Genomic DNA, 461,373 nt, shown 5'->3' on the forward strand with positions numbered 1-461,373 from the left:
GATTTTTCCGTCCAGAAAAACCGCTTCAATTAAGTTACTTCCAAAAGCATACGGCAATTGGTAATAGGAAGTAATTGCTTTGGTTAAAATCAAGTTCGCTTTTTTTCCCTTGGTAATACTTCCGTGCGTTTCTGAAACTCCCATAGCATAAGCACCGTTAATTGTAGCTGCATTGATGGCTTCTTGGGGCGTCATTTTCATTTTGATACAAGCTGTAGCTACCACAAAATTCATGTTGCCCGATGGTGTAGAACCCGGATTAAAATCGGTCGCCAAAGCTAAGGGTAAACCTGCTGCAATCATTTTACGCGCTGGCGTATACGGAATACTTAAAAAATAAGAGCAAGATGGTAAAGCTACTGGCATTGTGTGGCTGTTTTTAAGTGCTTCTATATCGTCATCCGTCATTACTTCGAGATGATCTACCGAAAGTGCTTTGTGCTTTATTCCCGCTTGAATACCACCAATCGAATTGAATTGATTTACGTGAATTTTAGGTTCTAATCCGTGTTGAATTCCAGCAACCATAATCTCTTCAGTTTCTGCAACCGTAAAATAGCCCGTTTCGCAAAAAACATCCACATAATGTGCTAGCTTTTCTTTGGCTATTTGAGGCAACATTTCATTGATCATACAATCAATATAGCCTCTTTTGTTGTCTTTAAAAAGAGTAGGGTAGGCATGTGCTCCTAAAAAAGTCGATTTGATCGTTATTGGGTAATTTTGGGCTAATTTTTTAATGACACGAAGCATTTTTAACTCGCCTTCGACTGTTAATCCATAACCCGATTTTATTTCTACAGCTCCAGTCCCTAAATGCATCACTTCTTCCAAACGAACTTTAGATTGTTCATAAATCTCTTCTTCTAAAGTTTCATTGAGTTTTTGAGCCGAGTTTAAAATTCCGCCACCACGATTGGCAATCTCTTCATATGAAAGTCCGTTGATACGGTCTACAAATTCACCTTCGCGATTGCCCGCATAGACAATGTGCGTATGACTGTCACACCAAGTAGGTAAAACTATTTTTCCAGTAGCATCGATAGTGAGGTCTGCATTAATTTTAGGAAGATTTTCCATCAAACCAAAATCAGAAATAATGTCATTTTCAAGTACCAAATACGCATTTTTCAAAGTAGGTAAAATAGCCATTTCAGCACCAGAAACTTTAGCTATCGACGTTTCGCGTACTTGCAGTAATTCTTGTATGTTTAGCAGTAGTGTTGTCATGGTGCTTTTTTATTCTGAAACAGAAATTTCAAACATTTTATCCCAATTTTTACCTGTTACAAAAATAGTTTTGGATTTAGGATTGTATGCAATTCCGTTCAATACATCCTCTTCGGTAACATCAACTAGTTTTCGCAAACCAGATAGGTCAAGAATTCCTTCTACAGCACCAGAGGTTGAATTGATAACGGCGATAGCATCTTTTTGCCATACGTTAGCATAAAATTTACCATCAATTAATTCCAGTTCATTAACTTGTTTAATCTTCGATTGTCCCGAATATACATTGATATAATCGACCATTTTTTGTGTTTTAGGATCCATTTTCCAGATTTTCTCTGTCCCATCACCACAGTAGATGTATGTTCCGTCGTTGGTCATTCCCCAGCCTTCAATGTCTTTGTCGTACGTAAAGGATTTTTCTAATTTTAATGTTTTAGCATCGTAGATAAAACCTGTTTTTTCTTGCCAAGTCAACTGAAAAATTTTGTCGTTGATGATTGTAATTCCTTCTCCAAAATACTTAGAATCCATTGTTACTTCTTGGTACACTTTTCCAGTTTTGTAATCGTATTTTCTAAAGTACGATGTACCTTTTTGTCCAGTACTTTCATATAAAGTGTCTTTGTAAAACTCCAAACCTTCTGTAAAAGCAGTTTTATCGTGTGGATATGTATTTACAATTTTGTATTTCATTAATTTTGGAGTAACATCTGAGATTACTTCAATTCTAGCAGTAGCATCAGAATTTTCACCGCCAAAGAAAACCATCGCTTTTAAGTTTTGGTACCCTAACTTCTGGTCTTTTAATTCAAATTTAAACGGAGTAGCACTATTTACAGTTCCTACTTTAGTATCATTGATATAATATACAATACTGTCAATTTTTTTGTCTTTCGGATTTAAAACTCCTAGAGAAACCGATTGAGAGGTCGAAAAATGAGCTGGAAAAGCAGAATTATCGATGTTGAAAAGAGAATTTTCACCTTTTTTTGTGTCGCCGCAACCAATCATTGTGATTCCTAATAAAATGGTAGTTAGGAAGTTATAATTTTTCATAGTTATAAATTTAAATATACCAATATACAACGATATTTTTATCGGGGCAAAGCTCTTGCACAAATATAAAAAGATTGTATATTTGCAGCGGCAAGTCCTACACGACCAGCTCCTGCAGACTCCCCCAGGATGGGAACATAGCAAGGGTACGTGGTTGAGCGGTGCGATGTAGGTCGCTTGCCATTTTTTTTATCTGTTAGTCATTCGAATCAGATTTTTTTTAAATATGAGAATTGTAGTCTTCCTTCGGGGAGATTTTTTTATTTTTGGACGTTTCGTTTTTAAAAAATTCAGAAGTTATTGGGACGAAACATGAACTAAGCTGATAGATAATAGTTCACTTTTATTTTTGTCATTGCGATTGTCTTTTGAAATTCTAATAATTAATAAGTATACCAAATGAATAAAGTAGTATTAATTACGGGAGCTTCTTCGGGAATTGGTAAATCAATTGGTGAGTTTTTGCATCATAAAGGTTTTGTAGTTTATGGAACCAGCAGAAACCCTGAGAAAGTATTAAACTCCATTTTTCCGTTGGTTGCTTTAGATGTGCGCGATCGCAATTCGATTGTTGCTGCCGTTGCACAAGTAATCGAAAATTCAGGTAGATTAGATATTGTAATTAATAATGCAGGAGTTGGAATTACAGGTCCTTTGGAAGAAATTCCAACCGAAGAGATTCGGAATCATTTTGAGACTAATTTTTATGGTCCGATTGAAGTAATTAAAGCAGTTTTACCACAAATGCGTGCTCAAAAATCAGGTTTAATAATTAACATTACCTCGATTGCTGCTTATATGGGGTTGCCATATCGCAGTATTTATTCGGCGTCTAAAGGTGCTTTGGAACTCGTTACTGAAGCTTTGCGAATGGAAGTAAAACCCTTTGGAATTGAAGTGACGAATGTAGCACCAGGTGATTTTGCAACTAATATTGCTGCAGGTCGCTTTCATGCGCCAGTTATAAAAGGTTCTCCTTATGAAAAAGTGTACGGTGAAACATTGGCAGAAATGAATACACATGTGGATTCGGGCAGTAATCCAAATGAAATGGCTGAAGGTATTTATAAAATTATCAATACTAAAAAACCGAACGTACATTATAAAATTGGGGCTTTTATGCAAAAGTTTTCTATTGTTTTAAAAAGAGCATTACCGGATAAAATGTATGAGAAAATGTTGATGAATCATTATAAATTGTAATTTTGCAGCGATTTTGCGTGAGGGATAGTAGGAAACTACCGAAGTAGTACGGATAGCCCGACCGTATTTAGAAAAGGCGCGCCATATACATTTGCTACATTGCGCCTTTTGTAAATGGGGTCACGCCCCAATTAAGAACACAATTAAATATATAGATATGAAATTTTTTATTGACACGGCTAATTTAGCGCAGATTAAAGAAGCACAAGCTTTGGGTGTTTTGGATGGTGTAACTACAAATCCGTCGTTGATGGCTAAAGAGGGAATTACTGGAAAAAATAGCATTTTGAAGCATTATGTGGATATCTGTAATTTGGTCGAAGGTGATGTGAGTGCTGAAGTAAATGCTTTGGATTTTGATGGAATGGTGAAAGAAGGAGAGGAATTGGCTGATTTGCACGAACAAATTGTCGTAAAATTGCCAATGACTAAAGAAGGTATAATGGCTGCCAAATATTTCTCAGACAAAGGAGTGAGAACAAATGTAACTTTGGTATTTTCTGTTGGGCAAGCATTATTGGCTGCTAAAGCGGGTGCAACTTATGTTTCTCCATTTATTGGTCGTTTAGATGATGTTTCTACAGATGGTTTGAACTTGATTCAAGAAATTAGAGAAGTATACGATAACTACGGTTACGAAACTCAGATTTTGGCTGCTTCTGTACGTCATACGATGCACATTGTAAATTGCGCAAAAATTGGTGCTGATGTTATGACTGGTCCTCTTTCTGCAATTTATGGTTTGTTAAAACATCCATTAACAGATATCGGATTGGCACAATTTATTGCTGATTTTGAAAAAGGAAATAAATAAGATTTTAGATTTTATCTAAATTTAAAAAACCTCAAGTAAGATTGAGGTTTTTTTATGTTTTAAAGTCAAATTCTATAAGGGCGTTTTTTTGCGATATTTGAATCTTAGGTCGATTAAAAATTTTATACGCGATTCTCAGCGATGTGGAGAAAGCAAAAAAAAAGTCCCGTTTTTAGATAAACGGGACTTTTTATAATTTTTTTGACTGTATTAGTGTCCTACGGTTTCAGCTTCAACGTGACTTACACCTTGACTTTTTAATATTTTAGGGCAATAGAAGCCATAAAAAGCTAAGTAAGCAAAACCAAGAAGAGGTACAATATAAGAGAAGTGTGTATACGTAATACCTAATATTCCTTCTGGATTTGTTAAATCTAAATCACAAATAACTCCTTGTACCAATGGAATAACTCCACCTCCAAGAATCATCATAATTAGGAAAGAAGATGCTTTTCCCGTATTTTTTCCTAATCCAGCAATAGCTAAATCGAAAATAGCTGGCCACATGATTGAACAGAATAAACCACCTGATATAAAGAAAAATTTCGCAATTGATGGATCTGGACAAACTAAACCTGCAAACATCATAGTTAAACCTGATATTCCAAAAAGCATTAGTGTTTTACCTGCGTTTTTACCACCTACGAAACTCACACCAATAAATAATAAAATCCAAAGTGGGTAAATATAAAAAGCGGAAACATCATGACCGGCAAAAATATTAGCTCCGATAATTACACCGAATGCCAAAGCTGGTACAATAAATTTAAGAGCTGTATTAATTAAATTGGAAGTATTGAAAACATTTACTCCACCATTCCAACGACCGATCATTAAACTTCCCCAATACAGGGCAATAAACGGAGAAATAGAGTCTTCTAATATATTTCCGAATTCATTTGTATGTAATAAAGCGGGTAAATTACTAATGATTGTCACCTCTGTACCGACATAAATAAAGATGGCTAACATTCCTAAATATAACTGTGGATAATCGAAAACACTGAATTTTTCATGTGTTACTTCAATTTTAGAAACTTCAATTTTAGGTGGGTTTTCGATTTTAGAAAAGTTCATAAAAATAGCCACAACGATAAAAGCAATTCCTAAAATAATGAAAGGCAATTTGATGTCTTCTAATGAAAGTGTTGTGGTTTTATTATCTCCCATTCCAAACAATGCAATTCCTAATAAAATCGCTCCAACTGTTGTTCCAAAGGAGTTTATACCTCCTGCTAAAGTCAATCTGTGTGCTCCTGTTGAAGGGCTACCCATCTTAATGGCTAATGGATTGGCTACAATTTGTTGTATCGAAAATCCTAATCCAACGATAAAAAGAGCAGTTAAAAAGAAACCAAAACTTTCCATTGTAGCAGCGGGAACGAATAAAAATGAACCAAATGCAGACACAAGTAATCCTGCAGAAAGTGTCTTTTTGTAACCAAATTTTTGTAGAACGTCTACTTTAACTGAAACTAAAAAGAAAATGATTGAACCCACAAAATAAGCCGCATAAAAAGCCCAAGCTACTAATTGTGACTGAACTTGTGACAGTGTAAAAACTTTTTTGAAGACTGGAATCAGGATGTCATTGGCAGAACCAACAAAACCCCAAAAGAAAAAGACAATTATTAAAGAAATAAATTGCCCCCATTTGGTCTGAACATTTTCTGAATTCATAGTGTAATTAGGTTAAATTGTAATTTTAAATAGTTTTTTGTAGGCCGTAAATATATTTGTTAACGGTCTCAAAAAAAAATTAAAAGGCATAAATAATGTTAAATTTAAACCAACGACACGATTTTTTCAACAATGTGTTATTTTTTAAGATATTAGAAAAAATAAATCTTAGTCCAAAATTTTACTTTTAACCTCTTTACTGTAATTTCGGCCAATTGGCAGGGTATAAGTGAGAATTTGAATGCGGTTTCCTTCTATAGATTTCACTTTGTCCGTAGCTATAAGATAAGATTTGTGAATGCGCATGAAACGATCGACAGGCAATTCGTCTGAGAGTGCTGTTAAAGACTTATGTGTAATGTAAGTTTTGTCTTTGGTAATGACCTTTATGTATTCTTTCATTCCTTCTACAAATAAAATTTCGTCGATATTCACCTTGATCATTTTTTTATCCACTTTGATAAAAATGTGAGGTTCAGCGCGGCGATTCTCAACTTTTATGTTGTTTTTTAAATTATACTCTACTGTAATTTTATTAATACATTTTATAAAACGAGGTAATGGAATAGGTTTTACTAAATAGTCTAAGACTTCCAAATCGTAACTTTCTGCCGCAAATTCTCTAAAAGCTGTTGTAATAATGACTTTTGTTTTATTTTCTAATAAGCTAATAAGTTCAAAACCAGTCATCATAGGCATGTTGATGTCCAAGAATACGGCATCAACTGCATTTGAATTAATAAAATCGAGAGCTTCTAGGGCGTTGTTAAAAGTGCCGATAACTTCGAAGTCAGCAAAATTATTAAAGTAGGTCTGTAAAACCTTGATAGCTAATGGTTCATCGTCTACCAGGACGCACTTAATTTTCATTATAGATAGGTATTTGCACGCGTATTATAAAAAAATTAAACTTTATTTGATGTTCTAAAGTGTAATTGTCTCTAAATAAAAGGCGTAATCTTTTCTTAGTATTTTTTAAGCCAATTCCTTTTTTTGCCTTTTCAGTATGTGAAATTACAAAATTATTAATGATTTCAAAATCAAGTAAATTGTCTGCTGTAATTTTGCAATTTATTTTAATAATCAAATTTTCATTTTTTATACCACCATGTTTAAAAGCATTCTCTATTAGAGAAATATACACTAGCGGCGGCACCATAACTTCATCTATATCAGATTCTACATTGAAATAAACATCTACATTATTAAAACGTAATTTTTCTATTTCGATATAATTCTGAATATAGTCAATTTCTTTGATAAGTGGAACAAATTTGGTGTTTTCTATATCATATAGAACGTATTCCATTAGTTTCGAAAGTTTTAAAATTACATCTGGAACTTTTTTAGAAGATTCTAATGATAAGGCGTATAAGTTATTAAGCGTGTTAAAAAAGAAATGTGGCTGTATCTGATTTTTAAGGTATTTTAATTTTATTTTCAGTTGATTTTCTCTCAATTCTCTATTGCGTTCTCGTTCCCTTAACCAAGTCAAGGTGAGGTATACGGAAGAAGCCATCGCTAAAACATACAATTCTCCAATGCAAACTGCCACAATGTGATTGATTTCAAACGGATGGTATTCGATGTTAGCTTCTGGCCAAATGTCTTCTGATATTAAATAGTAAGTAAGTGCAGTTTTTAGTAAGTAAACAGCAAACAAGCTAACTAGCAACCATACTGTATATTGTGCGTATTTTGATTTTAATACATATTTTGGGACAAGAATTAATAGATTAAAATAAACAAGCGGAACGTGTAGTGAAAATTCTATCAAATTTGACTTGAAAGAATAGTGATAATCATTAAAGTAAGCTCCCCAACGCAAAAAATTAAGTAAAAAATAAACGCCCCAAAACCACAGGTGATTCTGAACCTTAATATCAAATTTCATTTCTTTTATTTTTCTCAATCTACTCTTTTAAAAAAATTAATATTGCTTTTGCAACTGCAACAATAATGAATTTGAATCATTTTATAAACGTTTTTTTTAATTTAATGCATTTAAAATTAGTTTGAATTTTTTTATCTATATTTTCCTACGCTTACAGGTCGAATAATGATGTTGGTAGTTGTTTTTATGTCGTTTGTTTCGTTACTAAGGCTCTTAAGTTGAATCATCTGATTGATAGAATACCCAATAGTGGGTTATTTTTATTTGGGTATTTGTGCTAATTTTCATTATTTTATAATAAAAGGTTCTTCAGTAATAAATCATATTACAATTGAAAGCTGAACTTTCCTAAGACATGATTTATATTAGGCTTTTAGAATGCACCACCCTTTTAGTGACTATTTTGTAGTAATTGTATTGTATGAATAGTACAGATCTAGCAACATTTGACATAAATAGTTAAAGGATATCAAAAACTTGTAATTTCCTGTAGGTTGAGCATGTGCAACTACTGCTTTCAATTTTATTTTGAAAATATGGAGTTAATTATTTTTTATGCTTTTCGATTAATTAATAACTATTATTTCCTCTTTCCATAAAAAAACTCACAAATACTGCTGTAAATTTAGACTTGAAAACGTTTTCGTAAAGCGCATTATTGAATGATTGATGTCGTTCGTTGAAAAAGTATGGTAGTTTGTATAATTTATTTTTTTTAAGAATACGTTAACAATAAATTTACACCATAACTAACAAATAATTAAAAAATGAAAAAAATTTTCTTAATCTTTATGATTATTTTTACTACGCAACTTTCATTTGCACAAGTAAAAAATGTCAAAGGTGTGGTAAAGGATTCTGATGGAATGCCGTTACCAGGGGCATCTATTGCAGTTCAAGGTAGTGCTAAGGGTACTTCTACCGATTTTGATGGTACATTTGCTATCGAAGTTGCTAAAGGTCAATCTTTAGTTTTTTCTTATGTAGGTTTGGAAACTCAAACTATTACGGTAGGAGAATCTGCTACAATTAATGTTTTATTACAACAAGGTTCTTCTAACGTTCTTACAACTGTTGTTGTGACTTCATTAGGTATTAAAAAACAAAAGAAAGCTCTTACTTATTCTACACAAGAATTAAAAGGTGAAGAGCTGACTCGTGTAAAAGATGCGAATATTGTTAATACAGTTGCTGGTAAGATAGCAGGTGTAGCTATTACAAAAAGTTCATCTGGTACGGGTGGATCTACAAAAGTTGTTATACGTGGTAACTCTTCGTTTACAAATAACCAACCGTTATATGTAATTGATGGTATTCCTTTGTATAATGGTGGAGCAGCTCAGCCAAATGAAAGTTTTGGAAGTAAAGATGGTGGTAATCGCGACGGTGGAGATGTTGTATCTTTAATCAATCCTGATGATTATGATGGAATGACAATTCTTAAAGGTGCTGCAGCTTCTGTATTATACGGTAGTCAAGGTGCTAATGGGGTTATATTGTTAAGTTCTAAAAAAGCTAAAGCTGGAACTGAAACATTTAATGTAAACTCGGTTACAAATTTTGAATCTGCTGCATATTTGCCAGAATTTCAAACAGATTATACTTCAGCTCCTGATGATTTGTTTACTTGGGGCGCAAAACAAAAAGTTGAGGATAACGTTAAAGATTTTTTTAACACAGGTGTTACTCAGATTACATCTATGTCTTTTTCAAAAGCAACTGAAGGTGCTTCAACAAGTTTGACATATGCAAATACTGATGCTTCTGGTATTATACCTGGTAATCATTTAAAGAAAAACAATTTTGGTGTACGCCAAACTGCAAAATTCTTTGAAGATAAATTAAATGTTGCCGTTTCTGGGAATTATACAACTCAGAATATAGACAACAGACCAATTAATGGTTTTTATTTCAATCCTGTAAATAATGTTTATTTACATCCAAGAGGAGTGAGTTTGAATGAATTGAAAAATTATGAGCAGTTTGATGCTGATAGAAATATGATGGTTCAGGATTACAAGGGACTAAAAATTGGTGATAGTGATGAAAATCCATATTGGATAATTAATAGACAAAAGTCTGTTGATACTAATAATTTCTTTAATGGATCTATTGCTTTAGATTATAAATTGAATAGTTGGTTTAACTTAACTTCTCGTTACAGTTATAATAGAAGTGAAGACAACTATCAAAAAAGAATGCACGCTACTACAACTACTTCACTTGCACAAGAGAATGGTAGATATATTAATTCATCATTAACTGGAATACAAAATTACGCAGATTTAATTGGTTTAATTGATGCTGATTTATCTGATAAAATTTCATTTACAGGTGCCTTTGGAACAAGTATTAATAACTCTCAGCAATTGGGTGTTAATTTGGATTCAGGAATTGGTGGAGGTTTGTTTTACTCAAATGTCTTTACTGTAGGTAACTTTAAATCTAACAATGGGAATTTTGAAACAGGTGGAGAAAGAGAGGTTCAGTCTGTTTTTGGTACAACAACTTTTGGACTAAATAACTATTTATTTTTAGACATTGCTGCTAGAAATGACTGGTCTTCTACTTTAGTTAACACTGAAAATTCAAGCTTCTTTTATCCTTCAGTAGGTTTGACAGCTGTTTTAAGTGATATGGTTAAAATGCCTGATTTTATTAATTTCGGTAAAATTCGTGGTACTTATGCTCAGGTTGGTAATGATATTAACGGATTTATTACATCTCCAACATCTACAATTGTGGCTGGTTCTATTGTTAATCCGCCAGTAGGTCCAAAGCCTGGAACTACTTTGAAGCCAGAGTTGAAATCAGAGTTTGAAGTTGGTACAGAATGGAGAATGTTTAATAATAGGTTAGGGTTTGAATTATCATATTATGATTCAGAAACAAAGAATCAATATTTACAAGTTCCAGCACCATCAACAAATAAATTTGGATATACTAATTATGCTATTAATGCTGGTAGTATTTCTAATAAAGGTATCGAGTTAGTTTTATTTGCAGATATAATTAAATCAGAAAAGTTTAATTGGGAAACTAAAGTAAACTACTCTAGCAATAAAAGTATGGTAAATAGTATTCCTGCTGAGAATTTAGGAGGAAAAATCATTCTTACTCCAGAGGGTTCAACTAATTACCGTTATTCACTTACTGAAGGAAGACCTTTTGGAGTGATTGAAGGAAAAAGAATGAATAGAGATGATCAAGGAAGGATAATTATTGATGATAAAGGAAAAGTCACAAAAGAAGTGGATTTTGTTGAAGTTGGTAACGCGAATCCTGACTTTATGTTAGGTTGGTCAAACACATTTAGAATAGGAAGTTTTTCAGCTAACGTACTTTTAGATGGTCGTTTCGGAGGAGAAGTTCTTAGTTTGACTCAAGCTATCATGGATAAAAAAGGTGTTTCTAAGGTTACTGGTGATGCTAGAAATAATGGTGATATGGCAATTAATGGTGTTAGTTCTGTTGATGGAACGGCAATAACTTCAATTACTGCTTATGATTATTATGATTCAGTTGGTGGTAGACAAGGTGCAACTGCTGAATATGTTTACGATGCAACTAATATCAGTGTAAGAGAAATTTCGATAGGGTACACATTTAATAAGCAAACTTTACCGTTTGTAAATTCTTTAAGTGTTTCGTTAATTGCAAGAAATTTATTCTTTATTTACAAAGACGCTCCATTCGATCCGAACGTAGCATTGAGTACTGGAGAAGGTTTACAAGGTGTTGAAATTTTTGGAATGCCATCGACAAGAAGTGTCGGTCTTAATTTAAACTTAACTTTCTAATTTACAAATTATGATAATAAATAAAATAAAAAGAACAGCGTTTTGTTTCTCTTTACTTGCGGCAGTTAGTTGTACTGACAATTTTAATGAGGTTAATACAAATAAAGTTGGAGCATCAGATGATCAACTAGCTCAGGATTATAATACTATTAAAGCTCCATTTAAGCCTGCTTTCAATAGATTATTCATAAGCGATGTTACTTGGATGTATCAGATTCAACAAAGTTTGCAAGCAGATGGATGGTCTGGTTACATGACTACACCTAATGCTTTTGGAGGAATAAGTAACCACAACTACTTATTAAATCCAGGATGGAATGGTTATGCTTGGGATGATGCATATACTGCAATTATTGCAAATATGTATAAGGTTGAGCAACTTTCAAAAGGTAAGTACGATAATTTCTATGCTTGGTCTCTTATTATTAAGGGTGCAACTTTGCAACGTATGACCGATATGTACGGACCAGCAGTAATGTCTTCATTTGGAACTGAAGGTGATGCCTTATATGATTCTCAAAAAGACATTTATACGCAGATTTTTAAAGATTTAGATTTTGCAGTTAATGACTTAGAATCTAGAATTGCAGCAGATGAAGCATCGACTTTCGTAGATACAGATTTGTCATCATACAAAGGTAGCTACGCATTATGGGTTAAGTATGCTAATTCATTGAGATTGAGAATGGCAGTACGTATTTCTAAGGTTGATCCAGCAATGGCAAAGTTAGAGGCGGAGAAATCAGTTAATAATTCTATTGGTGTTTTCACTACTAATGGTGATGTACTAAAAATTAAATCACCTGTTGATTTAAATGTAATTGACGTGATGAGTCATGCGTGGGGTGGTTTATTTATGGGTGCAGACATGGAGTCGATTTTAGGTGGATACGATGACCCTCGTATGGCATATTACTGGAATACATCAGCAATTGCGCCTGGAAAATACAAAGGTGTAAGAACAGGTATAGTTTATCCTACTGCACAAACTTACGGAAAGTTCTCACAGACAGGTGCTCGTACTAAAACTGGCGAAGTTACGTGGATGACTACTGCAGAAGTTTACTTCTTAAGAGCAGAAGGTGCTTTGCGTGGTTGGAATATGGGTGGTACAGCAAAAGATTTTTACGAGTCTGGTATTAGAGCATCATTTGATCAAAATGGTTTAGCTGGTGCAGATGGATACATCTTAGATAACGTGAAAATTGCTAAAGACTATGTGGATTTAGTAAATTCAGAAAACAATGCTCCTTCAGTAAATAATATAACTGTAGCATGGAACGAGGCAGCTTCTAACGAAGTTAAGTTACAAAAGATTATTACGCAAAAATGGATTGCTACTTATCCTGATGGTCAAGAAGCATGGTCTGAATACAGAAGAACTGGGTATCCTAAATTGTTTAGAATCACAAATAATCAAAGTGATGGTCTAATTAGTACTGAGTTTGGAGTAAGACGTTTACCATTTGCTGCATCTGAGATTGCTAATAACCCTAAAGGAGTAGAATCTGGTAAAGCTGCGTTAGGTGGTCCTGATAATGGAGCAACTAGATTGTGGTGGGATGCTGATAAAGCAAACTTCTAAAGTTTAATTACAATAAGAAATATATGGTGTGAGTAACGCATGTTACTTGCACCATTTATTAAAACAGAAAGATCTTTATAGTTATATATAAAAAACATACAATGAAAAGTGCTTTAGAAATCAAATCTGACATTAGCTATAAAAGTGCTGGTAAATTTGAAGAAACTCGTTTTGAGAAAATTCATAACGAAATATTCAAAAATTCAGTAGAAGCTTCAAAGGTAGTTGCGCAAGAAATTGCTCAATTAATTAGATTCAAACAAGAAAACAATCAATCTTGTGTACTTGGTTTAGCAACTGGTTCTTCTCCTGTGAAGGTGTACGAAGAATTAGTTAGAATGCACAGAGAAGAAGGTCTAAGCTTTAGCAATGTTATCACTTTTAATTTGGATGAATATTATCCAATGTCAAGAGAAAGCAATAAAAGTTACTTTCATTTTATGCATGAACATTTGTTCAATCACATTGATATTAAACCTGAAAATATCAATATTCCTGATGGAACCGTAACCATTGATGAAATAAACCAATATTGCATCGATTACGAAATGAATATTAAAAATGCAGGTGGATTAGATTTTCAATTATTAGGAATTGGACGCACCGGTCACGTTGGTTTCAATGAGCCAGGTTCACATATCAATTCTGGAACACGCATTATTACCTTAGATCATATCACTAGAATTGATGCTTCATCAGATTTTAATGGTATCGATAACGTTCCTAAAAGAGCGATTACAATGGGAGTATCTACAATTCTACGTTCAAAAAGAATTGTACTGATGGCTTGGGGACAAAACAAAGCTGATATTATAAAGAGAACAATTCAAGGAGAAATTAGTTCTATCATACCAGCAACATTTTTACAGAATCATTGCAATGCTACTTTTGTTTTAGATCAATCGGCTGCATCTGAATTAACGCGTTTTAAAACGCCTTGGTTAGTTGGAGAGTGCATATGGACTCAAGAATTAAAAAGTAAAGCAATTGTTTGGTTGTGTCAAAAAACAAAACAATCTATTTTAAAATTAACAGACCGTGATTACAACAATAACGGAATGTCTGATTTACTGGCGCAAGAAGGTTCTGCTTACGACATGAATATTAACATGTTCAATGTTTTACAGCATACTATAACTGGATGGCCAGGTGGTAAACCAAATACGGATGACTCATTTCGACCAGAAAGAGCCAATCCAGCCATAAAAAGAATTATTCTTTTTAGTCCACATCCTGATGATGATGTGATCTCTATGGGAGGGACTTTTTCAAAATTGATAAAACAAGGTCACGATATACATGTGGTATATCAAACCTCTGGAAATATAGCCGTTACAGATGACGAAGCACTTAAGTTCGCTGAAGTTTGTAGTGATTTTATATGTACTGACGGTACTGATATTAATTTCAAAGAAGTAATTGCATTTTTAAACAATAAGTCTGAAAATCAAATTGATTCCCTTGAAGTTAGAAAATTAAAAGGATTAATACGAAGAAGAGAATCTTACGCGGCAGTACGATACATTGGTTTAAAAGATGAAAATGTACACTTTTTAGATTTGCCATTTTATGAAACGGGTCAAGTTAAAAAGAATCCATTAGGACAAATTGACGTTGAAATTGTTAAAGACATCATTAGTAAAATTAAACCGCATCAGGTTTTTGCCGCTGGAGATTTAGCAGATCCACATGGAACTCATGAAGTTTGTTTGAATGCTATTTTTGCCGCAATGGGCGCTTTAAAATCGCAATTATTTATGAATGATTGTTGGTTGTGGTTGTACCGAGGAGCATGGCATGAATGGGATATTCATGAAATCGATATGGCTGTTCCATTAAGTCCATCAGAAGTTCTACTTAAGCGTCACGCTATTTTATACCATCAATCACAAAAAGATAGGGTAATGTTTCAAGGAAATGACTCTAGAGAATTTTGGGTTAGAGCAGAGGACAGAAACAAAAATACTGCTATTCTTTATGATGATCTAGGTTTGGCCGAATACGAAGCTATAGAAGCTTTTAAACGCTTTGATTATTAAATTATAATCTCATAATGTCAGATTAATAAATTCGGATGGATTTTGCGAAAGTGAGGTTCAAATAGAATCACTCTGAATTTTTTAAAAATATTTACTGTAACTATCAGTGCTGATAGTTTTCAATTCCAATTAAAATGAAATATATTTTTGCTCTACTTTTCGTTGGTGTAATGGTTACTGCTCAAGTTAAAAAAGAGGAGTTAAACGTAATGCCTTGGCCTCAGAACATCTCTTTAAACGAAGGTAATTTTTCTTTAAATAAAGATTTTAAAATAAATATTACTGGTGCTCCAAACAGTAGAGTTTATGGCGCAGCGACCAGATTTTTGCGTAGATTAGATGGTAGAACAGGCTTGTTTTTCACACAAGGTTTTATTACAAAATTAAACCAAGAACCAACAGCGCAATTGCAAATTAATTGTACTAAAAGTGGTAAAATTGGTTTGTACGAAGATGAAAGTTATCATTTAGACATTGAATCTGAGAAAATTACAATTAATGCTACGAGTGATTTGGGAGCCATTCATGCTTTGGAGACTTTATTGCAATTGATGCAAAATAATGCGACTAGTTTTTATTTTCCTAATAGTACAATTTCGGATTTTCCGAGGTTTGCTTGGAGAGGTTTAATGCTAGATGTTTCAAGACACTTTCAACCAATTGATGTTGTAAAAAGAAATATTGATGCTATGGCAGCGGTTAAGATGAATGTTTTTCATTGGCATTTAGTAGATGATCAAGGATGGAGAATTGAAATGAAAAAACATCCAAAATTAACCGAAGTAGCTTCTGATGGATTGTTTTATACACAAGAAGAAATTAAAGGAATTGTAAAATATGCAGATGAGCGCGGTATTTTAGTAGTACCCGAAATTGATGTGCCAGGGCACGGTACTGCGATTTTAACAGCATATCCAGAAGTTGGAAGTAAAGTAATTTCTGTTGCTGGAGGAACTGTTGAGAAGAACGCACAAGCAAGCGGTTTTCAAACGTATACTTTAGAGCGTAATGCAGGTATTTTTTCGCCAACTTTAGATCCGACAAATCCCAAAACGTATCAATTATTGAGTGAAATTTTTGATGAAGTTTGCCCTTTGTTTCCAGGTGACTATTTTCACATTGGTGGCGATGAAAATGAAGGTAAAGATTGGGATGCAAATGCTAAAATTCAAGCATTTAAAAAGAAAAATAAGTTAGAAACCAACCATGATTTGCAAACTTATTTTACAATGAAATTGGTTCCGATGCTTAAAAAACATGGCAAGCAATTAATGGGTTGGGAAGAAATCATGACCAAAGACATGTCTAAAGATGCTATTATTCATTCTTGGAGAGGTGCACATGAAGGCATGCAACCAGGCGAATCCTTAGTTAAGGCAGCAAAAAACGGTTACAAAACTGTGTTGTCGAATGGATTTTATATTGATTTATTACTTAGCGTTGATACGCATTATTTAAATGATCCAATGCCTAAAAACGCTAATTTTTCAGATGTTGAAAAAGCTAGAATATTAGGAGGAGAAGCCACTATGTGGACAGAATTAGCCTCACCTGCAACTATTGATTCGAGAATATGGCCAAGAACTGTTGCAATTGCAGAACGTTTATGGTCTGCTGAAGACATTACAGATTTAGAAAGCATGCACAAGCGATTAGCGAAAGTGTCTGTACAATTAGAAGAATTAGGAATTACGCATTTGAAAAATAAGGAAGTTTTGCTGAGAAATATAAGCAACAATCAAAACTTCGAAGCTTTAAGAGCGTTTGCGAATGTTTGCGAACCTTTAAAAGGATATACTCGAAATAAAGGTGGAACAGAATATCAAATGTATTCTCCACTAACTCTTTTTGCTGATCTATGTGTTCCAGATGCTCCAGATGCTAGGGCTTTTGCAAAAGTAGTTGATGCGTACTTACTTAAAAAAGATAAGGATAATAAAGCGATAGTTATTGGATTTTTAAATAAATGGATAGTCTTAAATAATCAACTGAACAATTTGGCTGCTAATGCGCCACTAGTTCAGCCTCTTTTGCCACTAGTGCAGAATTTAAGTGATGCCTCAAAGCAAATTGTTTTATTGTTGGATGGTAAGAAGGTAGATGGAAAATCGCTATTAGAATTAGTTGAAAAATGCAACACAAAAGAACATGCTGATGTAGAGTTGTCAGTTTATTCAAGTCTTAAAAAATTAATTTAGTTTGTATTAGTAAGTTTTATAGTTAGTTCAAAAGATTAAAAATTAGAGTGGTTAAAATTGAGTTTGGTTATTTATGTTTTAATCTGATTTTTATATTTTGAATGTACATTAGTTTCTTTTTAATTTGTTATTTGGTTTGTTTAAAGAAGCTAATGGTAAGAACCCGATCTTTTGATCGGGTTTTTTGTTTTATATCTTATATAAAAATCTAGCGTATTCGTATAAAATTAGGCTTTAGTAATGTAAATTATTACCGAAATTCTGTAATAATGATAGTGCTGCTTCTAGGTACTTTTGCTGGTAATAATCACAAAAAAAATAAATACAATGAAAAAGAGAAGTTTAGTATTAGCACTTATCGCATTTATCGGAATTTTTGCAATCTCATGCAGTAGCGATGACAATGAAGGGGAAACGCTTGCACCTATTCAAGGAAAATGGTTGGTTTCGCAAACTGGTTTGGTAATTAATGGTAAAGAGGAACTTATCGATGCTTTAGAAAATGTGGAAGGTTGTGACAGAAACTTTATGGATTTAAGAGTAAGTAGTAAGGTAGTTGTTGGTAAGTTTAACAAAGTAGGAGGAGAATGTGTTGAATCTACCAGCGAAGGTACTTATAGCAGATCTCATAATGATTTAACCACCACAGTTGACGGAATTTCTATTAAGCGTGATATAGTTAACTTAACTGTTAATGAGCTTAAATTAAAAGATGCCTTAGGTATTATTACGGTATATAAAAGATAAGTAGTAGCTTAAATCATACGTTAATAAAAGAGTTTCATTGAAAAATGAAGCTCTTTTTGTTTTTTATAAAATTTATAAATTATAAAGTAGCGTTTGATTAATCGTCTTGGTAGTAATTAGCGCTTATATGGTTAATTTTTGTACTTTTGCACAAAATTAATTAAATAGAAATTCATGTTAACAGTCAATAATTTATCAGTTCAATTTGGCAAACGAATCTTGTTTGACGAAGTAAATACCACTTTCACACACGGTAATATTTATGGAGTTATTGGAGCCAATGGAGCTGGAAAATCTACTTTCTTAAAAATTATTTCAGGCGAAATGGACCCTACTGCTGGGCACGTTCATTTGGAACCAGGTAAACGTATGTCGGTTTTAAATCAAAACCACAATATGTTTGATGAACATACTGTTTTGGAAACCGTTTTAATGGGGAACAAAGTTTTGTATGCCGTTAAAAAAGAAATGGATGAACTTTATTTAGACTATAATGATAAAAATGCAGACCGAATAGGAGAGCTGCAGGTGCAGTTTGAAGAAATGAACGGTTGGAATGCCGACTCTGATGCAGCATCAATGCTATCTAATTTAGGAATAAGCGAAGAACACCATTACACTTTAATGGGTGATCTAGAAGGAAAAATTAAAGTACGTGTACTTTTGGCACAAGCTCTTTTTGGAAATCCAGATTTGCTTATTATGGATGAGCCTACTAACGACTTGGATTTTGAAACCATCGCTTGGTTAGAGAACTTCTTAGCAAATTATGAAAACACTGTTATTGTAGTATCGCACGACCGTCACTTTCTTGATGCAGTTTGTACACACATTTCAGATATTGATTTTTCTAAAATTAATCATTATTCAGGAAATTACACCTTCTGGTATGAGTCTAGCCAATTAGCGGCAAAGCAACGTGCACAACAAAATAAGAAAGCAGAAGAAAAAAAGCAGGAGTTAGAAGAATTTATTCGTCGTTTTAGTGCCAACGTTGCCAAGTCTAAACAAGCAACTTCACGTAAAAAAATGATTTCGAAGTTGAATATTTCTGAAATCAAGCCTTCGAGCCGCCGCTATCCTGCAATTATTTTTGATCAAGAGCGTGAGGCGGGAGATCAAATTTTAAATATCCAACAACTAAGCGCTTCTGTGGAAGGAGATGTTTTGTTTAAAGGAATTGATTTGAATATGGCGAAAGGAGATAAAATTGTACTTTTCTCTAAAGATTCACGCGCTACAACTGCTTTTTATGAAATTTTAAACGGAAAGCAACAAGCAGATGGAGGAACCTACGACTGGGGGATAACAACTAATCAAGCGTATTTACCTGCTGAAAATCACGAATATTTTGAAAATGATTTAAGTTTGGTAGACTGGTTGCGTCAATGGACAAAAACAGAAGAAGAACGTGATGAAGTGCACATTCGTGGATTTCTAGGAAAAATGATTTTCTCGGGAGAAGAAGCATTAAAAACAAGTAGAGTTTTGTCGGGAGGAGAAAAAGTACGTTGTATGTTGTCTCGTATGATGATGGAGCGCGCTAATATTTTAATGTTAGACGAACCAACCAATCACTTGGACTTAGAGTCGATTACAGCCTTTAACAACTCGCTTAAAAACTTTAAAGGTTCGATAATATTTACCACTCATGACCACGAGTTTGCACAAACTGTTGGTAATAGAGTAGTAGAGCTAACACCAAATGGAGTGATTGATCGTTATATGACGTTTGATGACTATCTAGATGACGAAAAAGTACAAGAATTAAGAAAGAAGATGTATTCTTAATTTTAATAGCGTTATAAAATTAAAAAACTCCCATACTGTTTATAGTACGGGAGTTTTTTTTGGAATTAAAAAGTACGTATTTTATTTTTTACCTCCAAAAAGTTTGCTGAATGCAAAAATGATAACAGCTATAATTGCAATCACTATAAATATACCTACACCCATTCCGGCTTTAAAAATTCCACCAATAACTTCACAACTCGTAAATGAAAAAAGTATTATGCTTAATACTAAAATTCTGTTTATTATGTTTTTCATAATTTAAATATTTATTATTTTTTAATGGTATTATGCTAAATACAGAAGATAATTTGAGTAAAAGATCAATTTACATACTGTATTTTGCAAGTTTTGATTACGTTTATTTTTTTCAAAATTAAGAGATTACTTCGTTTTCAATTTATAGAATTAACAGAAGTTTTTGCATCATTTCAATTTAGATCAATTGTCATTTACAAAAACTCGTAGGTATTTTACATAAGGTAAGTAACAAAATTAATAAGAGAGTAAATGCACTTTGTATCAAATTATCTTATCTGCCTTTGATGCTCAAATCAATTAAGACTTTGCACGCTTCAGTTTGACTATTTGCCGAAAAACCAGCCACAAAAACTCCTTTTTTACCGGATGATGATTTAATTCCGTAAACTACGGCTTCATCACCAGGGTCTGAATTTCCTTCGTAACGATAAATGTGAACAATTTCGAATTTCTCCGGATTTTTTACAATAATGGCCTCGTTTACATTGTAGTCAAACGTAAATCCCTTTTCATGTAATTGATCTAGGGCTTTAGCGACCGTGCTGTAGTGGTACATTTTTACCATGATTCAAGATTTAAAAGTTGAACTTTAAATATAGACAATTTATGCGTAAAAGGTTTCAGAAAACTACTGGTAAAGTAAAATGAGATTAATTAGGATATGACTACAATAAAAAACTAAATTTGCACCCGCAGACCGCCTTATCGCCGCCCGCCTTGGCGGGGGGAGGAAAGTCCGGACACCACAGAGAAGCATAGCGGGTAACACCCGTCGGTTCTGAGCAATCAGAATCAGGACAAGTGCAACAGAAAGTATGTACAGGTAATGCTGTAGTGAAAACAGGTAAACTCTATGCGGTGAAATACCAAGTATATCAGCATTTAAGAGCGTCTCGTTCGTTGTTGAAGGGTAGGTAGCTCGAGTCCCGTAGTAATACGTGATCTAGATAAATGATAAGGTATTGTTACTTGTAACAAGAACAGAATCCGGCTTACAGGTCTGCATTTTTTTAATTTTCTCCTTCACCTTTAGAAATTAAGATTCGTCCTTAGTAGTTCTAACCAGACTAATACCAGCAGAAAAGAAAACGATTCCAAGTATTCCATAAATTACCAGCGTCTTAATATCTCTAGTCTCTCCACCTGTACCTGCAAATATGACAGCAGTATAAATCAATCCACCGATTCCTAAAATGGTAAGTAATGCTCCGAAAAATCTTTTTAAATTCATGATGTTTGTTTTATAATTATACCCAAATTTAGGACCGAGCGCTGCAATTATTATTATATAATTTTTTATGTTAGTTATAATATTGAAGGTTGCAACTACTAATCGAATAATAAAGATGTAAGTTTTTACTTTGATTATCTTATTAAGTACTACTTTTGTTTTGTTTTAAAAAAAAATAAATCAAAATGTCAAAAAAATACTTTCTTTTAATTGCATCATTATTACTATTTACGGGAGTTCAAGCGCAAGAGGAAGCAGTAGTGACTGTTGCTAAAAGTCAATTTAAAATTAATGTATTATTACCGGGTTTTGTTTATGAACATGCTTTCTCTGATAAAAACACGCTTTACTCTGAACTTACTTCAGGATTTGGTTATAGGTCCAGTGATTTTAACAATGAGTCAACCTTTTACTTTATGCCCTTTATTCAAGAACAGTTTCGACATTATTATAACTTAGAGAAAAGAGCAGCTAAAGGCAAAAAAACTGCTTTTAATTCTGGAAATTTCATGGCAGTAACTGCTATTTACAACTTTCAATCGATCTCTACTAATAAAAACTTTGGAGAATATGTACCATCATTGACCATTGCGCCAGTGTGGGGTTTTCAACGGACTTATAGACGAAAATTTAATCTAGATTTAAACTTTGGAGCTGGAGTAAATTTTGATCGGTATAATACAGATTTATCAATTGTTGCAAATTTTAGTTTGGGTTGGGTTATCGGGAAATAATTAATTATCTATTAGTGATTTTATCGTATTAGAATTTGTACTGAAAGTGAGCTCTAAACAGTTTGTACTTTTAATAATTTCAAATGCAATTGATGTTGCCTGCATTTCTTTTAACGTGGACATTTATACTTTTGTCGGTATAAAATAATTGATTAAAAAGAATTTTTCTTTTAGTAAATGTTGTTCCTTTATACATAAAACTAATTCTACATGTCTAAAAACACTAAAAGTAAATGGGTAACCGTTGTAGCACTACCCATTCTATTGCTTTTTTCTCAATTCTCATTTGCGCAGAACGACGATAACGATTCAAGAGAGTGTCCAGTTAAAGATTTGCCAGAGCTGTTTAAAAAGAAAGATTCTTTAGCAGTAATTAAACCCACAAAAGACAATTTCTTACTCATCTTGCCGGTAGTTTTCGTTCAGCCAGCCAATGGTTTGATTTATGGAGCTATAACACAATATACTTTTAAAGGTAAATTGCCCGAAGATAAATATTCGACTGCCTATTTAATGGCAACCTATACTACCAAAAAACAAATATTGATTGATGTAAAAAGTAACTTGCTACTCAATCACAACAAATTGTATTTGGGTGGTGATTGGCGTTATTATAAATTTTCACAAGATAATTACGGACTAGGAGCAGATATTATTCCGCCACCCAAAACCGATTTCGAAATCGAGTCCATTGCGCAACCCATGAAATATGATTTTATTAAATTTCATCAAACTGCATCCGCTCTCGTAGCAGATAATTTATACGTGGGCGGCGGCGTTCACTATGATGGTTACATGAACATTGTGGACGAACCTTTGTATCTGGCCAATAATGAAACAACTTATCACAATGACTACAACACCTTGCATGGTTTTCGTACCGACAAATATGCTGTAAAAGGAATCAGTGCCAATTTAGTTTATGATTCGCGCGACAACTTAGTCAATCCTAATCACGGCTTATTTGCTAACGTAAATTACAGAACCAATTTGCCCGTCGAAAAAAATGGAGCAGCTAGCATGGTTCTGTTTACCGAGCTCAAATATTATATTCCGTTGAGCAAAACAAACGATCAGCACGTGTTAGCTTTCTGGAGTTACGGTCAGTTTTTAACCAAAGGAAATTTACCTTATTTAAATTTACCAGCCGTAGGATTTGACCAGCAAAGTAGAGGCGGGCGAGGGTACACACAAGGACTGTTGCGCGGACAAGATTTGGTTTATTTTGAAACTGAATATCGTTTTCCTATTTTGTGCAACCAATTGTTGAGTGGAACCGTATTTGGTAATTTTACCTCAACCAGCGACCGAGACAGAAACATTCAGGTTTTAGAGTACATACAACCGGCCTTTGGCGTTGGACTTCGACTTTTAATAGACAAGAAAACCAAGACAAATGTGGTGGCTTCGTACGCAGTAGGAAACCATTCCAAAAGCTTTTATGTCAACACAGGCGAAAGCTTTTAGTATTTAACGGCCATCGGATAATTGATTTTAAGATTTAATTTTGGAGCATCATGTTTGGCATTTTATAGCAACAAACTTCCTGCTCTGCACTTTATCTTTGTGCGCGCTGCGGCGCACACAAAGGATGCCGTTTCGATCAGGGCTATGAACCACGATCTATTTTTTGATCATGTTTTTGTACTAATAATTATCTCTTTTGATGTGTATTGAACTCTTTAAACAACTCTAATAAATTCATAATTGATTTTACCAAATCATTAGTTTCTAATAACAAAGCGAAGTATAATTTGCTGTTCTTCGGACTCGTCTCGGTAGTTCTAATTCGGTTAATTTGCTTCGAAATAAGATTAGAAACAGTATCCAATAACACTTGCTTGTCTTTTAAAATTAAATCAATTTTATAGAAATCTTCAGATTTAAAACTGTCTTCAAGAAGCTGCAGTAAATACTGCACCTGTCGGTCAATTGTTTTAAGATCACGAATCTGATTAAACTTTAAAGGCTTATGATTATTGTTCACGTGCGAATAACTAGTAGCAGTAATGAAGTCTATAGACTGAACCATATCTTGCAGGTAACCTAAGATCAAAATGTAGAATTTACTAGCTTCAACTGAATTGTCGTCTAAGTTTTTGATGAAATAAAATACGTTACTTTTTAGCTCATCAATTTCTTTTTCAAGTTTCTTTTGGTCTTTCTTGTTCAATTTCAGTTTGGCTAAATCATGCAAACTTAAATTATCAATTACATTTGAATACAAGGCAGAAGTCTTGCGGAAAACCTTCGAAATTTGGGCAGAACTTTCGGCAATCATTTCGGTAACAGTACCAATATCTTCTTTGTTCAAGCTCTTGATTTCTTCTTCAACAGCAACCTTTTCTTTGTATTTTCTAGAGCTTCGGTACAGCATGATGGCAAGCATCAAAAGCAATCCTACAAATGCAAAAACCTCACCAATTTTTAAAATATATGCAATGATAAGTGCTAACGCAAAAGCAACGAATGCCGTAAAAAACCAACCTCCGATAACTTTAAAAACTCCAGCTATTCTATAAACGGCACTTTCTCTATCCCAAGCTCGGTCGGCAAAAGAAGTACCCATGGCAACCATAAAGGTTACGTACGTAGTTGATAACGGCAATTTCATCGATGTTCCTATGGCAATCAGAATACTCGCAACCATTAAATTTACCGATGCTCTAACCATATCAAATGCAGGTTCGTCGTCAGATTTTTTGCTTGATTTTTTGACGCTTATAAAACGATTGTCAATTTTGATTTGCAATGATTTAGGTAAGAAGAAGTTGATTCCTTCTCCAATATAAACACCCAATCTCACGATCCCTCGCGAAGCTGCATTTGGAGAAAACTTTTCCACGCCGTCACCTTGGCGAGATAAATTTACCCCAGTTTCTATTACCGCCTTTGCTTTTTTAGACGTCCAAAGCGTAATTACCATTACAATTCCTGCCAGTAACAAGAAGTAAAACGGAGCAACAATATCATCATTTGCAAGAGCTCCCATCATCAAAGCATCGCCCGAAACTCCGCTAGCATTAAAGATTTCGTACGAATTGAATGCCGCAATTGGCACACCTATAAAATTCACCAAGTCATTTCCTGCAAAAGCAAGTGCCAAAGCAAAAGTTCCGATGATGATGATAACCCGCAGAATATTGATTTTAAAATAGCTTATCAGCACTTGAGAAAGTAAGGTAAAAAACGCAAAATTAACCCCCAAAATCAAAAACTGATGCTTATCGATCCAAGCAAATTGCTGTGTAGAAATAAATGAAACTCCTTTTAACCCTTTAATTAAAATAAAAAATGTAATTGCCGAAATAGCAATTCCACCGAAAATAGCACCAAAATATTTTAATTTTTTCTCGTAGTGAAATGTAAAAATTAACCTCGAAATATATTGTACCAAACTACCCACCGCAAAGGATAAAAGAACAGAGAGCAAGATGCTGTAAACAATTGCCGACGCTTTTTCAGTATTAATATACATTCCCAAAGTGTCTAAAGAATCATCTGCAGTGTAAATTTTATATAAAGCAAGACAAACCGCAGCCCCTAAAAGCTCAAAAATAATAGAAACGGTAGTCGATGTAGGAAGTCCTAGAGAGTTAAAAACATCCAATAGGAGGATGTCTGAAATCATTACCGCCAGAAAAATAATCATCACATCGTTAAAACTAAACATGCTTGGTACAAAAATTCCGCTTCGGGCAATTTCCATCATACCGCTGGAAAACATGGCACCAATTAATACTCCCGCACTCGCCACGATCATGGTAGTTTTAAAGGAAATTGCTTTAGATCCAATTGCGGAATTCAAAAAATTTACCGCGTCATTACTCACGCCAACCATTAAATCTATGATTGCCAAAACTCCTAACGCAATCAACATTATAACATAAATCTGCTCCATTTTTAGTTGGGTTTAATTTTGTACAAAAGTCCTATAACAATTCGACGTTTATGTTATCTTAATGTTATTAAAACAGCAATTATTAAATTTCAAAAAAGTGCTCTAGCGCCCTAATTTAGCTTCAAGACTTTAAAAGCTGATTTGCGTTGATGTTAATTATTTTAATTAATTTTCGTTTTTTTGCTAGGCTGTCGTCTTTAAATTTATTAAAAGAAGCCGTTCTTGGCAGCGTTGTTGTAAAAAATTAAAAGCTGCGAAACTTTTTATAAGTTTACACAGCTTTCAATTAAGAATTTGTTTTTAAGGCGGTTATGTTTTAAACTATCTATACACTTTGTAATTATATAGTAGTTCATTTTTGTGGAAATTTACGCTAATAGTGAATAGGTACCATTAATGAAGTCGAAATTTCTTTTCCAGTAAAATATTAGCGTCTAGGATCGCGTGTCTCACTTAACTGAGAGCGGTTTCCAGTTACTTTATCTGCTATTTCCCACGGAATGATAATAGTTGAATCGTTCCAAAGTCCAATTTTGTTATTCTTTGCGTAATTTTCCAAATCATTTAAAATTTTGAAATTATAAATGGACTCTTCTTTGAAATGCCATCCGTAGCCGTTTTTAATAATTTCTTCAGACAAATATTTATTATCATAAAAGACAATAGCAATATTTCTCTTTTGACTATCTACATTAATAATATTGTATTCAATTACTTTATTAAGTACTTCGGCATCGGTGTATTTTTTAGCTTTTTTACCAAATGCCTTGGTAGCATCTGGGCAAAGCACCTCAGCCAATGTTAATGTAATTAAACTATTGTTTTTATCCTGAACAACTATTGTATTTCCATCTTCAACTCTAATTACTTTCGCTGACTGCGCGCTTACAGACAGTGTGAAAAATAGAGAAAGTGTACCGAATAATATGTAAAAATGTTTCATAATAAGGTGTATTTGAGTATAGATTAAACTTCGACTAAATATTTGGAATAAACAAATTTTTAAAGAAAAATAATTGTTAGGTGCGAAATAATTGTTGTTCAGCAATGTGATCCTTAGGAAATATAAAAATTTATACTGTTCAAAACCTTAGATTTATACCGCAAAGACGACAACTGTTGAAATAATCCTTACTTGTACATAAAATTAAATAAAGTCATTTTGGATACAGAACCAAAACAAAAGTTTGTAAAAACAGCAAAAGCCCCGATTGTTCGAAGGCTTTTGCTGTTTTTATTATACAAGATATTAATCCTCTTCTTCGTCAACAATTCGCAAATTAGTATCTGAGTTTTTTAAATCTTGCTCGTGCTCTTTATCAAATTCGAAAAAACTAAAAAAGGAGCCGCCGTAATTTTTCTGAAAAGAGAAATTAATTAAATGCTCTAATTTAGAATATTTAGAGTGTTCGATTATCATCATGCCGTCTTCGTGCAGCAGTTCTCTTTCAAAAATAGTTAATACAATTTTTTCAAAAGAAGCTTGATCCATTCCGTACGGAGGATCAGCGAAAATGATATCGTAAGACGTTTTGCAATTTTCTAAATATTTAAAGACATCACTTTTAGTTGCAGCAATATTAAAATCATATTCTGTTGCTGTTTGCTTGATAAATTTTACACAACCAAAATCACCATCAACCGAAGTAATTGGCGAACTTCCGCGCGAAGCGAATTCAAAACTTATGTTTCCGGTTCCCGAAAATAAGTCCAAAACCTTTAAACCTTCAAAATTAAAATGATTATTCAAAACATTAAATAATGCTTCTTTGCTCATGTCGGTTGTCGGTCTTACCGGAAGATTTTTTGGTGGCGAAATACGTCTTCCCTTATGTTTGCCTGAAATGATTCTCATGATTGAAATAAAATAAAATGTTGTTGATTTTGAGCAGTGGTAAAATGATTGTTCTTTTTCAGGTTAGAGACGTTAAAGAGAGAAACATTTCGAATGTATTTATAAGCGATTGTAAAGTAGGCGTCGTCTTTTGCAATTTTTCCCAATAATTCCAGATTCAAAGTTTCCGGATTCATTTGTAACTGTTCTGCTGTAAACAGTAAATAATAAATAAAATCTTCTGGTGTTTGATAATCAAAAGAATTAAATAACAATAATTGTTGATTTTGAACGACAATGATTTCAAAATGACGCTCGTTAAAATGTACGATCATCTTTTTTTGATCGTTATTTTTGGATGCATCCAGTAACTTTTCGATTAAAATGCTATTGGCGTGCTTGTATTCAAAAGCACCAAATTGATCAATAAAAAAATTATTGATATTGACATAAGGAATGTAAACCGCATTCATTTGATATTTTTCAATTTGGTCATAGGCAAAAAAATCAGTTTTAAAAACTTTGGTATTGTACTGCAAATAACTTCCTAAAAAGCGTTCGTCAAAAAGTGCTGTGGGTACAAAAGTAGATAAGTTATTATTGTGAATTACCACAATTTCATCGTACGATTCTTTTAACTCAGAGTGCTTACTAAAAGCGTCGGCAAATAAATCCTCAATCTTAGTTTCTTTAGAAAACTGATCAAAATGGACGTCGCTTAAAGCATTTATGGTATTGTTTAAGGTATCAAAACAGCAAAAAGACAGTCCGTTCAATGAAACTTGAATGGCTAATTTTTTGTATTTTTTGGATGTAATATTAGTGTTGGGTACTGACATAGTTGAATTTACAATTCGTTACTTGTTTGGGGCAAGTGCGCACAAAATGCGATCACAAACTTACAAAATCCATTTCAATAATAAAGACAAACTTGAAGAGCAATTTAAAATGTAAAAAACAAGATTGATTGCACTATAATTCAAAACTGAAATATAAATTTTTATTGACTGTTACTATTTTTTTTGGTAAAAAGTTGCTGTCATCTTACATTTATTATTACATTCATTTCTTACCATTGTACTTCATTTCTAACTATTTTTCATCAAAAAAGGCCTTACTTTGTAGTTAAATTTTAAGTTATGAGTTCTTCTTTGTTTTACAGTCTTTTACAGAAAAAATTTCCTTTTGCCCCAACCCTTAAGCAAGATATATTTTTTCAGAAGATTGCTATTTTTTTGACAGATTCTTCAAATGATACTATTTTCGTTTTAAAAGGATATGCAGGAACTGGAAAAACCACTGTTATTTCAACCATTGTAAATAACTTAATAGAAATTGATAAAAAATATGTTTTGCTGGCACCAACTGGTCGGGCGGCAAAAGTAATAGCAAGTTATTCAGAGAAGCCAGCTTTTACCATACATAAAAAGATATACTTTCCTAAAAAAGCATCGGGCGGTGGCGTGTCTTTTACGATGCAGCAAAACAAACACAAAAACACCGTTTTTATTGTGGATGAAGCTTCTATGATTTCAGACACCAATTCGGATTCTAAGTTGTACGAAAACGGCTCTTTATTAGATGATTTGATTTCGTATGTATATTCAGGAACCAATTGCAAGATGATTTTATTGGGAGATACTGCACAGCTTCCGCCAGTAAATTTAGACATTAGTCCGGCTTTAGATACACATACTTTGGCGGTTAATTACAACAAAGAAGTAGAGTACATAGAGTTAGACGAAGTAATGCGTCAGGAAGAAAACTCGGGAATTCTGTACAATGCGACCGAATTGCGAGAACTATTAAAAGACAGCTTTATTACTGATTTTAAATTTAATGTCAAGAAGTTTAAAGACATTGTCCGTTTGTCAGATGGTTATGATATTCAGGATGCTATTAATCAGGCTTACAGTAATTATAGTATTGAAGACACTGCATTTATTGTACGCTCTAACAAAAGAGCCAATCAATACAATGAGCAAATTCGTACTCGAATCTTAGATAAAGAAAGTGAACTTTCTACCGGGGATTTTTTGATGGTGGTTAAAAATAATTATTTCTGGCTCAAAGATTCCGACGAAGCAGGATTTATTGCCAACGGTGATATTATCGAAGTGTTGGAAATTTTTAATATTCAAGAATTGTACGGATTCAAATTTGCCAAAGTAAAAATACGAATGGTCGATTATCCGAGTCAAAAACCATTTGAAACCGTATTATTATTAGATACGATAAAAAGCGAATCTCCTTCATTAACGTACGAAGAATCCAATCGTTTGTACGAAGAAGTTATGAAAGATTACGACGGAGAAACCACGAAATACAAGAAATTTCAGAAAGTAAAAGCCAACGAATATTTTAACGGACTTCAAGTTAAATTTTCTTATGCCATTACGTGTCATAAATCACAAGGAGGACAATGGAATACTGTTTTTATTGAACAACCGTATTTACCCAACGGTATTGATCGCGATTACATAAGATGGTTGTATACAGCGATGACGCGTGCCAAAAATAAATTGTATTTGATCGGTTTTAAAGATGATTTTTTTGTGGAATAAAAAGCACTTTTCAAAATAAAGTTTGTTGCACATTTTCAAAACGAAATTGATTTAAAGACTACTCAAGAGCGTAACTTTATTGAAGCCAAAGACAAAAGATCATACAAATAACGTCTGGATAATTATGCGTAAATTTAATGTATTTCTTTTTCACATTAAACTAATATTTAATAATAATAATAATAATAAAATTCTTATATTTAAAGTTCAAAAATATAAGTGTAAAAAAAATTACCTCTATATTTTTAAACTATACATTAGCATTATCTATTCTTTTTTATTTGCTCCTGTAGTACTGAAGAAACTGCATCAATTCAAACCTTAGATGCTCAAAATGGTTTAATGAAAACATAAGCAAGGATGATTTTCCTGTATTGAATTATGTCGACAAAATAGATTGGAAAAATGCTATTGTTACCAATGGAGGTTATGGAGAAATAATAGAAGTACCTTCTACTGTACGATCAGGTTTGAAAACCCAATGTTTTAAATGATTTTCCTACCTTATATCAAAAATTTGTCGATAAAACATATCTTGGTTCAAATGACGCTGCTCATCATGATCAAGTGGCGCTGCTCTGCAAAAGTTTCAAACAGGAATTCCTGTTCCAGTTAATCAAGAGCCATTACAAGCTTATACCGATTTGGTTTGGGGTGGTTTACAGTAGGCTTCTATATTTGCACAGAAATTCCCCGCAGGGAGTGCAAATTATCTTCTGATAAAAGGATGATATGATGCCGAAGGAGGTAATCGTAGAGTGAATGGACAAGCAGTAATCGAAAAACCTTGTAATTAAATACTATGAAAAAAATTATTTTTATAAATATATTAATACTTATTATTTACGGCTGTTCCTCTACAAATGAGAGGATTGCCCCCATAAATGCGTATTTAAAAGAGGTAATAGATCCTAACGATTCTATATTGATTATTACAAACAAAATTAATAATAATTATACCTTGGATTTGTGGAAAGAGAGAGTTTCTTTTAAAGATGCTAATATGGAAGTAGTGGAAAGTGTTGATGAAAATCCAAGAATTTTTGAAGAAAAATATTGGAATGAAATTAATAAAAAATACCGTAATCAAAATAATGATTCTTTGTGGTTAAGAAACTCATTATGGCAACAAAAGGAATTTAAAAACTTTAAGGTTAAACTGATGACTGAAAAAAATTTTCCAAGACCTTATTCCTATAATCAATATATGGATAAAATACCCGAAATAGCTGCTTTTTCATTTTCACAGGCAATGATCTATAAAAAAATATATGCTGTTTTTGCAATTTCCGAAACAACTACTGGACGACAATTTATAAATCCTAGATCATTTGTAATAATGAAAAAGGAAAAAGGAAAATGGAAACTAGTTAAAGAAATAACAGATGGGGCTTACTATTAAAATTTTAACTAAAAACCGAATTTGCCACTATTTATTGCAAATTTACTTTTTTTTATCCAAGTTTGATAAATATCCTTTCCTTTTGGATTCTCATTTCACAACTTTAAAATATGATTTTTTAAAGCTAATTCTTTAGCATATACTACCTCGTTGGCTTTTTCCATTTTATTGAAAGAATAGAACATTGATGTCGAGAGTTTTAGATTATTTAGTAACCATAGATGAAGAAAAGAAAGTTTTAAAAACAACAGATTTAGAAAAAATATTAAACGACTACGAATCCGATCAAGCCAGATATGAAACTGTAGTGTCAAAATTGCCAATTAGCAATGACTTAAAATAGGATAGTGGTTGCAGCTTATTTAAACACAAAATCCCTATGTGGATCTTCTTCTTTGCATTAATAGGTTTGTGTATTTGGACGATTCGTCAAAATTTATCACTCATACCATTATTAAAGCTCATTTCTTGTCTTTACATGATGGCAGAATTAAGCGTCTGGAATTAGCTTTAATTTACCATTTGGTTGCTCATCGGCTTAGTAATCTATTTCAGCTTCGCTCGGAAAAACAGCAAACTGAATTTCAAATAAAATTAAGTTTAATTCTACTCATAAAAAAAGCCATTTTGATCGTTTTCAAAGTGGCTTTATTAATTTTATAAATCTGTTTTTTTTTACAAGACACCTATTTCTTGCATGCATTTTTTCATCATTTCGTAAGTGCGTTTAATGTCGTTATCTAAACCGATAGAAAACCGAATCAATCCGTCGGTTAAACCCATTTCTTTTTGCTCATCGAGCGGAATCTCACTTGAAGTCGAAGTACCTGGCGCACTAAATAATGTTTTATAAAAACCCAAACTAACCGCCAAATAACCCAAGTTTCGCTCTTGCATCAATTCCATCAATTGGTTCGCTTTTGCTAAGGAACCCACATCAATGGTCAACATTCCGCCAAAACCATATTCGGTATTAATCATGCTTTTGTACAACTCGTGACTGGGGTGACTTGCTAAACCGGGATAGACCGTTTTCAATCCGTCTTTTTCAAATTCAGTTGCCAAATACTGTGCATTCAAACTGTGCTGCTTGATTCTAATGTGTAAGGTTCTTAGATTCTTCATGACACTAGCCGAACGCAAACTATCCATTGTTGGGCCTAAAAGCATACTTGCTCCCGAATTGACATTTTTCAAATCATTAATAAATTCGCTAGAAGCGCAGGTTACGCCTCCAACTGTATCGCTACTTCCATTGATGTATTTGGTCAAACTATGAATCACCACGTCAGCTCCCAAAAGAGCAGGAGAAACAGACAATGGCGAAAAAGTATTATCGACTACCAACTTCAAATGGTGTTTTTTAGCAATTTTAGACAAACTCGCAATATCGGCAACCTCCAAGAGCGGATTGCTCACCGTCTCACAATATAAAACTTTGGTGTCTTTTGTAATCGCAGCTTCTACCAAATGCAAGTTTGTAATGTCAACAAAAGTCGTTTTGATTCCCATTCTCGGTGTAAAATTCTTTAAAAACGCATACGTTCCGCCATAAATAGTTCGGCTCGAAACAATATGGTCGCCAGCACCACACAACTGCAATAAAGTAGGCGTAATTGCACCCATTCCCGAAGCAGACACATTCGCACTTTCGGTTCCTTCCATAGCAGCCAACGCTTGATCTAAGTATAAATTGCTAGGCGAGGAGTGACGCGAGTACAGGTAACAGCCTTCCATATTGCCTTCAAAAGTATCAAACATGGTTTTTGCTGATAAAAAAGTGTAGGTAGAGGAGTCAGAAATCGAAGGATTTACACCTCCAAATTCGCCAAAATATTGCAAATCTTGAATGTTGTCGGCTGGATTAAAATTTTTCATAATGATTTTTTTTCTGGAAGCTATTCCCGCTATTCGCTGTATCTTTTGTCCGAAAAAATCGGGACAAAAGGATGCCGCTGCTATCGGGGCTAGGGTTTGGTTTTTAATTGAATTTATAATCAAAGTAATAGTATTATAGATTATATTTCAATACTTACAATACTATTTAGGTTTTAAAACTAAGTATTCTATATATTTTAGTTTTTAAATCTTTATTTTTGCTTTAGACAGTAGTGCTGTAGATTATTTTTCAAATAGAATAAGCTCGTCTTTAGTGTAAATAAGAGAGTAACGATTCAACTCTTTTTCCTCAAGAAAAGCAAAATAACAACGAACATGACATTAGACACTATTGATAAAAAATTAGTCGCCTTACTACAAAGTAATTCCAAACAGACCAATAAAGAATTGTCGGTAAAGCTGAACCTTTCTGTAACGGCAGTGTACGAACGTATCAAAAAACTGGAACGCGAAGGAATCATTAAAAAATACGTCGCTTTAATTGATACGACTAAAGTCGATAAAGGCTTTGTGGTTTTTTGTCATCTTAAATTGGTGCAACACACGAAAGAGTTTTTAACACAGTTCGAAAAAGAAGTCATTCAACTCAGCGAAGTTTTAGAATGCCATCATGTGAGCGGCGATTACGATTATATTTTAAAAGTCATGGTCAAAGACATGGCCGAATACCGCGAGTTTTTGGTTACCAAATTAACCACATTGCAACATATTGGCAGTACGCAAAGCACTTTTATGATTAGTGAAGTTAAAAATACGACTGTGGTTTCTTTTTAGAAGGTGCAAAGATTTAGATTTGACTAGGTTAAGAGTCTTACAGTGGTAGAGTTTATAAAAATTTAGAGAGGTTGAAAGCTGCTGAGTTAGAAAATGTTGTAGAGTGTTAAAGATTTTAACTTCGCTTTAAAGGGTTATAATCTTTACGATTACGACTTTTCTAGAATTAAAATTTACTTTTTATTAAAATTTGATAAAATCAAAAATATTGAAAAGCAGAAAAAGGCTTTGAACCTCAATTTTTCTGTACGTTTTAAACTAGTAACCTTGGTGTCTTTGTCGGTTTGAACTCTCTACTTTTTCCATAGAAATCGGATAAATTTCTCTTCTTAAATTCAAACTTGAAAACTCCTTGCAAAAAAGCCAAACTTTAAACATTTAACATAACTTAATTTCTTAGTTTTGTACTTCAAAACAAAAAAACAATACTATGAGTTCATTTGACGTAGTCATTATAGGTTCAGGTCCTGGAGGATATGTAGCAGCAATTCGTTGCGCGCAATTGGGTTTTAAGACAGCAATTATCGAAAAATACAACGCCTTAGGAGGTACTTGCCTTAATGTTGGTTGCATTCCATCAAAAGCATTGTTAGCATCTTCACATCATTATGCAGAAATTAAACATTTTGCAGATCACGGAATTGAACTTTCTGGTGAGGTAAAAGTGAACTTAGAAAAAATGATTGCTCGCAAACAAGGAGTTGTTGATCAAACCGTTGGCGGAATCAATTATTTAATGGATAAAAATAAAATTACGGTTCTTAATGGTGTAGGTTCTTTTGTAGATGCAACACATGTTGCCGTTACAAAACAAGACGGAACTTCTGAAACTATTGAGGCAAAATATACAATTATTGCTACGGGTTCAAAACCCTCTTCTTTGCCATTTATCAAAATTGATAAGGAGAGAATTATAACTTCTACCGAAGCTTTATCTTTAAAAGAAGTACCCAAACATTTAGTTATTATTGGTGGTGGTGTAATCGGAATTGAATTGGGTCAAGTGTATTTACGCTTAGGGGCTCAAGTGTCTGTAGTAGAATTTATAGACCGAATTATTCCAGGAATGGATAGTTCATTGTCGAAAGAATTAACTAAGGTATTGAAGAAGCAAGGAATGAAATTCTATGTTTCTCACAAAGTACAATCGGTTGAAAGAAATGGAGATCTAGTTACTGTTCAAGCAGAAAATGCAAAAGGACAAACTATTACTTTAGAAGGAGATTATGCATTAGTTTCTGTAGGTCGTCGTCCGTACACAGAGGGTTTAAATGCAGATAAAGCTGGGGTTACAATCTCAGATAGAGGACAAGTAGAAGTAAATGATCATTTGCAAACGACTGCTTCAAATATTTATGCTATTGGTGACGTAGTTCGTGGCGCAATGTTGGCGCACAAAGCTGAAGAAGAAGGAACTATGGTTGCGGAAATTCTAGCAGGTCAAAAACCACATATCGATTATAACTTAATTCCTGGCGTAGTTTATACTTGGCCAGAAGTAGCTGCTGTTGGAAAAACAGAAGAGCAATTGAAAGAAGCTGGAACCAAATATAAAGTGGGAAGTTTTCCTTTTAAAGCATTAGGTCGTGCAAGAGCGAGCGGTGATTTAGACGGATTTGTAAAAATTCTTGCCGATGAGAAAACAGATGAAGTTTTAGGCGTTCACATGATTGGAGCTAGAACTGCCGATTTGATTGCAGAAGCAGTAACTGCTATGGAATTTAGAGCATCTGCGGAAGATATTTCAAGAATGAGTCATGCGCACCCAACTTTTGCTGAAGCAATTAAAGAAGCAGCATTAGCAGCAACGGACAATAGAGCTTTACACGTGTAATTTTACGTTATTCAAAATGCAACTAAACCGTCAATACTATTGGCGGTTTTTTTTTGTGTTGTTTTTAAATAGAATCATATAAATCTGATACTGAATTCTATAAAATAGATCGGTTACTATATTTGTATTTTTACCTGCAACTATAAATTATAGAAAGCATGAAAAAAAGATATTTAGGTAGCGCGCTTTTACTTGCAGGAGTTGGCTTGTTACTAACCTCTTGTTCCAGCACCACAATTCCAGAAAAAGCAACTGCAGTTCATAATTTTGATAAAAATAAATATTTGGGAAAATGGTACGAAATTGCAAGACTCGATTTTAAATTCGAAAAAGGCTTGGATAATACTACCGCCGAATATTCTTTGAAGGATGACGGAATGATCAAAGTGGATAATAAGGGCTATAATGTAAAAAAAGACAAATGGTCGGAGAGTATTGGTAAAGCCAAATTTGTTGGTGATGATAAAGTTGCTATGCTTAAAGTTTCTTTTTTCGGACCTTTTTATGCAGGCTATAATGTAATCGCTATTGATGCTGATTACAAATACGCCTTAGTGGCAGGAGAGAGTTTAAAATATTTATGGATTCTTTCTAGAGAGACAACTATTCCAGAGAACATTAAAGTGAGTTACCTTAAAAAAGCAGAAGAAATCGGATTTATAACGTCTGATTTAATTTGGGTCAAACACGACAAATAGATTTGTAAGTGTATAATGAAAAGCTTAAAAACAAACCTCATAGAAGTATACTACTATGAGGTTTGTCTTTTTTAATATACTTTATTAAAAATTGCGACTACTTGTTTTTTAGAATTTTTTCAGAAAGATAATTAAGGATGTCTATTGTTATTGGTTTGGATAAAAAATCAATAATTATTGGATATTCTTTTGATTTTTCTACATCTTGCGGATCGATCGTAGACGAAAGAACAACAACCGGAATCGTGTTGAACTGATTGTAGTCACTTTCTATAAAATGATCTAAAAATTCCCAACCGCCCATCACTGGCATATTTAAATCCAGAAAAATTAGCTGAGGTTTCTTTCTATTGGCAGCAGTTCCATACTTAATACCATTAAAATATTGAAGTGCTTCTTCGCCATTTTGAGCAGTTACAATCTCTTTTGAAAAATCAAAGCGAGTAATTACTTTTTTGCACAATAACAATGCAATCGGGTCGTCGTCTATGCATAATATAGTGTCGTACATAAATTATATAAATTAAAAAAGTATTGTAAATTCAGTCCCTTTGTTCACTTCACTTTTTATGGAAATCGTTCCTCCCATAGTATCTACTTGCGATTTGACCAAATATAAACCAAGACCTTTGCTGTCAGGATAATTATGAAAACGCTGGTAAAGACCAAAAACTTTGTCTTTATTTCGTTCGAGATCAATTCCAATTCCATTGTCTTTGAAGGTTAATTTTGTACGACCTTCAGAAAATTCAGCAGTAATAGTAATTTTTAATTTTCGGCTATGCTCTTTATATTTTATTGCATTTAAAAGTAAGTTAAGAAGAATACTTTCAAGATACGCTTTATTGGTATGTAAAGTAAACTCAGGATCAAATTTTAATTTCAATATCGGATTGTTAGACTCAATTTGAAAGTTCAATTGAGAAAAAACTTTCTCAAAAACTTCACTTAAAACGAGACGTTCTTTTTGAATGGAGGGATTGTCTTTGATTACGATAACTTTTACCAAGTCATTGATCGTTTCATTGAGTAACTGAGTTGATTTGTTAAAGCCATTCAACAATTCCTCTAGTTCTTCATCTTCAATCTTGATATCGTCGATAAGTCGAAGCAAACCAGTTAAGTTAGAAAGTGGTGCCCGTAGATTATGAGAAGTAATATACGAAAACTGTTTGAGGTCTTTGTTATTTTGCGTTAGTTCCCGAATTAAATGCTCTTTTTCTTTGCCTGATTTTTTTTCTTCTGTAATGTCTCGCTGTATTGAAACCCAGTGTGACAGTACATTTTCGCTATTATATATAGGTATCATAGAAAGTCGTACCCAATATTCTTCTCTATTTTTTTTGTAGCTAATTGTTTCAATAAAAGATTCTTCCTTATTTTTTATAGCATTTACTAATTTTTTTAGTTCACTAATATCCGATTTTGGCCCTTTAAAAATAATAGGTGATTTACCAATTAGATCTTCAGATGTATAACCCGACATCATCGTAAAAGCAGGATTGGCGTATACAATTACCGGGAAAGCATGGTCTTCAGAACTGGCACGCGTAATAATTACAGAATCTCTGGATTCAGTGATTACCGTTTCTAATAATCGCAAACGCTGTTCTTCTTCTTTTTGCTTGCTAATGTCTTGAATGGCGCCAATCATTCTAGCAGCTTTTCCGCCAGTATCTGTAAGTAAAAAACCGCGATCTAAAACATATTTGTACGTTCCATCGGCACACTTAAAACGATACTGATCTTGCCATTTTTCGGTTTTTTGCTCTAAAAAAGAGTACAGCTTAACAGACATTTTAATGCTGTCTTCGGGATGAATGTTATTGAACCACCATTCAGAGGTTGTGCCAGCTTCACCCGGTCGGTAACCAAATATATTTTCGATGCCTTGATTCCAACTAATACAATTTTCTTGAATCTTCCAATCCCAAATAGTGTCACTAGTTGCTTTAGAAACAATGTCGTATTTTTCGTTCGATTCGTTTATCTCTTCATTTATTTTTTTTAACTCATCAAAATTATCTTGGTTGCGTTCTTCATTTTTTGCCAAAATATATTTGAATAAAAAAGCAATGCTAATAATGAAAAAAAGATCTTTAACAAAGCTGTAATAATGGTACTGATTATCGTTGAAAGTATAGAGTAGTAGTTTATGACATAAGATTGCCAAGAACAGTGAAATAACAAGGTAGATTAATATGATTTGGTTGGTTTTGTTTTTCATTACTCAAATATAATAATTTAGTTATGACAATTACAACTTAAAATAGGGCAAATGATGTACCTAGTTCATACACTGATTTTTACGATAGTAGATTCATTGAAATTTTAACTGTTTCTGAATCGTTAATTATAAAAAAAAAAATTGTAGCTTTGCGCCCATTAAAAACAACAGATGGAATCTATAAGAAATATTGCAATTATTGCTCACGTCGATCACGGTAAAACAACGGTGGTTGATAAAATTATGTATCACTGCCAATTATTTCGTGACAACGAAAATTCAGGTGATTTAATACTAGATAACAACGACTTAGAGCGTGAAAGAGGTATTACCATTACTTCTAAAAATGTTTCTGTACAGTACAAAGGAACAAAAATTAATATTATTGACACTCCTGGTCACGCCGATTTTGGTGGAGAGGTAGAGCGTGTTTTGAACATGGCTGACGGAGTTTGTCTACTTGTAGATGCTTTTGAAGGACCAATGCCACAAACTCGTTTTGTATTGCAAAAAGCATTAGATCTTGGTTTGAAACCATGCGTTGTTATCAACAAAGTTGATAAAGAAAACTGTACTCCTGAAGAAGTTCATGAGAAAGTTTTTGACTTAATGTTTGAATTAGGTGCTACTGAAGAGCAGTTGGATTTTCCTACGGTTTACGGTTCAGCTAAAAATAACTGGATGTCTGATGACTGGAAAGTTCAAACTGAAAACATCGAGCCATTATTAGATATGGTTCTTGCTAACGTTCCAGCTCCTAAAGTATCAGAAGGAACACCACAAATGTTAATCACATCTTTAGATTTCTCTGCTTTTACAGGTCGTATCGCTATTGGTCGTTTAGAAAGAGGAGTTTTAAAAGAAGGAATGCCAATCTCATTAGTAAAAAGAGATGGTACGGTAATAAAATCTAGAATTAAAGAATTACATACTTTTGAAGGTCTTGGACGTAAAAAAGTACAAGAAGTAATTGCTGGAGATATTTGTGCAATCGTTGGTGTTGAAGGTTTTGAAATTGGTGATACTATCGCTGATTATGAAAATCCTGAAGGATTAGCATCTATTGCTATTGACGAACCAACTATGAGTATGTTGTTTACAATTAATGATTCTCCTTTCTTTGGAAAAGAGGGTAAATTTGTAACTTCTCGTCATATTAGAGAGCGTTTGACAAAAGAATTAGAGAAAAACTTAGCAATGAAGTTAGGTGAAACTGATTCTGCTGATAAGTTTATGGTTTTTGGTCGTGGTGTATTGCACTTATCTGTTCTTATTGAAACAATGAGAAGAGAAGGGTATGAAATGCAAATCGGTCAACCACAAGTTATTATCAAAGAAATTGATGGTAAAAAATGTGAGCCAATTGAAGAGTTAACAATCGATTTACCAGAAGCACTTTCAGGAAGAGCGGTAGAGTTTGTTACGATGCGTAAAGGTGAAATGTTGAGTATGGAAACTAAAGGAGAGCGTATGATTGTAAAATTCAATATTCCATCTCGTGGAATTATCGGATTGCGTAATCAATTGCTTACTGCTACTGCTGGTGAGGCTATTATGGCACACCGTTTCATAGGATATGAGCCTTACAAAGGAGAAATTTCTGGACGTAACAAAGGTTCTTTAATCTCTATGGAAAAAGGAAAAGCAATTCCTTATTCTATCGATAAATTACAAGATCGTGGTAAGTTTTTTGTTGAACCAAATGCTGAAATTTACGAAGGACAGGTAATTGGAGAAAACTCTCGTGCTGATGATATGTGTGTAAACGTAACGAAAGAGAAAAAACAATCTAACGTACGTTCTTCTGGAAATGATGAAAAAGCAAGAATTATTCCACCAATTATTTTCTCTTTAGAGGAAGCTTTGGAGTACATTCAAAAAGATGAATATGTTGAGGTTACTCCAAAATCTATTCGTTTGAGAAAAATCTATTTAACTGAAACAGATAGAAAAAGATTTAAAATATAAGTTTTAAACTTAAGTATATAAAAAGGCCATTCATTTATGAATGGCCTTTTTTTGTATCTGTCATTTATGCAATATCATCGCTTCAAGCTAAAATGTCCTTTGATCATTCTTCCATCGTTCAATTGTAAAGTAAACCAATAATCATCTGCGGGTAATTGTTTTCCAGCAAAAAGGCCATTCCAACCCAAATTATTTTTAGGCATTTGCTTCAATAATTTGCCATAGCGATCAAAAACTGATAAATGGTAATCGGGTAAGTAATCATCATTTTCAATTCGCCAAACGTCATTATATCCATCTCCATTGGGAGTGAAAAATCGCGGGTAATCTAATACGTAAAAAGTATTGCTTACACTTGTTCCACATCCGTTTTTATCTCGAACGTAAGCAATGTATTTGTTGGGCGTTAGATTAGTAAACGTAGCTTCGTCTTGGTATAAATCACCGTCCAAAGAAAAGTCATAAGAACCGCTACCAGAATATTCAACTGTAACATTGTTAGAACTACCTGCAAAATCTTTAATGGTAATATTCGTTAGCGTAGCAACTTGACTAGGTTGTACAATAAATGTTTTGCTTTTACTACAGCCATTTAAATTTGTGACCGTTACCGAGTACGTTCCAGGTGCTGTTACGGCATTTTTTGCTTGCGTTGCTCCTGTGTTCCATAAATAGGAAGCGAATCCGTCAGCGACGCTTAAATCAATGCTACTTCCGCTGCATATGTATTGTGTTTCTTGTTCGAAATTTACTGGATCAAAGGTATTGACAAGTAATTGGATGGGAGTAATATCGTAGCAATCACTACCATTTATAATTCGAGCAAAAATACTCTGCTTATTTTCGACAGTATTTATGAAATTATTTGGCAGTGCATTTCGTTCAATAATGGCATCATTTTCAGTTAAATAGTAACCAACTTCTAAATTGCTAGGTAAGCCAGACAGCAATTGTGGAGAAACTTGAGCATTCAAATCAAAACTAGAAAAGCCATCCTGCACTGCATCGCTGTCACAGATTTGTACAACTGCTTGTGCAGAAATTAAAGTATTTGAAATCAATAGCTGTAATTGACGAACAGCATAACAGGCAAATTTATTTTCGGTTCTAAAGTACAAAAGCGGAGCGGGTGCCTTATTGATGTAACTATTTGGGTTACTAATAGCATTTGTTTTTGCTTCTGCATCAGCTAAATTTTCGTAATAACTTACTGTTGCGATAGAAGTGTCGTTCTGTTGGAGTTCATTTTCAATTTTTGTTAAATTAAAAATGGAAATACCATCACCGTTGTCGTCACATTGTACTAAGTTTTGATCGTTAACCGTGAGAGGAATTGAAAACTCTACTTTTATTTCATCGGATGCTTCACAACTAGAAGACCCAAGCACGGTACTTACTTTATAGTTCCCAGAACTGCTAACTTCGTAAAAATATTGATTGGCACCAGGAATAACAATACCGTCTTTAGACCATTTAAATGTACTGGTTGGAGACAATTTGGTATCTAAAACTACTTTTTCGCCAAAGCAAACAGGATTATTGTTTGCTAACGAATAATCTTGTCCTAAATCGATCGATACTTTAAAACTTCCAGCTTCTACAAATACGGCAGAGTCAAAAAACTGTTCGCGATCGTCGGCAATTACAAGTTTTATATGGTAGGTTTTTCCAGCAATTACATTGGTGCTCGCATTTAAAACAACCGTTTGTCCCGCATAATTGATGGGATTATTTTGAGAATTAAAACCTGAAAAATAATTTTCATTTAAGGCAGGACATCCGGGAAAAACACCTTGCGTGGTCGAAACAGGTTTAATTAGCGGACGCACATTTTGAGAGGAAACTATGGTGTTCGAATTGGGTAAAACAGCTAAGTTTTTATAAGGATCGGTACTGCCAACTTCTTTAATTAAAAAAGCAAAGCCATCCGAAAAAGAGCAGGGAAAATACGATTGGTATTCATTAGAAGCAAATAAATAGTTGAAACTAACCGTGTTGGTTAATGCAATAAAATCAAATTCCAAAACTGTCGCATTTATAGAACTAATTCCTAGCGCCACATCAAGATCGGCATCGCCTTTCCACTTTTTGTCGCCTTCACCGCGATTGTTCGGAGTATACGGTCCAGAAGAATTTACAGCCCGAGCAGTACTTAAAACTACGCCTTCTTTAAAAGGGAAAGTAGTTCCGTTAGCATTAAAATAAGCAAAACTTTTGCTGATTCCCGAAAGAGTATCACCCACAGCAGTCGATCCAGAAATGCTAACGCATGGGCTATTTACTAATACATCTGTCACTAATTTTGAAGCCGTAAGTTGGTCATCAATTGTGATGTATTGTGACTGAACTTCAGGAATACTTAAAAATAAAAATACGATAATGAAGATGCTTTGATAGTGTCTCATAACTAACAAATATAATATAAAAGTTCGTTTTGTAAGAATTTGTGATGTTAAAGACTTTTTCCTTTTCCAAATGCGGTATAAACAATGAAACTACAGAAAGAGCATTTATATTTAATGTAAATTTGTAGTAAATATTTTAAGTAATGAGTGAGAATTTAATGTTTTATAAAAAACCGTCGTATCCAATAATTGGTCCGCTAGTCGAATACTTAGAACGCTACGAGAGAATGTCAAAAGTCCCTGTTTTTTATGATGATTTATTGCGTTTTGCAGGAGCCATCAATGTATATGATAAAAATGACAAAGACACACTTTGGATTCGGGTTTATTATAGTGAATTTGATCGCAATGAGATTGATTTGAATCTTAAAAAGATATATTCATTATTACACTCTGATGGAAATAGTGAGATTTTGCAGTACTTGAATGTAGATGCAATTGATTATTGTACGTTCGGTAACTCCAAACCGTTCCGCATTAAAGTCCGCAATATTTTAAACGACAACTATGTTCATTTTTATATAAAGAAAGCCGATGCTTCTCGAATTTACGGATTGGAGTTCGAGGAAATTTTATCGCCAGACAAAATTAACTTTTTGGTCTACAAAGATACGTTGATCGAAGAGCACATAATCGGTATTCCGGGTGATGTTTTCATGGAAACCTTGTTGCCAAAATGTACGGAAATGGAGAAGTCACAAATTGCCAAAGAATTTGTGAAGTTCAACGAGCGTTGCATGATTCGTTTGCTCGGCGACATGCGTGCTTACAACTACGTAATTGTTCCTATTCACGATTTTGACCAAGTAGTATACAAAATTCGTCCAATTGACTTCGATCAGCAATGTTACGAAGGAAATTTTAAAGTTTACCGTCCTCAATTTTTTAAGGAGAACGGACCGATGATTAAGTTGATTAAAGAAAAGTTAGAAGAGCGTTCTATTTTTCAATATAAGGATGAAGAGCGTGCGATACTGGCCAAACGAATCCATTCTGCCGAAAGCCGAATTCGCAAATTATTGCACATTATGCGTCATGATACGGTATCTTCGGACGAAAATTTGGGTCAGTTAAAAATGGAGTTGTACCGTTACACCAACGATATGAATTTTAAAAATGCACAGTCGATGGGGCATGTTATGGGAGCAGCATTTGCTTTTATCGCAAGAAACTTTAAAAACACCAATGTACTTTAATATTGAGTCCTTTAAAAAACAAGAACGACCTATGAAAAATACTTTATACTTTATTTTAGCTTTAATTTTATTGTCTTGTCACCAAGGGTCAACACAATTAAAGACTGTTTTTACTTTTCCTAAAAAGTTAAAAGAAGTTTCTGGAATTACGTATGATAAAGCAACAAATACCATTTGGGCTTTGGAAGACAAAGGAAATGCAAATGTTATTTATGCGCTCAATGCAGAAGGAAAATTACTTAAAAAAATAACCTTAGATAATGCAGTAAATACGGATTGGGAAGACATAACCAAAGGTAAAGATGGCGCAATATATATTGGTGATTTTGGTAATAATAACAATATACGAACAGATTTATCCATTTACAGAGTAGACCAAAAAGAACTAAAAAAAAGCAAGGCACGTGCAACCTACCAGATACAATTTTCGTATCCGGAGCAAACGGAATTCCCTCCTAAAAAATCCAAAATGATGTTTGATGTAGAAGGTTTTTTTGAATTTAAAAATCACTTTTATTTATTTACTAAGAACAGAAGCAAAAATTTCGACGGGACCTCATTAATTTATAAGATTGCCAACAAAGCAGGCCAGCAGAAAGCCGTTTTAGTCGGTACTTTTAAAACCTGTTCGAACTACAATCATTGTGCGGTAACAAGCGCAGCTATTAGTCCGGATGAAAAGAAAATAGCACTTTTAACTCATGATAAAATTATCTTATTTGAGAATTTTAAAGGAGATGCTTTTACGCAAGGAAAAAGAAGAGATATCGACCTGAATCATTTTTCTCAGAAAGAGGCCTTGGTTTTTAAAGACAATCAAACGGTATTAATCGCAGACGAAAAGGCCGATAAAATAGGAGGAAAGGTCTACGAGCTGTCGCTAAAAAATTAAAAGTTAAAACCAACCCCAAAAGAGAAACGTCCTTTTTCATGTGGTGCTTTAAAATAAGTAGCTCTGGCGCTTAAAAAGTGCACAGCATTAATCCATAATCCACCACCATAATCACTGTGCCATTGGTCTGATTGTAAGCCATCTAGCCAAACTCTTCCGTAATCAAAACCAGCTAGAACGCCATAAGTAAGCGGAACAATTCTCTTTTGAATTTTACCTATATTCCATCGCACGTCGGTGCTTTGTGAATAGTAACTATTTCCTAAGAAACGATCATCTCTAAAACCTCTCAAATCGAAGTCACCTCCTAAAAGTGCACCTTGATAAAATTCGAAGTTATTATTAAATATTTTTTTTGCTTTAAAGTTTGTAGCAAAAACAAATTTACCGTTCGAATCGATTTTGTGACTAAAGCTTAGATTTCCGTCCAATGCAGGAAAATTTCTTTTAATGTCTTCTAAATTGCTCGTCCATGTGGCAGCAATCGAAAAATTAATTCCCATAGTTGGCATTGTTAAAACGTCCGCATTTATAAAACTATACTTGATTTTTGCACCGCCAAAAACTTGATTCAAGAATACATTCGGATTAATAATTCCGGGAATGTTAATGTATCTATTTGTGGTAGATTCTACTTCATACAACTCAAACTGGGGTTGAAAACTAAGTTCACTTCCAAAGCGTCCACTCTTTTTCAAAGCGGGAGCAAATTTGATTTTCTGAATTCGAACACGATTGTAATTCATACCAAATTCTTCATCGTTATTTTTAGTTTCATTACCATAGCCAAAAAAGTTCATAGTAAAATTGGGTGTGGTAAATTCCGCATCAATATCTAATCCCCATTTGCCAATAACTTCAGGAAAATAACTATTATACATCAATTCAATCCCTTGTGTTCCAAAATAATAATTTCCTTTTAAAACGTGTTTTTGAGTAAAAGGACTTTGTTTAAACTGATTTACGGTATAGTTAACAGTAAAACCAAGCTTAAAATTGTCATCAGGGTTATAGCCAATTGTCGGCATGCCAGAAAACACGTTGTATTTTGGTTTTTGGTAATCGTACAAATTTAAAGCGTAATCATCTGTTAGTTTTTTTGTTGTTTTTGAATCAATATTCAAAGTGTTTTTCTTTGATTTATAATCATAAATCTTAACTTTTTTACCGTTGGATACGGTATAAACATCATTGTTTTGACCACCAATTAATCTGATTTTAATCGAAGATTTTTCGGTGCCATTAACTTCATAAACGTCGTCATCATCTAAACCGTAAATCCATAAATTTTTAGTGAGCGGACTTTTGTATTCTTTGGAATATTGAAATTCGTCGCCATCTTTTTTGATGCGATACACACTAACTTCAATTGTGTTTTTTGCTTTATGATGTACAACAAACTTATCTTTTTTATTTGTCCCAACTATCAAAACAGTATGCTGCAGCACTGCGTAATACTGAGCGGCATATTTTTCTAAATCGTCTCTGCGAGTTTTTAAATTTTGCTTGATTTGGACCAAGGTTTTACCTTGTACTTCTTTTGGTAAATTTGCAAAAGCTTCTTCTATATCGTTGTCATTGAGATTTTCTTTGATCTGCGAAGCTTGCGAAATCCAATCTTGCTGAGAAGCGGTTTTTAAAAAAGCCAAGTCTAAAGGATAAGGTTCTCGATTAAACCATTTTATATTATCAATTTCCTTATCAAAACTGCGCATGTGTCTGAGCGCAGGAATGTTCATAATTACCAAAAAAGCAGCGCCATCAAACTTAGGAAAAGCTTGGTCTCGATCTCTCGGAATTGGTTTGTAAATCACTTTGCCACCAATTTGGTAAGCCGCCCATCGCCATTGATCATCGTGTCTGTCCCAATCGCCAATCAACATATCAAACAATCTGGCCTTAATATATTCTGTCTGATCAACTGAATATTTTTCGTCCTTCTGCAGGTTTTTCATCATATCAGTCGTACTAATAATATCTACTGCATTGTTTTCTCCAAAAGACTCTACTTCTTTTTGATTATCTGCAACGCGCTCTTCGACCAAGTACAATTCATCACCAAAATTGGAATTAAATGTACCCAGTTGGTTTTGTTTCGGAATGTAATATAAAAAAGGATTGGTATGTGCGACTCCAATTTTATCAGCCATACTACCAATTGCGAAAGGGGCATAAGGATAAGCAGTGGTGTAAAAATCAAATAAAAATTCTTCAGAATAGGTGTCCGTAAAATCATCGACAATATATTGATCCTTAAAAGCTACAGATTGCAGAAATTGTGTAGCGCTTTTTTTCATGGCACGCATTACATATTCGCGTCCTTGTTGATCTACAATACGAAGTGATTTGGATTGATGGCCGCCACCTTCCCGAGTTGGTGTAACTCCACCAAATAAGGTGTCTAAGATGACTGTTTTCGTTTCAATTGGCAAACTGTACGTTGCTCGATAGTGCTTTCCGAATAGAAAGCTATAAATCGCTCCTTTTTCAGTTGATTTTTTAGAATAAATTGAAGCTACTGTCGTTGTGGGAAAAGACAAAGCATACTTCTGTACTGCAATCGTATCTTTTTCTTTAATTATTTTTTGGGCAAATAATAATTTTTCCGAATTATTTTCATTTCCGTAAAAAGCAATTTTAGCAGAACCATTTTTATAAACTTGTAACGTAGCATACCCATTTCCTCCGTACGAGAAATCATTTTTACCAACTGCTTTTGCCGCTTCAGATTTACTTCCTGCACCACTAATTACTTGTGTAATATTTTCTTTTTGAATGAATTGTAAATTATGATCGTGACCCGAAACTACTACGATATTTTTTTGACCTTGAATAAGTGTTTTAATGCGATTGGCAAGTTTTGCATATTCTTTATTCTGAAGATCTTGCGGACTAGCGCCTGAAGTTTGTCTCAGAAAGTTAATAATTGAACCAATGAACGGTAGTGGAATTTTACTTTCTAACGGAAACAATTGCTTTTGAACCGAAAATTGTCCACCGTGGGTTCCATTCGTTAGTAGAGGATGATGCATTGCAATTACCAGAGTTTTGGACTGATTTTTATTGAGCAAACTTTCTAATTCACTAAAAAAATCGTCTCTCGTTTTTATTTCACAATTGTCATTTATGGTCGGATGTTTATCCCAATTTTGTAAAAACCATTCACTGTCAATCGTGAGTAAAGTAAGATCATTGTTTATCTTCAACTGTTCGATGGCACAACCTTTACGAGGTAAAAAAGATTTTTTATCGTTTAAATAAGTAGTTACAAAATCAGCCTGAAGTTCTAGACCTTTTATGCCACTGTACCAATCATGATTGCCAGGAATAAAAATGGTATTTCCTTTAAAACCGTTGGTAAGCGCTAATTGGTTGTTTAATTTTAATTTGGAAAGTGAATCGCTTTCTGAAGAAAATCCAACAGGATAAATATTATCTCCCAAAAAAAGTAACGAAGCATTTTTACTTGAATTGCGTAGTTTTTGGTGCAACAGTTCTAGTGTTTCTTTGGCCTCATCTTGATCTGCATTTCCTGCATCGCCCACCAAATAAAAAGTATGTGCGATACTTGAAGTATCAACTTGATTTATAGCATTTGCTTCTTTTGCACTTTTACCAAATTGTGGATGATGTGTAGCACAAGAAGTTACTAGAAATGGAAGTAGAATTAAAAAGGAATTGATTTTAATTATAGTTTCAAAATGTGTTTTCGAAAACAATTTCATAATTTAGTAGAATAAAATAATTTATGAGTCTAGTACAAGAATCCCGAAATTTTGTTAGTAGTTTACTCAAAGATAAACTTTCTAACTCATATTCTTACCATAATTTTAACCATACAGAGGCAGTTGTTGCTGCTGTCACAGCGCTTTGTGAAAACGAAAACAGTAGCGAAATTGAGAAAGAATTGCTTCTAGTTGCTGCTTGGTTTCACGATACCGGATATGTGAAAAATTTCGAAGACCATGAGCAAGAAAGTGTTGCAATTGCTACTGAATTTTTGCAACAACACAATCAAAGTGAATTTTATATTGCACAAGTTTCTAGTTTAATATTAGCAACAGATAAGTTTTATCAGCCTAAAAATCATTTGGAGCAGATTATAAAAGACGCTGACTATATTCATTTAATTACAGACGAATATTTTTCAAGCTGTGAAAAACTACGAAGTGAATGGGAGCAAACCGAAAATAAAACATTTACTAATGTTGACTGGAATAAAGAGAACATCGATTTTTTAAGTAATAAGCACCAGTTTTATTCAGACTATGCAAAACGTGTTTGGCAACCGCTGAAAGAAAAGAATATTCAAAAATTAAAGGAAAAATTAAGGCAACTAGCACTCGTAATGGATTTGGATACCACCGAAGATATAGTCAAGAAAAAAAAGAAAAAAAGTGAGCGACCAGAAAGAGGAGTTGATACTGTTTTTCGTGTAACCCTTGGAAATCACACGCGCTTGAGTGGCATTGCAGACAGCAAGGCGAATATTTTATTATCAGTAAATGCAATTATTATCTCAATTGCTTTATCAACCTTAATACCAAAATTAGACAGTGCGAGAAATGCACACTTGGTAATTCCGACTTTTATAATGCTAATGTCTAGTGTTGTTACTATAATTTTCGCCATACTTTCTACTCGACCAAAAGTGACGAAAGGTGTTTTTAGCCGAGCTGATATTGAAGATAAAAAGGTCAATTTACTTTTCTTTGGTAATTTTTATAAAATGCCAATAGAAGAGTACGAATGGGCGATGAACGAAATGCTTAAAGACAGGGATTATTTGTACTCTACCATGATTAAAGACTTGTATTATTTAGGACTCGTTCTCGAAAAGAAATACCGTTTGTTGCGCATTGCTTATAATCTTTTTATGATCGGAATCATCATTTCGGTTATTGCCTTTGTTGTCGCTTTTAGAGTGATGAGCGTCTAGTTTAATTCATTGAGTAAATCTTGATAACTTACTTTTTGAAGTGGTGTTTTTTGGTTATTTTTTACCTTTACACGAATTCCTTTTAAACCAGAAACACCTTGTAAGTCTTCAATTTCGAATTTTTCAATTGCACTTTCTAGTATATTCTTGAATTGTAAATATTTGATGTATTTTAAATATTCAACTTCTTCTTGCGTGTGTGAATACACAATTGTTATTTTTTCTTTTTCGGTAATGCGGTCTAAAGTTCCTTTTATATTGGCCTTGTCAATTCTTTTTTTTACGACTTCGTAACGCGCATTGTATGTTCCATCAACATCAAAACGTTTTTCGTCCATTCGAAAACGAATCGAAATAGGCGAACTGAAAACCAAAATCAAAGAGGTTACATCTAATTCGTACGGAAGAGACGATTTTAAATAATGGTGTTCCAATTCCATTTCACATAAAGTCTGCAGTTGCCACAATCTTAAGTTGTGCAAGTACATAATATCAAAAGGTTTTTTGGGTGCAATACTGGCTCCGATATATAAATTATGTTCCACGCCATCAGTCTTAAAACGCTCGTAATAATGAGGATAAAGTTGCTGCGCTTCCATTTGCTTTTGATCTAAAATATTAGCTAGCTTTTTATTGATAATTGACATGGCGTTGTCAAATTTTTTGCGTTCGTGGTAAAACATCCCCGATTTTTCGTCTAACTTTTCAAAATACAGTTCCTCAAGTTTTTGTGTTGCTATACTGCTCTTAGGATTGCGCAATAACGGATGAATTTCAGTTTCAATATACCGTTGAATTTGTTGTTCGGTATCTGCTCTCAAAGGTTGTTTGAGCTCCTCAAGTTGCGATTGTAGTTCGAATTTACGTTGCTCTAACAGCATCAAATTACTGCTTTGGTTCTCGGTGTTAACGATTTGTAACAGTATTGAGAGTTGTTTTATTAAATCTTCTTTTACGGTTTCGTTTCTGAAATTTGACGAGCTTTTAACATCAATTTGCCCAAAAAGAGGATACACTTCTTTAAAAACAATTTCTTTAAAAATATAATCTTTGGTGCGATTTATAGTTTCAAAATACTTTTCAGATTCCAGTTTAAATTTCCAGTAGACGCTTGGGTGAATGGTCGTGTATTCTCTTTGAATTATCGCTTCAATTTGATGCTCTTTGTCATTATTGTAGCGCTCAATAGTATCTATTAAATACGGTAGTACTAGATCTAGTTTTGTAGCGTTAATTGAATTTAGTTCTCTCGCTTTTCCTGAAACTAACTCAACAATTCCTAGTAATTTGCCTTCCTTTACAATAGGAGCAAAAACGCAACTTTTAATGTTTTGTGCTAATAAATGCGCCGCTAATTTCTCGAAACCTGCTGTCCTTGCCATAGTTTCGACGTTGGAGATTGTAAAAGCTTCTTTGTTTTCAAGTAAATTTTTAAAGGAACAAGCGAAAAATGCACTTTTGCAATCGAGTTCTTGATTGTCAAGAATTAGAAAACTTTTCATTTCGGAGTTGTACTGACTTGGTCGAATAAATTTTTCTTTGTCGGCTCTGTAAATTGCAAAACCAATGCGCAAATCTTTAATTTTAAAAATGGATCTAAAGATGTTCTCAACTACTCCGCCTTTAGCAATATCCTTGGTGTTGTCTTTTAGTAAATTTGTTTTAAGAGTTGAAATCGCGTTTTCTGTCGTTGCATCAAATAAGCTTACAATTCCGAAACCTTTAAGAATCCAACTTCCTTTAGGAAATTTCTCTTTCCATAAATCAATGTTTTTGTAATTATCAATAAGTAGATCAATATCTTCTTGCGTTAACGCAATAGCATTTTCGGTGGGAATTATTTCTAGAAAATCAGCGTTGTATAAAATACGATAATGATGCAGCACGCCATCTCGATCTGGAATATCAGAAAAGAATGGACGAATGAAATCGACATTTTGCTTGTAGTAGCTCTTTAAAATTAGGCAACAATTGTTAATGTAAAATTGATGATCGTCAAAATCTCTAATGACCATTTCAAAAGCAGATCCGGCGTCGGCAATTATCTTCTTAAATCTCTCGGTATAATTGAAAGTGAAATTTTGATACGGAATAGTAACTGCCTTAATTTCATTGTTAGTTAATGCAGTTGGAAATAAATCGGCCAATAAATGGTCAATTAAAACTTCATTTTTTTTAATGTCGTCGTAGTTCTGCATTCCAGTTTGTAATTCTGGAGCGGTAGCAATTTCTTTTAAAAGAGACTTCGCATAAGTGGCACGGTAGGCAACATCAGAGACAGCAATATTTTCTAAAGTTTCAATTGCTTTTTGAAAAGAAATTATGGTTTGAAAAGGACTTTCATTAAAAAAACTATAATTCATAACATGAAGTATTAGAATACAAAACTACTCAATAAGTGTCTAATTTGTATGCTGTTTTAAGTAAAAGTCTCGCTTTATACTAGCATTTTTGAAGTTCTGCACGTAGTAAAAATAAAAAATCCTCAACAAGATGTTGAGGATTTTTAGCGTAAAAGTAAATTGAAAATTATAACTAATACTATTTTTAACTTTTTTGTTCTTTATTGAAATATACTAAATAATAATACATTTGCTTTTCTTCGTCCCATCCTTTTTCAACATATTTTTCAGCACTTTCGGGATTTATAAAATCCATTTTGATCTGTATGTTTGTATCTAAGCTGATCACGTTTTTAATTGACTTGCGGGCATCAGAAACTGCCGCATTAGCAATCGGAAACGAAGTTACGTCTTCTATACTATATTTCTCTCCTTTATCTATTTTATAATTCTTAAATTCTGGAATTAAGTCGGGATTATCTAAAACTTCGTTTAAGAAATTGGTTTCGTCGAACTGATCATTTTTGGCAAAATAATTTACCGAACGGTTCATAAACATCACTTCTTCCTTTTTATCTTCTGCCGGTAAAACTACATCTTTTGCAAATCCCTGGCAAAATTTAATGTATTTTTTGGTGATAAAATTCTCGTCTTCAAATGCATCTACAGACAAGAAATGCTCCAGCCAATAACGTGCATCGTAACGATTACTGTCGACAGTTAAGATTTTGTAACCTTCTTCTTTTTTGTAATTAAAAATCAAACAACCTTTATCCAATTTACTCAAATTGATTCCGTGTTGTAAAATCATTTCTAAATTGCTACCGTTTTCTTCAAATTGTAAAAAGTCAGCTTGCAACTCACTTTTAAAAATTCCGATGGCATCAACTACATTGTTATCAATACTTAAATTGGTCAGGTAAGCCACATAAACTTCTCCATTTTTAATGTGCGGATGACTGGACTGCTCGTATAAATGCTCGGTGATTTTTTTTGAAATACTATGTAAATTGGTAGGATTATCAAAAATCTCTGAAGCAAATTTATACATGTCGTTGTAATCTAAATCTACTTCATGTGCAAACTGATAGTAGTTTTCTTCTTTTTCTCTAAAAGGCTTAAAAAAATACTCTTTAACTAGAGGAGCAATTTCATCGTTTAAGTTGAAAGTCTGCTCTGATAAAAAGATAGCTTCATTTCTGCTTTTATTCCCTACTCGGTGAATAGCCAGCGTTTCGATGTGAGTGTTGAAAAGGTTGATCATTTTTTTTTAAGGTTTAGAGTGGCAGAGGTTAAAAGAACAAAAAGGTTTACATTCGTTCTTTTGACTTTTCGAATAAATGCACCAAGCATTCGTTCGATTTCCCTGCTTTCTTCATTTATTTTATTAAATTGATTTTCGTTTATATATTTTAAATTGAATGAAATTTCAAGTTGATATTGGACTTTAAATAGTAAGGAAATAGAGATATTTAAAAATTTACGTAATCATTTCCAATCTCTGCCGCAACCTTCTGTAATATCGCTAAGAATGGATATAGAACCTCTTCTTATTTGTGATCCGAACCCATAAATTTTTTCTATAGGAAATAAAGTGATTAGTTCATAAGATCATAGATTGTTGCGAGATCAAAAGATTTCTAAAAGTACTGACAATTTTATATTTTAAAAAAGTAAATATAAAAAACAAGAATAGTAGTACAGTTTAAAAACGCAAGATTTTAACTTACATATTTTACTCTTTCTCTTTTAAAACCTTTGAACCTAAAAAAAATTAATTCCAGTTCTCTTCAAATCCAAAATCTTCGAAGCTATCGTCACCGCTAAACATATCCAAATCATCTTCGTCTAAGTCATCTTCAAATTCACCGTAAATATCGTTGTGCATATCATCGGCTTCAAAGCTTTTTTCTCCCGACTCAGCTGGCATTTCTCCGTGAGAGAAAAGTGTTTCTGGGTACGTATTTCCAACAACTTGTTCTTCAATTGCTGCCAATTCTACCAAAAATGTCCACATATTGATAAAATCGTACACGTAAATAATCTTTGTGTTTTGGTCGTCAAGTAAGTCTTCCAAAACATAATCACTCATGATTTTTTGCTCTCCAATAACATCTCCTGTATCAAATAACGAAATTTCCTCTTCCTGATTCCACGTCTCATCGCAAGTATAAAAAGAACCAACTTCCATTCCGTCAAATCCGAAAGAATTGAAAATGGCATTATGCAAATCCTCTAAAGTGTCCTCTTTTAGAATAGCAATATCTCTAAAAATGTCTTCTTCTGCGTCTAAGATTACTCTAAATTTATAAACCATAATCGTTATTTATATGAAAGTTCAAAGGTACATTTAATCCTTTTTAAACCCAATGACAAAATAATTTTTTTATCAAAAAAAATACTTCTAGCTGATACGGAGTCGTCTATTTTTGAGCCAATCTTTTTCTGATTCTGTGGTAATGTTTGTGGTAGGTACTGTGACTTGGATAGACTCTGCTGGTGGTCATATTATTAAACACCAAGGCAACTAGAAATAAAACGATTACACCAATTAAGATAGGAGAAACCAAATACCAGTAACCCAAATCTTTAATCTGATCGCCGCCAACAACAGCAATTAAGGCCGTTGCGCCACCTGGAGGATGTAATGTTTTAGTAATTTGCATAAGAACAATTGCTAAAGATACTGATAAGGCTGCCGCGATCCACATAATGTCTGGAAGGAGTAAATTAACGGTTACGCCAATAAAACCAGAAACCAAATGGCCGCCAATAAGATTGCGCGGTTGCGAAAACGGACTGTGAATAATGCCGTAAACCAAAACGCTAGATGCGCCAAACGAAGCAATTAAGAAAACAGCATCTGTGCCGGTAAAGTGCTTGTTTTGCATATAGGCTAAAATTCCGATACCGACAAAAGAACCCAAAAAGGACCAAAATTGTTCTTTGTAATCAATTAATGTCTCTTTATAAAGAATGTAGCGAGTTTTGCGATACCCGCGCTTTATTTTAGGAGTTGGCATAAGTTTTTAGTTTGAAAGCTTTGGTAAAAAGGTATAGACAGTATTAGGATAAATCATTTTTGCTGTATATTTTGAAATCAGGCAAACAGCAAGAATTGGAAAAAATAAAGTGTAATTATTGGTTAATCCACATACTAAAAAGATAGACGTAAATGGCGCATGTATGCTAGCACTTAATACAGCAGCCATTCCAATAACCATAAAATTTAACGGAATAACTTGAGTGTTAAAGTAGGTATTTAAAACAGAGGCTAATAGCAAACCTAAAAACGCTCCAATAAATAAACTAGGAGCAAAAACGCCACCGTCACCACCAGAGGCTAATGTAATCGAAGTAACTATTGGTTTTAAAAGTATAATTCCGATAAAAGTCATAGCCAAAGTTATGGTAAGCGGAATTTCAGTATGGCTTGTTCCAACAAGCGTTTTTATGGCATGATATCCTTCGCCGTATAATTGTGGGAAAATGAAAAATGAAATACTTAGCACGGCAGATCCAATAATAATTTTATAATAATGAACTTCTATTTTAGCAAATTTCGCTTTAAAGAACATCACGCATTTAGTTAAATAAACTGAATTAATTCCAGCTAGTATTCCTAATAAAATAAAGTACGGAATTGCTCTTACATGCCAAGTCGTTATCGATACGGCAAACAAAGGCTCTTCTTTTAAAATAGCCAATAATGCATAAGCAATACCCACTGCTACTAAATTGGTCAGTATAAAGGCACGGCTCATTTTCTTTGAAATGACTTCGAAAGAAAATAAAATTCCGGCTAACGGACTGCTAAATAAAGCAGTGATTCCCGCTGCGACTCCGGCGCAAATAAGCTCTGTTTTATATTGGCGAAATAAATTGTGTTTTTGTTGAGCTACCGATCCAATTGTTGCTGCTGCCACAACGGTAGATACTTCAATTCCGGTAGAACCACCAAATATAACTGTAAATAATCCGTTGATAGAATGGGATGGAATTTTATAAGAAGGTAAATTTTTATTCTTGCTTTGTGTACTTTCAAAAACTTCCTTAATTCCTTTATTCTCTTTTTCTTTGAACATGTACAGTCGTAAAAAGTAAATTATCGATAGACCGAATACCGGAAAAATAATGTAAAAAATTGGATTTACGTTGGCATGGTGGAAGAAGATTTCTTCGTAATATTCTGTTAGTTTCTTTAAAGTTATGCCTAAGAAAGCAGATAGAAAACCAATCAACACCGAAACAATTATTAATTTTTGAGCTTTGATTAATTGATGATTTTTTTTGATTTGCGCCGTTTTATTCATCAGAAAATTTAGTTAATAACCGCGTAAAAAGTATCGCGGTTTGCAAATTTAAGGAATACTTACTGATAAATCCTATAATTAACGCACTTTAAGAAAACGTATTTAAAATAATTATTCCAAATTTAGATCGAATATTATAGGGTGAACTACCGTCATTAAAGTGAATTTAGTTGGAAATAAAAGATCAATCTTGGTTCAATTTCCGAATGACTTTTGCAGGATTACCCACAGCTAAAGAATGGTCGGGAATATCTTTGGTCACCACCGAACCCGCTCCGATAACACAACCTTTACCAATAGTTACGCCCGGACAAATAACCGAGTTGCCACCAATCCAGCAATCATCACCAATTGTCACGGGTAAAGCATTTTCTAAACTTCGTCTTAATTCAGCGTCAAGCGGATGAGAAGCGGTGTAGATTTGAACATTGGGAGCAATAAAGACATTGTTTCCTAAAGTAACAGGAGCGCAGTCTAAGACCACACAATTAACGTTGAAATATACGTTTTCGCCACAAGAGATATTGTATCCGTAATCACAATGAAAAGGAGGTTCAATATAAAAGTTAGCGCCCACATTCGGAACCAATTCGGCTAAAATTTCTTTGGCTTTTTTGGTCATTCTATATTCGATAACATTCAATCGATGCAATAAAAGCTTGGCACGACGACGGTCTTTTACCAAAATAGCATCACCTGCTAAGTAATAATCGCCCGCAATCATTTTTTCTTTTTCTGATTTCATAAAGTTCCTTTTCAGTCAAGTAAAAGTAAACATTTACAGTTCATCCTCAAATTTCAGCAGTTGAGTTTTATTAAATTTTATTGTTGATACAATCAAAATACTTTTGATACATCAAAAACAATATAATGGAAACCAAAAGACAATCAAAAAACCCTTTAGATTTAGTATGGATCGTTCTATTTTTATTTGGCACCAATTTTTTTTATGGACAGCACACCATTTCTGGTAAAGTTACTAATGAGAAAGGACGCGCTATTGCCGGAGCTAATGTGTATCTCGATGGCACGTATGATGGCGCTTCAACTGAGCAAAATGGAGATTTTTCGTTTGAAACTATAGAGTTAGGAACAAAGACGTTAGTCATTAGTTCTTTGGAATATGAAACACTCGAAGTAGCTGTTGCTGTTAGCAATTATAAAAATCAAGTATTTAAACTTCGCGAGAGTGTCAATTCACTAGATGCGGTCGTTATCACTGCAGGAACCATGGAATCGGGAGATAAAGCAAGAGTTTCTGTTTTAAAACCTTTGGATATTGTGACTACAGCTGGTTCTGTCGGCAATATTATTGCGGCATTACAAACTTTGCCTGGAACTCAAAATGTGGCAGAAGACGGGCGACTTTTTGTTCGCGGAGGAGAAGCCAGTGAGACGCAAACCTACGTAGATGGTATTCGCGTTTCGCAACCGTACGGCGCTTCCGTTCAAAATTTACCTACACGCGGGCGCTTTTCGCCTTTTCTATTTAGCGGAATGTCATTTTCTACAGGTGGTTACTCTGCAGAGTATGGAGAGGCTTTATCGAGTGTTTTGTTGTTAGAAACGCAAGACAAGCCCGATCAAAACAAAACGGAACTGGCGGTAATGACCGTTGGCTTAGGTTTAGGAAACACTCAAAAATGGGAAAAAAGCTCCTTAAGTGTAAATGCATCTTACATTAATTTACAACCGTACATTGCATTAGTTCCCCAGAATATAGAATGGAATAAACCGTATCAGTCGATTGCTGGTGAAACTGTATACCGCTATCATTTTACCAATGGAATAGTTAAGTTATACGCTGCTTATGATAATTCGATTTTAGATATCAATCAGAAAAATGTCAATTTTGCGCAACCAATTCACGTGAGTTTATTAAATAATAACCTTTATATAAACGCATCCTACAAAGGTAATTTTGGTACCGGTTGGCAATTGACTACCGGGTTGAGTTATGGATACAATAAAAATCAGCAGCAATTTAATAATGTAGAGAATGACAATGATGAAAATGCGGCACATTTGAAGTTGAAATTGCGAAAAAATATTTCCAATCGTTTTAAATTGTCTTTTGGTAGCGATTATTTTATAACGCAGTTTTCCGAAGATACTAGTTTTGTAAATTCGTTAGCATTAAAGAATAGGTACAATGCGAATATTGCCGCTTTTTTTACTGAAGGCGAAGTTTTATTTTCTAAAAAACTAGCGGCAAAAGTTGGTTTTCGAATTTCCAATAACGATCTACTAAATGAAACTACCTTGGCTCCTAGAATTTCAGTAGCATACAAACCATCCAGAAAGGGACAATTTGCTTTGGCTTATGGAGATTTTAGTCAAAGTCCGGTTGCAGAGTATATCAAATATTCCAAATATCATCAATTTGAAAGCGAAAAAGCGCAACATTATATCCTTAATTATCTGTATACCAAACCTGGACAGACCCTTCGTGCAGAAGCCTATTATAAAAAGTACAGCAATTTAGTGCAGTACGACACGCAAGATATTCAGTACAACTCGGGTTTTACTAATAACGGGTCGGGTTATGCCAAAGGTTTGGATTTGTTTTGGAGAGACAGCAATTTGATTAAAAATTTAGAATACTGGATTTCCTATTCTTATATTGATTCTGAACGCAATTATAAAAATTTTCCAACTATGGCAACTCCTAGTTTTATTGCCAATCACAGTGTATCGGTAGTAACCAAATATTTTATAACCGATTGGAAATCGCAAATAGGTTTTACGAATAGTTTTAGTTCGGGTCGTCCGTATAACAACCCGAATGAAGCTCAATTTATGAATGGCAAAACCAAATCATACAATAGCTTGAGTTTCAATTGGGCGTATTTGCTAACGACGCAGAAGATTTTGTATTTCTCTGTTTCTAATATTTTGGGCGCTCAAAATGTTTTTGGCTACGACTATGCTAAAAATCCAGAGGCAAATGGTCTTTATAACCGGCAAGCTGTAACACCAACAGCCGATCGTTTTTTCTTTGTTGGATTCTTTTGGACGATCAGCAAAAATAAAAATGACAATCAGTTGAAGAATTTATAGTGGAAAACTAGAGGTTACCGACGTATTTTAAATTTAAATCTTGATGCGTGTTTTTACGCGATTTTCAATTTAACTATCAGTTTTTCAGTTGTTTAAAATTTATTTTTGTAATTTAGTTTAGTTAAAGTAGAAGTTTTATTTCGGCCTTAACGACTAATATTAAAAATTATCAATATGAAAAAGTATGTTGTTATTAGTGCCCTACTGATTTTGAGTGTTGTTTTTTTTCAATCTTTTGAAAAGAAAGAAAAAGAAAGTCTAGCACCATTGCTTGATTTAAAAACATTTTTTAGAAATGGAGAAAAGACAACTTTTCGGATTTCTCCCGATGGAAATTATTTTAGCTACAGAGCCGATTATAAAGGAAAAATGAATGTATTTGTTCAAAAAGGAAATGACCAAAAAGCAATTCGCGTAACCGAAGATACGCTTAGAAGTATTGGAAGTTATTTTTGGAAAGGAAATCGCATAGTATTTTCACAAGATTTTGGCGGAGATGAAAACTTTCAATTATTCTCTGTAAAACCAGATGGTAGTGATAAAAAAGCATTGACTCCCTTTGCTGGAGTGAGAGCAGTTATTATTGATGATTTAAAAGATGTTAAAGGAAAAAATTCTGAAATGATTGTGGGTTTAAATAAGCGAACTAGAGAATATTTTGATCCCTATTTACTTAATATAGATACTGGAGTACTGACTTTATTGTACGATAATAAAGAAAATTACGATGAGTGGATTACCGATAATGAAGGTGTTATACGATTAGCATCTAAAACGGATGGTGTAAATATTACTTGGAATTACAGAAATTCAGCCGCAGAACCTTTTTCTGAACTCCTCACGACTTCCTTTAAAGAAGCTTTTTATCCAAAATCATTTGACAGCCTAAACAAGGATATTTATGCCATGTCTAATATTAACAGAGATAAAATTGTATTGGTTTCCTACGATCCAATTGCTAAGAAAGAGTTGAAAGAACTTTATGGAGTTAAAGATTATGATCTAAGTGATATTTTTTACGATCGAAAAAAGCAAAAGTTAGTTAATGTAACTTGGGAAGAAGCTAAAATGGAAAAACATTTTTTTGATAAAGAATGGAAAGAAATTGATGGTAATCTAAAATCGAAATTTAAAAATTACGAAGTAGAAGTGCTTTCGTATGATGACGCGAGAACAAAAGCTATTGTTTGGATCGGCAACGACCGAACTCCCGGGAAATATTATTTATATGACTTTAAAACAAGAGATTCCAAATTAGCCGCAAATCCATTTCCGTGGATTATAGAAAGTCAGATGAGTTACATGAAGCCTATTACTTACACTGCCAGAGATGGTATGGTTATTCACGGTTATCTAACAATTCCTATTGGCGTCGAACCTAAAAATCTACCATTAGTGGTTAATCCTCATGGAGGTCCGTGGGCAAGAGACAGCTGGGGATTTAACAATGAAGTTCAGTTTTTAGCGAACCGAGGATATGCTGTGTTGCAAATGAATTTTAGAGGAAGTACAGGTTACGGTAAAGATTTCTGGCAGTCGTCGTTTAAACAATGGGGAAAAACAATGCAAGATGACATCACCGATGGAGTAGAATGGATGAAAAAAGAAGGAATTGCAGACAAAGACCGAATTGCCATTTACGGAGGGAGTTATGGCGGCTACGCGACCTTGGCAGGAGTTGCGTTTACACCAGATTTGTATGCAGCCGCAGTAGATTATGTTGGGGTAAGCAATATGTTTAGTTTTATGAATACCATTCCTCCCTATTGGAAACCATACCTTGATCAGTTTCACGAAATGGTTGGTGATCCTGTAAAAGACAGTTTGTTTTTAGCCTCTATTTCTCCAGCTTTACATGCTGATAAAATAAAAACGCCCTTGTTCATCGCACAAGGAGCAAATGATCCAAGAGTTAATAAAGACGAAAGCGATCAGATGGTTGCAGCGCTAAAAAAACAAGGAGTAGAGGTTGAATATATGGTTAAAAATGATGAAGGTCACGGTTTTCACAATCAAGATAATATGTATGATTTTTATGGTGCTATGGAAACTTTTCTAGGCAAGCACTTAAAAAATAAAAAGTAAGACGTCACAAGATAAAATGGTGTAATTAGAAACTGCGGATTGACTTAAATAAAAAAGTCAGTCCGTTTTTATTTTATAGAATTTTAAAACAAACAATTCATCCTAAAAATTCAACAGTTGAGTAGTTTTAAATTTTAATTTGAATCATGCTGAAATACATTTGAATTAGAATTGGAGACAGCGGCTTAGATAGAACGTTTTTTAGTCGTAACGAAGTAAAAGTAAAAAAAAATGTTGTCGCTCTTAACCGCTATTAATTTAAACCTTAAAAGTAAAATCATGACAAAAATCATCACCGCAATTACGTTATTTGTTTGTAGTTTATTAACCGCGCAAAGCCAGTACGAAACCGGAATGCAAAAAGCATTCGGATTATGGAAAGAAGGAAAAAATACCGAAGCCTCGGCTTTATTTGAAAGAATTGCAGCTGCCGAAAAAACCAATTGGTTGCCTGATTATTATGTAGCTTTAGTAAATACGACAGCGGCTTTTCAAACTACAGATAAAACGCAATTAAATTTATTGTTGAACAAAGCGCAAACAGCTTTAGATATCGAAATGATCAAAGATCAAAATAACGCAGAGTTATACGTAGTGCAGGCAATGATTTATACAGCTTGGATTGTATCTGATCCTATGACAAACGGAATGAAATATTCTGCCAAAGTAATGGAGCAATATGAAAAAGCAGAAGGATTGGCGCCTAACAATCCGAGAGTTGTTTTTGGTAAAGCCGATTTTCAAATGGGTGGAGCCAAATGGACAGGCATAGACACCAAACCTTTATGTGCAGAAGTCGACAAGGCTATTGAACTTTTTGCTACTTTTAAACCAGAAAGTCCTTTTGCTCCTAGTTGGGGTTTAGAAAGAGCTTTGGAAACGCAAAAGAATTGTAAAAAATAAAACAGTAGAGTGGAAAATCAAAAAATTAGAACGTTTACAGAATTTAATAAAGGTTTTACTATTTGTTTAAAAATTAGTTTGATTTTTACATTAGTGTTTTCTGTGCTTCAAATGAACTTTGCAGTAAATAGTGTCCTGAATACCTTTATTGTAAGCGCACTTTATTCTTTTGGAATTGGTTTTGGAAACGGAATGATTAACTTATTTCTAGATAAAAAATGGGATTGGCTCGAGCAAACTAATTTGAGAGTTTATTTTGGAATAATAGCTACCATTCTGTATACTATTCCAGTTGTTTTAGGGATTGATTATTTAACTTTTTCAGTTTTTCAAGATTTACCTCCTTCTGAATTTTTTAATGACCGAATGATATGGGTACATCTGTTTTACATTATTTTATCCTTAGGCGTTTCTACGTTTATTCATGCTCGAAGTTTCATGATCAACTGGAAGCAAGCATCGAAGAAAGAGATTACCGAGCACAAAATTTTGGCAGGAACAGCCAATGCAAAGTTTGAGAGTCTTAAAAATCAAATTGATCCACATTTTTTATTTAATAGTTTAAATGTGCTGAGTTCATTAATCGAAGAAAATCCAGACAATGCGCAACGATTTACCACTTCTTTATCCAAAATTTACCGATATGTTCTGGCACAAAAAGATAAAGAATTGGTGTCGGTAGAAGAGGAATTACGCTTTGCAAAAACGTACATGAATTTACTGAAAATGCGTTTTGAGAACAGTTTGTTTTATGAATTACCATCCGAAGAAATTAGTACTGACGCTAAAGTAGTGCCGCTATCATTGCAATTGTTGTTAGAGAATACCGTAAAACACAATGTAGTTAGCGAGCAAAAGCCGCTGCACATTCGAATTTTTATCAAAAATAATTATCTGGTAGTAGAGAACGACTTTCAGAAAAAAGAAGTACTGCAAGAAGGTCAAGGTGTTGGTTTACAGAATATTGTCAACCGCTACGGTATTGTCACAGACCGGAAAGTATTAATTGAAGAGAACGAAAAAATATTTGCAGTTAAAATACCGATCTTAACCAAACAAATTAAAATAATGGAAACAGCTGTAACCTATAATGAAAATAGCTCGTATTACAGAGCCAAGAAAAGAGTGCGCGAACTGAAAGGTTTTTACGGAAATTTAATTTCGTACTGCTGCGTGATTCCGGTTTTGATCTTTATCAATTTGCGATTTTCACCAGGATTTCAGTGGTTTTGGTTTTCTGCGCTCGGTTGGGGAATTGGATTGTCCTTGCACGCATTCAAGGTTTTTGGATACAGTTCTAAGTGGGAAGAGAGAAAAATTCAGGAAATTTTAAATAGAGAGAATCACAACCAAAATTGGAAGTAATTATGGAAAGAATAGCTACGGAAGAAGAACGCTATGCTAAAGCGCGAAAAAGAGTCCAAGAAATCAAAGGATTTTACAGTCATCTGGCTTCTTTTGTTATGGTTAATTTACTTTTATTAGGAATCAATTTGGCAACTTCACCCAGACATTTATGGTTTTATTGGCCTTTACTATGGTGGGGTTTAGGCCTTTTAATACACGGCTTGAAGACGTTTAATTTTATTCCGTTTTTTGGCAAAGAATGGGAGCAAAGAAAGATAAATGAATATTTAGAAAACGAACAAAAAAATAAATGGCAATAATAGTTAAATCAAGAAATCATGGGAAGATTTAGAAGAAGATTAGAAACATTGCAAGACGAACAAATCAATCCAGATGAACGCTATCAAATGGCATACGAAAGAGTAAAACGCATTAAAGGGTTTTATACCCATCTCTTGGTCTATATTCTTGTAAATGCATTTATTATTATTGCAAATACTAATAGAAATACGATTGGCAGTTCTGAATTTTGGAACTGGGAAACGTTTTCTACTGCTTTATTTTGGGGAATAGGATTAGTTGCACATGGCGTGTCTGTTTTTGGTCACAATATATTTTTTGGTATGGGATGGGAAGAACGTAAAATCAAAGAATTCATGGAAGAAGAATCCAATCAGAAATGGCAGTAATAAAATAACAACCAAAACCAACGTATTTAGATGACAACAATTATTATTGAAGACGAAAAGCCAGCTGCACGTTTGTTGCAACGAAAATTAGGAAAATTAAATGTTGCAGTTTCGGAAATGCTGCATTCTGTTGAAGAAGCAATAGATTGGTTTTCTAATAACGAACATCCTGATTTAATATTTTTAGACATTCAGCTTTCTGACGGACTTTCGTTTGAGATTTTTGAGAAGGTAGACATTCAGAGCGCTATTATTTTTACAACAGCTTATGATGAATACGCCTTAAAAGCATTCAAATTAAATAGTATTGATTACTTATTGAAACCAATTGATGAGGATGATTTAGAAATAGCTATTTCAAAATTTAGAACTAGAATTCCAAAACCAGCAGTCGAAAATAAAACTCTCGCCATTGATTTTGAAGAAATAAAAAGAATGCTTTCTAATCCGTTCGAAAAAATATACAAAGAACGATTTACAGTAAAAATAGGACAACATCTTAAAGTAATTCCTGTGGAGGAAATTGAATGTTTGTTTAGCGAAAACAAAGGTACTTACATTCATACCATCGAAAATCGCAATTATTTAGTCGACTCTACTTTAGAAGTTTTAGAACAAGAACTCCATCCCAAACAATTTTTTAGAGTGAGTCGAAAATATCTTATTCCGATGAAAGCCATCAAAGAAATTGTAGTCTACAGTAATTCCCGTTTAAAGATTATGTTACCGACTTACAAAGACGATGAGGTAATTGTAAGTCGGGAAAAAGTTACTGATTTTAAAACTTGGATTGGCTAATTATTTACTCAATCGATGCAAGGTATAAGTCATTGCGCTTAAAAGGAAGAAAGCCATGATTTGGTGAATTAATCCTAAAGCCAATGGAACACGATATAAAAGTGTAAATACACCCAAAATAAATTGTACAAATACAAAAATAACCAAGATTTTTATTCCGCCAAGTTGTGTTTTAGAAAGGTTGTATTTGGTGCTTTTAAAATACAAGAAAAGTATCAATGCGACCACCACATAAGCAAACGTACGGTGTACGAATTGAACACCACTTTTGCCTTCTACTAAGTTTAAAAATAAGGTCGGTTGTTCAATAAAAACTGAGTCATGTATCAATTGTCCATCGCTCATTAAAGGCCAATGATTATGCACTAATCCCGCATTTAAACCTGCTACAAAACCACCATATATAATCTGAATCAATAAGAAAATTAAGGTAGCTCTTGCAATATTTCTAAGCGGAATAATTCGCGTCACATTGCGTTCTGGATAAATTAAATCTAACGCTACCCAAAGTGTATAAGCAAAGGTTATAAAAGCAAAAGTAAGGTGTAAGGACAGTCTAAAATGACTCACATCTGGATTATCAATCAAACCGCTACGAACCATAAACCAACCTAAAAATCCTTGAAAACCTCCCATTGCTAGAAGTACCAAACACTTTTTTATAGTTGAGGTATCTAATTTCTTTTTAATTAAAAAGTAAATAAAGGGAATCAAGAAAACTAAACCAATAATACGTCCGATAAAACGGTGAAACCATTCCCAAAAATAAATAAATTGATAATCAGCAAGCTGAAAATCGTTGTGAATATTCACTTTTTGGTATTCGGGAAATTTCTTGTATTCGTCAAATGCCTCTTGCCATTTAGCTTCGCTAAGAGGAGGGAAGGTATCGGTTACCAAATGCCAATCGGTCATCGATAAGCCAGAATTGGTCAAGCGCGTAATTCCGCCTACAACGACCATTATAAACAATAAAAAACAACCTGAAAGTAACCAAATCGTTACTGATTTATTCTCTTTTTTCATTTGATAAGTTGGATTCAATTTAAACGCGGTATTAAGTTTTTACACTACTTTAATTCTTGCTTTAATCCTAATTTTGCTGCTTTTTTTTGCATAAAGGCATAGGCAGCATCATATTCATTTGGAATTTCACCTTCCAAAATAGCTTCTTTTATGGCTTCTTTAATCAATCCAATTTCACGGGAAGGTTCCAAATTATATATTTCCATTATTTCTTCGCCCGAAATTGGTGGCTGAAAATTACGAACATGATCGCGCGCTTCTACCTCAACCAATTTGTTTCGAACAACTTCAAAATTCTTGTGGTATTTTTTAAACTTGTTAGGGTTTTTTGTGGTGATGTCTGCTTCACATAAAATCATTAAATTTTCTACATCTTCGCCAGCATCAAAAACCAAACGCCGAACTGCGCTGTCCGTTACCATATCTTGTGACAAAACAATTGGTCGCGAACTCATAATAACCATTTTTTGAACAAATTTCATTTTTTGATTCAAAGGCATGTGCAAGCGCTCAAATATTTTTTTGACCATTTTCCCGCCTAAAAATTCATGACCATGAAATGTCCAGCCTTGTCTTTTATTAAAGCGTTTGGTTGGTGCTTTACCGATATCGTGTAATAGAGCCGCCCAACGCAACCAAACATCATCAGTATTGGCACAAATATTATCAACCACTTCTAAAGTGTGATAAAAATTATTTTTGTGTGTATGTCCGTCTATTTCTTCGACTTGATTTAAAGCAGTCAATTCTGGAAGAATGATTTCTAAAAGTCCCGTTTGAAACAACAGTAAAAAACCAGTTGAAGGTTTTGGTGTCGAAAGTATTTTATTCAGTTCGTCAACAATTCGCTCTCCCGAAATAATTTTGATGCGGTTTGCATTTTTGGTAATTGCCGCTAAAGAATTTGCTTCAATTTCAAAATTCAATTGATTGGCAAAACGAATCGCACGCAACATGCGCAGCGGATCGTCAGAATAAGTGATGTCTGGTGTTAATGGTGTTTTGATAATTTTATTATCCAAATCAGCCAAACCGTCAAAAGGATCTAATAGATCTCCAAAAGTGTCTGGATTTAAAGATAAAGCCAAAGCATTAATGGTGAAGTCGCGTCTGTTTTGGTCGTCTTCGAGTGTTCCGTCTTCTACAAGTGGATTGCGACTGTCAAAATTATACGATTCTTTTCGGGCCCCAACAAACTCAATATCGGTCTCTTCAAAACGGAGCATTGCGGTTCCATAATTTTTAAAAACCTGTACTTTTGGTTTTTTAGGAAGTAAATCGGAGACTTTCAAAGCCAGTTCAATTCCGCTACCAACCGCTACAATATCAATGTCTTTTTTAAAATCACGTTGCAAAAGTAGATCTCTAACAAAACCACCAATTACATAACTCGAAAGGTTAAGTTCTTGAGAAGCTTGCGAAATGATTTCGAAAATTTTATGATGTAAAGCCGACTTGTAATTCATTTATCTGGTTTGAAATTCTGATTTTAATTCAATACAATTGTAAAATTATTATACTATTGTAATCGGTTTTCTTTCAAAAAAAATAGTTCTTTGGATGCAAAATTACCGACCGCAAATTTACAACATACTAAACTCGTTTTACAATTAGAATGCTGTTTTTTTCCACATTTAAGAAATTTCTAACAGTCGTTTTTTGAATTTAGATAGTTTATACAGCTTAATTCCACTTCACGCCAATTATCATTTTTTTTTTTAAGTAACGTTCGACAATTTTTAAGATAGAACTATCAAACAAATCAATTCAAATCGGCGGAATTTTTAAACGTAATTTGTACTTTTGAGTAAATCGAAAATGTATACAAATGAAAATTGTTATATCACCTGCCAAGTCCTTAAATTTCGAATCAGATTTACCAACAACGCGGCATACCACTTCTATTTTATTAAGTGAAGCTAAAAAAGTGCATGCGGTTATAAAAACTAAAACTCCAAAAGATTTGTCGGCACTGATGTCAATTTCAGATAAGTTGGCTGATTTAAATTGGCAACGCAACCAAGATTGGAAAACCCCTTTTACTACTAAAAATGCGCGCCCGGCAATTTATACTTTTGATGGAGATGTATACACAGGATTAGATGCCTACACGATTCCGGTTGACAAAATAGATGCGTTGCAAGATAAACTTCGTATTTTATCCGGCCTGTACGGTATTTTAAAGCCACTGGACTTGATGCAAGCATACCGTTTAGAAATGGGAATTAAATTGCCTATTGATGATGCAAAAAATATTCATGAGTTTTGGAAACCAATTGTCACCAACGCCTTAAATAAAGAATTAAAAAAAGACGAGCTATTTGTTAATTTAGCGAGTAAAGAATATTTTTCGGCCGTGGACGAAAAACTGTTAAAAGTGCCTGTAATTACACCAGATTTTAAAGATTATAAAGAGGGTAAATTAAAGATAATTAGCTTTTATGCTAAAAAAGCACGCGGAATGATGGTGCGCTACATTATTGATACTAATGCCGAAACAGTTGCTGATTTGAAAGGTTTCAATTATGATGGGTATCAATTTGACGCTAATTTATCCAAAGACAATCATTTGATTTTTACGCGATAAGTTTTTTTGAAGGTTCAGAGATTCAGATCTTCAAAGTTCAAGAGTTTTTAATAAAGGTATCTAAACAATTTAGCATGCATCTAAATTGTTTAGATACAACTTTGTCTAGACTAAATTTGAATAAAAAAAATCCGAATTCATACTTGTCATGAATTCGGATTTTTTGTTTAACTATATTATTATTTAGTGCATGGCATCAGCGGGATCAATGGTGTTTTTTCCTTTTTTAATTAAAAACATAAAAGGAATACATACTAAAAATAAGATCGCTAAATACCAGAATATATCTTGAAATGACAAGATTGTCGCTTGCGTCGTGACTTTATGATCTAATACTTGATAGGCTTTGGCAAGTGATTCGTTTATCGAGAACCCTTTAGACATGAAACCCATTTGCAATTGCTGAATAGTTTGCTGCACGTTGAAATTGGTGGGATCTAAGTTGGCAACTAAATCAACACGATGTGTCTGTGTTTGGCGGGTAATAAATGTTGTTATTAAAGCAATACCAAAAGAACCTCCTAATTGACGTGTCATTCCTGTAAATGCCGCACCTTCACCAATACTTTTTCCTGATAGTGTAGAGAGTGATAATGTGGTTATTGGTACAAATAACAATCCAAGACCCAAACCTCTCATAATTAACGGCCAAAACATGTGTTCAGTTCCTGTATCACCTGTTAACACGTTGCGCATAATAAATGAAAAGAAAAAGAACGTTAAGAAACCAGCTGCAATCATGTACGATTGTGGCAATCCTTTCTGAATCATTTTTCCAATAATTGGCATCATGAACGCTGTGGTTAGTGAACTTGGTATCAAGAACATTCCAGCTTGAAAAGCAGTCCATCCCAAAACAGATTGCGTATAAATCGGAATTATAAAAGTAGAGCCATACAGTCCGAAACCTAAGATAAATGTTAAAATTGTTCCGACTCGTAGATTGGTATCTTTCAATACTCGTAAATTGACAATAGGATGCTCAAAGGTGAGTTCGCGCCAAATGAAAAAGAGTAAACCAAAAACAGTTGTTACCGTCAAGGTTACAATTAAACCGTCATTAAACCAGTCGTCTTGTTGCCCGTGTTCTAATATAAATTGAAGTGAACCAATAAAAGTAGCAAGAAATACAATTCCCCACCAATCGACTTGGCTGGCTTTTAATTTTCCACCGTATTTCGGACTTTTCACAAAAGAAAGCGTCAGTAACGTAGCGATAATTCCCAAGGGAATATTAATATAAAATATATAAGGCCAACTATAATTATCAACCAAATAGCCTCCTAAAGGTGGTCCAAGTGTTGGTCCAACAATCACACCCATTCCGTAAATTGCTTGTGCCATTCCACGTTTTGCAACGGGATAACTTTCGGTGATGATGGTTTGTGCCGTAACTAAAAGTGCTCCACCACCTAAACCTTGCACGAATCTAAAGGCTACTAGTTCCCAAATATTGGTCGCGTTTCCGCATAAAAACGAGGAAACTGTAAAGATGACAATCGAAACAGCAAAATAATTACGTCGTCCAAATTGCTGGGAAAGCCAACTGGTCATCGGAATTACAATTACGTTAGCAATTGCATAAGCAGTAATAACCCACGCAACATCTGTAAGTGTAGCGCCAAGGCTCCCACGCATATCATTTAATGCAACATTCACAATTGTTGTATCGACAATTTCTAATAAGGCACAGAGTACGGCAGTAATGGTTATAATAACCCGTCTAAAGCCATATTCTACTAAATCATCTTGTCCCGTTTGCGCCATCTTTTGATAGTATTGTGACACTGCCTACTACCAGTTTTGATAGCAGCCAGCGATTAAAATTTATTTTAAATGTACATCTACGTCAACATTCATTCCTGAACGAAGTAATTTAATTTTTTCAGGATCATTCGATTCGTCTAATGTGATGCGAACGGGTAAACGCTGAATCGTTTTTACAAAGTTACCTGTCGCATTGTCTGGTGGTAATAATGAAAATCGAGATCCAGTAGCTGGAGAAAATGATCCCACTGTCCCTTTAAATTCATAACCAGGATACGCATCTACTTTGATCGTCACTTTTTGACCTACAATCATTTTATTTAATTGTGTTTCTTTAAAATTAGCCACAACCCAAGCTTCGGCATTATTAATAATGTAGAACAAAGATTGTCCTGGTTGTACTAGCTGTCCTGGCTGAATATCTACTTTTGAAAGTTGACCATCGATAGCAGCAGTAACTACGGTATACGTTAAATTTAATTCGGCAACTTCCAACATTGTTTTGGCTCTTTCAATATTTGCAGCAGCCACTTCAGTCTGTTTGTCCGATGCTTTAGACTTTGCTTCAATTGCATTTTTCTGAAAAGAACTTGCTTTTTGTTGCGCCTCTAAATTGCGAATTTGACTTTCAGCTTCTTGTTTAGCAGTCAAAGCTTTTTCATATTGCTGCTTGGTGATTGTGTGATTTTTGTACAAATTACTGTAACGGTTGTAGTCATTTGTAATTTGAGTCAATCGTATCTTTGCAGTTTCAATGTTTCCACTAGCCGACTTCATATTAGCATCAGATACAGATACGCTTGCATAAGCACTTCCAATATCAGCTTTTGCGGCAGCATATTGTCCTTCAGCTCCCAATAAAGCTGCTTTTGCATCTTCAATTTTTAACTGATAATCTCTTTTATCAATAGAGAATAAGGTATCGCCAGTTTTTACAAATTGGTTGTCTTTTACATACACTTTGCTAATATATCCCGGGACTCTCGGAATAATTGGGTTCATGTTTTTCTCAATTTGTGCATCATCGGTTTCTTCATGACCTAACGAGTGCATGTATTTGTATGTTCCGTATCCTCCACCTATAACTACCAAGAGAACTAATATTATTATAAATTTGGTATTTGATTTTTTCTTTTCCATGATAGTTATGATTATATTTTTGAAAGATTGAAAGATTGAGAAATTTGTCCTGTAGCCGAAAGTAATTCGTAATATTTCTGAATTATATTGGCTTTTGATACCGCTTTGTTGATTTGCGCACTTAATTGATCCACGTCGGCTTCAAGTAAATCGTTCGTATCTGATAAATCATTATCATATTTATCTTTTACTATTCGATAATTTTCAGAAGCTTGCGCTAATGCTTGTTCGTAAACAACATCTTGATTGACAGCCAAGTCGTACTCTTCTGCAGCTTGTTGTACTTGCACTTTGATATAATCGATTAGAATTTCTTCAGAGTGCTTGGCTTCGTCTGCTTTGCTTTGAGCCATTTTAACAGTAGTGCTGTTTTTTATTAACCCGGATAAGTCATAAGAAAGTCCAACACCAACATTGGTCAAATTAGTTGCTTCCAATGCATTTTTAATATCGATTAGGGCATAACCGCCAATAATTGCTATCGAAGGATAATAATTGCTCTTGGCAATTTTAACGTTCTCTTCGCTCGCTTTTCCTTGTAGGCGAAGCGCTTCTAGATCTTTTCTGTTGCTTAACGCTAGATCGGTATCCGATTGTAAAATACGAGGTTCAAATTTGCTCAAGTCGCTTTCTGTAATCGTAATTTTAGTATTTGGGTCCATTTTTAATAAGGTTACCAAATAATAATTTACAATGTTCTGATTGTTTTTGGCTTCATCAACAGACAGTTGAATTTTTGATACTTGCAACTGCGCTTTTAGTAAATCATTTTTAGGAATGATTCCGTTACTTTCCAATTCAACAAAATCGTTAACACGTTGTTGTGCACTTTTTTGATTCTCTCCTAAAAGTTCTACTGTTTTTTGTGCTTTGTATAAATTGGTATAATATTTTACGACGCGCAAGGCTATGTCTTCCTTCGTTTTTAATGCTGTAGCACTTTCTGCTTCATATAAAGTGGAGTACAAATTGATACTACGCTGAATTTTAAATCCCGAAAATATCGGCATAGAAACTGCAGTTTGTGCAAAAAAGATTTGATTTACAGCTGGAGGCTGAGCCGATCCGGGAGCATTAGGATCTTGTGGAAGTAAAATGGTAATATTTCCTGTTGGTAGATATTGGTACTGTGAAGATAATTTTACATCAGGATATTGCTTGTTCTTTACCGTTTGTAGTTCGTATTGTTTGGAGTTTACTTTTGCAGTTGCTAAAGCAGATTCGTTACTTTTTTTCCATGCAATTTGAACGGCTTCTTCCAATGATAAACTTGTCTTTTCTTGAGCAGCAGCAGATGTTAACCCTGCAAGAAAAATACTGAAGAGCAGTAATGGATTAATTTTCATATACAAGAAGTGCTTTTATGGTTTGTTGAATGTGTTTTGTTAAACTGTTTTTGATATACTGATTGTAATCGGATTCATTGTGTAGGTTAAATAATTCTTGATAAAAAAGTTTATTCATATGAAATTGAAAAAAAGTTCCTACAATTGTCGTAGTCAGTAAGGGAATGATAATATCTTTTCTAAAAACTCCTTTTTCTTGGCCTTCCTTAATAATCTGATCGACAGATGCTAAGTTTTCTCTCTTAATTTCTGCAAATATTTTTAAGCGCTTGTTATTCTTTTTCGACGTCATTTCGAAGTGCATAATCCTGAAAATGCCTCTGTTACAGTTGATTCGGGCTATGTAAAGTTCGATTAATTTATTAACTTTTTCAATAGGTTGTAGGTTTTCTTTTGATAAATTTTCCAACTGATTTTTTAAATCAGAAATTTTATATAAGATCAAAGACTCTAGCAAACGTTCTTTAGAACCAAAATAATACGACACCATAGCCACGTTTATTTTGGCTTCCTTCGAAATGTCTCGAATGGAAGTTCCTTCGTATCCTTTTTCGGCGAAAAGTTTTTCTGCCTCATCAAGAATTTTGATTTTCTTTTCGTTTAGTTCTGGTAGTACAATCATATCGTTGAGATTGACTGCAAAATTAAACGCTTGTTTAAATTAAACAGTTGTTTGATTTTATTTTTAACTTATTTTTAACATAATTAAGCAAGAATAGTCTTTCTTTTTATTGAAATTAAAACATCAAAAAACCGCGAAAATTCAATAAATGAAAATTCGCGGTTGTATAGTATGGTTAAAAATAGTTAAGCCGAGATGGAATAATTTAACTGCAGATAATCTCCACTTTTACCTCTTATTCCCCAATTGTGCAGTGGCGTTTCTATAAGTGTAATTTCAAGATCAATTGGGTTAATTTGCAACTCTTCTTGAAAGCACTCAACTAAGAACTGGTATAACTTTTTTTTGGCTACAATGCTTCTCCTCAAAAACAAGCATTTCTATGAGGATGTGTTTTGGAGTTCTTTCCGAAAAATAAAAATAGCTATCATCGTCTATGTAAATAAAACGATGGGCTTTCTTTTCCTTAGGATAAGAAAAAGCTAAAACCATACATTCGTGAATAATCTCCGATACTTTTTCTCGAATCGGATGTAAGTTTTAACGTAAACCGTATACTTTTATTTGTCCCATTACAATTGAAGATGTCTATAAAACGTGATGTGCCAATATTTTTTGAACTTCGTAGACATTTACCGATTTATTAAACTGTTTGCGAATGCTAGGTTGTAATTCGCTCGATACCCAAATTTTTAGTTCGGCATCCAGTTCAAATGTCCCGGCAGTTTCTATACTAAAGCGAGAAATACTCTTGTACGAGATCGATTTATATTCAGTCTTACTTCCTGTAATTCCTTGTTTGTCTACCAAAATCAATCGTTTGTTGGTAAAAATAAAAGTATCGCGAATGAGTTTAAAACCCAACTCAATTGTTTCGGTGTCGGTCAATAACTGTCCGTATTTTTTTTGCAATTCGTCTTGGCTTACTGCGCCTGCATTGCCTAATAATGCTGAAAATAATCCCATTTTTTAAATTTTAAATTTTAACGAATAGCACTTACAAATTCTGAAATTTTTTCGGTGCCTTTATCAGTTAGATGTTTTATAAAAGCACTCCCTATAATTGCGCCTTTGGCAAATTTAGTGGCTTGCTGAAATGTTTCTTTATTGGATATTCCGAATCCTACTATTTGTGGGTTTTTTAAATTCATAGCTCCAATGCGTTGAAAGTACTCTTCTTGCTCATTTCCAAAACCCGATTGTGAACCAGTAACGCTGGCCGAACTAACCATATAAATAAAGCCGTCAGAAACGCTGTCAATAAAACGAATTCGTTGTTCGGATGTTTGTGGCGTGATTAAAAAGATGTTTTTAAGGCCGTATTTATCAAATGTTGTTTTGTACTGATCAGCATAAACATCAACAGGTAAATCTGGAATTATAAGACCATCTACGCCAACTTCGGCACATTTTGCACAAAAAGCTTCAATACCGTATTGCAACATTGGGTTAAAATAACCCATAATTACAAGCGGAATTTGTACGCTTTTACGAATGTCTTTTAACTGATTGAACAAAATTTCGGTAGTCATTCCGTCTCTAAGTGCTTTAGTAGAACTCGCCTGAATAGTTGGTCCATCAGCCAGAGGATCGCTAAAGGGCAATCCAATTTCGATCATGTCAACGCCATTTTTTTCTAAATCTTGAATGATTTTTGCCGTGTCATTTACATTAGGATAACCTGCAGTAAAGTAAATGGAGAATATTTTTTTATCTTCTTGTAATTTCTGATTTATTCGGTTCATTGTAATGTTATTATGGTTTTTTTCTTCCACCTTTTATAAAAAGTAGTAGGCTCGCATGTGTTTATTTTGATTGATTTAAAAATGATTGCAAACGACACTGAATGAACGGTACATTTTTTTGTCTGATGCAATCGTTTTAAATAAATCTCTTGTATCGGAGTATTATCTTTCGATGAAAATCCAAGCAGTTGTTCCCGATTTTAGTATGATTTCAACTCGTTTGTACGATTTAGATTCAAATAAATCTGCCTTGTCTAAATCTTCAGTTGAGATGTCAAACAGTACACCTTTAATGGCATCTTGCGGATTCTCGCTCGGAATTGCGACAAAATAGTCTTCCATTCCAAATTCTTCTTCTATTTTTAGATCTTTTAATTTGTAACCCAAAAGTTGATCTGCTGTTCCGGTTAGTAATTTATTAAAAACTTGTATTTGAATTTCTTCTGATTGCAATGTTCCGTAGGAGAATAACTGTTCCATGATTTGTATTTTATTCGTTATTTAGGAGCGTTAGGGATGGAAGCGGTATCCTTTTTTGTGGTTTTCTCTTCCACAAAAAAGATTTAGTGTACAGCCCGGCCCTTGGGTAACGCCCAAATTATTTTTCTCTTATAATTTAAAATAATCAATGTACGTATTTAAATCTTTGTCGCCACGACCCGAAAGACAAACGACAACAACATCGGTTGGTTTAAACGTTTTTTCGTTGAAAAGAGCCAATGCATGCGAGGATTCTATAGCCGGAATGATCCCTTCGAGTTTAGTCAACTCTAAACCTGCTATCATTGCCGCGTCATCGGTAATTGAGAAAAACTCGGCACGTCCCGAGGTTGCTAGATGCGCATGCATGGGACCAACTCCAGGATAGTCTAAACCAGCTGAGATCGAATATGGTTCTGTAATTTGACCGTCTGGAGTTTGCATTAATAAAGTTTTACACCCGTGAATAACCCCCACTTTACCTAGTTGACTTGTTGCTGCACTTAGACCCGAATTTACTCCTTTTCCAGCTGCTTCAACCGCGATTATGCCAACTTCTGGTTCATGTAAGAAATGATAAAAAGTTCCTGCCGCATTACTACCACCACCAATGCAAGCGACAACATAATCGGGATTTTCACGGCCTTCTTTTTCTTGTAATTGTGTTTTTATTTCTTCGGAAATGATACTTTGAAAACGGGTTACCATGTCAGGATAAGGATGCGGCCCAATAGCCGAACCGATGATGTAATGCGTGTCTACGGGATTGTTAATCCAATCGCGAATGGCTTCATTGGTTGCATCTTTTAAAGTGCGAGAACCAGAAAGTGCTGGTCGTACTTCGGCTCCTAGCATTTTCATACGCGCCACATTGGGTGCTTGACGCGCAATGTCAATTTCGCCCATGTAAACAATGCATTCTAGGCCCATTAAAGCACAAACCGTAGCGGTCGCAACACCGTGTTGTCCTGCGCCTGTTTCGGCAATGATGCGTTTTTTACCTAACTTTTTAGCTACTAAAATTTGACCAATCGTATTGTTGATTTTATGAGCGCCAGTATGATTGAGGTCTTCTCGTTTTAGGTAAATTTTGGTATTGTATTTTTCTGATAATCGTTTGGCTAAATATAACGGACTTGGTCTACCAACATAATCTTTTAGCAATTGGTTGAACTCGGCTTTAAACTCGGGCTCAGCCATAATGTCTAAATATTGAGTACGCAATTCTTCTACATTTGGATACAACATTTCAGGAATGTATGCTCCTCCAAATTCGCCATAATATCCTTTTTCGTCTACATTAAAATTCATTGTATTTTTGTTTAAAGTTTAAAGCTTCAGTTTTTGCTGAAACTCGCTCAATATATTTTTATCTTTTAATCCCGCTTCGATTTCAAATTTACTGTTTAGATCGATGGTATAAATGGGTAATTTTAATTTTAATATTTGTTTGACATCATTTAATTCTTCAAGACCAATGCCGCCACTTAAAAAGAATGGTTTTTGCGATGGATAATCAGCCAATACCTTCCAGTCAAAAGTGGTTCCGTTCCCTCCAGGCAATTTACCTTTGGTATCAAACAAAAAGAAATCACAAACACCTTCAAAAGGTTTCAATTCGTCAAAATCGAAAGTGTCAATAATAGAGAAAACTTTAATTATTTCTATATTTTTAGAAAGCTTACTTTTTAACTCACTGCAAAACTCAACTGATTCTTGACCGTGCAATTGTACGGCTTGTAAATCGTATTTATTTACTTTATCTGAAATTTCTAAAACCGATGCGTTGACAAAAACCCCTGTTTTTTTAATACTTTCAGCTACAGGCGGAATCACACCATCAAAATAACGTGCCGATTTTTCCCAAAATATAAAACCCATATAATCGGGTAGGAGCGAACCTATTTCTTTTATATTGTCGAGATATTTCATACCGCAAATTTTAATTCCTACCGCAGCTTTATCAGAAGGGGAGGAAGTAGCACTAGAAGATGAATCGTATTCTATCATTTTATTTTTTCTCAAAATTAACAGTTCCGAATTTTGGCGTTACAGGGATTAAAGTCCTTGAATAAATTCCGTTGCAGCTTTTCCGGCGTTATCGGTTTTCATGAAGTTTTCACCAATTAAAAATCCTTTATATCCAAATGGCTTTAATTCCTTTATAGCTTCGATGTTCGAAATGCCACTTTCAGAAACTTTCACAAAGTCATTCGGAATTTGGTCGGCCAATTGTTTGCTGAACTCCAAGCTTACTTCAAAAGTTTTTAGATTTCTGTTGTTTACTCCAATCATGTCCAAACTTTGCATGATTGATTTTTCTAACTCTTCCTGATTGTGTACTTCTAACAAAACTTCGAGTCCTAAACTTTTGGCAAATTCTGATAAAGATTTAATTTCTTCGCGTGTTAAAACAGCAGCAATTAGCAAAATTAAATCGGCTCCGTGTGCTTTTGCCTCTAGGATTTGGTATTCGTCTACAATGAACTCTTTTCGCAGAAGCGGAATTGAAACCGATGCTCTTGCTAACAGTAAATCATCCAAGGAACCACCAAAGTACTTGCCATCAGTTAAAACTGAAATTCCGCAAGCACCTGCATTTTCATAACCTTTTACCACTTCTTCGACCGTAAAGCTGTAATTAATCTCAGCTTTTGAAGGCGAACGGCGTTTGTGTTCGGCGATAATTCCGGTGTTGCTGTTTTTTAAATTTTGACTTAAAGAAATTGTTTTCTTTCCGAAAAAAACTGAAGCTTCCAATTGTCTTACTGGAATAATAGATTTTTTAAGAATTACTTCTTGTCGTTTGTCGACTATAATTTTATCTAGGATGTTCATTTAATTTTAGTTTCTTAGGTTTTAAGTTGCAGAGTTTCAAAGTTTATTCAAAAATTAGTATACATCTCTGGAATTTGTGTTTTTATTTACTTAATTCTTGTAGAGTAGTCAATGCTTTTGATCCTTTTCCCGATAGCAAACTTTCCTTTGCCAATTCAAATCCTTCTACCGGACTGCATTTGGTAACAGTTGAAATCGCCATCGCTGCGTTGGCGCAAACCACGTTATTTTGAGCTTCAGTTCCTTTTCCAGAAATAATTTTTATAAATAAATCAGCCGATTCGTCTATCGTCTTTCCGCCTTCAATTTCACTTTGCAATACTGTACGAACACCAAAACTTTCAGGTTTTAACATTGCTTCCATCGAATTGGTAATAGTTTTGGTTGCTCCAGTCAAAGAAATTTCGTCGTAACCATCTAGCGAATGCAAAATGGTAAAATTCATATTGGTACTTTGATACAAATACGCATACATGCGCGCAAGCTCAAGATTAAAAACGCCCACCAATTGATTTTGAGGAAACGATGGATTAACCATTGGCCCTAACATATTGAAGAATGTTTTTACAGCCAAATCTTTACGTATTGGACCAACATTTTTCATGGCAGGATGAAATAATGGTGCGTGCAAAATTGCTATTCCAGCTTTATCCATACAATTTTTAAGGAAATCAGAATCGTTACTAAATTTAATTCCCATTTTCTCCATCACGTTACTGGAACCTGAGATCGAAGAAACACCATAATTTCCGTGTTTTGCCACTTTTATTCCAGCACCTGCTGCCACAAAAGAAGCCAATGTAGAAATATTAAAAGTATCTTTTCCGTCGCCGCCCGTTCCGCATAAGTCTATGGTGTTGTACTCTGATAAGTCGATGCGTACACATAGATCCAACAAGGCTTCGCGAAAACCAGAAAGTTCGTCTATCGTAATGCTGCGCATCATAAAGACCGTTAAAAATGACGAAATCTGATTTTGATTGTAACTTCCGTTTGAAATGTTAATCAATACATTTTTTGCCTCTTCTTTTGAAAGTACCTCGTGATTGATTAGTCTATTTAATATATTTTTCATTTTTTTAAAATTCGATGGGTTTTAAAGTTTTAGCGCTTTTAACCTTTTACTTTAAAAATTATACTTAAGATTCAGTCTTCAGTTTTAATTCTTTACCCAGTTTTCTAAAATTTGCTTTCCGTTTGGAGTCAGTACACTTTCAGGATGAAACTGAACGCCGCGAACATCGTAGATTTTGTGACGCAAAGACATCACTTGACCGTTTTCTTCAAAAGAAGTCGCTTCTAAAACATCAGGTAAATTAGCATCAACAACCCAAGAGTGGTATCGACCTACTTCGAACTCATCGGCCAGACCGTCAAATAAATGTTCGTCAGTAACCGACTTTTTTACGATGGTGGCTACGCCATGATATACTTTATCCAAGTTAGATAATGTTCCGCCAAAAACCTCTCCAATGGCTTGTTGACCTAAGCAAACGCCTAAAATGCTTTTGGTGGGGGCATAATGACGAATTACTTCTTTTAATAATCCAGCTTCATCTGGAAGCCCAGGTCCTGGTGACAATAAAATTTTATCGAAAGAAGCTAGTTCTTCCAGTTCAAATTCATCGTTACGGTATACGGTTACCTCGCAATTTAAATCTTCTAAATAGTGAACTAAATTATAAGTAAAACTATCGTAATTGTCTATGACTACTATTTTTTTTATTTTCATAATTGAAAAATTGAATGATGCAAAGATTGAAGAATTTGGAAATAGAACAATCTTTAAAATATTAAATTATTTTTTTAAATTTTCTCTGCCATTTCTAAAGCCGTATTTAACGCTCTTAGCTTGTTGTAGACTTCTTCCATTTCACTTTCTTCATTAGAACTCGCTACAATTCCTGCGCCAGCTTGACAATGCAATTGGTGGTTTTTACTCAAAAATGTACGAATCATAATGGCATGGTTAAAGTTGCCTTCAAAATCCATAAAGCCAATCGCACCACCGTAAAAATTACGGTTCGTTTTTTCGTAATCTTCGATGAGTTGCATGGCGCGGTGTTTGGGTGCGCCACTTAAAGTTCCTGCAGGAAAAGTGTCTGCAACCACTTGCATCGTAGTAGCTTTTTCATGTAAATGTCCCGTTACTTTTGAAACCAAGTGAATGACATGCGAGAAAAACTGAACTTCTCTATATTTTTCGACATTCACGTCATGACCGTTGCGGCTCAAATCATTTCTAGCCAAGTCGACCAACATGACATGTTCGCTATTTTCTTTTTTATCTTCCGATAATTGTTTGGCTAAAATGGCATCTTGTTCGTCATTTCCGGTACGTTTAAATGTGCCTGCAATTGGGTGAATTTCGGCTTTTCTATCTTTTACAATAATCTGCGCTTCGGGAGAAGAACCAAATATTTTAAAGTCGCCGTAGTCGAAAAAGAATAAATAAGGAGATGGGTTAATACTTCTTAAAGCGCGATATACGTTGAATTCGTCTCCTTTGAAGCCTTGCGTGAAGCGACGTGATAAAACCAACTGAAATACATCACCTCTATAACAGTGTTTTTTGGCTAAAGCCACATTGTGCTTGAATTCTTCGTCGGTTAAATTAGAGAAACCTTCTCCATCTTTGGCAAATTTATATTCGGCAATATTTCGAGATTGTATCAATTGCTCAATTTCCGAAATATTATTTCTTCTATCTAAACTATGGCAAAAAATATAAGCCTCGTTTTTAAAATGATTGATGGCGATAATGTTTTGATATACCGCATAATACACATCAGGAATTGAAGTGGTCGAATCTTTTTTAGCAATAGCTACTTTCTCAAAGTAACGAACTGCATCGTACGAAATGTAACCAAATAGTCCGTTATTGATGAATTTGAAATCATTTTTTTCTGATTTAAATAAACTAGAAAAATTTTGAATAATTTCTGGAATATTAGTAGTGCTGTCAATGGCTATTTTTTCGGAAGTTCCATCAGGAAACGTTTTGATAATGGTTTCGTTTTCAATTTTAATACTCGCAATAGTATTGCAGCAGATATAAGAAAAACTATTGTCGTTACCATGGTAATCGCTACTTTCTAGTAAAAGACTGTTAGGAAATTTATCTCGAATTTTAAAATAAACACTAACAGGAGTAATGGTATCTGCCAGAATTTGTTTGTATTGGGTTTGGAGTGCTATAGTTTTCAAAATTGGTTTGTTTTAATTTAAAATAAGTTGTTGAATTTGGCGTATAAAAAAAGGCTTGTCGTGATGACAAGCCTTTTATATTTATAGTGTACTAATTATACCATAGGAGCTTTGTTCACGACTATCGACGTAAATTGTTCCACCACCATGTATTGTTAGTAATTGTTTTCATATTTCTTTTTTACTGACGACAAATATATAAAGGTAATTTGATTTATCAAACATAAAATTTTGAAAATATCAAAGATTTAGAGACTGTTTTGTTAAATTATTTGGTTCTAGTGGGCTGAGAAACAAATTGAAAGTGATGGAACTTACCAATTCTCTGAAAAAATACTGTTCTTATAAAGCTTGAAATCTGGAATTATTTTTAAGTAAGATTCTACAAATAAATCTGATGTTTACTAGGCGATAGTGCATTTTTTACTTATTAACGAGTAGGCTAGTATTTAATAGTACTATTGTAATTTCTACTATTGTTGACACTGTCCTTGTAATTTTTAAAAAAAAATACCCCGATAAAAAATTAATTTTAGCGGGGTATTTTAAATTAGTAAGCGTGGTATTTAGAATTTTAAAACAATGCTTAATTCGAAATTGTCATCGATAGTTTTGTCACCAAGACTTTCAAAGAAACTTCCAGAGTTGTATTTGATATTGTATTTTGTTCTATCAACTTTAAAAGCAGTTGTAGCGGTATTTCCTTTAACAGCAACATCAAAAGTTACTGGATTAGTAATTCCTTTGATTGTTAAGTCTGCAGTTACAGTATACAAATCAGCACTTTTTGCGCCAATCGTTTTAAAAACCAAAGTAGCTGTTTGATATTTGTCAGTACCAAAGAAATCATCTGCTTTTAAGTGACCGTTTAATTTTGTTTGATACTCACCAGATAAATCAGTTGCATTAAGAGACGGCATGTCTACGGTAAAACTTCCACCTTTTAACTTTTTTCCGCTAAAAACTACGGCACCATCTTTAAAATTTACTGTTCCTGAATGTTGTCCTGTTACTTTTTTACCAACCCAGTTGATTGTACTTTTAGATACATCAATTTTTTTGGTTTGTGCAGAAACTGCTGCGCCAGATAAAACGAATACAAATGCTAATGCTAGTGTCTTAAAATTTTTCATTTTTGTTTAATTTTGAATGGGTATTGATAGTTATAGTGTGATAAATAAATCCTTTTCTGATTTACGAACTTTTTTAAAGTGTTGGGTCGCATCTTCTTCGTGGCGGTAACCAACAGTTGCAATGAGCGATGCAGTTAAACCAAGCGCATTTAAACCTAGAATTTCATTGACGTCGGCTGGTGAAAACCCTTCCATTGGCGTTACATCAATTTTTAACTCGGCAGCGGCGTTCAGTAGGTTTCCAAGTGCTAAATATGTTTGTTTAGCATTCCATGTATTCACGTCATCTGTAGATAATTCATTAATTTTTCCTTTCATAAAGGATTGATATCCAGCTAATGAATCTAATGGAATCTCTCTTGTTTTACTGATGTTGTCAAAGAACGAATCTACTTCTGACTCACTTATTTCAGTTCTGTTTGCAAATATAAATAAGTGTGATGCCTCTGTAATTTGGGCTTGTCCCCACGCGACCGGTCTTATCTTTTCTCTCAACTCTGTGTTTTCAACAATAATAACCTTATACGGTTGTAATCCGTACGAAGAAGAACTCAGTCGAATTGCTTCTTTAAGCGAATTTAAATCGTCGGCTGATATTTTTTTGGAAGCATCAAATTTCTTTGTTGCGTATCTCCAGTTTTGATTTTCTAAAAAAGTATTCATTTGTGGTTATGTATTTATTATTGTCTGTACTTTTCGATTAAAAAGTTTAATTGTTCCAGTTCGTCACTGCTTAAATTATTTGAAAAATTTGTTTCATACTCCACAAGCTTCGGATCTATTTCTGCTAAAATGTCTAAACCTTTTTGCGTAATTAAAACTTCAATTTTTCGTCGGTTGTCTGAGCAAACATTACGTGTAACTAAGTTCTTTAAAAGTAATTTATCAACCAACCGAGTGGTATTACTAGTTCTCGCAATCATTCGGTCTTGAATCACGCACATATTAGCGGGACTTCCTTTTTGACCTCTTAAAATTCGTAACACGTTATATTGCTCACCAGATAACTCATATGGTTTTATGACTTCACTAAATTTGTCTTGCAGCAAGTTTTGGGTAAACATAATATTTAGAATAACTTTTTGACGATTATCCATTTTCACGGTGCTCTGTAATACATCTTCAATTGTCATAGTTGTAATTGTGAAATTTGTAGGTACAAATGTAAAACAATTCATAGTTGTATATACAAATGTTTGTGTTAAATTTTTAAGAAATAAAAAAGCACTGCTTTTGGCAGTGCTTTTTAGTACATTCTATGTCTTATTTTTAATGAGGTAATTTGTCCTTAATATAACCGTAAACCCAGGTACCTAGGATTGCGCTAATTAAAGTTATGGCTACTACAGTAAAACCACTTCCAATTTGTGCGAACAATGGTCCTGGGCAAGCTCCTGTAATGGCCCAACCAAAACCAAATAACAAACCACCGTAAATTTGTCCTTGACTAAAGGTTTTAGGCTGAATAACTACTTTTTCGCCATCTAGCGTCTTGATGTCAAATTTTTTAATGAGGAAAACCGACAGCATTCCGACCATAACTGCGCTTCCAATTACTCCATACATAAAGAACGATTGCAAACGAAACATTTCTTGTATGCGAAACCAACTAATAACTTCGGCCTTAATGAATATGATTCCGAATACAAGCCCGACTATTAAATATTTTATGTTTTTCATTTTTTTAAATTTAAAGAGAAAGTATAAGTGGTAAAATTAAATTGGCCATAATAAAACCACCAATCATAAAACAAATTGTTGCTACTAATGACGGCCATTGTAAATTAGAGATTCCCATAATGGCGTGACCGCTTGTGCAACCACCGGCATAACGCGTACCGAAACCAACTAAAAATCCGCCGATGACGATCATTATAAATCCGCGTAACGTAAATAAACTTTCCCAAGAAAATAATTCGGGCGGTAATAATTTCGAAAAATCAGTAATGCCGTAAGTTGCTAATTCGGTTGCTAATTCTGGTGCAACGATTACTTCATTAGGATTCGATAAAAATGCGGTGGCAATGATTCCTCCCAGAAAGATTCCGAAAACAAAAAATAAATTCCAGCTTTCTTTTTTCCAATCGTACTTAAAAAACGAAATATTTGCGGGAATACACATCGCGCACACATGTCGCAATGAAGAACTAATTCCGAATGATTTATTACCGATTAATAGTAAAACGGGAACCGTTAAGCCGATAAGTGGGCCAGCAATATACCAAGGCCAAGGTTCTCTGATGATTTCTAGGATATTCATTTTTTAAGATTTATGTTTTTGTTTAGACTCAAAGTTTTTGAGCGAGTTTCAATGATTTTTCAGGTTGAGAGGTTGAGGGTTCTACACTTTTTTTAAACTCTGTCACGATGTAACTTCTCATCTCTTTAACTTATTTTATTTTAATACTTTACTCTGACAAACAAAATCTGATTTTGGAACAGTTGTTTTAGCAATTGCACCAAAACCACCTTCAATTTCAGTAAAGTTTCTAAAACCTCTTGCTTGTAAAATAGATGCTGCGATCATGCTTCGGTATCCTCCAGCACAGTGCAAGTAAAAAGGTTCTTTTGGGTCAATGTCTTTTACCCAGTCATTAATATAGGCTAATGGTTTATTATATGCTTCGGCAATATGCTCGGCAGCGTATTCGGTTTCTTTTCTAATGTCAATTACTTTATCTGCATTCGGTTTAAAATCAGCTGCAAATTGTTCTACAGTAATTCGGTTCACGGTATCAATTTCATTTTCAGATTCTTTCCAAGCATCAAATCCTCCTTTTAGAAATCCAATAATATGGTCAAAGCCAACACGACTTAAACGAGTAACAGTTTCTTCTTCTAAACCAGAATCGGTAACCAAAAGAATCGGTTGTTTTACATCTCCAATTAAAGTACCTACCCAAGGTGCAAAATCGCCACCAATTCCGATATTGATCGATTGTGGAATAAAGCCTTTGCTGAAAGTTCCATTATCGCGCGTATCCAAAATTAAAGCACCAGTTTCTTCGGCTACAGCCTCAAAATCTTTGACTTCAACAGGTGTCATTCCGTTGTGCAGCACTGTTTCAAAGCTTTCGTAACCGCCTTTGTTCATCGCTACGTTCATTCCGAAATATGCGGGTGGAGGCAATAAACCATCTGTAACTTCAGTAATAAATTCAGCCTCACTCATATTGGCACGTAAGGCATAATTGGTTTCTTTTTGATTGCCAATAGTAGAAACAGTTTCGTTACTCATGTTTTTACCACAAGCACTTCCTGCACCATGCGCTGGATAAACAATTACATCATCGGCTAAAGTCATAATTTTGTCTCGTAGCGAATGGTATAACGTTCCAGCCAGTTGCTCGATGGTCATCGAAGCGGCTTTTTGAGCCAAATCAGGTCGCCCCACATCTCCAATAAATAAAGTATCTCCAGAGAAAATAGCATGGTCTTTTCCTGTTTTATCTTTCAATAAAAAGGTCGAACTTTCCATTGTATGCCCAGGAGTATGTAATAATTTAAAAGTTACTTCTCCCAACTTAAACTCCTGCCCGTCAGTTCCTGAAATGCAATCAAAGTCGCAAGTTGCATTGGGACCGTAAATAATTGGAGCTCCAGTTGCTTTACTTAAGTCTACATGACCCGACACGAAATCGGCATGAAAGTGGGTTTCGAAAATATATTTTAATTTTACGTCATCTCGTTCTAAGCGATCGAGATAAGGTTGAATTTCTCTTAAAGGATCAATGATTGCCGCTTCTCCATTTGAAGTGATGTAATAAGCGCCTTGTGCTAAACAGCCAGTATAAATTTGTTCTATTTTCATAATCATTTCGTTTAAAGTCCTGCAAAGATAAGTTTGTTATTTTGTTTCATTTGTAACTAGAGTTACACTTGTGTGGTTAATTTTATTAAAAGAATAATTCTTTTACTATGATATAAATTCCCATGACTAGTACAAACCAGCCAAATAGGGGTTTGAGTTTGCTACCGTCGATTTTTTTAGAAAGTTGCGTGCCAATTAGCATTCCGATAAAGGCCATTATTGAAATTGTGATTAAAAACTTATAATCGATTGGTGTACCTATATATACGTCGCCGGCAAATCCAATAATTGAATTGATCGATATAATAAGTAGTGAAGTTCCAACGGCTTGTTTCATCGGTAAATTAGCAAAGAAAAGTAAGGCTGGAATAATTAAAAATCCGCCACCAGCGCCTAAAAACCCAGTTACAATACCAACTACAAATCCTATAATTGCCAATTGCGTAAAATTAGTCTCAGTAAACGAATCTTTTTCGGGTCTTTTTTTGATCATCGAAATAGAAGCAAGAATCATTAAAACCGAGAAGACAATCATTATTAAAAGATTCTTAGAAACTGTGTACGATGCAATAGTAAATAACGTATTTGCAATCTGTGGAAAAATAACTTCACGAATAATTAAAATGGAGACTATCGAAGGAATAGCAAATACTAAAGCCGATTTGAGTTGCAAGTTTCCCATTTTGTAATGGCTAAAACTTCCGGTTATTGACGTTATTCCAACAATAAATAGGGAATAACTCGTGGCTAATTCGGGGTTGACCTTAAATAAATAAACCAAAATAGGAATAGTCAAAATCGAGCCACCACCTCCAATTAATCCTAAGGAAAGTCCAATTACAATAGAAGCCAAATATCCTAAATATTCCATACTTTATTAATTTTAAACAAAGGTTGGTTATTTTAGCGTTATGCACAGTAACATTAGTCACATTGCACAATTGTTGGGTTTATTTGGTATGATTGCTAATGTTAAAGTATAGAAGAACCTTAAGTAAGCAACTCAATCTGATTTCGATTTAGTTTGACCAAGCCGCGCTGTTCCATTTTTTTGAGTAATCGAGAAACAACTTCTCTAGAGGTGTTCAGTTCGGTTGCAATTTCTTGATGCGATAAATTAACTTCTTTACAGCCGCAAGCTTCTTTGTGCCTTTTTAAGTAAAACTCTAATCGTTCATCCATGGATCTAAATGCAATATTATCTACTACTTCCAAAACTTCTTCAAAACGGTTTCTATAGGTTTCAATTACAAATTCATACCAACTGCGATGTTCCATCATCCATTTATCCATAAGCTTTAAGGGAACCATTACGAGTTCTGAATCTTCGACCACTTTTGCCATTATCTGACTTTTTTCGTTCTTAGTAGCACAAATCATAGATAATGCGCAGGCTTGGCCGGGTTGCAAGTAGTACATTAAAAATTCACCGCCATCTTCGCCCTCGCGGTAGACTTTTATTTTTCCTTTGGTTATTAAAACGGTGCTTTTGATGTATTCACCGGTTCGCATCAAGGTAGTTCCCGAAACAACTTCTTGGTTGACAGCATTTTTTTCGATCTCTTGGATAAGAGAGCTGGAAAAATTTGGAAAAAGAATGGGTAAATTATTTTGCATTATAAGTGATTTTGAATAGTGTAAAGATAATTTAAAATAAGAGAATGTAAATACGAACAATAAGCAATAGAATAAGTAGCAATTTAAAGAATCGCAATTTTAAATATGATATTACTTGGCTAATTTGGGTACTAATAATTATAATATTAATATCAGATTAGGTAATTCATTGATTTTTATCGTTTCACTAAAACGTTTTCATTAAAATATAACCTAATTCCTATATTTGGGGCTTTTTTTTTACTGAAAACATCGTAAATTTACAAAAAATACAACGAATATGAATTTATCACAAGAAGATTGGGTTGCACAATTTGAAGCTGACGATAACGCAGTGATACTAGATGTGCGCACAGAAGACGAATTTAATGAAGGTTATATTGAAAATGCTATCAATATTGATATTCATAAAGGACAAGGTTTTATTTATGAATTAGAAAATTTAGATAAAGAAAAAAACTACTATGTCTATTGTCGTTCTGGTGCTAGAAGTGCCAAAGCATGCCAGATTATGAATGAATTAGGATTTGCTAATTCGTATAATTTATTGGGCGGTTTCCTAGATTGGGAAGGCGAAACAGTAGAACCATAAAAAAACAGAAGAGGCATGAAGAGCCTCTTTTTTATTGAGCTATTAATAAAAACTATACAATAAACAACCAAAAAAAATGAATGTAATACCAGAAGAATTTCAGATTAAAGCGCCAATTATGCAAGAAACCTATCTTGTAAATGGTGAGTTAAAACAATGGACTGGACAAACAACACCAGTTTTTTCGACTATTTCGTCAACAGAGGATTATGCACCAACTTTATTAGGCGCTATTCCTTTTATGGGAGAAACAGAAGCGAATGAGGCTGTTGAGGCAGCTACTGCAGCATACAATAAAGGACAAGGTTTGTGGCCAACTATGAAGGTAGTAGACCGCATAAAATGCATGGAGAATTTTGTATCTCAAATGAAAGAAACACGTACAGAAGTGGTCAAACTTTTGATGTGGGAAATTGGTAAATCACTTGGCGATTCTGAAAAAGAATTTGATAGAACAGTAGAATATATTTACGATACGATAGACAGTTACAAAGAATTAAACACAAGAAGCGCACATTTTTCTAAGGTTCAAGGTGTTAATGCTATGGTTCGTCGTGGACCATTAGGTGTTGTATTATGTCTAGGGCCATACAATTACCCATTAAACGAAACTTTTTCGCTATTGATTCCGGCTTTAATTATGGGAAATCCAGTAATTTTTAAACCTGCAAAACATGGTGTTTTATTAATTTCTCCTTTATTAGAGGCTTTTAGAAGCAGTTTTCCAAAAGGAGTAATTAGCATTGTTTACGGTAGAGGGCGCGAAGTAGCTTCTCCGATTATGAAATCGGGTAAAGTTGATGTTCTAGCACTTATCGGAAACAGTAAATCGGCTATTGCTTTGCAAGATCAACACCCAAACAAGAACAGACTGCGTTTAATTTTAGGCTTAGAAGCAAAAAATCCTGCTATTATTTTGGCAGATGCTGATTTAGATCTAGCAATTCAAGAATGCATCGCAGGTAGTTTGTCTTTTAACGGACAGCGTTGTACTGCTTTAAAAATATTATACGTTCACGAATCTATTGCTGCAGAGTTTAACAGACGTTTCGCTGCAAAAGTAGATGCTTTAGCATTTGGTAACCCTTGGGAAAAAGGGGTGTCTTTGACACCACTTCCAGAAAAAGAAAAACCAAGTTACATTCAAGAATTAATTGATGATGCTGTTTCTAAAGGAGCTGAAATTATCAACGAAAAAGGAGGAAAACATACAGAGAACTTCATTTTTCCTGCAGTTTTATTTCCAGTAAATAAAGAAATGCGTGTGTACCACGAAGAGCAATTTGGACCAGTGGTACCAATAATGACTTTCAAAGACATTCAAGAGCCTTTGGATGACATGGCGGATTCTAACTACGGACAGCAAGTAAGTTTGTTTGGACAAGATATTAAAACGATCGCTCCACTAATTGATACTTTGGTTAATTTAGTGTGTAGAGTAAACTTAAACAGTTCTTGTCAAAGAGGACCAGACGTTTTTCCTTTCACAGGTCGTAAGGATTCTGCAGTAGGAACGTTGAGTATTCACGATGCCTTGCGTTCGTTTTCTATTCGTACGTTTGTTGCTTCAAAAGACAACGATTACAACAATCAAATTTTACAAGAATTACTAAACAGTAGAGCTTCAAACTTTATTAATACCGATTATATTTTATAATACTTGTAGTAGAAGTAGTAATGCCTCATTCTAATTTTAGATGAGGCATTTTTTTTTGATAAAAAACGAGGCTAGTTTCAGTTCTAAAAATTGAAAACACTAAGCAGTAAAGAGCGATTTATAATTGTTGCGGTAGCTGTAAATCAAGAATAAATTTCCAATAAATAGTAAGATGGCAATTGCCAAGCCATCGGGAGTCATAAAATAGTTTATAAATAAAATATTAACGGTTATAGGTAAAATTAAAATGTTGGCCAAGGTCACGTAGCGACCAACTAGAAAGGCTAAACCGCATAATAATTCTATCGACTTTGCGAGTGGCATTAAATAAGTAGAAGCGACTAAACCTAAATTAAATGCTTTAAAATTACCGTTAACTTCTGGCTCAGGCATTAAATTTAAAAAGTAGCTTATAGAAGCGTATAGTAATAGTAATCCAATGAGAACACGAACAATAAGAGTAGCAATTTTCATGATTTCTATAATTTAAAAGTTAGTTTCTAAGTAGAAATATTTGATCCTATATACTTGAAATTAGTGATTTAAAACGTTAATTATTAGTGCTTTATCATTTTACTAAAGTTAGTGCTATTATAAAAACTAAACTAATTTTATTTTAATATTTTTTTACTTGTTAAACTGATGCTATTTATGAGAACTTAGGTTGAGGTACAGTGCAGAGTTGCTATTGTACTTGATAAATTTTCTCTTTTGAACGAAAGAACTTTTTAACAGTGATTTTTATCGTAATTTTGAAATTATTAAAAGCACTATTCTTGAGAGTTTCCATTCACAAACAAATTTCAAATCCAGACGGATTTAAAAAGCAACTTTTAAGCTGGTCACAGCAATTTAGAGAAGTGGTTTTTTTGGACAGTAATAATTATAGACAAGACTATTCTAGTTTTGATTGTGTATTGGCAGTTGATGCTTTTACCGCAATTAAAACCGATTGTCATACTGCTTTTGACGATTTAAAGCAGTACCAACAAACAACTAAAGACTGGCTTTTTGGTTATTTATCATATGATTTAAAAAACGATACCGAAGAGCTACAATCAGCTAATTTTGATGGACTACAATTTCCTGATTTATTCTTTTTTCAACCTAAAAAATTATTCTTTTTAAAAGGGAATCAACTTGAAATCCAATATTTATTTTTGTGTGATGATGAGGTCGAATTTGATTTTCAAGAAATTACTGCGATAAATAACAGTGAAATCCATAACATTTCAAAAGAAATAATTACGATTGAGCAACGAATTTCAAAACAGAAATACGTCGAGAAAGTAACTACAGTTTTAGAACACATTCACCGTGGAGACATTTATGAAGCTAATTTTTGCATGGAATTTTATGCGCAGAATGCTACCATTGATCCTTTGGCAAAATTTGAGAAGTTAAATGCAATTTCAAAACCTCCTTTTGCTGCTTTTTTCAAAAATAACACAAATTTTGTTTTATGTGCGTCTCCAGAACGATACATCAGAAAAGTTGGAGATGTTGTTATTTCGCAGCCTATAAAAGGAACTTCCAGACGTTTTAAAAATGAAAAGGAAGATAATCAATCAAAATTTGATTTAGAAAACGACATCAAAGAGCGGGCAGAAAATATTATGATTACCGATTTGGTTCGAAATGATTTGTCAAAAACAGCACAAAAAGGCAGTGTCAAAGTAGTTGAATTGTGTAAAATCTATTCTTTTTTGCAAGTGCATCAAATGATCTCGACCATACAATCAAAAGTAGATTTGCAATATTCTGCCGTAGATGTATTAAAAACCACTTTCCCAATGGGAAGCATGACGGGAGCACCAAAACACTCGGCAATGACTATTATAGAGCAGCAAGAAGAGACTAAAAGAGGGTTGTACAGTGGCGCCATTGGCTACTTTAAACCCGAAGGTGATTTTGATTTTAACGTTGTTATTCGTAGTATTTTGTACGATGTTAAATCGCAATATCTTTCTTTTTCTGTAGGAAGCGCGATCACTTCACTATCAAATCCAGAGTCAGAGTACGAAGAATGCTTACTTAAAGCCAAAGCGATGTTTGAAGTTTTGCAATCATAAAATTGATGTCTTGTAGTAAATTTGTAATTTTAGCAATTGGTTGAATTCACTTTTTACGAATTATTCAAATAAGACATCAAAAAATGCTTCATAAATTTAAAAAACATATTGCTAATTCCTTCCCTTTTTTAGGATCAAAAAAACTCATTTTAGCGACTAGCGGCGGTTTAGACAGTATGGTGATGGCACATTTATTTAACGAACTAGACTATGATTTTGCCATTGCACATTGCAATTTTCAATTGAGAGGCATAGAGAGTTTTGAAGATCAAAACTTTGTTCAAGAATTTGCTTCTAAAATTCAGCGCCCTTTTTTTAGTACACAATTTGACACCGCTGCTTTTGCTGCAGATTATAAACTTTCGACTCAAGTTGCTGCAAGAGAATTGCGTTACAGTTGGTTCGACGAATTGTTAGAAACGGAAGGTTATCACTACATTTTAACCGCACATCATTCTGATGATAATTTAGAAACTTTTATTATCAATTTATCTCGCGGAACTGGTTTAGAAGGTTTGGTGGGAATTCCTGAACAAACTGAAAAATTACTTCGTCCTTTATTGCCGTATTCTCGTTTAGAGATAAAAGAATTCGCCGAAAAAAGTGGAATAAAATGGCGCGAAGACAGCAGTAATGCTTCGTCTAAATACGTGCGAAATAAAATTAGACACGAATTGGTTCCAATTTTGAAGGAAATTAATCCACAATTTTTAGCTATTTTTCAAAAGACGCAATCCTACTTGCAGGAAGCCCAAGAAATGGTCGAAGATGCTTCGATTATGATATACCAGCAAGTGGCCAACGAAAAGGGTAATGAAATTCATTTTGATTTGAACCAATTAAAACGTTTGCCGAATTACCAATCGTATTTGTATCAATGGCTGAAGGAGTATGGGTTTACGGCTTGGAAGGACATTTATGATTTGGTCGAAAGTCAATCGGGTAAACAAATTTTAGCTCCCAATTACCGCCTAATAAAAAATAGGGCAGACTTAATTTTATCTCCATACAAAGAAGAATCAGACGAAATATTTACAATTGATAACGAGAAACGAGACGTTAATTTTCCCTTAAAGTTGGCGCTTTGTGAGGTAAGTCACGTGACTAAACTTTCAAATAAAACTATATTTGTCGACAAAGACAAACTGAATTTTCCGTTGTTTTTAAGAAGATGGAGAGAAGGCGATTTTTTTCATCCTACGGGAATGGACGGAAAGAGCAAAAAAATCAGTAAATTTTTTAAGGACGAAAAATTTTCTTTGGTGGATAAAGAAAATGCTTGGTTACTTTGTTCAGGAGAAAACATATTATGGATTGTTGGCAAACGTGCTGACGACCGATTTACAATAAAAAACACTACAAACACTATATTTAAAATTACTTTAGAAGAATGAATAATCAACACGGTTTTATTAGAAATTTAAATTTCAAACTACAGCATTGCGTATTTTTATTTCTTTTTTTATTCGCTTTTGCGAAGGGAAATAGTCAAATGGTTGAACCAGTAAAATGGACATCAAAAATTGAGTATAAATCAGGAAATAGCTTTTTATTGACTTTTGAAGCTACAATTGAAAAAGATTGGCATGTATACTCTCAATTTACACCAGATGGCGGACCACTTCCTTTAGAAATTACGTTCAAGAATCAAAAGGATAATTATTTGGTTAGTGGAAAAGCAAAGGAAAGTAAAACGCGTACGGCCTATAATGATATTTTTGAGGTAAACGAAACCTTTTTTGAAAATAAAGCAAAAATAGAACAGCTGATAACGATTTCTAATCCAAATGTAAAAAACATTCAAGTAGAATTTGATTATCAGGTTTGTAAAGAGGTGTGCATCAACTCTAACAAAAAGTTCAATTTGGCTATTCCAGCCTCGTTCAAAATGGTTGCATCCGCACCCAGTTCGACAGATGTAAAAGGAGCAGAAGCTGTTGCGGAAATTCCCGTTGTTGAAAATACTATAGTTACTGATGTTAGTGTTGAACCGCAAGATTCAGTCGTAAATGAAGGGGCTGTGGCAGCAGATAATGCAGATGGGGTAACTGCCGATGTAGCTGCTCCTAGTCCAAAATCTACAAGAAGTTTATGGACTATATTTTTTATCGCTTTTTTATCTGGGTTTGCAGCACTTCTTACGCCTTGTGTGTTTCCGATGATACCAATGACGGTAAGTTTCTTTACCAAACAAAGCAAAAATAGAGCAGCAGGTTTACGAAATGCAATTTTATACGGAATTTCGATTATCGTAATTTATGTATTATTAGGTTGGCTGGTTACCGCAGTTTTTGGTGCTGGTGCGCTTAATGCACTATCTACAAATGTATATTTTAATGTATTTTTCTTTATATTATTAGTTGTTTTTGCCTCTTCGTTTTTGGGAGCTTTTGAAATTATGCTTCCTAATTCATGGGCAAATAAAGTAGATCAGCAAGCAGACCGTGGCGGAATTATCGGAATCTTGTTCATGGCTTTGGCCTTGGCAATTGTGTCCTTTTCTTGTACTGGTCCAATTGTAGGTACTTTATTGGTAGAAGCAGCTTCTACCGGAGGAATAGCGCCAGTAGTCGGGATGTTCGGATTTTCACTAGCATTAGCGTTGCCTTTTATGTTGTTTGCCATGTTCCCAGGTTGGTTAAATTCATTACCAAAATCGGGTGGTTGGTTGAATACAGTAAAGGTCGTTTTAGGATTTTTAGAATTGGCTTTAGCATTCAAATTTTTATCGAATGCAGACTTAGTTTTACAATTGCATTTCTTAGAGAGAGAAGTATTTATTGCGATTTGGATCGCCATCTTCGGAACATTAGCCTTTTATTTATTTGGAAAAATCACTTTGCCGCACGATAGTCCATTGACACATATTTCTGTGGGAAGATTATCTCTAGGATTGATCGTTTTAACGTTTACGATTTATATGATTCCTGGACTTTGGGGAGCACCTCTAAAAATAATTAGTGCGTTTCCACCTTCTTTAGAATATAGCGAAAGTCCCTATGGAGTTGGAAAAAGTGCAACCAATGGCGTGGTAACAAATGAAGCTTTACCAAAAGGAGCAAAAATTGGCCCGCACGGAATAATGGTTTTTGAAGATTATGAAAATGGTATGGCATATGCAAAATCGGTAAACAAACCTGTTATGCTTGACTTTACAGGATATGCTTGTGTGAATTGTCGCAAGATGGAAAACAATGTGTGGTCGGATATGAAGGTACTTCCTATTTTAAAGAATGATTTGGTATTAATTTCTTTATACGTAGATGACAAACGTGATTTGCCAAAAGAAGAACAATTTATTTCTCCTTCAACAGACGAGTTAATTGAAACTACTGGAGATAAATGGACGGACTTTATGATCTCAAAATACAAAACTAATACACAACCATTGTATATCTTAACTGATTTGGAAGGAAATAGTTTAAACACTGAAAAACCAACTATTAGTTACGTAGGAATAGAAGAATACTACAATTGGTTGCAAGCAGGAATAGCAAAATTTAAGTAAATGATTGGGTTGATTATTTATTCAAGAAACCTCTGAGACTTTGGTCTTAGAGGTTTTTTTTTGAAACAGTTATATTATAAAAATTCACCATGTTGCGAAATATCTAAACCTAGTGCTTCTTTTTCTTCCGAAACACGCAGCGGTGTAATTTTATTTACGATAAAAAATAAAAAGTACGAGCCCATAAAAGCAAATACGGAAACTAAAAGCAATCCCATTAGTTGGTGTACAAATAGTGTAGTTTCGCCAAATACTAAACCTTGATCTAGTACTGCTGGATTTATCGCCTTTGAAGCAAAGACACCAGTTAATAACATTCCCATCATTCCGCCAACCCCATGACAAGCAAAAACATCTAATGCATCGTCTATTTTGCCTCTTGGAAAGCGACTTACTGCAAAGTTACTGACTAAACTGCTAAACAATCCGATAAAAATAGCATGCGGCATACTTACAAAACCAGCTGCAGGAGTAATAGCAACTAAGCCTACAACTGCACCAATACAAGCACCCATAGCAGAAAGTTTATGACCTAAAATTTTATCCATAAAAACCCAAGCCATCGCTGCGGCTGCGGCTGCAACTGTTGTTGTGCCTAATGCTTGAACGGCCAATTCGTTGGCGCCCATCGCAGAGCCCGCGTTGAACCCAAACCATCCAAACCATAATAATGCAGTGCCTAGCATTACATAAGTAATACGCGCTGGATTGGATTTTCGTCCCCTCCTTTTTCCTAAAAACATTGCTCCAGCCAGTGCTGCCCAACCTGCGCTCATGTGTACAACGGTTCCTCCAGCAAAATCAAGAACTCCCATTTTTAAGAGTAAACCATCGGGATGCCAAGTCATGTGGCATAACGGAGTATAGATTAAGAGAATGAATAGAACCATAAATAATAGGTAAGCCCAAAAGCGAATGCGTTCGGCAAAAGCGCCCGTAACAAGGGCAGGAGTGATGATCGCAAATTTTGCTTGAAACAACGCAAATAGCATAATCGGTATGGTGGGTGCAGTGCTCCATGCCGTGTTTGTACCGATACCATTAAAAAAGAAGTAAGCAGATGGATTGCCAATAATACCACCAAGTGAAGGACCAAAAGAAAGTCCGAAGCCAATTACAACCCATAAAATGGTCACGACTATCATTGCCATGTAACTTTGAAGCATGGTGCTAATTACATTTTTTTTACCCACCATTCCGCCGTAAAAAAATCCAAGTCCAGGTGTCATCAATAGTACTAAAGCGGTAGCCATAATCATCCAAGCGGTATCACCGTTGTCAAAAACTACTTTTTTTGGTGTTACTAAATTTTCGGTAAAAATGTGATTGGAGATAAAAGTTAATATTAAAAGAGCGAGAAGTATCACGCTTAAGACAGTTTTACGCATAAATTTATAGTTAGGATTTACTATAAAAGTATATAAATGACTAATTGACCTTAAAAAAAATAGGGCAGATGAAGTGATTTTTATTAAATTATTATTTTGGTCCCGTAAATTTTTACGGGTTGTAAATTAGTACTATGACAAAATAATATATCTGCAATTTGATAATCGTCGTTTTTTAGTAAAATCCATTTCAAACCCAGATTTGCATTTCCTACAAAAAGAAGATCTTCTCAAAATTAGAATTTTGAGAAGATCTTTTTGTAAAATAGGATTTATTTTATTGCTGTTCGTATTTCTCTTTGTAAATTTTATTCAATTGTGTTTGATGATTTTCTAAACTAATTTTTCTTCCTTGAATAAAAGCGTGAGTCAGTTTATTTGTACGCATATCTAGGGCATCACCATCAGAAACAAACAAAGTGGCATCTTTTCCCGTTTCTAAACTACCACAGAATACATCAATGCCTAATATTTTCGCTGTATTTAAAGTAATTAATGCTAGTGCTTGTTCTTTATCCAAACCATAAGCGGCGCAAGTACCGGCCAGAAATGGAAGATTACGCGTATTCATTCGTTCCATATCACCGCTGTTTTCTAAACCGACCAAAACTCCCTTATCGACTAGTATCTTTGCCATTTTATAAGGTAAATTGACATCTTGGTCATCATGGATGGGCATTTGGTGCACTCTTCTCAATAAAACTGGAATTGCGTTAGATTCTAATAATTTAGCGACTTTATAAGCTTCAAAACCACCTACAATGACGATCTTTTTTACTCCATTTTTTTGTGCCACTTTTATGCCATCTACGATTTGAAGTTCATCATCAGCATGAATAAACAATGTTTTTGAGCCGTCAAAAAGTCCCTGCATGGACTCAAAAATTAAATTTCGTACTTTCGAATTTTCAGCGAAGTAGGATTTGGAGTTAGACAACAAATTACTGATATCGCTTACTTGTTTCGCGTACTCTTTATTTAAAGTGACTTCTCCTGGTTCTGCCCACCAACCAGATCTTTTGAAAGAGGACGGGAAATTAAGATGTAAACCGTCATTTTCCTTAATAATGGCATCCTGCCAATTCCAAGAATCCAATTGTACCACTGATGATGATCCTGAAAATCGCCCTCCGCGAGGCGTAATTTGTGCCATAAGGACGCCATTGGGTCTTACGGTTTCAATAACACGAGATTCGGCATTGTAAGCCACAATACTTTTTACATTCGGATTAAAGTCACCCAGTTCACTTTCGTCATCAGATGATTTTACAGCATCGATTTCAACTAATCCTAAAGTCGAATTTGCAGCTATAAAACCAGGATAAACATGTTTTCCGGAAGCATCTATGATTTGATCATAATTTGATTTAACTAACTGATCGGAATTCGATTCGGTAACCAAATCTAGTTTACCGTCTTTAAAACCTATCGCGCTGCTATTTATCACTTTTCCGTTCCCGATGTGAGCGGTACCATTTAAAATTAAGATGGATTGGCTTTGTTTTTTAGCGGGTGCATGTTGTGCCACCAAGCTTAAACTTCCTAAAAACAGGAAGCATAAATATATTTTTTGTATCATCTGTGTACAGTTTTTTTGAATTGGTGTTGAATAGGTGCTTACATTTCTAAGGTATCGCAGTGGTACTCCAGTTTTTCTTTCTTTTTTGGTTCCTGTGTTTTCTTACCACTGTTTTTTTCGTCTAGCATTTGATTGATGATTAATAATCTATCTTTTGCAATCGCAGCAAGTTTACTTTCTTCGACATCAGCGTCATAATAAACTACACCTTCAATTATTGTTTTCTCCACTTTAGCATAAATCGACAACGGATTGTCTGACCAAAGCACTACATCAGCATCTTTTCCTACCTTAATACTTCCTACTTTATCGTCAATATGTAGTAATTTAGCAGGATTTAAGGTGATAAATTTCCAAGCTTCTACTTCAGAAATACCGCCATATTTAACTGCTTTGGCTGCTTCTTGATTTAATCGTCGAGACATCTCCGCGTCATCAGAATTATAAGCGACTACAATTCCTTGCTTGTGCATTATCGGACCGTTAAACGGAATCGCATCATTTACTTCAAATTTGTATGCCCACCAATCTGAAAAAGTAGAAGCGCCGGCTCCGTGCGCTTTGATTTCATTTGCCACTTTATATCCTTCCAAAATATGAGTAAACGTATTTACAGTAAAATTAAATTGGTTGGCGACATTCATTAGCATCAAAATCTCAGACTGTACATACGAATGACAGGTTATAAAACGCTCTTTGTTTATAATTTCGGCTAATGTTTGCAGCTCTAAGTCTACCCTTGGTGCGTTTGCTTTGTTCTTTTTTCCATTAGAGTTAAAGTCTTTCCAATTGGTATCGTATTCTTTAGCACGCTGAAAGTAATCTGTAAAAACTTGTTCAACGCCCATTCTTGTTTGAGGAAAACGCGAAGGATCATTTTCTCCCCAATTCGATTGTTTTACGTTTTCGCCTAACGCAAATTTTATAAAGCCAGGTTGATCTTTATATAGCATTTCAGTAGGACCGACTCCCCATTTCCATTTTACAATAGCCGAGCGACCACCAATTGGGTTCGCAGATCCATGCAACAAATGCGATGTAGTCACGCCGCCTGCAACTTGTCTGTAAATATTTACATCATCAGAGTTGATGACATCTTGTATCGTGACTTCAGCCGTCGAATTATGACCACTTTCATTAACTCCATTGGAGATCGCTACGTGCGAATGTTCGTCGATTATTCCGCTCGTTAAATGTTTTCCTTTAGCATTAACAACTACTGCTCCGCCATCAGGCAGATTTTTACCAATGGCTGCAATTTTCCCGTTTTTTATCAGAACATCAGTCTCCAAAAGATTTTCTTCTTTTTCGTTCGTCCAAACCGTTGCATTTTTAAATAAAATGGTTTCCTCAGTTGGAAGTACTGCATTTCCAAAAGCTATATTGGGATAGCTTATTGGTAGTATTTCTCGGAGTTCTTCCTTTTTGTCTTCTTTTTTATCTTTTGTAAATTCACCTATTTTTGTTGCTTTCCAAGTAGCTTCAGTACCATCTAATAAAATTGCTTTTCCAACTATAGAATTACGATCTTGCAGATAAGCGCTCAATCGAGTATGAGTGTTACCGATACTATCTTTGGCATTTATGATTAGTGAAATCCAATTTTCAGCTACGTTTAGTTTTGATTCTAATTTAGTAGAGTCGTTCGCTAATTTAATTTCAGAAGTTGGCTTGTTCATTTCTCCTTTTACAACCCAGGTGTACATTTGACTTCCAACAGTCAAAGTATAATTACCTCGAATGTCGATGGCATGCATCGAGTGAATTGTATGTTTGTTGCCTTGCACCCAATTCTCGTATAATATTGTTTCTTTATCAAAATAATCGCCAGAAGTAATTAAAAAATTGGCAGAACTCCCCACTTTTAACGTTCCAATTTCGTTGCTTTTTCCCAGTAAACTGGCAGGAGTAGTAGTCAATGCTTCTAAGGCTTTGGTTTTATCAAAACCATAATGAACCGCTTTTAATAAGTTCGTTCTAAAATCTTCTAATTTTTTTAATTTATTAGTAGTTAATGCGAACTCGACTCCATTATCGGTAAGAACTTTTAAATTGGTTGGAGCTTGGTTCCAAAATTTTAAGTCAGCATAATCTAAGTTACTGGCTTGATACGGATTGGAAACATCGTACGCTTCTGGAAAGTTAATTGGAATTATAAATTTAGCTTTCGTTTTTTTGATTTCATCCAAACGTTCAAATTCATTCCCCGAACCTTTTAAAATATAATTGATGTTAAACTCGTTCCCTATATTTGAAGCGCGTAAACTGTTTAACTTATCTCCAGCATCAAAAATTTGCACTAATTTCTCATTTTGAAGCAGCGCTTCTAACGATAAATCTTCGTTTCTGATACTCGATTTTTTGTACCAATCCAAGTCTAAGTACATTTGTCTCAAAAGTGCCATGGTGCCCATTTGTGAGGTTGGGTACGCTTGTTTTGAGGTAACGCTTTTCTTGAAACTAAAATGGTTAGTAATTTTATTAGAGAGTACACGACTTTCACTGCTGTAAGTATTTAATGCAATTAGAGCTCCTGAACCTTGTGCAATCCCGTCATCGTTGTGTGTTCCTACAATACCAAAGCCTGCTCTTAAAAATTCTTCTGCCTTGCTTTTATCATAATCAAAGCCTTGTATTGCATCTACTTCCGAACGAATATGTTCGTTCCAATAATAACCTTCTCGTTTGCTGTCGTACACTTGACTTCCGCGTGACTTTTGTACTATTTGTGCTTTTTCTACACCAAAATCAGTATACATGTCAATAAACGAAGGATAAATTGTTTTGCCCTCTAAGTTTATGGGTGTGATGTTTTTAGGTAAAGTAACCGAAGTGCCAACGGCAATGACTTTTCCGTTTTGGATCACTAAAGTTGCTTTTTCTAAAATTTGAGTTGGGGTAACAAGTATTTTTGCATTTGTAAATGCAGTATAGTTGCTGTTTTTATTGTGAATACTTTCATTGTTCGGAAAATATTCCTGCGCACCACTTGTAAAAACACAAAGTACTAGCAGTAAAATAGTAAAGAGATTTTTTTTCATACGATTTGGTTATTTTGTATAAAAATATAAGATTTTACTATACTATTTACGAATAATTTTTAAATAGGACCTATTTCGAGAATAAAAATTATTTATTCTTTATTTTTTCTCGATTTAAAAACAAAAGAGAAGCAAAACCTGATTTGTTTAACTTCTCTTTTTCTATTTGCAACACTATTATGCGATCGTTTTCTCGATATAATCGGAATTCAAAAGATACAAAGCACCCATGTATTTTATTTTAAAGGAAATTAAATCCCCTATTTTATAGTTCTTTTTAGAGTTAGAAATATCAATAACCAACATATCAGAACTCGCATCAATTATAGTAATATCGGGATCATCTGCGTCTAAATATTGAGGTTGCATATCCAACAAACCAATATCAATAATAGCGCGTAATGAAGTACCGCCAAAATCTTCAGTATCATTCATGCTGAAGGTGTTACCTGCCACATTCTCTCCTAGTTCTCCTGTCGGTGTATCTGGTTTTTCGGTGATTTCGATAATTTCAGTAAATAACTTAAAAACATCATCGTGCATTCCTTGGATCGTTTCTCCCGTAAATAAATCTTTTCCAAAAAATAAAGCTTCGCCGACTCTAAAGTGATTGATCGCCATGGGTCTGGCATTTTTTAAAATTAAAGGAATAGCTACTGAAGTTCCTCCTGAAACCCACGGAATTATAATATTAAATTTGGCTTCAATTAATTGTTTATATAAACTCAACTGAATTAATTTATCTTGCGTTGGCATGACACCGCTCAAACAATTTAGGTTGGTTCCAATACCTGTAATTTCAATGTTTGGCATTTGAAGAATTTGGCCATAAAAGTCTACTAATTCTTCGCCCATTACGCCTTCACGCAAATCTCCCATTTCAATCATAATGATTACTTTATGGGTTTTATTTTGTTTTTTTGCTTCGTTAGAAAGCATCTGAATCGTGTAGATTTCGGTATTAAAACTTACGTCGGCATATTTTACGATGCTTTCTATGCTTCGTTTTGCGGGAGGTTTAATGTAAACCGTTTGAATATTAGGATCAATCGACTTGATTTTACGCAAATTACTCACTCTAGAATCTAGAATCTCATGTGTTCCTAAAGCAATAATTTCTTTAAGATAAATTTTATTTCCACACAAAAGTTTAGATACAATTCCCCATTCAATATTTCTTGACGTAAAAATAGTGTTGAGAAACGTATAATTCTCTTTTAATTTTTCTCTATATAATTGTATAAAAGCCATTTTAAATTATTTTTCGTGGAATTGTTTTTGAAATTCGGGTTAGTAATTCATAATTCAACAGATTGCTCAAGTCGCTGAAGGAAGCAACCGAAACCGAAACGTCATTTTGAGTACCAATAAGTACCGCTTCGTCTCCTTTTTTAATTTTTTCGATATCAGTTACGTCGACAGTGACCATATTCATATTTACAGAACCGACCACAAGGCAACGTTGACCTTGTATCAAGACACGACCTTGATTGCTCAACGCTCGACTGTAACCATGAGAATATCCAATAGGAATGACCGCAATTTTCATTTTTCTCTCGGCCAAAAAGCTCGTTCCGTATCCAATAAATTCACCTACTGCCACTTTTTTCAGGCTCATTACTTTACTTTTCCACGTAATTACGCGCTGCAGTGGATCAATTTTGCTTTTTTTACTATTTAAATAATGAACTAAAACTTCTGGGCTTGGCCACAATCCGTATTGCATAATTCCAATTCGAACCAAATCCATTCGTGTTTCGGGAAACATCATTGAAGCGGCAGAACAGGCAGAATGTTTAATCTCTGGCTGTAAGCCTTGCGATACCATGTAATCGTACAACTCGTTAAAACGTTTCAATTGCTTATCCACTCTATAATAATTGGCTATACTTTCTGCGCCAGCAAAGTGCGTACACAAACCTTTAAACGTAACAAAATCGCGTTCTTCTCTTAAAAAAGATATAACTTCTTTCAATTCTTTGCGCTCAAAGCCGGTTCGGTTCATTCCGGTTTCTAATTCGATATGAACGTTGGCTTTGCTTTTTAATTTTTTCGCCGCTTTACAAGCGGCAGTTAAGCGATGCTTATCAAATACAAAAAATTCAATATGATTTGCAACAACCCATTCCATATCGGTATCGCCAACAAATCCCATAATCATAATAGTAGCTTTGTCGCCTAAAACAGCATGTGCAATTTTAGCTTCATCAACATCGAATACAGAGAAATGAGTAATGCCAGCGGCATAAGCCATCGTACAGAAATGAGCAATATCGTGTCCGTATGCATTTCCTTTAATAACAGCAGAAAGAATCACTTTTTTTCCGAATGTTTTTTTTAGAAAATCAATGTTATTTTGATACGCTATACTATTTAGTTCTATAATAGAATTATTGTGCATTGGTAATTTTTTTGCTTATTTCATGAAACATAGTTACTCCAGTTGTTATAATTTCATCTGGAAAATCATAATCAGGATTGTGTAGGGCAGGAGTATCTTCGCCTGAACCCAATCCGAACATTGCGCCAGAATACAGTTGAGTGAACAAGCCGAAATCTTCGCCCCAAGTAAAAGGATGTTCTTTTTTTAGAATGGAATAGTCGTTTATTAGTGCGGCATTTTCAATTAATGCAACAGCGTCTTTGCTGTTTTCATTGGCTTGAAAACTTTGTGTCCATTTTATGGTATGTGCTAAATGGTATTTTGCTGCTTTTTCTGCGACAAAGTTTTCGAATTTAGCTTCTACAATTCTCATTTGGTTATTGCTGTTGCTTCGAACGGTAAAATGAATTTCCCCTTCGCCAGCGGAAACTCCATAGGCTTTTTTGCCCATTGCAGTGTAAATGGGAGTAACAATACAAAAATTGTCTTGAGCGATTAGAGGTTGAGTCAATTGTAGAAATTCGGTGGTTATTTCAGCCATAGCTAAAGCAGGATTGATGCCATTTTCGGGTTCACCTGCATGCGAAGTAATTCCTTTCAGTTTGATAATAATACTATTGACAGCACAGGTAAAAGTACCTTCTTTAATTACAATCTGACTTTTAGAATAACCTGGTAAATTATGTAAAGCGAATGCATAATCGGGTTTTACTTGCTGAAAACGAATATCGTTGGCTACTTTTTTAGCACCAGATCCATCTTCTTCTGCAGGTTGAAAAAGCAAAACCACTTTTCCTTTTTTCGGCTTATTCAAGTACAATTGCTTGGCTAAACCACATAAAATAGCTATATGTCCATCGTGCCCACATTTATGAGAAATTCCTTTAGTTTCGGAACGATAGTTAAAAATGTTGATTTCATTTATGGGAAGAGCATCTAACTCACAGCGAAATAAAACCGTTTGCCCCAATACTTCTCCAGAATAAGTAGCTAAAATTCCAGTTTTACCAACTGTTGTTACTAATTCGTCGGGTGGATATTTTTGTAAAAACGATACAATTCTTTCCGCAGTATTGAATTCTTTTCCCGAAAGTTCGGGAAATTGATGCAATTCTTTGCGAAGTTCTTGCAACTCGATAAAATCGGGTAAAAAAGTTCCCATTTTTTTGGTTATTTGATTAAACGCATTTCCAAATATTTATTGGTAAAGCCGAGTTTCTCGTATAATTTTAAAGCTGGATTATCTGGTTCCACATGCAAAGCAATATTTCCTTCAGCAATACTAATCGCTTTTTGCATTAATTTTTTACCAAAACCTTTACCTCGTTGCGAACTATCAACTGCAACGTAAACCAAAATATTTTCGGGAATAAAATCTTTCATTCCTGTGTTATTTAGGATCACTACTCCTACAATCACATCATGCTCTAAACCCACTACAATAGTTCCGCCTTTGTTTGGGTTCATTACATAATCAATGCACTTTAAAATATCTTCGACCTTATCCCCATATTGCTCGAGATGTGTAAATAGAAAACGAGCAATGGTCTCATTTTTATATGTTTTATCTTCTCCAGTAACGTGGTTGATTATTTTAAATTCCATATTTTGCTCCTTTTTTATTGTAAATTGATTATAAAATAAATTTCAAGACAACAAGTTTAATTTTTTGCATTTCGAATATAATTCATTTAAATACAAGCTTTTAAAGATGTCTTGTTTTTTTAAAGTAATGTTGCTTTTAATCTAGTTCTTTTAAAAAACAGGTAAAATGCTGTTTTAAAGCAACTTATTTGAAGATTGCAAAACAATACGTTCTCTCTTAAAATCTTTTCTCTATTTGATTATTATAAGCCTGTTTATGGAATTCTTCCAAAAGGCAAAAAAAAGATGCAGTGTAAAGCTGCAAATTTTTACTGATTTTTAAGCGGATTTCTAGAATTCGAAACCACAAATTAGATAAAATGAAGTATAAAAATAACATTCACTTTTGAACTAAAAATCATTTAGATGACTGTAAAGATACAAAAAATTAAAGAAAAGCCAATTGTAGAGCTCTTTTGAGACCTTAAAATGCTATTTAAAAGTAATAATTTTATTATTTATTGTATGGAAATTTATCACTTTATTTGAGCTGAATTTCCATACAACTATCTTAGCGATCAAAAGCAAATAAATCAGAATCTGTTGGTTTGTCTAAGTATAAATCTTTGATCATTTCAGCCGCTATTACGCTGAAAGTGATGCCGTTTCCACCGTAACCTAATGCAAAATACATATTAGGATGTTCTTTATGTTCGCCAATAAAAGGCAGGCCATCTTTTGTCTCTCCAAAAGTGCCGCACCAATAAAAATCGACTTCAATTTTACTATCTGGAAAAAGTTTTTTAAATCTTTTTAAAATTGCTTTATTCTTTTGCTCCATTAAGGCATCACGTTTCTTCGGATTTTGGAAATCTTCGTCAAATCCGCCAACCATAATTCGATTGTCTTTGGTGGTCCGTACATATATATAAGGACGTGCAGTTTCCCAAATCAAACATTTCTCATTCCAAAAATCTTCTTCTTTTAATGGCTTACTTACAAATACGTAAGTAGAATTTAATTGCATCACTTTCTCTTTCAATAATGATTCAGATTCAAATCCAGGTGCAGCGACAATTTTTTTGGCTGTAATTTTATGTCCTTTTTCAGTAATGGCAATTATATGTTCTTTTTTGTTTTCGACTTTTACCACATCGGTATGGCTATAAACTACTAAACCAGAATTTTTTTTATGATAATTCAATAATGCTGTGCACAATTTAAAAGTGTCAATTTGCGCCGAGCAATCATTATATAAAGCGCCTTTTTTGTCGATATTGAACTTATCTTTCAATTGCTTTTGATTCAATAAAGTAACTGGCAACTTGTATTTTTTTCGAGTTTTGTATTCTTTCTCTAGATCTTTAAAACCTTTAGCATCAGAAGCCAAATACAAACTCGATCGCCATTCAAAATCGCCATCAATTTTTAATTTTTTGATTATTTTTTCTAAAGTATAAATGGATTCTAAGCATTTCTCGTAGGCTTTAACTGCATTTTCTTCCCCTACTTTCTCGATTAAATCAAAAAGAAAAGTGTCAATTTCATATTGCAATTGGGCAGTGCTCGCAGTCGTACTTCCTGTAGAAGCCATTCGTCTGTCGACTACGACACAGTTAACTCCTGCTTCACATAGAAAATGTGCGACCAATGCACCTGTAATTCCAGAACCTATAATTAAAACTTCCGTTTCAATATCGCTGTCTAAAGTATTGTAGTCCTTAGAAAGTCCATTTTTTATCAGCCAAAAAGGCAATCCAGATTTTAAATCCATTGTTCTCTTATTTTAGACTTTAAAATTATTTAAAAGGGAATTGGATGTGTTTATAAATTTTAAAGTTTAATTACAAAATTACCATTGATAATGTATCAGATAAATTGTATTAAAATTTTTATTAGATTTGACAAAATTTACATCTAAAAATTATGTTAGTAAAAGTTTACGGAAGTGCTGTCTTTGGAGTGGAGGCGACTACAATTACCATCGAAGTAAATATGGATAACGGAATTGGCTATCACTTGGTCGGATTACCTGACAACGCAATTAAAGAAAGTAGCTACCGCATTGCAGCGGCATTAAAAAATAATGGCTATTCGATGCCCGGCAAAAAAATAACCATCAATATGGCTCCTGCCGATTTGCGAAAAGAAGGTTCAGCCTACGATCTAACTTTTGCCATAGGAATTCTAGTGGCGTCAGGTCAAATTAAAAGCACTGAAACCGATAAGTATATCATCATGGGAGAACTTTCATTAGATGGAAGTTTACAACCCATAAAAGGTGCGTTGCCAATTTCTATTAAAGCGAAAGAAGAAGGATTTAAAGGCTTTTTTCTACCCATTCAAAATGCAGCAGAAGCAGCGATAGTTTCAGATTTGGATGTTTACGGTGTTGAAAACGTGCAGCAAGTGATAGATTTTTTTGAAGGTAAAGGAGATTTAAAACCAACCATTGTCGATACTCGCGCTGAATTTTATAAAACATTAGACTTTCCCGAATTTGATTTTAGTGACGTACGTGGTCAAGAATCAATCAAGCGATGCATGGAAATTGCCGCTGCAGGCGGACATAATATAATTTTAATAGGTCCGCCAGGTGCTGGAAAAACAATGTTAGCGAAACGATTACCCAGTATTTTACCACCAATGACATTGCGTGAAGCATTAGAAACGACCAAAATTCATAGTGTTGCTGGAAAGTTAAAAGAAGTAGGATTGATGAACCAACGCCCTTTCCGATCACCACACCATACGGCTTCTTCTGTAGCGCTTGTGGGCGGAGGAAGTTATCCACAGCCAGGAGAAATATCTATGGCGCACAACGGCGTTTTATTTTTAGACGAATTACCTGAATTTAAAAGAGATGTTCTAGAAGTAATGCGACAGCCACTAGAAGATAGAGAAGTTACAATTTCTCGAGCAAAATTTACCGTTACTTATCCCTCTTCATTTATGTTGGTAGCGAGTATGAATCCGAGTCCAAGCGGTTTTTTTAATGATCCGAGTGCTGCACAAACTTCATCACCGCATGAAATGCAGCGGTATTTAAGTAAAATTTCAGGACCATTATTAGACCGAATTGACATTCATATAGAAGTTACGCCAGTTCCTTTTGAAAAATTAACCGAGGAGCAAAAAGGGGAGAGCAGTGTTGATATTCGAAATCGAGTTATTAAAGCAAGAGATGTTCAAACGAAACGCTTTGAAATTTCCGATTCTATTCATTATAATGCACAAATGAGTTCACGGCAAATTCGAGAATTTTGTGTATTGGATGAAAAATCCAAAAATTTATTAAAGACTGCAATGGAAAGATTGAACTTATCTGCAAGAGCGTACGATCGAATTTTGAAAGTGTCGAGAACGATAGCTGACTTAGAAGCCTCAGCCGATATTATTTCGTCGCATATAGCAGAAGCCATCCAATATAGAAGTTTGGACAGAGATGGTTGGTTGGGATAAAAAAAAGGGCCACTTTATCAATTTAAAGTGGCTCTTTTTAGATGTTTTTTATGCTAAAATTTATTCTGCTTTGTCTTTGCGCTCTAGTAAAGCCATATAAAAGCCATCAAAACCAGATTCTGACGCTAGAATTTTTTGATCTTTTACAAAATCAAATTCTTTTCCGATTTCAGTCTTTAAAAACTTCTGAATTTGTTCTTGATTTTCTGAAGGTAAGATCGAGCAAGTAGCATAAACTAATTTTCCACCTGGTTTTACAATTTTAGAATAACTCTCTAAAACTTCCGATTGTACTTTACGAATATTATCAATAAATTCAGGTTGTAGTTTCCACTTTGCATCTGGGTTTCTTTTTAAAACTCCCAAACCACTACAAGGCGCATCAATTAAGACACGATCTGCTTTTTCATGCAGTTTTTTGATGATTTTTGTAGTATCAATAATGCGGTATTCGATATTAAAAGCGCCGTTTCTTTTAGCTCTGATTTTCAATTGTTTCAATTTGCTTTCATACAAATCCATTGCAATTAATTGTCCTTTATTTTCCATTAAAGAAGCAATATGCAATGTTTTTCCTCCAGCACCTGCGCAAGTATCTACTACACGCATACCTGGTTTTACATCTAGAAATGCGGCTACTAATTGCGAATTTGCATCTTGAACTTCAAAGAATCCTTGCTTAAAAGCATCCGTCAAAAACACATTCGCTCTTTCTTTTAGAACCAATGCGTCAGGTTGATTTTGTAAAAACTCAGTTTCAATATTCAAATCCATTAAAATGGCATGTAGTTTTTCTTTAGTCGTCTTCAATGTATTAACACGAAGAATAACTTTTGCAGGTTGATTTTGAGCTGCAATTTCAGTAGCCCAAATTTTTTCACCCAACTCTTTTACACCCAATTCATCCATCCAATCTGGAATAGATTCTTTTAATGCTCTAATTTTTGATAATTCATCAAAACGGCCTTTTATTTTTCTAACGGGTGTCCCTTCCAATTGTTTCCAATCCGGAATAGGATATCCTCTTAAAACTGCCCAAACAGCAAACATTCTCCAAAGATTATCTCGATCAAATGGTTCTTTTACTTCAGCAATTTCTGCATATAAACGTTTCCAACGAACTACTTCGTAAATGGTTTCGGCAACAAATTTTCGGTCAGAACTTCCCCAACGTTTGTCTTTCTTTAATGATCGGGCTACCACTTTATCGGCATATTCTTTTTCGTTGAAAATGGCATTTAAAGCGTCAATGGTAGTATAAACTAAATTTCTGTGTAATCTCATTTTAATAAATTGAGGTGCAAAGGTACTATTTATTGAGTGAAACTTAAATTTTAAATTTCAATGTAAAGCCACCTTTTAATTATGTAAAAAAAAACGCTCTTTTTTCAAGAGCGTTGGTACTGTTTTAATTGTTTTTAATTCGAGTTAGATCAATATTTTCTGGTCTGTGAAGCACCATTGGAAATTTCTCCACCTTTACCGAACTACTGTCTAAACCAAAAGCACTTTCTTCGGATAAACTTATTTTTTTAAGGAAGAAGTAGGAGTTCATAATCATCTTTTCGTGCCATTTTAACTCGTTGTCATTTGATAAGAATTTCTCAGAAAGAACAAATTTGAAATCACCAATAATATTATTTTTATTTAATGATTCGTAACGACTGCGAATGTCAACTTCTCCATTTTTAACCATGTCCTTAATTACCTCTCTAAACATCAAATTGATTTTAGTTGGTTCTCTAAAACCTAAATTAAAGTCGACTCTGTAAATATCATCCTTAGCAATTTCGGTAACCTTATATTGTTTTTTGTAAGGCTCTGACAAAATATTTACGTGCACGAACCAATAAATATCAGCTCTTTTTGGACGTTTTTGTAAAATGGAATATATCACTTTTTCTTCCAATTCATCAACACGATTGGCGTTGGTTAAATAAACCAAATGCGTAGCGTACTTAGGAATGGATAAATCAGCGCTCAACTCAATGATTACTTGTTTGTAATCCTCTATCTTAATGATTTTGGTATATGTTTTATTGATATTCTTAGCTAAAAACCAGATGGTCATTATTGATATTAAAATGGCCGCAATGATCAAGGTAACATAACCACCTTCGCTAAATTTGGTAATATTTGCATATAAAAAGCTCAATTCAATTGCGAGATAAATTGTAATTAAAGGAACTATTAAATACCATTTTACTCTTTTCATGATTAAATAAAAATTAAGTAAAATCGTGGTCATAATCATACATAGCACGATCGCTAAACCGTAAGCGTGCTCCATGTTTCCTGATTCTTCAAAATGCAATACAATTCCGATACAACCAATAAGCAACAACCAGTTGATGGAAGGAATATACAATTGTCCTTTGAGTTCAGTAGGATATTTAATGCGAACTTTTGGCCAGAAATTCAAGCGCATGGCTTCGTTTATTAACGTAAACGAGCCACTAATTAAAGCTTGTGAGGCAATTACTGCTGCTAAAGTCGCAATTACGATTCCGAATGGTTGAAACCAATCTGCCATGATCAAATAAAACGGATTTCCATTTCCTCCTAAATCCTTCAATGTTTTGCCTTCGTGGTGAATTAGATAAGCAGCTTGACCAAAATAGTTTAATACTAAAGCCGACTTTACAAAAATCCAACTGATACGTATATTTTTTCGACCACAATGCCCCATGTCCGAATATAATGCTTCTGCTCCTGTGGTACATAAAAATACAAAACCTAATACAAAAAAACCATCGGGATGAATAGAGAGTAATTTATAACCGTAGTATGGATTTATTGCTTTAAAAACCTCCGGATGTTTAATCAATTGAAGTACACCTAATGTACCAAGCATGCTAAACCATACTAACATCATTGGAGCAAAAAACTTTCCGACAAGTTTTGAACCAAATTGTTGAATGCTAAATAATACAATCAAAATTGCAATAACAATCGGAACTGTGTTTAATTGTGGGTAATATGTTTTAATTCCTTCAATCGCTGAAGATACAGAGATGGGCGGTGTTATAATTCCGTCGGCTAACAATGCACTACCCCCAATAATTGCGGGGACAATGAGCCATTTTATTTTCATTTTTTTTACCAAAGCGTACAAGGCAAAAATCCCACCTTCACCATGATTATCAGCGCCTAGCGTGATCAAAACATATTTAACAGTGGTCTGTAAAGTTAAGGTCCAAAACACACAAGAAACACCTCCTAAAACAATATTTGCATCTATAATGTGATCTCCTAATATGGCTTTCATTACGTAAAGTGGTGAAGTACCAATATCTCCGTAAATAATTCCAAGTGAAATTAACAAACCTCCTACAGTTAACTTACTGTGTAAGTTTTTATGTGCTGTGCTCATGTATAACATTATAAATTACGGTGCAAAGCTACTGCTTTTAATGTAAATTTTACAGATTAAACTTAAAAACATAAAAAAAAGCACGGTTCGAAAATCGTGCTTTTTTAAGATGTTATTAGCTATACTTTTTACGTTCTGCGATTCCCGTAATTACCGCTTGATGAAGATCTTCCTTCACTTGGTGAAGCGTTTGAATTAGAGCGAGAGCTAGAAGAACGTTGTGTTTCTGTTCTTGCACTAGGAGCTTGACTTGATCTACTCGAATTTACCGAAGGACTCGAGCTTCTTCTAGAAGAATTGTTACTCTGAGGTTCCGATGATCTTGACGTGGTACTTCTAGAACTTTCTGAACCGCTGTTCTGGCTGTACGTTCTTGCATTTTGAGTTCGAGCAGGAGCAGCGATTTCATTTGAACTTCTTTGCGTTGTCGCTCCTCGGTTTGTACTGTATGTATTATTGGAATTAGAACTACTACTTTGATTATTTCTGCGAGTGCTCGCTGTTGCGTCATTAGTATTTCTATGCGACTGAGTTCTGCTTTCGACCGCACTTCTTCTCGTTTCAGATCCAGAATTGATTCCGTTAGAACTACCATTTCGTCTGTTTTCCGAACCAGCATACGATCCGTTAGTATTTCTTCTCGTTTCAGAACCAGAATTCGATCCGTTAATACTACTATTTCTTCTGGTCTCAGAACCAGAGTAAGATCCGGTAGAACTACTATTTCTTCTGGTTTCCGAGCCCGAATAAGATCCAGTAGAGTTGCTGCTTCTTCGAGTTTGAGCACTAGCGACTCTTCTTTGATCTAATTCGTAACGATTATTTACATTAGAATGTCTTTGCGTAAATCCGTTGTTAGGATGTGATCTTTCGTAACCATTAGAACGTCGTGAGTTGTATAAAACAACAGCAGAACTACTTCTTCTTGTGGTAACATAGTTATAATTATTGTGTATATTGATATTAATATTGATATTACTTCTATAGCGATAAATCGGATAAGGACTCCATGCAACGTAATAGTTTGGATAATAATTCCATCTCCAAGTCGAATAATACGGACGGTAATTGGTTACCCAAAAGGAAGTATAAATTACCGGAGTTGTCACATAAACGGGTTCGTAAATGTAATTAGGGCCATACAAATAATCATTACCAACTACTTGAATATTAACATTATTGTAACTATTTCGCTCAATATCAATTGTAGCAACATCTTGGTAAACATCTCTGTCTAAAACCGATTGTATGATGACAACGTGCGTTCTGTTTTCTACGGATTCTATGACACGTAAATAATCAACTTGATTATCACCATTTAAATCTAAATTAGAGATTTGATATTTTGGTTCGTTCAAACGTCTTTCAAAATCTTGTAAATTGGATGATTCTCCAAATATCGAAGCAACGGCTCTTAAATCAAGATTATCACTTATGTCTGAATTTTTTGCATAAACTCGTGCTCCAGCTTGAGCGTAAGCGCCTGATATTACTGAGAATAGTAGGCTAAATAAAAGTAGTTTATTTTTCATGGCTTTAATTATTAAGTTTTTCTATTACAGAATATCCAATTACTGTGCCATAAAAAGAAGTGATCGGTTCCTATTCTTTTCTTAAAACAGTAAATTAGCTTTTTTAAATCTTCATTTTATGAAAAAAGCAATATTATTTTTGGGGGTGTTATTGGTCTTACTTTCTTGTAAATCAACACAATTGAAATCGGTAAATAATAATTTTGTTTCAGTACTAATTGACACTCTTTTTCAGGATAAAATTAGCATTCGTGCCATTGCAATTGATGAAAATATAATATGGTATAGTGCTGATGGAAATCGGTTTGGTTACTTTGATTTGAAGAGCAGAAAAAAAGTAGAAAAAATTATTACGGAAGATTCGCTGAAAATTGAGTTTAGAAGTTTAGCTCAAAACAAGCAGTCCGTTTTTGTTTTAAGTATTGCAAATCCAGCGCTATTGTATAAAATTTCAAAAAACGATCTTTCCTATAGATTGGTTTATACAGAAAAGCAGGAGAAGGTATTTTACGATAGCATGCAATTTTGGAATGATACCGACGCAATAGCGATTGGGGATCCTATTGATGGTACTTTTTCTATATTAAGAACTGGCGATGGAGGAAATACTTGGACAAAATTACCTTCGGAAGATCTTCCTAAACTAGTGGAAGGAGAAGCTGCATTTGCCGCTAGCAACACCAACATCGTAATAAAAAACAATAAAACATGGTTGGTTTCTGGAGGAAAAAATGCAAGAGTTTTTTATTCGGATGATAAGGCGAAAACGTGGACAGCTTCTGAAACACCAATCCTGCAAGGAAAAACAATGACAGGAATCTTTACTGCCGACTTTTATGATGAAAAAAATGGTTTTATTGCTGGTGGAGATTATGAATTACCGCAACAGAATTTTGGAAACAAAGCGATAACAAGTGATGGTGGTAAAAATTGGAAGCTAATTGGCGAAAATCAAGGTTTTGGATATGCTTCGTGTGTGCAATATGTTCCCAATAGTAAAGGTAAGAAATTACTAATGGTTGGCGCAACTGGGATTTTTTATTCGACAGATTCAGCAAAATCTTGGAAACAAATTTCAAGTGATTCTAAATTGCTTACAATTCGATTTGTAAATGAAACCACGGCAATAGCAGCAGGTTCTAACAAAATGATTCGATTAACTATTAAAGATTAAAGTAAAAAAAGCCTATCTAAAATTTACGTTGGATAGGCTTTTTTAATCTATTTGAGATGCTACTCTTAATTTTTGCTGGCTTTGTCTCTGTACTGATGCAAAAGCTTACGATTGAACTCATCTTCTGATTTTTTTAGTAACACTATTTTTTTTGCAGGAAGAATTTTTTTAAGATTGGCCATGTATTTTTTTCGCAAAGCATACAATTGATCATCTGTACTTTCAAACTGATTCAAAATTTCGACAGCTTCTTTTTCAGAAATAGAACTGATGTTTTGGTCTTTCAACTTATTCGTGCATACCTTCATTTTCTGATGGCGCAATTCAAACTGCTTATTATCAAAAGCAGTATACAAAGGCCAAAATTTCTCCGCTTGCGTAGCGCTTAAGTCTAATTCGGTCGTTAAGAATGACATTTTATACGCTTTAATTTTTTCTTTTTTAGACTCCATTGCTTCGCTTTGCGCGTAAAACGAATAGCTAAATAGAAATAGTAATAGAGGTAATATGTTTTTTATTTTCATCATTTATTTTTTTGTGGTATTACTCAATGATATAATTTTCAATATTCGGATTTGCAGCTAAGAAATCTTCGACGCTTTTGTCTTCAAAAGATAAATTCGTATTTAGATGATTGACATCGCTGGAATCTAATTCATTAATTAAATCAAATTGATTCAAATTTGTTTGATAAGACAAGTAAGATTCTAAAGTGGCTTCGTCCAGTTGCTTTACAGGATTATTAAAGTAATTGGCAACAGGCACCATCAAACCGATACATATTGCAGCAGCTGCAGCAAACCACAGCAGTTTTTTTCTTCTAGGTAATATAAATACTGCCTGCTCTTTTGCAGGTAATTGCTGTATTACCTTTAAAGAAAATGTATCAAAATAAGATTCAGGAGTTCTAAAACCTGACTTAATCTTCGGGCTACTATCTAATTTAAAATCACTCATATCTATAAGACTAAATTTGTTGTAAAAGGTTTAATTTGAGGTTATAAAAGTTTCTACTTTTTTTACAGCATGATGGTATGATGCTTTTAAAGCTCCGACAGATGTGCCTAGAATCTCTGATATATCGTCGTATTTTAGATCTTCAAAATATTTCATTTTAAAGACTAACTGTTGTTTTTCGGGTAAGGTAGCAATGGCTTTTTGTAATTTTAATTGTATCTCATCGCCATCAAAATAACTGTCTGCTTGCAAGTTATTTATAGTTTTAGACTGTAATTCTTCGGAGGTAATACCACTAAGTTTTGCCTTTTGAGTTAAAAATGTAAGCGCCTCATTGGTTGCAATGCGATACATCCATGAAAATAATTTGCTCTCTCCTTTAAAGTTTTTTAGATACTGAAAAACTTTAACAAAAGTATTTTGTAAAACATCATCAGCGTCATCATGGTTCAAAACAATATTTCGAATGTGATGGTATAATGGTTTTTGATATTCGGACAAGAGCACTTCAAACGCTTTATTTTGCGTTTTAGGATGCAGCAGCTGTTTTATAAATTCTTTTTCGTCTATCAAAATAAAGCGTTCTAATGTTTAGAATAGAATTTATAGAAAAGGTTTAAGTACTATAATATTAAATAAAGATTAAAACTCAGATGAATCCTGTTCTGGTTGTGTCGCTTTTGGTTGTGGAGTTTCAACAGCTTGCGGACGATAAACAGGTTTAGCAACAGGAATTATTTTCTCCTTTAAAGGATAATACAATTCAGTTACCCATTTAGAAGGGCTTTTAGCATCTTGTTTTGTAGTCACAAAAACTTCGATATGGGACCATGAAGTCTCTGCATTTAATTTTTCAGCAGCTATATATTGTTCTGTTTTTTTTATCGCTTCATCTTTATGAGAAAGATCACCAGTAATTGTAGTTTTTACCGCATCAAAAGGTTCTAATTTTCCAGTTAAAATATCACTCCCAGAACTAGTAAAGATTTCTTTATTAATAGGTACGCAAATAGAAATTCGTGCTAATCCATTTACAATATCATAGGTGTGATAAATTACAAATGGCTTACCGTTCATTGCAAGTCCATTAGCCTCGCAAAACTCAGTAAGTTTAGGTATAACCACTCTTGCATTTTTAGTAATTTTTCCAATTTCACTAGTAAAACTTTGCTTGATGTAAAAAGTTTCCGCTTTTTTAACGACTCCATTGACTTTTATAGTAAAAGTAGTAGTTTCAAAAACTAGAATTTTATCTAAGTTCAGCAATGTTTTTTCGTAAATAGTTCCAATAATCTTGTCAGCTCCACCATTTAAAGCAGTGTATATTTTTAGATAGAAGCTCATTTTTCCTTTGGTTTGCCAAGTTACTTTTGTTCCACCAATAGTATCTTTAAAAATCATTTTACTATCGATTAAACTACCATCGTAATTAATTTTTTGGCGAATTTCATCAGTAGCGGTAATTCCTAAAGTTTTCATGTCGCCTTCGGTTTCATTATTTATCCATGAAAATGACGCATTAGGTCCTGCTGTTATTTCTGCTAATTGCAATTTTGTTTCGGCATTGTCAACAATCCAGGAACTAAATTCTTCCCAATTTTTATATTCGTTGATATAATTAAATAATGCCACTTTTGGAGCTTTAATAACACGACTTCTTTCAATTGTAAAATCACCTTTTTGTGTAGCTAAAAAAACGGTCACTGTAATTGCAGTTAGCAACACTAAAAGAAAAATATATTTTAAAATTTTCATACTAGAAGTGGTTAATTATTATGGGGTGAAGTTATAAATTTAGTGTTTTATAGTAAAACGGTACTACTCTTTTTTTTGGTCGAGAAAGTGAGTTTAGCGTTATCTTTTAAAGAAAATTTTGATCAAAAAAAGAATAAATATAAAAAGTATAAAACCAGCTAAGACTTTCAAGTTTCCTTTATAAAAAAAACGGTGCATTTTTAAATCTCTTCGATATGATATAATCATGATGATTACAAATACCACAAAAAAACAAATTGCAAAAATTAATTGTCCTTGACTAAACATAGTTAAATTTTTTTTGTCACAAATTTAGCAAATACTTTAAGAATAGTTGCTAATTTGCGTTTCATTTAATTTACAAACTATGCAAAAACAATTACAGTTAGTAAAACAGTTTCACAAGGCTTTTAAAATAGGGTATAATGAAACGCCAACCGCTGATTTGGGTACTATAAAAAACAGATTGCGATATGATTTAATGAAGGAAGAAAACGAAGAATATCTGGAAGCGGTTGAAAATAATGATTTGGTCGAAATCGCTGATGCGCTCGGAGATATGATGTACATTTTGTGCGGTACAATTATAGAGCATGGTTTGCAACATAAAATTGAAGCTGTTTTTGATGAAATTCAGCGCAGTAATATGAGTAAATTAGGAGAAGATGGAGAGCCTATTTACAGAGAAGACGGTAAAGTGATGAAAGGACCTAATTATTTTAAACCAGACTTTTCAAAATTGATATAAAAAAAATGCGATTTTCAATTAAGTAAATCGCATTTTTTATTTGTAGAAACTTCGTTTATACTTTTACAGTCCAACCAAAAGTGTCTTCGGATAATTTATTTTGAAGACTAGTTAATTTTTCCTTTAATAAAGCAGCGTACGAATCTTCACTTTTAGGCAATTCGTAATATTCATTTTTATAAGAGAATCCTTTTATCGGACTAATAACTGCAGCAGTTCCAGCTCCAAAAATTTCTTTCAGAGAACCGTCTTTTGCAGCTTCTACCAGTTCAGATACCAGTACCGAACGAACATCTGTTTTTAAACCTTCCTTTTCAGCCATGGCCAATAAACTTTTACGCGTAATTCCGTCTAAAATTCTTTCACTTACAGGTGCTGTTAATAAGGTATCGTTTATTCTAAAAAACACATTCATTGTACCTGCTTCTTCAAGCTTGGTATGTGTAGCATCATCGGTCCAGATGATTTGTTGAAAGCCTTCTTTATTCGCTAAATTGGTAGGATAGAATTGTCCCGCATAATTGCCGGCCGCTTTTGCAGCACCAATACCACCGTTAGCAGCTCTACTGTAATGCTCAGCAACAATTACTTTTACTTCGCCAGCATAATACGCTTGTGCAGGTGAAAGTAAAATCATGAATTTATATTCATCAGATGGGTTTGCAACCACACCTGGTCCGGTAGCGATCATAAAGGGACGAATGTACATGCTGCTTCCGTTTCCTTTTTGAACCCATTTTGCATCAATTTTTAACAATTCATTCAATCCGCCCATAAAAACATCTTCGGGAATTTCTGGCATTGCCATTCGTACCGCAGAAGTGTTAAAACGTTTAAAATTTTCGTCAGGTCTAAACAACCAAATCGAATCTGCTTCGTCTTTGTATGCTTTCATTCCTTCAAAAATAGCTTGTCCGTAATGAAACACTTTTGCTGACGGGTCTAACAAAAATGGTGCATATGGTTTAATGACGGGTTTTTGCCAAGCTCCATTTTTAAAATCACATTCAAATAAATGGTCTGTAAACACAGCACCAAAGCTTAAGTTGTCAAAATCTACCTCATTTATTTTTGTAGTGGTAGCTTTTGTAATTTCGATTTTGTTTGTTAGAGTTGTACTCATGATAAGAAATTGTTTTTGTGTTGTTTACCTTAAAAAGATCTCTTTTTTAAGAAAACAAAGTAGTAAAATGTTACTGTTTATGGCTGTAAAATTAATTAAAAAATACGTACTTCCTTATCAAAACGGTATAATTTAATAGGCTTTGTTGTGATTTATTTATATTATAAAAAAGGATTGAATTGGAGTTCAGTTTCTATCATATTTTCGAAAATAATCGTTTTTTTTAGGACAAACGTATTTGATTTGATTAATTTTGAAGATGTTTTAATTAAATATACTATTATTTTATTTTGAAAAGAGAAATTATACAAACTTTAGACGGTTCATCCACAATATTTTTACCAGAGTTGGATGAATGCTACCATTCAAAATTTGGAGCCGTTCAAGAAGCAAATCACGTCTTTATAAAAAATGGTTTTACTTTATTTAAAGAAAGTCCGATCGCGATATTAGAAATAGGTTTTGGTACAGGTTTAAATGCGTTTATTACTTTTTTGGAAGCAACAAAAAATGGCCTCACCGTAGATTACAGTGGAGTAGAGGCATATCCTATTGCTGAAGCTGAAGCTTTAACTTTAAATTATGTCGAAGTTTTAGAAGCTGATGAATACAAATCTACTTTTAAACTAATGCATGAAAGTAATTGGAATGAGAAGCTTCGTATTTCTGATCAATTCTCATTAACAAAAAGACAGCAGTTTTTTAATGAAATTGATGATATAGAAAAATTTGACTTGATTTATTTCGATGCTTTTGGTTATCAAATACAACCAGAACTGTGGAGTACGGAAATTTTTAAAAAAATGTACGATGCTTTAAAGCCGAATGGTGTTTTGGTTACGTATGCTGCGCGCGGTGTGGTAAAAAGAAGTATGATTGAGGTTGGTTTTAGGGTAGAAAAGTTAGAAGGGCCGCCTGGAAAAAGAGAAATGTTTCGGGCTATTAAAGAATAGCATATTGATTTGGCTGAGCGTTGTTTATTACGGTATTACGAATTTGAAAACGTATTCGTAAATTAATAATTAAAAATTAGTGTTAAAATTTAGTTTGCATTGGTATTATGTGTTATTTTTACTTTGAATTTAAAAACATAGAAACACCCCACTAATTATATTTATTATGTCGAAAATGATGTATGATTACACGAAATCTATACTTGAGAGAGTAAGTTTCGATCCCGCTCTTTTTTGCAAAGAATTAGAGAAAGCCATCAAAACATTGTTGCCTTACGAAATGGAGCAATTACAGGAGTGGCTGTTAAGTTTTACTACTGAAAAACCAGAACTAAAACAATGCCTCGTCTTAGTAAAATTGTAAAAAAAAAGTAAACCGTCTCAAATTCAATTGAGACGGTTTTTTTTTTGAACTGCTATTGCAAAGTTGCATCTACTGTAATTTTTGTATCTAATAATTTACTCATTGGGCAATTAAGCTCTGCGTCCTTCACACATTTATCAAATTCATCTTTTGCTATTTTTGGTATAGTTGCATTTAGAACCAAATGAGATTCGGTTACTGCACCATCTTCAAAAGTGATATAACCTTTAGTTTCCAACGTATCTGCTGTAAAACCAGCTTCAGCTAATAAAAAAGATAATTTCATGGTAAAACAGCCCGCGTGAGCAGCGGCAACTAATTCTTCAGGATTAGTTCCTATTCCATCTTCAAAACGACTCTTGTAAGAGAGCTGCGTTTTGTTTAACACCTTACTTTCAGTTGTAATTTCTCCGCTTCCATCTTGTCCAGTTCCATGCCAAATGGCAGTTGCATTTCTTTTCATAATATAATTTTTTACTTCATTGATTTATAAAGTTATGTAAATCAATTGGTTTTTATCCTCTTAAACCCGCATGATTTATAGAATACTGAAAATGTTATAATGTAATATCATAATTGTGTAATAAAAAAAATGGTCTAGTAGACGAATTTTACGGTAAACTAAATAACATATCTATGAGCACAACATTACACCTTCAAGCTACGTGTTTGGAAAACCAATATGCTTTAAGAACTATTCGTATGATAGAACTTGTAGACTATTTAAAAAAAGCCCGCTTGTCTTACGTAAAAGCCTCTCAAAATAGTAAGGATAAGAAGCAGAGCGCTACTTTTTTTGCATTTGCAAAAGAGCGAATCTTATTTATCATTCAACTTCAAAATCAGATTAAAAAATATACAAAAGCAAGTCGTTTTAATGCAAATACAGTTGCGAGAACTTCAGAAAAATCGAGTCGATTAGACTTCTTGTCTAACTCTGAAGTTTCGGCAGTACATTCGTGTATTGAGCAAGAGCAATCAATCGTTAGTATTTATAGACAAACTTTAAGAGAATTGCCGCTTTCATCTGAATTAGAAATGATTTTTTGCAAACAATTAGTTGCTGTAGAAAGTGCTATCGAGCAACTGAAAGACTAATAAAAGGAATTGAAATTCTCTTTATAAATATAAAAACTGGTTCCATTATTGGTAACCAGTTTTTTTGTGTAGTTTAATTCGTGTTATTTGAAGAGTTATTTTTTATTTAGAGTCTAGCATAAATTCTTCGGCTTTTTCTACCATATTCTTGCTTCCACAGAAAAACGGAATTCTTTGATGTAATTCTGTTGGAGCTATTTCTAATATTCTATTTTCTCCGTCAGATGCTTTACCGCCTGCTTGTTCTGCAATAAACGCCATTGGATTTCCTTCGTATAACAAACGTAATTTTCCTTTTGGAGCTTTGCTACTTGTGGGATAAATATAAATCCCACCCTTTATCATATTTCTATGAAAATCAGAGACTAAGCTTCCGATGTACCTAGAAGTATAGGGACGATCACCTTCTTCGGTTTGACAATATTTTAGATAATTTTTTACACCCTGAGGAAAATGCACATAATTACCTTCGTTGATAGAGTAAATATTTCCATCTTCTGCAAAAGTCATATTAGGATGCGAGAGATAAAAGGTTCCTATTGCTGGATTCAGTGTAAAACCATTTACACCGTGACCGGTGGTATAAACCAGCATCGTAGACGTTCCATAAATAACATAACCTGCTGCTACTTGATTCACGCCAGGTTGTAAAAAATCTTCTAAAGTTACTGGAGTTCCAATTGGAGTAATTCGTCTGTATACAGAAAAAATAGTTCCTACTGAGACATTTACATCGATATTTGAAGATCCGTCTAAAGGATCCATGAGAACGACATATTTGTTGCTATGACTTTTGTCGTTTCCTTCAACAGTAATAAAATCGTCATTTTCTTCTGAAGCAATTCCACACACAATTTCACGATTGATAAGTGTTTGAATAAAAACTTCGTTGGCATAAACATCTAGTTTTTGTTGGTCTTCTCCTTGAATGTTTTGTGCGCCAGCGCCGCCAATGATATCAACGAGACCCGCTTTGTTTACTTTGTAATTGACCACTTTTGCAGCCAGTCTGATCGAGTTTATAATTCGAGACAATTCGCCCGAAGAATATTGGAAAGCTTGTTGATTTTCGATGATAAATTCACCTAAAGTTTTGTTGTGTTTAGTCATTACTATATCGATTGCGTTTGGTCTAGCAAATATCGTACTATTTTGCATTAATACACCTACAGGCAACTTCTTTTTTTGATGCTTTAAATGTAAAACATCATTTTTGGATTGATATTACTATTTTTAAGATCAAATCATCACTTATTTTTACTAAAATCTCATTATGAGTACAACTATTTAAAGTAAAATTTACTGCGCTTTTTTCTCGTATTTATAATGTATTCAATTTGTAGCAAAAACTCATTCTTTTGTAGATTGTTATAAAGTTCATTTATCTAGAAAGAGAGCGATTTTTAGGCGAGGATGTATTAGTGAAATTATATTTACTAAAAAAGGGCTTGATTTTATTTAAAAAACCAAACCCTTTTTCAGATTATTTCTTAGACTATTCTTCTTCTCTTTGGCCCATCATCATCAGGAACGCTTTTAAAAATCCGTCGATATCACCATTCATTACTCCATCTACGTCGCTGGTTTCGAATCCTGTCCGTACATCTTTAACTAATTTATATGGTTGCATGACATAGTTTCGAATTTGCGAGCCCCATTCGATTTTCATTTTTCCAGCCTCAATATCAGCACGTTGCTCTTGCTGCTTTTTCAACTCAATTTCGTACAATTGCGAACGTAGCATTTGCATAGCACGTTGTCTGTTGTCTTGCTGTGAGCGAGTTTCTGAACACTGAATTTGTATTCCAGTTGGTTTGTGTACCAATTGCACTTTCGTTTCTACTTTGTTCACGTTTTGTCCGCCAGCACCGCTTGATCTTGAAGTTGTAATTTCAATATCAGCTGGATTAATGTCAATTTCGATGCTGTCATCAACCAATGGATACACATACACAGAAACGAACGAAGTATGGCGCTTGGCATTACTATCAAAGGGAGAAATTCGTACTAAACGATGTACTCCGTTTTCGCCTTTTAAATAACCAAAAGAATAATCACCATCAAATTCTAAAGTCACCGTTTTTATTCCAGCAACTTCTCCTTCTTGAAAGTTTAATTCTTTTATTTTATAGCCATTTTTTTCGCCCCACATCATGTACATACGCATCAACATTTGCGCCCAATCGCAGCTTTCTGTTCCACCAGCACCAGCAGTTATCTGCAGAACAGCACTTAAGCTGTCCCCTTCATCTGAAAGCATGTTTTTGAATTCGATGTTATCAATATGGGTTTCAACTGCAAAATATTGTTCATCCAATTCTTCAGAAGAAACTTCACCTTCCTTATGAAATTCATATGCCAGTTGCAGTTCATCAGTAAGCTCAATTGCTTTGTCGTAATCTTCAATCCATTTTTTCTTATTGCGAAGGTTTTTTACAATAAGTTCCGCTTCTTTTGCATTGTTCCAAAAATCGGGAGCAAAAGTTTTTTCTTCCTCGTTGGCAATTTCAATTAGTTTAGCATCAACGTCAAAGATACCTCCTCAACGCACCAAGACGCTCCACAATACCTTTTATTTGTTCGGTTGTTGTCATAAATTAATACTAGTTTAAATAAGATAATTAAAATACATTCGTTATTATGCAACGGTTCTCGTTAATACTATTTATTTTTATGGTAGAACGAGTCCGAATACGTAATTTTGTAGGCAAAAATAAGATATAGTTTTTAGAATATGGAAATAAATTTAGTTAGCGATACAATCACCAAGCCAAGTATAGAAATGTTGCAATATATGTTTAATGCACAAGTAGGAGATGATGTGTACAAACAAGATCCTACTGTAATTGAGTTGGAAGCCAAAGTTGCCAAAATATTTGGTATGGAAGCTGGTCTTTTTTTTCCTTCGGGAACTATGGCCAATCAAGTTGCAATAAAATTACATACACAGCCAGGAGAGCAATTAATTGCAGATAAATATGCGCATGTTTATCATTATGAAGGTGGTGGAGTTTCTTTTAACAGCGGTGTTTCTTGCTGTCTAATTGATGGAAATCGCGGAATGATTACCGCCGAGCAAGTGCAAGGAGCGATTAACGATCCAGAATTTTACCACAGTCCGTTGACAAGTTTGGTTTGTATTGAGAACACAACGAATAAAGGTGGCGGAGCGTGTTATGAAATTGAAGATTTAAAAAACATCAAAAGAGTTTGTGTTGCAAATAATTTAAAATACCATTTGGATGGTGCTCGTATTTGGAACGCCCTTATCGCCAAAAATCAAGATCCAAGAGAATTTGGAAAACTTTTTGATACCATTTCGGTTTGCTTGTCTAAAGGTTTGGGTGCACCAATTGGTTCAGTTTTGCTAGGAAGTAAAGCGTCGATACACAAAGCACTCAGAATTCGAAAAATATTAGGAGGCGGAATGAGACAAGTAGGATATTTGGCCGCTGCAGGAATTTTTGCTATTGATAATAACTGGCAACGACTGGCGGTTGATCATAAAAGAGCGCAAGAAATTGCAGCAGTATTGCAAACGAAAAGTTGGGTTGCCACTGTTGAACCAGTTGAAACTAATATTTTAATATTTTCTCTTCAGAAATACTGTAACGAAAAGGAAGTAATAGAAAAATTAAAACAAAAAAACATATCGATAAGTTCGATGGGACAAGGGCGCTTACGAATTGTTACGCACTTAGATTATAGAGCTGTTATGCATACCTACGTTTTAGATACGATACAAAAATTAGAAATTTAATTTTTAAGCTCCTCCGTTTTGCGGAGAGTTCTAATAAATTATAGTTGTTAATTAGTGCGTATTTTTGAAATAGGTGAAAATCTTTCAAACGAATTAGTTTTTATTCATGGCAGTTTATTTTAGTATAGACTGCTTACAATTCACTTTTATTTTTATAAACCAGGCAATTTATAATTTTAAATAATTTTAGAGGGTCAAATGGTTTGATAATGATGTCATTCATGCCGCAAGCTAATGCGTCTTCTGTAACTTCTTCTTTGTCAAAAGCAGTAAGAGCGACAATTGGCGTTTCAATTCCCAGGCTGCGTATGCGTTGCGTGGTCTCAAATCCATTTAATATTGGCATATTGATATCCATTAATATAATGTCAAATTGCTCCGTTTTTAAAATTTTTATTGCCGAAAATCCATCTTCAACTACAGTACAGAGATAATTGTTTTTTTCGATAATTTTTTTTGTGACCAATTGATTAATTGAATTGTCCTCGACCACCAAAATTCGCAAAATTTCTTTTGATGTCAAGTCGACGTCAATTTCATTGATAATTTTTGTAGTCATTTCTGGATCATGGTCAAAAGCTATCGTAAAAGTAAAAGTAGAACCTTCGTCCACGACACTTTCTAAACTTATGGTGCTGTCAAATAAGCTTAATAAGTGTTTTACAATCGTTAATCCTAAGCCAGTTCCTTGGTAATCGGTTTCTTTTCGGCCAACTTGAACAAATTTTTCGAATATTTTATCTTGATCTAAATCTGCGATTCCCATTCCGGTATCTTTGATCTTAAATTCAAGATAATGCGATTTGCCTTCCGTTTTCACTAAATTAATGTGAACAAAAATGTTTCCGTCTTTAGTGAATTTTAAAGCATTGCTAATTAAATTCATCAAAATTTGAGACAGCCGAAGTTTATCTCCAATTAAATATTCGGGAATAGCAGGATCTACTTTTACTAGAATTTGATTGTTATTGCTCTGTGTTAAAAAAGAAAGTGAATTTTTGATCATATCGACTTCGTCAGAAATATTAAAAGTCATTTGTTCTAGAATTACCTTTTTTTCTTCAATTTTATTAATCTGAAGAATATCATTTACTAACAGCAGCAGGTATCGAGCCGAGAATTTTAAAGATCGAAGATGTTGACTTTTAGAAAGTTCTTTGTGTTCTTCTAACAGCATGTTTGTAATTCCAACTACTCCGTAAAGCGGCGTTCGTAGCTCATGACTAATAGTCGAAATGAATTGAGTTTTTAGCTTAGAACCTTCTTCGGCTTGTTCTTTAGCCAAGCGCAATTCTTCATTTGCCTGCAGTAATTGTGCGTTTGCTTTTTTCTTGAAATTGACGTTTCTAAATAAAGTTACGATGAGCAGTAAAAAAATCAGCGAAAGCGAGATGGATAGAAAATTTATTAATTTTGATTTTTGTAGATTTTGAATTTGAGTTAATTTTTCATTTTCAATTTTAATTAGTTCACGTTTGTACTCATCTAATTCTAAATTTGTACCCTCGAGTTCTGCTTTATTAAAAATTTCTACGTTATTTAATTGGTCGACGATGGTGTTGTATTTTAACAAGTTTTCGTAAGCTGCGTCTGGTTTGCCTACACGATCTAAAAATTGTGAATAGGCTAAATAAGCATAAGAAAGGTCAGATTGCTTGTCCCATTTATTACCTTCATTTATTGCTTTTAAGAAATAATTATGCGCTACATAGGATTTATTTAGGTGTGCGGCATAAATCGCGTTGATCATGTAGAATGCTGTCGAAGTTGCGGGAGAAAGTAATTCAGAACTATGTTTATTGACGTAATTTAGAGTTTCTTTTCCTTTCTCGAACTCTCCAATCTTAAAGTATGCCCAAGTAATATTTACTTTCGTCAAAAAAACGCCAAGTAAATCGTTTGATTTGTTACTATATTCGATCGCCTTTTCAAAGTGAAGAATTCCTTTGGCAGTTTCTTTTCTGTCAAAAAAATAAATATTTCCTAAATTGTTATTTATCTTTCCTTTGATAACATCGTCTTCTGTTAAATTGGCGTGATACAATGCTTTATCATAATAAAAAACAGCCTTGTTAATTTGTGAAATAACATGACAATTTCCTGCGATAATATTATAACATCTGGCAATTAGTAAATTATCTTTTGATGCAATTGCATAATTTAAAGCTAATCTAGAAGTAAGTAATGATTTTTGAAACTGTGACGTATTAAAATAAGATACTGCAGTATCGGTGAGTACTTTTATTTCTGAAACACTGAGCGTGTCTGCTTGCGCGAATCCTTTGGGAGTACAAAAAGTAAGTACGAATAGTACAAATAAAACAAAACGAATTTGCGACATAAAGATGTTATTGTTCAACCAAATATACATTTATTATTGAACAATATATTGTTTTTAAAAATTTTATAGATAGCTATTAAAATAACAAAGCGCCATTTGAGAAAGGCGCTTTGCAGTGTTTTTATTAACTTATTAATTAGCTTAATTCTTCTGTGAGCTCTTGATCACCTTCCCATTGACCCACTACTGATGTTGCTAAAGCATTTCCTAAAACGTTGGTAGCACTTCTAAACATATCGCAAAAATGATCGATCGGTAAGATCAAAGCAATTCCTTCAATAGGAATGTCAAACATACCACAGGTTGCGGCAACCACAACTAAACTAGCTCTTGGTACACCAGCAATTCCTTTACTTGTTAGCATCAATACCAATAACATTACCATTTGCGTTCCTAGATCGAGATGAATTCCATAAGCTTGTGCTATAAACATACTGGCGAATGTCATATACATCATGCTTCCATCCAAATTAAAGGAATAGCCCAGCGGAAGCATAAACGATACAATTTTATCTTTTACGCCAAAAGCTTCTAGTTCTTCCGTTAATTTTGGAAAAACTGCCTCGCTACTTGTAGTTCCAAAAGCGATAATTAACGGACTTGTAATTCTTTTTAAAAGAACCGTCATTCGTGATTTTAAAAATAGATAGCCAACAATAATCAAGAATACCCAAAGTGTACCTATACCCAATAAAAATGATCCGAAGAACTTAAAATAGGTTACTAGAAGTTCTTGAAAATCGCGAACGGCAAATACACCCGCAATAGCACCAAAAACACCAATTGGAGCGAAGTTCATTACATAATTTACCATGCGCAATACAATGTGCGATGTTTTGTCTAAAGCATTTATCACTGGTTTTACAGTATCACCTAATGCTGCTGCTGCTAAACCAAAAAATATAGAAAACACAACAATTTGCAAGATTTCATTAGTTGCCATCGCTTCAAAAATACTCTTCGGAACGATATGTTCGATAAAGTTCGCAAATGATATGGACTGTGTTTTACCGGTAACTTCAGCTGCAGAAGCAAGATCCACATGAGGAAGATTTAATCCAACTCCAGGTTCTAAGACATTTACAAAAAATAAACCGATTAATAAGGAGATAAAAGATGCTGTAAAAAACCAACCTAAAGCTCTTCCGCCAATTCGTCCTACGGCTTTTACGTCGCCTAGTTTTGCAATTCCAACTACTAATGTGGTAAAAACCAAAGGCGAAATAATCATTTGTACCAAACGAATGAAAATCGTCGCCAAAATTTGTATTTTATCACTAAATTCTTTGGCACCTTCTGGCGAAATGTTTTTATGAAGAAAGATTCCGAGTACGGCACCTAGAAACATTGCAACCAAGATTTGGCCAGTTAAGCTTCTAAGAAAAGACGTTTTTTTGATTTCGGTTGTAGTGGTCATTTATATATATTTAATTGATGTGTCTAAGACGCTCACTGTCTTAGTACGATTAATAGGTTTTGTTTAGCAAATAAAAATCTGCTAGAACAATTGCAGCCATTGCTTCAACAATAGGTACTGCACGAGGAACTACGCAAGGATCGTGTCGTCCTTTTCCTGTCATTGAGGTAATCTCTCCTTTATTATTTAAAGAATCTTGAGTTTGCATTATAGTAGCAACGGGTTTAAAAGCTACTTTAAAATAAATATCCATTCCATTGCTTATTCCGCCTTGAATTCCTCCAGAAAGATTTGTTTTAGTCGTTCCATCAGAATTGTACAAATCATTATGAGCACTGCCTTTCATCTCTGCGCCAGCAAAACCGCTACCGTATTCAAAACCTTTTACCGCGTTTATCGATAACATTGCTTTGCCTAGCTCTGCGTGCAACTTATCAAATACAGGTTCTCCTAAACCTACTGGTACGTTTTGAATTACGCAAGAAACAACGCCGCCAACAGTATCACCTTGTTTGCGAATGTCTCTGATGTATTCTTCCATTACTATTGCTGCGGCCTCATCTGGACAACGCACAGGATTGTTTTCAGTTTTTGACAAATCTAATTCTTGGTACGATTTGTCTAAGTGAATTGGTCCGACAGATGAAACGTAAGCGTTGATTTTTATTTCAGGAAGCATTTGCTTAGCAATAGCTCCAGCTACTACACGACTTGCTGTTTCTCTAGCCGAACTGCGTCCGCCACCGCGATAATCGCGAAAACCATATTTTTGATCATATACGTAGTCGGCATGACTTGGTCTGTAATTGTCTTTAATATGAGAGTAATCGTCTGATTTTTGGTTGGTATTTGGAATTATGAACCCGATTGGAGTTCCCGTGGTTTTACCTTCAAAAAGACCAGAAAGAAATTGCACCGCGTCTGGTTCTTTACGTTGTGTTACAATTGCTGATTGTCCAGGTTTTCTGCGTGCCATTTCTGTTTCTATAGCTTCAAAATCAAGGGTTATCCCAGAAGGACAGCCATCAATAATTCCGCCTAAAGCTTCGCCATGTGATTCTCCAAAAGTAGTTATTTTGAATAGTGTTCCGTAGCTATTTCCTGCCATTTTAGTTAGTTTTGAGCAAATGTAAGTTTTATGAATTAAACTAAAAAATTTATAATAATGAATTCCTTTTACAAAAAAATATATAAACCGTTCATTTTGTTAAAACTATAAAGCAATTTACATTTGATCGTCATTAAGGTATGATTTTATCAATTAGAGGTAAAATAAAATAAGTGCGGTTGATATATGATTAAAAACTTTCTGAAAAATTCTTTTTATTTTATGATTAGTAAGTAGAAGCAAAGTTTAAAACTTGAACGTTAAATTTTAGCGGCATCAGTCTTAACGACGCTTATTTGTACTCCAAAATTTAAGAAATTTCAGAGAAAATGATCTCTATTCTGTTTTAAAAAAAAACTAAAATTTTAGGGTACTTATTTGTATTATTTATTTGGAAAATCAAAAGATGTAAATTGTAGAATAAATTTTAATTATTATGTAATGCATTACTGATTATTTGCTTTAGATTTGCTTAAAATTAATATAAAAACTTATGAAAAAAATTATTTTATCTGCCATGATGCTATTAGCAATTGGCTTTGCAGCTCAGGCTCAGGACATTTCTAAAAATGCTTTAGGTCTACGTTTTGGTGATAATGACGGTTTTGGTGGAGAAATCTCTTACCAAAGAGCATTATCTTCAAACAATAGACTAGAGGTTGATTTAGGATGGAGAAATAGTAATCATTATGATGCAGTAAAAGTTACAGGTATATACCAATGGGTTTGGAATATTGAAGGTGGTTTTAACTGGTATGCTGGTGTTGGTGCTGGTTTAGCTGCTTGGGATGATAACTATGATGGACCTAAAAATAACGATTACAAAGATAGCGGAACTTACGTTTTTGCTGCTGGAGATATCGGGATTGAATACGGATTTAAAGAAGTGCCAATTTTAATTTCATTAGATGCTAGACCAGAAATTGGTACTGGTGGTTACAATGATGATTTTGGATTTGACATTGGATTAGGTATCCGTTACAGATTCTAATTCAAACAAATCTTCTGATATTCGATTGATACAATTGAAGAAAAAGGCTGCAAATTATTTTGCAGCCTTTTTTTGTTTATGCAACATTCCGAATAGTTTTCCTCTTCTATAATTGAATTTTTAAACAGATTAATTGCTTTGAAGTAGAACTGATGCGTCGTTCGGAATCTATAAATGATTATTCTAAAACCTGAACGCCACCACCATTTACAAATATTGTTTGTCCGCTTACCCATTCTGAAACTGGTGAAGCAAAATAAAGTATGGCGCCAGCAATATCATCCGCTTTTCCTAATCGCTTGATAGGTGTGTGCGCCAACATTGTTTTTTCGATTTCGGGAGTCAATACGCTTTCTAATGCTGCGGTTCTTGTTGCTCCAGGACCTACAGCGTTAATTCGTACTTCTGGTCCAAAGTCATGTGCCAAATTTGCAATCATATGATTTACTGCTGCCTTTGAAGCACCGTAACCACTCATGTTAGGACTTTTATTGATACTAGACATTGAAGTTGTAACTACAATGGATCCATATCCTGCTGTTTTCATGTGCGGTACACAAAGCTGACTTAAGCGCCAAACACTAAAAACATTCAGTTCAAAATCGCGTTTAATTTCATCTACTGATATTTTAAAAGGATTTTCACGACCACCGCCACCGCCACCTGCATTATTAATAAGGATATGAATGGATCCAAATTTCTTAACCGTTTCGTCAACAAGATTTACAAGATTTTCATCTTTCAAAATATTACATTCTACAGCTAAAACTTGCACACCGAATTGTCTGATTTCCTCTGCGGTTTTTTCGGCGTCATCTTTCTTAAAATCTCCGATTACAATATTTGCTCCAGCTTTAGCCAGCATAATTGCAGTTGCCTTACCAATTCCGTTCGCTCCACCTGTTACTATCGCAGTTTTACCTGTTAAATCGAACAATTTATTAAAGTCCATGTTTCTCTTTTTTTAATTAAATAAGTTTTTTTGCTGTGAAAAATAAAGTTTGGATTAGAAAATATAAGTTATTTTAAAATCCAAAAATTGAAGGTAAAGCAATTATTTGAACTGTTTTCTGTGTAAATAGATGTCGCGAGGCTTTGACGTCCTTTTTAAATCAAATTTAACGAGATAGAAGTTTATTTAAGAGTAAGAAGGGGAGAAGTATTCTTAAAAATTTAATCTTAATTGATGATAAATTAAAACCTATTGTTTGGTTAATGCAGTTCCTTTGTGCGCAGCAATATGATCTGTTTTGTCACTTTTTATTTCGTATTGAGGATCATCTTCAGTCGCATGATGCGTATATCCTTTGTATTTAAAATTTTTTATATGCTTTTTAATAATTGTCCCTGATACTTTCCCTGCTTCGGAGTTCCAGCTCACCGCATCTCCAATTTTAAAATATATTTTCATGCTATTAGTTTTTAAGTATTATGTTTCATCTGCGGCTGCATCCGAATATAAAACGCAACCATTGACAATTCGGGCGGGTTGAGTGTATGGATGCTCTTGAATTTTTGCTTTTGCCATAATGTGTAAAACAGTCCAGTCGGCTGCTTTTAAATAATCAGAAATCATAGAACGATGGCAGCGCCACCAAACTGCCTCAGAGCACATGTAGGCAGTATTCTTTTCTAAAGCAACAGCTTCCAATGCTACAACTGCATTTTTAAAGGCGTCACTTTCCATATAATCGGCATAACCACGAAAAGAAGCATTGTTCCAACGGGTATTTTTTGTGTCTTTTCTTGCAATTCTTCTACCACCAAGATCTGCAAAATAAAGGTATTGTATTCCTACTTCAGCCAAGGATTTTTTTAAACTTTCTTGATCAAATTGAGGATACTTTCGGGAACCAGGCAATCTTCGAACATCGGCAATAACTTTTATTTCAAAAGAAGCGAGCATTTCCAAAAACTCCACTAAAGTATGCGTAGAGTGACCGACGGTATATATAGTCGGATTTTTTAGCGCACTCATAATAAATGATTTAAGGTTAATATATACTTGTCGATATAAAGTTGCTTTTCTTTTGATTTATATTGTTGAATGTATCTCGGATGTTCGAGAACCTTTAAATTTCCGAATAATTTAGCCTCTTGATTTAATTTGTGGATAAATTGTGCATTTTTCTTCCCTAGAATAAAAACCTCTTCTGTTTCTAAACCCAGACTAATGTGCTTTTTTAACGAATCAATCATGAAATCTTTAACCAACTCAAATAACTTAGAATCATCGTAGTAGTTCGCATTTAACCATTTTCCTTCTTTCGTTTTACGCACAATAGCTAAAGGAAAAGGAGAGTTGATGTAGAATTGTTTATAAAAAGTAGCTGTTCCGCCATACTCGGCAATCATATCATACATGTAAACAGACGAGATCTCATGCGTGTGGGCAGAGTCCATTTTAATGCCACATTCACTTTCTAATCGTTTAGTATCGGTAAAAGGAACTCCAGTCACTCCAGCACCATGTCGGCTCGGATTAATTCCCACAATAAATTTCCTGCTGTTCGAATCATTGTAAAATTTATAATAAAATTGCCGCATCACATCCATCGTTTCTGGATTATCCATATAAGGATTAAGTACTTGAAAACCATCTGGAAGTTGATCTGAGTAGTGCAGTTGCGTATTGAATTCAATTACTTTATTTGCAATGCTTTTTGACATAAAAATTCTGCTTTTTTTATTTAAAGCCGTTTCTTGCAAATCGTAAGGAAAATTAAAGATTGAATAATTTCTTTTAGCAAAAAAGGCTTATAGTAAAGTTAGCAAATAGAATTTAAAAGTAGATAAAAAGAAACATCAAATCCAGTTTTAGAGCCCTAAATAATAGAAAAATATTTGTTGTAAAAAGACTAAAATAGATTCGTTTTGGATACTATTTGCCTTGTTTTTTCTTACTCGATTTAACTGCATCAGTCCCATCAGTTAGCCAATCTAAAGAAAAACTTACAAATGCATTTTTTTTATAACCGTCTTTTTCAAAAAAGAGTCCAATATCGCCGTTTTTTAAGACAGTCATCGATGAATATGCAGATTCTCCGACGTAAATTGTCTTTCCTTTACTCCACGTCTTCCCTTCGTCATAACTAATTTTTACGGTCAGATTTTCGCGTTTGTTGGGCGAATTTACATTTGAAAAAAGCAGTCGGTTTTTACTATATTTTTTGTCTTTTAAACTGTATCGAATGAAACTTGCATTGCAAGCCGGATCAATTAATTGGGAATCTGGATTTGATGTCCACGTTTTTCCGTGATCTGTTGACGTATGTATGTATCTGACACCAACTTTACTTACTCTACTATTGATCATCCAAGAACCATCTTCTAATTCCATAATTTTTGACTCATCAGCAGGTAAAATGGGAGTATCAATTAAACTCCAATTTTTTCCGTGATCGTCACTTTTAAAGACAAATAATCCTTTTTCTAAATTGACGATAGTATGTAGTAGTTCGCCCGATTTTGTTTGAAGTCCTCTACCAGATGTAATGAATTTGAAATCTTTTTTCCATTCTGGTTTTGTAATTTGAGCAGTAATATCGGTAGGAGTAGACCATGTTAAACCGTTATCTTTACTTGAAACCATTTTTAAATAATAGACATCTTTTTCTGTTTCTAAATTCATGTAGTTAAAAAACATAAAGATCTCGCCTGACGATTCATCTACAATCATTGAAGGATCTGAGGCAGATTCTCCTAAAGGATAGTCAACAATAGTTTGAATTTTTGACCAAGATTTGCCGCTGTCTGCACTTCGCCTCATCACTATATTGATATCATTATTTGACCTAAGATCACCGCAGGACGGAACTCTTTCATCAATTGCAGCAATTACATCGCCATTTAAAGCGGTGATGATCGAGGGTATTCTATAACATGAAACACCTTCTTTCATATCAGAACTAAACAGGTTTACAAATTTAAGTTCCTCTTTTGCACTTTGTGCGATTCCGATTTGTGACACTGTTATAAAAGATAAAAAGAATAAAATGGTAGTGAATTTAAGTTGCATAACTGTTTTTTTAGAAGAGATGTGTAAGATACTACTTTTTTTTACGACAAAAATTACGTTCTATTAATTTGATATTCTTTGTTTTGCAAAAACCAATATAGCATTGTATCGTCTGTTTTTGTGGTAAAGAAATTTAATTTGTGGAGCAAATTAATAGAGAATTGATTCTCCATTAAACAACTGGCGGTTATTTCCTTCACAATTCCTGTCGCAAACGCCCATTTTATAAGTGCTTCGGCTGCCTCTCTCGCAAACCCTTTTTTTCGCTCTTCCGCTATTATTCCATAACCAATGTCGGCACTTTTTAATAGAGTATTAAATCCTTTAAATCCTGCATCGCCAATTATTTCTAAGTTGTCTTTTTTTATAATTATCCAAGATTCAAATCCTGTAGGTGATGCTACTTGAGCTAGATTAGCGATTATTTTAGGTAAAGTTTCTAATACGTCTGCATCTGGCCAACTTTTCCCTTTTTTTAAGTTTCGTTTTTCTAAATCACTATAGTCTTCACGCATTAGATTCTCACATATTTTGGTTGTAAACGGAATAAGAATTAATCTCTCGGTTAGCAGTTGATCTATCTGTAATGCTTGTGGTTTCAATGGTTTGTGTTTTGAATTTTAAAGATATGAATTTTACGTATTTTATATGTATAACTTTACAATTGTATAGGAATAACTGTAGATCAAAAAACTAATGATTAAATATATATAAAGGTCTAAATGAAGCGCTCCGACTGTAGTGGTGCTAAAGTAATTTTAGAGGCTGTTTTGTTTTCGTTTTTTAATTATAAGAGAAAGTATCCAAACTGATACTAAAAGTATTAAAATGATCATTTTTATTTGGCTCATTTCTGGAAAAAAGTTATTTAAAGAATGAAACGCTGAGACCGCAAGCAGAGAGTGCGTGCGATCGGCTACCGCTCCTATTCCCCAACTTGCGAGGATCAAAATTCCGAAAAACAATATATTAGAAGTCGTTAGGTTAAAGTTTAGATGCCAAATAAACCACAGTGTTGCAACAATCAAAACGTTTGCAATTGCTGGTAGTGACTTTAGTTCTTGCTGTAAAAAACCACGCCAGCCCATCTCTTCTAATAATCCATAAACTAGTATTGCTGTAACGGCAACAAATGAGAATGTTCCGCTGCTGTAGTACTCGGTTCCCAAGATCAAAACAATCGGAAAGATCCAATACAAAAGAAGTGGAATTAAAAGATTTTTATAATTTCCTTTAAGAGAAGGTGTTGGTTTTATTTTAAAGATTAAAAATGAAATTACTGCACCAATCGCAGGACCAATTCCTTGTAAAATTACTTTTAAAAATTCGGAGCTTAGATTATCTAATACTGTCGTTTTGTTAGTTACATAACGAAGTGCGATTGCGATGCTATAAAAAACTACAATTGCTAAATAATTAATCTTGGTTTTCATAAAGGATTGGTTTTAATTATGATTCAAAATTAAAGATCTAATTTGTTTAAAAAATTGACTTTGGGTAAGAAATGAAAATTTAAACTATTTTTTTTCTAATTCTGCTTAAACTTTCGGCAGTGACACCAAGATATGAAGCAATTATTTTTAGGGAAGTTCGTTGAAAAATTTCGGGGCGTTCTTTAATGAGTTTGAGATATCTTTCTGTAGGAGAAAGAGCTAATAGATTAATTTGCACTGATTGTTTGCGAATGAACATAGCATCTGATATTGCTTTACCAATCAAAAGTCCTTTCGCAGATCTTACATACAAAGCGTTTAAATCTTTATAATTGACAGACCAAATGATCGTCTCCTCTAAACTCTCCGTTTTTATAACTGTTGGAGATTGTGTCAAGAAGGATAAATAATCGCTAAAAATCTGATTTTCATAATATAAATTAATACAAATGTCTTTATCGTCTGCCAAAACAAAATGTGCTGCAGAACCACTAACTACTATATTGATGTAGTTTTCTGTTTTATTATATTCTTTAATAATTTCATTTTTGGCAAATAGGCGAGTGGTCACAGATTTAGCAAATTCATTCCACAAATTCATATCAGCAATATAATATTGATCAAATATTTTTTTTATTTTTTCAGGCGTAGGCTCTTCCATTATAGTATCTTTTTCATTTAAGGAAGCTGAAATAATTTTATCTTATTCTGAAAATATTGTACTATTACACGTTTGTTTTTTCCATAAACCTTCCATACTTGACGGATTTTCCGTAACCTGATACAAAATTTTCATTTTTATAGATTGTCTTTCCTCCAACCAAAACTCGTGCAATTACTCCTTCATTTCTATTGACTAATCGGGCATAGTTTCCGAATTCTATTATAGGTTCAAGTTCAACGTTTTCGGTTACGTTGTTCAAATTTTCAGGATTTAAAAGTACTAAATCAGCGATTTTGCCTATAGCTATATGACCACAATCTAAATTAAACCAATCTCCTTGCTCTTTGGTAAGTCTCCAAATGCATTTTTCCATAGTCATAATAGGACTTCCATTATCGATGGAATCCTGAACTGTTTGTATCATTTTTAAAGGAAAATTGTAAAAAGCCATGTTATTAAGATGTGCACCAGCATCTGAAAAACTGATTAAATTGTACGGAAAATTATAAAGGTCCTTGTACTTTTCTTTTCGGTCATTTGCAATGGTTGTTGTCCATCTTATTTTTTTATCATAGGTAATAATAGTGTCTAAAAATACATCGACAGGATGACTGTTTCTCTCTTTTGCCATTTCGTAAAAGTTTTTACCAATTAAACTTTTATCTGGACAATCGATAATAACTGCTTTACTTAAATCTTTGTGCCATACTTTTGGCGCAAATTTTTTCTTTATTTCTTTTTTAAAATTATCTCTAAATTTAGGATCTGTAATCAGAAGATTTCTTTTATCTAGTTCTTTTGCAAGATGACGAAGTGCTTCTCCACTTGGAAATTCTTCAAACATAACAGAATCGACTCCATCATAATAAACCGTAAACGGACAAGGAGGAGACTGCATCCTGAAATTGGCATTTCCTAAAAGATTTATACTTCTTGAAGCGAATGCAATTAAAGGATAAATATAACGATCACCAATTAAATCCATCATTGCAATCATGGTCGTTTTTAGTGGTTTTCTAAAAATACCAGTACTTGCTAACATGTAATTAAAAGCGTTTACTCGAGTAACCAAATTGGGCGCACCTTGAAGAATAGCATCTCTCTCTCGAAGTAGTTCGACTAAACTTTTACGTTCTTTCCAAGACGAGTAGAAGGAAGGCGTTTTATGCGACCAGTACCGATCACCATCCATTTTATCCCAAGGATTATCCATAGTCGATAATCCGATAAACCCTTCGTCCAAAGCAGCTGTTAACAGCTGAAGCATTTCCTGCTCTTCTTTTTTTGTAGCCGATACGTTGTCAAGCAAAGAGCGTTTGATTCCCATTGCTTTCATCCGAATATCAGAATGACCGATGAATGAAGCGACATTGATTCCTAATGGTAGGGTATTAATATATGCTTTCCATTGTTTTGGCGTATTCCATGTTTTTTCTTTTTCTAACAAAGGCAACATGACTTCTCTTGGAATTGCTTCGACTCTTGTAAATGAATCGGCGGTATCTTCGGGGCTATTAAATACAGCAGAAACAGAGCAACTGCCTAAAATTATTGTGGTAACTCCATGTCGTGCCGATTCTTTGAGTCCAGGAGAGGCAAGAATTTCGGCGTCGTAATGCGTGTGCGAATCTACAAACCCGGGAACAATCCATTTTCCTTTGGCATCAATTATTTCTACATTTTCATCCTCATATAAAATGTTTGTACCTATTTCTTGTATAAGACCATTGGCGTCAATTAGTATATCTTGTACGATAGCTTTTTGATCGTTATCTCCAGAAAAAAGCAGACCATTTTTGATGAGTATTTTCATGATTAAAAATCTTTTTTAAGAATTTCTTCCATACAATATTCTGCGATGGCCGTTATCGTTAAAAACGGATTAACTCCAATACTTGCAGGAACGAGTGCACCATCGGTTATGTATAGATTTTCGTATCCTTTAACCCTTCCGAAAAGGTCAGTTGTCTTGCCTATTACTGCACCACCCAACGGATGATAACAAATGTCGGGTCCATACCCTTTTCCCCATAATAATCCTGCAGGAGTTCCGCCGTTGGCCTTATTCATTTTTTTTATAAAATACTTGGCGTTATCAACAGTATGTTTAAAGTTTTTCTTTTCCCAGTTAATTTTAATATCTCCAATAGCGGGGTCGTACGAGATACTTCCGGGAACAGGAACTTTATTGATGACCAAATATAACGCAGTGTACACTTCCATACCCATTGGTAAGGGTGATATTTCGGCAAAGAAAGAATGCTTCTCATCATTCCAATTGTCAATTCCGGAAACGGGAATAGTCGACTGTTTCGAGCCTGTACCGGTACTGTGATTTTCCTCCGTCGCTTCATCCTCTACACGATTAAAAAGCGTGTTTACCATATTTCGACCCGTCATCACATTACCATTATTTCCCCAATTGCCTCCCACTGTTTTGTCAAAATTGGTCATTTTTCCTTTATGCATAGCTGTTAACAAGAGCTTAGTTGTACCTAAACTTCCTGCATTTAAAAATAGCTTTTTACAGTTTATCGTTTTCTTTGCAACTACTAAGCCTTCTGTATCAATAATATCTACAAAAACAGTATATCCTTTTTCTGTTTGTTTAAAATAATCTACTCGATGCAGGTCTTGAATCCTTAACAGCCCCGTTTTGAGCGCTTTTTTTAGATATGTTTTTTCAAGGCTTTGCTTGCCATGATTATTACCATAAATTACTTCTTTTGCTAAAGCTGATTTAGGAACTTCTCCCGCTTCCTCTTTTTTCATGTAATCAAAAGAGTAGACATTTGGTACTCTGATGGTTTTGAATCCTGCATGATGCGCTTCACTTTCTCCTACTCTGGCGAACTTGTAGTAGGGAGATTCATTATAATAATCGTTTGATATTTCATTGACTTCAAGCTCTTTTTGAGCTAAAGGAAAATAAGTATTCCAAAATTCATCGACATTCAATTCTGGAAACATTTCCTGAAAGTATTCCTTCTTTGGTTGCACTGCCATTCCTCCATTCACCAAAGATCCACCGCCAACCCCTCGACCAGCATATACCTTTATATTCTCAAAATCCATGCGGTCGAGAACGCCAGTAAATTTTTTATTGAACATTGCAATATTCATCATTGGCGCTTGAGAAGATTTCTTCAACCAAGTAGAATTATTTTTTGGAGTTATTAGGTCCGAGAACGGTTTATATTTTCCGTTTTCTTTTTCCCAGTCTAAACCCATTTCTAGCATCACAACCTTTTTACCAGCTTGGGTAAGTCGCAAAGCTGCAACGGCTCCTCCATAGCCAGAACCAATCACTAAATTCTCAATGGTTTCTTCGCTATGATTTAGTTCTAAATTAATTCCGAAAGCACTAGCTGCAACCATACCAGCGCTTGAAGCTGATGTTATTTTTATAAAAGTTCGTCGTTCCACAGTATATTTTTTAAAATACGTATTCAATTTAAATTCATTTAGAGATGGATTATAACCACCTTCAACACTAATGTACGAATTAAAAAGACTTTAGAATAAAGAATTTTTTAAGCAAATCTGTTTTTTAATGGTAATTCAGATTTTTGTGGTACCTGTTTGATCAAAACTGAATTGACCTTTAAGTTAATTTTTAAAAAATCTTCTAATAGTTATTTTTTTTAATTTTTCAAAATTGATTTTTTTATCTTTTGTTGGTAATTAGACCTTCATTTGTTTCAAATCCGTACTATTATTCACCACGATAGAAATTGCTTCATCACGATTATTTTGTATCAATTTTTCGAAATAGACGTATATTTCATCTTCACCAAATTCTATAAAAAAGTTATAGTTCTTTTGATCTTTTACAAAGGTAAATTTTATAAGATTTGGCAATTCCTGCTTCCCATACTTTAAGTTGACAACATCTTCATTGTGTAAGACTTGACTTTTTTCATTAAAAAAACAATAATTTAGCGTTGCTTTTTGTTTGTCCTAAATTAGTAATAGTCATTTTTTAGTTGAATTTTTGATAGTATTTGTTTGTCCAAATGCCGAATAGAATAGCTTTACAGTTGTTTACTGTTTTCCTAAATTGAGGTCTGTCTTCGCAAATGCAAGTATCATTTAAAACTTTTGTTCTTTGATCTTTTTCTACAATATCGTACTCTTTAATTAGGTCAGGACTAATTTCATCAGCTTTATAAATTTCTATTTCCTTGGTGTCATTAACGCCCGAAATCCATAAGACAACAGCACCACTTGGCGCAATACCAGCAATCAATTCATTATAATTCCCTTGGATCAATTCGGCATCAGTCAATTTTTCTTTTACATCTCTTCTAAAGCCATTTTTAAAAAAAACCAGACATCTTCCTTTTATCTAATTTTGTATTTAACTCGTACTATTTATTTTCTACATATGAAGACCAATATAGCAGTACGTTATCTGGTACTGCAATTCTGCCAGCGAGCGAAGATTTGAAAGTCGTATCGCCAAAACCCCAAACAATTGAAAACACTTTATTAGTTTGTAAATGAATTGAAGGATTGTGATGTCCTTTTACAGCAACATCAAAGTTGAGCTTTGAAAGTAGTTTGATTGGATAGCCTACCGAAGTAGAAATTCCTTGTTGATAATCATATCTTTCAGTAGCATTATAAACCTGTTCGTTGCTATAGGTCGCTCTTTCTTCTATATATGTAAACCAAAGCAGCAGCGTTCTAGCCATAAAAAATAAAACAGAAGTTGTAACAAGAGCGAATAAATTTCTTTTAGGAAAGAATTTATCATTTAATGTTTTATGTCACAGATAAGTTCGGTAAATTCTAAAATTTGTGGATTATCTTTTTAACCTTGTGGTCTATAAAAAGTTTAGTTATAAAATTTTTAAAAATGGTCTAATTCTTAATGAATTTGATCGTAACCGAATCTATAATTTTTTCAACTTAATTTTGTGTTTACATCTCATCTTGAAGAATATTTAATAATATGCAGCATTACCAGTAGGACGCAATTTATTTAAATTTTCTACCTAAATGGAATAGTCACAGATGGTTTGTTTACTTCTGCAATGAGCTAAATAAATTTCAATCATTCAAAGTTTGTACAGTGTTCCCATTTTTTTTAGATCTAAATTCTAGAGCTGTGTACTACTAACCCGATCACACAAATTCACAGAAATTAAACTAGATATACCTTAATATTACTACACTTTTTTTGCTCTACATCGACAATATAATTTGTTTTAAACCGATTAAAAATATAGCAGACAACTTCGTAGTAATCACAGCAAAGTAATTAATCTATTTCACTATTATTTTATTTTTTGAAAAGGACTTTTTTATGATTTTATTTTTGATAGTTCTCTTCCTATAAACTTCCAAACAAGAAGTATTGTCATTTTAAAAAAAATATATAGCTTCTATTTTGAAACTATCAATACTTGACTGACAATCAATTTTTTTATTGAATTCAGCTTATCTATAAAGTTTTATATCTTGTCTGATATGTCACTTTCCAAATAACTAACTTTTGCAAGAAAGGTACTAATCAAAACATACAGCTATTTAATACTAATTGCTTAAAGCGATTATTTGTTTGTATTCTCTTGATTAAGTACTCGTGCTCGTGCATTTGAAAGAGAAAGTACTGCTAAAAAAAACTGGAAGTGCTGTAATTAAAATTTAATACCTGTACTGATACCATAGGACTTAAAAATTAAATCTCCAGATTTTTCTTGTTGATAATTAAGTATAGGATCAGCTCCTTCGAGTCTCAAAAATTGCTGCTCTGTAAATAAATTAATTGCTACATTAAACTTATTCCGTTTAATAACTGGAACTCCAATCCCAAGTCTTGCATTTGTACCACTTTTAAATTGTTCTTTATTTAAGCTAATCTCATTTGTTAAGGAACAATATGCAAACACATTGTCTGTGTCTACAAAAAAGAATTTTACTACTCCTCCTATTTCTGCCATCGAAAAATCAGGTTGGTTATACTTTTTATAACCGCTAATTAGCCCTATACTTAGTTTTTTAAATAGCATATAATTATAGGAATATGTTAATCCTATTGCTGGTTTTTTAACGTTTAAATCTTCATCCCAAATTATATGTTTTGTATTATCAGTACCGAAATAGCTGTAACTGTATTTTGTTTTATTATGAATAATGACATCAATCTCAGCGTTAGAATACCATTTTGTTACTTTTTTATTTTGACCATATCCAAATGAACTTATAAATATGCAGATCAATAAAACTTGTCTTTTCATTCTTTTTTTAATTAAATTTGTTCAAGTGTTTCCGTATCTTCTTATGTCCAATCATAAAATGATTTTTGTCCGTAGCACTAAATCATTTTTCTATCTCCATATTACTCTTTTACGCAATTAGTTTAATTTTATTTCAAATAAACATACGTCCGCATTATGGTAATGTACTGGCAAATCAGATGTATTTTCTAATTTATTCATACCGATAAAATTAAAACCACATTTTTTATAATGATTGATTAGCGCATTATTTTTTCCGCAGGTATCCAATCTAATACATTCCTTTTTTTGTTCTACTGCAAGATCTTTAGCCCATTCAACAATTTTTTGCACGAAGTTTTGTCCTCTGAACTCTGGATTTGTGGCTATTCTATGAATATAGATAGAAGAATTATTTTCTTTATCTTCCCATATTTGCGCATCGTTAAATGTTATAGCCCAAACACAAGCTATTTTGTTTTCGATTATTATTTTAAATTGTCTTTTCTCACGAATTTCGGACGTAATTAATTTTTCACTAAATTCAGGCCATTGATTTTCCGGAAATTTTATTTTCTGAAATTCAGTTGCTAATTTGTATAACCTAAAGATTTCTGGGATATCATTTAAAGTACTATTTGTTATTATCATATTTTTAACGGAATAAGTTTCTAACGTAATTTCTTTTCGATTAAAGTTATCCTTATGTTTCCAAATAAGAAAGCAATTTGCTTAACTTTAGGCTTTCTACATTTAAAAAATAAAGCTACGATTTATTTTGGTTTAGAGTTGATTTTAGTATTTAAATATCCATTCTATGATCTTAATTGAGTCTTTTGCAAGCTGTTTTTATACTACAATTTTATACATTTTTTGGTTATAAAATTGCGTTGGATTCGTGACTCTGCTTTATTATTCTAGCTAACGTCTTGTCGATTGCCGTCGTTGGGATTAAAGATCCGAGATTTTTCCATTAGACACTAATTATCTAGGTATAAAATTATCTGTAAATTCAGCCTAAAATCCAAATATTTTGTAACGGCTGTTGTATGAAGTTAGTATTATTTAATTCTTTCGGCTATAAACTCTTCTGCAATTATGTAGCTTTGGTTTAAGAAAAAGTCATTTGGACTTACATCTTCATTACCAAATATTAAAACTTTTGCTTTTGGTTTATCTGCGTAACCTTTATCATTTCCAATAATTTCATTATTTGCAATAAAACTTAATTTATGTTTTTCGCAAACTTGCTTTATTGACTTTTCTAAAGATTTTGGAATTCTAATTATTCTATGTGAATACATTATGAATTGTTCTTCACTATTCCAAAAATATTCATTTACTGTAATCCAATTTCCTGTTTCTTTCTCTAAAAAATTGCTAATATCTCCAATAAATTCATTAATATTTTCTGGTTTTCCTTTTATTTCGCACTGAAGTTCATTTTCGTGATATTTTAATAACAAAGGATGTTTTTCAAGAATTTTCAGCTTTACGTATGGCAACATAAGTTCGTAAAAAAAGCCATTAAAATTTTCGGTATTTAGGCAAGTTAATTTCCATTGTTCGTATGCTATTGGAATGTCGTAACTATTTTGATTAATTGACAAAAACATTTCTAAAGTATTATTAGAAGGATTATAATTGTACGATTCAAGTTTTAAGTCAGAATCCTGATAGAATTCTGTTGTGTTAGTTATGTTAATTAATTTCTGAATCATTTTCCTAGTATTTTTGGTGTTTCGCTGTAGGCGGATTCAAGTTTCTAGCGCAATTTTTTACTGTAAAATTTTACCTTAATTTTCCAATTCATAAAGCAACTTTTTCATTTATTCATTGCTTCCGTACATTTTTTTCTTTCCACGAAAATAGAAATAAACTAATTTTTTAGTTATTTTCTATAATCGGCAAAACCAAAAGTACTAAAAAACACAGCGAAAAGTATCATTTAAAAACAAAAGCCTGTACATCTCCGTACAGGCTTTTAAATGCACTTTAAACACTATTTAACCAACGTTTAAATTAAACTTCGCCACATCACCGCTAAGCAACGCATTCGTACTATCTATGTTGTTAGCATAGATGTGAACGTTACCCAAAAACAAACTGATAGACTTCAACGGAACGTTGATTTGCTTACTAATCAAATACAAGTGATAAATATCGCTAGGCAATCCTAACGAAGCGTCAGAACTACGTTGGTACGCGCTTACAACCAACTTACCGTTATCAATTTGAAACTGAATCAAACTAAGACATGGCTGTTGGTTACTCTCGGTGTTATTAGAACCTAGAAATAAGACATAATTCTTTGACGTTCGTTTCTCTTTATTAATACGTTCAATAAGCCTCGGTAACTGCTCAAAGTATGTTGGATAGCTATTTACCAAGATAGGACCGCAATAATCCCACCACGACACGCCAATGCCTCTATATGCTTCTGTACTTCGTTCGCCCGACATGAACAAACCCAATTCGTCCTTTAATTTCTTTTTAGCCAAGCCGTGACTCTCAAAGAGCTCAAGCAGGTCAATTGGTTTTAATTCTAGCGATTGATTAAGCAAGTAGGTAATTGCTCCTTTTTTATTCTCCTGGCGTTTGCCATCGTCGAGAATCTTTTTTAAAATTTTGTGATACTTGTTCATTCGTTTTTTGATTGATGATTGATTTACGTTATATTTGCAGCTCTGACGTTAATTATTAAACATAGCAAAGCCAGCATAAGAAGACTTTTTTGTCCTCCAACGCTGGCTTTGTGCTAAATTTTAATTACCGTCAGAAAGTAAAAATTTGTTGGAGGACTTTTTTTAATTTCCCACCTCCCTAAGAACTATAAACTAATAGACAGTTTTTAAATTACCTGTAGAATCTTTATAAATACAGTCTAGTCCCAAGCCACCAGCTAGTGCCTCCGAATTATCGTTATAAGTCGGAAGGATAAATTTAAAGTTACCTAATTCGTCAATCTCTCCTCTAATGACTTCTACTTGATTAGCACTACCTGGAGTTGTCTTTTGACTAGTTATGAAGTGGATTCGTGACTCTCCTGTCCCTTTAGCAATTCCAGCTTTCAATTCTAAGGCTCCTCCATTTAAATTCGAAACCCCTGTAGTGATTCTTTTATATATCCCTCTTGAAACCCCTGAAGCACTTCCAATTGCAGCATAAACTGAGTTTGAGGCACTATTAACGGCAATACACTTCCAAAATCCGACAGAAGGCGCGTTCTGGCTTATAAAATCCCCATTACCACCAGCCTGTTTATATAATCCATAATACTCGGTAGCATATAAGTCACCTGTTAATTCATTTACAGCTATACTAGACCAATATTTTACACTGTTAGGAATCTCTATAAAAGAGCCTACTCCTCCAACCTGTTTATGTATAGGCTTACCATAAGATGTTAAAAAGACATCATGGGTAAATTGGTTTATTAATAAATAAGAGTCTGTACCATCGGCGACAGGTGTTGAAAATACAGTACCCAATGATTCTAAAGCTCCTGTTCCTCCAGTTTGCTTATACAGTATGTTACCATAACTCATTATATAAACATTGTTAGTTGTATTATCTACGACTATAGTTTTAGCGTTTATGGAAATTCCTACTGATTGCAGAGCTCCGATACCCCCAGCCTGTTTATAAAGTTTACCCCCTGCGTTTGCAATCGTAGCATACACATCTCCTGTTGTTTCATTTACTGCCACACCAAACCATGCTATACTCATAGGAGCTATGTTTACAAAATCTCCTAAACCCCCTGTTTGTTTATATACACCGTTATTTGTATTTGATCCAGCAATATATACATCATTTGTATTTTTATTTATAGCTATGCTAGTAATAGTGATAAAAGGAGCAGAAAACTGTAAGATAAACTCTCCTTCTCCATTAGTTTGTTTATATACTGCTGTTTTTGTGCACATATAAACATCGCCAGTATTTCTGTTTATTCCAGACACCGATAAATCTGTAAGAAGTAGTTTTTTATCCCATGATATCACCCCTTCAGCGCTACCTCCAGCCTGTATAGTCAAACTTCTACCGTTCGTGTTAGCATCTGTATCCTCTACTTTAAAAGTCCTATCTTTTGAATTACCAAAGGATAGGTCGCCCGTAGGTTTTTCTACATCAATACCTAAATTTTCCCCATCATCAGTAATTCTACTGTTACCTGCCCGTGTTCCGTCAATATTGTTATATTTTAATAGTTTATTTTTTATCCCATCATCAACCTTGTTAACTATAATAACATCACCAGCTCCTAGAAGTGATTGTCCGTTAATAGTTTTGAGGTTCACACCTGGAACAAGGACATCCTGTTTGTCGCTAACAACAATCGATAAGTCGCTAATGAAATCTCCTAATAATTTCCCCATCTCAGCCGTCAAAGCTTTCGTAACACCGCCTGTCGTAAGATCATTTACCAAGATAGTTTCCAAAGAAGTTTCCACCGTTTTAATAGCGTCAACAATCTCTTGAACCGTATCAAGGTTAATATCGTCAGAACTCAATAGCGTGTTAATCCCGTTTATTTGTTCTTGTAATAACTTTCCCTGTTCTGCCGTTAGTACCGCATCATAGCCGCCTGTAACGAGATCATTTACATACTTTAAATAAGCAAGTGAAAGTCGCCCAAATTCATCCAATGGCGCATAACCTCCTGCAATGCCCTTATTTCTTTTGTCTTCTTTACCCAAAAACAATTCCGCATGCGCCCCAGTATCAATCAAGTGCGCATCCAACACCGCAGCTTCCGCTTTAGCGTCCAGAATTTCGGAAATTCCTTCAATGTCTGCAACGGGTATTTTTTCGCCTTTCCAAAAAATGGAATCAAAGAACGCATGAAATTGCGTTTGTGTCGGTTTCAATCCTGTAAGAAACCAATTTTTAACTGTATTTTTAGTTGCCATTATGTTAGTGGTATTAGCATGTATTCGAAACTTAAATTTTGGATCGCACCGCCAAGTTCTCTAAGTGTTAGCTTAAACGAACTGTTGGTTTTTTCTCTGACCATCCATATAACATCATTGTCATTATCGTAGTTGGTGCCAATTGAAACCATAGAGCCAACAACCATATAATTGTTCGTTCCTACGGTCGGAAAAGTTACTGTTTGCAAACTATCAGCGGCAAAATCTGCCACAGCAAAAACGCCTTTCTTCAAAACACTAATTGTTGATGGTTTATTTTTAATAAAGTCATCTTTGGTGTCGTCTGCTTGCGTCCAATTTGGCTGCACGTTTTTTTCTGCTCCAACATCAATTGTCAACATCTTTTCATAAACCAGTACAAAGGCTGCAGAAAGCGCATCAAACGAACTTTGATCTGCTTTACCCAAAAGTCCTGCAACAATATCTTTGGTCGCAAAACCTCTTTTAAAGTCAGCCCAATCAATCGCACCAACGCCAGAACCAAACTGCACATAGCGCGTTTTGATAGATGGGTAAGAATTGTCGTTTAAGAAAACGAGCGATTCCGTATCTTGTTTTACAATTACTTTTGGCTGTAACACTCCGCCACGAAATTCCAACACTTCACCATTTACATAAACAACACCGTCACTAACAGTTGAACCTGTTACCGTACACCCTGAGATAATTGTTAAGTCTCCAACAATATTGCCCAGCGCATTAAAAACAGAAAACGCTGTTTGCAATTTTGCCAAAATATTGGTAGTCATAGGGAAACCTCCGACCTGATTAAAATCTATTGTATTCATATTGCTAATAGTTTGTAGCTTTTGCCTGCTAGTTTGTAAAATTCAATTGTTGCGGTGATCTCGTTTATTTTGTCAATCAATAATTGTCCTGGTACACTTACCAAAAAATCGACTGTTGTAGTGCTGTAATTAAAATCGGGCTCGAGATACATCGTTCCTAAAAACACTTCGAGATTTTCGGCAGGAGTAAAAATGTAATTTTGCTCTATACCGAGCGTGCCGTTAATTACAATTCGTCTTAATTCAGGATCATGTCTATCGTTTAAAACGCCTCTCAAATAACAGCGTTGGCCGTTGTAGGATAGCTTCAGTAAATTAGCCGTTCGCATTTGTTCCCAGTTGTAGTGCAAGCTTGCAATGGGAGAGACGAGCGCTTTAATAAAGCCAAACAATGCGGGTTTTCGCAAGAACGTCGGCAGCAATAGCAAAACCAGTCTATCCCAATCTATTTTATACCACATAAGTCACGTTATCAAAATTAGGAACTACAAAATACCCGCTCTCTGGTACCGTTTTAACCGTTATTGGCTGAGAAGGCAAATAAGCGTTGGTATTAATGTCTATGATCTGCGATTGAGCATTAATGATATTGGGAATTCGAACACCATCAACGAGTTGCAATTTGTCAACCAAGTGTGCCAGAACCAACTCACCGTTAAAGGGTAGTTCTTTCATGTACTCGAGTATCGCATCTTGCACCGGATAAGTTCCCAAAACGATACTCATACCTTCATCATTCAACACTAAAGGATCACGAAATATTTGCAAGTCTAAAAGCAGAATATCTGGCAAATGATTCACCACAATATACTTGACACCGCAGTCTGCTATTTCTTGAATGTAGGCATCAAACGCTGCCTTTTGAGGAATAGTTAATGGCGCTAAAACTCCTGCGCTCTCCGAGGCTATTTTTATCAATAGTTGTCCAGCGTTTTGAGTTATGGCACTGTACTTTATAATTTTTGAGTTTTCGATTTGTTCAACCGTAAAGCCATTGTTATTGTATTTGTCTGTGTCGGCTATTAAATCAAAGCCGTACTGAAATGCTTTCGCCTTGGTCCTGTACCAACTCGGGCGGTGCGCCATCTTTTGCTCAATGATGTCGTCGACTTCTTTTTTGTGGGTGTCAAATAAAGTTTCTAAAATCCAAATTGAAAATGCAACCACAAACACAAAGAGTCTATAAATAGCCGTTTTGCTGGAAGAATTTAATTCTGTTAAGTTTTCGTCTGCCGCAATAGCGTCAAACATTTCTTGTTGTATTACCTGTATCGTTCTAGCCATGTTGTTAAATCTGAAATCAAAAATCGTTAATCAAAAATCTGGAATCTTTTTTACCCTACTCTAAATGTTGAGCCTATCGCCATTGAGCCTATGCCAAGCTGTGGTATAATGTTTTCTTCTTGTAAGCCATTAAAGCCAGTAGCTACTATCATTTCCTTGGCGGCGAAATAGTCAACAATTTCTCTATCAATGATTGGACTTTCAAAAAGTTCAATGTTTTGTCCTGGCACCATTTCAGTTGTTATCGAAAATCCATTTTTAATAGCAATTTCAAAAACACTTAAAGCCGTACCATTGCTTTGAACTGCAATATCAAGTAAGCTTTGATTATGTAATATTTGCTTTTGCATGAGCTTTAAGTGTTCGGTTTTCTCGCTTTAGTTCGATAATCTCTACCTGCTGAAGCTTTATTTTTCTATCTTTCAATTTTATTTCCTCTTCCAGTAGACTGAATTTTCTATTCATCATCGCCTCAAATTCCTTATAGCGATCTTCATAGCGGTTTTTTAAATCATCCAGAATCTCTTTATAATGTCCAGACAATTTAATGTCATTATCAATGGCGATAGTGTCGGCTGATTCCCTAGCCTGTAAAACTTCGACTTTTATTTTTTCTACTTCTTGCTTGTATTTACTCCTAGCAAACAAAAAAGTCAAGTAACTTGTGGCTCCAGTTGAAACAATACCTATAAAGGCAACTAATAAATCATTCATACTTAATTCCCTTTTAAAAACTGATTAAATCTATTTTCAACGGCTTCAAATTGTGCCGTGTTATTTAATAATGTCGTCGCACCGTTAATAGTATCAGGAGTGGTCAGTGTAAAACTCATCCCCTTAATTGCTGCAATCAAATCGCTCATTAATCTCTTGAGTGTTTCATTTTCCTTTTGAAAAAGAAAACCTTCCTTATCCACTTGAAACTGAACTTGCTCGATATTCAAATCCAAACTTTCAATTTCTGAGTAAGCCTCAACATACAACCGGTTTATATCTTCATTTATCGGACTAATCAAAACAGAGCTTTCCACCTTTGGAAACAAGTAAAATTTTTGATTGTTCCCATCCAATATTGCTGATAGCTGAACATCTAAAAGCTTCAAGCCATCTGCCTCAACAACACAAGTTCCTTTGTCCTTATCTACTGAAACAACAACGGCGGGAAACGTATCTACATCTCTTTTTTTTAATCTTCTAAATGCCTCTGTTAATTCGCTCATTTTTTTGTCATTACGATGAGTTGCGAGGCACGAAGCAAAGCAATCTCATCCCTATTAGTTCTATAACCTACTACCTAAAGTTACTTTTCGCCTTGCGCCTCCAGTATCAAAACTCGTGACAACCTTTTTTATAAAATAATTTCCCTCACGGTTAGGGTGCTCTTCATCAATTAATTTTGCTTTCATTCCCCTGGTGGCGAATGGAACTAAAAAACTAACCACATCACCGTCAAAACCGTCATACTTCATTTTTGCCAGTTCAGCATTTGCCATTTTCTCCAGTTGCTTTTTATCTGAAACTACTGAAGTGGTGTACTCTCGTTGTTCCCCATCCATGTCCCCAAACTCAACACTTTCCTTTTTGTTTGTTTTAGGGTCTATATAATTATACTTGATCTTAATGCGCCTTTCGTTTGCACTTTTAAACTCTAAGTTGTTTTCAACCAGATTGTAATTCAAATCATAAACAACCGTTTCACCTATATTTGTCAACTGCTGTAAGCCTACATACAATTTTCCTTCATCGTCAATAAATACCGTTTGCGCTAAATCCTTTCTTAAGCTTTCCAGCACTTGCGCGCCGTTTGCGTTTCTAACAGTCCATTTATTAAGTGGAATATCTTGACCTTTCATAAAGCGTGACATCTCTATTGGAGTTTCCTTTATTACTTCCTGAACAATTTCTTTAATACTCGTTTTAGCCCAACTTATATTGATATTGTTTCGCCTTAACAGCCACATCGCATCCTCACATTGAATTTCAACTGGGATTTTGGGGCTTATTTTTTTAACAAAACCCGTAAACTCCACACCTTCATAAATACCCTCATAGGCCAAAGTAATGATGACTTTATCACCCACTTTTATAGCTTCTTCAGTATATTTTTGCACTCCATTTTGACGAATTTTAAAACGGCTAGGCAGTTTAATAAGTGCTGTATCGCTCAAATCATCGACCGACTTTGTAATTTCAATACCGTGAACAGCATTAAACACATATTCGCCTATCTCTACTTTTCCATCCAGTATATACATTAGCTCAATAGGTTGGTTTTGTTTTTGTTTTTATCATTTAAATCAGCAAAAAAATCATCGTCACCTAGTGCTCTAATCGTGTATTTTTGCAATCCGCTTTCTCCAATCATTTCATCCCAATCCAAACTTTCAAGAACTATTTTTCGAATACCAAACAGTTCAAAAAAAGCGTTGTCCTCAATGTCAACAGCATCGTTAACTTCAAACAGATCATTTAGTAATTTAACCTGGTCCGCTGGATAAGCTTCCGGATCATTCAAATTGATACACACACCTTTTATTGTAATCACTTCATCGTCTGTAGTAATATACTCCTTTACGGAACGTTTCTTTTTCTTCCCTACGGTTGCCGTTTTTACAATAGTTTTAGACATCCCTATCGAAATAATAGGCTCATTTGGAAAAAGAAATTGTTCACCTTTATACGACACTTTTAATGTCATAAAATACTTAGCACCCATTAACTGTTTGGCGTTTATGCCTAACAAGTCCGGCAGCTTATATCTTGACTGGTTCTTTTTCCACCACATTGGGAAAGCAGGACCTATATAATCGAGTGTAGCACGTACTAGTATTTCTTTTATATTAAATTCAGCCATTAGTTGGTTTGCATTTGGTTCACGCTATTTACAGCGCGCAATAATAACTCTTGTACTTTTTCGCCTAATTGCTCAATTCCTTTTTCAGTCGATTCTACAAATATTTTAGTGTCGTCTTGAAGTTTTGAAATAGTGATATTTATTGTAGTCATTCTAGAACCACCCGAAACTATATTATCCGATTTATCACCCTTACCTTTTTTACCTTTTCCACCTTTTCCGGTATCATTCATCAAATCAGCGAAAGCTTCAGATTTTTCCTTTTTCAAGTAATCAGGGACAACTGCCTTTTTAGCGGCTGGTTCAACTCCCGCTTCCTTAGCTTTCATGTTTACACCATCGTTATATCCTTTAGAAAATGTTTTGGCGGCTTTTAAGCCGTCATCAAACAATTTCTTTTTAGAGTCAACGCCCATAAGATCACCTACTGCTTTCTTACCTATCTCGAATGCACTTTTAAAATCACCGCTAAAAAATGCCTTAAGAGCACTTCCAATTCCGGTAATACCTGAAAGCAAGTCCTGAATTCTATTGATTACATATTCTTTAATCGCAGTTCCAAAACCTTTTAAAACTTCCCAAGTTCCCATTACAATTCCTCTAAATCCTTCAAATCGAGTCCAAAGCGTCCAGACAATAGCTATTAATGCGGCTATAGCAATTACAACCAATCCTATTGGATTCATACTCATAACAAAGTTAAGAGCAGTTTGCGCAGCCGTTGCTAACCACAATTGAGCTTCAAAAATTGCAAACTGAACTGAGAAAAGCCAAAAACTTGCATTTGTAGCGACAAAGCTTATTCCTAATCCTGTAATCAAAGCGGCAAAGAAAAACAGTAGCGGTTTTGCGTCTGTTATCCATTTAATGACACCTGCAACTGCATGGCCAAAAGGAATAATGTTATTAGTAACAGTAATTCCTATATCAATTAAAGGAGAAACCCAAGTGGCAAATGCCATTCCTACTTTAGAAATAACATTTTGCAATGTTCCCATCATAGTACTCCATTTACCTCCCGCAGTTTCTGCCATTTTATTCGACATATCGTAATATCTTCCACCTTCGGTTGTAGCCAACCTAAACGCTTCCTCAATCATGTTCGCGCTTATTGCACCATCTTCCATTTTCTTCTTTAAATCACCCATAGAGATTCCTGTGTTTTCGGATATCACTTGCAGCGGGTTAAAGCCCTGGTTAATTAATTGCAATAAATCCTGACCCATTAATCGGCCAGTAGCCATAATTTGAGAATATACTAATGATAAACCGCCTAGCTTTTCCTGATTCCCCATGGCAACATCACCCAGCATTTTCATATTACCCATGATTTTTTCATTAGCAATACCAAAACCAAGCATCGTTTCAGCACCTTTTATGATACCTTCATTACTATAAGGTGTAGCGTTAGCGTAATCATTCAAGTTTTTGAGCATCACGGTGGCTTTATCCACGGAACCAAGGAGGACTTCAAACTTAATGTTGGTTTGTTCCATCTCGACACCCATATTGAAAACAGCTTTTATACTGCCAATAACGCCAAGTCCTATTCCAAGTGCACCTACTAAACCAATCAAACTTTTAAAGCCGCTTCCCATTGTGTTGGTAAATGAACTAGAAGTTCTTTCAGTAGTTCTAAAATTGTTGTTCAATTCGCCTACACGATTATTAGTCATACCCACACTAGCCGCTATTTGGTTCAAGGATGAACTAGCGTAGTTTTTCATTTGAATAATAAATTCGTAAGCACTCATAGTATTAGCTTTGGGATGATTCTTTTTCTTTTGTTCTTATGAAATGCAAGTTTTGCACCTCTTCGCACCATTCAAGATCGCTCATTTTTTGAGGGTTTTTAATGTGCATATAATACCGTAAATAGGCATCTAACAGCCTAAAATTGATATGTAGTTTTGCTCCTGATTCTGTCACGTAATCAAAAGATGAGGGGTCATTGTTGTCAATAACCGCCTCTTCTAAAGCTTTTTTATAATCGCTACTTTCATGTTTTGTAGCTTCTCAATAGCTTGGTACAACGGGAAACGCACATTTGCATTATCTCTATCATCAAAGACTGCATCTTTTGAAGTACAAACCGCTTCGAATAATTTTTCTTGAGTAACAAATGGTTTATTGCCCGGGTTTTTCTTTTCAGCTAGTTTCAAATCATCCCTAGTGATCATGCGCACTTTGCAAGTAGCATCGCCAATAGTAATGATATGGTTGTTTTTTTCTTTAGTAATTTCGGCTTCATCAAAATTGAAAAACTCTTTGATCTCCTTACGAGCTGGAAGAAAATACTCATCATTGGTTTTGATTTCTTCATCACCACCAATAAAAAGTAAGTTGATCATTTGTTCGCCAAAAGCTAAATCGCCACTATCCTGCATAGCAGTAAAAGCGCGCTTGAAATCTTTCATTTTCGGCTCACGCAAATAAGCTGTTTTGTCTTCTACAGGCAAAGCGTAAACGCTGCCGTATTTATCTTTCCATTCTTGGATTTGTGTGTCTTCAATTTTCATTTTGTTTGTTGTTTTTTTGTTTATAAAAAAAGCCACCCGCCAAGGCGAATGGCTTTTTACATATTATTAATTTGCACCTAGCAGTTGTCCCTATTTTGCTTTATTCCTATCTTAGATATTCGCAACTTGTGACCAATACTAAAGTTAGATTGCAACTTTTCTTTATATGTAGTACTAAAAATTGGTCGCCATTCCTGACACCAACCTACGTCTAAAACGGTGGCAAAAGTGTTGTTTTTTAAGTCTAGCGAGCGATACAAATAGCTTTGACCCTGGTCAAAATAAAATACTTCAGTATGAAATGAAAAATCAGTTACTAAAGCTACGTTTCCAATTTCGTAAGGGATAATCCCCTGTGTGAAACTAGGTTCTTGTTTTTGCTCCAAAGTCGGTGTAGTTGCCGACATCGTGAAACTGATCATCCCGATCAGCATCATAAAGAGTCCAGTTGTTGAACGCATTGTTTTTATTGTTGATGCTTAACATCTAAGAAAATGAAAGGCAACTCGACTAGCATGTTTTTATCGCCTTGCTTCATGGATTTTTTATACTCCGTAATTTCGCAGCTCGCAAGCACGTCAATAACAGTTGCGCCACCATCATCAGGAGCAAAAGCCCAAATAATATCAAAGTTTAAGGAATGAATGTCCTTATTTGGTGCTGCTTTAATCATGGCTTCCACCTCTGATTGCCAAAGCGTTATTTTACCCTCGTAGTCTTTATTTCCGCGAGTAATACCGTGTCCTTTTCCGCCACGACCTCTTAGAACTGCTTTGTCTTGTTTTGAAGTGTATTCTACATCTTCGATTCCCTCAACGATGCGTCCAGCCATTGCAATAGAAATGTCATTCCAAGAATATTGTTTAGAACTATACATACTATTCTAGTTTTGTAGTGAATCCTATGTTCACTGTTATGAAATCAGAGTAACCAACTGGTAATAATTGCAAGGCAACATTTACGTTATTGGTTTGCAATACGTTTTGATTCTCATCAATATAAGCGCGCACTCCTGAAAGTTTGGCAGTATCGACCATTAAAGCCTTAATTTGTTTCTCAACAGCATTTTGCCAACTTTTTATAATTGCTGGGTGAATGGTTCCGGCTTCGGTTACGGGAACTTCATCAGACAGCTCTTGAACTAATGTAGTGTAGGCGATTAAAACGCCCTCATCCATAACTAGCCCTCTCGCTAAACTATTGAAGTCATCGGTTGCCATTGTCAAGGTTTTGTCACCAGTAAAATAAAAACCAGACAAATTAGCAAAGCTTCGCATAAAGGTGTAGTTCTTAGTATCGATGGCATCCCAAGCAGTATCAAGTGTGGCAACAGTAGCACCATTAGTAAAATAAGCTGCAAAAGGTTCAATTGCACCATCTTTTACACGGCTCAATTTTCTTTGCGTTGGCGTTGAAGCCAAACGACCAAGAGTCAAGCCAATGGCCGCCTCTTTTGACCCATCTGTATTAGAGATCAAAATCGAAACTTTATTATAATTTGTAGTAGAGTAATCTTTTAGATCAGCAACAACGCCACTAAACTTATTCCCTGAAATCAAAACGCGCACTGGATAGAAACGATCGGCAAAGTCCTGTGCCAAGGCTTGAGCCTTTACCACTGCTAAATGCACATCGGTGTCTAAACCATCCGTAATAACTTCCGAAGCTCCTGACTTTTTCAACAGTCCTAAAATTCGAATTTTACCTTTAGCGTCACTCAATAATTTTCGAGCGTTATCTTTAGTAATATCCGCTTGATCTTCCATAGTAACGGTTCCTAGCACGAGCATAAACCACAGTTCAGCACCTTTTTTAGCTTGAGCATAAAAAGCCGCTATTTGTTTGTATGCAAAATCGTTTGTTCCGCCTTCAGTAATCCCTAAATTAACCGCTTCTTCAAGCGAGAAAATTTGGTAAGATGTGCCCGCAGTTACTTTATTAGCACCTACAACGGTTACACCTGTTAGGACAAAGCCCGGTATCTTTTGAATTTCGGCCTGTGGCAACCCTAGACCATTACTAGAGATGTTGAATGAAATATTTGGTATCATACTTTTGAAATTGTTTTAAAGATGAGCGTAACGCCAACACCTAGAATTATACCTATTAAAAATGAGCCTAAAACATCAAAGACGTTGAACCCCGTTTTAGATTTAGAATTCTCGACATCGCTACGAGCTGTAGCGGTTACTTCCGTTCTTAATTGTTCTTTTATTTTAGCAACAATCGCTAGACTGTCACAAGTTGCAGTTACAAAAAGAGTATCCTGTGCGACGTGTATTTTTGCAGTAGCGTTCCCATTTTTCTGGGTGAATGTTTTGGGTTTTGAAATAGTATTTAAACCTGGTTTAAATGCCAGTTCAGCAATTGGAATTTTTAAGTTTGTTTCAGACTTTGGAGCAAATAGCACCGTGTCGCGATACGTTTCTTTATGGGTAATAAAGCTTTCACTTGTGGAAGAACTTTTTTGAGATTCCTGTCGTGAAGTACGACAGGAAGTCAAAAAACAACATAAACAAACAAAAACCAAAAGGATTGTCTTATACATCTTTGTATTCTTTTTTAGCGTCAAAACTTGGACAGGCTTTTGCCACGTTAGGGAAATCCCTATGCCCTTGTATTACTGCTGTTGGAAACTTCTGTTTTAGCTCTTTAAGCAATTTTAGCATAGCGACCTTTTGCGCTGTGGTCCTTGTGTCTAGCGGTTCGATTTTAGCGTCGACACCACCTACATAGGAGATGTTTATGGATACGCTATTAAAACCTTTTACGCCGTTAGAAACTTGATCAATGGCTAATAAATTAACCACTTCGCCATCTGCTTTTATAATAAAGTGATAGCCGGGCATTTTCCAACCTAACTGATTTTTCCAGTAGCTTTGTATTGCGCTAATGCTCGCGGTAGGAGAAGTGGCGGTACAATGCACGGCTATATACTTTATTGATCGCATTACTTTCCTATATTTTGAGTTGCGGCTGCGCCAGCGTCTCCAGTTTCTTCTTCTTCGTCAACAACCTCTACAGCGTTAGCCTTAGTGTGTGGCGTTACGTTTTTATCTTCTAGCGTTACAGCGTGATTTTTTGCAAAACCTTGGTTTTCAAAAACATTTCCGTCAGCCGTCGAAAACAGTTCATCCTTTGAACCAACTGTTCCAAAGTACTCAGATACTGTTTTAGCAATGGCATCTGCTACAGATGCCGTTGCTTTTTCTTGTGCTTTTGCCATACTAGCTTAAGATTGCTCCTAAATACTTAGGATTGGTTGCACGAATGTTACCTACAAGAGCTCTTTGAGCGAATGAGATTTCGTCAGCTTGTGAAGCCGCTGAACGGATAGTCTCGTACATCTCAGTATCTCCAAAACATCTAAATGTTTCGTCAGAAGACCAAGTAAAAGAGCAGTTTTTATCATCGGCAGCTTTTACCGTTCCGTATGGTTTTTTAGCTCCAGCCGCAGTGTATAATGCCGTTTGATTGTAGTTGTACACTTTAAAGCCGTACATCTTGTTTGTGTCCAAGATTTTCTTGTACAAAACAGTATCTTCTTCTTCAATAGTCCCCATGTGTTCGGCTGTCAAACAAATGTTCAAATTATCGTACATGTCTAGGCCGTTGTAAAATGCTTTCATTTTAATGATTGCACTAATAAACTTCCCAGCACCTACAGTAATAATTTTATTATTTGTATTATCCAACGCTGGTGCCCAAGCAAAAGCCGCTCTTTTACCAAGGTTTTTCGCCAATGAAGTTTTGTGACGATTAGTAATTGAAGCACGTTTGTTGTACTGCAATTCTACTTCTTGCAAATCTCTGTGGCGTGTTCTATCTGTAGAATACGTTTTTAAGATTACTTCATTAGGAATGTCATTGATTGTCGCTAATGGCAAATCAGTTTCACTACCTGCAAAGTAGTCCTCGTGAACATCCGGTTCGATGCCTGCCTCAGCAAGGTGCAGTTTGTTGTTCTCTACATACTCGGACTTGTCCTGAGACGCAAAAACAAAGCTGTTATCTGGGATTGGGTTTTCTTGAATACCTGCAATCCATACTTCTTTTTGTAAACCTGCCATATCTTTTTTTATAAATGGGATTAATTAATTACGCTTTGTGTCTCACACCTGCCTGATAGGCTTTGGCTAATTCTGCATACTTTGCAGGTTCATCCTCTCTGATTTTTGACAGCTTCACTGCATCGTGCTTTTGTAAATAATCAAATGTTTCTTGGCCGTCAGTTGTTCCGGCTGAAACTGTCGCTTTACCGTTCAAAACCACCTCTTTGATTTTGTCAACGCTTCCAGCTTGAGTATTGGCCGCTTCTTTATCAGCAATCAATTTGGTAAGAATCACTGTTTGTCCTTCAAAGTCGCCATCAAATGCTTTTATTTGAGAAGCTTTCAACGTTTCAGGGATCAGTCCTAGTTTGACCGCTTTTTCAACTAATGTTGTTGCGCTTGTAGTGTTGATTCCTTGAATTTGCGCTTGTAGCTCAATCACTTTCTTTTCAGCAGTTTCAGCCGCTAATTTCACCCCTGTAATGGTGTCAAGGATCACACTTTCTGACGCATCCGCCGCTTTACCCAATGCAAGGGCAATTGTTTTTAAATCTGCCATATCTTCATTTTTAACATTTAGTTTATTCAATTTCACTTGTCCATCATTTTTAGACAATTTTAATGCGTCATCATTACCTCCTATTGGTACAATAGAAATCTCGACCAGTTTACATTTAGTAACCGTTTCATATAATTGACCTTCTATTACCAATTCGGGTTCTGATGAAGCCGCAATAACATCGGCATACATTGATGCCATTCGAATAAATCCGCCCGCTACTTTGTCAGCTATTTTTTTAGAAAATGGCTCGTTTTCGTCAAACTCAATTGTCGCTATTAGTTTCTTATCCTGGACAAAGAGTTTAATACAACGGCCTATGACTTCCGTGCCCTTGTTTTTATATGAGTCACGCTCGTGCAAATACAACACTACAGGATTACGCAGGTATTGTTCGAAGTCAATACCGTCTGTTAGAATTCGGTATTTATACTCGTTTACGTTTTCTGTATTAATAATGAAATCGTGTGTCATTGGCTTATTATAATTTGGATTCGTGATGATTGTGAGGACAAAATTGGGGCGGTTTTGAAGTAAAAAAAAACGCAGTTTCAAGGCTTGGACTTAATCAATACAAGCATTGTATCAATTAGATACAAGCGTTGATATTGCAATTTTTACAAGCCTATTATATGCTGAACTTTGCCCTATGACTGATATACTTTTAGACAAAATAGGAGACTTACAGATAGCTAATGGCGACTTTGTTTTAGGCTATTCTGACAACACGCACCAGGAACATATATTGATCGCGACAAAAGGCGAATTCAAGGAATTTCCAGAGCTAGGCGTTGGACTCAGCAAAATGTTAAGTGATGACGATTATATGCCGTTTTTAATTGACGCTAAGAAAAACCTAGAGTACGACGGTATGAAAATTAATAACATAAAGTTTGAGGAAAACGGAAACCTGAACATCGATGGAAACTACAAGTAAGGGCAAAGGCAGAATGACCGCTGCGCAAAGTGACTATAAAAAAAGTCAGGCAAAGGATCTATTTGTAAAAGGATTTTCCTTGACTAATATATCTGAAATTTTAGGTGTGGGAGTTAAAACGCTAGGGAACTGGCGCGAGCTTCATTCTTGGGAAAATGAAAAAGAACTTTTTGCAATACGGCCAACCGAGATTAAAAAACTAATCCTTCAGTATGTTCTGGACATTCGTGACGGTAAAAAGCCAGCGCATAAAGCGGATGATTTAGCTAAGATTTCAGCCGCTTTTGATCGTATGGATGACGATCGAAAAAAAGCAGTTCACACTATGGAAAGCTTTGACGCTTTTAGTCAGTTTATGGTCGTTCAGGCTGGAAACAACACAGGTAAAAAGCGTGATGAAATATTGGAGTTGTTGCAAGTTATACGCGTGCATTTTGATAAATATGTAAATGAACTAGTGAGCAATGACTAAAACGGAACTAAAAGAAGCATTTGAAAGGTATAACCGAGAATCAAAAAGAATCCAGCTGCTTTCTGGCGCATCCTTATTTAAGGAAACCACAGCCGAACAAGAAGCGCGAATAAAACGCCTTTTAAAACCGGAAAACTATTTAGAGTTTTTCGAATATTACTACGGTGTGAATTCGCTTTTAGCATTAGCAGATGCGCCTTGCTCAAAATTCCATTTAAGCAGTTATTTAGAACTGTTTAAAAACCCATTAATCAAGCAACAACGCCGTTGGTTTCGTGGTGCGGCAAAGTCTATTCATACTAATGTAGGGAACCTGTGCCACCTGAAGGAGAACAACGAGGTTAAATTTGGTTTAATCATTGGGCGAACTCTTGACGCTGGAAAACTATTGCTGTCGGATGTGCAATTGCACTTAGAAAGCAACGAGCGATATATTAAAGATTTTGGCGTACAAATGCAATACGGTTCCTGGGCTGATGGCCAGTTCGAAACCAATGACGGCAAAATGTTTAAAGCGTTAGGATTGAACCAGCCGTTTAGAGGTTTGCGTAATAATGCCAATCGCCCAGACTTTGCGTCTATGGACGATTTAGAAGATAGAAAGCAAGCCAAAAACATTGATTTAACAAAAGAGAACGTTCAAAAATTAACGGGTGATTTAGGAAAGGCAGGACAAAAAGGGCGTTTTCGTCAAGTGATGGCCAACAACTATATCGTAAAAAACGGAATTGTTGACGGCTATGCCGAAAAAAACAAGAAATCGCCAAACTTCAAAATTAGCACCGTCAATTTATGTGATGATAAATTTAAGCCAAGTTGGCCAGAACGTTATAGTGTACAAGATTGTAAAGATATTATAAACGATACTGATTACCACACCAGCCAAAGAGAGGACTTTAACAATCCTGTTGAGGAAGGGAAGCGTATTAAGGCGGAATGGATCCGCTTTAAGAAAACTCACGGCAATCAAATATTTAATGGATTAATTGAATTTTGGGATTTGTCCTATAAAGATGGTGGGGATTATAAAGCGGGTGGCGTGGTATCAATCGAAAAAGGACGGGCTCACGTTTTAGAAATTTTCAACCAACAAATTGACAGGCCTACCGCAATGAATATGCACTATGAGTGGCAAAAAAAATACAATCAAAAGGGAATGTCAATCATTGCTTATTATGATGCTACGGCAGCACAAGAAATTGTTTATGAAACGGACTGGCTTATTGCCTGCGAAGAAAACAATGCTGTAGATATTCCATTTCCTGACCACGCATCAGGCGATAAACACGACCGTATTGATGCCACATTGACCAGTACGTTTATGCGGGGTTTAATCACATTTGACGAAAAGTTAAAAGATACTCCCGATATGGATAAAGCCATTGAACACATAGTAGCCTTTGAAAAAGGATGTAGAACTCCAGATGATATTCTGGACGTTTTAGAGCAATGCGTTCGTAAAGGTAGAGTGCTATTTGGCTACAGCCAAAAAGAAGAAAGTAACCTGACGCCCATAATAGGACAACGCAAAAAAACACGTAGAGTATGACACCACGCAAAGAACTTTTTATCACAATCAAAGAAGCCTTGGCCACTTTGCCCACTTTAGAGTTGGTCGATTTACAACGCAGGCAATTTGCTAATCCTAAAGAAAATTTCCCTTCTTATTTTACTGCGGCTTTAATTGAGATTAAATCGATACGCTGGGGAATGATGGTAGAGCAAAAACAAGAAGGACAAGCAACCGTTGATATTATATTTTGTTGTAAGGACGGCTGGATGGATCAGTTTGACGGCACGACAGACGAAGAGCACGGACTAATTGAAATTGATGTGATAGATTCTATTGTTGAAAAATTACAGGAGCTCCGAGGAATTACTTTTAAACCGCTTGACTTAACAGATGAGGAATCTTTAGATATGGAAGGTGAAATGATGAGTTATAAAATATCATTTTCAACGAGTATTTACAGACTCGTTAATCCAAAGTATAGCAAACAAAAAATAGGGTTTCAATCACAAATACCATAAACATGTTTTTAGAAAAATCAGAATTAAAAACCGTAGGGTTAGACGAAATAATTAATAAAATCATTAACAATGATGACGCTATTGTTACCGATATTATTGCCGAAAGTATTGATGTAATGAAAGGCTATCTTTTTCAATACTTTGATACGGTTGCAATATTTAACGCCACTACAACCGACCGTAATTTAACGGTATTAAAGCACCTAAAGGGAATTGTTCTTTTTGAAATTTACGCCCGCAGAACGAAGCAAATTAACGAAATGGCAAAGCTACGCTATGACGAAGCAATGTTGTGGCTTGAAAAAGTTTCAAGCGGCAAAATCAAACCTGACTTACCTCCTAAGCTAATAGATAGTGATGGCGATGGAATACCAGACAGCGAAGTTCCATTTATGAAATTGGGCAGCCGAAAAACCTATACAAATGGCTGGTAGCTTAAGCGATTTGCAAAAATTGCTTATTCGAGCTTCAAAGGAGATACCAGATAAAGCGTTGCGAGTGATAGGTGTTGAGGGCAAAAAGTTTATTACAAAAAACTTTAGGGACCAGGGCTTTACTGATACTGGTCTTGAAAAATGGCAGGAACGAAAAACCGTTGATAAAATGGGGATAGACTCGACCCGTTACAGAACCAACCGCGTGGGAAGATCAGGAAGTTTAAACCGTTTTGGTAGTCGAAATACTGATAGAGCGGTTTTAGTAGGTTTTAATACGGGTGGCGACAAACTAAAAAACTCCTTTAAATATCAGGTGAGCAAAGGCAGTAATAGAGTGGTTTTTAGAACTTATAAAGGCTATGCAAAACGCCATAATGAAGGACTTGATGATATGCCCAAACGTCAATTTATTGGTAAATCAGCGTATTTGAACAGGCAAATTGCCGACAAAATAAAAAGAGAATTAGACTTAATATTACGATAAAATGAGCTCAAGAAATAAAAACATTGCAAGCGCACAAAAGCGCGTGAGCACCGTAAGCCTATCCGGTAACGCCATAGCAAAAAAGGTAAACCTATCGAGTGCCGATGCTGGAGACATTACTAAAATAACTAATTTGATGGTCGATGTAATTCGCCGTCAACGTAGGTTATGGCGTAAGGAAATTAACGACTGGCAGGCGGCACGTTATGCGTATTATCAAAGTGATATTCCTCGCTTTTGGCCAATGCAAGAAGTCTATGACGATATATTGCTTGACGGACACTTGACCGCGGTTACTGAAGATAGAACCTTGAGAACGATTAACGAAGATTTTATATTTTCTATAGATGGTATTAAGGATGACAAGCTTACAAATTTTATTGAAGATCAGGAATGGTTTGACTACGTTTTAGAAGAAGCGCACAAAACCACATTTAAAGGCGAAGCCTACTTATGGATCAAGGATTTTGAAAAAGGAGCTATAAAGGAAGTGGAACTTATTGATCGTGGATTAGTGGTACCAGGACAAAAGATATTATTGTACGACATAAACGGCAACAAAGGACTGGACGTGTCTGAAGTGGACGATATATTGCTTTATGCTAAATTCTACAGCAATATAGGAATTCTTGAAAAGGCAGCGGTTTATACGATTCTAAAACGCCACTCATGGGGCTCTTGGGATGAGTTTGAAGAGTTGTTTGGCGTTCCCATTCGTATTGCCAAAGTAGCGAGTCAAAGCGAAACTGTGAAAAATGAAGTGGCAGGATGGCTGGAAGAAATGGGAAGCGCGCCTTATGGAGTATTCCCGATAGGTACTGAAATTGATATTAAAGAAAACAGCAAAGCCGATTCTTTTAATGTTTTTTATCAAAAAATTCAAGCCCTGGACAAAGAGCTTTCGAAATTGATTTTGCACCAAACCATGACCACCGAGAATGGTGCATCTAAAGCACAAGGAAACGTACACGAAAACACCCTTGAAGAGGTTATTAAATCTGATAAGAAGAAAATGCTTTCGTTTTTAAACAAACGATTGGTTCCAGCTATGCGCAAGTTGGGTTATGCTATTCCAGACAATGCCAAAATTACCATTGAAAAGACAAAAGATCCTGAAAAACAAATAAAAATTGACGGTATTCTCATGGCAAATGGCGTGGTATTGAAACAACAATACATGGAGGAAACCTACGGTGTGGAAATTGATTATGTGCAATCCAATCAACAGCCAAAAACGCCAAATAACGAGAGCGGAAAAAAGCCTTAAGCCTGCTTAAATTGTATTATCGTTCCCAATGTTGTGATGTTGATCATAATGTTATAAAACTGGACAAACAAGACGATATTTTAAGCAGGCTTTTAGAAGATTATTTTAGACAATTATTTGATGATAGAAATGTTTCTGAAGAAAACAAAAAAGCATTGTGGAGTTATTACAACACTCATTTTTCAGAGGGGTTTGATTTAGGTTACAATGGCGATTCTGAATTCTACGATGTCGATTTAGCGAAAGCATTAAAAGACGATATTGCTACATTTTCGGCATTTAAGGAAACCAGCTTTAGAACACAACTGGAAGAGGCTCTTACGCTAGATGGTGCCGTTGTGCCGTGGTCAGAATTTAATAAAAAGGCAGCGGAATTGAATGTGGTGTACAATCAACGCTGGTTAAAAACAGAGTATCACCATACAGTAGCAACTGCTAATAGTGTGGAGCAATGGAAAGGTTTTGAAGCCGATGCCGATTTATACCCAAACCTGAAGTACAATGCGGTAAATGATGCCCGAACGCGGGAGAAACACAAGGAACTAGACGGTTTAATTTTACCCATTAACCACCCGTTTTGGAAAACGCACAATGTACCACTTGATTGGGGTTGTCGTTGTAGCCTTGAGCAGACGGATGAGGAACCAACAGCCTTAGTTCCTGAAATTGCTATAAAAGGAGTTTTTAAAGATAATGCCGCCTTGAGCGGGAAAGTGTTTGGAGAAATGCCGTATGAAAGTACAATGACTGCGGAACAAGTAAAAGAAGCGGAAACGAATGCTAAAAACTTCAACGTTTAAATATACTTTAAAAGTATTTTAAAGCGACAACTGAAGCTGTGATTTTGGTGCGGGTGCATCGCCATATATTCCTTCGTAATTAAGGATAGCTTCTACCGTGCGGGAGGCTAAGAACATTTTTTCGCCTACTTTATCAATGATAGCATCTACACGCCATTCTTTATGTTTGCCGTGCAATTCGTAGAACATTTTACGTACTTGGTTGTTTCTTTCGGTAAGGCGTTCTTTGCGAGTCATAAGACAAAAATAGAAAACTTTTTAACAATAAAAAAGCCCACTTTTTAGGTGGGCTTTTTCGTGGTATTAGTTTTGTTTTTGGGATTGTTCTAAAAGCCAAATAGCGTCATTGTTAAGTTTAGTATCAGGAGGCATTTTGTAATATCCGTATTGTGGTTTGTTAGCCAAAACTGTTTGTGCAAACGTATTAAAATTTAATGCCTTGTCTTTAAAAACGGATAAGTCAATTGATTTATCATATATAAAGAAATGACTTGTTTGATTTGGGTTTGCCCACTTACTAACGTAATCTTCTACATCTTGCTTTGATGCGCCATTTTCATATTGAGCCACCCAATACCATGTGTTATTAAACTCGAATGCGGCTACCTCCTTGACCTTACTTTCTTTGCTACAGGATAGCATAATAAATAGTGATAAAAATAATAGTGCTTTCTTCATTTTTTAGTTTTTAAATTTATAGTTTTAAGTTTTTAAAATCCTTCATCTCTTTTGTCGACTGACGGATGAAACTCTTCATTATATGGAACGAAAACAGAGCTAAGTCTTGCCTGTGTCGCATTGTCTTCTGGACTATCTTCAAAGTCTGTAAAAATCCAACCACCAGGAACTCTTCTCACGGACAATGCACTTTGACTGTACTGCTCTCTGTCTTGGAACGTCTCTTCCATCAATTTTAATTCGTAAATATTTTTCATTACAATTATTTATTAAGTTAGTTTTCAAATGTAAGAATTTTTATAGAAACTATCGTTTATTAACCCTGTTCATAAATGTGGTTATTTTTTGTGTAATTAATTTTAAGCTTAAGCCTTCTGTAAAATTAACGTGTATACGTAAATTATAACCATCAATACAAACAGTGTCATCCCAATAACCAATGCTGTCTCCTGGCTTTAAAATATCTAATATAATAAGTGCATTTTTCAAATGCCTTTCTTCAAGAATTTCCTTTAATTTTTCTTCAATAATATTTTCCAATTCATTTCCAAATCTCTTGAAATAATCCTCTTTTCTAATCTCTAATTTCATATTTATGTTATTTAATCTACAAATTTAGAGATTCTAATGCTGTTCTAAAATTTGGTTACTTTGTATATAATCATTACTAAATTTAGTAACCTTAAAAGGGATTTAGTATTTGAAACTTATTATTAATAACTCATATCCGTCCAGTGGATAAGTTTTCCTTTAAAATCTTCGTTGAAGTAATCAAAGAATTCAGTTATGGTATTGAAGCCATCATTTTGGGCGAGTGCTAGTATTTCGCCCGTAACTATTAAATTGGAGTCGTCAAATTTGACTGATCCAAAACTGTGGTCATTAATAAATATTCTTACCAACTTCTTTCCGAAAAGCTCGAACCACTTTATCTCTACTTTTTGAATGCCGACCACTGGCAGAACCGGAGCGAAACGAAACATATTTGGTTGACGAACATTGATAAAAAAATCAATCTTCATTCCTACTTTCCAACGGTCGTTTTTGTCTTCTCGAATGGTGTGGAGTTTGGTGGGTAATTTGTCTTTTGCTATGTAGTTATAATCTGGCGGGTAATGTATTGATGGATCAACGGGAGATAACATATAATTCTCTCTAATTCCCTTATGTATCTTCTCTACAAAATAAGTGGGCTTGTTGTTTATTTGTTGTGTGAATGCTAGTATCATTATGCTGCTTGTTTTTATATTAAAACTTAAATCCTAATCTCACAAATCCAGAGGCTCGCCAATACGCACCCCAACCCAATGGCAAACCATCATTTCTGTAATCATAAGTGGCTCGTAAACCGACAAACATTTTTTCGGTAACGCTGTAGTCAATTCCGCTTTCAAGCCCGAAGAGTTCACCGCGTGCCTTGTCTTCCCTAAAAATTCGACCTAATCGAATACCGCCGTATGCTCGACTGTTCTCGAAGGTGTCGAGCATCAAGTTGATCCCTACTGCTCCATGCAAATCAAGATAACTTGGTTTTATACCAGGGAAATACTCGACACCTGCTTTTACATATACAAAACCAACATATTCTATTTCTGCAGCTGCGTCTAGCGAGTTGTTTTTATAGCTCGCTGTTGGATCAATAGAAGCTGAGACAGTAAAATATTCGTTTGTATTAAAATGAACGCCTGTCTGCGCTTGGGTTTGTGCTGCTGCTGTAATAGCGAGTAACAGTAGCAGCTTGGTAATAATTTTATTTGTCTTCATTTTCGTTTCTTCTTTTTAGGTTTTAAATGAGTCATTTTGTTTCGGCTCTTTTGCCAACTCAATTTTGCTTTTTTGGCTAATTCTTGAAAATATTCTGCTTCACGTTCTAATTCCGCTAAATTTTTATCTTTCATTTGTACTGTTTTTTAAATTTCATAAATCGATTATAACTTTGGTTTGGCGACATTAAAACGATCGCCAAGCCTTGAGTTATGCGTCAGGCTAAAGAACGACCTGCCAACGCTTCAAGTTCTGAGTGAATAATCCATTTATTAGCAATTAACGCCTCTAATCCTAATTCATCAGAGCTCATATTTACCAAAAAACCTCGCTGATTTGTACCTTTACAATACACCGTTAATTTTACTTTTTCAGGCATTTTATTTTCCCATTGTAATCCATCAGCATTTTTGTCTTTTGGATAAATATCTATGAACTTGTCTAAATAGTCGTAGCATATTTGAACCACTTTGTTTTCTTCGCTTTCTTCTTGTGTCATTATATTTAATTTTGTGATAAAGCCCGAACGCATAACAGCAGTTATATGCTATTGCCATTTTCGGCTTGATTTATAATTTGTTTTGTATTTGTGATTATTTGTGCTTAATCGAAGCATTATTTTTTACTTTTGGCAACAGACATATAGCTGCGAAACGTTATAATCGGCTAATACTCATCATTAAATCGTTTTTGATTGAGCCACGTTACTAAATGCGCTTTGGCTTGACCTGTTTTGGCTAAAAATTCATCGTACTTTTTGAGAGCGTTGAAACACTTAATTTTTTCGACCAGGTTTAATTTGTCGTACACTTTTTGCGAAGCTTCTTTTTTTACTTTCAAATTGTACTTTGTCCAAAAGGTTTCGAACGAATAATCGTTTATAACCAATTCTATAGTAACAACTTTTTTATACTGCGACCATTTTTCCATGTCGTCGATGGTACCAGGAAACTGAACGGCTTGCAACAACTTTAAAACTCGTTTCCCTTTGATGTTGAAAAAGGCGTGAATTACTCGATCGGATTCGCGGTACTGGAACAGCCATTCGTCGGCGGTTTCTTTGAAGGTTACTTTGTAGCTAACGTGGTTCTCCATTCTTTTAAATCTTTTAGGTTATAGAATACAGGCATTTTAATATGGTGTGCCAATTCTGACTCGATTAGTGCGCCGTTACTGCCAATAAAACACGGCAGCAACAAAACGGAATCACATTGCATTAATCCGGCAATACAAAGACGCATGGCAGTGCTCCACTCGCATTTGACATTGTTGACTATCTTAATTGGATTGACTCCTTTAAAGTCGGCTAAAGCCAAAAGGATTTCGGTGTTGTGGAATTTTGAGAAAACTTCATTTTCTGGTAATCCTGTTACTTTGCCTGCGATATATATTTTTAGCATTTTAAAAGATATTTAGTGGGTTTGATGTTTTTGAATTTTGCTGCGAGCTCTTTGGCTTCTTGTTTTTGGCGGTAGTTCATTTCGGCTAAAGTTTCTGAGAGTTCAGGTGGCTTTGGCTTTTTTTTATTGAGTGTCATAATTAAGCAAGTTGTTGATTTAAAGTGGATTGAATGTGTCGTACCACATTGCGATCGTATTCGTTTAGTGGGTGATGGCTGACAACTATTAAAAACTGCTCTAAAAAATGAGCTTCGAAATACTCTAAACCAAAATTGATTTTCTTTTTTTTAGCAAAAAGATTGGTTTGTATCATTTGCGTTTCCAGGTGCTTCTTTCTGATTTTTAAAGCGACTTTCTCCAGGACAAAACGACTTACTTTTACTTCTCGCGTTTCTACTGATAAAACTGTTTTTATTGCATCGAAACAATACACTAAAGTGTTGAGCTGTTGATTGGAAAGTTTTAAGGTTATTTTCATGATAGTTTCTCACCTAAGTTTTTCAAATAGTCCAGCTTTTCAATACAGTACTGGTACGTATCAATATCATAAACTCCTTTTGGCACTCTAAAGAAAAATTGATTTCGTTGAGCGTCGTGGAAAATTTCGACACCGTGATGAACTCCTACTGCTTTGCGAAGCTTCCATTCACTTTCAAACCATTGCTTCATTTGATTAGCAGGTTCTAACACACGTTCAACAATTAACTTGTTAACCAATACTTTTCCGCATTTTGTTTTATGGAAATCTGTTAAATAGCATATACGTCCGTTATATAGTATATTCTCTTTTTTTAATTTCTTTAAAAGCTCTGTTTTGCTTGTTATTGTTTTCATTCTAACATTCGGTTTTAGGTTCTGCGAGTGCCTCGCCACAATCGGCACACGTTAATTGAGTGGTTTCGCAAGTGGCGACACTTTCTAATACTTTTAGGTAGGCGACATCGTGGGCGCATACCTTGGTTATGCTGTAATCTTCCATCTTAATGGTATAAACCGCAATTGGAGCAGTAGAAACTTCCTTCTTTCTCTATAATAGGCGTGTGACATTCGCATTCATGGCAATAATGTTGCGGTAGTAAATCTTCGTCGTATTCTAAATCTGGACTAAAACCATATAGAAAATCAATATAAAATCCAGCTACAAAACCGATAGCTGCAGCGATAGTTATCGCTAGTATTAAATAGTAGTAACTCATAATTGTTTTTTTTTAGTGGTTAGACATTTTATCATTTTGTTTCTGAAGGAGAGACGCTTTTATCAACGTAGACAAACGTTCGAACGTCTTTAAGAAACTGTACTGTTTGATCTATTAAATTTTTCATGCTATTTGTATTTTTTGGTTATCATTGATTTAAAACATTCTATAATTTTCGAAACTTCCCACGGTTCCATTTTCTTTAAAGGCTTTTTAACTGGCGATAAATCACTCTTTAAAAAGTTGCTTAATCGTTCGAGGTCGGCAACTTCGCCGTGTCTTTCATTGGGTACCGTCCACTGCAGCGTTCGGAGATTGGCCATAACGCCTAAGTGCTGTTTGTTCTTGCTGTCGAATAATGCCCAGTTGTCTTCGTGGCTTTCGGCTTTCGGCTTTGAGCTTTCGGCGGTGTCGCCTGTTTGCTGTTTGATGATCTTGACGGCTTGCGCTTGGGTGATGCTCTTTAAACTGGTTCGCGACGTGTCTTCGGTTACCCATTGCACCCATTCGTTTTTCATTTCGACTTGGTAGTTGCAATTGTTCATGATGCGATTTATTTGAAACGGCGTGATGGGTAAGTGATCGCCGTAGACTACTGGTGGTTTGGTTTTAGTTGCTTTTGTCATTCTGATTGGCTTATTAGTCTTAATGATTGTTTGAGTCTGAAATACTCGTCGTTTTTTTCGCAAATTTTTGTTTCTAAACCTTCCGCATCATAATCGCCTAAATCGTCTCCCCATTCTTTTAGGATTCTTTTTCTAAGTAATTTTATGCGTGCTTCGATGAGTGGAACTACTCGTGCCAAATGGTGCTTTTCTAAGTTTATATACATTGCTTGTTGTTTTATTGTTTGTCCGAGTGGCGGGATTCGAACCCGCAGAGGTAAACTCATCCACTTTTTAACACTCGGTACCGAATTAACTAACCTATTAATCGATGTTCTCTACGATTCCGTAAAATTCATTGTGACCACAATTAGGACACACATATTCACTGTCGCAGCTTCGTCTTTTTCTAACTTTTACTTGCTCATCAAATGGACCTTCCCATTTGCAGGTTTTCTTGGTGCATTGATAAGCGGTTGGTTTCTCGCCGTATCGTACAAATCTCATTTTTGACATTGCTATTTGGTTTTATAGGTTGCTTTTGCGTGCTTGGTAAATGCTTTGTTATTTATTACCATTTTCTCATAGTTCTTAAAGGCGTTCATTTCGGTACTAGACAAATCGTGTTTGCACGTCCAGTTGTTGAATTGATCTTTGCAAACCAAGTGACCGTTAACCGTGTATTCTTGGTGATCTTTTACTGGTATTATTTCTACGCTCATTTTGTCGTTGTTTGTAGTTGGAGTATATTTTGAAATGCAGCCACTCTATATAAATGGCGATGTCTTTTTTATTCAATACTACTAGCAGAATCGCTAGTAGTATTGTGGTGGTGTAATTGCTCATATTACAGGCTAGAAAAGTTTAAATACAAGTTTTGCCATTTGCCATCGGCACCTTTCATTTTGAACTCGTAGCCGTAACCTTTGAGGTGATTCGAGAACGATTCTTTGATTAACTTCAATCCTTCTTTCCATCTTGGATCATCAAACTTGTCTTCGTGCTTGTACAAATCCATTACTCGACCGTATTCGAGATCACCGTTTGCGTTGCGCTCCAAGAAACTCATTAAGATGTCGTGCATCTTGGTATCTCGTTTTTTGATGGCATCACCCAAAAACTCTTTGATCAGCTCGACTGCTTTTCCGCTTCGTTCGTCCCAAACGGGTTCGGTGTCTCTTCGTCGTGTAATGCGCATGGTGTCGTCTGAATTGGTTACTGAAAAACCGCCTTTGGAGTTGCTGCGAACTTTACCGTATTCTGAAAGCTTCACCGCTTGCTTGTCCATTTCGATGTGACAGTACGTTTTGAACTCTCCCAACTCTCTAAATAAGGCACTGGCGGTTAGCAGTACTTTTTCGACCATTTGGTCACGGTCTTTTTCGTAGGTTGCTTTTTCTTTTTCTTCTTTAGCGCGTTCTGCTTTTTTGCGGTTCGCTAACATTTGTTCTAATTCTGCGGTGGTTAATTCGGGTACTAATTGCGTTGTTGTATTCATATTTATGGCTACTTTAAAAATTTATCGTTTGTGAATCCGCCCCAACTGGTAGCGTGTATTTGTTCTAGTGTTTTGTTGATCTTATTGTCAACGTGTGCTGCAACTTGGTAGGTTCTAACTTCGTGCGGAAATATTTCGCCGTTATTGGCTGCTAGTTGACTGAAGTAGGAACCACGCTCTTGGTTGATTGTGATGCGTTCGCCTGTCGAAAACACTTTGTTTTTTCCAAAACTCACACGATCCAGTTCGGAGCAGTACAGCAACACGTTGTGCAAGTCCTCAAGGCGTTGGTTTATTATTTCGGTTGTCATAGGCTAGTTTTGATTAATGATGGACATTTCGATTCTGATTCCCGCTACTTTGGTCGTTCTTGGTTTTTGCTCTCGCTTTTTGGCTGCTTCTAATAATGCTTTGGGAAATCTTGACATTAATTTGCTAACCGTTTGACACCACAACCAATCTTTGTCTTTTCCTGCAGTGTTCGGGTAATGGCTCAAGAGGTGGCGGCATTCGGTTTCTTCTTTTTTCAACTCGATTAAAAACCATTTGTTTACGGCTGCATTGGCTACCACTTTTTGAAACTCCAGAGAGTTAAGCGTTACACTTTCGACCCAGTAGAACCAAAAGGCGAGTAATAGATCTTGTTTGGTTTCGCATACTTCCATGGTGCTCATTAAAAAGTCTGCTGCTGATTCTTTGTTGATTGTTGTTTTCATGTTGTTTTGTTTTAAACTATTTCATTCCAAAATTTAGCGGCTCTCTTTGCCCAAATAACGAATGGCTCTCCACCACCGTTTAATCTTCCGTCGGGAAACATTTTGAAACCCTCAACCCATAATTTCAAATCGACATCAAACATGATGTCATCGGCTAATGCGCCTTTTGGTAATTTTCCTTTTGCTTGCGAAATCCAAATAATGCCTTTGCCTTTTTTTAACATCAATTCCTTTAACTGGTAATATTGTGCTTTGGTGATTCGGGTATATTGAACTGAATCGACAAACAAAAAATCGGGTGATTTGGGTTTGTTCATTCGTATTAACAAATCTTCAAAAGGTTCTCGATCCAAAAGCATGAAAGAGTTACCGCAAGACTCCATGTGATTTCTTTCTAAAGCTTTTTGCATCGTTGCAGAAACTCCTTGCTCTAAAGAGTTGTAAGCAACTTTGCCGAAGTTGGTCAAGTACCTTGCAAACTTGATTGCGAATTCGGTTTTACCGTTTGTGGTACCTCCCCAAATGATTGCCGAAAATGCTTTGTCGGGTTTCCCTAAACTGGCTTCCATTTCGCCAGAGAATTCGAGTGTGTTGAATTTTTTTGAAAGAACGTTTGATACAGAGTAGGCTCTATTTAATTTCCTCATAGAATTTGCTTTTGTAATAACCACTTTGCGATACTCCGTATTCCTGACAAAGTGATTTTATGGTTTCTTTTGGGTACCTGCTTCGGATGTCGTCAAATACTTCTTTAGTCATTATTCTTTTGGCTGCAATTGCAGGATTGTCTTTTTGATTGCTGGAGGTTGATCCTGTTTTTCCCCAGCATAAGTTGCTGTAATGGTCGCCACCATCTTCTAAGACTCTACGTGCGGTCATTTCGCCTGTGGGTTTAACCCCTTGCCACGCTTCGAGCGTCAACCTTGTTACGGTTACTGTTTTTTGGTTGATTGTAACTACTCTGCGGCCTTTTTTGGTTTTAGCGTGTGCGTGTTGATAAATATTGATCGACTGACTTCTTAATAGTATTACGGTCCCGTCCTCATTTATTTTGAGGTCTTCGATTATCGGGTGGTATCTAAATTCACTCATTAGGATGCTCTTTTGTTGGCAAATACCAAACGTTTAACTCGTCGCAAATCTCCATCGGCATCTTTGGCAATACCTCTGATGGCCTGTTCGTCTGTCAAGCTGTTCGCCACACATACGGCTTTGATGTCGGCATAAGTGGTTTGGTCTAACTCGATGAAACGCAAACCCACACGGCTGTAAATCTCACGGTAGCCTTTCTTTTGCATGGCGATTCCACGACGGATGCGCTTTTCTAAATATTGAGTTGCCATGATGGTAATGCCGCAATGTCCTTCGAGTTCGTTGTATAGTGTGATGAAAAACAATAGCACGGTATCGGTTAATTTGTCGGCTTCGTCTAAAATGATTTTCGGGTTTGATACTGACTTTAAAGTGGTAACCGCTTTGTGCATCATTTCGGGCAAGGTCATACCGTCGGTTTCTTTTCCCATTTTGGAAAGCAACTCACGTAAAAACCATTTTTTGTCCCAATATTCGTTGCAAGACAATCGAAACACGTTTTTGTTTTCCTCTTCGTATTTTTTGGCGATTGCCGTTTTTCCGCTTCCTGCATTTCCTGTTACTGCTAGTACTAAAGCAAAATTTTGAGACTCTGAGAATAACTTCATAAGCAATTGCGAGTTTCCCGTTTCGGCTATTTTCCATTCATTGGTGCCAATGCCTAAAAAGGCAGAAACTTTGCGCCACATTTCTTCAGCTATGTTTTCCCAGTTGTGGTTTCTCATTTGTGATAGGGTAGCAGCAGAAACGGTTTTCATTTCGATAGCGACTTTGTTTTGCGATCCTTTTTGAGTGATGTATTGATCTAAATGTTCTACGATTGCTAATTTGTCTGTGTGTGTCATAATCTTAGGTTTAATCAGTGTTTAAATGGTTTTTTAAATAGTTTTAAATGCTTTTTAAATAGTTTTAAATGCTTTTTAAATAGTTTTAAAATCGTGAATGAAATGCGGTTCGGTCGGTTTCCATTTGTTCCTCTTTTGGGAGGTGTCCTTGAAACTTTATCATAAGTTCCTGTTCTTCGATTAAGCTTTCTCGACTGATGCCCGAACGCTTAATTAAATTTTCATAAGCGAGTTGATCTCGTTTTAATTCTGCATCCCGAATAGCAATGTCTTGGTCCAGCAATGCTCTTGAATTTCCTTTCATTAGCACTGGAATAGATTCGTGCATTCGTTTGGATTGTGCATAAGCAACAAATGTTTTTTCTCCTGATGGCGTCAAATTGTACAATCCAACAAATTCGTCCAGTCGTTCAGGATCATATCTTACGATCAAACTTTCGCCAACATATTTCCTTCTAAATTCAAGGTCGATGTTGTTGGTTTCATCATACACCTCGTAGATGTAGTCTTTACCTTCAACCGTTAGCGGCATTCCGTGAGCGTAGTATTTTTTAACCTTGGTTTCGTCAATCCAAAACATGGATAATTGATCCATAATGCTTATTTCTTCACGGTGTTCGGTCTCTTCGTTATATCTTTCGATTCTACTGTATGTCCAGTCCTCTTGTTTCCCTGCATTCCATTTGTTTACCAATGCTGTAAAGATTTTATTAAACTGATCTACCGTTGGAAGCGCTTCTTTGTATTCTACAATAAAATCCGTGTTCGGTTTATTGGTTGCGGTTCTCACCTTGATGCTTTGTTTATCCGAGAACCACATTTTAGAAATCACTTGTTGTTGCAAGCGGTTAAAAATTTGTTCCGCTGGACTTGATTTTCTACCTACTTTATGGCTGTAATGATGTCCTTTTACGGGTAGTTTATCATATAGATTTTGCATTTTTCCAGATGTATGACCCGATTGTTTATCATATGTGAACAAATGCGGACGACAACCCGCCTCGTTAACAGCCATTTTAATGGCTCTAAAATGCGATGCGTGGTTTTCGGAGTATGCAATGTCCCATCCTATTATTTTTTCGCTATGAACGTCAAAAACAACGTTTATTTTCAGTTCGGCAGCCATCTTTTGTTTGTTATCGGCAAAGTGTACCAAATCCAGTTTAGTACCATCAATCGCCCACCAAGCATTTGGGAACCATTGTGTGCGGTTACGAGTAACGGTGTGTCCAAAGTGTTTCATATATTCGTCTTTTCCGTCACGTGCGAGCATCCATATTCGTTTTTGTTCTGTTTTGTCGAGCCATGCGCCAACGGCTCGCTCACTTAATGTTTTCCATCCTTTGGCTTCTCGTACTGATTCGTAAATTTTCACTACTTCAGTAATTGTGTATTTTACTGGAAGGCAGTATTGCGACATGATCCAATCAGCAACTTCGTCAACAATCTTAGAAGGGTTGGAGTTGAGCCATTTTCCTGAAACGATAGAGCTGTAACCTTCTTGCTCGTATTTTTGAATGGCACGTTTAAAAGAAACTACGTTCTTGTATCGAGTGTGCATCCAAGTTTCAGGCAGGTTACCAATAGCCTCAAGCATCCTTTCCCACATTTGTTTTTTTCCTCCAAAGCGTTTTTGAACTACTACGTTAGTGGCGATGTGCTTAACAGCGTTGAACATGATCGCTTGGTGCGTGTATTCTTTTTGCTTCTCTTCGGGTAGGTGTGAGCCATTTTCCAGTAGGTAAGTAGCGAAGTATTGTTCTGCATTGTGGTCCCATTGCATATGATCACCAAAAACAATGTTTTTGACACTTGCATAAGGATCACCCACTTTTTCACGAATTAGTTTTTTAAAACGATCGGGGATGGATTCGTAGGCTACAAGAGCTTTGCGACCGTTACCGCCGATAACTGTTTTCTTTATTTTACCGTTAGAGCATAAATATTTATAATTAGCCTCTGACATTATTCCTTCGGAGTAAAGCCAATTGCTAGATACACAAAGCGTGTTTTGCTGATACTCAAACATACAATTGGGATTAAAGTTTATTTTGCAAATCTTTTACTAGATCTTCTCTATTGGTAATAATTCTATCCAAAGCATTAAAGGCCTCAGCATTACCACGAATAAATCTTTTTTTGGCAGCATCTGGTGAGCAACTAAGTGCAGCTCCGAGAGTTGTGTAGTCACCATACTGCAATCTTTGTTCAAGACTTTCAATTTCTTTTTTAGTTTTTAGTCCGTTTGTTAGGACAATATTATTTTTCTCCATAGTTTTGTCTTGTTGTCGTGACAAATATAGATAAAATAATATCTCAAAAACAAATTATGGATAAAAATATATCCTTTATCAAGGAAAGAATTTTGCAATATGCTGAATACAAAGGAATTGGTAAAGAAAAATTTATAGAAAATCTGGGAATGACTTATGGTAATTTTAAAGGAAAACAAAAATTAACATCAGTAAATTCAGATTTCTTAGACAGTATTTTATCTAAATACCCTCAAATAAATATTGAATGGTTGTTATCTGGAGTTGGAGAGATAGAAAAAAAATCTGAAAGTATTCCAGTGAGAGAAGAGGGTGGTTCTTTTATCAGTGAGCTTAATGGATTAGTGTATGAGATTCAAAACGAAGCAAAGCTTTTCGATGATAATCAGGAGCCTGAAGTCTTAGGAAATTCTAGCGGCAATAAGTACTTTGTTTATAATGACGGGACAATTAGAATTGAGGTGTTTAAGATTCCATTTGTTGCACACGCTTCTTATGTAGAGTGTTACAACGACATAACAGTATGTAAAGACGAATTTTCGACCATTACATTTAAAGTTGATCATATCGGTCGTGGGAATTATGTAGGCTTTGAATCCTTTGGAGAAAGCATGTGGAATGGTGGAGGTTACGATACGCCTTCCGGAGCTGATATATTAGGTAGAGAAGTTGGTAAGCATTTATGGGCTAATGGCTTTCATAATACTAAATACGGTTTTGTAGTCATTACAAAAGACGGAATTTGGCATAAAGATATCACAGAATTGAAAGAAAATGGAAAGATCACTTTGTCATCAAGAAACCCAAATTCAAAACCTTTTGATTACCCTTTGAATGACGTATTACAGATTTTTCATGTAATTAAACGCTCTTTTTAGCTCAAGTTACTGATATTCAATAGCGTAAATTAATATATAGCTATTAGCAACAGGCTTTATCCCTATGCTGATAGCTATTTTTTTATCCTTTAAACAATCTTTTATAGTAGTACCTACTTGTTGGTAGATATAAAAATATCTAAATACCTAACCCCAACACTAACCCCAACACTAACCGCAAAACATAAAATCAATCTATATTAGTGAGATGGCATTCATTTAAAACAAGGCATAAAAAAACCGTTTAAATACTATTTTAAACGGTGCTATTATTTCTTAATTCCTTTATTTTACTGCTCTTGTGAGCCTTTTAGGTATGTTTTCCTGTGACAATGGTAGTTGTTCTGTTTAAAGCGTTTAAAATGCTTATTTGAATGGTAGTTAAATGGTACTAAATGTACTTTTCGTTTTAAGTTGCATTTTCGACCTTTTTTGTCTTAGACCTTGATTTCATTGGACTTTTCGACCTTTTTTATATTAAGTAGATTGATACTTTTGGTTATACCCCCTATATTTCCTGATTCTGCGCTTAAATTGCCACCAAAGTCTCGGCGCTTCGCGAGATTGGGGACATTTTAACAGAGTATTTTCTGCAGAAACGAAGATATGATAAAAAACGTTAATTCCACTAAAACCCCAATCTCGCCAAACGGCTTAGGCATTATAGCTTCACTAACATGATTATCCCTGCTCATTTCTTGCTTCAAACCTTACAGTTTATTTGACCATAAAGTTCGTGTTAGGATCGTTGGTTGTTGTGCAAGAGTTTGTTCTCTTAATTAAGAATAAAATTATATAAAATGGAAGAGAAAAACAATTATTGTGGTATTGATGTTTCTAATGAAACCTTAGATGCTTATTTTAAAAACAAGAAGGGAATTGAACAACATTTACAAGTATCCAATTCGGTAGCTGGATTTAGAGAATTGATCAAAGAATCTGGTAAAGAGACCCATTTTGTTATGGAATCTACAGGAGTTTATCATTTGCGATTTATTTTCTTTTTGGATAAAAAAAATATAAAATTCAGTGTGGTAAATGCACTTCAAATCAAGCGTTATATCCAGATGCATTTAGAGCGTAATAAATCCGATAAAAAAGATGCCAAACACATCTATGAATATGGATTGAATCGCAATCCAGAATTGTATCAAATGCCTGACAACAATTACTTTGAGTGCCGTTCATTAAACAATGCTATACATGATTTAACCAAGGAAATAACCAAATTTAGCAATCAGATTCATAGCTTAAAAAAGTGTCCTTTTGATACAAAATCAGTAGAAAAAAGCTTTCAAAAAATCAGCAAATAGCTAAGACAAGAGAAGCAAAATATAGAACTTGAATTACAAGAGAAACTAGTTCAATGGGAGGGAGAAACACTTAAGTTAGTACAGAGTGTAAAAGGAATTGGAAGTAGGGCTTCAGCCGAATTAATTATCTATACCAAGGTGTTCAAAGACATGAATTCTTATAAACAATTGATCTCTTATGCCGGTTTGAGTCCGACCGAATATCAAAGTGGAAGTAGTATAAGAGGACGAGTCAGAATATGCAAACAAGGAGGTCAACAACTGCGTAATATTTTATATATGTGCGCCTTAAATGCGAAGAAAACCAACTCCCATTGTCGTGATTTATATGATCGATTAGTGGCTAAAGGGAAGAACAAAAAAGCAGCTCTAATTGCCGTATGCAACAAGCTGCTTAAAATTGTATTTGGAGTCGTAAAAAACAGAACTTTATACCAGGATATTTATTTGCAAAAAACGACGTAAAAATTAGTTTCTTTACACAGTTCATGTTGGCAGTAGTAGCTATTCTTTCAATGTTCCATTTTTGTATGTTTCTTTATTTATAATTTTTTTAGTTTTTAGATCTATAAATGAAGTTTTCCCATTTCTTAATCCATCTTTAATTTTTCTTATTTCTTTGGTATTGTTTTCATTGTCTAAATATTCAAACTCTCCTGAAAATAGACTTTCATCCAATTTTAAATATAATTCTTCCGTATTTTTATTCTCTATGAATTTTATTTCAATTTTTACTTTTTGCTCATAGAAATAATAAGTCCATAAATCGATTTTATTTTCTTTGTTATATTTACCTGTAATTAGTGGTTCGTTATCTAAATTTGCTAATAAAAAAGTACCATCTTTATATCCTAAAGTTCCGTCTGGTTCTTTACTAGTTTTTATAAAGAAATCAAATTGAAAAAAATTATGGTCTATATCATCATTTTTTAACCAATATTCTTGTGAAACTATAACATCTTTTAGATATTCAGTTTCTATACATTTTAGATTATTTTCGTTTCGTTCTATAATGTCATATTTTTTAATTTTTGTTTTCCCTAAACTATCATTAATGACTAGTTGCGTTAATTTGCCATTTTCAAATTGTTTTATAAATCTAGGTTTGTTAAAATTATTGAATTCAATATATTCACCATTTAGTTCATCGTTTTTAAATGTGAATTCACTTTCAATTTTATTTTCTTGATAATATTCTACCCATTTACCTTCCTTTTTATTATTTACATATTTTCCTTTTTGAAAGACTGAATACGGTTTGTTTTCTATATCGTTTTCGATATATCTTCGTAAAAATTCACCGTTTTTTAAACCATTTAAAAAATTGCCTTTTACTATTACTTGACCGATAGAGTCACGTAATTCGTAGATACCATTTAATTCATCATCTTTATAATATGATGTTTCTAGAATTTTTGTATAAACTTGTTTTACACAAGAATCTAATTTGACTCCATTTTCATCTATTTCATTACACGGATATTTTTCATCATCAAGGAAAGAGAATCTAATCGACTTACCATTTCGTTTGTCATTTGAGTAATTTTGAGTTAAATATAATTTTTTTGAGTATTCGGTTGTTCCACCTCCTTCTTTCGACCAATTGGTGTAATAGTATTTCCATTCTCCATTCTTTAAATTATTGTTATAATTTCCCTCGGCTCTTAATGTAGATGTAATATCATAAGTTTTCCAATATCCTGTTTTGTAATCTTCTGAATATTGCCCCTCTGTAAGTAATGTCAATTTTGAAATATCTGTATTTATTAGTCCACCTCCAAATAATCTTGCTTGGTCAATATAAATTTTATAATTTCCATTTAATTCATCGCTTCTATAATTACCTATTAGTAGACTATCTCCATGTATTTCTTGAAAAGCACCTTCTTTTAAATCTTTTGAGAAATTTGTATAAGTTAAAAGTTTTTCTGTTTTTCCATCTAAATAAAAGGTTTTCCAACTACCACTTTTTTCGTCATTTATGTATTGACCATATTCTTTCAAATATAGCTTTTTAGTATCGTCATCATAATATAAATTAGTATGTAGACCATTTTTTAAATCGTCTTTGAAATTTGTTTGATATGATATTTTATTGTTTTCATAAAATGTAAGTAAGCCGTTTTTATTTCCATTAACAATAAAATATTCAGCGTTTTTATCTCCATTTTCGTTATACTCAATTACTTTACCATTAAGGACTCCATTAACATAATTACTTATTTTCTGTAGGTTTCCATATTCATCATAGTATTTAAAAACACCATTAATTTTATTATTTGCTAAAGTATATTCAGCTTTTATAATATCATTATCGTAATATTCTGTTTTTTTTCCGTTGTATGAATCATAAATTCCTGCTTTTTTTATTAGGGTTATATTGTAAGCCGTTAAACTTCTGTCAGACCAATCATCATCTTTCCTTTTTGAGTTTGATATTTTTAATGTATAACCTAGATTAGTGTAAGTAGATATAACTTTTTCATCCTCAATTTCACTATCGATTAGTTTAAAACCATTTGAAACTAAAGAATTTTGAATTAAAAGATATGAAGTTTTATTAAAAATTGAATAGGATATTTTATTTGGATAGTTGTCAAAAGTATATAAGTAAAACCAACCTTGTGCTTTATCGCTATAATCGTTTTTATTATAAGACCAAGTAATTGTGCTATATTTTTCATTGTTACCTTCTTCGGAATTGTAATATGTCCAACCTTTTATAAGCATAAATTGATTAATATCTTCCCATTTTTTTTTATTACAAAGAGTTGTTAAATCAGTTAAAGTAAGTTTTTGTCCAAAACTATTTGAGGATAATAAAATTATTGAAAAAATAAGAGTTAATTTTTCTTTCATATGGTCTTTTTTATTGCGGTGCGGTGCTATTACTGCCAACGTCAGTCTGTGAAAAAACCTCCGTTTTTATTCAAACAAATATAGCAAAACAGTTGAAATAAAGTACTAAATTTCGTATTTTTAAGAATGCAACACATCACAGGAATTTCCCGTAACCAAATGACCATTTCTTCATTAGAATCTAGCATTTCTACAGATAATCCCATCCGATTCATCGATGCTTTTGTAGAGCATATTGATTTAAAAGCATTAGGTTTTGAAGTACAAATACTAAAAACCGAAGGTCGGCCTAGTTTTGAAACTAATATTTTTCTCAAGCTTTATTTGTACGGCTATCTCAACGGCCTTCGTAGTTCGCGAAAACTCGGAAAAGAATGCCTGAGAAACATTGAAATGCAGTGGTTATTAGAGGGTATTGGCCCCAATTACCACAGTATTTCTGATTTTAGAAAAAACAATCCTATCGCCTTAAAGAACTTATTCAAACTTTTTGTTTCCTTTTTGAAAGATGCCGATTTAGTAGGATGTCAAACCATTGCTATCGATGGGACTAAAAGCCGAGCGCATAATAGTAAGAAAGCCAACTTCAGCCAAAAGAAAATAGAGACACACTTGGCATATATTGAAGAAAAAACCCAAGAATATTTATCTGATTTGGAACAAAACGACACTCAAGAAAACAATACAAAAATCACTACTATTCAAGCCAAAATAGAGCGTTTGAAAGCCAATAAAATCAACTACGAGCTTTTGACTGAAAAACTAAAAGAAAGCGGGGAACCCCAAATTAGTACTACCGACCAAGATGCGCGAGCTCTTTTGGTACAAGGAGTAGTGGTAGAAGTGAGTTACAATATTCAAACAGCGGTTGACAATAAACACAATTTAGTAGTTGCCACCCACACTATAAATCGTAATGACCTTAACGCATTAGGCGCAATTGCTTTGGAAGCCAAAGAAAATTTAGAAGTAGAAACCTTTACGGTTTTAGTAGACAAAGGCTACCACAATGGACGAGAAATCGCTCAATGTAAAGAACATAATATTACGACAATTGTAGCACATCCTACTCCAGGAAGAAGTAAAGAAAGTACTATACAACCCGAATATTTGGTAGCACAATTTCAATACAACAAATCCGACGACACGTATACATGTCCCCAGGGAGAAATCTTAAAAACCACTGGAAGATGGCACAAGAAAAGCGGTAGAACCGAACAAAGCGGTTATCAATTTAAAAAATACCGAACACCAACTTGCAAAGAATGTCCTGTAAAACATTTATGCACCAGCAGAACAACAGGACGGGAAATCGACCGAAGTGAGTATGCGGACGCTGTTGAAGAAAACAACAAACGCTATCAAGAAAACCCGCAATTGTACCGCACGAGACAGGAGATCAACGAACATATATTTGGTACTATCAAGCGACAATGGGGCTACAACCATACCAATTTAACGGGTCTTGAAAAAGTAAACGGAGAACACAGTTTAATTATGCTAGTTTACAACATCAAACGTACCATAAATATTTTGGGAGTACCGGATTTAATTGCCAAAATCAAGAACTGGAAGTCACCCTACAAGATCAAAGTCTTGTTTTTATTAAAAACGAACTATTTAAAGCCGAAATCAGGATTTGTTTTCTTTCCACTTCAATTTGTAGCCTAAAAAAACAGGCTTCTTAAAAGGCTTTATTTGGATTGTAGTAATACCAATGTGAGGGCATATTAGAGGAAAAAGAAGTTTTTTCACAGCCTGACGTCTTGGCGCTTGCCGAGGTTGGGGACTTTTGAAACCGAGTATTTTCGGCTTAACGTGAAGGTAATAAAAAAACGCTAATTCCACTAAATCCCCAATCTTGGCAAACGGCTGTTGAACTAAACCTTCGGTAGTGTTTTGGGTGAAAATGTTAGTCCTTTGTAAAAATACTAAAACTTTTTACATGGGTACAAAAAAAAGCATCCTGATGCTTTAAGGGAAAACAAAATCCTTAATCAGGCAATTCGTGAAGTTCCAAATTTTGAGGAACTCTTGCATCGATTTGAACGTACGATTTCTATTTTAGGCAGAAGTCAAAGCACCTTTTCTAATTATGCTCGGCATGTAGCTTCTATGGCTTTGCATTTTGGAAAAATCCCCACTGAGCTTGATGTAGAGCAGGTGCAAGAATACTTGTTTATGCTTCAAAAGCGTTCCAAAACACCTTCACAAACCTATTTCAAGCATTGCGTTTACGGACTTCGGTTTCTTTTAAAATCCGAAGGACTTCCTTATGAATACCTGCATTTACCTTCTATAAAGCACGAGAAAAAACTTCCAACAGTTCTCAGTAAAGAAGAAGTTTGGCGGTTGCTCCATAGTTGCCAACTACTTAAACACAGAATGCTTATTGGACTTTTGTACGGTTGTGGATTGCGTTGTATGGAAGTACGAAGTGTGCGTTTGCAAGACTTGGATTTTGATCGCGAGCAACTCAAAGTGGTGCAAGGCAAAGGCAAAAAAGACCGCTATGTTCCACTATCCAAACATTTAATCCGCGGACTCAAAACTTACATTGAAGCCGAAAAACCCAAAACCTATCTCTTTAACGGTCAGTCTATTGAACGAGCTGGAGGAGACTTCGATAGCCGCTATTCCCAACGTGGCGTACAATGGGCTGTCAAACAAGCCTGTAAATCCGCTGAAATTACTAAAGAGGTTTGCGTGCATACGCTTCGACATACTTTTGCTACCCATTTACTTGAAGATGGACTAGATATTATCACATTAAAAAATCTTTTGGGACATGAGAATATCGAGACTACAATGGAATATTTGCATATTGCTCAACTTGACACTATAAAAGCTTTTAGTCCGCTAGATACACTTTTCGAAAAATGCAGCCGCAAGTAGCTGCTAAGCGAAGTGGAATAGCCTGTATTGAGCGGAGTCGAAATGAAGTAGCTCATGTACTAGAAAAACTGGGAAGCAAAGTAGAGAATCTAGGACTCAATACCTGGCAATTGCGGACTTTATCAGCCGTGCGAAGATGTAGAACGGCAGCTTTAGGCGGTCATATTGATGCGTGTGATCAATGTGGTAAAATTAGTATTAGTTACAACTCGTGTCGCAATAGACATTGTCCCAAATGTCAAGGTAAAAACCGCGAAGATTGGGTACAAGCTAGACAAAGTGAACTCTTACCAGTTCCATACTTCCATGTGGTTTTTACTTTGCCTGATAGCATTAATAGTCTGGCTATTCATGATCCAAGATTAGTGTATGATTTACTTTTTGAGTCGGCATGGGAAACGTTGAAAACCTTTAGTAAAGCCGCAGCAATCCAAAGCGGAATGATTGCTGTTTTGCACACTTGGGGACAAAATTTATCCCTTCATCCACACTTGCATTGCATTGTTCCAGGCGGTGGTGTGGACAAAAATGGCAAGTGGCAAAACATACCAGGCGATGGTAAATTTTTGTTTGCAGTCAAGGCATTGTCCAAAGTTTTTAGGGCAAAATATTGTGAGAAACTAAAAGAGAGAAGCCCTGATAATTATACCAAAGTCAAGAAACAATTGTGGGAAAAACAATGGGTAGTGTTTGCCAAAAAGCCTTTTGGAAGTCCAAAATCAGTAGTGGAATATTTAGGAAGATATACCCATAAAATAGCCGTTAGCAATAACCGAATCCAAAGTATAGACAATCAAAACGTAACTTTTAGCTACAAAGATTACCGTCAAAACGGATTTAAGAAACAAATGACACTTACTCACGAGGAATTTATCAGAAGGTTTGCGTTGCATATTTTGCCTAAGCGTTTTGTTAAGCTCCGTCATTATGGTTTTTTGAGTAGCACTTGGAAACGGGAGAAACTAAAAGTTTTACAAGAAAAACTAAAGGTAAAAGTGCTAGAAAAAGTAGAGAAGAAACCTTTTTTGCCCAAATGTCCTTGTTGCAAAACAGGCAATTTACATCGGATATTGGTATTTGATCAGCGTGGTCCGCCTGCTTGGTATCTTGGCAATAGCCAAAGCTCAAATCCCTGTAAGAACTAAATTTATGGGTAAGGGATTTTATGCCCAATCCCGAAGCTTGGAGTGAAGGAAATCACTATAAAAACCATTCTGTTTATACTGCAAAAAAAAAGAGACGTTTTAGCCTCTTGTAATCTCTCTACTCATTTTACGATAACTCCATAGTGCTGACGGCATGTAATCGGTTCCGTTCAACCGCGGCTTCATTGTTCGTCTTTCAGACGCAACGAAGCCTTAGCTGTTATGTGAGGTTCCTTATAGTCTGCTTTTCAAATCCATCATTCCGTGAAGAATTCTTTCGACTTCTATTTCACTCTTTGATATAATTGAGTAGAAAATAATGTGTTCGCCTGATTTAAACCCCAATATTCCTTTAGTTATTATATCATAATTTCTCCCAAGCTCTGGATTATTTGCCAAATCGTCACAAGTTGCTAAAAGCAAATTATAATACTTTTCAGCTTGCATTTCAGACCAAGTTTCAATTGTATAATCCCAAATATCAGATAAATCATTAACTGCTTTATTAGTTAAATAATATTTAGCCATTTTAACTTTTTCTTGCTTTTAGAACCTCAAGATAATTTTTAGCATCAAAATTTACTGCACGACCACTTTCAATCCCATCATTAATTGCTTTTCTTAAAGCAATTATCTTATTTTCTTCATCTTCCAAAAGACGAAGCCCTGCTCTGACAACTTCACTTGCGTTATTGAATCTTCCATCATTAACACTATGTTCAATAAAACTTTCGAAATGATTACCAAGCGATATAGAAGTATTTCGTCCCATAATTAAATTTTTTAGCTAAGTTACCAAAAAATGGTAACTTTCCAAATTTCCGCGATTTTTTTTTGGAATCTCACATAACGTCTTGGCGCTTGGCGTGGTTGGGGACTTTTGAAACCGAGTATTTTCGGCTTAACGTAAAGGTAATAAAAAAACGCTAATTCCACTAAAACCCCAATCACGCCAAACGGCTGTTGAACTAAACCTTCGGTAGTGTTTTGGGTGAAAATGTTAGTCCTTTGTAAAAATACTAAAACTTTTTACATGGGTACAAAAAAAAGCATCCTGATGCTTTAAGGGAAAACAAAATCCTTAATCAGGCAATTCGTGAAGTTCCAAATTTTGAGGAACTCTTGCATCGATTTGAACGTACGATTTCTATTTTAGGCAGAAGTCAAAGCACCTTTTCTAATTATGCTCGGCATGTAGCTTCTATGGCTTTGCATTTTGGAAAAATCCCCACTGAGCTTGATGTAGAGCAGGTGCAAGAATACTTGTTTATGCTTCAAAAGCGTTCCAAAACACCTTCACAAACCTATTTCAAGCATTGCGTTTACGGACTTCGGTTTCTTTTAAAATCCGAAGGACTTCCTTATGAATACCTGCATTTACCTTCTATAAAGCACGAGAAAAAACTTCCAACAGTTCTCAGTAAAGAAGAAGTTTGGCGGTTGCTCCATAGTTGCCAACTACTTAAACACAGAATGCTTATTGGACTTTTGTACGGTTGTGGATTGCGTTGTATGGAAGTACGAAGTGTGCGTTTGCAAGACTTGGATTTTGATCGCGAGCAACTCAAAGTGGTGCAAGGCAAAGGCAAAAAAGACCGCTATGTTCCACTATCCAAACATTTAATCCGCGGACTCAAAACTTACATTGAAGCCGAAAAACCCAAAACCTATCTCTTTAACGGTCAGTCTATTGAACGAGCTGGAGGAGACTTCGATAGCCGCTATTCCCAACGTGGCGTACAATGGGCTGTCAAACAAGCCTGTAAATCCGCTGAAATTACTAAAGAGGTTTGCGTGCATACGCTTCGACATACTTTTGCTACCCATTTACTTGAAGATGGACTAGATATTATCACATTAAAAAATCTTTTGGGACATGAGAATATCGAGACTACAATGGAATATTTGCATATTGCTCAACTTGACACTATAAAAGCTTTTAGTCCGCTAGATACACTTTTCGAAAAATGCAGCCGCAAGTAGCTGCTAAGCGAAGTGGAATAGCCTGTATTGAGCGGAGTCGAAATGAAGTAGCTCATGTACTAGAAAAACTGGGAAGCAAAGTAGAGAATCTAGGACTCAATACCTGGCAATTGCGGACTTTATCAGCCGTGCGAAGATGTAGAACGGCAGCTTTAGGCGGTCATATTGATGCGTGTGATCAATGTGGTAAAATTAGTATTAGTTACAACTCGTGTCGCAATAGACATTGTCCCAAATGTCAAGGTAAAAACCGCGAAGATTGGGTACAAGCTAGACAAAGTGAACTCTTACCAGTTCCATACTTCCATGTGGTTTTTACTTTGCCTGATAGCATTAATAGTCTGGCTATTCATGATCCAAGATTAGTGTATGATTTACTTTTTGAGTCGGCATGGGAAACGTTGAAAACCTTTAGTAAAGCCGCAGCAATCCAAAGCGGAATGATTGCTGTTTTGCACACTTGGGGACAAAATTTATCCCTTCATCCACACTTGCATTGCATTGTTCCAGGCGGTGGTGTGGACAAAAATGGCAAGTGGCAAAACATACCAGGCGATGGTAAATTTTTGTTTGCAGTCAAGGCATTGTCCAAAGTTTTTAGGGCAAAATATTGTGAGAAACTAAAAGAGAGAAGCCCTGATAATTATACCAAAGTCAAGAAACAATTGTGGGAAAAACAATGGGTAGTGTTTGCCAAAAAGCCTTTTGGAAGTCCAAAATCAGTAGTGGAATATTTAGGAAGATATACCCATAAAATAGCCGTTAGCAATAACCGAATCCAAAGTATAGACAATCAAAACGTAACTTTTAGCTACAAAGATTACCGTCAAAACGGATTTAAGAAACAAATGACACTTACTCACGAGGAATTTATCAGAAGGTTTGCGTTGCATATTTTGCCTAAGCGTTTTGTTAAGCTCCGTCATTATGGTTTTTTGAGTAGCACTTGGAAACGGGAGAAACTAAAAGTTTTACAAGAAAAACTAAAGGTAAAAGTGCTAGAAAAAGTAGAGAAGAAACCTTTTTTGCCCAAATGTCCTTGTTGCAAAACAGGCAATTTACATCGGATATTGGTATTTGATCAGCGTGGTCCGCCTGCTTGGTATCTTGGCAATAGCCAAAGCTCAAATCCCTGTAAGAACTAAATTTATGGGTAAGGGATTTTATGCCCAATCCCGAAGCTTGGAGTGAAGGAAATCACTATAAAAACCATTCTGTTTATACTGCAAAAAAAAAGAGACGTTTTAGCCTCTTGTAATCTCTCTACTCATTTTACGATAACTCCATAGTGCTGACGGCATGTAATCGGTTCCGTTCAACCGCGGCTTCATTGTTCGTCTTTCAGACGCAACGAAGCCTTAGCTGTTAGCAGAAGTTATTTTTCCATCATTTTTTTTAATTCCTTTTCAAGATAACTAATTAATATGTTACGAAATTTTTGTGTAGATTTTGTGTAACTTATTGTGTCTTTTCGATATTGAGTTAGCTTTTCCGAAATAACATCTAATTTATTAGTTTCGTTTTTCTGATTAATATGTTCAATTTCTAAAGATAACTCTTCAAAAAGTTGTTGAAATTTCAGTGTTTCAATAGTTAAATCAGTTCTTGCCTGATAGAATTCTTGGTCACTAATAAACAACTCTATTTCACCTTCTTTAATGTTGTATAAACGTTTTGCTTCTAATATTCTTTCAAGTCGTTGTTTATTTATTTCTTTTGCGTTTGAAGAATAATCTACTTCATTATTTGAAATAGTTCTTTGCCAATTATTATATGCTCCAAAATAATCTAATATATAGTTCCTTTTTAAAGAATTATAGTCAACTATATTTCCCGTTAATATACTTATAGAACTTTCAACAGTTTTTACCTTTTCTGTAATATCTTCTTTGGTTGCGATATTTTTTCCTTTTTCTGAAAAATAGCTTGGTAACAAATTTTTAATCATAAAATAGGCGATTACTATCGCAACGAGAATTAATATTTGTACAATAATTAGTATTATTTCCATATTTTTTGGGTTAATTTCTGCTAACGTTCTCTCGCTTTGTGATGTTACGGCACATAGCGAACGATAAATTTTCGGCTACCGAAAACATGAACGTAACAACAAAATTTAATTTAACTACAATTGCCGTAATAGCACAAAACGAGTGTTATATGATGGATTTTTATTTAATAAGACAAAAATAAATAATAATGAAAATAAAAATATGGATTACAAGAAGTTGCGGAGGTAGTTTAACATCGAGAGGATTAGGAAATGTTTTCGTTTGGTTTCAAGAACCTTGTTTACATATATCTGAAATGAATGAAGAAATGTTTGCTCTTAACGATACATTCCATAAAAGCCTATATGGTTCTTTATATTCTAAAAACTCTCACCACAACTTTTTGTACAGAAGTGAAAATGATAAATTTTCTTTATTTGGAACAAAAGTGATTAGAAATGCTGACGGTATTGATTTGCCTAAAAATTTGGTGGAATTAGAAAAAGAAAATAAATTAAGATTTGAACACCGTGTTTTTGGAGACGGAATCAAAACTGATTACAAACCAACGAAAGTACCTCTTGTATTTGGTTACGATAGTAATATTTCTCAAAAAATATGGGAAATGATATTAGATGAGTTTGAAGGAATCGACCAAAGAGAATGGAGTGAACTAGACAACAATAAACCCTTTTGGAAGTTTTGCAAGCAAATGGAGATAGAAATTTTAAATGTTTAGTATAGCTCAAGCTATCATATAACTAGTATATATGCGCCTTACAGTAGCGTGAACAACGTCTAGGTGAGTTGTATTAGCGAACTTGAATTGCGTATAATATTTCGTGAAAATAGTAAAAATTGCTTTATAAATCGTCAAATGGACTCTTTATTTGCTGAATGTTTTTGGTGCTCACGTGGGTGTATATCTCGGTGGTTTTGCTGCTGCTGTGTCCTAATAATTCTTGAATATAACGCAAGTCTGTGCCCGACTCTAGTAGGTGAGTAGCGTAACTGTGCCTTAACCAATGCAAGGTAACTGGTTTGGAAATTTGTACTTTAATTAAGGCTAATTTTAAAACTTGCTGTAAACTGCGAGCTTTGTAGGGTTGTCCTTTTTCGTACCCTTCAAAAAGATAAATAGATGGCTTATGGACTATAAAGTATTCTCTTAGTAGCGTTAGTATTTTGGGACTTAACGGTACGATTCGGTCTTTTTTACCTTTTGCATTTTTTAATAAGATGATGTTCCGTTTGGAGTCAATGTGGTGTGGACGCATGGCCAGAAGTTCCCCACAACGCAAACCACAGCTGTATATTAGACATAGCATCGTTTTGTGCTTTAGATTGGAATGTGCGTCTAGAATTTGTTTAACTTCTTCTTTACTGAGTACGTTCGGTAAGCTTTTTTCTCTTTTCGGTCTGTGAATGGCATCAATTTCAACTTGACGAGACTGAATAGTAGAGAAGAAAAGTTTGATTGCATTTACGATTTGGTTTTGATAGGAAACTGAAAATTTGTTTTTTATAATGTGTTCATTGTTAAAGACAATGATATCTTCATTTGTGATTTCAGCTATTGGCTTTTCGGTATAAAAAAGCAGAAATGATTTTAACGCTTCTATGTAGGTCTTTACGGTACTTTCACTATAACGCTTGGAGGATAGCCAATACCTAAACTTCTCAATTTGTTCTACATTGTACAGTGAATGTGTTGGTTTCGGAATTATATTAAAACGTCTGATGTTGTGCTCAGAAGCAGGAACGTGCCATACTTTTTTACTAGCACTCCATCGTGCGTCATCTAGTTTTTTTAGACGACTGATTAAATCGATGTCTTTGTCGAAAAAAACGGCGATTCGTTGCTCATTTTTGTGAATTATTAACTTAGCGTTCCAATTCATATTACAGAATATTTAAAATTAAAGATAAGAAAAATCTTTGTTTTTAAGTAGTTGATCTTGTTCTAAATTGGAACTATTTTTTATAAATCGAAATGTTGTACTTGTAATCGTGCTAATTAGAACAAGTTGGGTCGCGTGAAGGATGGGAGCGATATCCTTTTGTGCCATGGTTTGGCATAAAAGATATAGTGGACAGCCTGACCCGCTTTTTTTGCGGGGCACGCCCAAATAAAAAGTCCGACCTGCAAAAATGCAAATCGGACTTTTATACATAAATATGTTTTACTTTTTACAAGTGAATTACTTCGCCGTAAGCATCAGCAACGGCTTCCATCACTGCTTCACTCATTGTTGGGTGCGGATGAATTGATTTAAGGATTTCGTGTCCTGTAGTTTCTAGTTTACGAGCTACAACCGCTTCTGCGATCATGTCGGTTACGCCGGTACCAATCATGTGGCAACCCAACCATTCACCATATTTGGCATCAAAAATCACTTTTACAAATCCGTCTGGAGTTCCAGAAGCTTGCGCTTTTCCAGAAGCTGAAAATGGAAATTTTCCAATTTTTAGGTCGTATCCTTTTTCTCTTGCTTGTTTTTCAGTTAGACCAACCGAAGCAATTTCGGGAGTTGCGTACGTACAACCGGGAACGTTTCCGTAATCGATTGGATCAACGTGCAATCCTTTAATTTTTTCAACACAGTTAATTCCTTCAGCCGAAGCAACGTGTGCTAAAGCTTGACCAGGAGTAACATCTCCAATAGCGTAATAGCCTGGAATATTTGTTGCGTTAAATTCGTTTACTAAAATTTTATCTCTGTCGGTTGCAATTCCAACTTCTTCTAGACCAATATTTTCGATGTTGGTTTTGATTCCAACTGCCGAAAGTACAATCTCTGCTTCTAAAATAACTTCTCCTTTTTCTGTTTTTACAGTTGCTTTTACGCCTTCGCCAGAAGTATCTAGTTTTTCAACAGAAGAATTGGTCATTATTTTTATTCCTGCTTTTTTCAATGATTTCTCGAATTGTTTCGAGATATCTTCGTCTTCTACTGGAACTACATTTGGCATAAATTCTACAATAGTTACATCGGTTCCCATAGAGTTGTAAAAGTGTGCAAACTCAACTCCAATAGCTCCAGAACCAACGATAATCATTGACTTTGGTTGTGTTGGTAAGGTCATCGCTTGGCGGTATCCAATTACTTTTACACCATCTTGTGGTAAGTTTGGTAACTCACGAGAGCGTGCTCCTGTTGCAATAATAATGTGGTCTGCGCTATATTCAGTTACTTTATTGTCTTTATCGGTGACGTCTAGTTTTTTTCCTGGTTTTAGTTTCCCAAATCCTAAGATAACATCAATTTTATTTTTTTTCATTAAAAAAGTAACGCCTTTGCTCATTCCTTCAGCAACGTTACGGCTTCGTTTTACTACTGCTCCAAAATCTTTATCGAAATCAGAAACTGTTAATCCGTAATCAGACGCATGTTTTAAATAATCAAAAACTTGAGCCGATTTTAGCAATGCTTTTGTCGGTATACAACCCCAGTTAAGGCAAACTCCACCTAAGTTTTCTTTTTCAACTACGGCCACCTTAAAGCCTAATTGTGATGCTCTAATGGCAGTTACATATCCACCAGGTCCACTTCCTAAAACAATAACGTCGTATTTCATTTTTGTACTTTTTTTAATTTAGCGCTCCACAACAACATAAAAATTGAGTTGTTATTTTTTACTGGATATTTACCAGTTTATTTGCGATTGCGAATTTAAGGATTTATTTTAAAAGAGGATTGAAAATTGTATGGAATCACTATTGTAAAAGCATATTTCACAGAGATTCCTGAAAAAGTGCATTTTTGTAAGGATGGATATGAAAGTATTAAGCACTAAAACTACTTGCTGAATTTTTATTAAACTGTAATATGTCCCCAGTTTTCGCCACTAACAATGCGTCTAATTTGCATTTCGCTGACACCAAATTGCTTAGCAATCATTTTTAGTCGGGTTTTATTGTCGGGTCTTGCTAGCAATTTTTTAATGTACATAACCTTGGTAACGGTTAGTTTGCGACCGTCGGCCAACTTGTTATTGGCTTGAAGTTCAGCCAAAGCACGTTTGTTGTTCGGACTATTGTAGCTGTGTTCTAGCATTTCTTCGTGAGTTGCCCACCGTAAATTACGAATATCATCGTTGTCTCTAACGTAATCTAAATGCAATAATTTGGTCTGATGCACAGCTGTTTTAGGAATAAATACTTCGGCAATTAATTTACAGATAAAATGACTGAAATTCGTTATTTTTCCTTCGTCATCTACGCGTTTGTAACGAAAAAATCGGTAACCGTCAATATAGGTTCCCTTAAGAAGTCGACCTTCCAGCATTTTATCATTGAAACTCAACATGCGTCCTTTGTTTGAAACGGCGTAACGATGTCTAAAGGTGCCTTCTAATTTAATTTCTCGGAATTCCTCATTAGGATAAACTCTAATTTGTGGCATTTGAATAGGGTTTAGAATTTGATATAAATAAAAAATGAAATTAATCGTACATTATAAAAATACAGACAAAACTTATTTCCAAAATAATTCTAGTATGGTAAAATTACACGAATTGTGTCTACATATACTTTTAAAGATACTACATTTTATCTAAGGATATAACTTACTAATAATTAGATTATTGTGTTCTTAATTGGCTACTACAAACTGAGAATCGTATAAGTTTTTATAATAACCACCGGTCTTGTTAATTAATTCATGATGGTTTCCTTGTTCGACAATTTTACCTTTGTCCATCACAACAATCTTATCTGCATTTATTATAGTTGCTAATCGGTGTGCGATAACGATCGAAGTACGTCCTTGAGTCACTGTCTCGGTGGCACGTTGAATTAATTCTTCAGAATAGGTGTCAATGGATGATGTGGCCTCGTCGAGAATTAAAATGCTCGGATTACTTACGTACGAACGTAAAAAAGCAATCAATTGACGTTGTCCCGATGATAACATTACGCCGCGTTCCTTTACGTCGAAATTATAATTGTCAGGCAGCGTCATTATAAAATCATGCACGCCAATTTCTTTGGCCGCTGCAATTACTTGCTCTTTGGTAATCTCTGGATTGTTTAGTGTAATATTATTATAAATGGTATCAGCAAATAGAAACACATCTTGCAATACTACTGCAATTTGCTTGCGCAGTGAAGCTAGCGTATAATTTTCGATATTTTGATTGTCAATACAAATCGTTCCCGAATTAATTTCATAAAAACGATTCAATAAATTAATAATAGTCGATTTTCCTGCTCCTGTAGAGCCAACAATTGCAACAGTTTGTCCCGCAGCAACCGACAAATTAATTCCTTTGATCACTTCTTCTTCCGGAATATAGCCAAATCGAACATCATTAAATTCTATAGCACCTCTAAACACTGGGGCTTCAATATTACCTGTGTCCTGAATTTGGTCTTGAGTATCAATGATATCAAAAACTCGGTTGGCTGCAATCATTCCCAACTGCATTTCGTTAAACTTATCTGCAATTTGACGCAATGGGTTGAACAACATAGAAATAAACATGGTATATGAAAATAAATCTCCAAAAGTAGTAAAAGTATCGCCATTCAAAATTTGAGTTCCGCCATACAACACCACGCACCCCAATGTTAGCGACGAAATAATATCGGCAATAGGAAAGAAAATCGAGTTGTACAAAATGGTCTTGATCCAGGCTGTCTTGTGTTTATCGTTTATTTCTCTAAATTTATCGAGTTCAATTTTCTCACGATTAAAGAGTTGCACAATTTTCATTCCGGTTACTCGTTCTTGTACAAACGAGTTCATGTTCGAAATTTGTGTACGTACTTCCTCAAAAGCGACCTGCATTTTTCGCTGAAAAACTCGGGTAATAACCACTAAAATAGGCATTGCAATAATGACAATCCATGTTAATTTCCAGTTCATGTAGAACATAAAAATAAGTACGACAAACATTTTCATTAAGTCGCTGATAATCATAAATAAACCTTGACTAAAAATACGCGCAATAGCTTCAATATCAGAAACCGAACGCGTTACTAATTGCCCCACCGGAACCAAGTCAAAATACTTCATTCTGAAACTCAAAATGTGCTTGAACAGTTTGGTTCGAATGTCTTTTACAATATCTTGTCCCAACCAATTGGCCCAATACACAAAGTAAAACTGCGAAAAAACTTCGGCCAATAAAACCGCTCCCATAAGAGAAACGTACATTAAAAGTCCTTGTTTGTCTTCAGTTTGAATATAACTATCAACCGTTTGCTTTAATAAATAGGGGCGTAGTGCCGCAAAAATAGATAGCGAAATTGCAAATACAATGACGCCATTAAAACGGAGTTTATAAGGTTTGGTGTAAGTTAAAATTCGTTTGAATAATCGGGTATCAAAGGCTTTTGCTTTCATTTTTTTTCTTCTCAATCATTTGCAGGAGCTTAATCCTGTTTTTCGCTACAAGTTTTTCTCAAAAATACGCTTTTGTTTTGTTTTTTTCAAAGCTTCCGCTGGTCGCATTGCAAAAAACACAAAAGCAGTATTTTTGTCACAAAAGCTTTCCACTGCAACCAGGGCTATGGGCTTAAATAGTCATAATAAACATTGGTTAAGTACAAGCCATGTGCTGGGACAGAAAATCCTGCTTTTTCGCGACTTTTACTCGCAATTATCGCTTCAAAATCGAGTACCGTTATTTTATGTAATCCAATATTAATCAAGGTTCCAACTATAGCGCGAACCATATTTCTTAAAAAACGATTGGCCGAAATAGTAAAAATGAGCTGATCATTTTCTTTTTTCCAATAGGCTTCAAAAATCGTACAATCAAAAGTATTTACATCGGTATTCACTTTCGAAAAACACTGAAAATTAGTGTGTTGTAATAAAAGTTGTGACGCTTCATTCATTAATGGCACATCTAATTTCTGATTAAAATACCAACTTAATTCCTCTACAAACGGATTTTTAAAAGTGTTTATACGGTATTCATACGTTCTCCTGCTCGCGTCAAAACGACAATGAGCTTCATCATGAACCAAAATAATGTCAAAAATAGCAATGTCTTTGGGCAAGTACGAGTTGAGTTTGTGTATCAATACAACAGAATCTATTGTACTTTGAAAATCAAAATGAGCAAACATTTGCTTGGCATGTACGCCAGTATCTGTTCGACCTGCTCCCATAAGTGCTACAGCTGAATTTAAGATTACACTAAGTGCTCTTTGCAACGTTTCCTGAACAGAACTCGCATTTGGCTGGTACTGCCAACCATGATATTGCGTGCCGTTGTATGCAAAGTGAATAAAGTATCTCAAGTTAAAGGTTCCCATTTTGTGAGGGGCAAAGGTACAAAGTTTTTTATTAGAAGACGTAAATTTTGAGAAGTGACGACCGTTAAAAAAACGGATCATTAATAAGTATTCAATTTCTTATTTTTAGAATTACCAAGATAAAAACCTTCGAACCTTTGTATCTTTGATCCTCTAAATCTTTGAGCTTAAAAAATTGACAAAAATTCTCTTACTTTCCGACACCCACAGTTATATTGATGACACGATTTTAAAATACGTTAAGCAAGCCGATGAAGTTTGGCACGCTGGAGATATTGGTAATCTGGAAGTTACGGACGCAATTAAAAAATTGAAACCACTACGTGCTGTTTATGGAAACATTGATGATGCCAAAGCACGATTAGAATTTCCATTAGACAATCGGTTTTTTTGCGAAAAAGTTTCCGTTTGGATTACTCACATTGGTGGTTATCCCGGAAAATACAATCCGAAAATTAAAGAAGAACTAGCTCAAAACCCGCCACAACTTTTTATTTGTGGACATTCGCATATATTAAAAGTGCAATTTGATAAAAAATTAAACTTATTGCACATGAACCCAGGAGCGGCCGGAAAAAGCGGATTTCATACCGTACGTACTATGTTGCGTTTTGTAATTGAGGAAGATAAAATTAAAGATTTAGAAATTATTGAGATCGAGCAACGCACTTAATTAGTACAAAATAGGCACTCTAATTTTTACGGAAGTTCCGTTTTCACTACTTGACTTTATATTTAAATCCCCATTCAAATTTTTAATTCTAGCTTTAATTTGATTAAGTCCGAATCCTTCGAGTGTCAACATTTTTGTGGTGTCGAAACCGCGACCATTATCTTGAATTAAAATCATAATCTCATGGTTTACAAAAGTCATTTCAATCTGAGCTTTAGTCGCGTCACTGTGTTTGGCAATGTTATTAAATAGTTCGCAAATTATAAAGTACAATCGCATTTCAAACTTTTCATTGTAACGTGTTTTTGTCGAAATTGTACTCAGGTATTCAAAATGGATGTTTGTGTTTGAGTTTTTTTCGCATAAATCCTCTATAGCATAAAAAAGCCCAAAACGAACCAGTAAGGTTGGCAATAATTTGTGCGATAAATCACGAACACGATCGTGAGCATCTTCTAAAATACTTTTGGTCTTTATAAGCTCTTCCGGTACTACCGCGTTAGTAGAACTCAACACCTTGAGGTGCATTCCTGCAGAAGATAACATTGCACTAATATTGTCATGTAAAAATTCAGCAATTTTTTTTCGCTCTGATTCTTGTCCATCAATACTTGCATTAATAATATTGTCTTGAATTTTTCGTTGAATATCTTTCAGTTTACTTTTTTGTTTCAATTTGGTATTCTGAAAGAAAAAATAAAATAAAATTATCGAAATAATAAACAAAGAAATCATAATACCTATGACTTTTTTATTTCGAGATTTTTCATACAGCAACAGTTCCTCTTTGTTTCTATACAAAGATTCTATTTTATCTAATTCACGCTTGTATTCATCAATTTGCAGATTGATACCTGTTGTATTTACTTTGCTTAATTTATCTTCAATTTTTATTAACTCATTTAAGCTATCGTACTTTGTGAGGGTTAAATATGCTTCTTTGTATTGTTTGTTTTTGAATAAGAATCTTGAATATTCTTGAAAAGTAAAAGACAGATCAGATCGTTCTTCATTCTTGACGCCTTCGTTAATCGCTTGTTTAAAGAAAGTTGCCGCTTGCACCGTGTCATTTTTGTAATTATAGTACATTCCGTTCAGTAACTTTAGTGCTGTAATGGTGGTCGCATCTCCGTGTTTGGGATGGTGCTGGTTTATAAAATTGATATATTCTTCGCCTTTCTTAAATTCTTTAATATCAAAATAAGCCCACGCAATATTCAATTGGGTCAATACCAATTGAGAGCTATCTTTGGTTACCGTGCTATAATATAATGACTGTTTGTAATAGTAAATTCCTTTTTCGTAATCCTTTTTATCAAAGCAATAAATATTTCCTAAGTTATTAAATACCCAATTTAAAAGTTTATTATTCTTTGATTTCTCAGCATAGTATAGTGCTTTCTTATAGTAAAACAACGATTTTTGAGGCTCACTTAAAGCATCAAAATTGGCTGCGATAGTATTATAGGCATAGCCAGTGGCGGCGTCATCTTGCGTTAGAATTGCTTTCTCTAAAAGTTTTCGACAGAAAATTAATGATTTTTCGTGTTCTTCGGTGTTCAGTAGTTCTACTGCTTGCACATATTCTTCGTACAATGCGTCAGTCTTCCAATCCGATTTTCTTTGCGCAAATAGTGAAGTATTTACTGTAAAAAGTAAAAATACAGCTAGTAAAAATATTCTAACTTTTAACATTTTAAGAATATTTCTGTAAGTGAATCATAATCTAATAATTGAATATTAATGAGGAAGCAAAAGCCTTGCGTAATGATTATGATTTAATCAGGTTGTTTTTGAGTGCGTACTTAACCAAACCAATTGTGTTTTTTGTTTTTAGCTTTTTCATGATATTCTTACGGTGCGTTTCCACTGTATTGGTGCTGATAAACAGCTGCTCGCTAATCTCTTTTCCGCTGTATTCTAATGATATAAGTGTAACAATTTCTAACTCGCGTGCAGTCAGTATCGAATTTTGAACGGCATCTAATTTATTCAACTTGGGATTGCTTTTTGTAAACGTATCAAATATTTTTAAACGCACATCATTACAAAAGTATTCTTCTCCTTTGCTCACCGTTTGTATGGCTTCAATAATACTTTCTCCTGCACATTTTTTAGTCAAATAACCGCTTGCTCCTAACTTCATAACTTCTTTGATGATCTTCAGGTCATCATAACTAGATAGCACTATAACGCGACAAGGATATCCTTTTAGATTGAATTCTTTTAAAACTTCGATACCATCTTTGGTAGGCATACTAATATCTAAAACTAAAATAGAAGATTGATTTTGAGTCACTTCGTCGTAAAGATTAGATCCATCTAAGGAACTTCCGACAACTTGATAATAGGCAACAGTTTGTAGTAATCTAGTCAAACCGTCAATTAATACTTGATGATCGTCTGCGAGGTGAATTCGTATTTTTTCTGTCATAAAGCGTAAGCTTAAAATATAGATTTTGGTGTAAATCAAAATGCATTTTGCAACACTATTTTATATTCGATAGGGTAAAAATAATGATATTTGCTCAAACTAAAACATAAAAAAGCCCGAATATTACATTCGGGCCTTTTTCGCACATAAAATTAAATTTATAGGTTTATCTCAAACGATCCACTGATTTTACAAGATCTTCGTCCTTTTTGATGGCTTTATTAGCTAAAACTAATAACACGATAGCAATTATAGGCAGAAACATCCCAATACCTTTCTCTGAAACAACGGGTGTTTCTCCAGATATATTTAGTGAACGATATACAAACAATCCCAATAAAATTAAATTTAATATCATATTCAGTCGGTTCATCACAAACTGATTTTGTCTTTTTTTGAACGAAATTATACTTAATACAGATAGCACTGTACTTAAACCCAATAATACAACATATAATTGGTTTTCCATAAAATAAAATGGCTTTTGATCTTCAAACGTCCATAATGGAAAAAAGAAGAATACAATTGCTGTTACAGCAAAGGTAAGTACAAGATATATAGTCTGAATTCTCTGTAGCATATTTTAATAATTGTTGTACAAAAATATATTTTCTTTTTCTAAAATACTATTGTATGATAAAATTTTATTCGTATTATTGCACTATAATACCGTAAGCACTTCATACTGCGGTTGATTCAATAAATAAACCTACTGGCATTCTCTACAGTATTTCCTAAAATTAATTAAATTCAAAGAATATTCATGTTTGATATTTCTGCATTAAAAGAAATGAAGCTCGTCGAGCTTCAAGAAATAGCTAAATTGGCTAAAACAATTAAGTTTAACGGAGTAAAAAAAGAGACTCTTATTAGTCAAATTTTGGCGAATCAAGAAAGTTCTTCAATTGCAGCTGCAAAGCCAATTCCGTCAGATGATACGGATTCTAAAGCAAAACGCGTTAGAATCATGCCTGATAAAAAAACAAAATCTGTTGAATTAAAAGAGCAAGAGAATCCAGTTACAGAAGAAGCAGTTCCGGTTTCTAACCCAGAAGAAACGGTTGCAGTAGACAAAAAAGAAAAGAAAATTATAAAATTTAGTAAGTCTGCCTACGAAAAGAAAGTAGCCTTGCAAAAAGAAAAGGAAGCAGTTAAAGAAGTCGAAACGACAACCGAAACTGAGGAAAAGGAAGCTACTATTGAAAAAGCAGAAGCTCCAGTTCAAGCTAAAAAGCCAAATCCCAATCAGCTAAATAAGCAAAACGCAAACCAAAACCAGAATGGAAACGGAAGCGGAAACCAGAATGGAAATGGCAATCAAAGTGGAAACGGTAATAGCAATCCGAATCATAAAGGTAAAAAGAATGTCAATTTTAGAGATTCAGATTTTGAATTTGACGGAATAATTGAAAGTGAAGGTGTTCTTGAAATGATGCCCGATGGTTATGGATTTTTACGTTCGTCTGATTACAATTATTTAGCTTCACCTGATGATATTTATTTATCAACTTCGCAAATTAGATTGTTTGGTTTAAAAACAGGTGATACGGTAAAAGGTGTAGTACGTCCTCCAAAAGAAGGAGAAAAGTTTTTTCCATTAGTGCGTGTGCTTAAAATTAATGGTCATGATCCGCAAGTAGTTCGCGATCGTGTTTCATTTGAGCATTTAACACCCATTTTTCCTTCCGAGAAATTTAAATTAGCTGAAAAGCAAAGCACAATTTCAACGCGTATTATCGATTTGTTCTCACCATTAGGTAAAGGACAGCGCGGTATGATTGTTGCCCAGCCTAAAACAGGTAAAACAATGTTATTAAAAGACATTGCAAATGCCATTGCAGCCAATCACCCAGAAGTATATTTGATCGTTTTATTAATTGACGAAAGACCTGAAGAGGTTACCGATATGCAGCGTAGTGTGCGTGGAGAAGTTATTGCATCTACTTTTGACAGAGAGCCGCAAGAACACGTAAAAATTGCTAATATTGTTTTAGAAAAAGCAAAACGTTTGGTAGAATGTGGGCACGATGTCGTCATTTTATTAGACTCTATTACACGTTTGGCTAGAGCTTATAATACGGTACAACCTGCCTCTGGAAAAGTATTGAGCGGTGGAGTAGATGCCAATGCCTTGCAAAAACCAAAACGTTTCTTTGGAGCTGCTCGTAATGTTGAGAATGGTGGTTCATTAAGTATCATCGCTACTGCATTAACCGAGACTGGTTCTAAAATGGACGAAGTTATTTTTGAGGAATTTAAAGGAACTGGTAATATGGAATTGCAGTTGGATCGTAAGATTGCGAACAAACGTATTTTTCCAGCCATTGATTTAACCTCTTCAAGTACACGTAGAGACGATTTATTACTAGACGAAAAAACACTGCAACGCATGTGGATTATGCGTAAATATTTATCAGATATGAATCCGGTGGAGGCCATGAGTTTTATAAACGATAGATTTAAGAAAACAAGAAACAACGAAGAGTTTTTGATTTCTATGAATGACTAGGTTTAGAGTCGCAAAAATTAAGAACTTGAGAGCTTCAAAGGTGATACGTTGAAAGGAGAATAATTCCTCTAAATACCAGATTGAAGTTTTAAAGTTAGATACAAAAAAAGGATGAGTTTTAGCTCATCCTTTTTTTATGCTGTCATTTAATTATAAAAGGCTTTTGTCTTTGCCATTTCAAACCCTTTATTTAAGTGGTTTATCAACAACAGGTCTGTTTTCTCTATTGGCTAAATCCCAAGCTAAAACAAATGCTAATTGTGTTCTTTTTTCCAAAGCATCGTATTCAATTTTATCTGCTGTGTCTGTTTTCTGGTGGTAGTCCGCATGGACTCCGTTGAAAAAGAAAACAGCTGGAATACCTTTTTTAGCAAAATTATAATGATCAGAACGTTCGTAAAAATGATTAGGGTCGTTTGGTTCATTAAATTTGAAGTCTAAATCTAATTTTACATATTTTTCATTCTGACCAACTACTGCTTTATGCAAATCGGTTGATAAGCGATCAGCACCAATTACATATACATAATTGTTGGTATTGGCGTGCTCTACATCGCGACGACCAATCATATCAATATTAATATCGGCTATAGTGTTAGCCAACGGAAACAACGGATTTTCAGAATAGAAACGAGAACCGTGTAAGCCGTGTTCTTCACCCGTAACGTGCAAAAATAAAATCGAACGTTTCGGTCCGTGACCGTCTTTCTTCGCTTGAGCAAAGGCTTTAGCCATTTCCATTAAAGCAACAGTCCCAGAACCATCGTCGTCAGCGCCATTATATACATCGCCATCTTTCATGCCTACATGATCATAATGTGCCGAAATTACTAAAATTTCTTCTGGTTTTTCAGAACCTTCAATGTACGCCCAAATGTTTTCAGAATCTTGCAAACCTTCGTTTCGCTTCGCATTTAAGTACGCGGCAGGAATAGCTTGGTAATAATTGGCTGCTCCTTTTGGAAACGGAACATTATTTTTTTGATATTGTTCAATCATGTAACGACCCGCTTTTTTCTGCCCTTCAGATCCAGTTTCTCTGCCTTCCATTTCATCAGAAGCTACTATATAAAGGTGTTTCTTTAGATTGGCTGCTGTTATTGTTTTTTGATATTTTGTTGGATCAGAATTATCAACTTCGGTAAGTGGTTTGGTGCCATTGCAAGAATACAAGGAGCCAATTAAAAAAAGTAAAACAAATTTTCTCATAAAATTTTAGTTTATTTTTAAGTGATTGTTTGGGATTTATTCCAATAGAGTTTGGTGATCGTTTATTTTAAAACTTCTTTTAAGAAGGATTTTAAATGTTCAAAGGAGCGTTTAGCCGCTTTTTCGTTATATGCATTTCCAGTGCTATTATCATTTCCAGCCTCTGGATTGGTAAACGAATGAACTGCATTTCCGTAGTTAATAAATTGCCAATCTGCATTTCCAGCACGCATTTCTTTTTCGAAATTTAAAATATCGTCGTTGGTTACACTTTTATCATCGGCACCGTTGTACACTATTATTTTTGCTGATAGCGAAGTTTGGTTCATACGCATACTAGAATTGCGCAAGCCACCATGAAAAGAAACAGCACCTTGAACATCTAAATGTCCGCGAGCAGCTTCTAGGGCGCCAGTTCCACCAAAGCAGTAACCAATTACTACTATATTATCTTCGGTGGCTCCATTTTTTATAAGTTGCTCTAAAGCCAGCTGAATTCGTTTCTGGTATTCTACAAAATGTGATTTGTAATAGCTTGAAATTTTGCCTGCTTCTGTATTGTTCTTTGGCAGATTTCCTTCTCCATATATATCTGCAATAAAAACAGTATATCCCAATGTAGCCAATTCAGTAGCTGTATTTTTGGATGGATTATCGATTCCTTTCCATGCAGGAAGAATTAAAATTCCAGGACTTGAAGTTTTTTTAGTTGCAGGGAGTGCAAGCACGCCGTTTAATTTTTGTTCTTTATCTTGATAAGCAATCGATTTTAATTGCGCGAACATCGTATGCGATGCTATAATCATTAGTAAAAAAAGATTAGTTAATTTTTTCATGATGTTATGTTTACAACAAATATCAGTAAAAAAACCAAAGAAACTTCTTTTTAAAGAATTATTCAGTGCTAATGTTTCTTTTAAACGCGCAGCCTAGCTCAATAATAGAGTCCGTTTTTGAAATTCCGACAATGCTGTCAATTTTTTCATAAAGAATAGTACGCATGTGCTCGTGATTTTTCGCAATTAATTTGACGTAAAGAGTAAACGAACCAGTGACATAATAGCATTCGGTAATTTCTGGAATTTTCTTTAATTCTTCGATAATACGATTTGAATCAGAGTCTCTGTTTAAGCTTATCCCTGTAAAAGAAGCCCAATCATACCCGATTTTTTTTTCATTTATAATTGGTCTAATTCCTGTAATTATTCCTTGCTCCATCAAACGATTTATGCGTTGATGAACCATGGTGTTCGATATTTTTAATTGAGATGCAATAGCAGAATAGGCCATTCTACCATCTTTCTCTAACTCGGCAATAATTTTGCTATCAAATTCGTCTAAAATTTCCATTTCTAACTTTATAAATTGACTTAATTTTTTATTTATTGAATATAAATTGACTTAAAAAGTTTATATTTTAGTCAAAAATAGTTAAATACAAGGTTAAATTGAAAACATTTTATATTTTTGTTCAAAAGATTAAAAGAAAAAATTATGTCAGAGATTCAAGAAACACTTTCAATACAATCGGAAGCATTAATTACAAAAGAAAATAAATACGGTGCACACAATTACCACCCGTTGCCTGTTGTCCTTAATAAAGGAGAAGGCGTATATGTTTGGGATGTTGATGGAAAAAAATATTACGATTTTCTATCAGCCTACTCAGCAGTAAATCAAGGGCATTGTCATCCAAAAATTATCGATGCAATGCTAAAACAAGCGCAGACGTTAACATTGACTTCGCGTGCATTTTATAATGACCAATTGGGAATTTATGAAGAATTTGTAACTAAATATTTTGGTTTTGATAAGGTTTTGCCAATGAATACTGGTGCAGAAGCAGTTGAAACAGCAATTAAATTATGTAGAAAATGGGCGTATGAAGTAAAAGGAATTGCGGAACACGCCGCTGAAATTATCGTTTGTGAAAACAACTTTCACGGAAGAACGACTACAATTATTTCTTTTTCAAACGATGAAGGCGCGCGTAAAAATTTCGGTCCTTATACTGCAGGTTTTATCAAAATTGAATACGATAATTTAGAAGCGTTAGAAAAAGCGTTAAAAGCATCAAAAAATATTGCTGGTTTTCTAGTTGAGCCAATTCAAGGTGAAGCGGGCGTTTATGTTCCTTCTGACGGATATTTGGCAAAAGCAAAAGAGTTATGTGCCGCGCACAATGTTTTGTTTATTGCAGATGAAGTGCAAACTGGGATCGCTCGTACCGGTAAATTATTGGCAGTGCACCATGAAAACGTGCAACCAGACATTTTAATTCTTGGAAAAGCAATTTCTGGAGGAGTGTATCCTATTTCTGCAGTTTTGGCAAATGACTCAATTATGAACGTGATTAAACCAGGACAGCACGGTTCTACTTTTGGAGGAAACCCGGTCGCAGCAGCAGTTGCTATTGCCGCTCTTGAGGTGGTAAAAGACGAGAATTTAGCGGAGAACGCAGAACGTTTGGGAATCATTTTAAGAAAAGGTTTGAATGATATTGCAGCTAAAAATTCATTAATTACGTTGGTTCGTGGTAAAGGTTTATTAAATGCAATTGTAATTGACTGTAATGAAGATTCTGATTTAGCTTGGGACATTTGTCTGAAATTTAGAGATAATGGCTTGCTAGCTAAACCAACACATGGAAATAAAATTCGTTTGGCGCCGCCTTTGGTAATTACAGAAGCGCAAATCCACGAATGCTTGGAGATCATAGAAAAATCGTTAGAAGCATTCCGTTCTTAGTGATTTAAAAGTATTTTTTAAAAAGGTCGTCTGTAATAGACGGCCTTTTTTTGTTTACATAAATTATTATATTGTCCTTATTATAAGTGATTTATACTTTTTATTTTTCGTAAATTTAAAGTTCTTAAGATTTCAAAACTTTAAATTACGCGATAATGCAGTAATTGGTAACGGGACATCTGAACTAATTATTAGATAATTATAAAATTAATGTGATGAAAGAAGTAACTATTTTTATTTTGTGTGGTACTAAAAACACAAGATTGTGCTGCGAAAAAGGCTTGGTATTATTTCAAGGAAAACCTTTTATTGAGCGCATCATAGATATAGTTTTGCCCATTTCTTCTAATATTATATTGGTTACAAATGATACTGAATATGATTATTTGAAGTATAAAAAAATAATTGATCCTGAAAAAGAAAAAGGAACATTAGGCAGTATTTTTACCGCTTTACAATACAGTAATACCAAATATAATTTAATTTTAAGTTTAGACATTCCACTAATTTCTACCGAATTACTAATGGAATTGATTGATAAGCATGATGAAGCGGCGGAGATTACAATTTTGTCATCTAAAAGTAGAATGCTTCCGTTAATCGGAATATATTCTAAAAAAATAGCTCCTTTGCTACAGCAAGCGATTGCAAAGAATGAATTAAAATTAAAAAACTTTATTACTACAGTACCACATCAAATAATAACTTTTGATGAATCTACAGAAAATCAGGGAATCAATGTCATTTCGGTCGATGAGCTGGATCAATTGCCAAATCGGATGTAAAAGACATTTGTTATTTAAACGTTAATTTGGGGAGCTATACATTTTAATACTGTCTTTAAAAATATAGATTATGGTAAAATTTTGGATAATTTCAATTGTTATATATATCATTTCAACCTACTTGTTGTCTAAGTTTACTTTAAAAGCAAATAGGAGAGAAGTTGGTGAGCGAATTTGGAGATTTGGTAGCGGAAGATCTACGTATTGGCGTATTCTTACTCTATGTAGTTTTGGAATAACAGTGGTAGTAATGCTTGTTTTGCATTGGATCGGAATTGTTATTACTTAAATCGCATAAAGGACTTCTATTTTTTTCTTATAAAATCGATCTGACTTTAAGTTTAGAGATTTATAAGCATTCTAATACAACGCGAATCAGTTCAAAACGTAAAAGCATTAAAAAAATGCTATTTACTTTTATATAGTGAGTAGTGCGCTTTTTATTAAGTCTAAATTTTCTTTACTATAACTAATTTTTAAGGCCGCATCATGACCATTTTTAGACATTTTTGCCCAAGTTTTGATAATGATGTTTTTCATTTTTTCATCATCATGTTTAACCGCAAAATCTTCAAGATAAAATTCTAAAAACACCAAACAAATTACATCTTCTAACAGCTGTGTTTCAAGATCTTTTTTAAGTGATTTTTTTTCTATTAAAAAACAAACACGGTTAATGAAATCTTCAGGGTAACCAACTTTGCTTAATATTTGGGCTGCAGTCGTAGCGTGGAATTTTTTTAATTCTTCGCGCCATTTTAAATATCCCACACGATCCATTGGATACAATTTACGTTCAATTTTCCATCTACAAATGTGTTGCGCTTTAGATGCAATTTGAACTTCTTCGGAAGCTTGCGGTGCAAACTGCATTAAACGAGCATACATGCGGTCTGAGTATACTAATTCTTTTGGATGTTTTTTTTCGTCAACAATTTCATAATTAGGATCTTGTGCATTTGCTGCGTCAATATATTCAGAAGCTTTTAAAAAAAGTGTATGTATCATCAGAAGTAGTTATAGCTTCAAATATAAGATAATATATTTTAACGTATCTCGTTTTAATCTGCCGTCACGAAAGTGAATTTGTACGTACGTTTATCATTTTTTTTTTTAAAGAAACTATAACAATCTTTTAAAGTTTAACTATTGAGGTTTCGATGCTTATGCGTTGTAAAGTTCGTATGGTCTAAAATCATTTTACTCATTTATAGTAAATTTGTAAAAGCATCGAAATCGTGGCATTACTATTGTCAACTGTTTGTTCTTAATTCTAAACGTATACTCTTATGAAAACAGTTTTATATGCATTAATTTTTCCTTTAGTTATGCTGAGTTGCAAATCGACGAAGATAAGTAAGGATGCAGAATCTAGTAAAGAAACAGTTATGAATACCAACAATGATGCTGCTTATTCAAGCTTTTTTAAAGCAAGTGGAAATGAACCTTTCTGGAATATTGAAATGGGGCGTGATAAAATTATTTTTAAATCATTGATTCCTGATTTCGAAGATGTAGCGTTTGAATACTCAGATCCAATTATGGCAATGGATGCCAATGTAAAAACGTACCGTCTAAAAAATAATCAGACTACATTAAATATTACCATTATTCAAGGAAAATGCTCCGATTCTATGGCTGACAAAGTTTCGCCTTATACAGTTAAAGCGGAAATAAAAAGAAATGATGCGTTATCGTTTCAAATTTTGGAAGGATGTGGCGCTTACTCGACCGATTATCGTTTGCATGATATTTGGTCATTGGAGTCGTTAAATGGAGATAAAGTTACGAGTGAAAATTTTGAGCTACAAAAACCATATATCGAAATTAATTCGGTCGAAAATACTTTTATGGGCTACGCGGGTTGTAACAACATAAACGGTTCTGTTTTCTCTGAAAATAAAGTACTACGCTTTACAGATGTGCTCTCGACACTAAAGATGTGTTTGCCTAACAATCAAGAATCGAAGTTTCTGCAATTGCTACAAAGCACCACAACCTATAAAATAGAAAATAATAGATTGACGTTGTCTAATGCTTCGGGTGCAGAAGTAGTGTTTAGAAAAGTAGATTAATTTATGCTTTTAAACAGTGTCTAAAAGCTTTTATTATCAAACGCATGAACTACAGTTGATGCGTTTGATAATACAAACACTCTTTTTTAAGCAGACATTCTTCGCATTTTGGTTTAGGTCGACAAGTTTCTCTTCCTAAAAAAGAAATTGCCATACCTATGGTATTCCAAATTGATTTTGGAAGAGCTTCCATTAATAATTTTTCCGCTTTTACTCCATCTTTAGTTTCAGGAATAATTCCGATTCTAGGTGCTACTCGAATTACATGTAAATCTGCAATTATTCCTTCAGCAGGTTTATGCGATTCGTGCAGAATAACATTTGCCGATTTTCTACCAATTCCTTTTAATTTCACCAAATCATTTAAATTCATCGGAATTGCATCATCTTTCTCAATGGTTTGTGCGGTGTCAAGCAACCACTTCGCCTTATTTCCAAAATTACGAACCGTAGCAATATGCGGAATAATTGCTTCTACGCTAGAAACAGAAAGACTTTCCATATTCGGAAAAGCGGCAAATAGTTCAGGTGCAATTTTATTAATGTTCGCATCAGAATCTTGTGCTGATAGAACTACCATAACCAACATTTGATAGGTGTTTTGGTACTCTAAAGGGTGTTTTCGTCCCTTATACTTTTGTAAAATAGGTTGTAATTTGGTTTCCCAATCTATAGTCTCGTCAAATAAATTCATTTTTATTCTTTAAAATCAATCGATAAAGAATTCACACAATATCGTTGTCCCGTTTCACTTGGTCCATCGTCAAAAACGTGACCTAAATGACTGCCGCAATTGGCACAAACTATTTCGGTACGTTTCATTCCGTACGTTACATCAGTTAAATATTCAACTTTGCCAGGAATAGATTCATCAAAAGATGGCCAACCACAATGTGCATCAAATTTAGCTTTACTTTCGAATAAAGCTTCTCCGCAAGCGCCACAAGCGTAGGTTCCATTTTCATAATGAAGATTATATTGTCCAGTATGTGGTCTTTCCGTTCCTTTCTGACGCAGAACGTGAAAGCGATCATCACCGAGTTGCTCTTTCCATTCTTGATCTGACTTTTCTATATTGTATTTCATAATTGTAGTTTTAATTTAACTAAAATAAAGTTAGTTATTATTTTCGATAAATTCTAAAGTAGAAGTTATTACCGCTTCGTCACCCAAAATTTTGCGATGTCCTAAACCATTGGTAATTAATAATTTTCCGTTTTTTAGATTCTTATAGATATTTTTACCGGCTTTTACCGAAACCTCGGGATCATCTGTATCGTGTATGACTAAAACTGGAATTTCGATTTTTTGTGCCGCACGATATGCTGAATAATCGTCCATTTTGTCATGTAATCTACTTTCAAAATAGGTACAAAGTTTACTACTGTAAATAGGATCGATTTTTAATTTTGCAACAAAATCATCTAAAATATCTTGAACGATGTCACCACTTCCGATGAGTACAGCACTTTTAACTTGTAGACCAGCACTAATTGCATTGGCAACAGACATTCCACCTAACGAATGGCCAATTGCGGCCTCAAACGGGCCAAAATTTTTCTCTAGCGCTAAGATAGAAGCAATAAAGTCGAGCATCATAGTTGCATTTCCTGGAGATTTTCCGTGCGCTGGAGCATCGAAACTTATTGTTTCATATCCCTTTTTGCATAGCGCATCAGCAATTTTAAATAATTGTGTACCGCGACCTGACCAACCGTGCATAAGCAATATTTTTTTGTCACTTTTACCGTATTGATAGACATTGATTTCTTTTTGAATCGAAGGAACCTTAAATTTTGTTTGAACACTTTGGGCATCCATTTGCAGTTCTCGTTTCGGAATTTTATGTTTTATGGGAGATGTAAATAATTTCGCAGCAAATTTCGTCATCAATTTAGGAGATACATTCGATAAAAATTTGCTCGTTAGTAAAATAGCTTGCGGAATTTTTAAAGATTGCTTAGGATTGAGTGCTTTTTTTGGCATTTTAATAATATTTTTTTGACGAATAATTTGTGGTATTTTTTTCCTAATTTTAGGAAACATAAAAGTAGTACAATTAGCAAACACAATACATTTTTTTACATTTTATTATAATTGGTTGTGTGTTCAATCTTAATTACCCATGAAAATAATACATATTAGTGCCGAATGTTATCCGATGGCAAAAGTTGGCGGCTTGGCCGATGTTGTTGGAGCATTACCAAAATACCAGCAAAAAGCGGGACATCAAGCGTCGGTTATCTTACCAGCCTATGCAACTTCTATTATCCAAGAAAATAGCTTTACCGAAGTTTATACAAGCACGGTAGTATTAGGAGATTTAAAGTACCCGTTTTCTGTCGTTAAAGAAACTACAGGAAAGTTAGGATACGATTTGTATCTATTACAAATTGATGAGTTGTTTCATCGTAATACAATTTATGGATATGACGATGATACCGAACGGTTTTTAAGCTTTCAAATCGCTGCGCTAGATTGGTTAATTACTTTAAAGGAGCTGCCAACGGTAATCAATTGTCACGATCATCATTCGGGTCTTATTCCGTTTATGATGCACTTTTCTTTTAAATATAAAAAATTAAGAAAGATTGCCTCTGTCATTACGATACACAACGGTTTGTATCAAGGGCAATTTGCATTAAATAAAATGCATTACATTCCGCAATTTGATAGTGTTTATGAGAATGTTTTAGAATGGGATAATTGCATAAACTCTTTGGCAGTCGCGGTTAAATGTGCCAATGCAGTTACGACCGTTTCTCCTTCGTATTTAGATGAAATAAACAAGTATGCTAACGGTCTAGAGTCGCTATTTCGATCAGTCCAAAGCAAATCAAAAGGAATCTTAAACGGAATTGATACAGAACTATGGAATCCAGCGACGGATACTATGATTGCCAAAAATTACGATTCAACTTCTTTCATAAAAGGGAAGCAAGCAAATAAAGACGCACTTTGCGAAAGATTTAATCTCGACAAAACAAAACCGTTATTTAGTTTTATAGGAAGGTTGTTTGAGGAGAAAGGTGGCGATTTACTCCCACAAGTTATTGCTTTGGCAATGAAAGAGAATAATCGAGAATTAAACATATTAATTTTAGGTTCTGGACGAAAAGACATCGAACAACAACTTAAAGATTTGGTAACTCCTTACGCTGGTAATTACAATACATTTATCGGGTACGATGAGAATTTGGCGCATTTGGTGTATGCTAGTTCTGATTTTTTAATTATGCCGTCTCGAGTAGAACCTTGCGGATTGAATCAAATGTATTCATTACGATACGGTGCGGTACCAATTGTGAGAAGAACTGGCGGACTAAAGGATACAATTACAGATTTTGGCGATAACGGTAATGGAATATGCCATGAGCAAGCTTCGGTTACAGATATTTGTCATTCCATAGATAGAGCAATTAAACTGTACAACCGTACAACTGATTTTGAAAAAATAAGAATAAAGGGAATGCAAACCGACCATTCGTGGGAGCGCGTTTGCGAAGAATATATAAAAACATACCAAACAATTTTAGAAAATGAAAACTAAGAAGAAAAAAGTTATCGCGATTATATTAGGAGGCGGACAAGGATCTCGTTTGTTTCCGCTTACAGAAACACGTTCGAAACCCGCGGTTCCCATTGGTGGAAAATACCGTTTGGTAGATATTCCCATTTCCAATTGCCTGAACTCTAATATTTATAAGATATTTGTGCTAACGCAGTTCAATTCAGCTTCGCTTAATGCACATATCAAGAATACCTTTAACTTTAGCATGTTTAGCGAATCATTTGTAGATATTCTGGCAGCCGAACAAACGCCCGACAATCCGACTTGGTTTCAAGGTACTGCCGATGCAGTTAGGCAATGCATGTCGCATTTTGTAAAACATGATTTCGACCATGCACTGATTTTATCGGGAGATCAATTGTATCAAATGGATTTTAACGAAATGTTAGAAGCACATATTGCTAATGATGCTGATATTTCTATTGCGACTTTGCCGGTAAATGCTAAAGATGCTCCCGAATTTGGAATTTTAAAAACAAACAGTGAGAATATTATTGAAGCTTTTATCGAAAAACCAGCTGCTTCGCTTTTGCCAGAATGGGAGTCGGAGGTAAGTACAGAAATGTTTTCGCAAGGTAAAAAATACTTGGCTTCGATGGGAATTTATATTTTCAATCGACAATTATTGCAAGAAATAATGGCCGATCAAGGAACCAAGGATTTTGGTAAAGAAATTATTCCGCAAGCTGTTGATAAACATAAAATTCTGAGCTATCAATATGAAGGGTATTGGACCGATATTGGAAATATTGATTCTTTCTTTGAAGCAAACATTGGTTTAACCGATGATATACCGCAATTCAATTTGTTTGACAACGACAATAAAATTTTTACTCGTCCGCGTTTACTGCCGCCTTCTAAATTTAGAAATTCTTTAATCAGTCAATCTTTAATTTCTGATGGAAGTATTATCAATGCTCGCGAAATTAAGAAGTCTATAATAGGCATTAGAGCTCGAATAGGAGAAGGAACGATTATCGAAAACTGCTATGTAATGGGTAACGATTTTTACCAAGACATTGAGGAAATCAATAGCGATAATGCTCAAAATATTCCGTTGGTCGGCATTGGCTCTAATTGTATGATAAAAAACGCACTGATAGACAAAGATGTTCGTATCGGAAATAATGTGTACATCAACGGAGGTAAGCATTTACAAGATGCTACAACAGATTTATACAGCATTAAAGACGGAATCGTAGTGGTTAAAAAAGGAGTATTGCTACCAGATAATTTTAAAATTGAATAAACAATCGGAACGTTGTAAAACGATTTTCTTAAAAACCTCTTATGAACAAAGTTAGCACTTATTCTCTTTTTAGTGATTTTGATATCCAATTATTCAAAGCAGGAAAACACTATCGACTGTACGAAAAATTAGGTGCGCACCTAGTTGAGGTTGATGGTCAAGAGGGCGTTTATTTTTCCGTTTGGGCACCTTCTGCAAAATCGGTTTCGGTGATAGGTGATTTTAATTATTGGACGTCAGATAAACATAAATTGAATGTTCGTTGGGATTCTTCGGGTATTTGGGAAGGTTTTATTCCAAATGTAAATAAAGGATCACTTTATAAATTTAGTATTGAATCTACTGCAGGCTTGCAGACCGAAAAAGCAGATCCTTTTGCTTTTTTTTGTCAAAAACCATCGCAAACGGCATCGATTGTTTGGAGTTTAGAAAATCAATGGAATGATTCAAACTGGATGCACAACAGAAAATTGCACAATGATTTGGACAAGCCTTATTCTGTTTATGAAGTTCATCTGGGTTCATGGAAGAGGCATGGTTCTGAAAATCGATTTTTGACTTATATTGAGTTTGCAGAAGATTTAGTTGCTTATGTTTCCAAAATGGGCTTCACTCACGTAGAGTTTATGCCAGTGATGGAGTTTCCTTATGATCCCTCGTGGGGCTATCAACTTGTTGGATATTTTGCACCAACTTCTCGTTTCGGACAACCGCAAGGTTTTATGTTTTTGGTAGATAAGCTGCATCAAGCAGGAATTGGAGTAATCTTAGACTGGGTTCCATCTCATTTTCCTGAAGATCCGCACGGTTTAGGCTTTTTTGATGGTTCTAATTTATACGAGCACCCAGATAAACGCAAAGGCTATCATCCGGATTGGAAAAGTTTAATTTTTAATTATGGACGAAATGAAGTTCGTTCCTTTCTAATTAGTAATGCGTTGTTTTGGTTGCAGCATTATCATATTGATGGATTGAGAGTAGATGCGGTTGCCTCAATGTTGTATTTGGATTATTCTAGAAACGAAGGAGAGTGGGAACCCAATATTTATGGAGGAAGAGAGAATTTAGACACCATTAGTTTTTTAAAAGAATTTAATGAAGCGGTGTACGCTAATTTTGAAGGAGTTCAAACTATTGCCGAAGAAAGTACTTCGTATCCAATGGTTTCTCATCCAACATTTTCGGGTGGTTTGGGTTTTGGAATGAAATGGATGATGGGTTGGATGCACGACACTTTAAATTATTTTCAAAAAGAAACCGTATACCGAAAGTATCATCAAGATGATTTGACTTTTTCGATGCAATATGTGTTTTCCGAAAATTTTATGCTTCCCTTATCACACGATGAGGTTGTGTATGGTAAAAAATCGATCTTGAACAGGATGCCAGGTGACGAGTGGCAAAAATTTGCCAATCTGCGTTTGCTGTATGGTTATATGTTTGCACATCCCGGAGCCAAGTTATTGTTTATGGGAGACGAGTTTGCCCAAAGTAACGAATGGAATTTTGAACAAAGTTTAGACTGGCATGTATTGGAAAATGGATACCATAAAGGAATTCAGAAAGCAATTATGGATTTAAATTCTTTATATAAAAAGCAACCAGCTTTATACGAAAAGCAATTTGAAGCGGGAGGTTTTGAATGGATTAATTACGGTGATCATGACAATGCAGTACTTTCGTTTATGCGTCATGGAAATAATTTAGATGATAGCTTAATTATCATCTGTAATTTTACCGAAGTGGTTCGATACGACTACAGAATTGGAGTTAGTAAAGAGCTTCAATTAAAAGAAATTTTCAACACCGATTTAGAAATCTATGGAGGAAGCAATATTCAAAATGCATCTACAATAAATCCAGATTCTATTCCATACCATGATCGGAATTTTTCGGTTGCAGTTACTTTACCACCTTTGAGTATCATTGTTTTAAAAGCAAAACAGTAAAAATAATGCGGACGTAATTCCGCATTATTTCTTCGAAATCACACAAATTCTTAGTGTTGTCCGATTATAATTAAGTAAAATATTAAAAATTTAGTATATACATCGTTTTCGTCGATTTATATTGATTTTACTAATGTTATGCTTGCTTTTTCGTAAGTTTGGAAGACCACAAGCAAGTTTAATTTAAAAGATGTTAAGATGATTACAAATACAGAATTAGAATATAAAGGAGATTTATTTCCTTCAAAAATAACTTCTTTTAAATATGAAGTGGACTCGGTTTCTTTTCATACTGATAATAAAGTAATTTTAAAAGTAACCGTTTTAAGAGATAGTTTACTTCGGTTTAGATTTACTACTAAAGGATATTTTAGCAATGATTTTTCGTATGCAATTGATGATACACAAACTCACGGTTACAACCATTTGACGGTAACGGAAGAGCTAGAATATTACGAAATATTGACCAGTAAAGTAAAATGTCAAATACAAAAAGTAGATCTTCGATTTGTAATATATGATTTAAATGATAAAGTGATTCTTCAAGACGAACTTGGTTTTCATTGGGAAGAAAATTATGAGTTTGGCGGAAACATTGTTAAGACTAGTAAGTTGTCACAAGATGGCGAATCTTATTATGGTTTAGGAGATAAAGCGACACACATGAATTTGAAAGGCAAGCGATTGGAAAATTTTGCTACCGATCAATATGCCTATCAAAAAGACCAAGAGCCGCTTTACAAAGTAGTTCCTTTTTATATTGGTTTACACGATAAACAAGCGTACGGAATTTTCTTTGATAATACTTTTAGAACTTTTTTTGATTTTTGTCACGAGCGCCGAAACATCTCTAGTTTTTGGGCAGAAGGAGGAGAAATGAATTATTATTTTATCTACGGTCCCGAAATAAAAGATGTCGTAACCACTTATACCCACTTAACCGGAAAGCCAGAATTACCACCCCTTTGGGCTTTGGGTTACCACCAATGCAAGTGGAGTTATTATCCTGAAAGTAAAGTAAAAGAAGTTGCAGCAAAGTTTAGAGAACTTAAAATTCCGTGTGATGCTATTTATTTAGATATCGATTATATGGATGGGTTTCGTTGTTTTACATGGAATAAAGAGCATTTTCCAGATCCTAAAAAAATGGTCGCAGAGCTAGCGGAAGATGGTTTTAAAACAGTTGTAATTATTGATCCGGGAATTAAAATAGACGAAAATTACTGGGTATATAATGAAGCTTTGGAAAAAGACTATTTCTGTAAAAGAGCCGATGGTCCTTATATGAAAGGTAAAGTTTGGCCTGGTGAATGCAACTTTCCTGATTATACAAATCCAGAAGTCCGCGAGTGGTGGGCGGGATTATTTAAAGAATTAATTTCGGATATTGGTGTAAAAGGGGTGTGGAACGACATGAACGAGCCTGCCGTTATGGAGGTGCCCAATAAAACATTTCCAATGGATGTGCGTCACAGTTATGATGGCAATCATTGCAGCCATCGCAAAGCACACAATATTTACGGTACGCAAATGGCGCGAGCTACATATCACGGTGTAAAAAGGTTCTCGTATCCAAAGCGTCCTTTTATTATAACACGTTCTGCTTACTCTGGTGCGCAGCGCTATACTTCGTCATGGACGGGAGATAACGTAGCGACTTGGGAACATTTGTGGATTGCTAATATTCAGGTGCAGCGCTTGTGTTTGTCAGGAATGAGTTTTACAGGTTCTGACATTGGTGGTTTCGCCGAACAACCAACTGGCGAATTATACGCACGTTGGATTCAGTTGGGTGTTTTTCATCCTTTTTGCCGTACGCATTCCTCGGGAGATCACGGCAACCAGGAACCCTGGGCATTTGACGATGAGGTAATTGCTATTACACGAAAATTTGTCAATTTACGATACCAATTATTACCGTATTTGTACACTATGTTTTGGCAGTACATTGAAGAAGGAATACCAATGCTAAAACCTTTAGTTTATTATGATCAGGACGATATTCAGACACATTATCGAAATGATGAATTTATCTTTGGAAATCAAATGCTCGTTTGTCCTATTTTAGAACCTAATGCTGTTGGTCGTCGCATGTATGTTCCGCGTGGTACCTGGTATAACTATTGGACCAATGAAGTAGTTAGTGGCGGTAAAGAAATTTGGATTGATACCAAACTAGATGAAATTCCTATTTTTGTAAAAGCAGGGGCAATTATTCCAAAATATCCTGTGCAACAATATGTAGGTGAAATCGATTTTGACGAATTAACTTTAGATCTATATTATTTCGAAGGAAAAGAAAAATCGGTAGTATATGAAGATGCACACGATGGGTACGATCATCGCAAAGGCCGCTTCAGTTTTTTATCTTTTCGAGCTACAGGAAGATCCAATGATCTTATTATTCAGTTGCATAAAGAGGGGAAATTTGAAACACCATACGAGAAGTATCGAATCAATTTAATTGGTTTGCCTTTTAAAGTTAAATCAATTGAAATAGATAATGTGGTTACAAATTTTGATGCAAGTACCTTCGAAAATATTTTAATAGTTAATAAAGAGTTTAATTCAGTTCATATTATCGGAGAATAATTATTAATTTTGACTTCAATAATCGGTGTGATGTAGTTAAATAAGTGTGCAATTGTTTACTAAAATCAAGACTAGGTTCAAACCGAAGTTTAAGTTTTAGGCTTTATTTCTAATTTAGATTAAGTACACAGCAGCGATTAAAACAATAAAAATTAATATATGAAAAATACACTAAAATTTTTAGCAATAGGAGCTGGTGCTCTAATTGTATCTTGTGCAACAAATCCGTTTTCGGGTAAAAGTACATTGGCATTAGTGCCAGACAGTCAAATTTTCCCATCTTCTTTTCAGGAGTATAATAAATTTTTGACAGAGCACAAAGTGATTACAGGAACTACAGATGCCAAGCGTGTTGAAAATGTGGGTATGAAGATTAAAGCAGCTTCAGAAAAATGGTTGAATGCCAATGGATACAAAGGCTATTTGAATGGATACCAATGGGAATATAAGTTGATTGATAGCAAAGAAATAAACGCTTGGTGTATGCCAGGGGGTAAAATTGCTTTCTATTCTGGAATTATGCCAGTGTGTAAAGACGATGCCGGAATGGCAACAGTTATGGGGCATGAGGTAGCACACGCACTTGCGAATCACGGTCAACAACGAATGAGTGCGGCACAATTGCAACAAATAGGTGGTGGCGTTTTGGATGCGGCAACTAGTGGAAAATCTGAAAGTACAAGAGCTATTTTTGCACAAGCATATGGAATTGGTACTGAAGTAGGTGGAATGTTACCCTTTAATCGTAGTAATGAAAGTGAAGCTGACAAAATTGGTTTGACATTAATGGCAATTGCAGGATACAATCCGGAGGAGTCAATTGCATTTTGGCAAAGAATGTCTGCATCTAATACTGCAGGTGCTCCACCAGAATTTATGAGTACACACCCTTCAGATGCGACTCGTATTGCTAATTTGAAAAAATTAATTCCAGGTGCAAAAGCAGAAGCAGCAAAATACGGTGTAATCTTTAAATAGATAGATTTGATTTTATAAAAAAAGAGAGCGAATTCTAGATAGAATTCGCTCTCTTTTTTTATAAGATGTTCTGATCTTTATTAATAAATACTTGGATATTTATCAGGATTTACTTCATGCATCATTGCATGTACTTTTTCATAAATATCTTCTGACGATGGTTTGGAGAAATAATCACCATCTGTTCCATAGGCTGGACGATGTGCTTTTGCCGTCAATGTTTGTGGCTTACTATCCAAATGATGGTACCCGTCTTGGTTTTCAATAATCTGTTGTAAAATATAAGCAGAAGCTCCACCAGGAACATCTTCGTCAATAATCAACAAGCGATTTGTTTTCGCAATACTTTTTACAATATCATGACTCACATCAAAAGGCAATAAAGACTGCACATCAATCACTTCACAGGTGATACCAATTTCCATTAATTCTTCAGCAGCTTGTTCTACTAATCGTAGTGTCGAACCATAAGAAACCAAAGTAATGTCTTTTCCTACTCTTAAAGTTTCTACCACTCCAATCGGAGTTTTAAATTCTCCATAATTAGTAGGAGCAACTTCTTTCAAACGGTACCCATTTAAACATTCTATTACTAAAGCAGGCTCATCACATTCTAATAAAGTATTATAAAAACCTGCTGCCTGGGTCATGTTTCTTGGTACTAAAACGTGAATTCCTCTTATGGCATTGATAATCATTCCCATTGGAGAACCCGAATGCCAAATCCCTTCTAATCGGTGCCCACGAGTTCTTATAATTAACGGCGCTTTTTGTTTACCAACGGTGCGATATTGCAAAGTCGCTAAATCATCACTCATGATTTGAATAGCGTATAATAAATAATCTAAATACTGAATTTCAGCAATTGGACGTAGCCCTCTTAAGGCCATTCCAATTCCTTGACCTAAAATAGTTGCTTCGCGAATACCTACATCAGCAACTCTAAGTTCCCCATATTTTTCTTGCATTCCCTCCAAACCTTGGTTTACATCACCAATGTTTCCAGAATCTTCTCCAAAAATTAAAACTTCAGGATATTTAGTAAATAAAGCATCAAAATTATCGCGAATAATAATACGACCATCTACTAAATTATTATCAGTGTTATATTCAGGAAGTACTTTTTCTACCGAAGAAATCGTCCATGCAGATTCTGAGAATAAATTACTACTAAACGTTCCTTGCGTCTTTTTTATGTAAGAAGCAATCCAATCAGAAAGCTCTTTTTTATTCGTTTCCTTAATTAAAAAGCGATGTATTTTGCGCGCTGCTACTAGCATTTCTTTCTTAATCGGTGCTTTTATAGCAGCTAATTTATTAGAATATTCTAAAATTTCTGCCTTTTTAACACTCTGGTCTGCAAGGCGTTCTAAAATACCAACTAATTCTTTTTGATCTTCAATAATTGGATCTATAAATTGACTCCATGCCAATTTTTTAGATTCTATTACCTCTTTTCTCAGTCGATTGTCAATTTCATCTAACTCTTCTGGCGCAGCAATATTGATGGCGATCATCCACAAACGCATCTGACGAATACAGTCAAATTCTTTTTCCCAACCTAAACGATCGGTACTTTTGTAACGTTCGTGTGAGCCAGAAGTTGAATGTCCTTGTGGTTGCGTAAGTTCTTTAACATGAATTAAAACAGGAGTATGATTTTCTCGAGCAATTGTACCTGCTTTTTCATAGGTAGCAATCAGTTCTGCATAATCCCAACCCTTAACTACAAATATTTCATATCCATTCGTTCCTTCTTCTTTCTGATATCCTTTTAAAATTTCAGAAATACTTTCTTTAGTTGTTTGATGTTTGGCGTGAACAGAAATACCATACTCATCATCCCAAACGCTCATTACCATAGGAACTTGCAAAACTCCTGCTGCATTTATGGTTTCAAAAAATAGTCCTTCAGATGTACTGGCATTACCAATAGTTCCCCAGGCTACTTCGTTTCCATTCTTAGAAAAAGTATCTTTATTTTTAACGCCTTCAACGTGTCTGTATATTTTAGAAGCTTGTGCCAGCCCCAACAAACGAGGCATTTGGCCTGCGGTCGGAGAAATATCGGCACTAGAATTTTTTTGTTCCATTAAATTCTTCCAAGAACCATCTTCATTTAAACTGTGCGTTACAAAGTGTCCGCCCATTTGTCGGCCACCCGACATTGGTTCTTCGGCCAAATTTGTATTTCCGTACAAACCAGCAAAAAATTGAACAGGAGTCAATTGGCCAATAGCCATCATAAAAGTCTGGTCACGATAATAACCCGAACGGAAATCGCCATTTTTAAAGGCTTTGGCCAAAGCCAATTGCGGGACTTCTTTTCCATCACCAAAAATTCCAAATTTTGCCTTTCCCGTCAAAACTTCTTTACGCCCAAGCAAACTGCATTCGCGACTGGTCATCGCTAAAATGTAATCGTTTAGAACCTCAGTCTTAAAATCTTCGAAAGTTAGCGTACTATTGGTTTTCTCTTTTATCATAATTGAAGTGAATCTCTATTAAAATGCAAATTTAGCAAAAAACAATGAATTTTTTTAACTTATTCAAATAAATTAAATTTAATTATCCTTATTTATTTTTACAAATTCGATGTAAAAAATACATTATATTTATTTTTTTATCTTTTTATCTTGTTAAAGTATAAAATTATAGAAGAGTTGATGCTTTTTTAAAACCATTTTCTAGTAAATAGATTGGTTAATGTTTTTGGTGAAAACGTAACAACGAATCTAATTTTTTCATTATAATGAGATTCAGAGACCTCCCAGCCTAAATTAGAGTACACAGGAAAATAGAGTTCGAAATAATCAGTAACTAAATTTAATCGAATTCCACTATCGTAAATAAATTTAGGATTTTTGTATTTGTTTTTGATAAATCCAATGTCACTGTAGGCTTCAATCCAATTCCAAATAGAAAAACTGGCATTGATAGTTCCAATCCATTGGTTGGCGTAAGGCGTCTCAAGTTTTGATTTAAAACCACCTTCTGCCATAATGTATTGCTGACTAAAAAGACCCGAATTTTCAGATCTTCCGTAATAACCATAATCAAATAAATAGTCGGTCGGTCGATCAACAGCAAAGCTAAAGTAATCGGTTTTAGTATGATTGTATAAAAATGTACCAGCATACAATCGTAAATTAAGTTGATGGTTGTTTTCAAATAATTTTCGATATTCTATTTCTGTAGCTAATTTTCCAAAATTATGTGAAAGCTGAATTTCTGGAACAAAATTAAAATGGTTTGTAATTTCAGTTTTAGTATTGTAATAGCGTGCATTAAAAATCGAGTAGTTCTGATTTGTATTGTCGGTAAGTAATGCACTTTCTTCCCTTTTTACTATGGTTTGTCGCACTAAAATATGCTGCTTGCGATTGTCTCTCAAATCCCGTTCTCGAATACTAAGCATGATCGAAGGGTTGATTTTTAAGTACGTAGCATCTTCTACATAATGAAAATAAGAGCCACTTATCCAGTATTTGGCATTGTACAAACGACTGTTTCTGTAATTTTGATTGAAAGTTAAGTTTCCTGATCCAGAAATGGTTTGTGCCTTGATGGAATACGCAGGATTTAGGTCGAAGGTGATGGGTTTGTTTAAAATAGTCTTATTGCTCAACCGCAAGCCAGGAGTAAAGCCGTCATAATAATTGTAACCAATAGTAGGAACGTACAAAATCTGAATGTAATTTGGATCTTCCAGATCCTTTAAAAAAGTAAACTTTACTGGTCGGTTGGACAGTTTAAAACCTCGCAACGATTTCCAGTTGTTACGCAAATTATATTCAGGAACTTCATTCTCATAATTCAAAACAATTTTGGTAGCGCCCTTTCTGGCAAAGGTATAAGTAGTATCGGCAGCGTTGGGTTCGAGCCATTTTTTAAATAATATTTCGTTCTTTTTCATACCATAAACTGGAATAGGTACGAAAGTATTTGTTCTATTTTTTATTTTAAAACGTATTGTGTCTTTGGTTTCATTGCGATGTAAATCACTAAACTTATAATCGATTATAGCTCTCGAATCAATAATTGTCGTAAAAAACCAGTCGATATCTTTTGGCGTGTTATCCTTTAAAATCGTTTCAAAATCAATGGCAGAAGTTTGCTTTTTTAAATTTAAATTGTAAAATTGTTTGACACTTTTGGGTACAACTCCTTCAGCTAAATAATCATTAAGATAGGCTAAACTCAATCCTGCTCTATATTTGCTAGCAATTTGTTCGTTAAATTTTATTAAATTATTTTTTGGCGTGCCTAAGGATTGATCTAAATTTTTTCGTGCCATTAACATGTAATAGTAACTGAACTGTTCGTTAAAACTAAGTTTAGATAACTTATATCTCCTCGTTAATTTTAAATGTGACAATTTACCCATCATATTTTGATCAGGATGGTATTGCTCGATATATTGCATTATCAGATAAATCTGTAATCCATCTGCAATCCAACTGTCTTTTCGCTGGTCAACTTGTATAGTTGTTTTAAGATAGTTGTTTAAAAATGTTTTTAAGAAGGTGATTTCGAACACAAACTCTTTGGTAAATGGTCTTAAAAAAGAAGGCAATTGATTTAAACCATAAAACGGATTTCTATCATAATTAACTTGTGAAACAGTGAGATTTTCAAAAGGATATTTTCCTAATTTTTCTTGCGCAAACTGCATAACTTGATCAATAATAATTGCTTTTTGAATGTCACCAACTTGAGTAGTTTTAATATTGGTTAACACTGAGAAAGTAGTATTTGTAAAATTTAAAAAGGAGGTATTTCGTTCGATAAATAAATTAAAACCAAGACGGTTATTACCTTCGAAATTTTGAGTGTAAAAATTAGAGTCTTGAACTTTATCTGCAGTATTTAAATCGGTAGTTAATTGCCAATTATTTGGTACACGAACGGAAACTTCATAATCTGATTTTGCATTTACGGCATCGTCTAAGTTGAGATTGCTGTATGCAACAAACTGTTTGTTTTCGTACCGTGCAGGAGTAAGGAACCAATTTTTTAACGACATACCGCCAATCGAGGTGTAGCCGTAGGAAGTAAATTGATCACTCGGAATTTTTGCTATATAACTCAAATGAATTATCTTTTTCTGATGGGGATATAACGGCTCGTCTAGTTGTAAAGTCAATACATCTGGATGTTTATCTGCTCTTTCAAAATTGATATTTGCGGCATTACTATCCGTTGCTGCTAGTATAATTGTTGCACCTCTTTCTTTGTCGTTTGCCAAATGAAAAGGCCGGTAAAACTCATCGGAAAACCGTTTGGCCAACGGAGTGTTTTTATCTGAATAGGAATTGTTCCAGTCGTTTAAAACGATGTGAGTTAAGGTATCGTTAGTTTCATTGTAGTACGTTAAATCTTGTAATACATGAATTGTTTTGGACTCTAAATTCACCGATAGTGACATTTTAGAGTGGTGTTGCGCCCATTGCTTTGTAGAAACTAGCAATGAGAGAAAAACAAAAGCAATTTTTAGATTTAATTTCAATGAGAATCAATATTTGATGACGAATTAAAAATACTGCTTTTAAAGTAAAAAAGCCGTCCTTTTAGACAGCTTTTTTTAAATTAGAAATTCGGACTTAAATCGTATTTTCTATAGAATTTATCAAGTATTTCAACCACTTCATCTTCGGTGTCTACAATTTTAAACAATTCCATATCCTCTGGACTTGCGTTGTGTTCGGTGTCAATCATAACCGTTTTAATCCAATCCATTAGGCCAGACCAAAAAGAACTTCCAACTAAAATTATTGGAAATTTTCCGATTTTTTTTGTTTGAATTAAAGTAATTGCTTCGAACATTTCATCTAACGTTCCAAAACCTCCTGGCATTACCACAAAACCTTGTGAGTACTTGACAAACATCACTTTTCGAACAAAAAAGTAATCAAAATTCAAGTTTTTATCTTGATCAATATATGGATTAAAATGCTGCTCAAAAGGCAATTCAATATTCAAGCCAACAGAAATTCCGCCACCCAAATGAGCTCCTTTATTTCCAGCTTCCATAATTCCAGGACCACCACCAGTAATCACACCATAACCTGCTTTGCTAATTTTAAAAGCAATTTTCTCTGCTAGTAGGTAATATTTAGTATCCGGTTTGGTTCGTGCTGATCCAAAAATAGACACGCATGGTCCAATTCTACCCATATTTTCGTATCCATTTACGAACTCTGCCATTATTTTAAAAATGGCCCAGCTGTCGTTGGTACGAATCTCATTCCATGTTTTTTGTTTCAAACGATCCTGAAATACTTTTTCTTCGTCGTTGTCAAAATCCTCTAATCTCATACTTTTATATTTTTATTATCGATCTTTTATTTTTACGAATTAAAATTATGATTATAATTTCGCTTCGATTTTTTTTAGAATTTCCATTTGCTTTGCTTGACTTTCAAAAAGAATTTTGATTTGTTCTTGCAGTAATAAATCCACTTTTTGGTCGAGCGATCTAATTTCTAACTCTGCCTTTAGATTTATTAAATAATCGTTTTCGCTTCTTTTACGATCTTTTTCTTCTTGTCTATTTTGACTCATCATAATTATTGGTGCTTGCAGTGCAGCGATACAAGACAAAATCAAGTTCATCAAAATGAAAGGATAAGGATCAAACTCGTCACCTTTAACTGCTGTGACGTTGTAAATAATCCAAATCGTTAAAATGATAAAAAATGAAATTATAAAAGCCCAGCTTCCCCCAAATCTAGCTACTTTATCTGAAACACTTTGTCCTCTTGTCAAAATTTCTTTTGGAGGATTTAAAAGGTTTTGATTGATTAGCTCTTCGTCTTCAAGTGTTTTTTTTACAATTTCCTGAAGCTTAATAATATGCGAGTTTTCGGCATTTAATAAATTTTCAATATCTATATCCATTTATAAACTAGTTAAATTGCATTTAAACTTCTTGAATAAAATTACATGGTATTTATAAAATTGCACGAAGCAGCCTACCTAAATAAAATGCAATTCTAGTTCTTATTGTCAAACCAAAAATAGTAAAAAAATGAGATAAAATTACGACAATTCCTTTTTCAGAAATTGAGCTGTGTAACTTTTTTTAACCTTGGCAACTTGTTCTGGCGTTCCTTTAGCGATCAATTGTCCGCCCGCTTTTCCACCTTCTGGACCAATATCGATAATATAATCTGCCAATTTAATGACATCCATATTATGCTCAATAATCAAAATGGTATTGCCTTTGTTGACCAATGTATTAATGACTTCCATTAAAACCCGAATGTCTTCAAAATGCAATCCTGTGGTAGGTTCATCTAAAATATAAAACGTATTTCCGGTATCTTTTTTAGACAATTCGCCTGCCAATTTAATGCGTTGGGCTTCACCGCCAGAGAGCGTTGTACTTTGTTGACCAAGGGTAATGTAACCCAAACCTACATCCTGAATTGTTTTTACTTTGCGATAAATTTTAGGTATCAGTTCAAAAAACGGAACTGCCTCATCAACGGTCATGTTTAATACATCTGAAATCGATTTTCCTTTGTACCGAATTTCTAAGGTTTCGCGATTGAAACGTTTGCCTTGACACGTTTCGCATTCTACATAAACATCTGGCAAAAAGTTCATCTCGATGGTGCGAACCCCAGATCCTTCGCAGGTTTCGCAACGACCACCTTTGACATTGAAACTAAAACGACCCGCTTTGTAACCGCGAATCATACTTTCAGAAGTCATTGTAAACAAATTTCTTATTTCGGTAAAAACTTCAGTATATGTCGCTGGATTTGAACGCGGCGTTCTTCCAATCGGACTTTGGTCAATGGCAATTACTTTATCAATATGTTCTAAACCTTCAATTTTTTTGTACGGTTTCGGTTTTTTAACACCATTAAAGTAATAGGCGTTCAAAATTGGATATAGCGTTTCATTGATCAACGTCGATTTGCCGCTTCCAGAAACTCCCGTAACGACAATTAATTGACCTAAAGGCAATTCTATAGAAACGTTTTTAAGATTGTTTCCTGTTGCACCTGTTAGTTTTAAAAATTTGCCATTTCCTTCGCGTCTTTTCTCAGGGATTTCAATTTTCATTTCGCCGTTCAAATATTGAGCGGTAATGGTATGTTGTTCTAAAATTTCTTTCGGAGTTCCTTTGCTTATAATTTCGCCACCATATTTTCCTGCTTTCGGCCCAATATCAATTACGTAATCGGCGCGTTCAATCATGTCTTTGTCGTGTTCAACCACAATTACAGAATTGCCTAAATCACGCAATTGCTCCAGAGAATGAATCAATTTCTCGTTATCTCGTTGGTGCAAACCAATACTTGGTTCATCTAAAATATATAAGACACCAACCAATTGGGAACCAATTTGAGTAGCCAACCGTATGCGTTGCGCTTCACCACCCGAAAGTGACTTAGAACTTCGGCTTAAAGCCAAATAATTCAAACCTACATTCATTAGAAAATTCAATCGGTCTTTGATTTCTTTGACGACTTCAGTAGCAATTCGTTTTTGCTTATCGGATAAATGAGCGTCCAATTCTTGAAACCAAACCGTTAAATCAGAAATGTCCATATCGCACAATTCGGCTATATTTTTACCTTCGATTTTAAAAAACAAAGCTTCTTTTTTTAATCTTGAACCGTGGCATTCTGGACATTTTATTTCGTCCATAAATTCTTTTGCCCACCGTTTTATTGCGGTCGATGATTGTTCTTCAAACTGGTTTTTAATAAAGTTCGAAATACCTTCAAAATCAATTTTGTAATCACGTGCTACGCCTAAATCTTTTGAGTTAATCGTAAATTTATCTTTGCCACCGTGCAAAATCATTTGCATGGCTTCCTCTGGAATTACGGATATAGCATCGGTTAACTTAAAACCAAATTTCTCACCAATAATTTCCAATTGTTTGAAAATCCAAGACGATTTATATTCGCCCAAAGGCGCTAGTCCACCAGCTTTTATAGATAATTTTGAATTTGGAATTATTTTTTTTGGATTAATTTCGTTTACAGTTCCCAATCCATTGCAATGTGGACAAGCGCCTTTTGGCGAGTTGAACGAAAATAAATTAGGTTCGGGATTTTGATAAGAGATTCCTGTTGAAGGACACATTAAATTTCTACTGAAATAGCGCACTTCATTGCTGTCTTGATCCAAAACCATCAATACATTCTCTCCATGATGCATGGCGGTATTGATACTTTCAGACAATCTTTTCTGATTGTCGGGCGTTTCATCAATAACCATTCGGTCGACTACAATTTCAATATCATGCGTTTTGTAACGGTCTAATTTCATACCGCCAACCAGGTCTTGAATACCACCATTTACGCGCACCTTCAAGAAACCTTGCTTGGTAATCTGCTGAAATAGCTCCGCATAATGCCCTTTACGAGCTCTAATAACAGGCGCTAAAATATTGATTCGCTTGCCTGTAAAATCAGTCGTTATTAATTCTTTTATTTGTTCATCGCTGTAGCTAACCATTTTTTCGCCAGTGTTGTAACTGTATGCGTCGGCGGCCCTTGCATAAAGCAAGCGCAGGAAATCGTATATTTCTGTAATCGTTCCAACGGTCGAGCGAGGACTTTTACTAGTCGTTTTTTGTTCAATGGCAATCACCGGCGAAAGTCCATCAATTTTATCAACATCTGGACGTTCTAAGCCTCCTAAAAACTGACGTGCGTAAGCAGAGAAAGTTTCTACATAACGGCGTTGTCCTTCGGCATAAATCGTATCAAACGCCAAAGATGACTTTCCCGATCCAGAAAGACCCGTAATTACTACAAGTTTTTCCCTCGGAATGGCAATATCGATATTTTTTAGATTGTGAACTCTCGCGCCAAGAACTTCAATGGTATTGTTTTTTTCTAACATAGTTTGAGCAAAAAGCAAAGTTACCATTTTGATTTATTCTTTTGGTACTACAGTTTAGAACTTTATGTTAAAAAAGGGCATAAAAAAACGCCAAATAGATTAGGATTTTCGTTTTCTGGTGGAGATATAATTTTGGCTAGCCTTCTTGGTAGTGTACCAATTTCGATCTACTGTGTAAGCATCTATTTTGCCAAGATAAAAAAAAATGAAAAGGATTTAATATCTGGAAGTCCTTTTAATCAGCGGCAAATTTCAGTTCGTTTAAAAATTTTAAAGTAAGGTTAGTTGTACTTTACTAAGCTATAGGAGTAAGTATTTTTTCGAAAGCTTTTCGTTTACTTCCTCTAAATTCAACTTCGCCGCAATAGATATAACCCAGTTTTTCGAAAATTTTCAGCATTGGAATATTATCGAAATTAGTATCTACTTTTATACTGAAAATATTGTTTGCTGCAGCTACTTCTTCAGCGTAAAGCATTATTTTTTTAGCTAAACCTTTTCCTAGAGAATCTTCAGAAAGCGCCAAACGATGGAGCACAGCAAAATGACCAGTAGTCAACCAAGTTCCTTTCAATTCGGAATAAGCAGGTTCGTCATTAAAAACAATCGAGGCATACCCAATAATCAAATCATTATCTGTTAAAACATATCCTGACTCTTTCTGTAGATCGTTTTTCACTACTGAAATATTGGGATAACCATCTTGCCACTGCTCACTTCCGTCTTGTTTTCTACGGTTGATGGCTTGCTCTAGAATCGTCCAAATTATGTTGGCATCTTCTAGTGTTGCCTTTCTGAAATTATAATTCATATAAAATTAGTAATTTGTTTCTACCTGTCTAAAGTTTCTTCTTGATTATTCGTTTCAAAACTTTTTAAAGATTGACCTGTTTTTAATTTCCATTCTTCAAGCCCATTGGCACTTCTCCCCATAACTATAGCAGCAGCAAGAGAAGGACTTGTAAAAATATAATCTTCAGAAAATATTAATATGTCATTTAAATTTTGAACTATATTTTTCTCAATTAAATTTTCGCGTAATCTTACAATAGAAGGTGATAAAGACGGAGTAATTGAATTAGCTGCTTTAGAACCCTTAAAGACTAGAAAGCCATCAGAAGTAGGTTCTCCCAAAGCATCCGCACCTCGAGCTGCTTTAATTTGGAACAATTTATTTCGGTTATTATTACTGATTTCTCTTTTATCGTCAAATACCTTATGACCTAAAGTATTTACTAGCATTCGGAGATTCTCTATAAATTCTTCCATTTCTGCTCGATCAGATTCTGAAATTGACGAGAGTGTTGGAATAGTTACATTATCTAGTTTATAACGGTTTGACGAAATTGCTATATCATGTAATCTGTTTTCAATATATTTAATATGAGCCTTATTAAGATTTTCATCTTTACTAATGAATACTATTACTTCATTCCAAAAATCTTTTTGTGCCAAATGTTGATTCAATCTTCTTAATACCGATTCTGCTTCGCCGATATAAACCATATCTTGACCTTCATCATTTTTGCCGAATAGTAGATAAACCCCAGTAGATGTCAAATCATTTCTATCAACGCATTCTTTTACTTTTATACGTGGAATTTTATATGCTTTTCCAGTCCAATTTGATAGTTCGCAACTCATTCTACCGTTTGCATCGCCATCAATTAAAAATATCTTGATTGTTTTTCCGTGTTTTCCCAACTTGTATAAATTTATTAGTATTTATTTCAATCGCTCAACTTGATTAAAATATTATTCATTATAATGAAGTACGTCTTATTCAATCGTCATCGCTCGCAATTTAGTACGATACGCTTCCAAGGCAATCGACTTAGAAATAAATCCGTAATACTTGCCATTTTTGACCACTGGTAAATGAGATCTTTTGCATTTTTCAAATTTATTCATCACCACTTCCATGCTGTCAATCGAGTAAATTGTATCTGGTGGCGGTCTCATTATGTCTTTAATTAGCGTGTATTTAACGCGATATTGGTTGAAAATAATTTCGCGAACGTCATTAAAATGTACGACTCCTTCTAACTCTTTTTCTTTATTGACTACAGCAAAAACAGTTTGATTGGAGTGGGAAATTAAATCGACTAATTTGTCTAAATTTTCATCAGCAGTTACAGTCAAATAATCCGTTTGAATCAAGGAGTCAATGTCTAAAGTTGTTAAGATGTTTGAATCTTTGTTGCTGGTAAAAACGTGACCCTTTTTGGCTAATCCTTTTACATCCAAAGAGTATTTCTCGAATCGTTTAGAAATTGCAAAACTGATCGAAGAAACAATCATAAGTGGAATCATCAGACTATAACCGCCCGTAATTTCGGCAATTAAAAATATTCCGGTCAATGGTGCATGAAACAATCCACTCAGAATTCCGGCCATGCCAACCATTGTAAAATTACTGACTGGTAAATTAGTCAAGCCGGTTAAATTTAAAAACTTAGAAAAAAAGAAGCCTAAGTACGAACCTAAAAATAGGGCAGGAGCAAAGTTCCCACCATTTCCACCACTTCCAATGGTAAGTCCAGATGCAAAAACTTTCATCATCATTGCTCCTCCAACAAAAAACAACAACACCCAAGGATTGTGTCTAAAGTCTTCAAAAAGCGTATTCTCCATTAGCTTCGCGGGATCTTCGGCCAAGGTTTTAATACTTTCATAACCTTCACCAAACAATGTTGGGAATACGAATATCAGAAGTGCTAAAAGTGAAGAACCGATTAAAGCCTTTCGATAAATACCCACCTTCATCTTTGCAAAATAATGCTCTACTTTTTGGAAATTGCGTGAATAATAAACCGCCATAAAGCCGGTTACAATACCTAGAAGTACGTAAAACGGAACGTTATAAAAATTAAAAGCTTCTTGCTCTCTAAAGGATAATAATATATTTTCATCTAATGCAACTGCCGAGACAATGGCACCCGTTGCAGCAGCAATCATGATCGGAATAAAAGCAGCTATGCTCACATCAACCAACAAGACTTCAATGGCAAAAAGCACACCTGCAATCGGAGCATTAAAAGCAGCTGAAATTCCAGCCGCAACTCCACAACCAATTAATAGCGTGCGATCGCGATAGCCTAATTTATAATTTTGCGCAAAATTAGACCCAAAAGCAGCACCAGTTACAACAATCGGACTTTCTAGACCAGCGGAACCTCCTAAACCTACAGTTAACGAGCTCGTCATAATTTGCGCATACATTTGTTTACGCGGAATAATACTGGCCTTTTTGGCGATTGTATATAAAATTTGAGAAGTTCCTTTTTCGATAGAACCATTTAAGAGTCGTTTCACCACAAAGACAGTTAGTAAAATTCCAATTATGGGTAGAATACTGTTGATGAAACTTAATTTTAAAATTCCGTTAATGTATGTGGCGAAAGAAAATACGCTGTGAGCAAATGTTTTAAGCACAATAACCGCCAAACCACACGTAATACCAATTAGAACACTCGCTAGAAATATAAATTGCTTTGGCGTCATAATAGACTGCGACATTGCGATTATGCTTTCTAGTTTTCTAAAGTATTTTTTTAACATGTTGATTTTGAAAATTTAGTAATTCTGCAAATTTAGACCTTACAATTTTAAATACGGACCTTTACGCTTTTATTCTAGGTATATTTTAAATACCGAAAATAACAGTGAAAATTCATTTAAGATAGCGACTTAAAATCCGACCGCTTTATCATCACCTCTAAAATCGGCACCGCCCTCTAATGTTTTATTTTGAAGAACCAAAATAGCATCAACTTTACCAATCACAGGCGTGTTTTTCTCATTGATTAAATATCCTTTTGCTTTTAAATGATCCAAAGTAATTTGATCAAAAGTATTGGGTTCAAAAGTAATTTCGTCAGGCAACCATTGATGATGAAAACGAGGGGCATTTACGGCTTCTTGCATGCTCATATTGTACTCGTAAACATTTAAAATAGTTTGTAAAACAGAGGTAATTATGGTAGAACCTCCTGGAGAACCAACGACCATAAATAGATCACCATTTTTTTCGACGATTGTTGGCGTCATCGAACTTAGCATTCGTTTTTGAGGCGCAATACTATTGGCTTTATTTCCGACTAAACCAAACATATTAGGCACGCCTGGTTTAGCGCTAAAATCGTCCATTTCGTTGTTTAAAAAGAATCCCAATTCATCACAATAATATTTAGAACCAAAGCCGTCATTAATGGTAGTTGTTGCCGCAACAGCATTACCAAATTGGTCAACAATAGAATAGTGGGTTGTTTCTGTACTTTCAGCATATTCAATTTTTCCAGCTTTAATGTCAGCAGATAAACTTGCTTTCGCAGGATCAAAACTACTCATTCGGTCTTTTAAATACGAATCAGAGAGTAGTTGTTTAATAGGTATTTTGACAAAATCGGGATCACCTAAAAAGTCACTGCGATCGGCGTAAGCACGTCTTTCGGCTTCAACAAGTACACTAATTGCTTGTTCCTTATTGTGTCCCATTTTTGAAATTTCGAAAGGAACTATCATTTTCATAATTTGCGCCATGCAAATTCCACCACTACTTGGCGGAGCCATCGAGGTAATTTTTAGATCTTTATAGTCAAACTGAAGTGGTTTTCTCCATTTGGCTTCGTATTGTGATAAATCTGCAAGCGTGATAATTCCGCCTCTTTTTTGAAGGTATTCCACTAATATTTTAGCTGTTCTTCCTTTGTAAAACTCGTCTTTTCCGTTTTTCTGAATTCGTTTTAAGGTTGCTGCTAAAGCAGGATATTTAATCGTGTCGTTTGCGTAATACGGTTTTGCAAAAAAAGTAGTAGCTCCGTTGCGACGGATAATTACGTCTCTGTACTCGTGTAATCTTTTTTCTTGTTTTTGCGTTACCACAACTCCTTTTTCGGCAAGTGCAATAACCAAATCTAAAATTTCAGACATGGGTAAAGAGCCCAGTTTTTTGTGGACTGCAAAAACTCCGGCAACAGTTCCTGGAACTCCAATTGCTAAAGCAGTTGCTGTACTCTTACCTGCAATTACTTTTCCATCTTTATCCAAAAACATATCTTTTGAAGCCGCTAATGGTGCTTTTTCTCGGTAATCTAGAGAGCCCACTTCGCCGTTTGCTTTTCGATAAACCATAAAACCACCACCGCCTATATTTCCCGCGTACGGATACGCAACTGCGAGTGCTAATTCGGTTCCGACCATTGCATCAAAAGCATTTCCGCCTTTTTGCATAATTGCCACTCCAATTTTCGAAGCTTCTTCACGCGCAGAAACAACCATTGCTTTGGTAGCGACCAGTCCAGTTGGTTTATGTATTGTGTTTTGCGCAATGCAAAAACTGGATACAAACAAAATTGAAAAGCATATCTTTTTCATAATAGTAGTTTTTTTGCACAATGATTTCGTAAATCTTCAAAAAACAGAGTGAAATCTGCTTCAAAAATATCATAATTTGAAATAAGTTCAGTCGTAGCGAACTGCATTTTTGATAGATTTTTTGTTCGTCTATCCATTTGTGTCAAAATGTGTTGCATACCTTCAATACTTTTATAAATGCCCAACCAGTTTTCTCGGATCATAATGGGCATTAATTTTTGAGTTCTTTCCGAAAGCAATTCGTAATTATCATGTAGAGAAGTATAAAAGCGCTGCACATAATCCTCTAATTTTTCATCCGAATAAATCGACCAATTTTTAGCTAAAAAGTGATCGTAAAAAATGTCTACAATTACGCCTGAATAATGGTGGTAATTTTCGTGTAGTTTTTTGGTACTTTGTCTAAATACGGGATGTGCATCTGTATACGTATCAATTTCTCTATGCAATAAAATTCCTTTTTGAATTAAAGTAGGATAGGTTTCAAACTGTTTTCCACGAATACCATCGGCCATAAAATTGCCAATTTTAATGAGATCGTTGTCGCCAGAAAGATAGATGTGTGCTAGGAAATTCATTTATTTAGAAGGTGATGAGGAATTAGATACTGAGTTCCTAATGTTAGTATTGTAAATATAGAAATTTAAAATTTAAAGTGAACTCCCGTTTTATTACGGAAAAGTCACGCATTTTTATTTTTTTTACTAGTTTGTCAATTTGCAACTATTATATTTGTAATTGATAACCATAATTCATAAAAATGACTCTAATAAAATCTATATCAGGTATACGCGGAACAATTGGTGGCAAGGTGGGCGATAATCTTACGCCTGTTGATGCTGTAAAATTTGCGTCGGCATATGGTACTTTTTTAAAACAAAATTCAGACAAGCAAAAATTAACTGTCGTTGTTGGTCGTGACGCCCGTATCTCTGGACCAATGATTCATAATTTGGTAGTTAATACCTTGATTGGATTAGGAATAAATGTAATTGATTTAGGTCTTTCTACCACGCCAACTGTTGAAGTGGCTGTTCCGTTAGAAAAAGCAGATGGTGGAATTATTTTGACGGCTTCCCATAATCCAAAAGAGTGGAATGCATTGAAATTATTGAACGCTAAAGGGGAGTTTTTAAGTGGTGCCGATGGTGCTAAAATTCTTGAAATTGCCGATGCAGAAGCTTTCGATTTCTCGGATGTAGATTCTTTGGGAGAAATTACTACGAATGATGCCTATATGGACATTCATATAGACGAAGTTTTAAATTTGCCTTTGGTTGATGTTGATGCCGTAAAAGCAGCAAAATTTAAAGTAGTTGTGGATGGCGTAAATTCTTCAGGCGGAATCATCATTCCGAGATTATTAGAATTAATGGGCGTGGAAGTCGTAAAATTATATTGCGAGCCAACCGGTCATTTTCCTCATAATCCAGAGCCGTTAAAAGAGCATTTAACCGATATTTCTGAATTGGTCGTTAAAGAAAAAGCAGATTTAGGTGTTGTGGTAGATCCAGATGTGGACCGTTTGGCATTTGTTTGTGAAGACGGCGAAATGTTTGGCGAAGAATATACTTTGGTGGCTTGCGCCGATTATGTACTGAGTAAAACTCTAGGAAATACGGTTTCTAATATGTCATCGTCTCGAGCTTTGCGTGATGTAACTGTAAAAAGAGGTGGTTCGTACGAAGCGAGTGCTGTTGGAGAAGTAAATGTGGTAGAATTAATGAAGAAAAATAATGCCGTTATTGGTGGAGAAGGAAACGGCGGAATTATTTATCCTGAATTGCACTACGGACGCGATAGTTTGGTTGGAGTGGCGTTGTTTTTAACGCATTTAGCTAATTTAAAAATGAGCGTTTCTGCTTTGCGTGCATCGTATCCTGAATATTATATGAGTAAGAATAAGATAGAATTGACACCACAAATTGATGTAGACGCTATCTTAGAACAAATGACGAGCAAATATAAAAACGAAGATATTTCGACTGTTGATGGTGTGAAAATTGATTTTGAAAAAGAATGGGTTCACTTGAGAAAATCAAATACAGAACCAATTATCAGAATTTACACGGAAGCGCCTACGCAAAAAGAAGCTGATGTTTTAGCGGTTCGAATTGTAGATGAAATTAAGCAAATTTCTGGAATTTAGTAAGTTGTGTTCTGTTTTAATGTATTGAAGATTTCCATATGAAAATTATTGCTGTCATTCCTGCGCGTTATGCCTCCACACGGTTTCCTGCCAAATTACTCCAAGATTTAGGAGGTAAGACGGTAATTCTTCGAACGTACGAAGCTACTGTTGCCACAAAATTATTTGATGATGTTTTTGTGGTTACAGATTCTGATTTAATCTTTGATGAAATTGTTTCTCATGGCGGAAAAGCAATCAGGAGTATTAAAGAACACGAATCGGGTAGCGATCGAATTGCAGAAGCAGTTGAAAACTTAGCGGTTGATATTGTGGTAAACGTGCAAGGCGACGAGCCGTTTACTGCAGCAGAACCTTTACAAGAATTAATTCAGGTATTTAGAAACGATACCGAAAACAAGGTTGATTTAGCTTCGCTTATGCGAGAAATTACCAATGAAGAGGAAATTAATAATCCAAATAATGTGAAGGTCGTAGTCGATCAATCGAAATTTGCTTTGTACTTTTCACGTTCAGTGATTCCATATCCTAGAGAAGTAAATGTTGGAGTTCGGTATTTTCAACACATCGGAATTTACGCGTTTCGCAAACAAGCTTTATTAGACTTTTATAATTTGCCTATGAAGTCTTTAGAAGCTTCTGAAAAGCTGGAACAACTTCGTTATTTAGAATTTGGTAAACGGATAAAAATGGTGGAAACCACACATGTAAGTATTGGAATTGACACGGCGGAAGACTTAGAAAAAGCAAATTTGATACTGCGAGAGAGATAAAGGTAAAGTACTTAACCTAAATAATTTTTATATAAAAATTATTTGATAAGCCTTATGCAATGTTATTGTGTAAGGCTTTTTTTATGCGATTAAAATGCGTCAACTGTCTTAAAAATGTTGATTTCTCGACTCAATAAATCAGTGCTTTCTTGAATAAAGTGTTGCAAGTATGGCATAGTATTGTGTAGGTCTAAACCTTCTTGATTTTCCCATTCTTCCCAAATAATAAAATCATTTTCAGTATAATGCAAATCATAGCGTTTGCACGCAGATTCTTTACGGGTTTCTGTGACCAAAAGCTTTAGCATTTCTAAAACTTGAATCGCATTTTCGGATTTACTTTTAAGTACAGCTGTAATCGCAATCATAACTATTTAATTTTAGTTTCGAAAATATCCATTTATAAAATGTTCTTTATTGATTAGATTATGAAATAAAAAAATTAGCTACTTTTTGCCCTTACAATAGCGAAGTAAAGTACGTAGAACCAACCGAGAATCCCATGTAAAATTGCAAAAACAATAGATTCGTTTCGGGACCAAGAAATAACTATTGCGATTACTGAACCTAGTTCAATTCCTGAATATGTTAAAGTAGATTGAACATTACTACCGCTAGTAGTTGTTGTTTGTGCTACAATTATTTGGCTTAGTAATACTAAAGTACAAATGAGTACATTCTTTTTCATGCTAAATTTTGAATTAAGTATTTTCTCACAGTTAAGCCATGGTAAAAATAGTCAATAATTTAAATTACAATATAAAATTCTACTATTTCTATAAACTACTTTTAAATTTTTATAGTTGTATTATTAACCTTTTACTAAAAACCGATAAGCAAATGTTACAGTACTATTATTCCAAAACTGTTTCACTTGTTAAAAAAGCTAAACCATAATAATGGTTTTCATTAAATTCAAAATGATCGATTACCTTTATTTTAAGTTTTTTGGTGTGCGCTTCAAAAGAACGTTTATTTATCTTATTTATAAAAGTGATACCAATTGGATACTGTTTGTTCATTTCAATTCGCATCAACTCAAAAAGTTGCTGAAAAAGTCCCGAACCTCGGTAATTTTCGTCAATGCAAATTGGGCCATACTGAAAACTATTTTTGGTTGTTATGGTTTCAGATGTAAATTCTAAAGAGGGTAAACGACGAACCATAAATGGGAAAATTTTCCATTGCGAAAAATAATCCCATGATGCTGCAAAAGCATAAGCCACAATTTTATTTTCATCTTCGGCAATAAAAAGACCATCAATGGCAATAGCTTGCTCAATTTGTTCAATTGTAAACGGAGTTGTTACAAAACCATTTTCACGTTCTGCCTCGGCGATATTAGCAAGTAAATAAGTACTTTGTAGTTCAATCACTCCAGCAATATCAAAGTTTGTAGCTTTTCTAAAAATCATATAAATAATATTTTTATGGTCTATACTCGTTTTAAATCATTGAACTGGAGCAAAATTCTACTATAGTTAAGCGCTGACAGCTGCTTTATCTTTTCTAAAAATAGTCAGTTGCATCATTGTAGAAAGAATAATGGTTAGCATGGCACCAATAAAGTTGAGCCATAAATAACCTAGTTTTTCTTGTCCACTTGGATAAATGAAAATAGCAAAATAGTAAATGATAAAAATAGTCAGCTGACTGATAACTGCACTACAGAAAACAGCTCGTGCTTGAATTTTTTTGAAATAAAATCCCACTAAGAAAATACCCAAAACAGTTCCGTAAAATATGGATCCGATAATGTTGACTAACTGAATTAAATTTTCGAATAGGGTTCCCACGCATGCAAATAAAATTGCTATGATTCCCCAAAACAAGGTAAAAAATTTGGTAGCATTTAAGTAATGCTTATCTGATTTCTCTTCTTTCAAGTTTCGTTTGTAAATGTCAATTGCAGTAGTGGAAGCCAAGGCATTTAAGCCTGAAGCAGTAGATGACATTGCCGCCGAAAGAATAACTGCTAGCAGTAAACCAATCAAACCTTTGGGTAAGTAATGCAGAATAAAGTGAAAAAACACATAATCTTTATCGTTAGTTTCAGTAGTGCTATCTGCTTTTGCAATAATATCTTTGGCACGATCTCGTAGGTCTTTTTCTTTGTTTGAAAGGGTAACCAATTCTTTTCGTAAAATTGGATTGTCATAATCTTGATTCAATTGATCAATGTACAATAGATTCACTACTTTTTTATCTTCAGAAAGTAGATCCAATTTTTTTTCTAAAGCATGGTATTCTTCCTTATAAGCCGATTTCTCAATGATAATCTTATTGTTAGGATTAAAATTTAAAGGAACTGGATTGAACTGAAAAAACACGAAAACCATTACTCCTGTAAGTAAGATGAAAAATTGCATTGGAACTTTTAGAAGTCCGTTCATGATCAATCCCATTTGACTTTCTCGTACCGATTTGCCCGATAAATAACGACCGACTTGCGATTGGTCGGTCCCAAAATAAGCCAATGCCAAGAAAAAACCACCTGTGATTCCGCTCCAAAATGTGTACTTTTCTTCTGGATTAAAAGAGAAATCGACAATATCCATTTTTGAATTGGCTCCTGCAATATGCAGTGCACTTGTAAAAGTCATGTCATTCGGTAAATAATGTAAAATAAGGAAAAAAGTGATAAACATTCCCGACATGATTACAAACATTTGCTGTTTTTGCGTAACGTTTACTGCTTTTGTACCGCCTGAAAAGGTGTAGATAATAACCAAAAGGCCGATAAGAATATTCATGATGGTTAGGTTCCATCCTAAAATAGCCGATAAAATAATGGCAGGCGCATAAATGGTTAATCCCGTACCTAAACCTCTCTGAAATAAAAATAATATAGCTGCCAACGAACGTGTTTTTAGATCGAAACGTTTTTCAAGAAATTCGTAAGCGGTAAACACTTTGTATTTATGGTACAATGGAATAAACGTGATACAAATTACGATCATCGCAATAGGCAATCCGAAATAAAATTGTATAAAACCCATTCCATCATGATAGGCTTGACCTGGAGTCGATAAAAAAGTTATCGCACTCGCTTGTGTCGCCATCACCGATAAACCAACGGTGTACCAAGGGGTTTCATTATTTCCTAAAATAAAATCTTGAACATTTTTACTGCCTTTAGTTTTCCAAATGCCGTAAATAACTATAAATAAAAGTGTTACAATAAGTACAATCCAGTCAAATAATTGCATAGCTTACGAGTATAATTCCATTATTAAATAAAAAAAAGCAATATAAATTGCATTAGCTACAAGCACATACGTATAACTTTTTTTCCAACTTTTCTCTTTTTCCTGTTTCATTGGTTGCTATTTTTAATTTTTACTTTTTTTATTTTGATCTTGTACTGTTTGTTTTAACTCTATCATATTCGCCAGTAATCGAAAAGCGCCTGGAACTCCTGCGGGCAACTCCCTAAAAAAGCTTAAACCGGTGTAAATATAATAGCCTTTTCCGTATGGAGCGATTAATAATGCACCTTCTTTGGCAGATTCTCCCTTGTCATGAGCCGAGATAATAGGTGTAAAAGCTTTGTCGTATACGTTTGGATAATACAAACCTTGTTCTTGCGTCCAACCTTCAAAATCAGCAGCTGTAATTTTATTTGGAGTATTTAAAACGGGATGGTTTGGCGCTATAAAAGTAACTTTTGCATTTTCGTCGGTCACACGATCGGTTGAAATTTTTAAAGTGTACGGAGCAATATGATCTGTTACCATTTGTCCAGCAGTATTGTATTGTACAATCATGTTTTTACCACTTTTAACAAAATCAAATAAAATAGACTGCTTGTTAGCAAGACTTTGTACGGTATTGTAGGCTCGAATTCCTGTTATTACAGCATCAAAATTTTCTAGGCGCTGTCTAGTAATTTCTTCCGGTTGTAAAATAGTGACTTTGTAACCCATTTGCTCTAGACTCTCAGGAACATCATCACCAGCTCCCATGATATAGGCCACTGAAGTTCCGCTAGTTTCTAAATTCATTCTGATGCATTTTGCTTCTGCGGGAAGCAGTACTTGTTGTTTGGTGATGTGAGGATATTCAATAGAGGTTTGTTCTTTGTCAAAAACTTGTCCGTTGACCATTGCAATGCTTTTTATTACGGCTTCTTCTGAGTTTTCAGGAGGAGTAACTTCAAAATAAGCGGTTTGCACCATTCCTTTTCTTTCTAAAGAAAACGTGATTTCTTTTGGAGATACTTTCCATGATTTGGGTACATCTAAATGTACTTTTCCGTTTAAGTCATCTTTTCCTGCCTTAACTTTTACGGCAATTGTTTTTGTCTTTTCAGAAGTGAATAACATTACTTTTTCAGTAATAGAAGTAGTTACTTCTGGAACGATATCCAAGTAATTATACATTTCTCCTTTTACAGGATCGTTGTATTTGTAAATTACGGTCCTTTCAAACGGAATTAAAACTCCGTTAATTTTTACATTAAAAATGACTTTTACTTCTCTAATAATATCGGGTACTCCAATATTTTCTTGATTAGATACAGCATACATACCAACTGTTGCTTCCTCTTCTAGCCAATACGGTTGCGTATATTTAATATCTTGCGGTAACTGTAATTTTAGATCAAGTTTACGACTGTCATTTAAATCTAGAGTGCTATTAAGTAGCGTCTTTTTTTGTTCAGGAAGAGTGGTAACACTTTCTAATTGCATAGGCACAGCAGTCCTATTTATAGCTTCTAAGTGCAATTGCAGCAAACTTTCAGGAGTCATTTCTTGTTGTGCTGTTGACGCTTCTAAATACAAACCAGAACAAGCAGAGATAATCTTTTTTAAAGCCTCTAGTTTTAAAGGTTTCCAATGTTCTTCTTTTAAATTTTCAATCATTTGGTATGCTTTTACCAAATCAGCAATACTTGCCGACGGATTGGTAAAATCATATCTAGTGATAATAGCATTTATAAAAATACCAATCGATTTTCCGTTTGGAATCCGATTCCAAGTTGTATCAATTCCTTCAAAAATAGAAGAATTTACTTTTTCTCCGTTTATAAGTTCGATGTATTCAGTATCCACACCACGACTTCCTGTACTTCCAAAACCTTGCGACTGATGCCTACTACGACTTAAAGCAGCAATTTCCTGATTTGATTTGCCGATTTCGGGATAATAAACACCCGTTTGAATGGCTATCATTTTAGACTTGTCAGCAGCATCAAATTTTTCTTGACTGCCGTAAAACCACCACGATGCATTAAAAAATTGACGTTTAGGTTGCCAAGTTTGTACAAATTTTAGTTGTTCAGGGTGTATTTTAGGATTGTTGCTCAAACTAAAACTTTCAACACTCAGCATGGCCGATGCGGTATGATGACCGTGCGTAGTTCCTGGAGATCTATGGTCAAAACGATTGATGATTACATCGGGTTGAAATTTGCGAACTGCCCAAATTACATCTGCTAATACTTTGTCTTTATCCCAAATTTCAAGAGTTTCATCAGGATTTTTAGAGTATCCAAAATCATTGGCACGTGAAAAAAATTGTTCACCGCCATCTACTTTTCGAGCTTCCAATAATTCTTGTGTGCGTATTACTCCTAATAGTTCACGCAATTGTGGTCCAATTAAATTTTGTCCACCATCGCCACGAGTTAACGATAAATAGCCTGTTCTCGCTTTAGTTTCATTCGATAAAAAAGAAATTAATCGGGTGTTTTCATCATCGGGATGAGCGGCAACATAAAGTACAGAACCTAAGAAGTTTAATTTCTGTATTTGATTGTAAATTTCAACAGCACTTGGTTTTTCGGGCTGTTGTGCAAAGGAAAACTGTAGGTTTATAAACAAAAATAGAACAATAGTTTTTTGGAACATTTGATGCATGATGGATTTTTTTGTGTACTCAATTTCAAAAGTAATAATTATAGAGTACCAAGAAAGCCAAAAGATTGTTTTATCTTTAAAATTATGTTTTTTTAACACAATTAGCAGAATGAATTTGATTACCTACACAGAAGATATTTTAAAAGATGGTTTCGAACAAGCTACTTTAGTTCAGAGGGACGATTACGAAGGAGCAGTTACTGCGACCTTGGTTCGCAAGCAAAGTAGCAAAGAGACTTCAAAAGCGGTTTTGTACTTACATGGTTTTAATGATTATTTCTTTCAAAAAAGCATGGCAAATGAATTTTTAAAGAATGATTTTCGTTTTTATGCGCTTGATTTAAGAAAGTATGGACGTTCCATTTTACCACATCAAAAGGTCAATAATGTGCGCGATTTGTCTGAATATTTTGAAGAAATAGATCGTGCGCTAGAAATTATTAGAACTGAAAATAATACGCAGGTTATCTTAGCGGGTCACTCTACAGGAGGATTAATTATTACATTATACGCAGCAGCTCGTCAAAACTCAGATTTATTTGTAGGATTGTATTGCAATAGCCCGTTTTATGATATGAATGTGCCTGTTTATCAGAAAAAATATTTAATTCCGTTAGTAGCTACTATAGGAAAAAAGTTTCCTGATTTGCAAGTTCCTGGAGGATTCTCTGAATTTTATGGCTTAAGCTTGCATCAAGATTATCATGGCGAATGGAATTATGATTTAAATTGGAAACCCAATAAAGCAAACCCGATTCATGCTGGGTGGTTGACTGCAATTACCAAAGGGCATTCTCAAATTAGCGAAGGTGTTATTTTGGATAAGCCGATATTAATATTGCATTCCCAAAAATCAATTTTCCCGTCGGAATGGAGTGAAGAAATGTTTACTGGCGATGCAATTTTGAACATCAACGATATTATTAAAAATGCACAAAAAATAAAAGCACCGCAAAAAAGCATTATTGGAGTAGAAGGAGCGGTGCACGATTTAGCCCTATCCAAAAAGAAAGCAAGAGAAATAGCTTATAAATTATTATTTGATTGGTTAAATGCTAATATAATTTAGTTCTTACACAGTTATAAATAAAAATTTTACTTTTAAATGTCAAATCGGTATACCAAAAAGTGCTAATAACTATTGACTTTATCACTTAATTATAATCGACTGTTCGAGGTTTATTTAGCTCAAAATTTTGAAATCCGAAGTCAGCAGATTGAAATGCATTAGTTTTAAAAGAACTTCCACCTTCATAAGGAACGTTTGGATAATAGGATATTGATAATTGAAAGGAACTAAAGACCAAATAGTCATTGCTTATTAGTAATCCTAAACTAACTTTAGAAAAAGGTTTGCTTCTTGCCATACTGCGATTATCATCACCCAAAAAACCAATAGTATAATTTAGATATGGATTTAAACGAAAGCCCCAGATCTCTTTTGGCGTATAGGTTTGGGTTTGCACCGTAAGCATCGCTTTACTTCGTCCGTATATATCAGTATCAAAGGCGGGTAAACCATTTCTCTCATTTAAATTTAATAAATCACCAATAGAATCTTCCCTGTTTAAACCAATAATTAACTGTGGTTTAATAAATTGGCGAAATTTCCAATCGCCCCACTGCATTAAATTTGTAAAGTAATTAACTTCAAAATTAAATGCTGTTTGATACGTATTTCCTTGATAGAAAAATGTTCCTGCCTCAAAATTAGTGCTCAAAAATCCCCATTTAAAATAGTTTCCGTACGAAACTTGGCCACCAACATAGGGCTTCCAAATTTCATTTTTATATTGATATCCTCCAGTTAATCCCAATATAGTTCCAACAGGAACGTCCTCGGTAACTCCGTATCGAAATAGATAACGGTCTTTGATAAACTCTCGAGTGTTTATTCCGACACCAACTAAGAATTGTTTTTCGTTCGAAAAGAAATTGGGCTTATCATATAAATCATCAGGTTGCTCCACATACTCTATGTTTAAAAAACGGCCCGAAATAATTAAGTTGGTCGTCTTGTCGATGCCCATTTTATTATTGGAAACTTTAAAAGCTCTACCTCCCCAAAAATCGTGCGTACTGTACTTAAAGTTTTGTAATTGGTACGATAAATCTGGAGCTTGAAGACTGTCTCGGCGAAAATTTTGTGCCAAATAAACACCACCAGCCCATTTAGTTAAGGCAGAGTAAAAAGGACGATCAATACTAAGGCCTTTATTGTAGTAGCCATCTAAATCATTATTAAAAAAGAGTTGGGTGCTTATAAAGGTGTTTAAGAGATTGGGAACAAAGTATTCTACATTGTTGGCATTTTTCGAATCATCAAATCGCTGAGTGAATTTGTATTTTAATTGATGACCAGTACCAAAAACATTACGCTCATCAAAACCAATTGTGGTTTTTGAAGAAGAGATCGCAAATTTAGGCAACAAACTCCAAGAGTCCAATACTCGAATCGTAACATCAACAGAATCTGAGCTTGTACTAATTAGCTCTTCGGTAATTTTTACTCGGCTAATGTATTTTTGGGAACGAATAATACGTTCGGTTTCCTTGATCTGGTACCCGTTGTACGGCTCATCTCTTTTAAATAATAATAAATTGCGAATCGCGAGATTCTTACTTTTTAAGTGCAGTGAATTCCCCGCTCTTTCGCCCCAATTTTTTGGCATTCTGGTTGTATCTGTAACAGAATGACCAAAAGGATCGAGTGTAACAATATTTATTTTTCGAATGATTTTACCTTCAGCGTATACAGAATTCGCTGTTTCAGTATTTTCGACTTCGCGTTTTCTCGGTTTAGCAGATCTAAATACGAGCTTGTGCATGATTTTAGTGAACTTATTTTTCTTCGAGTAGTCTTCTATTTTGGAATACGAAGCATCCGTCGAATCCTTTCTCGTTTTATTTACCTGCGCGAACGTGCTTCCCCAGAAAAGGAGCGTAAAAAAGAGAAATAATAATTTAAAGTTTCGAAACATACATTGATTCTTAATAGTAAAAAAACACATTGAAAATGCAAGAAAATAGAACGCTTACGACACTTCTGTTTCAGATTTTTGCTTAATTTTCCAAGTGAATGCTTTCGGTAAATGGTTACCCATCAAGTAACCCCAAGGCTCTAAACCTTCGACTCTATCAAATATTATCTTTAATATCGCTAAAAGCGGGATCGCCAAAAACATACCAGCAATACCGGCAACAGCTCCACCTATTATAATTCCGATGATAGATACCAAAGCATTAATTTCTACTTTGGAGTTGATTATTAAAGGTACTAAAATATTATTATCAATTAATTGTACAATAATATTTACAATCAATATTCCCATGACAATGTTGAAATCAGGTGATCCAGAAAACGAAGCAACAACGGTAAGAACACCCGCAACAAGAATTCCAATGTACGGAATCATGTTTAAAATTCCAGTCAATAGTCCCAGTAAAATAAAGTATTTTATTCCAATGAAATAAAGGCCAGCGCTTGTAAGTACGGACACGGCAATCATTTCAAAAATTAAACCCATGATGTAATTATTAATCGATATTTTTATTTGAAACAAAATTTCGCGCAATTTTTCATGGTTGTCTTTCTTAAACAACTTAGATAAGAAAAGGATAAAATGTTTTTTATATAATAGAAATAAGAATGTGTAAATTGGTATTAAAGTACTGTCTAACAAAATATCGGTGAAAGAAACCAACATGGTGCCGATGCTTTCATTTCCTTTTTTAACAGAGTCTTTCGTAACATCCTGAATGTATTTTTTTTGTTCCCATATACTTACGCTAAAATGCTCTTTAATGTATTTGTGACAGTCATACATAAATGAAGTCGCGTTCTTTTTTATGATTTCGAAATCGCCAGAAATAATACTTACTTGGTAGGATATAAATGCTAGAATTATTAGGATGACTAAAATGAAAATTAGAACTGAAACGGCCGAAGCTAATGTGTTTGGAAATTTTAATTTGCGATTTAAAAAAGTATAGATTGGTAATAAAAGTACAGCAAATAAAAATGCCAAAAGCACTGGAGTCAGTACATTTCTTGCTAAGTAGAAAATTAGTCCGATGCTTAATAAACTAACTAATATTAAGGGAAGCTTAATATAAACTGGCATATCGTTTTTGATCATCATGTAGTGAAGGTTTTAGAGGGAAAATTTAACTGGTTTTGGTTCTTCAAAAATGATAAATAAACGAGTAAAATTTGTTATATGATTTAACGCCGAATTTATATAATTACAAAAAAAGCACCACTAGGGTGCTTTAAATTAATCGTCATGATCATCATCATCATAATGCTTTTTGTAATGTTTTTTATGATTTTTTTGGTACTGTTTATTGTAGTGTTTATCGTAATGTTTGTGATAGTTTTTGTTGTGACCGTAATAGTGATTATTGTTTTTACGATACTTGGTTTGGTGCTTGTGGTGATAATCATACGGGGATCTCCCATGATAATCATTTATTATAATTGTTCTTCCGTGACGCAAATCATAGTTTCTGTATGCAACAGGTAAATTTCTTGAGCGAATCCAACGGCCTTGATTTTGATATACATATTGAGAAGCTCTTAAATCGTAATACGTATTAATGTCGGGCAAAAAATAATAATCAACATTTGCACTTACTGGTGGTCCCCAAACCGGAGCTGAACCAATGTTAACATTAACCGAAAGTTGGGCTTGTGCAGAGGCAAAAGCAAATAGTAAAAGTACTATACTGGCAGATATTTTTAAAGTTTTCATAATTTCTAATTTTTAAAGTTCGTACTTGAAAATCAATTTTCATATACCGTGCCAGAAACAATAACCGAATTTAAAATAATAGCGTTCACGGTCGTTTTTCTGAATATTTGAGTAGCTTTTTTTAAAATATGCGATGAATATGAAGTAGTTGTGTTTTTAAATTGCGAATTGTTAAAGTTTTGAATAATTTTAGAATCTAATCAAAGAATTCATGTTCGGCGCGAGGAATGTCAATAATAGATATTCCTTTTTGCAATAATAGATTGTTAGGATATACAATTCGTTCGCCATCTGCTGTTTTTAAATTAACGTGAAACGCATTGATATCGATAATTTCAGCTTCGATAGGAAAATCTTTATCATGAATTTTTATAGTATCACCAATTTTAAAAGGGAATGAAAAGAACAAAATCATACCTGAAGTAACATTACTCAAAATCGACCACTGTGCAAACATGGCAACTCCAATGACTGTTGCTACTGACGAAATAGTGATAAAAATATCTGCGGTTTGAACACCCCAAATAATAATTAGACTGATAAAAACGATAATATTCAACAATATATTGATGTACTTGAGCACCAAATTAGTTCGATGTTCAATATTTTGATTGTGCTTGGCGTAATTAAGAACAACTTTCGCAAAAAGCATTCGCAGTATAAACCACAAAGTCAGAACAATTCCTGACGATATAAGTTCTTTCAGATAATCATTAATGAGAGACATATTTTATATTTTTATTCTAAGTTACTTAAATATTCGTAGACTTTTGCAGTTGGCAATCCCATAACATTGGTATAAGAACCTTCAATTTTAGTTACAGCAACAAATCCAATCCATTCTTGAATACCGTAAGAGCCCGCCTTATCGTATGGTTGGTAGTTTTTTAAATAATAGTTTATTTGTTGATCTGTTAGTGCTGCAAAAGTAACCTTCGTCACATCGGAAATAACAGACGTTTGTGATTTACTTTTAAAGCAAACCGATGTAATAACTTCATGTGTACTGTCTGCCAAAGATTTTAAAATAGCAAACGCATCAGCTTCATCTTTTGGTTTTCCTAATGCTTTGTTATTGTGCCAAACGATAGTGTCGCTCGTTATTAAAATTTCTTTTTCTTGTAATTCTCCTTCAAAGGCATCCGCTTTTAGTTGTGCTAAATAATCTGTGATCTCCACCGCCTTTAATTCTTGAGGATAAATTTCTTGAACTTCTTTCACTCGAATTTCAAAATCTAAATCCAAATCTTTAAAAAACTGTTGTCTTCTTGGTGAGCCTGAAGCCAAAATTAATTGGTACGAGGCTAATTTTTCTTTAAGCATAATTTTGCAAGTTTGTGTTGTATGAAATAACCATAATACCAATTATTCCGAAAAAAATAATCCATTTTAAAACTGTACTCAAATGGTGAAAGTGAGCTTTTGATTTGGCACTGCAAATTTTCACTATAAAATAGAGTAGTGGCACCACTACAAAAGCGAAAGTATACAAGGCGGCCAAAAATAAATTTTTTGATAAAAAGTATTCTTTGATATAGAAAATTAAGAGGATGAGTGGAAAAAAAGCAAAGAAAAATACAGCTAACGATGCTCGTGTCACTCCAAATACAATTGGCAGTGTCTGTAAGCCTTGACTATAGTCTCCGTTTACATCTTCAATATCTTTTACTATTTCTCTTAAAAAATTAATTAGAAAAGCAAAAACTGCAAAGTCAATCAAAATTGAAAATAAAGGTGCTGTTTGAGTGTGATTATTGCTATTCATAATCGGATACAAATCAAAAAAACCGATAATTATAACACTAAATGCTAAGGTTAATGCTACAGTAATATTACCAACCAGCATAATTGATTGGAGTGTTGCCGAATATAAATAAAGCACTACAGCCACTAAAATAAACAGAGAAGCTAAAAGAGCTTTATGGACAACAATGGCTAAATAAAAACCAATTATAATGGCAATTATATTTAAACCTAAATAAATCGTAGTGGCTTTTTTTTCAGAAATGCATTTACCAATACTCACTTTGTCCGGCTTATTGATCCGGTCGCTTTCCTGATCAAATAAATCATTAATTATATATCCTGCCGCCGCAATTAATACAGTACTCAATACCAATAAACCGTATTGAAAATTATTTAAAGCGAACGTGCTGTTGTCAAAAACCATAAACCCAAACCTAAAAACCAATTGCATGAAAGCCAATAAAAGGAGGTTTTGGTAGCGAATAAGTTGAAGGTACTTCATTTTTTTTTCAAGGTTCAGATTTTCTGAGCTAAAGAGTTACAATGGTTGAGAGGTACTGACGGAGAAAGGTTTAGAATTAGTATCATTAAGAGACATACGCTCCAATAATAATTAAGCACTAACAAGTAAAAACTACCCTTAATCGTGTTTCCCATTAAAATTTTCCATCCACTTTCCTTGTACCTTCATTACTTGCTCGATTACATCACGAACAGCTCCTTTTCCGCCTTTTACGTGCGAAATATAGCTTGAAATTCCTTTTATCTCAGGACAGGCATCTTGCGGACAAGTAGGTAACCCTACTAATTTCATAACTGGAAAATCAGGAATATCGTCTCCCATGTATAAAACTTGTTCGGGTTTAATATTATAAACGTCGGTATATTCATCAAAAGTTTCTACTTTATTAGCAACGCCCAAATGGATATCAGTTAGCCCCAAATTGCGCAAACGCAAGCGAACGCCTTCATTGCTTCCTCCAGAAATTACGCAGACATTATAACCAGCTTCAACTGCAGCCTTCATAGCAAAACCGTCACGTGTATGCATCGTACGAAGCATTTCTCCTTTTGTATTTACTACTACAGATCCATCTGTTAAAACGCCATCTACATCAAAAATAAAAGTAGTGATGTTGTTCATTATTTCTTTATAGCTTTTTGCCATTATCGAGTATAGATTGAGTTAGAATTTTATAAATATTTTTTTGATTATTATTGGTTAAATAATCCAAATGAGCTTCAATTGTAGATTGATCGTTTCGTTTTGCTGGCCCAGTTTGAGCATCAACTGGTGCCAAATCGTTTAATTTTGCCACTGTTTCATTGATTAAAGGTTTTAAAACTTCAAAAGAAACCTGATGTTCTCTGCACACTTCTTCTCCAATTTGATACAAATGATTGGTAAAATTATTGACAAAAACTGCTGCAACATGCAATGCTTTACGTTGATCACTATTAATGGGATAAACGGCATTCGAAATACTTTTGGCAACAGCCTCCAAAACCCGGTAATCGGTGCTGTTTTCTGCTTCTAAGCAAATTGGAATGGTATTGAAATTAACCGCTTTATTTTTAGTAAAGGTCTGTAAGGGATAAAAAACACCCTTTCTGTTTTTTATGTCTATAGCAGTAAGAGGTGCTGTTCCCGAGGTATGAACCACCAATCTATTGATGAACGGAAGTTGCGCTGCTACATCAATAATCGCATCGTCGCTAACTGCAATAATATATAAATCAGCTTCTTTTAAAAAAGCTAAATCATACACCATCCTGTAGGTATCAATACCCGCAATTTTTGAGTTTTCTTTTCGAGAATATATCTGAATAATTTCGACAGCAGCATTATTTTCAAATGCTGCTACCAAATGCTGCGCAACGTTTCCAGAACCGATTATTACAATTTTAATCATTTCGCAAAATTAAGAATTTTTTTAATGATTTTGATCGCACGATAGGGGCAAAACTCTTAATATATAGTTATAAAAAATATATTCTTTTTTTAAAACAAATAGCATTTTTGGTTATAATTAACAATGTTGCGAATCTTAAAGTCAACAATTTTAAGTACTTTTGTGCGACTTTTTTATATACTGTAATCCCCAAAATAATGGATAAAAAGATATTCTCGTTTTTGTTTTCTACACGTTTAATGGCTGTTCTTTTTTTAACATTTGCAATTGCAATGGCTACCGGAACTTTTATCGAAAGTAAATACAATACCGATACCGCTAGAATTTGGATTTATAATGCCTGGTGGTTCGAAGTTATTATGGTTTTCTTCTTAATAAATTTCGCAGGAAATATTAAGAGATACCAATTAAATAAGAAAGAAAAATGGGCAACACTTATATTGCACCTCGCTTTTATTTTTATTCTTATAGGAGCTTTCATCACAAGATATATCAGTTATGAAGGAATGATGCCAATTCGCGAAGGCGCTACCGAAAACAGAATTTATTCTGATAAAACCTTTATCACCGTTTTTGCTGATGGGGAATATAAGGGTGAAATGAGACGTCGAGCATTTGATAAAGACCTTCTACTATCGCCAGTAACTAATAATAACTTTAGCATGTCAGGTCAATTTGCAGAAACGCCTTTTGAGGTTGAATATGTAGATTTTATAATGGGAGCTAAAGAGGAAATTAAGCCAGATGATGCTGGAATTTTATATCTGAAAATAGTAGAAGCTGGAGATGGTGGGCGTCATGAACATTTTTTAAAAGAAGGCGAAGTACAAAACATTCACAATGTATTATTTGCATTGAATAAACCAACAGATGGCGCGATAAATATTACTACAACAGGTAAAGAATACACAATTCAGACGCCTTTTGAGGGAAACTTTATGCGAATGGCCGATAAGCTTGAAGGTAAAGTTGATAAAGATATCGTGCAACCGCTAATGATGCGTTCGTTGTACAGCATCGGCGATATGCGCGTCGTTTTCCCAGACCCAGCTGTAAAAGGTGTGGTTGCTTACGGATCGGATAATGATTTTAAAGCCAAAGCACACACTGATGCTTTAGTTGTAAAAATTAAAGCAGAAGGCCAAGAAAAAGAGGTGACGCTTTTGGGATCCAAAGGAGCACTAGGAGAACCAAAAACGGTTAAAATCGGAGCTATAGAATATTCTTTATTCTACGGAAGTAAGGTGTATGAATTGCCCTTTAAATTAAAATTAAATGATTTTATTGCTGCAAAATATCCAGGAACAGAAAAAAGCTATTCTTCGTTTGAGAGTAAAGTAACCGTTTTAGATGGAGCAGAAAAGTTTGATGCACGAATATTTATGAACAATGTTTTAGATCATAAAGGATATCGCTTTTTTCAATCGTCTTTTGATCCAGATGAAAAAGGAACAGTATTATCTGTTAACCATGATTTCTGGGGAACTTCAATTACCTATTTTGGGTATTTCTTACTGTACTTGGGACTAATGGCGATTATGTTTACTAAGCATTCTCGTTTTGCAGATATAAAACTAAAATTAGAAAAAGTGCAAGTTAAAAAAAGTAAATTGCTTACCGCCTTATTTTTATTAGTTAGCTTAAGTGGTTTCGCGCAAGAGCATGATCACGACCACGACCATGATCATGAACACGATCATGCTACTGAAATAGTAGATTCGAGTAAAGCAGCTGCAGCTACTGCTGAACCCGAGCAAGATCACGTACACAGTAATTCTATTCCGCCCACTCGTGTGCAATTAGATTCGCTTTTGCAAGCTTTTAAAGCACCGGAAGCACATGCAGCTAAATTTGGACGCTTAATTATTCAGGATGCTGGTGGTCGTATGAAACCGATCAATACATTTTCTTCTGAGTTGCTTCGAAAGGTAAGTCAAAGTGATAATTACAAAGGAATGAACTCTGACCAAGTATTATTGTCGATGACACAATATGCGCAAGTGTGGATCGAGATTCCGATTATTTACATTAAATCAGGTAACGATAGCATTCGCAAACTACTTGGTGTAGAAAAAGATGCTAAATTCGCACCCTTTGTTTCGTTCTTTGATGCTAAAGGAAATTACAAATTATCTAAATATTTAGAAAGTGCGTATAAATCGGCAAATCCAAATCAATTTGAGAAAGATTTTATCGAAACCGATAAGAAAGTAAACTTGATGGAAGCGGCGCTTAGCGGAAGAATTTTAAAAATCTTCCCAATTCCAAATGATGCAAACAACAAATGGATTTCGTATCTGGAGTTGAATGAAGCGGGATTAAAAGGGATGGATGCTACCTATACCAAACAAATTTTACCATTGTATTTCGGAGCATTAAATAATGCTTCTAAAACAAAAGATTATAAAACTGCCGACGAGCTGCTAGAAAGTATCAGTGGTTTTCAGAAGAAGTTTGGTGCAAGTGTACATCCAAGTGATCAAAAAGTTGATCTTGAGATTGCTTACAATAAGTATGATATTTTACCAAAAATGATTTATTGGTACTCTATATCAGGTATTTTAATGCTAATTTTTACATTATGCAGTATTTTCTTCGATAAAAAGTTTTTACGCATCACAGTTAATGGTTTTCATATACTAATAGTAGTAATATTTATACTTCATACCATTGATTTAATTGCACGTTGGTATATTTCGGGTCACGCTCCTTGGAGTGATGCCTACGAATCTATTGTTTATGTAGCTTGGGCAACGATGTTTTTTGGTTTAGCATTTGATAGCAAATCAAAGCTTACCGTAGCATCTTCTGCTTTTGTAACCGCTATGATTTTTTTCGCAGCAAATCTAAACTGGATTGATCCAGAAATTGCTAATCTGCAGCCTGTTCTTAACTCTTATTGGTTAATGATTCACGTAGCAGTTATTGTCGCAAGTTACGGTCCATTTGCATTAGGAATGATCTTAGGTTTTGTCGCCTTACTATTAATTTTCTTTACCAATTCCAAGAACAAAGCAAAAATGGACTTGCACATTCAAGAGGTTAGCTATATTAATGAAATGGCTTTAACGATTGGTTTAATTTTGTTGGCTATTGGAAACTTCTTAGGAGGACAATGGGCAAACGAAAGTTGGGGACGTTATTGGGGATGGGATCCAAAAGAAACGTGGGCCTTAATTAGTATTATGATTTATGCTTTTGTAATTCATGCTCGTTTTGTACCAGCTTTGCGTGGTAAATGGATTTTTAATTTAATGAGTATGTTTGCTTTTGTATCTATTCTGTTTACGTATTATGGTGTAAACTTTCACTTAGTTGGCTTGCACTCTTACGCCAGCGGAGAATCAAAATCATTAGATTGGATTTGGTATACATTAGGAACGATGACTTTAATAGGAGCTATAACGTACCCGAAATATAGAAAGTATTACAAGAAATAAGAGGTTAAAATATATGATCAAAAAAAAGGTTCAACATATCGTTGAACCTTTTTTGTTTGGTATTCAAAAGGAAAAATAAATTTATACTTTTCCTAACGTATATAATTGTTCCATAGTTGGAGTAGCGCTTCCGCCTTCTGGCTCTAAAGTAATTCCGAACGCTTCAGCATAACCCGTAGCACTAACCGCAAATAATTTTTGGGCGTTAGTGTCAAAGTTTTTCAATAAACCAATACTAGTTGGTGTTAAAACAGGTGCTAATTGTAAAGCCCAAACTTGATAGACTTTTCCTCTTGGTGGCTTAGGTAAACCAGAAGCATCTACATAAACTACTTGCGTTTCTTTGTTCCAATATACTTTTGCCGATGATTGTGGAGCAACCGCTTGCCCCCCCAAAGAGATAACCGTGTTTTTTGGGTCACGAACAACAGCTAAACTCGTTGCGATTGTTTTGTTTTGTACCGCCATCGAATCAACCAACTTCGTTAAGTTTTCCTTTTCTGCATTTACAACCACCACTTGATTGTTCGTTTCGTCTAGTTGCTGGTATTGATAGCCAAAGCCAATCATTAAAAGTACCGCAGCAGCCCAGCCCAAATACGTAAATGGTGATTTGGTTGGTTTCATTTCAACCACTTTTCCATATTTCAGTTCTAGTTTAGCTTTTATTTTTTCATAATTAGCAACCGAATGAAAAGGCGAAAAACTTGCAGATAAAGCAACGATAGCTTTTTCGATTGAAATGATCTCCTCATTTATTTCGCTATGCTGTTTAGCCAAAGCGGCCACTTCTAGGTTTTCAGTTTCAGTTAATAAACCGTAAACATAAAGTTCTAAAATTCCGGAGTCGATGTATAGTTTTGTATCCATTATAATTTTAAATAAAGTCGTAAATCGTTAATACAATTTCTGTTCTGTGTTTTGACAGTTCCTAAAGGAATCGCCAATTCGTCTGACGCTTCTTGTTGGGTGTATCCTTTAAAAAATAATAAATCAATAATCTGAATGCATTTTGGTTTCAGTTTTTTTACAAACTCTTGAATTCCAATCGTATCAATTTTATCGGTTAATTTATTACTGTCGTCTAATAGATGTACGAAATTATCGGAAGAAAGGTTTTTTTGACTGTTATTAAAATTTTTAGAACGCAGTTTATCAATGGAAGTATTTCGAGCAATATTAATAATCCAAGTATAAAAACGCCCTTTACTTTCGTGATACGAATCGATATTTTTCCAGATTTTCACAAAAACTTCTTGTAAAACATCTTCGGCTTCTTCTCGATTTCTAATTAATGTGTTGATGACCGCAAATAAACTTTTAGAATACATATCGTATAAATAGGTAAAAGCTTTTTCGTCTTTTTTATAAATTAAAACTAATAACTCGTCTTGGGTCATAATGATTTTGATTAAAGTATTACAAACTTATACAATTCATTTTAAATACTAATGCATTTAAATACGAGACTTTAGCGAATAACTACTTTTAAATTTAACCAAATCTAGATAAAACAATAGTATTCGTAATTATCTTGAATTTTTACAAGAGGCACTTTATATTCTTTTATAAAAACTATTCGATTAATTTACTACTGAGTGCTAAATTAGAGCCACTGAAATTCTTGTACATTACTCTTTATATATTCTTTACTTTGAATAAGTCACTTGATGTAAACACGTTCTCAGAGCCCATTGTACTGTAAACCATATATTTGAGAAAGTAGTTGTAGAGCTATACTGCAAAATTTATGTAAAGCAAAATTTATGTAAAGCTGACTTTAAGTATAGTCAAATTACAACACAATCGAATTGAGACATGAAAATGAATCGGTTGAAGAAATGTAATTTACGCCTGTAATACTCTTGTAATTAATAGTTCTGGTAACGTATAAGTAACTAGTCGTTTATCGTAATAAGTATCACATACCAAATTAGGAAGTACGGTCATTCTTTTTTTTTTAACAAGTGTTGAATCATAATTAATTCTAAAAGAACAAGCAGTTGCTTTTGAATTTGATTAATTTTATAAAAAATATAAGAATATGAAAAAGTTAGTAGGAGTTGTTTGTGGAATAATGCTGCTTTTTAGCTGCCAGAATCAAGCACAATCCAATAAGAAAAAAGAAATTAAAGCGGAAAAAGCGATGACAAAAGAAACAATTTATCAGTTTAAGGTGGAAGATTTATCGGGAGATACTTTTGATTTTGCTTCATTGAAAGGAAAAAAAATACTAATTGTAAATACAGCTTCAAAATGTGGATTAACTCCGCAGTACAAAGGTTTAGAAGAGATTTACAAAGAATATAAAGATAAAGGATTTGTAATTGTTGGTTTTCCTGCAAATAACTTTGCTTCTCAGGAACCTGGAAGCAATGAAGAAATTGGCGAATTTTGTCAGCAAAATTATGGAGTAACGTTTCCGATGATGGGTAAAATTTCGGTTAAAGGAGATGATATGGCTGCGATTTATAAATTCTTGACTGAAAAATCTAAAAACGGTTTAGAAGATTCAGAAGTTTCATGGAATTTTCAAAAGTATTTAATTAACGAACAAGGAGAATTAGTACATGTAATTCAACCAAAAACTTTACCAACAGATCCTCAAATTATCAATTGGATTAAGGCGTAGTTTTTAAAATCATACAAGTATAAGAAAGAGTTTGCCAGTCAAACTCTTTTTTTGTGCCTCATTGCGATGAAGTTGATTATTCAAATGTGCGTTAAATTTCTTCTATTCCGTGTTATATATGAGCAATTTCTATTCATTTTTATTTAAAATAAAGCCTGCTTTTTAAAGTCGCGTGAGTTAGATTTTTTTCAATAGCGATACTGTTATCAAATATTAAAAAGAAGTTATTCGTAGATAGTTTAGCTATAAAAACTATTTTTCTTTACTAATAATCTCCTTCACCGTAGCTTCATAATTTCGTATACTTTTAGATTTTTTGATGTTCTTATGAACTTTATGTGGATCTGAAAATATGACCGAAAAGTATTCCCAGAGGTGATGCATTTTTAGCAAAATATGCGTTTGTCCAGATAAAGATTCGCTATAGCCTTCATACAAAGTATCATGAAAAGCACTAAAGATTTCCATTTTGTTTTTAGGATATTCAGTAGTATTATTTTTTATCATGCTTGGCAAAAATGGATCGGCTATCAAACCACGTCCAATCATCCAATGGTCAATAGTAGGAAAACGTTGTTGCATTTCATGAAACTTTGCTACCGAAGTAATATCGCCATTGTAATATAATTTCTGTTTGCTGTTGTCAATGCAATGTTGAAATGCGTCCAAATGAACGCCACCTTTATACAATTGCTTTCCTATACGAGCGTGAATGGCAATATTTTTTATAGGAAATTTTTCTAGAATCGGCAAAACATCAAGAATTTCTTCGGTAGTGTCGTAGCCCAAACGCATTTTCATAGATACAATAATATCAGTTTCAGCGTGTGCTCTTTCTAGAATAGTATTAATTTGTGCTGTGTTTTTAATCAATCCAGAACCCATTCCGCATTTTGTAACCATCGGATAAGGACAGCCTAAATTCCAGTTCAATTCTTTGTATCCTAATGATCTAACGTACTTTGCCACAAAAATAAATTCGTCAGGATCATTGGTAATTACCTGCGGAATTACCTCTAAACTAGAATTGTTTTCAGGCAGTAAATCGCGTTGGTACGAGTTTTTAATCTCTAATTTTCCGTTCAACCGAATGTAAGGCGCGTAAAAAGTGTCAATTCCTCCAAAAAATTTATTTTGGGCATTTCTAAATCGAAAATCAGTAAATCCTTGTAGGGGAGAAGAGAGTAAAGTAAAATCCATAGTATTTGTAAAAGTGCAAAGATACTATCAAAATTAATTTATACAGCCTTGATCTCTTTTAATAAATCATCCGCTTCTTTGGTACTCCAGTCCATTTCTACAGCAATATCTCTTGCGTTTTGAGCATAAGCTTCCGCTGATTTTTTATCATTAATTTTCAAATACAAACGCGAAAGCAATAAATTTCCATCCGAAGAATAATTCAATTCAATCGCTCTTTGTACCCAATCAATAGCTTTATTTAAGGCGGAAACATCTTCTATTTCCTTAAGATATACTTGCCCAATTTCTTTTAGTTTGCTGTCCCTACTCCAAACATATTTTTGGGTGTCGTTCAATGTCGTTCTTTTGTACAATCCCCAATTTTCACTGCGCTCTGCCAAAGTCAAATCATACGAAAAAATAAGAGAATCAATTGTTTGTAACGCTATCGTTTTGGCTATTGCTCTATTTTTAAAATAGGTTATACTGTCCAAACTTGTTGTTTGCAGCTCCAACAATTCAGAAACAATATTGATAATTTTTCGTTCGACACGCGCCGGTGATGTAGCTTTCTCAAAGTCTTTTTTATGATTTAAAACGTATTGAAATTCGCGCGATTCAATATCACTTACGCCATTTGCAATAATGCGCCAATTGGTTTCTGAAGCCAATTGCTGATCAGTTTGCGTGGCCAGATACAAATGAGTTGGTTTAGACAATCGTTCTCTATCAGCACCTTTTCTAAGCGCTTGAATGTAAGCTAAGCATTTATTGGCATTGCTTGGATCAGCTAAAAATTGTTTTTCTAAATAAGGCAATTGCAGTAGCGGATTTAAAGCATTTTGAACTTCATACATGAATAAATCAGTTTTCATTTGTCCCTTGATACTATAAAGAACAGTTTCTTTATTATCAACAAATATAAAACTAGGCAATCCTTTTGTTTGATATTGTTCTTTTAATTGCATGCCTTCCTCTAATTCAATATCCTTCCAAACAGTGATGTAATTTTTATCCAAAAAATCCATTACTTTCGGATCACTAAAAACGGTAGATTTCATTACATTACAATGTGGACACCAAGTAGCATACAACATGATGAAAATGGGTTTATTTTCCTTTTTTGATTGAATCAGTGCATCGGTATAAGTGATTTCACTATGTTTCCATTCATTTTGTGCACCAGAAAATTGAAAAAACACCAAAAAGAATAACGTATAAATTAATCTCATAATAAATATTATTTTTTTAATTTGAAGTAAACTCAAAAATAAGAAAACTTATTTAGAATAAGGAATAACCTTGGCATCTTTGTATCTTTACGTCTTTCAAATCCGAATACATGATTTACCCTAAAATAGCGCTTGCACAAAGTATATTAGAGATTTTTTTGGCCAAAGAGATCACTACAATTATCATATCTCCTGGTTCTAGAAATGCACCTTTAACAATTGGTTTTGCCAGTAATCCAAGTTTCAAAAGTTACAGTATTGCTGATGAACGTTGTGCTGCATTTTTTGCATTGGGCATAGCGCAGCAAACAAAAAAACCGACTGTCTTGGTTTGCACTTCTGGTTCGGCTTTGTTAAATTATTATCCGGCAATTGCTGAGGCTTTTTATAGCGAGATTCCGCTTATTGTAGTTTCTGCAGATCGTCCGCAAAGTAAGATTGATATCGGTGACGGACAAACCATTAGACAAGAAAATGTTTTTATAAATCATACGGTTTACAATGCCAATTTAACCGAGAATGCTTCGGTAGAAAATGATGTAAAAATCAATGAAGCCATCGAAATGGCAATTTCAAAGAAAGGCCCAGTGCACATTAACGCGCCTTTTGAAGAACCTTTGTACGAGACGGTTTCAGCTTTGTCTGTCCATTCATTTATTTCCACTTCCGTAAAAGAAAATCAGACAACCGCTATTCCTAATTTGGAAGAATTGCTGTCAAGCTGGAATAAAGCCAGCAAAAAAATGATTTTAGTTGGAGTTAACGAACCCAATTCTATTTCCGCACCAACGATCGAAACGTTTGGCAATGACGAGTCGGTTGTGGTCTTTACCGAGACGACTTCTAACTTGCACCATCCTACTTTTATCGATCACATTGATACTTTGATTACGCCTTTTAACGACGGTGATTTCGCTCAATTGCAACCGGATATTTTAGTGACTTTTGGCGGAATGATTGTTTCTAAACGCATCAAAGCTTTTTTAAGAAAATACAAACCCAAAGAACATTGGCATATCGATATTTTGCGCGCATACGATACTTTTGGAGCATTATCGAATCATATCAAAATGGAGCCTAATGCATTTTTTGACACTTTTTTGAAGAAAACCCAGGTCATGCACAGCGACTATTATTCAAACATTGAAAAAGTAGTGGAATTGCGAAAAATAAGGACCAATGAATATCTTTCGAAAATTGAATTTTCTGATTTCAAGGTTTTTGAAAAAGTAATTGGCAGTTTACCCAAAAACAGTCAATTGCAAATTAGCAACAGTTCCGCCATTCGCTACGCGCAGTTAATTACAATTGATGAAACGATCGAAGTATTTTGCAATCGTGGAACCAGCGGAATCGATGGCAGTACTTCTACCGCAATTGGAGCAGCACATGCCAGCGAGAAGCAAACGGTTTTTATAACAGGAGATATTGGTTTTCTGTACGACAGCAATGCACTTTGGAACAATTATATTCCTAAGAACTTCAAAATCATTTTAGTAAATAATGGCGGCGGCGGCATATTCAGAATCTTACCAGGACATCAAGAAGCGCCCGTTTTTAATACTTTTTTCGAGACCTCTCACAAATTTACTGCAGAACATTTAGCAAAAATGTACCAATTCGAGTATCTAAAGGCAACAGACGAAGATACGCTAACTGAAAGTTTAGAATTATTATATGCTAAAAACGATGCACCTTGTATTCTTGAAGTATTTACACCAACAATTGTCAATGATTTGGTTTTAATGCAGTTTTTTAGAGAGTTGGTTTAAGGGCATTACAGAACTTCCTATTAATTAAGTAATTGGCACCTATAATTTGTTTAAATTTAGAAATAATTTTATAATAATAATCAACCTAAAAAATTACTTATGAGCACTAGAGAAGAATTAATTTTAAAGTATGAGTCAGATTTAAAAGACAAATGCGGAGTAACTGTTGATATGGATTTATTGACAAAAGTTACCATCGGTTGTGGTCCATCCATTTACAATGCTGATTCGGCAACGGTTTCTGCCACTAGTAAAGAAGAGGTAGCAACGGTAAAAAATAATTTTTTAATTAAAAAATTAGGACTGAGCGACAGCGAAGATTTAGATGCGGCAATAGAGGAAGTTATTGAGCAATACGGCCGCTCTAATAGAAACAAATACAGAGCAGTAATGTATTATTTGTTAACTGTCCATTTCAAAAAAGAAAGTGTTTATAATTAGTGAATCTTACTATATCCAACACAAAAGCACCTTTACGGTGCTTTTTTTAGTTTTTAAACGAATAGGTAAATAGTTTATAGCCTTTTTCGGTTTTGATAAAAGCTATTGATTCCTGATATTCTAACGATTGATTTGCATCTACATAATTAATATAAAAACTATAGGCAGGATATTTTTCTTTAAATAAATTGCCATTGCAATCGTAAAACTCATCGTAGTTTTTATTTTGATAAATGTACGGATTCAGATCGCTTGAATTGAAAAATGAATTTTTAGGATTTTCAAGTAAGAACTGAGCTTTAGAAACCAACTTTTCTACGAACTCAGAATTAATTACTTCCGAATTTTTATTGTTTTTCCAAATTTGCTCATTTTCAGACCATGTTGTTAGTTCTATAAAACTCAATTTCTCTAATTGCTTTATTGACCTTTGGTTGACTACTGGCACAAAAGTGTTGAAAAACCAATTTTTAAATTCCTTATCATAATCAATAAAAGAATAAAAATCGCCGTTTACTCCTTTAAAACTAACTCGATTAATTTGTTCTTTATTCGTGGCGCTAACGTGTAGAGAATACCAATTTAAGTTTGTAGCAATGGCGGTATCAATGCTATCAACAACCAACTGATTTTTATCGTTTATTAACTGAGTTATTCCGCCTTTAAAAATTGGATGTTCGCAGTTTAGACTGTCCACACCTTGTTCTAAACAAGTTCTAGTTGCATTTTTTAAAACGACAGCAAGATTATTATAGAAAGGGGCGGCATAATTATAAAGTGCTGGAATAATAACGTTTCCGTTCTGATTTAAAAATCCTATTTTTCTTGATTTTTTATCTCTAAACCGAATTTTGTTTTCACGCTCGCAATCCAACTCATAATCAGAAGAAATATAAACACTGTCGAGAGCAATTTTTTGTTTATTTTTTAGAAGATAATAATTATGATTGTTAAGATCAAATATCGGAATGATATGATTAAAATATTTTGGGGGTGCAAACGTTGTTTCTAAATCGACTGCAATTTTAACGTTTCCATTAATATCTTTATAACCGATTTTAGATCCATCATAATTTTCAACACGAATCCAATCACTTTTTTGTTGGGAATAAGAAATAGTTGAAAGTAGGAGAGTGAGAAATAAAAAGATTTTAAACTTCATATAAAATTTATTTTGCAAGAATAAAAGAATGTTTCCGCTTGGCAATTGAAGAAGTGTGATTCTTACTTTTAAGTTGTTGAACACTTTTTGTGTTATAATTTAAAAAGACGTAATTGAAATTTTATTCTCAAATTCTGTTCGATTTTTTTATAATATCAGAACAATTAAACTGAAAAACAAAATTTGAAATACGTCTTTTAAGCAAAAGATGTGGTGTCGAAACTATTCGACTACTTTTGCAACTCTTTCTACATTGTCAGATTTGGATAAAGTAAGTCTCACAATACTATCCTCTTGTGCAAGTAAATCGTGCGGAACATTAGCGTCTAATGAAATTAAATCGCCAGTTTTTAAAACCATTTTTTCGCCTTCTACACCAAAAGTAATTGTTCCTTCGTGAATTTCTACTGTTATAGGGTATCCTGCTTTGTGTTCTTTCATCGTTTGTCCTTTTCTAAAAAGGATTCTAATTTCTTTTGACGTTTCTGTTTCCATCATTACTTTGATCGAAACTTTATCTTCATTGTATTGAAGGTCTGTTCTTAAAGAGGCTGTTTTCATTATTTAAAGTATGTTTTGTATATTGATAATTGAGTACTTAATTCATCATAACTTTTTTGAGCTACGTCCAAATCTGAAGAAGGAAGTGTTTCTAAAAGATCCTTTATCGGAATTAAAAAATTATGCAGTTGATCATGCGCTTCGCCTGTCATCGTACATTTTTCGAAAATCATTTTAAATTCGGATTTCAAATCTTGAGTCAATTTTGGATAAGCGGTAACGTTTTCTTTTTCTTTGAAAGAATTCATGAGCGCAATCATATTGTTAACACCCGTAGTTGTTTCTGCGTTTGCATCCCAACGTTCTCCATCATTTAAGACAAGGCTAGTGCTGTCGCCATGATCGTGTTCTGTTTTTTCATCGACTACTTCGGTTGCTTTTGGATTGTTAATTTCTTTCGTTTCGTTTTTGCACGAGTAAGTTAATCCTACTACTGCGGCTAATAATACAGTATGAAATGTTTTTTTCATTTTGTTTCTCTAAATTTATTGGTTAAAATTGTATATCTCGCTTTTCATTTCAAATTTTTTAAAAAGCAAGGTAATTGTAAAACGTATTGCTACGTGTTATTTGTAACTTGGGGGTTTTATTTCATATAAAAATTATTTTTTTAGGTGTGCGAAATTTTTATTCTTAGACAAAAATGATCTGTTGTTTCTAGTAAAATAAGGGTGTAAGACTTAGTTATAAAATTAGGATTTTATAAGTGTATTTCAAAATTAATTCTTAATTTAATCTTTGTACCTTTGCACATTATCAAGTCGCAATCGACTAAGAATTTTAAGAAAAATGATTGAAATAGGAAAATACAATACACTTACCATATTACGTGATACCAAAGTGGGTTTGTTTTTGGGAAATCCGGAACAAGATCCAGAAGGAATTCATGATATATTATTACCCAACAAATACGTTCCAAATGAATTTGAAATCGGAGAGGAACTAATTGTTTTTGCATATTTGGATCACGAAGAGCGACCTGTTGCAACCACATTAGAGCCTTATATTTTGTTGAATGAATTTTCTCTTTTACGAGTTAATTATACCAATCAGGTAGGCGCTTTTATGGACTGGGGAATGGAGAAAGACATATTAGTTCCGTTTAAAGAGCAAGCGCGTCCAATGGAAAAAGGCAAACGTTATTTGGTTTACCTTTATTTGGACGAAAAAACCAATCGTTTGGTGGCTTCGAGTAAATTAAACCAGTTTCTAAAAAACGATCAACTTACGGTTGAAAATGGAGAAGAAGTAGATTTAATTGTATCGCACATTACGGAGTTAGGAATTAATGTGATCATTAATGAACAGCACAAAGGTTTGCTTTATAAGGATGAAGTATACGATGATGCCATACGAACTGGAGACAGAATGCGTGGATATATTAAAAATATCCGTCCCGATAATAAAATTGATGTAGCATTACAAATTCAAGGTTATCAAAGTATCGAACCCAATGCAGATAAAATTATAGATGAGCTTCGTGCTAGCCGTGGTTTTTTAAGATTAAATGATAATTCGCATCCAGAAGACATAAAAACAGTTCTTAAGATGAGTAAAAAAACCTTTAAAAAGGCAATTGGCTCTTTATATAGGGAAAAATTGATTGAAATTAAAGAAGACGGAATTTATTTGATACAAAAAGAATAATACATAGTATAAAAATAAGAAAGGCCAATCAGAATTGATTGGCCTTTCTACTTTATTTAAGTTTTAAAAAAAATTGTAATTAGTAAAAACAAAAATAAAATTAATGCGTTACATCATCAGATAAAATGAGAAAAGCTACTCTTTAAAGTTTAATAATTATAGATCTTCTTCATTGTTATAAAAGAGCAGTATCTTTTGATGGTTGTCTTTTAAATGTTGTTGTGCTAATTTAATTGTCTAAACAAATTTTACGGTAGACCCATTGGTTTCTAGCTTTCATTTCAAAATCAATTATCGCTTTTAAATTCTTATAAATTTTAAATAGAATGCGACGTTATTAATCTTGCAGTTAACCGTTGGTGTTACTTTTTATTTTTTACAATTACGTCAACAGAACTAAACATTTGCTCATTAATCGTAGTTTTGGTATCTAAAACCCTATGAAAATGAGCGACAAGTTGTTTTAAGTGTCTCAAAAAAATCATTTTTTAGGTTAATAAATCAGTGAAAATACTTCAATCTAGCAGAACCAAAAATAAGGTCATTTGGTTGATTACTAGATTCTAAAGATACAACTTATTTAATGTATTTCACCCAAAAGCTACAATTTATTTTAGAAATTGTTCGATTTACTGCCATTTGCAGCAATTGTATAATGCGCTTCCTTTTATTGGAGTGCTTGTATCTCTAAAAAATGCCTTATTTTTACACTATAATTTTTTTAATATAGAATAAAATGGATTGGATTACTGCCAAAGAATTTGAAGATATAACGTATAAGAAATGCAATGGTGTTGCACGAATTGCTTTTAATAGACCCAATGTTCGAAATGCTTTTCGACCTAAAACGACTTCCGAATTATACCAAGCTTTTTACGATGCCCAAGAAGACACTTCGATAGGAGTTGTTTTATTAACTGGCGAAGGTCCTTCTACTAAAGACGGAGTCTACTCTTTTTGCAGCGGAGGTGATCAAAATGCACGTGGACATCAAGGGTATGTGGGCGAAGACGGTCAACATCGCTTAAATATCTTAGAGGTACAGCGATTGATTCGTTTCATGCCTAAAGTGGTTATTGCCGTAGTTCCTGGTTGGGCTGTTGGTGGCGGACATAGTTTGCACGTGGTGTGTGACCTAACGTTAGCGAGTAAAGAACACGCAATTTTTAAACAAACGGATGCTGATGTAACTAGTTTTGATGGAGGTTACGGATCGGCTTATTTGGCCAAAATGGTGGGGCAGAAAAAAGCACGTGAAATTTTCTTTTTAGGAAGAAATTATTCTGCACAGGAAGCTATGGATATGGGAATGGTAAATGCTGTCATTCCGCATGAGGAGTTGGAAAGTACTGCTTACCAATGGGCACAAGAAATTTTACAAAAATCGCCAACTTCGATAAAAATGCTAAAATTTTCAATGAACTTGACAGACGACGGAATGGTTGGGCAGCAGGTTTTTGCAGGTGAAGCGACGCGTTTGGCCTATATGACTGAAGAAGCGAAAGAAGGAAGAAATGCATTTTTGGAAAAAAGAAAACCAAACTTTGGCGAAAATAAATGGTTGCCGTAATAATAACTACAGTCTCAAGTTTCAATATTGGAACTTGAGATTTATAATATGAATTTAAAATAGAGAATGGAAGATTTTACAAATGAAACTTTAGATACTACATTACTTCCAAAGTTTGAGGAAGTCGAATTTTCGTTGCTGCACCCCAATTATTGGAAAGTGGTACTATTAGAATTATTTATATTCTTTGCGCTACTTTTTGTTGGACTTGGTTTTCTTTTGTATTTTACTATAGAACTGGCTCCATATAAAGCACAATTTATAGCCTTATTTGTCATCGTGCTAATTGTAATTTTGTTTTTGTCGAGAGTAAACTATAAAAAAAAGGGGTTTGCTTTTCGCAATCATGATGTTTTATTCAGACATGGAATTATTGCGACTAATACACTTGTAATTCCGTATAATCGTGTCCAACACGTGGCTCTACATGAAGGTTTACTTTCGCGATTTTTTGGTTTAGCAAAAGTTGAAATATTTACCGCAGGCGGAAGTGCTAGTGACATTCAGATTCCAGGAATTGCAAAAGAGCAAGCTGAAAACATTAAACAATTGCTTATGGGGAAAATTCAAAAACAATTATAATGAAAGCCAATTTTACTCAGCCACAGCGTCAATCTATTTTAGGTATTTTCGTGATGTTTCTGTATGCACTTAAACAGTACATTAGAGCGATTTGGCCTCTTTTTGTAATTTGGATTTTGAAATTTAACGAAATAAATAAGGTTTATTTTTTTGCTGCAATTCTCTGTTTTGTAATTATTGTTAGCTTTATTTCTTATTTGAAATATTTAAATTTCACCTTTTATATTAATCAAGAAAATGATGAATTTATAATAACCGAAGGTGTTTTTAATAAAACGAAAACAACCATACAGCTTAATAAGATTCAGCAAGTAAACGTCAATCAATCTTTAATTCAAAGACTATTTGGAGTTTATGAATTAACTGCAGACACGGCTGGTTCCAGTAAAAAAGAAGTGCATATCAAAGCAATTGCTCATGATTTAGCATTAGATTTGAAAGCACAATTACTATTGAATGAAAGCAAAATAGTTGTGGACAATTCTGTAAGTGATGAGTTAGATGGCAATCGCAATCAAGAATTTACCAAAACTGAAATTCCTTTCCTCAAAATTAGTTTTTTAAGTTTATTAAAAATTGGAATTACGAGAAATTACCTTAAAAGCTTTTTGATCATATTGGCTTTTTTACTTACTATTCTTGATTATTTCAAGCGATTTACCGGTAGAGATGTTTTAGAATTAGAGAATGTAGAAAATTATGTCAACACAAGTCAGGTATTAAGATTGAGTCTACTGCTATGTGTAGTTTTCTTTTTGTCCATTATTATAGTAAATTTGGTAAAGACGATTTTTACTTATTTTGATTATAGTATTGCCAAACAAAATGGTTCTTTATTATTATCCTTCGGACTGTTAAATACTAAGAGCACAATTTTAAAGCCAGAAAAAGTTCAGATCGCGAGTATCACTCAGAATTTTTTTCAAAAAAAAATGAATGTTTTAGGGCTTAAAATAACACAAGCTACTGGAGGAGAAACCAAAGAACACCAATCTGCAATTGAAATTCCGGGTTGTAATACGGTAGAAAGGGACGCGATTTTAAAGTTGCTTTTTCAAAAGATTCCCGAAAAAGGAGTGCAATTAAAACCTAATTTTAGAAAACTTGGTTTTTCTATTTTTCTTTCTATTGGTTTACCAGTACTAGCGTACTATTTTCTCAGAGATTTTTTATTAGAGAAAATGGAAACGGCTGATTACGTATTGGGATTTTTAGTTCTATTTGTTGGAATGATTCAATATTTTCTCTTTAAAAACAACCGTCTTTTTATTAAAGATGATTTTATAATTCATCAAAGTGGCGCTTGGGATATTACTAACAAAATAATTATTGTCAGTAAAATACAAGCAATTACAACCTCGCAGCTTTTTTGGCATCAAAATAGTAATATTGGTTCTTTAACTTTGCATACTGCAGGAGGAAGGTTGAGTTTTCAATTGGGAAATTTTACCGCTATCAAGCAATTTACAAACCTGTGGTTGTACAAAATGGAAACGTCAGACAGCAATTGGATGTAGTTTGCAAAAGTAAATTTAAAAGTAAATTTAAAAATAAATAATAAAATAAAATATAATGAAACATTGGATTGAAGCGGCAAGATTGCGAACATTACCCTTATCTGTGTCTGGAATTATTGTTGGAAGTATCTTTGCATTAGCCAATCCGCCTGCAGACATATACACGCCTACAGACGTTTTTGATTGGAAAATTTTAGGTTTTGCTTTATTAACAACCTTAGGATTGCAAGTGCTATCTAACTTCGCCAATGATTATGGCGATGGACTCAAAGGAACTGATAATGCAGACAGAGTAGGACCACAACGTACGATTCAGAGTGGAAAAATAACTCCTAAGGAAATGAAGAACGCTATTGTTCTTACTTCATTTTTAACACTTTTATCTGCAATAGCCTTAATTTACTTTGCGTTTGGCGTGTCAAACTTTGTGTATTCGTTGTTTTTCCTTATTTTAGGAATTGCAGCCATAACAGCAGCAATTCGTTACACTGTTGGTCGTTCTGCTTATGGTTACAGAGGTTTAGGAGATGCTTTTGTTTTTGTTTTTTTTGGATTAGTAAGTACTTTGGGTGTGAGTTTTTTGTATTCAAAAGAGCTGGATCCTTTACTTATTTTACCTGCTGTAAGCATTGGTTTATTGAGCGTTGGCGTTTTAAATCTTAATAATATGAGAGACGAAGCATCGGATAGAAAATCAAATAAAAATACGCTAGTAGTACAAATGGGAGGAAAAAAAGCCAAAAATTATCATTATTTCTTGGTGTTAACCGCTATTATTTCGGTTTTAGTGTTTTCCTTTTTAAGTGATTTTCGTTTAGACCAATATTTATTTGTTTTAGCGTTCATTCCGATGTTGGCTCATTTAAAAACGGTGGCCAATAACAAAGAACCAAGATTATTGGATCCTGAATTAAAAAAATTAGCATTGAGTACTTTTTTACTTTCCCTACTTTTATCGGTATCGATGATTTCATTGCTTTCTGATATTTTTGTAAATTTATTTCTTGGCGGCCGTTAAAAGCGCTATTGTTTACTTATAACTTTTAATTGATAGATTATGAAAATTACATTTTACGGTCACGCTTCTTTAGGAATAGAAGTAGGGGGAAAGCATATTTTAGTCGATCCTTATATTTCAGCAAATCCGAGTGCATCACACATTGATATAAATTCTTTAAAAGCAGATTACATTTTGCTTACTCATGCGCACGGCGATCACGTTTTGGATGTAGAGGCTATTGCAAAAAGAACCGATGCAACTATTGTTTCCAATGCTGAAATTGCGGGTTATTACGGTAATAAAGACTTTAAAACGCACCCAATGAACCATGGCGGAAGTTGGCAGTTTGATTTTGGAAAGGTAAAATATGTGAACGCCATTCATTCTAGTTCTTTCCCAGACGGAAGTTACGGTGGAAATCCGGGTGGTTTTGTAATCGAAGGAGAACATAAAAACATTTACATTGCGGGCGACACGGCATTGACGATGGACATGAAGCTAATTCCGCTTAGAACAAAATTAGACTTAGCAATTTTACCTATTGGTAATAATTTTACAATGGATGTAGAAGATGCTATTATCGCTTCTAACTTTGTAGCATGCGATAAAATTTTAGGCTATCATTTTGATACTTTTGGTTATATCGAAATTGATCATGAAGCAGCTATCAAAAAGTTTTTTGATAACCAAAAAGATTTGATGCTTTTAGAAATTGGTGAATCAATTGAATTGTAATTTCTAATTTTATTTTTTTGAATTCAGAGAGAATTATACCATATTTTTGCGTTGCTTTTTTAAGTAAGAATTTTTCATTAACTGAACCTTTCAATTATCAAACTGTACTCATTGAAAAAGAAAGTAAAGAGTACAATGCTTGTCGATTTGCACTAAATACTAAATTAATTGTATATCGACAAGCAAAAATTACACCCACCAAAATTGGTCAATTTGTGACGTTGTGGAAAAGGAATCCGAATAAAATAATAGCACCTTTTGATGCCACAGATGCTATTGATTATGTTGCTGTTTTAGTTAAAAACAAAATTCATTTGGGTCTATTTTTATTTCCTCAAGATGTCTTATTTCAGCAGGGAGTTTTCTCTACAGTAGTTAAACAAGGAAAAAGGGCAATTAGATTGTATGCACCTTGGGATATCGCAACGAGTAAGCAAGCATTGGCAACACAAAAATGGCAGCTGAATTATTTTATTGACTTAAGCTGAAGAGTTTAATGCAAGTAAAGAAAGTTTTAAATTTACCGTAAATCATTTTTGTTACAGATGATTACCAGACACAAATTCTTTTGTGACCTTCAAAATGTTATCAGAAATGTTATTCATCCAAGTAAGTTGCTCAATAACCAATTGTACTTCTTGTCTGTAATCGTCTGTTTCTGATTCTAACTGGGAGTTTTGATCTGCATACAATTTTTCACGAACTTTCTTTAATTCTTGAAAACGAAGTGTTAAGGCTTCTTCATCTTTTTCGGAGTCAAAAATAAAAGGTTCTCCTTTGAGTATAGCGACAGCTGCAGTAAGCTTTTTTATAACGGTATCTACAATAAAGTTAAAAGCGTCTGAAGCCGAAGTCGTTTCGTGCGATTGAATATAAGTTCCTAGAGATGCAGTAGCAGACAATAAGGAATGATTCATCACTGCTAACTTATTTATTTGCGGTAGTAACGCTTGTTTCGACTTTGGTTCTTGCAACATCCGTTGAAAAGAGGTCATTAAATTTCCAATTTCGATAAAAGCTTTCTTTCGCGCCAAGCGATAATCTAATGAAACAATACCTTTGTTGTTGTAAAAAACTGCAATTTCTTTGAGGTAATCTCGATTGGCTTCGACGGAGCGCGTCACGAATGGTTTGGTACTTAAAAATTCCCAAGAAGGCCATAAAAAATAATTAGCTAAAAATGCCAAAGTAGCACCAACTACCGAATCAATAATTCGAAATTGAATGACTTCGTAAATATTAGGAGTAACGATTCCGTACACAAATACAACATACATCGTAATAAAAGTAGCACCAACTTTGTAATTACTTTGCGTAAAAGAAATTCCGATGAGCATACACATAATCGCAAAAATGCTAATGGCTGTGTTGTTTTTTACTAAAGAAACAATTCCGAATGCAATTATAGCACCCAAAACAGTTCCGAAAATTCGGTTGTACGAACGTTCTTTGGTTAAACCATAACCAGGGCGCATAATAACAACGATCGTCATTAAAATCCAATACACATTTTGAAAAGGTAGAAACTGGCCTATTATAAAACCGACCATGATTGTACAAGTTAAACGCAGCGAATGACGAAATAAAGTAGATGAAAAACTTAAATTTTCAATTAGCGTACGAATAGGATAATACTGTGGCGTAAGAAACTTTTCCAAGTTATTATTTCGTTCTTTAAAATCAAATGATTTTACCGCCATCGAAAAAGCACGATCAACAATTCTAATTTTTTCTACCTGATTTTTAGCATATTTAGACATGTTGGTTAACATCAATACGCCTTCAGTGCGATCTGTAACGTGCGGATCATTTTTATAAATTTGAATCCCTTTTTCAAGTTTCTTTAAAGCATCATTTATATCGTGTTTAGAACTATAGGCAACAGGTTTATGGACACTCTTGGCTAATTTATTCAATCGATTCGCCAGCTTATAAGCTAAGTTTTGATACGCTAACAGCACTTCTGGGTTTTTCTTAAAGTATCCTTGCAACTTATCGTGGTCAAAAGAAGTAGATAAAGCTAACTCTTGAATTTCGACTAAAGTGATAAAAGCAATCAACATTTTTTTACTTTGAGCCGAGATTCCTGAATTTATTTTATCGCTAAAAAGTACTTTTCGAAGGTTTTCGTGTATGGTGTTGACTTCGACCTGAAGATTAAGCTGTTTCTCGGTAATTTTTTGCCTGTTTGCGCCTGGGCTCCATAAATCACCTCGAAGTTTCAAGTATTTTGCGGTTAATTTTATAACTGCTGCTAATTCGATTTCGGCATATCGATGCGGTTGAAGGTAATGAAAAATTAAAGAGACCAATAAGAAAAACATACCTCCCGCAAAGGTGTATCCGGCATAAATTAAAATATCCCAACCTTCGTGAATATGAGCAAATGATAAAGAAATCGCTAATAATGCCGAGAACGAAACCATAGTTGCTCGCTGACCGTAAACGGTTAGCATCGAAGCCAGAAAAAGTAAAGCTGTCAAAAACGGATAAAAAATAATGGGATAGGGAATAAATATATTTACCAAAATATTAATTCCAGCAAAAATTAAGGATGCCACAAATAGCCCATTTATCTTATGTCTTATCGAACTCGGAATGTCCGTTGGAAAAGCAAAAAAAGCGCCTAGAGCTACCGCAAAACCAATGGTAAAATAACCCAACCAACTAAAAAATATGACTGGCACCACGGCCGCAATTGTAATTTTTAATGCGTTTACAAAAGCGATACTATTGGTGTGTTTACGTATTTTTTGGAGCATGTTTATGGGTTTACTAGCAAAGGTAAGAATTGTACGAAACAATTAATTATAAAGCAGACTTTGATTTAATTAAACTTACAAATAAATGTTATATAAAAGGATACTTTGGCTAAATCATTATTATTTTTTACTACTTTTGCGAACTTAATTCTGATAACAAATTTCAGATTTTTTTTTAGAAGTATAATAGTAATACTACACAAATGATTTTACCGATTATAGGATATGGTGATCCTGTTTTAAGAAAAGTTGGGGAAAATGTTACGGCAGAACACCCAAATTTAAAAGAGACTATTACCAACATGTACGAAACGATGAGTAATGCCTGTGGTGTTGGTTTAGCTGCTCCACAAGTTGCTTTGCCTCTACGATTATTTGTTATTGATACCGCTCCATTTAGTGACGATGAAGATCTGGAAGAAGAGGAACAAAAAGAATTAAAATCGTTTAGAAAAACATTCATTAACGCTAAGATCATCAAAGAAGAAGGCGAATTGTGGTCATTTAATGAAGGTTGTTTAAGTATTCCTGATGTTCGTGAAGATGTATTTCGTCACGAGAAAATTACAATAGAATATTGTGAAGAAGATTTCGTTATGAAAACTGAAGTTTTTGACGGATTGATTGCACGTGTAATTCAGCATGAATATGATCATATTGAAGGCGTTTTATTTACAGACAAAATATCTTCACTTAAAAAGCGTTTGATTCAAAAGAAATTAAAAAACATTATAGAAGGTAAAACATTCCAAGACTATCGCATGAAGTTTTTTGGAAAAAAAGGAAGGTAATTTCTTGTTTTTGACCTATTTATTCATACAACCGAATTCTTAATACAAATTATATAAAAATGAATTTAGAAAAAATTTTAGCTATTTCTGGAAAACCAGGTTTATATGCACTTAAAGTTCAAACTCGTACGGGTTTTGTTGCTGAGTCTTTAGTAGATGGTAAAAAAGTTACGGTAAGTTTAAAAAGCAATGTAAGTTTATTGTCTGAAATTTCAATCTACACGTACGAAGGTGAAAAACCATTGGCGGAAGTAATGAAATTAATTGCAGACAAAGAAGATAAAGGTCCAGCAATTTCTCATAAAGAGGACAATGCTACGCTATTGGCTTATTTTAAAGAAGTGCTGCCAAACTACGATGAAGATCGTGTATATCCATCAGATATTAAAAAGATTTTGAACTGGTACAACATGCTTCAAGGAAAAGGACTGGTTACTGATTTAGCTCCAGCCGCTGCAGAATCTGCAGAAGAAACTCCTGTTTTGGAAGAAGAAAAAAAAGCTGCTGAGAAAAAAGTTGCTGAAAAAAAGCCAGCTGTTAAGAAAACAGCTAAAGCTGAAGAAGAATAAAAATTTTTCGAATTTAATATACAATCCTGTTGAGTACTTCTTGACAGGATTTTTTATTTTTACGAATACTTTAAAAGTCAAAATTATGAGCAAAGAAAAACAAGTCGAAGCCTTTGAGAGACTTCTTACGATAATGGACGATTTACGTGAGAAATGTCCATGGGATCAAAAGCAAACCATGCAGTCTCTGCGCCACCTCACCATAGAAGAAACGTACGAGTTAGGTGATGCTATTTTAGATAATAATCTAAATGAAGTAAAAAAAGAACTAGGCGATTTACTTTTACATATTGTTTTTTATGCCAAAATTGGTAGTGAGACCAACGATTTTGACATGGCAGATGTTTGCAATGAAATTTGCGAGAAATTAATTTTTCGTCACCCACATATTTACAGCGATACTGTTGTCAAAGACGAAGAGGAAGTAAAGCAAAATTGGGAAAAACTGAAATTAAAAGAGGGGAGAATTTCGGTCTTAGAAGGGGTTCCTAAAAGTTTGCCTGCTTTGGTAAAAGCTAGTCGAATTCAAGATAAAGTAAAGGGCGTTGGTTTTGATTGGGAAGAGCCACATCAAGTTTGGAATAAAGTACAAGAAGAATTGCAGGAGCTACAAGATGAAGTTGCAATTGGCGATCAAGATAAAATGGAAGCAGAATTTGGAGATGTTTTATTTTCTATGATTAATTACGCTCGTTTTTTAAAGATAAATCCAGAAGATGCTTTAGAACGAACGAATAAAAAATTTATCAAACGTTTTCAATATTTAGAATCAAAAGCGTCAGAATTAGGGAAACCTTTGGCAGATATGACTTTAGCCGAAATGGATGTGTTTTGGAATGAAGCTAAAAAATTGTAATTCTCTTCCTAAATTATAATGAATCAAAAAAGCCAGCAAACTGATTTTTAAGTGTGCGGGCTTTTTCTTTTGAAATATAATATTTAAAATTATGAATTGCTTTATACGCGTTCGTAATCACCTTTCCAATTAGTAATAGCTTTTTTGATTTGAGTTGCAGAAAGATTGTCTGAAATAGCCTTTTGTACTAAAGCCACTAATTCTTCATCAGGTGCAAAACGCAATGCAAATATTTGACTTTCACTTAATCTAAATTCTATGTTTTCGAATCTTTTGTTTGTTAATGTAAAATAACGGTATCGCATTTCTAGCTTTACGATTCTATTCTGCAATGTTAAAGCATAATGTTGTCGAACCATGAAAGCCAAACAAAACAGCACTACAAATACAATTGCTATAAAAGTCCATAATAAGGTATTTGTTTCAGTAAAAGCAAAATACACAGAGGCTGCAATTAGCGCCATGATAATTGGGTAATAGATAAAATGGTGCGGAGTATAAAATCGAATATGATTTGAATACGATTGTTTTTTCATTGTAAAATTTCTTTTAAAAGTACAACCTTTGCGAAAGCGATATTTTACATAATTGTGCATAAAAACTACAATATTCCTAGTTGTTTTTGCGATGTCTCTTTACTTAACATTTTTTAGGATAACTTTAATACAAACAGTGCTTTACGATTATTTGTAATAGTTAACTTTAATAAAGTGAAATATAAATACATTAAAAATAGTACTATGAAAAAGAGAATAGCAATATTGGCAACAAATGGGTTTGAGGAAAGTGAATTAAAATCACCTAAAGAATACTTAGAAAATGAAGGTTGGACCGCAGATATAGTAAGTTTAAAAGCTGGAACTATTAAAGCGTGGAGCGATGGCAATTGGAGTAATGAATACAAAGTTGATGTTGTACTTAACGAAGCAAAATCTGAAAATTATGATGCATTGATGCTACCGGGTGGTGTTATTAATCCAGATCAATTACGAAGAGAGGAGCAGGCAGTTAATTTTGTTCGGGACTTTTTTCAAAGTAAAAAACCAGTTGCAGCTATTTGCCATGGACCTCAAATTCTTGTAGATGCAGATGTACTTAAAGGAAGAAGAGTAACTTCGTTTTCTTCTATAAAAAACGATTTGAAAAATGCCGGTGCATTTTGGGAAGATTCAGAAGTTGTGGTAGATAATGGATTAGTAACAAGTAGAAATCCAGACGATTTACCAGCATTTAATAAAAAGATGGTGGAAGAAATTAGGGAAGGTAAGCACGACAGTCAGTCTGTTTAAATAATTTCATAAAATATTCAAAAGCGTTGGTACTTAAAGTAGCAGCGCTTCTTTCTTTAAAAAAAAAATGCAAGATCTTTTGTTGATCTTGCATTTTTTAAAATTAAAATTGATTTGTTAAATATAGTGTACTGCTTTATTTTTTAGTTTTTCTGAAAGTCAATTCAAAAACAAAATAACAAAGAGATAGAATTCCAATTCCGAAAATGGTATCACCAATAGCACGCAACCATTTTAAAGTTACCATTGTTGGTAATTGCATGAATTCTGCAGAACGTGCATACCACATACCGTGTTCGATACTTGCAATTGCTTGTAAGATACCTACTGGCAGTAAACTCATTAAAGCCATCGATAATAAACCAATGTTAATTGTCCAGAATATAAATTTCATTAATTTTTCATTGAATACTTCTTGACGGTATAAACTTCTTAATACAAATAACATCAATCCAATTCCTAACATTCCGTATACACCAAACAAAGCAGTATGCGCATGCAAAGCTGTTGTATTTAAACCTTGGATATAGTATAATGCAATTGGTGGATTAATAATAAAACCAAAAACACCAGCACCTAAGAAATTCCAGAAAGCTACTGCAATCATATAATAGATAGGCCATTTGTAATCGACAATCCAAGTCGTTGCTTTAGAAAGCGTGTAATTGTGATATGCTTCATATCCAATTAAAACTAAAGGTACAATCTCTAATGCACTAAACGTAGCTCCAAATGCCATAACAGCTGTTGGCGTACCAGAAAAGTACAAGTGGTGAAAAGTACCTAAAATTCCACCTGACATGAAAATAATAGTTGAAAAAATAACATTAATAGTAGCGGTTTTTGTTTTAAGAAGTCCAAGACGAACAAATAAAAACGCAATAACGACTGTCGCAAAAACTTCAAAGAAACCTTCAACCCATAAGTGAACAACCCACCATCTCCAGTATTCGGCGATCGCTAAGTTAGTTTGTCTACCCCACATTAAACCAGCTGCATAAAATGATGCAATAGCTGCGCAGGAAATTAAGAACATAATGATTAAGTTTTTCTCTTCTGTACCTTTTTTAAGTACAGGAATTAGAGGACGTATCATTAAAGCTAACCACAAGAATAAACCAACTAATAAGAAAATTTGCCAAAAACGACCTAAGTCAACATATTCGTAGCCTTGGTGTCCAAACCAGAAATTGTCTACAAGATCTAATTTTTGCATTACTCCAAACCATTGACCAATCATAGAACCCACTACAATGATTAATAAAGCAAAGAATAGAAAGTTAACTCCAAATACTTGGTATTTAGGATCTTTCCCTGAAACTGCTGGAGCAATGTACAAACCTGTAGCCAGCCAAGCTGTAGCAATCCAGAAGATTGCCAACTGTGTGTGCCACGTTCTAGTAACCGAGTAGGGTAGGTATTGGTCTAAAGGAATTCCGTAGAAACCATTTCCTTCTACACCATAATGCGCTGTAATGACCCCAAAAACAACTTGTAAAACGATTAGTAAACTAACTATCCAAAAGTATTTTTTAATCTGAAACATCGATGGCGTCATTCCTTGTTTTAATAAAGGATCGCTAACCGGTGTTTCTAAATGCTCTTCATTACCAGATTTAACGTGGTAAAAAATTAAAAGACCCGTACATAGTATCAATAATATAATACTAACTCCAGACCAAACCAGTAGGTCTTTTGTAGCGACGTTTCCAACCAAATCATCAGCAGGCCAGTTGTGCGTGTAAGAGATAACACCATCTGGTCTATTGGTTACCGTTGCCCAAGTTGCCCAAAAGAAAAAAGCATTCATTTTATGCATTTTTTCTTTCTCTTTGATTGACATTTTCGGTATTGCATAATCATGACGCAGTTGATCAAAACTAGGATCATCCATAAATAATCCTTCATAATGCTTACTTAAAGAAGCAATAGCTTCAATTCGATTACTAGAAATTGTGATCGTCTTCGTAACATCGTTGTAGGTGTTTTTACGAACATCAGCTTGCAAACGAATCTTCATTACTGACTGCTGCTCTTCTGATAAATTAGCGTAGTCTACTTTGTATTCTTGTTGAGACAATTTGTCTAATATAAAAAGTGCCTCACGGTGCAACCAATCTGCAGTCCAATCGGGTGCAACATAAGCTCCGTGTCCCCAAATTGATCCCAATTCTTGTCCACCAATACTTTGCCAAATGTTTTGACCGTCTTTAATTTCTTGTGCAGTAAAAACAGTGGCATTATCTTCTGATATAATTTTCTCAGGAATAGGCGGTGCTTTTTGATATATTTCGTAGCCGTAATACCCCAGTATCGCGAAAGAAATTCCCACGACAAAGGCAAATGCAATCCAGAGTTTTTTTTCTCTTTTCATGTTTACTAATTTTTATTTTTTAATGTTCGTAAAGCGTTTGTTTATAATGAGTAAAAATAACTCAGCACATTGAGATGCCTTTATGAGCCAAATCATAAAGCGCGAATAATAACAAGAATTCCTCTATTTTTATAAGTCGCTCAGGGACAATAACCTATGCTTAGGTTACCAAATATGAAAATAAAAATAGTAAATTTTAATCAAATTAATCCTATAATAAATTTATTTGTTGGACTACGAAAAAAGTCAAATGTATTTGAAATCTTTTAAAAATGAATTCCCTTTTAAGAATCAAAAGTATATTTTGGAAACATTTACAAATCATAATAAAAAAATATTTTGAACTTTTTCGTTAATCACTTTTAATTCAAAGTCATCTACGTTTTAAAAGAGATCATTGGGTATAAAGCAAAAAAAATCCGCTAAATTATGTAGCGGATTTTTTGTAATGATAAAATGTATTAAATTTTCTTTACATACTGTGTGATGATTACAATTTGCTGACCATCGACTTTCCCTTCGATATATTCGGCATTTTCATGATCGAGACGAATGTTTCTAACTGCAGTACCTTGTTTGGCTACCATGCTAGATCCTTTTACTTTTAGATCTTTAATTAAAACTACCGAGTCTCCATGTTCTAAGATAACTCCGTTACTGTCACGGTGAACAATTTTGTTTTCATCATCTTCGCCTTCGCCAGTAGCTTGAGCCCAAGCCAAGGTATCTTCGTCAAAATACATTTGCTCTAACAGTTCTTGAGGCCATCCGTTATTTCTTAAACGACTCAACATTCTCCATGCTACGACTTGCACCGCAACGTGTTCACTCCACATGCTATCGTTCAAACATCTCCAATGGTTTAAATCTTCGTGACCAGCATTTTCGATTTGATCGATACAGGTATCACATGCCATGATGGCTTCGTCAATTCCACCTTTTTGAGTAGGCAAAACTTGATATACTTTTAAGTTTTCAGTTGCTGCGCACAATTCACATTTCGATCCGCTGCGTTTATTTAATTCTCTATCTAAACTCATTTCTCTCTATTTTCAATTATTGGGGCGAAAGTACAGTTAAATCTTTCGTTTGCCAAGTTTAAGATATTAGACTTTTTATTTTTGTACTCGTACGGCTTCTGGAACCAACATTTCATATTCTCCGCCATTGCGTAAAACATCACGAACTATACTCGAACTAATATAAGAAGTTTTGGCAGCGGTTAATAAAAAGACGGTTTCTATTTTAGACAAACGTCTGTTGGTGTGTGCTATAGCTTTTTCAAATTCAAAATCAGCAGGATTACGTAAACCTCTTAAAATAAAATTAGCACCAATTCGGTGACACAAGTCAATTGTTAAACCTTCGTAAGTAATTACGCTTACCTTCGGTTCATTTTTAAAAGTTTCCTCGATAAAATGCTTACGCTCTTCTAGGGAGAACATGTATTTTTTATCTGCATTAACACCAATGGCTATTACAATTTCATCAAATAGTGAAATGGCTCTGTTTATAATGTCTTCGTGACCTAAAGTTATCGGGTCAAAAGATCCCGGAAATATGGCTTTTCTCATTTTTTTATTTTGAGTTCTGATTTTACTAATTCAAAGGTACAAAGGATAACACTGCAAATTAGTAGTTATCCAATTCGTACTGTTTTTATTGCCAGCACCCATTCTTTTTTGCTGCAATTTTCACAAGTTCCGCCGTCCGTTGTTAACTCTTGTATATTTCCGCAGAAAGAGCAAGCGTATGTACCATTATAGGTTACTATCTCCGACTTTTGATTGTATAACTGAGGAACGATTGGTAGGCCATATTTTACTTCTTCATCAGGGTAATAAAAGGTGCTTATTTCCCCACTAGTTTCGACATAAGCATTCTTTATCTGTCCTAAATGCTCAATAGACTTCATTCGAAGTTCCTGAAAAAATTCATCCTGAGCCAAACTTTCCTTTTTAAATGATCGCAGAGAAAATTCACCTTCATCAATGATACACTCTGTTTTTCCCTCGATAAATTGTTCAAATTTAGAACTCACTCCCGTTAGCCACGTAATGCCTTTATAAAATAAAATAATTACGACTATTACCGTTACAGCCGGTAATAAGCCAACATTATCATACAACATAGGATCTCCCGCAGCAGAACCTAAAGCAATTATAATTACGGTTTCAAAGACAGACAATTGCTTGACACCTCTTTTTCCCGTAATTTTTAACGCTAAAAGCAATACAGCAAACATAATGATCGATCGAAAAAATACCTCAATTAAAAAGTAAGGCGGTAAATCATTAAATAATATTCTTTTCCAATCCAATGTTTTCATCTGTTTTTATGCTAATTTTTAATAATTTATTCTTCTATTTTTATTATTTGAAATAAAATAGTAGTGTAAAAATTTATAGACTCAAGGTGATGAAATAACTAAATCTGTGAATCTTTCTAATTATACGACTAAACGTTTGAGATTACTCTTTGATTGCTAACTCAATTGCGTTTGAAAACAATTCTTCTAATGTAATTCCAGCTGCTTCGGCCTGTTGAGGCAATAAACTTTCGGTTGTTAAACCCGGAATCGTATTCATTTCCAACATATGCGGTTCTTCATTTACGATAATAAATTCACTTCGAGAAAAACCTTTCATTTGTAAAATTTCGTAAACACGTTTGGCAATTTCTGCTATTTTTTCAGTCATTTCAGTTGAAATTCTAGCTGGAGTAATTTCTTGGGATTTTCCTAAATATTTCGCTTCATAATCAAAAAAATCATTTTCAGAAACTATTTCGGTAATAGGTAAAACCGTCACTTTTCCTTTGTAATTAATTACGCCAACCGAAACTTCTGTGCCATCGAGAAAACTTTCAATAATAATCTCATTATCTTCCTTATACGCCATTTCAATTGCAATTGGCAATTCTGCGGCAGTTTTTACTTTCGAAATTCCGAAACTTGAACCTGCTTTATTTGGCTTCACAAAGCACGGTAAGCCCACCTTTGTTACAATTTGGTCGGTATAGATTGCATCGCCTTTATTTAGGTAATACGACGTAGCTGTTTTAATTCCGTATGGTTTTAAAACAGAAAGCAAATCGCGTTTATTGAAAGTTAGTGCAGCCTGATAATAATCGCAAGAAGTATGCGGCAGCTCAAGTAGTTCAAAGTACGCCTGCAGCAAACCATCTTCGCCTGGAGAGCCGTGAATGGCATTAAAAATACAATCGAAATTTATTTTTTCGCCATTGACAGTAGTAGAAAAGTCGTTTCTGTCAATAGGAAATTCAGTCTCATTTTCGTCAACATAAACCCATTTCTCTTTTAAAATATGAATTCTATAAGCGTTAAATTTCGTTTTATCTAAATATTGATAAACTACGTTACCGCTAATTAGTGAGATTTTAAATTCGCTCGAATATCCGCCCATGACGATGGCAATGTTTTTCATTTGATAACTTTAATAGGTTAATTGTCTAACCGAATCGGCGATTAAACGTATGCTAAACAAAATTATCATTTTTTTTGAAACGAAATAGCTTTATCTTTGCCACCAATAAAAATTAATCTATGAGTTTACGTAAATATCTAGTAAGTCGTGTTTTTTGGACGCAAGTTTTAATTGCCCTCGGTGCAAGCGCTGTTTTAATCTATTTATTCATGCACTGGCTGACGTTTACAACCGATCACGGTCATGAGCTAGCTGTTCCTGACTTACGTAAATTGACAGAAGAGCAAGTAGAAAAAAAATTAGATGGTATTGATTTGGATTACGTGCTTTTGGATAGCGTAGATTATAGAAGCGAGTTTCCAAAAAGTAGCGTAGTAGAACAAGATCCAGAGCCAGGAACTAAAGTAAAAGTGGGCCGAAAAATATATATTAAAATTAATGCTTCTGGATTTTCATCTGTTCGAATTCCAGATTTAATTGAGAAAACGTACCGTGAAGCAGTTCCAACTTTAAAAGCGTTAGGCTTAGAAGAAGGAACAATTACCTATATTCCAAATCTTGGAAAAGACATGGTTTTAGAAATGCGTTACAAAGGAAGAAATTTAAAAGTAGGAGACCGCGTTCTAAAAGCATCTAAGATCGATTTGGTTTTAGGAGATGGGAAAGCGAGTTATGTTGATGAAAGTCAGGCAAATGATACAATTGAAGCAGGAGACGAAAACGCACCAGATGAACAGTAATAAAGAAAATTTAGATTTAGAAGAAGAATTGTTTGAGCACCATAGATTTGAAATTCCGAAAGGACAAGCTTTGTTGCGAATTGATAAATATCTGATGAATATGATCGAGAATTCTACTCGAAATAAGATTCAGAATGCCGCTACTGAAGGAAATATTTACGTAAATGATATTGCGGTAAAATCCAATTACAAAGTAAAACCGTTTGATGTGATTACGATTATGTTATCGCATCCGCCGTTCGAAAATCATATTATTCCTGAGAATATTGCGCTAAATATCGTTTACGAAGACGATGCTTTGTTGTTGATAAACAAAGAGCCAGGTTTGGTAGTACATCCAGGACATGGCAATTATACGGGGACATTAGTTCATGCTTTGGCCTATCATTTTGAGAATTTACCACTGAATAGTTCTGAGCGACCAGGTTTGGTTCACAGAATTGATAAAGATACTTCTGGCTTATTGGTTATTGCAAAAACAGAGGCGGCTATGACGCATTTAGCCAAGCAATTTGAAGCTAAAACCACCGAAAGGGAATATGTGGCTTTAGTGTGGGGAAATGTGGCAGAAGAAAGCGGAACAATTGAAGGGAATTTAGCGCGTCATGTAAAAGATCGTATGCAAATGGCCGTTTTTGCTGATCCAGAAATAGGAAAGCCAGCGGTTACGCATTACCAAGTTTTAGAGCGTTTTGGATACGTAACTTTGATAAAATGTCAGTTAGAAACCGGTAGAACACATCAAATTCGTGCGCACTTAAAACACATCGGACATCCTTTATTTAACGACGAACGGTATGGCGGTCATTTAATCCTAAAAGGAACTACGTTTACCAAATACAAACAATTCATAGACAATTGTTTTAAAGCGTTACCAAGGCAAGCATTGCATGCTAAAACACTTGGATTTAAACATCCAACAACTGGACTAATGATGCGTTTTGATACAGAACTTCCGCAAGATTTTCAAAGCTGTATCGAGAAATGGAGAAATTACTCTAAATCTCATGCGACAGACGAAGAAGACGAAAATTAATAAAAAAAAGCCTCAAAATAGATTTAATTTTGAGGCTTTTTTCATTTCAATCAGCATAATTTTTACTTTCCAATCTTTTCTTCTTCAAATAATAGTTTGATGTTTTCGTAAGAATTTTTAAGCGCTTCTTGAATTTGTTCTGGATTTAACCACGCTACTTTTTCAATGCCTTCGTCTTCTTGACCAACTAAAACTCCGTCAAAAGTGCTGTGCATTTCGAACCAATGTGTAATTTTAAGCTTGTATTTTCCATTTCTTTTGAAAATATGATACGTTTTTTGCAACTTATTTTTAATTTTAAGCTGATTTACGCCCGTTTCTTCCTCAACTTCCCGCATGGCCGTGTCTTCAATTAACTCGCCTTTATCTGTGCCGCCTTTTGGTAAATCCCATTTGCCATTTCGAAAAATAAACAAAACTTCACCTTTTTTGTTGTAGACCAAACCGCCACCAGCCTTAGTTACAGGGATTTTAGATTTTAAAGTTTTCATTATTTCTTTTTCATCAGGATGATAAAGATAAGCTTGTTGAATTTTATTTTGAAAAATTTTCACAATAAGTTGTTCAATATCGATGCTCTCAAGCAAGAATAATTGAAAATTAGTCTCCTTGGAGATTTCATTTGTCAAAAAAAGTGGTTTGTCGTTTACAAAAACTTTATACATTTGTAGTATGATTTTTAATAAAGATACTGCCGAAAAAACAGCCGAGTTACTTTTGCAAATAAATGCAATTAAATTGAATCCTAAAAATCCTTTTACATGGGCTTCGGGATGGAAATCACCAATTTATTGTGACAACAGGCTAATTCTCTCATTTCCTAGCATCAGAAATTATGTTAGAGACGCTTTTGCGGAGAGCATTGAAAAACAATTTGGAAAACCAGATGTGATTGCTGGAGTTGCTACAGGCGCGATAGGCGTTGGAATTTTGGTCGCCGAAGCGATGGATCTTCCTTTTGTGTACGTGAGACCTGAAGCAAAAAAACATGGAAGACAAAATCAAGTCGAAGGTTATTTTGAAGCGGGACAAAAAGTTGTCGTTGTTGAAGATTTAATCAGTACAGGAAAAAGTAGTTTGCTTGCAGTAGAGGCATTGCGTAGTGCAGGAGCTGATATTTTGGGAATGGCAGCTATTTTTACGTATGGTTTTGGTATTGCCGAAGAAAATTTTAAAGAAGCAAACATCGATTTATTTACTTTGAGTAATTACTCAAATTTATTACATTTGGCTGTTGCAAAAGAGTACATTTCTAAAGATGATTTAGAAACTTTGCAAGAATGGAGCGTTAATCCTGCAACTTGGAATCAATAAAAGAATCACTTACAATTAATATACATAAAATGAATTTACAAAGTCCTACAGTTACCGTTTCAAAATCGGCTCAAGAATTATTTGATTTGTTGAGTGATGTGAAAAATTTCGAAAAATTAATGCCAGATAACATTGCGAAATTTGAAGTTATCGGAGAAGATGCTTTTATTTTTGGTTTGAAAGGTATGCCAGAAATAAAATTAAAAATGAAAGAGAAAGTAGCACCAAGTAAAATTGTTTTGGGTGCTGCGAGCGATAAGTTGCCATTTACTTTGGTTTCCAATATCGAATCTATTTCTGATGCATCAAGTACTGTAAAACTTGATTTTGAAGGAGATTTTAACCCAATGATGGCGATGATGATTAAAGGACCTATTGGAAAATTCATTGAAGCGCTCGCGACAAATATGACGAAACTATAAGTATTTATTGCTATAAAAAACAAAGTCCGTTTAGAAAATTTCTAAACGGACTTTTTTTATGCTTAAAAAATAGTTTCTCGGACTTCTAAAGCTGAGTACGCAGTGGCTTTGAATGGTGTTAATCATTTAATTTTGGAAGCTCTGAAGGTTTGCAACTTTGAACCTCTTTAATTTTAACCGTTCCTCAAAAAAGCATCTGAATTTCTTTAATATCAAACGAAGCGACTGAATCATCCTCCAATTGTACTTGTAACTGTCCAAATGGCGTTACTCCCACAATAATTCCCATAAACGTTTTTTGTTGTTGGTTTTTAAAAGGCATAGGAATTCCTTTTTTGAACAATTTATTAAAGTAAATTTTCCATAAACTTTCCGACTGCGTTTTCCATTCATTGATCAATTCTTGCATTTGGGTAACAATTAATTCAGGTAATAAAAATTTGTCAAATTCTTTATTGCAAATAACTGCCAACGAAGATGCTTTTGGTAAGCTTTCAAAGTCCTTCTGGTTGACATTCAAGCCAATTCCTACAATTGAACTTATTGTTCCGCCACTTTTTAAAGTGTTTTCTATCAAAATTCCGCCAACTTTTTTATTGTATGACATTATGTCGTTTGGCCACTTTATACTTAAATTCGGTATATTCCATTGTTCTAACACCGATATTACAGCTAATGAACTGATTACGGAAAGATTAAAAACGTGCTCATTTGAAGAAATAAAATCTTTAATCAAAACGCTTAGTATTAGATTTTTACCGACTTCAGAGTTCCATGACGTTCCTCTTTGTCCTTTACCTTTGGTCTGATTTTCAGCTGTAACCATGGTAAAGTTCCCCAATTGCTCCTGATTATTTAATGATTTTAGAAAGTCATTTGTCGAATCTATGGCATCGAGTTTGATTAGTTTCATTTATACAATTTAATTTATAAATTTAATATTTTGTTAAGGTTCAAAAATAAAGACAAAATTTGGTAACTTTACAAACTTATATAAAATAATTCATGACTAAAAAGGCTGTTAATAACGATGTTCTCTTGGCGAACATAATCAAAGGAATTGAAGAAGTAAAAGGAAATGACATCGAAATACTAGACTTAAGAGAAATTGACACAGCAGTGTGTGATTATTTCGTTATTTGTAACGGTACTTCAAATACTCAAGTTAACGCGATCGTTAACTCTATCCAAAAAATCGTATCTAAAGAATTAAAAGACAAACCTTGGCATGTTGAGGGAACTGACAATGCTGAATGGGTTTTGATGGATTATGTCAACATCGTAGTTCACGTTTTCCAAAAACACATCAGAGAATATTACAACATTGAAAGTCTTTGGGGTGATGCTAAAATTACTTCAATCGAAAACAAATACTAAAGAAATTTTCTTCAAATGGCTAAAGATAATAATCCAAATAAATTTAAGGTAAGTCCTTGGTTAATCTACACGGCAATACTTTTAGTTTTTCTATTTATAAGTTTTGCAACTGGAGGATCAAGTTTTGAGGAACCAGCACAATTGACTTCTTCTGATTTTAATAAAATTTTAGAAAAAGGTCAAATTGAAAAAGTGGTGGTTTATAATAAAACCGAAGCTGAAGTGTTTTTGAATGCCGATGCATTAAAAGAGAAAGAAAATGCTAAGGTTTCTAAAGATGTATTTGATAGACCTAACAAAGGTCCTCACTACACATTAGAGATTGGTAATGATCAGATATTTCAAAGTAAATTAGAGAAAGCAGTAACCGAAGGGAAGCTGAAAGACTTTAATTTCTTGCAAAAAAACAATTGGAGTGATATTCTAATCAGCTTACTTCCAATTATCATTATCATTGGTGTGTGGATTTTTATCATGCGCAAAATGTCTGGTGGTGGAGCTGGTGGCGGTGGTCAAATTTTTAACATCGGAAAATCAAAAGCAAAACTTTTTGATGAGAAGACAGATATTAAAACCACATTTAAAGATGTTGCCGGTTTAGAAGGTGCAAAAGAAGAAATTCAAGAAATAGTTGAATTTTTGAAAAACCCTGATAAATACACTAATTTAGGAGGTAAAATTCCAAAAGGAGCTCTACTTGTAGGTCCTCCGGGAACTGGTAAAACCTTATTAGCGAAAGCAGTAGCAGGAGAAGCGCAGGTTCCTTTTTTCTCTTTATCAGGTTCTGATTTTGTGGAAATGTTTGTAGGAGTAGGAGCATCTCGTGTTCGTGATTTGTTTAAACAAGCTAAAGAAAAAGCACCTGCAATAATTTTCATCGATGAAATTGATGCTGTTGGTAGAGCTCGTGGAAAAAGTAATATGTCAGGTGGTAATGATGAAAGAGAAAATACATTAAACCAACTGTTGACAGAAATGGATGGTTTTGGAAGCAATTCTAATGTCATTGTACTTGCTGCAACCAATAGAGCAGATGTCTTGGACAAAGCATTAATGAGGGCAGGACGTTTTGACAGGCAAATTTATGTTGATTTGCCAGACGTTCGTGAAAGAGCTGAAATTTTTCAAGTTCATTTAGCACCATTGAAAAAAGTAGAGGGTCTTGATTTAGACTTTTTGGCCAAACAAACTCCAGGTTTTTCGGGTGCTGATATTGCAAATGTTTGTAACGAGGCAGCATTAATTGCGGCGCGTTATAATAAAACTGCCGTAGATAAACAGGATTTCTTAGATGCTGTCGACAGAATTGTTGGTGGTTTAGAAAAGAAAAATAAGATTATTACTCCTGCAGAGAAAAAAGCAATTGCTATTCACGAAGCAGGTCACGCAACTGTGAGCTGGATGCTAGAGCATGCTGCACCTTTAATAAAAGTTACTATTGTTCCTCGCGGACAGAGTTTAGGAGCTGCATGGTATTTACCAGAAGAGCGTCAAATTGTTCATCCCGATCAAATGTTGGATGAAATGTGTGCGACAATGGGAGGTAGAGCAGCCGAAAAAGTTACTTTCAATCGTATTTCAACAGGCGCTTTAAGCGACTTAGAAAAAGTTACAAAGCAAGCGAAAGCGATGGTTACTATATATGGTTTGAACGATAAAATCGGAAATGTAACTTATTATGATTCGTCTGGGCAAAGTGACTATAATTTTTCTAAGCCTTATTCAGAAGAAACGGCAAAAGTTATCGACGCAGAAATTTCAGCTTTAATTGAAAGTCAGTACCAAAGAGCAATCGTTTTATTGGAAGCAAACAAAGACAAATTAAATCAATTGGCTGATATACTGATAGAAAAAGAAGTTATTTTTAAAGACGATTTAGAAGCAATTTTTGGGAAACGTACTTTTGATAAAAATTTAGAAGAGCAAGTTTCGTAAACTATACGTATTTATAGGATTATTTAGAAAATCTTAATTCAAAAACTACTTTTGAATTAAGATTTTTTTATCTTTGAACGTTTTCAACTAACTTGTAAAGTACTACATAGATAATGAATTTTTTTAAAAAGATATTTGGCTCTAGTAACGACGCATCCGAAGAGGAAAACACTAGCGAGTATTATAGCCCCACTACTGATCCTGAGCTTTCACCTGACGAGCAGTTCATTTTTAATTTTAAAAAAAATGGAGGTAAATTTTTATATTGTGAAAATTTAAAAGAAGTTAGTGAGCAATTCGAAAATATATTAGCAGAAAACGACTGGTTTGAAAATCACGCGATATGCTATGAACCTCGACTTTTTAAGCTTTTAAATGAAAATAAAATACCGTTTCAAAATAGTACAGATGCTAAATTTTTATTAGCGGCTTGTGAAAATTTAATTGCAGAAGAGGGATCTATTTTATTTTCTTCGAAACAAATTAAACAGCATAAACCTAACGAGTTACCTATTAATATTGTAATTGTAGGAACAACAAGTCAAATTTTGCATACTAAAAGTGATGCATTGAGTGCTATAAAAAGAAAGTACGACAAAGATATTCCAACCAATATCACGGCTATGAAATACTTTGAAAAAGCAAAAGAAGAAGATTTTACACAATACGGTAGCGTTGCTAAAAACCTCTACCTGTTGTTATTAGAAGATTTATAATATGAATGAGACCCTCAAGAGAGCACTTTCTGGAGCTGTATACATAATATTATTAATTGCTTCCATTCGATATTCAACGGATAGCTTTTTTTTACTATTCGGTGTATTTTTGCTTATCGCAGTTTATGAATTTTGTTTACTAGTTAATCTGAACGTGATATTCCCATTCATACTTGCGACCGCTTTGTATAGTTTAGCTTATCAGTATCATTTAGATCGCACTTACGATCAGATACTGTTGTTTATTGCACTACTATCCACGGTGAGATGCATTTTTTTCTTATTTGATGATAATAAAGTTGATTTTAATATCTTTCAGAAGTATTTTTACCTGGTAGGTTATATAGTTTTACCTTTCATTTTTATCACTAAAATCCCATTTGGAATAAAAGGATATAATCCAAAGATCATCATAAGCATCTTTATTTTGATTTGGACTAATGATACCTTTGCGTATATTGTTGGAAAATCTATTGGTAAAAATAAATTATTCGAAAAAATATCACCTAAAAAAACAATTGAAGGTTTTCTAGGCGGAGTAGTTTTTACCATTATTGCCAGCTTGTTAATTTCAGAATATTATATTGACGGAGCGCACTCTGTTTGGGTTAATATCGCTATTATTGCAGCTATTTTTGGAACCGTTGGTGATTTAGTGGAATCTAAGTTTAAACGTGTGGCAGGAGTAAAAGATAGTGGTGCCATTATGCCAGGACACGGTGGTGTTTTAGATCGCTTAGATAGTATTATATTTGTAGCACCAATTGTATTTTTATTATATCAAATTTTATATTATGTTTCATAAAGAAGGAACTGGATCGATTTTTTTAGCAACAATTTTCACAGCAGTCGTACTATTAGGTACCGATTATTTCATAACTGAAATGGTTTGGTTGAGAATGGCCTTGCAAATTGGAGCACTTTTAGTTTTAATTATTGTTTTGCAATTTTTTAGAAATCCTAAAAGAAGTGCAATTATTGATTCTAATACAATTATCGCTCCTGTAGATGGAAAAGTTGTTGTTATTGAAGAAGTCTACGAATCCGAATACTTTAAAGATCAACGTCTTCAAATTTCGATTTTTATGTCTCCTCTAAATGTGCATGTTACGCGTTACGCAATTAGCGGACTGGTAAAATTTAGTAAATACCATCCTGGTAAATTTTTAGTAGCTTGGCATCCTAAGGCAAGCGAAGAAAATGAAAGAACCACAATTGTAGTAGAAAACGAAAGTTTTGGTGCAATTTTATACCGTCAAGTTGCTGGTGCATTGGCTAAACGTATCGTAAATTACGCCAAAGAAGGGATGCAGGTTGTTCAAGGAACGGATGCTGGATTTATCAAATTTGGTTCTAGGGTTGATATATTTTTACCTATCGGTACACCAATTGATGTAGTTTTAAATCAAAAAGCTATAGGTGGTAAAACTATTATAGCAAAAAAGCTTTAATGACAGTAAAAGATTTAGATACTCGCTTTTCGGACGCGGTGGAAAGTGCGTCGAAAATGACAAAAAATTCCTTAGCACCAGACATGCAATTGCGTTTATATGCTTTTTACAAGCAAGCTACTTTTGGAACTGCTGTATACAACAATTCGAACAGTTTTGATTTAAGAGACGCTTTTAAGACAAATGCTTGGATGCAAATTAGTCATTATACTATTGCTGAAGCGAAAGAGGCCTACATAGAAATAGTAAACACTATTACTGAAATGGAGTAAATGGTATGCTTAAATAAAAGATTTCTTAAGTGAAGCATTTTAAAGCATAACGTAATTATTCCACTAAAAATAATATTTATCTTAATGAAAAAATATCTCCTTTTATCCGTGTTTTTTGCAGCTTCACTTTGTTTGTTTTCTTGTAAAGATGATAATTTAATTGAAGTGGTTGAAGTGCCATTACCAACTAAAGATGAGAAGGTTTTGATTGGAAGTCCTTTGGATGTAAAGGCAGATCCAGGTTCGTTTGATGTGTTGAAGCTTCCTTATGCCTATGATGCGTTAGCACCAATGATTCGTTCTTTAACTTTAGAAATTCATTATTCTAAGCATTATTTAGGCTATACTAATAACTTGAATAAAGCTGTCGCAGGAACTGCGTACGAGAATATGCCAATTGAAGAAATGCTCTATAAATTAGATTTAAATGATGCTGCATTGCGAAACAATGCTGGTGGGTATTACAATCATACCTTATATTGGAAAAGTATGAGTCCGAAAGGTAAGTTAGAACCTGTCGATACAATTGCGGGATCCATAAAAAAAGATTTTGGATCTTATGCTAATTTTACAACTCAGTTTAAAAACAAATCGATGAAACAGTATGGTTCGGGTTGGGCATGGCTTGTTGTCGATAAAGCAGGGAAGTTGCAAATTACGACGACAGACAATCAAGACAATCCGCTAATGAAAAATGCTTTGGTTCCTGGATTGCCGATTATGGTGTTAGATTTATGGGAACACTCATATTACTTAGATTATCAGTATAAAAAGAAAAATTATGTCGATGCTTTTTTTAAAATCATCGACTGGGACAAGGTTAATGAAAATTATAAAGCAGCTTTAAATAAAGTCAAAAATAAGCAGTTTTAAATTGGAAATGCGTTTAACTCATTTTTATAGCAATAAAAAATCCGTTTCAAAACTAGTTTTGAAACGGATTTTTTTATTTAGAGGTATGTCATTATCTTAAATTAGCACCTAGTTCAGTTTCAAAGCTTTTTTGCAGCTTGGCCATTATCTTATCTATTTGTGCATCAGTTAATGTTTTAGCATTGTCTTGAATGGTAAAACTTAACGCGTACGATTTTTTACCTTCGGGTAAGTTTGCACCTTGATAAACATCAAATAAATTAACGTCTTTTAAGAGTGATTTTTCAGTTTGTTTGGCCAATGCATAAATACTATCGTACGTTACATTTTGATCAATTAGCAACGCTAAATCGCGACGTACTTCCGGGTATTTCGGAATTTCTGTGTATTTAATTTTGCCAGTTATTATTTTCAAAATTAAATCCCAATTAAAATCAGCGTAGTAAACGTCTTGCTTGATTCCGAAAGTTTTTAAAATCGATTTCTTAACCACTCCCATATCCACAAGAGCTTCGTGTCCGTAATAAATAGCAGTCCCTTCTGAAAAAATGTCAACTTCTGTTGGATTGTTTGTTAACTTTTGAATTCCCAAACGTGATAGTACTCCAGAAACATATCCTTTCAGTAAAAAGAAATCGGTTGATTTTGATGGATTAGACCACGACTCTTTGTTTCTGTCTCCCGTAATAAAAAGGCTTAAATGTTTGTGCTCTTCGTAACCATTCAAATATTTATGGTATGTTTTTCCGTATTCAAATAATTTTAAATCAGAATTTTTACGATTAATATTATAAGATATTGCTTCTAATCCAGAAAATAATAAGGACTGTCTCATTGTTGCCAAATCGACACTCAAAGGATTTAGCATGGTTACATTATGTTCTTCTTTTAATAAAGAAGATAATTTTGCGTAGTTCGCAGTGGTCAATGAATTATTCATCATTTCGTGAAATCCTTGCGAATTTAACTGTACCGCAATACTATTTTGAACTTTGTAATCTTCGGTTCTAGGTGAATTCAGAACGGTAGCGTTTAACTTATTTGAAAAGCTAATGTTGTTGTATCCGTAAACACGCAAAATCTCTTCAATTACATCAACTTCTCGCTGCACATCAACGCGGTATGCCGGAATTGTAAGTCCAAGACCAGTTTCAGAAATACTATTAACTTTAATATCTAAAGAAACTAATATTTTCTTGATAGTATCTTTTGGAATTTCCTGTCCAATAATTTTAGAAACATTTTTGAAATTTAAAAAAACAGAAAAATCTTCTATTTTCTTAGGATAGATATCAACGATATCAGATGTAATTTCACCACCAGCAATTTCTTTGATCAGCAGAGCAGCACGCTTTAAAGCATATTCCGTAATGGTTGGATCAATTCCTCTTTCAAAACGGAAAGAAGCATCGGTACTCAACTGGTGCCTCTTGGCTGTTTTTCTGATGCTTACAGGATTAAAGTAAGCACTTTCTAAAAATATAGAAGTCGTACTTTCCGTCACTCCAGATTTTTTTCCTCCGAAAACACCAGCAATACAAAGTGGTCCTTTATCGTCACAGATCATTAAATCTTCTTCATTTAATGTTCTTTCAACATCATCTAAGGTGATAAATTTGGTTCCAGATGGTAATTTCTTTACCGATATTTTACCATTAATTTTTGTAGTATCAAAAGCGTGCAAAGGTTGTCCTAGTTCATGCAACACGTAATTGGTAATGTCTACAATATTGTTTTTTGGCGTAATGCCAATTGCCTTTAATCGATTTTGCAACCAGTTTGGCGAATCTTCAATCGTAATACCAGAAATAGTAACACCACAATAACGAGGTGCAAGTGTTGGCTCTTCTACAGAAACATCAATTTTATTCGTTCGCATGTCCACTCTAAAATTACTTACGGATGGAGTAATAAGTTCAAAATGTGTTCCTTTTTGAAGCAACCCAGCTCTTAAATCACGAGCAGTTCCGTAGTGACTCATTGCATCAGCTCGGTTTGGAGTCAATCCAATTTCAAAAACTTCATCATTTTCAATTTCAAAAATACCAGAAACTGGCGTGCCTGGTTTTAATTCTGCGTCCAAAACCATAATTCCGTCATGAGCTGTTCCAAGACCTAGTTCGTCTTCAGCACAGATCATTCCGTGGCTCTCCTGTCCGCGAATTTTACCTTTTTTTATTGTAAATTCAGTTCCTTCTTTATCGTACAAAGCAGTTCCAATAGCTGCTACTGCTACTTTTTGACCAGCAGCAACATTGGCAGCTCCACAAACAATTTGTAATGGATTTGCTTGCCCTATATCAACTGTAGTTATGTTTAGACGATCAGCGTCGGGATGCTTTACACATGTTAAGACATGGCCAACCACAACGCCTTCCAATCCTCCCTTGACTGATTGGTATTTTTCAACAACTTCAACTTCAAGGCCCAAATCCGTCAATAAAGCGGCTGTTTCTTCTGAAGTATTGTCTATTTTAACGAATTGTTTTAACCAGTTGTACGATATTTTCATGGTAACTTTATTATTCTTTTTTCAAGATGTAAATATAGCGATTGCTTACGGGAGTTTAAAACTATTTTTCTTTTTTATTGTTCAATATAATAGCGTCTATTTGATATTTTACCTCCAGTTTCTACTCATTTGTCCTCAATTAATTGATAGAAAATTGTAACAAAAATGTATCTTCTAAAAATAGGTGTTTTATTTACAAGTAAAAAAAGCTTCCAGAACATAATTGATTTTAAAATCAGCATATTTTGGAAATTTTTTATAGTTTAGTAAAGCATTCTTGTAGCAATTAAGAGCTTGATTTAATCTAAAAATTGATTGTTCCTGTCAATTCTTTTAATGCTATTTCAGATAATTTTGCTTGAAATTGCGCATTGCTGTACCGCAGTTTTGCATTGACATGGTTTAATTGAGCAGTTCTAAATTCTAAAGTGGTAATTGTTCCAATTTTGAATTTATCCATTGTAATATCTAAATTTTGTCTCGCTATCGCTTCGTTATTTGCTTCTAGGCTAATCAAGTCAATATTAGTTAAATACGTTTGATAGTTAATTGCTAATTGAGCTATTAAAAACTGATTTTGCTGCTCCAATGAAATAAGAGCATTATCCACTTCAATTTTTGCATTTTTTTCGTTTCTGTTTTGGTTAAAACCATCAAAAATAGTCATCGAGGCTGTAAAGCCGTAATTCAGACCTTTCGAATTTGCTTGGCTTGTAAAGCCTAAACTTGATTTACTATCGGCAAAATTATAACCCGAATTTAAAGTCAAAATCGGATAACGATTTCCTTTTACTTGCTTTAATTGCAGCTCTGCGATGCGATTGTTAATAATTTGTGCTTGTAAAGCTGGATTTTGTTTTTGAGATAAATTTAATAATTCATCATATTTTAGTTGTGCATTTACTTTTAAAGCATCAACTACTGTAAAAGGTGTGTTTGCATCACGAGCTAAGATCTGATTCAGCAGTATCTTGGTATTTTGATAAGTTTCCTTCTGACGTAAAAGCGCAACTTGATCAGTATTTAAATCAACTTGAGCATTTAGTACTTCCAGTTTTGAAGCTTTTCCAATACTAAAACGGTTTTTAGCCAACTGTAATCGCTCTTTTGAAATTGAAATGCTCGAATCTATAGCTGTTAGCTGCTGTTGTTGCTGAACCAAATCGTAATAGTTTAAATTTACTTGTCCTATTTTTAGCAACACCGTCCTCTTTAATTCGTTTTCACCTAATTTTTTCAATTCTTCTAATTGCTCGGCTCTCGCGAACATTCGTAGTCCGTCAAAAACAGTCCAATCTAAGCCAACTCCATAATTTAAATTATTATTTTTAGCATTATCTAAAGCGATAGATGTACCGTCTTGTCTGGTTTGAGACGTGTTTTGAATGCTGTTGTTGTCAACTACTGATGCTTTTGCGATAGGTAACATACCAGCATTACCTATAGTATTATTGTTTTCGCTGATTTGTAAATTATTGGATGCAATTTTTATTTCAAAATTATTATCTAATGCAATTTTTACGGCATCTTCGATAGTCAAAAGTTCCTGCGCATTTACACTTGCTACTGTACATAGAAAGGCAAAGAAAAGACAGAATATATTTTTATTAGAATTCATAGTTTTAATGCTTTTCAATTTCTCTTTCGTATTCATCAATATGGTCAAATTCGGGATAATGTTTGCGTGCTCTGGACCACATAAAGTATAAAGCTGGTATTATAAATAAAGTCAATACCAAAGAGAAAATAGTTCCTCCCACGATTACCACTCCCATTCCCACACGGCTTGTAGAAGCTGCTCCCAAAGACATTGCGATTGGCAAAGCACCTAATGATATCGCCAAACTTGTCATTAAAATAGGACGCAAACGCGCTTCTGAAGCTTCCACTATTGCTTCATATTTATCTTTTCCTTGTTCGCGGAGTTGGTTTGCAAACTCCACAATCAAGATACCGTTTTTGGTCACCAAACCAATCAGCATAATGGTACCAATTTGACTGAATATATTCCAGGTTTGATCAAACAACCAAAGCGAAAATAAAGCACCCGCTACTGCCATTGGTACGGTTAAAATGATAATAAGTGGATCAATAAAACTCTCAAATTGTGCCGACAATATTAAAAATATTAATAATAAAGCCAGTCCAAACGCAAAGGAGGTATTGGAACTGCTTTCAACAAAGTCACGAGATTCGCCTCCTAAGTCGGTTGTAAAAGTATCATCTAAAACCTTTGCTTTAATTTGATCCATTGCTTCGATACCGTCACTGATACTTTTTCCCGGAGCCAAACCTGCAGAAACCGTAGCCGACATGTATCGATTATTGTGGTACAGTTGTGGTGGATTACTTTGCTCCTCAATAGAAACAACATTATCCATCTGAATTAATTCTCCTTTATTGTTCTTTACAAACATAGACGTTAAGTCCAATGGCTTCGAGCGATCTTTTTCGTCAAACTGACCGATAACTTCATACTGCTTGCCATTTTTAATAAAATAGCCAAAGCGTTGTCCGCTTAGAGAAAGCTGCAATGTTTGTGCAATATCTTTAATTGAAATGCCTAAACTTTGCGCTTTTTCTCTGTCGATGCTCACATTTAATTCGGGTTTGTTGAATTTCAGATTTACATCAGTCATGGAGAACACATCACTTTTAGATGCTTCTTCCATAAATAATGGAATTTTTTCTTCTAAGTTTTTAAAGTTTTGTGCCTGTATAATGTACTGAATGGGTAAGCCTCCACGTCTATTTACCGCAATTGTGGGTTGCTGGGTAACCGATGTCCGTGCTTCAGGATATTGGCTCGTCCATTGTGAAAGTTTATCTACAATTTCTTGTTGAGAACGTTCTCTTTCGCCTTTTTCTTTCAAGGTTATACGAACAAAACCACTGTTGACCGAAGAGGAACCGTAGCCAGGGGAGGAAACCACCAAAGCCACTTTCTTCTCTGGTATAGAATCATCAACCAATTTAGAGATTTCTTGCATGAATCGATCGGTATATTCATAGGTGGAACCTTCTGGAGTAGCCATTCGCATCACAATAGAGCTACGATCATCGTAAGGTGCAGTTTCTTTTTTCAATACATTAAAAAATAAATAAATCATTCCAAAGCAGGCAATAATAATTGGAAAACTCAGCCATTTTTTAGCCATAAATTTCTTCAATGCGTTGGCATAACCACTATTTAATTGTTCGAAATACGGTTCGGTTCTTACATAAAATTTTGATTTTTTCTGTTCTCCACCTTTCATTAAATAAGCGTTCAACATGGGTGTCAATGTTAGGGAGACAAAGGCAGAAATAAGTACGGCGGCGCCAATTACGACCCCAAATTCTCGAAACAGTCGGCCCACAAAACCTTCTAAGAAAATCACCGGTAAAAAGACCGCTGCCAAGGTAACTGAAATAGAAATTACGGCAAAAAATATTTCGTTAGAACCTTTGATCGCTGCCTCAATTGGCGACATTCCTTCTTCGACCTTCTTAAAAATATTCTCGGTAACTACAATTCCGTCATCGACGACCAAACCTGTAGCCAATACAATCGCTAGCAAAGTCAATACATTGATCGAGAAGCCGAACATCCACATAATAAAGAAGGTAGCGATTAACGAAACAGGAATGTCAATTAATGGACGAAATGCAATAGCCCAATCTCTAAAAAATAAATAAATAATTAAAATTACAAGAACGATCGAAATTCCTAGTGTTTCGGCTACTTCTAAAACTGAATTTTTAACAAAAATCGTATTGTCAAGCGCAATATTTAGTTTAATATCTTGCGGTAAATCTTTTTGTAGTGCATCAAATTTTTTGTAGAATTCAGTGGAGATATCCAAGTAGTTAGCACCTGGCATTGGTACAATGGCCAAACCAATCATCGGTTTGCCAGATTGACTCAGCTTGGTTTCTATATTTTCTGGTCCTAAAACTGCCGTTCCTACATCGCTAAATCGAACTGTTTTTTCGCCTTCCGAACGGACAATAATATTGTTAAACTGTTCGGCAGTAGCTAAATTTCCAACTGTTTTCACGGTCAATTCGGTGTTGCTACCGGTCAATTTCCCTGAAGGTAATTCTACGTTTTGTGCATTTAAGGCATCTCTAATTTCGGATACAGTTATGCCATACGAAGCTAATTTGACAGGGTCAATCCACAAACGCATCGCGTATCGCTTTTGTCCCCAAATTTGCACACTGCTGACACCAGGGATCGTTTCGAGTCTTTGCGAAATGACATTTTCGGCATAATCACTCAATTCCAATTGGCTTCGAGTTTCACTTTGCACGGTCATCGATATAATAGCATCTCCATCGGCATCTGCCTTGGAAACCACAGGAGGCGCATCGATATCTTGCGGAAGACTTCGAATAGCACGCGAAACTTTGTCACGCACATCATTTGCAGCTTCTTCTAAATCTTTATCTAAATTAAATTCGATTGTAATATTACTACTTCCTTGATTGCTCGACGATGTGATGTTTCGAATTCCATCGATGGCGTTAATAGCTTTTTCGAGTGGCTCAGTAATTTGAGATTCGATAATATCAGAATTGGCTCCCGTGTAACTCGTTCGAACCGAAACCTGAGCAGGATCAATTGAAGGAAATTCCCGAACGCCCAAAAAGCTGTATCCAATTAGTCCAAACAAAATAATGGTAACATTTAGGACAATGGTTAGAACGGGTCTTTTTATACTAATGGTGGATAAACTCATTATATTTTTTTATTTTTTGGAGTTTAATTTTTTACTTTAAACAATGACTGTGTTGTAATTCTAAGTTTAGTTTTTAATCTGAACTTTTACTGGAGTTTCGTTTTTTAACGTCATTACACCACTTGTAATTAAAGTGTCTCCCACGTTTAAACCAGAAAGTATCAAAATGTCAGATTCAGTTCTTGTCGCGGCATCAACCATTACCTCTTTGGCTTTTCCATTGTTAGAAATAAAAACTTTTTTTCCACCTTGAACAGGAATAATTGCTTCCGAAGGAACAACAATGGCATCGGTTATTGTTGCCAAAGGCAAATGCACTTCTGCAAAAGTTCCAGGAAATAATTTACCTTGTTGATTCTCTGCAATGGCACGTATTTGTAGTGTTCTTGTCGCTACTTCAACCTCGGGTTCAATAGCATAAATAATTGCAGTATGATTTGCCGAAGACCCAGAAACTGTAAAATTGACTACTGTTTTGTTTTTAACTTGCGTGGCATATTTTTCTGGCACTGAAAAGGTAATTTTTAATTGATTGGTGTTTACTAATTTGGCAACCAAAATGGCTGGAGTAATGTAGGTTCCTGGAGAAATCGATCGTAAACCAATCTTACCTGAAAAAGGAGCTTTTACAGCTGTTTTTGCTATTTGAGCACGAACCAATTGCGTTTGTGCTTTAGTGGAAGCAAAGTCGGCGTTGGCTACATCATATTCTTCTTGGCTAATTGCTTCTTTTTGAAGTAATAGTTTGGCGCGTCTTGCATTTTCTCCAGCTAAGCCTTCTTTGGTCACTGCTTGTTGCAATTGTGCTTTTAACTCGATGTCGTTTACTTTAAATAAAACTTGACCTTTTTTTACAAAAGTGCCTTCGCTAAAATAGATGCCTTCTACAATTCCAGAAACTTCACTTCGAATTTCAACCTGCTCATTGGCTTCTATCGAGCCAGAAAGTGACAGAGTGTTATTAAAAGTCGAGCTCTTTACAACTACTCCGCTTACTTGCATGGCTGTTTTATTTCCTTTAAAATTTTTTGCAGCAGCATTTTTCTCTTTGTTAGCAAAAATTCGGAAAGTGATAAAACCCACAATTATAATTGCGAGTAAGACGAGAACTAAGTTTTTTAATTTCATTGGTATGGAAGTAAACTAGAATTAATTAACATTTAATAAGTAAGATTGCAAATTTAGGTTTTTGTAAACAATAGAAGCGCGCTTCGCGGCACTTTAACAATTGTATATACAACTATTGTTTTGCGAATGAACAAAACAACACCAGTTTAGACCGAATAAAATAGCAAAGGTTTAATATAGTTTTTATACAAAAAAACAGATCAATTAATTATTAGAGGACCTAATTGGCATAATTAAAGTGTAAAAATTTTCATAATTTTTGTAAAATAAAATCAACTTATATAGTTCCAGATATTTTTCTTTTTAGTCAGTTCAATGTAAACAGATCGCATAGTTGCGTGTTCTGGTAACTGCAAAGCCGAGTCCTTTTTAAGTATGGTCATGGCGTAATTACGTGCTAGAGCCAGAATATCTCTGTCCTTTACAATATCAGCAATTTGAAGATTAAGTACGCCACTTTGCTGTGTTCCCATTAAATCGCCTGGACCTCTAAGTTTTAAGTCTACTTCTGCAATTTCAAAACCATCATTGGTTTGTACCATGGTTTCCATTCGGGTTTTGCTATCGGCGCTCAACTTATATGAAGTCATTAAAATACAATAACTTTGTTCGGCACCTCGACCAACACGGCCTCTCAATTGGTGCAATTGAGAAAGACCAAAACGCTCGGCACTTTCAATAATCATCACACTAGCATTTGGTACATTAACGCCGACCTCAATCACTGTAGTTGCCACCATTATGTTAGTTTTTCCTTCTGAAAATCGTTTCATCTCGGCATCTTTATCAGCGGGTTTCATTTTTCCGTGTAATATTGAAATCGAGTATTGCGGCAGCGGAAAATCTCTAGAAATACTTTCGTAACCGTCCATTAAATCTTTGTAGTCCATTTTTTCAGATTCCTGAATTAGCGGATAAACTATATATATCTGTCGGCCTAATGCAATTTCATCGCGCAAGAATTTCCATACTTTCAAACGATTACTATCGAAACGGTGCACAGTTTGAATTGGTTTTCTGCCAGGAGGCAACTCGTCAATCACCGAAATATCCAAGTCTCCATACAAACTCATCGCTAAAGTTCTCGGGATAGGAGTAGCGGTCATTACTAGAACGTGCGGCGGAATGGTGTTTTTCTTCCATAACTTCGAGCGTTGCTCGACTCCGAAACGATGTTGCTCATCGATAACTGCTAATCCTAAATTTTTAAATTTCACTTTATCTTCCAATAAAGCATGCGTTCCTATTAAAATGTGCAGGCTTCCATTTTCTAATTCTTCGTGAATAATTCGTCTGGCTGCAATCTTACTAGAGCCAGTTAGTATTTTTATATTGATGTTTAAAGTCTGTGCTAACTCTGAAAGCCCCACAAAATGCTGATTGGCTAAAATTTCCGTTGGTGCCATCAAACAAGCCTGAAAACCATTATCTATGGCAAGTAGAATACTCATAAAGGCAACAATGGTTTTTCCTGAACCCACGTCACCTTGCAACAAACGATTCATTTGCGCATTGCTACCCATATCGGCACGAATTTCTTTAATTACGCGCTTTTGTGCATTTGTTAAATTAAAAGGCAAGTGATCTTGATAAAATTCATTAAAATAGTGACCCACTTGGGTAAACGGATGCCCCTTTATTTTATGTTTCTGGATGAGATTTTTGGTAATTAACTGCAACTGAATAAAGAACAGTTCTTCAAATTTTAGGCGGAATTGCGCTTTCGCTAAAAGTTCAGTGCTTTTAGGAAAATGAATGTTAAACAAAGCCGCCTTTTTAGGAATTAGTTTGAGTTCATTAATTAAATAATCAGGCAAAGTTTCGATAAACAAGGTTTGTGTTTCGATAAACAATTGCTCCATCAATTTATTAATGACCCGATTCGTAATGCCACGATTGGCTAATTTTTCGGTAGAAGGATAAACAGGTTGCATCGCCGAGCGCAGACTTTTTTGATGTTCTGCTAGGACTTCAATTTCAGGATGAGACATATTAAACATGCCATTAAACGAAGTGCACTTTCCAAAAATAACAGAAACTTCATTTATTTTTAGCGCTTCTTTAATCCATTTTATTCCTTGAAACCAAACCAATTCCATCTGCCCAGTATCATCCACGAAAGTGGCAACCAAACGTTTTTGATTTTTACCAAATTCAACTGTTTTTATATTTACGATCTTACCAATAATTTGCATTTCGGTAGTCGCATTTTGTAATTCATTAATTTTATAATAACGCGTTCTGTCAATATATCGATTGGGAAAAAAGTTAACCAAATCACGGTATTTATGAATGCCCAACTCTTTTCGAAGTAATTCGCCTCGATTGGGACCGACGCCTTTTAAATATTCGATTGGAGTTAGTAGCAGATTTGACATTGTAGAAATTGAAAATTATAAAATGAGTTTGTAAATAATAAGAGCTAAGTCAGATATTGAAAATAGATTTGGTTCTATAAACTTAATCTAATGTCTCTATTTTTTTTCTTTTTGCTTAGTGAAGCGAAGATAGATTTTAATTTGGAAATTTTAAAATGAGAAGGTACTGATAAGAGCGTTACGCAACTGTTACTGAAATACTAAAATTAGCTTAAAAAGTTTTAAACAATAAGGTAAAGGTTTGTTAAACAAGAAAAAATAGGTAATAATAGTATGGTAAGAACTGCAAAAATTGTAAATTCATCAAACAAAAATACCATACAATTATGATTAAAGCAGCCTTACATAAAAACGAAGAAGAACGAATGAAATCACTAGAGTCTTATGCTATTTTAGATACCTTATCTGAAACTGAATTTGATAATTTGACTTTTTTAGCTGCGCAAATTTGCGATACTCCCATCTCTTTGGTGACCTTTATAGACAACGATCGCCAATGGTTTAAATCGCGAATTGGTTTAGATGTTTTTCAAACACCCCGCGATTATGCGTTTTGTACGCATGCGATTAATAAACCCAATGATGTATTTATTGTTCCAGACAGTAGAGAAGACGAGCGTTTTTTTGACAATCCTGTTGTCATTGGTGAACCTAACGTGGTGTTTTATGCAGGAGTTCCTTTAGTAACTGAGAAAGGATTGCCTTTGGGTACTTTATGTGTGATCGATCAAGTTCCTAGAGAGCTAACTCCAAACCAAATTATTTCGTTAAAAGCATTAGCCAATCAAACTTTAAAGTTGCTAGAATTGCGATTAAATAAAATGGAATTGGAAAGCACGATGGGTAAACTTAGAAAAAAAAATGTAGAGCTCGAGAAGTTTGCACAAATCGCAGCACATGACTTAAAGTCTCCCTTAAATAATATTACAGGACTGACCGATTTTTTTGTAGAAAGTTATGGCGAAGCTTTTGATCAAGAAGGAAAAGAAATTCTGAATATGATAAAGACTTCTTCGATAAAATTAAAAGAGATGATTGATAGTTTGTTGCTCTACAGTAAATCAGACACCAATTTGCTACACAGTAAGACAGCAGTAAATCTACAAGAGCTAAAACAAGACCTTACCGATCTTTTTGCCTTTAGCATTAACTGTTCGATAGCGCTGCAATCAAAGCTTGATTTTATAACCATTAATAAAACAGCAATTGAGCAAATTTTAATAAATTTAATTGCTAACGCACTAAAGTACAACGATAAAGAAACTGCAAAAATCGAAATCGAAGTTTTAGAAGAAGAAAATTTTTATAGATTTTCGGTCAAAGACAATGGTTATGGTATCGCAGAAGAGCACCATGAACGAATTTTTCAACTGTTTGAAGTTTTGTCGGCCAATGATCGTTTTGGAGAGAAGGGAAATGGTATTGGGTTGGCGACGGTCAAAAAAATTGTCGAATCGTTACATGGCATCATTTATGTCGAATCTGAATTGGGCGTTGGGTCTAAGTTTGTCTTTACGATTAAAAAATAGTAGCTGCTTATGTTAGATAATTTTACTTTTGTGTGATTAAAATTGATTAAAAAACTACATTTGAATTCTAAAAATAATTCATGACAACTCATTTAGCTTTACTGCGCGGCATCAACGTTTCTGGTCACAATATGATAAAGATGGACGCATTGAAAACTACATTAGAAAATATTGGTTTTCAAAACGTACAGACCTACATTCAGTCTGGAAATGTTTTTTTTGATTCGGAGGCTGAAAACGCGGCATCACTTGGTTTTAAAATTAAACAAGAAATTTTTAAAACTTTTGGTCACGAAGTTCCTGTACTTATTATTTCGAAAGCTGATCTTGAAAGTTGCTTGAAAAACAATCAGTATCTAAAAGAAAAAGAAGTTGATGTCAAAAAACTATACGTTGCTTTTATTTCTCTTACGCTGAAAACAGAGAATATTAACGATTTAAAAATCAGCCAGTTTAAACCAGATGAAGCTTACATCGACGGAAATAAAATTTTTATAAAATATGCCGTTGGAGCTGGCAAGACACGTTTAGATCAAAAATATATTGAGAAAAAGCTAAATTTGACTGCCACAATTCGTAACTGGAATACAGTAAGTACGCTTATGCAAATGTACAACGAGCGTTCTTAATTTTTAAACTAGAATATAACTACATTTGCACTTTATAAAGAAGCTTTAATTCTATTGCAAATGAATCATAAGATATTCGTCTTCTCTCTTATTTTAAGCTGTTTATCAACTGCTGTTTTCGCTCAAGGTTATTGGGATAAAGACAGAGCAACTACCAAAGAAATAGTGCTCTCTGCTCGAGATCGAATTGCGATTCCAACGGAAGATTTTCCTGTTGGTACGACCGAAGTCGTGTATCGAATTACATTGCTCGGGCAAAATCAAGAAATGGCCAATAGTTTGGTTTCTGTTTTAAAGTCAATTCCAGATCCCACAGGAATAAGTCAAGGTTCTGCTGGTGCAGTTTTTTTATTGTCTAAAATTTCAGGAGACGATAAATGCCAGTATGCTATTTTTACTTCCAAAGAACAGGCAAAAAATTATAAAGACTCCGGAAAAACCGATCAATCTTGTTTTGAACAAAATGAAGCGGTAAGTAAAGATGCTAAAAGACTTTCACTGGATAAATCGTCCTGCTTAAAACCCAATACTACTACAATTTGGTTTGGCTTTGAAAGTAAAAATTGGTTGATGAATCAAAAAATCGTTTTAGAAGTCGTTCCTTGGGTCGATGTAAAACTAAACAGAGGTTGGAGCCAAGATCGGCGTAAAGAACTTTTAAGTCAATGCAAAACATCGAATTTGGCCCAAAAGATGACGAACTCGGATGACTTTTGTGTTTGTATATTAGACAAAATTCAAAATAAATATCGCTTTGATGAATTTCAAAAATTACTGATTTCAGAAAAAAATAAAACTTTTAAAGATTTTGGCGATGTGTGCTATTCAAATGCTGCAATTTCAAAAAATGTGTACAACGATTTGCGAAGACAGGCATACTCACTGCAGTTAGCTGGAAAGTATGCAGAAGCGATTTCGACTCTATTAACAATTGTAAATGATGACAAGGCAACTGCTTTAGATTACAACTCCATTGGTTATTGCTATATTTTAACCAAGCAATATGATAAGGCGCTGAATGCTTTGAAAAAAGGAGCAACGTTAGACGATACAGAATTGTTGATCAAATTAAATTTAGCACATGCTTATTTAGTGAATGACGAGTACAAAAATGCCAAACCAATTTATAAAAAATACCAGACGCAAAATGTAACAGATAGTTTAGGATGGATCGAAAAAGTAAATTCTGATTTTGAATTATTTAAAAAAGCCAAATTACCGTCGAAAGATTTTGACAAGGTTTTACATTTATTTGACAACTAAATTAAAGTATCTTGAAAGCAACATATCACAAATACATCTTAGATTTTAAAAGACCATCAGGAACATCTCGTGGTGTCTTAACGCAAAAAGAAACGTGGTTTATTATTCTTGAAGAAAACGGTAAACGAGGAATAGGAGAGTGCGGAATATTACGTGGCCTAAGCGCAGACGATCGGCCTGATTATGAAGAGAAATTAAACTGGACTTGTAGCAACATTCACTTAGGTGAAAATCAACTTTGGGATGCTCTTTTAGAATTCCCTTCAATACAATTTGGAGTCGAAATGGCATTTAGATCTTTGGCTAGTGCAACACCTTTTGAGTTGTTTCCTTCGGAGTTCACTGCAGGAAAAAAAGCTATAGTAATAAATGGTCTAGTTTGGATGGGTGATACCGAATTTATGAAGCAACAAATCGAAGATAAAATTGCTAATAATTTCACTTGTATTAAATTAAAAATTGGCGCAATCGATTTTGATAAAGAATTGCAATTATTATCCTTTATTCGCTCGCATTTTACTCCCGAACAAATCGAAATTAGAGTCGATGCTAATGGTGCATTCCCTTTAAATGAAGCTTTATGTAAATTATCACAACTCACTGAATTTAAGCTTCATAGTATAGAGCAGCCTATTCAAAAAAACAATACTGACAGCATGGCAGTACTGTGTAAAAACACTCCTTTTCCAATTGCTTTAGACGAAGAGCTTATAGGTGTGTTTTTGTATGAAGAAAAAGAACAATTACTGCAAAAAATAAAGCCACAATATATCATTTTAAAACCCAGTTTTGTAGGTGGATTTAAAGGATCAGAAGAGTGGATCAAACTAGCAAATAAATACAATATAGGTTGGTGGGTTACTTCGGCTTTAGAAAGTAACGTTGGCTTAAATGCCATTGCACAATGGACCTATTTACTTCAAAATTCGATGCCTCAAGGATTAGGAACTGGCGGATTATATACGAATAATTTTGATGCACCATTAGAGGTAAGAAACGGTAAGCTGTGGTATAATCCCGAACTACAATGGAATTTTACTTTATAAATAAAGCACAAAAAAACCGACAGCAATTGGTCGGTTTTTTAAGTAAAGTGCGCTAAATTATTAGTTTGTATCCATTACTATTTTGTACTCTGCACGCGCATATACGGTATCATTATCCACTGTCCAAGTATCAATAATTATTCCTTCGGTATCCAATTGTTTGGCTTGTACACCTTGTGAGATAAAGTATTCTTTGATATTATTTGCCCTAGCTAATCCTAAATTATCATATGTACTAGTGTTATTCTCATTTGAAGCAACAAAACCAGTAATTGATACTTTTTCGTTAGGATGATCAACTAAGTATTCTTTGAGGCGCATGATGCCTGAATTTACTGAATCTGTAACAGGATTAATTATTTTTTCGTTGTCTTTTAAAAATTTAAAATTTTCATTGGTACGGTATTTAAATCCAGAACCAGCAATTAAAAAAGGAGCAAGTTCAACACCATCATAAGAATCGGAAGCAAGCGTTTCTTTATTATTCAAAGATGTGTTTACATCGGAATTGTAGTAGAATTTTAGGTATAAAAAAGTACCTAAAATTATAATAACTACAATACCTAACAGGTAAAGTGCTTTTTTAGACATATGTTTTATTTTAAGATTTACTCAAATTTAGCGAAAATAAATCCGTGTAACTAGTTAATAATCAACTATTTTATATCTTTTTAGTAAGATATTTTTTTGTAATTGCGATAGACCTATTATGCACAAGGATAAATTTGCTGGCGGCTTTTGGTTTTTGAACTGAAATAATTTAAGTAACTTGCTAAAACAAGATTAAGAAGTGATAAATATGATTGAAATAGAACGAAAATTCAGAGTACTTAATTCTGATTTTAAAACAGAGTCCTTTACACAAAATCGAATTGCGCAAGGTTATTTATGTTCAGATATATCGCGAACAGTTCGAGTACGTACCAAAGGAGATAAAGGCTTTATAACCGTAAAGGGCATTGGTAGTTCGAGCGGACTTTCTCGTTTTGAATGGGAAAAAGAAATCCCTTTAGAAGAAGCGCAGCAATTATTACAGTTATGCGAAAAAGGCACGATTGATAAGACTAGATTTGAAGTTAAAAAAGGCAATCATATTTTTGAAATAGACGAATTTTATGGCGAAAATCAGGGTTTAATTGTAGCTGAAGTAGAGCTGTCTAGCGAAGATGAACTTTTTGAAAAACCAGAATGGTTGGGCGAAGAGGTAACAAATGACCCTAAATTTTACAATGCATATTTGAGTAAAAATCCATTTTTAGAATGGGAAATTAAAAAATAGAATGAACAAAGCATACGATTTGATTATAGTAGGAGGTGGACCAATTGGTTTGGCTTGCGCGATAGAAGCGCAGAAAAATAAGCTTTCGTACTTAATTGTTGAAAAAGGAACAATTGTAAATAGCATTTTTAATTACCCGTTGTATATGACTTTCTTTTCAACTGCCGAACGTCTGGAAATTGGAGAAATTCCGTTCAATTGTTTGACTCCAAAACCAGGACGTCAAGATGCTTTAGAGTATTATCGAAATATTCACCGTTATTTTAATTTCAATATTCACCTTTTTGAAAGAGTCAATTCTGTTGTAAAAACGGAATCTGAACTATTTATTATTACTTCAGATAAATCCACGTATAATGCTAAAAATGTGGTTATTGCGACTGGTTTTTACGACATTCCGATTGAGATGAATGTTGAAGGAGAAAAACTTTCTAAAGTACGCCATTATTATAAAGAAGCGCACGAATATGCTTTTCAAAAAGTATTAATTGTTGGTGCTAATAATTCTTCAGTAGATGCTGCTTTGGAGTGTTGGAGAAAAGGCGCTGATGTAACCATGGTCATTCGCAAGAACGAAATAAATAATAGGGTTAAATACTGGGCAAAACCCGACATCGAAAACCGAATTGCCGAGGGAAGTATTAAAGCTTATTTTGAATCAAACATTAGTAAAATTTTGCAAAATAAGGTTTCTATTAGCAGTCCTGAAGGAGAAATTACAATAGAAAATGATTTCGTGTTAGCATTAACTGGATATAAACCTGATTTGTCGTTTCTAGAGAGAATGGGAATAGAACTGAATACTGATGATAAAAGAGCACCAAAATACGATCCAGAAACAATGGAAACAAATGTGAAAGGTTTGTTTTTAGCTGGGGTAGTTTGCGGCGGAATGGAGACTCACAAATGGTTTATTGAAAACTCAAGAATTCATGCAAAAATGATAGTAGATAAAATTACAAGTTAAGATAAAAGTGGAATTACTGGTTCTTTTGCATGCAATAATCTTGAATTGAGTAACTGTGCTCTATTTTTCTGTCTTCTTTCCCTATTATGTAGAGCCCAAATTTTCATAATATGCCAATCTTTTATGACGTGATTTACATTAAAAGTAAATCTAAAGAGCCGTTATTTCGCGCTCTTTTTTCGCTATCGTCTAGTACAACTGTACTAATTTACTTGGCTTGAATATTTGGTAAAATATAGATGGTATGAATTTTAGTTTGATTGCTTTTGCTGCAACTATATTCATAAAAAGAAAAATTCACTATTCATTAGCCAGAGGTAAATAATGTTCTTTTCTCGAAACAGTTTCTTCTAGAGCAAGTATAAAGTAAAAGACATTCAAAATTTATTCGTAGTGGTTACAGAATATTTCCTGCAAAGTATTAGGCTAAGTTTGATGAGAAGTATCTTGAATAGTTTAGAGATTGATCAATACGACATCAGTAATTGTACTCATTTTGCTATGCTTTTATTTATAAAATAGAGTGCTTCAAGGCAAGATAAGTTTTTATTTATATAAAAAGAGAGATTCTATATTTTGTAAAATCTCTCTTTAGTAATTGTTTTAACCGTGAATGGTTTCTCCTTTTCCATAGTTCGCAATCACGCTGCTTTCAAATTCCAGCCATTCTCTCCAACGCTTTTCTACGTCAATTCCTTTGCCGTATTTTCGAGCATAGGTAATAAAAGTAGTGTAATGTCCAGCTTCACTTTCCATTAAATCGCGATAAAAAACAGAAAGCTCTTCATCTTTTATGTTTTCCGAAAGTACTTTAAAACGCTCACAACTTCGAGCTTCAATCATTGCCGAAAACAGCAAACGCTCGACCAACGCAGAAACTCGACTTCCGTCAATATTTCTTTTCATGTACATATACAGTTCATTTACGTAATCGTCTTTGCGTTCGCGACCTAATTTTAGACCACGCTTGATAATGATATTATGAACTTGTTCAAAATGATCAATTTCTTCTTTAGCCAAAGACAATAAATCTTTTACTAAATCTTGATGTTCTGAATTATTGGTGATAATAGTAATGGCATTGGTAGCCGCTTTTTGCTCACACCAAGCGTGATCAGTCAAAATTTCTCCGATGTTTTTCTCGACGATATTTACCCATCTTGGATCGGTTGGTAATTCTAATCGCAATACGCCCATATTTTTAAAGTATAAAAGTTAGAAATTCAAAAGAATGTACGGTCATAAAAAAAAGTCGAAAATCAAAGCTAAAATAGAAATTCTATTTCAATACTTTCGATTTTCGACCTTTAAGATTTTTGACTAATTTTTAGTAAACGAAAATAGGTCTTTCGCTCATCATTTCGTCTACTTCGTTACCAACTGCTTCGATAACTGCCTCGTCTGTATGATTAGATAAAACTCTATCGATCAAATCTACGATTGTTTCCATGTCTGCTTCAACTAAACCACGAGTGGTAATTGCAGCAGTACCTACACGAATTCCAGAAGTAACAAATGGTGATTTGTCATCAAATGGAACCATGTTTTTATTTACTGTAATTTCTGCTTTTACTAGCGCATTTTCAGCATCTTTTCCAGAAATTCCTTTATTTCTTAAATCAATAAGCATCATGTGGTTGTCTGTTCCGCCCGAGATAATGTTATAATCTCTTTTTACAAAAGCTTCAGCCATCGCTTTAGCATTTTTTTGCAATTGCATCGCATAAGTAAAGAACTCATCTTTTAAAGCTTCACCAAATGCAACCGCTTTTGCAGCGATAATATGCATTAATGGTCCACCTTGATTTCCAGGGAAAACAGCTAAATCTAACAAAGAAGACATCATTCTAACTTCTCCTTTTGGTGTAGTCAATCCCCAAGGATTTTCGAAATCTTTCCCCATTAAAATTAAACCACCTCTTGGTCCACGTAATGTTTTATGTGTAGTTGTTGTAACAATGTGACAGTGAGGAATTGGGTCATTTAAAAGACCTTTTACAATTAATCCAGCAGGATGTGAAACATCAGCAATTAAAAGTGCACCAACGCTATCAGCAATTTTTCTGAAACGTTCAAAATCCATATCACGAGAATAGGCCGAAGCACCCGCAATAATTAATTTTGGTTGTTCTTTTGTAGCAATCTCTTGAATTTTATCATAATTCAAAAGACCTGTTTCTTTTTCAACACCGTAGAAAACAGGATCGTACAGACGACCTGAAAAATTTACAGGAGAACCGTGCGTTAAGTGACCACCATGTGATAGGTCAAATCCTAAGATTTTGTCTCCAGGTTTTAAACACGCATGAAATACCGAAGCATTAGCTTGAGAACCAGAGTGTGGTTGAACGTTTGCGTACACAGCACCAAATAATTCTTTGGCTCTGTCAATAGCAATTTGTTCAACAACATCAACTACTTCGCAACCTCCATAGTATCTTTTACCAGGATATCCTTCAGCATACTTGTTAGTTAGAACAGAACCAGCTGCTTCTATAACTTCATCACTTACAAAATTTTCTGAAGCAATAAGTTCTAATCCGTGAATTTGTCTTTCTTGTTCTTCAAGAATAAGATCAAAAATTTGTTTGTCGCGTTGCATTGTGTAGTTTTTCGTTAATTTGTTGCAAAAATACAAAAAAACGTTTGTTGTACAGCTAGATTATGATATATTTGACAAGTATTTTTTCAACAATATAATTAACAAATTATGCCAATAACAGCCAACGATCCGAAACGTAAATCATGGTTAGAAGTACCTGAGAGTAGTGATTTTCCCATTCAAAATATTCCTTTTGGTGTTTTTCTAACAAAGGAAAACGTCGTAACCGTAGGAACTCGAATTGGTGATTTTGCAATTGATTTAGGTGCATTGCAACAATTGAATTATTTTGAAGGTATCGAGCTTACAGACGATATGTTCATGCAAGATACTTTGAATGATTTTATCTCTGATGGAAAGAAAACGTGGCGTTTAGTGCGCAACCGAATTGCCGAAATTTTTGACATCAATACAGCTGGATTAAGAGACGATCAAAAACAAAGAGAAATTATTATTTTTAATATAGAAGACGTCGAAATGCAATTGCCAGTATTAATTGGTGATTATACCGATTTCTATTCGAGTAAAGAACATGCCACAAATGTTGGTACTATGTTCCGTGATCCTGACAATGCTTTATTACCAAATTGGTTGCATTTGCCGGTAGCGTATCATGGTAGAAGTTCGACTATTATTCCTTCGGGCATTCCGGTTCACAGACCTTTAGGGCAGATGTTACCAAATGGAGAAAAAGATCCAGTTTTCGGTTCTTCTCGTTTGGTTGATTTTGAATTGGAGACTGCGTTTATTACTACCGATGCCAACGTAATGGGAGAGGCAGTGCCTGTTCATGAAGCAGAAGATTATATTTTTGGAATGGTTTTATTGAATGACTGGAGCGCTCGAGACATTCAAAAATGGGAATATGTTCCTCTAGGGCCATTTTTAGCAAAGAGTTTTGCCAGTTCTATTTCTCCATGGATTGTTACTTTGGATGCTTTAGAACCCTTTAGAACTAAAGGTCCGAAACAAGTACCAGCTCCTTTTCCCTATTTAACTACTAAAGGGAAAAAGGCATTTGACATTACTTTAGAAACGTATATTAAGCCCTTAAACCAAGATGAAAATTTAGTTTGTAAAACAAACTTTAAACATTTATACTGGTCAATGACACAGCAATTGGCGCACCACACCTCTAATGGTTGTCGGGTCAATTCTGGAGATATGATGGGTTCGGGAACTATTTCTGGTCCAACACCAGACAGCTTTGGTTCGATGTTAGAATTAACTTGGGGAGGTAAAAATCCTCTCCAATTAAAAGATGGATCTGAACGTAAATTTATTGAGGATAACGATACTGTTATTATGCGTGGTTACTGCAAGAACAGTGAAATTAGAATTGGTTTTGGCGAAGTATCTAGCCAGTTATTACCGCCCTATATTCGAAAATAAATAGAATTTATTTTATAAAAAAAAGGCATATTGAAATTTCAATATGCCTTTTTTTATGCTATTATAGTTTGTTATTTTTTGCTTTTCCTGTCTTCTTTCTTTTCTTGTTTGGCTTCTTTAAGATCTTGAATAGAATCCTTTTTGGCCTCGAGCGCTTTTTGCTCTTCTTTTTCCTTACGTCTAAAATAACCTCTTAATAAAAAGTTCTCTTTTGCAGCATCCATGTTTTCATCTAAACCTTTAGAGGCACTTTGAATATTTTTGATTGTTTTCTCTAAACTATTCGCTACTTTTTTGTCTGTGACTAATTTAGATAAAGCACCATCACCGTGGTTCATGTTATGCGAAAAAACGGCTAATTCTTCAGTAATAATTCCAGCATTATCTACACTTTTCTTTACACTTTTCATTAAATCATCCATCTCAATTGCAGCTAGAGACCCAATAACGGCATTATTCTCAATCATTACAGTAGATTTTGAACCTGGAACAATAGTCAGAACCTTATCTCCCATCAAACCTTCAGAGCCAATAGTTGCTTTTGCGTCTGTTTTGATAAATTTTTGTACATCACCTTGAATGACCATTTTTACCAAAACCGTTGAATCATTCACTAAACCTATTTCTTCAATAGTTCCGATATTTATTCCCGAAAAGCGAACGTTATTTCCTACTTCTAGTCCGCTTACATTTTTAAATTTTGACTGAATATAAAAGGTCTCTCCAAACAAGTTTTGTTGCTTACCTATAAAGTAGATGGTTGCGACAAAAAGGGCAAGCCCAATTACTACAAACATCCCTAATTTCCATGTATATGTTGATTGTTTACTCATGATTTTAAAGTTTATGTTTTTTGATTTTGTTTTTTATTTAAAAAATGCGTTTACCCATTCATCGTCACTTTTGGCAAGTTCATCGTACTTCCCTTCGGCATGAATTACGCCGTCATTTAACATTAAAATGCGGTCAGAAGTTCGTCTGGCACAATCCATATCGTGTGTGATAATGATAGATGTTGTTTTTCTTTTTTCTTTGATATCGATAATTAGTTGACTAATTTCTTTAGAGGTAATGGTATCCAAACCAGTTGTTGGTTCATCATACAAAATAATTTCAGGTTTTAAAATTAAGGTGCGAGCTAGGCCAATTCTCTTTTTCATCCCTCCTGACAATTCCGAAGGCATTTTATCAATTGCTTCTTCTAGTCCTACATTTTCAAGCACTTCTATTATTTCTTTCTCAATATCTGCATCACTCAATTCTTTATGATGGCGTTTAAGCGTAAACGCAAGATTCTCGCGAACTGACATTGAATCATATAAGGCAGCACTTTGAAATAAAAATCCTATACGGACTCTAACTTTATTAAGCTCTCCAATAGAATATTCGACAATATCGTCTCCAAAGACTTTGATTTCTCCTTTGCTGGGCTTAATTAATCCAACGATACATTTGATTGTAATTGATTTTCCGGAGCCTGAACGTCCTAAAACAACAACGTCTTCTCCTTTAAATACTTTAAAAGTTACTCCTTTTAAAACATGGTTGTCGCCAAAAGAAATGTGTAAATCATTAATTTCTATAACAGCTTCTTTTTCATTAGAAGATTCTTTAGTAGGTAGGTGTAATTCTGTTTCCATAGGTTAAAAGAATAAATCGGTTATTTGTACGGCAATCATATCGATAATAAAAATAGAGAGCGAGGCGCTTACTACTGCAGAATTTGCTGCACGACCTACACTTGCTGTTCCGTTAGAGGCGTTGTAGCCTTCGTAACAACCAATCATTCCGATAAAAAATCCGAAAAAGAAAGTCTTTACTGTTGCAGGAAAAATATCTAAAAACTCTAAAGAATTAAACACTTGCGATATATATCTGTAGAAAGTAACGTTACTGTGAATGTTCATACCAATATAACCACCAATAATTCCGACTGCATCAGCAAAGATTACCAAAATAGGAATCATTAATGTAGTGGCCAATATTCTCGTTACTACAAGATAATTGAAGGGATTGATTGCCGCAACTTCCATTGCATCAATTTGTTCGGTCACTTTCATCGAGCCTAATTCTGCTCCGATTCCAGAAGCTATTTTACCAGCACATATTAATGCGGTAATTACGGGAGCAATTTCACGAATTAGCGAAAGTCCAACCATTCCTGGTAGCCAAGATTCGGCACCAAAGTTTACTAATGTAGGACGAGATTGTAGTGTTAGAACCAATCCCATGATAAAACCTGTAATCGCGACAAGTGGCAATGATTTATACCCTATTATATAACATTGTTTCAGAAATTCTTTCATTTCATAAGGTGGAAGAAAAAGCTCTTTGAAAAAACGTAATGAAAATTGAGTCACATTACCTATCGATTCAAATTTATTTTTTAGATATACTATCAAAATAATGGCATTTTAATTAAAAGAAATAGGTGTTTGTTCATAATGTAAAATTCTAATTATTTTATCGCTTTAGCTTATATAAATTACTACTATAGTTATATAATTTGCATTATTGTCATTATTAAGCAATATTTTAAGAGTTAAAATTTAGAGTAATTGAGTTAAGTCTAAAACAATAGTTTGCTGAAATTTGTAATAGAAATCAAGCATATAAAAACTATATGTACTATTACTAACCATTTAAATTAAACGCTTATGTTACGTTGGACAGTTATATTTATCATTCTAGCAATTGTGGCTGGAGTATTCGGATTTGGTGGAATTGCAGCTGGTGCTGCCGGAATAGCCAAAGTATTATTCTTTATTTTTATTATTTTATTTATCCTATCACTAATTAGTGGGAGAAGAAAAATATAAAAAAAGGTACAACTGTACGATTCAAAATTTTGCTTTGAATATGCAGTATAAAATGTTGGGACAGCAAGACGTAACAATTTATATCGGTAACGAGTTCATTGTTTTTTAAATTAGTACTTAAATGTCTTGTTGTTTCCAACTACAATTAAAATTATAAAATTTGAAGTTATGGACAATAATTATGATAAGCACGAAATAGATTATATCAATCATTATCAAGGAAAAGGATATTGCTGTAATTTTCTTTTTAGAGATGGTCGATTAATCGATACGGAAACAAAATACGAGTATACGCCTGAAGAAATTTTTATTGTTGCCGAACATCGATATGAAGGGATGAGCAATCCTGATGATTTGTCTATCTTATACGTAATAGAAACCGCAAATAAAATAAAAGGAACGTATCTTATGGGATACGGACCTTCAGCTGAACTTGAGGCGGCAGAATTTTTTAAAGATATTCCGAAAGAACAATTTTCAGAAATAAAAAATATTAATGAGGATAAGCCCAATCATTAAAAAATATAAAAAAACCATCTTTTTAAAAGATGGTTTTTTTATGCTGTAAAATGGATTTCATTTAAAAAGCCGTAACAATAGCAACAAAATCGTCTACTTTTAATGCAGCTCCGCCAATTAGACCTCCGTCTACATCAGCTTTAGAAAAAATTTCTTTTGCATTTTCTGGTTTTACAGAACCACCGTATAGAATAGAAACTTCGTCAGCAATGTCTGCTCCAAATGATTTGCGAACTATTTCTCTGATAAATTCATGCATTTCTTGTGCTTGTTCCGGCGATGCTGTTTCTCCAGTTCCAATAGCCCAAACTGGCTCATATGCTAAAACGATAGCTGACCAATTTTCTTTTGAGATTTGAAACAAACCATCTTTCAATTGATTTTCTACAATATTAAAATGATTTCCAGACTGACGGTCTTTTAATTCTTCTCCAAAACAAAAAATAACTTTCATTTCATGTTTCAAAGCAGTATTTACTTTTTCAGCAATTAATGCATCGCTTTCGTGAAAGATAGCTCTACGCTCTGAATGGCCAAGAATTACTGTATTTACACCAACACTTTTTAACATATCTGCAGATATTTCGCCTGTAAAAGCACCACCCTCGGCTTGATGAACATTTTGTGCAGCAACCTCAATTTTAGTTGCAGACAACTGACTTACAGCCGCAGCTAAATTTACAAATGTTGGGGCCACAATTACCTGAGCTGCTGTAGAAGCGGGTACTTTTGAAATTAATTCAGTTAAAAGCGCTGTCGTTTCTTCGGCATTTTTATGCATTTTCCAGTTTCCTGCAACAATCTTCTTTCTCATTTTAGTTTTTAGTTAATTATTTAATCTTTTTAAAGTCTTTATTTTAAACTGTTTAAAGTGTCGTCCATTTGATCGAAGTCTGTTTCAATCGCTCTGTAGGTAACAACTTTACTAGCTTTGTCTACAATAATGTATCTCGGAATCCAGTCCATATTCATTGCTTTTCCAAAAACGCCTTTCATACCGTCGTTTGCCATATAATGATCACCAACTAATTGATGTTTTTCAATTCCTTCTTTCCATTTATCAGCAGTTTTATCCATAGAGATAAAAACATAATCTACTTCTGGATGATTGGCTTGAAGTTCTTTAAATTTTGGCATTGCTTTAATGCAATCACCACACCAAGAAGCCCAAACTTCAATTACTACCGTTTTTCCTTCGTGTTTTTTTAAAATTTCTTGAAACGCAATTTGACTATTATCTGGAGTAGCTAGTTTTTCAGACAACGCCTCTTTTGCGAATTCAGTTTTTTGAGCCTTTGAGCAAGAAAAGGTAGCAAATGCTACGAGTAATAATATTGATTGTTTCATGGTATTTTGAGTTTAAACAAAGTTAATCAAACATTCTGAATGAAAAATGCGGATTGCCAAATTTCGCAAAAGTATTGGCAAATAAACAAAAGCATCTCATATTGTTTGTTATATAAAAATGAAAACGTAATAGTGTACTAAATAAAAGAAACTATTTAGTAAATTGAGCATCTATAAATAAATAAAGGTCCTTGAAAATTAGTTTTCAAGGACCTTTATGTTTAAACAATGATTCATTACAGTTTTAAATCGTCAGTATCATTGTAGTGTACTTTTTGCATAATAGTACCATTATACAAAACTACAATAGCAGGATTCGCTCTTTCAATTGTTTTTAATGTAATTGGATCACAGAAATAAAAATCAACATTTAAGCCGTATTGCTTTTTGGTTTGTTCGATTAATGTTTCTCCCGACGCCGTTAATGCAATAACCTTATATCCTTTTGCTTGGGCATCTTTATTAATTTGCTCTAATTTTTTCATTCCTGCAGGAGACGAAAGGTTCAAATCATACGCTACAAAAAGAACTAATTTTGGTTCTTTTAAAAATTGGTCTGTATAATCAGCATCGTCTTTAACCATTGTAAAATCAAAAATAGACGGTACGTAGCCTTCTGAAATCACTTTATCTTTTCGATCAACAAATGTAGCTCCTTCTGGAATATTCATTAAATCGTCTTCTGTAAATTCTTTATTCTCTCCATTGACATTATAAATAAATTTCATTTCGACCACAGCTTGTGGTGCATTTTCAGGAATTTCCATTCCTTTCTCTATATTGTTACCTACTTTATACGCACGAAAATCGATAATAGGATTGTGGTTTAAAATCCAAACAGCAATAAAACTACAAACGACCACACTAGAGTAAGCCAAGATATTTTGTACGTTTTTATTAAACAAGGGCTTAACTAAATCTTTATTGATAAAAAGTATCAAGATAAAAAATAATAAAACAATGTCTTTTGTAAATGATTCCCAAGGAGTCAAATGCAATACATCTCCAAAGCAGCCACAATCTTTAACTACATCAAAATAAGCAGAGTAGAAGGTAAGAAAAGTGAACAATACGATTAGAACTAATAAACTCCAAATTGTAGCTTTGGCTTTGTACCCGATCAATAGCATTACACCCAAAACCACTTCAATTATAACTAAAAAGATAGCCATGCTTAAGGCCAAAGGCTCTAAAAAAGGTACATTAAATACAGGTGGACTAAAATATTCGGCCAGTTTATAAGAGAATCCAACAGGATCATTAAGTTTTATAAGTCCAGAAATGATGAATAAACATCCAACAAAAATGCGTGAAAATTGAGTAATTATATTTTTCATACTAAAGGCTTTTACTATATTTAAAGTTATTATATATCAATTGGATCTAAAATTAAAGCAAACACAGAATAATTGAGCATGTCTTGATAATTAGCATCAATTCCTTCAGAAACTAAAGTTTTTCCTTTGTTGTTTTCAATTTGTTTTACTCGAAGTAGTTTTTGCAAAATTAAATCAGTCAAAGAGCTTACTCGCATTTCACGCCAAGCTTCTCCATAATCGTGATTTTTGGCTAGCATTAAATCTTTAGTTAATTTAATTTTAGCATCGTATAACTCCGTTGCTGTTACAACATCTAAATCAGGTTGCTCGACAACACCAAGTTCTAATTGAATCAATGCCATAATCGAATAATTAATTATAGCGATAAATTCACCTTTTTCATCTTCGTCAATTTTACGAATTTCATTTTCTTGTAAACTACGAATACGCTGTGCTTTTATAAAAATTTGATCCGTTAAGGAAGGGATTCTTAAAATGCGCCAAGCACTTCCGTAATCTTTCATTTTATTAATGAAAAGTGAACGACAAATTGCAATTACATCATCGTATTCTTGAGAAGTATTCTTCATTATTTGGTGTATATTTGTCTAATATTGCTCCAAAAATAGGACATTTTTTTGGGAAAGCCGACTGCTATTTTAAGTAATGTTGCTTTACAAAGTTTTATAGTTTTAAAAAGCACTTTAAACTACAATTAGAATGACAATTAACTGCAAAGGACAACTCATTGACTTAACAATTCCGAAAGTAATGGGAATTTTAAATGTAACTCCCAATTCTTTTTTTGACGGAGGAAAGTATGATACTGAAGCTGCGATGGTAAAGCAAGTTGAGAAAATGCTTTTGGAAGGAGCAAATTTTATTGATGTTGGGGCGTATTCTAGCAAACCCAATGCAGAGTTTGTTTCTGAACAAGAAGAAATTGACCGTATTGTTCCGGTGATGCAATTGATTTTAAAACATTTTCCAGAAACATTAATATCTGTTGATACGTTTCGCGCCAAAGTTGCCGCATTGGGTATTGACAATGGTGCGGCGATGATCAATGATATTTCTGCTGGAAACTTAGATCCAAATATGCTCGAAACGATTGCGAACTATAAAGTTCCGTACATCATGATGCACATGCGAGGTACGCCAAATACCATGCAGCAAAAAACAAACTATAGTGATATTGTAAAAGAAATGTTGTTTTATTTTTCTGAGAAAGTAAAATTGGCTCGAAGTCTAGGTATTAACGATTTGATTATCGATCCAGGCTTTGGCTTTGCAAAAACGTTAAATCAAAATTACGAAGTTTTTCAAAAATTAGACTTATTGTCAATGCTAGAGCTACCAATATTAATAGGTATTTCTAGAAAGTCAATGATCTATAAAGAATTAGGTATAAAAACAGAAGAATCTTTAAACGGAACAACCGTTTTAAATGCAATTGCTTTGAAAAAAGGCGCTTCGATTTTACGAGTTCATGATGTTAAAGAAGCAGTTCAAAGCATTCAACTCATTCAGAAAATGAATCAATTTTAAAATGATCAGTGGATCATAATCTTTTACAAAAATAGTAGTCAATTATAAAAATATAGGATTAAAAATAATTATATGAAGAAAATAGTACTTGCCTTAACTTTCGGATTTTTGTTTTCTTGTGGAAATAAAAAAGACGTTCTATTGCCAAAATCAGATCGATCTGTTGTAACTGAAGTAGTCGATCATTCGCCAATTTATATATTTTTTAAAATGGAAGGAACTGATACCATTGCAGATGTAAATCGCAAAAACAGTATAATTTCTACCAACTGGTTAGTAAACATCGACAAACGCTTACCTTTAGCACTAGCTATTCCCGAGGTAATTAAACTGCAAGAAAAGAAACGCAAGGAAAAAGCTCATAAAAATGAAAAAGCAGAGAATTACTACTCATATGCCGATTCAATTGGAAAAAATTTAGCATTTATTCCATTCACGTATGTGTATTATAAAATGGAGCGACCTACAACTAACGCTACTGTTTATTTTAGAAAAAACAATGCTATTTTGATTAATGGAATTGCAATAGAAAAAAAAGAACTAGCCGAAAAATTAGCTATTTTATTTAAAGAAGATCACGAAACTTTAATTTTGGGATTTGACAAGCATCTTGATTTCGGAAGCTACATTCAATATAAAGTCATACTTGAAAAATATATAAATTCTTCAACTGCTGCTGAAGAATTTATATATTAAAGAATAAATTTATTTCTTACCGCCACTTATAATTTTAGAAATTAAGCCACGTTGCGTTGTTAATTCGGCACCGAAGACACCAAACAAATGGATTACGATAAAAGCGAGTAAATAATAGATCGATAAAACGTGAATGTTTTCTGCAGGTCCAGCTAGGTTCTGTGGGCCAAACATCATTAATAAACCGGTAGTTAAAGAAACCGACACACATACATAGAATACAATGTAACTCCAATATTGAAATTTTTCTTTAAAAGTAAATTCTCTCGACATTGGATTGGTAAATTTCATTTGCCCTAAAAACGGAACCAATAAACGAATCGCATACAGTCCGACTAGGGCATAACCAATGTAAATGTGCCAATCCCACATTGGTTTTCTTATTTTTTTTGCGAGCTGAATTGATTGTTCGTCGGTCAATGTTTGATTGTTATCCGCCATAAAATTCTGGATGATGGCGGCTACATTGTGTTTGTTAAGCCAAGTTGACCTTAAAAATATAGTGAAAAGAAGCATTAGAAAGCAAATTGCAATTGCCCAATGTAAAATTCGGTAGGTGATTGAATAATTTCGTGATTTCATAACTGTATCTCTTTATTTTTTATCGTTTTGAATAACTTCCTGAATAGTTTTTACAAATGCATCAACAGGTTGCGCACCCGAAACCGCATACTTTCGATCAAAAACAAAAAAGGGAACACCTTGTACACCAATTTCTCTTGCTTCTTCAATATCGGTTTGTACCTCGTTTAAAAATAAATTGGAATTTTGTAATACCTCTTCAACTTCTTTTTGATCTAAACCCACTTGCATCGCCAAATCTAAAAGTATAAGAGCGTCATTCAAATCTTTTCCATCCATGAAATATGATTTTAGAAATAGCTCTTTCATTCGGTCTCCTAATTTTTTTTTCTTAGCTAAATGCAAAATACGATGCATATTTAGCGAATTTGTAACAATTGCTTTTTCAAAATGATAGTCTAGACCAACTTCTGCTGCGCGATCCACTACATTTTGGTGCATTGCTTTAGATTCGGCAACCGAAATTCCCTTTTGTTCAGCGAGATAGGTGTAAACGTCTTTTCCTGGTTGGGGTTGTGTATTGGGATTCAATTGAAAGCTCTTCCATTCAATTTCAAAATCTTCAGCAGGAAATTGCAGTAGAGCTGCTTCTAAATGTCTTTTTCCGATATAACAAAACGGACAAACAATGTCGGACCAAATTTCTATTTTCATACCATAAAAATACTCAAAAAAAAGTACATAGCGTTTTTAGAAATTCAAATGATTCTGTTAAAAGTAAAAAGCCGCAAATTCAAATGAATTTGCGGCTTCAACATATAAAAATTGGTTGGTTAATAGCTATTTTTTACAATAGTACAGCTTTTAATTCATTTACAAAGAATCAAATTTAACAAAAAAAGTATTTAATGTTAACTGTTCAGCATCACAGGCATAACAAGCATAGTAACTGTTTCTCCCTCTTCTAAGCCATCTACAGGAGTCAAAATACCAGCTCTGTTTGGTAAAGACATTTCCAACATAATCATGTCTGATTGTAGGTTGGTCAACATTTCTGTTAAGAAACGCGAGTTAAAGCCAATTTGCATGTCATCGCCTTGGTAATCACAAGTCAAACGTTCTTCAGCCTTGTTAGAATAATCAATATCTTCAGCAGAAACATTTAATTCTGCACCCGCTATTTTTAAACGAATTTGGTGCGTAGTTTTGTTTGAGAAAATGGCGACACGTTTCACTGAGCTTAAGAAAAGTGAACGATCGATCATCAATTTGTTTGGATTCTCTTTCGGGATTACTGCTTCGTAATTTGGATATTTTCCATCAATTAAACGGCACATTAAAATATAATTATCGAATGAGAAAGTAGCATTCGAATCATTGTACTCAATTTTTACTTCTGCATCCGAAGTTCCTAAAATACTTTTTAAAATATTTAATGGTTTCTTAGGCATTATAAAATCGGCTACTTGAGATGCTTTTACATCCGTACGTGCATATTTTACTAATTTATGAGCATCGGTAGCTACAAAAGTTAATCCTTCTGGTGAAAACTGAAAAAATACTCCCGACATTACCGGGCGCAAATCATCATTACCAGCAGCAAAGATTGTTTTGCTTACTGCAGTGGCTAAAACATCAGCAGGAACAAGAGTTACCGATGGATCTTCTAAACTTACTGCTTTTGGAAATTCTTCGCCAGCTGCGTACGCTAAAGCATACTTACCTGAATTAGAACTAATTTCTACTGTATTATTTTCTTCGACAGTAAAAGTTAAGGGTTGTTCTGGAAATGTTTTTAAAATTTCCAGTAATAATTTGGCAGGAACGGCAACATTTCCTTGACTTGTAGAATCAATGGATAAAGTAGCAGACATGGTTGTTTCTAAATCAGATGCCGAGACGGTCAAAGAGTCGTTATCTAATTCAAATAAAAAATTATCTAAAATAGGTAAGGTGTTATTGCTATTAATAACACTACCTAGAACTTGTAATTGTTTTAATAAGTACGAACTCGATACTATAAATTTCATCTGTTGTATTTTAATATTTAACTATATTTAGTTTCATTTTGCCGAACTAAGATAGGTTACAAATATATCGTAAACAATCCTAGTATCGAAAATTTTTTATTAACACTTACCGTGCATATTTTCTTTTACGAAGAAAGGTAAACAGAAGTCCGAAAAGCCCTAAAATAGCGATTGGAAGCCCGATAGTTAGGATTTGCGTTTGCGTATAGTTTTCGTAAACTTTCTGTTTATCGAGTAATGGCAAATCGAGATCTTTACTTCGAATGTTAATAAGTCCCGTATCATCTAGCAGATAATTGACGCAATTAATCACAAAATCTTTGTTGTCGTATAAATTACCAGAGCGCTGATCGTAACCTAATTCTACTGGCATTCCGTCTTTATCCAATTGATTTTTCATGATATCTCCATCTGAAATCACAATCATTTTTGTTGGTTTTCCTTCTTTCAGAAATTCACTTTCTACAAATGGTAAAACTCTATTTTCATAAACCGATTTAAAGTTGCCTTCCAATAAAACTGCCATTGGTAAATTACCAGTATTAATGTAATGATTTGGCGAAGTTTCTTCGGCAACGATATTTAGATTTATTTCGGATGGTGTTCCTACTTTTTTAGAATATTGAGACGATTGCAGTAAGACTGTTTTCTTGATTCCGTTTTTTAAAGTATCAATCGGATTAGCAAAATCGAACTTAATACCGCCCAAATTTTTTACAATTGGATGTGGCGTTGTTGGATAAATTTGAGGAGCGAATTTCCAGTTGAAATCTTGGTACTGGGTTGCGCTTCCTTGTTCACCAGTCGCTAATTTGATAGGGCTACCTTGTTCGTCTTTTACTAAATCGGGCGTAATTCTAAATCCGTATTTAAAGAACATGTCGTTCAAATTTAAGTCTTTAGGAAAAGCCAATGTCGCCCCCGAATTATTGTACAAGCTATCCATTTCGGCAGTTACTTGGTCAATAAGCCAAAGTGTTTTTCCGCCACTCATGATAAACTGATCTACAACTTGCTTCTCTTCGTCGCTAAAAGCTTCTGTTGGTTTAGCAATAATCGCTAAATCGTAGTCCTTTAGCGCTTTTAAAGTTCCATTTGGGTCTTTAGCAACTGAATCTAATGTAAAAGGACCAATGTGATAGCTTTCACGAATTTGCATTAAAAACTTTGCCATATAAATTTCTCGAAGTTCACCGTTTCCCTTGATGATGGCTACTTTTTTCTGTTTTTCGGTACTAAGTTTATAAATCGCATCAGCAATAGAATATTCTAAATGTTGAACGGAACCAATTACTTTTTGTGTAGTTGAAGCGCCCATCATATTTTTAAGTAAAGGAATATTTACCTCTTTGCCATTGTAAACCGCAATTGCCCACGGAAAAACCATGGCTTGCGACTGTTTACCTTTATCATCTACTGTAATGTTTACAGGAGTTAAACCTTTGCGATACAGTTCTTTAATTAAATCTTGACTTTCTTTTTCGTTTTCTAAAGGATCTACAAATTCAAACACAATACTACGATTGTACGCTTGAAATTCTTCTAGTAGTTGTTTGGTTTCCAGTTGTAATCGACGGAATTCTGGTGGTAGATCACCTTGCATGTATATTTTTATCGAAAGCGGATTTCTAACTTGGTCGACAATTTTTAATGAAGTTTCTGATAAAGTATAGCGCTTGTCTTTTGTTAAATCAAAACGATGAAAAACATAAGAACCAGCAAAATTTAGTGCGATTAAAATTGCAATCACAATAAGTAATGATTCGATATTTTTTTTGGAAGAAGCTCTCATTACTTTTTAAATGATTTTAATTGAAAAACGGTCAACGAAAGAAACAATATGGCAATGCTTGCAAAATAAATTACATCACGAGAATCAATCACACCTCGGCTCATGCTCTTATAATGATCTTGCATTCCGATAGCTGCAATAGGTTGTGACAAACCAGAGATAACGCTTGCTAATCCATCAAATCCAAAAAAGAGAAAGAAGCACAGAAATACCGAAATAATAAAAGCTACGATTTGATTTTCAGATAAAGTAGAGGTGAATATTCCGATGGAAGAATAAGCTGCGATCAAAAACAAAAGCCCGAAATAAGAACCAATTGTACTTCCCATATCAATATTTCCTTCGGGCATTCCTAGATCTGAAATTACTTTCACATATATAAGCGTTGGAATAATCGCGATTACAATTAATAAAAATGAACCTAAAAATTTACCATTTACAATTTGCCAAATAGACAAAGGTTTTGTCAATAAAAGTTCAATAGTACCTTGTTTTTTTTCATCCGAAAAACTGCGCATCGTAACGGCAGGAATTAGAAAAATTAAAATCCAAGGTGCTAAGGAGAAAAACGGATTCATATCGGCAAATCCAGAATTTAAAATGTTATAGTCTCCTTCAAAAACCCATAAAAATAATCCGTTGCTTATTAAAAACAAGCCTATAACTAAATACCCAATGGGCGAGCCGAAAAAAGATTTTATCTCTCTTAAAATGATTGATTTCATTTATTATTTTTTAATCGTTGATTTGTTTTGAATTTAGAAAATCAAAACTATGTTAAACTAACTAATTTATCGACACTCCACGCTTCGGGCTTCTCGTTGAATAGTTTTTTGGTAAAGCTCCAAACTGATTTAAAAAGTTCAGACTGTCTGTAGTTTTCTAAGTCAGCTTCAGTTTCCCAATAGCTGTATGTAAAAAAGATATTTTTGTTGTTTTTGTCTTGGTACAATTCTAAAAAACAGTTGCCAGGTGCGTTTCTAATTTTTTCTTTAACTGATTCGAAATTTGCAAGAAAATCAGGTATTTTTTCTTCTTCAAAACTCATTTTTACAATACGTACCAGCATAATTATTTGTATTCAATTGGGTTGCAAATGTATTTTATTTTAATGAAAATTAATTCGAAAACTGAATTATAATTGGGTCTCTGTAATTAAGTCCTAACAAACTATTTGCCGATCCAACAGTGGCAGGATTACTTCTAAAAATAGCGATTTCGAGAAAGCCTGCTTCATTAAAAATGGCTAGTTTTTCGCCTTCATAAGTTTTTATTGGATATTTATTTGACGAAGCAATTGCCGAATAATTGGGTAATATTGTCTTAATGCTTCTTGGTTTCATCACAATTTCATAACTACGTCCTTTAGCCACTTCGATAAATTGCTTTTTAGAAATATTGGTGACTACGTTTCCTAAATGATCAATATAAATGACACATCCTTTTAAGCTGTTGCCATCATTGCCCACTACCGATTGCAATTCGGTAATTTCTTTAATATTTTGAATGTCTTTGCCAATAACATTAAGTGAACCACCCTTTGCTAAGTGGCAAGCTACTTTTACGAAAATATCCAAATCGGTAAAATCAACCGGAAAACGATCGTGAATGTTAATAGTTACAATTTTTTGCGGCGTAATTTTTTGCGTGAGCATACTCAAGATACCATTATCGGCGCAGATAAAAAAGTGATCGTTCCATTGCATAGCAATGTGCTGATTTTCTTTGTTTTTTTCGATGTCGACACCAATTAAATGAACGGTTCCTTTGGGAAAGCTCAGGTAAGAAGCACCAATTATATAACAAGTTTCCATGGCATTGAAGGGATCGATGTCGTGGGAAATGTCGATAATTTTGGCCTCATTAAGCTCGGAAATAATCTTCCCTTTTAATGCGCCAACAAAGTGGTCTTTTAAGCCATAATCGGTAGTGAGCGTAATTATTGACATCATTTTGTTTATAACTATTGGTAGTATTTAAATCGAATTTTTATTAAATTTGAGAAATGCAAAGCTAATAAATAGGTTTGCAAAAATGCATTAATCGAAAAACAAATTCCATATTTGGAGTAAAGATACCCGACAGCACGCTAATTTTTAAAAAGATTTTATTTTAATTTAAAACTACCTCATTTGAACGAAAGAATAATCGAGCTCATAGACATCGCTCCAAAAGAATTCTGGGGCGCTCAAGACTCTCATCTTGAAATTATAAAAAAGTACTATCCAAAGCTGAAGATTGTAGCAAGAGGTACAACTTTGAAAGCTTTTGGCGAAAAGGATGTTTTAGACGAATTCGAAAAACGATTTCAACGATTGATGTTACATTTTACCCGATACAACACCATTGACGACAACGTAATTGAACGCGTAATTATGAGCGATGGTCGGGAAGATAAAAAAGCATTTGACCACGACAAAGTATTGGTACATGGTGTAGGAGGTAAGCTGATTAAAGCGATGACGCCCAACCAGCAATTGTTAGTAGATACCATTAATACTAACGATATGGTATTTGCTGTGGGACCAGCAGGAACTGGTAAAACGTATACTGGAGTTGCCATGGCGGTAAAAGCCTTAAAAGAAAAACAAGTAAAACGTATCATTTTAACTCGCCCAGCGGTAGAAGCAGGAGAAAATCTTGGATTTTTACCAGGTGATATGAAAGAAAAATTAGATCCGTACATGCAACCACTTTATGATGCTTTGCGAGATATGTTGCCCAATGAAAAATTGGAAGATTATATTTTAAAAGGTGTTATTCAAATCGCTCCATTAGCATTTATGCGTGGTCGAACGTTAGACAATGCCTTTGTAATTTTGGATGAAGCGCAGAATACAACTCATTCGCAAATGAAAATGTTCTTGACACGTATGGGCAAAAATGCCAAGTTCATGATTACTGGAGATCCAGGTCAAGTCGATTTGCCGCGTCGAACAATTTCTGGACTAAAAGAAGCTTTACTGGTTCTTAAAGATGTAGAAGGAATTGGATTAATTTACTTGGATGATAAAGACATTGTTCGCCACCGTTTGGTAAAAAAGGTAATAGATGCTTACAAACAAATTGAAAATAACGACTAATAATTAACCTTAAGATCAAAATAACATTCGTTGTAAAAGATTCCAACTGGAGCTTTTATAACGAATGTTTTCTGTATTGATACTGTGTAAAGTTTTGTTAATCAAATAGTAAAACTTTGCTTTTTTAAGATTGAAAAACAGTTATTCTTTGTTAATGGAAAAGCAATTTTGTAATTTTGCCATTCAATTTGATATAAATTTATGACTACCGATTTTAGCAAGATAAAAGTAATAATAAGTGATTTAGACGGGACCTTACTAAATCAAGAACATAAAATTTCTGATTACACCAAAAAAAATTTCAAAGAATTACACGACAAAGGCTATTTAATTATTGTTGCCACGGGTCGCCATCATATGGATGCTATGGCAATTCTGGATACTTTAAATATTCCTATTTACTTGGTTAGTTCTAACGGAGCTCGAATTCATGCTCCAAATCGAGACGAACTGTATTCTTTTAATTTAGAAAGTGATGTGGTAAAAGCAGCTTTAGATGTAGATATTGATCCAGAGATTACTGTTGTTCTTTTCAAAGAAAATAGCTGGCAGACCAATAGAGTTAACGAAAAGATAAACAGTTTTCAGACGGAATTAAAGTATCTCCCTGAATTAGTTGACTACAAACAATTAGATGATTTTACCGCAATTAAAATTTTCTTTTCGCATGAAAACCATGAAAAGTTAATTCATTTAAAAGACACTATTATAGCTAAAGGCGCCGATTCATTGCATCATGCTTTCAGTTTGCCAACTTGTTTAGAGTTTATGGATAAGTCGGTTGACAAGCGATTTGCAATTGAAAGAGTTCTTGAGAAAGAAGGGTTTACAATGCAGGAAGCTATGGCATTTGGAGATGGTTTTAATGATTTACAGATGTTGTCTTCAACCGGGGTAGGACTTATTATGGGAAATGCTCCTCAAAGTTTTAAAGATGTTTTACCACAGTTAACCATAATCGGTACAAATGCAGACGACGGTGTGGCGCAGTATCTTTTTAAAAATTTGGTAGCAGTTTCTGAAACGATTGCCAATTAATGATCAATAATTTTTTAGAAAACTATAAGATATATAAATTTTTAAAACCTCAAAACGTATAATTTTGAGGTTTTTTATTTTAATTTTTTTTTAAATCAAAAATTTATCACTTTTATTAATCGCAACTGTATTTTTCATGATGTAACTCTACGAAATAGTTTTAAATTTGCATACAAAAAACAAACACAACGATACTAATGAGTAATACAATCACCACTACTGATTTTAATTTTCCAAATCAAAAATCGGTTTACCGAGGAAAAGTTAGAGAAGTTTATAATATTAATGACGAACTGCTGGTTATGGTCGCAACCGACAGACTATCTGCTTTTGATGTTGTTTTGCCAAAAGGAATTCCATATAAAGGTCAAATTTTGAATCAAATTGCAACTAAATTCATGGAATTAACGCAGGATATTGTTCCGAATTGGTTAATTGCTACTCCAGATCCAAGTGTAGCTGTTGGTCATTTGTGTACTCCTTTTAAAGTCGAAATGGTGATTAGAGGGTATCTTTCGGGTCATGCTGCGCGTGAGTATGCTGAAGGGAAAAGAACTATTTGTGGTGTCGCAATGCCAGAAGGATTAAAAGAAAATGACAAATTTCCAGATGCTATTATTACGCCAACAACAAAGGCTGACAATGGTGAACATGATGCTGATATTTCGCGCGAAGCAATTTTATCTACCGGAATTGTTTCTGAAGAAGATTATGTGATTTTAGAAAAATATACAAGAGCACTATTTCAAAGAGGAACAGAAATTGCCGCTAGTCGGGGTTTAATTTTAGTAGATACTAAATATGAGTTTGGAAAGACAAAAGAAGGTGTAATTGTTTTAATTGATGAAATTCATACACCCGATTCGTCTCGTTATTTTTATTCTGAAGGATATCAAGAAAGACAAAACAACAACGAAGAACAAAAGCAACTTTCCAAAGAATTTGTGCGTCGTTGGTTAATTGAAAATGGTTTTCAAGGGAAAGAAGGTCAAGTAATTCCGGACATGACCGATGCTTACATTGAAACCGTTTCTGAACGGTACATTGAATTATACGAAAAAATATTAGGCGAAAAATTCGTAAAAGCAGATATTGCTAATATCGAAGAAAGAATTAATACCAATGTTTTGAATTATTTGACTCAAAAATAAATCAAAATTTTAATTATAAAAAAACGCAGTATCAATTGAGATGCTGCGTTTTTTACGAATATATAAGTTTAAAATTATTCTGCCATTTTTTGAAGTTCACGGCTATTTTTGATGATTATTTTTTTACCAGCAATTTCAATTAATCCTTGCTTTTTAAAATCAGACAACAAACGAATACAACTTTCAGTTGCCGTACCAATAATGCTTGCTAACTCATCGCGTGAAAGCTGAATGCTTAGCGACTGGTCGGTTTCCAAGCCAAAGTTATCTTGTAAATATAATAGAGTTTGAGCCAAACGTTCTTTAACCGTTTTTTGCGCCATGGCAACTTTATCGTTTTCTGATTCTTTTAAGTCTTCGCAAATAGTTTGCATCAAACTCATAGAAAATTGATTGTTAGTATTAAAAAATCCTAACATTTCTTTTTTCGGAATGTAACACACTTCCATGTCAGAGATTGCCTTGGCACTCAAATTAGCGGGCTCGTTACTAATCATAGAGCGTTGTCCGAGCAATTCGCCAGATTTAACCAATTTTACAATTTGGTCTTTTCCATTTGCGCTTAATTTAGATAATTTTCCAACACCATTTTTCACACAAAAGACACCATTGGTTACTTCGCCTTCCTCAAAAAGCGCTTCTCCTTTTTTTATCGTCAATGTTTTTTTACTATTGGCTAACTGAATAACTTCTTCTTTGGTCAAAGCCTTTAAAGAGGTTAATTGTCTAACAATACATTGATCACATTTATTCATTTGTTGGTGGAAAAATTAGCTGCAAATTTACGGATAATAAAGATGAAAGAATAATATAATCACTTTAAATTGAGTTAAATGTTTTTAACTAAAATTGTGTACTCTATATTTATTATATCAGTTTTAAATTCGGAGCTTTGTGACAAATATCATGTAAAGTTTAAAGCCAAATTTCGAAATTTGTAGCGTAAAAAGTATTTCAATTTATGAATAGTCTGAATTGTTTTCATTGTGGATTAATAATTCCAAAAAATGATCTTATTGTTTTTGATGACAAGAGTTTTTGTTGCAACGGTTGTAAAACAGTGTACGAAATTTTTAGCGTAAACGATTTAGGCTCTTACTATGATTTTGAGAATGCGCCAGGAGCAACTCCGCTGGATATTCAAGGTAAGTATGACTTTTTGGATAATGAAACGATTGTTTCAAAATTACTTGAATTTCAAGAAGAAAACATTGCAATTGTATCATTAAATATCCCGCACATTCATTGTAGTTCTTGTATTTGGATTTTAGAGAACCTGAATCGGTTGCAACCAGGAATTACTTCTTCTCAAGTTAATTTCCCAAAGAAAACAGTTCGAATTACATTCAACTCAACCAATCTAAAACTAAAGGAAATTGTATATCTTTTGGGTGCAATTGGCTATGAACCTTACATAAGTTTAGATAATTACGAAACAGGAGCTAAGGATGTAGATCGCGTTTTGATCTATAAATTAGGTGTTGCTTTTTTCTGTTTTGGAAATATTATGCTTTTGTCATTTCCAGAATACTTTGAAGTTAAAGAATTTTGGCTAGACAATTATAAACCTTTTTTTAGAGTATTAATTTTTAGCTTGAGTTTGCCTAGTTTTTTATATTCGGCGAGTGGCTATTACGTATCGGCATACAAAAGCATTAGATCAAGAATGCTGAATATTGATATTCCTATTGCTTTAGGAATCATTGTAATGTTTGTGCGCAGTACTTTTGATTTTGTTATGGGTTACGGCTCTGGTTTTTTTGATAGTTTAACAGGCTTAGTGTTTTTTATGCTACTCGGAAAAATGTTTCAAATTAAAACCTACAGCTTCTTAAGTTTCGAAAGAGACTTTAAATCTTATTTTCCAATTGCTGTTACCAAAGTGTCGGAAAATCAAAAAGAAGAAAGTATACCTATATATGATATCGTAAAAGGCGATCGTTTGTTAATTCGAAATCAAGAGCTAATTCCGGTAGATGGTATTTTAATTAGTGAAAGCGCCGCAGTTGATTATAGTTTTGTGACAGGTGAAGCAGTTCCTATTACAAAAAAATCAGGGGATAAAGTTTTTGCTGGAGGAAAACAAATTGGAAAAGCAGTCGAAATGGAAGTATTGCATTCTGTGTCACAAAGTTACTTAACACAATTGTGGGGAAATGCAATTTTTCAGAAAGATGTCGAGCGCAAACATAAAACATTGACGGATCAAATTAGTCGTTATTTTACGCCAATATTATTAATTATCGCTTTTGTCAGTTTTGGATATTGGATATTTATTGATGCCAATACCGCTTTTAATGTTTTTACTGCTGTTTTAATCGTGGCTTGTCCTTGTGCGCTTGCGCTGACAGCTCCATTTACCTTTGGAAATATTCTTAGAATTCTGGGGAAAAGACAATTTTATTTAAAGAACGCCTTGGTTATCGAGCAATTAGCAAAAGTAGATACTATAGTTTTTGACAAAACAGGAACGATTACGACAAATAAAAAATCGAGTATTACGTACGAAGGAACTGCGCTTTCAAACGATCAAATCGAGTTAATTAAGAATGTTGTACAAGCATCAAACCATCCGATAAGTCGAATGTTATATGATTATTTGCCAGAAGTGAATCGAATAAAACTGGTTTCTTTTGAAGAAATAACTGGAAAAGGAATTTTAGCTTCAACTGAAGAATTTACATTTAAGTTGGGTTCTGCTGAATTTGTTCACAGTATTACAGAAAACAACTCGTTTCAAACTACCTTACATATTCAGATAAACAATACCTATTATGGTAAGTATATTTTTAACAATCAATATCGAGATGGATTATCTGAGTTATTTACTACATTAAGTGAGAAGTACGAACTTAAAGTTTTATCAGGAGATAATTCAGGCGAAACGGAAACATTAGAGCAACTTTTGCCTAAAGGAACGCAATTGATTTTTAACCAGAAACCTGAACAAAAATTAGATTTTATTAAATCACTTCAAGAAAATGGTAAGAACGTAATGATGGTCGGCGATGGTTTAAATGATGCTGGAGCTTTGGCGCAAAGCAATGTGGGAATTTCGATTTCTGAGAATGTGAATGTCTTTTCGCCAGCTTGTGATGCCATTTTAGATGCTGGTCAGTTTAAGAATCTCAACAACTACTTAAACCTTTCTCATAATGCAACAAAAATTATAAAGATGAGTTTCGTGATTTCACTTTTATATAATGTTGTTGGTCTTTCATTTGCCGTCACGGGTAATCTCTTGCCTCTGGTTGCAGCCATTATTATGCCTCTAAGTACGGTGACTATAGTTTCCTTTGTTACTTTAATGAGTAATTACTACGCTAAAGTCAATTTAAAATAAGTAAAATTTGTTCAGTCAATTATATTTTCTACTTTTATCGGAATAGGTCATTATGATAATTGTCATATTTTAAAAGAATTCCAAAAAGTAACTTTGTTCACTCAATTCACTAAGTCATGAGCGTTATTTATTTATTAATTATTGTCAGTATTATTATTGCAATTGGCTTCTTTATAGCCTTTATAGTTGCAGTGCGATCTGGGCAATACGATGATGATTACACACCTTCTGTCAGAATGCTTTTTGACGATGAACTAAAACCCAACCCAAAAAATAAAATACAAACAACAGAAGAAAAACAAATCTAATTATGGAAATGCAACAATTTTATTACGACAACAAAATTGTAAAAAACTTCCTCTACGCCACAATAGTGTTTGGTGTAGTGGGAATGTTAGTTGGTCTTACACTCGCTTTTTTATACCTTTTCCCAAATCTTACCGATGGTATAGCGTGGTTAAGTTATGGTAGGTTAAGACCGTTACACACCAATGCAATAATATTTGCCTTTGTAGGAAACGCCTTTTTTGCCGGAATGTACTATTCTATGCAGCGTTTACTAAAAGCCAGAATGTACAGTGACTTTTTAAGTAAATTACATTTCTGGGGATGGCAGTTAATTATTGTTGCTGCTGCAATTAGTTTACCATTAGGACACAGTTCTAGTAAAGAATACGCAGAACTAGAGTGGCCTATCGATATCGCAATTACTGTTATTTGGGTAGTAATGGGTATCAATATGATTGGTACAATGATGCGTCGTAGAGAGCGTCACTTGTATGTAGCAATTTGGTTTTACCTTGCAACTTTTGTAACTGTTGCTGTTTTACATATCTTTAATAATCTTGAATTGCCTGTTTCGGCAATGAAAAGTTATTCGATTTACGCAGGTGTACAAGATGCATTGGTGCAATGGTGGTATGGACATAATGCCGTTGCGTTTTTCTTAACGACTCCGTTTTTAGGATTAATGTACTATTATGTTCCTAAAGCTGCCAATCGACCTGTGTACTCTTATCGATTATCAATTATTCACTTTTGGTCTTTAATTTTTATTTATATCTGGGCAGGACCACACCATTTGTTGTATTCTGCTTTGCCAAACTGGGCGCAAAATTTAGGAGTTGCTTTTTCAATTATGCTTTTAGCTCCTTCGTGGGGAGGTATGATCAACGGATTATTGACATTAAGAGGTGCTTGGGATAAAGTTCGTGTAGATCCTGTTTTAAAATTTTATGTAGTAGCAATTACTGGTTACGGTATGGCTACTTTTGAAGGACCAATGTTATCCTTTAAAAATGTAAATGCTATTGCGCACTACACAGACTGGATTATTGCACACGTTCACGTTGGTGCCTTAGCTTGGAATGGTTTCTTGACTTTCGGTATGATCTACTGGTTGATTCCACGACTAACTAAAACAGCATTGCACTCTATCAAATTGGCTAATTTCCACTTTTGGATTGGTACTTTAGGAATTATATTGTATACAATTCCAATGTACGTAGCAGGTTTTTTACAAGCTTCTATGTGGAAACAATTTAATCCAGACGGTACTTTGACCTACGGAAACTTCTTAGAAACAGTTACGCAAATTATGCCAATGTATTGGATGCGTGCTATTGGTGGAGTATTTTACTTAATCGGTATGCTTGTATTAGTATATAACGTGATTCAAACTGTTCGTGCAGGAAGTCGTGTTGAAGACGAATTGGCAGAAGCACCAGCTTTAGAAAGAATTAGTAGTAATAGATTAAAAGGTGAAAAATACCATTCGTGGTTAGAAAGAAAACCAATCCAATTAACAATATTAGCAACTATTGCTATTTTAATTGGAGGAGTGATACAAATCGTACCAACGATTATGGTTAAATCTAATATTCCAACCATTGCGAGTGTAAAACCATATTCTCCATTGGAATTAGAGGGTCGAGATTTGTACATTCGTGAAGGTTGCGTGGGTTGTCACTCACAATCAGTTAGACCTTTCCGTAGTGAAGTTGAGCGTTATGGACCACAAGCAAAAGCGGGAGAGTTTGTATACGACCATCCATTTTTATGGGGATCAAAACGTACAGGTCCAGATTTACTGCGAGTTGGTGGAAAATACAACGACAACTGGCACTTTAATCACTTCTGGAATCCGCAAAGTATTTCAGCTGGATCTATTATGCCAGGATACAAATGGTTGTTTGACAACAAGCCAATGGATATTTCTTTAACTCAAAGAAAAATGAGAGCTATGGTTACGCTTGGAGTACCATACACTCCAGAAGAAGTTGAAAATGGTCTTATTAATTTAAGAGCGCAAGCAATTGCAATCGAGAAAAATTTAGAAAATGATCCCGATTACGTGGCTAGTTACGAAGACAGTAAGAAGAAAGCAGCTGCACGTGGAGAAAAATTCGTTCCTATGAACGAAAGAGAAATTGTAGCGTTGATTGCTTACATGCAACGATTGGGAACTGATATTAAAGTGAAAGACAACGTAAAATAATACATTATGTTTGAACAAGTAAAGCACAACATGGACACAATTGCGGGAATAGAGATATTCCCGATTCTCTCACTATTAATCTTCTTTATATTTTTTGTTTGCCTTGGTATTTGGGTTTTCTCTTATAAGAAAGAAAAAATTGAGGAGATGAGCCAAATTCCGTTAAACGACAATCCAATTGTATAATTAAAAACAATTCAAAATGAAAAAATTATTCCCAGTATACGTTAGAGTACCGCTCATTTTATTTGTCGTTTTTGGCGCATTGGAATATTTTATAGATTCAGGCAGTCAGCCAGCTTTTATTAGATATCCGATGGTAAGTTTATTTTTATTAGTATTCTTATTTTTATTAATTGCGATCGAAATTACGGTTAAAGCTATTAGTCAAATTACCTATTCTTTACTTAGCGAGGAGCAAAAAGCGCAGTTAGAAATCGATGATAGTATTCCATTTACCGAAAAGGAATGGTATAAAAACTTGATGCGTCGTTTAACTAAAACGGAGCCGATGGAAAATGAAGCTAGTTTATTAATGCATCATGATTACGACGGAATTAAAGAGTTAGACAATAACTTGCCACCTTGGTGGACGTATTTGTTTATTGCTTCTGTTATTTTTGCTTTCATATATATGATTCAATATGAGCTTTTAGGAGCTGATAATCAAGAAGACGAATTGCGAATAGAATTAGCACAAGCTAAAATTGACGTAGCAGAATATATGAAAACTGCTCCAGATTTAATGGATGAAAAAACAGTTGTAGCACTTACAGATCCTGCAGATATAGATGCTGGTAAAGCTCTTTTTGCTGCCAATTGTGCTGCTTGTCACAGAGCAGATGGAGGTGGACAAATTGGACCAAACCTTGCAGATGATCATTGGATTTTAGGTGGTGGAATAAAAGAAATCTTTCATACTATTGCCAACGGAGGACGTGATGGTAAAGGTATGATTGCTTGGAAAGCTACTTTAAAACCAAAAGAAATACAAAAGGTATCTAGTTATATTTTAGCATTAAAAGGGAGCAATCCTGAAAATCCAAAGGCTCCAGAAGGAGAAGTTTGGGTAGAATAACACTAATGAAATTTTGATGATTCAACAACTGTTGTAGCTTAAAAGCGCAACAGTTAAACAATTAATACCATGTCAAATTTGCCAGACGAAGCGTTTAGAGATACCATTGGAACTTTAGATAGTGAGGGAAAGAGAAAGTATATTTTTCCTAAAAAGCCATCGGGAAAATATTACGATTATAGGAAATGGGTTAGTTATGTCTTATTATCAATATTCATTATTTGTCCATTTATAAAAGTAAATGGCAATCAGTTTATGTTGTTCAATATTATGGAGCGCCGTTTTAATATTTTCGGTTTTCCATTTTGGCCACAAGATTTCTATCTCTTCGTATTGTCAATGCTGGTCGGTGTTGTTTTTGTCATACTTTTTACAGTTGTTTTTGGCCGTATATTCTGTGGTTGGATTTGTCCTCAAACCATTTTTCTAGAACTTGTTTTTCGACGCGTTGAATATTGGATAGACGGTGATCATGGTGCGCAAAAACGTTTGGCAAAGCAACAATGGAACGCTGAAAAAATTAAGAAAAGAGTCTTTAAGTGGTTTATCTTTTTTCTGATTTCTTTTGTAATCGCAAATGTGTTCTTAGCTTACTTAGTGGGTAGTGATCAATTGTTCTTAATGATTGAGCAAGGTCCAGTAGACCAATGGAGCAATTTTGTCGCACTTCTTATTTTTACTGGAGTTTTCTATTTCATTTTTGTTTGGTTTAGAGAGCAAGTATGTATTATTGCTTGTCCTTACGGCCGTATGCAAGGTGTATTATTAGATAATAAATCAATCAATGTAGCGTACGATTTTGTACGTGGGGAGAAAGAGGTCGGACGTGCGCGATACAATAAACAGGAAGATAGAGATGCCTCGGGGAAAGGAGATTGTATTGACTGTAAACAATGCGTACATGTTTGCCCAATGGGAATTGACATTCGTGATGGGGTACAATTAGAATGTACCAATTGTACTGCTTGCATAGACGAATGTGACGTTATAATGGAAGGTATTGGATTGCCAAAAGGCTTAATTCGATATGCGACCGAAGATGAAATTGTTAAAAAAGAGCCTTTTCAGTTCACTGCACGTATGAAGGGGTATACCGCGATGTTGGTAATTTTGATGGGAATTTTAGTGGGAACTTTATTTTTAAGAAATGATGTGGAAGCTCTTGTTCTGCGTTTACCAGGGCAGTTGTTTGAACATAAAGGCGAAAATATTAGTAACATTTATACTTATAAAATTATAAACAAAACAATGAAAAATTATACCGACATCCATTTTGAACTAATTGATCAGAAAGGAACAATTCAGAATGTCGGAAACACACATTTTTTTGTTAAGAAAGAAGGAATGTCACAAGGAACTTTGTTTATTGAAATAAATCAGGCTTTACTGGAAAGTGACAAAACAACAGTAAAAATTGGTGTTTACAATGGAGATCAATTAATTGAAACTACGACTACAAACTTTTTAGGACCCCGAAGTTTTAATTAAAGAATTGGTTTTGTAATCGTTACTTTACAAAACGGTTTTTAAAATTATATTATTGACTGCGATAGGTTTACATTTACCAAGATTAAAAAATAAATATACAGCTATGAAAATTAATTGGGGAACAGGAATCGTGATTGCTTTTGTTTTGTTTATATCATTCATTTTGTATTTTGTATTAAAAGTACAATCAGATTCGAAGTATGACAATGATTTAGTAGTGGAAGATTATTATGTACATGATATGGGATTTAGTGATGAAATGAAGCGAGTGCAAAATGCTCACGATTTGAAAACAAGACCAGAAATTAATTTGACTGATGCTGGAGTAAAAGTTAGTTTTCCTGAAAGCTTTAGTGAGAAACATATTAAAGGAACTGTTACATTATATCGAGCATCCAATAAAAAACTAGATTTTGTCTCAGATATTAAATTAGAGAACTCAACTATGTTAATTACGGATCAAAAACTAATTCAAGGTGTTTGGAAAGTAAACATGGAGTGGGAGTATGAAGGTAAAAAATACTTGACAAAAGAAGAGATTTACGTTCACTAAAGAAGCTATACAGTATTTTAAAAAACAAATGCAATGTTATATTCGGCACTTATATTTGGTCTGATAAGCAGTTTTCATTGTATAGGTATGTGTGGTCCCATCGCTATGATGTTGCCAGTTGATCATCAAAATAAGAGTAAAAAAGCCTTACAAATTGTAACTTATCATATTGGCAGGCTTTCAGCTTATGCTCTAATTGGATTAGTTTTTGGATTAGTAGGTAAGGGACTATTTGTCGCCGGAATTCAGCAAAAACTATCTATTTTTATAGGAATCGCGATCATTGTAGTGATTTTAGTTCCCGAAAGATCTTTGGCAAAGTACAATTTTTCAAAACCTGTTTATCGTTTTATTTCTAAGATTAAAGCTCGATTAGGTAGTCAATTTAGAAATAAAAGCTACCGTTCGTTATTTACCATCGGATTGCTTAATGGATTTTTACCTTGCGGCATGGTTTACGTAGCTCTATTTGGCGCAATGGCTATGCAGAGCGTCGCTTATGGAACTTTGTATATGATTTTGTTTGGTTTAGGAACGATACCGCTAATGACATCCGTGGTTTACATTAAAGAATTTATATCTATTTCTTTTCGAAATAAAATACAAAAAGCAATTCCGTACATCGGAGTAGTGATCGGAATCTTATTTATACTGCGTGGATTAGGATTAGGAATTCCGTATGTATCGCCTTCAAACATGAGTTTATTTCTACAAGAAACTCCTAACTGTAAATAATAAAACGCGCTGTTTTAAAAAATATACTAATTAAAAAGCGACTAAGATAAATGAATACTTCACTTATCTTAGTCGCTTTTCTTTTTTTAAATGGTCATTGAAAACAATTGTGTATCTGGCATTTTCCTTTTCAGATGTAAATCAAAAGCCATACATACGTTACGCACAAATGCTTTTCCAGCTTCTTTGACTACAATTGATTCAGTACCAATCTCAATTAAACCGTCGGCTTCCATTTCTTTTAATTGTGCTATAATTTCTGGTATTTCAGTTACTTTTTCAGCAGTACCTTCCCAAGAAGTTTCTAAATTGCACATTAAATTAAGAATGTGCTTGCGAATAATTAGATCTTCTTCATTCAAAATATGTCCCTTAATTATAGGAATTGAATCGCTTTCTAATACTTTATAATATTCATCAATGGTTTTTACATTTTGACCAAAACTGTACCAAGAATCGCTAATGGAAGAAACACCTAAACCAATCATTACTTGTGTTTTAGAAGAGCTGTAGCCCATAAAATTTCGGTGCATTTCTTTGTTTCTAGCTGCTTGATGTAAAGTATCCGAAGCCAAGGCAAAGTGATCCATTCCGATTTCATCGTATCCAAAATCGGCTAATAACTCTTTACCTGTTTCGTATAATTTTCGTTTTTCATCGTCTTTAGGAACATTCTCATCACTAAAGCCGCGTTGGCCGTTTCCTTTAATCCAAGGCACATGCGCGTAACTATAAAAAGCCAATCGGTCAGGCTGCAGTGATTTTGTTTTTTCGATTGTATCAATAATATCCGTTAATTCCTGAAAAGGTAAACCAAAAATCAAATCATGACTGATGGATGTATACCCAATTTCTTTGGCCCAAAGGGTAACTTTAGCTACATTATGAAAGGGCTGAATTCGGTTGATTGCTTTTTGTACTTTGTGCGAGTAATCTTGCACGCCAAAACTAACACGTCTAAAGCCTAAGTCGTACAATGTTTTTAAATGATCATAGGTGGTGTTGTTAGGGTGACCTTCAAAACTAAACTCGTAATTGGGTGCTTTTTCGGCTTTTAGAAAAATTCCATTCAACAAATTTTCTAAATTAGTTGGCGAAAAAAAAGTAGGTGTTCCTCCACCTAAATGTATTTCTTTGATAATAGGTTTTTCCTCTAAAACAGCACAATACAAATCCCATTCTTTTAACACTGCCGTGATATAGGGATCTTCCACTTCATGATTTTTGGTAATGCGTTTGTTACAACCGCAAAAAGTACACATGCTTTCACAGAAAGGAAGATGTATATATAAACTGATTCCGTCTTTTGAATTGCTCTCTATAAATGATTTTTTTAAGGTCTCAATCCATTTGTCATAGCTAAAATCTAATTCATTCCAATAAGGAACTGTTGGATAACTTGTGTATCGTGGACCAGGAACATTGTATTTTTGAATGAGAGAGTTTTTCATAACTACTTGAAATTTAGACTAACAAAAATAATTTGATTTAAGGAATTTTAAAATGATATATGTCATATTATCGCTAATAAAAAAAGAGACCTTAAGTCTCTTTTAATTTTTATTGCTATTTTAATTATTGTTCCATTTTGAAATAGTAATCAGCAGCATTTTTGCTGCTAACGTAAAAGAAGAAAAAAACACAAACAAATAAAACTATTAGTGATACAATCAAATTTTCTGAAGTTCTATTTCCTAATACATTTACAAACACAGGACCTAATATAGTAGGTAATTGAGCAGCAGTTGTTCAGCGAGTTAGAAAACCAAAAGCAATCATAATTCCGCCAATCATATGTGCTTGAGCAATATATGCATTAAAAACATTCCTCGTCCATGATGATCAATTGGCGAAAGTAAATCTTGTAAATAATATGCATTAGTTACAAGCGAGATTCCTTTCAAAAACAAAATACTCCAAAAGCTATCTGAAATAAATCGAAAGTCAAATAAGTGTGCGCATTCGTCCCTTTATTCATTCTTTCTGCATTTTCCATGACAATTGACTTTCAATTAGCTGCTACTAAGTTCTTGATTTTTATATATATGTCTTTTTTTCTTATGTAAAAATAATTAGATAAATAATTTACTAACTCACACTTAAACCTGAAGTACGCCCATATTAAAAGGTTTTAAAATAGGAGCATGGTTGGCTGCCTCAATTCCCATAGAAATCCAAGTACGAGTGTCAAGTGGGTCGATAATTGCGTCGGTCCAAAGTCTAGATGCAGCATAATAAGGAGAAACTTGTTCATCATATTTAGCTTTTATTTTCGCAAACAATTCAGCTTCTTTTTCTTCATCGACTACTTCTCCTTTTGCTTTTAGCGACGAGGCTTCAATTTGAGCCAGTACTTTGGCCGCTTGTGTTCCGCCCATAACGGCAAGTTCAGCACTTGGCCAAGCAAAAATTAATCTAGGGTCGTATGCTTTTCCGCACATAGCGTAATTTCCTGCTCCATAAGAATTACCTATAATTACGGTAAATTTGGGTACAACAGAATTACTAACAGCATTGACCATTTTAGCACCATCTTTAATGATTCCGCCATGTTCAGATTTACTTCCAACCATAAATCCGGTTACATCCTGTAAAAATACCAATGGAATTTTCTTTTGATTGCAATTGGCAATAAAACGAGTTGCTTTATCGGCACTATCAGAATAAATTACACCACCAAATTGCATTTCTCCTTTGGCCGTTTTAACTACCTTTCTTTGATTTGCTACAATTCCAACTGCCCAACCGTCGATACGTGCATAACCGGTAATTAGTGTTTGTCCGTAGCCTTCTTTGTACGCTTCAAATTCAGAATTATCAACTAAGCGTTTGATAATTTCCATCATATCATATTGTTCGTTTCTAGCTTTAGGCAAAACGCCGTACATTTCTTCCGGATTTAAAAGTGGTTTTTCAGAAGCCACACGGTTGTATCCTGCTTTATCGTAATCGCCAATTTTAGATATAATATTTTTAATTTTATTTAAAGCATCAGCATCATCTTTGGCTTTGTAGTCGGTAACACCTGAAATTTCACAATGTGTCGCTGCTCCACCCAAAGTTTCATTGTCGATTGATTCGCCAATAGCCGCTTTAACCAAGTAGCTTCCAGCTAAAAAAATACTACCTGTTTTATCAACAATTAATGATTCGTCGCTCATAATTGGTAAATAGGCACCACCAGCAACGCAGCTTCCCATAACTGCAGCAATTTGAGTAATTCCCATACTGCTCATTAAGGCATTATTTCTAAAAATGCGTCCAAAATGTTCTTTGTCTGGAAAAATTTCATCTTGCAAAGGCAAATAAACACCTGCACTATCTACCAAGTAAATAATTGGCAACCTATTTTCCATAGCAATTTCCTGCGCACGTAGGTTCTTTTTCCCTGTAATAGGAAACCAAGCACCTGCTTTTACGGTGGCATCATTAGCCACAACAATACATTGTTTTCCTTGAATGTATCCAATTTTAATTACAACACCACCAGAAGGACAGCCGCCATGTTCCGCATACATTCCGTCGCCAACAAAAGCACCAATTTCAATACTTTTAGCATCTGCATCTAGTAAAAAATCAATTCGTTCACGAGCTGTCATTTTGCCCTCGTTATGCAATTTTTGGATGCGTTTTTCACCACCTCCCAATTTTACTATTTTAAATTTTCGACGTAAGTCAGAAAGCAACAATTTATTGTGATCTTCGTTTTTATTGAAGTTTAAATCCATAATATCTCAGTTTATTGTAAAATTATTGGCTAATTTACAAAATCTGTTTGTAAAATTATGGAATATTCAATATGGATTCAAACTAATATTTTAGAGAGATCACTTTAATTTATTGGAGATATTTCCAGTTAAAAAGCAAAATCTTTTTAAATCTAAAGAATTTCTTAAAAACTGAAAAGCCAGCACTTTTGGAGCACTGGCTGTTCTATGCATTAAATCTCTTAAAAGGCCCGACTACATTTACAGACTTGCTATTTAATTCTAGTAAACGGATTTTTTATAATACTTAGGATGAAATCGGATTCCATTGGCTTTCCAGTGGTCGTAGTGAGCTTGATTTAAACGTTCGATAAAACGATCAAAATTTTTATTTCTTGGAGTAGACCATAAATTTTCGGCAAATGCAGGCATTCTGGGCAGTAACATATATTCTAAATGTTCGGTCGAAGAAATAAATTCAGTCCAGATGGCAAATTGCCCACCGATGATGTATTTTGCTTCGTCGGCAGAAAGTTCGGAAGGAATAAGCGGATAATTGTATACTTTTTCTAAAGTATTAGTGCTATATATTTCGCCAAAGGGCTCATTTTTTGGTTCCTCTTGTACACGATTAAAATATAAAGGATTATTTGGCGCCATGATTACTTGTTGTTTTAATTTTGCCGCCTCAATTCCACCTTTTTTACCGCGCCACGACATAATTGTTGCGTTTGCAGGCGCTCCACCTTCTAGAATCTCATCCCAACCAATAATTTGGCGGTCATTCTTTTCTAAAAATTTTGCCATCCGTTTGATAAAATAACTTTGCAGTTCATCTTCGTCTTTTAAGCCATGCTCTTTTATTTTCTGCTGGCATCTAGGGCATTTTTTCCAGTATGATTTATCGACCTCATCGCCACCAATATGAATGTATTTTGATGGAAATAATTCTATTACTTCTGTGAATACGTCCTCTAAAAATTTAAAAGTTGACTCTTGGCCCGCACAATAATTTAAATTGATGTTTTCTGGTTTTACGACTCCATTCCATAAAGTAGAATTAGGAGATTCTTGTTGGTGCTTTTCGCAAGAGAACTCAGGATAAGCAGTCAAAGCGGCACCAGAATGTCCTGGAATATCAATTTCTGGTACTACTGTAATATTTCGATCTTTTGCATAAGCCACCACTTCTTTTATTTGTTCTTGCGTATAGAAGCCACCATATTGATAGGGTTCGCCATCTAATTTTTGCGTGTAAGTAGAATCTTTTTTATAGAAAATACTGCCTGGAATTTCAGTACGCCAAGCACCAACTTCTGTTAATTTTGGATACTTTTTTATTTCTAATCGCCAACCTTCGTTATCAGCTAAATGCCAATGAAATACATTTAATTTATAATAGGCCATTAAATCCAACAACTCTTTAATAGTGTTGACATTATAAAAATGTCTGCTTACGTCCATAACCATTCCACGCCATGCGATATTTGGTTTATCAGTAATATCTACATTAGGAAGTTGAATTGGCGTTTGGATATTGTTGGCCACGATGTACTGTAATAGTGTTTGTCCACCGTAAAATAAACCTGCGAGAGAATTGGCTGAAATACTAATTTCTGTCGATGAAATACTTAAAAAATAGCCTTCTTCTCCCAAATTTGCGTTCTGTTTTGTTAGCAGTTCAAGATAAATATTTTTGGTTCTTTCTTTTCTTGAAGAAAGAACAACAGCTGTTTGAGATTGGATTTTACTACTTAAATAGGAGACTAACTTATCGCCCTCAGTCTTAGTTAAACCTTTAGTGCTCAGCCCGACTTTGGTATCAAAAGAAAAAGTTCCCGCTACTAATACTAAATGCTCGGGAGCTGGAATTATCTGAGCATTACAGTAAATAGTGCTCGTGATAGTCATGAATAGGAGTAAATATTTTTTGATATTTTTCATTAGCGTAAATTTTTTGATTGTGATGATGGTCAATCAGTCTGTAAATCTTGTTTTAGATTATAATGCAAATTTGGCCTCCTCAAAAATATAAAAGTTTAGCCTTAAAACATATCAGTACCTACTAGTTATTAAATTATAAGAAAAAACCTATGTGCTTTACAACAATTGTTTATTTATTTAATTTATTATATAATTATAAATTAAAATTTCAGAATTACAATATTTCTAAGGATCAACATAATAAATAAAGTTTTTTGTTGAAATAAAAATTACTCATGTATATAAAATAATAATGCAACGCTCGACTAACTAAGAGGAATCTCTTGTATTATAAATTTTCAACTTATGCAGTAATTCTACTACTACGATCTCTAATGTGTTTTATATTTCTAGTACTACATAATCATTGAATAATTTGCGATAAAAATCAAAAATAAAGACGCTTTTTTTGTAGTAATTTTTCGTTTTTGATGAAAGAGATTAGCTTTAAACGTTACGGATTAGAGTATTCATTTTTGCTTTAAAGAATAATTTATGATGCATTATTTCATAATAAGATGAATATCAAATACTTTTTTCTAGAGTCAAACTATCTTTAATTAATACTATAATTTTTCGCTATCCTAATTAATTTCAATACATCGTTTGCGAAAGTTAATACTGATTTTTATCAATTTAAATACATTTATCGCAGTTATATCTTTTTTTAATTATATAATTATTAGTAAAAACTGGTTGGGTTTGGTCTAGTTTTTAAAAAATGACTTCTATTTTTGAAATTATTATCATTTTAAAATTTAAGACTACCGAGATTAATTAGTAACCAAACCAATAAAATATGAAAAAGGAAAAAAAGTTTTAAAAAAGCAGCAAAAAAAAAGAAAGCGTTTATCCAACGTTCTCCTACTGAAAAGTTGCTGTCAACAGATAGTAACTTATTTTAAAATAGTCATGAACTAACAAACAAACTAACCATGGTTAAAAAAAATAATAGTAAAACGATTTTTAATACTAAAAAGATCGTGTTCCTTCAAATTGTTCTGGGGTCTCTGATCGTCAGTTCATCGTATGCTGGTACTAGCGACGAAGGTTCACTTTTAGAAAAATATTCTTTACGTACTACGGAGACGAAAAGTGTAACACATCTAAAAATTGAGAATAAAAGTAGCATTGCTTTTGAAAAAATAACAGGTACAGTACTTGACGAGCAAGGATTGCCCCTTCCAGGAGTTAATGTTATTAAGAAAGGATCTCAAGATGGAGTAGTTACCGATTTTGATGGAAATTTCGTAATTGATGCTACAAAAGGACAGACTTTAATTTTTTCTTATATGGGTTTTGTCAATCAAGAAATTCAAATAAAAGATGCTAAAAATATTAAGATCACTTTAATTTCTGAGGCTCAACAGATGAACGAAGTAGTGATTGTAGGGTATGGTTCACAAAAGAAAACAAATTTGACCGGATCAGTAACCCAAATTGATGCCAAGGTACTCAAAGACAGACCCATCACTAGACTCTCTCAAGGTTTGCAAGGAGCAATAGGTGGTTTAAATATTGTGAGTAACGGTGGAGATCCTAGTGCAACACAATCCATTAATATTCGTGGATTTACTGGATTAGGTTCTTCTGGTTCACCTCTAATTGTTATTGATGGAATTCAAGGTGGAGATATTAACTCTATTAATGCCAGTGATGTAGAAAGTATTTCAGTTATTAAGGATGCCGCGGCATCTGCTGTTTACGGATCAAGTGCTCCTTACGGAGTGATTTTGATTAAAACTAAACAAGGTAAAAAAGGCCAACCTGTTGCAATTAGCTACACTAGCAATACTTCTTTTGACACTCCAATTGGACTTCCAAAAATGTTAAATTCAATTGACTTTGCAACTATTTACAATCAGTCACTTATAAATGGAGGTGGAGCTCCATTTTTTAATGAGGATGCAATAAATAGAATGAAAGCCTATCAAAATGGAACTCTTGCAACCGAAACACAAGCAAACGCTACGGGTGATTCTTGGAAGGGTTGGGGAAACGCCAATGCAAATAACGACTGGTATAAAATTTACTTTAAAGATGTATCTATCAGTCAACAGCACAATTTGGGCGTAAGTGGAGCGTCAGAAAATTCAAATTATTATGTAGGATTGGGTTATAATTTGAAAGAAGGAATGTACCGTTACGGAAACGACAACTACGAACGATATAATCTTCGTGCCAATCTTTCTAGTAATATTAGTTCTTGGCTTACATTTAATTTTAGAGGTGCATTCTCTCAAGATAGATATAATACGCCAAACACTTACAACGACAAAACGGGCGGAAATTATATGCATCAGTTGGCTAGAAAACATCCCAATTTAGCTATGTATAATCCTGATGGAAATGTTGCAGATCTTAATGATGTTTTATTAATGAGAGATGGTGGTAGACGTATTGTAACGAATGATAAGCCAATTTTAACTGGTGAGTTTGTAGCCAAGTTTACCAGTAATTGGAGAGGTACTGTAAATTACACATACGATGGTGCATTTAAAAACGAAACCAATCACTTAAAAACTATTTACGCAACTCAACCTAGCGGTACAGTAGTAGAGGTTGGAGGAACTGCTCCAAATTCATTTTCTCGATTCTTTGATAAATATCAAAAAAGTATCGTAAATGCATTCACTAATTATGATTTCGACGTTGATAAGCATAGCTTTAAGCTTTTAGGAGGATATGTTCAAGAATTAACAGCTTATTCTTCTTTGTATGGATATAATAATAACTTGTATTCGGATAAAAGTCCTTCGATATCAACATCATATGGTGCTACACCTACTGTCAGCGACAATTCGAATAAATTAGCCATTCAAGGTTATTTTGGTAGACTGAATTATGCTTATGATGATAAGTATTTACTTGAAGTAACGGGTCGTTACGATGGAACTTCTCGTTTTCTTAAGGAGGTTAGATGGAAAGCTTATCCTGGAGTTTCTGTAGGTTGGAACGTAAATAAAGAAAAATTCTGGAAAGACGGAATTGCAAATGTGGTAAACACATTAAAACTTAGAGCTTCTTACGGATCGTTAGGAGATCAAGCTCCAGATCTTTTAGGAAATTATCCTTTTTACCCAAGTTTAGGAACTGTTTCTCCTACGTCGAGCAACTGGTTCTTTGGTCCTACAAGACAACCGTATGTAAATACGCCAGGTTTAGTTGATCCTACTTTAACTTGGATTACAGCCACTACAAATAATTATGGTGTCGATGCTTCATTTTTAAACAGAAGATTAACTGCAAGTTTCGATACTTACGTTAGAAAAATGGACGATTATATAGGTCCTGTGCAAGAATTACCAGGAGTGCTAGGAATTTCTTCACCAAGAACCAATAGTACAGCCATGGAAACAAAAGGTTTTGAATTAACCTTAGGGTGGAATGACAAAATTGGAGAATTTACGTATGGCGTGCGAGGCGTTTTAAGCGATTATACTGGGCGTGTAACTAAATACCCAAATCCAGATAAATTATTAAACAGCTGGTTTGAAGGAGAGAAAATGGGAGATATTTGGGGGTATGTAACAGACCGTTACTTTACCGATCAAGATGATTTAGCAAACGTGCAACAATTTAATTTGTCAAACTGGTCGGCAGGAGACATTAAATATGTGGATTTAAATGGCGATGGAAAAGTAGATTGGGGTAATTCAACTTTAGACAATCCGGGAGACCGTAAAGTAATTGGAAATTCAACACCAAGATACAGCTATAGTTTGTTTACAGATGGAAGTTGGAAAGGGTTTGATTACAGTATCTTCATTCAAGGAGTTGGTAAAAGAGACTATTATACTGGTAGTAATATGTATTTTGGTATTGTTGGAAACGTATGGCAAAGCTCTTTGTTTAACGAACATCTGGATCGATGGTCACCAGAGAATCCTAATGGTTTTTTCCCTAAAGCGTATATGGGTGGTGGTGACAATTGGAAAAATACAGAGTCACAAACCAAATATTTATTGGATGCTTCGTATTTGCGTGTAAAAAATGTACAATTAGGATACACTGTTCCTGCTGATTTCACCCAGCAAATGAGAATTCAAAAATTACGATTTTATATCAGTGTTGACAACTTAGCTACATTTACAAAAATGAGTGATCATTCGGTATTAGATCCCGAAAATACGTTCTCAGACGCTAAGAATTATCCTTTACAGAGAACTTTCTCTTTTGGAGTCAATTGCAATTTGTAAAAACAATAATAAATTAAAATAGATAACATGAAATTTATAAAATATATTAATGTAGGACTAGTTTGCTTGTTTGCATTAACTTCCTGTGAAAGTGACTTCTTGGAGCGTTCTCCAGAAGTAAATATAAGTGATGGTGAATTTTGGAAATCAAAAAATGATTTAAAATTATATGCCAATAATTTTTACAATAATTTTCTGCCTGCTTATCAAGGGTTTGGAACACAAGGAATTTATGGTTTGGATGCAGATGAAGGATCTGATAATATGTTGCATATTAACTTCAACGGACAAATTTTAAACGGAGAGCGCATCGTACCAAGTTCTGGCGGCGGTTGGGGCATTGGAGAATGGGGAAGAATTAGAAACGTGAACTATTTCCTTCAAAATTATACTAAAACTACAGAGAGCTTTGAAACGATAAAAGAGCATGTGGGTGAAGCGCATTACTTTAGAGCGCTGTTGTATTTTGATCTGATGAAAAGATTTGGAAATTTACCTTGGATTGAAAAACCACTAACTCCAAGCGATGTAGAATTTTTGAGTGCTGATCGAGTTTCAAGATCGATAATTGCCGATAATATACTAGCAGATTTGGACAAAGCAATTCTTTACTTACCTACGAAATCGGGTTCAGCAAGTAATCGTATTTATAGAGAAGTGGCTATGGCTTTACAAGCTAGAATTGCATTATACGAAGGGACTTGGGAAAAATACCATGCAGGAACTCCTTTTGGTGTAGCTGGCTCAAATGGCAGCAAATACCTTACCAAGGCGGCAGCAGTATCTAAAAGTATTATTGATTCAGGCATATTTGATCTAGATAATAAGGCTACCGGTAATGTTAGAGGATATTGGTCACTTTTCAACCAGTCCAATTATGATGGAAGCAAAGAGGTTATGTTTTGGAGAAGATATGATCTTACTGCTAATTTTACGAATCGTTGGGCAGAGTATGGAAGATTAGGAAACGGTAAAGGATTGACTAAAAGTTTAGTAGATGACTATTTGTGTGTAGATGGTAAACCTATTGCAACCAGTGCATTGTATCAAGGAGACGAAACCTTATTAAATATTGTTGCTAATCGTGATCCAAGATTAAATCAAACGATCCGTGTAAATGACAATCAGCATCCAGCAACAATTAATAGACCAGGAGGTTTGCCTGATGAGCAATTTCTACATCCAATAGTTGATCAAGCAACAGAAGACAATTGTGCTACCGGTTTTCAAAGATTTAAAGGAACAGATCCTAACTATGTAACGCAATTTAATGGTAGAGGAGACACGGGACTTATTTTCTTCAGATATGGAGAAGTATTGTTAATTTACGCTGAAGCAACTGCAGAATTAGGTACTATAACTCAAGCAGATTTAGACATGTCAATTAATAAATTAAGAGCGAGAGTTCAAATGCCAAATATGGTACTTGGAAGTATTGTAAGTGATTCAAACTGGGCTTTTCCAGCATTGTCACCAATCATTAACGAAGTAAGAAGAGAAAGACGTGTTGAGTTAGCTATCGAGGGTTTCCGTCATGATGACATCTGGCGCTGGGCTGCTACTGATGAGTTGATAGTGGGTAAAAAACCATTAGGAGCAAAAAAAGCACAATGGACAGGAGTGCCAAGTATCGATATTTATAAAGTAAATAGCGAAGGTTACATTGAACCATATCAAGCGGTTGGATCAATGGCTAGTGGTTATAAATTTAAAACAGATAGAGATTATTTATTTCCTATCCCTTTAAACCAAATTACCTTAGCGGGCTATACGCAAAATCCGGGATGGTAATATAAGTTTTTTTACAATAAAGTTTAGTTTAGGGTGCAATAAATGCCCTAAACTAAGCTTTTTTGATATTCAGCAATTAGCGAATTAAACAAGAAGAAAAAAGGCTGCTTTTTTCGACGAGAATAGCGTTACAGTAATTGCAACCCTATAGAATTTGTTCTTTACTTTAGGAAATTAACTTTTAAAAATAAGTTTGTTAAACGCTTTAGGAATAATATGATCATACAGTAAACATTAATCCTAAGAAGTTAAATAGGTCATTACCACTTTAAGATATTTCATAAATTTTATAACAAATCTTCATTTTAATGCAATTGATAAGGCATATTTTAATCATACCACTAAGTGGTGCCGATTAAAAACGACAGTAACTTAATTTCTAATATTATGCTGGAACATAAACAAATTAAATCCAAAGTAAACATGATTATTCCTGTTAAAAAAAAACCTGTAAATTATTTTTTTTTATTTGGATTTTGTGCTTTTGCTTACAGTATACTTCTGCGAAGCAACAAGGACAGGATGCGTTGACCAGACAAAATACGTTCCTCAATAAAAACTGGAAATTCCATTTAGGTAATGCTACTAATCCTATAAAAGATTTCGATTATAGTATTGTTCGCAATTTTACCATTGCTGCTGGTGTTGGCGGTGCGGTGTCTCCAAAATTTGATGACAATAAATGGCGTACAGTAAATGTTCCTCATGATTGGGCAGTAGAACTTCCGTTCGAATACCACAGACATTTTGATGTGCAGAGTCGTGGTTTAAAGACCTGTTGACGGATTTTAGCCAGAAAACAGCATCGGCTGGTACAGAAAACACTTTACAGTAGATAAAAGAAAGAATAACAGTAATTGAAAAAGTAACAGGCGATTATGCTCAAAATTTTAAAAAGATAGTAACAGTCTATAATATTTCTCGAAATGATTGGCACATCAGTAAATCAGCTGTTTTTGATAAATTAGGTTTTTTACCACGTCGTGATGGTGTAGGTAGTCATTGGTACGATGAGAGGAAAGAGGATACATGAAAGAACTTTTTCCTGCAAAAGCATTTATTGGGGAAGGTTGTTACTGGCTTGGTCCCAGAGATAAAGACACTACTTATCAAACCCAAAAAGCATTTTTTGACGATAAAAGATTTCCAAGAATGAAGACTTGGAACGATGCGCTTTCTGTAGCAGTAGATGATGCAATCGCTTGTAGATCCAATACATTCGATTTAAGAACACCTTTTGAAAATAAAACTTGGATAGAAAAACTACCTAATAAGGTACAAGAATTTATTACATATGGTGGGTACAGACTTTATCCAGAATCAGTTACCGTTGCCCAAAATAATCGAAATTTAGTCATTAATCATTTTTGGAAAAATTTTGGAGTCGGGGTTCTTCCTAACAATCATCCAAACTGGAATAATAAATACAAAGTGGCATTCGGGTTAATAAATCCAAAAACAGGACAAGTTGTTTACAATGTAGTAGATCCGATTGCGAATCCAGGAAAATGGCTAAAAGGTGAAACATACAGTTATCCAGATTTAAATCTTAGTATTCCCAAATCTGTACCGAAAGGTGACTATCAATTTGCAGTTGCAATTATTGATGCAACAACAGGAAAACCTGGAATAAAACTATCCATTCAAGATAGTCCGTTGAATAATCAATGGACACTTGTAAAAAGATTAGAAATTAAATAGATACTACTTTTTAATTCTTCTTTGATCAATTTATTAAAAATATAAAATCAAAATAAATCAATAGATGAAACGACTAAACATTTTTATTATAGTGCTAATGCCTTTACTGTTAATCGCACAAACTAATTCCGTAGCATTGAGTTCTCTTACCAATAAAGACCGTAACGAAAATAAAAAAGAAACAGTAACTATTGCCTTTCTACCTAATGAGCTTTGGTGGGGTGGAGCTGTTAATGATGGTTATTCGATGCCGTACCAAGAAGGTTTTTCGTACAATATGTACGGTAACAACAAAGGAAATCAAGTGCAACCTTTATTGCTATCCAATAAAGGACGTGTGATTTGGTCTGAGCAGCCATTTAAATTTACTTTTTTAAAAAATGCGATTGCGATAGAAGATGTCAAAGGTGAAATTTTACAAAATAAAGCAGGTAATTCATTAAAAGAAGCCTTTGATTTTGCTTCGTCGAATTACTTTGTGGCTGATGGAAAAATGCCACATGAAATGCTTTTTTCGGCACCACAATACAATACCTGGATTGAGTTGATGTACAATCAAAACCAAGAAGATATATTAAAGTACGCACACTCCATTATTGATAATGGATTTCCTCCTGGCGTTTTAATGATAGACGACAACTGGCAAGAAAATTATGGAAAATGGGATTTTCATGCAGGACGTTTCCCTAATCCTACTGCCATGATGAAAGAGTTGCACGATCTTGGTTTTAAAGTAATGCTTTGGGTCTGTCCTTTTGTAAGTCCAGATTCTGATGTATATCGTGATTTGGCTAAGAAAGAGCTGTTCTTAAAAAATGCTAAAGATGCCAATGTAGCAGCTGCTCCTTGGATTGATTCTGGTCAACCTGCTATGATTTACTGGTGGAATGGTGCAAGTGCGGTACTTGATTTATCAAATCCAGCGGCAGAAAAATGGTTTAAAGGAGAATTAAATACGTTAATCAAAAAGTATGGTGTCGATGGATTTAAGTTAGATGCCGGTGATTTTTATTTTTATCCAGATAATTTACTAAGTCATATTCCAGGAACTACTCCTAATGAACAATCGGAATTATTTGGAAAGATTGGTTTGGATTATCCGCTGAATGAATATCGTGCCATGTGGAAAATGGCAGGAAAAGCATTAGCCCAGCGATTAAGTGATAAAGCTCATAATTGGGCAGATCTTCAAACGCTCATTCCTAATATTACTGGTCAAGGATTATTAGGCTATGCGTTCTCTTGCCCTGATATGATTGGTGGCGGAGAGTTTTCTTCTTTCTTAAATACACAAACTATCGATCAAGAACTTATTGTTCGATCAGCACAAATTCATGCATTAATGCCAATGATGCAGTTTTCTGTAGCACCATGGCGAATTTTAGATAAAAAACATCTTGACGCAGTGAAGGAAGCTGTAGCGCTTCGTAAAAATTTTACAAACTACATTATGCTTTTGGCTAAGGAAGCAGCAGAAACTGGCAAACCAATTGTTCGAACTATGGAGTATGAATTTCCAAATCAAGGTTTTGAAAAACTAAACAATCAATTTATGCTGGGCGATAAAGTATTAGTTGCGCCAATTTTGCAAAAAAACACAATAAAGAGAGCCATTGAATTGCCAAAAGGAAACTGGAAGGATTCTGCAGGTAAAATTTACAAAGGAGGAAAAATAATAATTATACAAACAGAATTAAACAAATTACCATATTTTGAAAGAATAATTAACTAAACCAAGAACCATGAAAACAAAAATTTTACTCATTTTAACAATATTTCTGTACAGTCATATTGGTAAAGCACAGAATCTTATAAGTAACTCTAGCTTTGATACAGGAGGAGACTCCTCATTTATTTTAGCACCGTGGATTGCAACCGGTAATGCGGGAGTGTGGGAAACCGAACACTCTAGTTCAAAGCCTAAAGCCGTTAAGTTAACGGGAACAGCAGCATCTATAGAACAGTTGGTTTCTGGAGTAACACCTAACACGATCTACCGATTTTCTGCTTGGGTATATACAACAGGCTCTAATAAAGCACGACTAGGTGTCAAAAATTATCTTACACCAACAACTGGAGATAGTACCATTGATAATAGTATTGCTGGTTATCAATTTTTGGAACTTGAATTTACAACTGGAGCATCTGCTACCTCTGCTAAAGTCTATTTTTATACAAACCAAACCAACAGTGTTTACGGAGATGATTTTGCTTTAGAAAAATTACCAATTGCAATAAAAACAAATATTGCAAACGGAGGTTTTGAGGATGTCACCTTACAAAATTGGTTGTCCAATGGTAAACAATCTTATTGTGATTCAAAAGGAGCAGATCCTGGAGCAAATAGGTGGATTTCTAGTTTGAGTACAACAGGAGCAGTGAGCAACATTACCAGTTATTCAGCGTCATCTTATCCTATTAATGGTTACAATCAGTATAGTGATCAAACACTTTTGGTTGCTCCTAATTCAACTTTTACGTTAAACATTACTAATACTAACTCCACTCGCTACAGTCGCATAAAAGCTTGGATAGATTGGAACGGAGATGGTGATTTTTTAGATAGTGGAGAAGAATTATTTTTTCTAGGAAATGCATCAACTGATAATATTGCCTCGACGGTTACTATTAGCAAAAATATTACGGTGCCAGCTTTAGCAACTTTAGGAGCGAGTCGTTTGCGTATTCGCTTTGAAGATGCATGGGCAGGTGTGCCAGTGCCTTGTAATTTTAGTGAAAAATCATCAACCTTTGATTTCAAGGTAATTGTTTCAAATGGAGGAAGCGCTCCGACAGAATCGATCACAACTACTGCGGTTTCTTCTGAAGTTCATAGTGGTGCATTTGCAGCAAAAATAGCAGGAGAAGCTGCTACCGTAAATCAGAATAATTTAAAATTAAAAGCAGGTACGAGCTACCTTTTAAAAGGTTGGGCAAAGGTTGGTACTAGCAATGCTGTTACTGTTGGAATTAAAAACTTTACAGGTGGTATTTTATCATCATCATTAGTTGTTAGCACTTCTAGTACTTCGTATCAAGAATTATCTGTGCCATTCACTACTGGAGTCTTTCCGCAAGATGCAACTGTTTTTTTTCAAACAACTTCTTCTGGTACCGCTTTTTTTGATGATTTTACAATCACACAATTGTCTAGTTTAAGTCCGCTAGATGAAAGTTTCGTATCAAAAGAAACTTTATTGAGCAATCCAGAAAGAGGTTTTAGATTCGAGCAAATTGTTCAAGCACCTGATCTAAATGATCCTTGGGGACTTGCAGTAAAATATGATGTTAATACTGTACTTACAGATATCGAAAACCAAATGGACGCTACAGACGGACATGTTAGACTATCGCAATGGTACATTTATTTGTCACAATATAAAGATGGACCTCTTCCTCAAGTTGCCTTAGATGCAATTCAGAAATGTTTTGATGCTTTTAAAAATAAAGGGTATAAAATGGTACTGCGTTTTGTTTATCAAGCACCAGAGGCCGAAGCACCTTACACCAATATAATTCCCAGTACATCCCGAATTTTAGGACATTTAGATCAGTTGAAGCCTTTGGTTCAAGCAAATATTGGAGTAATTCATACATTACAAATGGGACTTATTGGTGCCTGGGGAGAATGGCATTCCTTTGGAAATGCGTACAATCAAACTGATAAAAATAACCTAGTAGCCAAATTATTGGAAGTTTTACCCGCCGATCGACAAACTCAAATGAGAACTGCAGGTGATCGTAATGCAATTAGCACAGCAATAGTTTCAACCGCAATTAAAGATGCTAGAATTGGTTTTCACAACGATTTTTTTGGTGACAGCAAAACATATTCGGCGACCTCTTCGGGATACTATGGTAGCGACACATACAATTTAGTAAAAGATAAATCTTATAATTTACTGATTGATGGAGAGCCAGGTTGGTCTCGTGACTGTAGATCTAATAGTGACTGTATTTGGCAAGTAAGTGAACTTTTTGATGTTTATGAAGTTTTAAAACAACTTACAGATCATCATTACACCAGTTTTAGTTTGGCTCATGGCTACAATGCGAACAATGCCTATTGGAAAAGATTTTTATTAAGTCAAGAAAATCTTGATGCTTTAAAGATACCTTATCATCCAAGCTATTTTAAAAATAATGTTGGCAGCTCTGTCAATAGAACAGCTTATGAATTTATAAGAGATCATTTAGGATACAGGCTTTATATCAGTGCAGCCAATCAGTCGTTAACCCAAAATGGAAACATTTTAAATTATTCAGTAGACATTCAGAATTATGGTTTTTCATCATTACATAATCCAAGGGAAGTGAATGTTGTGTTGTTGGACGCTGCTAATAATGTAATTGCAACTTCTTTATCTTCAGCCAATTCTTCAACTTGGCAGCCTTATACTCCAGGAGATGCCAATCATACTATTTTAACACATACTATTTCTGGAACAATGACACTTCCAGCAAACATTGTAACTGCTTCTAATTATAAAATTGGAATTTGGTTGACAGATCCAGTGTTAAAAAACAATAAAAAGTTTGATATACAATTAGCCAATAGAACAGGTATGACAGTGTTTGAAAACAACACTCAAAAAATAAATATTTATAAGACCAGCGTTAGTCTAACAGCAGTGACAAATAGCTCACACTGTGAGGCAAACAATGCAAAATTTGGCAACGAAAGTAGTACTAGAAAAGAATATTACATTAAAAGTTTTTCTACTTCTGGTGGTGTAGAAAATATTTCATATTCCAACGGTACATACCCGACATCATTAGGAGACGGTCATGGTGAACACAGTGCTTCACTTGTAAGTGTTGCTTCAGGTAGTTCTTTCTCGTTCACGATGCAAAATAATATACCAGCTTCTGGAGAACTACATGCAAGGCTAATAGGTTGGATTGACTTTAATGGAGATGGTGATTTTAATGATTCTGGTGAGCAATTATTTACTCTTGGAGGATCGGCACAAAATAATCGCTCGGTCTTGCAAAATATCGTGAGATCTATAACAATACCAGCTGGAACTATTCCTGGTATAAAAAGGATGAGATTTAGAATGCGAGATTCTTGGGTCGATTCGCCTACAGCTTGTGGCTCTAATACTATTGCCACAGCTTATGATTTTTTCATAAATGTAACTGGTCAAACTTTAGGAATTAGTTCAAAAAAGGAAAAATCAATTTCAGATGAAGAGAATAGTTCAACTGAAGTCAAGTTGTATCCGAATCCTTTTCAGAATATTTTACAGATCGACAGTGCTCAGGGTATTAACTCAGTAAAAATTTATAACGTTGTAGGACAAGAGGTTTACAGCCAAGATGATACAAATAATAAACGATATATCGAAATAGCGAGTAATGCGCTCGCTCCTGGGGTGTACTTAATAAAAGTAGAAGATCGTAACGGTCATATTACAAGCAAAAAAGTAATTAAAAAGTAAGAATAAAAAACCTCAATCCCAAAGGATTGAGGTTTTCAATTTAACACCTACTAATTATGTAATTTTGGAATTTAAAAAGAATTAAATAATAAAAAAAAGGTTGTTTGTACCGTTGTTGTGGTGTACCAAATAACATTCTAAAAAAAACAAAAAATGAATACTAAATTGATCACATGTTATTTTTTTATAACAATATTTTTAATCTTCAATTCTTTACAGGGAATAGCTCAAACCAAGCGTCCCAATATTATTTACATTCTAGTTGATGATATGGGATATGGTGATGTCGGTGCGTTTTTTCAAAACCAACGCATGAAAAGTAACGATCGATCCAAACCCTATCAAATTACTCCCTATCTAGACCAAATGGCCGCTACTGGAGCAATATTTACACAGCAATATTGCAATGCGCCCGTTTGTGCACCTTCTAGAGGATCGTTGTTAACGGGTGTAAATCAAGGAAATGCGCACGTTAGAGACAATCAGTTTGATAAAGCACTCGAAGACAATCATACCTTGGGTACCGTATTAAAGCAAGCCGGTTACCAAACTATGGCGGTCGGAAAATGGGGATTGCAAGGAACAGATGAGAAAGTAGCTCCCAATTGGCCAGCACATCCTTTAAAAAGAGGATTTGATTCTTATTTTGGATACATGAGGCACAAGGATGGTCATGAGCATTATCCGTACGAAGGATTATACGGTGGTAAAAAAGAGGTTTATGATAATTACGTAAATGTAGCGGATGAACTGGCTAAATGTTACACCACTGATTTGTGGACTGCTGTTGCTAAAAAGCAAATTGTAGCGCACGAAAAAGGAAAAGATGCTGACAAGCCTTTCTTTATGTATCTCGCTTATGATGCGCCCCATGCTGTTTTAGAGTTGCCAACCCAAGCCTATCCGAAAGGTCTGGGATTAAATGGTGGCGTGCAATGGATTGGACAAAAAGGGCAAATGATTAATACTGCTTCGGGTATTCCAGATAGTTTTGTCTATCCTCAATATGCGAATGCTACATATGATAATGACAATAATCCTGCAACTACAGAAGTGGCCTGGCCGGATACGTACAAGCGTTATGCAACCGCGAATCGTCGTATTGACGATGGAGTGGGCGATATATTACAATTATTGAAGGATTTAAAAATTGATAAAAATACAATAGTAGTTTTTTCATCTGATAATGGCGCTTCGATCGAATCGTATCTTCCAGCTACATACGTTAAGTTCGAACCTACATTTTTTGCTAGTAATGGAACTTTTGAAGGCATCAAAAGAGATGTTTTAGAAGGCGGTGTTCGCATGCCAGTTTTGGTCAATTGGCCCAAACATATTGCCGCAGGAAAGATACTTACAATGCCGTCGATGTTGTCGGATTGGATGGCTACTTTTTCGGATATAGCGGGAGTTCCGGCTCCTGCAAGAACAGACGGAGTTTCTTTAGTACCCGCATTAACAGGCAAAGGAAAACAAAAAGAAAGTCTGGTTTATGTAGAATATGAAGGCGAAGGTAGAACTCCTGATTTTAAAGAATTTGATCTTTCGCACCGAAATAAAAAACGAGGACAAATGCAATTGATACGAATGGGAAACTATAAAAGCGTTCGTTTTGATATTAAATCGGCAGATGATGATTTCGAAATTTATGATGTTGTAAAAGATCAACGCGAGATAAACAATCTGGCATCAAAACCCGGTTTCGAAAAAATGCAACAACAAATGAAAGCTTCGGTTTTACAATTAAGACATGCCAATGTGGAAGCGCCTCGTCCGTATGATACTGCTTTGATTCCTGCAACGGTAGTTTCAAGCAAACTTTCCCCTGGAGTAGTAGAGCAATTTTTTGAAGGCGATTTTCCTTATGTAGTTTCTGAAAAAGAATTAAAAGCCAAACAACAAAAAATCACAAAATCAATCGGGAATAACGAGCAAAATAATAGAAAAGGAATGTTTTTGTATACCACTTTCGTGAAAATTCCCACCGATGGCAAATATAATTTTTCAATGAATAGCTCAAGTAAAGCCTTTGTTCGTTTGCACCAAGCGATTCTTTTTGATGCTGATTTCGGTTATCAAGCAGGTACAGAATTGACTTCAGCTGTATTTTTAAAAGCAGGCTATCATCCAATTTCAGTTTATGTACTTAAGAATTCAGAAGTAACAGCAACGATAAACCTAAAATGGAAATCAGCGCAAGAAGCGGATTGGAAAAATTTAGAGGAAACTGATTTATTTCAATCTAAAAAACACATTAAATAATGAAGACAATAAAAATAAAATATTTAAAACTAACATGGAGTATAATTTCAATGTGTGTGTTTTCGGTAAACGGACAAGTAACAAGTTTGCCTGTACCTAACAAACAGCAATTGGCTTGGCAGAAAGCCGAGCTTGGCGTTGTTTTTCATTATGATTTACATGTATTTGATACTTCAAAATACAATCAAGGAATCAACAGAATTACTCCAGTTGCTGATTATAATATCTTCAATCCGCAAAAATTAGATGTAGAACAATGGGTAATTTCTGCAAAAGCTGCAGGTGCAAAATTTGCTATTCTAACCGTTACTCATGAAACGGGTTTCGCTTTGTTTCAGTCTGATGTTAATCCGTATTCGATGAAAAGTTTGAAATTTAAAGAAGGAAAAGCGGATCTCTTTAAAGATTTTACAGACGCTTGTCGCAAGCACGGTATTAAGCCAGGTGTTTATTTAGGCATTCGTTGGAATTCATTTTTTGGTGTGCATGATTTTGTAGTAGATGGCGATCCGAGCGAAGAAATGCAGAAAAAAAGACAGGCCTATTACAATAATATGGTAGAAGGAATGGTCAAAGAAATTTGTACCAATTACGGACCTCTATTCGAAATATGGTTTGATGGCGGTGCGAGTAGTCCAGATAAGGGAGCACCAGATGTGTTACCAATCGTAAAAAAATACCAGCCGGACTGTTTGTTTTATCACAACGACCAATTGGCCGAAGCGCGTTGGGGCGGTTCAGAAAGTGGTACTGTAAACTACCCTTGCTGGTCTACATTTCCGTACAATTATACAGGCTCTGGCGAAAGTGCGATACCCGGAATTTCTAAAAATGGTTTTTCAGTACTAAAAGGTGGAGACCCAGACGGGAAATACTGGGTACCAGCGATGGCCGACGCTCCTTTGCGCGGTTCTAATGGCAGACACGAATGGTTTTGGGAGCCTGGAGATGAAAATAGTATCTATCCTTTAGAAGAATTAATGGATATTTATTATAAATCAGTGGGGAGAAATGCTACTTTAATTATGGGATTAACACCTGATAATACTGGACTAATGCCAAAAGAGGATGTGCAACGTCTAAAGGAATGGGGTGTTGAAATTAAAAAAAGATTCGATTCACCACTAGCTGTGACCAAAGGAAAAGGAAAGAGCATTGAATTAAAACTTTCCAAGGAGACAACAATCAATCAAATTGTAATTCAGGAAAATATTGCTTTAGGACATCGTGTACGAGCCTTCAGCATTCAAATATTCGAGAATGGAAAATGGCAAACAATCAATAGCGGTACGGCTATAGGGAATAAGTATATTTTTCTAGCTGATAGACCTGTTCTAACAAAAAAGCTTCGACTACTAATTGATAAATCAGTTGGGGAACCGGATATTATCAACTTTGCGGTATTCAATGTAGAGAAAAATTAGTTTATTATTTTATGTAAATGTATTTGTGAAAGCTCAATTCCAAGGAATTGAGTTTTTTTTTTGCGTTATTACACCATTAATAATAATGGATCATTGAGCACAATTTGTTTTTATAGCAATTTGTACTATGCTCGTCTTTTATGCGATTTCTGCAGTAAAATAAGCTGTAATAATGATTTTAGCCGCATATCTCAGTACGTATAGCGTTAATAATTTGGAAATACGCAATACATGTCGTATTTTAGCAATAATGCTTATTTATAAAATACAATAGTGAAAATTTTTAGTAATTGATATTCTATCCATTCATTTCACTTTAGAGTAATACACTCTTTCAGTTGCATCTTGCAACAATTTTTCAAAAGCGACTACTAATTTTTTGAATGCTGACTTTTTTTTCAAAAGTCATATAATTCTGTAATCTAAAAAAAAATCTATGAACAAAAATTCTATGAAAGACAAACGTATCGGTATAATCGGTGCGGGACCGAGTGGTTTAGCGCAAATTCGAGCGTTCGAAGCGTTAAAAGAACAAGGATATGCGATGCCAGAGATTATTTGTTTTGAGAAACAAGACAATTGGGGAGGAATGTGGAATTATTCGTGGAGAACGGGTGTCGGTAAATATGGCGAACCACTTCACGGAAGCATGTACAAATACCTTTGGTCGAATGGTCCTAAAGAATGTTTAGAGTTTTCGGACTATTCGTTTGATGAGCATTTTAAAAAGCCAATTTCGTCCTATCCGCCAAGACCTGTTTTATTTGATTATATACAAGGACGTATTAAAAAAAGTAATGCTAGAGATTACATACGCTTTGACACCACCGTGCGTTGGGTTAGTTTTAGTGAAGAAACTAAAAAATTCTCAGTAGTGCTCGATGATTTAAAAATCGACAAGACCTATACCGAAGAATTAGACTTTTTAGTAGTGGCTTCTGGACATTTTTCTACTCCAAACATGCCGTACTTTAAAGGAATTGAAAATTTTCCAGGAACAGTAATGCACGCACATGATTTTAGAGGTGCAGATCAGTTTAAAGACCGAAATATTTTATTGATTGGTAGCAGTTATTCGGCTGAAGATATTGGGGTTCAATGTTACAAGCACGGAGCAAATTCGGTTACCTTGAGTTACCGAAGTAATCCGATTGGGATCGAATGGCCTGAAGGAATTAAAGAACTTCCTATGGTCACGCATTTTGACGGCGAAACTGCTTTCTTTAAAGATGGTACAACCGAAAATTTTGATGCTGTAATTATGTGTACGGGGTACCAACATAAGTTTCCTTTTTTACCAGATGAACTTCGCTTAAAAACTAAAAACAACTTATTTCCAGATCATTTATACAAAGGAATATTTTTTAATGCATTGCCTCAATTGATATATTTGGGAATGCAAGATCAATATTATACTTTTAATATGTTTGACGCGCAAGCTTGGGTTGCTAGAGATTTTATGATGAATAGATTGACGCTTCCAATAGAAGGGGAGAGAAGAGTTGATATTGACAAGTGGTTGGATAGAAACAATCAGTTGCAAAATAGTTTAGAAAATGTCGATTTTCAGTCCGATTACATTAAAGAGCTGCTTTCACTATCAGATTATCCACCTTTTAATGTTGATAAAGTAGGAGAAATGTTCAAGGAATGGTTGCAAGACAAAGAGGATGATATTTTAACGTATAGAGATAAGACCTATCAAAGTGTAGTCACCGGAACAATGGCCGCGCAACACCACACCGAATGGATGGATGAACTAGATGACAGCAAAGAGCGTTATTTGTACGCCGCGGAGGAAGTAGAAATGATTCCTGAAAATCTGTAATACATATGGTATAAAAATACACAACGTATTTACTGAATTTCAGAAGTAATTATTTTATAAAGCCTCATAATCTTTTGATTATGAGGCTTTATATTTATGTATTTACAGTTATTGTTACATTTAAAAAAAGAATAAAAATCACTACTCTTTGTAAAGTTTTAAAATTTCGACCAGTTCTGGTATCGACTTTATGTTTAACTTTTCAAACAATCTGTTTTTATAGGTGCTAATAGTCGATGCATGCAGATTTAAAGTGTTCGAAAGTTCTTTAAGCGGAATGCCTTCGACCAATTTGTTTGCAATTTGTAATTCTCGATTCGACAACGCTGCGATAGGAGTACTTTTTGCAGGTCCGTTTAAAGAAGCTGAAATCATTGCATCTCGTACTTCGTCAGATAAGTAGCGACCCGTGCTGAGCATCGCACTTAGAGCTTGATCAATTTTAGCCGATGAAGACTCTTTGTTTAAATATCCATCTGCTCCAAGTTTTAAATAACGAACGGCATATATTTGCTCATCCTGTGACGAGAATACAAGAATTTTAATACTAGGTTGTTTCAGCTTAATGAAAACGACAGCATCCTGAAAAGAGCCATTGGGCATATTAACATCCAATATGACTAAATCGTAGTTGTCTTTAGAAATTGCACTGTATAATGATATATAATCATTTACTTCAGCCAAATGCGCTTGCGGTTTCAGTTGCTTTATTATCCGAAGCATGCCCATTCTCACAATTTCATGATCATCTGCTACTAGAATACGATCATTATTTAGCATGTTTTTTTTTATTTATAGATTTGGGGAGGCAAATGGAAATTGTTGTTCCTTGATTCTTTACGGATTTGATTACAATATGTCCACCTAACAAAAATACAAAACTCTGAACGATTTTCAAGCTTAATCCCGCACCAATTTCTCCCGTTGTACCTTCATAAACAGGGCTTTCGAATGAGAAAACAGAATCTACATTACTTTCTGTCATTCCGATGCCGTAGTCGGTTATTGATAAAATGTAATTGGTATGGTCTTCTTCTGCAGTAAAAAGTATTTTATTTTTTTTGTGCGAATATTTTATAGCATTGTCTACCAATTTGTTTACTATAAAAAGAAGTAACACTTTATCTGTAATTATATTCATTTCATAATCGCCTTCAAAATCAAACGATAATTCTTTACTTAAAAATTTATTTTCATTTTCTTCTTTAATTTCATCGTAAAAATTGAAACCGTTTAAAACATCAGCATTAGGACTGAAATTTCCAAATTGAGTTTTCAACCATTCTCCAGTACTCTGTGCTACTGAGAAATTTTTTGTGGCATCTTTTTTAATCTGTGGCAGCATCTTAAAAAAATCATCTTTACTTATTGTGTCGTCCTCGTATGCTTCGATTAGCCACTTAATGTTACCGAATATTTGTTTGCTGTCGTGCGAAATTAAAGATATCCAGCCTGTTAGTAGGTTATTTTCAGTTTTAAGTATTTCGATTTCTAGTTCTAATTTTTCTAGTTTAGTCATGATCTGGGTGTGTTTTACTTCAATTCTTAATTTAAAAGTAAGCGTGCAAATTTAACCTTTTCTCATTCTTTTCCAATCCATTTTTTAACCATATTGGCTAAAGTGAGCTTCAACAATGGTTTAGCCAGAAAATCGTTCATGCCTTCTTGTACACATCTTTCCTTTTCACCTGGCAAACTTCCTGCCGTTAATGCAATAATCGGAATTTCGATGTCACGTTCTAAACTTCTAATTATTTTTGTTGCTTCAATTCCGTTTAATTCTGGCATTCGAATGTCCATAAAAATAAGGTCTGGACTTTCTTTTTTATACTGTGCCACCGCCTCATGCCCGTTACAAGCTTCTATGATTTTGGCATTAGGTACAATTTCCTGCAGATAGGTTTTTGTCAAATACATATTGATCGAATTGTCTTCGGCAACTAAAATTTTTACGCTATGTGTACTATCTTCAGAGTCATTTTCTTTGTGTTCAATTGCCACAGACTGTACTTTCTTGTCATTTTTAAGTTTAGATAAAACCTTGTACATCAAGTTCATTCTAATAGGTTTTACTAAGCGATTGTCAACTTCTAACTCAACGCATGCTTCTTGCAACGTTTCATCATCCGACGAACTGTATAATACAATAAAAGGCGAGTTTTTGTTTAACTCTTTTATTTTTCTGATGGTCTCAATACCATCCATTACTGGCATGTGATAGTCCATGATGATGACATCAAATTGCTTGTGCTCCATCATAGTTAGTAGTGCTTTTAAGCCACTATCCACTTCGGTTACAACTATGCCTTTAATCTCTAACATTCGTCGTAAAATCATTCTATTATTGTCGTTATCATCGACAATTAAGACCGTTTTAATTCCTTCAAGAGCCATTTCAAACTCTTCTTTTTCGGTATTAAAATTAATGTCAAAAAAGAAATGACTGCCTTTGCCTTGTTCACTTTCCAGTTGCAATGTACTATCGGCGAGTTCTAATAATTTGTTTGAAATGGTCAAACCTAAACCCGTACCACCAAAGCGTTTGGTAATACTTGCATCTTCCTGACAAAAGGCATTAAAAATTTCTTTCTGTTTATCAATATGTATGCCGATTCCCGTATCCCGAACTCCAAAACGCATTCGCATTTTGCCTTCTCCGTAATCTTCTAGCACTTTTACGTATACTTTTATTTCGCCTTTTTCTGTAAACTTTAGTGCGTTACCGAGTAAGTTTACAAATATTTGTTTGAGTCGCATTCCATCAGCCCAGATAAATCTTGGCGCATTATGCTCGATATCGATAAGCATTTCTAGGCCTTTTTTATTTACGCTGTAAGACACAATATTAAAAGCTTCGGAAATCACTTCTTCAATATCCACTTTATCGATATCCAATTTCATTTTATTTTTTTCCATTTTCGAAAAATCTAAGATGTCATTAATAATACTGTAGAGTGAAATACCCGATTGATTGATAATTTCTAAATATTGTTTTTGAGTTTCATCTAAGTTGGTTCCTAAAGCTAGCTCAGTAAAGCCAATTATTCCGTTGAGTGGTGTTCGAATTTCGTGACTCATATTGGCTACAAATTCTGATTTAGCTAAATACGCTTCTTCAGCATCTTCCTTTGCTTTTTTAAGTTCATCATTCATTCTTTTTCGTTCTGTAATATCAATCACATTCGAAAAAATTTGTTTATTTCCATCGGAATCTTCCTCTAAAACACTCATAAAGTACCAGATCGCCTGCTCACCATCTTTTTTAAGTATTGACATTTCGCCAGAAGCTTTTCCGTGCTTTTTTATTTCTTTTAAAAATAGTGTAATTCGACTATGTCGTTCGGGTTCTATCAGATCAAAAAGAGAAGAGTTTTGCATTTCTTCTTTAGAAAATCCCGAGGCAATTAATCCTGCTTTATTTACATCTATAAAATTACCATGCAAGTCTAAGACGCTAAGAATTCCACTGATGTTTTCAAACACATTTCTAAATTTTAATTCGCTCTGCATCAATAATTTTTCCTTTTCTACATATTCAGAAACATCACGACCAATAGTGTAGACTTGGTTAGAATCGAGATCGGGCGAGCTGGTCCATTCGATCCATTTAATTTCGTTTGTTTTGGTAAAATATCTATTAGTAAAATTGTGACTAAACTCCCCTTTAATGATGGCAGCTAGCGTTTCCAATGTTTCCGATCGATCATCTGGATGTACGAAATCAATAAAGTCAGACTCGGTAAGTTCTTTGGCTGACCATCCTAATGTTTTGGTAAAAGCGGGATTGATTTTTATAAATTTTCCTTCCAATGAAAAAACGCCCAATAGATCATCAGAGAATTCAAACAAATAGTCCTGATTGGTTAAGCGCTGTTCTTTTTCTTTTATTTTGATCCAGCGATTGACTTGATCGACCGCCTTATTGAGATAAAGGTTGTCTTCTGCAGTGAGAACACGTTCTTTAGTATCAAAGACATTTATACTTCCGAGAACTATATTATTGGAATCGGTAATAGCAAAGGCTGTGCTAAATTTTACTTCTAAATGATTTGCTTTATGAGCAGGGCACAGTTGTTTTTGTTGTTCAAAAAGCGACTGTGCTTTAGATAAATAAGAGGCTGATAAAGGCCATATTTTCTTTAAGCTGTCGTCATTGCTAGCAATAATGTATGTTTTAGTTTCATTAAATAACGTAATGGTACACAATGCAAAATCAGTTATGCTAATGATTGAGTATATTAAAAAATCAAAAGCTTCTCCATATTTATTTTGAAGTATTCCTAATTTATATGTTGTATCCTTTATGTTGGCACTGTACGTTTTTTGAATTTTTTTCATCATTTAAAAGTTTGTCGCTATAAAGCCGTGAAGCTATAAATCACATTAATACTGTACGATTTTTTTTCTTTAGGTATTAGTGATTGCGCCGAAATGGCTGAAATAGTATAGTTTAGATTTAAATTTTTATCAATTTCTGGAGAACCATTGCTCATTAGTATCTGTGAACTTTTAGACAGAGGTATTCTTTTAGAATTTCCTTCGATGCCAATTTCAAGTACATCACTATTTATATTGGTTTGAATTCCGTTTGAATAAAAATAGTTCGCATCAGATTTTACATATAACTCATAATTTTCATTGTTTGAAACACGAATCTGATTCGGAATAACTTTAGTTTGACCTTCATTGTATTGCTGAACGGTGTTAAATAAGAAATTCACTTCAGTGTTGCCTCCAGGAATAGTAATTTCCGATAAAAATGGAACCACTACCGTAACATCCACTTCTTTTGCTGAATTACTAGAGCCGTTGCTAGCTTTTGCATTTAAATTAACTTGAAAAGTATACGTTCCAGCTTCAAAAAAGTAATTTTTAAAATCTTCATTGTTAACCAGAAGCTGAAGCTCAAAATTTGCTCTGTTTCCACGCTCTACTTTAAAGCCGCCAGCAGCAGAGTAATTTTTCTCATTTTTCTCTAGTGCCATGGTAAGTATTTTAGGTTGGTTGCTACCAAGCTGCACCACGGAAACATCAAACTTTCTATTTTTTCCATTTAGTGCTTTAAACTGAACTACTTTTTTCTCACTTTTTGCGAACAAGTCAAAATCAATAGTATGTCCAATCTCCATAGTACCCAAATTGATTGCAAATTGTGCGCCAGTACGAAATTCATTTAAAGAATTAATAGTGACATAGTTGGAAGTGCTTCCTAAAAGCCATCTAATGTCCTCTGGAATAGTAATAAAAGTGCTGAAGCTTTCAGGACTAAATTCTATCGCATACCAACCACTGCGGCCATAATCTTGGGCGATCTGTATTTTGTAATCACCTGCGTAGAATGCGTTGGCCTCGATCTGACTTGAAGGAATGCGAAAGCGAAAAGCAACATTTCCAGCGTTATAACGCGAGCTGGCCGTAGGCTGATACCAAGTTTGATAAGAACTCGTAAACCACTTATATCCAGGCAACACATCACCAGAACGAAAAGGAGCTTGTTGTCCACCTATAGAGGCTAATTGCCATTGTAGAACTGATGTAGGCAAAGTAGTGGTTGGTGCGGACGTATGAATGAAAAATTCACCTGAACTAGACCTAACGTAAGGATCTACACCAGTAGAGCGCCATGAAGAATTTCCTTGAGTATTCATGACGGTTTGAACAGTCGTAAACTCTGATCTGTTAAAGATAGAAGAAGTTGGCAGCGTGATGTGAACATCTTGGGCATGCACAATATGTGTACTGTATAAAAGAAAAAATACTGCTAAAAAAACTGTATATAATATTTTCATAACATTAGATTTAAAATTTTTTGACTTTAATTTGCCTGTCTTTTTTTATAAATTTAAAAAGTAAAATTTCAGGATAATCAGCGTTGTTTAACTGTATGGTTTCTGACGATTTTACGTACTCGTATTTATTATTTTCGATAAAAATTCGATATGTTCCATTTTTAAGAAAAAATTCAAATTCGTCATTTTGATCTACAGCGGTATATGTTTTTATGCCTTGCTCGTCTTCCGCATAAATGATAATACCTCTAACATCAGATTCTAAATCGTCGTAGGTTTGCTTAACCTCAGCTAGTTTACCTTTTACCTTATTACTTTTACCTAATCCTATTTTTAAGTTTACACTTTTGCGTACCAAAATCGTCGGATCAATCATTAAACGGCCGCCACTACTTTCATTGACTCTTAATTTATAACTTCCTTGGGGCACATTTTTAAAAATTACTTTACCACTTTTATCTGTTTTGGCCACATAGCTATCTAGTTTAATAATTTCGTTTGCCATGGCAAATTCGTCTTTATCTAAGATACCATTTAAGTTTTGATCATGAAAAAATTGTAGGGAAACATTATGATAAGCTCCAATATCGCCATTCGAAAAATACTTTTTGATTCCGATTTTAACTTGATAATTGTCGCCTCTAAAACTATTGGCTAACAAAGACTCGTAATTAGAATAGTTGGCATAAGCGGTTCCTGCCCAACTTGGAGTAATCTTGTATTCTAAATTAGCGTTGACATTTTGATTGATATTATTGTACAGTTCTGAATAATTGATCGCTGCTGAAAAATAGCCACTTATTTTGTTTTGTAGCGCTTTAAAATTATAAGAAGTATATAAATTATAATTAATAAAATTTTTGCTTGATTCAGAAAAATAATTCAGATCATAAATAGTGTTGGGGTTGTACTGAATCATTCCGTTTAACGAAAAGTTTTTGTAGTTATAATTAAGCATTGTTTTAAAGCTTGAAAAAGTGTAGCATCTTTCTGTTGCTTCCGAGTACGAATATTCGGCAGACATATTGAATTTATGCGCTTTAAAGGAAGTGCTTACAGTAGTTCGAAATCGATAAGCCAGCAAACCTTCAGCGCTAAAGCTATTGTTGTTTTTTTGTTTTTCTACTTCTGGTGAAAAAATAAAGTTCCACGTATTTTTAGAAATTTGAAGTCCTGATTTTAAGGAATGTGTACTGTAATAAACATTAGAATTAAATATGTTTTGCCCCGTGTTCTCTGGAAGGTACTGATTGTACAAATATTCTGGCTTGGACTGCGAATTTTGATATTGTAAAAATAAACGTTCCGTAGCAGTTAAGCGGTAGCCAATGTTTTGATACAAATTTAAAGAACCTCTGTTCATACCTACATAGTTCGTAGATGCAAAATTGTTTAGTGAACTTAAGTCCCAACTCTCGGTTCTATAGTCATAATTAATACTAGACATAAATCCGCCTTGCTTTTTACTGTCCATTGTGCTTTGCTCTTGACTTAAACCAGTTTCTACTCTTAAATTATGATTTTCAGCCAACGTAAAGCCGGAGCTAAAGTGAGTAATGTACGAGTCTACCGCCAATCGTGGATCGTGATCGTAGAGATAAGAAACTTTTCCGTTGAATTTATTGTACGCTCCAAAACTATATTTTGTTGCAATAGTGGTCGAGCTTTGTAGTTCTGATGTATAGTTGCTGTAAATGTTATAATTAGTATCGATTGCCAAGGCTTCAATACTTTTATTGCTGCCTAATTTGGCCAAAACTTTTGCACCACGACCAGAAACGGAATAATCATAATCGCTTCCGTAAATATTTCCCAATCGTATAGAGGAGCCTTTGCGTTCCAAATCAAGATAGGTATTGTACACACTGTACGTATCGTCATTGTTGTAATAATCAACTGCAGTGTTGAAGACAGAGCGAATTCCTCCTCCTAATTTTAATTCAGAATTGGCTTTAAATTGCGTATAATCAAACCCATTACTTAATTGATTGTAGGCTAATTCCATGTAGTTTTTATCTGTTGCAATGTTTGCATTACGCATCACTTGCGTGCTATTAGACAGCATCATTACCTTGATATTAGTAACGCTAGCTATTTTGTTTTTTTGCAAATCAATTGCCTTGACTTGTATATTGTAATTCGGTAAATAAATATTTTGTTGACGCATAGACAACTTAAGTTCAATGACTTTTTTTTCTTTGCCTTCGAGATTCACACTAATTTGTCTCGGCAGTAATTTTAGACCTGCAAAATTAGACTCCAATTCCAATTGAATGGAACGAGAACCATATCCTGTATTTTCTACAAATATAGAAATAGTAGATTCGGGCAGTACAGGATCAATATAATTTTCTTGAATCATCGGGTACACAAAAACTTCTTCTTCTTCAGTTCTTTGTCTGTAAAATGTAGCTTTTTTTAACTGGGTCGTACCATCTTCGAATGCGTACGATAAGTTAAAGGAGATAGCGTCATTATTCATCTTCATAAAGTCAGTGCTTGCGATAAACTTTACAAAAACTTTTTCTTCACTATTAGGAGCAAGGAATGATGGATTTTTAGGCGCTAATAATATTCCAGGATATTTCTCATTTTCGATTAAACTACGAATAATCAAGCTGCGGTTTGTTCTGTTCTTTATGTGTAAAAAGTTCGTAAAAGTTGTGCCTTGCGTAACTGATATAGTGTCCAATTCAAAATAAAATTGAACATCTTCACTAGGTGTTTGTGCTTGAATAGTTGACGCAGATAAAATAAGGAGCAACAAGAAAACTGTTCTTTTTCGTGGTAGAAAAAACAGTATGTGTTTTAAAGATTTCAAATACAATTTTTAAAATTCAAATGATTTTTCTCCAATCCTCATATCATTAGATCCAGCCATTTTAACAATAACAACTCCCGAATATTTACCTTTTAGGTTGTCGGGCACTTGATGTTTTACCGTTTGATACGTAGTTGGCATCATCGAAATGTTTATTGGATTTAATTTTGTTTCTTCGCCAGTAGCAGTGTTGGTCAATTCCAATTCCACAGTTGCGTCGTTCACTACATTACCGTCATTAAAAAGGCGCACCTGTACAATTTTTGAGTTATCTGCTAAATTTGCTGCGGACTCTATATTCATAAGATCTAAACTGATTGTCTTGTTAGCTGGGGGCGTATTGTAGATGTGTAATCCGAACTCAAACAAAGCTATAATTCCAATTCCTTTATCTAATTTTAATTCATCTTTTTGCTTACCAATTTGAGTGAAAAATAACATTGAATTGGTTAATTCTACAGCCGATGCATTGGCAGGAATTTTCATAGTCACAAGTACTTCTTGCGTTGCCTTTGCTAATAAGTTAATGTTGGTTTCTAGAGTAGAAACCCAAGCGGCATTAGACTGCTTTAAAACTCCTGCATCAAAATAAACTTTGGTTCCATCTTCTTCGCGATTCCAGTCTTTAAGATTAATATTAAATATGTAGTCGTTTTCAGAACCATTATGCAGTGTTACGGTTTGCGTTACAACTTCGCCAGGTTTACCTGTAAAAAATAAACGTGTCGGAGACATGGACACGCCTTGTGCAAAGCCGAATGATACAAAGCCATGTATAAATAAAAATGTAAGTGCAAATTTTAAGTGCTTGTACATAGGTATTGTGTGTTATAATTAATGGATGATAAATGAAATTTGTTAGAAACTATCAGGATCTTTTTCTATAAAATAAACTTTATAATGCGCTTGCAGTATAGGTTACGGTCTGCGTGTAAGTTCCAGCTGGTTTTCCTAAAATATCAGTCGAAGATGATTTTGATTGCGGAATGATATAATCGAGATCCAATTGTAATTTGCTTCCTAAAGCAGCACCGCCAACTAAAACTTGATCGAGTGTAGAGAGTATAACAGGAGTTGATGTTCCTGATAAGGTCGAAGATTCGTTTCTTCGGATGGTAATTACATTAATAGGAATTAAATTTGTACCATTTTCAAAATAGGCTCCATTGGCTTTTACTTTAACATCAAAAGCTTTACTGAAAGTGATTACTAAACTTTTAGGAACAGTGGCTGTTTTTTGCGAATTGTAATCTGCAACAGTTTCATATCTAAAGTCAATTGCTCCTCCATTGGCAGTGCTTTCTGAATCTATGGATAGGACATCGGCCAATATGATATTTACAGAAGTGGATGCTTTTTGAGCATTAACAATAGTACTACAAAAAAAGAGCGCGACAATTGATGCAATTCTTAATCCAAAAAGTTTTAAGGCTAATGTTAGATTAGCATTTTTTTGAAAGGGGGCTAGTTGGGGGCTCAAATAGTTTTTCATAATTGTCTAAGATTTTGAAGGTAGGTTCTACAAAATTACGAGGTGTTTATCATTGATACCGAAGTATATAAACTGAATATTATACCAAAATAGACAAAATTTAAATATTCTCCTAATTCATAGAGCATGAATCAGGAGAATATCTTATAATTTTATTATGATTACAGTTAGATTGCTGTTGCTGTGTAGGTTACTGTTTGTGTATAGGTTCCTACAGGTTTTCCTAAAAGTACAGTCGATGCTTTGTCGGCAGAGATTGAATATTCAATGCTTAACGATTTTTTTGCTCCTTTATCAGCCGCTGCAACCAATTTTTGATCTGCATTTGATAAAGTAATCGTATTAAATGTTCCTGTCATTGTTCCTCCAGATACTGCTTTAATTTGTAAAACATTTACCGGTATACTATTACTACCATTTAAAAAGTTTACTCCATTAGATTTTACTTTTACATCAAAATTGGTAGATGAAGTAATTAGTAAACTCTCCGCAACTGTTACACTTTTAGCGGTGTTATAATCTGCTGCTGTTGTGTAGTTAAAATCTACCACACCACCAACCGCAGCGCCAGAATCAATTGAAATAACATCTGCTAAAATAAGATTTACAGTTGTTGTTGCAGTTTGAGCTTGCGTGTTATTAGTTCCTAAAACGAATGCTGCAAAAGCTAATATTGTGATAACAATTTGTTTTTTCATGGTATTATATATTTGAATTTTTATGTCTTTCTTAGTGTTCTTTTTGAACACTGCAAATGTAGCTTGACCCTGTAGTTTATTTTGTAGTAGAAAATGGAAGTGCCTGTAGTTTAATAACTACATCTCTTAATGTTACTTTTACAGAAAATAAAAAATCCCTCGACAGCGATGCGCTGTTGAGGGATTTTAAAATTATATCTTGCTGTAAATTATAGTGCCGTTGCAGTGTATTTTACTTTTTGTGTATAGGTTCCAGCTGCTTTTCCTAAAAGGAAGGTTGATGCGTTAATAGCAGAAATAGAGTAGTCAATGTTTAAGGATTTTTGAGCTCCTAAAGCTGCATTAGATACTAATACTTGATCAACTGCAGACAACGTAATTGATTTTAAAGAGCCGTTTATTGTTCCTCCACTAACTGCTTTTACTTGTAACACAAATACAGGAATAACGTTTATACCATTCACGAAATTTTCACCTTCAGCTTTTACTTTTACATCAAAGTTCTTAGATGATGTTACAATTAAGCTATTTGCTACCGTTACATTTTTCGCAGAATTATAATCATCTGAAGTTAAATAATTAAAATCCACAATTCCACCAGCAGCGACACTACCTGCATCAATAGAAATTACATCCGATAATTTAAGATTTACTGTAGTACTTGCTGGGTTAGAAACACTTTGAGCAACTGCGTTAGAAGTTCCAAAAACGAATGCTACAAGAGCTAATGCTGCGATACCGATTTGTTTTTTCATGGTATTTTATATTTGAATTTTTATTTCTTTTTTTATGGTTCTTTTGAACATTGCAAATGTAGATTTCTTGGGTATTTTTTTTTGTAGTATAAAATGGAAGTATGAGTAGTTTAATAACTACAATACATGTATTAATATATTTCAAAATAAAATCCCTCAAACAGATGTACTCTGCTGAGGGATTTTAAATATTGTACTGTACTGCTTACTATAGAGCCGTTGCAGTATATTTTACTTTTTGTGTATAAGTTCCAGCTGGTTTTCCTAAAAGTACCGTTGACGCTTTAACAGCAGAAATAGAGTAGTCAATGCTTAAAGACCTTTTAGCTCCTAAAGTTGCATTACTAACTAATACTTGATCAACTGCAGACAGAGTAACCGTTTTAAGTGTTCCGCCCATAGTTCCGCCCGTTACAGCTTGGACTTGTAATACATCTACAGGAATATTATTGGTACCGTTTACAAAATTTGCTGCTTCCGCTTTTACTTTTACATCAAAGTTTTTAGATGAAGTTACAATTAAGCTATTTGCTACCGTTACATTTTTTGCAGTGTTGTAATCATCTGAGGTTAAATAATTAAAATCTACAATTCCACCAGCAGCAACACTACCTGCGTCAATAGATATCACATCCGATAATTTAAGGTTTACTGTAGTACTTGCTGGGTTAGAAACAGTTTGAGCTGCTGCGTTAGTAGTTCCAAAAACGAATGCTCCAAGAGCTAATGCTGCGATAACGATTTGTTTTTTCATGGTATTTTATATTTGAATTTTTATGTCTTGTTTTTTGTTCCTTTTGAACACTGCAAATGTAGATTGGTTGTGTCGTTTTTTTTGTAGTATAAAATGGAAGTGTGTGTAGTTTAATAACTACACAAGTTTTTCTAGAAATAAAAGAGTTTGTACTAGACTTCAATAATATAATAATCTGCAAGAATCTTATAAAAAAATAATACCGACTGAGCGTACTTTTAATATCAGGAAATTTTCTAAAAAACCAACCGTTGATCTGCTGATAAATAATAATTGCTTCGAATGAAAACGAATTATTTAAAATGAAGATATTATAAGAGACTGTAGTTAACGAAATTTTCAAAGAAAGTAACAAGAGCAATTTTAATTCAATAAAAAACAAGTAGTCCTAAATTATTTTAAATATGAAAAGTACAACACCAACCTTCACCTCATTTTACGACTACCAGCAAAAAGACATAGCAACTATTTTTGACACTATAGAGAGTGAACCCAATCGTAAACTTTTGTATCAATTACCTACCGGCGGCGGAAAAACCATGGTCTTTTCCGAGATCGCTCGCAGGTACATTCAACAATATGACAAGAAGGTGATGATTCTTACGCATCGTAGCGAATTGTGCCGACAAACATCAACAACACTCAAAAAACTAACGGTAAACAACCGCATTATCAATAGCAAAACAATTAATTTTAAAAGTAATTCTAGTTGTTATGTAGCGATGGTGGAGACACTTCGAAACAGAATAAAAGAGAAAAAAATAAATACCAAAGAAATTGGACTCGTAATTATTGATGAAGCACACCACAATTCTTTTAGAAAACTAACGCGTAAGTTTAAAAATGCGTTTGTGATAGGTGCTACTGCAACTCCATTTAGCTCTGATATTTCTAAACCAATGAACCGGTATTATGACAGTTTGATAGCGGGCGAAAGTATTGCTAATTTAATTAACGATGGTTTTTTAGCTAAGCCAAAGTCTTTTGTTTATGAGGTAGAATTGAACTCCTTAAAAACGGGTATTCACGGTGACTTTACTGTTAGTTCGAGTAACGACTTATATGGATCAATAGCAATGCAGGAACTGTTGCTAAAAGCGTATAAAGAAAATGCACTGGGTAAAAAAACGTTGATTTTCAACAATGGTATTGCTGTTTCTATGCAAGTTGCAGAGAACTTTAAAGCGGCAGGTATTCCTGTTAGGCATTTGGATAATAAGACGCCAGATGACGAGAGAAAGGAAATACTAAAATGGTTCAAAAAAACAAAAGATGCGGTGCTTACTTCGGTTTCGATTTTGACTACAGGGTTTGACGAGCCGTCTGTGAAACATGTAATACTCAATAGAGCTACGACTTCGATTACGCTTTATCATCAGATGATTGGACGTGGAGCACGCAGGCTTACTTCGAAGAGAATTTTTGGAATCACAGATTTGGGCAATAACATACAGCGCTTTGGCGCGTGGGAAGCACCATTAGATTGGAAATATATTTTTGATAATCCAGATGCTTTTGCAAAACAATTACATTATCAAGCGAGCGGAAGTTCGTTCCAGTCGCATACGCTGACGGCTGAAATATGTGCGAATTTTCCAAAAACTTTAGAAATGACTTTCGATGTAGAAGCTTATTATCAAGAAGCAATTGATACTGATAAAAAACCAAAAACAGTGATACAGCAATCCATCAGACAACAAACCAAGATGTGTTTGGATAATGCAGAATCTTTAAGCCATGCTATTGCTCTTGCTGAAGTGTTGGCGCCTGAAACAGAGTGGCGTGTCAAAGAATATGTAAAATGTCTAGAAAATGCCAGCACTAGTTATAAAAATTGGTTGATAGAAGACTATCAAAATCGACTTAAAGGACTAATTATTAAAATGTATCCAAGATTAAATGCTTAACTTTTGATTTACACTGTATTTTGTATTGCATATTCGTTTTTGATAAAGATTGAAATATTGTAAAGGCATTTAACATCCGTTCGTTTTACCGATTCATCTAAGCAAATTATAGCTGATTATTACTACTTAATAAATGAAATAAAAAAGCCCTCAACAGATTCACGCTGTTGAGGACTTTTAAAAATTATAGTACGCTGCCAGCTATAGAGCCGTTGCAGTATAAGTTACTTGTTGAGTATACGTTCCTGCTGGTTTTCCTAAAAGTACCGTTGATGCTTTAAGAGCAGAAATAGAGTAGTCTATGCTTAATGATTTTTTAGCACCCAATGTTGCATTACTAACTAAAACTTGATCAGCTGTAGATAAGGCAACAGTATTGAATGTCCCAGTCATGCTTGTTCCAGTTACAGCAGTTATTTGAAGTACATTAACTGGAATATTATTTGAACCATTTACAAAATTTGCTCCTTCTGCTTTTACTTTTACATCAAAGTTTTTAGATGAAGTTACAATTAAACTATTTGGCACCGTTACATTTTTTACAGTGTTATAATCGTTTGAATTTACATAATTGAAATCTACAATTCCTCCAGTAGCAGCACTACCTGCGTCAATAGATATTACGTCTGATAATTTAAGGTTTACTGTAGTACTTGCTGGGTTAGAAACAGTTTGAGCTGCTACGCTAGTAGTTCCAAAAACGAATGCTCCAAGAGCTAATGCTGCGATAACGATTTGTTTTTTCATGGTACTTTATATTTGAATTTTTATGTCTTGTTTTTTGTTCCTTTTGAACACTGCAAATGTAGACTGGATGTATAGTTATTTTTGTAGTAGATTGTGGAAGTACATGTAGTTTAATAACTACAGGATTTTTTATTTTATAAGAGAATTAAGGAAAGTACATCTACAGCGGCCTGTTATAAATAAAACAGTTAGTACGATCTATCTTTAGGGAAAAGCGTAAATTAGATTAAAACGAGTGTAGCAATAAAAAGTTCAATATATTTGCATCTTATAGTATTCGCTACTATTTTAACTACTTATTCAATTTTTGATGAAGAAATATTTCAGTTTTTTACTTGTAATAGTAATTTCATTTTCGGGCTACGGCCAAGAAAGTGATAGCTCTGACGAGCTGTTTCAAAAAGCAAGAACAGTCGCTTTTGATCAAAAAGATTACGTCACTGCAATAGCACTTTCAAAACAGGCTTTATTACTATCGCCCGAGTATACTGATATTTCTATTTTTTTAGGTAGATTATATACCTGGACAGATAACTGGGAAGCAGCAAGAGTTGTATTTAAAGATCTTGATTTAAGAGAAGTTCAAGACGAAGATTATTTTGTCGCTTATGCTTCATTAGAATATTGGAACGACCAAAACGAAAAAGCGATTGAGATAATCGACAAAGGGCTGAAATATAATCCTCGCTCGGAAACATTGTGGTTGCTAAAAGCAAAAGTGTACAATGGTGTTGACAATTATGCAGGAGCACAAAAATCCGTCGATGGACTTTTAGCAATCAATTCTACCAATACGGAAGCTCGAGAACTTTCTGTGCGGTTAAATGAGTTAACTTCAAAAAATCAGATCGGTCTAACTTACAATCTGTCGCACTTTGATAAGCAGTTTGATGATGATTGGCATATTATGGGGTTGAGTTATAAGAGAAATACAAAATATGGATCGGTGATTTTGAAAGGAAATTTTGCTAATAAATTTGCATCCAATGGAACACAAGTAGAATTAGAAGCTTATCCAAAATTATCCAAAATTTTTTACATGTATGTGGGTGCTGGATATTCCAATGATGTAGGAATTTTTCCAAAATATAGAACAGGTGCTTCGCTAAATGCCAATTTGCCGAGGAGTTTTGAAGCAGAAATAGGATACCGTCATCTTTATTTTTCAGAAAATCTATTTTTATATACTGCTTCTGTTGGAAAATATTACAAAAATTATTGGTTTAACTTACGTACCTATATTACTCCAGATAGTAAAAATATTTCGCAATCTTATACGGGAACGGTACGGTATTACACCAAAGGAGCAGACGATTACTTTGCTTTTCAAATAGGTACAGGTATCAGTCCAGAAGATTACCGCAGTAATCTTTTAGAAAACTACACCTATAAACTTAAAACTTTTAAAATGGGAGCAGAGTACAACTTTTCCATAAAGAAAGTAAATATTTTTTCAGTTGGGGCTATGTATTTCAATCAAGAATACCAACCACAAAAAAAGGGAAATCAGTATGATTTAAGTGTAGGGTACAGCAGACGATTCTAATACTATTATTTGATTTTAAAATAATTTGTCACTACCGAATCAGGTAAAAGCTTTTGGGTCTCGTAGAACTTTGAATTCATGGTTTTAAACTGATTGAAGTTTTGATTGACTTTTTTAAACATAGCAGGTCTGTTTATTAAACTTTCCTCCAGATTTTTTAATTGGTACAGCTGCTTGTCTTCTAAATGGTAGTTTCCATATACGTAATCAATCAGTTGACTTTTGCTTTTCATTATTGGTATTCCTATGATACCCAACTCTGGGTTTTGCATAAGACCGCGTCCGACCCAAGCCACACTGGAAGGTGTGTTTAGATTGTAGTTGGCTTTGTAATAGGCGAGTATCGACGGTACAATATCAAAATGACTTACTACATTGTTAAATACTTTTGCTTCTTTAAGCAGCGGAGAATAAATGACTAAAGGAACATGAAAACGATCAATTTTTGATTGCAATGTAATTTCTGGCATACTGTGATCTCCAGTAATGATGAAAACGGTATTCTTAAAATCTTTTCTCTTCTTATAATTCTCAAAAAAAGTACGAACCGCATCATCAGCATTCAATAGTGAGATTAGTTGTTTTTTATTATTAATAGACCACTTTTTTTGTTCGGGACTTAATTGACCTGTAGCCAACCTATTCTTGTACATCTTTTCATAATAATCAGGATTATTGATCATAAAAGGATTGTGTGATGACAAGGTTAATATAGCATTAAAGTAGGGCTGGTTTTGGGACTTTTGCACCTCAAGCATTTTTCTAAAAACGGCTTGATCTTCATATCCCCAACTATCCCCATCGTTGCCTGGCAATTTTTTGTATGTTTCGTTAAATGAAAATTGATCGACGATGTTGTCTACTTCGCTGTATTCTAAAAATTCACGAATTCGATCAAAAGAACTGTTTCCGCCATAGAAGAAACCCGTTTCGAATCCATTACTTTTCAAAACATTATAAAGATTAAAATGTTCTGGTGTTTTTTTTATTTCTAGAAATCCATTCTTTCCAAAAGGCAGCGACCCAGTTAACGTTGGGATCGCCGCAAAAGTTCTACCGGCAGAGCTAAGTGTATTTTCCCAATACAAACTTTTATGTCCTAATGAATCTATGAAGGGTGTAAAATTTCCAACGTAACCTTGCGGCGAACTGTAAGCATGTCCCAAACCTTCGATCATGACTAAAACAAGATTAGGTGTTTGGTCTGATTTTCTTAAATACGGCCCAAGAAAGTCTGGAGTTGTCTCTTTTCTCCAAAACGGAAAAGACTCGTCAATCCCATCAGTACTTGCGATCCTATCATTAGAATCACCAAATAACTCGGTTATCTCAGGATGATTGCTGAGGTAGTTGTCTAGATTTGAATTAAAGAAATATGCTCCTTTACTTTTAACAGCATTTTCACTAAAGTCATTGGCATGAGTTTCGTTTTGTACTTGTAGTAAATCAGATGGGATTATAAATAATACTAAGCCAATACCGATGAAAGCCAATCCTACATATTTTGATTCAAACCAAGTTTTAGACGACATCCAAAAAGGTGTAAATGTAAGGGCGATTAAGATGGCAATTAATGCAAAGTTGGTAACACTTAACATACCACTTGCCTGTAAAATTTGTCTCATCTCAGCTGAGTTGTAGAACAGTAAATCGGCTCCTAACATATTGTGGCTTTCAGAAAAATAAAGAAAAAGTAAATAATGGATAACGACAAATAAAGTACAAGTGGTCAGCGCAAAAAGCTTAGCCCAACTTTCTTTAATTGAATTAAGTATGCTATATATAATGCCTAAAACTGCAATTGTCTTACAAACAAATAGCAAATTATCTAAAAATAACGAAAGCGCTATTGGCGATTGTTTTAAATCTTGAACCGTGTACGTATACCAAGCCCATTCGGCTCCAACTCCTATAAAAAATAATAGGATCAAAACTGTAGCAAAAGCGCCCCATTTTTTGAGACCTTGACTCAGTATTGCAAACACCTTTTGTGTAAAAGGTAAGTTTTGGTTTTGTTGATTGAACCCTTGTCGGGTCATTTCTCCCCAAGCATGTGATTTTTTAAAATAATCAACAAAACCGCTTACGCCCGCTCTAACAACATAGGATGAAAGTAGAACGGCTCTAGTAATGCTGTCCCAATCAATGCAATAAAATCTTTTCTTTTAGCATATACCTGATGGCTAACCAAATCTACTAATATTCCATAAATTGAAAATAGAAATCCTGCAGCTAAGACTAAAGCAAATAAAATTAAGAAGAAAGACCAGTTAATTATACCCAAAAAAAGAAAAATGAAAAATACGATATAGCCAAAAAACTCAATTAGAGGACCTAGAAATTCGAAGAAAAACCAGTACGGAAGACTAACCATTCCTAGTTTTCCGTATTTTGGATTAAACATCATTCTTCGGTGTTTCCAAAGCGTTTCCATAGTTCCGCGCATCCATCTGTTTCGTTGCTTTTTAAGCACTTCTTTTGACTCGGGAGCTTCGGTCCAACACAATGGGTCGGGGATAGTTAGTACTTCGTAAGGCTCTTTCTTTTCCTCCATATACTTGCGCATTCGCACCACGAGCTCCATGTCTTCGCCTACCGTATTTCTATCGTAACCGCCGCAAGCTAAAACTATTTTACGGTCAAAAACACCAAATGCACCCGATATTAAAATAAGTCCAGAAGCGCGCGACCAGGCCATGCGGCCAAGAACAAAAGCTCTGATGTATTCTAGAGCTTGAGTGCGACCTAAGAGTGTTTTGGGAATGTTAACATCGGTAACTTTGCCGTTTTCAATTTTGCAATTGTTAGCCAACCGAATCACGCCGCCGCATGCAATCAATTTCTTATCCGTTTGCTGTAGAAATGGCTTGGCTAATTTTAAAATAGCATCTTGCTCCAGAATACAATCTACATCAATACACACTAAATAGTTTCCGGTAGAAACATTGACACCCACATTTAATGCGTCTGCTTTTCCACCATTTTCTTTATCTACAACGACTAATTTTTTAAAGGCAGGATTTTTACTTTTATAAACACCTCTTACTGTATTGGTTTCTATAGTGCCTTGCACAAAAAACGAGATCTTTTCTAGCTCATAAGCTTCAATTAGCTTTTGTATCGAATCGTCCTTACTCCCGTCGTTGACAATTATAATTTCTAAATTATGATAAAAAAGAGAAAGTAACGATCTTACATTCTCTACTATGGTTATGCCTTCATTGTACGCAGGCGCGATGATACTAAAAGTGGGTGCATTTGGATTGGACGCAATAATAGTATAGTCTGTAAATGTATTCTCTTTTTTGTAACGCAACACTGCGCCAAGAGCGTAAATGGCGATCCATCCGTATACTAAGAATACAGCTGTTCCGTAAATTAAAAATAACCAAATGATACTCTCATAAATAATGTTCGAAAATTCTAACATATTTTTTCCTGTATTGAGTGATTTATAATTTGTACAAGTTCATCAGAAGAATCGCTATCCTTTCTAAGTGTAATTAAATACTCTTTTTGATCTAATTCTAAAAGCGCTTCTGCCGCAAATATTCTTAATTTAACCAAAGAATGTGTAGTCAATTGTTCTTTCAAAAATTCAATCGATCTAGGATCTTTTGATGTTTTTAGTATTCGTACGATCTCGACTTGAACTTCTTCTGATTGGTTTTTGAAGGAATCGGTAAGGTGCTGTATTGTTGTAGAATTCTCTAGTGATTGTACCGTCTCTACTGCTTGAATTCTAACCTGATCCGATCTATGGTTAAATAAGTTAAGTACCGAAGAATATAATGACAACAGCTGAAATTTTCGCAATAAGCGAAGTGTAAAAATAACTACCGAATCATTTTCGCTACGCAACCATAGATCAATTGATTCTTCAGATCCTGAAGGGATATCAGTGATAGACAATAACAAACGAAGTTGTTGCCATTCTGAAATTACATTCGGAATAGTATTTAAAAAATTTAAACCGTCAAAACCTTTAAGATTAATCATAGCATATTGTGCTTCCTGATAAACTATGGGAGAGGCATGTGTTAAAAAAACGGCTATGTTGGGCAATGCTTTTTGAACTCGCATGGCACTTAATTCTTTAATTCCTCCTGCAATAAGCGAAGGTTTTTTTTGGTAAATTTTATTAAAAGCTTCTTTTTCTAACTTATAATCGGTAAACAGTTTATTGATTTGCTCATTTGCTGCACCCGAAAACTTTTTTTCGGACTCTACTAATTTTTCCAGAAACAAATCTCTAAACGATGAATTCTCGGAAAATGGTTCTAAATTATCAGCCGAAGTACTAAAATCACCATCGTACACAATCGCATTTAAAACTTTATCATTTATTACCGTAGACCATTTTAAAAGGAGGATTAGTTTTTTAAATTGATACAAACTAAAATATAGCACAGCTACTATCATTAGAAAAACTACTACTAGCACTCCTAAAAACGTGTCAAAAAGAAATCGAAATGAAATTTCTAAAATCAATATTTTGCTGTGTTATTTGGTTAGTCTCTTTATCCTTAATAATAATTCATTGGGACTAAAAGGTTTCACAATAAAGTCTGAAGCGCCCAGATCAAAAGCATTTAGAATGACACCTTCTTGACCCATACTTGAAAGCATGATAACAGGAATTTTTTTTCCCATCTCATTTATGGCCGAGAGAATCTCTACCCCTGAAGCGAAAGGCATCATGATGTCTGTAATAATAATGTCTACAGCAGTCTCTTTTATAATTTCTATGGCATCTTTGCCGTCTCTGGCAAGTAGTACGTCGTATCCTTCCTTTACAAGTTTATGTTCAATTGTCCTTAATATTAATTCGTCGTCTTCAGCTATTAAAATCAACATATTTCAATTTTTTAGATTAACATCTGTTTCATTAAATTTACACCTATTTCTAATTCTTCTTTGATTCCGTCTTGAATAGAATCGTAATCGTTGGTATACTCAATTTTATTTTCCCATTCTCCTGCACAATCTGCGAGTTTATATAATCCAGCGGTTCCAGCAGTTCCTTTTAATTTATGAAGTAAGTTTTTGATTGACACAGCATCTCTTTTAGTAACTTCTTCTTTCATATTAATAGCGGCTAATGTTAATTCGTTGATCACAAGATTGAGAAACATTTCTTTAAAATCAGCATCTTCGCCTATTTGTTCCAGAAATAGCGGCATATCTATGTGAGCTTCATAATCTATAAGTGCACTCAAAGACGGCTCTAAAGTGTACGGAATATGTTTCAACAACATCTCAGAAAGATCAGCCTGTCTGATTGGTTTAGGTAAAAAATCATTCATTCCTGCCTGTAGACATTTTTCTTTTTCTCCAAGTACATTACCCGCAGAAACTCCTATGATTGGCACGTTTGCATATTCTGCATTGAGGCGTATTTGTTTGGTAGCTTCAATACCATCCATAACGGGCATTTGAACATCCATTAAAATAATATCAAATTGTGTGTTTTTACAGGCATTTAATGCTTGAAAACCATCAGTCATTTCTGTCAATTCAACACCAGGAATCAGCGATTGCATCATTCTCCTATTGAGAACCATATTTACGGGATTGTCATCGACCAGTAATACATTTAGCGATTCTGCAAATAATAGATTCGCTTGATCAGCTAGATTATTCTGTTCTGTAGACTCATCAACCTTGGTATTGGCTTTTACTGCGCGTCTTAACGTTGCATACAATTCTTCAGATTTTATTGGTTTAAGCAAGCAAAATGACTTTTCATCTTGACGAAATTTATTGATAATTTCTTCTTCTTCTGAAGAAGTATGCAATACCACTAAAGGTGAAATTTCGTGCTGATTTTCAAAAATTAATTTGATTTTTTCAATAGTTTCTAAGCCAGAAATTATAGGCATGCGATAATCCATCAAGATTAAATCAAATCGTTCACCAGTCATCAAGATCTGAATTGCTTCCAATCCATTTGCAGCTAATTTCGAATCGATATTTTTATAAGCCAACATGTGTTGGAGAATAATTCGGTTGTTTTCGTTATCGTCTACAATCAGTACTCGCTCTATGTTTAAATCTTCACTTTCATCAAAACTGTCCATTTCGTAAGGTACAGTGAGATCAAAATAAAACACAGAACCTCCTGTTAGTTGACTGGTAAGCGTCAGTTGGCTTCCCATATATTTCAAAATATTATTCGAAATCGTTAGACCCAAACCAGTTCCTCCATACCGTTTACTTACTGAACTGTCTTCCTGCGTAAAGGCATCAAAAATACGCTGTTGTTTATCTAACGGAATGCCAATACCAGTATCGCGAACAGCAAAGCGCAAAGTCAAATTAGTATCATCAATCTTTAACTTCTCTACTTTAAGCTCAATTTCACCACTATCAGTAAATTTTACTGCGTTGCCTAGTAGATTTATTAATACTTGTTTAATTCTAGCCTCGTCCAACAATAACGTTTTTGGAAGTCCCTGTTCAATATTTAAAAGAAGTTCAATATTTTTTCTTTGCGACTGGTACAGTATTACATTCACCACTTGACTGACCAAATCGTATATATTACACTTGTCAATTAAAAGCTCTAGTTTGCCCGATTCTATTTTAGAAAAGTCAAGAATATCATTAATAATAGTCAGCAAGCTTTCGCCAGATTCATTAATATAATTAAGATACTGAACCTGTGTTTCATTTAAAGGTGTTTTAAGTAAAAGGTCAGAGAACCCGATTACTCCGTTCAAAGGCGTACGAATTTCATGGCTCATATTGGCTAAAAATTCAGACTTGGCTCTATTAGCTATCAAAGCCATTTCTTTAGCTGCTTGAAGCTCTTGCGTCGTCTTAACACTTTCAGTAATGTTCTTAGTAGAAACTATTATGCCTCCAATAACCTCATCAGAAAGATACCAAGGACTAACTTCTATAGTATAATGTTGAATTTCTTCTTTATGCGGAAGTTTTATAGTTACATCTTCATTTTTATACGATTTACCTTTAAGAGCTTCGATGTAAATTTTTCTTCTCTCTTCGGCAACATTAGTCGTAATCTCAAAAACATGTTTGCCTATTAGTTGTGCTTCAGTCAGTGAGATTTCTTCTGCCCAATTAGCACTAGCTGCCAAATAATTAAGTTGCTTGTCAAACATTGCCACAGCTACAGGCGCATACCTAATAAACGACTGCAGCATGGCCTCTTTTTCAGCCAGTTCCAAGTATAATTTTTTAGACTGATCAATGTCTTGAATAATGCCAAAAAGTTTAGTACAAACGCCATTTTCAAACTCGGGAACTCCTTTTATTCGTACCCAAATTACAACTTCGTCTTCGCGTAAAAGTTGTAGTTCGTCATCGAACGAAATGCCATCTTGTATTGCTCTTTCAATTAAAAAATTTAGACGTATGCTGTTTTCTCCTTTATAATATCCAACTGCATTATCTAAAGTTGGCGTAAAGTCACGCGCTACTTTATGAATTTCTTTCACCGACTGTGACCAATAAACGGTGTTTGATTTAAGGTTTAGCTCCCATCCACCAACTTGCGCCACTTCGTTAGTTTGCTCGAGTATTTTTTTAGTATAGATTAAATCTTTTTCGAGAAACACACGATCTGTAACGTTTAAAGCAGTGCTTACCACATACTGCTTACCTTCTTCATCAACTTCTACGATGTTGCTATACATCCAAATTACTTCTTCACCATTTTTCTTTTGGAGTAGCATATTGCCAACGTCTTCACCTTTGGCTGAAATGTTGTCTAAGTATTGATCAAGTAAATTCCAATTTCGTTTAGGAACCAAATCCTTCAAATTCATTCCGTTAATTTCTTCTGCAGAATAATTTAGTAATTCTCGTCCTTTTTTGTTAACGTCCAAAATGTTACCCTCTAAGTCGTGAATGCTCATTAAACCAATTGCATTTTGAAAAAAGTTTTTGAATTTTCTCTCAGAGCTTTCTAGTTTTCGGTTTTCTTCGATCTGACGAGAAATGTTTCTACCAAAACAAAAAACATCTGACTTATCCTCCTTTTGCTTTAAAACCCACTCGATTGTTATGGCAGGCGAGTTGTTTACTTTTTTACTAGTGGTAAAAACTACCTTATCTGTACGTTCAAGATCTTCTTTTAAATTTTTTAGTTCCTCTGAGTTTTTATCTATAATTTTTAAAAAACTTTGGCCAATTGCTTCTTTCCTTTTCACATTAAAAGTTTCTTCCAATGCTGGATTTACATCTTTAATAATTAGATTGTCATCCAACACAATAATTAAATTATTTGAAATACTTACAATCTCTTCAAAATAATCGGACTGTATGTTTCTTTTCTTAGCTAATAGAATCTTGGTAATAGCCTCAGCCATTTTATGTAGAGAATCTAGCTGTCGCTCGGTAAGTTCTTTCGGCTTATAATCGATTACGCAAAGTGTTCCTAATACAAAACCTTCATCATCTTTTAGAGGTATTCCTGCATAAAAACGTATTCCTGCCTCAAGTACGATTGAATTACTTTTTGAACGTTCGTCTTGCAAAGTATCAGTAATTACCAAGGTTTTCTTGGCAGCAACCACATATTGACATACGGTACTCTCACGAGGCACAACGTCTACTGCCAAACCAATGCAGCTTTGTACATTCTGCGTATCCTTTCCCATCATAGAAATCAGAGAAACAGGACAGTCTGCTATTAAAGCCGCTCCCTCGGTAAATATGTCTAGCTCAGGCTTTTTTTGCACAGTGAGCAAATCAAAAAATTCTAATTTTTTGAGACGTGATTCTTCGTCTTCGGCGTTTAGAAATGTATTCATAAAATTTAATTGGAAGGTTTGTCGGGTAACTTACAGAAAAAATATAACAACTCAAATATAAAGTTTTGCAAATTAATACTAGTTCTTTCACAGATCTTAAACTGTGCTATCAAAAATTAAAGTAGTTAAGATACTAAAAATACTGCATTTTAGCAATTTTAAGAAATTAGGAAAAGAGTATAGAAAGTCAATCAAATTTTTTATAGGTAAATAGTGCAATTCATTAAAATTTTCAGTTCACTTGTACTTTTTTATGTAGCAACTTTAATTGAATTGTTGAGTTTTTTAAAAAAAAAATTTATGAATATCCTACTTGTGGAAGACGACACTAAAAGGATGTAAAAAGTATTTCTTACCAATACTGAATATAGCTGCAATAAATTTTAATCGATCATGATGCTTCTTTTAATTAATTCTTGCAATGTCATATTCTCGCCAAGAAATAAAGATTTCTTAATCGTATAAGTTGTGGTAAATAAAAAAAATGCCGTCACATTTGTAAAAATAATTTCGTTAAGAATGTTTAACTTTAATTTCTTATAAAAACATACTAGTATTTTGTGCCTAATAATGGCGACATAAAAAGCATCAATAAAAATTCACTTAAATAAATAAGATAAAATGAATAGATCGATTATACTTGCAACTGTAGCAATCTTTACTTTTTTTGGAGGAAATGCACAGCAAAAACAGACGAACAAAAATACTAAAGTCGTCTTTATTACTCTAGATGGTTTTCGTTGGCAGGAATTATTTACGGGAGCCGATGAAAAATTAGTGAGTAAAAAGAAATATGTTGACGATAAAAAAGAACTGAAAGAAAGCTTTTGGAGAGATACACCTGAAGAGCGAAGAGTTGCCTTAATGCCGTTTTTTTGGAATGAAGTAGCTAAGATGGGACAATTACACGGAAATCGAAATTATGAGAACAACGTAAACTTAACGAATACTAGATGGTTTTCTTATCCAGGATACAACGAGTTATTAACTGGAGCCGCAGACGATAAACACATCAGAAGTAATTCTAAAGAAAATAATCCCAATAAAACTATTTTAGAAAAGTTAAACAACCAGCCCAAATATAAGGGTAAAGTTGCTGCTTTTGGTAGTTGGGATGTATTGCCATTTATTATAAACGAAGAACGTTCTGGTATTCCTGTAAATGCAGGTTTTGAGTTAGCCAAAGGGCAAAAAATTTCAGAAAGAGAGCAGTTTTTAAATGAATTGCAACCCAACTTGCCATCCCCTTGGGAAGCCGTTCGTTTTGATGCTTTTACATCTAATTATGCGTTGGAGTATATGAAGAGAAAACATCCCGAATTAGTTTATATTTCTTTTGGAGAGACGGATGACTTCGCGCACGACGGAAACTATAGTGCCTATTTAAACTCAGCACACGCAACAGACCACTTAATTAAAAAATTATGGGAGTTTACACAGCAAGATTCTTTCTATAAAAACAATACTATCTTTATTATTTCAACCGATCACGGGAGAGGTACAGAACCATTAGAAGAGTGGAGAAATCACGACTCGAAAGTAAAAGGAGCAGATCAAGTTTGGTTAGTCGCCTTTGGTAAAGATGTTAAAGTATTAGGAGAAGTACAAACAAAAGAGCAATTGTACAGCAATCAGATCGCGCCAACTATCTTAAAACTATTAGCGCCAACTATGAAAGATAATGACATGAAGGGCGAAACATTAAATCTTCAAAAATAGCATTTATAGGTGCTTGAGTTGACAAGAACTACTTACAAGTGAAAAGATTTTTATTCAAGTTGTACCTACAAAAAGGTTAAAGATCAATAGAGAACGACAAGATGAAATAGCGTTTAACAGTCATAAAAATTATAGTAACGGACGAGTTAATGGTTTTTTTGATGATCTAATTCTACCGATTGGTAATGTTGAAACGGATGGAATACCGAGGTCAAATACAAGTCTAGAGCAGTTAGCAAAACTCAATCCTGTATTTGACAACAAATATGGTCAAGGTTCAATCACGGCTGGAAATTCATCTTTATTAAGCGATGGCGTAGCAGGACTATGGGTTTGTGGAGAAAAAGCGAAAGATAGATTTTCAACAACTTCGTATGCGGCACAGTTGGTCGATTGGGAAATTAATGCAGTAAATATTGAAAGAGAAGGTCTTTTGATGGCTACTACCTTTGCACTTCCTAGATTGTTGGCGAGACATAAGTGCGGTACGAAGCTATCCATTTGTGGGAGATACACGAGGCATTCGGAGCGTTAATAGTAGCAAACGTTCAATTATTAGAAGATCCCATGCACCTTAAAAATGTGGGAACTTTATTCGACTTTGGAGCTTTTCCTTGGGACAATCTAAATCCAAATGACGGAAGTATTGCCATAGGACATCTTTTTGGAGCGACTGGCGCAAGAATTATTAGCCAAGCGATTAAAGAGCTGTCTCTATTAGGGCCTGGTAAAAAAGCGATCGTAAGTGTTTGCGCTGATGGTGGGCTTGGAACAGTAGTTTTATTACAGACTTAATTTAATAGGAAACATTTTAAAGGTTGACACTGTTGGTATTTATTCGAAATTAAATTTGTAATTCGTTACACGGCCATCAAAATGGCAACATAGTGACAAACTGCAGCACTTAACACAAAAAAATGCCAGATTGCATGGTTGTACGGATATTTGGTCCACAGATAAAATATAACGCCCAAAAGATAAAGTAAGCTTCCTATAAGAATCATGGTCATTACTGCAGATGGAATAGCATCAAAAAAGGTGCGACCTCCAACGACCATAATGCAACCCATAGCGACATAAGCAAAAGTAGAAACTACATTCCACTTTCCGGTAAAAAAGATTTTAAATACAATTCCTAATGCGGTCAAACTCCAGAGTATAACTAGTAAAGTAATACCAAAAGTATTATTCATATAAATTAATATAAATGGAGTGTAAGTACCTGCGATTAAGAAGTAGATACTGATATGATCCAAAATCTTGAAAACGCGTTTCGCTTGTACATGTTGAAAACCATGGTAAAGTGTCGAAGAAGTAAATAGCTGCAGAAAACAAAAGCCATAAATCGCAGCACCTATAACTCCTAAGGTATTGTCGCTTTTAATCGCAAAGGCGATTAGAATTGGAATTCCTACAATGCCAAAAATGATTCCGAAGCCATGAATAATGCTGTTAACTAGTTCTTGCTGAATTTGTGTGTTGGGGTTCGAGGCTTGCATAAAATAAAATGTTGTTGAGTTTATAAAGATAGTAAAACTACATAAAGGACAAGAATGTCTTTTATGTAGTTTTAAATTTTATTAAGTAAAAGAGGCGGCAGATTGTATACTTGTTTATTACAATTAATCTTTATTATGTAGTAATTTCTATAAGCAAAATACTTTCAGATAAAAAACAGGATATTTTCCATCATTCTGCAATACTTACAATTTCATCATAATCATATCCCGCTCTTAGTAAAGCTCTTTTGGCTGCCTCCAGAGCAAGAGGTATTGTATTTGGTGGATGAACAGGAACTTCTTTTGTCGCTCTCAGCTCTTCTAAAAGCTGTTGCGTTTGTCCCTGTGTCAAAGATTCACATATATCGTACAAACCTCCAGTCTCTTCTTCGGCAATATTGTGATTTTTTAAAATGTATCGAATCACCTTAAGCAAAGACAGCGTAGGAACCGGAACCATTAAGGCAGTAATAGCACCGTGATCGAGTCGGTATTTCGGTATCAGTTCCGTGATCAGTTCCGGATTTACTTTTTTTGCAGTAGGAAAGAGCAATTTCTCTTCCATCTTGATGTGTCGCAGCAATCGGCTTCGAAATTGATGGTAGTAATTCAGTTCGATTCCGCCGGGTTGCTTCAGTGCTTTTTTTAGAAAGAGATCAATCTGACGGTGATCATTTTCAAAAAATTGATGTAAAGTTTCGCTCATAGCTATCGACTACTAATTTATAATATAAATGTAAAATTAAATTATGGATGAATTCCCCAACGAGTTTTATCCGCGAAAGCGAAATCCATTTTATATTTTGCAGGAACCTCTTCGGTAAGCATTGAGCCTACTTTTATCGATGGAAACAGCTCTTCATAAGTAATCATACTGTTGAGCGACACACGGCGATAAATATGCGAACGCATTAAGTTTTTCGTTTCCGTTACACCGGTGGCTCCCAAAAGTTCAGCAAAATTTTTAAGTGTTGTTTTATGATAATTGGCGACACGAAATTTTTTATCCTCGACCACTAATCCTCTAGTCAATTTGGGGTCTTGTGTTGTAATTCCGGTTGGACATTCGTTGGTGTTGCACATCAACGCTTGTATGCATCCTAAAGATATCATCATTCCTCTAGCTTGATAGCAGCCGTCAGCCCCCAACGCAATAACACGAGCAACGTGAAAAGCCGAAGTTATTTTTCCAGAAGCAATAATTTTAATGTGCTGGCGAATATCCAAGCCGTTAAGTATGTTGTGAACAAAATCAAGACTGTCAATTAACGGCGCACCGACATAATTACTAAACTCTGGTGGTGCAGCTCCTGTTCCTCCTTCGCCACCATCTACAGCGATAAAATCAGGATAAATATCCAGTTCAATCATGGCCTGACAAATCGAAATAAATTCACTTTTATAACCGATACACAACTTAAATCCAACTGGTTTTCCTCCAGATAAATCTCTTAATTTCTGAATAAATTGTACCATTTCTAAAGGTGTATCGAACGCCGTATGATAAGGAGGTGAGGACACTTTAGTGAACGGTTTAATATGGCGTATTTTAGCAATTTCTTCAGAATTTTTTTCGGCAGGTAAAATACCTCCATGTCCTGGTTTTGCTCCTTGCGATATCTTAAGTTCAATCATTTTTACGTTCGGATTCTTAGACTTTTCAGCGAAGAGTTCGGGGTCAAATTTTCCTTCTTCATCTCGGCATCCAAAGTAAGCTGTACCAATTTGCCAAATCAAATCTCCATCTTCTTCTAAATGATGATGACTTAAACCTCCTTCACCAGTATTATGGGCAAAATTCCCAATTTTAGCACCTGCATTTAAAGCTCTAACTGCATTGGCACTTATTGCTCCAAAACTCATAGCCGAAATATTGATTATACTCGAAGAATACGGATGTTTGCAACCTTTATTACCAATCAAGATTCTAGGATCATGATTTATAGTATCGAAAGGCTTTGGCGCTATCGTATGGCAAATCCATTCGTAGCCTTCGGCATATACGTCGAGTTGGGTACCAAACGGAATCGTGTCGCGAACGCCTTTTGCGCGTTGGTATACTGTAGAGCGATCTACTCGATTAAACGGTCGGCCATCAATATCAGACTCAATAAAATATTGATACATTTTGGGCCTTAATTCTTCCAGTACAAAACGCAATCTTCCTAATACAGGATAATTTCGCATGATCGTATGTTTCGTTTGAGAAAGATCATAATATCCCAGAATTGTGAATATTAAAATAATTCCGAAAAGTACATACCAATTTGAACTTAAAAAATAGCCTAATGCAAATGTGATGATTAGCGCAATTGTTGTGGTTATATAAAAATTATTTTTCATGATGGACAGGTTATTAAATAATTAAAAGGGCAAATAGGTGATATAAGAAATTTGAACAATTACAGAATAAGCATTGTTTTTTTATTTTTTGTAAAAACAACGATATACAGCAAAGAGTAAGTATTGTAGTTGTAAGGAGGACAATAAAAGATTTTCTTAATTTTTTTAATCGGAAAATGAAGAAAGCAATTTCATTTTTTTGCTTAAAGTCATATAGTAAATAGCTTCTAAATTTATTTTCAAGACTTTGAAAACTGTTTGTTTACTTGCCAATTTAGTTTGGGGATGATTATTAACTTTCATATGTATTTAAATTACCAGATGATATAATTGATTAATACCACAATAGCCAGCCTTGATTTCTTCTGAATTATTGTTGCTTATGCTAAAGTTAAACAAATTAATTAAGAGAAACTTATCGGTAGCGATCGATCTCTCAAAAATTCCCGTTTTTAAACATAGTTTGCTAGTGGATTTTTTGGTATTCCCAACAAAATTCGTCGAAGTCCATAAGCAAGTCCAAGTCAATTTTGGTATTGTCCTCGAACTACGAATAGCAGATCTAGTGAAGATTTTCTATTTACACTTTAATTTAAGACTATATAAAAATTTAAAAGACCGCTACTATTTTCCGGCTATTTTTAATTATTGATTTCTTAATTACTGTACAAGCAACCTCAGCACTAGATAATATTAATGCTTCAGTAAAATATAATTTTTGTACTTTTAAGGATATATGTCTTACAATCATCGCGTTTTAAATACAATTATTTTTTAGCTACTTACAATTTTTCTAAAAAACGATACTGATTCGCTCAAATTGTAATACCAAATCAAATTAGATTCTGATTTGAAATATAACTAAAAAACATCAATTGTAATTCTTCCGCAATATCTGCCCGAAGAATCCTGCTTCGAAATGAATTACCACAAATTCTTGTGAATTTCTGGAGTATAAAAAATAGAATAAAACACTACAAATTATGGATAAAGATCCCTTTAAAGTAAAGAAAAAATTATCGCTCTTAGGAAAAGAATTTGGTTACTATAGTCTTTCTGTTCTAGAAGAGCAAGGCCACGAAATAAGTAAATTGCCGTTTTCTATTCGGATTTTATTAGAAAATGCACTTCGAAATTACGATGGATTTTCAGTAACACAAGAAAATGTTGAGACATTGATGAACTGGAAACCCGAAGCTTCAGATAAAGACATTCCTTTTAAACCAGCGCGGGTTTTGATGCAAGATTTTACGGGAGTTCCAGCAGTGGTTGACATTGCAGCGCTTCGTGAAGAATTGGCTCGAAAAGGAAAAAACCCCGAAACTATAAATCCGCTGGTTCCCGTAGATTTGGTGATTGACCATTCGGTACAAGTCGATTATTTTGCAACCGATTATTCTTATGGTCGAAATATGGACGAAGAATTTAAACGAAATGTGGAGCGCTACCAATTTTTAAAATGGGCGCAACAATCTTTTGATAATTTTCGCGTGGTACCGCCTGGAATGGGAATTTGTCATCAGGTAAATTTAGAATATTTCTCTAAAGGCGTTATTGAGCGAGATGGGGAATTATTTCCAGATACATTGGTCGGTACAGACAGTCATACACCCATGGTCAACGGAATTGGAGTAGTGGGTTGGGGTGTTGGCGGTATTGAAGCCGAAGCAGCCATTTTAGGACAACCGCTCTATTTTATCATGCCAGAAGTAGTTGGTCTTAAACTTACCGGAAAACTGCCGCTAGGTTCCACCGCTACAGATTTGGTACTTACTATTGCTAATATTTTAAGAAAAAAAGGAGTAGTAGGAAAATTTGTTGAGGTTTTCGGTCCGGGATGCAATCACCTTTCCGTTCCTGATCGGGCGACGATTGGTAATATGTCACCAGAATTTGGCTGTACAATTACCTATTTTCCTATAGATGATAAAACGTTGGAATACATGACGCTGAGCAATCGTTCTGAAGAACAAATTGCAATCGTAGAATCGTATTGTAAGACAAATATGTTGTGGCGAGCAGATGAAGATAAGATTCAGTACACGGCTATTGTCGAGTTGGATATGTCAACAATAGAACCTACTGTGGCTGGACCAAAACGACCACAAGATAAAATACTTTTGCGTGAATTTAAACCCAAATTCGTGTCCTTATTGCATGATTTCTTTGGACGAAATTATATTGAGCACAATAAGAGAGAGATCATTCGATCGATAGACAAATTTGATGGAGAAGGAGGAGACCAACCCACTTATAAAGCACCAGAAAATGCAGAACCATCTAGTGTAGAAACTATCGAAAAAAACGGACTTAAAACAATATGGATCGATAGAGGAGATGGTAAATTTAAATTGTCAGATGGTTCGGTGGTTATTGCTGCCATTACTTCTTGTACCAACACTTCAAATCCATTTGTGATGATTGGCGCCGGTTTAGTCGCCAGAAAAGCGCGCGAGCACGGTATAAACGTAAAACCTTGGGTAAAAACGTCGCTTGCTCCAGGATCAAAAGTAGTTACCGATTACTTAGAAAAAGCAGACTTGATGACGGATCTTGAGGCGCTTAAGTTTCATTTGGTTGGTTATGGATGTACCTCTTGCATTGGAAATTCAGGACCATTGTCTCCAGCCATCGCACAAGCGGTAGATGAAAACGAACTGGTTGTGGCATCGGTTCTTTCGGGCAATCGAAATTTTGAAGCCCGCGTTCATCCGCAGGTGAAAATGAACTTTTTAATGTCGCCCATGTTGGTAGTTGCTTATGCTATTGCAGGACGAGTGGATATCGATTTGGTGAATGATCCAATTAGCTTTGACAGAAATTTGCAGCCCGTTTACCTAAAAGACATTTGGCCTACAGACGATGAAATCAATGCGATAATGAGTACTGTTTTGTCGCCGAAAGATTTTAAAAAGAACTACGATGAAATTTTTGAAGGCAACGACATTTGGAAAAATCTGCAAGTTCCAGAAGGCAATTTATACCACTGGGATAAAAACTCAACTTATATTAAGGAAATTCCATTTTTCAAAAATATTTCTGCCGCTGCGCCTGAACTACAAAACATAATAAATGCGCGCGCATTATTGGTTTTGGGAGACAGCATCACGACTGATCATATTTCGCCCGCAGGCTCTTTTAACGAGCATTCATCAGCAGGGAAATACCTGATCGAACAAGGCGTGCCCAAAGAAAGTTTTAATTCTTACGGAAGCCGTCGTGGTAACGATGAAGTTATGGTGCGAGGTACTTTTGCTAATGTCCGCATCAAAAACAAACTCGCCAAAAGCGAAGGTGGCTACACCAACTACTTGCCAACAGGCGAAGAAATGAGCGTCTATGATGCTGCAATGAAATACAAGGAAAGCAATACGGCACTTGTGGTTCTCGCTGGAAAAGAATATGGTAGTGGTTCGTCTCGAGATTGGGCAGCAAAAGGTACTTTTTTATTGGGCATAAAATGTGTAATCGCCGAAAGTTATGAGCGCATTCACCGAAGTAATTTGGTTGGACTTGGCGTACTTCCGCTGCAATATAAAATTGGCGATACCGCCGAGCAACTTGGCATTGATGGCACAGAAACCTTTACAATAAGTGGCATTTCAGAAGATATTAAACCGTTAAAAGAAGTTAAAGTGGTAGCACAGAAAGAGAACGGTGTGATAATAGAATTTAGCGCTATTGCACGTTTGGATTCTTTAATAGAAATAGAATATTATCGCAACGGCGGAATTTTGCAATATGTACTGCGACAGTTTTTAGAAAATTAAAATACTGTGAATAAGCGCGGTAAACTTTATAAGAAGATTAAAAATTCAAATTATTGAAGATATAAAATCATTTGAAACCTTTAAATCTGTGGCAACAAAAATAAAAGCGGCAAATTAATGCATAAGTAAAATAGGTTTTTAAATCGTTTTATTGTCAATCAAAAAGCAGAGACCATTTCACGAAAGTGAAATAATTTATACATATAATACAATTCAAAAATAGATCATGATTAAAGTTGATGCAATAATAATTGGTTCGGGACAGGCTGCGAAACCGCTGTCTCTAAAGTTAGCAGGCGCTGGATGGAAAACGGTCATGGTAGAAAAATCGGAAGCAGGACTGGGCGGTGCTTGTTTAAATGTAGGTTGTACGCCTACAAAAACATTAATAGCTTCCGCAAAAGTGATGCACGCCATAAAAACAGCGGGTAAACATGGAATCTCAGTTTCAGATCTTTCGCTAGATTTTGCTACTACTCAAAAACGAAAAGATAAAATAGTAGCTGACTCTAAAGATGGCCTAAAAAAGCGAACATCAGCTGCTGAAAATCTAGAATTGGTTTATGGAACAGCTTCGTTTATTGGAGAAAACGCAGTAGTTGTCAAAAAAAACAATGGTGAAGAGCAAGAATATACGGCACCGCATATTTTTATTGATGCAGGTACGCGCCCAACCATTCCTAAAATTAAAGGAATTGACACTGTAAAGTGGTACGATTCGACGGGAATTCTGGCATTGACTGAAATTCCAAAAAAATTAATTGTCATTGGTGGCGGTTATATTGGTTTAGAATTTGGCCAAATGTACAGTCGCTTTGGCAGTGCAGTAACTGTTATTGAAAGAGGCGATCAAATTATGTCAACTGAAGATTTTGATATCGCCGAATCGCTACAGGATCTTATGGAAGCAGAGGGAATGAAATTCATACTGGGATCTGCAGTTGAAGCGCTGGAAGAAGCCAATGATGAAGTTACCGTAACGTACAGTAAAGGCGGAAAAAACCATAAAATTACAGGAACACATTTGCTATTGGCAGTAGGTCGCCAATCCAACGCCGATGGTTTAAACACCGAAGCGGCTGGAATAGCATTGGATAAAAAAGGTTACGTTAAAGTAAATGGTAAACTAGAAACCAATGTCAAGGGCGTTTATGCCGTGGGTGATATAAATGGCGGGCCACAATTTACTCATGTGGCGTTCAATGATTTTGTGGTACTGCGCAATAATCTACTAGAAAAGATTGACAGTACAACTGATGGCAGAATTATACCGTACACGATGTACACAGATCCACAGTTGGGACGTGTAGGTTTGTCTGAAAATCAAGCCCGCGAAAAAGGGTTGAATTTTCATGTGATCTCGATTCCGGGAAAAAGAATTACCCGTGGTATTGAAACCGGAGAGCCGCAAGGACTTTGGAAAGCCCTAGTAGACAAAGATTCTGGCAAAATTTTGGGTGCTGCGATTGTTTGTACCGAAGGAGGCGAAATAGCAACGGTAATTCAAATGGCGATGGAAGGCGGCGTTCCAGCAAAAAACTTAGCAACAGGGATGTTTTCGCACCCAGCATATTCGGAATCATTGAATACCTTGTTTACCGAATTGTATAAAATAAAGTAGTTGTACTGACTTAGCGTGAAGTTTTTGTTTTAATAGTGCTTGCAAATTTTACGTCCGCACAAATTCACTAAATGAATAAATTAATTAATCAAGAATAAATTTTATTATGAAAATACAGAAAATTGACGCAATGGAAATACTCGATTCAAGAGGAAATCCAACAGTGGAAGTAAACATACAATTGGAAGATGGAACAACAGCCCGTGCCATGGTGCCAAGTGGTTCGTCTACGGGTGAGCGCGAAGCAGTAGAATTGAGAGATGGTGATCCAAAAAGATACCAAGGAAAAGGCGTACTAAATGCCGTGAACAATGTAAATACGACTATTGCCAAAGCTTTTGAGAACAAGGATTTTAGCAGCCAGCGCGAATTAGATCATTTTTTGATAGACCTGGATGGTACAGAAAACAAAGCCAAACTAGGAGCCAATGCAATTTTGGGAGTTTCTATGGCATTTGCAAGAGCTAAATCTATTAGTTCAAATATTCCGTTATATCAGTATTTAGGAGGAAGCAACGCGCACATTATGCCTGTTCCCTGTATGAATGTGATCAACGGTGGTAAACATGCAGACAACACAGTCGATTTTCAGGAATTTATGATTGCACCACACAATGCGCCATCTTTTAAAGAATCCATTCGCATGGGCGAAGATGTGTTTCATACTTTGAGATCAGTATTAAAAGCAAAAGGATTAAGTACAGGAGTTGGCGATGAAGGCGGATTTTCACCAGATTTAAAATCGAATGAGCAAGCAATGGAATTGATTTTAGAAGCCATTACGAAAGCGGGTTATTCGCCTGGTAAAGATGTGAGTATTTGCCTCGATCCTGCAACTAGTGAAATGTATGAAAATGGGAAATATAAATTTTTTAAAAGCACTCAAAAATTAGTGACAAGCGATGAAATGATAAAAATGTGGGAAAGTTGGGTGAACCAATATCCAATAGTTTTGCTAGAAGACGGTTTGGCCGAAAACGACTGGGAAGGTTGGAAAAACTTGACGGATAGCTTAGGTAACAAGACAGAAATTGTGGGCGACGATTTATTTTGTACCAATAAAAGCATATTAGCAGAGGGAATTAGCAAAGGTGTGGCAAATTCAATTCTGATTAAACTGAATCAAATTGGAACCGTTACCGAAACCTTGGATACGGTTGAACTTGCTTATAAAAATTCATACAATTGCTTTGTTTCGCATAGAAGTGGCGAAACCATAGATACATTTATTGCTGACTTAACGGTAGGAATCAATGCAGGTCATTTAAAAACTGGAAGTGGTTGTCGTGCAGAACGCGTTGAAAAATTCAATCAATTGATGAGAATTGAACAGCAATTGGCAAAAGGAGCCACTTTTGCAGGAATAGGTGCTTTTAAAAATGCAAAATAGCATTTGACATAAGCTGATAAGAAGTTTCTATATAATATAAGTATGAAACTAAAGGATTTTTAAGTTAAAAACGATTTGCTGATCTAGCGCAAAAGATTGATTGAATCAGATGCATCATGGTAAGTCCATCAAGAAACAAGTGTAAAAAACAAAGCCCTTTAATTACTTAAAGGGCTTCAAATTTTCAATCCAATTATTTTTTTGCTTCTTCGATAGAAAGTTTTCTAAATTCTTTTAGTAATTTTTCCATTTCTAAAGTTGACTTACGAGCTCTTGGTCCTGCCGCTTTTACTCCTTTTTCAATTAAAGATTGTGTTTCAGCTGTAAATGTCTCAAATTCAGCATTAATTTTTTCTACTAACTCTTTCATATCTTTTTTATTAAATTAAGTCAACAAAAATAACAGAATACAGTACACAGCGTACCAATATACTGTTAAAAAAACATTTATTTATTTTTCCGCTGCAAAACTACATCTTATAAAACAGTGAATTTGCAAGATACTAGTTGCCTCAAAAGGAGCAATAAATAACGCTAAAGAATTTTTTTATAACACTCAAGTTTATCTGTTTTTTATTTGTTGGACCGTTTTAATTATTTGATTTTTAATCTAAAAAAATATCAGTTTTACTTTGTCTGAAATTCTCTACGCTATAAAATAGTTCGGTCAAATTTTATCACTTTTTTATTTTAAAAGTAAAAAAATATTGTTTGAAGTGTAAAATGGCACGTAGAAGATAGTTTGTAAATACAAAAATGTTATGCGTTTCTTCTTAATTTCTTATTCTGCAGTTGTCGTAGTGAAGAATGAAATGGATAATAGAATTAATTATTGTTGCCTTTTACTTCTCGCTAGTAATTGCGTCAGGAGCAGGGGAGTGCTTAGATGGTGCGCATCGTAGAAATAATTTTTTTGGAGACATCTCTGATCTGCTAAATATGATACAGTAAGCCTTTATGTAGATATTTGCAAGTTATGTTGTAGTAATAAAATCAAGTAGCGCTGAATCGTGGTGGGCCATTCCTATCTCTGTTATCCTACTGATATTTTTATCTTATTTAATATTTAAATTTTTAGATGTTCCGAGACGAAAGTATTTTACAGAGCAGTTAAAAGAAAAAGGATTCTAAAGTTATAATTGATGACTTTCAGAGAAAAGAAAATTTGATTCAACTGAAAATCAATTCTTTTATGAGCTGTTATAAAATCAATCTTTGTAACACACCCTTGAGAATTTGTGTAGGTGTTTAATGCTAGAACTAAATAAAGTTTATCTTTGACTATAGTTTTGCAATAGAACTTTTTTTGTGTTTTTTTAAAATTATCTAACGCTCTCTGGCTAAAATTTAAAATCATTAATGCTATTTTTTTCTAAACCTACGCCGTATTTAATTGATTTAATTCCAGATAATCATATTGATATGCATTCGCATTTATTGCCTGGCATTGATGATGGTTCTAGCTCGCTAATTCACACTTTGTCTCTAATAGAATCGATGTACGCTTTTGGTATTACCTCATTCGTAACTACACCACATGTAATGAAATCGGTTTGGGATAATTCTACTGCAACAATTAAAAGCGCAGAGCAACAACTAAATTTAGAACTTCAAAAGAATACTAGTGCCGTTACCGTTCACGCTGCCGCAGAATATTTAATGGATGATTATTTCATAAAATTGATTCAAACAGAACCTTTACTTACTTTAAAAGAGAATTATGTTTTAGTCGAAATGTCGTATATGAATGCACCACTGGGACTTTATTCTATTTTACATGATTTGCAAGAGGCTGGGTATGTACCGGTACTTGCACATCCAGAACGTTATTTGTTTTATCAAAATAATTTTCAGGAGTTCGAAAAATTAAAAAAAGCTGGTTGCTTACTTCAGCTGAATTGTAATGCTGTAACAGGTTACTATGGTCGGAAGGTCTCGGAAGTGGCGCAACAATTATTGCAAAAAGGGATGTACGATTTCATTGGTTCGGATGTTCATCACGAACGACATATAGAAGCTATGAAAAATAAAATTATATGTAAATATGTTCCTGAACTCGAAAAATTATTCAGTAACAATCAGATTTTCCGATAAATTTTGGGTTAATTATCTAAACTAATAAATGAGGTTTTTTCTCTTACTTGTGTTAGTTCTAGTAAGCTTTTCATACTGTTTGGTATTGTGTACAAAATTATATTTTCAGCAGTTGCTGTATTACTCTCAAAAGCTACTGCTGCCAAATAAGTATTAGTAAAGACAAAACTACAGATTTGCCAATTTTTATTATTTGTAAATAGAGCTGGATTTAAATTTTGCTGTCCATCTAAACAGGGAATGTATTTAAAATCTTCGTCAATACCTTTTCCTAATCCCTTTGCAAATGCTTCTTTTCGAGTCCAAAAAGTGTAGAATGTTTGTTGCTTGTCCGTAGCATTTTGAATTGCATGCATTTCTTTATCATCAAAAATATCTGGAAACAGGTTGCTGAAATTAAAATTTTCAGATTTATATTCAATGTCAATTCCAACTTTTTTATGTGAAACTGCAATAACTGCAAAATCTTCAGAATGGGAGATATTAAAATATAGGAACGGATGAGAGGCTAAAAATGGTTTTTTATTAACGTCATAATCTAGGCAAATATGCTTCACATCTAAATTTGTATGCGATGCCAAAACGAATTTTAAAATTGATCTATAAATGATGAATCGATTCTTATCTATTTCTTTATAAAATTGTTCGGCTCTGTCCTTTTCTTCCTTTCTAAGAAAGCGACATAAATCTAATTTTAATTCAATAAAATCAGGTAAGTAAAGGGTATAAATGAGAACTTCATCCGCATTTAAATGATGTGGTTTTGTGGTTATTAATTCAGTACTTTTTAAGTCTAAAAAAGATATATGTACTCTAGCTGTTTCCATGCTTTTTATCTAAAATGTCTTGAAGCATTCGTGCTAAAATTTTGTCATTTGGTGGTGCTACAATGCTAAGATGATTGCCTTTTATATTATGAATGTGAACTCCCTTTAGCGCTGCTTTTTTCCAACCTAAATGTGTAGGGTCTAATTTATAATTTTCATCATGTTCTGCTCTAAATAATTCTACTTCAAAATCTTGCGGAATAAGATGATAGCGATCAACTATTTTATTAACCATTCGATCAGCAACGATAAACTCTTGGAGTGCTAATGTTTCCTGCTCAGACCTATTTTCTTTAAATCCGAAATATTTTTTTAAGATGTACTCTTTTTTTGCATTCATACGCATTTTTAAAGATGGCAAACTTGTAAGCATTTCCATTAAATAATCAGCTCTTCTATAGGTGCGATCATAATAGCGCATCGATTCTTTTTTAAAGTATGATTTGTAGTAGTACGATGAATCAACGTAAGTGTCTAACATGGCAATCATACTTACTGTTTTACCTTGTGCTTTAAGTTGGCGTGCTATTTCGAAGGCTACGATGCCTCCAAATGAAAATCCTGCTATTGCGTAAGGTCCTTTAGGATTTATTTTTACTATTGAATCGATGTAGCATGCTGCCATAGCTTCAATAGATTCAAACCAATTCTCATACCCATTAGGTCCGATTCCTTGAAAACCATAAACGGGTTGCTCTTTATCGAAATGGTGAATGACATGTGCAAAATTGAGAATATTAAGTCCAGCTCCATGAACGATAAAAAGTGGAATTTTAGTGCCATGTGGTTTCATAGGAACTAAATAATCAGATGTAATTTTGTTCTCAACCAGTATTAATTTAGCAAATTTTTCGATGGTTGAATGTTGAAACAAAGCAGAAAGTGGAATTCGGATACCAGTTTGTTTTTCTATTTTAATCATTACGTTTAAAGCCATAATAGAATGGCCGCCCATCTCAAAAAAATTACTAAATATATCGATGTTTTCTAAGTGTAAGCTTTCTTTCCAAATCGCGGCGACCAATTTTTCTTCTTCCGTTCTAGGCGCTGTAAATTGTGGCTCAATTTCTGTGTTCGCTTTATAATCTATTAATGTTTTTCGATCCACTTTATCGTTTAAAGTAGTAGGCATTTTGTCTAGAATATGAAAAACATGTGGAACCATAAAAGAAGGAAGTTGTGAGGAGAGTTCATTTCTCCATCCTCTAATTAGCTCAATTTCTGTAGTTGCTTTAAAATCTACGATAATAAAAGCAACAAGAATATCGCCTTTCGCAAGCACAATTGCTTGTTTAATGCCATTAATTGATACTAAAGCATGTTCTATTTCTCCAATTTCGATTCGATGCCCTCTTACTTTTACTTGATGATCTATACGTCCAAGACACATCACTTCATTATTTGGTAATAGTTTTCCTAAATCGCCTGAGAGGTAAAGTATCGCATCTTTTTCACTCGAAAATAAATTGGGAATATATTTTGCTGCAGTGAGTTCTGGTCTTCCCAAATAACCTTTTCCAACTCCATCGCCTCCAATAGCAATTTCTCCAATGCTATTTGGAGGCAGAAGATTCATTTGCTCATCAACGATATAATATTGCATATTCGCAATAGGACCTCCCACAGAAATTATTGTATCCTCTGTTTTAATGTGCTTACAAGAAGAAAAAATTGTTACTTCAGTCGGGCCATATAAGGTCCAAAGTTCATCCGATATTTTAATAAGTTCTTTAGCTAATTTAGCAGGTAATGGTTCTCCACAACACCATATTTTGATGGGTAATCTTTTTGACCAACCTGCATCTAACAACATTTGGTAAGTTGTTGGTGTGGCTACAATTAAAGAAATTTTTTCTTGGTCTAACATCTCATAAAAAAGTCTGCCATCGCTTGACGTTTCATGGTCTGGTAAGACTAAAACAGCGCCTTTAAATAGTGGGAAAAACAATTCGAAACTAGCAATATCAAAAGAAATCGTCGAGATAAAAGGAACTCTGTCAGTCTCTTTTATACCAGGTTCAACTGCCATAGAATAGAGCAAATTAACCACATTTTTATTCGATATTTTAGCTCCTTTTGGCTTACCAGTAGAACCAGAAGTATACAAAAGATATAATATGTTTTCTGGATCAACGACCGTTTCTAGTTTTGATGTCGGATATTGAGCTAGCGATTGCATGGCGTCGTCTATCAAAATGGTGTTAGAACATTTAGGTAACGATATAGACAGTGCTTTGCTAGTTAAAAGAAATTTAGCCTCAGAATCTTCCATCATATATTCGATTCGCTTAGTAGGATATTCGTGATCTAACGGAAGGTACGCGGCTCCACATTGAATAATGGCTAAAATGGCATAAACCAACTCTGGACTGCGTGGAAAACAAACGGCTATATAATCGCCCGATTGAACCCCATGTGCTTCTAAGTAATGCGCAAATTGATTCACTTTACTATGTAAATCATGGTATGAAATTTTAGTATTGTTATATTCAATGGCAATATTATTTGGTGTATTATCTGCTTGTTTGCTTAGTAAATTAGTCAATGAAACGTTAGGATATGCTGATTCTGTACTATTTATAATAGTATAATCTGATAAGTAATCACCATTTATTAGGTTAGCTAATGGACTGTTTTGCTCGGATATTAATTTATTTATAGTCTCTTCAAACGACATCATCATTTGCTTTATCGTTTCTTTTTTGAAGAGTGTCGAATTGTACGAGCATTGAAAGGTGGGTTTGTTTTTTGACATACATGCATGCAACTGTAGCTCAAAAGACGAGAATTTTCTAGGATTGATTGTAAATTCGTACGTGAGTCCGATAAATGAAAATTCACTTTCAATATCTCTATTTAAGTCCACAGTTAAGGTAACGGGAACCATGGGAACTCGCGACGGATCGCGAGCGATTGCTAACTTTTGAAGCAGATGACCGAAACTAACTTGATTATTAATATAGGCTTCCAGTAATTGCGGATTTCTGTCTTTTAAGTACTCTAAAAAGGTGAGTTTTGTATTTATAGTACTTCGTAAAGGAAGTAAATTGGCACAATCTCCAATCAAATGCTTCATGTCGTAACGTCTGTTTCCTGAAGTCGGAAAACCTACAATCAAATCATTTTGACCTGTTATTTTGCATAAAAACACCTCAAATGCAACTAATAGTGTTGTTGCTAAACTACAACCCGCACTTTTACCAAGTTGTTTGAGTGAATTTATAACAGTTCCGTCCATAATAAAGTCAACACGTTCACTATTATAAGTGCGTAAAGGAGGTCTGTCAAAATCAATTGGTAATTCTACTGTTGGAACTGATTCATTATAAACGTTTAACCAAAAATCTTCTATTTGCTTGTAATCACCCGTTTCTGCTAACAAGTTCACCTTTTTCGCGTAGGTACTAAAACGTTCTGGTGTTGCTAATTTGGGCTTCGTGTTTTCGATAAACGCTGAATAAAGAATACTAAGCTCTTCGAGAATTATGTTGATACTTAAACCATCACCAATAATGTGATGATGTGTTAGTACTACAATATTTTGTAAGTCTTCAATTTTAATTATTTTAATTCTTAATAAAGGTCCTTTTACCAAGTCGAAAACAAAATTAACGTCTTCATCAATGGCATTTTCTCTCGCCTCTTCTTTTTCCTTCGGCGAAAGTGGCGAAATATCAATATGTGAAATTTCCGACGTAAGATCTTTATGAATATGCATGTAGTTTCCGTCGGCACTAAAGGAAGCTCTCAAGCTTTCGTGCCTTTGCAGTAGAGTATTCAAAGAATTGGTAAATGCCTCTGTAATAAACTCACCATTAAACTTAATGGAATAAGACAAATTGTAGGCCTTGTTCGCATCGACACCTCCGATCACACAATCTGTCCAAATTTCTAATTGTGAGTTGGTCGTATGAATAATACTTTCAATGTTGGTAGATAACGGATTGAATTGAGTCTTATTTTGATTGTGTGCTTGATGTTTCATTTTGTCGTACGATTTTATGTAAGATTTATTGCTGGAGCTTTCTTACTTTACTAAAACTTATTTTTTTGCAGTTTAGATCTAAAATGATTTTAAATTTTTGCATGCTTTTCATCTAAAATATCCTGAAGCAACCTTGCCAATAACTTATCATTTGGCGGAGCAACAATATCTAAATGGTTGCCAGATATATTATGAATTTTAACACCTTTTAATGCTGCTTTCTTCCATCCCAAATGCGTTGGGTCTAATTTATAGTGTAAGTCATCTTGCGATCGAAACAGATCTACTTCAATGTTTTGTGGTTTAAGATGGTAACGATCCACAATCGTTTTAACCATGCTGTCGGCCTCAATAAATTGTTCGAGCGCAACGGCTTCTTGCTCAGTCATTGCAGGATTATGACCAAAATGCCTTTTTAATATGTAGTCTTTTTTTGCGTTCGTTCGCATTTTAAAAGCTTTCCAACTCATAAGCATTTCTCTTAAAAAATTTAATCTTTTGTGAGTAAGGTCAAAGTATCTAATTAATTTCTTTTTGCTAAATGTCTGGTAATAATAAGAGGAATCGACGTAAGAGTCTAGCAAGGCGGTCAAGGTTACGTTTTTTCCTTGCTCTTTTAATTGACGTGTCATTTCAAAAGCAACAATTCCTCCAAACGAAAATCCAGCCAACGCATAAGGACCGTTAGGATTTATTTTTACAATAGCGTCTATGTAATGAGCCGCCATTTCTTCAATTGATTCATACCAAGCATCATATTTCTTAGCATTGCCTTGAATGCCATAAATTGGCTGATTTTCGTTGAAGTGTTTGCTTAGGTTAACAAAATTTAAAACATTTAGCCCCGCTCCATGAATGATAAACAAAGGTGTTTTATCTCCGCTGGCTTTTATAGGAACCAAGCAATCAGAACAAATGTCACTTTTTGTATGTAGTAGCTTAGCAAATTTCTCTACTGTCGAATATTTAAATAATACAGACAATGGAATGCGTTTACCAGTAATTTTCTCTATTTCAATCATAACTTTTACTGCTTTGATTGAATGTCCGCCCATTTCGAAAAAATTACTAAAAATATCGATAGTATCTAGATTTAAGCTTTCTTTCCAAATGTCGGCAACTAACTTTTCATCTTCTGTTCGAGGCGCGGTATATTTACGGTCTTCAAGTGCTGTATATTGTGATAATGCTTTACGATCGATCTTACCGTTAAGCGTTGTGGGTATTTTTTCTATTAAATTAAAAGCATGCGGAACTAAATGTGGTGGCAATTGTGATAATAAGTTTTCGCGCCAACTCGCAACAAATTGTTTTGCATTTTCGATGGAATCATAGGGTACAACATGAGCGATTAAAAAATCTTCATTAGCCAATACCACTGCCTTTTTTATACCTTCAATTGCCAGTAAAGCTTGTTCCACTTCACCAGGCTCAATTCGGTGTCCTCTAATCTTAACCTGTTGATCGACACGTCCGAGGCATTCTATTTCATGGATTGGAAGTAACCTTCCTAAATCACCAGTTCGATAAAAAACAGCATCTTCAGTAGAAAAAGGATTTTTAATAAATTTTTCATCTGTTAGTTCTGGTCTGTTCCAGTATCCGTTGGCAACGCCGTCTCCAGCAATGGCAATTTCACCAATGATTCCGGGAGCAACAAGTTGCTGTTGATCATTTATAATATAAATTTGAGTATTTGCAATCGGCTTACCAATTGTTATTAATGTAGTATCATCTTTTATTTGCTTAGCTAATGAATATACGGTGGTTTCTGTTGGTCCATAGACATTCCAGAGCGTAGTACACTTAGTTAAAAGTTTTTGGGCAAGATCTGCAGGCAGCGCTTCGCCACCGCAAAGCGCTTTAATTGGTAGTTTTTGAGACCAACCAGAATCTAGCAGCATGGACCAAGTTACAGGTGTAGCTTGCAAGAAACTAATATTACTACTTTGTATTAGATCAATCAACAAACGACCATCTCTGGCGGTTTCTGAGTCAGCTAATATTAATGTCGCGCCGTTAAGAAGCGGTAGAAACAATTCAACACTGGCTATATCAAATGAAATTGTAGTAATCGAAAGTACTCGGTCACTTTCTATAATACCAGGTTCCAGTGTCAAACTGCAAAGTAAATTCACCAAATTTTTATGGCTAATAGAAACGCCTTTAGGATTACCCGTTGATCCAGAAGTATAAAGTAAATATACGGGATCTGCAGGATTTACTTTTGTTTTTAATCTTGTGTGTGGATATTTATGTAAGGCTTCAATAGCATTTTCTATTAAAATTGTAGTTGATAAGCTAGGTAATGAATTAGAGAGGTGTTGGTTGGTTAATAAAAACTTAGCTTCAGAATCTTCCATCATAAATTGTAATCTCGAAATTGGATATTCTGGATCTAAAGGAAGATATGCTGCTCCACATTGCATAATAGCTAAAAGTGAAATTACTAGCTCTGCTGAACGAGGCAGCGAGATAGCAACAAAATCGCCATAAGCAACTCCACATTCTGTTAAATAATGAGCCATTTGATTGGTCTGATCTTGTAACTCTTGATATGAAATTGCAGTGTCGAGAAACTCTAACGCTATATTCGTTGGAGTCTGAATACTTTGTAAAGCAAACAGCTCGTGAAGTGATACGTGAGGATAATCAGTCTTAGTTCGATTCAATTCATCGTAATCAGCTGTAAAGTCTTCAAACGTAAGTTGACCTAAAGTGATCGATGGATCTTTAACAACATTCTGGATTATTTTTATGAAAGACTGCATCATTTCTTTAATCGTTTCTGATTTAAAAAGAGCTTCGTTATAAGACCATTCAAAAACTAAATCTTTTTCGGTTCCGCTGGCATTAACAAAAATTTCAAAAGGGTCGTAAGCCTTAGGATTGCTTATTAAAGTATAATTCAAATTAAAAAAATGAACGCCATCGGTCATTCCCAAATCAATATTAAAAACAATCGGCACCAATGGAATTCTAGAAGGATCGCGAGCCACTTTCAAGCTTTGTAAAAGATGTCCAAAACTAAGTTGTGAATGATCGTAAGCATCAAACAATTCTGATTTTCTTTTTTTTAGGTATTCTATGAAAGGACTATTTGCATTTAGATTACTTCTTAGCGGAAGTAAGTTAACACAATGTCCCATTAAATGAGTCATGCCCTTACTAGCTTGACCAGCAGAAGGTAATCCAACAACTAAATCATCCTGACCTGATAATTGAGATAAAAACACTTCAAAAGTAGTAAGCAATGTCGATACTAAACTTGCGCCAACAGTTAAGCCAGTTTGTTTTAAACTTGACAATAAATTTGCATCAAAAGTAAAATCTAAACGCTGACTCTTATAAGTTCGAACTGGTGGTCTAACAAAATCTGTTGGCACAGTAACTAAAGGGATAGATTTTTTGTAAACATTATGCCAAAATTGTTCTGTTTCACGATTTTCATCACTTTCCGAGAATATTTGTTCTTCATGTGCATAGGCAGAAAATGGAATTGCAGCAGTTAAATAAGGTGTTTTATTGTCGGCTATTGCTGAATAAAGTATGCCTAAGTCTTGCAGCATTATTCCGATAGACCAACCATCACAAATTATATGATGAACGGTTATAACTAATTGATGTTTATTTTGATAAAGTTTAAGTAAACCAACTTTTAACAAAGGCCCGTTGACAAGATCAAAAAGAAAATCGGCATCGTCTCTTATATATTGATCTAAAGCCTGTTTTTTATTGATACTTTCTAAATTAGAAAGATCAATAGTGGTAATTTTGATGATGAGGTTTTTGTAAATGGACATGTACAGACCATCTGTGCTAAAACTGGAACGAAGTGATTCATGGCGATCGACTAAATTTTGAAAAGCCTTATCCATGGCAATCGGATCCAACGGTCCTATAAACTCTATCGAAATAGACTCGTTATAAGCTCTTGCCGCATCGTTTTCACCCAAATAGCAAGCAGTCCAGATTTCAGATTGCGCTTTTGTTGTGTAAACAACGCATTCTAATTCTGGACCTGCAAAAGGGTCATATTTAGTAGGTGTATGTAACATAGTACGTTAACTATTTTATTTTTAAAATGATGTATGATTAAGATTTCACTCTCATTTTTTTACTTCACAGTTTATTTATGGTAAGCATCTTAATGGTAAGAGCTATAAATCAATTTTTACATAATCACCAATTTTATTAGAATCTGCTACAAACCAAGCGGGATTTCCTTTTTTATCACGTCCCAATTTTGCGCCAGCAACTGGAGGTTTATTAATGATGCCACAATTTTTTTCGTTAGCTATTATTGAAGTTGAATTGTCAGATTTAGTACTACTAAAAAATCCAGCGGCAACCATTTTTTCAATACATGCTTTAAACGTATTTATAATTTTTGTTAGATCTTCTTCAGTATAAACTTCTGTTAGAAAACATGGAAAGCCATCCCAGATATGAATGCCGTTTTCTCGAAGTAAAGTGAATAATAACTCTCCATACAGTACTTCGTCGTTGAATTTAAGTCTCCAGAGTGAACCAAAATGATTGATAATCATTGGTAAATCTTTTTTTTTAAATTCTTCATTTAATTCAACTGCTAAACGATTGGTCATTTCATTAAGTTTTTTTTGCAAAGCTGGCCCTTGTTTTTTAAGATGGAGTAGGGCGGCTTTCGAAGCTGCAAGTGCTAATGGATGGCGAACAAAAGTGCCCGCAAAATACGTAACGCCCACTTCTGGGATAGAGTCATCACCATACTGCCAATGGCCGCCGTCTAGCGCATCCATGTATTTTCGTTTCCCAGCAATGGCACCAATGGAAAGACCGCCACCAATTACTTTACCATAGGTAGCAATGTCAGCTTGAATATTGAATAAAGCTTGGGCTCCGCCTGGATGCATTCGGAAACCGGTAATGATCTCATCAAAAATCAATGGAATATGAGCTCTGATCGTTAGTTCTCTTACTTTATTTAAAAAGTCTATTGGCTGAAATTCTGGTCTTCTGCTTTGCACTGGTTCTACAAGAATTGCTGCTAATTCATCAGCTCTTTCAATTATTATTTGTAGACTTTCTGTGGTTCCATATTCTAATATTAACATATTCTGAACCGATTCGGGCATTATTCCCGGTGCAGCAGGAAAAGTCATTAATTTTTTAGAACCACGAACCAAAGCTTCGTCTATTATGCCGTGATAGGAACCAGAAAAAGCGACAATTAGCGATCGACCTGTCACTGTTCTTGCAATTCTCATAGCTCCCAAAACTGCTTCAGATCCGGTGTTGCAAAGTGCGGCACGTTCTTGATTAGTGAATTCACAGATCAATTCACAAACTTCGCCAGCTAATGGATGTTGTGGTCCTACTTCAAATCCATTCTCAACTTGCATGTGTAGGGCTTCCTTAATAAAATCGGGTTGATGACCAAAAAAACAAGACCCGAACCCGTTAAGAGCGTCGATGTATTCATTGCCATCAATATCCCAGAGACGATTTCCTTTAGATTTTTCAATAACAATAGGATATACTATTTCTTTTGTTAGTGGTTTAAACCCAGAAACAACTCTAGGATCTGCCATTGTACTTCTATGCTTTTGAGCGTACGCTTTACTGCCTCCAGTTTTTTTAGTGTAGTTTGAAATTAGTTCAGTGAGAAATTCCTTTTGAGAATAACTCATTTCGTTTACTTTTTTTTCAATTTTTGGAGATGCTCCAAATGGCTTTTGATGTTCTACACGTTCTTCCGCGGTTCTTAAATCTTCAGGTATATTTTTTATGACGGAATGTAGTTCTTCGTGTTGCAATTTTTGATGAACTACTCCGGTATTATTAACTTGCAGCAGTTCCATTTGCTTCCCTAATAATTGAAGTTGCTGTGCGATTAACACTAAAGTCGTATTATTATTATTATTATTATTCGAAATAATGGGTACAGTATTTACAATTGGAGTAGTGGTAGCAATTGAGTTTGATACTGATTGAGTTTGAATAGTTGTGTTATACTCTTGCTTCGGGAGATTTTGATCAAGGTATTCTGCTAAAAGAGATGGTGAACTATATTCTTCATTAAGTTGACGAAACGTTATAGGAAGTTTGAAATCTTTCTTTAAACTTGTTGCAAGTTGAGTTAATGTCAAAGAATCCAATCCTAGATCAAGAAAACTTTTTAAAGAAGCGTCAGTTGAATATTCTATACCTGAGGTTTCATTTATAATTGAAGAAATTTTGCTGAGGATAGTAGTTTTTCTCATAGGCTTGCTGTCATTTTGAATACTAGTTGAATTTTGAGCAGTACTTATATGCGTTATTGAATTTCTGGCTTGAAAATTTATCGGATTTATCCAACAATGCTTACGGTCAAAAACATAACTAGGTAATGCTATTTTTTGTCTTGTTTGATCGGTATAAAAAGTGTCCCAATCAGGTTCGATTCCTCTAAGCCATAACTCTCCTAGAGAATTAAGTATGGTGTTGTAATTATTTTCTTGACTTTCAGTTTGCGTTAAACTCAAAAGTCCAGAAACGACTGTACCATTTCCTTGTTGTTTGATTAAGGTCGTCAAGGTTTGGCCAGGTCCCACTTCTAAGAAAATAGGATTTTCTAATTGTAATAGAGTAGTTGTGGCCGTTGCAAACCGAACCGTGCTTCGCAAGTGATTGGACCAATATTGAGGATTTATAGCTTCATCATCGGTAATATATAAACCAGTAACGGTAGAAACTATTGGTAATGAAGGAATGTTGAGCGTAATCTTTTTTACTTCTGCTTCGAAAATAGCTAAAATAGGATTCATCATGCTAGAGTGAAATGCATGACTGGTAAGTAGAATTTTATTAGGAACTTCTAAAACGTCTAACGATTGGCTAAATTGTTTTACATGTTGATCTTCACCCGCTACGACACACAATTGCTTAGAGTTTATGGCAGCTACAGATAGCGTTCCTGGAAGAATATTTTTTAATTTATCTTCGGTTAGACGAACAGACAACATGCTTCCGCCTGGTAAATCTCCTACCATTCGACCTCTAATTGCAATTAGATGCAAAGCATCTTTTAAACTAAAAACCCCCGCTAAGTGCGCGGCGACGAATTCACCAATACTGTGTCCACACAATGCAGTTGGCTTAATTCCCCAACTTAGCCACAGTTGTGACAAGGCATATTCAGTTACAAATAAGGCAGGTTGTGTGAAACGAGTGTCTTTTAATTTTGCCTCTGTTTCTGGAGTAACTATTTCCGGATATAAAACTTTGCGAATGTCTACTTTTAATTCTTCTATTAAAATCTCTGCACACGTATCTACAGCTTCTTTATAAATGATTTCATTTTGATAAAGATTCCAACCCATTTTTGAAAACTGGGATCCTTGACCGGGAAAAAGAAATACTACTTCATTAGGTGCAACTTTTAATATTAAATTTTTACTATGTTTCTTTTCCGTAGCAAGTAATTCGGCGCTAGCGGAAACGCAATCACTTGCTAAAATAAAACTGCGATGACTAAAGGAATCTCGTGTTTTATTTAAAGTGTAAGCAACATCTGCCAAAGATAAGTTAGGTGCTGCATTAAGAAAGTTGCCTAGTTCATTTTCATAACCTTTCAGACTGTCTTCTGATTTGGCTGACCACATCAATAATTGGAGTGGTCGGCTTGAACTAGAATTTTTTTGTTCGATCGGATATTCTTCTACAACAAGATGTACATTAGTACCGCCCACACCAAAGGAGCTAACTCCAGCTCTTAATGGCGCATCCGACTCCCATTTACTTAATTTTGAATTGACATAAAACGGACTGTTTTTAAAATCTATAATCGGATTTGGCTTTTCAAAACCTAAAGATGGCGGAATTAATTTATGATTCATTGCTAAGATTGTTTTTATCAATCCAGCTACACCGGCAGCAGCGGTTAAATGACCCATATTACTTTTTATCGATCCAATGGCGCAAAAATTATTTTTAGTATGTTTTCCAAAACCTATTTTAAGTCCTTCGAGTTCTATAGGATCACCCACAGGAGTTCCAGTGCCGTGTGTTTCAACATAACTTATTGAAGACGAAGAAATTTGAGCATCTTGAATTGCTTTTTTAATAGCAACAGCTTGTCCTTCTGTGCTTGGCGCAGTAAAACTGCCTTTATTGCCACCGTCATTTGTAATTCCTATTCCTTTAATGATTCCATATATCGTATCACCCTCTTTTTGCGCAGCATCTAATTTTTTGAGAAGTACGACTCCAGCTCCGTCACTAAATACGGTTCCTTTTCCTGATTCGTCAAAAGAGCGGCAATGTCCGTCTGGACTCAACATTGATCCTTCTTGATACAAATGTCCACTAAAAATAGGTGCAGTAACACTTGAACCACCAGCAAGTGCAATATCACATTGGCCACTTCTAATTGCTTGCACAGCTTCTGCAATGGCAAGTAGAGAGGTAGAACAACCAGAATGAATACTGACAGCAGGACCTTTTAAGTTTAGATGATAGGAAGTTCTTGAAGAAATGTAATCTTTCTCATTAACAGTTTCAGCCAAGAGATAACCTATGCTATCTACTATTTCTTTGTTAGGTAAAATATTTTTTTTATAATACGTATTTGTTCCAGTACCTGCATAAACGCCTATACTACCAGTATAATATTTAGGTAAATAGCCCGTTTGCTCAAGAGCTTCCCATGCAATTTCTAAGAATAAACGGATCTGAGGATCCATTACTTCAGCTAGTTTTGGATTTATTCCAAAAAAAGCAGCATCGAATGTATTTGCCGACGGAATAATACCACGAGCTGCGACATAAAGAGGATCATTGACCAGCTCTTCCGCAATGCTATAATCAATTTCTTCAGGTTTAAAAAAAGAGATTGTTTCTCTGCCTTCTTTTAAAACATTCCATAATTCATTTATTGTTTGTGCTCCAGGAAACCTACCTGCCATTCCTATAATGGCAACATCTCCTGATTGTATACTTGATGTGAATTTTGTGCCATTGAGCGAACTATTCCATTTTTTGTTTAATTCTAAAAATTCGCAAAGTCTTGCTATCGTTGCATATTGATAGATAGTGGTAACTGACATTTTCAAATCTAGCCTTTCTTTAAGCACGCTCACCACTCGTTGTGTTAAAAGCGATGTTCCTCCCATTTCAAAGAAGTTGTCGTCTATGCCTATCAGAGGTACTTGTAAGTGATCGCTCCAAACTTTAGCAATTTCCTTCTCTAGTTTCGTTGTTGGCTTTCTTAAAAGTGGTGCACAACTTGGTCGTATATATTCTGGGACTGGTAAATTTTTCGTATCTATTTTTCCATTTGTTGTGATAGGAAAGTCAGTAACCCACATAAAAAACTTTGGAACCATAAATTCAGGAAGTATTTCTTCAAGCTTATCGCGAATGCTTTTAGTTTCTTGACGATGGTCTGCCGATTGTAAGTAAGCCACTAAGCTAGGCTCTCCTCCGATGTGAGTACTGACAACGACGGTTGCTCTTTTAATCTCTTGAAGATTATTTAGTACAGATTCGATTTCGCCTAATTCAATACGATGTCCGCTAACTTTTACTTGTTGATCAATTCTTCCCAAGCATTGAATTTGTCCATTTGGCAAAACTTTTCCTAAATCACCAGAAAGATACATTTTACGATTTGGATCATTTTGAAAAACATTATGCACAAATCTTTCGTTCGTAAGGTCAGGTTTGTTTAAATATCCTAACGAGACGCCATCTCCAGCTATAACAATTTCTCCTACTTCTCCTTCATTTACAGGCATTCTTTGCGTATCTAGTAAATAAATTTGAGTATTGGCTATGGGTTTTCCAATGTTTATTGTATTGTCATTGATGGTAATTTGAGTAAGTATACAACAAACTGTTGTTTCTGTAGGTCCATAAATATTCCACAATTCACTGCAAAGCGAAAGTAATTTATGTGCCAAAGGCAATGGTACAGGTTCACCACCAATTAATGCTTTAAGGTGTAGCGGTTTTTCCCAACCAGAGTCTATTAGAATTTGCCAAATACTTGGCGTACCCCACATTATTGTGATTTTGTCTGAAACGGCTTTTTTAAGTAAAGTTTGTCCATCCCTTCTTGTTTCTTCGTCAACTAAAACTACGCAAGCTCCAAAAAGTAAAGGAAGATAAATCTCCATCACCATAGCATCAAATGAAATTGTTGTCACCGAAAATATTTTATCGTTCTCTGTTATTCCTGGAGCTTGAGCCATAGAATAAAGAAGATTTATTACATTGCAGTGAGCCACTTGTACTCCTTTTGGTTTTCCAGTAGACCCCGATGTGTAAATTATAAATGCAGCGCTGTCAGTTGCTATTTTGTGAGGTAAGGGTTGTGTTGGATGGTTAACGATTGCAGTTAGTATTTCCGAAATTGAAAAACAAACTATTTTATTTTCAAGACTTGTTTTTAAGTTCGAACTGATATAAAATGAAGCAGCAGAATCTTCAATCATCAAATGTATTCTTACATCAGGATACAACACATCAATAGGAACGTAAGAAGCGCCACATTGCAAAATAGCAAATAGCGAAGCAATTAAATCGGGAGATCTATCTAATGATACAGCAACTATTTGTCCAGGTCTGAGACCTTGAGACCAAAGGTAGTTTGCCATTTGGTTAATCTTTTTTTGTAATTCACCATAACTAACTTTTATATCATTAAACTCAAGTGCAATTGAATGTGGAAACATTTTGGCTCTAACATCAAAAAGCTCATGCAGCGTACTTTTAGGATACGGCATTACAGCTCCAATTATTTTATTGTTTGAATTGTTGGTGTTAGGTTTATTCATTTTAATGGTATTGAAATTAGATTTGCGGATATTGTGCAATAAATCGCTTTTTTTTAATCACACGTATATTGTAAAGTGTTGCTATATAGTTTTTTATAAAAATTAACTGTATTAAAACCCCTGTCTTAAATTATTTTTTTTAATAAAATTTGTAAATATTAATTAATTACGATTTAATAACTTACCCAAAAAAAGTAAAAAAATTCAAACTATACTTACAATTCCTTTATAAAGCCATTATTATCGATGAATAGCATTTTTGATTACTATTTTTGACATAATAGTGGTCTAAAATGTTTTAAAATTCCAGCTTTTTAAGGCTAGTCTTTCTTATAAATTTTTTTTAAGCAAGAATCACTATTCCCTTAAATTATTTATAAATCAAATTTTCTTTTGATCCTCAAAATCATAAATTTCGAAAAATAAATTGTTGATTTTAATATTAGATTGCTTAGTATGTCATTTTTTTACAGCGAAACTTAACTCGAGACGCTTTAGTAACCTTGTAAAACTCATAAGTCTTTTTTATTTTAAATTTTAATTAATTTGTAAGAAATTCTTTTTTACATTAGCAAATTATTTTCACAAAATACTAATAATGAATTAGATATGAATCGATTACGTGTTTTTGTAAAGACCTTTGAAATTTGGATATTTTTAATCTGTGCTCCGTTAACGAGTGCAATTTTTGTTTATGGAGTGCAATTGCATATTATTCCTGGACGCATTTACATACACGGTCGTTTCTTTCTGCTTTTATTTCTTTTGATGGGTTTAGTTAAATTTACTAGGGGAAATGCCGGTCTGAAAGATTTATTCAGTCCAATGTTAATTTGGAAAGTTCCTGTTCGATGGTACTTATTTGCATTGCTTTTTGCATCATCAATTGCATGTTTAACTTTATGCTTGAAGGCATTTTATTTGGGTGGTGATTTTACTATTTTTAAGTTAAATTTTTCTGCGATTACTAGTCTTTCATTTGTTATAAATATGATCTTATTTGCCTTAGTTGGTGAGGTAGTTTGGGTTAGTTTTGCTGTTAGGCAGCTTTCAAAATTTATGAATATATTTTTCGCTAGTCAAATTGTTGGATTGGTTTGGGGGTTATGGTGGGCTCCAATAGTTTTGTTTAACGTTGGTGTAATTGAAGACTTACCAATATTGGCGCTAATTATAAATATGATGGGCGCAGCTGGAATTTGTGCTGTCGTTTATGGACAAACTAAAAGTGGTATCTGTGTTTGGGTTCTTCAGACTATGCTAAATGCCGCTTGTCTTACTTTTCCTGTTGCACCAGGCGCTGGCATCCAAACTTATTGGGCTTTCAGCATTGTTTATTTCTTAGTCATGTTAGGGTTAATGTTCTATTTTAATAGAACAAAGAAACGATCACAAAAACAAAATATCGCATTCACAAAGATTATAAATTAGATTAAAAAAGATTCTTTTAATTACCTCTTCAAGCTAGATAACCTGATAAATTTGTTCTTAATTCGTTTGCTTTTATTCCTTGTAATTGCTACTATTTATTTTTGATATGATGCTGACTTAAGTACTTATTTTCAACTTCCCTTTTTGTTATCAATCTCTATACTGTCAACTATTATTTAAACTTCTACTTCATATTCGATAAGATTGGCCACAAAATTAGAATCATCTAAAAAGCATAAAAATTAGTGTAGGTGTAATTAATTTAAAAATTATACGTTACATAATAAAAATCAGCTAGTTATCTTTTTAAATTTTAGTAGATATTTATTCGTACTTGTACTATAATATCTAAATATTCAGATGGATTTAATAATAAAAATTTAAAAAAATCACAGTTGATGTAAGTAAATAATCATTAAAGCAATGATTATTGTGCATTTCATCGGATATATCGTGTATTACATCGATGTTGTTTTGTAAATCAATAATTTTGCGCGATAAATATATAAAAGGCTTTTAAACTGTGAATTTTCGATACTCCAAACTATTTAACCTACTCATACTAATACTATTATTTATTTCCTTTAAAGGAACTAGTCAAAACAAAAAAGCAAGTGCGAATGATATTATGGATACCATTATTACAAGTGGTTCTGATGCAATTGGTAACTCTGGTACAGTTACTTACTCAATTGGGCAAGTGTTTTATACCTACATCGGTGTATCATCGATTTATAATGTAGCGCAAGGTATACAACATCAAGAATTAAGTGAAACTTCAGATGCAACCGATAGTACTGAGACTACTACCGAAATACTTGTTTTTCCTAATCCGACCACAGATTTTGTAAATGTAAATATGAAAGGAATGGAGTTAGAAAATAAAAAACGATCGTACCAGCTGTATGACTTGCAAGGAAGACTTTTAAGGCAGAACAAGATTGATGAAACTGATACTCAAATAAGTTTAAATCAATTTAGTTCTTCAATTTACATACTTCAAGTATTTGTTGACAATAAAGTTTTGAAAACATTTAAAATAATAAAAAAATAAGATAATGAAACTTGCACTTACCACACTATTTTTATTTCTAACTGTTACGCTAAAGGTATTTGCGCAAGCGCCAGAAAAAATGAGTTATCAGGCAATAATTCGTGCACAAGATAATAGCTTGCTAGTAAATTCGAATATTAGTCTTAGAATTATTATACACCAAAGTACTGCATCTGGTACAACTGTTTATCAAGAAACTCATTCTGCTACTACAAACAACAATGGTTTAGTTTCTCTTGAAATTGGAACAGGAACAATTGTGACTGGTAATTTTAGTACCATTGCATGGGAAAGAGGTCCGTACTTTATAGAAACACAGGTAGATATTGCTGGTGGAAATAATTTTAATATTATCGGAATTACACAACTTTTAAGCGTTCCTTACGCCTTACATGCAAAAACTGCCGAAAGATTGGTGGGCGCAGCCGGCGGCACTATAGTAGGCTCAGCAAGAGCTACAGTTTTGCCATTTACGACCTCGAGAAGCATCGCTAGTACTGATATTAATAATACAATTGAGTGTACAGCATCAGCTACATTAACACTAACTTCTGGTTTTGGAAGTATGTTAGTTGGAGATACTATTAATTTAGAAGCTCACAACGGTGCAATTTTAACAATACAAGCGCCTTCAGACGTTACTATCAACTATAATTCAAATGGTAGCGCAAAATTTACTAGTGCTAGTGGAAACGTACGCTTTGGTTTTCTTAGAAAAACAGGCTCAAATAGCTATATTATTTCGGGACAATGAAATATTTAATCTACTTTTTACTTTTTTCAACCGTAGTTTTTTCGCAAAACTATCAATATGCTATTGAAGAAGCTTCATCTATTAAACTGCCGAGTGCTCCAACTGATTTGATAGCAAGTGATATTACAGAAGTAAGTGTTGTTTTGTCTTGGACTGCGGCAGCAAATAATTCGTCTATTAAAGAATACGGTATTTATAGCAATAGTGTTTTGGTAGCCAAATCTGTTGGAGCAGAAACTACCTATAAAATAACAGGATTAGATCCAGGAACATCTTATACTTTTACCGTTAGATCAATTGATGCGAACAACAAAATATCTGGAGACAGTAATCTAGCAACCTTTGCAACGAATACGATAATAGGTAATCCAATTCTTGATCCGCCAACTAGATTGATAGCAAGTGAAATTACAGAAACCAGTGTCGTTTTATCTTGGACGGCTCCCGCAAACAACTCTTCTATTACTGAATACGGTATTTATAGTAAAAATATTTTGGTAGCCACATCGAATGGAAGTGAAACTAGCTATAAAATAACAGGATTACTTCCAGAAACAGCCTATAGCTTTACTATTAAAGCAATTGGTAAAGAGGGAACTTTGTCAAGTGATAGTAACAGTAAAACAGTTATAACAAATAAGGTAGCTGATGAACCACTATTAGCTGCTCCAACTAATTTAGTTGCTAGCGAGATTACAGAAAGTAGCGTCGTTTTGTCCTGGACTATTCCTATAAATAATTCCTCTATTAAAGAATACGGTATTTATAGCAAAAAGATTTTGGTAGCCACAGCTGTTGGAATTGGAAACATCTATAAAATTACTGGATTAATACCAGAAACGGAATATATACTTACCGTTAGATCAGTAGATAACGGAGGTCTTTCATCAGTAGATAGTAATAGTATACAATTTACAACAGCTAAGATAGCAGAACCAACCGGTTTAATTGCAAGTGAAATTACAGAAACAAGCGTCATCTTAAATTGGACAGCGCCAACTAACAATTCTTCTGTTACTGGCTATGGTATCTACAGTAAAAATATTTTGTTAAGTAAGTCTGGAGGAATTGCAACTACTTATAAAGTGACTGGATTAATTCCCGAAACAGTTTACAATTTAACTGTTCGATCAATTGATAATGCTGGTCGTCTGTCAATTGATAGTAATATAGCAACATTTACTACAGATAAATTAGCAACGGGCGTTAAAAATCAACTAGAAGAAATTGAATACTTTAAGGCTCACTTATTGCCAATTGCGCAAAAAGGAACCCTACAAAAAGCACTAGATACTTATGGTTCTGTGCGATTAGAACAAGGCGATTATTCGGGAGTTGATATCGTTATGAAAAGTAATCAAAGATTATATGGCTACCCAACGATGACTCAAGTTTCTAATATTACCATCGCTGCAGGGAGTACTAATGTTCATCTACAAGATTTATTTCCTTCAGGAAAAAATGTGACTTTTCAAGCTGGAGGCGTTATTTCAAATTGTACACTTAAAACGATTAAGTGGGCTACCATTAAAGCGACAAATGCCATGGTAGAAAATAATTTATTTATTAACATCATGAGTGCTATCCAATTTGATTGTAGTTCATCTGGCTATTTTAGAAATAATAAATTTATAAAACATCAAGTGCACGGTGTGTCTGATATGCTTGTAATGAAAGGTAATAATACAACTCCAAGTTATGGTAATGTCCATTTACATTCAAATTTTTTAACTCCTGCAGGAGACGCTACAGACATTGATAATTTAAGATCAATAACTTTTGTTGGTTTAGATAGCGAGGCATGGAATTTTAGTGGTACAGGAAAAAAACCTATGCTATACATGCAGAATATGGGAGACGTAAAAATTACAGATTTTGGAGGAGGTAATAGTTACTCAACAGTTCAAACTCCAACGTTCAATATTGATGCAAATAATCTGTTCTTTTTAAATAAATACATACAGGGAGAAGGTCGAAGTGGAGCTCCTACGGTAGCTGCAAAAACAAATGTACTTTACTTCGCGGGCGAGCATGATGATTTTATAAGAGGAGCAGGTTCTGTTACTGGATTTGATTTAAAAGCGCACTTTCACGGCACTGGATTAGATAAAGATGTTACTTTAAACGGTAAAATTCAAACATCTTCTATTACAAATGCGACAGCAATAACAAGCTCTATTTTGGGTACTCAACACACTCCTTTCGCACGCACCACATGGGAAAAACTTCCTGATCCGTTAGGTGCGAATTGGCAAACAGATAGAACTGGTAAAACAGATAGTACAAGTTTTATCCAAAATTTATTAAATTCTAAAGGCATCGCGGAGTTGCCAGAGGGAATCTTTTACATTAGTTCAACGCTAAAAATGATCGTTGATGGAACCAAAGGAATTGTAGGAGCAGGTACGGGAAAAACAGTTATAGTTGGTTTACGAGATGACTTTCCCTTGATAACACTTGCTGAATCTTCGCAAGGAGATAATGACTTTATTCTTTCCAATTTAACATTGCAAGGAGGAAGCAGTGGCGTGTTTGCTCCTGACGAAATGGATTTAATTGCATTTACAAATTTAAAATATGTAGTGTTTAGAAATCAAAAATACGGAATTCATTTATATAGAATTTTTGGACTTGACAACTGCTTCTTCGATAGTGTAAGTTTTGTAGATTGTACTGTAGGATTCTTTCAAGATCCGCATCCTGTGTATACTTTTGAAAATGCAGGATATGTTGATAAAGTTGTTTTTTATAATGGACAATATTTAAATTGCGGAACGGCCGTCTCAATGAAAGCTACAAGAGCAGATAATTTAAACGCATGGATAAACTGTAAATTTGATGGTAATTCTCTAGCTTTTGACATATCGGGAAATAATTTTCCTATCGTAGCTAATTGTGATTTTACCAATCATCGTGGTCCGAACATTATACGGGACTCCCCTTTGGCAATGTACAACTGCAACTTTTACAACAACTCAACAACGGATGCAATTATAAGAGCACAGGGAAGTTATATGGAAGGTTGTAACTTAAGTGATGCTGTTCCTGTATTTTCATCTACAGTTCATTACCTTATGAATAATTACATCCTAAACTCTACAATTAAAGGAAATGTTACAAGAACTTATGGCTTAACACAAGCTGTATTCGTAAACAGTAATTTGATAGCGAATCCATTAATGAGTAAAATGTTGGTGAATGTCAAAGACAATGTTCCTAACGTACTTATAAACGTTGAGTCAAAACCATATCCACAATTTTTGGTAACTCAATAATTATAGATAACCGAAATTTTGTTCTAGAAATCACTACATTTTTTTATTTTTAAGCCTCAAATTATTTATTTTTATAGCAGGTATCGCCTTATATATTATTTGATAATTAACAACCGTAATTTCTATTGGAAGTTGCGGTTTTTTTTTCATGGATAATTTTTTAGTATCATCTTTGATTATTATCGCTCTCCAAGTTTTAAACTCCAATCTAGTTGATAGCGTTACGTTGATTTCTCTGGTAGTCAAAATTATCTTCTGATAGATATTACTTCGCTCTTACAAAACGAGTTGACGATGTCTTAGTTATAGATGCATTATAAATTTATTCTCCTACAAAACACTGTATTAGTATCTAGACCATAGGAATCAATTAGTCCTTAAATGGAACAAATTGTACTTAATCGGATTTTAAAATCCATTGGACAGATTTATTATCAAAGACTGAATACATTATATATTTTTAGTCAAAATTTAAAAATAAGTGACTAAGTTTTTAAAATTAGAGTATAATTTTAAAAGTTTCACAAGAAATCCCAAGTATGAATTATTTATATTTTTTATTTTATGAAATATAGTGTTTACGAAAATATTAGGAAAATAAGAGAGTTAAAAAATTTTACTAGAGAATATGTAGCAGCTGAATTAAAAATGACTGCTAGTGGTTATGGTAAAATTGAGAGGGGAGATGTTGATTTAACAGTTTCTAAATTAATTGAAATTTCGAAAGTTTTAAATGTATCAACCGAATTCATATTTAAATTTGACGTTTCAATTTTTTTTAACGAGACAGTATAAAATAAAGGTTATGCTTTTAAATTAAAATCGACGACAGAACGCATTACAATTAGCACTAAAAAAACTTACGATAATGGAAAATTACTATTTAAGAATCAAGGAATTTCGACTACAAAACAATCACACACCCGAGTATGTTGCTATTCAAATGGAAATAAGTGTAAAAAATTACATCAATATAGAAAAAGGAATAGTCGATTTAAAAATTTCAAAACTAGATAAGTTAGTTAAAATTCTAGGTGTTCAAAATAGTGAACTATTTAGATTACAGAATTAATGCCTGTTGTAAAATAGTATAAAACTTGTTCAAAAAACAGTTTTGAGCTAATTGTTTACTTTCTATAGATAAAGCTGAAAGTTTAATTATTATTTGTGTTTTACTTTTAAGACATAACCTAAAGATTCTAAAATTAATACATAATGCGTTTTTGTGATATCTTTTACCACAACATTTTGATCGCAGAACGGACCAGAATTCAAATGAATTTTATCTCCAATTTGATATTGCATGACCGATATTTCTTTCGCAGTATCTCCACAATCAAGCCATTCTTTTATAGTCTGAATTTCTTGATCTTGTACAACTGCATGTTTACCCAACCAGAATAAATAGCGTACTACCCCAGGTGAATTGAATACCAAATTTCTATCCTTTTCTAATAATTGCACAAAGATGTAATGATTGAATAATGGTACTTCTACCTTAATTTTTCTATCAGATCTTTGCTGAGTTTTTTTTATTACCGGACAGTAACAGTTAATGTCAAATTTACTTAATTGTTCTGCCGCTCTTTTTTCCCATTTCGGTTTTGTGTAAACTACGTACCATTTCATACCAAATCATTTATTTAATTCTATTTATAAGTTGCTCTTTGTTTACTATTAAATTAAGTCCATAGTATTGCTTCATTGTAGATTTTGGAAAAAAAATCTATTTTAAAATAGTTAGTGGGATGTATTACTCGAAAAAATATTTACGACTTCAATTAGTACTTATTTCTATCCGTCTGCAAAACCTAATTCTATTTTTATACTACTTTACATGTAAATTTAATTCTATAAAGGTTTATTTATTTCTATTTTCACTTCTATTTTTTCCTGATTAAGGACAATAAGCAACAGAAATGTAGTTTACAACTCGCATCGTATAACTAATTTTAACTTAAATTATTGTTACTAATACTACAAGAATTCAGCTTTGATTCTCTGTTGATTTTTTTAAAATTTCAAGTAGCTATAATTAATAATGGTTTTAAGATTTTTATAGTTCATTTTTTCTTTTTATGAGTAGTTATTCTGTAACTATTCACGGGGAACCCTTATTTAATTTTGTAAAATAAACATTTTTTAAGACTACTTTAAATGATAAAAAATGTTTGCAGATTAATCTAATTACTAAACTATTTTATAATTTAAAACATTAAAAAGATGAAAACAGGAATAACCTTTAGTGCTTTTGATTTGTTACATGCAGGGCACGTTAAAATGCTTGAAGAAGCTAAGCAGCATTGTGATTATTTAATTGTTGGTTTGCAGACCGATCCAACATTAGATCGACCAACAAAAAATAAACCTACTCAAACGGTTGTCGAGCGTTATATACAATTAAAAGCTTGTAAGTTTGTTGATGAAGTAGTTCCGTACGCTAGTGAGCAAGACTTAGAGGATATACTAAAAGCTTTTACTATTGATATTCGAATTTTGGGAGATGAGTATAAAGAAAGAGACTTTACAGGAAGAAGTTATTGTGAAGAAAAAGGTATTGAGTTGTACTTTAATACCCGAAATCATCGCTTTTCTAGTACTAGTTTACGCAACGAAGTGTTTCAAAGAGAAATTTTAAACGCACACTAGAATTGAGTTAGTAACGTTTAAATTCTTTCATTTTTCGGAGCAGTTAAACTTCAAAAAAAAAGATCGTTACTTCTTGCGATTAAATTTAGTTTTAAAATTTATAGTTAAATTAAATTTCCAATTTAAGTATTTTATATCTCATTAAATTTTGTACTATTAAAGAAAAAAGGGTATTGGAGGAAATTCGATTGCTTATTTTTTCACTTCTTAAATAAAGAATGCTTAAAATGATTGATAAAAATTCTATAATATATATTGCTGGACATAACGGAATGGTTGGAAGTGCTATATGGAGAACCTTGACCGAAAGAGGATACAGTAATCTTGTAGGAGTTTCAAGCAGAGAATTAGATCTACGAAGACAAAAAGAAGTTCGAAAATTCATTCAAAAAATAAAACCGGACGTAATTATAGATGCTGCTGCAAAAGTAGGAGGTATCCAAGCGAATAATGATTTTCCTTATCAATTTTTGATGGAAAACATGCAAATTCAAAATAATCTTATTAATGAAGCGCATCTCTTTGGAGTAACTAAATTTATTTTTTTAGGTAGTTCTTGTATTTATCCAAAATTGGCGCCACAACCGTTAAGGGAAGAGTACTTATTAACGGGATCTTTAGAACCAACTAATGAATGGTATGCTTTAGCAAAAATTACTGGTGTAAAATTATGTGAAGCCATACGCAAACAATATAAAAAAGATTTTGTGAGTTTAATGCCAACCAATTTATATGGTACTCATGATAATTTTGACTTGAACAGTTCCCATGTTTTACCAGCTATGATTCGCAAATTTCATGAAGCCAAAGAAAATAAAGATGCAACGGTAACACTGTGGGGAACTGGAACTCCAATGAGAGAATTTTTGTTTGTAGATGATATGGCTGCTGCAGTTGTTTATGCTTTAGAAAACCAACTTCCATATCATTTATATAATGTAGGAACGGGTGAAGATTTAACCATTAAAAAACTCGCTGCTACAATTCAAAAAATTGTAGGTCATACAGGAGAAATTATTTGGGATGATGCAAAGCCAGACGGAACACCAAGAAAATTAATGGACGTTTCTAAGATGAATAATATCGGATGGAAACACAAAATTAATTTAGAAGAGGGAATAAAAAAGACCTACAGTTGGTTTCTGGAAAATATCGATGATTTCAAACAAAATAAATTTTAACATTTTGTCTTTATCTTAATCGTACCCCGAAGATTTTTAAGCTAAAAGCTAAACTCTAATTTTTTTACGATTTAACGCCACAAATTCTTGGAGGGCCAGTTCGTCGTATTTCACAATTACAAAATAAATGGTATGAAAAAAATCGCCCTTATTACTGGCGTAACTGGCCAAGACGGTGCCTATTTAAGCGAATTTTTATTAAAAAAAGGCTACAAGGTACACGGACTAAAAAGACGTACTTCGTCATTTAACACTGATCGTATCGATCATTTGTATCAAGATCCACATGTAGAAAACAGGAATTTCATCTTGCATTATGGAGATATGACAGACAGTACAAATTTAACACGTTTGATTCAAGAAATACAGCCGGATGAAATTTATAATTTAGCAGCAATGAGTCATGTCGCTGTATCATTTGAAACTCCCGAATATACAGGAAATGCTGATGGATTAGGAACTCTACGACTTCTAGAAGCGGTTCGTTTTTTAGGATTAGAAAAAAAGACTCGTATTTATCAAGCATCAACTTCAGAATTATACGGTAAAGTACAAGAAGTACCTCAATCTGAAACTACTCCTTTTTATCCGCGTTCTCCATACGCAGTTGCTAAAATGTACGCCTATTGGATTACGGTAAACTATCGAGAAGCATACGGAATGTACGCTTGCAACGGAATTTTATTCAATCATGAATCACCCATTCGTGGAGAAACTTTTGTTACGCGAAAAATTACCAGAGCAACATCGAGAATCGCATTGGGATTACAAGATAAATTGTACTTAGGAAATCTAGAAGCGAAAAGAGATTGGGGACACGCGAAAGATTATGTACGTATGATGTGGATGATTTTACAAGCGGATGAACCAGAAGATTGGGTAATTGCAACAGGAACAGCTCCTACAGTTCGTGAATTTGTGCGTATGAGTTTTTCGACAGTTGGTATCGAATTAGAATTTAAAGGAATAGGCGTAGAAGAGAAAGGTTATGTAAAATCGACTAGTAATCCTGATTATCAAGTTGAAGTGGGTAAAGAGATTTTGGGAGTAGATCCCAAATATTTTAGACCTACCGAAGTAGATTTATTGATAGGTAATCCTGCTAAAGCCAAAACAAAATTAGGTTGGAAATGTAAATACGATCTAGCTGCTATCGTAAAAGACATGATGCAATCTGATTTGAAACTTATGGAAAAAGATCAGTATTTAAAAGAGGGTGGTTACACCACTTTAAATTATTTTGAGTAATTGATAAAATCGAAAGAAACCTTGCTATACTATTAGCGAAGTTATTTGTTAAAAACGTAAGGGGGATTCTTCAGTACCTACAAAAAACTTTAATTTTAATTCCTTTGAAATTTATATCTTGAAAGATAAAGTTTTTATGCTCAAACAGCATCCTAAATATAACACTATTCTCAATTGGGGAAAGTTAATTTCAGTAACAGGAAGCGCTCAGGTGATTGTGCAAGCTGTTGGCTTTTTATGCGGAATACTTATCATTCGTTTGTTAACCGTTCAGGAATATGCCTTCTATACTTTAGCAAATACAATGTTGGGCGCAATGACTATCCTGTCAGACGGAGGAATTTCGACTGGAGTAATGGCGCAAGGAGGAAAGGTTTGGCAGGATAAGGAAAATTTAGGAAAAGTATTATCTACTGGACTTCAAATGCGTAAAAAATTTGGTGTTGTAAGTTTAATTGTGTCGCTACCTGTTTTACTTTATTTATTAATGCATAATGGAGCTAGTTTGTTGATTTCTCTTCTGATAATATCATCAATAATACCTGCATTTTTCGCAGCTTTATCCGACTCGTTACTTGAAATTCCCTTAAAACTTAATCAAAGTATTTTGCCGCTTCAAAAGAATCAGATAGCGGTTAGTTTAGGGAGATTGCTATTGGTTAGTGGTACAATTTTTATATTTCCTTTTGCATATCTTTCAATCTTAGCGGGAGGATTAGCAAGAATTTATGGAAATTTTCAGTTAAAAAAAGTCACAAATTTATTTGCTGATTCTTCGCAGAGCGAAGATCCTGCAATTAAAATTGAAATTTCTAAAATTGTTAAAAGAAGTTTACCAGGTCTAGTTTACTACTGTTTTTCAGGGCAAATATCAACTTGGATAATTTCGATATTTGGAAATGCTGCATCTTTAGCGCAAATTGGAGCATTAGGAAGAATAAGCGCAATTTTGAATCTCCTTTTAGTTGTATTTACAACGCTAATTGTTCCTAGATTTGCAAGAATACAAAATCAGCCTGAAAAGCTACTGCAACATTATTCTAAAATTGTCTCATTTTTTATAGTAATTTCTCTTTGTATAATTGGATGTACTTACTTTTTTTCAGACCAAATACTTTGGATTTTAGGAAAAAATTATCAAGGCTTACACACTGAATTAGTACTATTAATAATAGGGACAACAATAACAATGGTAATGAGCTCGGCTCTATCGCTCTATTTAAGTAGAGGATGGATTTTACATTACTATATTTCCATTTCGGCAAGTTTGTTCCCTATAATTTTAGGTTGTTTCATTTTTGATATATCGAATTTGAAAGGAATTTTATACTTAAATATTCTTGTTGCTATAGTTCAAATGGTGTTGCACGTGCTCTACGGATATTACAAAATTTTAAAATTGAATAATAATAAACCGAAGACTATTTAGAAACTTTTTTAAAACTTTATCGTTCAAACAAATTATATGAGATATTCGATTGGAATTCCAGCATTTAAGAGTCGTTTTCTTGAAGAATGTATTACTAGCATACTATCACAAACATTCAAAGATTTTGAATTGATTATTGTTAACGACTGTTCTCCCGATAAAATTTTGGATATCGTTGAAAAATTTGATGATCCAAGGATTAGATACTTCGAAAATAAAGTTAATACAGGAGCGGAAAATGTTATTGATAATTGGAACAAATGTTTGCGGTTGGCTAAAGGTGATTTTTTTATTTTAATGGGTGATGATGATAAATTGGAAGCAGAATATTTAAATGAATTTGATAAATTGATCAATCGTTATCCTGAATTAGATGTATTTCATTGTAGACTTAAAATTATTAATGAAAACTCAGAAGAAATTGGCTTAAGCAATTGTTGTCCTGAATTTGAAAAGACAGATAACTACATTGTGAACTGTCTGGAAGGAAGAAGTGAACAATTTATTTCAGATTTTGTATTTAGAAAAAGTTCTTTATTAAATGTTGGTGGTTTTTTTAAACTTCCACTAGCTTGGGCTTCAGATTATGTTTCTGCATTTATTGCTTGCGGAGAGAAAGGTATCGCTTACACTTCCAGTCCTGTATTTTTATATCGAAAAAATCAATTCAATATTACAAGTACAAGCAGTCTAGAGTTAAAAAGGATTGCTCTTATCGGGCTAGAAAAGTGGATTTATAATTATTTGGAGAACCAAAAAAATTCTTCGGAGATACTTGTAAAAACATTTGAAAAATTCATCAAAAATAATAAAGAAGCTTTCATTCAACAAATGGTTGGAAGACGAAAATTAAATGGTCTATTCATTTGTGTGACTAATCGAAATCTATTTGAGATTTCTTTCATCAATTTCTATGACTTAATTTGTAATAAATTTTTTAAAAAGACTAACAGTTAAATTTTAATAAGCATTGTGCTAAAGGAGAGCTAAAATTGTAATAAAACTAAATTGCAATACTCTTTTTTTTATCTGAACATAAGTTTTTTTATAGACGTTGTATGCAACTGCAACTCTACCATAATAAAACATTAATCTCTCTTACTAATTTAAATTAAAATATGGATATTTTGTTCCTCTGTGGATCCGCTCAAGCGGGCAAAGATGGAGTTGGTGATTATACACGGCGTCTATGTGGTAACCTTATAAGATCTGGTCATAAAGCTCAGATTTTATCTTTATGCGATCAACAGGTTATCTCTTTTACCACTGAAAATCAAGAGATAGAGGAAACTATAGTAGTAGTTCATAGAATTCCAATATCTACTGAAAATGAACAACGTTTTATTTGGACGCAACGTGTGGTGAGAGAACTGGAACCCGATTGGATTTCGTTACAATTTGTTCCTTATAGTTTTAATCCGAAAGGATTGCCATTTTGGTTGTCTTCTTTTTTAAAAAAAATTAAAGGAAATCATAAGTGGCATATTATGCTTCATGAACTATGGGTTGGAATGGATTTAAATGATACCTATAAAAGTAAGTGTATTGGTTTGTTGCAAAAGAATTTAATTCTAAAAATTCTGAAATTTAAAAAGGAGATAGCACTAAGTACTCAAACTGATCTGTATCATTATAAAATAACAGAGTTAGGATATAATGCACAATTACTGCCTTTGTTTAGCAATATTATTAAAAATGTAGAATCAGGTCTAGAAACAGCTAAAGACGACCTAGAATTGAGATTTTGTATTTTCGGTAATATTCATTACGGGGCACCTGTAGAAAAATTTCTTAACGATTTGAAACTTGCGCTTTCATTATCTGAAAAAAAGAAAAGAGTAAAATTTTTCTTTATTGGTAATTGCGGGAGCGCTATCGCAGAATGGGAAAAAGTATTATTAGAACATCACATTGACGTTGAAATTGAAATTACAGGTTTTGCCACAGATAGTGATATAAGCGATTTACTGTTAAAATGTCAGTACGGTATTTCTACAACACCTTATCTATTAAATCAAAAAAGTGGAAGCTTGGCTGCGATGTTTGAACATCAATTGCCTGTTCTGTGTATTGCAAGAAATTGGAGAACTAAAAACTTTAGACAAAAAAAGTTTTTAAATTTAACAGAGTATGAAAATCAAGCATCTATAATTAAATTTATAAGTACAAAATTTATAGCGTCAGATGAAAATAGTTTAGAATCTGTAGCACTAAAATTTGTAGAAGGATTAAAATAAAGATAATATCTATGGCGAGTCTGAAGTACTTATGGAGTAATCGAGTTCAGTTTAAATTATTTAGCAAAGCTTTCTTTAAGAGTTGGGCAAAAAGGCTATTAACGCTTTCTGAGTTAATACAGAATAATAGAAGAAGAAATAAGCTCATTAAGAATGGAGCTAGCATATCTCACACTGCCGAGATCGGAATTGTTACTATAAAAGGACGAAAAGATAATTTATCAATTGGTGATTTTTCTACTTTAGGTAAAGTAGAAATTGCTCTACATGATAAAGTAAGCATTGGAAAAAATGTTTGTATAAATGACGGAGTAATTATTTTAAGTGCTTCTCACGATGTTTCCGATTCTCTCTGGAGCCACAAAAAAGCACCTATATCAATTGGAGATTACTCATGGATAGCGACAAATGCCATTATATTGCCAGGAGTGACAGTTGGTAAAGGAGCAGTTGTAGGAGCAGGTGCAGTAGTATCTAAAAATGTTGCCGATTATTCCATAGTAATTGGTAATCCCGCTCAAGAAATTAGAAAAAATAGAACTACCATATTAAATTATAATCCTTGTGAATTTCTTGCAACAAATAACGCATGGTTAAAATGATATTGTTTTCACATCCAACATTAAATGAAAATGCTAAAGCGTTAATTGATGGATTGCTTAGAAATAAAATTTTATATAAAATCTATACTTGTGTTGCCATTTTTGAAGGTCAATTATTAGATAAGTTAAGCAAGCATTCAAAGTTAAATGATCTAAAGCGAAGAAGATTAGATTCGACATGGCAATTGTTGACTAAATCAAAATCCTTTTTTGAGTTTGGACGTTTACTTGCATCAAAATTTCATGTACAATTTCTAGTTAAGCATGAAAAAGGATTTTTTTGCATAGATAAGGTGTATCAAAAGCATGATAAATGGATCGCCAATAATTTGATTGGTGAACAAAAAAAGGGTGCTACAGCAGTTTATGCTTACGAAGACGGCGCACTAGCGACATTTATAAAAGCAAAGAAAATAGGTATGAATTGTATTTATGACTTACCTATTGGTTATTGGAGAAGTGCTCGTTTACTGATGCAAAAAGAGTTTGACCTCAATCCAGAATGGGCAGAGACGCTTACAGGTTTTAATGACTCCTATAAAAAGTTGAGTAATAAAGACCATGAATTGGCTTTAGCGGATATTATTTTTGTAGCCAGTACTTTTACAAAAAAAACATTAGAAACTTACCCAGGAAATTTACCTGAAATAAAAGTAATTCCTTACGGTTTTCCAGAAGTTAGACAGAAAAAAATATATGAGCCACTGGCTAATCGAAAACTCAAAGTTTTGTTTATAGGCGGTCTTTCACAACGAAAAGGACTTTCTTATTTATTTGAGGCGGTAGAAGGAATGCGCAATGCAGTAGAATTAACAATCGTGGGACAAAAGTCAGTCGATAATTGTAGTGCATTAAATAACGCGTTAGAAAAACACCAATGGATTCCATCTTTATCGCACGATCAAGTTTTAGATTGTATGAAGCAGCATGATGTTTTAGTTTTTCCATCACTCTTTGAGGGTTTTGGTTTGGTTATTACAGAAGCTATGTCTCAAGGAGTTCCTGTAATTACTACAAATCGTACAGCAGGTCCAGATTTAATACGAGATGGGGTAGATGGTTGGATTGTGAAACCCGGTTCAGCAATTGCGATCAAAAGAGTAATTACCAAGATAATTGAAAGACCAGAACTATTAGAAATACTAGGTACTGCAGCTCAAAAAAAAGCACAGACGAGACCATGGTCAGTTTATGGACAAGAAATGACTGATGCCCTTTCTTCACTAAAGATTTTATAGTAATTAAGTAAATGAATATAACTGCAGAACTAGAAGTTGAACCCGCATACAAGTCTTTAAAAGTAGCCATTTGGGCTTATTTTTTACTTTGGATATTTGAGGGAGCTTTGCGCAAATGGGTTTTACCTACTTTTGCGACTCCTTTATTGGTCGTTCGCGATCCAATTGCGATTTATATAATCATTAGAGCATTTTACTTAAATGTGAAATTTGTAAATTCGTATGTTATCTTCGGATTAATCTTTACATTGTTTAGCTTGGCAATTACGCTAACCTTTGGACATGCTAATCTTTTTGTTGGTCTTTATGGAGCAAGAATTATGTTACTTCATTTTCCATTAATTTTTATAATTGGGCAAGTTTTTTCAAAAGAGGATGTACTAAGAATAGGAAGATTTCTATTGCTTCTCAATATTTTCATGACCATAGTTGTCTATTTTCAATTTAGTAGCCCTCAGACCGCTTTTATTAATATTGGTGTAGGAGGAGAGGGAAGCGCAGGGTTCTCAGGCGCAATGGGATACAGCAGGCCGCCTGGAACATTTTCATTCATTTCTGGTTTGTCTAATTTTTATACCGCGGCTTCTGTTTTTGTATTTTATTTTTGGCTATCCAAAGATTCTTGTTCTAAAGTCTTGCTTTATTTGAGTACAATTGCTTTAGTTGTTGCCTTGCCCTTAACCATCAGCAGAGGAGCAGTAGTTGCCGTTGCGATTGTAGGATTGTTTGCTATAATTGCATCCGTTACTAGCGGCAAGATGATATTTAAATTGCTAATTAGTGCTGCAGTTTTTTATTTGGTAATTGCTCTTCTGCAAAGTTATTCAACTCTATTTAATTTAGGAACGGAGGTATTTATGGATCGAGTTGATAGTGTGAATAATGCTACAGGAGGTGGTTTCACAGATTCCATTTTTTTAAGGGCAGTAAATGAATTTGTTCGACCAATTCTTGACTTATTTAATCAACCTATGTTTTCAGGAAATTTAGGTATGGGAACAAACGCTGGTGCACAAATGTTAACCGGTAAAACCAAATTTTTAGTTTCAGAAACAGAGTTTGGCCGACTGGGAGGTGAGCAAGGAATCATCTTTGGTGGAGGATTAATGGTGCTGCGCATATTTTTAGCAATTAGTATTGCGGTAAAATCTTTACGATTACCACAAGAAGAAAAATTATTGCCTTTTATTATTTGTGGAGCTGCGTGTATTGCAATATTTCAAGGACAGTGGGCTCAGCCCAGCATTTTAGGTTATTCAATAATTATGGCTGGTTTTGTTGTAGCAAGTATGAAAAAAACAGGAATACCATTGCAAAAAGATACGTTATGACTGCGAAAATAGTTCTAATTGGCAATTATAAAAGTGATATGCAATATAGCATGCAAATTTTTGAAGAGCTAATGGCAGAAGGCTATAAAAAATCTAAGTTCCATGTCAGTGTGATTCGTCCCAATGAGGTACTTATAAATTTTGCTTTTAATAAAAAAATTTTAATGAAATGGTTGGGATATACTGATAAATTCATCTTATTTCCTATTAAACTTTTAATTATTCAAGTTTCAAACTTCATTTTACGTAAGCGAGTGAGTTATCACATATGCGATCATTCCAACGCGATTTATCTTTATTTTTTGCCAAAAAATAAGACACTAATAACTTGTCATGATGTTTTAGCTATAAGAGCAGGTCTCGGCTTTAGTGATACATATTGTTCTACTACAAAATATGGTGTTTTTTTACAAAAAATAATTTTAAAGGCTCTATCTGGTGCTAATAAGCTGGCAGCAGTATCTGAATTCACATTAAATCAATTAAAACAAATTGATCGAAAACCTAATATCAGTAAAAATTGGATATGCATTCATAATGCTTTATCTGAAAAATTTGCGCCTTTGGAAGAAGTTGAAATTCAAAAACTATTAAATAAATTTAAATTGTTAAAAGACAAAGACCTTATTTTACATGTAGGTTCTGATTTAGAGCGCAAAAATAGAAAGCTATTAATTTATATGATTTATGAACTGCAAAAAGACTGGGATGGACTGGTGATTTTTGCGGGGGAAAAATTAAATTCTGAATTGCTTGAACTAATTCAAGAGTTAAATATTTCCAACAGAATCGTACAAATAAATAATCCTAGTGACAGGGAAATTATAGCACTTTATTCTCATTGTCAAGCTATGATCTTCCCATCTTATTCTGAAGGTTTTGGTTGGCCGATAATTGAAGCTCAAGCTTGTGGCGCACCTGTTATAACTACTTGTAAAGCTCCTATGATGAGTGAAGTCGGAGGAAAAGCCGCATTATATGCTGATCCAGATAGTCCTACTGATTTTATTAATCAATTTCTAAAATTAAATAATCAGCTTTTTAGAAATGAAATTATTAGTCTCGGTTATCAGAACTCAAAAAGATTCGATTTTGATAACACTATGAGACAATATGTAGAATTACTTAAAAACTGATGCACTATGCTATTCCTAAAGATAATAACAATTTTACTGCCGTGGTCCTTAAAGCGTTTTGTCCTAATACACTGTTTTAAATACGAAATTCATCCATCTTCTAGAATTGGTTTTTCTTGGATCTATCCCAAAAAACTCATTATGAATTCAAATTCTACTATTGGACATTTTAATGTGGCAGTTCATTTAGATCTCGTAACGGTAGGGCAGCACTCTAGTATAGGACGAAGCAATTGGATTACAGGATTTCCTACTAACACGGTTTCAAAGCACTTTCTTCATCAGCATGATCGTAAATCACATTTAATAATTGGCCAACATTCTGCAATTACAAAAAATCATCATATTGATTGTACTAATGTTATTCAAATTGGAAATTTTGTAACCATTGCAGGATATTCTAGTCAATTATTGACGCATTCCATTAATATCGAATTAAATATCCAAGACAGTCATTCTATAATCATCGGAGATTACTGCTTTGTAGGAACAGCATCAACTATTTTGGGAGGAGCATCTTTACCTAATTGTTGTGTGTTAGGAGCAAACTCCTTATTAAATAAAAACTTTATTATCCCTTATAGATTATATGGTGGTAATCCAGCTAAAGAAATTAAAGAGTTGGGCAAAGAATTTAAATATTTTAATAGGGAAGTCGGCTTTGTATATTAAATACATAAAATTTAAACATAAACTATACCATTGAAAGTAATTCATTATATAGCCTCTATTGATAAAAGCGCAGGTGGAACGACAGAGTATATGCGTTTGCTCAGTAACGAATTAAAAGAAAAAATCTCTTTTAGCATTGCGACAGGAAGATCAAAAGATCCTATTAAGATTGATGGTGTTTCAATTAAATTCTTTAATACTTCTATATTTCGTTGGTTTTCTTTGGGTAAAGAATTTAAAATTTACCTCAAAAATGAAAATCCAGATATTGTACATATTAACGGAATTTGGAGTCCACAAAACTGGGGTTTTCAAAAAGCAGCTCAGCAGTTAGGTATCAAAGTAATTATTTCTCCCCATGGTATGCTTGAACCTTGGATTTTAGCAAATAATTCTTTAAAAAAGAAACTTGCACTTTTTTTATACCAAGAGAAAGCTATAAAAAGAGCTATATATCTTCATGCAACTGCTCCAATGGAAGCTAAGACTATTCGAGATTTGGGTTTTAAAAATTCTGTTTCCACTATTCCAAATGGAATTAATTGTAATGATGTTAAACTAATTAAAGGCGATTATGGAAACCAAAAAATAGTCTTTTTATCACGTATTCATCGTAAGAAAGGCATTGAAATCTTACTGGATGCTTGGAGGAATTGTGACACAAAAAATTGGAAGCTTGAAATTGCAGGTAATGGAGACGAAGAGTATGTCGCGACTTTAAAGCTGAGATGCGCCGAGTTAAAAAATGTCCAATTTGTAGGAGTTAAATATGGAGAAGACAAATGGAACTTTCTAAGATCTGCCGATGTTATGATACTTCCCACACACAGCGAGAATTTTGGTATTGTAGTGGCCGAATCTTTAGCAGTTGGCGTTCCAGTAGTAACAACTAAAGGAACTCCTTGGCAAGATTTAGAAAAGCATCAATGTGGTTGGTGGATCGAGTTGTCAGTTCTAAATTTAGAAAAAGCTATTGCAGAAGTAATCAATACTTCTGTTGAAGAGTTGAAAAATATGGGTATGAAAGGAAGAAAACTTGTTGAAGAAAAATATGAAATAAAAGTGGTTTCAAATAAAATAATCGACTTGTATCAAACTATTCTCACTGAAAATTAAAGAAAAATAATTAATGGAATTAGCCCACTACAACCATTCTTTTAGTTTGAGAAATAAAATGGCGAGACTAATATGGAATATTGTCCGTCTACTCTTCTTTCGTCTTTTTGTTTCTAGACTATTTAAAAAATGGCGGATCTTAGTTTTAAAATGTTTTGGTGCAAAATTAGCGTGGTCGTGTCATATTTATGCATCTGTACAGATTTGGGCTCCTTGGAATTTGGAGGTAGGTAAAAATTCAAGCTTAGGTCCTAAAGTGGATTGTTATAATCAAGGAAAAGTAAGTATTGGTGCAAACACGATAATTTCTCAAAAAAGCTATTTATGTGCATCAACTCATGATTATACTAAAAAAGACTTTCCGTTAATTTTAAAGCCAATTACTATTGGCAACGGGGTTTGGATTGCCGCTGATGCCTTTATTGGTCCCGGCGTTTATATTCATAATAATGTAATTGTTGCAGCGCGTTCTGTTGTCACTAAAAATGTAGATAAAAACACTATCGTAGGAGGAAATCCTGCTCAACTTATAAAATCTAGAAGTTTTGAATAAAATTCCAATTTCTGTAATACTTTCTGTAAAGAACGAAGCATTGAATTTACCATTTTGTCTGGATAAATTAAAACGATTTGATCAAATAGTTGTCGTAGACTCTGGTAGTACAGATGATACTGCGAGAATTGCAAAAGATATGGGTGCCGAAGTAATACAATTTCAATGGGATGGAAAATTCCCTAAAAAGCGGAATTGGGCGCTTCGAAATGCAACGCTATTTCACGAATGGATTTTATTTTTAGATGCTGACGAATTTGTTTCTGAAGCATTTGTTTCTGAAGTAGAGCATAAAATTACAGACCCGAATTTTAATGGTTACACGATAAAGTTTCAAAACTACTTTATGGGCAAAAAACTTAAATACGGTTATGGGTTTCAAAAGTCAGCGCTCTTTAAAAAATCGAAAGGAGCTTATGAAAAAGTTGACGAGGATTTATGGAGTCATTTGGATATGGAAGTGCACGAACATCCCATTATACAAGGCAATGTGGGAGTAATTAAATCGAAAGTTATTCATAAAGATTTTAAAAACTTAGAACATTATATAGCCAAGCACAATGCCTATTCAACTTGGGAAGCGCAACGGTATTTACAGCTTAAACAATCAAAAAACAAGCAGTTATCCCTTAACCAAAAAATTAAATACGGACTTCTTACCACAGGATTGCTACCGGCAGTTTATTTTTTAGGAGCCTATTTTTTTAAACTAGGGTTTTTAGATGGTAAAGAAGGATTTTATTTGGCACGTTTCAAGTCACATTACTTTTTTCAAATTCAAACAAAAGTTCATTCATTAAAAAACAAACAGAATTAAAATGAAAAAAATATTGATTACTGGTGGCGCTGGATTTGTAGGTTCACATTTGTGCAAACGATTATTAAAGGAAGGAAACGAAGTGATTTGTTTAGACAATTATTTTACGGGAGCCAAATCTAATATTATTGATTTGCTTGATAATCCGTATTTTGAAATGGTGCGACACGATATCACAGAGCCTTATTATGCAGAAGTTGATGAAATTTATAATTTGGCTTGCCCAGCATCTCCGGTACATTATCAATACAATCCAATAAAAACAATAAAGACTTCTGTGATGGGAGCAATTAATGTTTTAGGATTAGCAAAACGGGTCAATGCCAAAGTATTGCAAGCGAGTACTAGTGAAGTATATGGTGATCCGTTGGTTCATCCCCAAACCGAAAATTATTGGGGAAATGTTAATCCAATCGGTATTCGTTCTTGTTATGATGAAGGAAAGCGTTGCGCCGAGACTTTATTTATGGATTATCACAATCAGAATAAAGTTGCCATTAAAATCGTTCGTATTTTTAATACCTACGGACCCAATATGAATCCCGCCGATGGGAGAGTAGTTTCTAATTTTATTGTGCAAGCTTTGCAAGGAAAAGACATTACAATTTTTGGAAATGGATTGCAAACTCGATCGTTTCAACACGTTGATGATTTAGTAGAAGGCATGATTAGAATGATGAGTTCAGAGCCTACATTTTTAGGACCAGTAAATTTAGGAAACCCAAATGAATTTACGATGCTCGAGTTGGCAGAAGTAATTATTAAATTAACCAGTTCTAAATCAAGAATAATCCATCTCGATTTACCACAAGATGATCCCAAACAAAGACAACCTGATATTTCATTGGCGATCGATAAACTTAATGGTTGGGAACCTAAAATACAACTACAAGAAGGTGTACTTACAACCATCAGTTATTTTGACAAGCTATTGTTAAATGAATAAAAATCTCGCAGAAAAACATCCTAACTTAATTTATCCTTTTTCTTCTCAATTTCGGTATAGAGATCGCAACTTCTTGCGCGCTAAAAGTTTAAAGTGTCGCTTTTTGTGTTTTTAACGAGTAAAGCAGTGCTTTATCGAAAACATTTCTTAGAAAACATTCTTTGTTTTAGTTTTATTCTCTGATTGGAGAAACAGTTTACTTTAAAAAATTATAATTATGAGAATTACTATAATAACGGTTTGTTACAATCGAAAAAATACAATCGAAAAAGCTATAAATAGCGTACTAGAACAAAATTATAATAATATTGAATATATAATTATTGATGGTAACTCTACCGATGGAACCAAAGAAATTATTGAGTGTTATCGAGATAAAATAAGTCAATTTATATCGGAACCAGACAAAGGAATGTATGATGCAATTAACAAAGGATTAAAATTAGCTACCGGCGATATAATTGGATTAATGCACTCTGATGACGAATTTTATGACAAAAAGGCCATTAGCAGAATTGCAGCCCGTTTCGAGGCAGACAAAAGTGTTGAAGGAGTTTATGGAAACGGAGTGTATGTCTCGAATGATGCTGAAGAACGCTTAATTCGGGATAGAATTGGTGGTGTTTTTAGTCTCAAAAGAGTACAAAAAGGATGGCTTCCATTGCATCCAACCGTTTATTTAAAAAAAGCCGTAATAGATAAAAATGGCACTTACAGTCTTGATTTTAAGATAGCTTCTGATACCGAATTCTTGCTTCGCTATTTGTACAAATATAAAATTAATATGAGTTATATCAATTCGTACATCGTAAAAATGAGAATGGGAGGAATGAGTACCGATATTAAAAGTGCCTTTGATGTTTTACATGAAGACTACAAAATTTATAAACACCATGGTTTAAGTGCAGTTCAAGCAGTTTTTCTTAAAAAAACTATTGCTTTAAGACAATACATAATGCATTAAGTACAGAAGAATAGCCAAAGAGGCTGAGTCATCTCTAAATTTTTTATTAATTATAATTTATTATCAAAAAAATAATAACTAGTTCGTCGTCAATAATTGAGAAAAAAGTTAAAAATCTTCAATCTAATTTCAAAAGACTAAAACTACTAATTTATACTTCAACCGATATGAAAAAATTTTCACTGCTACTAATTTTACTGTTTTTATTTATGCTACAATCCTGTACCACTAGAAAACAAATGCTGTATTTGCAAGATTTAGATACCTACGCAAATTCTACTTTAAATTATGCGTCGACAAAAGTACAACCTAATGATATTTTAAAAATTGACGTTAGTGATTTAAATCCGATAGTCGCCGCGCCTTTTAATAATAGTACTGCAACATTTACGTCACAAACATCAGTTGAAATGATGAAGTTGACAGGCTACTTAGTTACGCCGCAAGGAAATATCACTATGCCAATTTTAAACGAAATTAAAGTTAGTAATTTAACTCCAGCTAACGTCGAAAGTAAAATAAAAGAGCGTCTTATAAATGAGGGATATTTAGTAAATCCGACGGTTCAAGTTCGAGTTGTCAATAATAAGTTTACCATTCTAGGCGAAGTAAACTCTCCTGGTGTTCTTTCTTTTACTGAAGAGTCAATAAGCTTGCTTGACGCAATCGGAATGGCCAAAGACCTTACGTACTCTGCAATTCGAACAGATGTTAAAATTATTAGGGAGTTTGAAGGAAAGCGACTGGTTTATCATGTTGATTTAACTACTGCGTCATGGATGTCTAATCCAGATTTTAGAATCAGACAAAATGATGTTATTGTAGTTACACCTAATAAGTTAAAGGCAAATAGTGGCGGTGTAATTAAAGACCCGCTACAGGTTTTAGGATTAGCGATCTCTCTTACGGCAGTAATTTTATTGCTTACAAAGTAGAAAACAATTTTAAAAAAAATGAATAGTAAATGTCAAAATGAAAATTTTGATTGTGCCCCTACAATTTCTAATTAATTAAATAGTTATGGATTTTAAAAAAGAATTTTTAAAGTATTTTAGATATTGGCCTTGGTTTGTAGGTAGCGTACTTCTGTGCATAGGTGCTGCCTATGCTTACATAAAAATGGTGCCAACAACATATCAAACTTCCGCTTCTATTTTTATTGATAAGAAACAAGAAGATAAAACTAAAATAATTACGATAAGTACAGATCAAAAAAGTAAAGAGGATAACCTAGAAGACGAAATTAGACTAATCACATCGAATGAATTTTTATCAAATGTGGTCAAAAATCTGAATTTAAACGTCAGTTACTTTCAAAAGGAATATACCGTTCAAAATAAGTTTGTAATTGAAGTTCCTTTTATTATAAAACCTACTATTTCTAAAGATTCGCTACCACAAATCTCTTATGAAGTCAAAGTTGATGGAAACGGATTTATTGTAACTGATTTAGACACAGAAAAAAGCTTTGTGATTAATGGGTATGACGGAAAAGAAGATTTGGCAGGTTTACCATTTACAATTAAGTTGTCTGCTAAAGCCAGAAAAAATCCCACTTATTATTTCGAAAATCAGTATAAAGTCGTTCTAGAACCAATAGATATTGCTGTAAAAAATCTAAAGGCATCACTTATTGTTTTATCTGACGAAAAGTCTAAAGGAACAATTGACTTAAATCATGTCGGGTCAAGTCCTATTCGTTCAAGAAAAATCTTAAATGAAATTATTGTTTTGTTGGATAAAAGTATCGTGATCAACAAGCAAAAGTTATATACCAATACGGTTTCTTATTTAAATCAAAGAATCAAAAACTTTACTAAAGAGAAAGATTCTATTGAAAGTGTAAAAGAAAAGTTTTTACAGAATAATGACATTCTAGTAATGGACAATTATATTCTTGAGAAAACGGCCGATAGAAGTCAGAAAAACGAGAGTTATTCATTAAATGAAAAGCAAATCGCACTAACTAATTTTGCAATTAATGACATCCGAAGATCAAATGGTACAACAACTTTGGGTACTGATTATAAATTAGAAGCGCCGACAGTAAACCAAATGCTTTTAAATTACAATGCAAGACTTATGGACAGTGAGTTGATTTTGCAAAGAGCACAAAAAAACAATCCTGCATATATTACTGTAATGACGCAGTTAAGAGTGCAAAAACAAGAAATATTAAACACACTCGAAGGCTATTTAAATTTTCTAAACCAAACCACTAGAGTGAATAGATCAGAACAATATACTGCCAATTCAAAAGCGAAAAGTATTCCAACAAAAGATAAAATATTGGGTAATATCAATAGTAATTTGAATATGAAGGAAGAGACTTATGTCGCATTATTGCAGAAAAGAGAAGAAGCCGTTCTAAATGGTGCAATTTTAGAATCTAATTTAAAGACTTTAAATGCACCCGAGACTAACTATTCGGCAATTTTCCCACAACCTAAATCTTTTATGTTGGGTGCTTTGCTTTTTGGTTTGCTTTTTCCTTTCGGAATAGTCTATGTGAGCTTATGGTTGGATACTAAAATACACAATGAAGAAGACGTTCAAAAAATTCTTCCTAACATACCTTTGCTAGGTTTTATACCGAAAGTAGATACAGTTGAAAAACTGGATAACACAGCTACGTCTCGTTCTTTTATAGCAGAAGCTACTCGTACTTTAGTCTCAAATATATCTTATTTAGTGCCTGGAAAAACTGAAAATAAAGGAAGTACAATACTGTTTACGTCATCTATTCAAGGAGAAGGAAAATCTTTTTGTGCCTTTCATAGTGCAGTATCTATTAGTAATCAAAATAAAAAAGTATTGCTTATTGGAGTCGATTTAAGAAATCCTCAACTGCATGAATATTTTAAGATTGACAGAAATGTGTTAGGACTAACTGATTACTTATCTAACAAAAGTGAAAATTGGAAAGGACTTGTGCAAAAGGGTACTAATTTCTCTAAGAATCTAGATGTATTGTTCTCTGGAGAAATTCCTCCAAATCCTACTCAATTAATAACTAATTCTAATTTTGAGTCGTTGATTGAAGAAGCAAAGAGTATATATGATTACATAATACTAGATACTGCGCCAATTCAGATGGTGTCTGATACACTTAATTTAAGCTATTTGGCAGATGTCACCGTATTCGTCGTAAAATATGATTATACAGATAAAACCAGTTTAGCTCGCGTAGACAATTTTATTAAAAAAGAACAATTAAAAAATGTAGGTATTCTGATTAATGGAGTAAATATGAAAACGGCCTATGGATATGGCTATGGCCGAAATTATACGTATCAATATCAGGAGATAGATGTAAAGAGACCTTGGTTTAAAAGAGCGTAATCTTTTAAAATACTATAATTATATAGCAAAATTAGAAGAATTTACTAAATAAAATAATATAAAATGTCTACCCAAATAGTTTTACTGCTATTAGTTATCTGCGTTGTTTTTTATTTTTCATGGCTTTCAGATCCTAGTTTTGTAAATCAAATATATTTACCAAAGTGGCTGTTAAAGTGGCATAAACAATATTATAATTTGCGAACAGCAATATCTTTTATAAGTATAGGATTTTTTTTAGAAGTATATACACAGCATAAGAATTCATGGATAAAATGTCCTGGTAAGAATGTGAATCTAATACAAAATTTAAGTTTTGCAACAATAATGGTTTGCATAGCTGAAGCAGGAAAATTACTTATTACAAAGAGAACTCCTGATTTATTAGATATTTTCTTTGGATTTACAAGAAGTTTGAAAGGAGCATTATTCTACAACTTATATAAAAGATTAAGAAATGCGAAATAGACACAAATTCACCTCTATCATTTGCTGCGCAATGGCAGACATGATCGCGATGTTACTTGGAACTATAGTATTTCTGAATTTTGCAATTAAAGAAAATAGTGGATGGAATACTTTGTTTCAAGACAAAATGATTCCCATTACAGTTTTAAGTTGGCTATTTTCAGTTGCTTATTTTCAATTGTATCGAGTAGATGTTCTTTTTAGTTTAGAATATTTTTTTAGAAATAGCTGGCGTGCTTTTCTGATGCAGCGAATTCTATGGCATATTTATATTATTATTTTTCAGGATAAAGTAGAATACTTTTTAGGAAGTAAGGCCAACTTATTTCAATTGAGTTTTTTGCTATTGTATTTTTTGGTATCTAGAATAGTATTTACAGTTGTAATAGAAAAAGTTAAAGGACGTATTTTTAAATCGTATACAGTTGCAATTTGGGGGTTTAATAAAACGAGTATTGAATTGGCTTCTCATTTAGAAAGTAATTCATTTTTTATAGATTTTATAGGTATTCTTAACGAAAATTCGTCGGAGACGTACACAAATAATGAAGATTTTAGTTTGGCACTTTCAGAAGCGATTCATAGTGCATCGAATAGTAATATTAATGAATTATATATTGTCTCAAAACCAGATTTTATTTCAGATTTAAATTATTTTTTTGAGCTTGGCGATAAGCATTGTATGCGTTTAAAATTTGTTCCTGATTTTTCATCAATTTCAAAAAAACATTTTAATTCAAGTCATGTAAATCATTTTCATGTGATTAAACCTCGTTTCGAGCCGTTGCAAAATGCTTATAACAGATTGATTAAAAGAGTATTTGATATTGTTTTTAGTTCATTGGTGATTGTGTTAATCATGTCGTGGCTTTATCCGTTGTTAGCATTTTTCATCAAGAAACAAAGTAAAGGACCAGTACTATTTAAACAAATACGAACAGGTAAAAAAAACGAGCCCTTTTGCTGTTATAAATTTCGAAGTATGTATATCGATGGGTCAGACGAAAGTATACAAGCTCAAAAAGGAGATTGCAGAATAACGCCGATTGGTAAATTTTTACGACGCACGAGTTTAGATGAAATGCCTCAGTTCTTTAATGTGTGGTTAGGAAATATGAGTGTCGTAGGTCCTAGACCTCACATGATCAAGCATACTTCTGATTACAATTGTCATATTAATAATTTTATGGTTCGTCATTTTGTCAAACCAGGAATTACAGGTCTAGCTCAGGTTAAAGGTCTTAGGGGTGAAACTAAAAATGTATCTGATATGAAACGTCGTGTTACCACAGACATTCAATATGTACAAGGATGGAGCTTAATTACAGACATTAAAATTTGCTTTTTAACAATTATAGTAACCTTAAAAGGAGATGAAAATGCTTTTTAAATTAAAAATATAGAAATTATGGACATTACAAATTATGTTGTCGGTTTAGTGACAGGGGTTTCTGTAACAACCTTTTTTATCGGAAAAGAATGGTATAAATATTATACCAGATATACGATTCAAAAAAAACAATTGGATCGCGTTTTAAAGTTGAATGATAAAATTAAAAATTATAAACAATCTGAAACTTCAACTCTTAGTGCTAGCATGAGAATTTTGAATTAATAATACTGACCGTTATTATTGCTTATAAATAAATAGTAATCTTTCAATTCTTTTGTGATTCTAAAATGGGGAGTTTAAAAAATAACTTTTGCTACCTATATATAAGGAACAAAGTAATCCTGCACAATATTCAAAATTTGTATTAAAAAAGAAAGTTTAGCCTAATTATTAATATATACCATTGGTACTGTCCAGATGATGTAAATACAAGATAATGTTGCTACACTATAAAAATTTACAATTAAATGAAATGCATTACTCATTGACTTTTTTCAAAGAGAGAACACTGCAATAGAACGGTGGCAAAAAGAATTCCCAAGTAAAGTGCTGCAGTTGTAACAATATCAATTAGTTAGGAATGCATAAGAAAAAAGATGGGAAAAATGCAATAAAAAAGATTGAATATGTAAATAAATAAACTACATTTGCACCCCGCTAAAGGCGCAAGTTATTTGAGATACTGACAAGGAAGAATGGTTTTAGAGTTTGTAAAAAGGCTCAAAATAAATTTCATTTTTTTCTTGTGAGATTAGAAAAGAGTTTGTACTTTTGCAGCCGCCTTGAGAGACACTTAAACAAGTGAGAATTGAGGTTTTAAAATACAGAAGAATACGTTCCTAGACATATTGAATTGACAGCCGTTTTGAGAGAGATTTCAAAACAAAGAATAAGAGTAATAGAATCGAGAGATTTTGAGAATAACCACTAGATAATTCGGAGTCAAAAATAAATAGAGATAGATTTATCTGTCTCGCACAATATACGATGAAGAGTTTGATCCTGGCTCAGGATGAACGCTAGCGGCAGGCTTAACACATGCAAGTCGAGGGGTATAGGTAGCTTGCTACTTAGAGACCGGCGCACGGGTGCGTAACGCGTATGCAATCTACCTTTTACAAAGGGATAGCCCAGAGAAATTTGGATTAATACCTTATAGTATTACGACTTGGCATCAAGATGTAATTAAAGATTTATCGGTAAAAGATGAGCATGCGTCCCATTAGCTAGTTGGTATGGTAACGGCATACCAAGGCTACGATGGGTAGGGGTCCTGAGAGGGAGATCCCCCACACTGGTACTGAGACACGGACCAGACTCCTACGGGAGGCAGCAGTGAGGAATATTGGACAATGGGCGCAAGCCTGATCCAGCCATGCCGCGTGCAGGATGACGGTCCTATGGATTGTAAACTGCTTTTATACAGGAAGAAACAACTCTACGTGTAGAGTCTTGACGGTACTGTAAGAATAAGGATCGGCTAACTCCGTGCCAGCAGCCGCGGTAATACGGAGGATCCAAGCGTTATCCGGAATCATTGGGTTTAAAGGGTCCGTAGGCGGTTTAGTAAGTCAGTGGTGAAAGCCCATCGCTCAACGGTGGAACGGCCATTGATACTGCTAGACTTGAATTATTAGGAAGTAACTAGAATATGTAGTGTAGCGGTGAAATGCTTAGAGATTACATGGAATACCAATTGCGAAGGCAGGTTACTACTAATATATTGACGCTGATGGACGAAAGCGTGGGTAGCGAACAGGATTAGATACCCTGGTAGTCCACGCCGTAAACGATGGATACTAGCTGTTGGGAGCAATCTCAGTGGCTAAGCGAAAGTGATAAGTATCCCACCTGGGGAGTACGAACGCAAGTTTGAAACTCAAAGGAATTGACGGGGGCCCGCACAAGCGGTGGAGCATGTGGTTTAATTCGATGATACGCGAGGAACCTTACCAAGGCTTAAATGTAGATTGACCGGTTTGGAAACAGATCTTTCGCAAGACAATTTACAAGGTGCTGCATGGTTGTCGTCAGCTCGTGCCGTGAGGTGTCAGGTTAAGTCCTATAACGAGCGCAACCCCTGTTGTTAGTTGCCAGCGAGTCATGTCGGGAACTCTAACAAGACTGCCAGTGCAAACTGTGAGGAAGGTGGGGATGACGTCAAATCATCACGGCCCTTACGCCTTGGGCTACACACGTGCTACAATGGCCGGTACAGAGAGCAGCCACTGGGTGACCAGGAGCGAATCTATAAAACCGGTCACAGTTCGGATCGGAGTCTGCAACTCGACTCCGTGAAGCTGGAATCGCTAGTAATCGGATATCAGCCATGATCCGGTGAATACGTTCCCGGGCCTTGTACACACCGCCCGTCAAGCCATGGAAGCTGGGGGTGCCTGAAGTCGGTGACCGCAAGGAGCTGCCTAGGGTAAAACTGGTAACTAGGGCTAAGTCGTAACAAGGTAGCCGTACCGGAAGGTGCGGCTGGAACACCTCCTTTCTAGAGCCTAAGTGTTAGCAATTTATTGCACTCTTGGGAAAAAGACGAAGATTTTTATTGGTTTCAAGAAGGATTTATTTTATTACTCTGCTGTTAGTTCAAATAATACAATTAAGTAAAAGGTACAGATTTATGATTGTTTAATGCTGATTTTCAGCCCTGGATTTTAGGATCTAGAGCAAAGGGAATCAAATCACTTAAATCAAAAGATCATATTGTCTCGTAGCTCAGCTGGTTAGAGTACTACACTGATAATGTAGGGGTCGACAGTTCGAGTCTGTCCGAGACAACTAATTACTTAAAAAGAAGAAGAAATTCTAGAGTTGAGGAGTTATGAATGGTATTCATAATTCATAATTCACAATTCATAATTAAATTGGGGGATTAGCTCAGCTGGCTAGAGCGCCTGCCTTGCACGCAGGAGGTCAACGGTTCGACTCCGTTATTCTCCACAGTTCCGAAAGGAAAAAAGTTCATTGACATATTGAGATAAGAAAATAGTAAAAAAATAAGTAGAAAGAACACTTTTTAGTTATGAATGAGTAAGTTTTGTGTATTTGGTGTAAACTTAATACGTAGTACTTATTTTTTTAGACTTAAAGAGTAGTACAATAAGCAAAATAAGGGCGTATGGGGGATGCCTTGGCTCTCAGAGGCGATGAAAGGCGTGATAAGCTGCGAAAAGCTACGGGGATTGGCACACACGAATTGATCCGTAGATACCTGAATGGGGCAACCCACTATGTTGAAGACATAGTACACCGATAGGTGGGCAAACCCGCTGAACTGAAACATCTAAGTAGGCGGAGGAGAAGAAAACAAAAGTGATTCCGTAAGTAGTGGCGAGCGAACGCGGATTAGCCCAAACCAATGTTGTTACGGCAATATTGGGGTTGTAGGACCACGATATTTCTTGCATGAAGAATTAGAATCTACTGGAAAGTAGAACCATAGAGGGTGATAGTCCCGTATAGGTAATGAATGTAAAGGATAGTGGTATCCTGAGTAGGGCGGGACACGAGAAATCCTGTCTGAATTTGGCGGGACCATCCGCTAAGGCTAAATACTCCTGAGAGACCGATAGTGAACCAGTACCGTGAGGGAAAGGTGAAAAGAACCGTGAATAACGGAGTGAAATAGATCCTGAAACCATACGCTTACAAGCGGTCGGAGCCCTTTCGTGGGGTGACGGCGTGCCTTTTGCATAATGAGCCTACGAGTTAACGTTGCTGGCAAGGTTAAGTGGTTAAGCCACGGATCCGTAGCGAAAGCGAGTCTGAATAGGGCGCTTTAGTCAGTAGTGTTAGACGCGAAACCGTGTGATCTACCCATGGACAGGTTGAAGCTGTGGTAACACACAGTGGAGGACCGAACCCGTTGACGTTGAAAAGTCTTGGGATGATCTGTGGGTAGGGGTGAAAGGCCAATCAAACTCGGAAATAGCTCGTACTCCCCGAAATGCATTTAGGTGCAGCGTTATGCGTAAAGTTATATAGAGGTAGAGCTACTGATTGGATGCGGGGGCTTCACCGCCTACCAATTCCTGACAAACTCCGAATGCTATATAATGTTTCATAACAGTGAGGGCTTGGGTGCTAAGGTCCAAGTCCGAGAGGGAAAGAACCCAGACCATCAGCTAAGGTCCCCAAATATATACTAAGTTGAA

The 461,373-nt window shown here is 34.3% G+C and carries 406 protein-coding genes, 2 tRNA genes, 2 rRNA genes, 2 other RNA genes and 1 pseudogene (2 of these 413 only partly in view); 172 read left to right on the forward strand and 241 right to left on the reverse strand.

Going from position 1 to position 461,373, the window contains the following annotated elements:
• A protein-coding gene (hutI, locus tag ACRASX_RS10315; protein ID WP_432221159.1) for an imidazolonepropionase crosses the window boundary here: on the reverse strand, window positions 1-1,230 show its 5' portion. 6 nt of this gene lie to the left of the window's left edge; 1,230 of the gene's 1,236 nt are visible here — the first part of the coding sequence; its start codon is at window positions 1,228-1,230; its stop codon lies beyond the left edge, outside the window.
• 9 nt (window positions 1,231-1,239) lie between these two features.
• Window positions 1,240-2,289: a glutaminyl-peptide cyclotransferase gene (locus ACRASX_RS10320; protein WP_432221160.1), complete on the reverse strand. Its 1,050-nt coding sequence runs from the start codon at window positions 2,287-2,289 to the stop codon at window positions 1,240-1,242.
• Window positions 2,290-2,377: 88 nt separating this feature from the next.
• Here ACRASX_RS10320 and ffs point away from each other — a divergent pair.
• The 3 genes from ffs (at window position 2,378) to fsa (ending at window position 4,306) form a co-directional block, all read left to right on the forward strand.
• An RNA gene (gene ffs, locus ACRASX_RS10325) (signal recognition particle sRNA small type) lies at window positions 2,378-2,475 on the forward strand.
• A gap of 213 nt (window positions 2,476-2,688) precedes the next feature.
• Entirely contained in the window at window positions 2,689-3,492 is an 804-nt protein-coding gene (locus ACRASX_RS10330) for an SDR family oxidoreductase (protein WP_432221161.1), read from the forward strand.
• Between the two features lie 157 nt (window positions 3,493-3,649).
• Window positions 3,650-4,306 (forward strand): fructose-6-phosphate aldolase, encoded by a 657-nt coding sequence (gene fsa / locus ACRASX_RS10335; protein ID WP_432221162.1) that lies wholly within the window; start codon window positions 3,650-3,652, stop codon window positions 4,304-4,306.
• A 210-nt stretch (window positions 4,307-4,516) separates the two neighbouring features.
• Here the strand turns inward: fsa and ACRASX_RS10340 are convergent, their stop codons facing one another.
• The 3 genes from ACRASX_RS10340 to ACRASX_RS10350 form a co-directional block, all read right to left on the reverse strand.
• The gene (locus ACRASX_RS10340) at window positions 4,517-5,986 is read right to left on the reverse strand and encodes an MFS transporter (RefSeq protein WP_066308633.1); all 1,470 of its coding nucleotides are present in this window, start codon (window positions 5,984-5,986) and stop codon (window positions 4,517-4,519) included.
• Window positions 5,987-6,154: 168 nt separating this feature from the next.
• A complete protein-coding gene (locus ACRASX_RS10345; protein ID WP_066308632.1) occupies window positions 6,155-6,856 on the reverse strand; it encodes a LytR/AlgR family response regulator transcription factor in 702 nt (233 codons plus the stop codon).
• Window positions 6,846-7,898 carry a sensor histidine kinase gene (locus ACRASX_RS10350; protein WP_432221163.1) on the reverse strand — a complete coding sequence of 351 codons (1,053 nt, stop codon included), beginning with the start codon at window positions 7,896-7,898 and terminating at the stop codon, window positions 6,846-6,848. Before ACRASX_RS10350 ends, ACRASX_RS10345 begins: the two co-directional genes overlap by 11 nt.
• Before the next feature lie 773 nt (window positions 7,899-8,671).
• On the opposite strand from ACRASX_RS10350, the gene ACRASX_RS10355 reads away from it, so the two are divergent.
• The 6 genes from ACRASX_RS10355 (at window position 8,672) to ACRASX_RS10380 (ending at window position 20,040) form a co-directional block, all read left to right on the forward strand.
• Window positions 8,672-11,680 carry a SusC/RagA family TonB-linked outer membrane protein gene (locus ACRASX_RS10355; protein WP_432221164.1) on the forward strand — a complete coding sequence of 1,003 codons (3,009 nt, stop codon included), beginning with the start codon at window positions 8,672-8,674 and terminating at the stop codon, window positions 11,678-11,680.
• A gap of 10 nt (window positions 11,681-11,690) precedes the next feature.
• Window positions 11,691-13,265 (forward strand): RagB/SusD family nutrient uptake outer membrane protein, encoded by a 1,575-nt coding sequence (locus ACRASX_RS10360; RefSeq protein ID WP_432221165.1) that lies wholly within the window; start codon window positions 11,691-11,693, stop codon window positions 13,263-13,265.
• A 101-nt stretch (window positions 13,266-13,366) separates the two neighbouring features.
• Window positions 13,367-15,304, forward strand: a complete 1,938-nt coding sequence (nagB, locus tag ACRASX_RS10365; RefSeq protein ID WP_432221166.1) for a glucosamine-6-phosphate deaminase — start codon at window positions 13,367-13,369, stop codon at window positions 15,302-15,304.
• 134 nt (window positions 15,305-15,438) lie between these two features.
• Window positions 15,439-17,502, forward strand: a complete 2,064-nt coding sequence (locus ACRASX_RS10370; RefSeq protein ID WP_432221167.1) for a beta-N-acetylhexosaminidase — start codon at window positions 15,439-15,441, stop codon at window positions 17,500-17,502.
• 327 nt (window positions 17,503-17,829) lie between these two features.
• Complete coding sequence (locus tag ACRASX_RS10375; protein WP_432221168.1) at window positions 17,830-18,249, forward strand: lipocalin family protein; 420 nt, start codon at window positions 17,830-17,832, stop codon at window positions 18,247-18,249.
• A 174-nt stretch (window positions 18,250-18,423) separates the two neighbouring features.
• Window positions 18,424-20,040, forward strand: coding sequence for an ABC-F family ATP-binding cassette domain-containing protein (locus tag ACRASX_RS10380; RefSeq protein ID WP_066308613.1), 1,617 nt, complete (start codon window positions 18,424-18,426; stop codon window positions 20,038-20,040).
• A gap of 81 nt (window positions 20,041-20,121) precedes the next feature.
• Here ACRASX_RS10380 and ACRASX_RS10385 read toward each other — a convergent pair whose 3' ends face one another.
• Together ACRASX_RS10385 and ACRASX_RS10390 are read right to left on the reverse strand one after the other, a co-directional pair.
• On the reverse strand, window positions 20,122-20,298 hold the full coding sequence (locus tag ACRASX_RS10385) for a hypothetical protein (protein ID WP_197413388.1): 177 nt from the start codon (window positions 20,296-20,298) through the stop codon (window positions 20,122-20,124).
• Window positions 20,299-20,572: 274 nt separating this feature from the next.
• Window positions 20,573-20,866: a hypothetical protein gene (locus ACRASX_RS10390; RefSeq protein WP_066308610.1), complete on the reverse strand. Its 294-nt coding sequence runs from the start codon at window positions 20,864-20,866 to the stop codon at window positions 20,573-20,575.
• 124 nt (window positions 20,867-20,990) lie between these two features.
• Here ACRASX_RS10390 and rnpB point away from each other — a divergent pair.
• An RNA gene (gene rnpB / locus ACRASX_RS10395) (RNase P RNA component class A) lies at window positions 20,991-21,312 on the forward strand.
• Window positions 21,313-21,337: 25 nt separating this feature from the next.
• Here the strand turns inward: rnpB and ACRASX_RS10400 are convergent.
• Window positions 21,338-21,532 (reverse strand): hypothetical protein, encoded by a 195-nt coding sequence (locus ACRASX_RS10400; RefSeq protein WP_066308607.1) that lies wholly within the window; start codon window positions 21,530-21,532, stop codon window positions 21,338-21,340.
• A 185-nt stretch (window positions 21,533-21,717) separates the two neighbouring features.
• Between ACRASX_RS10400 and ACRASX_RS10405 the strand changes: the two genes are divergently transcribed.
• Together ACRASX_RS10405 and ACRASX_RS10410 are read left to right on the forward strand one after the other, a co-directional pair.
• On the forward strand, window positions 21,718-22,266 hold the full coding sequence (locus ACRASX_RS10405) for a hypothetical protein (protein ID WP_432221169.1): 549 nt from the start codon (window positions 21,718-21,720) through the stop codon (window positions 22,264-22,266).
• Window positions 22,267-22,476: 210 nt separating this feature from the next.
• On the forward strand, window positions 22,477-23,733 hold the full coding sequence (locus ACRASX_RS10410) for a BamA/TamA family outer membrane protein (protein WP_432221170.1): 1,257 nt from the start codon (window positions 22,477-22,479) through the stop codon (window positions 23,731-23,733).
• 187 nt (window positions 23,734-23,920) lie between these two features.
• Here the strand turns inward: ACRASX_RS10410 and ACRASX_RS10415 are convergent, their stop codons facing one another.
• The 4 genes from ACRASX_RS10415 to ACRASX_RS10430 form a co-directional block, all read right to left on the reverse strand.
• Window positions 23,921-26,167 carry an inorganic phosphate transporter gene (locus ACRASX_RS10415; protein ID WP_066308600.1) on the reverse strand — a complete coding sequence of 749 codons (2,247 nt, stop codon included), beginning with the start codon at window positions 26,165-26,167 and terminating at the stop codon, window positions 23,921-23,923.
• A gap of 427 nt (window positions 26,168-26,594) precedes the next feature.
• Window positions 26,595-27,110: a thermonuclease family protein gene (locus tag ACRASX_RS10420; RefSeq protein ID WP_066308598.1), complete on the reverse strand. Its 516-nt coding sequence runs from the start codon at window positions 27,108-27,110 to the stop codon at window positions 26,595-26,597.
• A gap of 306 nt (window positions 27,111-27,416) precedes the next feature.
• Window positions 27,417-28,022 carry an RsmD family RNA methyltransferase gene (locus tag ACRASX_RS10425; RefSeq protein ID WP_066308597.1) on the reverse strand — a complete coding sequence of 202 codons (606 nt, stop codon included), beginning with the start codon at window positions 28,020-28,022 and terminating at the stop codon, window positions 27,417-27,419.
• Entirely contained in the window at window positions 28,019-28,840 is an 822-nt protein-coding gene (locus tag ACRASX_RS10430) for a DUF3822 family protein (protein ID WP_432221171.1), read from the reverse strand. Before ACRASX_RS10430 ends, ACRASX_RS10425 begins: the two co-directional genes overlap by 4 nt.
• A gap of 300 nt (window positions 28,841-29,140) precedes the next feature.
• On the opposite strand from ACRASX_RS10430, the gene ACRASX_RS10435 reads away from it, so the two are divergent.
• The 3 genes from ACRASX_RS10435 (at window position 29,141) to ACRASX_RS10445 (ending at window position 32,310) form a co-directional block, all read left to right on the forward strand.
• Window positions 29,141-30,565, forward strand: coding sequence for an ATP-dependent DNA helicase (locus ACRASX_RS10435; protein ID WP_432221172.1), 1,425 nt, complete (start codon window positions 29,141-29,143; stop codon window positions 30,563-30,565).
• 802 nt (window positions 30,566-31,367) lie between these two features.
• Window positions 31,368-31,967 carry a hypothetical protein gene (locus ACRASX_RS10440; protein WP_432221173.1) on the forward strand — a complete coding sequence of 200 codons (600 nt, stop codon included), beginning with the start codon at window positions 31,368-31,370 and terminating at the stop codon, window positions 31,965-31,967.
• Window positions 31,968-32,154: 187 nt separating this feature from the next.
• Window positions 32,155-32,310 (forward strand): hypothetical protein, encoded by a 156-nt coding sequence (locus ACRASX_RS10445; RefSeq protein WP_432221174.1) that lies wholly within the window; start codon window positions 32,155-32,157, stop codon window positions 32,308-32,310.
• 332 nt (window positions 32,311-32,642) lie between these two features.
• Here the strand turns inward: ACRASX_RS10445 and ACRASX_RS10450 are convergent, their stop codons facing one another.
• Entirely contained in the window at window positions 32,643-33,845 is a 1,203-nt protein-coding gene (locus ACRASX_RS10450) for an aminotransferase class I/II-fold pyridoxal phosphate-dependent enzyme (protein WP_432221175.1), read from the reverse strand.
• A gap of 336 nt (window positions 33,846-34,181) precedes the next feature.
• Between ACRASX_RS10450 and ACRASX_RS10455 the strand changes: the two genes are divergently transcribed.
• The 3 genes from ACRASX_RS10455 (at window position 34,182) to ACRASX_RS10465 (ending at window position 37,172) form a co-directional block, all read left to right on the forward strand.
• Window positions 34,182-34,640: an Lrp/AsnC family transcriptional regulator gene (locus ACRASX_RS10455; protein WP_432221176.1), complete on the forward strand. Its 459-nt coding sequence runs from the start codon at window positions 34,182-34,184 to the stop codon at window positions 34,638-34,640.
• Between the two features lie 430 nt (window positions 34,641-35,070).
• Window positions 35,071-36,474 carry a dihydrolipoyl dehydrogenase gene (gene lpdA / locus ACRASX_RS10460; protein WP_432221177.1) on the forward strand — a complete coding sequence of 468 codons (1,404 nt, stop codon included), beginning with the start codon at window positions 35,071-35,073 and terminating at the stop codon, window positions 36,472-36,474.
• Window positions 36,475-36,632: 158 nt separating this feature from the next.
• Window positions 36,633-37,172, forward strand: coding sequence for a lipocalin family protein (locus tag ACRASX_RS10465; protein WP_432221178.1), 540 nt, complete (start codon window positions 36,633-36,635; stop codon window positions 37,170-37,172).
• Between the two features lie 97 nt (window positions 37,173-37,269).
• Here the strand turns inward: ACRASX_RS10465 and ACRASX_RS10470 are convergent, their stop codons facing one another.
• Both ACRASX_RS10470 and ACRASX_RS10475 read right to left on the reverse strand, forming a co-directional pair.
• Window positions 37,270-37,683: a response regulator gene (locus ACRASX_RS10470; RefSeq protein ID WP_432221179.1), complete on the reverse strand. Its 414-nt coding sequence runs from the start codon at window positions 37,681-37,683 to the stop codon at window positions 37,270-37,272.
• Window positions 37,684-37,695: 12 nt separating this feature from the next.
• A complete protein-coding gene (locus ACRASX_RS10475; RefSeq protein ID WP_231739591.1) occupies window positions 37,696-39,225 on the reverse strand; it encodes a PAS domain-containing sensor histidine kinase in 1,530 nt (509 codons plus the stop codon).
• A gap of 345 nt (window positions 39,226-39,570) precedes the next feature.
• Between ACRASX_RS10475 and typA the strand changes: the two genes are divergently transcribed.
• Window positions 39,571-41,367: a translational GTPase TypA gene (typA, locus tag ACRASX_RS10480; protein WP_066308577.1), complete on the forward strand. Its 1,797-nt coding sequence runs from the start codon at window positions 39,571-39,573 to the stop codon at window positions 41,365-41,367.
• 74 nt (window positions 41,368-41,441) lie between these two features.
• On the opposite strand, the gene ACRASX_RS10485 is transcribed toward typA, so the two are convergent.
• Window positions 41,442-43,772 (reverse strand): choice-of-anchor L domain-containing protein, encoded by a 2,331-nt coding sequence (locus ACRASX_RS10485; protein WP_432221180.1) that lies wholly within the window; start codon window positions 43,770-43,772, stop codon window positions 41,442-41,444.
• 143 nt (window positions 43,773-43,915) lie between these two features.
• Between ACRASX_RS10485 and ACRASX_RS10490 the strand changes: the two genes are divergently transcribed.
• Complete coding sequence (locus ACRASX_RS10490) at window positions 43,916-44,968, forward strand: hypothetical protein (RefSeq protein WP_432221181.1); 1,053 nt, start codon at window positions 43,916-43,918, stop codon at window positions 44,966-44,968.
• A gap of 31 nt (window positions 44,969-44,999) precedes the next feature.
• A complete protein-coding gene (locus ACRASX_RS10495) occupies window positions 45,000-45,860 on the forward strand; it encodes an SdiA-regulated domain-containing protein (RefSeq protein ID WP_432221182.1) in 861 nt (286 codons plus the stop codon).
• On the opposite strand, the gene ACRASX_RS10500 is transcribed toward ACRASX_RS10495, so the two are convergent.
• Entirely contained in the window at window positions 45,857-49,585 is a 3,729-nt protein-coding gene (locus tag ACRASX_RS10500; protein WP_432221183.1) for a metallophosphoesterase, read from the reverse strand. The genes ACRASX_RS10495 and ACRASX_RS10500 overlap by 4 nt on opposite strands.
• A 23-nt stretch (window positions 49,586-49,608) precedes the next feature.
• On the opposite strand from ACRASX_RS10500, the gene ACRASX_RS10505 reads away from it, so the two are divergent.
• Window positions 49,609-50,799: a Pycsar system effector family protein gene (locus tag ACRASX_RS10505; RefSeq protein ID WP_432221184.1), complete on the forward strand. Its 1,191-nt coding sequence runs from the start codon at window positions 49,609-49,611 to the stop codon at window positions 50,797-50,799.
• Here ACRASX_RS10505 and ACRASX_RS10510 read toward each other — a convergent pair.
• The 7 genes and pseudogenes from ACRASX_RS10510 to ACRASX_RS10540 all read right to left on the reverse strand — a co-directional run bounded on the left by ACRASX_RS10510 (window position 50,796) and on the right by ACRASX_RS10540 (window position 58,199).
• A complete protein-coding gene (locus ACRASX_RS10510; RefSeq protein ID WP_432221185.1) occupies window positions 50,796-53,162 on the reverse strand; it encodes a GAF domain-containing protein in 2,367 nt (788 codons plus the stop codon). The two genes, ACRASX_RS10505 and ACRASX_RS10510, sit on opposite strands and share 4 nt — an antisense overlap.
• Before the next feature lie 184 nt (window positions 53,163-53,346).
• Complete coding sequence (locus ACRASX_RS10515) at window positions 53,347-54,405, reverse strand: nucleoid-associated protein (RefSeq protein WP_066308913.1); 1,059 nt, start codon at window positions 54,403-54,405, stop codon at window positions 53,347-53,349.
• Window positions 54,402-54,740: pseudogene (locus ACRASX_RS10520) on the reverse strand (four helix bundle protein). The gene ACRASX_RS10515 and the pseudogene ACRASX_RS10520 overlap by 4 nt, the downstream one beginning before the upstream one ends.
• Before the next feature lie 175 nt (window positions 54,741-54,915).
• On the reverse strand, window positions 54,916-55,458 hold the full coding sequence (locus tag ACRASX_RS10525) for an IS1096 element passenger TnpR family protein (RefSeq protein WP_432221186.1): 543 nt from the start codon (window positions 55,456-55,458) through the stop codon (window positions 54,916-54,918).
• Between the two features lie 106 nt (window positions 55,459-55,564).
• A complete protein-coding gene (locus ACRASX_RS10530; RefSeq protein WP_066308562.1) occupies window positions 55,565-56,164 on the reverse strand; it encodes an HPP family protein in 600 nt (199 codons plus the stop codon).
• Between the two features lie 6 nt (window positions 56,165-56,170).
• Window positions 56,171-57,454, reverse strand: coding sequence for a chloride channel protein (locus ACRASX_RS10535; RefSeq protein WP_082706602.1), 1,284 nt, complete (start codon window positions 57,452-57,454; stop codon window positions 56,171-56,173).
• 184 nt (window positions 57,455-57,638) lie between these two features.
• Window positions 57,639-58,199, reverse strand: a complete 561-nt coding sequence (locus ACRASX_RS10540) for a sugar O-acetyltransferase (protein WP_066308560.1) — start codon at window positions 58,197-58,199, stop codon at window positions 57,639-57,641.
• A gap of 125 nt (window positions 58,200-58,324) precedes the next feature.
• Here ACRASX_RS10540 and ACRASX_RS10545 point away from each other — a divergent pair, with 125 nt between their 5' ends.
• The 7 genes from ACRASX_RS10545 (at window position 58,325) to ACRASX_RS10575 (ending at window position 66,336) form a co-directional block, all read left to right on the forward strand.
• Window positions 58,325-60,514 (forward strand): TonB-dependent receptor, encoded by a 2,190-nt coding sequence (locus ACRASX_RS10545; RefSeq protein ID WP_432221187.1) that lies wholly within the window; start codon window positions 58,325-58,327, stop codon window positions 60,512-60,514.
• Window positions 60,515-60,688: 174 nt separating this feature from the next.
• Window positions 60,689-62,599 carry a S9 family peptidase gene (locus ACRASX_RS10550; RefSeq protein WP_432221188.1) on the forward strand — a complete coding sequence of 637 codons (1,911 nt, stop codon included), beginning with the start codon at window positions 60,689-60,691 and terminating at the stop codon, window positions 62,597-62,599.
• Window positions 62,600-62,878: 279 nt separating this feature from the next.
• A complete protein-coding gene (locus tag ACRASX_RS10555; RefSeq protein ID WP_432221189.1) occupies window positions 62,879-63,502 on the forward strand; it encodes a hypothetical protein in 624 nt (207 codons plus the stop codon).
• Window positions 63,503-63,511: 9 nt separating this feature from the next.
• Window positions 63,512-64,867, forward strand: a complete 1,356-nt coding sequence (locus ACRASX_RS10560) for a 2TM domain-containing protein (RefSeq protein ID WP_432221190.1) — start codon at window positions 63,512-63,514, stop codon at window positions 64,865-64,867.
• A 2-nt stretch (window positions 64,868-64,869) separates the two neighbouring features.
• On the forward strand, window positions 64,870-65,169 hold the full coding sequence (locus ACRASX_RS10565; RefSeq protein WP_432221191.1) for a 2TM domain-containing protein: 300 nt from the start codon (window positions 64,870-64,872) through the stop codon (window positions 65,167-65,169).
• 18 nt (window positions 65,170-65,187) lie between these two features.
• Window positions 65,188-65,538: a 2TM domain-containing protein gene (locus tag ACRASX_RS10570; RefSeq protein WP_432221192.1), complete on the forward strand. Its 351-nt coding sequence runs from the start codon at window positions 65,188-65,190 to the stop codon at window positions 65,536-65,538.
• Between the two features lie 30 nt (window positions 65,539-65,568).
• Window positions 65,569-66,336 (forward strand): LytR/AlgR family response regulator transcription factor, encoded by a 768-nt coding sequence (locus tag ACRASX_RS10575; RefSeq protein ID WP_432221193.1) that lies wholly within the window; start codon window positions 65,569-65,571, stop codon window positions 66,334-66,336.
• Here ACRASX_RS10575 and ACRASX_RS10580 read toward each other — a convergent pair whose 3' ends face one another.
• Complete coding sequence (locus tag ACRASX_RS10580; RefSeq protein WP_066308529.1) at window positions 66,337-67,362, reverse strand: COX15/CtaA family protein; 1,026 nt, start codon at window positions 67,360-67,362, stop codon at window positions 66,337-66,339.
• A 44-nt stretch (window positions 67,363-67,406) separates the two neighbouring features.
• Complete coding sequence (locus tag ACRASX_RS10585) at window positions 67,407-68,828, reverse strand: CCA tRNA nucleotidyltransferase (RefSeq protein ID WP_432221194.1); 1,422 nt, start codon at window positions 68,826-68,828, stop codon at window positions 67,407-67,409.
• A gap of 362 nt (window positions 68,829-69,190) precedes the next feature.
• On the opposite strand from ACRASX_RS10585, the gene yaaA reads away from it, so the two are divergent.
• Window positions 69,191-69,949, forward strand: coding sequence for a peroxide stress protein YaaA (gene yaaA, locus ACRASX_RS10590; RefSeq protein ID WP_432221195.1), 759 nt, complete (start codon window positions 69,191-69,193; stop codon window positions 69,947-69,949).
• Window positions 69,950-70,132: 183 nt separating this feature from the next.
• Here the strand turns inward: yaaA and ACRASX_RS10595 are convergent, their stop codons facing one another.
• The 22 genes from ACRASX_RS10595 to ACRASX_RS10700 all read right to left on the reverse strand — a co-directional run bounded on the left by ACRASX_RS10595 (window position 70,133) and on the right by ACRASX_RS10700 (window position 89,655).
• The gene (locus tag ACRASX_RS10595; protein ID WP_066308521.1) at window positions 70,133-71,716 is read right to left on the reverse strand and encodes a DHA2 family efflux MFS transporter permease subunit; all 1,584 of its coding nucleotides are present in this window, start codon (window positions 71,714-71,716) and stop codon (window positions 70,133-70,135) included.
• 60 nt (window positions 71,717-71,776) lie between these two features.
• Window positions 71,777-72,856, reverse strand: coding sequence for an HlyD family secretion protein (locus ACRASX_RS10600; protein WP_066308519.1), 1,080 nt, complete (start codon window positions 72,854-72,856; stop codon window positions 71,777-71,779).
• Window positions 72,857-72,867: 11 nt separating this feature from the next.
• On the reverse strand, window positions 72,868-74,202 hold the full coding sequence (locus ACRASX_RS10605; RefSeq protein ID WP_066308517.1) for a TolC family protein: 1,335 nt from the start codon (window positions 74,200-74,202) through the stop codon (window positions 72,868-72,870).
• Entirely contained in the window at window positions 74,192-74,824 is a 633-nt protein-coding gene (locus tag ACRASX_RS10610; protein WP_066308515.1) for a TetR/AcrR family transcriptional regulator, read from the reverse strand. The genes ACRASX_RS10605 and ACRASX_RS10610 overlap by 11 nt, the downstream gene beginning before the upstream one ends.
• Window positions 74,825-75,009: 185 nt before the next feature.
• Window positions 75,010-75,192: a tautomerase family protein gene (locus tag ACRASX_RS10615; RefSeq protein ID WP_197413387.1), complete on the reverse strand. Its 183-nt coding sequence runs from the start codon at window positions 75,190-75,192 to the stop codon at window positions 75,010-75,012.
• A gap of 220 nt (window positions 75,193-75,412) precedes the next feature.
• Window positions 75,413-75,790 (reverse strand): PH domain-containing protein, encoded by a 378-nt coding sequence (locus tag ACRASX_RS10620; RefSeq protein ID WP_066308513.1) that lies wholly within the window; start codon window positions 75,788-75,790, stop codon window positions 75,413-75,415.
• Between the two features lie 17 nt (window positions 75,791-75,807).
• On the reverse strand, window positions 75,808-76,569 hold the full coding sequence (gene trpA, locus ACRASX_RS10625) for a tryptophan synthase subunit alpha (RefSeq protein WP_432221196.1): 762 nt from the start codon (window positions 76,567-76,569) through the stop codon (window positions 75,808-75,810).
• A gap of 162 nt (window positions 76,570-76,731) precedes the next feature.
• Window positions 76,732-77,049: a gamma-glutamylcyclotransferase family protein gene (locus ACRASX_RS10630; protein WP_432221197.1), complete on the reverse strand. Its 318-nt coding sequence runs from the start codon at window positions 77,047-77,049 to the stop codon at window positions 76,732-76,734.
• 129 nt (window positions 77,050-77,178) lie between these two features.
• Window positions 77,179-78,360, reverse strand: coding sequence for a tryptophan synthase subunit beta (gene trpB, locus ACRASX_RS10635; RefSeq protein WP_066308504.1), 1,182 nt, complete (start codon window positions 78,358-78,360; stop codon window positions 77,179-77,181).
• A gap of 18 nt (window positions 78,361-78,378) precedes the next feature.
• Window positions 78,379-78,981, reverse strand: a complete 603-nt coding sequence (locus ACRASX_RS10640; protein ID WP_432223082.1) for a phosphoribosylanthranilate isomerase — start codon at window positions 78,979-78,981, stop codon at window positions 78,379-78,381.
• Between the two features lie 126 nt (window positions 78,982-79,107).
• Window positions 79,108-79,887: an indole-3-glycerol phosphate synthase TrpC gene (gene trpC, locus ACRASX_RS10645; RefSeq protein ID WP_432221198.1), complete on the reverse strand. Its 780-nt coding sequence runs from the start codon at window positions 79,885-79,887 to the stop codon at window positions 79,108-79,110.
• 82 nt (window positions 79,888-79,969) lie between these two features.
• Window positions 79,970-80,962 (reverse strand): anthranilate phosphoribosyltransferase, encoded by a 993-nt coding sequence (gene trpD, locus ACRASX_RS10650; RefSeq protein WP_432221199.1) that lies wholly within the window; start codon window positions 80,960-80,962, stop codon window positions 79,970-79,972.
• An 84-nt stretch (window positions 80,963-81,046) separates the two neighbouring features.
• Window positions 81,047-81,613 (reverse strand): anthranilate synthase component II, encoded by a 567-nt coding sequence (locus tag ACRASX_RS10655; RefSeq protein ID WP_432223083.1) that lies wholly within the window; start codon window positions 81,611-81,613, stop codon window positions 81,047-81,049.
• Between the two features lie 80 nt (window positions 81,614-81,693).
• Window positions 81,694-83,094 carry an anthranilate synthase component I family protein gene (locus ACRASX_RS10660; protein ID WP_432221200.1) on the reverse strand — a complete coding sequence of 467 codons (1,401 nt, stop codon included), beginning with the start codon at window positions 83,092-83,094 and terminating at the stop codon, window positions 81,694-81,696.
• A gap of 566 nt (window positions 83,095-83,660) precedes the next feature.
• Window positions 83,661-84,227 (reverse strand): YceI family protein, encoded by a 567-nt coding sequence (locus ACRASX_RS10665; RefSeq protein ID WP_432221201.1) that lies wholly within the window; start codon window positions 84,225-84,227, stop codon window positions 83,661-83,663.
• A gap of 30 nt (window positions 84,228-84,257) precedes the next feature.
• Window positions 84,258-84,890, reverse strand: coding sequence for an NAD(P)H-dependent oxidoreductase (locus ACRASX_RS10670; protein ID WP_066308491.1), 633 nt, complete (start codon window positions 84,888-84,890; stop codon window positions 84,258-84,260).
• Window positions 84,891-84,907: 17 nt separating this feature from the next.
• Window positions 84,908-85,360 (reverse strand): MarR family winged helix-turn-helix transcriptional regulator, encoded by a 453-nt coding sequence (locus ACRASX_RS10675; RefSeq protein ID WP_432221202.1) that lies wholly within the window; start codon window positions 85,358-85,360, stop codon window positions 84,908-84,910.
• A gap of 136 nt (window positions 85,361-85,496) precedes the next feature.
• A complete protein-coding gene (locus tag ACRASX_RS10680) occupies window positions 85,497-85,907 on the reverse strand; it encodes a DUF6691 family protein (RefSeq protein ID WP_432221203.1) in 411 nt (136 codons plus the stop codon).
• 10 nt (window positions 85,908-85,917) lie between these two features.
• Window positions 85,918-86,487 (reverse strand): YeeE/YedE family protein, encoded by a 570-nt coding sequence (locus ACRASX_RS10685; protein WP_369815137.1) that lies wholly within the window; start codon window positions 86,485-86,487, stop codon window positions 85,918-85,920.
• 135 nt (window positions 86,488-86,622) lie between these two features.
• Entirely contained in the window at window positions 86,623-88,038 is a 1,416-nt protein-coding gene (locus ACRASX_RS10690) for an MBL fold metallo-hydrolase (RefSeq protein WP_432221204.1), read from the reverse strand.
• Window positions 88,039-88,123: 85 nt separating this feature from the next.
• Window positions 88,124-88,909: a sulfite exporter TauE/SafE family protein gene (locus tag ACRASX_RS10695; protein WP_432221205.1), complete on the reverse strand. Its 786-nt coding sequence runs from the start codon at window positions 88,907-88,909 to the stop codon at window positions 88,124-88,126.
• 119 nt (window positions 88,910-89,028) lie between these two features.
• Entirely contained in the window at window positions 89,029-89,655 is a 627-nt protein-coding gene (locus ACRASX_RS10700) for a Crp/Fnr family transcriptional regulator (protein WP_432221206.1), read from the reverse strand.
• 280 nt (window positions 89,656-89,935) lie between these two features.
• Between ACRASX_RS10700 and ACRASX_RS10705 the strand changes: the two genes are divergently transcribed.
• Window positions 89,936-90,247: a rhodanese-like domain-containing protein gene (locus tag ACRASX_RS10705; protein ID WP_066308476.1), complete on the forward strand. Its 312-nt coding sequence runs from the start codon at window positions 89,936-89,938 to the stop codon at window positions 90,245-90,247.
• A 76-nt stretch (window positions 90,248-90,323) separates the two neighbouring features.
• Window positions 90,324-91,904 (forward strand): NADP-dependent glyceraldehyde-3-phosphate dehydrogenase, encoded by a 1,581-nt coding sequence (locus ACRASX_RS10710; protein ID WP_066308471.1) that lies wholly within the window; start codon window positions 90,324-90,326, stop codon window positions 91,902-91,904.
• Window positions 91,905-92,003: 99 nt separating this feature from the next.
• Here the strand turns inward: ACRASX_RS10710 and ACRASX_RS10715 are convergent, their stop codons facing one another.
• A complete protein-coding gene (locus ACRASX_RS10715; protein WP_066308465.1) occupies window positions 92,004-92,378 on the reverse strand; it encodes a DoxX family membrane protein in 375 nt (124 codons plus the stop codon).
• Window positions 92,379-92,680: 302 nt separating this feature from the next.
• Between ACRASX_RS10715 and ACRASX_RS10720 the strand changes: the two genes are divergently transcribed.
• From ACRASX_RS10720 to ACRASX_RS10730, 3 genes are all read left to right on the forward strand, one after another.
• Window positions 92,681-93,976 (forward strand): anthranilate synthase component I family protein, encoded by a 1,296-nt coding sequence (locus tag ACRASX_RS10720; RefSeq protein WP_432221207.1) that lies wholly within the window; start codon window positions 92,681-92,683, stop codon window positions 93,974-93,976.
• A gap of 83 nt (window positions 93,977-94,059) precedes the next feature.
• On the forward strand, window positions 94,060-95,370 hold the full coding sequence (gene tilS, locus ACRASX_RS10725; RefSeq protein WP_432221208.1) for a tRNA lysidine(34) synthetase TilS: 1,311 nt from the start codon (window positions 94,060-94,062) through the stop codon (window positions 95,368-95,370).
• Window positions 95,367-97,484, forward strand: a complete 2,118-nt coding sequence (locus ACRASX_RS10730) for a cytochrome c biogenesis protein CcdA (protein WP_432221209.1) — start codon at window positions 95,367-95,369, stop codon at window positions 97,482-97,484. The genes tilS and ACRASX_RS10730 overlap by 4 nt, the downstream gene beginning before the upstream one ends.
• A gap of 74 nt (window positions 97,485-97,558) precedes the next feature.
• On the opposite strand, the gene ACRASX_RS10735 is transcribed toward ACRASX_RS10730, so the two are convergent.
• The 8 genes from ACRASX_RS10735 to ACRASX_RS10770 all read right to left on the reverse strand — a co-directional run bounded on the left by ACRASX_RS10735 (window position 97,559) and on the right by ACRASX_RS10770 (window position 109,233).
• Window positions 97,559-98,872 carry an ammonium transporter gene (locus tag ACRASX_RS10735; protein WP_432221210.1) on the reverse strand — a complete coding sequence of 438 codons (1,314 nt, stop codon included), beginning with the start codon at window positions 98,870-98,872 and terminating at the stop codon, window positions 97,559-97,561.
• Window positions 98,873-99,149: 277 nt separating this feature from the next.
• Window positions 99,150-100,451, reverse strand: coding sequence for an amidohydrolase family protein (locus ACRASX_RS10740; RefSeq protein ID WP_432221211.1), 1,302 nt, complete (start codon window positions 100,449-100,451; stop codon window positions 99,150-99,152).
• Between the two features lie 38 nt (window positions 100,452-100,489).
• Complete coding sequence (locus tag ACRASX_RS10745; protein ID WP_432221212.1) at window positions 100,490-103,492, reverse strand: amidohydrolase family protein; 3,003 nt, start codon at window positions 103,490-103,492, stop codon at window positions 100,490-100,492.
• Between the two features lie 177 nt (window positions 103,493-103,669).
• The gene (locus ACRASX_RS10750; RefSeq protein WP_432221213.1) at window positions 103,670-104,743 is read right to left on the reverse strand and encodes an alanine/ornithine racemase family PLP-dependent enzyme; all 1,074 of its coding nucleotides are present in this window, start codon (window positions 104,741-104,743) and stop codon (window positions 103,670-103,672) included.
• Window position 104,744: 1 nt separating this feature from the next.
• A complete protein-coding gene (gene alr, locus ACRASX_RS10755) occupies window positions 104,745-105,893 on the reverse strand; it encodes an alanine racemase (protein WP_432221214.1) in 1,149 nt (382 codons plus the stop codon).
• On the reverse strand, window positions 105,883-107,037 hold the full coding sequence (locus tag ACRASX_RS10760; protein ID WP_432221215.1) for an amidohydrolase: 1,155 nt from the start codon (window positions 107,035-107,037) through the stop codon (window positions 105,883-105,885). The genes alr and ACRASX_RS10760 overlap by 11 nt, the downstream gene beginning before the upstream one ends.
• Window positions 107,038-107,045: 8 nt before the next feature.
• The gene (locus ACRASX_RS10765; protein WP_432221216.1) at window positions 107,046-107,480 is read right to left on the reverse strand and encodes a GNAT family N-acetyltransferase; all 435 of its coding nucleotides are present in this window, start codon (window positions 107,478-107,480) and stop codon (window positions 107,046-107,048) included.
• 550 nt (window positions 107,481-108,030) lie between these two features.
• Complete coding sequence (locus ACRASX_RS10770; protein ID WP_432221217.1) at window positions 108,031-109,233, reverse strand: NAD(P)/FAD-dependent oxidoreductase; 1,203 nt, start codon at window positions 109,231-109,233, stop codon at window positions 108,031-108,033.
• Window positions 109,234-109,385: 152 nt separating this feature from the next.
• On the opposite strand from ACRASX_RS10770, the gene ACRASX_RS10775 reads away from it, so the two are divergent.
• A complete protein-coding gene (locus tag ACRASX_RS10775; RefSeq protein WP_432221218.1) occupies window positions 109,386-110,921 on the forward strand; it encodes a YifB family Mg chelatase-like AAA ATPase in 1,536 nt (511 codons plus the stop codon).
• Between the two features lie 60 nt (window positions 110,922-110,981).
• On the opposite strand, the gene ACRASX_RS10780 is transcribed toward ACRASX_RS10775, so the two are convergent.
• From ACRASX_RS10780 to ACRASX_RS10790, 3 genes are all read right to left on the reverse strand, one after another.
• Complete coding sequence (locus ACRASX_RS10780) at window positions 110,982-112,205, reverse strand: RsmB/NOP family class I SAM-dependent RNA methyltransferase (protein ID WP_066308428.1); 1,224 nt, start codon at window positions 112,203-112,205, stop codon at window positions 110,982-110,984.
• 124 nt (window positions 112,206-112,329) lie between these two features.
• Window positions 112,330-114,294: a KUP/HAK/KT family potassium transporter gene (locus ACRASX_RS10785; protein ID WP_066308426.1), complete on the reverse strand. Its 1,965-nt coding sequence runs from the start codon at window positions 114,292-114,294 to the stop codon at window positions 112,330-112,332.
• Between the two features lie 128 nt (window positions 114,295-114,422).
• Window positions 114,423-115,826, reverse strand: coding sequence for a hypothetical protein (locus ACRASX_RS10790; protein ID WP_432221219.1), 1,404 nt, complete (start codon window positions 115,824-115,826; stop codon window positions 114,423-114,425).
• Window positions 115,827-115,944: 118 nt separating this feature from the next.
• Between ACRASX_RS10790 and ACRASX_RS10795 the strand changes: the two genes are divergently transcribed.
• The gene (locus tag ACRASX_RS10795) at window positions 115,945-117,000 is read left to right on the forward strand and encodes an oxidoreductase (protein ID WP_432221220.1); all 1,056 of its coding nucleotides are present in this window, start codon (window positions 115,945-115,947) and stop codon (window positions 116,998-117,000) included.
• A gap of 65 nt (window positions 117,001-117,065) precedes the next feature.
• On the opposite strand, the gene ACRASX_RS10800 is transcribed toward ACRASX_RS10795, so the two are convergent.
• The 5 genes from ACRASX_RS10800 to ACRASX_RS10820 all read right to left on the reverse strand — a co-directional run bounded on the left by ACRASX_RS10800 (window position 117,066) and on the right by ACRASX_RS10820 (window position 120,000).
• Window positions 117,066-117,527, reverse strand: a complete 462-nt coding sequence (locus ACRASX_RS10800) for a sensor of ECF-type sigma factor (protein WP_432221221.1) — start codon at window positions 117,525-117,527, stop codon at window positions 117,066-117,068.
• A 16-nt stretch (window positions 117,528-117,543) separates the two neighbouring features.
• Window positions 117,544-117,957, reverse strand: a complete 414-nt coding sequence (locus ACRASX_RS10805; RefSeq protein ID WP_432221222.1) for a hypothetical protein — start codon at window positions 117,955-117,957, stop codon at window positions 117,544-117,546.
• A 30-nt stretch (window positions 117,958-117,987) separates the two neighbouring features.
• On the reverse strand, window positions 117,988-118,530 hold the full coding sequence (locus ACRASX_RS10810; RefSeq protein ID WP_432221223.1) for an RNA polymerase sigma factor: 543 nt from the start codon (window positions 118,528-118,530) through the stop codon (window positions 117,988-117,990).
• Between the two features lie 69 nt (window positions 118,531-118,599).
• On the reverse strand, window positions 118,600-119,712 hold the full coding sequence (locus ACRASX_RS10815; RefSeq protein ID WP_432221224.1) for an SRPBCC family protein: 1,113 nt from the start codon (window positions 119,710-119,712) through the stop codon (window positions 118,600-118,602).
• A 99-nt stretch (window positions 119,713-119,811) separates the two neighbouring features.
• A complete protein-coding gene (locus tag ACRASX_RS10820) occupies window positions 119,812-120,000 on the reverse strand; it encodes a hypothetical protein (protein WP_066308405.1) in 189 nt (62 codons plus the stop codon).
• Window positions 120,001-120,079: 79 nt separating this feature from the next.
• On the opposite strand from ACRASX_RS10820, the gene ACRASX_RS10825 reads away from it, so the two are divergent.
• Window positions 120,080-120,460 (forward strand): hypothetical protein, encoded by a 381-nt coding sequence (locus ACRASX_RS10825; protein WP_432221225.1) that lies wholly within the window; start codon window positions 120,080-120,082, stop codon window positions 120,458-120,460.
• Between the two features lie 55 nt (window positions 120,461-120,515).
• Here ACRASX_RS10825 and ACRASX_RS10830 read toward each other — a convergent pair whose 3' ends face one another.
• On the reverse strand, window positions 120,516-121,583 hold the full coding sequence (locus ACRASX_RS10830) for a branched-chain amino acid aminotransferase (RefSeq protein WP_432221226.1): 1,068 nt from the start codon (window positions 121,581-121,583) through the stop codon (window positions 120,516-120,518).
• Window positions 121,584-121,873: 290 nt separating this feature from the next.
• Here ACRASX_RS10830 and mnmD point away from each other — a divergent pair, with 290 nt between their 5' ends.
• Window positions 121,874-122,536 carry a tRNA (5-methylaminomethyl-2-thiouridine)(34)-methyltransferase MnmD gene (gene mnmD, locus ACRASX_RS10835; protein ID WP_432221227.1) on the forward strand — a complete coding sequence of 221 codons (663 nt, stop codon included), beginning with the start codon at window positions 121,874-121,876 and terminating at the stop codon, window positions 122,534-122,536.
• Between the two features lie 166 nt (window positions 122,537-122,702).
• Window positions 122,703-122,900, forward strand: coding sequence for a hypothetical protein (locus ACRASX_RS10840; RefSeq protein ID WP_066308394.1), 198 nt, complete (start codon window positions 122,703-122,705; stop codon window positions 122,898-122,900).
• A 52-nt stretch (window positions 122,901-122,952) separates the two neighbouring features.
• Here the strand turns inward: ACRASX_RS10840 and ACRASX_RS10845 are convergent, their stop codons facing one another.
• A complete protein-coding gene (locus ACRASX_RS10845) occupies window positions 122,953-123,363 on the reverse strand; it encodes an OsmC family peroxiredoxin (protein ID WP_066308392.1) in 411 nt (136 codons plus the stop codon).
• Between the two features lie 173 nt (window positions 123,364-123,536).
• On the opposite strand from ACRASX_RS10845, the gene ACRASX_RS10850 reads away from it, so the two are divergent.
• Window positions 123,537-123,998 carry a hypothetical protein gene (locus ACRASX_RS10850; RefSeq protein ID WP_432221228.1) on the forward strand — a complete coding sequence of 154 codons (462 nt, stop codon included), beginning with the start codon at window positions 123,537-123,539 and terminating at the stop codon, window positions 123,996-123,998.
• A 102-nt stretch (window positions 123,999-124,100) separates the two neighbouring features.
• Here ACRASX_RS10850 and fbp read toward each other — a convergent pair whose 3' ends face one another.
• Together fbp and prfB are read right to left on the reverse strand one after the other, a co-directional pair.
• Entirely contained in the window at window positions 124,101-125,108 is a 1,008-nt protein-coding gene (fbp, locus tag ACRASX_RS10855; RefSeq protein WP_432221229.1) for a class 1 fructose-bisphosphatase, read from the reverse strand.
• A 385-nt stretch (window positions 125,109-125,493) separates the two neighbouring features.
• A protein-coding gene (gene prfB, locus ACRASX_RS10860) for a peptide chain release factor 2 (RefSeq protein ID WP_432221230.1) occupies window positions 125,494-126,592 on the reverse strand; the annotation gives its coding sequence in 2 pieces (ribosomal slippage) (window positions 125,494-126,528 and window positions 126,530-126,592; 1,098 coding nt in all).
• A 140-nt stretch (window positions 126,593-126,732) separates the two neighbouring features.
• Between prfB and ACRASX_RS10865 the strand changes: the two genes are divergently transcribed.
• The gene (locus tag ACRASX_RS10865) at window positions 126,733-127,758 is read left to right on the forward strand and encodes a threonine aldolase family protein (protein ID WP_432221231.1); all 1,026 of its coding nucleotides are present in this window, start codon (window positions 126,733-126,735) and stop codon (window positions 127,756-127,758) included.
• A 133-nt stretch (window positions 127,759-127,891) separates the two neighbouring features.
• Here the strand turns inward: ACRASX_RS10865 and ACRASX_RS10870 are convergent, their stop codons facing one another.
• The 3 genes from ACRASX_RS10870 to aroC form a co-directional block, all read right to left on the reverse strand.
• Window positions 127,892-130,117, reverse strand: coding sequence for a response regulator (locus tag ACRASX_RS10870; protein WP_432221232.1), 2,226 nt, complete (start codon window positions 130,115-130,117; stop codon window positions 127,892-127,894).
• Between the two features lie 118 nt (window positions 130,118-130,235).
• Window positions 130,236-131,516 (reverse strand): dicarboxylate/amino acid:cation symporter, encoded by a 1,281-nt coding sequence (locus tag ACRASX_RS10875; RefSeq protein WP_066308382.1) that lies wholly within the window; start codon window positions 131,514-131,516, stop codon window positions 130,236-130,238.
• Window positions 131,517-131,565: 49 nt separating this feature from the next.
• Entirely contained in the window at window positions 131,566-132,624 is a 1,059-nt protein-coding gene (gene aroC, locus ACRASX_RS10880) for a chorismate synthase (RefSeq protein WP_066308380.1), read from the reverse strand.
• A 493-nt stretch (window positions 132,625-133,117) separates the two neighbouring features.
• Between aroC and ACRASX_RS10885 the strand changes: the two genes are divergently transcribed.
• Entirely contained in the window at window positions 133,118-133,615 is a 498-nt protein-coding gene (locus ACRASX_RS10885; protein ID WP_066308378.1) for a hypothetical protein, read from the forward strand.
• Between the two features lie 178 nt (window positions 133,616-133,793).
• Here ACRASX_RS10885 and ACRASX_RS10890 read toward each other — a convergent pair whose 3' ends face one another.
• The 35 genes from ACRASX_RS10890 to ACRASX_RS11060 all read right to left on the reverse strand — a co-directional run bounded on the left by ACRASX_RS10890 (window position 133,794) and on the right by ACRASX_RS11060 (window position 163,421).
• The gene (locus ACRASX_RS10890) at window positions 133,794-134,567 is read right to left on the reverse strand and encodes a glucose 1-dehydrogenase (protein WP_066308375.1); all 774 of its coding nucleotides are present in this window, start codon (window positions 134,565-134,567) and stop codon (window positions 133,794-133,796) included.
• 249 nt (window positions 134,568-134,816) lie between these two features.
• On the reverse strand, window positions 134,817-135,026 hold the full coding sequence (locus tag ACRASX_RS10895; RefSeq protein ID WP_432221233.1) for a DUF2945 domain-containing protein: 210 nt from the start codon (window positions 135,024-135,026) through the stop codon (window positions 134,817-134,819).
• Between the two features lie 18 nt (window positions 135,027-135,044).
• The gene (locus ACRASX_RS10900) at window positions 135,045-135,593 is read right to left on the reverse strand and encodes a DUF488 domain-containing protein (RefSeq protein WP_066308370.1); all 549 of its coding nucleotides are present in this window, start codon (window positions 135,591-135,593) and stop codon (window positions 135,045-135,047) included.
• Entirely contained in the window at window positions 135,590-136,285 is a 696-nt protein-coding gene (locus ACRASX_RS10905; protein WP_432221234.1) for an SMUG2 DNA glycosylase family protein, read from the reverse strand. Before ACRASX_RS10905 ends, ACRASX_RS10900 begins: the two co-directional genes overlap by 4 nt.
• 211 nt (window positions 136,286-136,496) lie before the next feature.
• Complete coding sequence (locus ACRASX_RS10910) at window positions 136,497-137,633, reverse strand: sialidase family protein (protein ID WP_082706599.1); 1,137 nt, start codon at window positions 137,631-137,633, stop codon at window positions 136,497-136,499.
• 53 nt (window positions 137,634-137,686) lie between these two features.
• On the reverse strand, window positions 137,687-138,235 hold the full coding sequence (locus ACRASX_RS10915; RefSeq protein ID WP_432221235.1) for a GNAT family N-acetyltransferase: 549 nt from the start codon (window positions 138,233-138,235) through the stop codon (window positions 137,687-137,689).
• A 156-nt stretch (window positions 138,236-138,391) separates the two neighbouring features.
• On the reverse strand, window positions 138,392-139,066 hold the full coding sequence (locus ACRASX_RS10920; RefSeq protein ID WP_432221236.1) for a CPBP family intramembrane glutamic endopeptidase: 675 nt from the start codon (window positions 139,064-139,066) through the stop codon (window positions 138,392-138,394).
• Between the two features lie 79 nt (window positions 139,067-139,145).
• The gene (locus tag ACRASX_RS10925) at window positions 139,146-139,727 is read right to left on the reverse strand and encodes a Crp/Fnr family transcriptional regulator (RefSeq protein WP_432221237.1); all 582 of its coding nucleotides are present in this window, start codon (window positions 139,725-139,727) and stop codon (window positions 139,146-139,148) included.
• Between the two features lie 64 nt (window positions 139,728-139,791).
• Window positions 139,792-141,543 (reverse strand): N-acyl-D-amino-acid deacylase family protein, encoded by a 1,752-nt coding sequence (locus ACRASX_RS10930; protein WP_432221238.1) that lies wholly within the window; start codon window positions 141,541-141,543, stop codon window positions 139,792-139,794.
• Between the two features lie 2 nt (window positions 141,544-141,545).
• Window positions 141,546-143,156, reverse strand: coding sequence for a GMC oxidoreductase (locus ACRASX_RS10935; protein WP_432221239.1), 1,611 nt, complete (start codon window positions 143,154-143,156; stop codon window positions 141,546-141,548).
• Window positions 143,157-143,712: 556 nt separating this feature from the next.
• Window positions 143,713-144,018, reverse strand: a complete 306-nt coding sequence (locus ACRASX_RS10940; RefSeq protein WP_432221240.1) for a hypothetical protein — start codon at window positions 144,016-144,018, stop codon at window positions 143,713-143,715.
• An 82-nt stretch (window positions 144,019-144,100) separates the two neighbouring features.
• Window positions 144,101-144,427, reverse strand: coding sequence for a hypothetical protein (locus ACRASX_RS10945; RefSeq protein ID WP_066308350.1), 327 nt, complete (start codon window positions 144,425-144,427; stop codon window positions 144,101-144,103).
• A 948-nt stretch (window positions 144,428-145,375) separates the two neighbouring features.
• Window positions 145,376-145,975 (reverse strand): hypothetical protein, encoded by a 600-nt coding sequence (locus tag ACRASX_RS10950; protein WP_432221241.1) that lies wholly within the window; start codon window positions 145,973-145,975, stop codon window positions 145,376-145,378.
• 117 nt (window positions 145,976-146,092) lie between these two features.
• Complete coding sequence (locus ACRASX_RS10955) at window positions 146,093-146,605, reverse strand: GNAT family N-acetyltransferase (protein ID WP_432221242.1); 513 nt, start codon at window positions 146,603-146,605, stop codon at window positions 146,093-146,095.
• Between the two features lie 410 nt (window positions 146,606-147,015).
• Window positions 147,016-147,675 (reverse strand): hypothetical protein, encoded by a 660-nt coding sequence (locus tag ACRASX_RS10960; protein WP_432221243.1) that lies wholly within the window; start codon window positions 147,673-147,675, stop codon window positions 147,016-147,018.
• A gap of 285 nt (window positions 147,676-147,960) precedes the next feature.
• Complete coding sequence (locus tag ACRASX_RS10965) at window positions 147,961-148,599, reverse strand: thymidylate synthase (RefSeq protein WP_432221244.1); 639 nt, start codon at window positions 148,597-148,599, stop codon at window positions 147,961-147,963.
• 192 nt (window positions 148,600-148,791) lie between these two features.
• A complete protein-coding gene (locus ACRASX_RS10970) occupies window positions 148,792-150,870 on the reverse strand; it encodes a hypothetical protein (protein ID WP_432221245.1) in 2,079 nt (692 codons plus the stop codon).
• Entirely contained in the window at window positions 150,870-151,679 is an 810-nt protein-coding gene (locus tag ACRASX_RS10975; RefSeq protein WP_432221246.1) for a hypothetical protein, read from the reverse strand. Before ACRASX_RS10975 ends, ACRASX_RS10970 begins: the two co-directional genes overlap by 1 nt.
• Window positions 151,676-152,140, reverse strand: a complete 465-nt coding sequence (locus ACRASX_RS10980; protein WP_432221247.1) for a hypothetical protein — start codon at window positions 152,138-152,140, stop codon at window positions 151,676-151,678. Before ACRASX_RS10980 ends, ACRASX_RS10975 begins: the two co-directional genes overlap by 4 nt.
• Window positions 152,130-152,963: a nucleotidyltransferase gene (locus ACRASX_RS10985; RefSeq protein WP_432221248.1), complete on the reverse strand. Its 834-nt coding sequence runs from the start codon at window positions 152,961-152,963 to the stop codon at window positions 152,130-152,132. The genes ACRASX_RS10980 and ACRASX_RS10985 overlap by 11 nt, the downstream gene beginning before the upstream one ends.
• A 50-nt stretch (window positions 152,964-153,013) precedes the next feature.
• On the reverse strand, window positions 153,014-153,313 hold the full coding sequence (locus tag ACRASX_RS10990; RefSeq protein WP_432221249.1) for a hypothetical protein: 300 nt from the start codon (window positions 153,311-153,313) through the stop codon (window positions 153,014-153,016).
• A complete protein-coding gene (locus tag ACRASX_RS10995; protein WP_066306030.1) occupies window positions 153,291-153,677 on the reverse strand; it encodes a hypothetical protein in 387 nt (128 codons plus the stop codon). The genes ACRASX_RS10990 and ACRASX_RS10995 overlap by 23 nt, the downstream gene beginning before the upstream one ends.
• 2 nt (window positions 153,678-153,679) lie before the next feature.
• The gene (locus ACRASX_RS11000; protein ID WP_432221250.1) at window positions 153,680-154,183 is read right to left on the reverse strand and encodes a hypothetical protein; all 504 of its coding nucleotides are present in this window, start codon (window positions 154,181-154,183) and stop codon (window positions 153,680-153,682) included.
• Between the two features lie 60 nt (window positions 154,184-154,243).
• Window positions 154,244-155,218, reverse strand: coding sequence for a late control protein (locus ACRASX_RS11005; RefSeq protein ID WP_432221251.1), 975 nt, complete (start codon window positions 155,216-155,218; stop codon window positions 154,244-154,246).
• On the reverse strand, window positions 155,218-155,817 hold the full coding sequence (locus ACRASX_RS11010; protein ID WP_066306024.1) for a DUF6046 domain-containing protein: 600 nt from the start codon (window positions 155,815-155,817) through the stop codon (window positions 155,218-155,220). The genes ACRASX_RS11005 and ACRASX_RS11010 overlap by 1 nt, the downstream gene beginning before the upstream one ends.
• Window positions 155,817-157,571 carry a tape measure protein gene (locus ACRASX_RS11015; RefSeq protein ID WP_432221252.1) on the reverse strand — a complete coding sequence of 585 codons (1,755 nt, stop codon included), beginning with the start codon at window positions 157,569-157,571 and terminating at the stop codon, window positions 155,817-155,819. Before ACRASX_RS11015 ends, ACRASX_RS11010 begins: the two co-directional genes overlap by 1 nt.
• Window positions 157,572-157,790: 219 nt before the next feature.
• On the reverse strand, window positions 157,791-158,336 hold the full coding sequence (locus ACRASX_RS11020; RefSeq protein WP_432221253.1) for a hypothetical protein: 546 nt from the start codon (window positions 158,334-158,336) through the stop codon (window positions 157,791-157,793).
• Window positions 158,337-158,413: 77 nt separating this feature from the next.
• Window positions 158,414-158,797: a hypothetical protein gene (locus ACRASX_RS11025; protein ID WP_157492569.1), complete on the reverse strand. Its 384-nt coding sequence runs from the start codon at window positions 158,795-158,797 to the stop codon at window positions 158,414-158,416.
• 5 nt (window positions 158,798-158,802) lie between these two features.
• Complete coding sequence (locus ACRASX_RS11030) at window positions 158,803-159,213, reverse strand: hypothetical protein (RefSeq protein WP_432221254.1); 411 nt, start codon at window positions 159,211-159,213, stop codon at window positions 158,803-158,805.
• Window position 159,214: 1 nt separating this feature from the next.
• Window positions 159,215-160,387: a DUF2586 family protein gene (locus ACRASX_RS11035; protein WP_432221255.1), complete on the reverse strand. Its 1,173-nt coding sequence runs from the start codon at window positions 160,385-160,387 to the stop codon at window positions 159,215-159,217.
• Window positions 160,384-160,884, reverse strand: a complete 501-nt coding sequence (locus ACRASX_RS11040) for a hypothetical protein (protein WP_432221256.1) — start codon at window positions 160,882-160,884, stop codon at window positions 160,384-160,386. The genes ACRASX_RS11035 and ACRASX_RS11040 overlap by 4 nt, the downstream gene beginning before the upstream one ends.
• A complete protein-coding gene (locus ACRASX_RS11045) occupies window positions 160,877-161,287 on the reverse strand; it encodes an N-acetylmuramoyl-L-alanine amidase (protein ID WP_432221257.1) in 411 nt (136 codons plus the stop codon). Before ACRASX_RS11045 ends, ACRASX_RS11040 begins: the two co-directional genes overlap by 8 nt.
• Window positions 161,287-161,562, reverse strand: a complete 276-nt coding sequence (locus ACRASX_RS11050) for a hypothetical protein (RefSeq protein ID WP_432221258.1) — start codon at window positions 161,560-161,562, stop codon at window positions 161,287-161,289. Before ACRASX_RS11050 ends, ACRASX_RS11045 begins: the two co-directional genes overlap by 1 nt.
• Before the next feature lies 1 nt (window position 161,563).
• On the reverse strand, window positions 161,564-162,406 hold the full coding sequence (locus tag ACRASX_RS11055; protein ID WP_432221259.1) for a hypothetical protein: 843 nt from the start codon (window positions 162,404-162,406) through the stop codon (window positions 161,564-161,566).
• Window positions 162,407-162,434: 28 nt separating this feature from the next.
• Window positions 162,435-163,421, reverse strand: a complete 987-nt coding sequence (locus ACRASX_RS11060; protein WP_432221260.1) for an HK97 family phage prohead protease — start codon at window positions 163,419-163,421, stop codon at window positions 162,435-162,437.
• 175 nt (window positions 163,422-163,596) lie between these two features.
• Here ACRASX_RS11060 and ACRASX_RS11065 point away from each other — a divergent pair, with 175 nt between their 5' ends.
• The 8 genes from ACRASX_RS11065 to ACRASX_RS11100 are packed head-to-tail and all read left to right on the forward strand — an operon-like array spanning window position 163,597 to window position 169,375.
• Window positions 163,597-163,884 (forward strand): oxidase, encoded by a 288-nt coding sequence (locus ACRASX_RS11065; RefSeq protein WP_432221261.1) that lies wholly within the window; start codon window positions 163,597-163,599, stop codon window positions 163,882-163,884.
• Window positions 163,868-164,356, forward strand: coding sequence for a terminase gpP N-terminus-related DNA-binding protein (locus ACRASX_RS11070; protein ID WP_432221262.1), 489 nt, complete (start codon window positions 163,868-163,870; stop codon window positions 164,354-164,356). The genes ACRASX_RS11065 and ACRASX_RS11070 overlap by 17 nt, the downstream gene beginning before the upstream one ends.
• A complete protein-coding gene (locus ACRASX_RS11075) occupies window positions 164,349-165,905 on the forward strand; it encodes a hypothetical protein (protein WP_432221263.1) in 1,557 nt (518 codons plus the stop codon). Before ACRASX_RS11070 ends, ACRASX_RS11075 begins: the two co-directional genes overlap by 8 nt.
• Window positions 165,902-166,387 (forward strand): hypothetical protein, encoded by a 486-nt coding sequence (locus tag ACRASX_RS11080; protein ID WP_432221264.1) that lies wholly within the window; start codon window positions 165,902-165,904, stop codon window positions 166,385-166,387. The genes ACRASX_RS11075 and ACRASX_RS11080 overlap by 4 nt, the downstream gene beginning before the upstream one ends.
• A gap of 2 nt (window positions 166,388-166,389) precedes the next feature.
• Window positions 166,390-166,821 carry a phage protein Gp36 family protein gene (locus ACRASX_RS11085; protein WP_432221265.1) on the forward strand — a complete coding sequence of 144 codons (432 nt, stop codon included), beginning with the start codon at window positions 166,390-166,392 and terminating at the stop codon, window positions 166,819-166,821.
• The gene (locus ACRASX_RS11090; protein WP_432221266.1) at window positions 166,811-167,308 is read left to right on the forward strand and encodes a phage morphogenesis protein; all 498 of its coding nucleotides are present in this window, start codon (window positions 166,811-166,813) and stop codon (window positions 167,306-167,308) included. The genes ACRASX_RS11085 and ACRASX_RS11090 overlap by 11 nt, the downstream gene beginning before the upstream one ends.
• Window position 167,309: 1 nt before the next feature.
• Window positions 167,310-168,575, forward strand: a complete 1,266-nt coding sequence (locus tag ACRASX_RS11095) for a phage portal protein family protein (protein WP_432221267.1) — start codon at window positions 167,310-167,312, stop codon at window positions 168,573-168,575.
• Window positions 168,576-168,586: 11 nt separating this feature from the next.
• Window positions 168,587-169,375, forward strand: a complete 789-nt coding sequence (locus ACRASX_RS11100; RefSeq protein WP_432221268.1) for a phage minor head protein — start codon at window positions 168,587-168,589, stop codon at window positions 169,373-169,375.
• Window positions 169,376-169,393: 18 nt separating this feature from the next.
• On the opposite strand, the gene ACRASX_RS11105 is transcribed toward ACRASX_RS11100, so the two are convergent.
• From ACRASX_RS11105 to ACRASX_RS11230, 26 genes are all read right to left on the reverse strand, one after another.
• The gene (locus tag ACRASX_RS11105) at window positions 169,394-169,612 is read right to left on the reverse strand and encodes a hypothetical protein (protein ID WP_066305977.1); all 219 of its coding nucleotides are present in this window, start codon (window positions 169,610-169,612) and stop codon (window positions 169,394-169,396) included.
• Window positions 169,613-169,678: 66 nt separating this feature from the next.
• The gene (locus tag ACRASX_RS11110) at window positions 169,679-170,053 is read right to left on the reverse strand and encodes a hypothetical protein (protein ID WP_432221269.1); all 375 of its coding nucleotides are present in this window, start codon (window positions 170,051-170,053) and stop codon (window positions 169,679-169,681) included.
• A gap of 32 nt (window positions 170,054-170,085) precedes the next feature.
• Entirely contained in the window at window positions 170,086-170,310 is a 225-nt protein-coding gene (locus tag ACRASX_RS11115; RefSeq protein WP_432221270.1) for a hypothetical protein, read from the reverse strand.
• A gap of 49 nt (window positions 170,311-170,359) precedes the next feature.
• On the reverse strand, window positions 170,360-170,644 hold the full coding sequence (locus ACRASX_RS11120) for a hypothetical protein (protein ID WP_432221271.1): 285 nt from the start codon (window positions 170,642-170,644) through the stop codon (window positions 170,360-170,362).
• A gap of 122 nt (window positions 170,645-170,766) precedes the next feature.
• Entirely contained in the window at window positions 170,767-171,282 is a 516-nt protein-coding gene (locus ACRASX_RS11125) for a hypothetical protein (protein ID WP_432221272.1), read from the reverse strand.
• 19 nt (window positions 171,283-171,301) lie between these two features.
• Entirely contained in the window at window positions 171,302-171,817 is a 516-nt protein-coding gene (locus ACRASX_RS11130; protein ID WP_432221273.1) for a hypothetical protein, read from the reverse strand.
• The gene (locus ACRASX_RS11135) at window positions 171,814-171,951 is read right to left on the reverse strand and encodes a hypothetical protein (protein ID WP_432221274.1); all 138 of its coding nucleotides are present in this window, start codon (window positions 171,949-171,951) and stop codon (window positions 171,814-171,816) included. Before ACRASX_RS11135 ends, ACRASX_RS11130 begins: the two co-directional genes overlap by 4 nt.
• 83 nt (window positions 171,952-172,034) lie before the next feature.
• Entirely contained in the window at window positions 172,035-172,316 is a 282-nt protein-coding gene (locus ACRASX_RS11140; protein ID WP_432221275.1) for a hypothetical protein, read from the reverse strand.
• A 167-nt stretch (window positions 172,317-172,483) separates the two neighbouring features.
• Window positions 172,484-172,912: a hypothetical protein gene (locus ACRASX_RS11145; protein ID WP_432221276.1), complete on the reverse strand. Its 429-nt coding sequence runs from the start codon at window positions 172,910-172,912 to the stop codon at window positions 172,484-172,486.
• Complete coding sequence (locus ACRASX_RS11150; protein WP_432221277.1) at window positions 172,885-173,217, reverse strand: DUF4406 domain-containing protein; 333 nt, start codon at window positions 173,215-173,217, stop codon at window positions 172,885-172,887. The genes ACRASX_RS11145 and ACRASX_RS11150 overlap by 28 nt, the downstream gene beginning before the upstream one ends.
• Complete coding sequence (locus ACRASX_RS11155) at window positions 173,211-173,354, reverse strand: hypothetical protein (RefSeq protein WP_157492565.1); 144 nt, start codon at window positions 173,352-173,354, stop codon at window positions 173,211-173,213. The genes ACRASX_RS11150 and ACRASX_RS11155 overlap by 7 nt, the downstream gene beginning before the upstream one ends.
• A gap of 2 nt (window positions 173,355-173,356) precedes the next feature.
• Window positions 173,357-173,695 (reverse strand): hypothetical protein, encoded by a 339-nt coding sequence (locus tag ACRASX_RS11160; protein ID WP_432221278.1) that lies wholly within the window; start codon window positions 173,693-173,695, stop codon window positions 173,357-173,359.
• The gene (locus tag ACRASX_RS11165; RefSeq protein WP_432221279.1) at window positions 173,692-174,051 is read right to left on the reverse strand and encodes a hypothetical protein; all 360 of its coding nucleotides are present in this window, start codon (window positions 174,049-174,051) and stop codon (window positions 173,692-173,694) included. The genes ACRASX_RS11160 and ACRASX_RS11165 overlap by 4 nt, the downstream gene beginning before the upstream one ends.
• Window positions 174,052-174,197: 146 nt before the next feature.
• Window positions 174,198-174,413: a hypothetical protein gene (locus tag ACRASX_RS11170; protein WP_432221280.1), complete on the reverse strand. Its 216-nt coding sequence runs from the start codon at window positions 174,411-174,413 to the stop codon at window positions 174,198-174,200.
• A gap of 128 nt (window positions 174,414-174,541) precedes the next feature.
• Window positions 174,542-175,039, reverse strand: coding sequence for a hypothetical protein (locus ACRASX_RS11175; protein WP_432221281.1), 498 nt, complete (start codon window positions 175,037-175,039; stop codon window positions 174,542-174,544).
• Complete coding sequence (locus ACRASX_RS11180) at window positions 175,036-175,245, reverse strand: hypothetical protein (protein ID WP_432221282.1); 210 nt, start codon at window positions 175,243-175,245, stop codon at window positions 175,036-175,038. The genes ACRASX_RS11175 and ACRASX_RS11180 overlap by 4 nt, the downstream gene beginning before the upstream one ends.
• A gap of 97 nt (window positions 175,246-175,342) precedes the next feature.
• Window positions 175,343-175,534 carry a hypothetical protein gene (locus ACRASX_RS11185; RefSeq protein ID WP_432221283.1) on the reverse strand — a complete coding sequence of 64 codons (192 nt, stop codon included), beginning with the start codon at window positions 175,532-175,534 and terminating at the stop codon, window positions 175,343-175,345.
• A gap of 2 nt (window positions 175,535-175,536) precedes the next feature.
• The gene (locus ACRASX_RS11190) at window positions 175,537-175,740 is read right to left on the reverse strand and encodes a hypothetical protein (RefSeq protein WP_066309572.1); all 204 of its coding nucleotides are present in this window, start codon (window positions 175,738-175,740) and stop codon (window positions 175,537-175,539) included.
• 125 nt (window positions 175,741-175,865) lie between these two features.
• Window positions 175,866-176,516, reverse strand: a complete 651-nt coding sequence (locus tag ACRASX_RS11195; protein WP_066309570.1) for a DUF3164 family protein — start codon at window positions 176,514-176,516, stop codon at window positions 175,866-175,868.
• 8 nt (window positions 176,517-176,524) lie between these two features.
• Complete coding sequence (locus ACRASX_RS11200) at window positions 176,525-176,827, reverse strand: hypothetical protein (RefSeq protein WP_432221284.1); 303 nt, start codon at window positions 176,825-176,827, stop codon at window positions 176,525-176,527.
• A gap of 3 nt (window positions 176,828-176,830) precedes the next feature.
• Complete coding sequence (locus tag ACRASX_RS11205) at window positions 176,831-177,232, reverse strand: hypothetical protein (RefSeq protein WP_432221285.1); 402 nt, start codon at window positions 177,230-177,232, stop codon at window positions 176,831-176,833.
• 11 nt (window positions 177,233-177,243) lie between these two features.
• Window positions 177,244-177,879 (reverse strand): hypothetical protein, encoded by a 636-nt coding sequence (locus ACRASX_RS11210; protein WP_432221286.1) that lies wholly within the window; start codon window positions 177,877-177,879, stop codon window positions 177,244-177,246.
• A complete protein-coding gene (locus ACRASX_RS11215; protein WP_432221287.1) occupies window positions 177,863-178,324 on the reverse strand; it encodes a hypothetical protein in 462 nt (153 codons plus the stop codon). The genes ACRASX_RS11210 and ACRASX_RS11215 overlap by 17 nt, the downstream gene beginning before the upstream one ends.
• A complete protein-coding gene (locus ACRASX_RS11220) occupies window positions 178,324-179,169 on the reverse strand; it encodes an AAA family ATPase (protein ID WP_432221288.1) in 846 nt (281 codons plus the stop codon). Before ACRASX_RS11220 ends, ACRASX_RS11215 begins: the two co-directional genes overlap by 1 nt.
• Window positions 179,170-179,254: 85 nt before the next feature.
• A complete protein-coding gene (locus tag ACRASX_RS11225; protein WP_432221289.1) occupies window positions 179,255-181,198 on the reverse strand; it encodes a hypothetical protein in 1,944 nt (647 codons plus the stop codon).
• A 10-nt stretch (window positions 181,199-181,208) separates the two neighbouring features.
• The gene (locus ACRASX_RS11230; protein WP_432221290.1) at window positions 181,209-181,442 is read right to left on the reverse strand and encodes a hypothetical protein; all 234 of its coding nucleotides are present in this window, start codon (window positions 181,440-181,442) and stop codon (window positions 181,209-181,211) included.
• 56 nt (window positions 181,443-181,498) lie between these two features.
• Here ACRASX_RS11230 and ACRASX_RS11235 point away from each other — a divergent pair, with 56 nt between their 5' ends.
• From ACRASX_RS11235 to ACRASX_RS11245, 3 genes are all read left to right on the forward strand, one after another.
• Window positions 181,499-182,320, forward strand: coding sequence for a hypothetical protein (locus ACRASX_RS11235; protein WP_432221291.1), 822 nt, complete (start codon window positions 181,499-181,501; stop codon window positions 182,318-182,320).
• Between the two features lie 800 nt (window positions 182,321-183,120).
• A complete protein-coding gene (locus ACRASX_RS11240) occupies window positions 183,121-183,633 on the forward strand; it encodes an IS110 family transposase (protein WP_432221292.1) in 513 nt (170 codons plus the stop codon).
• A 21-nt stretch (window positions 183,634-183,654) separates the two neighbouring features.
• Complete coding sequence (locus tag ACRASX_RS11245) at window positions 183,655-184,098, forward strand: transposase (protein WP_432223084.1); 444 nt, start codon at window positions 183,655-183,657, stop codon at window positions 184,096-184,098.
• Between the two features lie 39 nt (window positions 184,099-184,137).
• Here the strand turns inward: ACRASX_RS11245 and ACRASX_RS11250 are convergent, their stop codons facing one another.
• Window positions 184,138-186,492 carry a hypothetical protein gene (locus ACRASX_RS11250; protein ID WP_432221293.1) on the reverse strand — a complete coding sequence of 785 codons (2,355 nt, stop codon included), beginning with the start codon at window positions 186,490-186,492 and terminating at the stop codon, window positions 184,138-184,140.
• Between the two features lie 126 nt (window positions 186,493-186,618).
• On the opposite strand from ACRASX_RS11250, the gene ACRASX_RS11255 reads away from it, so the two are divergent.
• The 3 genes from ACRASX_RS11255 to ACRASX_RS11265 all read left to right on the forward strand — a co-directional run bounded on the left by ACRASX_RS11255 (window position 186,619) and on the right by ACRASX_RS11265 (window position 190,532).
• Window positions 186,619-188,163 carry an IS1182 family transposase gene (locus tag ACRASX_RS11255; protein WP_432221294.1) on the forward strand — a complete coding sequence of 515 codons (1,545 nt, stop codon included), beginning with the start codon at window positions 186,619-186,621 and terminating at the stop codon, window positions 188,161-188,163.
• 363 nt (window positions 188,164-188,526) lie between these two features.
• Window positions 188,527-189,387 (forward strand): tyrosine-type recombinase/integrase, encoded by an 861-nt coding sequence (locus ACRASX_RS11260; RefSeq protein WP_432221295.1) that lies wholly within the window; start codon window positions 188,527-188,529, stop codon window positions 189,385-189,387.
• Window positions 189,372-190,532 carry an IS91 family transposase gene (locus tag ACRASX_RS11265; protein WP_432221296.1) on the forward strand — a complete coding sequence of 387 codons (1,161 nt, stop codon included), beginning with the start codon at window positions 189,372-189,374 and terminating at the stop codon, window positions 190,530-190,532. The genes ACRASX_RS11260 and ACRASX_RS11265 overlap by 16 nt, the downstream gene beginning before the upstream one ends.
• Before the next feature lie 234 nt (window positions 190,533-190,766).
• Here the strand turns inward: ACRASX_RS11265 and ACRASX_RS11270 are convergent, their stop codons facing one another.
• Window positions 190,767-191,060, reverse strand: coding sequence for a type II toxin-antitoxin system RelE/ParE family toxin (locus tag ACRASX_RS11270; protein ID WP_432221297.1), 294 nt, complete (start codon window positions 191,058-191,060; stop codon window positions 190,767-190,769).
• 1 nt (window position 191,061) lies between these two features.
• Entirely contained in the window at window positions 191,062-191,304 is a 243-nt protein-coding gene (locus ACRASX_RS11275) for a type II toxin-antitoxin system ParD family antitoxin (RefSeq protein WP_188050870.1), read from the reverse strand.
• A gap of 350 nt (window positions 191,305-191,654) precedes the next feature.
• On the opposite strand from ACRASX_RS11275, the gene ACRASX_RS11280 reads away from it, so the two are divergent.
• Window positions 191,655-192,515 carry a tyrosine-type recombinase/integrase gene (locus ACRASX_RS11280; RefSeq protein WP_432221295.1) on the forward strand — a complete coding sequence of 287 codons (861 nt, stop codon included), beginning with the start codon at window positions 191,655-191,657 and terminating at the stop codon, window positions 192,513-192,515.
• A complete protein-coding gene (locus ACRASX_RS11285; RefSeq protein WP_432221296.1) occupies window positions 192,500-193,660 on the forward strand; it encodes an IS91 family transposase in 1,161 nt (386 codons plus the stop codon). The genes ACRASX_RS11280 and ACRASX_RS11285 overlap by 16 nt, the downstream gene beginning before the upstream one ends.
• Window positions 193,661-193,890: 230 nt before the next feature.
• Here the strand turns inward: ACRASX_RS11285 and ACRASX_RS11290 are convergent, their stop codons facing one another.
• The gene (locus ACRASX_RS11290; protein WP_432221298.1) at window positions 193,891-194,526 is read right to left on the reverse strand and encodes a hypothetical protein; all 636 of its coding nucleotides are present in this window, start codon (window positions 194,524-194,526) and stop codon (window positions 193,891-193,893) included.
• A gap of 188 nt (window positions 194,527-194,714) precedes the next feature.
• On the opposite strand from ACRASX_RS11290, the gene ACRASX_RS11295 reads away from it, so the two are divergent.
• Window positions 194,715-195,245, forward strand: a complete 531-nt coding sequence (locus ACRASX_RS11295; protein ID WP_432221299.1) for a hypothetical protein — start codon at window positions 194,715-194,717, stop codon at window positions 195,243-195,245.
• Between the two features lie 124 nt (window positions 195,246-195,369).
• On the opposite strand, the gene ACRASX_RS11300 is transcribed toward ACRASX_RS11295, so the two are convergent.
• From ACRASX_RS11300 to truA, 5 genes are all read right to left on the reverse strand, one after another.
• Complete coding sequence (locus ACRASX_RS11300; RefSeq protein WP_432221300.1) at window positions 195,370-196,407, reverse strand: tyrosine-type recombinase/integrase; 1,038 nt, start codon at window positions 196,405-196,407, stop codon at window positions 195,370-195,372.
• Between the two features lie 289 nt (window positions 196,408-196,696).
• Entirely contained in the window at window positions 196,697-198,085 is a 1,389-nt protein-coding gene (gene lpdA / locus ACRASX_RS11305; RefSeq protein ID WP_432221301.1) for a dihydrolipoyl dehydrogenase, read from the reverse strand.
• A 239-nt stretch (window positions 198,086-198,324) separates the two neighbouring features.
• Complete coding sequence (locus ACRASX_RS11310) at window positions 198,325-198,912, reverse strand: NUMOD4 domain-containing protein (protein ID WP_432221302.1); 588 nt, start codon at window positions 198,910-198,912, stop codon at window positions 198,325-198,327.
• A gap of 189 nt (window positions 198,913-199,101) precedes the next feature.
• On the reverse strand, window positions 199,102-200,856 hold the full coding sequence (locus ACRASX_RS11315) for an ABC transporter ATP-binding protein (protein WP_432221303.1): 1,755 nt from the start codon (window positions 200,854-200,856) through the stop codon (window positions 199,102-199,104).
• 164 nt (window positions 200,857-201,020) lie between these two features.
• Complete coding sequence (gene truA / locus ACRASX_RS11320) at window positions 201,021-201,761, reverse strand: tRNA pseudouridine(38-40) synthase TruA (protein ID WP_432223085.1); 741 nt, start codon at window positions 201,759-201,761, stop codon at window positions 201,021-201,023.
• A gap of 190 nt (window positions 201,762-201,951) precedes the next feature.
• Here truA and ACRASX_RS11325 point away from each other — a divergent pair, with 190 nt between their 5' ends.
• The gene (locus ACRASX_RS11325; protein ID WP_066308252.1) at window positions 201,952-202,449 is read left to right on the forward strand and encodes a metallophosphoesterase family protein; all 498 of its coding nucleotides are present in this window, start codon (window positions 201,952-201,954) and stop codon (window positions 202,447-202,449) included.
• Here the strand turns inward: ACRASX_RS11325 and ACRASX_RS11330 are convergent, their stop codons facing one another.
• The 3 genes from ACRASX_RS11330 to ACRASX_RS11340 all read right to left on the reverse strand — a co-directional run bounded on the left by ACRASX_RS11330 (window position 202,450) and on the right by ACRASX_RS11340 (window position 205,463).
• Entirely contained in the window at window positions 202,450-204,144 is a 1,695-nt protein-coding gene (locus tag ACRASX_RS11330) for an ATP-binding protein (protein ID WP_432221304.1), read from the reverse strand. It lies immediately after the preceding gene.
• A 76-nt stretch (window positions 204,145-204,220) separates the two neighbouring features.
• Window positions 204,221-204,883, reverse strand: coding sequence for a response regulator (locus ACRASX_RS11335; protein ID WP_066308247.1), 663 nt, complete (start codon window positions 204,881-204,883; stop codon window positions 204,221-204,223).
• Between the two features lie 166 nt (window positions 204,884-205,049).
• Window positions 205,050-205,463, reverse strand: a complete 414-nt coding sequence (locus tag ACRASX_RS11340; RefSeq protein WP_066308245.1) for a DUF4293 domain-containing protein — start codon at window positions 205,461-205,463, stop codon at window positions 205,050-205,052.
• A gap of 183 nt (window positions 205,464-205,646) precedes the next feature.
• Between ACRASX_RS11340 and rho the strand changes: the two genes are divergently transcribed.
• Complete coding sequence (gene rho, locus ACRASX_RS11345) at window positions 205,647-207,392, forward strand: transcription termination factor Rho (protein WP_432221305.1); 1,746 nt, start codon at window positions 205,647-205,649, stop codon at window positions 207,390-207,392.
• A gap of 186 nt (window positions 207,393-207,578) precedes the next feature.
• On the opposite strand, the gene ACRASX_RS11350 is transcribed toward rho, so the two are convergent.
• The 3 genes from ACRASX_RS11350 to ACRASX_RS11360 form a co-directional block, all read right to left on the reverse strand.
• Window positions 207,579-208,601 (reverse strand): M28 family peptidase, encoded by a 1,023-nt coding sequence (locus ACRASX_RS11350; protein ID WP_432221306.1) that lies wholly within the window; start codon window positions 208,599-208,601, stop codon window positions 207,579-207,581.
• 62 nt (window positions 208,602-208,663) lie between these two features.
• Window positions 208,664-209,437, reverse strand: coding sequence for a dienelactone hydrolase family protein (locus ACRASX_RS11355; RefSeq protein WP_432221307.1), 774 nt, complete (start codon window positions 209,435-209,437; stop codon window positions 208,664-208,666).
• 58 nt (window positions 209,438-209,495) lie between these two features.
• Window positions 209,496-209,951 carry an Lrp/AsnC family transcriptional regulator gene (locus ACRASX_RS11360; RefSeq protein WP_066308237.1) on the reverse strand — a complete coding sequence of 152 codons (456 nt, stop codon included), beginning with the start codon at window positions 209,949-209,951 and terminating at the stop codon, window positions 209,496-209,498.
• Window positions 209,952-210,095: 144 nt separating this feature from the next.
• On the opposite strand from ACRASX_RS11360, the gene rocD reads away from it, so the two are divergent.
• From rocD to ACRASX_RS11375, 3 genes are all read left to right on the forward strand, one after another.
• Window positions 210,096-211,349: an ornithine--oxo-acid transaminase gene (rocD, locus tag ACRASX_RS11365; RefSeq protein ID WP_432221309.1), complete on the forward strand. Its 1,254-nt coding sequence runs from the start codon at window positions 210,096-210,098 to the stop codon at window positions 211,347-211,349.
• 215 nt (window positions 211,350-211,564) lie between these two features.
• A complete protein-coding gene (locus tag ACRASX_RS11370; RefSeq protein WP_066308228.1) occupies window positions 211,565-212,134 on the forward strand; it encodes a molybdenum cofactor guanylyltransferase in 570 nt (189 codons plus the stop codon).
• Window positions 212,135-212,204: 70 nt separating this feature from the next.
• A complete protein-coding gene (locus ACRASX_RS11375; protein WP_066308225.1) occupies window positions 212,205-212,423 on the forward strand; it encodes a hypothetical protein in 219 nt (72 codons plus the stop codon).
• 128 nt (window positions 212,424-212,551) lie between these two features.
• Here ACRASX_RS11375 and ACRASX_RS11380 read toward each other — a convergent pair whose 3' ends face one another.
• A complete protein-coding gene (locus ACRASX_RS11380) occupies window positions 212,552-213,139 on the reverse strand; it encodes a DUF4202 domain-containing protein (RefSeq protein WP_432223086.1) in 588 nt (195 codons plus the stop codon).
• Between the two features lie 284 nt (window positions 213,140-213,423).
• Between ACRASX_RS11380 and ACRASX_RS11385 the strand changes: the two genes are divergently transcribed.
• A complete protein-coding gene (locus ACRASX_RS11385) occupies window positions 213,424-214,209 on the forward strand; it encodes an META domain-containing protein (protein WP_432221310.1) in 786 nt (261 codons plus the stop codon).
• A gap of 49 nt (window positions 214,210-214,258) precedes the next feature.
• On the opposite strand, the gene ACRASX_RS11390 is transcribed toward ACRASX_RS11385, so the two are convergent.
• Genes ACRASX_RS11390 through ACRASX_RS11400 form a run of 3 tightly spaced genes read right to left on the reverse strand, consistent with a single transcriptional unit; the run spans window position 214,259 to window position 216,195 of the window.
• Entirely contained in the window at window positions 214,259-214,903 is a 645-nt protein-coding gene (locus ACRASX_RS11390) for an endonuclease III domain-containing protein (protein ID WP_432221311.1), read from the reverse strand.
• 2 nt (window positions 214,904-214,905) lie between these two features.
• Window positions 214,906-215,295, reverse strand: a complete 390-nt coding sequence (msrB, locus tag ACRASX_RS11395) for a peptide-methionine (R)-S-oxide reductase MsrB (RefSeq protein ID WP_066308217.1) — start codon at window positions 215,293-215,295, stop codon at window positions 214,906-214,908.
• Between the two features lie 30 nt (window positions 215,296-215,325).
• Window positions 215,326-216,195, reverse strand: a complete 870-nt coding sequence (locus ACRASX_RS11400) for an alpha/beta hydrolase (RefSeq protein WP_432221312.1) — start codon at window positions 216,193-216,195, stop codon at window positions 215,326-215,328.
• A 139-nt stretch (window positions 216,196-216,334) separates the two neighbouring features.
• Here ACRASX_RS11400 and ACRASX_RS11405 point away from each other — a divergent pair, with 139 nt between their 5' ends.
• From ACRASX_RS11405 to ACRASX_RS11425, 5 genes are all read left to right on the forward strand, one after another.
• Window positions 216,335-217,759, forward strand: a complete 1,425-nt coding sequence (locus ACRASX_RS11405) for a glycogen synthase (RefSeq protein WP_432221313.1) — start codon at window positions 216,335-216,337, stop codon at window positions 217,757-217,759.
• Window positions 217,749-219,029 (forward strand): glucose-1-phosphate adenylyltransferase, encoded by a 1,281-nt coding sequence (locus ACRASX_RS11410; RefSeq protein ID WP_432221314.1) that lies wholly within the window; start codon window positions 217,749-217,751, stop codon window positions 219,027-219,029. The genes ACRASX_RS11405 and ACRASX_RS11410 overlap by 11 nt, the downstream gene beginning before the upstream one ends.
• Window positions 219,030-219,070: 41 nt before the next feature.
• Window positions 219,071-220,978, forward strand: coding sequence for a 1,4-alpha-glucan branching protein GlgB (gene glgB, locus ACRASX_RS11415; protein WP_432221315.1), 1,908 nt, complete (start codon window positions 219,071-219,073; stop codon window positions 220,976-220,978).
• Between the two features lie 198 nt (window positions 220,979-221,176).
• Window positions 221,177-223,570 carry a glycoside hydrolase family 31 protein gene (locus ACRASX_RS11420; RefSeq protein ID WP_066308208.1) on the forward strand — a complete coding sequence of 798 codons (2,394 nt, stop codon included), beginning with the start codon at window positions 221,177-221,179 and terminating at the stop codon, window positions 223,568-223,570.
• 159 nt (window positions 223,571-223,729) lie between these two features.
• Entirely contained in the window at window positions 223,730-224,548 is an 819-nt protein-coding gene (locus ACRASX_RS11425; protein WP_066308205.1) for a M48 family metallopeptidase, read from the forward strand.
• Window positions 224,549-224,628: 80 nt separating this feature from the next.
• On the opposite strand, the gene ACRASX_RS11430 is transcribed toward ACRASX_RS11425, so the two are convergent.
• From ACRASX_RS11430 to ACRASX_RS11475, 10 genes are all read right to left on the reverse strand, one after another.
• A complete protein-coding gene (locus ACRASX_RS11430) occupies window positions 224,629-227,034 on the reverse strand; it encodes an alpha-ketoacid dehydrogenase subunit alpha/beta (protein ID WP_066308204.1) in 2,406 nt (801 codons plus the stop codon).
• A gap of 188 nt (window positions 227,035-227,222) precedes the next feature.
• The gene (locus tag ACRASX_RS11435; protein WP_432223087.1) at window positions 227,223-229,976 is read right to left on the reverse strand and encodes an aminopeptidase; all 2,754 of its coding nucleotides are present in this window, start codon (window positions 229,974-229,976) and stop codon (window positions 227,223-227,225) included.
• A gap of 161 nt (window positions 229,977-230,137) precedes the next feature.
• The gene (locus ACRASX_RS11440; protein WP_066308201.1) at window positions 230,138-230,866 is read right to left on the reverse strand and encodes a TIGR00730 family Rossman fold protein; all 729 of its coding nucleotides are present in this window, start codon (window positions 230,864-230,866) and stop codon (window positions 230,138-230,140) included.
• 51 nt (window positions 230,867-230,917) lie between these two features.
• Window positions 230,918-231,448 (reverse strand): DUF1003 domain-containing protein, encoded by a 531-nt coding sequence (locus ACRASX_RS11445; protein WP_432221316.1) that lies wholly within the window; start codon window positions 231,446-231,448, stop codon window positions 230,918-230,920.
• Between the two features lie 141 nt (window positions 231,449-231,589).
• On the reverse strand, window positions 231,590-234,421 hold the full coding sequence (gene uvrA / locus ACRASX_RS11450; RefSeq protein ID WP_432223088.1) for an excinuclease ABC subunit UvrA: 2,832 nt from the start codon (window positions 234,419-234,421) through the stop codon (window positions 231,590-231,592).
• A gap of 295 nt (window positions 234,422-234,716) precedes the next feature.
• Window positions 234,717-235,232, reverse strand: a complete 516-nt coding sequence (locus tag ACRASX_RS11455) for an N-acetyltransferase family protein (RefSeq protein ID WP_432221317.1) — start codon at window positions 235,230-235,232, stop codon at window positions 234,717-234,719.
• A gap of 20 nt (window positions 235,233-235,252) precedes the next feature.
• The gene (locus ACRASX_RS11460) at window positions 235,253-236,125 is read right to left on the reverse strand and encodes a GIY-YIG nuclease family protein (RefSeq protein WP_432221318.1); all 873 of its coding nucleotides are present in this window, start codon (window positions 236,123-236,125) and stop codon (window positions 235,253-235,255) included.
• 75 nt (window positions 236,126-236,200) lie between these two features.
• Window positions 236,201-237,982, reverse strand: coding sequence for a chloride channel protein (locus ACRASX_RS11465; protein WP_066308185.1), 1,782 nt, complete (start codon window positions 237,980-237,982; stop codon window positions 236,201-236,203).
• 129 nt (window positions 237,983-238,111) lie between these two features.
• Window positions 238,112-239,797, reverse strand: a complete 1,686-nt coding sequence (gene ggt, locus ACRASX_RS11470) for a gamma-glutamyltransferase (RefSeq protein WP_432221319.1) — start codon at window positions 239,795-239,797, stop codon at window positions 238,112-238,114.
• The gene (locus ACRASX_RS11475; RefSeq protein ID WP_066308177.1) at window positions 239,794-240,375 is read right to left on the reverse strand and encodes an ACP phosphodiesterase; all 582 of its coding nucleotides are present in this window, start codon (window positions 240,373-240,375) and stop codon (window positions 239,794-239,796) included. The genes ggt and ACRASX_RS11475 overlap by 4 nt, the downstream gene beginning before the upstream one ends.
• A gap of 182 nt (window positions 240,376-240,557) precedes the next feature.
• Here ACRASX_RS11475 and glmM point away from each other — a divergent pair, with 182 nt between their 5' ends.
• Together glmM and kdsB are read left to right on the forward strand one after the other, a co-directional pair.
• Window positions 240,558-241,946 (forward strand): phosphoglucosamine mutase, encoded by a 1,389-nt coding sequence (gene glmM / locus ACRASX_RS11480; RefSeq protein WP_432221320.1) that lies wholly within the window; start codon window positions 240,558-240,560, stop codon window positions 241,944-241,946.
• A 38-nt stretch (window positions 241,947-241,984) separates the two neighbouring features.
• Entirely contained in the window at window positions 241,985-242,719 is a 735-nt protein-coding gene (gene kdsB, locus ACRASX_RS11485) for a 3-deoxy-manno-octulosonate cytidylyltransferase (protein ID WP_432221321.1), read from the forward strand.
• Between the two features lie 89 nt (window positions 242,720-242,808).
• Here kdsB and ACRASX_RS11490 read toward each other — a convergent pair whose 3' ends face one another.
• The 4 genes from ACRASX_RS11490 to ACRASX_RS11505 all read right to left on the reverse strand — a co-directional run bounded on the left by ACRASX_RS11490 (window position 242,809) and on the right by ACRASX_RS11505 (window position 248,571).
• Complete coding sequence (locus ACRASX_RS11490; RefSeq protein WP_432221322.1) at window positions 242,809-243,087, reverse strand: putative quinol monooxygenase; 279 nt, start codon at window positions 243,085-243,087, stop codon at window positions 242,809-242,811.
• Window positions 243,088-243,573: 486 nt separating this feature from the next.
• On the reverse strand, window positions 243,574-244,134 hold the full coding sequence (locus ACRASX_RS11495; protein WP_432221323.1) for an N-acetyltransferase family protein: 561 nt from the start codon (window positions 244,132-244,134) through the stop codon (window positions 243,574-243,576).
• 66 nt (window positions 244,135-244,200) lie between these two features.
• Complete coding sequence (locus ACRASX_RS11500) at window positions 244,201-245,928, reverse strand: sodium:solute symporter (RefSeq protein ID WP_066308161.1); 1,728 nt, start codon at window positions 245,926-245,928, stop codon at window positions 244,201-244,203.
• 123 nt (window positions 245,929-246,051) lie between these two features.
• Complete coding sequence (locus ACRASX_RS11505) at window positions 246,052-248,571, reverse strand: PIG-L family deacetylase (protein WP_432223089.1); 2,520 nt, start codon at window positions 248,569-248,571, stop codon at window positions 246,052-246,054.
• A gap of 118 nt (window positions 248,572-248,689) precedes the next feature.
• Between ACRASX_RS11505 and ACRASX_RS11510 the strand changes: the two genes are divergently transcribed.
• Window positions 248,690-249,649: an alpha/beta hydrolase gene (locus tag ACRASX_RS11510; RefSeq protein WP_432221324.1), complete on the forward strand. Its 960-nt coding sequence runs from the start codon at window positions 248,690-248,692 to the stop codon at window positions 249,647-249,649.
• Window positions 249,650-249,734: 85 nt separating this feature from the next.
• On the opposite strand, the gene ACRASX_RS11515 is transcribed toward ACRASX_RS11510, so the two are convergent.
• From ACRASX_RS11515 to ACRASX_RS11550, 8 genes are all read right to left on the reverse strand, one after another.
• Complete coding sequence (locus ACRASX_RS11515) at window positions 249,735-251,408, reverse strand: hypothetical protein (RefSeq protein WP_432221325.1); 1,674 nt, start codon at window positions 251,406-251,408, stop codon at window positions 249,735-249,737.
• A gap of 207 nt (window positions 251,409-251,615) precedes the next feature.
• Window positions 251,616-252,722: an AI-2E family transporter gene (locus ACRASX_RS11520; protein ID WP_432221326.1), complete on the reverse strand. Its 1,107-nt coding sequence runs from the start codon at window positions 252,720-252,722 to the stop codon at window positions 251,616-251,618.
• Window positions 252,723-252,857: 135 nt separating this feature from the next.
• The gene (locus tag ACRASX_RS11525; RefSeq protein ID WP_432221327.1) at window positions 252,858-253,334 is read right to left on the reverse strand and encodes a hypothetical protein; all 477 of its coding nucleotides are present in this window, start codon (window positions 253,332-253,334) and stop codon (window positions 252,858-252,860) included.
• 196 nt (window positions 253,335-253,530) lie between these two features.
• Window positions 253,531-254,061 carry a mechanosensitive ion channel domain-containing protein gene (locus ACRASX_RS11530; protein ID WP_432221328.1) on the reverse strand — a complete coding sequence of 177 codons (531 nt, stop codon included), beginning with the start codon at window positions 254,059-254,061 and terminating at the stop codon, window positions 253,531-253,533.
• A gap of 11 nt (window positions 254,062-254,072) precedes the next feature.
• Window positions 254,073-254,657, reverse strand: a complete 585-nt coding sequence (locus tag ACRASX_RS11535) for a Maf-like protein (RefSeq protein ID WP_066308142.1) — start codon at window positions 254,655-254,657, stop codon at window positions 254,073-254,075.
• A complete protein-coding gene (locus ACRASX_RS11540) occupies window positions 254,650-255,582 on the reverse strand; it encodes a geranylgeranylglycerol-phosphate geranylgeranyltransferase (RefSeq protein WP_432221330.1) in 933 nt (310 codons plus the stop codon). The genes ACRASX_RS11535 and ACRASX_RS11540 overlap by 8 nt, the downstream gene beginning before the upstream one ends.
• A 138-nt stretch (window positions 255,583-255,720) precedes the next feature.
• A complete protein-coding gene (locus ACRASX_RS11545) occupies window positions 255,721-256,248 on the reverse strand; it encodes a KdsC family phosphatase (protein ID WP_066308136.1) in 528 nt (175 codons plus the stop codon).
• Window positions 256,232-256,993, reverse strand: a complete 762-nt coding sequence (locus ACRASX_RS11550; protein WP_432221331.1) for a Rossmann-like and DUF2520 domain-containing protein — start codon at window positions 256,991-256,993, stop codon at window positions 256,232-256,234. Before ACRASX_RS11550 ends, ACRASX_RS11545 begins: the two co-directional genes overlap by 17 nt.
• A gap of 197 nt (window positions 256,994-257,190) precedes the next feature.
• Between ACRASX_RS11550 and ccsA the strand changes: the two genes are divergently transcribed.
• Window positions 257,191-260,433 (forward strand): cytochrome c biogenesis protein CcsA, encoded by a 3,243-nt coding sequence (gene ccsA, locus ACRASX_RS11555; protein WP_432221332.1) that lies wholly within the window; start codon window positions 257,191-257,193, stop codon window positions 260,431-260,433.
• Between the two features lie 81 nt (window positions 260,434-260,514).
• On the opposite strand, the gene ACRASX_RS11560 is transcribed toward ccsA, so the two are convergent.
• Window positions 260,515-261,303, reverse strand: coding sequence for an anti-sigma factor (locus ACRASX_RS11560; protein ID WP_432221333.1), 789 nt, complete (start codon window positions 261,301-261,303; stop codon window positions 260,515-260,517).
• Complete coding sequence (locus ACRASX_RS11565) at window positions 261,303-261,833, reverse strand: RNA polymerase sigma factor (protein WP_432221334.1); 531 nt, start codon at window positions 261,831-261,833, stop codon at window positions 261,303-261,305. Before ACRASX_RS11565 ends, ACRASX_RS11560 begins: the two co-directional genes overlap by 1 nt.
• 644 nt (window positions 261,834-262,477) lie before the next feature.
• Between ACRASX_RS11565 and ACRASX_RS11570 the strand changes: the two genes are divergently transcribed.
• Entirely contained in the window at window positions 262,478-263,065 is a 588-nt protein-coding gene (locus tag ACRASX_RS11570; protein WP_066308119.1) for a glutathione peroxidase, read from the forward strand.
• A gap of 252 nt (window positions 263,066-263,317) precedes the next feature.
• On the opposite strand, the gene ACRASX_RS11575 is transcribed toward ACRASX_RS11570, so the two are convergent.
• A complete protein-coding gene (locus ACRASX_RS11575) occupies window positions 263,318-264,265 on the reverse strand; it encodes a tRNA dihydrouridine synthase (protein WP_432221335.1) in 948 nt (315 codons plus the stop codon).
• A gap of 38 nt (window positions 264,266-264,303) precedes the next feature.
• Window positions 264,304-265,479 carry a thioredoxin family protein gene (locus ACRASX_RS11580; protein ID WP_432221336.1) on the reverse strand — a complete coding sequence of 392 codons (1,176 nt, stop codon included), beginning with the start codon at window positions 265,477-265,479 and terminating at the stop codon, window positions 264,304-264,306.
• Window positions 265,480-265,589: 110 nt separating this feature from the next.
• Between ACRASX_RS11580 and menD the strand changes: the two genes are divergently transcribed.
• On the forward strand, window positions 265,590-267,251 hold the full coding sequence (gene menD, locus ACRASX_RS11585; protein ID WP_432221337.1) for a 2-succinyl-5-enolpyruvyl-6-hydroxy-3-cyclohexene-1-carboxylic-acid synthase: 1,662 nt from the start codon (window positions 265,590-265,592) through the stop codon (window positions 267,249-267,251).
• 99 nt (window positions 267,252-267,350) lie between these two features.
• A complete protein-coding gene (locus ACRASX_RS11590) occupies window positions 267,351-267,692 on the forward strand; it encodes a DUF2853 family protein (protein ID WP_066308105.1) in 342 nt (113 codons plus the stop codon).
• 46 nt (window positions 267,693-267,738) lie between these two features.
• Here the strand turns inward: ACRASX_RS11590 and ACRASX_RS11595 are convergent, their stop codons facing one another.
• The 3 genes from ACRASX_RS11595 to ACRASX_RS11605 all read right to left on the reverse strand — a co-directional run bounded on the left by ACRASX_RS11595 (window position 267,739) and on the right by ACRASX_RS11605 (window position 269,885).
• A complete protein-coding gene (locus ACRASX_RS11595; protein WP_432221338.1) occupies window positions 267,739-268,854 on the reverse strand; it encodes a WG repeat-containing protein in 1,116 nt (371 codons plus the stop codon).
• Between the two features lie 222 nt (window positions 268,855-269,076).
• Window positions 269,077-269,415: a cupin domain-containing protein gene (locus tag ACRASX_RS11600; protein ID WP_432221339.1), complete on the reverse strand. Its 339-nt coding sequence runs from the start codon at window positions 269,413-269,415 to the stop codon at window positions 269,077-269,079.
• Window positions 269,415-269,885: a hypothetical protein gene (locus tag ACRASX_RS11605; RefSeq protein WP_432221340.1), complete on the reverse strand. Its 471-nt coding sequence runs from the start codon at window positions 269,883-269,885 to the stop codon at window positions 269,415-269,417. The genes ACRASX_RS11600 and ACRASX_RS11605 overlap by 1 nt, the downstream gene beginning before the upstream one ends.
• A 319-nt stretch (window positions 269,886-270,204) precedes the next feature.
• On the opposite strand from ACRASX_RS11605, the gene ACRASX_RS11610 reads away from it, so the two are divergent.
• The 7 genes from ACRASX_RS11610 (at window position 270,205) to ACRASX_RS11640 (ending at window position 276,954) form a co-directional block, all read left to right on the forward strand.
• Window positions 270,205-271,062, forward strand: a complete 858-nt coding sequence (locus tag ACRASX_RS11610; RefSeq protein ID WP_432221341.1) for a CvfB family protein — start codon at window positions 270,205-270,207, stop codon at window positions 271,060-271,062.
• Window positions 271,063-271,798: 736 nt separating this feature from the next.
• Window positions 271,799-272,632, forward strand: a complete 834-nt coding sequence (locus tag ACRASX_RS11615) for a 1,4-dihydroxy-2-naphthoyl-CoA synthase (protein WP_066308094.1) — start codon at window positions 271,799-271,801, stop codon at window positions 272,630-272,632.
• Between the two features lie 66 nt (window positions 272,633-272,698).
• Window positions 272,699-273,214 carry a PH domain-containing protein gene (locus tag ACRASX_RS11620; protein ID WP_432221342.1) on the forward strand — a complete coding sequence of 172 codons (516 nt, stop codon included), beginning with the start codon at window positions 272,699-272,701 and terminating at the stop codon, window positions 273,212-273,214.
• Complete coding sequence (locus ACRASX_RS11625; RefSeq protein WP_432221343.1) at window positions 273,214-274,731, forward strand: PH domain-containing protein; 1,518 nt, start codon at window positions 273,214-273,216, stop codon at window positions 274,729-274,731. The genes ACRASX_RS11620 and ACRASX_RS11625 overlap by 1 nt, the downstream gene beginning before the upstream one ends.
• 55 nt (window positions 274,732-274,786) lie before the next feature.
• Window positions 274,787-275,749, forward strand: coding sequence for a 1,4-dihydroxy-2-naphthoate octaprenyltransferase (gene menA, locus ACRASX_RS11630; protein WP_432221344.1), 963 nt, complete (start codon window positions 274,787-274,789; stop codon window positions 275,747-275,749).
• A gap of 39 nt (window positions 275,750-275,788) precedes the next feature.
• Window positions 275,789-276,466 (forward strand): metal-dependent hydrolase, encoded by a 678-nt coding sequence (locus tag ACRASX_RS11635; protein ID WP_432221345.1) that lies wholly within the window; start codon window positions 275,789-275,791, stop codon window positions 276,464-276,466.
• Window positions 276,467-276,483: 17 nt separating this feature from the next.
• Window positions 276,484-276,954 (forward strand): MepB family protein, encoded by a 471-nt coding sequence (locus ACRASX_RS11640; RefSeq protein ID WP_432221346.1) that lies wholly within the window; start codon window positions 276,484-276,486, stop codon window positions 276,952-276,954.
• A 51-nt stretch (window positions 276,955-277,005) separates the two neighbouring features.
• Here the strand turns inward: ACRASX_RS11640 and ACRASX_RS11645 are convergent, their stop codons facing one another.
• Entirely contained in the window at window positions 277,006-279,228 is a 2,223-nt protein-coding gene (locus ACRASX_RS11645; RefSeq protein WP_432221347.1) for an FUSC family membrane protein, read from the reverse strand.
• Window positions 279,229-279,431: 203 nt separating this feature from the next.
• Here ACRASX_RS11645 and def point away from each other — a divergent pair, with 203 nt between their 5' ends.
• The 3 genes from def (at window position 279,432) to mazG (ending at window position 281,444) form a co-directional block, all read left to right on the forward strand.
• Window positions 279,432-280,019: a peptide deformylase gene (gene def, locus ACRASX_RS11650; protein WP_066308072.1), complete on the forward strand. Its 588-nt coding sequence runs from the start codon at window positions 279,432-279,434 to the stop codon at window positions 280,017-280,019.
• A 59-nt stretch (window positions 280,020-280,078) separates the two neighbouring features.
• Window positions 280,079-280,588 carry a DUF5606 family protein gene (locus ACRASX_RS11655; RefSeq protein WP_432221348.1) on the forward strand — a complete coding sequence of 170 codons (510 nt, stop codon included), beginning with the start codon at window positions 280,079-280,081 and terminating at the stop codon, window positions 280,586-280,588.
• A gap of 85 nt (window positions 280,589-280,673) precedes the next feature.
• Window positions 280,674-281,444, forward strand: a complete 771-nt coding sequence (mazG, locus tag ACRASX_RS11660) for a nucleoside triphosphate pyrophosphohydrolase (RefSeq protein WP_066308318.1) — start codon at window positions 280,674-280,676, stop codon at window positions 281,442-281,444.
• Between the two features lie 101 nt (window positions 281,445-281,545).
• On the opposite strand, the gene ACRASX_RS11665 is transcribed toward mazG, so the two are convergent.
• Window positions 281,546-281,980 carry a DUF6526 family protein gene (locus ACRASX_RS11665; RefSeq protein WP_066308313.1) on the reverse strand — a complete coding sequence of 145 codons (435 nt, stop codon included), beginning with the start codon at window positions 281,978-281,980 and terminating at the stop codon, window positions 281,546-281,548.
• A gap of 204 nt (window positions 281,981-282,184) precedes the next feature.
• On the opposite strand from ACRASX_RS11665, the gene ACRASX_RS11670 reads away from it, so the two are divergent.
• Window positions 282,185-282,733: a type 1 glutamine amidotransferase domain-containing protein gene (locus tag ACRASX_RS11670; protein ID WP_066308310.1), complete on the forward strand. Its 549-nt coding sequence runs from the start codon at window positions 282,185-282,187 to the stop codon at window positions 282,731-282,733.
• A 136-nt stretch (window positions 282,734-282,869) separates the two neighbouring features.
• On the opposite strand, the gene ACRASX_RS11675 is transcribed toward ACRASX_RS11670, so the two are convergent.
• From ACRASX_RS11675 to ACRASX_RS11695, 5 genes are all read right to left on the reverse strand, one after another.
• Window positions 282,870-285,107: a nitric-oxide reductase large subunit gene (locus ACRASX_RS11675; RefSeq protein WP_066308066.1), complete on the reverse strand. Its 2,238-nt coding sequence runs from the start codon at window positions 285,105-285,107 to the stop codon at window positions 282,870-282,872.
• Window positions 285,108-285,568: 461 nt separating this feature from the next.
• Window positions 285,569-286,147 carry a PhnA domain-containing protein gene (locus tag ACRASX_RS11680; protein WP_432221349.1) on the reverse strand — a complete coding sequence of 193 codons (579 nt, stop codon included), beginning with the start codon at window positions 286,145-286,147 and terminating at the stop codon, window positions 285,569-285,571.
• Between the two features lie 75 nt (window positions 286,148-286,222).
• Entirely contained in the window at window positions 286,223-286,681 is a 459-nt protein-coding gene (gene coaD / locus ACRASX_RS11685; RefSeq protein ID WP_432221350.1) for a pantetheine-phosphate adenylyltransferase, read from the reverse strand.
• A gap of 65 nt (window positions 286,682-286,746) precedes the next feature.
• Window positions 286,747-287,436: a DUF421 domain-containing protein gene (locus tag ACRASX_RS11690; protein WP_432221351.1), complete on the reverse strand. Its 690-nt coding sequence runs from the start codon at window positions 287,434-287,436 to the stop codon at window positions 286,747-286,749.
• Window positions 287,437-287,578: 142 nt separating this feature from the next.
• A complete protein-coding gene (locus ACRASX_RS11695; RefSeq protein WP_432221352.1) occupies window positions 287,579-288,553 on the reverse strand; it encodes a D-alanine--D-alanine ligase in 975 nt (324 codons plus the stop codon).
• 119 nt (window positions 288,554-288,672) lie between these two features.
• Here ACRASX_RS11695 and ACRASX_RS11700 point away from each other — a divergent pair, with 119 nt between their 5' ends.
• A complete protein-coding gene (locus tag ACRASX_RS11700) occupies window positions 288,673-289,293 on the forward strand; it encodes a PASTA domain-containing protein (protein ID WP_066308053.1) in 621 nt (206 codons plus the stop codon).
• Window positions 289,283-290,329 carry an RluA family pseudouridine synthase gene (locus ACRASX_RS11705; RefSeq protein ID WP_432221353.1) on the forward strand — a complete coding sequence of 349 codons (1,047 nt, stop codon included), beginning with the start codon at window positions 289,283-289,285 and terminating at the stop codon, window positions 290,327-290,329. The genes ACRASX_RS11700 and ACRASX_RS11705 overlap by 11 nt, the downstream gene beginning before the upstream one ends.
• Window positions 290,330-290,391: 62 nt before the next feature.
• Here ACRASX_RS11705 and ACRASX_RS11710 read toward each other — a convergent pair whose 3' ends face one another.
• Window positions 290,392-290,994 carry an NUDIX hydrolase gene (locus ACRASX_RS11710; protein ID WP_066308047.1) on the reverse strand — a complete coding sequence of 201 codons (603 nt, stop codon included), beginning with the start codon at window positions 290,992-290,994 and terminating at the stop codon, window positions 290,392-290,394.
• Window positions 290,995-291,001: 7 nt separating this feature from the next.
• Here ACRASX_RS11710 and pyrE point away from each other — a divergent pair, with 7 nt between their 5' ends.
• Together pyrE and ACRASX_RS11720 are read left to right on the forward strand one after the other, a co-directional pair.
• Window positions 291,002-291,643 carry an orotate phosphoribosyltransferase gene (gene pyrE, locus ACRASX_RS11715; RefSeq protein WP_066308045.1) on the forward strand — a complete coding sequence of 214 codons (642 nt, stop codon included), beginning with the start codon at window positions 291,002-291,004 and terminating at the stop codon, window positions 291,641-291,643.
• 29 nt (window positions 291,644-291,672) lie between these two features.
• Window positions 291,673-292,065 (forward strand): SRPBCC family protein, encoded by a 393-nt coding sequence (locus ACRASX_RS11720; RefSeq protein ID WP_432221354.1) that lies wholly within the window; start codon window positions 291,673-291,675, stop codon window positions 292,063-292,065.
• A gap of 184 nt (window positions 292,066-292,249) precedes the next feature.
• On the opposite strand, the gene ACRASX_RS11725 is transcribed toward ACRASX_RS11720, so the two are convergent.
• Window positions 292,250-292,978 (reverse strand): biotin--[acetyl-CoA-carboxylase] ligase, encoded by a 729-nt coding sequence (locus ACRASX_RS11725; RefSeq protein WP_432221355.1) that lies wholly within the window; start codon window positions 292,976-292,978, stop codon window positions 292,250-292,252.
• A gap of 92 nt (window positions 292,979-293,070) precedes the next feature.
• Here ACRASX_RS11725 and rsfS point away from each other — a divergent pair, with 92 nt between their 5' ends.
• The 7 genes from rsfS (at window position 293,071) to ACRASX_RS11760 (ending at window position 298,689) form a co-directional block, all read left to right on the forward strand.
• Entirely contained in the window at window positions 293,071-293,442 is a 372-nt protein-coding gene (rsfS, locus tag ACRASX_RS11730; protein ID WP_066308042.1) for a ribosome silencing factor, read from the forward strand.
• 15 nt (window positions 293,443-293,457) lie between these two features.
• Entirely contained in the window at window positions 293,458-295,377 is a 1,920-nt protein-coding gene (gene ftsH, locus ACRASX_RS11735; RefSeq protein ID WP_066308037.1) for an ATP-dependent zinc metalloprotease FtsH, read from the forward strand.
• 113 nt (window positions 295,378-295,490) lie between these two features.
• Window positions 295,491-296,093, forward strand: coding sequence for a lactate utilization protein B/C (locus tag ACRASX_RS11740; RefSeq protein WP_066308034.1), 603 nt, complete (start codon window positions 295,491-295,493; stop codon window positions 296,091-296,093).
• Window position 296,094: 1 nt separating this feature from the next.
• Window positions 296,095-296,898: a phosphatidate cytidylyltransferase gene (locus ACRASX_RS11745; protein WP_432221356.1), complete on the forward strand. Its 804-nt coding sequence runs from the start codon at window positions 296,095-296,097 to the stop codon at window positions 296,896-296,898.
• Window positions 296,888-297,544 (forward strand): phosphatidylserine decarboxylase family protein, encoded by a 657-nt coding sequence (locus ACRASX_RS11750; protein WP_066308306.1) that lies wholly within the window; start codon window positions 296,888-296,890, stop codon window positions 297,542-297,544. The genes ACRASX_RS11745 and ACRASX_RS11750 overlap by 11 nt, the downstream gene beginning before the upstream one ends.
• Entirely contained in the window at window positions 297,544-297,816 is a 273-nt protein-coding gene (locus tag ACRASX_RS11755) for an acyl-CoA-binding protein (RefSeq protein WP_066308028.1), read from the forward strand. Before ACRASX_RS11750 ends, ACRASX_RS11755 begins: the two co-directional genes overlap by 1 nt.
• A gap of 84 nt (window positions 297,817-297,900) precedes the next feature.
• Complete coding sequence (locus ACRASX_RS11760) at window positions 297,901-298,689, forward strand: superoxide dismutase (RefSeq protein WP_432221357.1); 789 nt, start codon at window positions 297,901-297,903, stop codon at window positions 298,687-298,689.
• A 91-nt stretch (window positions 298,690-298,780) separates the two neighbouring features.
• Here the strand turns inward: ACRASX_RS11760 and pheT are convergent, their stop codons facing one another.
• From pheT to recG, 5 genes are all read right to left on the reverse strand, one after another.
• Window positions 298,781-301,201, reverse strand: coding sequence for a phenylalanine--tRNA ligase subunit beta (gene pheT, locus ACRASX_RS11765; RefSeq protein ID WP_432221358.1), 2,421 nt, complete (start codon window positions 301,199-301,201; stop codon window positions 298,781-298,783).
• Between the two features lie 304 nt (window positions 301,202-301,505).
• Entirely contained in the window at window positions 301,506-302,819 is a 1,314-nt protein-coding gene (locus ACRASX_RS11770; RefSeq protein WP_432221359.1) for a TolC family protein, read from the reverse strand.
• A 4-nt stretch (window positions 302,820-302,823) separates the two neighbouring features.
• A complete protein-coding gene (locus tag ACRASX_RS11775) occupies window positions 302,824-305,925 on the reverse strand; it encodes an efflux RND transporter permease subunit (protein WP_432221360.1) in 3,102 nt (1,033 codons plus the stop codon).
• Between the two features lie 66 nt (window positions 305,926-305,991).
• The gene (locus ACRASX_RS11780) at window positions 305,992-307,053 is read right to left on the reverse strand and encodes an efflux RND transporter periplasmic adaptor subunit (RefSeq protein ID WP_066308020.1); all 1,062 of its coding nucleotides are present in this window, start codon (window positions 307,051-307,053) and stop codon (window positions 305,992-305,994) included.
• Window positions 307,054-307,325: 272 nt separating this feature from the next.
• Window positions 307,326-309,431, reverse strand: coding sequence for an ATP-dependent DNA helicase RecG (gene recG / locus ACRASX_RS11785; protein WP_066308017.1), 2,106 nt, complete (start codon window positions 309,429-309,431; stop codon window positions 307,326-307,328).
• Between the two features lie 326 nt (window positions 309,432-309,757).
• Here recG and ACRASX_RS11790 point away from each other — a divergent pair, with 326 nt between their 5' ends.
• From ACRASX_RS11790 to ACRASX_RS11805, 4 genes are all read left to right on the forward strand, one after another.
• Window positions 309,758-310,960, forward strand: a complete 1,203-nt coding sequence (locus tag ACRASX_RS11790) for a sensor histidine kinase (protein WP_432221361.1) — start codon at window positions 309,758-309,760, stop codon at window positions 310,958-310,960.
• An 80-nt stretch (window positions 310,961-311,040) separates the two neighbouring features.
• Window positions 311,041-311,589 carry a DUF1697 domain-containing protein gene (locus ACRASX_RS11795; protein ID WP_432221362.1) on the forward strand — a complete coding sequence of 183 codons (549 nt, stop codon included), beginning with the start codon at window positions 311,041-311,043 and terminating at the stop codon, window positions 311,587-311,589.
• Window positions 311,590-311,649: 60 nt separating this feature from the next.
• Complete coding sequence (locus ACRASX_RS11800; protein ID WP_432221363.1) at window positions 311,650-312,852, forward strand: tetratricopeptide repeat protein; 1,203 nt, start codon at window positions 311,650-311,652, stop codon at window positions 312,850-312,852.
• Window positions 312,853-312,863: 11 nt separating this feature from the next.
• Entirely contained in the window at window positions 312,864-313,898 is a 1,035-nt protein-coding gene (locus ACRASX_RS11805; RefSeq protein WP_432221364.1) for an o-succinylbenzoate synthase, read from the forward strand.
• 60 nt (window positions 313,899-313,958) lie between these two features.
• Here the strand turns inward: ACRASX_RS11805 and ACRASX_RS11810 are convergent, their stop codons facing one another.
• Window positions 313,959-314,489 (reverse strand): OmpA family protein, encoded by a 531-nt coding sequence (locus tag ACRASX_RS11810; RefSeq protein WP_432221365.1) that lies wholly within the window; start codon window positions 314,487-314,489, stop codon window positions 313,959-313,961.
• A 208-nt stretch (window positions 314,490-314,697) separates the two neighbouring features.
• Between ACRASX_RS11810 and ACRASX_RS11815 the strand changes: the two genes are divergently transcribed.
• Together ACRASX_RS11815 and ACRASX_RS11820 are read left to right on the forward strand one after the other, a co-directional pair.
• Window positions 314,698-315,177 carry a CYTH domain-containing protein gene (locus ACRASX_RS11815; protein WP_066308001.1) on the forward strand — a complete coding sequence of 160 codons (480 nt, stop codon included), beginning with the start codon at window positions 314,698-314,700 and terminating at the stop codon, window positions 315,175-315,177.
• 1 nt (window position 315,178) lies between these two features.
• Window positions 315,179-316,144 (forward strand): YpdA family putative bacillithiol disulfide reductase, encoded by a 966-nt coding sequence (locus ACRASX_RS11820; RefSeq protein WP_432221366.1) that lies wholly within the window; start codon window positions 315,179-315,181, stop codon window positions 316,142-316,144.
• A 603-nt stretch (window positions 316,145-316,747) separates the two neighbouring features.
• Here the strand turns inward: ACRASX_RS11820 and ACRASX_RS11825 are convergent.
• Together ACRASX_RS11825 and glyA are read right to left on the reverse strand one after the other, a co-directional pair.
• Window positions 316,748-317,341 (reverse strand): tRNA-(ms[2]io[6]A)-hydroxylase, encoded by a 594-nt coding sequence (locus ACRASX_RS11825; RefSeq protein ID WP_432221367.1) that lies wholly within the window; start codon window positions 317,339-317,341, stop codon window positions 316,748-316,750.
• 130 nt (window positions 317,342-317,471) lie between these two features.
• The gene (gene glyA / locus ACRASX_RS11830; RefSeq protein WP_066307992.1) at window positions 317,472-318,746 is read right to left on the reverse strand and encodes a serine hydroxymethyltransferase; all 1,275 of its coding nucleotides are present in this window, start codon (window positions 318,744-318,746) and stop codon (window positions 317,472-317,474) included.
• Between the two features lie 108 nt (window positions 318,747-318,854).
• Between glyA and fahA the strand changes: the two genes are divergently transcribed.
• Window positions 318,855-320,138, forward strand: a complete 1,284-nt coding sequence (gene fahA, locus ACRASX_RS11835; protein ID WP_432221368.1) for a fumarylacetoacetase — start codon at window positions 318,855-318,857, stop codon at window positions 320,136-320,138.
• A gap of 71 nt (window positions 320,139-320,209) precedes the next feature.
• Here fahA and ACRASX_RS11840 read toward each other — a convergent pair whose 3' ends face one another.
• Genes ACRASX_RS11840 through ACRASX_RS11850 form a run of 3 tightly spaced genes read right to left on the reverse strand, consistent with a single transcriptional unit; the run spans window position 320,210 to window position 322,540 of the window.
• Entirely contained in the window at window positions 320,210-320,971 is a 762-nt protein-coding gene (locus ACRASX_RS11840) for an MlaD family protein (RefSeq protein ID WP_066307984.1), read from the reverse strand.
• A gap of 33 nt (window positions 320,972-321,004) precedes the next feature.
• Window positions 321,005-321,778 (reverse strand): ABC transporter ATP-binding protein, encoded by a 774-nt coding sequence (locus tag ACRASX_RS11845; RefSeq protein ID WP_432221369.1) that lies wholly within the window; start codon window positions 321,776-321,778, stop codon window positions 321,005-321,007.
• Window positions 321,779-321,781: 3 nt separating this feature from the next.
• A complete protein-coding gene (locus tag ACRASX_RS11850; protein ID WP_066307979.1) occupies window positions 321,782-322,540 on the reverse strand; it encodes an MlaE family ABC transporter permease in 759 nt (252 codons plus the stop codon).
• A gap of 255 nt (window positions 322,541-322,795) precedes the next feature.
• Between ACRASX_RS11850 and ACRASX_RS11855 the strand changes: the two genes are divergently transcribed.
• On the forward strand, window positions 322,796-322,957 hold the full coding sequence (locus ACRASX_RS11855; RefSeq protein ID WP_066307976.1) for a DUF1328 family protein: 162 nt from the start codon (window positions 322,796-322,798) through the stop codon (window positions 322,955-322,957).
• A gap of 168 nt (window positions 322,958-323,125) precedes the next feature.
• On the forward strand, window positions 323,126-323,476 hold the full coding sequence (locus ACRASX_RS11860; protein WP_432221370.1) for a hypothetical protein: 351 nt from the start codon (window positions 323,126-323,128) through the stop codon (window positions 323,474-323,476).
• A gap of 61 nt (window positions 323,477-323,537) precedes the next feature.
• On the opposite strand, the gene tpiA is transcribed toward ACRASX_RS11860, so the two are convergent.
• The 4 genes from tpiA to ACRASX_RS11880 form a co-directional block, all read right to left on the reverse strand.
• On the reverse strand, window positions 323,538-324,290 hold the full coding sequence (gene tpiA / locus ACRASX_RS11865; protein ID WP_066307975.1) for a triose-phosphate isomerase: 753 nt from the start codon (window positions 324,288-324,290) through the stop codon (window positions 323,538-323,540).
• Between the two features lie 38 nt (window positions 324,291-324,328).
• Window positions 324,329-324,823: a TlpA family protein disulfide reductase gene (locus ACRASX_RS11870; RefSeq protein ID WP_432221371.1), complete on the reverse strand. Its 495-nt coding sequence runs from the start codon at window positions 324,821-324,823 to the stop codon at window positions 324,329-324,331.
• Window positions 324,824-325,059: 236 nt separating this feature from the next.
• Window positions 325,060-326,160, reverse strand: coding sequence for a BT_3928 family protein (locus ACRASX_RS11875; RefSeq protein ID WP_432221372.1), 1,101 nt, complete (start codon window positions 326,158-326,160; stop codon window positions 325,060-325,062).
• A 29-nt stretch (window positions 326,161-326,189) separates the two neighbouring features.
• The gene (locus tag ACRASX_RS11880; protein WP_432221373.1) at window positions 326,190-326,732 is read right to left on the reverse strand and encodes a DUF1599 domain-containing protein; all 543 of its coding nucleotides are present in this window, start codon (window positions 326,730-326,732) and stop codon (window positions 326,190-326,192) included.
• 130 nt (window positions 326,733-326,862) lie between these two features.
• On the opposite strand from ACRASX_RS11880, the gene folP reads away from it, so the two are divergent.
• On the forward strand, window positions 326,863-327,690 hold the full coding sequence (gene folP / locus ACRASX_RS11885) for a dihydropteroate synthase (RefSeq protein ID WP_432221374.1): 828 nt from the start codon (window positions 326,863-326,865) through the stop codon (window positions 327,688-327,690).
• A 72-nt stretch (window positions 327,691-327,762) separates the two neighbouring features.
• Window positions 327,763-328,386 carry a hypothetical protein gene (locus tag ACRASX_RS11890; RefSeq protein ID WP_066307959.1) on the forward strand — a complete coding sequence of 208 codons (624 nt, stop codon included), beginning with the start codon at window positions 327,763-327,765 and terminating at the stop codon, window positions 328,384-328,386.
• A 9-nt stretch (window positions 328,387-328,395) separates the two neighbouring features.
• Here ACRASX_RS11890 and ACRASX_RS11895 read toward each other — a convergent pair whose 3' ends face one another.
• The 7 genes from ACRASX_RS11895 to ACRASX_RS11925 form a co-directional block, all read right to left on the reverse strand.
• Window positions 328,396-328,968, reverse strand: coding sequence for a cytochrome b/b6 domain-containing protein (locus ACRASX_RS11895; protein ID WP_066307956.1), 573 nt, complete (start codon window positions 328,966-328,968; stop codon window positions 328,396-328,398).
• Between the two features lie 12 nt (window positions 328,969-328,980).
• On the reverse strand, window positions 328,981-329,622 hold the full coding sequence (locus ACRASX_RS11900; protein ID WP_432221375.1) for a DsbA family oxidoreductase: 642 nt from the start codon (window positions 329,620-329,622) through the stop codon (window positions 328,981-328,983).
• 197 nt (window positions 329,623-329,819) lie between these two features.
• Window positions 329,820-330,938 carry a DNA polymerase III subunit beta gene (gene dnaN / locus ACRASX_RS11905; protein WP_066307953.1) on the reverse strand — a complete coding sequence of 373 codons (1,119 nt, stop codon included), beginning with the start codon at window positions 330,936-330,938 and terminating at the stop codon, window positions 329,820-329,822.
• A 106-nt stretch (window positions 330,939-331,044) separates the two neighbouring features.
• Window positions 331,045-332,730 (reverse strand): gliding motility-associated ABC transporter substrate-binding protein GldG, encoded by a 1,686-nt coding sequence (gene gldG, locus ACRASX_RS11910; protein WP_432221376.1) that lies wholly within the window; start codon window positions 332,728-332,730, stop codon window positions 331,045-331,047.
• A complete protein-coding gene (gldF, locus tag ACRASX_RS11915; protein ID WP_432221377.1) occupies window positions 332,730-333,455 on the reverse strand; it encodes a gliding motility-associated ABC transporter permease subunit GldF in 726 nt (241 codons plus the stop codon). The genes gldG and gldF overlap by 1 nt, the downstream gene beginning before the upstream one ends.
• Window positions 333,456-333,502: 47 nt before the next feature.
• Complete coding sequence (locus ACRASX_RS11920; protein WP_066307943.1) at window positions 333,503-333,799, reverse strand: putative quinol monooxygenase; 297 nt, start codon at window positions 333,797-333,799, stop codon at window positions 333,503-333,505.
• Between the two features lie 49 nt (window positions 333,800-333,848).
• Entirely contained in the window at window positions 333,849-334,679 is an 831-nt protein-coding gene (locus ACRASX_RS11925) for an SAM hydrolase/SAM-dependent halogenase family protein (protein ID WP_066307940.1), read from the reverse strand.
• Window positions 334,680-334,862: 183 nt separating this feature from the next.
• Here ACRASX_RS11925 and ACRASX_RS11930 point away from each other — a divergent pair, with 183 nt between their 5' ends.
• From ACRASX_RS11930 to ACRASX_RS11940, 3 genes are all read left to right on the forward strand, one after another.
• Window positions 334,863-335,813 carry a PhoH family protein gene (locus ACRASX_RS11930; protein WP_066307938.1) on the forward strand — a complete coding sequence of 317 codons (951 nt, stop codon included), beginning with the start codon at window positions 334,863-334,865 and terminating at the stop codon, window positions 335,811-335,813.
• A 201-nt stretch (window positions 335,814-336,014) separates the two neighbouring features.
• A complete protein-coding gene (locus ACRASX_RS11935; protein WP_066307930.1) occupies window positions 336,015-336,851 on the forward strand; it encodes a Cof-type HAD-IIB family hydrolase in 837 nt (278 codons plus the stop codon).
• Between the two features lie 197 nt (window positions 336,852-337,048).
• A complete protein-coding gene (locus ACRASX_RS11940; RefSeq protein ID WP_432221378.1) occupies window positions 337,049-338,002 on the forward strand; it encodes a phosphoribosylaminoimidazolesuccinocarboxamide synthase in 954 nt (317 codons plus the stop codon).
• A 74-nt stretch (window positions 338,003-338,076) separates the two neighbouring features.
• Here the strand turns inward: ACRASX_RS11940 and ACRASX_RS11945 are convergent, their stop codons facing one another.
• Complete coding sequence (locus ACRASX_RS11945; RefSeq protein WP_066307924.1) at window positions 338,077-338,757, reverse strand: Crp/Fnr family transcriptional regulator; 681 nt, start codon at window positions 338,755-338,757, stop codon at window positions 338,077-338,079.
• Window positions 338,758-338,963: 206 nt separating this feature from the next.
• Here ACRASX_RS11945 and ACRASX_RS11950 point away from each other — a divergent pair, with 206 nt between their 5' ends.
• From ACRASX_RS11950 to ACRASX_RS11985, 8 genes are all read left to right on the forward strand, one after another.
• Window positions 338,964-341,345: a heavy metal translocating P-type ATPase metal-binding domain-containing protein gene (locus ACRASX_RS11950; protein WP_432221379.1), complete on the forward strand. Its 2,382-nt coding sequence runs from the start codon at window positions 338,964-338,966 to the stop codon at window positions 341,343-341,345.
• A 116-nt stretch (window positions 341,346-341,461) separates the two neighbouring features.
• Entirely contained in the window at window positions 341,462-341,653 is a 192-nt protein-coding gene (gene ccoS / locus ACRASX_RS11955; RefSeq protein WP_066307919.1) for a cbb3-type cytochrome oxidase assembly protein CcoS, read from the forward strand.
• 2 nt (window positions 341,654-341,655) lie between these two features.
• Window positions 341,656-343,842: a cytochrome-c oxidase, cbb3-type subunit I gene (gene ccoN, locus ACRASX_RS11960; protein WP_066307916.1), complete on the forward strand. Its 2,187-nt coding sequence runs from the start codon at window positions 341,656-341,658 to the stop codon at window positions 343,840-343,842.
• 6 nt (window positions 343,843-343,848) lie between these two features.
• A complete protein-coding gene (locus ACRASX_RS11965) occupies window positions 343,849-344,028 on the forward strand; it encodes a cbb3-type cytochrome oxidase subunit 3 (RefSeq protein ID WP_066307915.1) in 180 nt (59 codons plus the stop codon).
• Between the two features lie 16 nt (window positions 344,029-344,044).
• Entirely contained in the window at window positions 344,045-344,920 is an 876-nt protein-coding gene (locus ACRASX_RS11970; RefSeq protein WP_432221380.1) for a cbb3-type cytochrome c oxidase N-terminal domain-containing protein, read from the forward strand.
• Between the two features lie 69 nt (window positions 344,921-344,989).
• Complete coding sequence (gene ccoG, locus ACRASX_RS11975) at window positions 344,990-346,408, forward strand: cytochrome c oxidase accessory protein CcoG (RefSeq protein ID WP_432221381.1); 1,419 nt, start codon at window positions 344,990-344,992, stop codon at window positions 346,406-346,408.
• A 103-nt stretch (window positions 346,409-346,511) separates the two neighbouring features.
• On the forward strand, window positions 346,512-346,961 hold the full coding sequence (locus ACRASX_RS11980; protein ID WP_066308297.1) for a FixH family protein: 450 nt from the start codon (window positions 346,512-346,514) through the stop codon (window positions 346,959-346,961).
• Between the two features lie 33 nt (window positions 346,962-346,994).
• Window positions 346,995-347,696, forward strand: coding sequence for a sulfite exporter TauE/SafE family protein (locus ACRASX_RS11985; protein WP_432221382.1), 702 nt, complete (start codon window positions 346,995-346,997; stop codon window positions 347,694-347,696).
• Between the two features lie 86 nt (window positions 347,697-347,782).
• Here ACRASX_RS11985 and hemN read toward each other — a convergent pair whose 3' ends face one another.
• The 3 genes from hemN to ACRASX_RS12000 form a co-directional block, all read right to left on the reverse strand.
• On the reverse strand, window positions 347,783-349,147 hold the full coding sequence (gene hemN / locus ACRASX_RS11990; RefSeq protein WP_432221383.1) for an oxygen-independent coproporphyrinogen III oxidase: 1,365 nt from the start codon (window positions 349,145-349,147) through the stop codon (window positions 347,783-347,785).
• 648 nt (window positions 349,148-349,795) lie between these two features.
• Window positions 349,796-351,424: an acyl-CoA carboxylase subunit beta gene (locus tag ACRASX_RS11995; protein ID WP_432221384.1), complete on the reverse strand. Its 1,629-nt coding sequence runs from the start codon at window positions 351,422-351,424 to the stop codon at window positions 349,796-349,798.
• Between the two features lie 261 nt (window positions 351,425-351,685).
• Window positions 351,686-353,347 carry a beta-N-acetylhexosaminidase gene (locus ACRASX_RS12000; RefSeq protein ID WP_432221385.1) on the reverse strand — a complete coding sequence of 554 codons (1,662 nt, stop codon included), beginning with the start codon at window positions 353,345-353,347 and terminating at the stop codon, window positions 351,686-351,688.
• A gap of 974 nt (window positions 353,348-354,321) precedes the next feature.
• On the opposite strand from ACRASX_RS12000, the gene ACRASX_RS12005 reads away from it, so the two are divergent.
• The 9 genes from ACRASX_RS12005 (at window position 354,322) to ACRASX_RS12045 (ending at window position 372,035) form a co-directional block, all read left to right on the forward strand.
• Window positions 354,322-357,585 carry a SusC/RagA family TonB-linked outer membrane protein gene (locus tag ACRASX_RS12005; protein WP_432221386.1) on the forward strand — a complete coding sequence of 1,088 codons (3,264 nt, stop codon included), beginning with the start codon at window positions 354,322-354,324 and terminating at the stop codon, window positions 357,583-357,585.
• A gap of 27 nt (window positions 357,586-357,612) precedes the next feature.
• A complete protein-coding gene (locus ACRASX_RS12010; protein ID WP_432221387.1) occupies window positions 357,613-359,376 on the forward strand; it encodes a RagB/SusD family nutrient uptake outer membrane protein in 1,764 nt (587 codons plus the stop codon).
• Between the two features lie 476 nt (window positions 359,377-359,852).
• Window positions 359,853-360,158 carry a hypothetical protein gene (locus tag ACRASX_RS12015; protein WP_432221388.1) on the forward strand — a complete coding sequence of 102 codons (306 nt, stop codon included), beginning with the start codon at window positions 359,853-359,855 and terminating at the stop codon, window positions 360,156-360,158.
• A 247-nt stretch (window positions 360,159-360,405) separates the two neighbouring features.
• Window positions 360,406-361,077, forward strand: coding sequence for a hypothetical protein (locus ACRASX_RS12020; protein WP_432221389.1), 672 nt, complete (start codon window positions 360,406-360,408; stop codon window positions 361,075-361,077).
• Between the two features lie 64 nt (window positions 361,078-361,141).
• The gene (locus ACRASX_RS12025; RefSeq protein WP_432221390.1) at window positions 361,142-362,809 is read left to right on the forward strand and encodes a glycoside hydrolase family 31 protein; all 1,668 of its coding nucleotides are present in this window, start codon (window positions 361,142-361,144) and stop codon (window positions 362,807-362,809) included.
• Between the two features lie 10 nt (window positions 362,810-362,819).
• The gene (locus ACRASX_RS12030) at window positions 362,820-366,521 is read left to right on the forward strand and encodes a DUF4874 domain-containing protein (protein WP_432221391.1); all 3,702 of its coding nucleotides are present in this window, start codon (window positions 362,820-362,822) and stop codon (window positions 366,519-366,521) included.
• Between the two features lie 153 nt (window positions 366,522-366,674).
• Window positions 366,675-368,783: an arylsulfatase gene (locus tag ACRASX_RS12035; protein WP_432221392.1), complete on the forward strand. Its 2,109-nt coding sequence runs from the start codon at window positions 366,675-366,677 to the stop codon at window positions 368,781-368,783.
• Window positions 368,783-370,207 carry an alpha-L-fucosidase gene (locus ACRASX_RS12040; protein WP_432221393.1) on the forward strand — a complete coding sequence of 475 codons (1,425 nt, stop codon included), beginning with the start codon at window positions 368,783-368,785 and terminating at the stop codon, window positions 370,205-370,207. Before ACRASX_RS12035 ends, ACRASX_RS12040 begins: the two co-directional genes overlap by 1 nt.
• Window positions 370,208-370,658: 451 nt before the next feature.
• Complete coding sequence (locus ACRASX_RS12045; RefSeq protein ID WP_432223090.1) at window positions 370,659-372,035, forward strand: flavin-containing monooxygenase; 1,377 nt, start codon at window positions 370,659-370,661, stop codon at window positions 372,033-372,035.
• A gap of 141 nt (window positions 372,036-372,176) precedes the next feature.
• Here ACRASX_RS12045 and ACRASX_RS12050 read toward each other — a convergent pair whose 3' ends face one another.
• From ACRASX_RS12050 to ACRASX_RS12095, 10 genes are all read right to left on the reverse strand, one after another.
• Window positions 372,177-372,815: a response regulator gene (locus ACRASX_RS12050; RefSeq protein WP_432221394.1), complete on the reverse strand. Its 639-nt coding sequence runs from the start codon at window positions 372,813-372,815 to the stop codon at window positions 372,177-372,179.
• Window positions 372,805-373,554 carry a sensor histidine kinase gene (locus ACRASX_RS12055; RefSeq protein WP_432221395.1) on the reverse strand — a complete coding sequence of 250 codons (750 nt, stop codon included), beginning with the start codon at window positions 373,552-373,554 and terminating at the stop codon, window positions 372,805-372,807. Before ACRASX_RS12055 ends, ACRASX_RS12050 begins: the two co-directional genes overlap by 11 nt.
• A gap of 62 nt (window positions 373,555-373,616) precedes the next feature.
• Complete coding sequence (locus tag ACRASX_RS12060) at window positions 373,617-376,376, reverse strand: response regulator (RefSeq protein WP_432221396.1); 2,760 nt, start codon at window positions 376,374-376,376, stop codon at window positions 373,617-373,619.
• Between the two features lie 14 nt (window positions 376,377-376,390).
• A complete protein-coding gene (locus ACRASX_RS12065; protein WP_432221397.1) occupies window positions 376,391-377,824 on the reverse strand; it encodes a hypothetical protein in 1,434 nt (477 codons plus the stop codon).
• A 10-nt stretch (window positions 377,825-377,834) separates the two neighbouring features.
• The gene (locus tag ACRASX_RS12070) at window positions 377,835-380,645 is read right to left on the reverse strand and encodes a hypothetical protein (RefSeq protein WP_432221398.1); all 2,811 of its coding nucleotides are present in this window, start codon (window positions 380,643-380,645) and stop codon (window positions 377,835-377,837) included.
• A gap of 9 nt (window positions 380,646-380,654) precedes the next feature.
• The gene (locus ACRASX_RS12075) at window positions 380,655-381,461 is read right to left on the reverse strand and encodes a hypothetical protein (protein WP_432221399.1); all 807 of its coding nucleotides are present in this window, start codon (window positions 381,459-381,461) and stop codon (window positions 380,655-380,657) included.
• Between the two features lie 79 nt (window positions 381,462-381,540).
• Window positions 381,541-382,137, reverse strand: coding sequence for a peptidoglycan-binding protein LysM (locus tag ACRASX_RS12080; RefSeq protein WP_432221400.1), 597 nt, complete (start codon window positions 382,135-382,137; stop codon window positions 381,541-381,543).
• Window positions 382,138-382,304: 167 nt separating this feature from the next.
• On the reverse strand, window positions 382,305-382,835 hold the full coding sequence (locus ACRASX_RS12085; RefSeq protein ID WP_432221401.1) for a peptidoglycan-binding protein LysM: 531 nt from the start codon (window positions 382,833-382,835) through the stop codon (window positions 382,305-382,307).
• A gap of 209 nt (window positions 382,836-383,044) precedes the next feature.
• Complete coding sequence (locus ACRASX_RS12090) at window positions 383,045-383,590, reverse strand: peptidoglycan-binding protein LysM (protein WP_432221402.1); 546 nt, start codon at window positions 383,588-383,590, stop codon at window positions 383,045-383,047.
• A 208-nt stretch (window positions 383,591-383,798) separates the two neighbouring features.
• A complete protein-coding gene (locus tag ACRASX_RS12095; RefSeq protein WP_066307875.1) occupies window positions 383,799-384,344 on the reverse strand; it encodes a peptidoglycan-binding protein LysM in 546 nt (181 codons plus the stop codon).
• Between the two features lie 404 nt (window positions 384,345-384,748).
• On the opposite strand from ACRASX_RS12095, the gene ACRASX_RS12100 reads away from it, so the two are divergent.
• The gene (locus ACRASX_RS12100) at window positions 384,749-386,251 is read left to right on the forward strand and encodes a DEAD/DEAH box helicase (protein WP_432221403.1); all 1,503 of its coding nucleotides are present in this window, start codon (window positions 384,749-384,751) and stop codon (window positions 386,249-386,251) included.
• Between the two features lie 201 nt (window positions 386,252-386,452).
• On the opposite strand, the gene ACRASX_RS12105 is transcribed toward ACRASX_RS12100, so the two are convergent.
• Window positions 386,453-386,998: a peptidoglycan-binding protein LysM gene (locus ACRASX_RS12105; protein WP_432221404.1), complete on the reverse strand. Its 546-nt coding sequence runs from the start codon at window positions 386,996-386,998 to the stop codon at window positions 386,453-386,455.
• 310 nt (window positions 386,999-387,308) lie between these two features.
• Between ACRASX_RS12105 and ACRASX_RS12110 the strand changes: the two genes are divergently transcribed.
• Window positions 387,309-388,544 carry a YaiO family outer membrane beta-barrel protein gene (locus tag ACRASX_RS12110; RefSeq protein WP_432221405.1) on the forward strand — a complete coding sequence of 412 codons (1,236 nt, stop codon included), beginning with the start codon at window positions 387,309-387,311 and terminating at the stop codon, window positions 388,542-388,544.
• 5 nt (window positions 388,545-388,549) lie between these two features.
• On the opposite strand, the gene ACRASX_RS12115 is transcribed toward ACRASX_RS12110, so the two are convergent.
• From ACRASX_RS12115 to ACRASX_RS12135, 5 genes are all read right to left on the reverse strand, one after another.
• The gene (locus ACRASX_RS12115; protein WP_432221406.1) at window positions 388,550-390,529 is read right to left on the reverse strand and encodes an LTA synthase family protein; all 1,980 of its coding nucleotides are present in this window, start codon (window positions 390,527-390,529) and stop codon (window positions 388,550-388,552) included.
• 98 nt (window positions 390,530-390,627) lie between these two features.
• On the reverse strand, window positions 390,628-391,974 hold the full coding sequence (locus ACRASX_RS12120; RefSeq protein WP_432221407.1) for a glycosyltransferase family 2 protein: 1,347 nt from the start codon (window positions 391,972-391,974) through the stop codon (window positions 390,628-390,630).
• Window positions 391,968-393,035 (reverse strand): HEAT repeat domain-containing protein, encoded by a 1,068-nt coding sequence (locus ACRASX_RS12125; RefSeq protein WP_432221408.1) that lies wholly within the window; start codon window positions 393,033-393,035, stop codon window positions 391,968-391,970. The genes ACRASX_RS12120 and ACRASX_RS12125 overlap by 7 nt, the downstream gene beginning before the upstream one ends.
• Window positions 393,036-393,047: 12 nt before the next feature.
• Window positions 393,048-393,401: a response regulator transcription factor gene (locus ACRASX_RS12130; protein WP_066307861.1), complete on the reverse strand. Its 354-nt coding sequence runs from the start codon at window positions 393,399-393,401 to the stop codon at window positions 393,048-393,050.
• Window positions 393,402-393,412: 11 nt separating this feature from the next.
• On the reverse strand, window positions 393,413-397,324 hold the full coding sequence (locus ACRASX_RS12135; protein ID WP_432221409.1) for a response regulator: 3,912 nt from the start codon (window positions 397,322-397,324) through the stop codon (window positions 393,413-393,415).
• Window positions 397,325-397,945: 621 nt separating this feature from the next.
• Between ACRASX_RS12135 and ACRASX_RS12140 the strand changes: the two genes are divergently transcribed.
• The 3 genes from ACRASX_RS12140 to ACRASX_RS12150 all read left to right on the forward strand — a co-directional run bounded on the left by ACRASX_RS12140 (window position 397,946) and on the right by ACRASX_RS12150 (window position 399,838).
• On the forward strand, window positions 397,946-399,043 hold the full coding sequence (locus ACRASX_RS12140; protein ID WP_432221410.1) for a sulfatase-like hydrolase/transferase: 1,098 nt from the start codon (window positions 397,946-397,948) through the stop codon (window positions 399,041-399,043).
• A 106-nt stretch (window positions 399,044-399,149) separates the two neighbouring features.
• A complete protein-coding gene (locus ACRASX_RS12145) occupies window positions 399,150-399,578 on the forward strand; it encodes a hypothetical protein (protein ID WP_432223091.1) in 429 nt (142 codons plus the stop codon).
• On the forward strand, window positions 399,545-399,838 hold the full coding sequence (locus tag ACRASX_RS12150) for a hypothetical protein (RefSeq protein ID WP_432221411.1): 294 nt from the start codon (window positions 399,545-399,547) through the stop codon (window positions 399,836-399,838). The genes ACRASX_RS12145 and ACRASX_RS12150 overlap by 34 nt, the downstream gene beginning before the upstream one ends.
• Before the next feature lie 65 nt (window positions 399,839-399,903).
• Here ACRASX_RS12150 and trhA read toward each other — a convergent pair whose 3' ends face one another.
• The 3 genes from trhA to ACRASX_RS12165 form a co-directional block, all read right to left on the reverse strand.
• The gene (gene trhA, locus ACRASX_RS12155; protein WP_432221412.1) at window positions 399,904-400,542 is read right to left on the reverse strand and encodes a PAQR family membrane homeostasis protein TrhA; all 639 of its coding nucleotides are present in this window, start codon (window positions 400,540-400,542) and stop codon (window positions 399,904-399,906) included.
• Between the two features lie 190 nt (window positions 400,543-400,732).
• Entirely contained in the window at window positions 400,733-401,248 is a 516-nt protein-coding gene (locus ACRASX_RS12160) for a hypothetical protein (protein ID WP_432221413.1), read from the reverse strand.
• A 41-nt stretch (window positions 401,249-401,289) separates the two neighbouring features.
• Window positions 401,290-402,885: an FMN-binding glutamate synthase family protein gene (locus ACRASX_RS12165; protein ID WP_432221414.1), complete on the reverse strand. Its 1,596-nt coding sequence runs from the start codon at window positions 402,883-402,885 to the stop codon at window positions 401,290-401,292.
• Between the two features lie 983 nt (window positions 402,886-403,868).
• On the opposite strand from ACRASX_RS12165, the gene ACRASX_RS12170 reads away from it, so the two are divergent.
• The 3 genes from ACRASX_RS12170 to eno all read left to right on the forward strand — a co-directional run bounded on the left by ACRASX_RS12170 (window position 403,869) and on the right by eno (window position 409,666).
• Entirely contained in the window at window positions 403,869-406,655 is a 2,787-nt protein-coding gene (locus tag ACRASX_RS12170) for an aconitate hydratase (RefSeq protein ID WP_432221415.1), read from the forward strand.
• 226 nt (window positions 406,656-406,881) lie between these two features.
• Window positions 406,882-408,276: a mercuric reductase gene (locus ACRASX_RS12175; RefSeq protein ID WP_432221416.1), complete on the forward strand. Its 1,395-nt coding sequence runs from the start codon at window positions 406,882-406,884 to the stop codon at window positions 408,274-408,276.
• Between the two features lie 106 nt (window positions 408,277-408,382).
• Entirely contained in the window at window positions 408,383-409,666 is a 1,284-nt protein-coding gene (eno, locus tag ACRASX_RS12180; RefSeq protein WP_432221417.1) for a phosphopyruvate hydratase, read from the forward strand.
• Between the two features lie 193 nt (window positions 409,667-409,859).
• Here the strand turns inward: eno and ACRASX_RS12185 are convergent, their stop codons facing one another.
• Window positions 409,860-410,036: a histone H1 gene (locus tag ACRASX_RS12185; RefSeq protein WP_066307837.1), complete on the reverse strand. Its 177-nt coding sequence runs from the start codon at window positions 410,034-410,036 to the stop codon at window positions 409,860-409,862.
• A gap of 437 nt (window positions 410,037-410,473) precedes the next feature.
• On the opposite strand from ACRASX_RS12185, the gene ACRASX_RS12190 reads away from it, so the two are divergent.
• The gene (locus ACRASX_RS12190; protein ID WP_432221418.1) at window positions 410,474-410,617 is read left to right on the forward strand and encodes a hypothetical protein; all 144 of its coding nucleotides are present in this window, start codon (window positions 410,474-410,476) and stop codon (window positions 410,615-410,617) included.
• 408 nt (window positions 410,618-411,025) lie between these two features.
• Window positions 411,026-411,760, forward strand: coding sequence for a tyrosine-protein phosphatase (locus ACRASX_RS12195; RefSeq protein WP_432221419.1), 735 nt, complete (start codon window positions 411,026-411,028; stop codon window positions 411,758-411,760).
• Between the two features lie 8 nt (window positions 411,761-411,768).
• Here the strand turns inward: ACRASX_RS12195 and ACRASX_RS12200 are convergent, their stop codons facing one another.
• The 4 genes from ACRASX_RS12200 to ACRASX_RS12215 form a co-directional block, all read right to left on the reverse strand.
• Window positions 411,769-412,587 carry a 4'-phosphopantetheinyl transferase family protein gene (locus tag ACRASX_RS12200; protein ID WP_432221420.1) on the reverse strand — a complete coding sequence of 273 codons (819 nt, stop codon included), beginning with the start codon at window positions 412,585-412,587 and terminating at the stop codon, window positions 411,769-411,771.
• Window positions 412,574-416,572 carry a non-ribosomal peptide synthetase gene (locus ACRASX_RS12205; RefSeq protein ID WP_432221421.1) on the reverse strand — a complete coding sequence of 1,333 codons (3,999 nt, stop codon included), beginning with the start codon at window positions 416,570-416,572 and terminating at the stop codon, window positions 412,574-412,576. The genes ACRASX_RS12200 and ACRASX_RS12205 overlap by 14 nt, the downstream gene beginning before the upstream one ends.
• Window positions 416,573-416,661: 89 nt before the next feature.
• A complete protein-coding gene (locus ACRASX_RS12210) occupies window positions 416,662-420,630 on the reverse strand; it encodes a non-ribosomal peptide synthetase (protein WP_432221422.1) in 3,969 nt (1,322 codons plus the stop codon).
• Window positions 420,631-420,732: 102 nt separating this feature from the next.
• Window positions 420,733-427,371, reverse strand: coding sequence for an amino acid adenylation domain-containing protein (locus ACRASX_RS12215; protein WP_432221423.1), 6,639 nt, complete (start codon window positions 427,369-427,371; stop codon window positions 420,733-420,735).
• Window positions 427,372-427,980: 609 nt separating this feature from the next.
• Here ACRASX_RS12215 and ACRASX_RS12220 point away from each other — a divergent pair.
• The 6 genes from ACRASX_RS12220 to ACRASX_RS12245 all read left to right on the forward strand — a co-directional run bounded on the left by ACRASX_RS12220 (window position 427,981) and on the right by ACRASX_RS12245 (window position 434,957).
• Window positions 427,981-428,802: a hypothetical protein gene (locus tag ACRASX_RS12220; protein ID WP_432221424.1), complete on the forward strand. Its 822-nt coding sequence runs from the start codon at window positions 427,981-427,983 to the stop codon at window positions 428,800-428,802.
• 628 nt (window positions 428,803-429,430) lie between these two features.
• On the forward strand, window positions 429,431-429,856 hold the full coding sequence (locus ACRASX_RS12225; RefSeq protein ID WP_432221425.1) for a T9SS type A sorting domain-containing protein: 426 nt from the start codon (window positions 429,431-429,433) through the stop codon (window positions 429,854-429,856).
• 4 nt (window positions 429,857-429,860) lie between these two features.
• Window positions 429,861-430,610, forward strand: coding sequence for a hypothetical protein (locus ACRASX_RS12230; RefSeq protein WP_066307814.1), 750 nt, complete (start codon window positions 429,861-429,863; stop codon window positions 430,608-430,610).
• Window positions 430,607-433,885: a fibronectin type III domain-containing protein gene (locus tag ACRASX_RS12235; protein WP_432221426.1), complete on the forward strand. Its 3,279-nt coding sequence runs from the start codon at window positions 430,607-430,609 to the stop codon at window positions 433,883-433,885. Before ACRASX_RS12230 ends, ACRASX_RS12235 begins: the two co-directional genes overlap by 4 nt.
• Window positions 433,886-434,449: 564 nt before the next feature.
• Window positions 434,450-434,680 (forward strand): helix-turn-helix domain-containing protein, encoded by a 231-nt coding sequence (locus ACRASX_RS12240; RefSeq protein WP_066307807.1) that lies wholly within the window; start codon window positions 434,450-434,452, stop codon window positions 434,678-434,680.
• A 73-nt stretch (window positions 434,681-434,753) separates the two neighbouring features.
• Window positions 434,754-434,957, forward strand: a complete 204-nt coding sequence (locus ACRASX_RS12245) for a helix-turn-helix domain-containing protein (RefSeq protein WP_066307804.1) — start codon at window positions 434,754-434,756, stop codon at window positions 434,955-434,957.
• A gap of 89 nt (window positions 434,958-435,046) precedes the next feature.
• On the opposite strand, the gene ACRASX_RS12250 is transcribed toward ACRASX_RS12245, so the two are convergent.
• Window positions 435,047-435,514 carry a UpxY family transcription antiterminator gene (locus ACRASX_RS12250; RefSeq protein WP_066307803.1) on the reverse strand — a complete coding sequence of 156 codons (468 nt, stop codon included), beginning with the start codon at window positions 435,512-435,514 and terminating at the stop codon, window positions 435,047-435,049.
• Between the two features lie 594 nt (window positions 435,515-436,108).
• On the opposite strand from ACRASX_RS12250, the gene ACRASX_RS12255 reads away from it, so the two are divergent.
• The 25 genes from ACRASX_RS12255 to ACRASX_RS12375 all read left to right on the forward strand — a co-directional run.
• Entirely contained in the window at window positions 436,109-436,534 is a 426-nt protein-coding gene (locus ACRASX_RS12255; protein WP_066307801.1) for an adenylyltransferase/cytidyltransferase family protein, read from the forward strand.
• 227 nt (window positions 436,535-436,761) lie between these two features.
• Window positions 436,762-437,715: a GDP-L-fucose synthase family protein gene (locus ACRASX_RS12260; protein WP_066307796.1), complete on the forward strand. Its 954-nt coding sequence runs from the start codon at window positions 436,762-436,764 to the stop codon at window positions 437,713-437,715.
• A 132-nt stretch (window positions 437,716-437,847) separates the two neighbouring features.
• Window positions 437,848-438,963, forward strand: coding sequence for a GDP-mannose 4,6-dehydratase (gmd, locus tag ACRASX_RS12265; protein WP_432221427.1), 1,116 nt, complete (start codon window positions 437,848-437,850; stop codon window positions 438,961-438,963).
• Window positions 438,964-439,081: 118 nt separating this feature from the next.
• Window positions 439,082-440,392, forward strand: a complete 1,311-nt coding sequence (locus tag ACRASX_RS12270) for a lipopolysaccharide biosynthesis protein (protein ID WP_432221428.1) — start codon at window positions 439,082-439,084, stop codon at window positions 440,390-440,392.
• Window positions 440,393-440,428: 36 nt separating this feature from the next.
• A complete protein-coding gene (locus ACRASX_RS12275; protein ID WP_432221429.1) occupies window positions 440,429-441,349 on the forward strand; it encodes a glycosyltransferase family 2 protein in 921 nt (306 codons plus the stop codon).
• A 161-nt stretch (window positions 441,350-441,510) separates the two neighbouring features.
• The gene (locus ACRASX_RS12280) at window positions 441,511-442,629 is read left to right on the forward strand and encodes a hypothetical protein (RefSeq protein WP_432221430.1); all 1,119 of its coding nucleotides are present in this window, start codon (window positions 441,511-441,513) and stop codon (window positions 442,627-442,629) included.
• Between the two features lie 11 nt (window positions 442,630-442,640).
• Window positions 442,641-443,231: an acyltransferase gene (locus tag ACRASX_RS12285; protein ID WP_432221431.1), complete on the forward strand. Its 591-nt coding sequence runs from the start codon at window positions 442,641-442,643 to the stop codon at window positions 443,229-443,231.
• Window positions 443,219-444,469: a glycosyltransferase family 4 protein gene (locus ACRASX_RS12290; RefSeq protein WP_432221432.1), complete on the forward strand. Its 1,251-nt coding sequence runs from the start codon at window positions 443,219-443,221 to the stop codon at window positions 444,467-444,469. Before ACRASX_RS12285 ends, ACRASX_RS12290 begins: the two co-directional genes overlap by 13 nt.
• 11 nt (window positions 444,470-444,480) lie before the next feature.
• Window positions 444,481-445,800 (forward strand): hypothetical protein, encoded by a 1,320-nt coding sequence (locus ACRASX_RS12295; protein ID WP_432221433.1) that lies wholly within the window; start codon window positions 444,481-444,483, stop codon window positions 445,798-445,800.
• Entirely contained in the window at window positions 445,797-446,936 is a 1,140-nt protein-coding gene (locus ACRASX_RS12300) for a glycosyltransferase family 4 protein (protein ID WP_432221434.1), read from the forward strand. The genes ACRASX_RS12295 and ACRASX_RS12300 overlap by 4 nt, the downstream gene beginning before the upstream one ends.
• A 141-nt stretch (window positions 446,937-447,077) precedes the next feature.
• The gene (locus ACRASX_RS12305; protein WP_432221435.1) at window positions 447,078-447,608 is read left to right on the forward strand and encodes an acyltransferase; all 531 of its coding nucleotides are present in this window, start codon (window positions 447,078-447,080) and stop codon (window positions 447,606-447,608) included.
• Between the two features lie 30 nt (window positions 447,609-447,638).
• A complete protein-coding gene (locus tag ACRASX_RS12310; RefSeq protein ID WP_432221436.1) occupies window positions 447,639-448,724 on the forward strand; it encodes a glycosyltransferase in 1,086 nt (361 codons plus the stop codon).
• 13 nt (window positions 448,725-448,737) lie between these two features.
• The gene (locus ACRASX_RS12315; protein ID WP_432221437.1) at window positions 448,738-449,277 is read left to right on the forward strand and encodes a putative colanic acid biosynthesis acetyltransferase; all 540 of its coding nucleotides are present in this window, start codon (window positions 448,738-448,740) and stop codon (window positions 449,275-449,277) included.
• Window positions 449,270-450,094 (forward strand): glycosyltransferase family 2 protein, encoded by an 825-nt coding sequence (locus ACRASX_RS12320; RefSeq protein WP_432221438.1) that lies wholly within the window; start codon window positions 449,270-449,272, stop codon window positions 450,092-450,094. The genes ACRASX_RS12315 and ACRASX_RS12320 overlap by 8 nt, the downstream gene beginning before the upstream one ends.
• Before the next feature lies 1 nt (window position 450,095).
• A complete protein-coding gene (locus ACRASX_RS12325) occupies window positions 450,096-451,040 on the forward strand; it encodes a UDP-glucuronic acid decarboxylase family protein (protein ID WP_432221440.1) in 945 nt (314 codons plus the stop codon).
• Between the two features lie 217 nt (window positions 451,041-451,257).
• Window positions 451,258-452,004, forward strand: coding sequence for a glycosyltransferase family 2 protein (locus ACRASX_RS12330; RefSeq protein WP_432221441.1), 747 nt, complete (start codon window positions 451,258-451,260; stop codon window positions 452,002-452,004).
• A 167-nt stretch (window positions 452,005-452,171) separates the two neighbouring features.
• The gene (locus ACRASX_RS12335; RefSeq protein ID WP_432221442.1) at window positions 452,172-452,939 is read left to right on the forward strand and encodes a polysaccharide biosynthesis/export family protein; all 768 of its coding nucleotides are present in this window, start codon (window positions 452,172-452,174) and stop codon (window positions 452,937-452,939) included.
• Window positions 452,940-453,024: 85 nt separating this feature from the next.
• The gene (locus tag ACRASX_RS12340; RefSeq protein WP_432221443.1) at window positions 453,025-455,346 is read left to right on the forward strand and encodes a polysaccharide biosynthesis tyrosine autokinase; all 2,322 of its coding nucleotides are present in this window, start codon (window positions 453,025-453,027) and stop codon (window positions 455,344-455,346) included.
• Between the two features lie 63 nt (window positions 455,347-455,409).
• Window positions 455,410-455,814: a hypothetical protein gene (locus ACRASX_RS12345; RefSeq protein ID WP_432221444.1), complete on the forward strand. Its 405-nt coding sequence runs from the start codon at window positions 455,410-455,412 to the stop codon at window positions 455,812-455,814.
• Window positions 455,804-457,204: an exopolysaccharide biosynthesis polyprenyl glycosylphosphotransferase gene (locus ACRASX_RS12350; protein ID WP_066307748.1), complete on the forward strand. Its 1,401-nt coding sequence runs from the start codon at window positions 455,804-455,806 to the stop codon at window positions 457,202-457,204. Before ACRASX_RS12345 ends, ACRASX_RS12350 begins: the two co-directional genes overlap by 11 nt.
• Window positions 457,205-457,222: 18 nt before the next feature.
• Entirely contained in the window at window positions 457,223-457,429 is a 207-nt protein-coding gene (locus ACRASX_RS12355; protein ID WP_066307746.1) for a hypothetical protein, read from the forward strand.
• 762 nt (window positions 457,430-458,191) lie between these two features.
• A 16S ribosomal RNA gene (locus ACRASX_RS12360) occupies window positions 458,192-459,707 on the forward strand.
• Between the two features lie 216 nt (window positions 459,708-459,923).
• Window positions 459,924-459,997: transfer RNA gene (locus ACRASX_RS12365), tRNA-Ile, on the forward strand.
• A gap of 88 nt (window positions 459,998-460,085) precedes the next feature.
• A tRNA-Ala gene (locus ACRASX_RS12370) sits at window positions 460,086-460,159 on the forward strand.
• A gap of 157 nt (window positions 460,160-460,316) precedes the next feature.
• A 23S ribosomal RNA gene (locus ACRASX_RS12375) occupies window positions 460,317-461,373 on the forward strand; it runs 1,829 nt beyond the window's last position.
• Together the 16S and 23S rRNA genes with 2 tRNA genes alongside form the textbook arrangement of a ribosomal RNA operon.

The sequence above is a fragment of the Flavobacterium sp. TMP13 genome (genome assembly GCF_050847115.1).
GTDB lineage: Bacteria > Bacteroidota > Bacteroidia > Flavobacteriales > Flavobacteriaceae > Flavobacterium.

Coding starts and splice junctions, on each gene's coding strand:
- ACRASX_RS11690 (WP_432221351.1), bottom strand. CDS start 287,436: ATGAAAACATTGGATTGGAAAAGAATATTATTTAATGATTTACCGCCT.
- ACRASX_RS10400 (WP_066308607.1), bottom strand. CDS start 21,532: ATGAATTTAAAAAGATTTTTCGGAGCATTACTTACCATTTTAGGAATC.
- ACRASX_RS12050 (WP_432221394.1), bottom strand. CDS start 372,815: ATGCTAAATAATGATCGTATTCTAGTAGCAGATGATCATGAAATTGTG.
- dnaN (WP_066307953.1), bottom strand. CDS start 330,938: ATGAAATTTATAGTATCGAGTTCGTACTTATTAAAACAATTACAAGTT.
- ACRASX_RS11195 (WP_066309570.1), bottom strand. CDS start 176,516: ATGAATACAACAACGCAATTAGTACCCGAATTAACCACCGCAGAATTA.
- ACRASX_RS11625 (WP_432221343.1), top strand. CDS start 273,214: ATGAAAGCCAATTTTACTCAGCCACAGCGTCAATCTATTTTAGGTATT.
- ACRASX_RS11335 (WP_066308247.1), bottom strand. CDS start 204,883: ATGACAGAAAAAATACGAATTCACCTCGCAGACGATCATCAAGTATTA.
- yaaA (WP_432221195.1), top strand. CDS start 69,191: ATGAAAATTGTTATATCACCTGCCAAGTCCTTAAATTTCGAATCAGAT.
- ACRASX_RS10665 (WP_432221201.1), bottom strand. CDS start 84,227: ATGAAAAATTTTAAGACACTAGCATTAGCATTTGTATTCGTTTTATCT.
- ACRASX_RS10950 (WP_432221241.1), bottom strand. CDS start 145,975: ATGAAAAGACAAGTTTTATTGATCTGCATATTTATAAGTTCATTTGGA.
- ACRASX_RS11895 (WP_066307956.1), bottom strand. CDS start 328,968: ATGAAATCACGAAATTATTCAATCACCTACCGAATTTTACATTGGGCA.
- ACRASX_RS11140 (WP_432221275.1), bottom strand. CDS start 172,316: ATGACACAAGAAGAAAGCGAAGAAAACAAAGTGGTTCAAATATGCTAC.
- ACRASX_RS12120 (WP_432221407.1), bottom strand. CDS start 391,974: ATGTTAGAATTTTCGAACATTATTTATGAGAGTATCATTTGGTTATTT.
- ACRASX_RS10425 (WP_066308597.1), bottom strand. CDS start 28,022: ATGAGAATCATTTCAGGCAAACATAAGGGAAGACGTATTTCGCCACCA.
- ACRASX_RS11760 (WP_432221357.1), top strand. CDS start 297,901: ATGAAAAAATATCTCCTTTTATCCGTGTTTTTTGCAGCTTCACTTTGT.
- ACRASX_RS10910 (WP_082706599.1), bottom strand. CDS start 137,633: ATGCAACTTAAATTCACTACCATTTTATTCTTTTTATCTTTTATAACA.
- ACRASX_RS10970 (WP_432221245.1), bottom strand. CDS start 150,870: ATGGCAACTAAAAATACAGTTAAAAATTGGTTTCTTACAGGATTGAAA.
- ACRASX_RS11265 (WP_432221296.1), top strand. CDS start 189,372: ATGCAGCCGCAAGTAGCTGCTAAGCGAAGTGGAATAGCCTGTATTGAG.
- fsa (WP_432221162.1), top strand. CDS start 3,650: ATGAAATTTTTTATTGACACGGCTAATTTAGCGCAGATTAAAGAAGCA.
- ACRASX_RS10450 (WP_432221175.1), bottom strand. CDS start 33,845: ATGAAAAATTTTAATCCAGCCGACAACATTCAAGATTTGCAATATTTT.
- ACRASX_RS10905 (WP_432221234.1), bottom strand. CDS start 136,285: ATGTCAAAAAGCATTGCAAATAAAGTAATTGAATTCAATACGCAACTG.
- trpB (WP_066308504.1), bottom strand. CDS start 78,360: ATGAATTTTAATGTAGACGAAAAAGGATATTATGGCGAATTTGGAGGA.
- ACRASX_RS12240 (WP_066307807.1), top strand. CDS start 434,450: ATGAAATATAGTGTTTACGAAAATATTAGGAAAATAAGAGAGTTAAAA.
- ACRASX_RS12350 (WP_066307748.1), top strand. CDS start 455,804: ATGCGAAATAGACACAAATTCACCTCTATCATTTGCTGCGCAATGGCA.
- ACRASX_RS10815 (WP_432221224.1), bottom strand. CDS start 119,712: ATGAAAATTTTAAAATATATTTTTCTTTTAGTGTTGCTAACTGCAATT.
- ACRASX_RS11035 (WP_432221255.1), bottom strand. CDS start 160,387: ATGATACCAAATATTTCATTCAACATCTCTAGTAATGGTCTAGGGTTG.
- ACRASX_RS12035 (WP_432221392.1), top strand. CDS start 366,675: ATGAATACTAAATTGATCACATGTTATTTTTTTATAACAATATTTTTA.
- ACRASX_RS11535 (WP_066308142.1), bottom strand. CDS start 254,657: ATGCTTAAAGAAAAATTAGCCTCGTACCAATTAATTTTGGCTTCAGGC.
- ACRASX_RS11295 (WP_432221299.1), top strand. CDS start 194,715: ATGAAAATAAAAATATGGATTACAAGAAGTTGCGGAGGTAGTTTAACA.
- ACRASX_RS11155 (WP_157492565.1), bottom strand. CDS start 173,354: ATGACACTCAATAAAAAAAAGCCAAAGCCACCTGAACTCTCAGAAACT.
- pyrE (WP_066308045.1), top strand. CDS start 291,002: ATGATTTTTAATAAAGATACTGCCGAAAAAACAGCCGAGTTACTTTTG.
- ACRASX_RS10920 (WP_432221236.1), bottom strand. CDS start 139,066: ATGAAAACCAAGATTAATTATTTAGCAATTGTAGTTTTTTATAGCATC.
- ACRASX_RS12135 (WP_432221409.1), bottom strand. CDS start 397,324: ATGAATACATTTCTAAACGCCGAAGACGAAGAATCACGTCTCAAAAAA.
- ACRASX_RS10380 (WP_066308613.1), top strand. CDS start 18,424: ATGTTAACAGTCAATAATTTATCAGTTCAATTTGGCAAACGAATCTTG.
- ACRASX_RS12030 (WP_432221391.1), top strand. CDS start 362,820: ATGAAAACAAAAATTTTACTCATTTTAACAATATTTCTGTACAGTCAT.
- ACRASX_RS11705 (WP_432221353.1), top strand. CDS start 289,283: ATGAACAGTAATAAAGAAAATTTAGATTTAGAAGAAGAATTGTTTGAG.
- ACRASX_RS11890 (WP_066307959.1), top strand. CDS start 327,763: ATGAAGAAAATAGTACTTGCCTTAACTTTCGGATTTTTGTTTTCTTGT.
- ACRASX_RS11315 (WP_432221303.1), bottom strand. CDS start 200,856: ATGAAAGCAAAAGCCTTTGATACCCGATTATTCAAACGAATTTTAACT.
- rho (WP_432221305.1), top strand. CDS start 205,647: ATGTTTGATATTTCTGCATTAAAAGAAATGAAGCTCGTCGAGCTTCAA.
- ACRASX_RS10790 (WP_432221219.1), bottom strand. CDS start 115,826: ATGAAAAATAAACTACTTTTATTTAGCCTACTATTCTCAGTAATATCA.
- ACRASX_RS12045 (WP_432223090.1), top strand. CDS start 370,659: ATGAAAGACAAACGTATCGGTATAATCGGTGCGGGACCGAGTGGTTTA.
- ACRASX_RS11270 (WP_432221297.1), bottom strand. CDS start 191,060: ATGGCTAAATATTATTTAACTAATAAAGCAGTTAATGATTTATCTGAT.
- ACRASX_RS11390 (WP_432221311.1), bottom strand. CDS start 214,903: ATGAATTTATTTGACGAGACTATAGATTGGGAAACCAAATTACAACCT.
- ACRASX_RS12355 (WP_066307746.1), top strand. CDS start 457,223: ATGGACATTACAAATTATGTTGTCGGTTTAGTGACAGGGGTTTCTGTA.
- ACRASX_RS11980 (WP_066308297.1), top strand. CDS start 346,512: ATGAAAATTAATTGGGGAACAGGAATCGTGATTGCTTTTGTTTTGTTT.
- ACRASX_RS10885 (WP_066308378.1), top strand. CDS start 133,118: ATGAAAAAAATTATTTTATCTGCCATGATGCTATTAGCAATTGGCTTT.
- ACRASX_RS11790 (WP_432221361.1), top strand. CDS start 309,758: ATGATTAAAGCAGCCTTACATAAAAACGAAGAAGAACGAATGAAATCA.
- menA (WP_432221344.1), top strand. CDS start 274,787: ATGAAACATTGGATTGAAGCGGCAAGATTGCGAACATTACCCTTATCT.
- ACRASX_RS11015 (WP_432221252.1), bottom strand. CDS start 157,571: ATGAGTGCTTACGAATTTATTATTCAAATGAAAAACTACGCTAGTTCA.
- ACRASX_RS11810 (WP_432221365.1), bottom strand. CDS start 314,489: ATGTCTAAAAAAGCACTTTACCTGTTAGGTATTGTAGTTATTATAATT.
- ACRASX_RS11985 (WP_432221382.1), top strand. CDS start 346,995: ATGTTATATTCGGCACTTATATTTGGTCTGATAAGCAGTTTTCATTGT.
- ACRASX_RS10675 (WP_432221202.1), bottom strand. CDS start 85,360: ATGACAATTGAAGATGTATTACAGAGCACCGTGAAAATGGATAATCGT.
- ACRASX_RS11580 (WP_432221336.1), bottom strand. CDS start 265,479: ATGAGATTAATTTATACGTTATTCTTTTTGGTGTTTTTTCAATTTTCT.
- ACRASX_RS11030 (WP_432221254.1), bottom strand. CDS start 159,213: ATGTATAGTTCTAAACAATATTCTTGGAATGACATTTCTATTGCAATG.
- ACRASX_RS10585 (WP_432221194.1), bottom strand. CDS start 68,828: ATGAATTACAAGTCGGCTTTACATCATAAAATTTTCGAAATCATTTCG.
- ACRASX_RS10570 (WP_432221192.1), top strand. CDS start 65,188: ATGGGAAGATTTAGAAGAAGATTAGAAACATTGCAAGACGAACAAATC.
- ACRASX_RS11605 (WP_432221340.1), bottom strand. CDS start 269,885: ATGAAAAAAACATTTCATACTGTATTATTAGCCGCAGTAGTAGGATTA.
- ACRASX_RS10690 (WP_432221204.1), bottom strand. CDS start 88,038: ATGAAAATAGAACAAATTTATACTGGCTGTTTAGCACAAGGCGCTTAT.
- ACRASX_RS10715 (WP_066308465.1), bottom strand. CDS start 92,378: ATGAAAATTGCTACTCTTATTGTTCGTGTTCTCATTGGATTACTATTA.
- ACRASX_RS11940 (WP_432221378.1), top strand. CDS start 337,049: ATGAGTAATACAATCACCACTACTGATTTTAATTTTCCAAATCAAAAA.
- ACRASX_RS11590 (WP_066308105.1), top strand. CDS start 267,351: ATGAGCACTAGAGAAGAATTAATTTTAAAGTATGAGTCAGATTTAAAA.
- ACRASX_RS10410 (WP_432221170.1), top strand. CDS start 22,477: ATGTCTAAAAACACTAAAAGTAAATGGGTAACCGTTGTAGCACTACCC.
- ACRASX_RS10330 (WP_432221161.1), top strand. CDS start 2,689: ATGAATAAAGTAGTATTAATTACGGGAGCTTCTTCGGGAATTGGTAAA.
- eno (WP_432221417.1), top strand. CDS start 408,383: ATGAAAATACAGAAAATTGACGCAATGGAAATACTCGATTCAAGAGGA.
- ACRASX_RS12080 (WP_432221400.1), bottom strand. CDS start 382,137: ATGAAAAACTATTTGAGCCCCCAACTAGCCCCCTTTCAAAAAAATGCT.
- ACRASX_RS10945 (WP_066308350.1), bottom strand. CDS start 144,427: ATGGCTAGAACGCTGCTGCTTTGGTTTACATATATAGAAGAAAGAGCG.
- ACRASX_RS11465 (WP_066308185.1), bottom strand. CDS start 237,982: ATGTTAAAAAAATACTTTAGAAAACTAGAAAGCATAATCGCAATGTCG.
- ACRASX_RS11055 (WP_432221259.1), bottom strand. CDS start 162,406: ATGGCAGGTTTACAAAAAGAAGTATGGATTGCAGGTATTCAAGAAAAC.
- ccoS (WP_066307919.1), top strand. CDS start 341,462: ATGAGCGTTATTTATTTATTAATTATTGTCAGTATTATTATTGCAATT.
- ACRASX_RS12025 (WP_432221390.1), top strand. CDS start 361,142: ATGAAACGACTAAACATTTTTATTATAGTGCTAATGCCTTTACTGTTA.
- ACRASX_RS10695 (WP_432221205.1), bottom strand. CDS start 88,909: ATGGAATATTTAGGATATTTGGCTTCTATTGTAATTGGACTTTCCTTA.
- ACRASX_RS11695 (WP_432221352.1), bottom strand. CDS start 288,553: ATGAAAAACATTGCCATCGTCATGGGCGGATATTCGAGCGAATTTAAA.
- ACRASX_RS11175 (WP_432221281.1), bottom strand. CDS start 175,039: ATGACAAAAGCAACTAAAACCAAACCACCAGTAGTCTACGGCGATCAC.
- ACRASX_RS12075 (WP_432221399.1), bottom strand. CDS start 381,461: ATGTACAAGCACTTAAAATTTGCACTTACATTTTTATTTATACATGGC.
- ACRASX_RS12105 (WP_432221404.1), bottom strand. CDS start 386,998: ATGAAAAAACAAATCGTTATCGCAGCATTAGCTCTTGGAGCATTCGTT.
- ACRASX_RS11040 (WP_432221256.1), bottom strand. CDS start 160,884: ATGTATAAGACAATCCTTTTGGTTTTTGTTTGTTTATGTTGTTTTTTG.
- ACRASX_RS10930 (WP_432221238.1), bottom strand. CDS start 141,543: ATGAAAATACTCATCAAAAATGGTCTGCTTTTTTCTGGAGATAACGAT.
- ACRASX_RS11615 (WP_066308094.1), top strand. CDS start 271,799: ATGGATTGGATTACTGCCAAAGAATTTGAAGATATAACGTATAAGAAA.
- ACRASX_RS10430 (WP_432221171.1), bottom strand. CDS start 28,840: ATGTCAGTACCCAACACTAATATTACATCCAAAAAATACAAAAAATTA.
- ACRASX_RS11190 (WP_066309572.1), bottom strand. CDS start 175,740: ATGAGCGTAGAAATAATACCAGTAAAAGATCACCAAGAATACACGGTT.
- ACRASX_RS11635 (WP_432221345.1), top strand. CDS start 275,789: ATGAAAATTACATTTTACGGTCACGCTTCTTTAGGAATAGAAGTAGGG.
- ACRASX_RS10435 (WP_432221172.1), top strand. CDS start 29,141: ATGAGTTCTTCTTTGTTTTACAGTCTTTTACAGAAAAAATTTCCTTTT.
- ACRASX_RS11855 (WP_066307976.1), top strand. CDS start 322,796: ATGTTACGTTGGACAGTTATATTTATCATTCTAGCAATTGTGGCTGGA.
- ACRASX_RS11860 (WP_432221370.1), top strand. CDS start 323,126: ATGGACAATAATTATGATAAGCACGAAATAGATTATATCAATCATTAT.
- ACRASX_RS12295 (WP_432221433.1), top strand. CDS start 444,481: ATGAATATAACTGCAGAACTAGAAGTTGAACCCGCATACAAGTCTTTA.
- ACRASX_RS10360 (WP_432221165.1), top strand. CDS start 11,691: ATGATAATAAATAAAATAAAAAGAACAGCGTTTTGTTTCTCTTTACTT.
- ACRASX_RS10865 (WP_432221231.1), top strand. CDS start 126,733: ATGGAAATAAATTTAGTTAGCGATACAATCACCAAGCCAAGTATAGAA.
- tilS (WP_432221208.1), top strand. CDS start 94,060: ATGCTTCATAAATTTAAAAAACATATTGCTAATTCCTTCCCTTTTTTA.
- ACRASX_RS12285 (WP_432221431.1), top strand. CDS start 442,641: ATGGCGAGTCTGAAGTACTTATGGAGTAATCGAGTTCAGTTTAAATTA.
- ACRASX_RS11360 (WP_066308237.1), bottom strand. CDS start 209,951: ATGGAAATTTTAGACGAATTTGATAGCAAAATTATTGCCGAGTTAGAG.
- ACRASX_RS12300 (WP_432221434.1), top strand. CDS start 445,797: ATGACTGCGAAAATAGTTCTAATTGGCAATTATAAAAGTGATATGCAA.
- rocD (WP_432221309.1), top strand. CDS start 210,096: ATGTCAGAGATTCAAGAAACACTTTCAATACAATCGGAAGCATTAATT.
- ACRASX_RS12005 (WP_432221386.1), top strand. CDS start 354,322: ATGGTTAAAAAAAATAATAGTAAAACGATTTTTAATACTAAAAAGATC.
- ACRASX_RS11205 (WP_432221285.1), bottom strand. CDS start 177,232: ATGAAAACAACAATCAACAAAGAATCAGCAGCAGACTTTTTAATGAGC.
- ACRASX_RS11520 (WP_432221326.1), bottom strand. CDS start 252,722: ATGATGATCAAAAACGATATGCCAGTTTATATTAAGCTTCCCTTAATA.
- ACRASX_RS11255 (WP_432221294.1), top strand. CDS start 186,619: ATGCAACACATCACAGGAATTTCCCGTAACCAAATGACCATTTCTTCA.
- ACRASX_RS12060 (WP_432221396.1), bottom strand. CDS start 376,376: ATGATGAAAAAAATTCAAAAAACGTACAGTGCCAACATAAAGGATACA.
- ACRASX_RS10600 (WP_066308519.1), bottom strand. CDS start 72,856: ATGGAAAAGAAAAAATCAAATACCAAATTTATAATAATATTAGTTCTC.
- ACRASX_RS11500 (WP_066308161.1), bottom strand. CDS start 245,928: ATGCAATTATTTGACTGGATTGTACTTATTGTAACACTTTTATTTATA.
- ACRASX_RS11710 (WP_066308047.1), bottom strand. CDS start 290,994: ATGTATAAAGTTTTTGTAAACGACAAACCACTTTTTTTGACAAATGAA.
- ACRASX_RS11235 (WP_432221291.1), top strand. CDS start 181,499: ATGGATAAAAATATATCCTTTATCAAGGAAAGAATTTTGCAATATGCT.
- ACRASX_RS11120 (WP_432221271.1), bottom strand. CDS start 170,644: ATGAAATTAGAGATTAGAAAAGAGGATTATTTCAAGAGATTTGGAAAT.
- ACRASX_RS11230 (WP_432221290.1), bottom strand. CDS start 181,442: ATGGAGAAAAATAATATTGTCCTAACAAACGGACTAAAAACTAAAAAA.
- ACRASX_RS11560 (WP_432221333.1), bottom strand. CDS start 261,303: ATGGATACAAAACTATACATCGACTCCGGAATTTTAGAACTTTATGTT.
- ACRASX_RS11800 (WP_432221363.1), top strand. CDS start 311,650: ATGAATCATAAGATATTCGTCTTCTCTCTTATTTTAAGCTGTTTATCA.
- ACRASX_RS11875 (WP_432221372.1), bottom strand. CDS start 326,160: ATGAAAAATATAATTACTCAATTTTCACGCATTTTTGTTGGATGTTTA.
- glyA (WP_066307992.1), bottom strand. CDS start 318,746: ATGCAACGCGACAAACAAATTTTTGATCTTATTCTTGAAGAACAAGAA.
- ACRASX_RS12195 (WP_432221419.1), top strand. CDS start 411,026: ATGCTATTTTTTTCTAAACCTACGCCGTATTTAATTGATTTAATTCCA.
- ACRASX_RS10495 (WP_432221182.1), top strand. CDS start 45,000: ATGAAAAATACTTTATACTTTATTTTAGCTTTAATTTTATTGTCTTGT.
- ccoN (WP_066307916.1), top strand. CDS start 341,656: ATGGAAATGCAACAATTTTATTACGACAACAAAATTGTAAAAAACTTC.
- ACRASX_RS10775 (WP_432221218.1), top strand. CDS start 109,386: ATGTTAGTAAAAGTTTACGGAAGTGCTGTCTTTGGAGTGGAGGCGACT.
- ACRASX_RS10505 (WP_432221184.1), top strand. CDS start 49,609: ATGAGTCTAGTACAAGAATCCCGAAATTTTGTTAGTAGTTTACTCAAA.
- ACRASX_RS11445 (WP_432221316.1), bottom strand. CDS start 231,448: ATGGATATAGATATTGAAAATTTATTAAATGCCGAAAACTCGCATATT.
- ACRASX_RS11965 (WP_066307915.1), top strand. CDS start 343,849: ATGTTTGAACAAGTAAAGCACAACATGGACACAATTGCGGGAATAGAG.
- ACRASX_RS11565 (WP_432221334.1), bottom strand. CDS start 261,833: ATGACCCAAGACGAGTTATTAGTTTTAATTTATAAAAAAGACGAAAAA.
- ACRASX_RS10485 (WP_432221180.1), bottom strand. CDS start 43,772: ATGAGACACTATCAAAGCATCTTCATTATCGTATTTTTATTTTTAAGT.
- ACRASX_RS11080 (WP_432221264.1), top strand. CDS start 165,902: ATGACACCACGCAAAGAACTTTTTATCACAATCAAAGAAGCCTTGGCC.
- ACRASX_RS10455 (WP_432221176.1), top strand. CDS start 34,182: ATGACATTAGACACTATTGATAAAAAATTAGTCGCCTTACTACAAAGT.
- ACRASX_RS12000 (WP_432221385.1), bottom strand. CDS start 353,347: ATGAAAAATATCAAAAAATATTTACTCCTATTCATGACTATCACGAGC.
- ACRASX_RS11420 (WP_066308208.1), top strand. CDS start 221,177: ATGATTACAAATACAGAATTAGAATATAAAGGAGATTTATTTCCTTCA.
- ACRASX_RS11370 (WP_066308228.1), top strand. CDS start 211,565: ATGAAAGAAGTAACTATTTTTATTTTGTGTGGTACTAAAAACACAAGA.
- ACRASX_RS12055 (WP_432221395.1), bottom strand. CDS start 373,554: ATGACTAAACTAGAAAAATTAGAACTAGAAATCGAAATACTTAAAACT.
- ACRASX_RS12170 (WP_432221415.1), top strand. CDS start 403,869: ATGGATAAAGATCCCTTTAAAGTAAAGAAAAAATTATCGCTCTTAGGA.
- ACRASX_RS10955 (WP_432221242.1), bottom strand. CDS start 146,605: ATGATAATAACAAATAGTACTTTAAATGATATCCCAGAAATCTTTAGG.
- ACRASX_RS10540 (WP_066308560.1), bottom strand. CDS start 58,199: ATGAAATCAGAAAAAGAAAAAATGATTGCGGGCGATTATTACTTAGCA.
- ACRASX_RS10405 (WP_432221169.1), top strand. CDS start 21,718: ATGTCAAAAAAATACTTTCTTTTAATTGCATCATTATTACTATTTACG.
- ACRASX_RS11795 (WP_432221362.1), top strand. CDS start 311,041: ATGACAACTCATTTAGCTTTACTGCGCGGCATCAACGTTTCTGGTCAC.
- ACRASX_RS10415 (WP_066308600.1), bottom strand. CDS start 26,167: ATGGAGCAGATTTATGTTATAATGTTGATTGCGTTAGGAGTTTTGGCA.
- ACRASX_RS10575 (WP_432221193.1), top strand. CDS start 65,569: ATGACAACAATTATTATTGAAGACGAAAAGCCAGCTGCACGTTTGTTG.
- ACRASX_RS10740 (WP_432221211.1), bottom strand. CDS start 100,451: ATGATACAAAAAATATATTTATGCTTCCTGTTTTTAGGAAGTTTAAGC.
- ACRASX_RS10825 (WP_432221225.1), top strand. CDS start 120,080: ATGCAAAAACAATTACAGTTAGTAAAACAGTTTCACAAGGCTTTTAAA.
- ACRASX_RS11385 (WP_432221310.1), top strand. CDS start 213,424: ATGAAAACAGTTTTATATGCATTAATTTTTCCTTTAGTTATGCTGAGT.
- ACRASX_RS10555 (WP_432221189.1), top strand. CDS start 62,879: ATGACAAAAATCATCACCGCAATTACGTTATTTGTTTGTAGTTTATTA.
- ACRASX_RS12250 (WP_066307803.1), bottom strand. CDS start 435,514: ATGAAATGGTACGTAGTTTACACAAAACCGAAATGGGAAAAAAGAGCG.
- glmM (WP_432221320.1), top strand. CDS start 240,558: ATGACTCTAATAAAATCTATATCAGGTATACGCGGAACAATTGGTGGC.
- ACRASX_RS11750 (WP_066308306.1), top strand. CDS start 296,888: ATGTTTCATAAAGAAGGAACTGGATCGATTTTTTTAGCAACAATTTTC.
- ACRASX_RS10535 (WP_082706602.1), bottom strand. CDS start 57,454: ATGAATAAAACGGCGCAAATCAAAAAAAATCATCAATTAATCAAAGCT.
- ACRASX_RS10340 (WP_066308633.1), bottom strand. CDS start 5,986: ATGAATTCAGAAAATGTTCAGACCAAATGGGGGCAATTTATTTCTTTA.
- ACRASX_RS11225 (WP_432221289.1), bottom strand. CDS start 181,198: ATGTTTGAGTATCAGCAAAACACGCTTTGTGTATCTAGCAATTGGCTT.
- ACRASX_RS10925 (WP_432221237.1), bottom strand. CDS start 139,727: ATGGAAGAGCCTACGCCTGAAAAAATAAAAAAAATATTTGATCAATAT.
- msrB (WP_066308217.1), bottom strand. CDS start 215,295: ATGAAATACAATATAGAAAAGTCAGATCAAGAATGGAAAGAGCAACTC.
- ACRASX_RS10440 (WP_432221173.1), top strand. CDS start 31,368: ATGAAAAAAATTATTTTTATAAATATATTAATACTTATTATTTACGGC.
- ACRASX_RS11310 (WP_432221302.1), bottom strand. CDS start 198,912: ATGCCACAAATTAGAGTTTATCCTAATGAGGAATTCCGAGAAATTAAA.
- typA (WP_066308577.1), top strand. CDS start 39,571: ATGGAATCTATAAGAAATATTGCAATTATTGCTCACGTCGATCACGGT.
- ACRASX_RS11105 (WP_066305977.1), bottom strand. CDS start 169,612: ATGACTCGCAAAGAACGCCTTACCGAAAGAAACAACCAAGTACGTAAA.
- ftsH (WP_066308037.1), top strand. CDS start 293,458: ATGGCTAAAGATAATAATCCAAATAAATTTAAGGTAAGTCCTTGGTTA.
- ACRASX_RS10750 (WP_432221213.1), bottom strand. CDS start 104,743: ATGGCTTTTATACAATTATATAGAGAAAAATTAAAAGAGAATTATACG.
- ACRASX_RS11290 (WP_432221298.1), bottom strand. CDS start 194,526: ATGGAAATAATACTAATTATTGTACAAATATTAATTCTCGTTGCGATA.
- ACRASX_RS11840 (WP_066307984.1), bottom strand. CDS start 320,971: ATGAGTAAACAATCAACATATACATGGAAATTAGGGATGTTTGTAGTA.
- ACRASX_RS11115 (WP_432221270.1), bottom strand. CDS start 170,310: ATGAAAAATATTTACGAATTAAAATTGATGGAAGAGACGTTCCAAGAC.
- ACRASX_RS11045 (WP_432221257.1), bottom strand. CDS start 161,287: ATGCGATCAATAAAGTATATAGCCGTGCATTGTACCGCCACTTCTCCT.
- ACRASX_RS11020 (WP_432221253.1), bottom strand. CDS start 158,336: ATGAAAATTGAAGACACACAAATCCAAGAATGGAAAGATAAATACGGC.
- ACRASX_RS11285 (WP_432221296.1), top strand. CDS start 192,500: ATGCAGCCGCAAGTAGCTGCTAAGCGAAGTGGAATAGCCTGTATTGAG.
- ACRASX_RS12255 (WP_066307801.1), top strand. CDS start 436,109: ATGAAAACAGGAATAACCTTTAGTGCTTTTGATTTGTTACATGCAGGG.
- ACRASX_RS11755 (WP_066308028.1), top strand. CDS start 297,544: ATGACAGTAAAAGATTTAGATACTCGCTTTTCGGACGCGGTGGAAAGT.
- ACRASX_RS11110 (WP_432221269.1), bottom strand. CDS start 170,053: ATGAAGAAAGCACTATTATTTTTATCACTATTTATTATGCTATCCTGT.
- ACRASX_RS10805 (WP_432221222.1), bottom strand. CDS start 117,957: ATGAGTGATTTTAAATTAGATAGTAGCCCGAAGATTAAGTCAGGTTTT.
- ACRASX_RS10390 (WP_066308610.1), bottom strand. CDS start 20,866: ATGGTAAAAATGTACCACTACAGCACGGTCGCTAAAGCCCTAGATCAA.
- lpdA (WP_432221301.1), bottom strand. CDS start 198,085: ATGAAATACGACGTTATTGTTTTAGGAAGTGGACCTGGTGGATATGTA.
- hemN (WP_432221383.1), bottom strand. CDS start 349,147: ATGAAAAACTCTCTCATTCAAAAATACAATGTTCCTGGTCCACGATAC.
- ACRASX_RS10800 (WP_432221221.1), bottom strand. CDS start 117,527: ATGATGAAAATAAAAAACATATTACCTCTATTACTATTTCTATTTAGC.
- ACRASX_RS11815 (WP_066308001.1), top strand. CDS start 314,698: ATGATTGAAATAGAACGAAAATTCAGAGTACTTAATTCTGATTTTAAA.
- ACRASX_RS11060 (WP_432221260.1), bottom strand. CDS start 163,421: ATGACACACGATTTCATTATTAATACAGAAAACGTAAACGAGTATAAA.
- ACRASX_RS10500 (WP_432221183.1), bottom strand. CDS start 49,585: ATGAAATTGTTTTCGAAAACACATTTTGAAACTATAATTAAAATCAAT.
- ACRASX_RS12245 (WP_066307804.1), top strand. CDS start 434,754: ATGGAAAATTACTATTTAAGAATCAAGGAATTTCGACTACAAAACAAT.
- ACRASX_RS11405 (WP_432221313.1), top strand. CDS start 216,335: ATGAAAATAATACATATTAGTGCCGAATGTTATCCGATGGCAAAAGTT.
- ACRASX_RS11355 (WP_432221307.1), bottom strand. CDS start 209,437: ATGAAAAAATTAACTAATCTTTTTTTACTAATGATTATAGCATCGCAT.
- ACRASX_RS12020 (WP_432221389.1), top strand. CDS start 360,406: ATGAAAGAACTTTTTCCTGCAAAAGCATTTATTGGGGAAGGTTGTTAC.
- ACRASX_RS12260 (WP_066307796.1), top strand. CDS start 436,762: ATGATTGATAAAAATTCTATAATATATATTGCTGGACATAACGGAATG.
- glgB (WP_432221315.1), top strand. CDS start 219,071: ATGAACAAAGTTAGCACTTATTCTCTTTTTAGTGATTTTGATATCCAA.
- ACRASX_RS11950 (WP_432221379.1), top strand. CDS start 338,964: ATGAATAGTCTGAATTGTTTTCATTGTGGATTAATAATTCCAAAAAAT.
- ACRASX_RS10530 (WP_066308562.1), bottom strand. CDS start 56,164: ATGCCAACTCCTAAAATAAAGCGCGGGTATCGCAAAACTCGCTACATT.
- ACRASX_RS11620 (WP_432221342.1), top strand. CDS start 272,699: ATGGAAGATTTTACAAATGAAACTTTAGATACTACATTACTTCCAAAG.
- ACRASX_RS10685 (WP_369815137.1), bottom strand. CDS start 86,487: ATGAATATCCTAGAAATCATCAGAGAACCTTGGCCTTGGTATATTGCT.
- ACRASX_RS10445 (WP_432221174.1), top strand. CDS start 32,155: ATGTCGAGAGTTTTAGATTATTTAGTAACCATAGATGAAGAAAAGAAA.
- ACRASX_RS11005 (WP_432221251.1), bottom strand. CDS start 155,218: ATGTATATACTGGATGGAAAAGTAGAGATAGGCGAATATGTGTTTAAT.
- ACRASX_RS10545 (WP_432221187.1), top strand. CDS start 58,325: ATGGAAACCAAAAGACAATCAAAAAACCCTTTAGATTTAGTATGGATC.
- ACRASX_RS11220 (WP_432221288.1), bottom strand. CDS start 179,169: ATGACACACACAGACAAATTAGCAATCGTAGAACATTTAGATCAATAC.
- ACRASX_RS10730 (WP_432221209.1), top strand. CDS start 95,367: ATGAATAATCAACACGGTTTTATTAGAAATTTAAATTTCAAACTACAG.
- ACRASX_RS12160 (WP_432221413.1), bottom strand. CDS start 401,248: ATGAGCGAAACTTTACATCAATTTTTTGAAAATGATCACCGTCAGATT.
- ACRASX_RS12315 (WP_432221437.1), top strand. CDS start 448,738: ATGGAATTAGCCCACTACAACCATTCTTTTAGTTTGAGAAATAAAATG.
- ACRASX_RS10735 (WP_432221210.1), bottom strand. CDS start 98,872: ATGCGTAAAACTGTCTTAAGCGTGATACTTCTCGCTCTTTTAATATTA.
- ACRASX_RS12190 (WP_432221418.1), top strand. CDS start 410,474: ATGAAATGGATAATAGAATTAATTATTGTTGCCTTTTACTTCTCGCTA.
- ACRASX_RS12095 (WP_066307875.1), bottom strand. CDS start 384,344: ATGAAAAAACAAATCGTTATCGCAGCATTAGCTCTTGGAGCATTCGTT.
- ACRASX_RS11645 (WP_432221347.1), bottom strand. CDS start 279,228: ATGCTCCAAAAAATACGTAAACACACCAATAGTATCGCTTTTGTAAAC.
- ACRASX_RS11410 (WP_432221314.1), top strand. CDS start 217,749: ATGAAAACTAAGAAGAAAAAAGTTATCGCGATTATATTAGGAGGCGGA.
- ACRASX_RS11595 (WP_432221338.1), bottom strand. CDS start 268,854: ATGAAGTTTAAAATCTTTTTATTTCTCACTCTCCTACTTTCAACTATT.
- ACRASX_RS12335 (WP_432221442.1), top strand. CDS start 452,172: ATGAAAAAATTTTCACTGCTACTAATTTTACTGTTTTTATTTATGCTA.
- ACRASX_RS12215 (WP_432221423.1), bottom strand. CDS start 427,371: ATGAATAAACCTAACACCAACAATTCAAACAATAAAATAATTGGAGCT.
- ACRASX_RS12010 (WP_432221387.1), top strand. CDS start 357,613: ATGAAATTTATAAAATATATTAATGTAGGACTAGTTTGCTTGTTTGCA.
- ACRASX_RS11825 (WP_432221367.1), bottom strand. CDS start 317,341: ATGGGCGTATTGCGATTAGAATTACCAACCGATCCAAGATGGGTAAAT.
- ACRASX_RS10975 (WP_432221246.1), bottom strand. CDS start 151,679: ATGAATACAATAGATTTTAATCAGGTCGGAGGTTTCCCTATGACTACC.
- ACRASX_RS10760 (WP_432221215.1), bottom strand. CDS start 107,037: ATGGGAACTTTTTTACCCGATTTTATCGAGTTGCAAGAACTTCGCAAA.
- ccsA (WP_432221332.1), top strand. CDS start 257,191: ATGGATAAAAAGATATTCTCGTTTTTGTTTTCTACACGTTTAATGGCT.
- ACRASX_RS11065 (WP_432221261.1), top strand. CDS start 163,597: ATGACTGATATACTTTTAGACAAAATAGGAGACTTACAGATAGCTAAT.
- ACRASX_RS11425 (WP_066308205.1), top strand. CDS start 223,730: ATGAAAAATACACTAAAATTTTTAGCAATAGGAGCTGGTGCTCTAATT.
- ACRASX_RS12040 (WP_432221393.1), top strand. CDS start 368,783: ATGAAGACAATAAAAATAAAATATTTAAAACTAACATGGAGTATAATT.
- ACRASX_RS11545 (WP_066308136.1), bottom strand. CDS start 256,248: ATGGCAAAAAGCTATAAAGAAATAATGAACAACATCACTACTTTTATT.
- ACRASX_RS11300 (WP_432221300.1), bottom strand. CDS start 196,407: ATGAATTGGAACGCTAAGTTAATAATTCACAAAAATGAGCAACGAATC.
- ACRASX_RS11200 (WP_432221284.1), bottom strand. CDS start 176,827: ATGACAACCGAAATAATAAACCAACGCCTTGAGGACTTGCACAACGTG.
- ACRASX_RS12235 (WP_432221426.1), top strand. CDS start 430,607: ATGAAATATTTAATCTACTTTTTACTTTTTTCAACCGTAGTTTTTTCG.
- ACRASX_RS11160 (WP_432221278.1), bottom strand. CDS start 173,695: ATGAAAATAACCTTAAAACTTTCCAATCAACAGCTCAACACTTTAGTG.
- ACRASX_RS11995 (WP_432221384.1), bottom strand. CDS start 351,424: ATGGATTTAAACTTCAATAAAAACGAAGATCACAATAAATTGTTGCTT.
- ACRASX_RS11665 (WP_066308313.1), bottom strand. CDS start 281,980: ATGAAAAAACAATCGTATTCAAATCATATTCGATTTTATACTCCGCAC.
- ACRASX_RS12100 (WP_432221403.1), top strand. CDS start 384,749: ATGAAAAGTACAACACCAACCTTCACCTCATTTTACGACTACCAGCAA.
- ACRASX_RS10630 (WP_432221197.1), bottom strand. CDS start 77,049: ATGGAACAGTTATTCTCCTACGGAACATTGCAATCAGAAGAAATTCAA.
- ccoG (WP_432221381.1), top strand. CDS start 344,990: ATGTCAAATTTGCCAGACGAAGCGTTTAGAGATACCATTGGAACTTTA.
- ACRASX_RS11150 (WP_432221277.1), bottom strand. CDS start 173,217: ATGCTAAAAATATATATCGCAGGCAAAGTAACAGGATTACCAGAAAAT.
- ACRASX_RS12085 (WP_432221401.1), bottom strand. CDS start 382,835: ATGAAAAAACAAATTGTTATCACAATATTAGCTTTTGCAGCATTCGTT.
- fahA (WP_432221368.1), top strand. CDS start 318,855: ATGCCAATAACAGCCAACGATCCGAAACGTAAATCATGGTTAGAAGTA.
- ACRASX_RS12175 (WP_432221416.1), top strand. CDS start 406,882: ATGATTAAAGTTGATGCAATAATAATTGGTTCGGGACAGGCTGCGAAA.
- ACRASX_RS11820 (WP_432221366.1), top strand. CDS start 315,179: ATGAACAAAGCATACGATTTGATTATAGTAGGAGGTGGACCAATTGGT.
- ACRASX_RS10985 (WP_432221248.1), bottom strand. CDS start 152,963: ATGGCTAGAACGATACAGGTAATACAACAAGAAATGTTTGACGCTATT.
- ACRASX_RS10385 (WP_197413388.1), bottom strand. CDS start 20,298: ATGAAAAACATAATAAACAGAATTTTAGTATTAAGCATAATACTTTTT.
- ACRASX_RS10990 (WP_432221249.1), bottom strand. CDS start 153,313: ATGCAAAAGCAAATATTACATAATCAAAGCTTACTTGATATTGCAGTT.
- ACRASX_RS11515 (WP_432221325.1), bottom strand. CDS start 251,408: ATGCACAAGCTCGTATTTAGATCTGCTAAACCGAGAAAACGCGAAGTC.
- ACRASX_RS11095 (WP_432221267.1), top strand. CDS start 167,310: ATGAGCTCAAGAAATAAAAACATTGCAAGCGCACAAAAGCGCGTGAGC.
- pheT (WP_432221358.1), bottom strand. CDS start 301,201: ATGAAAATATCGTACAACTGGTTAAAACAATTCGTTAAAATAGACAAT.
- ACRASX_RS10890 (WP_066308375.1), bottom strand. CDS start 134,567: ATGGACTTTAATAAATTGTTCGATTTAACAGGTAAAACTGCGATAGTA.
- fbp (WP_432221229.1), bottom strand. CDS start 125,108: ATGACTAAACACAACAAAACTTTAGGTGAATTTATCATCGAAAATCAA.
- ACRASX_RS11945 (WP_066307924.1), bottom strand. CDS start 338,757: ATGAATAAATGTGATCAATGTATTGTTAGACAATTAACCTCTTTAAAG.
- ACRASX_RS11775 (WP_432221360.1), bottom strand. CDS start 305,925: ATGAGTTTATCCACCATTAGTATAAAAAGACCCGTTCTAACCATTGTC.
- ACRASX_RS10595 (WP_066308521.1), bottom strand. CDS start 71,716: ATGGCGCAAACGGGACAAGATGATTTAGTAGAATATGGCTTTAGACGG.
- ACRASX_RS11845 (WP_432221369.1), bottom strand. CDS start 321,778: ATGGAAACAGAATTACACCTACCTACTAAAGAATCTTCTAATGAAAAA.
- aroC (WP_066308380.1), bottom strand. CDS start 132,624: ATGGCAGGAAATAGCTACGGAACACTATTCAAAATAACTACTTTTGGA.
- ACRASX_RS10345 (WP_066308632.1), bottom strand. CDS start 6,856: ATGAAAATTAAGTGCGTCCTGGTAGACGATGAACCATTAGCTATCAAG.
- ACRASX_RS11340 (WP_066308245.1), bottom strand. CDS start 205,463: ATGCTACAGAGAATTCAGACTATATATCTTGTACTTACCTTTGCTGTA.
- ACRASX_RS12185 (WP_066307837.1), bottom strand. CDS start 410,036: ATGAAAGAGTTAGTAGAAAAAATTAATGCTGAATTTGAGACATTTACA.
- ACRASX_RS11130 (WP_432221273.1), bottom strand. CDS start 171,817: ATGAAGACAAATAAAATTATTACCAAGCTGCTACTGTTACTCGCTATT.
- ACRASX_RS10490 (WP_432221181.1), top strand. CDS start 43,916: ATGAGTGAGAATTTAATGTTTTATAAAAAACCGTCGTATCCAATAATT.
- ACRASX_RS11170 (WP_432221280.1), bottom strand. CDS start 174,413: ATGAGTTACTACTATTTAATACTAGCGATAACTATCGCTGCAGCTATC.
- rsfS (WP_066308042.1), top strand. CDS start 293,071: ATGACTAAAAAGGCTGTTAATAACGATGTTCTCTTGGCGAACATAATC.
- ACRASX_RS11970 (WP_432221380.1), top strand. CDS start 344,045: ATGAAAAAATTATTCCCAGTATACGTTAGAGTACCGCTCATTTTATTT.
- ACRASX_RS10850 (WP_432221228.1), top strand. CDS start 123,537: ATGAGCACAACATTACACCTTCAAGCTACGTGTTTGGAAAACCAATAT.
- ACRASX_RS10840 (WP_066308394.1), top strand. CDS start 122,703: ATGTCGAAAATGATGTATGATTACACGAAATCTATACTTGAGAGAGTA.
- ACRASX_RS10370 (WP_432221167.1), top strand. CDS start 15,439: ATGAAATATATTTTTGCTCTACTTTTCGTTGGTGTAATGGTTACTGCT.
- ACRASX_RS10580 (WP_066308529.1), bottom strand. CDS start 67,362: ATGAAAAAAGAGAATAAATCAGTAACGATTTGGTTACTTTCAGGTTGT.
- ACRASX_RS10980 (WP_432221247.1), bottom strand. CDS start 152,140: ATGTGGTATAAAATAGATTGGGATAGACTGGTTTTGCTATTGCTGCCG.
- ACRASX_RS10470 (WP_432221179.1), bottom strand. CDS start 37,683: ATGTACGACACTATATTATGCATAGACGACGACCCGATTGCATTGTTA.
- ACRASX_RS11770 (WP_432221359.1), bottom strand. CDS start 302,819: ATGAATTCTAATAAAAATATATTCTGTCTTTTCTTTGCCTTTCTATGT.
- ACRASX_RS10830 (WP_432221226.1), bottom strand. CDS start 121,583: ATGAGTACAACTCTAACAAACAAAATCGAAATTACAAAAGCTACCACT.
- ACRASX_RS10780 (WP_066308428.1), bottom strand. CDS start 112,205: ATGAGATTACACAGAAATTTAGTTTATACTACCATTGACGCTTTAAAT.
- ACRASX_RS12090 (WP_432221402.1), bottom strand. CDS start 383,590: ATGAAAAAACAAATCGGTATCGCAGCATTAGCTCTTGTAGCATTCGTT.
- ACRASX_RS10640 (WP_432223082.1), bottom strand. CDS start 78,981: ATGAAATATCTCGACAATATAAAAGAAATAGGTTCGCTCCTACCCGAT.
- ACRASX_RS11400 (WP_432221312.1), bottom strand. CDS start 216,195: ATGCCAAAAAAAGCACTCAATCCTAAGCAATCTTTAAAAATTCCGCAA.
- mazG (WP_066308318.1), top strand. CDS start 280,674: ATGAGCAAAGAAAAACAAGTCGAAGCCTTTGAGAGACTTCTTACGATA.
- ACRASX_RS11180 (WP_432221282.1), bottom strand. CDS start 175,245: ATGTATATAAACTTAGAAAAGCACCATTTGGCACGAGTAGTTCCACTC.
- ACRASX_RS10960 (WP_432221243.1), bottom strand. CDS start 147,675: ATGATTCAGAAATTAATTAACATAACTAACACAACAGAATTCTATCAG.
- trpC (WP_432221198.1), bottom strand. CDS start 79,887: ATGAACATCCTAGATAAAATTATAGTCGACAAACGACAAGAAGTAATT.
- ACRASX_RS11935 (WP_066307930.1), top strand. CDS start 336,015: ATGACTACCGATTTTAGCAAGATAAAAGTAATAATAAGTGATTTAGAC.
- ACRASX_RS11570 (WP_066308119.1), top strand. CDS start 262,478: ATGAAAAAGTTAGTAGGAGTTGTTTGTGGAATAATGCTGCTTTTTAGC.
- ACRASX_RS12220 (WP_432221424.1), top strand. CDS start 427,981: ATGAATCGATTACGTGTTTTTGTAAAGACCTTTGAAATTTGGATATTT.
- ACRASX_RS11440 (WP_066308201.1), bottom strand. CDS start 230,866: ATGAGATTAGAGGATTTTGACAACGACGAAGAAAAAGTATTTCAGGAT.
- ACRASX_RS11215 (WP_432221287.1), bottom strand. CDS start 178,324: ATGAGTGAATTTAGATACCACCCGATAATCGAAGACCTCAAAATAAAT.
- ACRASX_RS11125 (WP_432221272.1), bottom strand. CDS start 171,282: ATGATACTAGCATTCACACAACAAATAAACAACAAGCCCACTTATTTT.
- ACRASX_RS11540 (WP_432221330.1), bottom strand. CDS start 255,582: ATGAAGTACCTTCAACTTATTCGCTACCAAAACCTCCTTTTATTGGCT.
- ACRASX_RS11275 (WP_188050870.1), bottom strand. CDS start 191,304: ATGGGACGAAATACTTCTATATCGCTTGGTAATCATTTCGAAAGTTTT.
- ACRASX_RS11490 (WP_432221322.1), bottom strand. CDS start 243,087: ATGATTGCGATTACAGCTGTACTTAAAAGTAAATCCGAAAATGCGATT.
- ACRASX_RS11525 (WP_432221327.1), bottom strand. CDS start 253,334: ATGAAAACTTTAAAAATATCTGCCAGTATAGTACTTTTACTATTTGCT.
- ACRASX_RS10605 (WP_066308517.1), bottom strand. CDS start 74,202: ATGAAAATTAATCCATTACTGCTCTTCAGTATTTTTCTTGCAGGGTTA.
- ACRASX_RS11135 (WP_432221274.1), bottom strand. CDS start 171,951: ATGAAAGATAAAAATTTAGCGGAATTAGAACGTGAAGCAGAATATTTT.
- ACRASX_RS11510 (WP_432221324.1), top strand. CDS start 248,690: ATGAATTTGATTACCTACACAGAAGATATTTTAAAAGATGGTTTCGAA.
- ACRASX_RS10670 (WP_066308491.1), bottom strand. CDS start 84,890: ATGAATACTTTTTTAGAAAATCAAAACTGGAGATACGCAACAAAGAAA.
- ACRASX_RS11900 (WP_432221375.1), bottom strand. CDS start 329,622: ATGAAAATAGAAATTTGGTCCGACATTGTTTGTCCGTTTTGTTATATC.
- ACRASX_RS11430 (WP_066308204.1), bottom strand. CDS start 227,034: ATGATAAAAGAGAAAACCAATAGTACGCTAACTTTCGAAGATTTTAAG.
- folP (WP_432221374.1), top strand. CDS start 326,863: ATGACAATTAACTGCAAAGGACAACTCATTGACTTAACAATTCCGAAA.
- ACRASX_RS11050 (WP_432221258.1), bottom strand. CDS start 161,562: ATGGCAAAAGCACAAGAAAAAGCAACGGCATCTGTAGCAGATGCCATT.
- ACRASX_RS11475 (WP_066308177.1), bottom strand. CDS start 240,375: ATGAATTTCCTAGCACACATCTATCTTTCTGGCGACAACGATCTCATT.
- ACRASX_RS10785 (WP_066308426.1), bottom strand. CDS start 114,294: ATGAGCACAGCACATAAAAACTTACACAGTAAGTTAACTGTAGGAGGT.
- ACRASX_RS11575 (WP_432221335.1), bottom strand. CDS start 264,265: ATGGATTTTACTTTACTCTCTTCTCCCCTACAAGGATTTACTGATTTT.
- ACRASX_RS11880 (WP_432221373.1), bottom strand. CDS start 326,732: ATGAAGAATACTTCTCAAGAATACGATGATGTAATTGCAATTTGTCGT.
- ACRASX_RS11505 (WP_432223089.1), bottom strand. CDS start 248,571: ATGTTCCAAAAAACTATTGTTCTATTTTTGTTTATAAACCTACAGTTT.
- ACRASX_RS11070 (WP_432221262.1), top strand. CDS start 163,868: ATGGAAACTACAAGTAAGGGCAAAGGCAGAATGACCGCTGCGCAAAGT.
- gldG (WP_432221376.1), bottom strand. CDS start 332,730: ATGAGAGCTTCTTCCAAAAAAAATATCGAATCATTACTTATTGTGATT.
- ACRASX_RS11250 (WP_432221293.1), bottom strand. CDS start 186,492: ATGAAAGAAAAATTAACTCTTATTTTTTCAATAATTTTATTATCCTCA.
- trhA (WP_432221412.1), bottom strand. CDS start 400,542: ATGCAAGCCTCGAACCCCAACACACAAATTCAGCAAGAACTAGTTAAC.
- ACRASX_RS12345 (WP_432221444.1), top strand. CDS start 455,410: ATGTCTACCCAAATAGTTTTACTGCTATTAGTTATCTGCGTTGTTTTT.
- gmd (WP_432221427.1), top strand. CDS start 437,848: ATGAAAAAAATCGCCCTTATTACTGGCGTAACTGGCCAAGACGGTGCC.
- ACRASX_RS10465 (WP_432221178.1), top strand. CDS start 36,633: ATGAAAAAAAGATATTTAGGTAGCGCGCTTTTACTTGCAGGAGTTGGC.
- ACRASX_RS12210 (WP_432221422.1), bottom strand. CDS start 420,630: ATGTTACATACACCTACTAAATATGACCCTTTTGCAGGTCCAGAATTA.
- ACRASX_RS11700 (WP_066308053.1), top strand. CDS start 288,673: ATGAGTTTACGTAAATATCTAGTAAGTCGTGTTTTTTGGACGCAAGTT.
- ACRASX_RS12330 (WP_432221441.1), top strand. CDS start 451,258: ATGAGAATTACTATAATAACGGTTTGTTACAATCGAAAAAATACAATC.
- ACRASX_RS10700 (WP_432221206.1), bottom strand. CDS start 89,655: ATGCAAAATAATTTACCCATTCTTTTTCCAAATTTTTCCAGCTCTCTT.
- ACRASX_RS11870 (WP_432221371.1), bottom strand. CDS start 324,823: ATGAAACAATCAATATTATTACTCGTAGCATTTGCTACCTTTTCTTGC.
- ACRASX_RS10995 (WP_066306030.1), bottom strand. CDS start 153,677: ATGAATGATTTATTAGTTGCCTTTATAGGTATTGTTTCAACTGGAGCC.
- ACRASX_RS10320 (WP_432221160.1), bottom strand. CDS start 2,289: ATGAAAAATTATAACTTCCTAACTACCATTTTATTAGGAATCACAATG.
- ACRASX_RS12305 (WP_432221435.1), top strand. CDS start 447,078: ATGAATTCAAATTCTACTATTGGACATTTTAATGTGGCAGTTCATTTA.
- ACRASX_RS12065 (WP_432221397.1), bottom strand. CDS start 377,824: ATGAAAATATTATATACAGTTTTTTTAGCAGTATTTTTTCTTTTATAC.
- ACRASX_RS11240 (WP_432221292.1), top strand. CDS start 183,121: ATGGAAGAGAAAAACAATTATTGTGGTATTGATGTTTCTAATGAAACC.
- ACRASX_RS10895 (WP_432221233.1), bottom strand. CDS start 135,026: ATGAAAATATATTTTAAAATTGGAGATGCGGTGAGCTGGAACTCCGAA.
- ACRASX_RS12130 (WP_066307861.1), bottom strand. CDS start 393,401: ATGTTGATTTTAATAGCTGAAGACGACGAATTAATATTAAGGACAATT.
- ACRASX_RS11740 (WP_066308034.1), top strand. CDS start 295,491: ATGAATTTTTTTAAAAAGATATTTGGCTCTAGTAACGACGCATCCGAA.
- coaD (WP_432221350.1), bottom strand. CDS start 286,681: ATGAGAAAAGCCATATTTCCGGGATCTTTTGACCCGATAACTTTAGGT.
- ACRASX_RS11550 (WP_432221331.1), bottom strand. CDS start 256,993: ATGATTAAAATTGTAATAATCGGTTCTGGAAACGTTGCGCAGCATTTG.
- kdsB (WP_432221321.1), top strand. CDS start 241,985: ATGAAAATTATTGCTGTCATTCCTGCGCGTTATGCCTCCACACGGTTT.
- ACRASX_RS10355 (WP_432221164.1), top strand. CDS start 8,672: ATGATTATTTTTACTACGCAACTTTCATTTGCACAAGTAAAAAATGTC.
- ACRASX_RS12200 (WP_432221420.1), bottom strand. CDS start 412,587: ATGGAAACAGCTAGAGTACATATATCTTTTTTAGACTTAAAAAGTACT.
- ACRASX_RS11600 (WP_432221339.1), bottom strand. CDS start 269,415: ATGAAAACAGCCTCTTTAAGAACAGACCTTCAATACAATGAAGATAAA.
- ACRASX_RS10705 (WP_066308476.1), top strand. CDS start 89,936: ATGAATTTATCACAAGAAGATTGGGTTGCACAATTTGAAGCTGACGAT.
- ACRASX_RS11000 (WP_432221250.1), bottom strand. CDS start 154,183: ATGAGCGAATTAACAGAGGCATTTAGAAGATTAAAAAAAAGAGATGTA.
- uvrA (WP_432223088.1), bottom strand. CDS start 234,421: ATGTTAGAAAAAAACAATACCATTGAAGTTCTTGGCGCGAGAGTTCAC.
- ACRASX_RS11090 (WP_432221266.1), top strand. CDS start 166,811: ATGGCTGGTAGCTTAAGCGATTTGCAAAAATTGCTTATTCGAGCTTCA.
- ACRASX_RS11610 (WP_432221341.1), top strand. CDS start 270,205: ATGATTGAAATAGGAAAATACAATACACTTACCATATTACGTGATACC.
- ACRASX_RS10710 (WP_066308471.1), top strand. CDS start 90,324: ATGAATGTAATACCAGAAGAATTTCAGATTAAAGCGCCAATTATGCAA.
- ACRASX_RS10525 (WP_432221186.1), bottom strand. CDS start 55,458: ATGGTTTATAAATTTAGAGTAATCTTAGACGCAGAAGAAGACATTTTT.
- ACRASX_RS11530 (WP_432221328.1), bottom strand. CDS start 254,061: ATGTCTCTCATTAATGATTATCTGAAAGAACTTATATCGTCAGGAATT.
- ACRASX_RS12275 (WP_432221429.1), top strand. CDS start 440,429: ATGAGATATTCGATTGGAATTCCAGCATTTAAGAGTCGTTTTCTTGAA.
- ACRASX_RS10420 (WP_066308598.1), bottom strand. CDS start 27,110: ATGAAACATTTTTACATATTATTCGGTACACTTTCTCTATTTTTCACA.
- ACRASX_RS11075 (WP_432221263.1), top strand. CDS start 164,349: ATGACTAAAACGGAACTAAAAGAAGCATTTGAAAGGTATAACCGAGAA.
- ACRASX_RS11680 (WP_432221349.1), bottom strand. CDS start 286,147: ATGAGTTTAGATAGAGAATTAAATAAACGCAGCGGATCGAAATGTGAA.
- ACRASX_RS10745 (WP_432221212.1), bottom strand. CDS start 103,492: ATGAAAAAAAATCTCTTTACTATTTTACTGCTAGTACTTTGTGTTTTT.
- alr (WP_432221214.1), bottom strand. CDS start 105,893: ATGCACAATAATTCTATTATAGAACTAAATAGTATAGCGTATCAAAAT.
- ACRASX_RS11085 (WP_432221265.1), top strand. CDS start 166,390: ATGTTTTTAGAAAAATCAGAATTAAAAACCGTAGGGTTAGACGAAATA.
- trpA (WP_432221196.1), bottom strand. CDS start 76,569: ATGAACCGAATAAATCAGAAATTACAAGAAGATAAAAAAATATTCTCC.
- ACRASX_RS10765 (WP_432221216.1), bottom strand. CDS start 107,480: ATGGAATTTAAAATAATCAACCACGTTACTGGAGAAGATAAAACATAT.
- ACRASX_RS11375 (WP_066308225.1), top strand. CDS start 212,205: ATGGTAAAATTTTGGATAATTTCAATTGTTATATATATCATTTCAACC.
- ACRASX_RS10510 (WP_432221185.1), bottom strand. CDS start 53,162: ATGAATTATAGTTTTTTTAATGAAAGTCCTTTTCAAACCATAATTTCT.
- ACRASX_RS11185 (WP_432221283.1), bottom strand. CDS start 175,534: ATGTCAAAAATGAGATTTGTACGATACGGCGAGAAACCAACCGCTTAT.
- menD (WP_432221337.1), top strand. CDS start 265,590: ATGATTTACCCTAAAATAGCGCTTGCACAAAGTATATTAGAGATTTTT.
- ACRASX_RS10965 (WP_432221244.1), bottom strand. CDS start 148,599: ATGAACAAGTATCACAAAATTTTAAAAAAGATTCTCGACGATGGCAAA.
- ACRASX_RS10875 (WP_066308382.1), bottom strand. CDS start 131,516: ATGACCACTACAACCGAAATCAAAAAAACGTCTTTTCTTAGAAGCTTA.
- ACRASX_RS11920 (WP_066307943.1), bottom strand. CDS start 333,799: ATGCTGGTACGTATTGTAAAAATGAGTTTTGAAGAAGAAAAAATACCT.
- ACRASX_RS11655 (WP_432221348.1), top strand. CDS start 280,079: ATGAATTTAGAAAAAATTTTAGCTATTTCTGGAAAACCAGGTTTATAT.
- recG (WP_066308017.1), bottom strand. CDS start 309,431: ATGTCAAATCTGCTACTAACTCCAATCGAATATTTAAAAGGCGTCGGT.
- ACRASX_RS10770 (WP_432221217.1), bottom strand. CDS start 109,233: ATGGATTTAAAATCTGGATTGCCTTTTTGGCTGATAAAAAATGGACTT.
- ACRASX_RS12230 (WP_066307814.1), top strand. CDS start 429,861: ATGAAACTTGCACTTACCACACTATTTTTATTTCTAACTGTTACGCTA.
- def (WP_066308072.1), top strand. CDS start 279,432: ATGATTTTACCGATTATAGGATATGGTGATCCTGTTTTAAGAAAAGTT.
- ACRASX_RS12280 (WP_432221430.1), top strand. CDS start 441,511: ATGGATATTTTGTTCCTCTGTGGATCCGCTCAAGCGGGCAAAGATGGA.
- ACRASX_RS11210 (WP_432221286.1), bottom strand. CDS start 177,879: ATGAGGAAATTAAATAGAGCCTACTCTGTATCAAACGTTCTTTCAAAA.
- nagB (WP_432221166.1), top strand. CDS start 13,367: ATGAAAAGTGCTTTAGAAATCAAATCTGACATTAGCTATAAAAGTGCT.
- ACRASX_RS10680 (WP_432221203.1), bottom strand. CDS start 85,907: ATGAAAAACATAAAATATTTAATAGTCGGGCTTGTATTCGGAATCATA.
- ACRASX_RS11455 (WP_432221317.1), bottom strand. CDS start 235,232: ATGAATTATAATTTCAGAAAGGCAACACTAGAAGATGCCAACATAATT.
- ACRASX_RS11780 (WP_066308020.1), bottom strand. CDS start 307,053: ATGAAATTAAAAAACTTAGTTCTCGTCTTACTCGCAATTATAATTGTG.
- ACRASX_RS11720 (WP_432221354.1), top strand. CDS start 291,673: ATGAATTTACAAAGTCCTACAGTTACCGTTTCAAAATCGGCTCAAGAA.
- lpdA (WP_432221177.1), top strand. CDS start 35,071: ATGAGTTCATTTGACGTAGTCATTATAGGTTCAGGTCCTGGAGGATAT.
- ACRASX_RS11725 (WP_432221355.1), bottom strand. CDS start 292,978: ATGAAACTAATCAAACTCGATGCCATAGATTCGACAAATGACTTTCTA.
- ACRASX_RS11010 (WP_066306024.1), bottom strand. CDS start 155,817: ATGGCTGAATTTAATATAAAAGAAATACTAGTACGTGCTACACTCGAT.
- ACRASX_RS12340 (WP_432221443.1), top strand. CDS start 453,025: ATGGATTTTAAAAAAGAATTTTTAAAGTATTTTAGATATTGGCCTTGG.
- ACRASX_RS10620 (WP_066308513.1), bottom strand. CDS start 75,790: ATGGGATTATTTTCAGCATTATTAGGCAATGCAGGCGCAGTAAGCCAA.
- ACRASX_RS11925 (WP_066307940.1), bottom strand. CDS start 334,679: ATGTCAATAATTACGCTCACTACCGATTATGGCTTAAAAGACCACTTT.
- ACRASX_RS12225 (WP_432221425.1), top strand. CDS start 429,431: ATGGATACCATTATTACAAGTGGTTCTGATGCAATTGGTAACTCTGGT.
- ACRASX_RS11025 (WP_157492569.1), bottom strand. CDS start 158,797: ATGCGTTCAACAACTGGACTCTTTATGATGCTGATCGGGATGATCAGT.
- ACRASX_RS11670 (WP_066308310.1), top strand. CDS start 282,185: ATGAAAAAGAGAATAGCAATATTGGCAACAAATGGGTTTGAGGAAAGT.
- tpiA (WP_066307975.1), bottom strand. CDS start 324,290: ATGAGAAAGAAGATTGTTGCAGGAAACTGGAAAATGCATAAAAATGCC.
- ACRASX_RS10845 (WP_066308392.1), bottom strand. CDS start 123,363: ATGAAAAGAAATGCAACTGCCATTTGGCATGGAACTGGACAAGATGGA.
- ACRASX_RS11495 (WP_432221323.1), bottom strand. CDS start 244,134: ATGATTTTTAGAAAAGCTACAAACTTTGATATTGCTGGAGTGATTGAA.
- ACRASX_RS12140 (WP_432221410.1), top strand. CDS start 397,946: ATGAATAGATCGATTATACTTGCAACTGTAGCAATCTTTACTTTTTTT.
- ACRASX_RS10820 (WP_066308405.1), bottom strand. CDS start 120,000: ATGTTTAGTCAAGGACAATTAATTTTTGCAATTTGTTTTTTTGTGGTA.
- ACRASX_RS10565 (WP_432221191.1), top strand. CDS start 64,870: ATGGAAAGAATAGCTACGGAAGAAGAACGCTATGCTAAAGCGCGAAAA.
- trpD (WP_432221199.1), bottom strand. CDS start 80,962: ATGAAAAATATATTAAATAGACTAATCAATCACGAGGTACTTTCAAAA.
- ACRASX_RS10515 (WP_066308913.1), bottom strand. CDS start 54,405: ATGATCAACCTTTTCAACACTCACATCGAAACGCTGGCTATTCACCGA.
- ACRASX_RS10900 (WP_066308370.1), bottom strand. CDS start 135,593: ATGAGTGCGCTAAAAAATCCGACTATATATACCGTCGGTCACTCTACG.
- ACRASX_RS11435 (WP_432223087.1), bottom strand. CDS start 229,976: ATGTCACTATCGGTGAATTTAGAGTCCAAAACAATTCATGTATTACAA.
- ACRASX_RS12205 (WP_432221421.1), bottom strand. CDS start 416,572: ATGAAACATCAAGCACACAATCAAAATAAGACTCAATTCAATCCGTTA.
- ACRASX_RS10610 (WP_066308515.1), bottom strand. CDS start 74,824: ATGATTGTACTACCAGAACTAAACGAAAAGAAAATCAAAATTCTTGAT.
- gldF (WP_432221377.1), bottom strand. CDS start 333,455: ATGAAATCAATCATTTTAAGAGAGATAAAATCTTTTTTCGGCTCGCCC.
- ACRASX_RS12290 (WP_432221432.1), top strand. CDS start 443,219: ATGGTTAAAATGATATTGTTTTCACATCCAACATTAAATGAAAATGCT.
- ACRASX_RS11330 (WP_432221304.1), bottom strand. CDS start 204,144: ATGTTAAAAGTTAGAATATTTTTACTAGCTGTATTTTTACTTTTTACA.
- ACRASX_RS11165 (WP_432221279.1), bottom strand. CDS start 174,051: ATGAAAACAATAACAAGCAAAACAGAGCTTTTAAAGAAATTAAAAAAA.
- ACRASX_RS11745 (WP_432221356.1), top strand. CDS start 296,095: ATGAATGAGACCCTCAAGAGAGCACTTTCTGGAGCTGTATACATAATA.
- ACRASX_RS10375 (WP_432221168.1), top strand. CDS start 17,830: ATGAAAAAGAGAAGTTTAGTATTAGCACTTATCGCATTTATCGGAATT.
- ACRASX_RS11350 (WP_432221306.1), bottom strand. CDS start 208,601: ATGAGAAAATTTGTTTTACTTTTTTTAATTGGCTCCTTGTATTCTTGC.
- ACRASX_RS12165 (WP_432221414.1), bottom strand. CDS start 402,885: ATGAAAAATAATTTTTATATAACCACAACAATTGCGCTAATCATCACA.
- ACRASX_RS10550 (WP_432221188.1), top strand. CDS start 60,689: ATGAAAAAGTATGTTGTTATTAGTGCCCTACTGATTTTGAGTGTTGTT.
- ACRASX_RS12110 (WP_432221405.1), top strand. CDS start 387,309: ATGAAGAAATATTTCAGTTTTTTACTTGTAATAGTAATTTCATTTTCG.
- ACRASX_RS10795 (WP_432221220.1), top strand. CDS start 115,945: ATGAAAAAAGCAATATTATTTTTGGGGGTGTTATTGGTCTTACTTTCT.
- ACRASX_RS11675 (WP_066308066.1), bottom strand. CDS start 285,107: ATGAAAAGAGAAAAAAAACTCTGGATTGCATTTGCCTTTGTCGTGGGA.
- ACRASX_RS12325 (WP_432221440.1), top strand. CDS start 450,096: ATGAAAAAAATATTGATTACTGGTGGCGCTGGATTTGTAGGTTCACAT.
- ACRASX_RS11145 (WP_432221276.1), bottom strand. CDS start 172,912: ATGGAGAACCACGTTAGCTACAAAGTAACCTTCAAAGAAACCGCCGAC.
- ggt (WP_432221319.1), bottom strand. CDS start 239,797: ATGAAAAAGATATGCTTTTCAATTTTGTTTGTATCCAGTTTTTGCATT.